At 65.2% G+C, this 457412-nt stretch carries 392 protein-coding genes, 3 tRNA genes, 5 other RNA genes and 13 pseudogenes (1 of these 413 running past the window's edge); 204 read left to right on the forward strand and 209 right to left on the reverse strand.

Going from position 1 to position 457412, the window contains the following annotated elements; translation table 11 throughout:
• The first annotated feature begins 157 nt into the window (after nt 1-157).
• Nucleotides 158-2086, forward strand: coding sequence for an alpha-L-fucosidase (locus tag M3O59_RS06510; protein WP_249050254.1), 1929 nt, complete (start codon nt 158-160; stop codon nt 2084-2086).
• Between the two features lie 264 nt (nt 2087-2350).
• Here M3O59_RS06510 and galA read toward each other — a convergent pair whose 3' ends face one another.
• The 4 genes from galA to M3O59_RS06530 all read right to left on the reverse strand — a co-directional run bounded on the left by galA (nt 2351) and on the right by M3O59_RS06530 (nt 10878).
• A complete protein-coding gene (galA, locus tag M3O59_RS06515; RefSeq protein ID WP_249050253.1) occupies nt 2351-4918 on the reverse strand; it encodes a beta-galactosidase GalA in 2568 nt (855 codons plus the stop codon).
• Complete coding sequence (locus tag M3O59_RS06520) at nt 4915-6126, reverse strand: glycoside hydrolase family 53 protein (RefSeq protein ID WP_064632173.1); 1212 nt, start codon at nt 6124-6126, stop codon at nt 4915-4917. The genes galA and M3O59_RS06520 overlap by 4 nt, the downstream gene beginning before the upstream one ends.
• Nucleotides 6127-6277: 151 nt before the next feature.
• On the reverse strand, nt 6278-8971 hold the full coding sequence (locus tag M3O59_RS06525) for a TonB-dependent receptor (RefSeq protein WP_064632170.1): 2694 nt from the start codon (nt 8969-8971) through the stop codon (nt 6278-6280).
• Nucleotides 8972-9492: 521 nt separating this feature from the next.
• Nucleotides 9493-10878 carry a helix-turn-helix domain-containing protein gene (locus M3O59_RS06530; protein WP_249045398.1) on the reverse strand — a complete coding sequence of 462 codons (1386 nt, stop codon included), beginning with the start codon at nt 10876-10878 and terminating at the stop codon, nt 9493-9495.
• Between the two features lie 136 nt (nt 10879-11014).
• On the opposite strand from M3O59_RS06530, the gene M3O59_RS06535 reads away from it, so the two are divergent.
• From M3O59_RS06535 to M3O59_RS06560, 6 genes are all read left to right on the forward strand, one after another.
• The gene (locus M3O59_RS06535; RefSeq protein ID WP_249050252.1) at nt 11015-12520 is read left to right on the forward strand and encodes a CoA-acylating methylmalonate-semialdehyde dehydrogenase; all 1506 of its coding nucleotides are present in this window, start codon (nt 11015-11017) and stop codon (nt 12518-12520) included.
• 10 nt (nt 12521-12530) lie between these two features.
• The gene (locus M3O59_RS06540; RefSeq protein WP_064632164.1) at nt 12531-13712 is read left to right on the forward strand and encodes an acyl-CoA dehydrogenase family protein; all 1182 of its coding nucleotides are present in this window, start codon (nt 12531-12533) and stop codon (nt 13710-13712) included.
• Nucleotides 13709-14521, forward strand: coding sequence for an enoyl-CoA hydratase (locus M3O59_RS06545; RefSeq protein ID WP_249046824.1), 813 nt, complete (start codon nt 13709-13711; stop codon nt 14519-14521). Before M3O59_RS06540 ends, M3O59_RS06545 begins: the two co-directional genes overlap by 4 nt.
• Complete coding sequence (locus M3O59_RS06550; protein WP_249054322.1) at nt 14521-15708, forward strand: enoyl-CoA hydratase/isomerase family protein; 1188 nt, start codon at nt 14521-14523, stop codon at nt 15706-15708. The genes M3O59_RS06545 and M3O59_RS06550 overlap by 1 nt, the downstream gene beginning before the upstream one ends.
• A 155-nt stretch (nt 15709-15863) precedes the next feature.
• Complete coding sequence (gene mmsB, locus M3O59_RS06555; RefSeq protein ID WP_249054338.1) at nt 15864-16766, forward strand: 3-hydroxyisobutyrate dehydrogenase; 903 nt, start codon at nt 15864-15866, stop codon at nt 16764-16766.
• Between the two features lie 293 nt (nt 16767-17059).
• Entirely contained in the window at nt 17060-18028 is a 969-nt protein-coding gene (locus M3O59_RS06560; RefSeq protein WP_249054321.1) for a cation diffusion facilitator family transporter, read from the forward strand.
• A gap of 213 nt (nt 18029-18241) precedes the next feature.
• Here the strand turns inward: M3O59_RS06560 and M3O59_RS06565 are convergent, their stop codons facing one another.
• The gene (locus tag M3O59_RS06565) at nt 18242-20323 is read right to left on the reverse strand and encodes a 3-hydroxyacyl-CoA dehydrogenase NAD-binding domain-containing protein (RefSeq protein ID WP_116904729.1); all 2082 of its coding nucleotides are present in this window, start codon (nt 20321-20323) and stop codon (nt 18242-18244) included.
• 235 nt (nt 20324-20558) lie between these two features.
• Between M3O59_RS06565 and rpoE the strand changes: the two genes are divergently transcribed.
• The 9 genes from rpoE (at nt 20559) to recO (ending at nt 29593) form a co-directional block, all read left to right on the forward strand.
• The gene (rpoE, locus tag M3O59_RS06570) at nt 20559-21179 is read left to right on the forward strand and encodes an RNA polymerase sigma factor RpoE (RefSeq protein WP_064632154.1); all 621 of its coding nucleotides are present in this window, start codon (nt 20559-20561) and stop codon (nt 21177-21179) included.
• Nucleotides 21176-22075, forward strand: coding sequence for a sigma-E factor negative regulatory protein (locus M3O59_RS06575; RefSeq protein ID WP_116904730.1), 900 nt, complete (start codon nt 21176-21178; stop codon nt 22073-22075). The genes rpoE and M3O59_RS06575 overlap by 4 nt, the downstream gene beginning before the upstream one ends.
• 109 nt (nt 22076-22184) lie before the next feature.
• On the forward strand, nt 22185-23768 hold the full coding sequence (locus tag M3O59_RS06580; RefSeq protein ID WP_116904731.1) for a DegQ family serine endoprotease: 1584 nt from the start codon (nt 22185-22187) through the stop codon (nt 23766-23768).
• Between the two features lie 181 nt (nt 23769-23949).
• A complete protein-coding gene (gene lepA / locus M3O59_RS06585) occupies nt 23950-25740 on the forward strand; it encodes a translation elongation factor 4 (RefSeq protein WP_181920396.1) in 1791 nt (596 codons plus the stop codon).
• A gap of 105 nt (nt 25741-25845) precedes the next feature.
• Nucleotides 25846-26646 (forward strand): signal peptidase I, encoded by an 801-nt coding sequence (lepB, locus tag M3O59_RS06590; protein WP_064632146.1) that lies wholly within the window; start codon nt 25846-25848, stop codon nt 26644-26646.
• Nucleotides 26647-27054 carry a DUF4845 domain-containing protein gene (locus M3O59_RS06595; protein WP_095522339.1) on the forward strand — a complete coding sequence of 136 codons (408 nt, stop codon included), beginning with the start codon at nt 26647-26649 and terminating at the stop codon, nt 27052-27054.
• A complete protein-coding gene (rnc, locus tag M3O59_RS06600; protein WP_064632387.1) occupies nt 27044-27724 on the forward strand; it encodes a ribonuclease III in 681 nt (226 codons plus the stop codon). Before M3O59_RS06595 ends, rnc begins: the two co-directional genes overlap by 11 nt.
• A complete protein-coding gene (era, locus tag M3O59_RS06605; protein ID WP_064632140.1) occupies nt 27721-28620 on the forward strand; it encodes a GTPase Era in 900 nt (299 codons plus the stop codon). The genes rnc and era overlap by 4 nt, the downstream gene beginning before the upstream one ends.
• Before the next feature lie 250 nt (nt 28621-28870).
• On the forward strand, nt 28871-29593 hold the full coding sequence (recO, locus tag M3O59_RS06610; protein WP_064632137.1) for a DNA repair protein RecO: 723 nt from the start codon (nt 28871-28873) through the stop codon (nt 29591-29593).
• 146 nt (nt 29594-29739) lie between these two features.
• Here recO and M3O59_RS06615 read toward each other — a convergent pair whose 3' ends face one another.
• The gene (locus M3O59_RS06615) at nt 29740-30462 is read right to left on the reverse strand and encodes a response regulator (protein ID WP_064632134.1); all 723 of its coding nucleotides are present in this window, start codon (nt 30460-30462) and stop codon (nt 29740-29742) included.
• Nucleotides 30463-30620: 158 nt separating this feature from the next.
• Here M3O59_RS06615 and rlmD point away from each other — a divergent pair, with 158 nt between their 5' ends.
• From rlmD to M3O59_RS06665, 10 genes and pseudogenes are all read left to right on the forward strand, one after another.
• Entirely contained in the window at nt 30621-31955 is a 1335-nt protein-coding gene (gene rlmD, locus M3O59_RS06620; protein WP_249054320.1) for a 23S rRNA (uracil(1939)-C(5))-methyltransferase RlmD, read from the forward strand.
• Nucleotides 31956-32049: 94 nt separating this feature from the next.
• Nucleotides 32050-32547 carry a CYTH domain-containing protein gene (locus M3O59_RS06625; RefSeq protein ID WP_249054317.1) on the forward strand — a complete coding sequence of 166 codons (498 nt, stop codon included), beginning with the start codon at nt 32050-32052 and terminating at the stop codon, nt 32545-32547.
• Between the two features lie 232 nt (nt 32548-32779).
• Complete coding sequence (locus M3O59_RS06630; RefSeq protein WP_249054314.1) at nt 32780-33463, forward strand: DsbA family oxidoreductase; 684 nt, start codon at nt 32780-32782, stop codon at nt 33461-33463.
• Nucleotides 33464-33479: 16 nt separating this feature from the next.
• Entirely contained in the window at nt 33480-34514 is a 1035-nt protein-coding gene (locus tag M3O59_RS06635) for an NAD(P)/FAD-dependent oxidoreductase (RefSeq protein ID WP_116904738.1), read from the forward strand.
• A gap of 180 nt (nt 34515-34694) precedes the next feature.
• Nucleotides 34695-36281, forward strand: a pseudogene (locus tag M3O59_RS06640) (cryptochrome/photolyase family protein).
• 255 nt (nt 36282-36536) lie between these two features.
• The gene (gene nagZ / locus M3O59_RS06645) at nt 36537-37541 is read left to right on the forward strand and encodes a beta-N-acetylhexosaminidase (RefSeq protein ID WP_116904739.1); all 1005 of its coding nucleotides are present in this window, start codon (nt 36537-36539) and stop codon (nt 37539-37541) included.
• Nucleotides 37541-38095: a hypoxanthine-guanine phosphoribosyltransferase gene (locus M3O59_RS06650; protein ID WP_101363380.1), complete on the forward strand. Its 555-nt coding sequence runs from the start codon at nt 37541-37543 to the stop codon at nt 38093-38095. The genes nagZ and M3O59_RS06650 overlap by 1 nt, the downstream gene beginning before the upstream one ends.
• An 86-nt stretch (nt 38096-38181) precedes the next feature.
• Complete coding sequence (locus M3O59_RS06655) at nt 38182-38934, forward strand: S-methyl-5'-thioinosine phosphorylase (protein WP_249054312.1); 753 nt, start codon at nt 38182-38184, stop codon at nt 38932-38934.
• 87 nt (nt 38935-39021) lie between these two features.
• Nucleotides 39022-39228 carry a transcription antiterminator/RNA stability regulator CspE gene (gene cspE, locus M3O59_RS06660; protein WP_003488188.1) on the forward strand — a complete coding sequence of 69 codons (207 nt, stop codon included), beginning with the start codon at nt 39022-39024 and terminating at the stop codon, nt 39226-39228.
• 96 nt (nt 39229-39324) lie between these two features.
• The gene (locus tag M3O59_RS06665) at nt 39325-40596 is read left to right on the forward strand and encodes an FAD-dependent oxidoreductase (RefSeq protein ID WP_064631343.1); all 1272 of its coding nucleotides are present in this window, start codon (nt 39325-39327) and stop codon (nt 40594-40596) included.
• 27 nt (nt 40597-40623) lie between these two features.
• Here M3O59_RS06665 and pdeM read toward each other — a convergent pair whose 3' ends face one another.
• The 11 genes and pseudogenes from pdeM to M3O59_RS06720 form a co-directional block, all read right to left on the reverse strand.
• Complete coding sequence (gene pdeM, locus M3O59_RS06670) at nt 40624-41268, reverse strand: ligase-associated DNA damage response endonuclease PdeM (protein ID WP_116904740.1); 645 nt, start codon at nt 41266-41268, stop codon at nt 40624-40626.
• The gene (locus M3O59_RS06675; protein ID WP_116904741.1) at nt 41258-43759 is read right to left on the reverse strand and encodes a ligase-associated DNA damage response DEXH box helicase; all 2502 of its coding nucleotides are present in this window, start codon (nt 43757-43759) and stop codon (nt 41258-41260) included. Before M3O59_RS06675 ends, pdeM begins: the two co-directional genes overlap by 11 nt.
• The gene (locus tag M3O59_RS06680; RefSeq protein WP_249046843.1) at nt 43756-45360 is read right to left on the reverse strand and encodes an ATP-dependent DNA ligase; all 1605 of its coding nucleotides are present in this window, start codon (nt 45358-45360) and stop codon (nt 43756-43758) included. The genes M3O59_RS06675 and M3O59_RS06680 overlap by 4 nt, the downstream gene beginning before the upstream one ends.
• Nucleotides 45357-45590 (reverse strand): hypothetical protein, encoded by a 234-nt coding sequence (locus tag M3O59_RS06685; RefSeq protein WP_064631351.1) that lies wholly within the window; start codon nt 45588-45590, stop codon nt 45357-45359. Before M3O59_RS06685 ends, M3O59_RS06680 begins: the two co-directional genes overlap by 4 nt.
• Nucleotides 45587-46609, reverse strand: coding sequence for a ligase-associated DNA damage response exonuclease (locus M3O59_RS06690; protein WP_249046823.1), 1023 nt, complete (start codon nt 46607-46609; stop codon nt 45587-45589). Before M3O59_RS06690 ends, M3O59_RS06685 begins: the two co-directional genes overlap by 4 nt.
• 288 nt (nt 46610-46897) lie before the next feature.
• A complete protein-coding gene (locus tag M3O59_RS06695) occupies nt 46898-47263 on the reverse strand; it encodes a hypothetical protein (RefSeq protein ID WP_116904744.1) in 366 nt (121 codons plus the stop codon).
• Nucleotides 47260-47817, reverse strand: coding sequence for a bactofilin family protein (locus M3O59_RS06700; RefSeq protein ID WP_116904745.1), 558 nt, complete (start codon nt 47815-47817; stop codon nt 47260-47262). The genes M3O59_RS06695 and M3O59_RS06700 overlap by 4 nt, the downstream gene beginning before the upstream one ends.
• A gap of 97 nt (nt 47818-47914) precedes the next feature.
• Nucleotides 47915-49632, reverse strand: a pseudogene (locus M3O59_RS06705) (diguanylate cyclase).
• A gap of 109 nt (nt 49633-49741) precedes the next feature.
• Nucleotides 49742-50068: a hypothetical protein gene (locus M3O59_RS06710; RefSeq protein WP_064631361.1), complete on the reverse strand. Its 327-nt coding sequence runs from the start codon at nt 50066-50068 to the stop codon at nt 49742-49744.
• 223 nt (nt 50069-50291) lie between these two features.
• Nucleotides 50292-50633, reverse strand: a complete 342-nt coding sequence (locus M3O59_RS06715) for a hypothetical protein (protein WP_016904096.1) — start codon at nt 50631-50633, stop codon at nt 50292-50294.
• A 122-nt stretch (nt 50634-50755) separates the two neighbouring features.
• Entirely contained in the window at nt 50756-51931 is a 1176-nt protein-coding gene (locus tag M3O59_RS06720; RefSeq protein WP_064631363.1) for a thiolase family protein, read from the reverse strand.
• Nucleotides 51932-52303: 372 nt separating this feature from the next.
• Between M3O59_RS06720 and M3O59_RS06725 the strand changes: the two genes are divergently transcribed.
• Nucleotides 52304-53102, forward strand: a protein-coding gene (locus tag M3O59_RS06725; RefSeq protein WP_373419007.1) for an IS5 family transposase whose coding sequence is annotated in 2 segments (ribosomal slippage) — nt 52304-52575 and nt 52574-53102 — 801 coding nt in all. Because the reading frame shifts where the segments join, the coding sequence is not laid out codon by codon here.
• Nucleotides 53099-54989: pseudogene (locus M3O59_RS06730) on the forward strand (autotransporter domain-containing protein); the annotation flags it as partial. The gene M3O59_RS06725 and the pseudogene M3O59_RS06730, both read left to right, overlap by 4 nt.
• A 62-nt stretch (nt 54990-55051) precedes the next feature.
• Here M3O59_RS06730 and M3O59_RS06735 read toward each other — a convergent pair.
• From M3O59_RS06735 to M3O59_RS06750, 4 genes are all read right to left on the reverse strand, one after another.
• Entirely contained in the window at nt 55052-56152 is a 1101-nt protein-coding gene (locus tag M3O59_RS06735) for a Glu/Leu/Phe/Val dehydrogenase dimerization domain-containing protein (protein WP_116906408.1), read from the reverse strand.
• A 156-nt stretch (nt 56153-56308) separates the two neighbouring features.
• Nucleotides 56309-57565: a 2OG-Fe(II) oxygenase gene (locus tag M3O59_RS06740; RefSeq protein ID WP_147308537.1), complete on the reverse strand. Its 1257-nt coding sequence runs from the start codon at nt 57563-57565 to the stop codon at nt 56309-56311.
• Nucleotides 57566-57582: 17 nt separating this feature from the next.
• A non-coding RNA gene (locus tag M3O59_RS06745) (sX9 sRNA) lies at nt 57583-57657 on the reverse strand.
• An 86-nt stretch (nt 57658-57743) separates the two neighbouring features.
• Nucleotides 57744-58271, reverse strand: a complete 528-nt coding sequence (locus tag M3O59_RS06750; RefSeq protein ID WP_064631369.1) for a M48 family metallopeptidase — start codon at nt 58269-58271, stop codon at nt 57744-57746.
• A gap of 403 nt (nt 58272-58674) precedes the next feature.
• On the opposite strand from M3O59_RS06750, the gene M3O59_RS06755 reads away from it, so the two are divergent.
• Nucleotides 58675-58848, forward strand: a complete 174-nt coding sequence (locus M3O59_RS06755; RefSeq protein WP_003489471.1) for a DUF1328 domain-containing protein — start codon at nt 58675-58677, stop codon at nt 58846-58848.
• Between the two features lie 158 nt (nt 58849-59006).
• On the opposite strand, the gene M3O59_RS06760 is transcribed toward M3O59_RS06755, so the two are convergent.
• On the reverse strand, nt 59007-59261 hold the full coding sequence (locus tag M3O59_RS06760) for a DUF2789 domain-containing protein (RefSeq protein ID WP_064631371.1): 255 nt from the start codon (nt 59259-59261) through the stop codon (nt 59007-59009).
• 175 nt (nt 59262-59436) lie between these two features.
• Between M3O59_RS06760 and M3O59_RS06765 the strand changes: the two genes are divergently transcribed.
• Complete coding sequence (locus M3O59_RS06765; protein ID WP_064631373.1) at nt 59437-59703, forward strand: DksA/TraR family C4-type zinc finger protein; 267 nt, start codon at nt 59437-59439, stop codon at nt 59701-59703.
• Between the two features lie 195 nt (nt 59704-59898).
• Here M3O59_RS06765 and M3O59_RS06770 read toward each other — a convergent pair whose 3' ends face one another.
• A complete protein-coding gene (locus M3O59_RS06770) occupies nt 59899-60492 on the reverse strand; it encodes a mechanosensitive ion channel family protein (RefSeq protein ID WP_064631375.1) in 594 nt (197 codons plus the stop codon).
• A gap of 337 nt (nt 60493-60829) precedes the next feature.
• Between M3O59_RS06770 and M3O59_RS06775 the strand changes: the two are divergent.
• The 4 genes and pseudogenes from M3O59_RS06775 to M3O59_RS06790 form a co-directional block, all read left to right on the forward strand.
• Nucleotides 60830-61200: pseudogene (locus tag M3O59_RS06775) on the forward strand (RNA polymerase sigma factor); the annotation flags it as partial.
• Nucleotides 61197-61694, forward strand: coding sequence for a hypothetical protein (locus tag M3O59_RS06780; RefSeq protein ID WP_064631379.1), 498 nt, complete (start codon nt 61197-61199; stop codon nt 61692-61694). The pseudogene M3O59_RS06775 and the gene M3O59_RS06780, both read left to right, overlap by 4 nt.
• A gap of 38 nt (nt 61695-61732) precedes the next feature.
• Complete coding sequence (locus tag M3O59_RS06785; protein WP_116906407.1) at nt 61733-61996, forward strand: hypothetical protein; 264 nt, start codon at nt 61733-61735, stop codon at nt 61994-61996.
• Nucleotides 61997-62018: 22 nt separating this feature from the next.
• Nucleotides 62019-62261 carry a hypothetical protein gene (locus M3O59_RS06790; RefSeq protein WP_116906406.1) on the forward strand — a complete coding sequence of 81 codons (243 nt, stop codon included), beginning with the start codon at nt 62019-62021 and terminating at the stop codon, nt 62259-62261.
• Nucleotides 62262-62433: 172 nt separating this feature from the next.
• Here M3O59_RS06790 and M3O59_RS06795 read toward each other — a convergent pair whose 3' ends face one another.
• From M3O59_RS06795 to M3O59_RS06810, 4 genes are all read right to left on the reverse strand, one after another.
• Nucleotides 62434-62619, reverse strand: coding sequence for a hypothetical protein (locus M3O59_RS06795; protein ID WP_010366034.1), 186 nt, complete (start codon nt 62617-62619; stop codon nt 62434-62436).
• A 187-nt stretch (nt 62620-62806) separates the two neighbouring features.
• Nucleotides 62807-64183 carry an Hsp70 family protein gene (locus M3O59_RS06800; RefSeq protein ID WP_064631381.1) on the reverse strand — a complete coding sequence of 459 codons (1377 nt, stop codon included), beginning with the start codon at nt 64181-64183 and terminating at the stop codon, nt 62807-62809.
• A 139-nt stretch (nt 64184-64322) separates the two neighbouring features.
• The gene (locus M3O59_RS06805) at nt 64323-64796 is read right to left on the reverse strand and encodes an FKBP-type peptidyl-prolyl cis-trans isomerase (RefSeq protein ID WP_064631383.1); all 474 of its coding nucleotides are present in this window, start codon (nt 64794-64796) and stop codon (nt 64323-64325) included.
• Nucleotides 64797-65125: 329 nt separating this feature from the next.
• Nucleotides 65126-66175, reverse strand: a complete 1050-nt coding sequence (locus M3O59_RS06810; protein WP_147308535.1) for a cation diffusion facilitator family transporter — start codon at nt 66173-66175, stop codon at nt 65126-65128.
• Between the two features lie 114 nt (nt 66176-66289).
• On the opposite strand from M3O59_RS06810, the gene M3O59_RS06815 reads away from it, so the two are divergent.
• Nucleotides 66290-66625: a zinc ribbon domain-containing protein YjdM gene (locus tag M3O59_RS06815; protein WP_064631387.1), complete on the forward strand. Its 336-nt coding sequence runs from the start codon at nt 66290-66292 to the stop codon at nt 66623-66625.
• Nucleotides 66626-66747: 122 nt separating this feature from the next.
• Here M3O59_RS06815 and M3O59_RS06820 read toward each other — a convergent pair whose 3' ends face one another.
• The 3 genes from M3O59_RS06820 to M3O59_RS06830 all read right to left on the reverse strand — a co-directional run bounded on the left by M3O59_RS06820 (nt 66748) and on the right by M3O59_RS06830 (nt 70089).
• Nucleotides 66748-66984, reverse strand: a complete 237-nt coding sequence (locus M3O59_RS06820) for a hypothetical protein (RefSeq protein ID WP_181920619.1) — start codon at nt 66982-66984, stop codon at nt 66748-66750.
• Nucleotides 66985-67455: 471 nt separating this feature from the next.
• Complete coding sequence (locus tag M3O59_RS06825) at nt 67456-68505, reverse strand: L,D-transpeptidase (protein ID WP_181920618.1); 1050 nt, start codon at nt 68503-68505, stop codon at nt 67456-67458.
• Between the two features lie 465 nt (nt 68506-68970).
• The gene (locus M3O59_RS06830; RefSeq protein WP_147308534.1) at nt 68971-70089 is read right to left on the reverse strand and encodes an alkene reductase; all 1119 of its coding nucleotides are present in this window, start codon (nt 70087-70089) and stop codon (nt 68971-68973) included.
• 221 nt (nt 70090-70310) lie between these two features.
• On the opposite strand from M3O59_RS06830, the gene M3O59_RS06835 reads away from it, so the two are divergent.
• From M3O59_RS06835 to M3O59_RS06870, 8 genes are all read left to right on the forward strand, one after another.
• Nucleotides 70311-71522: an MFS transporter gene (locus tag M3O59_RS06835; protein ID WP_147308533.1), complete on the forward strand. Its 1212-nt coding sequence runs from the start codon at nt 70311-70313 to the stop codon at nt 71520-71522.
• A 181-nt stretch (nt 71523-71703) separates the two neighbouring features.
• Nucleotides 71704-71877 carry a hypothetical protein gene (locus M3O59_RS06840; RefSeq protein WP_116906405.1) on the forward strand — a complete coding sequence of 58 codons (174 nt, stop codon included), beginning with the start codon at nt 71704-71706 and terminating at the stop codon, nt 71875-71877.
• A 222-nt stretch (nt 71878-72099) separates the two neighbouring features.
• Nucleotides 72100-72555, forward strand: coding sequence for a PA2169 family four-helix-bundle protein (locus tag M3O59_RS06845; RefSeq protein WP_116906404.1), 456 nt, complete (start codon nt 72100-72102; stop codon nt 72553-72555).
• Between the two features lie 273 nt (nt 72556-72828).
• Nucleotides 72829-73431, forward strand: a complete 603-nt coding sequence (gene thpR, locus M3O59_RS06850) for an RNA 2',3'-cyclic phosphodiesterase (protein WP_116906403.1) — start codon at nt 72829-72831, stop codon at nt 73429-73431.
• Nucleotides 73432-73466: 35 nt separating this feature from the next.
• Nucleotides 73467-74072, forward strand: a complete 606-nt coding sequence (locus M3O59_RS06855; RefSeq protein WP_116906402.1) for an HD domain-containing protein — start codon at nt 73467-73469, stop codon at nt 74070-74072.
• Nucleotides 74073-74134: 62 nt separating this feature from the next.
• On the forward strand, nt 74135-74317 hold the full coding sequence (locus M3O59_RS06860) for an oxidoreductase-like domain-containing protein (RefSeq protein ID WP_064631403.1): 183 nt from the start codon (nt 74135-74137) through the stop codon (nt 74315-74317).
• Nucleotides 74318-74369: 52 nt separating this feature from the next.
• Nucleotides 74370-74446: non-coding RNA, sX9 sRNA (locus tag M3O59_RS06865), on the forward strand.
• An 87-nt stretch (nt 74447-74533) separates the two neighbouring features.
• A complete protein-coding gene (locus M3O59_RS06870; RefSeq protein WP_116906401.1) occupies nt 74534-75907 on the forward strand; it encodes a virulence factor family protein in 1374 nt (457 codons plus the stop codon).
• Between the two features lie 586 nt (nt 75908-76493).
• Here M3O59_RS06870 and mprF read toward each other — a convergent pair.
• Complete coding sequence (gene mprF, locus M3O59_RS06875) at nt 76494-79058, reverse strand: bifunctional lysylphosphatidylglycerol flippase/synthetase MprF (protein ID WP_064631407.1); 2565 nt, start codon at nt 79056-79058, stop codon at nt 76494-76496.
• 263 nt (nt 79059-79321) lie between these two features.
• On the opposite strand from mprF, the gene M3O59_RS06880 reads away from it, so the two are divergent.
• A complete protein-coding gene (locus M3O59_RS06880) occupies nt 79322-80029 on the forward strand; it encodes a DUF998 domain-containing protein (RefSeq protein WP_064631463.1) in 708 nt (235 codons plus the stop codon).
• 10 nt (nt 80030-80039) lie between these two features.
• Nucleotides 80040-80387: a RidA family protein gene (locus tag M3O59_RS06885; protein ID WP_064631409.1), complete on the forward strand. Its 348-nt coding sequence runs from the start codon at nt 80040-80042 to the stop codon at nt 80385-80387.
• Nucleotides 80388-80622: 235 nt separating this feature from the next.
• Here M3O59_RS06885 and M3O59_RS06890 read toward each other — a convergent pair whose 3' ends face one another.
• The 14 genes from M3O59_RS06890 to metG form a co-directional block, all read right to left on the reverse strand.
• Nucleotides 80623-81693, reverse strand: a complete 1071-nt coding sequence (locus tag M3O59_RS06890) for an SAM-dependent methyltransferase (protein ID WP_249047088.1) — start codon at nt 81691-81693, stop codon at nt 80623-80625.
• Between the two features lie 17 nt (nt 81694-81710).
• Nucleotides 81711-82493, reverse strand: coding sequence for a DUF1295 domain-containing protein (locus tag M3O59_RS06895; protein WP_249047089.1), 783 nt, complete (start codon nt 82491-82493; stop codon nt 81711-81713).
• Complete coding sequence (locus tag M3O59_RS06900) at nt 82490-83035, reverse strand: DUF2878 domain-containing protein (RefSeq protein WP_064631415.1); 546 nt, start codon at nt 83033-83035, stop codon at nt 82490-82492. The genes M3O59_RS06895 and M3O59_RS06900 overlap by 4 nt, the downstream gene beginning before the upstream one ends.
• Nucleotides 83032-84327, reverse strand: coding sequence for an SAM-dependent methyltransferase (locus M3O59_RS06905; protein ID WP_116906398.1), 1296 nt, complete (start codon nt 84325-84327; stop codon nt 83032-83034). The genes M3O59_RS06900 and M3O59_RS06905 overlap by 4 nt, the downstream gene beginning before the upstream one ends.
• A complete protein-coding gene (locus M3O59_RS06910; RefSeq protein WP_181920617.1) occupies nt 84324-85208 on the reverse strand; it encodes a DUF1365 domain-containing protein in 885 nt (294 codons plus the stop codon). Before M3O59_RS06910 ends, M3O59_RS06905 begins: the two co-directional genes overlap by 4 nt.
• Nucleotides 85208-86458: an NAD(P)/FAD-dependent oxidoreductase gene (locus tag M3O59_RS06915; protein WP_116906396.1), complete on the reverse strand. Its 1251-nt coding sequence runs from the start codon at nt 86456-86458 to the stop codon at nt 85208-85210. Before M3O59_RS06915 ends, M3O59_RS06910 begins: the two co-directional genes overlap by 1 nt.
• A complete protein-coding gene (locus M3O59_RS06920; protein ID WP_116906395.1) occupies nt 86455-87453 on the reverse strand; it encodes an acyl-CoA desaturase in 999 nt (332 codons plus the stop codon). Before M3O59_RS06920 ends, M3O59_RS06915 begins: the two co-directional genes overlap by 4 nt.
• A 215-nt stretch (nt 87454-87668) precedes the next feature.
• Nucleotides 87669-88505, reverse strand: coding sequence for an anti-sigma factor (locus M3O59_RS06925; RefSeq protein WP_181920616.1), 837 nt, complete (start codon nt 88503-88505; stop codon nt 87669-87671).
• Entirely contained in the window at nt 88502-89065 is a 564-nt protein-coding gene (locus tag M3O59_RS06930) for a sigma-70 family RNA polymerase sigma factor (protein WP_064631426.1), read from the reverse strand. Before M3O59_RS06930 ends, M3O59_RS06925 begins: the two co-directional genes overlap by 4 nt.
• A 58-nt stretch (nt 89066-89123) precedes the next feature.
• Nucleotides 89124-89489, reverse strand: a complete 366-nt coding sequence (locus tag M3O59_RS06935; RefSeq protein WP_064631427.1) for a hypothetical protein — start codon at nt 89487-89489, stop codon at nt 89124-89126.
• 85 nt (nt 89490-89574) lie between these two features.
• A complete protein-coding gene (locus M3O59_RS06940; protein ID WP_116906393.1) occupies nt 89575-90363 on the reverse strand; it encodes a hypothetical protein in 789 nt (262 codons plus the stop codon).
• Nucleotides 90364-90626: 263 nt separating this feature from the next.
• Nucleotides 90627-91046 (reverse strand): Rnf electron transport complex subunit RnfB, encoded by a 420-nt coding sequence (rnfB, locus tag M3O59_RS06945; protein ID WP_116906392.1) that lies wholly within the window; start codon nt 91044-91046, stop codon nt 90627-90629.
• Nucleotides 91046-91636, reverse strand: a complete 591-nt coding sequence (locus M3O59_RS06950) for an HAD family hydrolase (RefSeq protein WP_116906391.1) — start codon at nt 91634-91636, stop codon at nt 91046-91048. Before M3O59_RS06950 ends, rnfB begins: the two co-directional genes overlap by 1 nt.
• Nucleotides 91637-92036: 400 nt before the next feature.
• A complete protein-coding gene (gene metG / locus M3O59_RS06955; RefSeq protein ID WP_116906390.1) occupies nt 92037-94127 on the reverse strand; it encodes a methionine--tRNA ligase in 2091 nt (696 codons plus the stop codon).
• Between the two features lie 169 nt (nt 94128-94296).
• Here metG and M3O59_RS06960 point away from each other — a divergent pair.
• Nucleotides 94297-95095 (forward strand): IS5 family transposase gene (locus tag M3O59_RS06960; protein ID WP_373419007.1). Its coding sequence is split into 2 segments (ribosomal slippage): nt 94297-94568 and nt 94567-95095, totalling 801 coding nucleotides; the frame shifts between segments, so codons are not numbered across the junction.
• Between the two features lie 8 nt (nt 95096-95103).
• Here the strand turns inward: M3O59_RS06960 and M3O59_RS06965 are convergent.
• The 4 genes and pseudogenes from M3O59_RS06965 to gloA2 all read right to left on the reverse strand — a co-directional run bounded on the left by M3O59_RS06965 (nt 95104) and on the right by gloA2 (nt 100154).
• On the reverse strand, nt 95104-98208 hold the full coding sequence (locus M3O59_RS06965) for a TonB-dependent receptor domain-containing protein (protein WP_064631437.1): 3105 nt from the start codon (nt 98206-98208) through the stop codon (nt 95104-95106).
• Nucleotides 98209-98673: 465 nt separating this feature from the next.
• The gene (locus M3O59_RS06970) at nt 98674-99123 is read right to left on the reverse strand and encodes a DUF2147 domain-containing protein (RefSeq protein ID WP_064631439.1); all 450 of its coding nucleotides are present in this window, start codon (nt 99121-99123) and stop codon (nt 98674-98676) included.
• An 89-nt stretch (nt 99124-99212) separates the two neighbouring features.
• A pseudogene (locus M3O59_RS06975) lies at nt 99213-99584 on the reverse strand (hypothetical protein); the annotation flags it as partial.
• Nucleotides 99585-99764: 180 nt separating this feature from the next.
• Complete coding sequence (gene gloA2, locus M3O59_RS06980) at nt 99765-100154, reverse strand: SMU1112c/YaeR family gloxylase I-like metalloprotein (protein WP_116906776.1); 390 nt, start codon at nt 100152-100154, stop codon at nt 99765-99767.
• Between the two features lie 372 nt (nt 100155-100526).
• Here gloA2 and mmuP point away from each other — a divergent pair, with 372 nt between their 5' ends.
• Nucleotides 100527-101924 (forward strand): S-methylmethionine permease, encoded by a 1398-nt coding sequence (mmuP, locus tag M3O59_RS06985; protein ID WP_249047152.1) that lies wholly within the window; start codon nt 100527-100529, stop codon nt 101922-101924.
• Nucleotides 101921-102886, forward strand: coding sequence for a homocysteine S-methyltransferase (gene mmuM / locus M3O59_RS06990; RefSeq protein ID WP_249047153.1), 966 nt, complete (start codon nt 101921-101923; stop codon nt 102884-102886). The genes mmuP and mmuM overlap by 4 nt, the downstream gene beginning before the upstream one ends.
• Before the next feature lie 188 nt (nt 102887-103074).
• On the opposite strand, the gene M3O59_RS06995 is transcribed toward mmuM, so the two are convergent.
• From M3O59_RS06995 to M3O59_RS07005, 3 genes are all read right to left on the reverse strand, one after another.
• Entirely contained in the window at nt 103075-105024 is a 1950-nt protein-coding gene (locus M3O59_RS06995) for a DUF885 domain-containing protein (RefSeq protein ID WP_116906772.1), read from the reverse strand.
• A 270-nt stretch (nt 105025-105294) separates the two neighbouring features.
• Nucleotides 105295-106077, reverse strand: coding sequence for a queuosine precursor transporter (locus tag M3O59_RS07000; RefSeq protein WP_116906773.1), 783 nt, complete (start codon nt 106075-106077; stop codon nt 105295-105297).
• A 4-nt stretch (nt 106078-106081) separates the two neighbouring features.
• Nucleotides 106082-106756: a DUF502 domain-containing protein gene (locus M3O59_RS07005; protein WP_064631449.1), complete on the reverse strand. Its 675-nt coding sequence runs from the start codon at nt 106754-106756 to the stop codon at nt 106082-106084.
• Nucleotides 106757-106803: 47 nt separating this feature from the next.
• Between M3O59_RS07005 and M3O59_RS07010 the strand changes: the two genes are divergently transcribed.
• Nucleotides 106804-107154, forward strand: a complete 351-nt coding sequence (locus M3O59_RS07010) for a hypothetical protein (RefSeq protein WP_249047154.1) — start codon at nt 106804-106806, stop codon at nt 107152-107154.
• Between the two features lie 252 nt (nt 107155-107406).
• Nucleotides 107407-108768, forward strand: coding sequence for a hypothetical protein (locus tag M3O59_RS07015; RefSeq protein ID WP_249047155.1), 1362 nt, complete (start codon nt 107407-107409; stop codon nt 108766-108768).
• Nucleotides 108769-109245: 477 nt separating this feature from the next.
• On the opposite strand, the gene M3O59_RS07020 is transcribed toward M3O59_RS07015, so the two are convergent.
• On the reverse strand, nt 109246-110796 hold the full coding sequence (locus M3O59_RS07020; RefSeq protein WP_249047156.1) for an alginate export family protein: 1551 nt from the start codon (nt 110794-110796) through the stop codon (nt 109246-109248).
• Between the two features lie 413 nt (nt 110797-111209).
• Here M3O59_RS07020 and M3O59_RS07025 point away from each other — a divergent pair, with 413 nt between their 5' ends.
• A complete protein-coding gene (locus M3O59_RS07025; protein WP_064631455.1) occupies nt 111210-111572 on the forward strand; it encodes a PadR family transcriptional regulator in 363 nt (120 codons plus the stop codon).
• Nucleotides 111569-112470: pseudogene (locus M3O59_RS07030) on the forward strand (sensor domain-containing protein). Before M3O59_RS07025 ends, M3O59_RS07030 begins: the two are co-directional and overlap by 4 nt.
• A gap of 277 nt (nt 112471-112747) precedes the next feature.
• On the opposite strand, the gene M3O59_RS07035 reads toward M3O59_RS07030, so the two are convergent.
• From M3O59_RS07035 to M3O59_RS07045, 3 genes are all read right to left on the reverse strand, one after another.
• A complete protein-coding gene (locus M3O59_RS07035) occupies nt 112748-114091 on the reverse strand; it encodes a polyhydroxyalkanoate depolymerase (RefSeq protein ID WP_181920661.1) in 1344 nt (447 codons plus the stop codon).
• A 393-nt stretch (nt 114092-114484) separates the two neighbouring features.
• Nucleotides 114485-115405 carry an IS110 family RNA-guided transposase gene (locus M3O59_RS07040; RefSeq protein ID WP_249061058.1) on the reverse strand — a complete coding sequence of 307 codons (921 nt, stop codon included), beginning with the start codon at nt 115403-115405 and terminating at the stop codon, nt 114485-114487.
• Nucleotides 115406-115666: 261 nt separating this feature from the next.
• Nucleotides 115667-116269, reverse strand: coding sequence for a methyltransferase (locus M3O59_RS07045; RefSeq protein WP_181920592.1), 603 nt, complete (start codon nt 116267-116269; stop codon nt 115667-115669).
• A 74-nt stretch (nt 116270-116343) separates the two neighbouring features.
• Between M3O59_RS07045 and M3O59_RS07050 the strand changes: the two genes are divergently transcribed.
• Nucleotides 116344-116790: a CopD family protein gene (locus M3O59_RS07050; RefSeq protein ID WP_249047073.1), complete on the forward strand. Its 447-nt coding sequence runs from the start codon at nt 116344-116346 to the stop codon at nt 116788-116790.
• 53 nt (nt 116791-116843) lie between these two features.
• On the opposite strand, the gene M3O59_RS07055 is transcribed toward M3O59_RS07050, so the two are convergent.
• From M3O59_RS07055 to M3O59_RS07170, 24 genes are all read right to left on the reverse strand, one after another.
• Nucleotides 116844-117599 (reverse strand): tetratricopeptide repeat protein, encoded by a 756-nt coding sequence (locus M3O59_RS07055; RefSeq protein ID WP_116906170.1) that lies wholly within the window; start codon nt 117597-117599, stop codon nt 116844-116846.
• Between the two features lie 61 nt (nt 117600-117660).
• Nucleotides 117661-118620 carry an acetyl-CoA carboxylase carboxyltransferase subunit alpha gene (locus M3O59_RS07060; protein ID WP_064631877.1) on the reverse strand — a complete coding sequence of 320 codons (960 nt, stop codon included), beginning with the start codon at nt 118618-118620 and terminating at the stop codon, nt 117661-117663.
• Between the two features lie 204 nt (nt 118621-118824).
• Nucleotides 118825-122415, reverse strand: coding sequence for a DNA polymerase III subunit alpha (dnaE, locus tag M3O59_RS07065; protein WP_116906169.1), 3591 nt, complete (start codon nt 122413-122415; stop codon nt 118825-118827).
• A gap of 168 nt (nt 122416-122583) precedes the next feature.
• The gene (locus tag M3O59_RS07070; protein ID WP_116906168.1) at nt 122584-123282 is read right to left on the reverse strand and encodes a ribonuclease HII; all 699 of its coding nucleotides are present in this window, start codon (nt 123280-123282) and stop codon (nt 122584-122586) included.
• Complete coding sequence (gene lpxB / locus M3O59_RS07075; protein WP_249045888.1) at nt 123279-124568, reverse strand: lipid-A-disaccharide synthase; 1290 nt, start codon at nt 124566-124568, stop codon at nt 123279-123281. The genes M3O59_RS07070 and lpxB overlap by 4 nt, the downstream gene beginning before the upstream one ends.
• On the reverse strand, nt 124565-125356 hold the full coding sequence (lpxA, locus tag M3O59_RS07080) for an acyl-ACP--UDP-N-acetylglucosamine O-acyltransferase (RefSeq protein ID WP_116906166.1): 792 nt from the start codon (nt 125354-125356) through the stop codon (nt 124565-124567). Before lpxA ends, lpxB begins: the two co-directional genes overlap by 4 nt.
• 23 nt (nt 125357-125379) lie before the next feature.
• The gene (fabZ, locus tag M3O59_RS07085) at nt 125380-125841 is read right to left on the reverse strand and encodes a 3-hydroxyacyl-ACP dehydratase FabZ (protein WP_064631869.1); all 462 of its coding nucleotides are present in this window, start codon (nt 125839-125841) and stop codon (nt 125380-125382) included.
• On the reverse strand, nt 125838-126851 hold the full coding sequence (gene lpxD, locus M3O59_RS07090; RefSeq protein WP_116906165.1) for a UDP-3-O-(3-hydroxymyristoyl)glucosamine N-acyltransferase: 1014 nt from the start codon (nt 126849-126851) through the stop codon (nt 125838-125840). Before lpxD ends, fabZ begins: the two co-directional genes overlap by 4 nt.
• A 377-nt stretch (nt 126852-127228) precedes the next feature.
• Nucleotides 127229-129634, reverse strand: coding sequence for an outer membrane protein assembly factor BamA (gene bamA, locus M3O59_RS07095; protein WP_181920591.1), 2406 nt, complete (start codon nt 129632-129634; stop codon nt 127229-127231).
• 83 nt (nt 129635-129717) lie between these two features.
• A complete protein-coding gene (rseP, locus tag M3O59_RS07100; protein ID WP_116906163.1) occupies nt 129718-131064 on the reverse strand; it encodes an RIP metalloprotease RseP in 1347 nt (448 codons plus the stop codon).
• 26 nt (nt 131065-131090) lie between these two features.
• Nucleotides 131091-132281 carry a 1-deoxy-D-xylulose-5-phosphate reductoisomerase gene (locus M3O59_RS07105; protein ID WP_116906162.1) on the reverse strand — a complete coding sequence of 397 codons (1191 nt, stop codon included), beginning with the start codon at nt 132279-132281 and terminating at the stop codon, nt 131091-131093.
• Nucleotides 132282-132283: 2 nt separating this feature from the next.
• Nucleotides 132284-133111, reverse strand: coding sequence for a phosphatidate cytidylyltransferase (locus M3O59_RS07110; protein ID WP_064631858.1), 828 nt, complete (start codon nt 133109-133111; stop codon nt 132284-132286).
• Nucleotides 133108-133869, reverse strand: coding sequence for a polyprenyl diphosphate synthase (gene uppS / locus M3O59_RS07115; RefSeq protein ID WP_064631856.1), 762 nt, complete (start codon nt 133867-133869; stop codon nt 133108-133110). Before uppS ends, M3O59_RS07110 begins: the two co-directional genes overlap by 4 nt.
• A 17-nt stretch (nt 133870-133886) precedes the next feature.
• Nucleotides 133887-134444: a ribosome recycling factor gene (gene frr, locus M3O59_RS07120; protein WP_116906161.1), complete on the reverse strand. Its 558-nt coding sequence runs from the start codon at nt 134442-134444 to the stop codon at nt 133887-133889.
• Nucleotides 134445-134626: 182 nt separating this feature from the next.
• Nucleotides 134627-135349 (reverse strand): UMP kinase, encoded by a 723-nt coding sequence (pyrH, locus tag M3O59_RS07125; RefSeq protein ID WP_064631852.1) that lies wholly within the window; start codon nt 135347-135349, stop codon nt 134627-134629.
• A gap of 106 nt (nt 135350-135455) precedes the next feature.
• Nucleotides 135456-136979 carry a sensor domain-containing diguanylate cyclase gene (locus M3O59_RS07130; RefSeq protein WP_064631850.1) on the reverse strand — a complete coding sequence of 508 codons (1524 nt, stop codon included), beginning with the start codon at nt 136977-136979 and terminating at the stop codon, nt 135456-135458.
• 271 nt (nt 136980-137250) lie between these two features.
• Nucleotides 137251-138129 (reverse strand): translation elongation factor Ts, encoded by an 879-nt coding sequence (gene tsf / locus M3O59_RS07135; protein WP_116906160.1) that lies wholly within the window; start codon nt 138127-138129, stop codon nt 137251-137253.
• 169 nt (nt 138130-138298) lie between these two features.
• Nucleotides 138299-139132, reverse strand: a complete 834-nt coding sequence (gene rpsB / locus M3O59_RS07140; protein ID WP_064631846.1) for a 30S ribosomal protein S2 — start codon at nt 139130-139132, stop codon at nt 138299-138301.
• 440 nt (nt 139133-139572) lie between these two features.
• Nucleotides 139573-140283, reverse strand: a complete 711-nt coding sequence (locus M3O59_RS07145) for a fimbrial biogenesis chaperone (protein ID WP_116906159.1) — start codon at nt 140281-140283, stop codon at nt 139573-139575.
• Between the two features lie 2 nt (nt 140284-140285).
• On the reverse strand, nt 140286-140615 hold the full coding sequence (locus M3O59_RS07150; protein WP_064631842.1) for a hypothetical protein: 330 nt from the start codon (nt 140613-140615) through the stop codon (nt 140286-140288).
• Between the two features lie 48 nt (nt 140616-140663).
• The gene (locus M3O59_RS07155; RefSeq protein ID WP_116906158.1) at nt 140664-141698 is read right to left on the reverse strand and encodes a Csu type fimbrial protein; all 1035 of its coding nucleotides are present in this window, start codon (nt 141696-141698) and stop codon (nt 140664-140666) included.
• A gap of 2 nt (nt 141699-141700) precedes the next feature.
• Nucleotides 141701-144052, reverse strand: a complete 2352-nt coding sequence (locus tag M3O59_RS07160; RefSeq protein WP_116906157.1) for a fimbria/pilus outer membrane usher protein — start codon at nt 144050-144052, stop codon at nt 141701-141703.
• A gap of 16 nt (nt 144053-144068) precedes the next feature.
• Nucleotides 144069-144839 carry a fimbrial biogenesis chaperone gene (locus M3O59_RS07165; RefSeq protein ID WP_116906156.1) on the reverse strand — a complete coding sequence of 257 codons (771 nt, stop codon included), beginning with the start codon at nt 144837-144839 and terminating at the stop codon, nt 144069-144071.
• Between the two features lie 8 nt (nt 144840-144847).
• Complete coding sequence (locus tag M3O59_RS07170; RefSeq protein ID WP_064631888.1) at nt 144848-145372, reverse strand: Csu type fimbrial protein; 525 nt, start codon at nt 145370-145372, stop codon at nt 144848-144850.
• Nucleotides 145373-145690: 318 nt separating this feature from the next.
• Here M3O59_RS07170 and map point away from each other — a divergent pair, with 318 nt between their 5' ends.
• The 5 genes from map (at nt 145691) to dapE (ending at nt 152240) form a co-directional block, all read left to right on the forward strand.
• Nucleotides 145691-146467 carry a type I methionyl aminopeptidase gene (map, locus tag M3O59_RS07175; protein ID WP_064631838.1) on the forward strand — a complete coding sequence of 259 codons (777 nt, stop codon included), beginning with the start codon at nt 145691-145693 and terminating at the stop codon, nt 146465-146467.
• Nucleotides 146464-149073, forward strand: a complete 2610-nt coding sequence (locus tag M3O59_RS07180) for a [protein-PII] uridylyltransferase (RefSeq protein WP_064631836.1) — start codon at nt 146464-146466, stop codon at nt 149071-149073. The genes map and M3O59_RS07180 overlap by 4 nt, the downstream gene beginning before the upstream one ends.
• A 19-nt stretch (nt 149074-149092) precedes the next feature.
• Nucleotides 149093-150292 carry a 2,3,4,5-tetrahydropyridine-2,6-dicarboxylate N-succinyltransferase gene (dapD, locus tag M3O59_RS07185; protein WP_147308513.1) on the forward strand — a complete coding sequence of 400 codons (1200 nt, stop codon included), beginning with the start codon at nt 149093-149095 and terminating at the stop codon, nt 150290-150292.
• 208 nt (nt 150293-150500) lie between these two features.
• A complete protein-coding gene (locus M3O59_RS07190) occupies nt 150501-150857 on the forward strand; it encodes an arsenate reductase (RefSeq protein WP_064631832.1) in 357 nt (118 codons plus the stop codon).
• A gap of 255 nt (nt 150858-151112) precedes the next feature.
• Complete coding sequence (dapE, locus tag M3O59_RS07195; protein ID WP_116906155.1) at nt 151113-152240, forward strand: succinyl-diaminopimelate desuccinylase; 1128 nt, start codon at nt 151113-151115, stop codon at nt 152238-152240.
• A 192-nt stretch (nt 152241-152432) separates the two neighbouring features.
• On the opposite strand, the pseudogene M3O59_RS07200 reads toward dapE, so the two are convergent.
• Nucleotides 152433-153302: pseudogene (locus M3O59_RS07200) on the reverse strand (tetratricopeptide repeat protein).
• Between the two features lie 352 nt (nt 153303-153654).
• On the opposite strand from M3O59_RS07200, the gene asnB (M3O59_RS07205) reads away from it, so the two are divergent.
• A complete protein-coding gene (gene asnB, locus M3O59_RS07205; RefSeq protein ID WP_116906154.1) occupies nt 153655-155349 on the forward strand; it encodes an asparagine synthase B in 1695 nt (564 codons plus the stop codon).
• A gap of 80 nt (nt 155350-155429) precedes the next feature.
• On the opposite strand, the gene hpaM is transcribed toward asnB (M3O59_RS07205), so the two are convergent.
• The 3 genes from hpaM to M3O59_RS07220 form a co-directional block, all read right to left on the reverse strand.
• Entirely contained in the window at nt 155430-156482 is a 1053-nt protein-coding gene (gene hpaM / locus M3O59_RS07210; RefSeq protein WP_064631826.1) for a type III secretion-associated outer membrane-bound protein HpaM, read from the reverse strand.
• Nucleotides 156483-156933: 451 nt separating this feature from the next.
• A complete protein-coding gene (locus M3O59_RS07215; RefSeq protein ID WP_116906153.1) occupies nt 156934-159072 on the reverse strand; it encodes a TonB-dependent siderophore receptor in 2139 nt (712 codons plus the stop codon).
• Nucleotides 159073-159556: 484 nt separating this feature from the next.
• Nucleotides 159557-161986, reverse strand: coding sequence for a penicillin acylase family protein (locus tag M3O59_RS07220; protein WP_116906152.1), 2430 nt, complete (start codon nt 161984-161986; stop codon nt 159557-159559).
• 146 nt (nt 161987-162132) lie between these two features.
• Between M3O59_RS07220 and bfr the strand changes: the two genes are divergently transcribed.
• The gene (gene bfr, locus M3O59_RS07225) at nt 162133-162618 is read left to right on the forward strand and encodes a bacterioferritin (RefSeq protein WP_064631820.1); all 486 of its coding nucleotides are present in this window, start codon (nt 162133-162135) and stop codon (nt 162616-162618) included.
• 395 nt (nt 162619-163013) lie between these two features.
• On the opposite strand, the gene M3O59_RS07230 is transcribed toward bfr, so the two are convergent.
• The 3 genes from M3O59_RS07230 to M3O59_RS07240 form a co-directional block, all read right to left on the reverse strand.
• A complete protein-coding gene (locus tag M3O59_RS07230) occupies nt 163014-163670 on the reverse strand; it encodes a thiopurine S-methyltransferase (protein WP_064631818.1) in 657 nt (218 codons plus the stop codon).
• Between the two features lie 374 nt (nt 163671-164044).
• Entirely contained in the window at nt 164045-166288 is a 2244-nt protein-coding gene (gene parC / locus M3O59_RS07235; protein WP_064631816.1) for a DNA topoisomerase IV subunit A, read from the reverse strand.
• A 61-nt stretch (nt 166289-166349) separates the two neighbouring features.
• Nucleotides 166350-167201 (reverse strand): AraC family transcriptional regulator, encoded by an 852-nt coding sequence (locus M3O59_RS07240; protein WP_064631814.1) that lies wholly within the window; start codon nt 167199-167201, stop codon nt 166350-166352.
• A gap of 122 nt (nt 167202-167323) precedes the next feature.
• Between M3O59_RS07240 and M3O59_RS07245 the strand changes: the two genes are divergently transcribed.
• From M3O59_RS07245 to M3O59_RS07275, 7 genes are all read left to right on the forward strand, one after another.
• Nucleotides 167324-167764, forward strand: coding sequence for a MarR family winged helix-turn-helix transcriptional regulator (locus M3O59_RS07245; RefSeq protein WP_064631812.1), 441 nt, complete (start codon nt 167324-167326; stop codon nt 167762-167764).
• A gap of 23 nt (nt 167765-167787) precedes the next feature.
• Nucleotides 167788-169278: an AdeC/AdeK/OprM family multidrug efflux complex outer membrane factor gene (locus M3O59_RS07250; protein WP_181920590.1), complete on the forward strand. Its 1491-nt coding sequence runs from the start codon at nt 167788-167790 to the stop codon at nt 169276-169278.
• 10 nt (nt 169279-169288) lie between these two features.
• Nucleotides 169289-170482, forward strand: a complete 1194-nt coding sequence (locus M3O59_RS07255) for an efflux RND transporter periplasmic adaptor subunit (protein ID WP_116906150.1) — start codon at nt 169289-169291, stop codon at nt 170480-170482.
• 6 nt (nt 170483-170488) lie between these two features.
• The gene (locus tag M3O59_RS07260) at nt 170489-172066 is read left to right on the forward strand and encodes a DHA2 family efflux MFS transporter permease subunit (protein ID WP_116906149.1); all 1578 of its coding nucleotides are present in this window, start codon (nt 170489-170491) and stop codon (nt 172064-172066) included.
• A gap of 545 nt (nt 172067-172611) precedes the next feature.
• A protein-coding gene (locus tag M3O59_RS07265; protein ID WP_409350118.1) for an IS3 family transposase occupies nt 172612-173963 on the forward strand; the annotation gives its coding sequence in 2 pieces (ribosomal slippage) (nt 172612-173068 and nt 173068-173963; 1353 coding nt in all).
• 64 nt (nt 173964-174027) lie between these two features.
• The gene (locus M3O59_RS07270; RefSeq protein WP_249050277.1) at nt 174028-175038 is read left to right on the forward strand and encodes a serine hydrolase domain-containing protein; all 1011 of its coding nucleotides are present in this window, start codon (nt 174028-174030) and stop codon (nt 175036-175038) included.
• A gap of 36 nt (nt 175039-175074) precedes the next feature.
• Nucleotides 175075-175545, forward strand: a complete 471-nt coding sequence (locus M3O59_RS07275) for a hypothetical protein (RefSeq protein WP_116906451.1) — start codon at nt 175075-175077, stop codon at nt 175543-175545.
• A 188-nt stretch (nt 175546-175733) separates the two neighbouring features.
• Here the strand turns inward: M3O59_RS07275 and M3O59_RS07280 are convergent.
• The 3 genes from M3O59_RS07280 to M3O59_RS07290 form a co-directional block, all read right to left on the reverse strand.
• Nucleotides 175734-175820 (reverse strand) — tRNA-Leu (locus M3O59_RS07280).
• A 140-nt stretch (nt 175821-175960) separates the two neighbouring features.
• A complete protein-coding gene (locus M3O59_RS07285; protein WP_147308543.1) occupies nt 175961-178150 on the reverse strand; it encodes a beta-glucosidase family protein in 2190 nt (729 codons plus the stop codon).
• 180 nt (nt 178151-178330) lie between these two features.
• Nucleotides 178331-180100 carry a M14 family metallopeptidase gene (locus tag M3O59_RS07290; RefSeq protein WP_116906449.1) on the reverse strand — a complete coding sequence of 590 codons (1770 nt, stop codon included), beginning with the start codon at nt 180098-180100 and terminating at the stop codon, nt 178331-178333.
• Nucleotides 180101-180451: 351 nt separating this feature from the next.
• Between M3O59_RS07290 and M3O59_RS07295 the strand changes: the two genes are divergently transcribed.
• Both M3O59_RS07295 and M3O59_RS07300 read left to right on the forward strand, forming a co-directional pair.
• Nucleotides 180452-182017, forward strand: coding sequence for a POT-type proton-dependent oligopeptide transporter (locus M3O59_RS07295; protein WP_116906448.1), 1566 nt, complete (start codon nt 180452-180454; stop codon nt 182015-182017).
• Between the two features lie 7 nt (nt 182018-182024).
• Nucleotides 182025-182633 carry a rhomboid family intramembrane serine protease gene (locus M3O59_RS07300; protein ID WP_064631801.1) on the forward strand — a complete coding sequence of 203 codons (609 nt, stop codon included), beginning with the start codon at nt 182025-182027 and terminating at the stop codon, nt 182631-182633.
• Between the two features lie 206 nt (nt 182634-182839).
• On the opposite strand, the gene M3O59_RS07305 is transcribed toward M3O59_RS07300, so the two are convergent.
• Nucleotides 182840-183028 (reverse strand): hypothetical protein, encoded by a 189-nt coding sequence (locus M3O59_RS07305; protein WP_064631799.1) that lies wholly within the window; start codon nt 183026-183028, stop codon nt 182840-182842.
• A gap of 227 nt (nt 183029-183255) precedes the next feature.
• Here M3O59_RS07305 and M3O59_RS07310 point away from each other — a divergent pair, with 227 nt between their 5' ends.
• The 3 genes from M3O59_RS07310 to M3O59_RS07320 all read left to right on the forward strand — a co-directional run bounded on the left by M3O59_RS07310 (nt 183256) and on the right by M3O59_RS07320 (nt 184984).
• Nucleotides 183256-183525 (forward strand): GNAT family N-acetyltransferase, encoded by a 270-nt coding sequence (locus tag M3O59_RS07310; protein WP_249047098.1) that lies wholly within the window; start codon nt 183256-183258, stop codon nt 183523-183525.
• Nucleotides 183526-183574: 49 nt separating this feature from the next.
• Nucleotides 183575-184417 carry a DUF3298 and DUF4163 domain-containing protein gene (locus M3O59_RS07315; RefSeq protein WP_064631795.1) on the forward strand — a complete coding sequence of 281 codons (843 nt, stop codon included), beginning with the start codon at nt 183575-183577 and terminating at the stop codon, nt 184415-184417.
• Between the two features lie 66 nt (nt 184418-184483).
• Entirely contained in the window at nt 184484-184984 is a 501-nt protein-coding gene (locus tag M3O59_RS07320; protein ID WP_064631793.1) for a MarR family winged helix-turn-helix transcriptional regulator, read from the forward strand.
• A 253-nt stretch (nt 184985-185237) separates the two neighbouring features.
• On the opposite strand, the gene M3O59_RS07325 is transcribed toward M3O59_RS07320, so the two are convergent.
• Nucleotides 185238-187436 (reverse strand): M3 family metallopeptidase, encoded by a 2199-nt coding sequence (locus M3O59_RS07325; RefSeq protein WP_181920625.1) that lies wholly within the window; start codon nt 187434-187436, stop codon nt 185238-185240.
• Between the two features lie 261 nt (nt 187437-187697).
• On the opposite strand from M3O59_RS07325, the gene M3O59_RS07330 reads away from it, so the two are divergent.
• Nucleotides 187698-188183 carry a glutathione peroxidase gene (locus M3O59_RS07330; protein WP_116906445.1) on the forward strand — a complete coding sequence of 162 codons (486 nt, stop codon included), beginning with the start codon at nt 187698-187700 and terminating at the stop codon, nt 188181-188183.
• A gap of 161 nt (nt 188184-188344) precedes the next feature.
• Here the strand turns inward: M3O59_RS07330 and M3O59_RS07335 are convergent, their stop codons facing one another.
• A complete protein-coding gene (locus M3O59_RS07335) occupies nt 188345-189124 on the reverse strand; it encodes a ferredoxin--NADP reductase (protein WP_116906444.1) in 780 nt (259 codons plus the stop codon).
• A gap of 203 nt (nt 189125-189327) precedes the next feature.
• A complete protein-coding gene (locus M3O59_RS07340; protein WP_064634453.1) occupies nt 189328-191205 on the reverse strand; it encodes an ABC transporter ATP-binding protein in 1878 nt (625 codons plus the stop codon).
• A gap of 272 nt (nt 191206-191477) precedes the next feature.
• Here M3O59_RS07340 and M3O59_RS07345 point away from each other — a divergent pair, with 272 nt between their 5' ends.
• From M3O59_RS07345 to M3O59_RS07360, 4 genes are all read left to right on the forward strand, one after another.
• Nucleotides 191478-192995 carry a fumarate hydratase gene (locus tag M3O59_RS07345; RefSeq protein WP_064634454.1) on the forward strand — a complete coding sequence of 506 codons (1518 nt, stop codon included), beginning with the start codon at nt 191478-191480 and terminating at the stop codon, nt 192993-192995.
• Nucleotides 192996-193113: 118 nt separating this feature from the next.
• A complete protein-coding gene (locus M3O59_RS07350) occupies nt 193114-193626 on the forward strand; it encodes a hypothetical protein (RefSeq protein ID WP_239687025.1) in 513 nt (170 codons plus the stop codon).
• A gap of 152 nt (nt 193627-193778) precedes the next feature.
• Nucleotides 193779-194414, forward strand: a complete 636-nt coding sequence (locus tag M3O59_RS07355; RefSeq protein WP_064634456.1) for a glutathione S-transferase family protein — start codon at nt 193779-193781, stop codon at nt 194412-194414.
• A gap of 187 nt (nt 194415-194601) precedes the next feature.
• Nucleotides 194602-195240 (forward strand): carbonic anhydrase, encoded by a 639-nt coding sequence (locus M3O59_RS07360; protein ID WP_082925836.1) that lies wholly within the window; start codon nt 194602-194604, stop codon nt 195238-195240.
• A gap of 177 nt (nt 195241-195417) precedes the next feature.
• Here M3O59_RS07360 and M3O59_RS07365 read toward each other — a convergent pair whose 3' ends face one another.
• Together M3O59_RS07365 and M3O59_RS07370 are read right to left on the reverse strand one after the other, a co-directional pair.
• The gene (locus M3O59_RS07365; protein ID WP_116906443.1) at nt 195418-196566 is read right to left on the reverse strand and encodes a phospholipase A; all 1149 of its coding nucleotides are present in this window, start codon (nt 196564-196566) and stop codon (nt 195418-195420) included.
• Between the two features lie 201 nt (nt 196567-196767).
• On the reverse strand, nt 196768-197253 hold the full coding sequence (locus tag M3O59_RS07370; RefSeq protein ID WP_116906442.1) for a DUF456 domain-containing protein: 486 nt from the start codon (nt 197251-197253) through the stop codon (nt 196768-196770).
• Between the two features lie 228 nt (nt 197254-197481).
• On the opposite strand from M3O59_RS07370, the gene M3O59_RS07375 reads away from it, so the two are divergent.
• Complete coding sequence (locus M3O59_RS07375; protein WP_003483561.1) at nt 197482-197697, forward strand: cold-shock protein; 216 nt, start codon at nt 197482-197484, stop codon at nt 197695-197697.
• A 264-nt stretch (nt 197698-197961) separates the two neighbouring features.
• On the opposite strand, the gene M3O59_RS07380 is transcribed toward M3O59_RS07375, so the two are convergent.
• Both M3O59_RS07380 and M3O59_RS07385 read right to left on the reverse strand, forming a co-directional pair.
• Nucleotides 197962-198444, reverse strand: coding sequence for a glycine zipper 2TM domain-containing protein (locus tag M3O59_RS07380; protein ID WP_064634461.1), 483 nt, complete (start codon nt 198442-198444; stop codon nt 197962-197964).
• A gap of 131 nt (nt 198445-198575) precedes the next feature.
• Nucleotides 198576-199004, reverse strand: coding sequence for a hypothetical protein (locus M3O59_RS07385; RefSeq protein WP_116906441.1), 429 nt, complete (start codon nt 199002-199004; stop codon nt 198576-198578).
• 73 nt (nt 199005-199077) lie between these two features.
• On the opposite strand from M3O59_RS07385, the gene M3O59_RS07390 reads away from it, so the two are divergent.
• Entirely contained in the window at nt 199078-199908 is an 831-nt protein-coding gene (locus tag M3O59_RS07390) for a tRNA threonylcarbamoyladenosine dehydratase (protein ID WP_064634463.1), read from the forward strand.
• A gap of 61 nt (nt 199909-199969) precedes the next feature.
• On the opposite strand, the gene M3O59_RS07395 is transcribed toward M3O59_RS07390, so the two are convergent.
• Together M3O59_RS07395 and M3O59_RS07400 are read right to left on the reverse strand one after the other, a co-directional pair.
• Nucleotides 199970-200737 (reverse strand): TatD family hydrolase, encoded by a 768-nt coding sequence (locus M3O59_RS07395; protein WP_116906440.1) that lies wholly within the window; start codon nt 200735-200737, stop codon nt 199970-199972.
• The gene (locus M3O59_RS07400) at nt 200737-200952 is read right to left on the reverse strand and encodes a DUF6116 family protein (RefSeq protein WP_064634465.1); all 216 of its coding nucleotides are present in this window, start codon (nt 200950-200952) and stop codon (nt 200737-200739) included. The genes M3O59_RS07395 and M3O59_RS07400 overlap by 1 nt, the downstream gene beginning before the upstream one ends.
• A gap of 145 nt (nt 200953-201097) precedes the next feature.
• On the opposite strand from M3O59_RS07400, the gene M3O59_RS07405 reads away from it, so the two are divergent.
• From M3O59_RS07405 to M3O59_RS07435, 7 genes are all read left to right on the forward strand, one after another.
• Nucleotides 201098-201889, forward strand: coding sequence for a glycine zipper 2TM domain-containing protein (locus M3O59_RS07405; protein ID WP_064634466.1), 792 nt, complete (start codon nt 201098-201100; stop codon nt 201887-201889).
• A gap of 159 nt (nt 201890-202048) precedes the next feature.
• The gene (locus tag M3O59_RS07410; RefSeq protein WP_181920623.1) at nt 202049-203224 is read left to right on the forward strand and encodes an acyl-CoA dehydrogenase family protein; all 1176 of its coding nucleotides are present in this window, start codon (nt 202049-202051) and stop codon (nt 203222-203224) included.
• Between the two features lie 80 nt (nt 203225-203304).
• Nucleotides 203305-205848, forward strand: coding sequence for a DUF3857 domain-containing protein (locus M3O59_RS07415; RefSeq protein WP_181920626.1), 2544 nt, complete (start codon nt 203305-203307; stop codon nt 205846-205848).
• Nucleotides 205849-205998: 150 nt separating this feature from the next.
• On the forward strand, nt 205999-206637 hold the full coding sequence (locus tag M3O59_RS07420; protein ID WP_147308541.1) for a glutathione S-transferase family protein: 639 nt from the start codon (nt 205999-206001) through the stop codon (nt 206635-206637).
• Nucleotides 206638-206827: 190 nt separating this feature from the next.
• Nucleotides 206828-208768 carry an asparagine synthase (glutamine-hydrolyzing) gene (asnB, locus tag M3O59_RS07425; RefSeq protein WP_116906438.1) on the forward strand — a complete coding sequence of 647 codons (1941 nt, stop codon included), beginning with the start codon at nt 206828-206830 and terminating at the stop codon, nt 208766-208768.
• A 247-nt stretch (nt 208769-209015) separates the two neighbouring features.
• A complete protein-coding gene (locus M3O59_RS07430; protein WP_116906437.1) occupies nt 209016-209570 on the forward strand; it encodes an NADPH-dependent FMN reductase in 555 nt (184 codons plus the stop codon).
• Between the two features lie 221 nt (nt 209571-209791).
• Nucleotides 209792-211222 carry a replicative DNA helicase gene (locus tag M3O59_RS07435; protein WP_064634471.1) on the forward strand — a complete coding sequence of 477 codons (1431 nt, stop codon included), beginning with the start codon at nt 209792-209794 and terminating at the stop codon, nt 211220-211222.
• Nucleotides 211223-211756: 534 nt separating this feature from the next.
• Here M3O59_RS07435 and M3O59_RS07440 read toward each other — a convergent pair.
• A protein-coding gene (locus M3O59_RS07440; protein ID WP_409350120.1) for an IS3 family transposase occupies nt 211757-213108 on the reverse strand; the annotation gives its coding sequence in 2 pieces (ribosomal slippage) (nt 211757-212652 and nt 212652-213108; 1353 coding nt in all).
• Between the two features lie 215 nt (nt 213109-213323).
• Between M3O59_RS07440 and M3O59_RS07445 the strand changes: the two genes are divergently transcribed.
• The gene (locus M3O59_RS07445; protein WP_116907044.1) at nt 213324-214742 is read left to right on the forward strand and encodes a cryptochrome/photolyase family protein; all 1419 of its coding nucleotides are present in this window, start codon (nt 213324-213326) and stop codon (nt 214740-214742) included.
• Nucleotides 214743-215013: 271 nt separating this feature from the next.
• Nucleotides 215014-215739 (forward strand): OmpA family protein, encoded by a 726-nt coding sequence (locus tag M3O59_RS07450; protein WP_064634487.1) that lies wholly within the window; start codon nt 215014-215016, stop codon nt 215737-215739.
• 622 nt (nt 215740-216361) lie between these two features.
• On the opposite strand, the gene M3O59_RS07455 is transcribed toward M3O59_RS07450, so the two are convergent.
• Nucleotides 216362-217396: a LysR family transcriptional regulator gene (locus tag M3O59_RS07455; protein ID WP_047696769.1), complete on the reverse strand. Its 1035-nt coding sequence runs from the start codon at nt 217394-217396 to the stop codon at nt 216362-216364.
• A 129-nt stretch (nt 217397-217525) separates the two neighbouring features.
• On the opposite strand from M3O59_RS07455, the gene M3O59_RS07460 reads away from it, so the two are divergent.
• From M3O59_RS07460 to M3O59_RS07485, 6 genes are all read left to right on the forward strand, one after another.
• Nucleotides 217526-217750, forward strand: coding sequence for a hypothetical protein (locus tag M3O59_RS07460; protein ID WP_064634486.1), 225 nt, complete (start codon nt 217526-217528; stop codon nt 217748-217750).
• A complete protein-coding gene (locus M3O59_RS07465; RefSeq protein ID WP_064634485.1) occupies nt 217747-218520 on the forward strand; it encodes an SDR family NAD(P)-dependent oxidoreductase in 774 nt (257 codons plus the stop codon). The genes M3O59_RS07460 and M3O59_RS07465 overlap by 4 nt, the downstream gene beginning before the upstream one ends.
• On the forward strand, nt 218517-219707 hold the full coding sequence (locus M3O59_RS07470) for an efflux RND transporter periplasmic adaptor subunit (protein WP_064634484.1): 1191 nt from the start codon (nt 218517-218519) through the stop codon (nt 219705-219707). The genes M3O59_RS07465 and M3O59_RS07470 overlap by 4 nt, the downstream gene beginning before the upstream one ends.
• A 178-nt stretch (nt 219708-219885) precedes the next feature.
• A complete protein-coding gene (locus tag M3O59_RS07475) occupies nt 219886-223059 on the forward strand; it encodes an efflux RND transporter permease subunit (RefSeq protein WP_064634483.1) in 3174 nt (1057 codons plus the stop codon).
• Nucleotides 223060-223097: 38 nt separating this feature from the next.
• The gene (locus tag M3O59_RS07480; protein WP_116906894.1) at nt 223098-223829 is read left to right on the forward strand and encodes an SDR family oxidoreductase; all 732 of its coding nucleotides are present in this window, start codon (nt 223098-223100) and stop codon (nt 223827-223829) included.
• Nucleotides 223823-225247, forward strand: a complete 1425-nt coding sequence (locus M3O59_RS07485) for an efflux transporter outer membrane subunit (RefSeq protein WP_116906892.1) — start codon at nt 223823-223825, stop codon at nt 225245-225247. Before M3O59_RS07480 ends, M3O59_RS07485 begins: the two co-directional genes overlap by 7 nt.
• A 215-nt stretch (nt 225248-225462) precedes the next feature.
• On the opposite strand, the gene M3O59_RS07490 is transcribed toward M3O59_RS07485, so the two are convergent.
• Nucleotides 225463-226437 (reverse strand): GGDEF domain-containing protein, encoded by a 975-nt coding sequence (locus M3O59_RS07490; protein ID WP_116906891.1) that lies wholly within the window; start codon nt 226435-226437, stop codon nt 225463-225465.
• Nucleotides 226438-226531: 94 nt separating this feature from the next.
• On the opposite strand from M3O59_RS07490, the gene M3O59_RS07495 reads away from it, so the two are divergent.
• On the forward strand, nt 226532-226837 hold the full coding sequence (locus M3O59_RS07495; RefSeq protein ID WP_064634480.1) for a hypothetical protein: 306 nt from the start codon (nt 226532-226534) through the stop codon (nt 226835-226837).
• A gap of 334 nt (nt 226838-227171) precedes the next feature.
• On the opposite strand, the gene M3O59_RS07500 is transcribed toward M3O59_RS07495, so the two are convergent.
• The gene (locus tag M3O59_RS07500) at nt 227172-228818 is read right to left on the reverse strand and encodes a sensor domain-containing diguanylate cyclase (protein WP_147308593.1); all 1647 of its coding nucleotides are present in this window, start codon (nt 228816-228818) and stop codon (nt 227172-227174) included.
• Nucleotides 228819-229026: 208 nt separating this feature from the next.
• Between M3O59_RS07500 and M3O59_RS07505 the strand changes: the two genes are divergently transcribed.
• Together M3O59_RS07505 and M3O59_RS07510 are read left to right on the forward strand one after the other, a co-directional pair.
• Nucleotides 229027-229275, forward strand: coding sequence for a hypothetical protein (locus M3O59_RS07505; RefSeq protein WP_116906889.1), 249 nt, complete (start codon nt 229027-229029; stop codon nt 229273-229275).
• A 78-nt stretch (nt 229276-229353) separates the two neighbouring features.
• On the forward strand, nt 229354-229524 hold the full coding sequence (locus tag M3O59_RS07510; RefSeq protein ID WP_162841563.1) for a hypothetical protein: 171 nt from the start codon (nt 229354-229356) through the stop codon (nt 229522-229524).
• A 230-nt stretch (nt 229525-229754) separates the two neighbouring features.
• Here M3O59_RS07510 and M3O59_RS07515 read toward each other — a convergent pair.
• Nucleotides 229755-230857, reverse strand: a protein-coding gene (locus M3O59_RS07515; protein ID WP_330462444.1) for an IS3 family transposase whose coding sequence is annotated in 2 segments (ribosomal slippage) — nt 229755-230608 and nt 230608-230857 — 1104 coding nt in all. Because the reading frame shifts where the segments join, the coding sequence is not laid out codon by codon here.
• A 268-nt stretch (nt 230858-231125) separates the two neighbouring features.
• Here M3O59_RS07515 and M3O59_RS07520 point away from each other — a divergent pair.
• Together M3O59_RS07520 and M3O59_RS07525 are read left to right on the forward strand one after the other, a co-directional pair.
• On the forward strand, nt 231126-231881 hold the full coding sequence (locus tag M3O59_RS07520; protein ID WP_249047203.1) for a hypothetical protein: 756 nt from the start codon (nt 231126-231128) through the stop codon (nt 231879-231881).
• A 33-nt stretch (nt 231882-231914) separates the two neighbouring features.
• A complete protein-coding gene (locus M3O59_RS07525; protein ID WP_116907054.1) occupies nt 231915-232415 on the forward strand; it encodes a hypothetical protein in 501 nt (166 codons plus the stop codon).
• Nucleotides 232416-232496: 81 nt separating this feature from the next.
• Here the strand turns inward: M3O59_RS07525 and M3O59_RS07530 are convergent.
• Nucleotides 232497-232781 (reverse strand): annotated as a pseudogene (locus M3O59_RS07530) (integrase); the annotation flags it as partial.
• A 117-nt stretch (nt 232782-232898) separates the two neighbouring features.
• Here M3O59_RS07530 and M3O59_RS07535 point away from each other — a divergent pair.
• Nucleotides 232899-234257, forward strand: a complete 1359-nt coding sequence (locus tag M3O59_RS07535; protein ID WP_330462196.1) for an IS5 family transposase — start codon at nt 232899-232901, stop codon at nt 234255-234257.
• 16 nt (nt 234258-234273) lie between these two features.
• Here the strand turns inward: M3O59_RS07535 and M3O59_RS07540 are convergent.
• Together M3O59_RS07540 and ssrA are read right to left on the reverse strand one after the other, a co-directional pair.
• Nucleotides 234274-235011, reverse strand: a pseudogene (locus tag M3O59_RS07540) (integrase); the annotation flags it as partial.
• Nucleotides 235012-235118: 107 nt separating this feature from the next.
• Nucleotides 235119-235515, reverse strand: a transfer-messenger RNA (tmRNA) gene (ssrA, locus tag M3O59_RS07545).
• Nucleotides 235516-235648: 133 nt separating this feature from the next.
• Here ssrA and M3O59_RS07550 point away from each other — a divergent pair.
• Entirely contained in the window at nt 235649-238096 is a 2448-nt protein-coding gene (locus tag M3O59_RS07550) for a S8 family serine peptidase (RefSeq protein ID WP_249054444.1), read from the forward strand.
• Between the two features lie 144 nt (nt 238097-238240).
• Here M3O59_RS07550 and smpB read toward each other — a convergent pair whose 3' ends face one another.
• The gene (smpB, locus tag M3O59_RS07555) at nt 238241-238744 is read right to left on the reverse strand and encodes an SsrA-binding protein SmpB (protein WP_064634735.1); all 504 of its coding nucleotides are present in this window, start codon (nt 238742-238744) and stop codon (nt 238241-238243) included.
• 60 nt (nt 238745-238804) lie between these two features.
• On the opposite strand from smpB, the gene M3O59_RS07560 reads away from it, so the two are divergent.
• Nucleotides 238805-239236, forward strand: a complete 432-nt coding sequence (locus M3O59_RS07560; protein ID WP_064634736.1) for a type II toxin-antitoxin system RatA family toxin — start codon at nt 238805-238807, stop codon at nt 239234-239236.
• Between the two features lie 13 nt (nt 239237-239249).
• On the forward strand, nt 239250-239525 hold the full coding sequence (locus tag M3O59_RS07565) for an RnfH family protein (protein ID WP_249054446.1): 276 nt from the start codon (nt 239250-239252) through the stop codon (nt 239523-239525).
• Nucleotides 239526-239870: 345 nt separating this feature from the next.
• Here the strand turns inward: M3O59_RS07565 and M3O59_RS07570 are convergent, their stop codons facing one another.
• A complete protein-coding gene (locus M3O59_RS07570) occupies nt 239871-240266 on the reverse strand; it encodes an outer membrane protein assembly factor BamE (RefSeq protein ID WP_064634738.1) in 396 nt (131 codons plus the stop codon).
• Between the two features lie 104 nt (nt 240267-240370).
• Between M3O59_RS07570 and fur the strand changes: the two genes are divergently transcribed.
• Nucleotides 240371-240781, forward strand: a complete 411-nt coding sequence (gene fur / locus M3O59_RS07575) for a ferric iron uptake transcriptional regulator (protein ID WP_064634739.1) — start codon at nt 240371-240373, stop codon at nt 240779-240781.
• A 183-nt stretch (nt 240782-240964) separates the two neighbouring features.
• On the opposite strand, the gene recN is transcribed toward fur, so the two are convergent.
• Entirely contained in the window at nt 240965-242629 is a 1665-nt protein-coding gene (recN, locus tag M3O59_RS07580) for a DNA repair protein RecN (RefSeq protein WP_249054455.1), read from the reverse strand.
• A gap of 137 nt (nt 242630-242766) precedes the next feature.
• Between recN and hrcA the strand changes: the two genes are divergently transcribed.
• The 6 genes from hrcA (at nt 242767) to M3O59_RS07610 (ending at nt 250202) form a co-directional block, all read left to right on the forward strand.
• Nucleotides 242767-243798: a heat-inducible transcriptional repressor HrcA gene (hrcA, locus tag M3O59_RS07585; protein WP_064634741.1), complete on the forward strand. Its 1032-nt coding sequence runs from the start codon at nt 242767-242769 to the stop codon at nt 243796-243798.
• A gap of 99 nt (nt 243799-243897) precedes the next feature.
• Nucleotides 243898-244416, forward strand: a complete 519-nt coding sequence (grpE, locus tag M3O59_RS07590) for a nucleotide exchange factor GrpE (RefSeq protein WP_064634742.1) — start codon at nt 243898-243900, stop codon at nt 244414-244416.
• Between the two features lie 141 nt (nt 244417-244557).
• Nucleotides 244558-246483, forward strand: a complete 1926-nt coding sequence (dnaK, locus tag M3O59_RS07595) for a molecular chaperone DnaK (protein ID WP_249054462.1) — start codon at nt 244558-244560, stop codon at nt 246481-246483.
• Nucleotides 246484-246643: 160 nt separating this feature from the next.
• Complete coding sequence (gene dnaJ / locus M3O59_RS07600) at nt 246644-247774, forward strand: molecular chaperone DnaJ (protein ID WP_116905327.1); 1131 nt, start codon at nt 246644-246646, stop codon at nt 247772-247774.
• Between the two features lie 395 nt (nt 247775-248169).
• Nucleotides 248170-249078 (forward strand): pyridoxal kinase, encoded by a 909-nt coding sequence (gene pdxY / locus M3O59_RS07605; RefSeq protein WP_249054469.1) that lies wholly within the window; start codon nt 248170-248172, stop codon nt 249076-249078.
• On the forward strand, nt 249075-250202 hold the full coding sequence (locus M3O59_RS07610) for a prephenate dehydrogenase (protein WP_249046253.1): 1128 nt from the start codon (nt 249075-249077) through the stop codon (nt 250200-250202). The genes pdxY and M3O59_RS07610 overlap by 4 nt, the downstream gene beginning before the upstream one ends.
• Before the next feature lie 260 nt (nt 250203-250462).
• Here the strand turns inward: M3O59_RS07610 and M3O59_RS07615 are convergent, their stop codons facing one another.
• The 13 genes from M3O59_RS07615 to M3O59_RS07675 form a co-directional block, all read right to left on the reverse strand.
• Entirely contained in the window at nt 250463-250657 is a 195-nt protein-coding gene (locus tag M3O59_RS07615; RefSeq protein ID WP_064634747.1) for a hypothetical protein, read from the reverse strand.
• Nucleotides 250658-250846: 189 nt separating this feature from the next.
• Entirely contained in the window at nt 250847-252250 is a 1404-nt protein-coding gene (locus tag M3O59_RS07620; protein WP_064634748.1) for a TolC family protein, read from the reverse strand.
• A complete protein-coding gene (locus M3O59_RS07625; RefSeq protein ID WP_249054470.1) occupies nt 252247-253332 on the reverse strand; it encodes an efflux RND transporter periplasmic adaptor subunit in 1086 nt (361 codons plus the stop codon). Before M3O59_RS07625 ends, M3O59_RS07620 begins: the two co-directional genes overlap by 4 nt.
• Entirely contained in the window at nt 253316-255004 is a 1689-nt protein-coding gene (locus M3O59_RS07630) for an ABC transporter transmembrane domain-containing protein (protein ID WP_249054472.1), read from the reverse strand. Before M3O59_RS07630 ends, M3O59_RS07625 begins: the two co-directional genes overlap by 17 nt.
• A gap of 88 nt (nt 255005-255092) precedes the next feature.
• Complete coding sequence (locus M3O59_RS07635) at nt 255093-255992, reverse strand: hydrogen peroxide-inducible genes activator (RefSeq protein WP_064634751.1); 900 nt, start codon at nt 255990-255992, stop codon at nt 255093-255095.
• Nucleotides 255993-256100: 108 nt separating this feature from the next.
• Nucleotides 256101-257870: an ABC transporter transmembrane domain-containing protein gene (locus M3O59_RS07640; protein ID WP_249054474.1), complete on the reverse strand. Its 1770-nt coding sequence runs from the start codon at nt 257868-257870 to the stop codon at nt 256101-256103.
• Complete coding sequence (locus M3O59_RS07645; protein ID WP_181920480.1) at nt 257867-258469, reverse strand: IMPACT family protein; 603 nt, start codon at nt 258467-258469, stop codon at nt 257867-257869. The genes M3O59_RS07640 and M3O59_RS07645 overlap by 4 nt, the downstream gene beginning before the upstream one ends.
• Before the next feature lie 247 nt (nt 258470-258716).
• Nucleotides 258717-259310, reverse strand: a complete 594-nt coding sequence (locus M3O59_RS07650; RefSeq protein ID WP_064634754.1) for an LOG family protein — start codon at nt 259308-259310, stop codon at nt 258717-258719.
• 216 nt (nt 259311-259526) lie between these two features.
• On the reverse strand, nt 259527-260963 hold the full coding sequence (gene lpdA, locus M3O59_RS07655) for a dihydrolipoyl dehydrogenase (RefSeq protein WP_064634755.1): 1437 nt from the start codon (nt 260961-260963) through the stop codon (nt 259527-259529).
• Nucleotides 260964-261206: 243 nt separating this feature from the next.
• On the reverse strand, nt 261207-262421 hold the full coding sequence (sucB, locus tag M3O59_RS07660) for a dihydrolipoyllysine-residue succinyltransferase (protein WP_064634756.1): 1215 nt from the start codon (nt 262419-262421) through the stop codon (nt 261207-261209).
• 42 nt (nt 262422-262463) lie between these two features.
• Nucleotides 262464-265292: a 2-oxoglutarate dehydrogenase E1 component gene (locus M3O59_RS07665; RefSeq protein ID WP_409350121.1), complete on the reverse strand. Its 2829-nt coding sequence runs from the start codon at nt 265290-265292 to the stop codon at nt 262464-262466.
• A 179-nt stretch (nt 265293-265471) separates the two neighbouring features.
• The gene (locus M3O59_RS07670) at nt 265472-266401 is read right to left on the reverse strand and encodes a GNAT family N-acetyltransferase (protein WP_116905319.1); all 930 of its coding nucleotides are present in this window, start codon (nt 266399-266401) and stop codon (nt 265472-265474) included.
• A complete protein-coding gene (locus tag M3O59_RS07675; protein ID WP_064634759.1) occupies nt 266398-267885 on the reverse strand; it encodes a ribosomal protein uL16 3-hydroxylase in 1488 nt (495 codons plus the stop codon). Before M3O59_RS07675 ends, M3O59_RS07670 begins: the two co-directional genes overlap by 4 nt.
• 457 nt (nt 267886-268342) lie before the next feature.
• On the opposite strand from M3O59_RS07675, the gene M3O59_RS07680 reads away from it, so the two are divergent.
• Complete coding sequence (locus tag M3O59_RS07680; RefSeq protein WP_249046654.1) at nt 268343-268606, forward strand: PDZ domain-containing protein; 264 nt, start codon at nt 268343-268345, stop codon at nt 268604-268606.
• 174 nt (nt 268607-268780) lie between these two features.
• Here M3O59_RS07680 and M3O59_RS07685 read toward each other — a convergent pair whose 3' ends face one another.
• From M3O59_RS07685 to M3O59_RS07695, 3 genes are all read right to left on the reverse strand, one after another.
• Nucleotides 268781-269284: a DUF3060 domain-containing protein gene (locus M3O59_RS07685; protein WP_064634760.1), complete on the reverse strand. Its 504-nt coding sequence runs from the start codon at nt 269282-269284 to the stop codon at nt 268781-268783.
• Nucleotides 269285-269518: 234 nt separating this feature from the next.
• Nucleotides 269519-270886, reverse strand: coding sequence for an adenylosuccinate lyase (purB, locus tag M3O59_RS07690; protein WP_249054490.1), 1368 nt, complete (start codon nt 270884-270886; stop codon nt 269519-269521).
• Between the two features lie 36 nt (nt 270887-270922).
• A complete protein-coding gene (locus M3O59_RS07695) occupies nt 270923-272245 on the reverse strand; it encodes a hemolysin family protein (RefSeq protein ID WP_116905314.1) in 1323 nt (440 codons plus the stop codon).
• 269 nt (nt 272246-272514) lie between these two features.
• Between M3O59_RS07695 and M3O59_RS07700 the strand changes: the two genes are divergently transcribed.
• Nucleotides 272515-273921, forward strand: a complete 1407-nt coding sequence (locus tag M3O59_RS07700) for a class II fumarate hydratase (RefSeq protein WP_064634763.1) — start codon at nt 272515-272517, stop codon at nt 273919-273921.
• Nucleotides 273922-274112: 191 nt separating this feature from the next.
• Here the strand turns inward: M3O59_RS07700 and M3O59_RS07705 are convergent, their stop codons facing one another.
• From M3O59_RS07705 to M3O59_RS07740, 8 genes are all read right to left on the reverse strand, one after another.
• Entirely contained in the window at nt 274113-274535 is a 423-nt protein-coding gene (locus M3O59_RS07705; protein ID WP_064634764.1) for a hypothetical protein, read from the reverse strand.
• A gap of 205 nt (nt 274536-274740) precedes the next feature.
• Nucleotides 274741-274817: non-coding RNA, sX9 sRNA (locus M3O59_RS07710), on the reverse strand.
• A gap of 61 nt (nt 274818-274878) precedes the next feature.
• Nucleotides 274879-275409, reverse strand: a complete 531-nt coding sequence (locus tag M3O59_RS07715) for a DUF2884 family protein (RefSeq protein WP_116905313.1) — start codon at nt 275407-275409, stop codon at nt 274879-274881.
• A 32-nt stretch (nt 275410-275441) separates the two neighbouring features.
• Nucleotides 275442-276266 carry a DUF4097 family beta strand repeat-containing protein gene (locus tag M3O59_RS07720; protein WP_116905312.1) on the reverse strand — a complete coding sequence of 275 codons (825 nt, stop codon included), beginning with the start codon at nt 276264-276266 and terminating at the stop codon, nt 275442-275444.
• A gap of 10 nt (nt 276267-276276) precedes the next feature.
• A complete protein-coding gene (locus M3O59_RS07725; protein WP_116905311.1) occupies nt 276277-277263 on the reverse strand; it encodes an ABC transporter permease in 987 nt (328 codons plus the stop codon).
• On the reverse strand, nt 277260-278135 hold the full coding sequence (locus tag M3O59_RS07730) for an ABC transporter ATP-binding protein (protein ID WP_116905310.1): 876 nt from the start codon (nt 278133-278135) through the stop codon (nt 277260-277262). Before M3O59_RS07730 ends, M3O59_RS07725 begins: the two co-directional genes overlap by 4 nt.
• Complete coding sequence (locus M3O59_RS07735) at nt 278132-278494, reverse strand: GntR family transcriptional regulator (RefSeq protein WP_003483692.1); 363 nt, start codon at nt 278492-278494, stop codon at nt 278132-278134. The genes M3O59_RS07730 and M3O59_RS07735 overlap by 4 nt, the downstream gene beginning before the upstream one ends.
• 2 nt (nt 278495-278496) lie before the next feature.
• The gene (locus M3O59_RS07740) at nt 278497-278745 is read right to left on the reverse strand and encodes a hypothetical protein (protein ID WP_082925878.1); all 249 of its coding nucleotides are present in this window, start codon (nt 278743-278745) and stop codon (nt 278497-278499) included.
• A 136-nt stretch (nt 278746-278881) separates the two neighbouring features.
• Here M3O59_RS07740 and M3O59_RS07745 point away from each other — a divergent pair, with 136 nt between their 5' ends.
• The 10 genes from M3O59_RS07745 to M3O59_RS07790 all read left to right on the forward strand — a co-directional run bounded on the left by M3O59_RS07745 (nt 278882) and on the right by M3O59_RS07790 (nt 288886).
• The gene (locus M3O59_RS07745; RefSeq protein WP_116905309.1) at nt 278882-279439 is read left to right on the forward strand and encodes a glutathione peroxidase; all 558 of its coding nucleotides are present in this window, start codon (nt 278882-278884) and stop codon (nt 279437-279439) included.
• Nucleotides 279440-279529: 90 nt separating this feature from the next.
• A complete protein-coding gene (locus tag M3O59_RS07750; protein WP_064634769.1) occupies nt 279530-280501 on the forward strand; it encodes an FKBP-type peptidyl-prolyl cis-trans isomerase in 972 nt (323 codons plus the stop codon).
• 24 nt (nt 280502-280525) lie between these two features.
• Nucleotides 280526-281872 carry a UDP-glucose dehydrogenase family protein gene (locus M3O59_RS07755; protein WP_116905308.1) on the forward strand — a complete coding sequence of 449 codons (1347 nt, stop codon included), beginning with the start codon at nt 280526-280528 and terminating at the stop codon, nt 281870-281872.
• A complete protein-coding gene (locus M3O59_RS07760; protein WP_024939344.1) occupies nt 281865-282101 on the forward strand; it encodes a SlyX family protein in 237 nt (78 codons plus the stop codon). The genes M3O59_RS07755 and M3O59_RS07760 overlap by 8 nt, the downstream gene beginning before the upstream one ends.
• 18 nt (nt 282102-282119) lie before the next feature.
• Nucleotides 282120-282857, forward strand: a complete 738-nt coding sequence (locus M3O59_RS07765) for a DUF2058 domain-containing protein (protein WP_330462466.1) — start codon at nt 282120-282122, stop codon at nt 282855-282857.
• Nucleotides 282858-283214: 357 nt separating this feature from the next.
• Nucleotides 283215-284063, forward strand: coding sequence for a transporter (locus M3O59_RS07770; protein WP_116905307.1), 849 nt, complete (start codon nt 283215-283217; stop codon nt 284061-284063).
• Between the two features lie 138 nt (nt 284064-284201).
• On the forward strand, nt 284202-285377 hold the full coding sequence (locus M3O59_RS07775) for a LacI family DNA-binding transcriptional regulator (protein ID WP_147308453.1): 1176 nt from the start codon (nt 284202-284204) through the stop codon (nt 285375-285377).
• A gap of 13 nt (nt 285378-285390) precedes the next feature.
• Nucleotides 285391-286701, forward strand: a complete 1311-nt coding sequence (gene fucP / locus M3O59_RS07780) for an L-fucose:H+ symporter permease (protein WP_116905306.1) — start codon at nt 285391-285393, stop codon at nt 286699-286701.
• Complete coding sequence (locus M3O59_RS07785; protein ID WP_181920478.1) at nt 286698-287684, forward strand: carbohydrate kinase family protein; 987 nt, start codon at nt 286698-286700, stop codon at nt 287682-287684. Before fucP ends, M3O59_RS07785 begins: the two co-directional genes overlap by 4 nt.
• Nucleotides 287681-288886 (forward strand): AGE family epimerase/isomerase, encoded by a 1206-nt coding sequence (locus M3O59_RS07790; RefSeq protein WP_116905304.1) that lies wholly within the window; start codon nt 287681-287683, stop codon nt 288884-288886. Before M3O59_RS07785 ends, M3O59_RS07790 begins: the two co-directional genes overlap by 4 nt.
• Before the next feature lie 130 nt (nt 288887-289016).
• Here the strand turns inward: M3O59_RS07790 and metH are convergent, their stop codons facing one another.
• The 3 genes from metH to M3O59_RS07805 form a co-directional block, all read right to left on the reverse strand.
• Complete coding sequence (gene metH / locus M3O59_RS07795) at nt 289017-291791, reverse strand: methionine synthase (protein ID WP_116905303.1); 2775 nt, start codon at nt 291789-291791, stop codon at nt 289017-289019.
• A gap of 148 nt (nt 291792-291939) precedes the next feature.
• Entirely contained in the window at nt 291940-293070 is a 1131-nt protein-coding gene (locus M3O59_RS07800) for a homocysteine S-methyltransferase family protein (protein WP_116905302.1), read from the reverse strand.
• On the reverse strand, nt 293067-294062 hold the full coding sequence (locus M3O59_RS07805; protein ID WP_116905301.1) for an ArsR/SmtB family transcription factor: 996 nt from the start codon (nt 294060-294062) through the stop codon (nt 293067-293069). Before M3O59_RS07805 ends, M3O59_RS07800 begins: the two co-directional genes overlap by 4 nt.
• A gap of 152 nt (nt 294063-294214) precedes the next feature.
• Here M3O59_RS07805 and M3O59_RS07810 point away from each other — a divergent pair, with 152 nt between their 5' ends.
• Both M3O59_RS07810 and M3O59_RS07815 read left to right on the forward strand, forming a co-directional pair.
• Nucleotides 294215-295333, forward strand: coding sequence for an acyl-CoA dehydrogenase family protein (locus M3O59_RS07810; protein WP_249046928.1), 1119 nt, complete (start codon nt 294215-294217; stop codon nt 295331-295333).
• Between the two features lie 340 nt (nt 295334-295673).
• On the forward strand, nt 295674-297197 hold the full coding sequence (locus tag M3O59_RS07815; protein WP_181920476.1) for a platelet-activating factor acetylhydrolase IB subunit: 1524 nt from the start codon (nt 295674-295676) through the stop codon (nt 297195-297197).
• A gap of 140 nt (nt 297198-297337) precedes the next feature.
• Here the strand turns inward: M3O59_RS07815 and M3O59_RS07820 are convergent.
• Nucleotides 297338-297424 (reverse strand) — tRNA-Leu (locus M3O59_RS07820).
• A 121-nt stretch (nt 297425-297545) separates the two neighbouring features.
• Between M3O59_RS07820 and rnr the strand changes: the two genes are divergently transcribed.
• From rnr to M3O59_RS07840, 4 genes are all read left to right on the forward strand, one after another.
• The gene (rnr, locus tag M3O59_RS07825) at nt 297546-300071 is read left to right on the forward strand and encodes a ribonuclease R (RefSeq protein ID WP_116905298.1); all 2526 of its coding nucleotides are present in this window, start codon (nt 297546-297548) and stop codon (nt 300069-300071) included.
• Between the two features lie 127 nt (nt 300072-300198).
• Nucleotides 300199-300663 carry a GFA family protein gene (locus M3O59_RS07830; protein ID WP_116905297.1) on the forward strand — a complete coding sequence of 155 codons (465 nt, stop codon included), beginning with the start codon at nt 300199-300201 and terminating at the stop codon, nt 300661-300663.
• Between the two features lie 324 nt (nt 300664-300987).
• On the forward strand, nt 300988-301737 hold the full coding sequence (rlmB, locus tag M3O59_RS07835; RefSeq protein ID WP_116905296.1) for a 23S rRNA (guanosine(2251)-2'-O)-methyltransferase RlmB: 750 nt from the start codon (nt 300988-300990) through the stop codon (nt 301735-301737).
• A gap of 262 nt (nt 301738-301999) precedes the next feature.
• Entirely contained in the window at nt 302000-305035 is a 3036-nt protein-coding gene (locus M3O59_RS07840; RefSeq protein WP_116905295.1) for a ligand-binding sensor domain-containing diguanylate cyclase, read from the forward strand.
• 347 nt (nt 305036-305382) lie between these two features.
• Here M3O59_RS07840 and rnt read toward each other — a convergent pair whose 3' ends face one another.
• The 9 genes and pseudogenes from rnt to M3O59_RS07885 form a co-directional block, all read right to left on the reverse strand.
• On the reverse strand, nt 305383-306024 hold the full coding sequence (gene rnt / locus M3O59_RS07845; RefSeq protein WP_095522463.1) for a ribonuclease T: 642 nt from the start codon (nt 306022-306024) through the stop codon (nt 305383-305385).
• A gap of 292 nt (nt 306025-306316) precedes the next feature.
• Nucleotides 306317-306704: pseudogene (locus M3O59_RS07850) on the reverse strand (RcnB family protein).
• A 133-nt stretch (nt 306705-306837) separates the two neighbouring features.
• On the reverse strand, nt 306838-307548 hold the full coding sequence (gene phoU / locus M3O59_RS07855; protein ID WP_064634787.1) for a phosphate signaling complex protein PhoU: 711 nt from the start codon (nt 307546-307548) through the stop codon (nt 306838-306840).
• A 128-nt stretch (nt 307549-307676) separates the two neighbouring features.
• Entirely contained in the window at nt 307677-308507 is an 831-nt protein-coding gene (gene pstB / locus M3O59_RS07860) for a phosphate ABC transporter ATP-binding protein PstB (protein WP_116905292.1), read from the reverse strand.
• A gap of 22 nt (nt 308508-308529) precedes the next feature.
• Nucleotides 308530-309399, reverse strand: coding sequence for a phosphate ABC transporter permease PstA (pstA, locus tag M3O59_RS07865; RefSeq protein WP_116905291.1), 870 nt, complete (start codon nt 309397-309399; stop codon nt 308530-308532).
• The gene (gene pstC / locus M3O59_RS07870; protein ID WP_064634790.1) at nt 309399-310373 is read right to left on the reverse strand and encodes a phosphate ABC transporter permease subunit PstC; all 975 of its coding nucleotides are present in this window, start codon (nt 310371-310373) and stop codon (nt 309399-309401) included. Before pstC ends, pstA begins: the two co-directional genes overlap by 1 nt.
• Nucleotides 310374-310485: 112 nt before the next feature.
• Nucleotides 310486-311577 (reverse strand): phosphate ABC transporter substrate-binding protein PstS, encoded by a 1092-nt coding sequence (gene pstS, locus M3O59_RS07875; RefSeq protein WP_116905290.1) that lies wholly within the window; start codon nt 311575-311577, stop codon nt 310486-310488.
• A 334-nt stretch (nt 311578-311911) separates the two neighbouring features.
• Nucleotides 311912-312931 (reverse strand): phosphate ABC transporter substrate-binding protein PstS, encoded by a 1020-nt coding sequence (gene pstS, locus M3O59_RS07880; RefSeq protein ID WP_116905289.1) that lies wholly within the window; start codon nt 312929-312931, stop codon nt 311912-311914.
• 193 nt (nt 312932-313124) lie between these two features.
• Complete coding sequence (locus M3O59_RS07885) at nt 313125-314375, reverse strand: OprO/OprP family phosphate-selective porin (protein WP_116905288.1); 1251 nt, start codon at nt 314373-314375, stop codon at nt 313125-313127.
• Between the two features lie 336 nt (nt 314376-314711).
• Here M3O59_RS07885 and M3O59_RS07890 point away from each other — a divergent pair, with 336 nt between their 5' ends.
• The 3 genes from M3O59_RS07890 to M3O59_RS07900 all read left to right on the forward strand — a co-directional run bounded on the left by M3O59_RS07890 (nt 314712) and on the right by M3O59_RS07900 (nt 317408).
• Nucleotides 314712-315032: a hypothetical protein gene (locus M3O59_RS07890; RefSeq protein ID WP_181920482.1), complete on the forward strand. Its 321-nt coding sequence runs from the start codon at nt 314712-314714 to the stop codon at nt 315030-315032.
• 115 nt (nt 315033-315147) lie between these two features.
• A complete protein-coding gene (locus M3O59_RS07895) occupies nt 315148-315828 on the forward strand; it encodes a carbonic anhydrase (RefSeq protein WP_016902474.1) in 681 nt (226 codons plus the stop codon).
• A gap of 11 nt (nt 315829-315839) precedes the next feature.
• Entirely contained in the window at nt 315840-317408 is a 1569-nt protein-coding gene (locus tag M3O59_RS07900) for a SulP family inorganic anion transporter (protein ID WP_064634795.1), read from the forward strand.
• Nucleotides 317409-317625: 217 nt separating this feature from the next.
• On the opposite strand, the gene nth is transcribed toward M3O59_RS07900, so the two are convergent.
• The 3 genes from nth to M3O59_RS07915 are packed head-to-tail and all read right to left on the reverse strand — an operon-like array spanning nt 317626 to nt 319503.
• Entirely contained in the window at nt 317626-318336 is a 711-nt protein-coding gene (nth, locus tag M3O59_RS07905) for an endonuclease III (RefSeq protein ID WP_064634796.1), read from the reverse strand.
• Nucleotides 318333-318713, reverse strand: coding sequence for a hypothetical protein (locus M3O59_RS07910; RefSeq protein WP_116905286.1), 381 nt, complete (start codon nt 318711-318713; stop codon nt 318333-318335). Before M3O59_RS07910 ends, nth begins: the two co-directional genes overlap by 4 nt.
• Nucleotides 318714-318720: 7 nt before the next feature.
• Nucleotides 318721-319503, reverse strand: a complete 783-nt coding sequence (locus M3O59_RS07915; RefSeq protein ID WP_116905285.1) for an enoyl-CoA hydratase-related protein — start codon at nt 319501-319503, stop codon at nt 318721-318723.
• Nucleotides 319504-319666: 163 nt separating this feature from the next.
• Here M3O59_RS07915 and M3O59_RS07920 point away from each other — a divergent pair, with 163 nt between their 5' ends.
• Nucleotides 319667-320365 (forward strand): FKBP-type peptidyl-prolyl cis-trans isomerase N-terminal domain-containing protein, encoded by a 699-nt coding sequence (locus M3O59_RS07920; protein WP_004429231.1) that lies wholly within the window; start codon nt 319667-319669, stop codon nt 320363-320365.
• Here the strand turns inward: M3O59_RS07920 and M3O59_RS07925 are convergent.
• Nucleotides 320358-320567 (reverse strand): hypothetical protein, encoded by a 210-nt coding sequence (locus tag M3O59_RS07925; protein WP_181920484.1) that lies wholly within the window; start codon nt 320565-320567, stop codon nt 320358-320360. The genes M3O59_RS07920 and M3O59_RS07925 overlap by 8 nt on opposite strands.
• Here M3O59_RS07925 and M3O59_RS07930 point away from each other — a divergent pair.
• The 4 genes from M3O59_RS07930 (at nt 320478) to M3O59_RS07945 (ending at nt 323422) form a co-directional block, all read left to right on the forward strand.
• Entirely contained in the window at nt 320478-321287 is an 810-nt protein-coding gene (locus M3O59_RS07930; RefSeq protein ID WP_064634853.1) for a CoA pyrophosphatase, read from the forward strand. The genes M3O59_RS07925 and M3O59_RS07930 overlap by 90 nt on opposite strands.
• Nucleotides 321284-322156, forward strand: a complete 873-nt coding sequence (locus tag M3O59_RS07935) for a sulfurtransferase (protein ID WP_064634799.1) — start codon at nt 321284-321286, stop codon at nt 322154-322156. The genes M3O59_RS07930 and M3O59_RS07935 overlap by 4 nt, the downstream gene beginning before the upstream one ends.
• An 88-nt stretch (nt 322157-322244) precedes the next feature.
• On the forward strand, nt 322245-323198 hold the full coding sequence (locus M3O59_RS07940; RefSeq protein WP_064634800.1) for a DUF1684 domain-containing protein: 954 nt from the start codon (nt 322245-322247) through the stop codon (nt 323196-323198).
• 77 nt (nt 323199-323275) lie between these two features.
• Nucleotides 323276-323422 (forward strand): hypothetical protein, encoded by a 147-nt coding sequence (locus M3O59_RS07945; RefSeq protein WP_181920475.1) that lies wholly within the window; start codon nt 323276-323278, stop codon nt 323420-323422.
• Between the two features lie 141 nt (nt 323423-323563).
• Here the strand turns inward: M3O59_RS07945 and M3O59_RS07950 are convergent, their stop codons facing one another.
• Entirely contained in the window at nt 323564-324139 is a 576-nt protein-coding gene (locus tag M3O59_RS07950) for an N-acetylmuramoyl-L-alanine amidase (RefSeq protein WP_064634801.1), read from the reverse strand.
• Nucleotides 324140-324162: 23 nt separating this feature from the next.
• Between M3O59_RS07950 and M3O59_RS07955 the strand changes: the two genes are divergently transcribed.
• The 9 genes and pseudogenes from M3O59_RS07955 to M3O59_RS07995 all read left to right on the forward strand — a co-directional run bounded on the left by M3O59_RS07955 (nt 324163) and on the right by M3O59_RS07995 (nt 332144).
• The gene (locus M3O59_RS07955; protein WP_064634802.1) at nt 324163-324654 is read left to right on the forward strand and encodes an MOSC domain-containing protein; all 492 of its coding nucleotides are present in this window, start codon (nt 324163-324165) and stop codon (nt 324652-324654) included.
• Nucleotides 324651-325178 carry a YqiA/YcfP family alpha/beta fold hydrolase gene (locus M3O59_RS07960; protein WP_116905284.1) on the forward strand — a complete coding sequence of 176 codons (528 nt, stop codon included), beginning with the start codon at nt 324651-324653 and terminating at the stop codon, nt 325176-325178. Before M3O59_RS07955 ends, M3O59_RS07960 begins: the two co-directional genes overlap by 4 nt.
• A gap of 52 nt (nt 325179-325230) precedes the next feature.
• A complete protein-coding gene (locus tag M3O59_RS07965; RefSeq protein WP_116905283.1) occupies nt 325231-325737 on the forward strand; it encodes a GNAT family N-acetyltransferase in 507 nt (168 codons plus the stop codon).
• A 286-nt stretch (nt 325738-326023) separates the two neighbouring features.
• Nucleotides 326024-327028, forward strand: a pseudogene (locus M3O59_RS07970) (ATP-binding cassette domain-containing protein); the annotation flags it as partial.
• A complete protein-coding gene (locus M3O59_RS07975) occupies nt 327007-327198 on the forward strand; it encodes a hypothetical protein (protein ID WP_082925879.1) in 192 nt (63 codons plus the stop codon). The pseudogene M3O59_RS07970 and the gene M3O59_RS07975, both read left to right, overlap by 22 nt.
• Nucleotides 327195-329330 carry a bifunctional 23S rRNA (guanine(2069)-N(7))-methyltransferase RlmK/23S rRNA (guanine(2445)-N(2))-methyltransferase RlmL gene (rlmKL, locus tag M3O59_RS07980; protein ID WP_116905281.1) on the forward strand — a complete coding sequence of 712 codons (2136 nt, stop codon included), beginning with the start codon at nt 327195-327197 and terminating at the stop codon, nt 329328-329330. The genes M3O59_RS07975 and rlmKL overlap by 4 nt, the downstream gene beginning before the upstream one ends.
• A 157-nt stretch (nt 329331-329487) precedes the next feature.
• Complete coding sequence (locus tag M3O59_RS07985) at nt 329488-330264, forward strand: NAD kinase (RefSeq protein ID WP_116905280.1); 777 nt, start codon at nt 329488-329490, stop codon at nt 330262-330264.
• Between the two features lie 174 nt (nt 330265-330438).
• The gene (locus M3O59_RS07990; RefSeq protein ID WP_064634808.1) at nt 330439-331404 is read left to right on the forward strand and encodes a 5'-nucleotidase; all 966 of its coding nucleotides are present in this window, start codon (nt 330439-330441) and stop codon (nt 331402-331404) included.
• Nucleotides 331401-332144 carry a spermine/spermidine synthase domain-containing protein gene (locus M3O59_RS07995; RefSeq protein ID WP_064634809.1) on the forward strand — a complete coding sequence of 248 codons (744 nt, stop codon included), beginning with the start codon at nt 331401-331403 and terminating at the stop codon, nt 332142-332144. The genes M3O59_RS07990 and M3O59_RS07995 overlap by 4 nt, the downstream gene beginning before the upstream one ends.
• A gap of 34 nt (nt 332145-332178) precedes the next feature.
• Here M3O59_RS07995 and M3O59_RS08000 read toward each other — a convergent pair whose 3' ends face one another.
• From M3O59_RS08000 to asnS, 13 genes are all read right to left on the reverse strand, one after another.
• Nucleotides 332179-332745 (reverse strand): DUF2939 domain-containing protein, encoded by a 567-nt coding sequence (locus M3O59_RS08000; protein ID WP_064634854.1) that lies wholly within the window; start codon nt 332743-332745, stop codon nt 332179-332181.
• Nucleotides 332746-332869: 124 nt separating this feature from the next.
• The gene (locus M3O59_RS08005) at nt 332870-333556 is read right to left on the reverse strand and encodes a DUF2461 domain-containing protein (protein ID WP_116905279.1); all 687 of its coding nucleotides are present in this window, start codon (nt 333554-333556) and stop codon (nt 332870-332872) included.
• Nucleotides 333553-334998, reverse strand: a complete 1446-nt coding sequence (sbcB, locus tag M3O59_RS08010) for an exodeoxyribonuclease I (RefSeq protein WP_249046921.1) — start codon at nt 334996-334998, stop codon at nt 333553-333555. The genes M3O59_RS08005 and sbcB overlap by 4 nt, the downstream gene beginning before the upstream one ends.
• Before the next feature lie 297 nt (nt 334999-335295).
• Nucleotides 335296-336663 carry an FAD-dependent oxidoreductase gene (locus M3O59_RS08015; RefSeq protein ID WP_249046920.1) on the reverse strand — a complete coding sequence of 456 codons (1368 nt, stop codon included), beginning with the start codon at nt 336661-336663 and terminating at the stop codon, nt 335296-335298.
• A gap of 320 nt (nt 336664-336983) precedes the next feature.
• Nucleotides 336984-338255 (reverse strand): kynureninase, encoded by a 1272-nt coding sequence (gene kynU, locus M3O59_RS08020; protein ID WP_249046919.1) that lies wholly within the window; start codon nt 338253-338255, stop codon nt 336984-336986.
• A 33-nt stretch (nt 338256-338288) separates the two neighbouring features.
• Complete coding sequence (locus M3O59_RS08025; protein WP_116905275.1) at nt 338289-340418, reverse strand: FUSC family protein; 2130 nt, start codon at nt 340416-340418, stop codon at nt 338289-338291.
• A 361-nt stretch (nt 340419-340779) separates the two neighbouring features.
• Nucleotides 340780-341328, reverse strand: coding sequence for a 3-hydroxyanthranilate 3,4-dioxygenase (locus tag M3O59_RS08030; protein ID WP_064634814.1), 549 nt, complete (start codon nt 341326-341328; stop codon nt 340780-340782).
• Between the two features lie 229 nt (nt 341329-341557).
• A complete protein-coding gene (gene can, locus M3O59_RS08035; RefSeq protein ID WP_064634815.1) occupies nt 341558-342220 on the reverse strand; it encodes a carbonate dehydratase in 663 nt (220 codons plus the stop codon).
• 85 nt (nt 342221-342305) lie between these two features.
• Nucleotides 342306-342944 (reverse strand): FMN-binding negative transcriptional regulator, encoded by a 639-nt coding sequence (locus tag M3O59_RS08040; protein ID WP_116905274.1) that lies wholly within the window; start codon nt 342942-342944, stop codon nt 342306-342308.
• A gap of 1 nt (nt 342945) precedes the next feature.
• Nucleotides 342946-343272 carry a hypothetical protein gene (locus M3O59_RS08045; RefSeq protein WP_064634817.1) on the reverse strand — a complete coding sequence of 109 codons (327 nt, stop codon included), beginning with the start codon at nt 343270-343272 and terminating at the stop codon, nt 342946-342948.
• Nucleotides 343269-343574, reverse strand: a complete 306-nt coding sequence (locus M3O59_RS08050) for a hypothetical protein (protein ID WP_064634818.1) — start codon at nt 343572-343574, stop codon at nt 343269-343271. The genes M3O59_RS08045 and M3O59_RS08050 overlap by 4 nt, the downstream gene beginning before the upstream one ends.
• Nucleotides 343571-343921 (reverse strand): hypothetical protein, encoded by a 351-nt coding sequence (locus M3O59_RS08055; RefSeq protein ID WP_116905334.1) that lies wholly within the window; start codon nt 343919-343921, stop codon nt 343571-343573. The genes M3O59_RS08050 and M3O59_RS08055 overlap by 4 nt, the downstream gene beginning before the upstream one ends.
• Before the next feature lie 28 nt (nt 343922-343949).
• On the reverse strand, nt 343950-345344 hold the full coding sequence (asnS, locus tag M3O59_RS08060) for an asparagine--tRNA ligase (RefSeq protein WP_116905273.1): 1395 nt from the start codon (nt 345342-345344) through the stop codon (nt 343950-343952).
• A 204-nt stretch (nt 345345-345548) separates the two neighbouring features.
• On the opposite strand from asnS, the gene M3O59_RS08065 reads away from it, so the two are divergent.
• The 7 genes from M3O59_RS08065 to M3O59_RS08095 all read left to right on the forward strand — a co-directional run bounded on the left by M3O59_RS08065 (nt 345549) and on the right by M3O59_RS08095 (nt 352506).
• On the forward strand, nt 345549-345887 hold the full coding sequence (locus tag M3O59_RS08065) for a HesB/IscA family protein (RefSeq protein WP_181920474.1): 339 nt from the start codon (nt 345549-345551) through the stop codon (nt 345885-345887).
• Nucleotides 345888-346210: 323 nt separating this feature from the next.
• Nucleotides 346211-346645 carry a 30S ribosomal protein S6 gene (gene rpsF, locus M3O59_RS08070; RefSeq protein ID WP_006451585.1) on the forward strand — a complete coding sequence of 145 codons (435 nt, stop codon included), beginning with the start codon at nt 346211-346213 and terminating at the stop codon, nt 346643-346645.
• Between the two features lie 11 nt (nt 346646-346656).
• The gene (gene rpsR / locus M3O59_RS08075; protein ID WP_005991243.1) at nt 346657-346887 is read left to right on the forward strand and encodes a 30S ribosomal protein S18; all 231 of its coding nucleotides are present in this window, start codon (nt 346657-346659) and stop codon (nt 346885-346887) included.
• 277 nt (nt 346888-347164) lie between these two features.
• Complete coding sequence (gene rplI / locus M3O59_RS08080) at nt 347165-347614, forward strand: 50S ribosomal protein L9 (protein ID WP_006451584.1); 450 nt, start codon at nt 347165-347167, stop codon at nt 347612-347614.
• Between the two features lie 210 nt (nt 347615-347824).
• A complete protein-coding gene (gene smc, locus M3O59_RS08085) occupies nt 347825-351328 on the forward strand; it encodes a chromosome segregation protein SMC (protein WP_116905270.1) in 3504 nt (1167 codons plus the stop codon).
• 56 nt (nt 351329-351384) lie between these two features.
• On the forward strand, nt 351385-352116 hold the full coding sequence (gene zipA / locus M3O59_RS08090) for a cell division protein ZipA (protein WP_064634822.1): 732 nt from the start codon (nt 351385-351387) through the stop codon (nt 352114-352116).
• Between the two features lie 6 nt (nt 352117-352122).
• Nucleotides 352123-352506 (forward strand): hypothetical protein, encoded by a 384-nt coding sequence (locus M3O59_RS08095; RefSeq protein ID WP_116905269.1) that lies wholly within the window; start codon nt 352123-352125, stop codon nt 352504-352506.
• 204 nt (nt 352507-352710) lie between these two features.
• Here M3O59_RS08095 and M3O59_RS08100 read toward each other — a convergent pair whose 3' ends face one another.
• A complete protein-coding gene (locus M3O59_RS08100) occupies nt 352711-353835 on the reverse strand; it encodes a pyridoxal phosphate-dependent aminotransferase (RefSeq protein WP_116905268.1) in 1125 nt (374 codons plus the stop codon).
• A gap of 388 nt (nt 353836-354223) precedes the next feature.
• Between M3O59_RS08100 and ligA the strand changes: the two genes are divergently transcribed.
• The 7 genes from ligA to M3O59_RS08135 all read left to right on the forward strand — a co-directional run bounded on the left by ligA (nt 354224) and on the right by M3O59_RS08135 (nt 367007).
• Complete coding sequence (ligA, locus tag M3O59_RS08105; RefSeq protein ID WP_116905267.1) at nt 354224-356725, forward strand: NAD-dependent DNA ligase LigA; 2502 nt, start codon at nt 354224-354226, stop codon at nt 356723-356725.
• On the forward strand, nt 356722-357684 hold the full coding sequence (gene epmA, locus M3O59_RS08110; protein ID WP_116905266.1) for an EF-P lysine aminoacylase EpmA: 963 nt from the start codon (nt 356722-356724) through the stop codon (nt 357682-357684). Before ligA ends, epmA begins: the two co-directional genes overlap by 4 nt.
• 286 nt (nt 357685-357970) lie before the next feature.
• Nucleotides 357971-358657, forward strand: a complete 687-nt coding sequence (locus M3O59_RS08115; RefSeq protein WP_064634827.1) for a DUF3011 domain-containing protein — start codon at nt 357971-357973, stop codon at nt 358655-358657.
• Nucleotides 358658-359219: 562 nt separating this feature from the next.
• A complete protein-coding gene (mtnA, locus tag M3O59_RS08120) occupies nt 359220-360284 on the forward strand; it encodes an S-methyl-5-thioribose-1-phosphate isomerase (protein ID WP_249046918.1) in 1065 nt (354 codons plus the stop codon).
• A gap of 210 nt (nt 360285-360494) precedes the next feature.
• Nucleotides 360495-363194, forward strand: a complete 2700-nt coding sequence (gene gyrA / locus M3O59_RS08125; RefSeq protein ID WP_249046917.1) for a DNA gyrase subunit A — start codon at nt 360495-360497, stop codon at nt 363192-363194.
• A gap of 223 nt (nt 363195-363417) precedes the next feature.
• Nucleotides 363418-365898 (forward strand): membrane-bound PQQ-dependent dehydrogenase, glucose/quinate/shikimate family, encoded by a 2481-nt coding sequence (locus tag M3O59_RS08130; RefSeq protein WP_249046916.1) that lies wholly within the window; start codon nt 363418-363420, stop codon nt 365896-365898.
• Nucleotides 365899-365996: 98 nt separating this feature from the next.
• Nucleotides 365997-367007, forward strand: coding sequence for an IS630 family transposase (locus M3O59_RS08135; protein ID WP_082925906.1), 1011 nt, complete (start codon nt 365997-365999; stop codon nt 367005-367007).
• Between the two features lie 177 nt (nt 367008-367184).
• Here M3O59_RS08135 and M3O59_RS08140 read toward each other — a convergent pair whose 3' ends face one another.
• Nucleotides 367185-367913: a hypothetical protein gene (locus tag M3O59_RS08140; RefSeq protein WP_116906085.1), complete on the reverse strand. Its 729-nt coding sequence runs from the start codon at nt 367911-367913 to the stop codon at nt 367185-367187.
• A 228-nt stretch (nt 367914-368141) separates the two neighbouring features.
• On the opposite strand from M3O59_RS08140, the gene M3O59_RS08145 reads away from it, so the two are divergent.
• Nucleotides 368142-368217, forward strand: a non-coding RNA gene (locus tag M3O59_RS08145) — sX9 sRNA.
• Between the two features lie 115 nt (nt 368218-368332).
• On the opposite strand, the gene hutU is transcribed toward M3O59_RS08145, so the two are convergent.
• From hutU to hutI, 4 genes are all read right to left on the reverse strand, one after another.
• Nucleotides 368333-370000 (reverse strand): urocanate hydratase, encoded by a 1668-nt coding sequence (hutU, locus tag M3O59_RS08150; protein ID WP_116906084.1) that lies wholly within the window; start codon nt 369998-370000, stop codon nt 368333-368335.
• A 16-nt stretch (nt 370001-370016) separates the two neighbouring features.
• The gene (gene hutG / locus M3O59_RS08155; protein WP_116906083.1) at nt 370017-370874 is read right to left on the reverse strand and encodes an N-formylglutamate deformylase; all 858 of its coding nucleotides are present in this window, start codon (nt 370872-370874) and stop codon (nt 370017-370019) included.
• A 181-nt stretch (nt 370875-371055) separates the two neighbouring features.
• Nucleotides 371056-372594 (reverse strand): histidine ammonia-lyase, encoded by a 1539-nt coding sequence (gene hutH, locus M3O59_RS08160; protein WP_116906082.1) that lies wholly within the window; start codon nt 372592-372594, stop codon nt 371056-371058.
• Nucleotides 372591-373814: an imidazolonepropionase gene (gene hutI / locus M3O59_RS08165; protein WP_249045340.1), complete on the reverse strand. Its 1224-nt coding sequence runs from the start codon at nt 373812-373814 to the stop codon at nt 372591-372593. Before hutI ends, hutH begins: the two co-directional genes overlap by 4 nt.
• A 60-nt stretch (nt 373815-373874) precedes the next feature.
• Between hutI and M3O59_RS08170 the strand changes: the two genes are divergently transcribed.
• Together M3O59_RS08170 and hutC are read left to right on the forward strand one after the other, a co-directional pair.
• The gene (locus tag M3O59_RS08170; protein ID WP_249047045.1) at nt 373875-375245 is read left to right on the forward strand and encodes a formimidoylglutamate deiminase; all 1371 of its coding nucleotides are present in this window, start codon (nt 373875-373877) and stop codon (nt 375243-375245) included.
• Nucleotides 375246-375418: 173 nt separating this feature from the next.
• Nucleotides 375419-376156: a histidine utilization repressor gene (gene hutC / locus M3O59_RS08175; RefSeq protein WP_064634837.1), complete on the forward strand. Its 738-nt coding sequence runs from the start codon at nt 375419-375421 to the stop codon at nt 376154-376156.
• A 176-nt stretch (nt 376157-376332) separates the two neighbouring features.
• On the opposite strand, the gene M3O59_RS08180 is transcribed toward hutC, so the two are convergent.
• The 3 genes from M3O59_RS08180 to M3O59_RS08190 all read right to left on the reverse strand — a co-directional run bounded on the left by M3O59_RS08180 (nt 376333) and on the right by M3O59_RS08190 (nt 378880).
• Complete coding sequence (locus M3O59_RS08180) at nt 376333-377337, reverse strand: restriction endonuclease (RefSeq protein ID WP_249047046.1); 1005 nt, start codon at nt 377335-377337, stop codon at nt 376333-376335.
• 538 nt (nt 377338-377875) lie between these two features.
• Nucleotides 377876-378442: a phasin family protein gene (locus M3O59_RS08185; protein ID WP_064634839.1), complete on the reverse strand. Its 567-nt coding sequence runs from the start codon at nt 378440-378442 to the stop codon at nt 377876-377878.
• A gap of 162 nt (nt 378443-378604) precedes the next feature.
• Nucleotides 378605-378880, reverse strand: coding sequence for a polyhydroxyalkanoic acid system family protein (locus M3O59_RS08190; RefSeq protein WP_042822008.1), 276 nt, complete (start codon nt 378878-378880; stop codon nt 378605-378607).
• A gap of 244 nt (nt 378881-379124) precedes the next feature.
• Between M3O59_RS08190 and M3O59_RS08195 the strand changes: the two genes are divergently transcribed.
• A complete protein-coding gene (locus M3O59_RS08195; protein WP_064634840.1) occupies nt 379125-379934 on the forward strand; it encodes an FHA domain-containing protein in 810 nt (269 codons plus the stop codon).
• On the opposite strand, the gene msrQ is transcribed toward M3O59_RS08195, so the two are convergent.
• Both msrQ and msrP read right to left on the reverse strand, forming a co-directional pair.
• The gene (msrQ, locus tag M3O59_RS08200) at nt 379876-380532 is read right to left on the reverse strand and encodes a protein-methionine-sulfoxide reductase heme-binding subunit MsrQ (RefSeq protein ID WP_064634841.1); all 657 of its coding nucleotides are present in this window, start codon (nt 380530-380532) and stop codon (nt 379876-379878) included. The two genes, M3O59_RS08195 and msrQ, sit on opposite strands and share 59 nt — an antisense overlap.
• 119 nt (nt 380533-380651) lie before the next feature.
• Complete coding sequence (msrP, locus tag M3O59_RS08205; RefSeq protein ID WP_249047047.1) at nt 380652-381620, reverse strand: protein-methionine-sulfoxide reductase catalytic subunit MsrP; 969 nt, start codon at nt 381618-381620, stop codon at nt 380652-380654.
• A 176-nt stretch (nt 381621-381796) separates the two neighbouring features.
• Between msrP and serC the strand changes: the two genes are divergently transcribed.
• The 3 genes from serC (at nt 381797) to aroA (ending at nt 385609) form a co-directional block, all read left to right on the forward strand.
• Nucleotides 381797-382882 carry a 3-phosphoserine/phosphohydroxythreonine transaminase gene (gene serC, locus M3O59_RS08210; RefSeq protein ID WP_249047048.1) on the forward strand — a complete coding sequence of 362 codons (1086 nt, stop codon included), beginning with the start codon at nt 381797-381799 and terminating at the stop codon, nt 382880-382882.
• An 83-nt stretch (nt 382883-382965) separates the two neighbouring features.
• The gene (gene pheA / locus M3O59_RS08215) at nt 382966-384174 is read left to right on the forward strand and encodes a prephenate dehydratase (RefSeq protein ID WP_249045337.1); all 1209 of its coding nucleotides are present in this window, start codon (nt 382966-382968) and stop codon (nt 384172-384174) included.
• A gap of 112 nt (nt 384175-384286) precedes the next feature.
• The gene (gene aroA, locus M3O59_RS08220; protein WP_064634857.1) at nt 384287-385609 is read left to right on the forward strand and encodes a 3-phosphoshikimate 1-carboxyvinyltransferase; all 1323 of its coding nucleotides are present in this window, start codon (nt 384287-384289) and stop codon (nt 385607-385609) included.
• 329 nt (nt 385610-385938) lie between these two features.
• Here aroA and M3O59_RS08225 read toward each other — a convergent pair whose 3' ends face one another.
• Both M3O59_RS08225 and M3O59_RS08230 read right to left on the reverse strand, forming a co-directional pair.
• Nucleotides 385939-386406, reverse strand: a complete 468-nt coding sequence (locus M3O59_RS08225; RefSeq protein ID WP_064634858.1) for an energy transducer TonB — start codon at nt 386404-386406, stop codon at nt 385939-385941.
• 359 nt (nt 386407-386765) lie between these two features.
• A complete protein-coding gene (locus M3O59_RS08230; protein ID WP_249045335.1) occupies nt 386766-387428 on the reverse strand; it encodes an energy transducer TonB in 663 nt (220 codons plus the stop codon).
• A gap of 112 nt (nt 387429-387540) precedes the next feature.
• Between M3O59_RS08230 and serS the strand changes: the two genes are divergently transcribed.
• Entirely contained in the window at nt 387541-388890 is a 1350-nt protein-coding gene (serS, locus tag M3O59_RS08235; RefSeq protein WP_249047049.1) for a serine--tRNA ligase, read from the forward strand.
• A gap of 354 nt (nt 388891-389244) precedes the next feature.
• Here the strand turns inward: serS and M3O59_RS08240 are convergent.
• A pseudogene (locus M3O59_RS08240) lies at nt 389245-389511 on the reverse strand (NAD(P)H-dependent oxidoreductase); the annotation flags it as partial.
• A gap of 66 nt (nt 389512-389577) precedes the next feature.
• Here M3O59_RS08240 and M3O59_RS08245 point away from each other — a divergent pair.
• The gene (locus tag M3O59_RS08245) at nt 389578-390594 is read left to right on the forward strand and encodes a LysR family transcriptional regulator (protein WP_249047050.1); all 1017 of its coding nucleotides are present in this window, start codon (nt 389578-389580) and stop codon (nt 390592-390594) included.
• A 375-nt stretch (nt 390595-390969) separates the two neighbouring features.
• Nucleotides 390970-391059 (forward strand) — tRNA-Ser (locus M3O59_RS08250).
• A gap of 103 nt (nt 391060-391162) precedes the next feature.
• On the opposite strand, the gene M3O59_RS08255 is transcribed toward M3O59_RS08250, so the two are convergent.
• From M3O59_RS08255 to M3O59_RS08265, 3 genes and pseudogenes are all read right to left on the reverse strand, one after another.
• Nucleotides 391163-393274 (reverse strand): methyl-accepting chemotaxis protein, encoded by a 2112-nt coding sequence (locus M3O59_RS08255; RefSeq protein WP_116906074.1) that lies wholly within the window; start codon nt 393272-393274, stop codon nt 391163-391165.
• A gap of 276 nt (nt 393275-393550) precedes the next feature.
• Nucleotides 393551-393703, reverse strand: a pseudogene (locus tag M3O59_RS08260) (FAD-dependent monooxygenase); the annotation flags it as partial.
• A 44-nt stretch (nt 393704-393747) separates the two neighbouring features.
• Complete coding sequence (locus M3O59_RS08265) at nt 393748-394212, reverse strand: MarR family winged helix-turn-helix transcriptional regulator (protein WP_116906073.1); 465 nt, start codon at nt 394210-394212, stop codon at nt 393748-393750.
• 463 nt (nt 394213-394675) lie between these two features.
• Here M3O59_RS08265 and M3O59_RS08270 point away from each other — a divergent pair, with 463 nt between their 5' ends.
• On the forward strand, nt 394676-397531 hold the full coding sequence (locus M3O59_RS08270) for a hybrid sensor histidine kinase/response regulator (RefSeq protein WP_249054646.1): 2856 nt from the start codon (nt 394676-394678) through the stop codon (nt 397529-397531).
• Between the two features lie 98 nt (nt 397532-397629).
• On the opposite strand, the gene M3O59_RS08275 is transcribed toward M3O59_RS08270, so the two are convergent.
• Entirely contained in the window at nt 397630-398004 is a 375-nt protein-coding gene (locus M3O59_RS08275) for a response regulator (protein ID WP_064628640.1), read from the reverse strand.
• Between the two features lie 269 nt (nt 398005-398273).
• Between M3O59_RS08275 and M3O59_RS08280 the strand changes: the two genes are divergently transcribed.
• The gene (locus M3O59_RS08280; protein WP_116906071.1) at nt 398274-399788 is read left to right on the forward strand and encodes an ATPase domain-containing protein; all 1515 of its coding nucleotides are present in this window, start codon (nt 398274-398276) and stop codon (nt 399786-399788) included.
• Nucleotides 399775-401847, forward strand: coding sequence for a PAS domain-containing protein (locus M3O59_RS08285; protein WP_116906070.1), 2073 nt, complete (start codon nt 399775-399777; stop codon nt 401845-401847). The genes M3O59_RS08280 and M3O59_RS08285 overlap by 14 nt, the downstream gene beginning before the upstream one ends.
• Nucleotides 401848-402065: 218 nt before the next feature.
• Here the strand turns inward: M3O59_RS08285 and M3O59_RS08290 are convergent, their stop codons facing one another.
• The 14 genes from M3O59_RS08290 to M3O59_RS08355 all read right to left on the reverse strand — a co-directional run bounded on the left by M3O59_RS08290 (nt 402066) and on the right by M3O59_RS08355 (nt 413587).
• Nucleotides 402066-402779, reverse strand: a complete 714-nt coding sequence (locus M3O59_RS08290) for a tetratricopeptide repeat protein (protein WP_116906069.1) — start codon at nt 402777-402779, stop codon at nt 402066-402068.
• Complete coding sequence (locus tag M3O59_RS08295) at nt 402779-403276, reverse strand: cytochrome c-type biogenesis protein (RefSeq protein ID WP_147308510.1); 498 nt, start codon at nt 403274-403276, stop codon at nt 402779-402781. The genes M3O59_RS08290 and M3O59_RS08295 overlap by 1 nt, the downstream gene beginning before the upstream one ends.
• A complete protein-coding gene (locus M3O59_RS08300; RefSeq protein WP_064628650.1) occupies nt 403276-403818 on the reverse strand; it encodes a DsbE family thiol:disulfide interchange protein in 543 nt (180 codons plus the stop codon). The genes M3O59_RS08295 and M3O59_RS08300 overlap by 1 nt, the downstream gene beginning before the upstream one ends.
• Entirely contained in the window at nt 403815-405809 is a 1995-nt protein-coding gene (locus tag M3O59_RS08305; protein ID WP_116906068.1) for a heme lyase CcmF/NrfE family subunit, read from the reverse strand. Before M3O59_RS08305 ends, M3O59_RS08300 begins: the two co-directional genes overlap by 4 nt.
• 63 nt (nt 405810-405872) lie before the next feature.
• A complete protein-coding gene (gene ccmE, locus M3O59_RS08310; RefSeq protein WP_064628654.1) occupies nt 405873-406343 on the reverse strand; it encodes a cytochrome c maturation protein CcmE in 471 nt (156 codons plus the stop codon).
• Nucleotides 406340-406546: a heme exporter protein CcmD gene (gene ccmD, locus M3O59_RS08315; protein WP_064628656.1), complete on the reverse strand. Its 207-nt coding sequence runs from the start codon at nt 406544-406546 to the stop codon at nt 406340-406342. The genes ccmE and ccmD overlap by 4 nt, the downstream gene beginning before the upstream one ends.
• Nucleotides 406543-407301 (reverse strand): heme ABC transporter permease CcmC, encoded by a 759-nt coding sequence (gene ccmC / locus M3O59_RS08320; RefSeq protein WP_064628658.1) that lies wholly within the window; start codon nt 407299-407301, stop codon nt 406543-406545. The genes ccmD and ccmC overlap by 4 nt, the downstream gene beginning before the upstream one ends.
• A 10-nt stretch (nt 407302-407311) precedes the next feature.
• Nucleotides 407312-408637, reverse strand: coding sequence for a S8 family serine peptidase (locus M3O59_RS08325; RefSeq protein WP_116906067.1), 1326 nt, complete (start codon nt 408635-408637; stop codon nt 407312-407314).
• Nucleotides 408634-409290 (reverse strand): zf-HC2 domain-containing protein, encoded by a 657-nt coding sequence (locus M3O59_RS08330; RefSeq protein WP_181920579.1) that lies wholly within the window; start codon nt 409288-409290, stop codon nt 408634-408636. Before M3O59_RS08330 ends, M3O59_RS08325 begins: the two co-directional genes overlap by 4 nt.
• Nucleotides 409287-409880 carry a sigma-70 family RNA polymerase sigma factor gene (locus tag M3O59_RS08335; protein ID WP_181920578.1) on the reverse strand — a complete coding sequence of 198 codons (594 nt, stop codon included), beginning with the start codon at nt 409878-409880 and terminating at the stop codon, nt 409287-409289. The genes M3O59_RS08330 and M3O59_RS08335 overlap by 4 nt, the downstream gene beginning before the upstream one ends.
• Before the next feature lie 51 nt (nt 409881-409931).
• Nucleotides 409932-410741: a TorF family putative porin gene (locus tag M3O59_RS08340; protein ID WP_181920582.1), complete on the reverse strand. Its 810-nt coding sequence runs from the start codon at nt 410739-410741 to the stop codon at nt 409932-409934.
• A 391-nt stretch (nt 410742-411132) separates the two neighbouring features.
• Nucleotides 411133-411522 (reverse strand): c-type cytochrome, encoded by a 390-nt coding sequence (locus tag M3O59_RS08345; RefSeq protein WP_064628664.1) that lies wholly within the window; start codon nt 411520-411522, stop codon nt 411133-411135.
• Between the two features lie 26 nt (nt 411523-411548).
• Nucleotides 411549-412892 carry a cytochrome C gene (locus M3O59_RS08350; protein WP_116906065.1) on the reverse strand — a complete coding sequence of 448 codons (1344 nt, stop codon included), beginning with the start codon at nt 412890-412892 and terminating at the stop codon, nt 411549-411551.
• A gap of 83 nt (nt 412893-412975) precedes the next feature.
• Nucleotides 412976-413587, reverse strand: a complete 612-nt coding sequence (locus tag M3O59_RS08355; protein WP_181920577.1) for a cytochrome b — start codon at nt 413585-413587, stop codon at nt 412976-412978.
• 304 nt (nt 413588-413891) lie between these two features.
• On the opposite strand from M3O59_RS08355, the gene M3O59_RS08360 reads away from it, so the two are divergent.
• The 11 genes from M3O59_RS08360 (at nt 413892) to M3O59_RS08410 (ending at nt 425146) form a co-directional block, all read left to right on the forward strand.
• Entirely contained in the window at nt 413892-414365 is a 474-nt protein-coding gene (locus M3O59_RS08360) for a sugar 3,4-ketoisomerase (RefSeq protein WP_064628668.1), read from the forward strand.
• A gap of 1 nt (nt 414366) precedes the next feature.
• The gene (locus M3O59_RS08365) at nt 414367-415491 is read left to right on the forward strand and encodes a DegT/DnrJ/EryC1/StrS family aminotransferase (RefSeq protein WP_162841550.1); all 1125 of its coding nucleotides are present in this window, start codon (nt 414367-414369) and stop codon (nt 415489-415491) included.
• A complete protein-coding gene (locus tag M3O59_RS08370) occupies nt 415488-416741 on the forward strand; it encodes an O-antigen translocase (protein WP_116906064.1) in 1254 nt (417 codons plus the stop codon). The genes M3O59_RS08365 and M3O59_RS08370 overlap by 4 nt, the downstream gene beginning before the upstream one ends.
• A complete protein-coding gene (locus tag M3O59_RS08375) occupies nt 416738-417670 on the forward strand; it encodes a glycosyltransferase family 2 protein (RefSeq protein ID WP_116906063.1) in 933 nt (310 codons plus the stop codon). Before M3O59_RS08370 ends, M3O59_RS08375 begins: the two co-directional genes overlap by 4 nt.
• A 149-nt stretch (nt 417671-417819) precedes the next feature.
• Nucleotides 417820-418812: a hypothetical protein gene (locus M3O59_RS08380; protein ID WP_373419000.1), complete on the forward strand. Its 993-nt coding sequence runs from the start codon at nt 417820-417822 to the stop codon at nt 418810-418812.
• Between the two features lie 39 nt (nt 418813-418851).
• Complete coding sequence (locus M3O59_RS08385) at nt 418852-419703, forward strand: Wzz/FepE/Etk N-terminal domain-containing protein (protein ID WP_116906061.1); 852 nt, start codon at nt 418852-418854, stop codon at nt 419701-419703.
• A gap of 284 nt (nt 419704-419987) precedes the next feature.
• Nucleotides 419988-420830, forward strand: a complete 843-nt coding sequence (locus tag M3O59_RS08390) for a class I SAM-dependent methyltransferase (RefSeq protein ID WP_116906060.1) — start codon at nt 419988-419990, stop codon at nt 420828-420830.
• 12 nt (nt 420831-420842) lie between these two features.
• A complete protein-coding gene (locus M3O59_RS08395) occupies nt 420843-422078 on the forward strand; it encodes an amidohydrolase family protein (RefSeq protein ID WP_147308507.1) in 1236 nt (411 codons plus the stop codon).
• Nucleotides 422075-422773: a class I SAM-dependent methyltransferase gene (locus M3O59_RS08400; protein WP_064628687.1), complete on the forward strand. Its 699-nt coding sequence runs from the start codon at nt 422075-422077 to the stop codon at nt 422771-422773. The genes M3O59_RS08395 and M3O59_RS08400 overlap by 4 nt, the downstream gene beginning before the upstream one ends.
• Nucleotides 422774-422906: 133 nt before the next feature.
• Nucleotides 422907-424037, forward strand: coding sequence for a glycosyltransferase family 4 protein (locus M3O59_RS08405; protein ID WP_116906058.1), 1131 nt, complete (start codon nt 422907-422909; stop codon nt 424035-424037).
• Nucleotides 424034-425146 carry a glycosyltransferase family 4 protein gene (locus M3O59_RS08410; protein ID WP_064628691.1) on the forward strand — a complete coding sequence of 371 codons (1113 nt, stop codon included), beginning with the start codon at nt 424034-424036 and terminating at the stop codon, nt 425144-425146. The genes M3O59_RS08405 and M3O59_RS08410 overlap by 4 nt, the downstream gene beginning before the upstream one ends.
• Nucleotides 425147-425208: 62 nt before the next feature.
• On the opposite strand, the gene M3O59_RS08415 is transcribed toward M3O59_RS08410, so the two are convergent.
• Both M3O59_RS08415 and M3O59_RS08420 read right to left on the reverse strand, forming a co-directional pair.
• Nucleotides 425209-426423, reverse strand: coding sequence for a nucleotidyltransferase family protein (locus M3O59_RS08415; RefSeq protein ID WP_064628693.1), 1215 nt, complete (start codon nt 426421-426423; stop codon nt 425209-425211).
• Between the two features lie 57 nt (nt 426424-426480).
• Nucleotides 426481-428034, reverse strand: a complete 1554-nt coding sequence (locus tag M3O59_RS08420; protein ID WP_064628695.1) for a B12-binding domain-containing radical SAM protein — start codon at nt 428032-428034, stop codon at nt 426481-426483.
• A 153-nt stretch (nt 428035-428187) separates the two neighbouring features.
• Here M3O59_RS08420 and M3O59_RS08425 point away from each other — a divergent pair, with 153 nt between their 5' ends.
• Nucleotides 428188-429246, forward strand: coding sequence for a phosphoenolpyruvate carboxykinase (ATP) (locus M3O59_RS08425; RefSeq protein ID WP_116906056.1), 1059 nt, complete (start codon nt 428188-428190; stop codon nt 429244-429246).
• Nucleotides 429247-429339: 93 nt separating this feature from the next.
• Nucleotides 429340-431097 carry an ABC transporter ATP-binding protein gene (locus M3O59_RS08430; RefSeq protein ID WP_309544543.1) on the forward strand — a complete coding sequence of 586 codons (1758 nt, stop codon included), beginning with the start codon at nt 429340-429342 and terminating at the stop codon, nt 431095-431097.
• Between the two features lie 136 nt (nt 431098-431233).
• Here the strand turns inward: M3O59_RS08430 and M3O59_RS08435 are convergent, their stop codons facing one another.
• Both M3O59_RS08435 and M3O59_RS08440 read right to left on the reverse strand, forming a co-directional pair.
• Complete coding sequence (locus M3O59_RS08435) at nt 431234-432643, reverse strand: MFS transporter (RefSeq protein ID WP_116906055.1); 1410 nt, start codon at nt 432641-432643, stop codon at nt 431234-431236.
• A gap of 651 nt (nt 432644-433294) precedes the next feature.
• A complete protein-coding gene (locus M3O59_RS08440) occupies nt 433295-433609 on the reverse strand; it encodes a hypothetical protein (RefSeq protein ID WP_373419001.1) in 315 nt (104 codons plus the stop codon).
• A gap of 140 nt (nt 433610-433749) precedes the next feature.
• Here M3O59_RS08440 and M3O59_RS08445 point away from each other — a divergent pair, with 140 nt between their 5' ends.
• Complete coding sequence (locus M3O59_RS08445; protein WP_116907020.1) at nt 433750-434751, forward strand: LLM class flavin-dependent oxidoreductase; 1002 nt, start codon at nt 433750-433752, stop codon at nt 434749-434751.
• A gap of 60 nt (nt 434752-434811) precedes the next feature.
• Nucleotides 434812-435312, forward strand: coding sequence for a pyridoxamine 5'-phosphate oxidase family protein (locus tag M3O59_RS08450; protein ID WP_116907019.1), 501 nt, complete (start codon nt 434812-434814; stop codon nt 435310-435312).
• 195 nt (nt 435313-435507) lie between these two features.
• Here the strand turns inward: M3O59_RS08450 and M3O59_RS08455 are convergent, their stop codons facing one another.
• Nucleotides 435508-436179, reverse strand: a complete 672-nt coding sequence (locus M3O59_RS08455; RefSeq protein WP_064628707.1) for an exopolysaccharide biosynthesis protein — start codon at nt 436177-436179, stop codon at nt 435508-435510.
• Nucleotides 436163-437503, reverse strand: coding sequence for a hemolysin family protein (locus M3O59_RS08460; protein ID WP_064628709.1), 1341 nt, complete (start codon nt 437501-437503; stop codon nt 436163-436165). Before M3O59_RS08460 ends, M3O59_RS08455 begins: the two co-directional genes overlap by 17 nt.
• Before the next feature lie 273 nt (nt 437504-437776).
• On the opposite strand from M3O59_RS08460, the gene M3O59_RS08465 reads away from it, so the two are divergent.
• The 3 genes from M3O59_RS08465 (at nt 437777) to M3O59_RS08475 (ending at nt 440410) form a co-directional block, all read left to right on the forward strand.
• Nucleotides 437777-438403 carry a DUF47 domain-containing protein gene (locus M3O59_RS08465; protein WP_064628711.1) on the forward strand — a complete coding sequence of 209 codons (627 nt, stop codon included), beginning with the start codon at nt 437777-437779 and terminating at the stop codon, nt 438401-438403.
• A 9-nt stretch (nt 438404-438412) separates the two neighbouring features.
• Nucleotides 438413-439540, forward strand: coding sequence for an inorganic phosphate transporter (locus M3O59_RS08470; RefSeq protein ID WP_116906254.1), 1128 nt, complete (start codon nt 438413-438415; stop codon nt 439538-439540).
• Between the two features lie 108 nt (nt 439541-439648).
• A complete protein-coding gene (locus M3O59_RS08475; RefSeq protein ID WP_116906255.1) occupies nt 439649-440410 on the forward strand; it encodes a YdcF family protein in 762 nt (253 codons plus the stop codon).
• Nucleotides 440411-440471: 61 nt separating this feature from the next.
• On the opposite strand, the gene M3O59_RS08480 is transcribed toward M3O59_RS08475, so the two are convergent.
• A complete protein-coding gene (locus M3O59_RS08480) occupies nt 440472-441983 on the reverse strand; it encodes a S10 family peptidase (protein WP_116906274.1) in 1512 nt (503 codons plus the stop codon).
• Nucleotides 441984-442395: 412 nt separating this feature from the next.
• Nucleotides 442396-444285 carry a DNA topoisomerase IV subunit B gene (gene parE / locus M3O59_RS08485; protein WP_064628717.1) on the reverse strand — a complete coding sequence of 630 codons (1890 nt, stop codon included), beginning with the start codon at nt 444283-444285 and terminating at the stop codon, nt 442396-442398.
• A 164-nt stretch (nt 444286-444449) separates the two neighbouring features.
• On the opposite strand from parE, the gene M3O59_RS08490 reads away from it, so the two are divergent.
• The 9 genes from M3O59_RS08490 to truD all read left to right on the forward strand — a co-directional run bounded on the left by M3O59_RS08490 (nt 444450) and on the right by truD (nt 452556).
• Nucleotides 444450-444692, forward strand: a complete 243-nt coding sequence (locus M3O59_RS08490) for a hypothetical protein (RefSeq protein WP_064628719.1) — start codon at nt 444450-444452, stop codon at nt 444690-444692.
• A 175-nt stretch (nt 444693-444867) separates the two neighbouring features.
• A complete protein-coding gene (locus M3O59_RS08495) occupies nt 444868-446532 on the forward strand; it encodes a CTP synthase (RefSeq protein ID WP_064628721.1) in 1665 nt (554 codons plus the stop codon).
• A 402-nt stretch (nt 446533-446934) separates the two neighbouring features.
• A complete protein-coding gene (gene kdsA, locus M3O59_RS08500; RefSeq protein ID WP_008571228.1) occupies nt 446935-447765 on the forward strand; it encodes a 3-deoxy-8-phosphooctulonate synthase in 831 nt (276 codons plus the stop codon).
• Nucleotides 447762-448124 (forward strand): hypothetical protein, encoded by a 363-nt coding sequence (locus M3O59_RS08505; protein WP_095522201.1) that lies wholly within the window; start codon nt 447762-447764, stop codon nt 448122-448124. Before kdsA ends, M3O59_RS08505 begins: the two co-directional genes overlap by 4 nt.
• Nucleotides 448125-448249: 125 nt before the next feature.
• The gene (eno, locus tag M3O59_RS08510; protein WP_116906256.1) at nt 448250-449542 is read left to right on the forward strand and encodes a phosphopyruvate hydratase; all 1293 of its coding nucleotides are present in this window, start codon (nt 448250-448252) and stop codon (nt 449540-449542) included.
• A 3-nt stretch (nt 449543-449545) separates the two neighbouring features.
• Entirely contained in the window at nt 449546-449911 is a 366-nt protein-coding gene (gene ftsB, locus M3O59_RS08515) for a cell division protein FtsB (protein WP_064628724.1), read from the forward strand.
• Complete coding sequence (ispD, locus tag M3O59_RS08520; RefSeq protein ID WP_116906257.1) at nt 449908-450702, forward strand: 2-C-methyl-D-erythritol 4-phosphate cytidylyltransferase; 795 nt, start codon at nt 449908-449910, stop codon at nt 450700-450702. Before ftsB ends, ispD begins: the two co-directional genes overlap by 4 nt.
• Before the next feature lie 6 nt (nt 450703-450708).
• Complete coding sequence (gene ispF / locus M3O59_RS08525) at nt 450709-451200, forward strand: 2-C-methyl-D-erythritol 2,4-cyclodiphosphate synthase (RefSeq protein ID WP_064628728.1); 492 nt, start codon at nt 450709-450711, stop codon at nt 451198-451200.
• 246 nt (nt 451201-451446) lie between these two features.
• A complete protein-coding gene (gene truD / locus M3O59_RS08530; RefSeq protein WP_116906258.1) occupies nt 451447-452556 on the forward strand; it encodes a tRNA pseudouridine(13) synthase TruD in 1110 nt (369 codons plus the stop codon).
• 262 nt (nt 452557-452818) lie between these two features.
• Here truD and M3O59_RS08535 read toward each other — a convergent pair whose 3' ends face one another.
• Entirely contained in the window at nt 452819-453358 is a 540-nt protein-coding gene (locus M3O59_RS08535; RefSeq protein ID WP_181920600.1) for a Smr/MutS family protein, read from the reverse strand.
• Nucleotides 453359-453458: 100 nt separating this feature from the next.
• Between M3O59_RS08535 and surE the strand changes: the two genes are divergently transcribed.
• Genes surE through M3O59_RS08555 form a run of 4 tightly spaced genes read left to right on the forward strand, consistent with a single transcriptional unit; the run spans nt 453459 to nt 456321 of the window.
• A complete protein-coding gene (gene surE / locus M3O59_RS08540; RefSeq protein ID WP_064628734.1) occupies nt 453459-454238 on the forward strand; it encodes a 5'/3'-nucleotidase SurE in 780 nt (259 codons plus the stop codon).
• Entirely contained in the window at nt 454235-454915 is a 681-nt protein-coding gene (locus M3O59_RS08545; RefSeq protein WP_064628736.1) for a protein-L-isoaspartate(D-aspartate) O-methyltransferase, read from the forward strand. Before surE ends, M3O59_RS08545 begins: the two co-directional genes overlap by 4 nt.
• An 18-nt stretch (nt 454916-454933) precedes the next feature.
• On the forward strand, nt 454934-455548 hold the full coding sequence (locus M3O59_RS08550) for a YqaA family protein (RefSeq protein WP_064628738.1): 615 nt from the start codon (nt 454934-454936) through the stop codon (nt 455546-455548).
• On the forward strand, nt 455545-456321 hold the full coding sequence (locus M3O59_RS08555; RefSeq protein ID WP_064628740.1) for a peptidoglycan DD-metalloendopeptidase family protein: 777 nt from the start codon (nt 455545-455547) through the stop codon (nt 456319-456321). Before M3O59_RS08550 ends, M3O59_RS08555 begins: the two co-directional genes overlap by 4 nt.
• A gap of 180 nt (nt 456322-456501) precedes the next feature.
• On the opposite strand, the gene M3O59_RS08560 is transcribed toward M3O59_RS08555, so the two are convergent.
• Both M3O59_RS08560 and yhbY read right to left on the reverse strand, forming a co-directional pair.
• The gene (locus tag M3O59_RS08560; protein WP_064628742.1) at nt 456502-456876 is read right to left on the reverse strand and encodes an Mth938-like domain-containing protein; all 375 of its coding nucleotides are present in this window, start codon (nt 456874-456876) and stop codon (nt 456502-456504) included.
• A 15-nt stretch (nt 456877-456891) separates the two neighbouring features.
• Nucleotides 456892-457197 (reverse strand): ribosome assembly RNA-binding protein YhbY, encoded by a 306-nt coding sequence (gene yhbY / locus M3O59_RS08565; protein WP_010365692.1) that lies wholly within the window; start codon nt 457195-457197, stop codon nt 456892-456894.
• Between the two features lie 66 nt (nt 457198-457263).
• Between yhbY and rlmE the strand changes: the two genes are divergently transcribed.
• Nucleotides 457264-457412, forward strand: partial view of a 23S rRNA (uridine(2552)-2'-O)-methyltransferase RlmE gene (rlmE, locus tag M3O59_RS08570; RefSeq protein WP_057678235.1) — the start only. It continues 484 nt past the right edge of the window; the window shows 149 of its 633 coding nt (coding positions 1-149); its start codon is at nt 457264-457266; the stop codon falls past the right edge of the window.

Raw genomic sequence — 457412 nt, forward strand, 5'->3', positions numbered from 1 at the left:
ACGAATGCGGGCGGCTCACTTCGCTCGCTGTTCGACGCCAGCCGCGCAGGCTCTTTGTGCGTGCAGTGCATTGCACACCCATGCGTTGCTTCGGAGTTAGGACTCTTTCGCTGTTGGAAAAGCTAAGATCGAAGTCTGTGCAAAGTGGGAAGCGCTAATGATCGATCGTCGTACCTTTCTTGCCACGGGTGTGGCTGCCGCTACCGCCAGCTTCAGTGCATCGGCGGCTCGGATCGTGCAGACGCCGCGCGCCAGTGGGCCGGCGCCGTGGGGTGCGCTGCCCAGCGCGCGCCAGCTGCGCTGGCATCGGTGGGAGCAATACGCCTTCGTGCATTTTGCGATGAACACCTTCACCGACAAGGAATGGGGCTACGGCGACGAGGATCCGCGCAAGTTCGATCCCAGCGATTTTTCGCCCGATCAAATCGTCGCCGCGGCCAAAGCCGGCAATTTGAAGGGGCTTATTTTCACGGCCAAACACCACGATGGGTTCTGCCTGTGGCCGACCCGCTTGACCGAGCATTGCATTCGCAACTCGCCCTACAAGAACGGCAAGGGCGACATCGTCGGGGAGATGGCAGCGGCATGCCGACGCGCTGGCCTGGCGTTCGGCCTCTATCTTTCCCCCTGGGATCGTAACCACGCCGAGTACGGGCGCCCCGGCTATATCGACTATTTCCGCAAGCAGATCGTCGAACTCTGCACCGGCTATGGCGATCTGTTCGAGTTCTGGTTCGACGGTGCCAATGGCGGCGACGGTTACTACGGTGGCGCACGCGAATCGCGCAAGATCGACGCGCCCGCTTACTACAACTGGCCACGGATGATCGAGCTGGTGCACCAGCACCAACCGATGGCCTGCACCTTCGACCCGCTCGGCTCCGATATCCGCTGGGGCGGCAACGAGGACGGCATCGCCGGCGATCCGAGCTGGCCGACCATGCCCAATGCCCCGTACACCCAGGAAAACGGCAATTCGGGCGTGCGCGGCGGGGCGCTGTGGTGGCCGGCCGAAACCAATACGTCGATCCGCCCGGGCTGGTTCTACCATGCCGACGAAGACGGCAAGGTGCGCAGCCCGGAAAACCTGGTGCGCTATTTCGACACCTCGGTCGCGCGCGGCACCAACATGAACCTCAATCTTCCGCCCGACCGACGCGGCCGCATTCCCGATCACGATGTGGCGGTACTGCAGAGTTTTGGCGATGCGATCCGCGCCAGCTTCGCCATCGATCTGGCCAAGGGTGCCAAGGCCAGCGCCAGTGCGTCGCGTGGTGCCGGGTTCGAGCCGGCGCGCGTGCTCGACCGCCAGCCGGACAGCTATTGGTCCACGCCGGACGCGGTCACTACGCCGACGCTGACGCTGGAGCTGTCGGCGGTGCACAGCTTCGATCTGATCCGGCTACGCGAGCACCTGCCGCTGGGCGTGCGCGTCACTCGCTTTGCGGTCGAAGCCGAGCTCGATGGACAATGGCGGCGGCTGGCAGAAGCGCAGTGCATCGGTGCGCAGCGCATCTTGCGGCTGGATCGACCGATCGCCGCGCGCCGGGTGCGCCTGGTCGTGCTGGATGCACCGGTGTGCCCGGCGATCAGCGAATTCGCGCTCTTCCGTGCCGTGGCACCAGTGCCGGTCGCGCGGCCGACGGCGACCGCGCCGGACGTGCTGTCCAGCGCTGGCTGGCGCATCGTCGAGGCCAGCGCGCCAGGAGCGGACAAGTTGCTCGACGACGATGCCAGCACGATCTGGGTCACGCCCGCGCCTACGCCTGGTCATCCTGTGCAGGCGACCATCGACCTCGGCGCGCTGCGTCAGGTTGCCGGTTTCAGCCTCACGCCCTCGCGCGCGGTGATGACCGGTGCGGCGCCACCGAAGGGCTATCGCGCCGAAACCAGCGAAGATGGCCGGCACTGGCAGCCGGCCGGTGCCGGCGAACTGTCCAATATCGCCTATGCGCTCTCTACCCAGCGGCTGAATTTCCCCGAGGTCCGCCAGATCCGCTACCTGCGGCTGTCGTTTGCGGAAACCGCGGTGCCCGCCGAGCGGCTGGCGATTGCGGGGATCGGTGCTTTCTCGCGCTTGCGATGAATGAGTGCACTCCCGCGCGGCCCTGTGCCGCGTGGCAAGAGCATCGAGTAAGTGGGTTTGTTTGAGGATGCCAGGGATGTCGTACGCGGATGAAACTCTGCGCACGATCCTTGTACCTGGGTGACCTACTCGATGATGCAGAGGCATTGCCGACATGCCGATGCAAGAGCTCGGTCAAGGTCTGAAGTCAGCGCACTGCCGATGCCGCGGCTGGCCCCGGCAGTGCCATAGCTTCCATCGCATTGCGTAACAATTGCCGCGTCTTTAAACCACCGCCGCACGTGCTTTCACAGCATCCGCGTGCAGGCGCAGCGTGGCCGAGGTCAGTCCGGGCACGCTTGCCTGAAGCACGATGTCGCCGCTGTCGCGCGTGGTTTGCAACAGAGCCGCACACAAGCCATTGAACGCCTTGCGGTGTGGTGCCTTGTCGTCCTCATGGGTGCTGGGGTCGCCGTTGCCGACGCCGATCAGCCGCGCGGGGCCGCGTAGGGTGAACTGCACCTGGTTGTCGGCGGTTGGTACCAGGCGGCCTTGTGCATCGACAATCTCCACCTTCACCACGGCGACATCTTCGGCATCGGCACGCAGCGCGTTGCGGTCGCAGCTCAAGCGGAGCGCCGCCGGCTTGCCGACAGTTTCACGGCGTTCGGTACGCACCAGCTTGCCGCCGCGATACCCGCGCGCTTCGATCACGCCCGGTGCATAGACCACGCGCCATTCGACATGGCCGTAGGCCGGCACCTGCTGCAGGCCCTGGCTGACGCCGTTGACCAGTAGTTCGACCGCTTCGAGATTGCTGTGGCACCAGACCTGTACGTGGCCGTTGTCGTCGGCTTGCAGCAGACCGTCCCAGTTCCAGTGCGGGAACAGGTGCAGCACCGGTTCTTTGGTCCATTGCGCGCGGTAGTACCAGTAGTTGTCCTTGGGAAAGCCGCAGCTGTCGAACACGCCGAATTGCGAGGCGACATTCGGCCAGCGGTTATACGGCGTGGGTTCGCCGCGGTAGTCGAAGCCGGTCCAGATAAAGCCGCCGGCGATGTACGGGCGCTGCGCGACATAGCTCCACCAGGCTTCGGCGGTGCTGGCCCACCAGGGGTGGTCGAGGTCGTAGGCGCGGGTGTAGCCGCGCTTCTCGTCGCGCTGATAGTTGCCGCGTACCGACACGGTGCTGCCGGTTTCGCTGCCGTAGATCGGAATGTTGGGGTACTGCGCGTGGAAGCCGTCCATCTGGCTGGTGCGGTAATTGAAGCCGACCACATCGACTACCTGGCCCACGCCATCGCCGAAGCCTTTATCCATGGCAAAGGTGGTGGGGCGGGTGGGGTCGAGCTGGCGCACGCGTTGTTGCATGCGGGCGACGATACGTGCGCCGCGCTCGGTGACCTGCTGCGGCTCTTCATTGCCCAGCGACCACAGGATGACGCTGGGATGGTTGCGGCCGCGCCGCACCATCGTCTCCAGTTCGCCCATGGCCTCCGGGTCGGTGGACATGCGCCGGGTTTCTTCGATGACGAACATGCCCAGTTGGTCGCACAGCGCGAGCAGTTCCGGCGTGGCGGGATTGTGCGAACTGCGATAGGCGTTGCAGCCCATCGACTTGAGCTGGCGCAGGCGCCATTCGTGCAAGGCGTCCGGAATGGCGGTGCCGACTCCGGCATGATCCTGGTGATTGTTGGTGCCGTGCAGCTTGAGCGGTGCGCCATTCAACAAAAAGCCACGCTGTGCATCGAAGGCGATGCTGCGCACGCCGAATGGCGTGACCAGCGCATCGACCGCCTTGCCGTCGCTGTGCACGCTGGTGGTCAGGCTGTAGAGCTGCGGGGTGTCGATCGACCACAGTGCGGCCTGCCCAAGTGGCAGGGTCTGTTCGACCACCTGCACCTGGCCGGGCGCAACCGTGATTGCCGCGCTGGCCGCCTGCGCCACGGTGCGTCCGTCCGGTGCGGTGATGCGCGCCTGCACCACACACTGGCGCGGCGCGGTGCCGTCGTTGCGCACTTCGGTGGAAAGTTGCGCAGTGGCATTGCCGTCCTGCACGGTGCTGCGCACGAACACGCCATCTTGTGGCAGATGCAGCGGGTCGGTCTTCTGCAGCCACAGATGCCGATAGATGCCGGCACCTTCGTAAAACCAGCCTTCGCCCAGCGTGGCATCCACGCGAAGGGCGATGAGGTTGGGCTTGCCGTAGTCGAGCACTTCGCTGAGGTCGACCTCGAAGCCGCAGTAGCCGCTCGCGTTACGGCCCACGATATGGCCGTTGCAGAACACAACGCACTCGCGGAACACGCCATCGAACACCAGGCAAATGCGCTTACCCAGATCGCTTGCCGGAATCTGCAGCGTGCGCCGGTACCAGCCCACGCTGTTCTCCGGGAAACTGGTGCCCAGTGGCTTGTAGCCGTGTGCGGCGGCCGGGTCTTCCTCCGTCATCAAGGCGGAGATCGGCTCCTGCCGAAACGGCAGGCTGACGGCCCAGTCGTGCGGCAAGTCCACCTGCTGCCAGGCACTGTCGTCGAACGCCAGTTGCGCAGCAGTTGCGGTGTCCTTGCCGGCCTTGGCGAAGGTGCGCTGGAAGGTGCCGAACTCAAAGTCGCGCGATGCGTCGCTGGCGTGGCCGAGATGGAACCGCCAACCGAAGTCGAACAGCAGGCGCTCACGCGGCGCCAGTGCTGCATCGCCCAGTGCTGCTGTTGTTGAGTTGTTTTTCGCCGAAGCGGGGGCAGCTGTAGCGCCCGCCGAGACCAATGCGCCGGCTGCGCCCACCGGCAATGCAGCGCTCACGCCACTGGCCAGCATGCCGCGCAGTAACTCGCGCCGATTGATGCCGCTCATGGCTGCGTCCTCTTTCCGGTCTCTGCAGAACTGCCTGGTGTGCTCGCATCACGCGTGCTCGCGTCGGATTTATGCGACGCAGGTACACCTGTGTACGGGTGGCGCATGAAGTCGATTGCCGGCAACACCTCGTTGCCGTGTTTGAAGTCGAAGAAGCTGGCGTTTTCCCACGACGAACCAGTGCCCCAGCGCGTCTTGCAGCTGCTGCTGGTCCATGCCGGCTCCCAATACACCACGCCGGCACCGCCGGTATCGATGACCAGTTGGGTCAGGTCGATCATGTACTTGGACTGCCCTTGCGGCGTGGCCGGGTAGCCGGCAATCAGCGAGTCTTCGCCAAGCAGGTTGAGCGAGGTATCGCCGGATTCCAGCGTCCACGGATACGCGGTTTCCACCACCACCACGTCTGCATCGTAGCGGCCACGCAGGCGCTTGATGGTCTTGCCCAGTTCGGCCATCGAGTGCGTGGACCACTTGCGGTAGTAGCTGATGCCGATCAGATCGAAATCGGTGACGCCGGCCTTGGTGGCGGCGGCGAACCACGGCTCCACATTTTCCGGTTGGGCGATATGCAGCATCACCCGCGGCTTGATCGCGGAGCGCGCGCCGATGTCGCGCACCGCCTTGATGCCGGCGTTGAACAGCTTGGCGTTGCGCTGCCAGTTGATCGGGCGCTTCTTGTCCCAGGGCGTGCTGTCCATCAGGTCGGAATTGCTTTCGTTGCCCACCTGCACCAGCTCCGGCATCAGGCCGGCGCGGTCGAGCGCGCTGAGCGTGTCGTAGGTGAAGCCGTAGAGCGTGCGCGCCAGCTCGTCGGTGTCGGTGATGCTGGCCCAGGCCTTGGGAATCAGCTGTTTTTCGCCGTCGGCCCAATCGTCGGAGTAGTGCAGGTCCAGCAGCACCTGCATGCCTTGCGCGCGTGCACGCGCAATGGTTTTCTTGACGTCGGACAGGTCGCTGTACTTGGTCCAGCGTGCATCGTTCCACAAGCGCACACGCACCAGGTTGGCGCCGTGTGCGTGGAAGAGTTCGAACGGATCGGTGACCACGCCGTTCTCGCGGTAGTGCACGCCGCATTCCTCCATCTCGTTGACGTAGGACAGGTCCGCGCCGAGATACAGCGTGGCGGGAGCGGGCGCGGCGTGTGCGAAGGTGGAGATGGCCAGCGCCAGTAGCGCGGGCGTCCAGAGACGGCCTGGTGAGCGCATGCAATTCCTCGACAAATCAAACGTGGAGCGGGTGACAGCATGCCGCAGGCGGCCGTGCTGCTGCGCGGGGCTGTGCAGAATCCAAGCCTAGGTTGCAGATTGGATTCCACACAGCGGCCGCGGTGTTGTGCAGGTGTTTTGCTGGCTGCGCTTAGAACCGGTAGGTGGCTTCCAGCTGGTAACGGCGGCCGAACAGCTGGTAGCCGCCATCGTCCTGATTGGCCAGGCGGTTGGGCTTGTTGTCGGTGTAGGCGCGCAGCGGCTCGTTGGTGAGGTTGCCGGCCTGGAAGCGGAAGCCGAGCTGCTTGCTGTACTGCCAGTTCAGGCTCAGATCCACCGTGCCTTCGCTCTGCAGGCGTGCCAGACGCGCGGCATTCCAGCCGTACACCACCGTGTAGGGGCTGTGGTACTTGTAGCCCACGCGCGCTTCGAAGGTGCCGTTGCTGTACCACAGGTCGAAGGTGCCGGTCTTGCGTGCCAGGCCGCTGAGCGGCAGCGGGTTGTCTTCCGGGGAGAATTCCTTGAGGTTGGAATCCACCAGCGAATAGTTCGAGTAGACGCCGAAGTTTTCCATGTGCGGGATGAAGAAGAACGGCGTCTGGAAGGTGAGCTCCACGCCATTGATATGCCCGCCGCCGCCGTTGAACGGCGCGCTGACCAGGTAATCCAGGCCGTTGATCACTTCGCGGTCGGTGCGGTAGCCGATGCTCGAATCCACTTCCTTGCGGTACACGGCCAGCGCGGCGAGCGCTTCCTTATGGAAGTACCACTCGTAAGAGACGTCGACCTGGGTGGCCTTGAACGGGTCCAGCTGCGGGTTGCCGCCGCTGCCGGTGAGCTGGCCGACGGTGACGGTGGGGTCGTCCAGGCGGCGGCCGGTGCGCAGCTCGTCCAGCGGCGGACGCGCGATGACCTTGGCCACGGCGAAACGCAAGATCCGCTGATCGTCGATCAGGAAATTGAGCGTGGCGCTGGGCAGGACGTCGGTGTATTCCTTGCTGTCGGTGCTGGCCTGGATGGTGTTGCCGATCGAATCGAACCCGTCGCTGGTGGTCTTGGTGTTGACCAGGCGTACGCCGACATTACCGGTGACATCGGTACCGAACAGCTGCGAGCTGAAGACCGCTTTGGCGAAGGCTTCGCGCACGTCTTCCTTGACGTTCCAATGGTCGAGCAGTTGCTCGTCGAGCGTGCGTGGATCGAAACCGCCAAATCCAACCCGCGCGATCTCGGCCATGTTGCCGCCGGTCAGCGTGGGCACGTTCAAGTCCGGCATGGTGACCGGGTAGATCAGGCCCTGGTACGCCGAGATCGGCTGATCGTAGCCGGACTGGTTGCTGAGGAAGCGACGGTTCTGCTTTTCGCGACGCGCAGCGCGTGCGCCCAATTCCAGCGAGGTAAACGGGCCGGCGTCCACCGCACGGCTGGCATTGAGTGCCAGCGCGGCGATCTTGTCGCGCAGTGCCTGCGGCTCGTTCTGCCCGGCAATGCCGTATTCGGGCGTGTCCGAGCTGGTGCTGATGGTGGGCGTGACGCTGCGACGGAAATCGAACGACACCGTGTCCGGATTGCTGCCGAAACGCACCGCCTGCCAGGTGTTGTCGCGCTTGGCCTGCGAGAACGACAGGTCGCTGCCCAGGGTCCACACATCGCCGTTCCACTTGGCATTCAATCCGCCGGCGGTCAGCGTCTTGACCTCGTTGTAGTGGCTGACCACATGGTCGACCTGCAGGTTCGAGTTGGCCAGGGTGCCGGCCACCACATCGCCATCGACGATGGTGTAGGACGAGCCGGGCGTGGTGTAGGGGTTGGTGCTGCCAGAGAACGTGCTGAAGGCCAGGTCGTTGAACCAGTTCTGCAGCTGGTCTTCGTCGATTTCGATGCGCGAATACAGGCCGTCGAATTTCAGTTCGAAATTGCCCGAGCGCCACTGCACGGTGCCCATCGCGCCGGTGCGGGTCTGATCGATCAGCTTGAGCTGGTCGGCCGCGCCGAACGGGGTCGGGTCCACGGTGCCGTCGCCATCCACATCGCGCGAGGTGGTGGCATCGGTATAGCCCCAGCTGCCGATCGAGGAACTGGCGTTCTTCTGCTTCTGGTAGGTGGCGCCCAGCGCAACGGCGAGGTTGTCGTTGATCTTGTGCACCCAGCTGGCGCCGAAGCGGCTGCCCCACGGCGTGTAGCCGTCCACATCCTTGGCGTGGTCGTAGAACACCGGGCCGGCAGTGCCGACAAAGCCCGGCCCGGTGTAGTCGAGCGGGCTGATGGTGGAGATGTCCACGGTGGCAGCAAGACCGCCGGCGACCAGATCCGCCGACTGGGTCTTGTAGACCTTGACGGTGGAGACGATCTCGGTGGGGAACACTTCCCAGCGCACCGCACGATTGGGCTCGGAGGAGGCGATTTCGCGACCGTTGACGGTGCCCATGGTCATGCGCGGGCCCAGGCCGCGCACGGTGGCCAGGCTCTCGTTGCCGCGGTCGCGGGTGCCGTTGACGCCGGGCAGGCGCACCAGCGCTTCGGCCACGGTGACATTGGGCATCTGGCCCATGTTGTCTGCGGAAATCACTTCCATGACGTGGTCGGACATCTGCTTGGCTTGCACGGCCTGATTCAGGCTGGCGCGCTGGCCGATCACGGTGATGTTGTCCAGCGTCACCGGTGCCGGCGCGTTGGTGGCAGCGGTGTTGCTGTCGCCGGCCGGCGGCGCGGCGGGAGCGCTGTCCTGGGCGTGGGCGCTGAACGCGGTGGCCAGCACGCAGGCAATGGTGGTGCAGAGGATGTCGCGAACAGGCGTTCGGCGCAGGCGCCGGCTGGCCGGTTGGCCGGTGTGGTGAACAGGCATCGGTTGATCCCTCCCAGGACAAAATGACCGAATAAGGTGGTGGCTGCTGGTGCGGCCAGCCGGCATGGAGCGGGTCTGGCGCCTCCGCGCGGGCGTGGCGGGTGGTGCGGTGCGGTGCGGCGTTATAGGCGATGTGTGTTCGTTTGCGTGGCGCTGGCAACGCGATGGAGCGCGCTGGCGTCCCCCTGTCCTGCATGTGTCCGCTTCAGGGTAGAAGCGCAAGCCATTCCATTCCAATGAAGCATTTTGCGGGAGCTATCTCGGCTTGGAATGCTGCGGTGCAGCGATAGCGCCTGCTTGGTCACAGTGGTTGAGTGAGTGGTGACGCACGCGCGGAAAGTTGTAGCGCTGGGGCTGGCGAATGGTTGGGTTCGGCGGAAGCGGTTGTCACTGGTGTCGTCGGTGCCCACGGAGAGGGCGCGTTAGATGGGCTACTGGTATGTGCAAGAAGCAGTCGTATAGGTCGCTTCATATTGTCGGTCGGCGCACCGCCGACGCTCGATTCCCGATTCCCCAACAACCTAACGCGCACTCGCCGGCAGACGCGGCAACGCCGGAAACGCGCGCTGCACGCAGTCGCTGCGTTCGCAGGTCAGGCAGCCCGGGCCGATCGGCACTGCATCGTCCACCGCATTCAGATCCCAGCCGCGTGCATACACCAGCTGGTTGGCGTGGCGCAGGTCGCAACCCATCGCCAGCGCAAAGGTCTTGCGCGGGCGGCCGTAGCCGGGAGCGCCGCTGCTGACCTGGCGGGCCAGCCAGAAATAGCGCCGGCCATCGGGCATGCGCGCGATCTGGGTCAGGATGCGGTCGGGCTGGTTGAACGCTTCGTACACGATCCACAGCGGGCAGGCGCCGCCGACATGCGAAAAGTGGAAATCGGTGGCCGAGTGGCGCTTGGAGACATTGCCGGCGCGGTCCACCCGCATGAAGAAGATCGGCAACCCGGCTGCACCGCGTCGCTGCAGGGTGCTCAAGCGATGGCACACCGCCTCGAAGCCCACCCCGAAGCGGTCCGCCAGCCATTCGATGTCGTAGCGCGAGGCCTGCGCGCTGTGCAGGAACGCGCTGTACGGCATCACCAGCGCGCCGGCGAAATAGTTCGACAGGCCAATGCGCGACAGCGCGATGCGCTCGGCATCTTCGAACCCGGCATCGGCGATGCGCGCCTCCAGCAGCGGGGCGCATTCCAGCAAGGCCAGGTGCGCGGCCATCTGGAACGCCTGCTGGCCGGGCCGCAGATGGGCGGGCAGCCACAGCACACGCGCCTGGGTGTCCACGCTGCGTTTGTCGCTGTGCAGGTCGGCGGCCTCCTGCACCAGCAGGCCGTGGCGGTCGGCCAGGCGCTGGCGCAGCCGCAGCGGCAGGTTTTCCGGGGTCAGGCCGAGTTCGGCGTAGAGCGCTTCGGCGCGCTCGTCCAGTTCGGGCAGATAGTTGTGCGCGCGGTTGAAGTAGTCGCGCACCTGCTCGCCGGGCGATAGCGACGGTATCGCCGCGTGCTCGACCCCGATCTGCAGCTCCAGCGCGGCATTGCGTTCGAGCAGGTGCCGATGGGCGCGGTGCAGGTCCAGCAGCGCCTGCGCCACCTGCGGCAGATTGCCGGTGAGCGCACGCAGCTCGGCCGGCAGCAGGGTGTGGCCCAGGCTGCGCAGCGCTTCGTCCAGCGGCTCGACCAGCGCGGCCGGGTCGTCCAGCTCCAGCAGGCCGTCCAGATCGCCCAGCGTGGCCTTGAGCCGCTGCTGGATCGCCAGCGTCAGCGGGCGCTGGTTGCGCTCGATCTGGTTGAGATAGCTGGGCGAGAGCCCAAGCCGGCGCGCCAGTTCGGCCTGGGTCAGGCCGTGGCGCTGACGCAGCCGCTGCAGGCGCAGGCCAAGCTGGTGGCGGAGCAGGGGATGCGACTGGGGCATTCGCAAGATTCGCAAAATTGTGCCGCCAGCTTAGCGCAATTAAGCGAATCGCGGCTGGGAATGCTCAGGTTCCATGCGAACAATGCGAAGTACCGGCCTGCAACGGCCGATGTCCTTCCTATCAGCGAGCCCTGCAATGAGCGAATCCGTCCCCCGCGTCTGCCTGTTGATCGATGGCGAGTTGGTGGTGTCCGCCAGCACGCAGTGGCAGGACGTGGTCAACCCGGCCGATCAATCGGTGCTGGCGCAGGTGCCGTTCGCCACCACCGCCGAAGTGGACGCGGCAGTGGCTGCGGCCAGCCGGGCCTTCGTCAGCTGGCGCAAGACGCCGATCGGCACGCGTGCGCGCATCTTTCTGAAGTACCAGCAGCTGATCCGCGAGCACATGCCCGAGCTGGCCGCGCTGCTGAGCGCCGAGCAGGGCAAGACCCTGGCCGATGCCGAAGGCGATGTATTCCGCGGGCTGGAAGTGGTGGAGCATGCCGCGGCGATCGGCAACCTGCAGCTGGGCGAGTTGGCCAACAACGTCGCCAATGGCGTGGACACCTACAGCCTGGTGCAGCCGTTGGGCGTGTGCGCAGGCATCACCCCGTTCAACTTCCCGGCGATGATTCCGCTGTGGATGTTCCCGATGGCCATCGCCACCGGCAACACCTTCGTGCTCAAGCCGTCCGAGCAGGACCCGATGGTCACCATGCGCTTGGTGGAACTTGCGCTGGAAGCGGGCATCCCCAAGGGGGTGCTCAACGTCGTGCATGGCGGCGAAGATGTGGTCAATGCGCTGTGCGATCACCCCGACATCAAGGCGCTGTCGTTCGTCGGCTCCACCAAGGTGGGCACGCATGTCTATCGCCGCGCCTCGCTGGCCGGCAAGCGCGTGCAATGCATGATGGGCGCCAAGAATCATGCTGTGGTGCTGCCGGACGCCAACCAGGAGCAGACCCTCAATGCGATGGTCGGCGCCGCGTTCGGTGCTGCCGGCCAGCGCTGCATGGCCGCGTCCACGCTGGTGCTGGTGGGTGAAGCGCGCGCGTGGATTCCGCAGCTGGTGGCCAAGGCCAAGGGCTTGAAGATCGGCGCCGGCAATGCGCCGGGCACCGAGGTCGGCCCGCTGATTTCCTGCGCTGCGCGTGAGCGGGTGGAAGGCTTGATCGCCTCCGGCGTGGAGCAGGGCGCCACACTGGAGCTGGACGGCCGCGCCCCACAGGTGCCGGGGTTCGAGCAGGGCAACTTTGTCGGCCCGACCATCTTCTCCGGCGTCAAACCCGGCATGCGCATCTATGACGAAGAAATCTTCGGGCCGGTGCTGGTGATTCTGGAAGCCGCCACGCTGGACGAAGCCATCGCGTTGGTCAACGCCAATCCCAACGGCAACGGCACGGCGTTGTTCACCCAATCCGGTGCGGCCGCGCGGCGTTTCCAGGAAGACATCGACGTGGGCCAGGTCGGCATCAACGTGCCGATTCCGGTGCCGGTGCCGCTGTTTTCGTTCACCGGTTCGCGTGCGTCCAAGCTTGGCGACCTGGGCCCGTACGGCAAACAGGTGGTGATGTTCTACACCCAGACCAAGACCGTGACCGCGCGCTGGTTCGACGACGAAACGCTGGGCCACGGCGTCAACACCACCATTTCTCTCAAGTGACCCGATCGCCATGAATGCAGCCATCCAGCTACACCCCAACGCGGCCGATCTGAACGACGAGCAGGAAGCCTTCCGCGCGGCCGCCCGCGACTTTGCCGACAAGGAACTCGCCCCGCACGCGGCGCAATGGGACGCAGAAAGCCACTTCCCGCGCGAGGCGATCGCCAAGGCCGCAGAGCTCGGTTTCTGCGGGTTGTACACCGATGAAGGTGTGGGCGGCCTGGGCATGCGCCGGCTCGATGCAGCGGTGGTGTTCGAAGAGCTCGCCACGGTCGATCCGTCCACCTCGGCCTTCATCAGCATCCACAACATGGCCACCTGGCTGATTGCCAGCTACGGCACCGATGCGGTGCGCGCGCAGTGGGGCGAGGCGATGACCAGCGGCGCCAAGCTGGGTTCGTACTGCCTGACCGAGCCGGGCAGCGGCTCGGACGCGGCATCGCTGAAATCGCGCGCGCAGCGCGATGGCGACAGCTATGTGCTCAACGGCAGCAAGGCCTTCATTTCCGGCGCCGGTGCCACCGATGTGCTGGTGGTGATGGCGCGCACCGGCGACGACGGCGCGCGCGGCATCAGTGCCTTCGTGGTGCCGGCCGATGCGCCCGGCATCAGCTACGGCCGCAAGGAAGAAAAGATGGGCTGGAACAGCCAGCCCACGCGCGGTGTGACCTTCACCGATGTGCGCATTCCGGCCGAAAATCTGCTCGGCAAGGAAGGCGAAGGCTTCAAGATGGCGATGAAGGCGCTGGACGGTGGCCGTATCAATATCGCTGCCTGCTCGCTGGGCGCAGCCCAGGGCGCGCTGGACGCTGCACGGCGCTACATGGGCGAGCGCCGCCAGTTCGGCAAGAAACTGGCCGATTTCCAGGCGCTGCAGTTCAAGCTGGCCGACATGGCCACGCAACTGGTGGCCGCGCGACAGATGGTGCATACCGCCGCACGCAAGCTCGATGCCGGCAGTCACGATGCCACGGTGTGGTGCGCAATGGCCAAGCGCTTCGCCACTGACGCCGGCTTTGCCATTTGCGACGACGCCTTGCAGATCCATGGTGGCTATGGCTACATCCGCGAATATCCGATCGAGCGCCTGCTGCGCGACAGCCGCGTGCATCGCATCCTGGAAGGCACGAACGAAGTGATGCGCATGATCGTGGCGCGTCACCTGCTCAACGGCGAGGAGGAACTGCGATGAGCCACGCTGCAACCGGCGCTTGGGAAGGCTGCCTGCATACCGGCCTGCATGTGGAGCGCGATGGCCACGTTGCCATCGTCACCTTGAGCAACCCGCCGGCCAACACCTGGACCGTGCACAGCCTGGCAGCCCTGCGCGACCTGGTGCGCGCACTGGATGCCGACCGCAGCATCTACGCACTGGTGATCACCGGCGAAGGCGAGAAATTCTTCAGCGCCGGTGCCGACCTCAAGCAATTTGCCGATGGCGACAAGGCCAACGCGCGTGAAGCTGCGCGCCGCTTCGGCGAAGCCTTCGAAGCCTTGAGCGCCTTCCGCGGCGTCTCGATCGCCGCCATCAACGGCTATGCGATGGGCGGCGGGTTGGAGTGCGCCCTGGCCTGCGATCTGCGCATCGCCGAGCAACACGCACAGCTCGCCTTGCCCGAGGCCAGCGTCGGCCTGCTGCCGTGTGCGGGCGGTACCCAGAACCTGCCGCGCCTGGTTGGCGAGGGCTGGGCCAAGCGCATGATCCTGCTCGGCGAGCGTGTCGATGCCGCCACCGCGCAGCGCATTGGTCTGGTGGAAGAGGTGGTCGGCAAGGGCGAATCGCGTGCGCTGGCGGTTGCCTGGGCGCAGCGTGCCGGCAAGCAAAGCCCGGCCAGTGTGGCGGCCTGCAAACGGCTGGTGCAGTCCACGCGCCACGGCACCCATGCCGCTGCGCTGATTGCAGAGCGCGAAGCGTTCGTCGACCTGTTCGAGCAGGCCGATCAGGCCGAAGGCGTGGCTGCATTTCTGGAAAAGCGCGCACCGCAATGGAGCAATCGCTGATGGCGGACGTCAACGCTTTCGACGAGGCGCCGGTGCTGTTCGAGCAGCGCGATTGCGCCGACGGGCATCGCATCGGCATCGCCACTTTGAATGCGCTCAAGACGCTCAATGGCCTGTCGCTGCAGATGGTGCGGCTGCTGGATGCGCAGCTGCGCACCTGGGCCGAGGATGCGCAGATCGCCTGCGTGGTGTTGCGTGGTGCCGGCGACAAGGCGTTCTGTGCCGGCGGCGATCTGCATGGCCTGTACCAGAGCATGCGTGCGCATCGCGATGCGGTGCCCGACGCTGCAACGCGACGCGCACAGCCGCAGGCCAACGCACAGGCTGCCGCGTTCTTCGAAGAGGAATACCGGCTCGACCACCGCATCCACAGCTACCCCAGGCCGCTGCTGTGCTGGGGCCACGGCATCGTGATGGGCGGTGGCATCGGCCTGATGTCCGGTGCCAGCCATCGCGTGGTCACCGAACGCTCGCGCCTGGCCATGCCGGAAATCAGCGTCGGCTTGTTTCCCGATGTGGGCGGTAGTTGGTTGCTGCGTCGCGTCCCGCATGGCGCCGGCCTGTTTCTGGCGCTCACTGGCGCGTCGCTGGATGCCAGCGATGCGATCTACGCAGGGCTGGCGGACGTGCGCCTGGAGCACGCGCACTATGCAGCCGTGCTGGATGCGCTGAGCGCGCACGCCTGGACAGGCAATGCCGAAGACGATCGTCATCAACTTAGTGCGTTCCTGCATGGCATCGCGCAACCGCTGGAGCCGGGCCCGCTGCAGCTGCATGCGGCTTTGATTGCGCAACTGGTATCCGGCGACACGCTTGAGCAAGTGGTTGCTGCGATTTCTGCCCTGCACAGCGGAGACAACTGGCTGCAGGCCGCGCGCGCGACCCTGGCGGCCGGCGCTCCGGGCTCGGCGCGGCTGGCCTGGGAGCTGCAGCGCCATCCGGGCACCACGACGCTGGCCGACGCCTTCCGTACCGAGTATGTGGTTGCGCTGCACGTCGCGGCGCACGGTGACTTTGCCGAAGGCATCCGCGCGCTGTTGATCGACAAGGATCGCCAACCGCAGTGGCAGCCAGCGTCGCTGGAAGCGGCCGATGCGCAGTGGGCTGCAGACTATTTCGTTGCGCCCTGGCCGCCGGCACAGCACCCGCTTGCCGATCTGGCGGCAGATGGGCAAGCGGCGCGCTGAGTGGTGGCAAGGTGCGGGATCGGGCAAGTGCTGGCGCACCCTGCTCGGCGATTGCCATGTACACGCCGACGTCGCCACGGCTGACATGTGCGGCCACAGCGATGCGCTTGAGCAGCCCGTGGTGACCGCAACACCCTGTTATTGATCGTTCCAACCTGGAAACCGACACCATGAGCAACATCGCATTTATCGGCCTGGGCAATATGGGTGGGCCCATGGCCGCCAACCTGATCAAGGCCGGGCATCAGCTGCGGGTGTTCGACCTGGCGCCCGCAGCGCTGGACGCTGCCGCAGCTGCCGGCGCACACGCCGCCAGCGCCGCGCACGACACCCTGGCCGATGCCGAGATCGTCATTTCGATGCTGCCTGCGAGTCGCCACGTCGAAGGCTTGTACCTGGGCGACTCCGGCATCCTGGCGCAGATTCCGCACGGTGCGCTGGTCATCGACTGCAGCACCATCGCGCCGCTGTCTGCGCGCAAGGTGGCCGATGCGGCCAGGGCGCGCGGCCTGGCGATGCTGGACGCCCCGGTGTCCGGCGGCACCGCCGGCGCCGCCGCCGGCACGCTGACCTTCATCGTCGGTGGCGGCGCCGATGCATTGGAGCGCGCGCGTCCGGTGCTGCAGGCAATGGGCAAGAATATCTTTCATGTCGGCGACAACGGCGCCGGGCAGGTTGCCAAACTGTGCAACAACATGGCCTTGGGCGTGATCATGGCCGCCACCGGCGAAGCGTTGGCGCTCGGCGTCGCACAGGGATTGGACCCGGCGGTGTTGTCGCAGATGATGGCGGTCAGCACCGGGCGCAGCTGGGCGACGGAAGTGTGCAACCCATGGCCCGGCGTGCTGCCGAATGCCCCGGCATCGCGCGGCTACAGCGGTGGCTTCGGTAACGATCTGATGCTCAAGGACCTGGGTCTGGTTGCCGAGTCGGCGGTGCAGGCCGGCGTGTCGATTCCGCTCGGTGAACTGGCGCGCAACCTGTATGCGATGAACAGCCACGCTGGCAATGGCGCGCTGGATTTTTCCAGCGTGGTCAAGCTGGTCGCCAAGGTCTGAGCGGCGAACCGGGCCGCGCCGCTTATCCAGAGTTCGGCGTTGCGCATGGTGAGAGGCGCCGGATCACGTTATGCCTGCGCCTTCATCAACACCGGAACGAGCCCCCCATGCATCAGTAGCTGGTTGTCGGCCAGTGGTGCGCCTGTAGGCATTTTTCCCGCAAATCGCGCAAGCGCTGCGCGTCTCCGGCCAATGGCACGGCGCGCGTGATGTGATGTCATCACGCACAGGTGTAATAGTCTCCGCCATCGCGGGCGCCTAAGGTGCGCGCATCGCAGCAGACCACGACATCCATGGGACACGATCACAACCACGCACCCAGCGAAATCCGCCACGAAGCCCCGTTGTGGTGGGCGCTCGGCTTGACCGCGACATTCCTGCTGGCGGAAATCATCGGCGCGTTCGTGACCAACAGCCTGGCGCTGCTGTCCGACGCCGCGCATATGGCTACCGACACCGTGGGCCTGATGATCGCGCTGGTCGCGGTGCGCCTGAGCCGGCGCCCGGCCGATGCGCGCCGCACCTATGGCTACGTGCGGCTTGAAGCGCTTGGCGCGCTGGCCAATGGCGCGCTGTTGTTCGCGGTTGGCGCCTACATCCTGTGGGAAGCCGCGCAGCGCTTTCGCGCACCGCAGGATATTTCGTCCAGCGGCATGCTGCTGATCGCCGGCTTCGGCCTGGTGATCAATCTGATCGCGATGAAGCTGCTGCATGCCGGCAGCGGCGAAAGCCTCAACGTCAAGGGCGCCTATCTGGAAGTCTGGAGCGACATGCTCGGCTCGGTGGCGGTGATCATCGGCGCGCTGCTGATCCGCTGGACAGGCTGGCAATGGATCGACCCGGTGCTGGCCGTGCTGATCGGCCTGTGGGTGCTGCCGCGCACCTGGGTGCTGCTGCGCGAAGCGACCAACGTGTTGCTCGAAGGCGTCCCCAAAGGCATCGACCTGGCCCAGGTGCAGCAGGCACTCGCCAGCCATCCAGGCGTCGAAGACGTGCACGACCTGCACGTATGGGCATTGGCCTCCAGCACACCTGCGCTCACCGCGCACGTCGTGGTCAACGAAACCACCGACCGCGACCGCCTGCGCGACGCGCTCGGCACCTTGCTGCACGACCGCTTCGACATCGCCCACGTCACCCTGCAGGTGGAAAGCGGTGACTGTGGCACCGTGCCCTGCGGCACCCCAACGCCCACTGCAGCGGCTGCACACGACACCCACCACGGGCATGCGCATACGCATGGTGGGCATGCCCACCACTAACGTCTCTCGGTGCAAGTGATCGGTTGACTTGGCTTCGCCTTGCAGGACCGACCGATGAAGATGGCCGCGTCCGCACGCAGCAGTGATGCGACTGCTGGCAATGACGTAGTGATGATTCCCGGCGTCTGCACGCTGGGGCCTTGATCCAAACGGAAGGCTGCCAACGGCGTCTTTGCTGAGATCGAAACGCTGCCGGGTGCGGGAGCCGCTGCCTTACACCGCCGCTTCCCGCAACAGCGGTGAATCCCAGCCCGGGCGCGGTGCGAAGCGCTCGCCGTAGCGTGCGTGCAGCGCCTGCAGACGTTCCAGCAGCGCGTCGGCGCCGACGCTGCGGATGTGCTGGATCGGGCCGCCACGGAAGGGCGCAAAGCCGGTGCCGAAGATCACGCCGGCATCGAGCAGGTCCGCGTCGGCCACCACGCCGTCGTGCAGGCATGCCACCGCTTCGTTGAGTAACGGCAGGATCAGGCGGTCTTCCAGATCCGCAGGTGCGGTGTAGCCACTGGCCACCTCGGGTTTGACCGCGCGGCCATTCTCCCATTTGTACAGGCCCTGGCCGTCTTTCTTGCCGCGCTTGCCGGGCTCCACCGTTGCCAACGCGGCAGGAATCGGCAAGTGCAGAAACGGTGCGAGCTCTGCGCCCACACCGGCGGCGACATCCAGGCCAACGGTGTCGATCAACTCGATCGGCCCCATCGGCATGCCGAACTTCACCGCCGTCTTGTCCAGCACCGGGCCGGGGATGCCTTCGGCATACGCGGTGGCCGCTTCGAGCAGGTAAGGGAACAGCACGCGGTTGACCAGGAACCCGGGCGTGCCCGCCACCGGGACCGGGAACTTGTCCAGCGCCTTGCAGAACGCCGCCAGGCGCGCCACGTTGGCCGCATCCAGGTCGTCGTGCTGCACGATTTCCACCAGCGGCATCATCGCCACCGGGTTGAAGTAATGCAGGCCGGCGAACTGCGCCGGGCGCTGGATATGACCACGCAACTCGGTCAGCGGAATCGAAGACGTATTGGTCGTCAGCAATGCATCGGGCTTGAGCTGCGGCTCGATCGATTGATACAGATCGCGCTTGGCCTGCGGGTTCTCGATGATCGCCTCGATCACCAGATCGGCCTGCGCCACGCCCGCGCCGGCCAGATCGCCACGCAAGCGTGCCGCCACCGCTGGCCGCTTGGCGTCGTCCTTGACGCGCTTGGCGAACAGCTCGCCGCCGCGCGTGAGCGCGGTCTCGATAAAGCGCTGCTCGCGATCCTGCAGCGTGACCTCGAAGCCCTTGTAGGCCGCCCACGCCGCGATGTCACCGCCCATCACGCCGGCGCCGATCACATGCACATGGCGAATCGGCGGTGCAGCGTTCGCGCTCGCATCCTTGCCGCCCAGCGCTTTCAAACGTTCGGTGAGGAAGAAGATGCGGATCAGGTTGCGTGCGGTCGGTGTACTGGCGAGTTTGACCACCGCCTTGCGCTCGGCCGCAAGGCGCGCCTGGATGCCGCTGCCGCCAGCACTTTCCCACACGTTGATCAAGGCGTATGGCGCCGGGTAGTGCTCCTTGCGCGCCTTGCGTGAAACCTGTTTGCGCATCTGCGGCGCCAGCAGCTTGCGGGCCAGTAGCGTATTGGTGGCCCACGCGGTCGCACGTTGCTTGAACGGGCGCATGGTGCCGTTCAAGGCCAATGCAGCGGCGACATCGACCAGTACCGCCGCCGCGGCGACCTTGTCGATCAGCCCCATCGCCCGCGCGGCCTTGGCCGAAACGGTGCGGCCGGTGAGCATCAGATCCATCGCTGCCGGCGCACCGATCAGGCGCGGCAAGCGGGCGCTGCCGCCCCAGCCGGGGAAGATGCCGAGCTTGGTTTCCGGCAGGCCGATGCGCGTGCTGGCGTCGTCGGACGCCACGCGGTACCGGCATGCCAGGGCAATCTCGGTGCCGCCGCCCATGCAGAAACCGTGGATCGCCGCCACCGTGGGGCAGGGCAGTTCGGCCAGTTTCTGGAAGACCTGCTGGCCGCGATGGATCGCATCGTTGACCGTGCCCTTGCGGTCGAATTCCTGGAATTCCTTCAGGTCGGCACCGGCGATGAAGCCGTTGGGCTTGGCCGAGCGCAGCACCACGCCCTTGGGCGGGTCCAGCGCCAGCCGCTCGACCAGTGCGCCCAGCTCCAGCAGCACCTCCTGCGAAAATGCGTTGACCGATGCGCCCTGGCGATCAAGGCTGAGCACGACCACGCCGTCCTCGCGCGCATCGGCCTGCCAATGGCTGAATCGGAGCCCGTCGAAACCTGGAAGCATGCGTCTGGCCGTCCGGCGATAGAAGGAAAGGTCGTTATCATCCAGAGGTTGTTTCCATCACGTCAAATACCCATACCTGTCGACAGGGGGATACGCGCCTTGCGCGCGGCCTCGCCGGCGGCGCATCGGTGCCGCTACCCTGATGCGTGACGGTCGTGCGGATCGGTATGAACTTTTCTTTTCAATGGCGGTCTCATTGCCCGACTTCGGTGGGCTGACAGGAGTGCGGCCCGACATGGCCGAAGTCGATACACCTCAGGAGCTGGACCTGGAACTGGTCCGGCGTGTGCAGCGCGGCGAGAGCGCGTCGTTCGATGTGCTGGTGCGCAAATACCAGCACCGGATCGTCGCGTTGATCGGGCGCTACATCGCCGACTGGAGCGAATGTCAGGACGTGGCCCAGGACACCTTTGTGCGCGCGTACCGCGCGATCAACAGTTTCCGCGGCGACTCCCAGTTCTATACGTGGCTGCACCGTATTGCCGTCAACACTGCCAAGAACCATCTGGTTGCGCACAACCGCCGCCCGCCCACCGACGACATCGAGATCAGCGATGCCGAACAGTTCGATGGAGCGACCCGTTTGCGCGACAACGACACCCCGGAGCGCGAATTGATGCGACAGGAGCTGGAACAAACGGTGATGCGCGCGGTCCAAGCCCTGCCGGAAGAACTACGGTCGGCCATCACCCTGCGCGAGGTGGAGGGGCTGAGTTACGAGGACATCGCGCGAAAGATGGATTGTCCGGTCGGAACGGTGCGCTCGCGCATCTTCCGGGCGCGCGAGGCCATCGACATCGAGCTGCGGCCTCTGCTGGAGACCGAAAGCGCCACCCGTGAGCGACACCGTGTATGAGCCATAACCCTTCCATGTCCACCACCGACAAGTTCGAACTTCACTATCGCCAGCAGCTGTCTGCGCTGGTCGACGGCGAATTGAGCGCAGACGAGTCGCGCTTCCTGTTGCGCCGTCTGGCCCACGATGAAGAACTGGCCGGCTGCCACGAGCGCTGGCAGCTGTGCGGCGACGTGCTGCGCGGTGGGGCCAGTGCGCCGGCACCGTTGGATTTCGCGGCGCGTGTGCGCAGCGCGATTGCCGATGAGCCCGCTCCGCAGGCGCAGCCTGCGGCCCGCCCGGGCGCACGCTGGCGCTGGGGTGGCGGCGCGGCGATTGCCGCCTCGGTCGCGGCGATCGCATTGTTCATGGCGCGCGAGCGTCTACCCGAAACCGCCGCACCGGCTGTCGACGCGCCGGTGTACGCCAGCGCGGCGCAGCGTCCGCCGGCCTCGCAGCAACCGCAGGCTCCCGTTGCGCCCAAGGCGCCGGCCGCGCCGGTTCCAGGCCCGCCCGACGAGGTCGTCGCACTGGCTGCGGCCGTTCCTGCCGCTGCGCTGGCCTCCACCCGCCGCGGCGCGGCAACGCGTCATCAGCAAGTCGCACGCAGCGCCGCCGCGCGCCAGCAGCAGGCGCCCACCCGCATGGTCGCCACGGCACCACCGGCACCGTCGCCAGCGGTGGCTGCAGCCGCAGTGGCGGTAGCGCCGTCCAACCCGTTCACGCATCCTGACACCACACTGCAGGCCCGCCCGTGGCCGCGTGCGGCCTTGTCCGGGGCCGGCGATAGTCCGCTCAAAGCCAGTTTCCGCCAGAGCCGCCCGGGCACGACGTTCTATCCGTTCGAGCCTGCGCCGCAGACGGTGGCCAGCCCGGCACCGAGCCGGCCGTTGCCGGTGCAGGTTCCGCAAGACTGATCCGGCGGCCGACCTTCATTCTTTCGGCTCCGTTCCTTTCGTTACCGTGCCAAGCCCGCGTTGCGACGCGGGTTGCGGCCCCTGTCGCCCTGCCATCGGAGGCAACCTGATGAACCAACGCATCCGCACCCAGATGTTCGGCCTGATCGCCATGACCCTGCCGCTGGCCGCCTGCGCGCAGCAGCCCGCGCCCGCTGCCAAGGACGCCGCACCGATCGCGGCCAACCGTAGCGCCACGCCGTCGCCGCAGTTGGTGGCGGGGCTGCCGGACTTCACCAACCTGGTCGAACAGGTCGGGCCGGGCGTGGTCAATATCGAAACCACCATCACCCGCAAGGACGCCATGGCGCGTCAGCAGCGCAGTGGCCCAGGTGGGCGTGGCGGCGGTGCAATGCCCGACGATGAGATGCCGGAATTCTTCAAGCGTTTCTTCGGCCCGGATTTCCAGATGCCGGGCGGGCCGCGGCAAGGGCCGGGTGGTCCGGGGCAGGGTGATGACGATGGCGGCATTGCCGGCAAGTCGATGGGTTCGGGCTTCATCATTTCGGCCGATGGCTATGTGCTGACCAACCATCACGTGGTCGATGGCGCCAGCGAAGTCACCGTCAAGCTCACCGACCGCCGCGAGTTCAAGGCCAAGGTGGTGGGCAGCGACGAACAATTCGACGTGGCGCTGCTGAAGATCAAGGCCAGGGGTCTGCCGGCCGTGCGCCTGGGCGACTCCAACACGCTCAAGCCGGGCCAGTGGGTCGTGGCGATCGGTTCGCCGTTCGGCCTGGATCACTCGGTGACCGCCGGTATCGTCAGCGCCACCGGGCGCAGTAATCCGTATGCCGATCAGCGCTATGTGCCCTTCATCCAGACCGACGTGGCGATCAATCAGGGCAACTCCGGCGGCCCGCTGCTCAATACGCGCGGCGAGGTGGTCGGCATCAATTCGCAGATCTTCTCTGCTTCCGGCGGCTACATGGGCATTAGCTTTGCGATCCCGATCGACCTGGCTTTCAGCGCCGCCGAGCAGATCAAGGCCACCGGCCATGTGAGTCGCGGCATGCTGGGCGTGGCGGTCGGCCCGATCGATGCGCTCAAGGCCCAGGGCCTGGGCTTGCCGGACACCCGCGGCGCGCTGGTCAATGACATTCCCGCCAACAGCCCGGCTGCCAAGGCCGGTATCGAAGTGGGCGATGTGATTCGCGCGGTCAACGGCAAGCCGATCGATGTGGCCAGCGATCTGCCGCCGATGATCGGGTTGATGGCGCCGGGCACCAAGGTGAGCCTGGACGTCCTGCGCGACGGCAAGCCGCGCAAGGTGGCGGTCACTCTGGCAACGCTGGACACTCCGGACGGCAGCGCCGCGCCGCGCACCGCCGCCGATGAGGCCAAGCCCAGCGCGCCGGCCAGCGTGGAATTGCTCGGCCTGCAGGTGGCCGACCTGGCCGCTGCCGAACGCAGCCGCCTGGGCCTGGAAGCGGGCGAAGGCGTGCGAATTGCCGCGGTCACCGGCGCGGCAGCACGCAGCACCCAGCCGCCGCTGTCGCCGGGCCTGATCATCGCCCGCGTCGGCCGTACCAAGGTCGGCAGCGTCGCCGAGCTCAACCGCGCCCTGTCCAGCTACAAGAAGGGCGACGTGGTCATGCTGCTGGTCACCGACGGCAAGGCGACCAGTTATGTGGCCTTGAAGGCCGGCGGCTAACGGAGGGAATCGGGAATCGGGAATGGCAAGAGCGGCTCCGCGAGGCGATAGCCCGCCTGGCTTTTGCGATTCCCGAATCCCGATTCCCCAATCCCCGGCCCCAAAGGGGCCGACCGTGCGATAATGCTGCGTTACCCTGACGACGGCACCGCCGGCGCCCACCTCAATGTCCTCTGATTCAATGCGGAACATCCGCAACTTCTCCATCATTGCCCACGTCGACCACGGGAAATCCACCCTGGCCGACCGGATCATCCAACTGTGCGGCGGCCTGCAGGCGCGCGAGATGGAGGCCCAGGTGCTCGACTCCAACCCGATCGAGCGCGAACGCGGCATCACCATCAAGGCGCAGTCGGTGTCCTTGCCGTACACGGCAAAGGACGGGCAGGTCTACCACCTGAATTTCATCGACACCCCCGGGCACGTGGACTTCTCGTATGAAGTCAGCCGCTCGCTGGCCGCGTGCGAAGGCGCGTTGCTGGTGGTGGATGCCGCGCAGGGCGTGGAAGCGCAGTCGGTGGCCAACTGCTACACCGCGGTGGAGCAGGGGCTGGAAGTGGTGCCGGTGCTCAACAAGATCGACCTGCCCACCGCCGATGTCGATCGCGCCAAGGCCGAGATCGAAGCGGTGATCGGCATCGACGCCGAAGACGCGGTGGCGGTCAGCGCCAAGACCGGTCTGAACATCGATCTGGTGCTGGAGGCGATCGTGCATCGCATCCCGCCGCCCAAGCCGCGCGACACCGACAAGCTGCAGGCGCTGATCATCGATTCCTGGTTCGATAATTACCTGGGCGTGGTCTCGCTGGTGCGGGTGATGCAGGGCGAGATCAAGCCGGGCAGCAAGATCCTGGTGATGTCCACCGGCCGCACGCATCTGGTCGACAAGGTCGGCGTGTTCACGCCCAAGCGCAAGGAACTGCCTGCGCTGGGTGCCGGCGAAGTGGGCTGGATCAACGCTTCGATCAAGGACGTGCACGGCGCGCCGGTCGGCGACACCCTGACCCTGGCCGCCGACCCGGCACCGCATGCGCTGCCCGGCTTCCAGGAAATGCAGCCGCGCGTGTTCGCCGGCCTGTTCCCGGTCGATGCCGAAGACTATCCAGACCTGCGCGAAGCGCTGGACAAGCTGCGTTTGAACGACGCGGCGCTGCGCTTCGAGCCGGAAAGCTCCGAGGCGATGGGCTTCGGCTTCCGCTGCGGCTTCCTGGGCATGCTGCACATGGAAATCGTGCAGGAGCGGCTGGAGCGCGAGTACAACCTCAATCTGATTTCGACCGCGCCCACCGTGGTCTACGAGGTGCTCAAGACCGACGGCAGCATCATCCCGATGGACAACCCGTCCAAGCTGCCGCCGCTCAACAATGTGGAAGAGATTCGCGAACCGATCATTCGCGCCAACATCCTCACCCCCCCCGATTACGTCGGCAACATCATCACCTTGTGCGAAGAAAAGCGCGGCAGCCAGATCGGCATCAACTACCTGGGCAGCCAGGTGCAGATCAGCTACGAGCTGCCGATGGCCGAAGTGGTGCTGGACTTCTTCGACAAGCTCAAGTCGGTCTCGCGCGGTTACGCCTCGCTGGATTATCACTTCCTGCGTTTCGATGCCGGCCCGTTCGTGCGCGTGGACACGCTGATCAACGGCGACAAGGTCGATGCGTTGAGCATCATCGTGCACCGCAGCTACGCTGACAGGCGCGGCCGCGAACTGTGCGAAAAGATGAAGGAATTGATCCCGCGGCAGATGTTCGACGTGGCGATCCAGGCCGCCGTCGGCTCGCAGATCATTTCCCGTTCCACGGTCAAGGCGATGCGCAAGAACGTGTTGGCCAAGTGCTATGGTGGCGATGTTTCGCGCAAGAAAAAGCTGCTGGAAAAGCAGAAAGAAGGCAAGAAGCGCATGAAGCAGGTCGGCCGCGTGGAGATTCCGCAGGAGGCCTTCCTGGCTGTCCTGCAGATGGATAAGTAGCAGGGATTCGGGATTCGTGATTAGGGATTGGTAAAAGCATGCCGGCTCCCGAGTTTTTGCGAATCCCCGATCTCCAATCCCGAATCCCGTTCCGAAGGAACATCAATGAAATGGTTTGAAATCATCCTGGTTGTCCTGACGCTGGGTTCCGGCTTCATCTGGCTGCTGGACAAGCTGTTCCTGGCCAGGCGCCGTGCCGCGCGTGCCGGGTTGCTGGACAGCGAGCCGGCGATCATCGACTACTCGCGCGCCTTTTTCCCGGTGCTGGCGGTGGTGCTGATCCTGCGCAGCTTCGTGGCCGAGCCGTACAAGATTCCGTCCAGTTCGATGATGCCCAATCTGTTGATCGGCGATTTCATCCTGGTCAACAAGTTCGCGTACGGCTTCCGCCTGCCGATCACCAATACCAAGTTCATTCCCACCGGCGAGCCCAAGCGCGGCGACGTGGTGGTGTTCAAGCCGCCGCATGCGCCGGACCAGAACTGGATCAAGCGCGTGGTGGGCCTGCCGGGCGACAAGATCGGCTTCCACGGCGATACGCTGTACATCAACGACAAGCCCATGCGCTACACGGTCAAGGGCGAGTACATCGGCAAGGGCAAGGGCGCCGAGATGACCGGCACCACGCTGCTGGTCGAGGACCTGCCGGGCCGCACGCACACCGTGCTGGAATGGGTGGACCGCAACATGCCGGCCGGGCAGGGCGACTGGACCGTGCCGGCCGCCAGCTATTTCGTGATGGGGGATAATCGCGACAACAGCGAAGACAGCCGGTTCTGGACCCAGACGCACTTCCTGCCGGAAGCCAATCTGCGCGGCAAGGCGTTCCTGATCTGGCTCAATTGCGAAGGTTGGTTCTGCAGGGGGAGTTTCGATCCATCGCGGATCGGGACCGGAATCCAGTAAATGCACGCACGGCGTGCCAGGGGAAGCACAATGAAGCGCAAGCAAAGCGGTATGACGTTGACGTCGTTCGTGGTGGTGCTGGCGGTGGTGGGGTTCGGTCTGTATATCGGGATGAAGCTGTTCCCGATGTATCAGGAGTATTACTCCGTGCGTACTGCCATGAAGGGCCTGGCCAAGGAGCCCGGCAGCGCAACCATGGATCCGTCCAAGTTGCAGGATCTGTTCTTTCGTCGGCTCTATATTAACTACTCGGAAAACGTCAAAAAAGAAGACGTCAAGTTCGAGCGTGTCGATGGCGGCTGGCGCATGAAGGTGAACTACGAAGTGCGCCGCGAATTGATCGGCAATCTGGATATTGTCGGTAAATTCGAAACGTCGCAGGATATGACTGGACGTGGTGTCGAATAGAACCTTCCAACGCGGTGATCCGATCGGGCATGCCTTTGCCGATCCGGCTCTGCTCGCCCAGGCGCTACGGCATCGCAGCGCCGGGACACCGCATAACGAGCGGCTTGAGTTTCTTGGCGACGGCATCGTCAATCTGCTGATTGCCGAGGCGCTGTATCAGCGCTGGCCCAAGGCCGATGAAGGCGCATTGACCCGCGCGCGCGCCGAGCTGGTGCGCGAAGGGGCGCTGGCGGTGATCGGGCGTACCCTCAGTCTGGGCGAGCGCCTCACGCTTGGGCCAGGCGAATTGAAGTCCGGTGGTCACAGGCGCGATTCGATCCTGGCCGATGCGGTCGAAGCGATCGTTGCAGCCATTTACCTGGACTGTGGGTTCGAGCGCTGCCGTGCGGTGGTGCTGCCCTGGTTCGAAGCCTCGCTGGCAGCATTGCCGGTGGGCAAGGCAGAAAAAGATCCCAAGACCCGGCTGCAGGAATGGCTGCAGGCGCGCCAGCTGCCGCTGCCCAACTATGCTCTGATCAGCGAAAGCGGCGACGAACATGCCAAGCAGTTCCACGTCGCCTGCATTCTGGAGCAGCCCACCGCCCGCGCCGAGGGCCAAGGCACCTCGCGTCGCCTCGCCGAGCAACAGGCGGCGACTCTTGTCATCGCACAACTGGATTCAAACACGTGAGCGAAACCTCTTCTCCCCACCGCAGCGGTAGCGTTGCGGTGATCGGCCGGCCCAACGTCGGCAAGTCCACCCTGACCAACGCCCTGGTGGGCGCGAAGGTCAGCATCGTGTCCAACCGGCCGCAGACCACGCGTCATCGATTACTGGGCATCGCCACCTTCCCGGAAGGCCAGCTGGTGCTGGTCGATACGCCCGGCCTGCACCGCGAGCAGAAGCGCGCGATGAATCGGGTGATGAATCGCGCCGCGCGCGGCTCGCTCGAAGGCGTGGATGCGGCAGTGCTGGTGATCGAAGCTGGCCGTTGGGACGAGGAAGACACGCTGGCGTTCCGCGTGCTCAGCGACGCCGCCGTGCCGGTGGTGCTGGTGGTCAACAAGGTCGACCGGCTCAAGGACAAGACCGCACTGTTCCCGTTTCTGGCCCAGGTCAGCGAGGGCCGCACGTTTGCCGCCGTGCACCCGGTGTCGGCGCTCAAGCGCAAGGGCCTGGAAGCGCTGGTCGGTGACCTGCTCAAGCTGGTGCCCGAAGCCGAGGCAATGTTCGGCGAAGACGAGATCACCGACCGCAGCCAGCGCTTCCTGGCCGGTGAACTGGTGCGCGAGCAGTTGATGCGCCAGCTCGGCGAAGAACTGCCGTACGCCACCACGGTGGAGATCGAGCGCTTTGCCGAAGACGGCGCGTTGCTGCGCATTGGTGCGGTGATCTGGGTCGAACGCGAAGGCCAGAAGGCGATCGTGATCGGCAAGGGCGGCACCCGCCTGAAGGAAATCGGCGGCAAGGCGCGCCTGCAGATGGAGCGGCTGTTCGGTGCCAAGGTGTTCCTGGAAACCTGGGTGCGCGTGCGCGAAGGCTGGTCGGACGACGAGGCCGCGCTGAAGGCGTTCGGGTACGAATGAGGGCGGGACCGGGGATCCTGGACCGGGGACCGGGGGCCGGGGACCGGGGACCCGGTAAGAGCGCTGGACCGGTCGCCCAAGCTAGGCGGGGAACATCGTTATGGGGCGCCCCCCATGCTGACGGCCTGGCGCGCGGATTTGGCGGATGCGATGGTGTGGCGCATCTTCACTGGTGTGGTGAGCCGCCACTGCTCGTCCTGGCTTGTCCAGGATCCCGGGTCCCCGTTCCCCGGTTCCGGCTCCCCAGGACATGCTGATCGAGCACGAACATGGCTTCGTCCTGCACGTGCGTGCCTGGCGCGAGACCAGTCTGCTGGTGGAAGTGCTGACCGAGCAGCACGGACGGGTGGGACTATTGGCGCGCGGTGTGCATGGCCCGCGCAAGCAGGCGTTGCGCGCTGCCTTGCAGCCATTGCAGCTGATTCAGTTCAGCGCCGTGCAGCGCGGCGAGTTGGCCCAGTTGCGCCAGGCCGAGGCGCTGGATACTGCGCCGCGTCTAATCGGCGAGACCATGCTGGCCGGTTTCTACATCAGCGAGTTGCTGCTGCGGCTCGCCCCGCGTAACGATCCGGTGCCCGAACTGTATGCCTGCTACGCGCAGGCGCGGGCGCACCTCGCGTCCGATCTGCCGTTGGCCTGGGGGCTGCGTCGGTTCGAGCGCGATGTGCTGGAAGGGCTGGGGTTCGCCTTCGATCTGCAGCACGACAGCGACGGGCAGCCGATCGATCCGGCAGCGCGGTATCGCCTGGATCCGCAGGAAGGCGCATTGCGCGTGTTGAGCGAACGCCTGGCGCAGGATCGCCGCGAAACCGTCACCGGTTCGGCGCTGCTGGCGCTGGGCGAGGATGTCATGCCGGCCGCAGACGACATGCCTGGTCTACGGCGTAGCATGCGCAGTGTGCTGCTGCATCATCTGGGCGGGCGCGGGCTGAAGTCCTGGGAAATGCTTGAGGACCTGGCACGCCGGCGCTGATCGGATCAGCCTTGGGCATGCACGCGATGCTGCTGTGAGTGCGCCAGTGCCGTCAGCGCTGCCAGCCGCAAACCTCTCGATCCGAACAACTGCGATGCACGGCATCGAACGCTGTGCCAAGCCCGAATAACACCGATGTAGTGCTTTCAATGCAGCAACGCAGCCACCGCTGCATGGAACTGGGTGCGCGCGGTGCGCGATTGCGGGTCGCCGCGCAGCAGGCGTACCGCACCGGCGAGCCGCGCCGCGCCGACGAAGCCGCAGCTGGCCTGCAGCCGATGCAGATGGTTGCGCAGTGCCTGCTCGTCGCTGATCTGCAGGGCCGAATCCACCGCATCGCGGCTGCCCGGGAGTTCGGCCAGGAACAGCTCGCGCAACGCGTTGAGATGGTGCTGCTGGCCGTTGAGCGCGCTGAGCGCGGCCGCCTCGTCCCAATCGCTGGCGGCGATGTCCAGCACGCTCACCGGCGCCACGCTGTAGCGGCCCCGCGCCAGGCCGCGCCGCACTGCCTGCAGCAGGCGTTCGGAGGTCAGCGGTTTGACCAGGGTTTCCAGAAATCCGTCGGACTGCAGGCCGCGTTGCATCGCCATGGTGATGTCGGCGGTGTGCGCCAGGGCCGGCACGTCCGGGTGCAGCAGGCGCAATGCACGCAGCAGCCCGCTGCCGGTGCCATCGGGAAGATTGACGTCGATCAGCCACAGGTCGTGGCGACGTTCGCGCGCGCGGTCGAGTGCGGAAGACAGAGAGTCGGCGCAGTCCACCGTCGCGGGGAGGCCTTCCAGCACAGCCTGCAGGAAGCCTCGGCTGATCGGGTCGTCTTCCACCAGCAAGATGCGTGGGTTGGATTCCTGGCGTGTGGCCATGTTCATGCTGCCTCCTTGTCAGCGATGCTGCGTCCTGATTCGCCGCGCACACCCGGAGTTTGCCTGGGTTTGTGGGGCGCGACAATTGCTGCGCTGCCTGGCGCGGCCTCGGTCGATCGCATCTGCGACAATACGCACCCTTTTTGCCCGCAGCTTGTCGCCACGTGGCCAGAACCAGAAACCGTTTCGACCGTACTCCTTTCCAGACCGCGATTACCGACCTGAGCCATGACGGCCGCGGTGTGGCGCGCCGCGACGGCGAGGGCGGCAAGGTCACCTTCATCAGCGGCGCCCTGCCCGGTGAGCTGGTGCGTGCCGAACCCACTGCCCGCAGCCGACATTTCGATGAAGCCAAGACGGTGGAGGTGCTGGAGGCATCCCCACAACGGGTCACCCCGCGCTGCCCGCATTTCGGCGTCTGCGCCGGCTGCGTGCTGCAGCATCTGGACGAGTCGCAGCAGATCGTGGCCAAACAGCGCGTGCTGATGGACAACCTCGAGCGCATCGGGCACGTCACCCCGCAGGCCGTGCTGCCTGCGCTCAGTGGCGACAACTGGGGCTATCGCCGCAAGGGTCGCTTCTCGGTGCGGCGGGTTGAGAAGAAGGACAAGACGCTGGTCGGTTTCCGCGAACTCGATCCGCGCTTCGTGGCCGATCTGTCGGTCTGCTACACGGTGATCCCGCAGATCGGCGACAAGATTCCGTTGCTGGCCGCCCTGGTCGAGAGCATGGATGGCAAGCGCGACATTCCGCAGATCGAATTCATCGCCGGCGACGAAACGGTAGCGTTGACCATTCGTCACATGCAGCCGCTGAGCGAGCGCGACCAACAGGCCTGGATCGCCTTTGCGCAGGAGCACGGGTTTGCGATCTTTCTGCAGCCCGGCGGGGTGGACAGCGTGCATCCGCTATGGCCGCAGGACGTGCCGTTGTCGTTCCGCCTGCCGCAATGGGATGTAGAGCTGGCGTTCCGGCCGCTGGACTTCATCCAGGTCAACGCCTCGCTCAATCAGAAGATGATTGCGCACGCGCTGGCCTTGCTCGATACCAAACCCGACGACCGTGTGCTGGATCTGTTCTGTGGCCTGGGCAACTTCACTCTGCCGCTGGCGCGCGTGGTGCGCGAGGTGGTGGGGGTGGAAGGCGACGCCGGGCTGGTGGCGCGGGCGAAAGAGAATGCCCGGCGCAATGGTCTGGACAATGCGCAGTTCTACGCTGCCGATCTGACCCAGGATCAGCGCAACGCTTCCTGGATGCGCCAGGGCTTCGACAAATTGCTGCTGGATCCGCCGCGTTCCGGCGCCCTGGAAGTGCTGCAACAACTGCCGCTGAAAACGTTCGAGCGCATCGTCTATGTGAGTTGCCACCCAGGCTCGTTGGCGCGCGACGCCGGCTATCTGGTCAACGAGCAGGGCTTTACGCTGGTATCGGCCGGCGCGATGGACATGTTCCCGCACACCGCGCACGTGGAAAGCGTTGCGGTGTTTGAACGGCGGTGATTGGGGAATCGGGAATCGGGAATGGTAGAAGCGGTTCGCCGTATGCTGTTGCGATTCTCCATTCTCCATTCTCCATTCTCCATTCTTGACTCCCATGCCCATTGAAATCGAACGCAAGTTTCTCGTGACCGGTGACGGGTGGCGTAGCGCCGCGCATGCGGTGATCCCGATGGCGCAGGGCTACATCAACGATCAGGCGGCGCTGCGCAGCGGTGCGCAGAATGCATCGGTGCGGGTGCGGATTCAGGGCGAAAGCGCGTTTCTCAATCTGAAATCGCGCGAGGTGGGGCATACGCGGCAGGAGTTCGAATACCCGATTCCACTTGCCGACGCACGCGCGTTGTTGGCGCTGTGTGTGGGCGGTCTGATCGACAAGCGCCGGCATCTGGTCGCCTGCCAGGGCCATGTATGGGAAGTGGACGAATTTCTGGGCGATAACGCCGGCCTGGTGGTTGCAGAGATCGAGCTCGATCGCGCCGACGAAGCGTTCGCCATGCCCGAGTGGATCGGGGCCGAGGTCACCGACGACGTGCGCTATTACAACCTGGCGCTGGCCTCGCATCCGTTCAAGCGTTGGAGCGGGGAGTTGTGATTCGGGATTTGGGATTGGTCACGGCGTAGATGGTGCTCGGCGCCTTGGTGAGCGGGTTGAGGGGTTGTGGCAGAGATGCGTAAGAGCAGATGACGCTCGGTGCCAGGCCTGTGCTTTGCAAGCCCTCATCCCCACTCCCGGCATTGTCTACCGGCTTGCGAATCACCAATCCCGTCGCCCAAACCCGTCTATGCTCCACAAATCCTCAATCCCCACCAACGAATCCCCGCTCATGCGCATCGACATCTGGTCCGACGTAGTGTGCCCCTGGTGCTGGATCGGCAAGCACCGTTTCCAGGCCGCCATCGCTGCGCTTGGCGCGCAGGCGCCGGCTTTGGACATTCACTACCACGCGTTCGAACTTGACCCCGATGCCGGCCCGGAGCCGACGCCGTTGCGCGACGCGCTGGCGTTGAAGTTCGGCGGCGCTGCGCGGGTCGAGCAGATGTTGGCGCAGACCCAGGCCACCGCGCAGGCGGAAGGATTGCCGCTGGATTTCGGCCGTGGGCAGGTGCAGGTCAGCACGTTGCGCGCACATCGGCTGATCTGGCTGGCCAGTCACGAGGGCGATGTGGATGCGGTGATGGAAGCATTGTTCCATGCGCATTTTGCCGAGGGCCTCAATGTCGGCGCGACCGCAACGCTGGTGCGTGCCGGCGAAGCCGGTGGCCTTGCCGCGGCGCGCGTGCAGGCGATGCTGGCGTCCGAAGAAGGCGTCGTCGAGGTGCAGGCACAACTGGCGCAGGCTGCTGCGTTGGGCATCCGCGCGGTGCCCAGCTTCGTGATCGACGGCCGCGCCCTGATCCAGGGCGCGCAGCCGCTGGAAAGTTTTGCGCAGGCGCTGCTGCAATTGGCAGCCGAATCGACCCCGGTCGGCGGGCCGGATGCCTGCGGGCCGGACGGCTGCGCGGTGTGACCCGCATGCCAACCGCATGTGCCGGCAAGTGCGCGCCGGTGTGATGTCGCCCGCCCGTGCGCAGACGGTGGCGGTGATCGGTGCCGGGCTGGCCGGGCTGGCCTGCGCGCAGCAGCTGCAGGTGGCAGGCCACGCAGTGACGCTGTTCGAGCAGTCCGATACGCCGGGCGGCCGCATGCGTCACTGCGCAGGCGAGCATTGGCAATGTGATCACGGAGCGCAATATTTCACCGCGCGCGATCCTGCATTTGTAGCGGTTGTGAATGGCTGGATCGACGCGGGTAGTGCCGCGCCCTGGCTGGCGCGCATCGCCAGCTGGGACGGCACACAGTTACGTCGCTCGCAAAGCGCGCTGATGCGTTATGTGGGTGTGCCCGACATGGCCGCACCGGCACGGACGCTTGCGGCGCATCTGGATGTTCGCCTGTCGACCGAGGTACGCGCGCTGCAGCGCAGCGGGCAGCGATGGAGTGTGTTGGTCGGGCAAGACGCGGCGGCGCTGATGGTCGATGCAGTGTTGCTGGCCGTCCCGGCACCGGGTGCGGCCCGGTTGTTGGAACGGGCCGCGCCTGCACTTTCGTCGGTTGCCCAGGACGCGCACATGCAGCCGGCCTGGGCATTGATGCTGCGTTTCGATGCGCCAGTCGATCCGGGCTACGACGCAGTGTTCGTCAATACCGGCCCATTACGCTGGGTGGCGCGCAATTCCAGCAAGCCTGCGCGCACAGGTGCCGAAACCTGGCTGCTGCACGCCACTGCCGCGTGGAGCCAGGCGCATTACGATGCGACGCCTGCGCAGGTGATCGCCAGCATCATGCCGGAGCTTGCAGCGCTTGGTTTACCGATGCCGCAGTCGTGCGATGCCTATCGGTGGACGGTTGCCAGCAGCGAACCGGCATCGCAGATCGGCTGCGTCTGGGATGCACAGCTCGGCCTTGGCATGTGCGGGGACTGGCTGGCAGCCGGCAAGGTGGAGGGCGCTTGGCAGAGCGGGGTGGCGTTGGCGCAGCGCGTGGCTGCCGGCGATGTAACGCACAGTGGTTGCGGCTGACGCCATGGCAGGCGGCGCAGCGCAGGTCAAGGCCCGGTGCGAGGCAATGCGTGATGTCATGGCGTTGGTCCATGCGGACTGCCTTGAAAGCTCTGGCAAACCACTGGCGTGGAGTGCTTCTCTACGCGCTGAGGTCAGCACGCGCGCACCTGTGCATCAGCAGGATCGAGCGCCGCGCTGATGCATGATGCCACTGCACCCACTGCACCCACGGCGCAGACGCGCTTGCAGGCGCCCGCCCACACGCTGCGCCTGATCCTGGGCGACCAGCTCAATCCGCAGCACAGCTGGTTCGTAACGCGTGCTGCGGGCGTGGTCTATGTGTTGATGGAAGTGCGCGCCGAAACCGATTATGTGCTGCATCACGCACAGAAGATCCTGGCGATCTTCGCGGCAATGCGTGCGTTTGCGGCGCACTTGCGACACGCCGGGCATCGCGTGCGTTACGTCACCATCGACAACCCCAGCAACCGGCACTCGATTCCCGCCAATCTCGATGCGCTGATGGCGCATTACCGCGCCGACCGTCTGGAGTACTAGGCGCCGGACGAATGGCGGCTGGACGAAGCGCTGCAGCACTGGAGTGCTGCGCAGCCCTTCGCTGCGCACACGGTCGACAGCGAACATTTCTTGACCGCGCGCAACGAGGTCGCCGGGTGCTTCCGTGCCGGTAGCGCGTGGCGTATGGAAGTGTTTTATCGGCGCATGCGGCGCCAGCATCGCATCCTGCTCGATGCCGCCGGCGAACCGGAAGGCGGGCGCTGGAATTTCGACCACGACAATCGTGCGCCGTGGCCGGGCGATCCGCCTGCGCCGCAGGATTGGCGCGCAACGCACGATCACGGTGCACTGTGGCGCACGATCGAGGCCGCCGGCGTGCGCAGCTTCGGTGCGCCGAACGCGCACGCCCTGCCGTGGCCACTGGACCGCGCTGAAGCCTTGCAGCACCTGGATGCCTTCATCGCGCAGGCATTACCGGATTTCGGCCGCTACGAAGATGCGATGAGCACGCGCAGCCCGCGCCTGTTTCATTCGCTGCTGTCGTTCGCGCTCAACGTCAAGATGCTGCACCCGCGCGAGGTGATCGCCCGCGCCGAAGCCGCGTGGCGGCACGGGCATGCGCCATTGGCAGCGGTGGAAGGCTTCATCCGCCAGATTCTGGGCTGGCGCGAGTACGTGCGCGGTGTGTATTGGTCGCAGATGCCTGGCTATGCGCAACTGAATCACCTGGATCAGCATGCACCGCTGCCGCACTGGTTTTGGGATGGGCAGATCGGCATGCGCTGCCTGGCCGATGCGGTCGGCAACTCGCTGGCCAACGCGCATGCGCATCACATCCAGCGGCTGATGGTGATCGGCAATTTCGCGCTGCTGGCGGGGCTGGACCCACAGGCGCTGCATCGCTGGTACCTGGGTGTGTATATCGATGCGTTCGAGTGGGTGGAGTTGCCCAATACGGTGGGCATGAGCCAGTTCGCCGACGGCGGCCTGCTTGGCAGCAAGCCGTATATCAGCGGCGCGGCCTATATCGACCGCATGAGCGACTACTGCGGTGGCTGCCGCTACCAGCGCAAGTTGCGGGTTGGCGCCAACGCCTGCCCGTACAACGCGCTGTACTGGGATTTCCTGCAGCGCCAGCGCGCGCTGCTGGGCGCCAACGAACGCCTGGCGATGCCGTACCGCCAACTCGACGGCATGGCCCCCGAGGTGCTGGCGCAGGTGCAGGCCCAGGCCGCGCAGTGGCGGGCCCATCTGGAAACGCTCTGAGGTGCATGGGATCCAACCCGCATAACGACGTGCCGGGCGGCCCGGATACTGCTTAGTCCGCAAGGGCACAGTGGCTGCGAGCTTGTACGACACCGGCAAGCCACCGGCAGTGCGCGCACAACGTCGCGGAACTAAACAAAGCGCGTCGATACCCTGATCAGGCGCCTGCCTGAATGCGCGATCTGACGCTGCCACGCGCATCTGCGACAATGCCGCGCTGCGCTGCCACGGCGCCTGGCCCGGGAGTCCCCCAACATGCTTCTGATCGGCGTTGCCGGTACCGAACTCAGCGCACAGGAACGCGACTGGCTGCAGCACGATGCGGTTGCCGGCGTGGTGCTGTTCAAGCGCAACTTCGCCTCGCGCACCCAGGTGGCCGAGCTGTCGGCGGCCATCCGCGCCGCGGCGCCGCGCCCGGTGCTGATCTGCGTGGACCAGGAAGGCGGCCGCGTGCAGCGGTTTCGCGAAGGCTTCAGCGCCCTGGCGCCGTTGCAGAGCTTCGGCACCCGGTACCCGCAGGATCCGGAAGGCGCACTCGCCGCGGCCCGCGCGCACGCGCAGCTGATGGCCACGGAAGTGCGCGCCAGCGGCGTGGACCTGAGCTTTGCGCCGGTGGTGGATCTGGGCCGTGGCAACCGTGCCATCGGCGACCGCGCCTTCAGCGACGACCCGCAGATCGTGGCGACCTTTACCCGTGCCTATGTGCAGGCGCTGCACGGCGCCGGCATGGCCGCCACGCTCAAGCATTTCCCCGGCCACGGCACGGTGCTGGAAGACACCCATGTGGATCACGCCAGCGACCCGCGCTCGCTTGAGGTGTTGCAGGCCGAAGATCTGCTGCCGTTCGTGGCCGGCATCGAGGCCGGCGCCGATGCTGTGATGATGGCGCATGTGGTCTACCCGCAGGTCGCCCCGGAGTCGGCCGGTTATTCGCAGCGCTGGATCGAACAGATTCTGCGCGGCCAGATGGGCTTCCGCGGCGTGGTGTTTTCCGACGACATCGGCATGGCCGCCTCGTTCAGCGCCGGCGGCGTGGCAGGCCGGGTGCATGCGCATCTGGATGCCGGCTGCGACGTGGTGCTGGTCTGCCACCCGGAACTGGTCGACGAATCGCTGCAGGCCGTGCAGGGCCGCAGCCTCAATACCGCAGCATTGATCGGCCTGATCGGCCGCGGCGCACTGGGCTGGGATGGCCTGCTCGCCGGTACCGACGCCTCATTCACCACTCCTCTTTCCGCCCATTTCGGAACAACTGCCTGATGTCCACGCTCACCATTTCCCAGGCCCTGGCCCAAGCCGATCTGCTGGTCGACCGTCCGGCCATCGATGCCGCCGTTGCCACCATCGCCGGTGCGATTGCACGTGACTATGCCGGCGAAGTGCCGGTGTATCTCACCATCATGCACGGCGCGCTGCCGTTCTCCGGCCAACTGGCGCTGGAACTGGGCGCACGCGGCCAGGACCTGCAGTTCGATTATCTGCATGCCACCCGCTACCGCGGCGAAACCACCGGCGGCGAGCTGGTGTGGAAGCACCGCCCGGCCACCGCACTGTTCGGCCGCCGGGTGATCCTGGTCGACGACATTCTCGACGAGGGCTACACCTTGCAGGGCGTGCGCCAGTGGTGCCTGGAGCAGGGCGCCACCGACGTGCGCGTGGCGGTGCTGACCGTCAAGCGCCACGACCGTTGCGTGCCCGGTGTGACTGCCGATTATGTGGGCGTGGAAGTGGCCGACCGCTACGTGTTCGGCTTCGGCATGGACGTCAACGAGCAACTGCGCGGGATTCCTGCCATCTATGCGATGAAGCAGTAACTGCCGCAATTTGCCCGCGTCGCTGCGGGCAGCCCGGCGCGCAGTCCTGCGCGCCACCGTCCTGTCTTTCGTTGCAGAGGTTGCTTGTGTCCTCCACTTCCATCGCATTGGCCGTCATCGGCGGCACCGGCGTCTACAAGCTCGCACAGCTGGATCAGGTGCAGACGCACGACATCGAAACGCCGTACGGCGCGCCCTCCGGCCCGATTCGCGTGGGCATGTTGCTGGGCCACCGCGTGGCATTCCTGGCGCGTCATGGCGAAGGCCATTCGCTGCCGCCGCACAAGGTCAATTACCGCGCAAACATCGCTGCGTTGCAGCAAATCGGCGTGACGCGCGTGCTGGCGCTCAACACCGTGGGCGGCATCACCGAGCAGTTCGGTCCGCGCGTGTTGGCCTGCCCGGATCAGCTGATCGATTACACCTGGGGGCGCGTGTCCACCTTCTGCGAAGAGCCGGGCAGCGAGGTGCAGCACGTGGATTTCGGCCATCCGTATTCGCCGATGTTTCGCAGCAAGGTGATTGCGGCAGCCAAGGTGACCGGCGTCACGATGGTGGCCGGCGGTTGCTACGGTGCGACGCAAGGACCCCGACTGGAAACGATTGCAGAGATCGCACGCATGCGTCGCGACGGCTGCGATCTGGTCGGCATGACCGGCATGCCCGAGGCCGGGCTGGCACGCGAAAAAGGCCTGGAATATGCGTGTTTGGCGATCGTGGCGAACTGGGCGGCCGGTTGCGGCGACGCGCAGGAAATCACCATGTCCGAGGTGTTGGCCAATGTGGATGCCGCATCGTCCGGCTTGCCGGAGCTGATTGGCGAACTTGCACGCGGGTGATTGTCATTGGGGAATAAGCTTTGCATACTCGGCGCGTACGCACCGCCGTACACCACCCATTAATTATTGCAAAGGTCTCGCATCACCATGCCGAACGGTACCGTCAAGTGGTTCAACGACGCCAAGGGATTTGGCTTCATCTCACCGGAGGACGGCAGCGCCGATGTCTTCGCGCACTTCTCCGCGATCAATTCCAAGGGCTTCCGCAGCCTGCAGGAAGGCCAGCGCGTCAGTTATGACGTGACCCAGGGCCCCAAGGGTGCCCAGGCTTCGAACATCACGCCGGTCGAGTGATGTGACTCGATTGTGCGGTTGAAGAACCCCGCCACGGCGGGGTTTTTTTTGCACCGTTCCATGCGGGATCGGTGCTAGCGAAACAGAGCAGGGACGATGCAACGAACATTACGGATTGCGGTGGTTGGCTACGGAACGGCGGGGCAGGCACTGGCCGTGTTGCTGGGGGCCGATGGGCATCACCTGGAGGTGTTCGAGCGCGCCGCCGCGCCCGGGCCGGTGGGCGCAGGCTTCTTGCTGCAGCCCAGCGGCCTACAGGTGCTCTGGAACATGGGCTTGCTGCCGCAGGCGCTTGCGCATGGCGCACCGGTGCGCCGCTTGTACGGCGACACGCCCTGCGGGCGCGCAGTGATGGACATGCAGTACCGCGATCTGGATGCGCGCCTGATGGGTGTGGGCATGCAGCGCGGCGCCTTGTTTACGCTGCTGCGCGAGGCCTGGCCGCAGCACGCGCAACTGCATGTGGATACGCAGATCACCGCCATCGACCACGACGGCGTGCGCGTGCAGGACCAACGCGGGCAGTGGCACGGCCCTTACGATCTGATCATCGCCGCCGATGGCTCGGCCTCCACCTTGCGCGCGCAGGCGCAGGGAACCCGGCTGGATCGGGTGTATCCATGGGGCGCGCTGTGGTGTCTGTTGCCGCGCGAGGACTGGCCGTTCGTGGACGAATTGCGCCAGCGCTATATCGGCGCGCGCAAGATGATCGGCCTGCTGCCGGTGGGCACGCGTCCGGGCGACGACACCCCGCGGCTGAGTTTTTTCTGGAGCCTGCCGTGCAGCGATTTCGTGGCCTGGGAACAGCGCGGCATTGCAGCCTGGCGCGATGAAGTGGCGCAGATGTGGCCGCAAGCGCACGCGCGGCTTGCCACGGTGCAGGTGCATGGCGCACTGGCGCGGGCAAGCTATCGCGATGCGGTGGTGTCGCGCTGGCATCGCGGCCGCTTCGTGCTTGCCGGCGATGCCGCGCACGCGATGAGTCCGCAGCTCGGGCAGGGCGTGAATATGGCGCTGCTGGATGCACTGGCCATGCGCGATGCATTGCGTGCGGGCAGCGATCTGGACGAGGCGCTGCAGCGCTACCAACGCGAACGCCAGGCGCACGTGGCGATCTATCACCGCTGGAGCCGCTGGCTGACGCCGTTGTTTCAGTCCGAACGCGATCTCTGGGCACAAGGCCGCGACCTGCTGCTGCGCCCGATGGGACGTGTGCCGGGCGGGCGCGGGCACATGCTGCGCGTGCTCAGCGGCACCCAGCATGGCTGGTTTGGCAAGTTGGCGTTGGCGCCGGACTTCGTGGAGGCGTTATCGCAACCAGTGGCGCATGCCGCCGACGCTAAAGCAGAAGCGGCCGCAGCGTCGTAGCGTCGGCCGGCGTATGCGCGGCGCTGGCTAACGCACCGGCAATGCCATCGCATCGCCTTCCACGCATGCCACCAGGCGCTCGCCTTCGGTGAGTGTCGGCACGATGCCTGCGGTGAACTGCGAGAACGCCGGCAGGATGGTCACGCGCTCGCGTAACCAGAACGCAGGCCAGCGCCGTGCCAGCCCCGGCAGCTTGGCCAGTGGATGCAGGTGCCCGCACAGCACATGGCCGGTGCGGTGTGGCAATGGGTCGTGGCGCAGCACGAACGGGCCATCTTCGACCTGTTCGCCGGCCGCTTCGATATGCAACTGCGCACCTGCCAGTGCGCGGTCGTGATTGCCGCGGATGGCGATCACGCGCAACGCGCAGTGTTGCTCGCGCCATGCGCTCCAGCGCCGATGCCAGGCGGCGCGCGGTGCCGGGCCATGCAGCAGGTCGCCCAGGATCCACAGCGCATCGACCTGGCGTTGGGCGAGCAACCCATCCAGCCGCTCCAGATCGTGCGCGGTGCCGCCGGCCGGCAAGCCGATGCCGGCACGCCGGAAGACATCGGCCTTGCCCAGGTGCAGGTCGGCGATCAACAACGCGCGCTGTGCCGGGCGATACAAGGCACGTTCGCCGAGCAATTCCACGGTTTCGCCGGCCAGCTGCAGCTGCACGCTATCGCCCATGCTTGCGCTCCAGTTGTTCGGCAGCGCGCAACACGCGCGCCTTCCAGTCTTCGGTACTCAGTTGCCCACGCACGCGTTCGGCCCATAGCGGAAACGACAACGGGGTGAGGCTGCGCGGCTTGCACAGGCGCAATTCGCGGCGGGCGCAGTCTTCCAGGGCATGCGCAAGCCGTGCCAGTTCGAGTTGGCCTTCGAACACTTCGCGCTCGGCCTGGGCGAGCAGCAGATGGTCGGGGTCGAAGCGCTGCAACACGTCGTACAGCAAGCCGCTGGAGGCCTGCAGCTGACGCAGGCTGCGCGGCGCACGCCCAGGCAACGAGGGCGACAACAACCCGGCCACGCGCGCGATCTCGCGGAACTGCCGGCGCGCCAGCTCGCCCAGATTGAGGCTGTCGCGCAGATCGTCGAACAGGGCCACTGGCGACAACAAGCTCTGCAGCACATCGGCATCGATTTCGACGTCCTGCGCCGGCGACAGCACAAAGCCATAGTCGTTGGCAGCGAAGCTGAAGGTATTGCGCTGGCGTCGGCCCCAACGTGCGGCAAGCAACGCGGCCAGGCCTTCGTTGACCTGCCGGCCGGCGAACGGGTACACGAACACATGCCGGCCATCGCGCGCCTTGATGCTTTCCACCAGCAGATGGTCCGGCCCCGGCAACGAAGAGAGCGAGGCCTGCAACTGCAATAACGGCGCCAAGGCCTGCATCTCCGGCGCATCGCCAGGGTCGGCGAAGACCGCTTCCACCTCGCGCCCCAAGGCCGACGACAGCGGCATGCGCCCTCCCATCCATTTGGGCACCACGCCGCTGCCGCCCTTGGCCACGCGCACGTAGGCGGTCATGTCTTCCAGCCGCACCAGCTCCAGCAGGCGGCCGGCAAACTGGAAGCGGTCGCCGCGGCGCAGGCGGCCGATGAATTGTTCTTCCACCGCGCCCAGCCGCCCGCCGCGCAGGAACTGCACGCGCACGCTGCCATCGCTGGTGATGGTGCCGATGGACAATCGGTGCCGCAGCGCGACGCGCCGGTCGATCACCCGGTACACGCCGTCGTCGTCGCGCACCACCTTGTGGAAATCCGGGTAATGCGCCAGGGCGCTGCCGCCTTGCACGATGAAATCCAGCACTGCGTTCCAGGTGGTTTTTTCCAGCGCAGCGAATGCATCGGTGCCGCGTACTTCGTCGAATAAGGCGTCGGCCTGAAAGCCGCCGCCGAGGGCGAGGGTGACGCAGTGCTGCGCCAGCACGTCCAGCGATAACCGCGGCGGCGGCCGCGCTTCGATATGGCCGTGCACCAGCGCGCGGCGTGCTGCGGCGTATTCCACCAGTTCCAGCGCATGCGAGGGCACGCACACCACGTGGCCGGATTCGCCGGGGCGGTGACGCGCGCGCCCGGCGCGCTGCAGCAGCCGGGCAATGCCTTTCGGGCTACCGACCTGCAACACCTGATCCACCGCCGGAAAATCCACGCCCAGATCCAGGCTGGAGGTGGCCACCACGCAACGCAGGCTGCCGTCGGCCAGCCCGCGCTCGGCGGCTGCGCGCAGCGATGGATCCAGCGAGCCGTGATGCAGTGCAAGCGTGGCCAGGTCTTCGGGCCATACCGCACTCAAGGCCTGATGCCACAACTCCGCCTGCGCACGGGTATTGGTAAACACCAGGCTGGTGCGCTGCTGCATGATCTTTTGCAGCACGCGCGCCAGTTGTGCCAGACCAAGATGGCCCGCCCACGGGAACCGCTCGCCACTTTCCGGTAGCAGCGTTTCCAAGGTCATCGTGCGCGGTTTGACGCCGGACACCAGTGCCGCGTCGGGGCGATGCGGCAGCAGTACATCGCGGGCCTGCGACAAATTACCCAGCGTTGCCGACAGCCCCCAGATGCGCAGCTGCGGCGCCCAGCCGCGCAGGCGCGCAAGGCACAGTTGCAGCAGCACACCGCGTTTGTTGCCGAGCAGCTCATGCCATTCGTCGACGATCACGCAGCGCAGCGCCGACAGCTGTGGCGCGGTGTCCGGATACGACAGCAGCAAGGCCAGCGATTCGGGCGTGGTGACCAGCACATCGAGCTTGCCGCTGCGTGCCAGGCGCTTGTCACGCGCGCTGGCATCGCCGGTGCGCAGGCCTACCTGCCAATCCAGCCCCAACCCCTCCACCGGCTCGCGCAGCGCGCGTGCGGTGTCGGCGGCCAGTGCGCGCAACGGCGTGATCCACAACACCTGTAGATTGCGTTGCTGCTGGCGCCGCGCAGGTGAAGCAGGTTTGCCCTGTTTTACCGCAGAGCTGCGCCCGCGTGCGGCCAATGCTTCCAGCAGCGGCCCGCCGAACGCTGCGAGCGTCTTGCCGCTGCCGGTGGGCGTGTGCAGCAAGCCGGATTCGCCAGCGAGATAGCGCTTCCACACATCGCGTTGAAACGGCAACGGCGCCCAGCCGCGCTGCGCGAACCAGTCGCGCCACTGCTGCAATGGCGTGCCGCGTGCGTGCTGCGCCGCCGTCACCGCGCCAGTGCCTGCAGGCTGCTCAGGTGATCGGCTTCGGCCATCGGCTTGTCCTGACGCCAGCGCAGGATGCGTGGGAAGCGCACCGCAATACCGGATTTGTGCCGTGCGCTACGGTTCACCGCTTCAAACCCCAGCTCGAAGACATGATGCGCGGTGACCGCGCGCACCGGGCCGAACCGCTCGGTGGTGTTGGCACGAATCCAGCGATCCAGCTGCAGAATTTCCCTGTCGTCCAGGCCCGAATACGCCTTGGCGATGGGCACCAGCTGTCCTTCATGCCACAGCCCGAAGGTGTAGTCGGTGTAGAGCGTGCTGCGCCGGCCGTGGCCGGCTTGCGCGTACAGCAACACCGCATCGATGGTGAGCGGGTCGATCTTCCACTTCCACCAATCGCCGCGACGGCGGCCGGCCTGATACACCGAGTTGGCGCGCTTGAGCATCAGCCCTTCCACGCCGCGTTCGCGCGCTTCCACGCGCACCTGCGCTGCGGCCTGCCAATCGCTCACCTGCACCAGCGGCGAGGCGACAATGCGCGGGTCGGCAAGCGTGGTCAGCACGCCTTCCAGCAATGCGCGTCGCTCCTGCAGCGGGCGCTCGCGCAGGTCCTCGCCACCCAGTTCCAGCAGGTCGTAGGCCACCACGCGCGCCGGTGCGGCGGCCAGTGTCTTGGGCCCGGGCTTGAGCCGCTGGATGCGCGTCTGCAAGGCGGTGAATGGCATCGGCAAGGACTGCTCCGGTTGCCAGGCCAGCAGCTCGCCATCGATGACGGTGCCGTCCGGCAACTGCAGCGCGGCGTGTTCGATCTCGGGAAAGCGGCCATCCAGGCGTTCTTCGCCGCGCGACCACAGCGCCGCCTCGCCCGCGCGGCGAATCAGCTGCAGGCGAATGCCGTCCCATTTCCATTCCAGCAGCCAGTCGCCGAGGGCGCCCAGCGTTTGCACCTCGGCTTCCAGCGGCGAGGCGAGGAAGAACGGGTAGGGCTGCTGGCGATCGCCGGGCAGTTCTTCGTGGGTCAACAACTGCGCCAGATAGGTCGGATGCGGCCGCCAACTGCCGAGCATGCGCTGCGCGATGCGCGCGATATCCACGCCCGACAACTCGGCCAGCGCCTGCTGCACGAGCCGCTGCGACACGCCGACCCGCAACGCGCCGGTGAGCAGCTTGTTGAACACCAGGCGCTGGTCGAAGGCCAGGCTGCGCCAGGCCTGCACGATGCAGGCCTGGCGCACAGCGACATCTTGATTTGCGATCGGTAACAGGCGCTGTTCGATCCACTCGGCCAATGGCAGATCGGCCGCTTCGGTGAGCGGGTCGTCCAGCAGCAAGGCCAAGGTTTCGGCCAGATCGCCGACATGGTCGTAGCTGTCGGCCACCAGCCAATCGGCAATGCCGGCGGTGTCGGTAATCCACTCACGCAGTTCGCCGCTGCTGGCGATACGCATGCGCGCGCTGGCCACCTTGCCACCGGCGAGCAGATACAGCGCCCAGGCCGCATCCAGCGCCGGCGCATCGCGGAAATACGCCACCAGCGCGGCGCGCTTGTCGAGCGTGCCGGTGCTGCGGTCCAGGGTGCGGTACAACGCGGCGAAGCGCTTCACTGCAGCGCCTGCGGCGTTGTGCACTTGCCGGCTGCACGCAGCTGCAGTGCGCGGCGGGTAAATGCAGCGAGCACGCGTGGGCGCCGCTGCAGCCGCGGCGGGCCGATGGTGGCTGCCGGTGCGTTGCGATGCACGCAAAACGCCAGTGCATGGCGGCGGAAAACGAGCGCACCGCTCAAGCGACTGCGCGGGCGCGCGCGGACATAACGGCGTGCGGGCAACGGGTTCATTCCTCGGCTCCGAAGTCGGTGCGGAAGGCTTCCGCTGCGACGCCGCGTTCCCGCAGATGCTGGATCAACGCATCGGTATTGCCATGGGTGGCGATCACGCGTTGCGCGCCGGTGTCTTCGATGGTGCGCAGCAGGTCCGGCCAGTCGGCGTGGTCGGAGACGACGAAGCCACGGTCGTAATTGCGCCGCCGGCGATTGCCGCGGATGCGCATCCAACCGGACGCGAAGCCCTGTTGCGCGCTGCGGAACCGGCGGATCCAGGCGCTACCGGCCGCCGATGGCGGTGCGATGACCAACTGCCCGGCATAGTCGGCGCAGCGCGCATGCTCGCTGACCGGTTGCGTTTCCAGCATCGGGATGCCGGCCTGCCGATAGACCTCCACGCCCACCGCGACTGCCCCGTGCAGCAGTGCCGGCTGCGTTTCCCAGGCGCGCAATTCGGCCAGCACGCGTTGCGCCTTGCCCAGGGCATAGCAGTACAGAATGGCCGCTTCGCCGCGCTCGGCGCATTCGCGGCGCCAGGCGGAAATATCGGCAGCGACGTCTGCGGTGTCCGGCCAGCGATAGACCGGCAGGCCGAAGGTCGCCTCGGTGATGAAGGTGTCGCACGGCACCACTTCGAATGGCTTGCAGGTGGGGTCGGGCTGGCGCTTGTAATCGCCGGAGGCCACCCAGACTTCGCCATCCACTTCGATGCGCACCTGCGCCGACCCCAGCACGTGGCCGGCCGGATGCAGCGACACGCGCGCACGCCCAAGCTGGAACGCTTCGCCGTCGGCGTGCGTGTGATAGACCTGCTCGCCCAGGCGCCATTGCAGGATCGACAGGCTTTCGTGCGTGCAGTGGTATTCGCCCATACCGCCGCGGGCGTGGTCGCCGTGCCCATGGGTGATCACCGCACGCGGCACTGGCCGCCACGGGTCGATATGGAAGTCGCCCTGCGGGCAGTACAGGCCCTCAGGCCCAAGCACCACCAGGTCGCCGCGTGTGTGAGAGGTGTCGTCGTTGCCGTTGCGCATGTGGCAACTCTGAGCAAGCCGGTGTGCAGATCCTGAGAATGGGAATGGCGTGCATCGGCGCGTGCGTGCGGCACGTGCTAATCGGCTGCCGTTGCAGATCGTGCGCGCGCGCTACACGCGGATTGACGGAGCGCTGCACCTGCCACGCGCAGCGCCTTCAAGCCAGCGGGAGACTTGCTTCCCATCGGAAACAGCCGGTAACACCCGGCAAGCAGATATCTGGGCAAGCTGCAGACCAACTAATCCGCGCGAATCCCCAATCCCGAATCCCGTCCAACCCACCACCACCTAATGCCGCGTACGCCGCCCAGGCGAGCGCACCGCAGTGGCTTCCACTGCCAGGGTGAAGCCGCGTTCTTCGCCGCCGTGCATCGCGCCGACATCGACCACGTGGCGGCGGATCTCTTCGCCTTTGCCGTTACGCACCACCACCACCACGGTGTATTCCCATGGATCGCCATCGGCCGGGTGGCGGATGGTGCCGTCGACCTTGAGCGGCACGATCGGCGCCGGCTGCGCGTGTTGCACCGCTGCCGAATCGAAGCGCAGGTGGTGCTTGCAGGCAGGGCAAACGCTGGCGCTTTCCAGGATCGTTGCCTTGCAATGCGGGCAGCTGCGCGTGGCGCCGGGCGTGCCCGGGCGGGGCGCACTCATGTGGCGTCGCTGTCTCCGCTGATCACCGGCTTGCTGGCAGTGGCCGGCTTGCCGCCCTCATCGCCCCAGCCGAAATCGGCCTGGCCGCGCATGCGCGCACCCGATGCCACCGTGAGACTGCCGGCCTTGACGTCGCCCACCAGCACGCCGGAGGTCTGCAGTTCGACTTGCGCGGCCGATTCGATATTGCCTTCCAGCTCGCCGGCGATGATCACCTTGTTGGCGCGCACGCCGCCATTGAGCTTGGCGCCGCGTTCGATGGTCAGGTCGCCCTTGACGTTGACATCGCCCTTGAAGCGGCCGGCCAGACGCACATGGCCGGCGCCTTCGATCTTGCCTTCGATGCTGATGTCGGCGGCGATCAGCGACTCTTTCGCCTCGCTGCTGCGCTGCGGGGCCGCTGCGGCCGGCGTGGTGCTGGACGGGGCAGGGGCGGGCACCGGCGGCGCCGGGCTGGCCTCGGCAGTGAACAACCGGCCATCGGCAGCGGGGACCTCGGGTGCTGCCGGAACGACGTCTTTCTTGTTGGGACCTTGATCGCGCCACATCGACATCGGACTGCCTCGCTTTAGGGGTCGAGGCCGACTATCGCCGCGCGACTGGATCTTTTGTGTGACGAACTCCGCAATCCGCGATGGACGGTATGCGTGCTCAGTCCACTGCGCCCGCGCCAGCCCCATGTCGCTCGATCCGATTACGCCCGGCGTGCTTGGCGCGATACAGCGCTGCATCGGCTTTCTGGATCAGGCTGGCGCCCTGTTCGCCATCGGCCGGGAAGCTGGCCACGCCGATCGAAGCAGTCACGTTCGGCAGCGAGCGCGCACCGTCGCTGACCGCCAGCGCGGCGATATGGCCGCGGATCTCCTCGGCCACGCGCAGCGCTTCTTCGCCGTCGGCCTCGGGCAGGATCACGGTGAATTCTTCGCCGCCATAGCGGCAGGCCACGTCTTCGGCACGCAGACGGGTCAGCAGCAATTCGCCCACCGCCGCCAGCAACAGGTCGCCGCCGGCATGGCCCTGGCTGTCGTTGAACTGTTTGAAATGGTCCACGTCCAGCATCAAGACCGACAACGGCAGGCCGCGCCGCGCGCAACGCGCCAGCTCGTGGCTGAGCGATTCTTCCAGATAGCGGCGGTTATACAGACCGGTCAACGCATCGCGGATCGATTGCCGGCGCAGCGATTCGCGCAGGCGCAGGTTGCTCAATGCCAGCGACAACTGCTCGGCCGCCGCCTCGGCAATCTCCAATCGCGGCATCGGCCCAGTGCCGGGGCAGGACAGAAACAGAAAACCCAGCTGGGTGCCTTGCGCCGCCATCGGCAGGCATGCCGTGGTGACGGACGTACCGCGCGCGGGTTCTTCGATATGCGCGCACAGCGCATCCCGGCCCAGGTCTTCGATGATGTGCGGCTGGCCGCGGCGCAGCGCCCAGCAGTGTTCCGGCAGCAGGTGCGGCGCGCTTTGCACCAGCGGCTCGCCCCAGTGGCTGATGGCCTCGGCACGGTCCTGCGAGGCACGCAGCAGGTACACGCTGCCGGCCACGCCCGGCAGCAAGCTGGCCAGGGTGCGGCTGCTCACCAGCAATGCTTCTTCGGCGCTGATGCAGCTCTGCAGCAGGCCGGTGTAGCGGCTGAGCAGATTGAGATCGGCGGTACTGCGTTGCAGCGTTGCAGCGCGCCGATGCTGTCGCCCAGATCGCGGTTGGCCTGCGCGGCCAGCCGCTCGGCTCGCCCGCGGTGGCGCAGTTCGCGCATCAACAGCGCATAGACCATGCCCACCACCACCAGCCCGAACGGAATGCCGGCCAGTGCGAGCGCAAGCAACAGGTTGGCGCTTTGGCGGCTGCTTTCAGCACGTTGCGCCAGCAGTTCCTGTTCGCGCTGCACCATGCTCAACGCCTGTTCGCGGATCGCGCTGGTGGTGCGGAAGGCGCTCTGCCGGATGGTGGCGCGTGCCGGCTCCAGCCCGCGTTGTGCATAGATGTCGAGCACCTGCTGAATCTGCTGCAGGCGCGTTTCCACCAGCCGTTGCAGCTGCGCAAGATGCTGTTCCTGCGCGGGGTTATCGACGATCAGGCGGCGCAGGTTGTCGAGCAGGATCGGCAGACGTTCGACACTGGTCTGGTAGTCCAGCAGGTAGGCGTCGTTACCGGTGAGCAGGAAGCCGCGCTGCGCCGACTCGGCGTCCAGCACGCGCGCATGGATTTCGTCGACCCGGCCGATCACCTCATGCGTGTGCGAGACCAGTGCGGCATCGGCAAGCGAGCGCCGGGCGCCGACGAAGATGCCGATCCCGATGGCGACAAAGATCAGGGCAGAGAAAACCAGCGCCAGCTGGTTGCGGCGGCGCGCGGTAAAAGAAGAGGGCATGTGCGAATGCTAGCCTGCCGGGCTCGACAACACGAGCCGGCGGCCGGCAGATGCGAACGCGCCGGCGTGTGGCCGGCGCGTTGCGGGATGCTTTAGCAGGCGTATCGGCTCAGTGTTGCGGGTGCTCGGCGTCGTGCTTGTCGGCGTTCTGTTCGGCCTTGTTGGCCATTTCGCGGGTCTTGTCGGCGGTGGCATCGGCGGCGTTGGCAGTCGCGCGGCTGGCGTCTGCGGCCAGTTCGCGTGCGGCAACGCGGGCATCGGCGGTTGCGGCCTTGGCCTGCACGGCGGCGCGGTCGGCGGCTTGCTCAGTCGCGGCGGCGGCGTGCCTGGCGGCAGAAGCGGCATCGCGGCGTGCCTGCTCGGCATCCGGGCCCTGACAGGCGGCAAGGGAAAGTGCGGCGATGGCGCTCAATGCCAGCATGCGGATCGTCTTCATGGGTGGTCCTGTTCCGGTGTTGGAAAGCGGAGCTTATGCACGGGCCGATGCAGTCTGCGTCAATGCGCGGCCGGCCATTCAGCCGCCGGGTGGACAGACACGGTCTTTGGTCTTGCCAAGGGTGTTGCCGGCAGCTGCGAGGGGTAGCGCCCGAATCGAAGGCAAAGAAAAAGCCGCTGGAGACCAGCGGCTTTTTCCGAACTCGCTTGGAGTCAAGAAGTGATTACTTCTTGGCTTCTTCGGCGGTGTCCTTAGCAGCTTCGGCGGTGTTTTCAGCCGTCTTGGCAGCGTCGGCAGCCTGCTCAGCAGCAGCGTCGGTCGCGGCGCCGGAAGCAGCCTGGGCAGCGTCAGCAGCGGTGTCAGCCGAAGCAGCAGCGGTGTTGGCAGCAGCCTGAGCGGCGTCAGCCGACTGCGAGCCCGAGGCAGCAGCCTGGTCGGCAGCGGTCTGAGCGTCGGCAGCAGCTTCGTTAGCCGAAGCAGCAGCGTCCTGAGCCTGTTCCGGCTTCGAGCAAGCGGTCAGGGCCAGGCCCAGCGCCATTGCGATCAGCAGCTTGTTGATGGTCATTGTTTCAATCCTCGTCGTTAGATTAGGCAACGCGCTATTGCGCGCCCCCGACATGATGACGGCCACAAGACTAGTGTCAAGCGTACGCGCATTCAGCTTTGCAAAATCGACGTTAAAAACAATTAAATCAATTCGATAGCGATAGCGGTCGCCTCGCCGCCGCCGATGCACAGCGTCGCGACCCCGCGCTTGCCTCCGCGGCTGCGCAACGCGTTCACCAATGTCACTACCAGCCGCGCACCGGAAGCGCCGAGGGGATGACCCAAGGCGCAGGCGCCACCGTGCACGTTGACCTTGTCGTGCGCGATGCCCAGTTCCTTGATCGGCACCATCGGCACCACGGCGAAGGCTTCATTGATTTCAAACAGGTCCACCTCGTCCAACTGCCAGCCGATCTTGCCGACCAGCGACTGGATCGCCGATACCGGTGCGGTGGTGAACCATTCGGGCTCCTGAGAGTGAGTGACGTGGCCGACGATGCGTGCCAACGGCGTCACGCCGCGGCGTTGGGCATCGTCTGCGCGCATCAGCACGGTGATCGCCGCGCCGTCGGAAATGCTCGACGAACTGGCGGCAGTGACGGTGCCGTCCTTCTTGAAGGCCGGCTTCAGCGTCGGGATCTTGGCCACATCGGATTTGCCCGGCTGCTCGTCGCTGTCGACGACGACCGCGCCCTTGCGCGTGGTCACCGTGAACGGGACGATTTCATCGGCGAATGCGCCACTGCGCTGCGCGGCCTGCGCGCGTTCCACCGAGGCGATGGCGAAGGCGTCCTGATCGGCGCGGCTGAAGCCGAACTTTTCCGCCGTGGCCTCGCCGAACACGCCCATGGCCTGGCCGTCGTACGGGTTGGTCAGGCCATCCCAGGCCATGTGATCGACCGCCTGGAAGTTGCCGTAGCGGTTGCCGGTGCGCGAGTTGGGCAACAGATGCGGCGCATTGCTCATCGACTCCATGCCGCCGGCCACCACGATGCTGGCCGAGCCGGCCTTGATCAGGTCGTGGCCGAACATGATCGCCTTCATGCCCGAGCCGCACACCTTGTTGATGGTGGTGGCGCCGGTCGAGTTGGGAATGCCTGCGGCGATCGCGGCCTGACGCGCCGGCGCCTGGCCGAGATTGGCCGGCAGCACGCAGCCGACGATGACTTCGGACACATCGGCCGGTGCGATGCCCGATTGCGCGAGCGCGCCTTCGATCGCGGCGGCAGCGAGTGTCGGCGCCGGCACTCCGTTGAATTGGCCGAGGAACGAGCCGATGGCAGTACGTTTTGCAGCAACGATGACGATGTCGGACATGAGCAGATACCGTTTAAAGTGAAACGATTATCTGCCTGATGGCTGCCCTGCGCCAGCGCATGGCGTCCCTGCGCGCGCTTTGCGCTTAAAGTAAGCAAAGCGTTATTCGGGCCCGATCGGGCCCTATCCATGGAATGGGTTCGGGGACCACACGGATGAAGAGGAAAGACGTCGCCAGGACCGTCCTGGCCTCGGCGCTGGCCGTTGCGTTGACCGCCTGCGGCGGTTTCCAATGCCTGCGGCGTGGCGATGCGCTATTGCCTGGTTGCGCCGGGCACCTCGCTGTTCATCGACCCCGATGCCACGGCCAGCAACATCGGTTACTTCTATGAACCTGTTCACGATCTTCGCAGATCAGTGCAGACTATGCGGATGCGCCAAAAGACCTATCCGAGTGACATGAGCCGGGAGCAGTTCGCACACGTGCTGCCGATCCTGGAACAAGCGCGCAAGCGCACCAAGCCACGCCGTGTGGATTTATATGAGGTGTGGTGCGCAGTGTTGTACGTGCTGCGAACCGGTTGCCAATGGCGAGCGCTACCCAGCGACTTTCCGAAGTGGCGGACCGTGCACTCGTACTTTGCCAAGTGGAGCGAGTGCGACGATGAGGGGGTGAGCCTGCTGGAGCGGGCGCTCAAAAAATCAGGTTGGCGTGGCCCGCGTGAGACAGGGGCGCAACGCTTGCACCAGGTTCTTGATCGTGGACGCGCAGAGCGTCAAGAACACGGACACAGCTGGGCAAAAGGGGTATGACGCAGGCAAGAAGGTGTCGGGCATCAAACGGCATATCGCTGTTGATAGTCAGGGGTTGCCCCACGCAATCGCGGTGACGACGGCGGAGGTGACCGACCGCAAAGGTGCGCTGCAGGCGTTGGAGCGCTGTCAGTCAAACCTGACGCTTGTACAAAGCTTACTGTGCGACGGCGGTTACACCGGAGTACCGTTTGCCAGCGGCGCGCGAGAGATTTTAGGCGAGCAGCTCACGGTGCAGATTGCCAAGCGCAGCGAACTGCACACCTTCAAGGTCATGCCCAAGCGATGGATTGTCGAGCGTAGTTTTGCTTGGCTGGAGAAGAACCGAAGGCTATGGAAGAACTGCGAGCGCAAACTCAACACCAGCCTGCAGTTCATCCATTTGGCCTTCTTGGCACTGTTACTCAGAAGATTGTGAACAGGTTCTATGACAGCGGCACCTCATTCGCGGCGCCGCTGGTGTCCGGTGCGGCGGCGCTGGTGTGGCAGGCATTTCCGTATTTCAACAATGATCTGGTGCGGCAGACCTTGCTGGGCACCGCCACCGATCTGGGGGCTGCGGGGGTCGATGCGACATTCGGCTATGGCTTGCTCAATGTGGGCAAGGCGGTGCTGGGGCCGGCGCGTTTCGATTGGGGCACAGTGGATGTCGACGTCACGACCTTGCGTTCGACCTGGGCCAACGACATCAGTGGCACCGGCGGCCTGACCAAGCGTGGTACCGGCACGCTGCTCCTGAGCAGTAACGCCAATAGCTTTACCGGCGAGACCCAGGTGCTCGGCGGCACCTTGCAGACCGCCAGCCTGCAGAGTGCGCGTGTGAGCATCGCCAATGGGGCGAGTCTGGTCGGTGCTGGCACCCTCGGCAGGCAGGTCGATAACGCCGGCACGCTGCAGGTCAATGGCGCAACGGCGTCCATTACCGGCAATTACACCCAAGCCAGCAACGGACGCCTGGCAGTGAACGTTGGCGACCGTTTGAACGTTGCGGGCACCGCGACCATTGCAGGCGACCTGCAATTGCTTGGGCGGCGCGATTACGTCGTCAACACCACCGCCTACGCAGTCCTGCAAGCGACCAACGGCCTGCAAGGGACGTTCGATACGCTGAGCAGCGGGCCGGCAGTGACCTTTCTGACCGCCACGCGCAGCTACGACGCCAACACTGCGTATGTCTCGCTGCAACGCATGGATGTCACCGCGGTCGCCGCCTCGTTGGGCGCGATCGGCACCGTATCGATGGAATCGGCAATCCGGGTCGAGCAGGCGTTCCAGCAGGTGGATGCGCAACAGTTCCAGGGTAATGGCGCGATCAGCGGCGGCTTCATTCGCGCGGCGGCGGCCTTGCAGCAATCGCCGACCGCAAAGGCGGCAGCCGATTCGCTGCGCAGCCTGTCCGGTCGTGCGCATGCCGAATCTGCCGCGATGACCTTCGACACCATCGATCTGGGCCGCCGCGCGCTGGCGTCGCATTTCGATGGCGTGTCGCAGCAACCGCGGCTGCTGGGCAACTGGCAGCGCGCGCTTGGCGGGCCGGGCGAGGGCGGTGCGACCACGTCGGGCTTTGCCACTTCCGGCTGGATGATGGGCAACGATCTGCGCCTGGCCTCCGGTGCAGTTACCGGGTTTGCATTCGGCGAAACGCGCTCCAGCAGCCTGGGCGAGCTGGACGGTGCGCGCGGGCGCGATCGTCAGGTGCAGGCGCAGCTGTACTGGGGCACGAGGTTGGGTGCCGCTTACACGCTGGGCCAGGTGGGTTTGGGCAACGTCAACCGGCAGATCGAGCGCACCCTGCAACTGGGCGAAGACCGCAGCAGCGCCCTTCAGCGACTACAGCGGCAGTTACCTCAGCGGCAATCTGGAAACCGGCTATCGCTGGGGCGGTGCGCACGCAAGCCTGACGCCATATATGGGCCTGGATTACGTGCGCTTGCGCAGCGATGGTTTCCGCGAAAGCGGTGGCGATGGCTTCGGCTTGCGTGCCAATGCAAGCACGTCGTCGCGCACGCAGGCGCTGGCCGGTGTGCGTTCGGCGTATCGCTGGCGCGGCATCCAGTTGGGCAGTTATGCCGAGTGGCGGCAGGCGCTGAGCAGCGAAGGTTTGATGCTGGACGCCAGCTTCACCGGCGTGGATGCTTGGGCGCCGCTGCGTGGCATGCAGCCGGCACGGTCGGGGGGGCTGTTCGGGTTCACTGCCGCGGCACCGTTGGGCCAGCAGGGCCAGCTGCGTTTCGGCTACGACCAGCGGGTGGGCGAGCGCGGCGACGAGCGCGCGCTGAGCCTGCGTTACAGCGCCGATTTCTGATCGGCGCCTTGCCCGTTTGATGCAGGTTTTCCCTGTCCAGGCAACGCGCCTGGACAGCGGCTTCACTCACCGCGCAGCTTGTGCAGAAAGCGCGGTGCAGTGCGGCCCAGCGGCAGTTTGAGCTTGCTGATGGCTTCGATGCGCGCTTCGGCAATCTGATCGGCCGCCTGCTGCGGCGAGACGCCCAGCTGGGTGGACAGGTCGAACACCTTTTCCAGGTTGTGATAGATGCTGCGGATCAGCCGCATTGCGCGTTCGCGGTTGTAGCCATCGATCTCCAGCGACACATTCATCACCCCGCCGGCATTGACCACGTAATCGGGCGCATACAGGATGCCGCGCCGATGCAGCTCTTCGCCGATGGAGGCGCTGGCGAGCTGGTTGTTGGCCGTGCCGCAGATGATCTTGGCCTTGAGCTGCGGCAGGGTGTTTTCATTGATGGCGCCTTCCAGCGCGCAGGGGGCGAACACGTCGGCCGCCACCTGATGGATCTCATCCGGGCGCACCGCTTCTGCGCCGTATTCGGCCACCGCGCGGTCCACCAGTGCCTGGTTCAGATCGGCCACGTAGAGTTTCGCGCCGCGTTCCTTGAGCAGCTTCACCAGCTCCATGCCGATGTGGCCCAGGCCCTGGATCGCGATGCTGGCCTTGCCGACTTCTTCGTGCCCGAGCTTGCGATTGAGCGAGGCCATCAAGGCCTGCAACGCGCCATAGGCGGTGAACGGTGCCGGGTCGCCGGAGCCGCGATGCACCTGGTGCACGCCGGTGACGTACTCGCTCTCCAGGTAGATCTGTTCCATGTCGTTGACGTCGGTACCCACGTCCTCGGAGGTGATGTAGCGCCCGCCCAGGGTGTCGACAAACCGCCCGAAGGCGCGGAACAGCGCCTCGCTCTTGTCGGTCTTGGGGTCGCCGATGATCACCGCCTTGCCGCCGCCGACATTCAGGCCGGCCAGGGCGTTCTTGTAGGTCATGGTGCGGCTCAAGCGCAGCGCGTCGTTGAGCGCCGCCTCGCTGTTGGGGTAGGTGCGCATGCGCACGCCGCCCAACGCTGGCCCAAGACGCGTGCTGTGCAAGGCGATGATGGCCTTGAGCCCGGCGTCGCGGTTGTGACAGAAAATCACCTGCTCGTGGCCGGTGGTATCGAGGGTTTCGAAAAGCATCGAAGGCTCCGCTGGGCTGCGTGATGTGCCTTCCCTGAGGCCGGGTCTGGACCCGTGCAGTGGGAAACAAAAAACGCGCCGTTTGCAGACCCTGTCCGATCACGTCGCGCTGCAACATTTTAAACCACGCCGGCAGGGGGTTGTGCATGAATCTGTTCACCAATCCCGATAGCGCTGCTGCCGAAACCACAGCGTTCCCAACCATTTACTGCCGTCCGTCACCGGCAGGCCCGCGTGCAGCGAAGCGGCATCGGGGCGGCCATCGGCATGCAGGTTGTCGAAGCACACCAGCGCGCCGGCGCGCGGCTGCACGCGAACACCGGCCAGCGGAAAGTCGGTTGCGCCGCCGGTAACGACGTCGTTTAGATAGACGCAGACGGTGCGTTGGCGGTTGCCGGCAGCGGGGCGGTCGGCGGCGATCGTGCCGGGCGGCAGATAGTCGCGGTGTGCGCGGTACTGCTCGCCGGGCGCATAGCACAGCACCGAAAGCGGCTCTGCGTGGGCCAACGGCAGCTGCGCACAGGCGGCCAGCCGCGCCTGCGCTGCACGTGCGGCGAAGTCTTCGATGATCGGATCAAGCGTCGCGCCACGGCTGGTGCGGACCGGCGCGCGCTGCGTGCTGGCATCGTTGGGGTCAATCACCTGGGAGGCACGCAGATGCGGCCGCGCCACCAGCATCAACAGGCGGCATTCGTCTGCCGACAGCACGCCCGTGCGTTCTTCGATGTGCGGTGTGGCGTGGCGCCGAACCGGGGCGTTGCGAGGCGCGAAATCGATGCGGTGATCGGCAGGGTCGCCTGGCGGGTCTGGCGGTGCAATGCGCACCTCGGGCGGCGCGATTAGGCCCACTGTCTGCAGCTGCCGAAACAACTGCGCGGCGGCCTCGGGTTGGGCCGGCACGCCTTCGCCGCGCAGCAGGCGCTCGGCCAATAGTGCGGCAGACATGGCATCACCGGCTGCCGCAGCGCGTTCGAGCAGGGCGACGCACTGCCGTTGCCGATCCGGATGCGCCACCCGCCCATGCTGGATCGCGATGGCGCGCAGCGCAGGCGGGTAGTCGGCAACTGCTGCCGCCTGCAGCCGATTGAACGCCACAGCGTCCAGCGTCGGCGGTTGCTCTCCAACCACCAGGGTTGCCAGCAGGTACTGCGCAGCCACTGCGCCCTGCCGCTCGGCCTGCTCCCACTGCACACGCGCCTGGCCGACGTCCACCTCGCAGCCGACCCCATAGGCGCGCATGCGGCCCATTTCGACCTGCGCCAGCGCATCGCCTGCAGCCGCGCTGCGCGAATACCAGGCCACTGCTTCTTCGGGCTGGCCGGCACGCACCAGCGCTTGGGCCAGCGCATTGATCGCGGCGGGGTGCCCGCCTTGGGCGGCGCGGGTGAGGTCGGCAAGAGAGGATGGCTGCATGCACGCATCCTAAGCGCGGCTGACATACGTGGCGAGCGGTCGTCAGCAGGGTGCAGACGGCGCGGAGGAACCGCAGTGTACGAGTGGTACGTGCCGCACCAAGCGCCGGCGGCGCCCCGCATGGCGGTGAGCGCGGTCGTCTTTTTTTGCCGCTTGGCCTCGACCGTGCGCTGCGCGATCAGCTGTCGGCAGACAGGGCCAGCTGGGTCAGATACAGGCGCAGGTCGAACTCCAGCTGGTGGTAGTCCGGGGTCATGTGGTTGCAGAGCTGGTAGAAGGCCTTGTTGTGATCGGCTTCTTTCAGATGCGCCAGTTCGTGCGCCACGATCATCTGCAGGAATGGTTCCGGCGCGTCGCGAAACACCGATGCGATGCGGATCTCGCGGCTGGCCTTCAAGCGGCCGCCGTGCACGCGCGAAATCGCCGTATGCGTGCCCAGCGCATGCTTCACCACCTGCAGATGGTTGTCGTACATCGCCTTGTGCAAGGTGGGCGATGAGCGCATGTAGCGCTCCTTCGTTGCCTTGACGTACTCGTAGAGATGGCGGTCGGTGCGGATGGCGTGCCGGTCCGGATAACGCCGTGCCAGCACGCTGGCAAGTTTGTCCTGTGCGATCAGTTCGCGCACCTGATCCAGAACGGCAGGCGGATAGCCGGTGAGGTAACGAAGAGTGTCCATGGCGATCGGTCGCGGCGAAGCATGCATGATCGCCGATGCACCACCTGCTGGCGAATCGGTGGGCGCAAGGCCGCGAATATGTGGCCGATCGCGCCTGGATGCTGCGCGTCGATGCATCGCAAACGCGAGATCTTCTGCAGTGGCGTTTCGATGGATAAGGTATTGCCCGACGCTACGCGAGCAGGGAGTTCCAGTTTTCGGTAGGTGATGGACAGCGCGGTGTCGATCGTTGATGACTTCTCCACACAGCGTATGTCTGCATGTTGCCGCGGCCCTGGCCTGCTGAACGCAACGCACGTGTTGCAGCGTGTGTCAGGCGTATTCACGAATGCGGCACATCCGGATGGGTAGCGTGCAGCGCATGTTTTGCGGCGTTGCGTCGCAAGCACACGATCGAACAACGGCACGGTGCCGATTAGGAGACAACATCATGATCAAGTGGGCGATTATTTTTGCCATCATCGGGTTGATTGCCGGTGCGCTGGGCTTTGGCGGTATGGCAGGCGCTGCGATGGGGATTGCCAAGTTCCTGTTCTGGGCCGGCATCATTATTGCCATCGTCCTGTTCGTGCTGGGCATGACGATTGCCAAGAAAGTCACCTGACGCGCAGCGTGCAGGCAGGCGCAGCGTTGCCGGCCTGCATCACCCGTCATGGAAAGAGCGGCCAGTGGCCGCTCTTTTTTGTTGCGTAAATCAGCACGACAAGCACGTCAGCTGCAGACGATCTCAAGCGTGAGCCGCGCGCAATCCAGACGTTGCACTCAGACGCCGGTAGTGTCGGCAGTGGTATGCAGGGCGATGTTGAGCTGATCGATGGTCACGATCCAGTCGGCATCGTCGAGGCGTTCTTCACGCAATAGCTGGGACTGCGCAGGCGTCCAGAAAGGCGCCTCTTCCAGGCGCATCTCGCCCGGCAGCGGAGAGTGCTCGGCGATGAAGTCGCGGATGCTGGCTTCGTCGGAGGGCAAGCCCAACTGGGCGAACAGTTCTGAGAACGGGTGGACGGGTTGTTCCATTGCAGAATCCTCGAGAGTGCGGATGACTGAGAGCCTGGTCAGCTGCCGTAAGTACCGGCAGCTGACAGTGGCTTGAATGCTAGAGCACCCGGTTTGAGCGTACTGTGCACGTGCGGCTTGGATTTGCCTGCGCCAATGACCATATCCATTCCCTGACCAGTGAGGTGTGGCAATCATGGCGACCGGATGGGCGGGTGATGGGGCGGTGCAGGACCAGATCGACGCCACCGTCGACGATGCGATCAAGCGTGCGCGTAGCCAGCTGCACCAAGGCCCGAGCCTGACGCACTGCGAGGACTGCGAGGCACCGATTCCCGAGGCGCGCCGCAAGGCCGTGCCCGGCGTGCATCTGTGCGTGAACTGCCAGGAAGCGCACGACCTGGAACAGGCGGCGCAAGGTGGGTACAACCGGCGCGGCAGCAAGGACAGTCAGCTGCGTTGAGCGGTCAGGTGTTTGCGCGGGTGCCAAGGCGCGTTGCGCAGTGCTGCGCGTCTGAACGAAAGCGGCATCGCCATCCCAGCCGGCGTCGCAGCGGTGTCTGCGGTGTGCACATGCATCACAGCGTGCCTGCGTCACCATCATTACGCTTCGCCAGCGGTGAACCCACAAGTGTCGCCAGCGCCTTGTCGGCTGCGCCTAATTGGCGTTGAAGCTGCTGGTCTCGCGCCAGCGACGCGTCGTGCGCTGGAAAAACAGACTATTAGGGACCTGTAAGACGCTGCCAGCGTGGTCGCCGGTTTCTTCCAGCGTGGTGTAGATCACATTGATATCGATCACGCGGCCTTTCAGGCCCGGCTTGTCGCCACCTTCGAGCAACTCGATGTGATCGTGCAGCCGAAACGGGCGCGTGGTGATGATCAGGAACGTGCAGAAGATATTGGATAGCACACTCCATGCAGCGAAGAACGCGACGGCGCCGACGGCTGCAAACCCCGTGAATGCGGTCCACAAGGTGTCTGCTCTGACGCCGATGACCCGGAGTGCCATCAACAAGGCGCTGACCGAAATGATGAAGCTGCCGACGCGGCGAATGCCGATCGTCATTTCGGCGGGCACGCTGTAACGCGTACACAAGCGCCGCAGCAGTTGCCGGAGCAGCAGTCGTGCCAACGCGGCAATGGCCAGGATCAACACGATCTTGACCGTCGGCACCGCAACGGCCAGCCATTCCGGATTCCAGTGGGGCAGCAGGCTGCGGATCATGGCGGGCAACGCATCGGACGCGGACATCACATCATGCAGAGTCGAAGGGGACATTCATTGTAACGGGGCGGCCGCTGCGCTGTAGGTGCGCAGGGTGAATGCGCGCTCATCTGCGAAGGCAGGCAATGCGGTGTTTTGCCTGCGATCAGAGCGCGCAAGTGTGCGGGCGCGTGGTGGTGGATCAGGTTGGCGTGGTCTTCCGTGCGCACGGTACGCCGTGGCAGTGCGCGATGCGCTGGGCCGCACGGTCGCCGCGCGTCAGGAACCGGCGCGACGTCGTCAGCAACACATCGCCCTGGACGCCGCGTGACGGAGTGCCGCAAATCGGTGCAATGTGCCTGCAGCGCAGACCTCAGGCGTTGCGGCGTGGAAGGCATTGCCGCAGTTCGGTTTTTCAAAGCATGCTGGGCACCTGGCTGCACCGTCTGGCCGTCAACCCTCACTGATGGACTTCCGTGCGTGCTCTGCATCCAGCGAGCACGTCGTCGACGCTGCCGATGGCGACATGCCCGCGGCAATTGCCGGCGCCAGTGGCTGCCAGTCGATCCACATGGATCTGGAGCGCGCACTGGAAATGCTGCCGCCGCGTGCGCGCGCCGTGCTGGTGCTGCACGACATCGAAGGCTGGAAACATCATGAAATTGCCGAGCAATTGCAGATGGCGGTCGGCGCTTCCAAGGCACCCCTGCATCGCGCACGCGGTTGCTGCGCGCGCGGCTTGGAGAAACCGCATGAATCACACACGGCACGATCGCGAGCAGGAAGACGACAGCGCTCTGCTCGCGCAGGTGCAGGCACTGTCGCCGCAACGCCAGCCACCGGCGCAAGTGTGGGAGCGCATTGCGCCGGCATTGACGGCGCGCTCCAGCGTGGTGGCGTTGACGCCAACCCACCGGCGCGCCTGGTTGCTGCCGGCAGCGGGGCTGGCGCTGGCTGCTGCAGCGGCAGTGGTTGCCATCGCACCCGGGATCGATCGGCAGGCGCAGCCGCTCGCAACGCAGTCGGCACTGGTGGCGCAGGCGCCAGTCATGTCTGGGCATTACCAGCAGGCCATGGCCGAGGTGCCGGTAAAGCAGGTGCCCGCCGATCTGCTGCCGGCACTCGATGAGCTGGATCGCAGCGCGCAGGCCATCCACACCGCCATCGCACAGACCCCGCGCTCGGCATTTCCGTTGTCGCAGCTGCAACGCACCTACGCCAAGCGGCCGCAATTGACCCGCCTTGCATGAGAAGGCGAGGCGTCCTTTCCAATCTGAGGAGCCATTCCATGCGCCATGCCCATCTTTCCGTGTTGCTGCGGGCCGCGTTCTGCGCTGCACCCGCAGCGGCGCAAAGCGCGGTCAAGCAGAGTCATCCGTTGGCGCGCGGCGCACGCGTGGAGTTGGAGAACATCGCCGGCAGCATCCGCGTGCGCGGCTGGGATCGCGAATTGACCGGCAGCCTGGGCGACGGCCAGCGCCTGCAGGTGGACGAAAGCGCCAACCGGCTGCAATTCGAGGTGATCTACCCGCGCAACAGCCGCAACAGCTAAGGGTGCCAAACTGGAGTTGCGGGTGCCGCGCGGTGCATTGCTGCAGGTGGATGCGGTGAGCGCATCGGTGGATGTGGCTCAGGTCGATCTGGCGCGCCTGCAACTCAAATCGGTCAGCGGCGACGTGGTCGCTGCCGGGCGAGCCAAGGAGGCGCAGCTGACACGGCGAGTGCGCAGCCGCCAGGCCGGCGGTGCTTGGAATCGGCATCGATCACGCGTGCTGCGTGACGTCCGCGCCGCGCAACTGGCTGCTCACTCCGTGTGAGCCATCGTTCCAACGCCTAAAACAAACGTGCCACCTTGCGGTGGCACGTCGGTACAACCTAGCGGCAATACGCAACAGTGACGAACGACATTGTGATGCGGTGGCCAGTGCAATCGGCGGGTATTTCGACTTCACACCCGCCTGGCGGCCATGCGCAGTGCTGCTAGCTGGCTCAAGCGATCTTGTCGCCGTCGTTGCGCGCGGGGCCGAAGTTGGTGGTGAGCACTTCGATCCGGCCGCCGGTCTTGCGGAACGCGGCAATGTCGGCAGCGATGCGCTCACGACTGAGCGGCTGCGACTTGCCTTCGCTGCGAGCGATGCTGGGCTGGGATTTCTGCTTGGTCGCGGGACGTGCCATGTGGCCTCCTGTAGCGGGGAAGTGCGGTGACACCGCGTGCGGCTAGGGTGGCGCGCGCAGAAGCGGTGTCGAGAGTGCGATGGCGTTCGGTGCGCAATCGCGGTGACACGGCGGGCGTGCCATGCAGACAAGACGGCGGGGCGTCGAGCAGCAACCGCGCATTATAGAGGGTGAGCCGCCCGGTGTGTTAACCGTCCGACGGACGGGGGCCCTGCGCGGCCGCCCACGCCAGGCCCTGGACCACGCCGAAGGAGGGGTCGCCATGCACCAGCCGCGATTCCGGGAACGCCGCAGCCACGGTGTCGCGGATATAGCCGGCGCGCGACATGCCACCGGTCAGGAACACCGTGGCCGGTGCGGCAGCCATGTCGGCACGCACCTGCGCCAGCAGTGCTTCCAGTTCCCCAAGATAGTTGGAAGCAGACGCAACCAGCGCGTCGGCCTGCACGTCCACGCGCAAGCCGCGCTCGATGAAGTCCAGGGCGGCCTGATGCTGGTCGAGCTCGCTGAGTGCGATCTTGCAGGCCTCCACGCCGCGGTACAGGCGCGCGGTGTTGCCAGTGTCCTGCAAGGCCTGCAGGCGCTTGTCGAAGGGGGCTGGGACGTCCTGATATTTGTGCAGACGGAATTCGCGCTGGCGGGTCATGTCCTGCACCATCGCCGCCTCCACGTAATGGTGGGTCGGCACGCGGGTGATGCCGCGGCCGAACAGCGGCATGTAGGCGGCCAGGCTCAGCGCCAGATCGATATCGGTACCGCCGCGCGCGATGCCCCAGGCACGGTGCACCTGCGGCGCAGCGCTGCCGCCGACGCTGGCATGCGCAACATCGGTGGTGCCGCCGCCGATATCCACCACCACGGTGTCGTGGCGGCTGTCGTGGCTGACGTGGTAATGCATCGCGGCCGCTGCGGGTTCTTCGAGAAAATCCACGCTGTCGAAGCCGGCGGCGATTGCGGCGGTTTGCAGGATCTCCAGCGCCTGCGCGTTGCCGGCTTCGCCGATCGAGCTGCGGAACTGCACCGGGCGGCCCAGGGTGGCGCTGCGGATGTTGATGTCGAACTGGCGCGAAGCCGTCAGCCGAATATGCTCCAGCACGTGCGTGGCGATGCCGGTGATGGTCTGGCGCGCGCGCGGATGCAGGTTGTAGCCCAGCATCGATTTGGGGCTTTGCACCAGGCTGCCTTCGCCTTCGAGAAAATACGCATCCAGCGCCTCGTCGCCGTAAACCGCGTTCTGCAGCAAGGCGGCCGAGCTGCGCGGCTCGCGCACCTGTTCTTCCATCCATTGCCGCCGCACGATGCGAATCGCGTCGCGGCGCAGGCTGTCGTTGTTGGGCGTGCGGCCGGCGGCCACTGCGTCGCGGCGGCCGGAGTCGACCAGCCGCTCCACCTCGTATTCCAGCGCCGGTGTGAGGCTGAAATCGTCCGGGTCGCGCATGGTGTCGGGGAAATACACCGTGGTGCGGAACTGCAAGGCCTCGCCGAAGCGCACCGGCACCACTTGCCCATCAACGATCGCCGCGGCGGCGGAATTGCTGGTACCGAAGTCGATGCCGAGTTTCATGCGGACGGGCCTGGAGAGCGGGCCGCGCACTTTACTACGGCTGCCGCATCCGTCGTCGAGACCGGCTACGCCGCTTGCGCTTTTACCGAAGCGCGGCGTGCCTGCGCCGCAGCTAGCAAAGCGTGCGGCGCGCGCCGGGTCAGGCGGCGATGTCGGCTACGTGACCGTCGTCGAGTTCTTCGCTGGTGGCTTCGCGCACTGCCACCACTTCCACCGCGAAGTGCAGGGTCTGCCCGGCCAGCGGGTGATTGCCGTCCACGGTGACTTGCTCGGGGCCGACCTCGGTCACGGTGACCAGCACGGGACCCTGCTGGGTGCGCGCTTCGAACTGCACGCCGGGCACTACCTCGACATCGGTTGGGAACGCGTCGCGCGGTACGTGCTGGATCAACTGCTCATGGCGCGGCCCATAGCCCTGTTCGGGTGCCACGTCGGCGGTGAGTGTTTCGCCCAGGTGCTTGCCTTCCAGTGCTTTCTCCAGGCCCGGCACGATGTTGCCGGCGCCATGCAGATAGCTCAGCGGCGCGTCGGGCGCGGAGCGGTCGAGCACCTGGCCGCTGTCGTCGGAAAGGGTGTAGTGAATGGTCGCAACGCGACCCTGGCTGATTTCCATTGGAAACCTCCATGACGGGTGATCTAGGGGAATGCATCGGCTACTTCACGATGCGAAGAGATGCTGCACGCACACCGTAGGCAATCGCACTGGATCATGCAACCGCAGCAGGGATTGCGGTTGAAGCGAGGATCAGCTTGGTGGAATGCGTGTCACGAACGCGCGCAGTGGATGGACGCGTCAGCACAGTGAAGGGTTCGAATGCGCTGCGGCTACGCTCGTATTCTCAAGCGCTAGCGTATTTGCTGCCTGACCATGCGAGGCCGAATTTGCCCAGACCAACGCGTGTGCATACCGCACCTACATGCACGCACACGCTGTCGCGTTGCTCAGTCCGTCTGTGCGCCACGCTCGATCTGCGCGCGCCGCGCACGCCAGGTTTCCGGGGTTTGCGGCTTGATGAACAGGGCAGTGAGTTCGGGATGCTGCTGTTTGGCAGCAGCTTCGATCCGCCCGACACAGGCCTCGATCTGCGGCGTGGTGCGGCTGTCTTCGAACTCGGCGCTCAATGCGGCAACGACCTGGCTGGGGCCCAGCTGCATGGTGAGCACGCCATTGGCCGCACGCACGTCCGGGTCGCCGGCGGCGATGCGCAGCAACGAGTCGGTGACATGCGCATGCGCCGGTTCGCCGATCAGCAGGCCCTTGGTTTCGCGCGCCAGCAGGAAGGCGGTAAACGCCAGCACGCCGGCAATGCCGATCGAGGCGATGCCATCGAGTTCGGGCATGTCCAACAGTTGCGCACCGGCCAGGCCGAGCAGCGCCATGAACAGGCCGATCAAGGCGGCACTGTCTTCCAGCAACACGGTGAAGGTGCTGGGGTCCTTGCTTTGGCGAAACGCCTGGAAATAGCCCATGCGGCCTTTCTTGGCGCGAAATTCGCGCAGCGCCACTACCCACGAAATGCCTTCGAACACGATCGACACGCCAAGCACGATGTAGGCGATCAGATGGCTCTTGGCCGGCTCCGGGTTGCGCAGATGCACGATCCCTTCGTATAGCGACACGCCGGCGCCCATCGCAAACACCAGGAGCGCGACGATGAAACTCCAGAAATACAACTCGCGCCCGTAGCCGAACGGATGGGTGGGCGTGGGCGGCTGCGCGGCGCGGCGCAAGCCGTACAACAACAGCACTTCGTTGACGGTGTCCACCAGCGAATGCACGCCTTCGCTGAGCATGGCCGAGCTGCCGGAAATGCCGGCGGCAATGAACTTGGCCACGGCAATGGCCAGATTGCCGGCCAGCGCCACATACACCACCAGATGCGAGCCTTTGGGCTTGCCTGGGCCATTGCCGGGAGCGGCGGGGCCGGCAGCTTCGGCGTTGGCGGCGCCTGACGTGGCGGGCGGGGAAGTGGGCACTGGCTGATTGGACATGCGCGATCTGCGGGGCATTCGACAAGCGCCGCACTATCGCGCCGTGGCCGTGCCGGGTGCGTGATCGCGCGGCCGGGCGGCTACAATCCACACCCGCTTCGATCAAGGAATTGCATGTCCACCGTCCCTGCCTGTCCGCACTGCGGACTGGACAACACCTATGCCGATGGCGCGCTGTCGATCTGCGCAGACTGCGGCTTCGAATGGAGCGCAGGCGAGGCCGCCGCGAACACGACGGTGGTGCGCGACAGCAACGGCAATGTGTTGCAGGCCGGCGATACGGTGACCGTGATCAAGGACCTGAAGGTCAAGGGCTCCTCGATCCCGCTCAAGCAGGGCACGGTGATCCGCAATATCCGCCTGGTCGAAGACGATGCCGAGCACATCGAAGGCAACTCGGAAAAGATCAAGGGCCTGGTGTTGAAGACCTGTTTCCTGCGCAAGGCGTAAGACAGCTGCGGCGATGGAAATGCCGCATGCCGCATGCCGCGTGTGTAGGAGCGCGCTTGCGCGCGATGAAGCATTCTCGATAACGCCTATCGCGCGCAAGCGTGCTCCTCGCTGCGACACGATCAATCGCGCCGATACACCGCTGCAACCACGCAGCTGTGCCGCATGCGCGACAACATGCCGCCGCGCGTGCTGCTGAGATCACCTTCGGCGCCAGCCACGGTGCGTGCACCGGCAATGCCGATTTCGTCGAGCACGTCGACCTTGTCGCCCGGGTTGCCGCAGATCGCGTTCAAGCCCATGCCGGAGACGAAGCGGATGGGCGGTGCGCCGCTGAGTTCGCGGCAGCTGTCCATCAGTTCGACGCGGTAATGACGGTGCGTGCCGGGATGACGTGGCGACACTTCCACCACCAGGCCCTGGCCGTCTTCCGACCATGAGCGCAGCATGCTGGGATTGAAGCAATAGCTGGAGGAGCCGGCGAAGTTGCGGCGGCGCGCCTTGCGCACGCTGACGCCCTCCAGGATCGGCATGCCATCGGGATCGCGTCGACGTGCAAGGCCGGCGTAGTCGCGTGCGCTGAGTGGGGCGACCTGAGCGATTGCGCAGCGCTGCTGGCCGGCGCTCACATATGCAGGTGCGCCGTTGCAGACCCAGCCGTGCGCAGCCAGCAGGCTGGCATCCGGCTGTGCGGCCAGTTGCGGGCAGTCTTGCGACAAACGCGAAAAAAGCGGATTGCAAAATGCGGTTCACACCGCCAGTCGCAGCGAAGCAGGCAGCAGCGGCTCCACATCCACGCCGCCAATGACTACGCCGCTCCAACAATGCACTTACGGCGCTTCAGGCGGATCCGAATCCAGTACCTGCAGCTTGCCGCCAGTGGTTTCCGGAAGGATGCGCTGGTCGGTCGCGACCAGCACCACGCCCGGCGTGAGCAACGGCAGCAGGCCGGCCAGAAAGGCCGGCGGCACCTGCAGCCGCGCGACGGTGTCTGCATCCAGTGCCTGGCCTGCCGCAGCATTGCTGCCTGGAATGCCGATGCGCATCCAGTTGGGCATGCGCTGCCCGGGAAGTCCGGCCACCTTGCCGGGCAGATAGCCCTGGCCGACGATAAAGGCCTGCGTGCCCAGTGGCGCGGCGCCGGGTTGTGCGCGCAATGCGACTTGCGCACGTCCGATTTCCACGCCGTTGCGATACACCATCAGTTGCTGGTCGCTGCTGCTGACCAGCATCGAGATCGGGCCGGTCGGCGCCAGCTCCGGTTGCCACGCAAAGACCTGGCCGTTGGGCAACGGCAGCAGTGCGCGCTCGGCGCCGGTGGTCGGGTCGATCGGGCTGAGCGCGCGCGGGTGCACCACGTCGTCTGCATCGATGCCGGCCTGCGCGACCACCACCACCATGCCCATATTGGAATTGTCGAACAGCAGGCGCGCGAATTCCGATGGCAGATGCACGCAGCCATGCGATTCCGGATACCCGGGCAAGCCACCGGCATGCAGCGCCACACCGTCCCAGGTCAGCCGCTGCTGGTATGGCATCGGCGCGGCGTTGTAGATGCTGGAGCGATGGTCCTTGTCCTTCTGCAGGATGGTGAACACACCGGTGGGCGTCTCGTGTCCGGGCTTGCCGGAGCTGATCGTGGAGACGCCGATCAGAATGCCGTTGCGATAGGCGTAGGCGCGTTGCTCGGTGAGGCTGACGATCACGGCCATCGGCCCCCATCCTCTACTGACGCCGCCCCAGATCCATTCGCCCGGTTTGAGTTGCGCGGGCGGCGTGTCTGCGGCACTGGATTGCCGCGCGCCCCAGAACGGCACGGCAACGGCCTGGCCACAGATCAGCAGCGTGCAAAACAAGGCGAAGGTGAGCAGAGGCCGCATCGGTGCATCCAGCAACAGGAATGGCACGATCCTAGCGGGGCAGGGCGTGCGCGTCATGTACTGGCCGGCGGTCATGGCATGTCATGCGAAACAGCGCCCGGCACTGGTGGGTGCGTGTTGCAGCTGGCTGTGCAGGTGTGTGGAAGCTTCCACACGTCTGTGGCTTCGCCCCCGTACCCTCACCCCACCCATCTTCCGCAGGAGAGGGGCTGCGCCAGCACGCCACCGGTGGTGCGGACCGATTGCGTGTAGTGCGTCGGTGCGCGTTGCCGCTGCCCCGCAACCACCGCAGGGCAATGGCTGTGGGCATTGCATAGCCTCATTTGCAGGGTGCTGCGAACGGCCGGCACGCAAGCCAAGTACCGCACGGCCGCCAACAGCGAACATAGCTTGCACCTGTTTGCGGCGCAGCGACCGCATGCCGCCATGGCAGCTGCGGTCGCGATATCAGCCGCTATCAGGCGATTACTCCGGCAGTGCGGGGTAGTCGGTATAGCCCTTGGCGCCGCCACCATACATGGTGGCCTGGTCGAGTTCGGCCAGCGGCGCACTCTCGCGCAGGCGGCGCACCAGATCCGGGTTGGCGATGAACGGGCGGCCGTAGGCGATCGCATCGGCATAGCCGCTGCTGATAGCGTGTTCGGACATGCTGCGGTCGTAGCCGTTGTTGGCGATCCAGGCGCCCTCGAACTTGGCGCGCAGCGCGGCGTAGTCGAAGGCGATGTTGTCGCGCGGGCCGCCGGTGGCGCCCTCGATCACGTGCACGAAGGCCAGCCCGCCGATCAGGTTCAGCCTCTCCACCGCACGCTCGAACAGCGGCTGCGGGTTGGAGTCGTGCGCGCCATACACCGGGGTCACCGGCGACAAGCGCACGCCGGTGCGCTCGGCACCAATTTCGTCGGCAATCGCCTGCACCACTTCGGCAAGCAGGCGGGTGCGGTTTTCGATATCGCCGCCGTAGGCGTCGGTGCGCTGATTGGAGCTGTCGCGCAGGAACTGGTCGAGCAGGTAGCCATTGGCCGCATGGACTTCCACGCCGTCGAAGCCGGCATCGATGGCGTTATGTGCAGCGATGCGGTACTCCTCGATCAAGCCGGGGATTTCCTCCAGTGCCAGTGCGCGCGGCTCTGACACGTCCTCGAAACCGTTCTTGGTGAAGGTCTTGCCTTCTGCGCGGATCGCGCTGGGCGCCACCGGCACTTCGCCCGGCGGCAGCACGCTGGTGTGCGAGACACGGCCCACGTGCCACAGCTGCAGCACGATCTTGCCGCCGCGGCGATGCACTTCGTCGGTGACTGCGCGCCAACCGGCGACCTGCTCCTTGCTGTAGATGCCGGGGGTGTCGAGATAGCCCTGGCCGAGCGGACTGATCTGCGTGCCTTCGGCCACGATCAGCCCGGCAGTGGCGCGCTGGCCGTAATACTCGGCCGCGAGCGGCGAGGGCACCTGGCCGTCGCCGGCGCGGTTACGTGTCAACGGAGCCATGATCACGCGGTTGGCAAGATCCAGCGCGCCCAGGCGCACCGGAGAGAACAAGGGGGATTCAGTGGATGTGGACATCAGCAACCAGTCAAAGTTGATCACGCGCCAGGCGCGACGCCGCGCCGATCGCGGTGCACACTATCGATGGAGGCGCAGCCAAGCAGATTCGAGCGATGCAGATAGGACACAGCGTCTTCCATGGTGTTGAAACGACTGGAACTGTGACGCGCTGGGCTTCGGCGCTGAATCGCAGCGGGCGCCGGCCTTTTCTGATTTGCTGCATTGCACAATACTAGGCCGCCCCGCCGTCTCTGGAGTCGGGCATGACCGATACCGATCTTTCCACGCCCCGCGTGTCCCGGCGCGATTACGTGCTGATTCTGCTTGCGCTGGCGATGGGCGGCTTTGCGATCGGCATCAGCGAATTTTCCACCATGGGCCTGATGACGCAGATTGCGCAGGGCTTGCAGATCAGCGAGCCGCAGGTCGGCCACGTCATCAGCGCCTATGCCTTGGGCGTGGTGGTCGGCGCGCCGTTGTTGGCGATCCTGGGTGCACGCTGGCCGCGGCGCACCTTGCTGCTGCTGTTGATGGTGTTTTATGCGCTGGGCAACGTGGCCAGCGCACTGGCGCCGAGTTACCACACGATGCTGCTGTGCTGCTTCATCGCCGGCTTGCCGCATGGCGCGTACTTCGGTGTTGCGTCGCTGGTGGCCGCATCGATCAGCCCGCCCAATCAACGTGCCACCGCAGTGGGGCGCGTGTTGCTGGGCTTGAGCGTCGCGCTGCTGGTGGGCAACCCGTTGGCGACCTGGCTGGGCCAGATGGTGAGTTGGCGCTGGGCGTATGCCTCGGTGTCGGTGATTGCGCTGGGCACGGTGGCCGCGGTGGCGCTCTTGCTGCCGCCGCAGCCGGACGAGCCGCGGCAGCAGCCGTTGCGCGAGTTGCGTGCGTTCAATCAGCCGCAGGTCTGGCTGGCATTGGCGATCGGTGCGGTGGGCTTTTCCGGCATGTTCTGCGTCTTCAGCTACCTCGCGCCGACACTGACTACAGTGACCGGCGTTACGCCAGCGCGCATTCCCTTGGCCATGGTGGCGTTCGGTGTGGGCGGTGTGCTTGGCAGCATCCTGGGCGGTTGGCTGTTCGACCGCATGCAGTTCCGCGCGGTGCCGGTGCTGCTGCTGTGGTCGGTGGTGGTGATGCTGACCTTTCCGCTGGCGGCGCAGTCGGGCCTGTGGGTGTTCGTGTCCATCGTGGCGGTGGGCACCATGGGCGCATTGGCGCCAGCCCTGCAGACGCGCTTGATGGATGTGGCAGCCCAAGCGCAGACCCTGGCCGCGGCCTCCAACCATGCGGCGTTCAACACGGCCAACGCATTGGGCCCATGGCTGGGTGGCATGGCGATTACTGCAGGCTGGGGCTGGACCTCCACCGGCTACGTTGGCGCGGCCACCGCGCTCGGCGGTTTGCTGGTGTATGCATTGGCGGTATGGCAAGAGCGTCGGCAGCAACGTGCGGTGTTGGCGAACTGCTGAGACGTTGCACGGCAACGCGGATTTGCCTGGCACGGATTCGTCGAACGCAAGCGCTCTGGCCTTGCCATGCAGCTGTGCAAGATGGCCGCATTGCACGACCACGACCACGACCACGACCACGGTCATCTCACGGCCTGCCAGCGAGACTTCGTGCTTTCCCCCAAGCGGACAGGACAGTGCCATGACCGACGACTTCACACCGCCGCCGTGGAAGCGCCCGAACCCAAAGGGCAAGGCGAAGTCGACACCGTTGACCGATGCGCAGAAGGCCGTGGCCAAGCAGCGTGCCGAAGAGGCCGGGCGGCCCTATCCAAATCTGGTCGACAACATGTGGGCCAGTCGTCAACCGAAGTGATCTTGACCCGCTGTTGGCATCGATGAATTGCAATTCATCGCCTGCACGATGGTGTGAGGACAATGCCCGCATCGCTCACATATCGATTATGCAGGCGGCGCCAGGATGAGGCCGTACACAACGCGACGGCAACGCAATCAACCCATCGATTGACTCAACCTCCCGCCGCACGCGCAGTCATCGCACAGCGCAGCGTCGGTTCATCACAACAAGGAGCCACACATGAGCATTCAGAGCAACACCGAGCATAGCCTCAACGACCTTATCGCCATCTCGCGCGACGGCAAGGACTTCTACGACGAAGCCGCAGCCAAGGTAGGCGATGCGGAGCTTGCGACGCTGTTCCGTCGCATTGCCGGCGTCAAGACCGACATCGTCAGCAGCCTGAGCAGTGTGGTCACCGCAGTTGGCGGCACGCCGGAGCAGCACGGCACCATGGTGGGCAGCATGCAGCAGTTCTACGGCAAGGTCCGCGCAACCCTGGGCGACACCAAGTACGGCTACGTGGCCGAGCTGGAAGAGTCGGAAGACCGTCTGCTGAAGGCCTTCGATGAAACCATCGCCGACCAGGACACCCCGGCCGCTGCACGCGACGCTGCACTGCGCCTGCTGCCGGAAGTGCGTGCTTGCCACGACGTCATGCGTAACCGCAAGCATGCGATGAAGAGCGCCGCATAACCTGCGCGCTCGACCGAAGTGCATCGTCACCGATCCGATGCAGCTCCGGAGTAAAACGATAAAGGCGGAAACGGGCAGTGCACGCTGCCCGTTTCTTTTTGTGGCGCAGCACAGCCCCAGGAGCTGATCCAACGCTGCAATTGCAGTTCCACGCAGCGCAACAGGTTCCACATCGGCATCATGCACGTCGGCATATTCGGCACGCTGCGGGTCTGCTAGTATCCGCCGCCCTTGTCCAGGCAGGTCCGCGTTGCGCGGTCGTGGAATTCAGCCATGAAACAGCAGTTTCTTTACCTGTCATCGGCCGAGGCGCAGTTGTCGCTGGGGCTTGGGGAAGAGAAACCCACCGAACGGCTGTTCTTCGCGGTGATGGCCGACGCGCCCACCGCCGAACGTGCGGCGCGGGTCGCCGACAGCCTGCTGCAAGGCGGGCATGCCGAAGGCAAGCCGCTTGCGCGCGAACGGCTGCATGTGACCCTGCATCATCTGGGCGATTACGCCGGCGGTTTGCCGCCATCGTTGGTCAGCCGTGCCAGTCAGGCCGCGGCGCGCGTGGCGATGGATGCGTTCGCAGTGGAATTCGACCGGGTGGGCACCTTCGGTGGCAGGCGCTCGCAACTTCCCTGCGTGCTGCGGGGCGACGAACAGGTGCGCGGGCTGTATGAGTTGCAGGGCGCGTTGGGGCGGCAACTTGCGCATGTCGGCATTGCCGGCGATGCGCAATACACACCGCACATGACGCTGCTGTACTGCAATCAGGCGGTGCCGCAACGGCGCTGCGATGCGCTGGCCTGGACAGTGCGCGACTTCGCGCTGGTGCGCAGCTTTCTGGCCCAGTCGCGATATCAGATCGAAGGCCGCTGGTCGCTGCGCTGATGGGCACCGCTGCGCGCACGCGGTAGCCTGCGCGGATGGACATCCCCACGCCATTGCCGTTGTACGCCGACCAGCTGGCCGCACTCGAACAGGCCTACGCCACGCCGCCGCGCGCCTACCACCACTTCGGCCATGTGCGCGCAGTGCTGCAGCACTATGCGCAGGTCGCCGCCGGGCCCGGCTGGCGGCAGCCGGCAGAGGTGTGGCTGGCGGTATTGTTCCACGATGCGGTGTATCGACCCGGACGCAGCGACAACGAGGCGCAATCTGCGCTGTGGGCGGCGGAGTGCATCCCGCGCTGGTGGCCACAGGCGCAGGTGGATGTCGAACGCGTGCAGGCGCTGATCCTGCTCACCGCGCGGCATGGGCAGCTGCAGCTGCAGGAGGTGGACCAAGACGCTGCGCTGTTCCTGGACTGCGACATAGCGATTCTGGCCGCGCCCGCAGCGGTGTTCGATGCCTACGATCAGGCCATTGCCGAGGAATATCGCGGGCATGTGCCGGGTGTGCTGTTCCGGCTCAATCGCCACCGCTTCCTGGCCGGCGTGCTCAAGCAACCCCGCATCTTCCTGAGCGACTACTTCCACACCCATCACGACGCTGCGGCGCGCGCCAACCTGCGCCGCCGGCTGGGGCGCTGAGCGCCTCGGCCACATCCGGGCGGTGCGCCCGGATGTGGCCGAGGCGCACGCTACAATGGCGCATGCACGACAGCGCTGCTTCCAGCCCCGACCCACGCCCGATCGCCCCGCAGCCGCCTGCGCCGAACGAATGCTGCCAGAGCGGCTGCCCGCTGTGCGTGCACGATCTGTATGCCGAAGAGCTGACCCGCTACCGCCAGACCCTGGCGGCATGGGAAGCGCGCCAGCCGGCGAAGAGCGGCTGACAAAAACGACTGTGCTCACTGCCAGGTGGGCGCGGCTGTTGCTCGGTGCAGCATGTGCCACTCGTACACTGCGGTTCCGAGCGCGCCGTCCACACCCGTTTGATCACGGCGCGCAACGGTTTGCTAGCCACTCCAACGGCGCAGTGAGCGCAGTGCTGCACTTCGCGCTTCAGCCTGGAACGATTATCTTTGAACTACTTTTCCCGATGGTGCGACATGCGACGACTTGAGATGTGGAGCGCGCTCTGCGGCGCGGCAGTGTTGACGCTATCGGGCATGGCCGCCGCGCAGGCGCCGGAACCGGTCAGCCATGGCCGTTTCGAGCAGGTGCCGGTACTGATGCCCAAGGACGAGCCGCAGCGGGTGGTGATCTGGCTGGCCGGTGCCGGTAATGCCGCCAAGCGCCAGGCCCAGGCCGAAAGCCTGCGTGCCGACGGTGCGATGGTGGCGGTGGTGGACACCGCGCACCTGTACGCGGTGCTGCGCAAGGCCGGCGGTACCTGCGCGTTCTCGGTCGGCGATGTGGAAAATTTCTCGCGCTACGTGCAGGCCTTCTATCGCATCTCCACCTACCGCCTGCCGTTGCTGGTAGGCGATGGCGAAGGCGCGGCACTGGCCTACGCGATCGCCGCGCAAGCCAAGCCGCATGTGCTGGCCGGTGTGCTCACCGATGGGTTGTGCCCGGCTGCGGTGTCCGACCAGGCGATCTGCCAGCCGGGGGTGCGCCCGGGCAGCAACACGCTGGTGCCGGTGCCGCTGCAGATTCCCTGGGTGCTTGCCGCCAGCCAGGACAAGCGCTGCCCGGCAGCTGCCGAACAGGGCTTTCTCAAGCAGGTGCCGCAGGCGCGCACCTTCAAGCGGTCTGCGCAGGGCGACATCCTGCCCGGCCTGCGTGCCGCGGCCCGCTCGTTGGGCGAGCAGAAGGGCGTGGCGTTGCCACCCCCGCCAGGCGGTCTGGCCGATTTGCCGGTGGTGGAGTTGCCGGCCAAGCCCGATGGCGACGGTGACGACGACACCTTCGTGATCTTCGTTTCCGGCGATGGCGGCTGGGCCGGCCTGGACGAAGAAGTGGCCGACGCACTCGCAGCGCAGGGCATTCCGGTGGTCGGCCTGGATTCGCTGCGGTACTTCTGGACCGAGCGCACGCCGCAAGGCTTCGCCACCGACCTGGATCGCATCGCACGCATTTATGCGCAGCGTTGGCAGCGCCAGCGGGTGGTGTTGGTCGGGTTCTCGCAAGGTGCGGATGTGTTGCCTGCGGCCATCAACAAACTGCCGGCAGCGACCAGGCAGAACATCCGCATGACGGCGCTGCTGTCGGTAGGCAAGCTGGCCGACTACGAATTCCACGTCAGCAACTGGCTGGGCTCGGACGACGAAGGCCTGCCGATCGCGCCCGAAGTGCAGCGCCTGCCAGCCGGTACCACCGTGTGCATCTACGGCCAGGACGACGACGACGCGCTGTGCCCGAGCCTGCCAGCCGATGCAGCCAAGCGGGTCGCACTGCCGGGCGATCACCACTTCAAAGGCGATTACGCGACCCTGGCCAAGACGATCATGGAGCAGTTGCACGGGCTGTCGAAGCCGTAAGGCATGCAACAGCGTTTGCCCTGCTTTGCGACGAGCTGGCGATGGCGGCGTCTTACGTTAGTACGTTGCTGCCAAAGACAACGTGCAGACGTTCGATCATTCAACTGAACGCCGCTCCTCCTGACGCTGCTCTTCTTTCAGCCGTCGAGGATCACAGGTGGTGATTGCACGCGTACCGGCGTGGGACCTTGAGCGGCATGGATGCCGCGCCAGAGCCTACAAGGACGTACTTGCGGCGTGTCTCACGCCGGTACGCGTGCAAGCGCCCTCGGCAGACCGAAGCACTCGTATGGAAACGATAGACGCTGTGCACCGATTGATCGGTGTACGGAGTTAGGCGGCAGCGCGGCGCCGCATCCGGTGTCGGGACACGCTGTGAATCCATCCCTGGAAGCTTGGTGGCGGCATCCATGCCGCCACACGGTCCCGCCCCGGGATGCGACACCCCGCTCTCACGATTTGCGCTCGCTGTTCGACAAGCCAATCTCAGGCGCTGAAATGCGCCTGCGATTTCCTCATCGGCTCGGGCGGGCACTAATGCGCGCCGGCCAGACCGGCATGTCTGGCGCCGGCGTCTCGCGCTACCTTACTCCTGCCGCCCAGGATCCACCGAGATCAAGCGGGTGGCATCCAGCAATGCGGCCGGCAGATGCATGCCGCCGGGTGCGACCAGGTAGCGCGGGCGCCAGGTCGGGGCGAACTTCGACTTGAAGCGACGCAAGCCGCTGAAGCCGTAGAAGCGCTCGCCGTGACGTGCCACCAGGCTGGCGAAGCGGTTCCAGCGTCCGGCCAGGCGGTGCTCTGCCAGCCCCGACAACGGCGCCATGCCCAGCGAGAACCGCGTGTAGCCATTGGCCTGGCCCCACAGGAACAACTCGATGAACAGGAAATCCATGGTGCCCTTCGGCGCCTGTGCGCTATGTCGCATCAGATCCACCGATAGTTCGCCACCGGCCGGCGCCCACCACACGTTGGCGAATGCCACGATCTGGCCTTCGGCCTCGGCCACTGCCACCGGGAAGCGCCGCAGGTAGTCCGCATCGAAGCTGCCTAGCGAAAAGCCTTTCTCTTCGCCGGCTTTTTCTTCCAGCCACTGCTCCGACACCTCGGCCAGACGCGGCAACACCGCGTCCACCTGTTCGGGTTGCAGCATGCGGAAGCTCAGGCCGCCGCGCTTGCCGCGGTTCCAGGCCTGGCGCAGATCGGCGCGGTCGCGACCCTCCAGGGTGAAACCTTCCAGCGGCACGATCGCTTCTTCGCCCAGCTTGACCAGGGTCAGCCCCATGTCGAGATAGGTCTGCCAGTACTTTTCGCCGACCTGGTAGAAGACCGGGCGCAGGCCCATGTGGTCGGCTTCTTCGCGGAAGCGCCAGATCAACGCGCGTGCCACCTCCGGCGGCCCCACCGGGTCGCCCATTGAGATCAGCGAGCCGCCGTAGCGCTGCATCATCACAAAGCCACGGCCCTGCTCATCCAGCAGGAAGGCCTTGTCGCCGGTCAACGCCAGGCAGGCCTGGGTGTCGGTGCTGATCTCCAGGATCGGTGCCAGCGTCTGCAGCGTCTTTGCATCGGCGGCCGGCATCGGGCGGCGCCCGCCACGTAGCAGGCGCGCCATGCCGAACACGATCACGCCCACGCACAGGATCAGCGCAGCGCGCAGCGCACGCGGCGCATTGGCCGAAGTGGCGAACTGCCACCACAGGTCGTTGCTGTATTCGACATGGCTGTAGACGAAGAACAACAGCCAGAAGGTGGCCACCAGCACCAGGCCCAGGTTGCTCAGCCAGCGCCACGACCAAGCTTCGTCCAGCAGCGCGCCCTGGCGGTAAAACTCGCGGCGTGCGGCCCACAGCGCAACCGCTGCCAGCGCCGCCGACAGCGACACCGAGATATGGCTGCCGCGCAGCAGCGACAGCGGCGGCAGCAGCACGCACACGCCCAGGGCCAGCATCCAGGCCGCATGGCTGCGGCGCTGCAGGCCCTGGCCGATCAGCAGCAGCAGCATGCCGCCCAGGCTGACCAGCAGATGCGATGTTTCGATCAGCGGCAACGGCGCCACTTCCTGGCGCGCGCGGGGCGTGGGCAGGGTGCCGTCGATCACCAGCGCCGCACCCACTGCAAACACTGCCAGCGCCAGAATCTGCGGCAGCCACGGGCGCAGCGCCTTCCACACCGTGCGCGCCGTGCTGGCGCTGGCGCGCACCGGCGCGCCCAGCCCGGAGGCGGCCGCCATCGCCACCGAGATCAGCAACGGCACGATGTAATAGGTCACCCGGTAGGCCAGCGCCGCCGCCAGGACTGCGGCGGGCGTGACATGCGGCAGCAGCTTGAGCAGGCTCCACTCGAACACACCCAGACCGGCCGGCACGGTGGAGATCAGGCCGGCCACCACCGCCACCAGCCAGATGCCGATAAAGCCGAAGTAGCCGGTGCCCGGGTCCGGCGGCAGCAATACGTAGAACGCCGCCGCAGCCAGGCCCAGTTCGACCACGCTGAGCGCGGTGACGCCCAGCACGGTGGTGCGGTCGGGTAGCCAGAACCGGTGGCTGCGGATGCCGAACTCGCGGCCCTGGCGGCCGACCAGCACCAGCATGGCGACATAGCCGACCATCAGGCCGATGCCGGCGATGCGGATGGCCTGGGCGGTGATCGGCAACGCGCGTGCGGCCGCTTCCGGTTCCAGCATCAAGGCCAGGCCAAGCAACACCCATGCGCCGAAGATGAAACCCAGCGTACTCATCAGCACCACCTGGCCGATCTCGGCCAGGGTCAACCCCACGCTGCCGTAGCCGCGCAGCCGCACTGCGCCGCCGGTGAGTGCGGCAAAGCCCAGGGTCTGCCCGACCGCATGCGCCATGAAGGCGGTGATGCCCACCCGCGCCGGATGCAGCCGCTTGCCGGTGCGCTTGAGTCCCACCCAGTCGAAGCCCACTAGGCACGCATAGCTGCTCAAGCCGAGCAGCAGCGTCAGCGCGATCTGCCCCGCGCCCAGCGCACGGAACGCCTGCCGGATCTGGCGATAGCCGTGGTCGGTGAACTGCGAAGACAGCGCATGCAGGGCCATCGCCAGGATCGCCAGGCTGATGATCACCGGCAGGGCGCGACGCCAACCGCTGGCGGGCGTTTCGGAAGACACGGGGGTATCCGTCATGAGGGCAACGGGTTCTGCTGAAAGGGAAGGAGGGCGCATGCACGAGGTGTGCCGCGCGCGCGTCTGCAGTGCATGGGCCGGTGGGGTTGAAGGTGCATGCAGCGTGATCGCGACGGTGCCGACATCAAGTGAACGCGTGGTTCGATCGTGCCGACACAGTGTCGGTGCAGGCCGGCCGCGCGCATCATAGGGCAAAGCCGCACACACGTGCCGCGCGAACAACACAGGACCGCCATGACAGTTGGAAGGCAGACAGGCTGCTGATGCTCCATCAACAGGATTTCCCAACGTTCGCGCACACTGCGCGGACCCGGCCGCCGCGTTGGAGCGGCTACGCCGGCAGCATTGCCGCCGTTTCCGGCGTGGCCTTCATCGGGCTGGTGCTGGTGCTGCAATGGCTGCGTCGCGATCTGTGGTGGGTGGAGGCGCAACTGAGCGCCTATCTGCACGGTCCTCACGGTTTGCTGCTGCGCACCGCTTATTGCCTGCTGGCCGCCAGCATGGCGTGGCTGGCGCTTGGCCTGTACGCGGCGCTGGTGCCGGCCGCGCGCAGCCGCACGGTGCTGGGTCTGTTCTGGATGGCGGCGGTGGGCTTGTGCCTGGTGTCGATCGGCGACAGCTGGATGCCCGAGCTGGCGCCGGAGGCGGCCAAGATGGTGCATGTGCTGTCGGCGGACATGACGTTCCTGTGCGTGATTGCCGCGGTGTTGCTGCAATCGTGGTATCTGCGCCGCGATCCGCTGTGGCGCGCGCAGTTTCCTGCGGCCTTCGTACTCGGCTGCGCGGCGTTTGCGGTGTTGCTGTTCCACGTCACCGTGACCAGCGCGCCGCTGGGCATCAGCCAGAAGATCGCCATCGTGCTGATCGTGGTCTGGATGGTGCGCGCGGGCTCGTGGCTGGCGCACTGCGTGCGCGACGGGGCTGCACGGTTGCCGCATTCGCGGGACAATGCGCGCGTCAATCAACCGTAGGAAGTCTGAAATGCTGCAGCGATTCGATGCGGGTCCGCGTATGTCCGAAATGACCGTCCATGCCGGTGTGTGTTACCTGGCGGGCCAGATTGCCGATGACACGAGCGAAGACATCACCGGGCAGACCCGCCAGGTGCTGGGCGAGATCGACAAGCTGCTGGCGCTGGCGGCCAGCGACAAGACCAAGATCCTGCGTGCGGAAATCTTCCTCGCCGACATCGCCGATTTCGACGGCATGAACGCCGCCTGGGACGAGTGGGTACCGCACGGCTTCACGCCTGCCCGTGCTACCGTCGAAGCGAAGTTGGCGCGGCCGGAGTGGAAGGTGGAAATCGTGATCACCGCTGCGGCGGGCTGATCGCAGGGCGGCGCGCCGATCGCGAGGCGATCGCGCGCGCCGACGTCGTGTCATCTGCGCACCTGCAATCGGCATCGTATTGCAGCGTTGTCCGCACACAGGTGCAAAACCCGGTTTGCGCGCCGGCTTGGTCACATCGCCACCGCGCTTGCTGAAGCGCCAGCCTGAGTGAAGCGCCGAGATGACGGCTGCCATGTTTGCAGGCGGCAACCTCGTCACGGCGCGCGCTGCGCGATCAGCGCTTGACGAAGCGGTAATGCGCCACGCCCCATTCGCGGCCCTGGTCGTAGCCGAACAGCTCCGCGCAGGCCAGCCAGAACATGCGCCAGCGCTGCCACCAGCGCTGTGCGTCATCGCCGTAGGTCTGCTTCAGCAGCGGCATGATCTGGTCGCGATGGCGGTCCTGATTTTCCAGCCAGGCATTGGCGGTCTTTTCGTAATGCTCGCCCGACAGCACCCAGCGTTGTTCGATCACCACGTCCTGCTGGAAATGCAGCAAGGTATCGGCCGCCGGCATCAGCCCGCCGGTGAAGAAATGCCGGCCCATCCAGTTGCCTTCGCCGGCCACTTCGAACGGGTAGGCCAGATCGCGGTGGCAGAAGATATGCACGAACAACTTGCCGCCCGGTGCCAGCCAGCTGCCGACGCGCGCGAGCAGCTCGCGGTAGTTGCGCATGTGCTCGAACATCTCCACCGACACCACGCGATCGAAGTTGCCCGGCGGCAGCGCCAGCGCGTTGACGTCGGCGGTGATCACCTGCACGTTGCCCAGCCCGCGCACGCGGCACTGCTCCAGAATATGTGCGCGCTGCGGCCGTGAGTTGGAAACCGCAGTGATGCTGGCACCCGGATAGCGCTCGGCCATCCACAGGGTCAACGAGCCCCAGCCGCAACCCAGCTCCAGAATGCGCTGGCCATCGGCCAGTTCGGCGCGTTCGCCATACAGCGCCAGCATGCGCTCTTCGGCCGCATCCAGATCCGGTGTGCTCGCGTCCCAATAGCAGCTGCTGTACTTCAGCCGCTTGCCCAGGCACAGGGTGAAGAACTGCGGCGGCAATTCGTAATGCTGGCGATTGGCCGCGTCGGTTTCGATCGCGATGGCGCTGGCACGCAGGCTGTCGATGAAGGCGCGCTGGCGTTCGCCGTTGGCATCGGCATCGTTGCCGCGCTCATCGCGCAGGCGTTGTGCGCACAGGCGACGGATGCCGTAGCGCAACGCGGCGTCGGGCAACACGCCGGATTCGGCAAGCCGGGTGGCGAAGGATTCTTCGGGCTGCGTGGAGGGCGGGACGGTGACGGTAGACATGCAACTCTCCAGGCAACTCAGGACGAAGGGGGAAGCGGAAAGAACGCGCTGGTGCTGCGCTGATACTGGGCGTAATCCTCGCCACGCGAGCGCAGCGCCTGCTGCTCGGTGTAAGGAATACCGGTGAAGCGATACAGGAACACGAACATCACCACCGGCCCGAGCGCGCATAGCGCCAGCGGCCACGGGCCGGCACCGACGGCCAGCGCCAGGTAGGCGAACCAGTGCACGAACTCGAAGAAGTAATTGGGGTGGCGCGAATAGCGCCACAGCCCGCTGCGGCAGGTCTTGCCGCGATTGGCCGGGTTGGCCTTGTGCGCCGACAGCTGCCGGTCGGCCAGCGCCTCGCCACCGACCGCGATCAACCACACCACAATCGCGATGGCGCTCCACACGCTCCAGTCGGGATTCGGGTTGCTTGCCGCGGCCAGAAATGGCACGGCAAACAGCACCACCACCACCGCCTGGGCCAGGAAGAAACCGAGGAATTTGCTCTGGCTGCCATTCCAGTGCTCGCGCAACGCGCGGTAGCGGCCATCTTCGTGCGGGTCCCCGAACACGCGTACGCCCAGATGCAGCGCCAGGCGCGCACCCCACACACCGCCGAGCACTGCCACCAGCACGCGCGGCAGCAGCGCACCGTCGGACATCCACGCGCAATACGGCGCAGCCACCGCCAGACAGCTCGCCCACAACACATCGACCAGGCCGGCGTTACCGCTGCGGCGTTGCCACAGCCAGCCGATCAGCATCACCCCACTTGCGAACACGCCCACATGCAGCAGCGGCCAGGCATTCATTGCAATTCTCCGGTGATGTGCTCCGGCAGTGGTCGCGCCAGCCGGCGTGCATACAGCGACAACACGCCGCAGGCCACGCCCCAGCCGATGCCTACGGCAAGCACGGCGTGCAGGTAGGGCGCCTGAAATTCCACCGCGTGCCAGCTGCGTTGCGCCAGCCAATACGAGAACGGCCCGAAGATGGCGCCGAGCACTACCGCCAGCCACGGCCGCTGCATCACCGCGGCCAGCGAATGATTGAGGGTGAGCGCAAAGCCCAGCCACAACGCCAGGATCCACGGCGGTGCCAGCAGGCTGCCCGGCCATGGCGCGGCGTAGCGCACCCAATTGCCTGCGGCGAGCGTGGTGTCCAGCAACAATCCCAGCGATAACGCCGCGGTCATCAACTGCACATCGCCCGGCGCGCGGCGCGACGGCCACAGCTGATACAGCGCGAATACGGCCAGTGCCAGCAGCGCCGGCCAAGTGCGCGCATGTGCAGCGGCACTGACCGCCACCAGCCACAGCACCTGCAGGCCAAGGTAGTTGCCGAGCTGTTTCATGCGTCGGTGGCAAGGCCTGGCACGAACTGCGGCGGGCGTGCGCCGGGCTTGCTCAGCCACAAATGCACATCGCCGATCGAGCGTTCCAGAAAACCGGCTTCGCAATAGGCCAGATAGAACTCCCACATGCGGATGAAGCGTTCGTCGTAGCCCAGCGCACGCACCTGCGGCAACTGCGCCATGAAGCGTTGCCGCCATGCGCGCAAGGTCAGCGCATAGCTGGGGCCGATATCTTCCAGATTGAACAGGCGCAGATCGCTGGCGCGCGCAACCGCGCCGGTCATCGCCGCCACCGAAGGAATGAAGCTGCCCGGGAAGATATGCCGTTTGATGAAGTCCACCGAGTGCAGCGCCTGTTTATAGCGATGGTCTTCGATGGTGATGGCCTGGATCAGCGCCTCGCCATCGTCGGCCAGCAGGCTGCCGACCTTGGCGAAGTACGTGTTCAGATACTGGTGGCCGATCGCTTCGATCATCTCGATCGACACCACGCGGTCGAAGCGGCCTTCCAGATCGCGGTAGTCGCGCAACAACACCGTCACCCGGTCGCTCAGACCGGCTGCGGCGATACGTTGCGTGGCCAGTTCGAACTGCTCGCGCGAGATGGTGGTGGTGGTGACGCGGCAGCCGTGGGCGCGCGCGGCATGCAGCGCGAAACCACCCCAGCCGGTGCCGATCTCCACCACATGGTGGTGCGGGCCCAGGCGCAGTTTCTGGCAGATGCGTTCGAGCTTGCGCGTGGCCGCTCGCTCCAGCGCCGCTTCGCACTGCGCTTCTTCGCCATCGACGAAGATGGCCGACGAATACATTAGGTTTTCATCGAGAAACAGCTTGAACAGCGGGTTGCCCAGATCGTAGTGCGCGGCGATGTTGCGCCGGCTGCCGCTGCGGGTATTGCGCGCGAACGTATGCAGGCTGCGCATGGCCCAGCCGCCCACACGCGCGGTGCCGGTCTCCATCGCATCCAGCCGCTCGCGGTTGCGCAGCAGCAGCCGCATCAAGGCCACCAGGTCATCGCACTGCCACTGCCCATCCATGTACGACTCGCCCGCACCGACGCTGCCGTTCAGCGCAGCCTGGCGATAGAAACCGGGGTCGATCACGCGCAGTTGCATGTGCAGGGCATCGGCGCCGGTGGCCGTGCCCAGCGTGGTGACTGCGCCGGCTTCATGCAGGTGCAGCTGCCCGTCGCGCAGCTCGCCGAGCGTGGCCAGCAGGCGCTTGCGCAGCAGGCGGTCCGTCCAGGAGGCCGTGCGCGGCGTAGCGTGATCGGGCAGGGACGTAGCGCTCATCGGGGTTCTCGCACAGGCGGGTGAGGGTGGTCGTGGACCGGGTTGCCGCGTAACCACAGGCGCAAGGCCTGCCAGTGAATGGCGATCACCACCCAGACCGTCATCAACGGATAGGCCAGCAAGGTGCGCGCCAGGTTGCGCCCGGTGAGCGGTTGGCGTTGCAGCACCAGGGTGGCGTCGAAGCGGCGCGTGCCGCTGTTGTCGATTGCTCCGCCGGCGTCGTCGCCACTTGCGTCCAGCACATCCATGTGTACGCGCAACTGCGCATCCGGCACGCTGAAGCGCCAGTCGTAGCGGTGCTGCATGCCCATGAACGGCGAGACGTGGAAGCGCTTGTCGAAGCGCCATGCGTGCACATCGCGGTGCGTGCGCGCCTGCGCCACCGGCAGCACATAGGTATGGCGCTGCTGCCAGGGCGTGTTGGTGATTTCCGCCACGATCCAGCGCAGGCCGTCGTGGCGATCGAAGCAGTAGTAGAAGCTGACCGGGTTGAACACGTGGCCGAAGTAGCGCAGATGGGTCAATAGCCGAATCGCACCCTCCGGGCGCTCGCCGGTGTGCGCCTGCACGCAATCGCGTACCGCCTGATCCAACGGAACCTGCGCATCGCCCAGGTAATCGCTACGCCGGAACTGCGCCAGGTTGGCGCGCCCCACCGACCATAACCAACGCTGTGCGAATACCTGATCCAGCTCGGACAGGTCCAGGTACATCAGGAACAGGCGATAGCGGAAATGCAGCGCCTTGGGCAGGAATCGGCGATGCCGCACCCAGCCGGTGTAGATCGCGCTGCGCAACGGAGCCGCCACGCGGCCGGCACCGCTGCCCTCGGTGGGAGGCAACGGCACTTCGTCGGTGTGGGCTTCGCGCAACAGCTGCATTACCAGTGCACCCCCAGGCCATGCGCAACGTCCACGCCGCTGCGCAGGCCGTCTTCGTGAAAGCCGAAGCCCCACGCCGCGCCGGCAAACCAGGTGTGCTGCACGCCCTGGATTTCGGCCTTGCGCGTCTGCGCAGCCAGTGCGGCCGCGTTCTGTACCGGGTGGCGATAGCGCATGCGCCGCAGCACTTTACCGGGGTCGATATCGTGGTCGCGGTTGAGGCTGACGATGAACGGCTGCGGCGAAGCGATCGACTGCAATGCGTTCATCCAGTAACTCACCGTGCACGCCGCGTTCGGGTCTGCCGGCACGTGCGCGTTCCATGCGGCCCAGGCGCGCTTGTCGCGCGGCAGCACGCTGGCGTCGGTATGCAGCACGGTGTCGTTGTCCTGGTAGGTAATGCCGCCAAGGATCTGCTGTTCGGCCGGCGTGGCATCGCTGAGCAAAGCCAGCGCATCGTCGGCATGGCAGGCCAGCACCACATGGTCGAAATGTTCTTCGCCACGCAACGAGCTCAGGGTCACGCCGTTGGGCGCGCGGCGGATCGAGTGCACCGGCGTGGACAGGCGTTCGATCACCTGCCAACGCCGCCGCAGCGCACGCACATAGCTGTTGGATCCGCCACGCACCACCTGCCACTGCGGGCGGCCGCTGAGTTGCAGCATGTGGTGATTGGCCATGAAGCCGATCAGCTGGCCCATCGGGAATTCGAGAATGGTCTGCGAGGGCGACGACCACAGCGCCGAGGCCATCGGTACCAGATGCTGGTCGCGAAACGCCTCCGAATAGCCGTGCCGCTGCAGGTAGGCGCCCAGCGTGCTGAAGCGCTCATCGCTGTGCAGCACCGCCGGTGCCTGGCGATAGAAGCGGCGCAGGTCGGCCAGCATGCCCCAGAAGCGCGGGCTGAGCAGATTTCGCGGCTGGCAGAACAAGCCGCTCAGGCTGCCGGCGTTGTATTCCAGCCCGCTGCGCGCATCGTGCACCGAAAAGCTCATCGTGGTTGGCTGCGCACACACGTCCAGCTCGGCAAACATGCGCGTGAGCAGCGGATAGTGCTGCGGGTTGAACACGATGAAGCCGCTGTCCACCGCGTAACGCTGGCCCTCCAGCTGGATGTCGTGGGTATGCGTGTGCCCGCCCAGGTAATCCGACGCTTCGAACAAGGTCACTTCATAGCGCCGCGACAACAGCCACGCCGCGCCGAGGCCGGCGATTCCGCTGCCGACCACGGCAATCCTGCCTTCGCTCATTGCCTCACCCGCTCGGCACGCTGGGTGAGCATCTTCGGCATCGGCTTGAGATCCCACACCAGCCCCACCCACGACATTACGGTGAGCCCGTACCAGGTCATGTCGTATTCCCACCAGCGCAGGCCCTGGCGCGCGGAGCCGGGGAAGAAATGGTGATTGTTGTGCCAGCCTTCGCCGAAGGTGAGCAGCGCCAGCAGCCAGTTGTTGCGGCTATCGTCGCGCGTGTCGAAACGCCGGCTGCCGAAGCGATGGGCGAGCGAGTTGATGGTGAAGGTGGCATGGAATAACGCCACGGTGGAAATCACAAAGCCCCACACCAGCAATTGCGCGCCATTGGTTTTCAAGGCCGGTGCCGCATCGGCCAGCCAGTCGCCGAGCAGGTACAGGCCCAGCGCCAGCAGCACCGGCATCACGATGTCGAAGCGGTCCAGAAAGCGCAGTTCGGCAAAGCGGCGCAGGTCGGGAATCACCTCCCAATCGGTGCGGAAATTACGCGGTGTCAGGAACCAGCCTGTGTGGCTCCACCAGAAGCCGTGCTGCGCCGGCGAATGCGGGTCGCGGCCGGTGTCGGTATGCCGATGATGGTTGCGGTGATGCGCCGCCCACCACAACGGCCCACGCTGCACGCAGGTGGCTCCGATTGCAGCGAACACGAACTGCAGCACCCGCGAGGTCTTGAACGCGCGGTGCGAGAAGTAGCGGTGGTAAAACCCGGTGAGCGCGAACATGCGCAGCGCGTACAGCGCCACCGCCATGCCCACCGCAAACCACGACGCACCCACCCAGAACACCGCCAGGCAGGCCAGGTGCAAGGCAATGAAGGGCAACGCACGCAGCCAGTCGATGCGGTCGGCGCGCGCTTCGTCCAGGGGCTCGTCGGTTTGCGAATCCACCCAGCGACGCAGGCTGCCGATACGGGCTGCCACACCGCCACGCGGTGGCGCGGTGGCGGGCTGAGGCGTTGCGGCGTGAGGGTCGAGTCCAGTGCTCGGCACGCGTGATTCTCCGTGTGTAGTCGTGGCCTTTTACGGACGCTGCCGGCAAACAGATGCACCAGGCCGCTTGATCGTCGCATGCATGGGCGGGGTTCGCTTGTCGTGGCGAATGAATCGCGCAGTTGCGCACACATTGCCTGCGCCAGCTGACGCTGACGCGGATGAGGCTGATAGCAGGAACGCCGTGCTTGCCAAGCGCTCGCAAGCGCGCTGGGTCAGGGCGCCATCGCCAGCGTGCTGATGCCGCCCTTGGCCACCACGGTGCCGGTGGCAACGCCACCCGGTGCGCCGCCCGGCGGTTCCAGCGTGACGGCGAGGATCGCCTCGTTGCTGAGCATGGGCATCAGCTGATCGGGAATCTGCGCGCGGCGTGCGCGTTGATCGTCGAACGTGCCCATCGAATGCGCCTTGCCATCGGGCGTGATCAGCCACAGCTCCGGCACCTTGTCGGCGGTGGCGGTGCGGTCCAGTGGCGTCACCGTGATGGTGTGCTCGTCGGCATCCATCAGGGCCACGTAACCGGGGCGACCGTCTTCGGTCGCCAGCGTCGAGGTCATGGCGATCCCGGTCGCGGCCGGCGGGTTGGTGGCAGGCGGCGGGGTGGCCGTGGTCTGCACCACCGGGCCGGTTGCCGGTGGCTGCACCGGTGCCTGCGGCGTGCGCAGGTTGAGCAAGGCGAGCACGCATACCGCCGCAGTGGCCAGGCCACCGGCGCTGGCCCAGCGCCAGAACCGCACGCTGTTCCACAACGGCGCGGTGGGTGCGGTGGCGGTAGAAGGCGCTGCAGACGACACCGCGCGCAAGGGCGCATCGAAGCCCAGCGTCTGGCGCACGCGTGCCCACACCTGATCCGGCGGCGTCACTGCTGCGATCTCTTCCAGCAACGGCGCCAGCAATTCCTGCCACTGCAGCACTGCCTGGGCAAACTGGCCGTCGGTGGCAATGCGTTGTTCGGCCGCCAGGCGCTCGTCTGCGCTCAGCAGGCCAAGCACGTATTCGCCGGCAAGCACGTCGCGCGGCGGTTCCTGGTCGATGGGGAAGGGCGTACTCATCGTTCCAGACAGGCCTTGAGTTTGGCCAGACCACGGCGGATCCAGCTTTTGACCGTGCCGATCGGCGTGTCGGTGCGCGCGGCGAGTTCTTCGTAGGTGATGCCTTCGAAAAACGCAGTGCGGATCAACTCGCTACGCGGCGGTTCCAGCTCGGCCAGGCAATGGTCGATGCGCCGGCGCGTGCTGGCGCGCTCTGTGCGCTCCAGCGGTGAGGCGTCGCTGGCGCGCAGTTCGCCGGCATCTTCCAGCGCAACATTGCGACGCTGCGGCGCGTTGGCGCGCAGATGGTCGATCGCCTTGTTGCGCGCGATCATCGCCAGCCAGGTGAGCCCGCGTGCGCGGCTCGGGTCGAACTGCCCGGCCTTGTGCCAGATCAGCGTGAACACGTCCTGCAGCACCTCTTCGGCTTCAGCGCGTTGCGGGATCATGCGCAGGCACACGCCGAACAGCTTGGGCGAGGTCTGCCGGTACAGCGCTTCGAAGGCATGCCGGTCGCCGCCCGCGGTTGCGGTCAGCAGGCGTCCGGTCTCATCGTCGTCGTGGCCAGGAATGGCACTCATGCGGTCGGGCGTTGGGTAAGGTGGGGGCGATGCTACCGGAGTGCGCAGGCGCTGTCTGTCACTTGCGCAGCCACAACAGCACCGCGGCGAGCAACAACAGGATCTCGACACCGGCAAGTGCGACAGTTGGCGCCGAAACCGGCCACAAGCGCGACAGCGAGACGCTGCGGAACAGCACGATCGGCACGTAGAACGCCAGTGCGACCACCAGGCCGGTGCGGGCTTGATCGATCCATGCGAAATAGCCGAACAGGAACGCCATGCCCAACTGCAGGCCGCCGTAGATGACCAGATATTCGGATTGCCCGGCCGGCGAGAGCTGGGTATAGCCCACTGCCGTTGCGGTCTTGGCCGGCGAGAGCGTGCACCACACCGCCAGGGCGAAGTAAAGCACTGCATTGATCCAGAGATAGGCTTTTGCCACGACGGTGCTCCTGTGCGGGGAATGGGTGCCCGGGCCGTTGTACGCAACGGCGCGTGGTCGAACGTGAAGATGGCGCGCGCGCGGCTCACGGGGCGCTGCACGACTTGGTCAGCGGCTGCTCGCGCGCCTGGCGCAACTCGTCGGCGCTGGCGGCGCGCGCAGCGGTGTCCGGAAAGACGATGCGCACGTGCGGGTAGCGGCCACGTTCGTCGCGTAGATTGCCGACCCCGCGGAATTCCAGCAGACGCTTGTCGGCAATCGAATAACGCACCTCCAGCGACGGCACCGCCGCCCCATACCAGGCATCCAGACCAATGCGGAAACGCCGCTGCCCGGCCGTGTCATCCACGCGTTCGACACGGAACGCCAGTTGCTTCTGCAGACTTGGCAACACGAAATCCACCTTTTGCGGTGCGCTGGCCACGGCATCCCACTGCTTGCGCAGATAGGCGTCGAACCCGGCATCGATCACGCGCGCGCCGGCGCTGGGCGGCAGCGTGGTGCGGCGTTCGGGTTTGCCCGGCGCGAGCTGGAACATTTCGCGCAGGCCATCGCGCTGGCGCACCCCTTCGCGGTATCCATCGCGTCCATCGATCAGGCTGAAGTCGGGCGAGGCGCCACCGCCGTCGACCTGCTTGCGCGCGAACGGCCGCCCGTCCACGCAGCGGTACAGCACCAGCCGCCCGCCGTCGTCGAGCAGCCAATGCGACTCGCGATACCGCAATGCGCCACTGTCGCCATCGAAGGCATCGCCATCCACCCGCGTCACTGCCGCGGCACCGAGCGGCAGGCTACCCAGCACCAGCAGCAGCAACGGCGGGTTCGGCCGGCAACGGACGGCGAGCGCGGTGAGGGCAGCGGCTAGTGGGCGCATCGGCAGATCCTCGATGGAAGTGCATACCAATACGGGCACGACCGCAGCATGGATGCGCGGGATGCGTCAGGACGTTCCTGACGTCGAGGTGCGCTGGGTGGCTAACGTAGATGGCCAGGAAGGCGCTGGCGGCAGGCGGTGATGGCACCGATGGGGCCGGCGGCAGCGTTGGGTGCGCCGGCTCGGGTGATCTTGCTGCGCTGCGCCACGGTAGTGGCCGCGCAGGCGTCCACGGATTGCGCTATCGCTTTTGAATGCCGCGCTTAACCGACTGCGTGCAGCTCGATGCAATCGACCGGGCAGGCCGGCAGACACAGTTCGCAACCGGTGCACAGCGGCGCGATCACCGTGTGCATATGCTTGGCGCCGCCGACGATCGCATCCACCGGGCAGGCCTGGATGCACTTGGTGCAGCCGATGCAATCGGCTTCCACGATCCAGGCCACCTGCGGCAAGGTGTGGGTGCCGCGCATGCGGTCGTACGGGCGCGCCGGCACCTGCAGTACCTGCGCCAATGCACGTGCACCGGCATCGCCGCCGGGCGGGCAGTGGTCTACGTCTGCAAGCCCATCTGCCATCGCCTGCGCATACGGGCGGCAGCCGTCATACCCGCATTGCCCGCATTGGGTTTGCGGCAGCAGGCGGTCCAGGCGTTCGACCAGATCGAGGGCAGGCGTGGTCATCAGTGCAGCGGATTGCCGCGATACCAGCGCTGCTGCGCTAGCGCGAGCATCGGTCTGTCTTCGCGGCTGTCGCCGTAGGCGTGCACGCAGGCGTATGCAGGCAGGTCGTAACGTGCCGTGATCTGCGCCGCCTTGCGTGGACCGCAATCGCCATCGGCATAGCGCCCGGTCAACACGCCTGCAGCGTGTTCCAGCCGATTGCAGATCAGCGACACCCCGTGCTGCGTACACCACGGTTGCAGATACAGATCCAGCGAGGCCGACACCAGCACCACCTCATGTCCCTGCGCCTGATGCCAGTCGATGCGCTGCATCATCTCGGCACGCAACACGCCCGGGAGTACGGTGCGCGCGTAATCGGCGCCATGCGCGACCATCTCGTCCAGCGCGCGGCCACCGAAGACCAGGCGCGTCACGCGGGCGCGCAAGGCCGCTGCAGACACAATGCCCATGCGATAGCCAAGCACCCAGGGACCGACCTGCCACTTTGCCGTTGCCACCTGCGCCGGAGTCGCCACCTTGCGCAGAAAGCGCGCGTAGGTGTCGCAGGTGGTGATGGTGTGGTCGAAATCGAACAGGGCCAGGTGCATGGGGGCTGGGATTGGGGATTGGGGATTCGTGGGAGTTGGGGCGAGAGTCGGTTCGGCAGCGAGAGTCGGGAGCGAGAGTCGGGAGCGAGAGTCGGGAGCGAGAGTCGGGGAGGGCGCTGTATTTCTCGGGCCAATCCGTTTTTTCCCTTCTCCCTGTGGGAGAAGGTGCCCCGCGGGGGCGGATGAGGGTACGGGCGAAGCCACGTGCAGTTGCACGTCCACGCGTGGCTTCGCCCCGTACCCTCACCCCAACCCCTCTCCCGCAGGAGAGGGGCCTAGCCTCTTGCTTCTCCCACCGGGAGAAGGTGCCCCGCAGGGGCGGATGAGGGTACGGGCGAAGCACTCGTGTCAGGTCTCCCTCAACAATCAGGTCTTGCTTTTACGAATCCCCAATCCTGCCTCACCGCACCGGCATTCCCGGCTGCGCGCCGCTATCGGCATCCAGCAGCGCCAGTGCGCCACCGTCGAAGCCGGCCGACAGGATCATGCCTTCGCTGATGCCGAAGCGCATCTTGCGCGGGGCCAGGTTGGCGATGAACACCACGCTGCGGCCGACCAGCGTTTCCGGTTCGCCGTAGCTGGCGCGGATGCCCGAGAAGATCTGGCGCTTGCCCAGCTCGCCGGCGTCCAGTTCGAAGCGCAGCAGCTTGTCCGAGCCTTCCACGAACTCGCAGGCCAGCACCTTGCCGATGCGCAGGTCGAGCTTGGCGAAATCGTCGATGCCAATAAGACCTGCACTCGAGACGGAGGCGAGGGGATTGGCCGGCGCAGCCGCTTTTGCATCGGTTTTTGCCGCCTTTGCAGCGTTGGCAGTGGTTACAGCCGGTGCGGCAGGCGCGGCGAGGGTGTCTTTGGAAGCGTCGGTCATGGCGTCGATCAGTTTGGGGTCGATACGGGTGAACAGGGCGGTGTAGGGCTGGATCGTGTGCGAGGTCAGTGGGCGGGTCACATCTTCCCAACTGGTCATCGGCGCAGACAAAAACGCCTCGGCCTCGGCGCAGGTGCGCGGCAGGATCGGCTTGAGCGCAGCCACCAGGATGCGGAACAGATTCAGCCCCTGCGTGCACACCGATTGCAGCTGCGCATCGGCGCCGTCCTGCTTGGCGATCACCCACGGCTTGCTGTCGTCGATGTACTTGTTGGCCTCGTCGGCCAGCGCCATGGTCTGACGGATCGCACTGGCGGCATCGTTACGTTCGTAAGCCTCGCGGATCGGCGCCAGTGCGGCGACGAAGCGGTCGTACTGCGCAGCATCGGGTAACGACTCGGCCAGCTTGCCGTCGAAGCGCTTGCCGATGAAGCCGGCGCAGCGGCTGGCCAGGTTGACGAACTTGCCGACCAGATCCGCGTTCACCCGCGTTACGAAGTCGCCCAGGTTGAGGTCCAGGTCGTCCACGCCGCCGGAGGATTTGGCCGCGAAGTAATAACGCAGCGCTTCCGGCTCCAGGCCGACATCCAGGAAGGTCCGCGCCATCACGAAGGTGCCGCGCGATTTGGACATCTTGGCGCCATCGACCATCAAATAGCCGTTGACGTGCAGCCGCGTCGGCGCGCGATGGCCGGTGCCGTGCAACACCGCTGGCCAGAAAAGGCCGTGGAAATTGACGATGTCCTTGCCGATGAAGTGATGCAGCTCGGTTTGCGTACCGGCGACCAGGTGCGATTCAAAATCTTCGCCCATCTGCGCGCACAGCGTCTTGAAGCTGCACAGATAGCCGATCGGCGCATCCAGCCAGACGTAGAAATACTTGCCCGGCTGGCCGGGAATCTGGAAGCCGAAATACGGTGCATCGCGCGAGATGTCCCACGCGCGCAGGCCGCCTTCGGTGTCCAGCCATTCTTTGAGCTTGGCCTTGACGCCGGGCAGCGCGACATCGCCGGCCAGCCACTCACGCAGGAAGCCGTCGAAATGGCCCACCTCGAAGAAGAAATGCTCCGAATCGCGCAGCTCCGGGGTTGCGCCGGAAATCACCGACTTGGGCTCTTTCAGCTCGGTCGGCGCATAGGTCGCACCGCACACTTCGCAGTTGTCGCCGTACTGGTCGGCGCTGCCGCAGTTGGGGCAGATACCCTTGATGTAGCGGTCCGGCAGGAACATGCCCTTGGCCGGGTCGTAGAACTGCGCCACCGAGCGACGGCTGATATGGCCGGCGGCTTCCAGCTTGGCGTAAAAGGCTTCGGTAAGCTCGCGGTTGACCGGCGAATTGGTCGAGTCGTAATGGTCGAAGGTCACCCCGAACGCGGAGAAATCGCGCTCGTGGCTGGCCTGGATGCTGGCGATGAAGGCTTCCGGGGTCACGCCGGCCTTTTCGGCGGCCAGCATGATCGGTGTGCCATGGGTGTCGTCGGCGCAGACGAACCAGGTCTTGTCGCCGCGCAACCGGCGCGCGCGCACCCAGATATCGGCCTGGATATAGCCGACCAGATGGCCAAGATGCAGCGGGCCGTTGGCGTACGGCAGGGCAGTGGTGACGAGTGCGGTGCGGGTCATGGCAGGCGTGATGCGGGGGACACGCGATTATCGCACGGCTGTGCCAGCTGCCCGCCAACGTCCCGGGGCACGGCTGCAGTGCCGGCGACCGGACCCCTTTACCAGGCCCGGTCGCCGGCAGCCCTGAGAACCTGTTCACGATCTTCGCAGATCAGTGCAGACTATGCGGATGCGCCAAAAGACCTATCCGAGTGACATGAGCCGGGAGCAGTTCGCACACGTGCTGCCGATCCTGGAACAAGCGCGCAAGCGCACCAAGCCACGCCGTGTGGATTTATATGAGGTGTGGTGCGCAGTGTTGTACGTGCTGCGAACCGGTTGCCAATGGCGAGCGCTACCCAGCGACTTTCCGAAGTGGCGGACCGTGCACTCGTACTTTGCCAAGTGGAGCGAGTGCGACGATGAGGGGGTGAGCCTGCTGGAGCGGGCGCTCAAAAAATCAGGTTGGCGTGGCCCGCGTGAGACAGGGGCGCAACGCTTGCACCAGGTTCTTGATCGTGGACGCGCAGAGCGTCAAGAACACGGACACAGCTGGGCAAAAGGGGTATGACGCAGGCAAGAAGGTGTCGGGCATCAAACGGCATATCGCTGTTGATAGTCAGGGGTTGCCCCACGCAATCGCGGTGACGACGGCGGAGGTGACCGACCGCAAAGGTGCGCTGCAGGCGTTGGAGCGCTGTCAGTCAAACCTGACGCTTGTACAAAGCTTACTGTGCGACGGCGGTTACACCGGAGTACCGTTTGCCAGCGGCGCGCGAGAGATTTTAGGCGAGCAGCTCACGGTGCAGATTGCCAAGCGCAGCGAACTGCACACCTTCAAGGTCATGCCCAAGCGATGGATTGTCGAGCGTAGTTTTGCTTGGCTGGAGAAGAACCGAAGGCTATGGAAGAACTGCGAGCGCAAACTCAACACCAGCCTGCAGTTCATCCATTTGGCCTTCTTGGCACTGTTACTCAGAAGATTGTGAACAGGTTCTTAGAACCGGTGGTTCAGGGTCAGCATGTAGCGACGGCCCAGCCCGTCATAGACGAAGGGGAACGCCGCCAGCTTGTCGGTCACGTTCAATGCCGCCAGGTTGAGGCTGGTGTGGCTGTCGAGCGCATAGCCCACATTGGCGTCGTAGGACGTAAAGCTGGGGATGCCTGCAAAGTCGCGTGTCTCGACCGTGTTGTTGAGGTCATACACCGCGCCGCTGGTGTAGTTGGCGCTCAGGCCGAGATTCCAGTGCGTGCTCATGTAGCGCGCATTCCACTGGAATTGCCGCTTCGAGGTGTTGATCTCGCCAACCGCTTCGTCGGGCGGAACATCCTGTGCCGGCGCGCTTTCCAGGGTTTTGGGGAAGTAGCCGTAGAAACCCAGATCCACCACACCACTGCCCCAGTTCATGTCGGCCAGATCAAACCGATAGTTCACCTCGGCAGTCCAACCGCGGAAGTTGGTGTACGGGCCGTTGGTATAGCTGGTGCGGATACTGTTGGCGACACCGGTTTGCGGGTTTCGCGTGATCAGGCTGCAGAAGCTGTTGGCATTGGGCACATCGTTGACGTTGAAGGTATCGCTATCGAAGCAGCCTGAGGCGATGTCCGCTTCGGTCAGCGTGGTAATCGAGTTGGTGATCTGGATGTCGTACCAGTCCGCTGCGATACGCAGGCCCTTGATCCATTCCGGCTGCAGCACGATGCCGGCCGTCCACGATTCCGCCTGCTCGTTCTGCAGGCGCGTATTGCCACTGACCGACCCAAGCTGGCTGCTGGGTGCCTCTTCAAACGATGCCGGGTCGACGTTGCTGTAATAGTCGAAGAAGGCCTGGCAGTTGCGTGCCCGCACGTCCGGGCGGGGACCGCTGCCGATCTGTGCTGCGCTGCACGGCTCGGGGATGAAGTAGAACGCCGGTTGCTGGCTGGTGTAGAGCTCGGCGATGGACGGTGCGCGGAACGAGCGGGTCTTGTTGCCGCGCAGCTGCACGCCGGCAACGGGCTCGTATTGCAGCCCGTAGGTGTAGGCACTGAACCACCCGTTGACAGTGTTTTCAACCCGACGGATCTTGCCGGTTACATCCAGCCGGTGCAGGCCAGGAATATTGGCGTCCGGATTGACCAAGGGCGCAAAAATCTCGCCGAAATACTCGTTGGTGGTGTACTCGCCGGAGGCCGGCTGGATCGGAACCGAGCGCCCCTGACCCAGGCGTTCGAACTCGCTGGGCGTGAAGCTGCCCTGTTCCTTGCGGCGCTCGTAGCCGGTATTGAAACGCAGTTCGCCGCCTGGCAGGTCCAGCAGCGCGCCGGTGATATTGGCGTTGAACACGGTCTGCTTCATTTGCGCTTCTGCATGCGTCGGCGTGGTGACGTAACCGCGTGCGGCCGATGAGGCGACACCTTCGCCGAAGATGTTCAATGGAACGCACGCCGGGTCGGCGGTGGTCCCGGCAGCCGTACTGTCGCAGACGATCTGGCCTGCACCGTTACGGGTGACGTTGAGCGCATTGATGAAGTTCTGCTGGATCAGTCCGGTGCCGTAATAATCGAAGTTGCCTTCGCCGTGATTGACGCTCGCCTCCCAGGTGAAGTTGCGACCTGCCGCATCGAACGCACCTTGCAGGCCGAAGACCGCGCGCCACAGGTTGGTGTCGGTGCCCGAGTTGTTCAAGGCCAGATCGCGTGAGGAGCGTGAAAGTACAAAGTCTTCTGCACCCAGGTTGCGCAGCACCTGCCGGTTTTGTTCGGTGAGGAACGGGTTGTTGATGTTGAAGTTCAAGGTGCCGCTCTGGTCACCGCTACCGTCGACGGCTCCCACGCCGAAGCCGGCGGCGTTATAGACGTTCTGATCAATCAGTTCGCGTGCAGTCGAAGAGTAGAACGAAGCTTCGAAAAAGCCGGAGACGTGCTCGTTGAAGTCGTAATTGCCGAGGGCAAACACCGACTTGCGATCCAGGTCGGAAATGATCTGGGATGTTTCGGTCAGATCGACGCCGTCACCGCCGGAGGCATCGCTGACTCCGAAATTGGTGCCGGGGTTGTAGCTCACCAGGTTGCCATTGCGATCGAATTGCACGAACTGATCTTCGTTGCCGCCGAATCCGCGCAGCTGCCCGCTGGCATCGCGCACTGTGCCCCCGTCGGCGGGAAACAACAGGCCCCCCCAGGTCATGTCGCTGATACGACGATTGCGGATCAGAACGCGCCCGGGGATGCCGTCGTTTGCGCCGGTATTGAACCCGGTTTGCGGGTTTACCCGGCCGTCGTTGCCAGGCGTCCGGCCCGGCTGAAATGCCGCGATCGCGCTGGCCGACGGGTTGGGGCGGGATGAGTAGCCTTGGCGAAAAAATCTGCGCGCGGTATTGAGGACGCCCTGGCTGTTGTCGGCATCCAATGCGATGGTCACGTTACCGCGGCCGTCGGCAAAATTGCTGCCGAGCAGCGCTGAATAGTTGAAACGCTCGTTGTCGCCGCGGTCGGTGAGGCCATACCCCATGCGCACCTCGGCACCCTGGTAGTTCTTCCTCAGGAGGATGTTGCTGACGCCGGAGATTGCATCCGAGCCGTAGGTCGGAGCGCCGCCCACGCCGATGGTCTCGACCTGATCGATCAGGATCGTCGGGACAACATTGAGATCGACCTGGGTGCCGCCGCCATCGGGACCGAAGACGGTTGGAGGATTGGAGGAAACGAAGCGACGGCCGTTGATCAGGGTCAGTTGGCGATTCGAGCCCAGACCGAAGCGGCCCAGAAAGTTGACGCCCGCACCATAGCCTGATTGGTCGCCTTGCGAGGACGCGCCCGCGCTGAAGCTGGGCTGGATGAACATCGCATCGGCCACATTCGTAAAGCCGAAGCCCTGGATGTACTCGCGGCCAACAACGTTGGCCGGCTCCAACGAATCGAACCCGACACGGGCAATGCGTGAGCCGGTCACCATGACGCTATCGAGCTGCTTTGCCTCTCCCCCGGCACTGGCCTGGTCGGATGCGGGCGTCGTAGGGGCCTCGTCCGTCTGCGCCTGTGCAGTGGTGGCGGCCACCAGTGCAGACATCAGGGCAAGACTCAGCGAGCTGGCGCGTGGCCAACGTGTGCAATTACTCATGGAATGGCTCTCTCCTCTAGCGGGCAGCGGTCATGTCGCAAAGGCATGATCAGCGGATGAATTCCTGGGATATGTTTACCCCTTGTTAATTCATGCACGGTTGTGATCGCTTTTGCAACGCCTCCGTCTGCATTTGCTACGTATTGGGCGCGCTGACTTCGTTTTATCGCCACCTAGCCTGCCAGGCGCAGTCGATGGCACAAGTTGAAGATGAAGTCAGCAGTTCCGGGCGAAGACGAGAGTCGCCGCCGTGGGCTCTCGCGAGTTGTAGACCGCAGGAGGGTTCGCGCAGCAGACCAAGCAGGTAGGTCTCGCGTGCTGCACAGATAACGAAAAGGGGGGGGGCGGTTACGCAGCGCGCGGTGACCTCCTTCGATAATGGGAGGCCGTCGCTTACGGCTCGCCTACGGCGCAAACGGGGATGGTGGCGCATTGCACGCCACCATTGGCCATCGCATGTGCTGGTTACTCACGCACCCAGGTCTGGGTACGGCCCAGCGCTTCGATGCCGACGTAGCCGCGCATCTGCAGCTTCTTGCCACCGTCGGTGAGGGTGATCTTGGACTTGTAGGTCTTGCCCTTGGCCGGGTCGAGCACCGAGCCGCCGCTCCACACCGCGGTGCCGTCGGGCTTGAGGCCCCACAGGATGGTCATGCCCTTGATCGGCTTGCCCTTGAGCGCGCCATCGCACTTGTCGCAGACCGGGTTGGGCCCCTTGGCCGACTGCAAAATCTCGACCACCTTGCCGCTCAGCGTGCCATTGGCGGCCTGCTCGATCTGCACCACCGACTTGGGCTTGCCGGTTTCATCGTCGATGGTGGTCCAGCGGCCCACCGGCGAATCGGCGGCCTGCGCCATCAGCGAGGCAGCCGCCAGCGGCAATGCCAGCATCAGGGTCTTGAAAGTCTTGCGCATGGTTCCCCTCCCAGGGATTGCTAGGGCCACCGTCGGCGGCCTGATCGCGAATGTATACCGTGGAGTATGGTGTGGGAAAGACGCAACGTTCAGTTTGAGGCAGCGCAGCGGGATGCCGGGGACGTTTGCTCCGCCGTCAGGCGCGTTCTTCCTTGCTGGATGACGATGCGAGAGACGTCCACTTCGCATTCGGGCCCACGTGAAAGGATTGTCGCAACATAGTCCTGGCTTGCTTGCGGAACGATGCTGCGGCTCGCGGTACACAGCGGTGTGTTCACCGAGCAGCGGTTATCCATACAGCCACCTGCCGATAGCGACAGAGTGATCGGCTCGCCCGCACGAAGATGCGCTTCGGTCACAAAGCGTCCTCCGCTGACAGCGACGGCGGGAATGCCGATCTCTTGCCCGGCACCCGTGCCGAACGGACCAGGCCGTGAGCTTGGTGCAATACCCGCGCCCTGTTGGTGCAGTTGTTGGTGGTCAGGCTTCGACGACGCTGCGGCGAGGCGACGCCACTTGATCGCTAGCGGCCGCGTCTTCCTTGGCTTAAGCCCCGCAGCCGACATTGCAAGCGTCGAGGTTAGGTTGTTCTAACCGTACGCGATCCTTTCCTGCACGGGCGGCGACTGCTACAGCACGTTCTAACCGACTTCGTACAATTCCAGCGGCAACGCATCCGGGTCGGCGAAGAAGGTGAATCGGCGGCCGGTGTATTCGTCGATACGGATGTCTTCGGTCACCACGCCGTGTGTGTTGAGATGCGCGATGGCGGCATCCAGGTCTTCGACGCGAAAGGCGAGATGACGCAGGCCGCGCGCCTCCGGGCGGCTGGGGCGCAAGGGCGCGTTGGGGAACGAGAACAGCTCGATTTGCCCGCCATCGGGCAGTGCCAGATCCAGCTTCCACGAATCGCGTGCCTGCCGGTAATGCTCGTCGATCACGCGCAGGCCCAGAATCTCGCAATAGAACTGTTTGGACGTCACGTAGTCGCCCGCGATGATCGCCACGTGGTGGATGCCGGCAAGCATCATGCCGCGCTCCGAAGAAGCGCTGTCGGCAGGCTCGATGCCGACGTGTTCGGCCATGTGCCGCGCGTGCAGCGCATACGCGTGCGCGCGACTGAAAGCGCAGCGCGGTCAGCGATGTCTGCGCAGCTTGCGCTGTGCGCAGTTGGCACGTGCCCGGGCAAGCCCGCGGCAACAAGGCTGCGTGTGGATGTCTGCAACGCTGGATGGCGATGGTGTGGCATGGGGATGGCCGGCAAGAACCACCCATCAGCATAACGGTCCACTGGTGAGCGGCAGGCCAGTGCGTGGCAGGTCATGCGTCACAGCTCGCCTGCCTGTGGCTGGGCTCGCCTGTGCGCGCATGGCAGGATGGAGTTCCTCCAATCAAACATACCCATGCCCGAGCCCGCGTCCACCACCGCACCGCAGTTCCAGCGCAGCATGCAGGTGCGCCACCTGGTGATGCTGTCGCTGGGCGGCGTGATCGGCACCGGCTTGTTCTTCAACACCGGCTACATCATCGCCAGCACCGGCGCGCTGGGCACAGTGATCGCCTACCTGATCGGTGCGCTGGTGGTGTATCTGGTGATGCAATGCCTGGGCGAGTTGGCGGTGGCGATGCCGCAGACCGGCGCCTTCCATGTGTATGCCGCGCGTTACCTGGGGCCGGCGACAGGTTATGTGGTGGCATGGCTGTACTGGCTGACCTGGACGGTGGCGCTGGGATCGAGCCTGACCGCAGCGGCGTTCTGCATGCAGTACTGGTTTCCGCATAGCCCGGCGTGGCCATGGTGCCTGCTGTTTTGCGCGCTGATCTTTGGCTTGAACACGGTGTCGGCGCGCTGGTTTGCCGAAGGCGAATTCTGGTTCTCGTTGATCAAGGTGATCACCATCCTGGTGTTCATCGTGCTGGGTGGTGCGGCGGTGATCGGCGTGCTGCCGTTGGCCGATGGCTCGTCCGCACCCGGGCTACGGCATCTGCGTGCCGAGGGCTGGTTTGCGCACGGCACGCTGCCGATCCTGATGACGATGGTGGCGGTGAATTTCGCCTTTTCCGGCACCGAGTTGATCGGTGTGGCCGCCGGCGAAACCGCGCAGCCGGCGCGCGCGATTCCGTTGGCGATCCGCACTACGCTGGTGCGGTTGGTGGTGTTGTTCGTGGGCACCGTACTGGTGCTGGCGGCGCTGCTTCCCGCCGAACAGGCGGCAGTGGAGACCAGCCCGTTCGTGCGCGCATTCGAACTGTTGGGCATCCCTTACGCAGCGGATATCTTGAACGCAGTGATCCTTACCGCAATCCTGTCGGCGGCCAATTCCGGCCTGTACGCGGCCGCGCGCATGCTGTGGTCGTTGGCCAACGAAGGCACCTTGCCGGCGGGCCTGGCGCGTTTGACAGACCGCGGCATTCCGCTGCGCGCGGTCTCGCTGAGCATGCTGGGTGGCTTGCTGGCGCTGTTGACCGGCGTGTATGCGGCCGACACCGTGTTCGTTGCGATCTCGGCAGTCTCGGGGTTTGCGGTGGTGGTGGTGTGGTTGAGCATCTGCGCTGCGCATTACCGCTTTCGTCGCCAGCTGTTGCGCGATGGCAGTGTGCTGGAAACGCTGGCGTATCGCGCGCCGTGGTATCCGTGGACGCCGATCCTGGGGTTTACGCTGTGTCTGTTGGCCTGTGCCGGCCTGGCATTCGATCCGCAGCAGCGCATCGCGTTGTGGTGCGGCATTCCGTTCGTGGCGCTGTGCTATGGCGCTTACGCATTCACCCAATGGCTTGCGGCCCGGAGACTGCACGCATGACGATTCTTCCACGTCGGCCGCGCGCCGATGCGCCTTTCAGCCAGGCGTTGCAGCACGACGGTTATGTGCTGCTGGATGGCGCACTGGCCACCGAGCTGGAACAGCGCGGCTGCGATCTCAACGATGCGCTGTGGTCGGCGCGCGTGCTGATGGAGCAGCCGGAGTTGATCCATCAGGTGCATCGCGATTACTTCGCTGTCGGCGCGCAATGCGCGATCACCGCCAGTTATCAGGCCACCCCGTTGGGGTTCGCAGCGCGCGGGCTGGATCTGGCGCAGGCGCAGGCGTTGATCGCACGCAGTGTGGCGCTGGCGCTGCAGGCGCGTGCCGATCATCTGCAGGCGCAGCCGCAGGCCGCGCCGTTGTGGGTGGCAGGCTCGGTGGGGCCGTATGGCGCGTATCTGGCCGATGGCTCGGAATACCGCGGCGACTACGTGCTGCCGGTCGAGCAACTGATGGACTTCCATCGCCCGCGCATCGCTGCCTTGGCTGAGGCCGGGGTGGATCTGCTGGCCTGCGAAACGCTGCCATCGGCGAGCGAAATCGTGGCATTGCGGCAATTGCTGGAAGAGGAATTTCCGCAGCTGCATGCGTGGTTTTCCTTCACCCTGCGCGATGCGGCGCACCTGAGCGATGGCACGCCACTGGCGCAGGTGGTGCCCGCCCTGGATGCCTGCGCGCAGGTGGTCGCGGTCGGCATCAACTGTATTGCGCTGGACCAGGTGACGGCGGCATTGCACAGCCTGTCGGCGCTGACCGCATTGCCAATGGTGGTGTACCCCAATTCCGGCGAGCACTACGACGCCACAGACAAGCGCTGGCATGCCGGCCATGGGGCGGCGCTGACGTTGGCCGACCAGCATGCGCAGTGGCTGGCTGCCGGCGCGCGCCTGATCGGTGGCTGCTGCCGCACCACGCCGCGCGATATCGCCGCACTGGCGGCCGCGCGTGCGGTGGACTGAACGTGTCCAACAACGCGTACGCGTGACGCTTACCACACCCAGCCTGCATGGCCGGGGCCATGTCCGCCGAAGACAGCCTGTGAGGCGATGCGGGCTAGCGCAACCTCGCAAGGCTTGCGCCCGCCTCAACGCATCGCCGCCCGGCGCCTGACCGCGTTCGCGCCTTCTACCGGGCGCGAGCGCTCGGCTTACCCCTTCTGCGTTGCGATCCAGCGCTGGATCTTGTCCTGCAGGATATCCAGCGGCACCGAGCCGTCCTTGAGCACTTCGGTATGGAAGGCGCGCACGTCGAAGCGCGGCCCCAGCTCGCGCTGCGCCTGCTCGCGCAACTGCGCGATCTTCATTTCGCCCACCTTGTAGGCCAGCGCCTGGCCGGGGATGGCCATGTAGCGGTCCACCTCCGCCTCGGCGTCGGTGCGGGTCATGGCCGAGTTGTCGAGGATGTAGTCGATGGCCTGGGTGCGGGTCCAGCCCTTGCTGTGGAGGCCAGTGTCGGTAACCAGCCGAATCGAGCGCCACAACGCATTCTGCAGATAGCCGTAGGTGTTGTACGGGTCCTGATACAGCCCCAGCTCGCGACCCAGCGATTCGGCGTACAGCCCCCAGCCCTCGATGTAGGCGGTCTCGCCTCCGAGGCGTCGGAACTTGGGCAGGTCGGTCAGTTGCTGCTGCAGCCCGAGCTGGTAGTGATGGCCGGGAATCGCTTCGTGCAGGTACAGGCTCTCCGCTTCCCAGGTCTTGCGCGACGGCAGGTCGGAGGTGTTGACGTAGAAGATGCCCGGCGTGCCGCCATTGCTGCCATTCGCACTGGGGCGCATGTACGAGCCGCTGGCAGCCGCTTGCGCCCGCTGCGGTTCCACCGCGCGCACTTCCAGCGGCGGCATGTCCTGGATGTTGAACAGCCGCGGCACTGCGCCTTGCACGCGGCCCTGCAGGCCGCGGTAATACCCCAGCAGCTCGGTGTCGCTGCGGAAGCTGAAGCGCTTGTCGGTCTGCATGAACTTGTAGAACTTGGGCAGGTTGCCGCGGAACTTGACCTGCTTGGCCAGCGCGGCGATCTCGCCCTGCAGCCGCGCGACCTCGTCCAGCCCGATCTGGTGGATCTGCTCCGGGCTCAGATCGGACGTGGTGCTCTGCCGCACGTCGTAGGCATACCACGCCGCACCATTGGGCAGCGCCGCCAGGCCGTCGGCATCGCGGCAGGCGGGCAGGTATTCGGTGGCGATGAAGCCGCGCAGCGCCCGGTAGGCCGGCAGGATGCGCACCTCGATCAGCCGCTTGTACTCGGCGGTGATACGCTGCTTGTCGGCCTCGGACATGTCGGCCGGCAGGTTGCGCACCGGGCCCCAGAACAGGCTGTCTTCGGCATTGCGCGCAATGATCGCGTCCAGCTGCGGCAGCACCTTCTGCATCAGGACCTTGGGCTGCACCACGCCTGCTTGCATGCCGGCGCGCATGTTGGCGATGGCCTGGTCGAACAGGTCGGGAATGCCCAGCGCACGCCGCGACCAGTTGTCGTAATCCTTGACCGTCTTGAACGGTTGCGCGCCGGTGCCCGAGCCCAGCACTACCGCGATGCTGGCGATGTTGTAGAACTGGTTGATCGGCAGCATCCAGCTGGGGAACTGCTCTGCGGCCAGCGCACTGCGCGCATCGCGCACGAAGATCTGGTAGCTGAGCAGGTCCTGCCCGCTCAGGCCGTCCGGCCCCAGCGCCTCGGCCTTGCCCAGCCACAGCACGGTGAAATCGTGCGACTGCTGGCGGAACGCCGGCGACAGGAAGTTGGGCAACTCGTCGTTGTAGCGGCTCTCGCCCTGGAAGGTGGCCTGCAGCGGATTGAGCTTGAGCGAGGCGTCCCAGTACTGGTCGTAGAGCAGGTTGAGCTGCTGCGCCTTGGTCAGCACTACCGGGGCAACGACCGGGCGTGGGCGCGCCTTGGCTGCCTTGCTGCCCTTGGCGGTTCTGGACGCCTTGGCCGCAGGCTTGGTGGTCTTCTTGGCTTTGCTCGCCTTCGCGCGCGTTTGCGTGGTCTGTGCCTTGGCGGTCTTCTTCTTGGCCGCATCGGCGGGCGCTGCCACTGACAGGCTCAACACAGCGGCGAGGGCCAGCGACAGCAGGCGGGAAAAGCTGAGGGGCATTACCGGCTCCGGAAACAAGCGAGCGGGGAGCTTGCCCGATCTGCACGGTTACGGCCACCCACTGCGGTCATACCGCCTATCGGCAATTCATGCGGCGCATGGGCGCGGACCGCGCTGCCCTGGCGTGGTGCGCTGCGGCATTGGTAGGGAATGTCGCATTCGACCACAGCGCAAGGTGCGCATGTCTGTCATGCGAGGGTAAGTACCACTGATGGTGAGGCGTTGCTGCGGCGATGCACCGGCGCGATGACTCGGCTAGACGCGGCCCGGTCACTCCGCGGCGGCTTCTTCGCGCAGTTGCTCTGCACGCTCGGCGCCCAGATACGCGCTGATGCCGCGCCGCGCCAGATACAGCAGCGGGATCAGTGCAATGGCAAAGCCCATCTTGTAGACATAGTTGAGTGTGCTCACCGCCAGGAACTGGTCGATGGACCAATGCTGCGGGCCGAGCACGAAGGCGATATAGATCACCACGAAGCTGTCCACCAGCTGCGACACCGCAGTGGAGCCGGTGGCGCGCAGCCACACGTGTTTTTCGCCGGTGACGCGGCGGATCCGGTGGAACACCGAGACATCGATCAACTGGCCGAACAGGAACGCCACCAGCGAGCCGCCGATGGTCCACAGCCCTTGCCCGAATACCGCCGCGAATGCAGCCTGGTAATCGGGAACACCCTGGCTCTGCGCCGCAGTCACCCACCAACCGGCCGGTGCCAGCGCGATGGCCGCGAACGCGAACGCGAACGCGAAGCCATAGCCGATCAACGCCACCGCCACCCACGAGATGAAACGCACCCCGCGGCTGCCGAAGAACTCGTTGATGGTGTCGGTCATGATGAACACCACCGGCCACAGCAAGGTGCCGGCGGTGAAGCTGAGCGAGCCGCTCTGGCCGAACAGGTTCCAGTTCAACGGCGCGATGCCGAGCGTGTCTTCCAGCGCGAAGATCTTGACGCCGATGAACTCGGCCAGCGCTGCGTTGACGCAAAAGAACGCCGCCAAGGCAATGAACAGGCGGACCGCACGATCGTCGAGGGTACGCGCCTGTTTCATGGTCTCAGCGATCCGCAGTCCGGGTGAAGGGAACCGATTCGGGCGCCACGGCGCCGCCGGAGATGATGAAGCTCATTGCCTGATCCACGCTCCAGTCGGTGGGCGTGAGCAGTTCCACCGGCACGATCTCCAGATAGCCGGAGGTGGGGTTCGGTGTGGTCGGCACATACACTGCCGCCAGCTCGCGTCCGGTGCCCTGTTCCTTGATCACGCGGGTGACCAAACCGACTGACTTCATGTCGCGATGCGGGAAGTCAATCAGCACCACGCGTTGGGTACTGCCGGGCTGGGTCTGCAGGATGTCGAGCAGCTTGCGCGCGCTGTCGTAGACCACGCTGGCCAGCGGAATGCGCCGCATGATCGCCTCGAACCAGCGCAACAGGCGCTGGCCGATCACGCGCCGGCTCAGGATGCCGACAAACAGGATGGCGGCCACCGTGGCGATCAATGCGATGGTGTTCTGCACCCACAGCGCCTTGATCCAGCCCAGATAATCGGGGAACGAGGCCGCGATGCGCTCGGACAGCGGCACCACCCACGGGCTGCTGATCCCGGAAAGCAGCGAGAAAACGAACTTCACCACCACCCAGGTCAACCAGACCGGCAGCAGGGTGAGCAACCCGGTCAAAAAGACCCGTTGCAGGGAGGGGCGTGCGTGCGGAGTAGGGGATTCGGACATCTGCGCATTGTAGGCACTCGGCCGCGTCCGGTGGAGGTGGGGCGGGGATGTGGGATTGCGCATTCGGGATTGGTAACAGCGGCTGGCTGTGCGTGGAGCTGCTGCAACTCAGGCGACCGTGCGTCAATGGCAACGGCAACTGCAGTGGCACAGACGGCGGCACAGGCGCGCAGACAACAGGCACCGAGACCTGCACCGAGACCGCGACAGGCCCGGGCACCGACACAGGCAAAGGCAGCGACAAAGGCAGCGACAAAGGCAGCGACAAAGGCACCGACAAAGGCACCGACAAAGGCACCGAGACAGGTACCGAGACAGGTACCGAGACAGGCACCGAGACAGGCAGCGGAACACCTCCCTTCTCCCACCGGGAGAAGGTGGCGCGCAGCGCCGGATGAGGGTACGTCCGCCACGGCTGCCTGAGTGAGCAGCCTCTGCGCTCTTCGTCCCACCGCAAGAGCGGAACTCCAAGCATGTCATCTACCTGGCGGGGCTTGTGTCCAAGCCGTACGCAGCTCTCACGCATCAGCTGCCGATGTATTTGCATCCTGAAACAACGCGGTACCCACGCGACGACGCGCATTCGCTTGCCCATCGCATGCACGCGCCAGTGGCCTAAGATGCGCCACTACGCATGGAAGGTTGATCGGATGCTTACCAGATTCCTCAAGACAGCGTTGCTCGCCATTTGCATCCTGATGGCGGTGCTGGTGGCGCTGTACGCGACCTCCAAGCGCTGGCCGATTCCCCAGGCGCAACGTCAGGCATTGGCGCAGTTGCGCCAACCGCAGCCGCCGTTGCGTGGGACCAATATGTTCGCCGCGCTCTGGTCGCTGTCGTACGCCATGCCGGAGGCGCAGCGTGAGAACGTGCTGGCGCAGGATCTGGAACGGTTCAATCGATTGCCGGCAGGTGCAGCGTTCCAAAGTGCCGCTGCGCGGTATCCGCGCCAGCCGCAGTGGCCGTCGACCGCGCCTGCATTGTGCAGTGCCAGCGCTGGGAGCTGCCTGGATCTGGTCAGACAACAACCGCACGCCTACGCCGATGCGCTCGCCGCCCAGGCGCCGCTGTTGGCCAGGCTGCGCGCGCTGGCAGATTACGGTGATTACCGCAGCCCGTTCCGGCCCGACATCAGTGCACTGCTACCGGAGTCGCCGCGGTTAACCCTGTCGATGACCGCCAATGCGCTGGATTTTGTCCAGGGGCGTACCACGCAGGCGTTGTCCGGTGTCTGCGCCGATGCGCAGGTTGCACGTGTGCTGCTGCGCAGCGGCGATAACCTGCTGATGCCGATGATTGGCGCGGCGATGCTGCGCGGCAACGCGCACCTGTTCGCCGACATGCTGGCCGAATTGCCGACGCAGCATCCGTTGCCCGCGCAATGCACTACTGCCTTTGGGCCGCTGGCGGTGGACGACATCGCACTGTGCAATGCATTGCACGGTGAATCGCGTCTGGCATTTTCGATGCTGCAGGAGGATGCCTTGAGGCAAGACCGCCAACTATCCTGGCAGGATCGGTTTCCATTGCGGTTGCTGGACCCTGAGCGCACCCAGGCCTTGCTGGCACCGACCTACACCTGGGCCTGCGGCGCGCCGGTGCGCAACTTGCTGGCGCAGGATCAACCGGTTCCACACACGCTGATTTCGGAGCCCCAGACCACGTCGGTGGCCTGTATCGCCAATGCAACGGGGTGTTTGCTGGCAAGCGTGTCGCGTCCTGACTATGCCAATTATCAGCACAAGCTGCAGGACACCGCGGCTGCAGTGCGCGCGCTGGCAGCGGTGCAGTGGCTGCGTGATCGCCCTGCCGATGCAACGCCGCTCGCGCAGCGTCTGGCCGACCTGCCACCCGCGCTACGCGGGCAGGCGCGCCCGCTGCAGCCCGGTCACGATGGCAAGAGCCTGATGCTGCGTCAGTACGCAAAACCGATAGGCAACGCCGGCGAAGAGCGTTGGCCGCTGGCAGGCAGCGCGCTTGCGGCCCAGCGCGCTGCCCCATCGTTGCAGTAACGCAAGAGGATTTCTGCTCTGCCAGGCGGCTGCCTGCGTACGCCTTCTGTGCGTGCACGCGCAACGCCTGCAGTTGCGGCAGCTGCTTGACGACCATTCACGTGCGGCAAGCACAACGTAGCGAGCAGTCGTCAGGTTGGCCTGGATCGCATGGAAGACCCGCAGCGAAGTGGTATGCCGATCCCGACCACCGGCTGCTTCCGCTTTACAGCTCCGCGGTCGTTTGTAGCCGCTCTAAAGCTGCTGGGTAGTCGTTCGCCAGGAGCTGCTCGTTGCTGTGAGTGCTGATTGCGCGCGTTTGCTTGTGCCCGTTGCATGGCGCACGCAGCGGTTTGCGCTGCTGTCGCGCATGCCCACGCTCAAACCACCATGCCGCGTCCTTGCGGGACGCGGCATGTCATCACGGCAGCAGATGCTGAGGATGCAGAACGCACCCATCCACTCAGCGCACTCGAGCGCGCTGACCACACGGCGTGCTTAGAACCGGAAATTCAACCAGCCCATCACAAAGGTCGAATCGCCGTAGCCGGCTTTCTCCAACGCCGGACCCGCCATCAGGTGTTCGGCGCGGAAGGTCACCGACCAGTTCGGGTCGATGTTCCAGGTGGCATTGATGCGCGGCATGGTGCCGATGCGACGCTCGCCGGTGCTCTGGGTGCGTGCGTAGGCGCGCGCCTGATTGTTGTAGATCGCATCGCTGGTGGTCTGGCGCCACAGGGTTTCCCATTCCAGATTCACGGTGATCTTGGACGTGGGCGAGAAGGTGAACGTGGGCGCGGCAGTGACCAGGTTCACCGGGCCGAAGAACGTGGCCCAGCTGAAGTAGATCGTATTGCCGTAGAGGAAGTTGTTGTTGCGCAGCGTGCCGGTGCCGGAAGCACCGCCGCCACCGGAAGCGATTTCGCTATGGAAGCCAAGCCGCGGCTTCCAGCCGGTTTCGCTCAACGACCAGGCGTTGGAGGTGCTGGCCATGTAGGCGCGCAGGTCGCGTCCGCCGAAGCTGCCGCGCTGCACGGTCACGAACGAGTCGGTGCGCAGCTTGCCCACGTTGCCCCACAGGCGCAGGCCGTAGTAATTGCGATTTTCTTCGGCAGTCTGGCGGCCCCAGAGCTGGTTGTCGTTGCGGAACTGGTAGAAGAACGGCTCCAGATACATCGGCTTGGCGGTCGGCAAGCGGTAGCCGCCGACCACGCCGCGGAAGTGCCGCGAGCGGTCGATGCGGTCGTCGCCCAGGCCTTCGGTGCCATCCAGATTGAAGTTGAAATCGAACACGTCAACACGCGTTTTGTCGCCGATCGCCCAAGCGCGCACGCCGTTGAAGGTCACTAAGATGTCGGTGTTGTCGCGCAACGCCATCAGCGTGGTCGGGCCATCGACGAACACTTGCCGGCCCACACGCAGGCCCAGATCGGTATCGGCGGCGCGCCCCTTCACGTCGAAAAACACCTGCTGCAGGATCGCGTTGTTCTCCTGCGTACCGGTCTTGGCGCCTTCGTTGCGCCCATCCAGGCTGCCGTGCGCCAGCTCCGTATACAGACGGAAATGCTTGCCCACATGCAGGTCCGCCCCGAAGAAGGCGCGCAGCAGATACTGCTGCTGCGAAGGGCTGCCCGGAATCAGCCCCGGGTTGGTGATGGTGTTGCTGCGCACGCGCAGCTCGTTGCTGAGCGACACATACACATCGCCGGCGTCATTGAGCGGGATGTACTTGAGCGGGTCGAACGGGCTTTTGCGCTTGGACGGGTCTTTCAGATACGACCAGTCTTCGACCCAGCGCACCTGCCACATGTTGCCGCCCTGCTTGGCGCCCCAGCCCTGCGCTTCGAGCGGATAGCCCTTGGCGGTGGCAGGCGCCGCGGTGACCGGCTTTGCCGGCTCGGCCACGGCCTCCTCGGCTTTGACCGGGGCAGGTTGCACCTGCGCAACGCCGAGTGCCGGCAACGCCAACCCAATCGCAAGGCACAGGCGCCGCGTGGCACCAAAGGAAGTGTCAGCCATGGTCGGCTGCGCCAAGCGCGTCAATTGCATCGTATTGCCCCATCGAAAAGTGAAAAGCCCCTGAGCGAAACTTATCGGCGCGAGGGGCATTGACTGTAGTAAAGCCGCGCCGGAAACGCAGTAACCCAAAGGTTCTAAGCTCATGAACGCACTAGGGTTTGCGCAGGCGGGCGCTACTGGGGCGGGGATTGGGGATTCGGCATTCGCAACGGCGGCACTGCGTTCTGCGGTGGAGCTCGCTGTGATGCTGACAATTGCTCAAACACGCTGGCGACCACGGCGATGTTTTGTGTTGCGAATCCCCAATGCCGAATCCCCGATCCCGATCCCGATCCCGATCCCGATCCCCGATCCCCGATCCCCGATCCCCGCCCATGACTACCGACACATTCGCTATAGCTAGATTTTACATAGCATCACCTTCGACCTAGTGGAGATGGCCGATGAGCGAGCCGGATGTCTACCTACGCAAATTTCAGAAGGAGCTGAGTGCCGGCACGGTATCGCTGGCCTTGCTGGCGGTCCTGGCCCAGGCCGATGAGCCGTTGTACGGCTATCTCATCGCCAAACGGCTGGAGCGGCTGGAAGGCGTGCTCAGCGGCAAGCAGAGCGCCTTGTATCCGGTACTGCGCAATCTGGAAGGGGCAGGGCTGTTGCAGAGTCATATCGAGCCATCTGCATCCGGGCCGCCGCGCCGTTATTACCGCATTACCGACAGCGGGCGAGACTGCCTGCGCGAATGGACCGCCGCCTGGCGCGCCACCCGTGATTCCGTTGACTCAGTCCTGCAGGGGACCCACTTATGAACACGATTGCGCAGTCACATCCGTTGCCGACCACCATTTCCGATTACTTGGCGCAGCTGCGGTAGGCGCTGGCGGGCGCCGAACCGGCGATGATCCAGGATGCGCTCTACGACGCAGAAGAATATCTGCGCGCCGAGCTTGCGGAACAGCAACGGCAAGAGCGAGGCGGAGGTCATTGCAGGCGTGGCTGCCAGCTACGGCGCGCCGGAGGAAGTGGCCGAGATCTACCGCGAAACCGAAATAACCGTGACCCGCGCGTTGCGTCCACCGGCGCCGCCCAAACGCGCGTCGTGGATTGCCAACTTCGGCCGACCCGCGTACCTACGGCGCACTGTTTTACATGCTGCTGTCGCTGCTCACCGGCGTGTTCTATTTCACCTGGGTCGTCACTGGCGCGAGTCTGTCGATCGGGCTGCTGATCCTGATCATCGGCGTGCCGCTGCTGGTGTTGTTCTTCGACTCGGTACGGGTGTTATCGCTGGTGGAAGGCCGCGTGGTCGAAACGCTGCTGGGCGTGCGCATGCTGCGTCGCCCGCAACATCCGGGCCTGCAAGGCAGTTGGCTGCAACGCATCGGCGCGATGTTCACCGACGTGCGCACCTGGAGCACGATGCTGTACTTCGTGTTGATGCTGCCACTGGGCACTCTCTATTTCACCGTGTCTTGCACGCTGCTGTCGCTGGGGCTGGCCGCTTCACCGCTTGTAGTGTTGTTCGACAACACTGCCGTGCTGACCTGGGATGGCGTGGACATCACCGGTTCCTGGTTGACGTTGCCGTTGTTCGCGGTGGGCGTGCTGTTGTTGTTCGTCACGCTGCATCTGGCGCGCGCCTTCGGCAAGCTGCACGGCATGTTCGCCAAGCAGCAGTTGGTGAAGAGTGGTGAAACGGCTGCGTGACGCGCGCGCGATGTATCGGCATGCACAGCATCGATGATGGCGTTGCTGGCTGGCATTGCTTCACCTGGACTGTCGCACGTAGAGAGCAGCTAGCAACACGTGGCGAGCAGTTGTCGGACGGGTGTGGGCAGCGGCCATGTAACGGAGCGTGCGAGCGAAACCTGCCGATTGTGGCCGCGGCCCGCGCACGCCTGGCGGCTGCGTAGCAGGTTTGCTGGCCGATCTTAGTCGCGATACAAAAAAATCCCCGGCCGTGCCGGGGATTTTATTTCTTGGATCAGGCGCGCTTGCCGCGCTTGCGGATCGGCGTCACGGTGGCCGGGTCGCGGCTGCCGACCGGGTCGGCATCGTAGCGGGCGATGAATTCGCGTACCTGCGGGTACACCACTTCACGCCAACGGCGGCCACTGAAGATGCCGTAGTGACCGGCGCCTTCCACCACCAGATGACGGCGATGCGCCGCATCGATGCCGGTGCAGAGATCGTGCACCGCCTCGGTCTGGCCGAGGCCGGCGATATCGTCCAGTTCGCCTTCGATACTCAGCAGCGCGGTGTTGCGGATCGCCGACGGCTTGACCAACTGGCCATCCACTTTCCACTTGCCCTGCGGCAGCAGGAAGTCCTGAAACACCACGCGGATCGTGTCCAGGTAATACTCCGCCGGCATGTCGAGCACAGCGTTGTATTCGTCGTAGAACTGCCGGTGCGCCTGCGCATCCTGCAGGTCGCCCTTGACCAGATCGGTGTAGAAATCCCAATGCGACATCACGTGCCGGTTGGGGTTCATCGACAGGAAACCGGCGTGCTGCAGGAAGCCCGGATACACCTGACGGCCATGGCCCGGATACGGGAACGGCACGGTGTGGATCAGGTTGTTCTGGAACCACTCGATGCCATTCTCGGTGGCCAGGTTGTTGACCTGGGTCGGGCTGCGGCGCGCATCGATCGGCCCGCCCATCATCACCAGCGAACGCGGCGTGGGTTCGTCGTTGCTCGCCATCAGCGACACTGCCGCCAATACCGGCACGGTGGGCTGACACACGCTCACCACATGCAGGCGCTCGGCGCCGATATGGCGGATGAACTCCTGGATATAGGTGATGTAGTCCTCGAGCCGGAACGCGCCGGCTTCCAGCGGCACCATGCGCGCGTCCACCCAGTCGGTGACATAGACCTTGTGGTTGCGCAGCAGGGTGCGCACAGTGTCGCGCAGCAGCGTGGCGTGGTGACCGGACAACGGCGCAACCACCAGGACGGCAGGCTGCTCCTTCATCTTGCCGATCAGCTCGACGTGGTCGCTGAAACGCTTGAAGCGCAGCAGCCGGCTGAACGGCTTGCTCAGCACTTCACGTTCGATGATCGGCAGCGAATGGCCATCCATCTCGACATCGTCGAGCGCCCAGGCCGGCTTTTCGTATTCCTTGCCCAGCCGATGGAATAGCTCGTTGCTGGCGGCCATGCGCTCGGCGCCGGGAAGCGAAGCCCACAAACTGTCGGGGTCGGAGAACATCTTGGCGTTCGCCTGGGCCTGATGCACCCATGGGGCCAGCAGATTGCGGGTCAGCTCATGCAGTTGATAAAGCATTCCACCCATCCGTGCGGTTTTGCTGCCACGCAGCATACCGGGTTTGGCGCATTTGCACCTTAATGGGGCTGCGGACGGTTGAGGCTGTCACGGAAGCTATGGCAGGCACAAGCAGCGTTATTTGCTGCTGTTTGTGGTCTTCCGGATGGCTCGCACGGCTGGAAGATCGCGTTCGGCAGCAGCCAACGTTGGGCCTGCAGAAGTAAGCCCCTCTCCTGCGGGAGAGGGGTTGGGGTGAGGGTACGGGGCGAAGCCCACGTCCATTCAAACTGCATGAGGCTTCGCCCGTACCCTCATCCGCCCCTGCGGGGCACCTTCTCCCGAGGGGAGAAGGAACAGCTCGCGCGGCTGGAAGATCGCGTTAGGCGGCCGGATGACATCAGGCCTGCAGAAGCAAGCCCCTCTCCTGCGGGAGAGCAACTGTCTTGATCAACTGGCGGCGCTAGCCGCCAGTTGATCTCGCATCTTGGCGTTGAGGATGACCAATAATTTGCGCATCGCCGCCACGAGGGCGACCTTGCCCGCTTTGCCCTGCGTGCGTAGCCGCTGGTAAAACTCGCGCAGGGCCGGGTTGAAGCGCACCGCCACCAGCGCCGCCATGTACAGCACTTGCCGCACGCAGGCGCGTCCTCCCCAGATGCTGCGGGCACCGCGCAACGTGCCGCTGTCGCGTGCCAGCGGCGCCACCCCGACCAGTTTGGCGATCGCCTTGCCGGTGAGACGGCCCAGCTCGGGCAGCTGCGCCGCCAAGGTCGCGACCAGCACCGGGCCGACGCCCTTGACCTGGACCAGCACCTCCAGCTCGGCACGTGCAGCCACCTGTTGGGCGATGCGCGCATCCAACTCCGCCAGCTCTTTTTGCCATTGCCGCACGCCGGCCTGCGCCCGCTTGCGCAGCCACACATCGGTCAGTTGAGACAGCCGCTGGCGCTCCTGCTGCACCGTCGCCAACACCTGCGTGCGGCGCTGCTGGTACTCGCGCAGCTGACGGCGCCAGCCTTCCAGCGGCTGGTAGGGCGTGAGTGATACCACCATCGCCATCTGCGCCAGCACACGCGCATCCAAGGTGTCGGTCTTGGCCAGTTGGCCGATGGCCTTGGCAAAGTCACGCGCTTGGCGAGGGTTCACACGCGCCACCGGCAGGCCGGCCGCATGCAGCGCATCCAACGCTGCCAGTTCGTAGCCGCCCGTGGCTTCCAGTACCACCTGGTGCAGCTCCATGTGTCCCAGCCAGCTGCGCAGCTGGCGCAGACCTGCCGCCGTGTTGGGGAAGCGCCGTTCGCCTTTGCAGCCATGCACATGCACATCCAACCACTGCTTGCTGACATCGATACCTACGCCGTATGCCATGGAAAAACTCCGCTATGCTCGAAGGGTCGAGAGCTCTCCTGGGCTGCCCAGCCTGATCGTTACGAGTGCCAACTCCAGCAACTGTTCGGGCGTTTGCCAGGAGATCCCGGCGTGGCGACCTCGCTCTCCCGCGGTTGTTTAGACCTGTGGGTTATCGGTCGACCACGCCGGCTCTCGACACCTAATCTGGCAGATCGCCAAGAGATAAGGGGTTGGGGTGAGGGTACGGGGCGAAGCCCACGCATACTCAAGCGAATCTGCTCAGCCACGCTCCAACGCAGACGTCTCTCCAGCCAATTGCGGCGACAACCAGCAGTGCGACCCGAGCGCAGCGAAGCCCACGCTGGCGAAGCGCTTGCGATACCAACGCGCCGGTCGCGCCTGGAAGCCGTCGTGATCGCCTTCGAACGCATCTTCCTGTGCGAACGCCTCCAGAAATGCCACCCCGGCGCACATCTCGGCCAGTCCGGGCAGGCCCTGGTTGAATTCGCGGGTGGGCACGTAATGCAGTACGTCCGAGCAGATCAGCAGGTCCACCGGTGCGCAGGGGCGCAGCCAGGCGAAATCGCCGAAGCGGGCGGGGTGGATCTGACGGCTGCGGCCATAACGCTGGACGGCGTAGGCGCTGCTGTCGAAGCCCAGATAGCTCAGCTTCGGCCGTAACGCCAGCAAGGGTGCGCGCCATGCCGCTTCGCCGCAGCCCACATCGAGCACGCTGCGGATCGGCCGCTCCAGGTAGTACTCGGCCTGGGCTACGGCGAGTGCGACCTTGCGTCGCAGCCGGGCAGGGTCGGCAAGGCCGGCATCGCGATACCAGCGGCGGAAATAGTGGGCGTCGTACTGTTTCTGGTCGGACTGCTGCATGGACGTCAGCTGCTTTCGCGCGTGCGGATAGGTGAAAATGCGGGCCATCCTACGCGAGCCAGTGGAGCCAGCGCATGACCCTGTATTTGTGGATCAAGACCTTTCATCTGTTGTTCGTGATCGCCTGGATGGCCGCGGTGTTCTACCTGCCGCGCATCCTGGTCAATATCGCCGAAGCCGGAAACGACACTGCGGTGCGCGCGCGCCTGGTGCTGATGGGGCGGCGGCTGTACAAATTCGGCCACAGCATGCTTGGTCTGGCGCTGCTGCTGGGCGCGGTGTTGTGGCAGGGCTACCGGGTGATCCCGGATTTCCCGACGATGGTCGCCGGCGGCTGGCTGCACGCCAAGCTGTTTGCCGTGGCATTGATTTTTGCCCATTACATCGTGTCCGGCCGCTGGGTCAAAGGCGCCGAACAGGGGCGGGCAGTGCCCAGTGGCCGGGCGTTGCGCTGGTTCAACGAAGTGCCGGTGATTCTGCTGGTCGGCGTGATCTGGCTGGTGCTGGCCAAGCCGTTCTGAGCGTATGTCGCAACGCGCCTGCGCACGCCTGTAACGATTGACTCAGGCCGCGCTCACGCGCCTGGGTCCAATTCGCGCAGGCCCCTGCGCGCCTGCTCGACCCAGGCACGTTGCTCGCGCTGGTAATGCCTGGGCGATGCGCCGGCGTGACGCAGCACCTGTTCGTAGACCGCCTTGGCCTGGTCGGGGCGTGCGATGCGTTGCAGCAGTTGTGCATAGCGCACGCGCGCCTCTTCGCCGGGATAGCCCTGGGCCAGCGTTTCGTACTCGTGCAGCGCGGCGTCGCTGTCGCCGCTGTCCTCGACCGCACGCGCATACAGCAAGTGCCCGTCATGCGAACGGAAGCTGGGGTTGGCTGCGATCAGGGCATCCAGGGTCTGCCGCGTCTGTTGCGGCTGGCCCAGCCCGAACTGGGCCTTGGCCAGGCCGAGCATCAGGTGCGGATCGTCGCGATACAGCCCGCGCAATGCGCCCTGGTAATGTTCGGCCGCCTGTGCGTAATCGCCGCGCGCCAGCAAGGTCTCGGCGAGCTGACGACGATTTTCCGGGGTGTCGGCCACATCCAGGCGGCGCGCCGCATCGCGCTGTTCGCGCTGCGGATCCAGGGTGCCGCGCACGCGCTTGAGGCTGCGGCGTGCGTTGGGGTCGTTACGCAGATCGGGGATCACCGCCACGCACACGTAGACCAGCACCGCCAGCAGCGAAAATGCCAACAGCAGGAAGATCCAGTACAGCGGGCGACCGCTGCGCACGACGTGGATGCAGCAGGCGGCCTGCAGCAGCAGCGAAATCAGCAGAAGCGGAGACATGCGGGTGGGGCGTCCTTTCCAAGGCCGCGCACCTGGCGCGGCCGGTCATCGTGCATGCGGATCAATGCCCTTCGTAGGCACCGTAGCTGCGCAAGCGCTCGTACCGTTGCTGCAGCAACGCATCCACCGGGATCTTTTCCAGCGCGTCCAGCTCGTTGAGCAGCACGGCTTTCAGGCGCTTGCCCATCTGTTCGGGATTGCGGTGCGCGCCGCCAGTGGGTTCGCGGATCACCTTGTCGACCAGGCCCAGGCCCTTCAGGCGCTTGGCGGTGAGGCCGAGCTGTTCGGCGGCATCCTTGGCCTTGCCCGCGTCCTTCCACAGGATCGAGGCGCAGCCTTCGGGCGAAATCACCGAGTAGGTGCCGTATTCCAGCATCAAGGTGCGGTCGCCCACGCCGATCGCCAGGGCGCCGCCGGAGCCGCCTTCGCCAATCACGGTGCAGATCACCGGGATCTTGAGTTCGGCCATTTCCAGAAGATTGCGCGCGATCGCCTCGGACTGGCCGCGCTCTTCGGCACCGATGCCCGGATAGGCGCCGGGGGTATCGATGAAGGTCAGCAGCGGCAGCCGGAAACGCTCGGCCAGTTTCATCAGGCGCAACGCCTTGCGGTAGCCCTCGGGCCGCGGCATGCCGAAGTTGCGTGCCACCTTAGTCTTGGTATCGCGGCCCTTCTGGTGCCCGATGATCACCACCGGGCGCCCGTCGATGCGACCCAGCCCGCCCACAATGGCCTTGTCGTCGGCATAGGCGCGGTCGCCGGCCAGTTCCTGGAATTCGTCGCAGATGGTGCCGATGTAGTCCAGCGTGTACGGGCGCTGCGGGTGGCGCGCCAGCTGCGAGATCTGCCACGACGACAGGTCGCGGAAGATCTGTGCGGTGCGCACGCGCGCCTTGTCGCGCAGCGCCCGCACTTCGGTCTCCACGTTGACTGCAGGCCCGGTACTGGCGTTGCGCAGTTCCTGGATCTTGGCTTCCAGATCGGCGATGGGTTGCTCGAAGTCGAGGTAGTTAGGATTCATGCAATGGCGTCGTCAACGTAAGGCGGGGAGTGTAGCTGAAGCGGTGTGGCTGGCCCGTACGCAGCCGTTCGGTTGCGCGGCGGGGATTGGAGATTGGGCATTCGAGATTCGCAACAGCGGTCTACTGCAGTGCCGAAGTCGCAGTGCTGCTCTTGCGAATCCCCAATCCCGAATCCCCAATCCCGAATGCCCAATCCCGGCCCCTCACGCCCACGGCGGGCTGTACTTGATCTTCAACGTCCGCACTGCCGGGTCCGCGCGCAGGCTGTCCATCAGTTGCTGGTCGATGCGCACCGAGTGGCTGCCGTTGAGGTCGAGCATGCCGGCCACACCGCCATTTTGGTCGCGCAGCAGCAGGTCCAGACGTAGCGGCGTCTTGCCGGGGCGGTGCTTGGCCAGCAGCGCGTCGATGCGCTTGAAGGCCTGCTTCTCGCGCAGGTCCAGGCGCAGCGACAGGCGCTGCGCGTGGTCGGCGCAGATCTGCTCGTAGTCCCAGCACTGCCGGATGCGCAGGCTGTAGCCGCCGTTGAATTCGTCTTCGCGCAGGCCGCCCTTGACGATCAGGATGCGGTCGCGGGTGAGCAGGTGGCCGAACTCGGCCATCGCATCGGAGAACGCGCTGCATTCCACCCGGCCACGGCCGTCTTCGAGCTGCACGAATACCTGGCTGTCGCCCTTGCGGCGCACGCCGATCACCTGGCCGGCCAGGATGGCGCTGACTTCCGGGCGCCAGGCGCGTTTTTCGCCATCGCCGCCTCCACCGCCGCCGCCACGTTGTTGCGAGGCCAGGATCTTTTCCAGCGCGCCCAGGTCGCAACCGACCAGCTCGCGCACTTCCTCGCGGTGCGGGTCGAATGGGTGGCCGCTGAGGTAGAAGCCCAGCGTTTCGCGTTCGCCGGTGAGCAGCTGGCCCAGCGGCCATTCCTTGCTTTCGGGCAGGTCCAGGCGCATTGCCGGCGCGCTCGGGTCGGGCCCGCCGAACAGCGAGTTCTGGCCCGAGGCACGTTCGCGCGCCATCTGCTCGGTGGCCTTCATCACTTCGGGCAGCTGCAGCATCAGCGAGGCGCGGTTCTTGCCCAGCCCGTCCATCGCGCCGGCATTGATCATCGCTTCCAGCGTGCGCCGGTTGAGCTTTGCGGTGCCCACGCGCGTGCAGAAATCCAGCAGCGTGGTGTACGGGCCGCCGCGCTGGCGCTCTTCGACAATGGCCTCGCACGCGCCCTGGCCGACGCCCTTGATCGCGCCCAGGCCGTATTGAATGGTGTCCGGGGTGGCAGCCTCGAACATGTATGCAGATTCGTTGACGCGCGGCGGCTTGACGGTGAGGCCGAGGTTGCGCACCTCATCGAGAAAGCCGACCACCTTGTCGGTGTTGTCCATGTCCGAGGACAACGTGGCGGCCATGAATTCGGCCGGGTAATGCCGTTTCAGCCACGCGGTCTGGTAGCTGACCAACGCATACGCGGCAGCGTGCGATTTATTGAAACCGTAGCCGGCGAACTTCTCCATCAGGTCGAAGATCTCGTCGGCCTTGGCCGCGCTCACGCCGCCCTTGGCCGCACCTTCGCGGAAGATTTCGCGGTGCTTGGCCATTTCGGCCGGGACCTTCTTGCCCATCGCACGGCGCAGCAGGTCGGCACCGCCCAGCGAATAATCGCCGACGATCTGCGCCATCTGCATCACCTGCTCCTGGTACACCATGATGCCGTAAGTGTCTTTCAGGATGGCTTCGGTGCGCGGGTCGGGGTACACGATCTCCTGCTGGCCGTGCTTGCGCGCGTTGAAGTCCGGGATCAGGTCCATCGGGCCGGGGCGATACAGCGACACCAGCGCGATGAGGTCTTCGAACCGGTCCGGGCGCGCGTCCTTGAGCAGGCGGCGCATGCCCGAGGATTCGAACTGGAATACCGCACCGGTGCTGCCCGAGGCGAACACGCCCTTGTAGGTGGGCACGTCGTCGAGCGGAATGGTGGTGATGTCGACCGGGTCGATGCCGGCGCGCGCGTGGCGCACGTTGATCGCCTTCACCGCCCAATCGATGATGGTGAGCGTGCGCAGGCCGAGGAAGTCGAACTTCACCAGGCCCACCGCTTCGACGTCGTCCTTGTCGAACTGGGTCACCGGATTCTTGCCGCGACCGTCTTCGTCGTGTTCGGCGAACAGCGGGCAGAACTCGGAGAGCGGCTCGGGCGCGATCACCACGCCGCCGGCGTGCTTGCCGGCGTTGCGGGTGAGGTCTTCGAGCTGGCGCGCCAGATCCATCAGGTCGCGCACGTCGTCTTCGACCTGGTAGCGCTGGATCAGGTCCGGCGAGGCCATCTCCGAATCCTTGCCTTCGCCCATCGCATCCTTGAGCGTGATGCCCAGGATGTTGGGGATCAGCTTGGCAACGCTGTCGACCAGGCCATAGGTGAAACCGAGCACGCGCCCGGCGTCGCGCACCACCGCCTTGGCGGCCATGGTGCCGTAGGTGATGATCTGGCTGACGCGCTCGCGGCCGTACTTGCGCGCCACGTAGTCGATGACTTCGTCGCGCCGGTCCATGCAGAAGTCGATGTCGAAGTCGGGCATCGACACGCGCTCGGGGTTCAAGAAGCGCTCGAACAGCAGGTTGTACGGCAGCGGGTCCAGGTCGGTGATCTGCAGCGCCCAGGCCACCAGCGAGCCGGCACCGGAACCGCGGCCCGGGCCGATCGGAATGCCCTGGTTCTTTCCCCACTGGATGAAGTCGGCCACGATCAGGAAGTAGCCGGGGAAGCCCATCTTGATGATGGTGTCCAGCTCGAATTCCAGCCGGTCCACGTAGTCCTGGCGGGTCTTGCAGGGCGCGAGCGGGCTCTTTTCCAGACGCGCGGCCAGACCGTCGCGCGACTGGCTGCGGATCCAGCTGTCCAGCGTCTCGTCTTCCGGCACCGGGTAGGCGGGCAGGAAGTAGGTGCCCAGCCGCATCTCGATGTTGCAGCGTTGCGCCAACGCGTGGGTGTTGTCGATCGCGTCGGGGATGTCGGCGAACAGCGCCGCCATCTCCTCGCTGGATTTCAGGTACTGCTGGTCGCTGTACTCGCGAGGGCGCTTGGGGTCGTCGAGCACGCGGCCCGACGAAATGCACACGCGTGCCTCATGCGCGTTGAAGTCGCTGGCGTACAGAAAACGCACATCGTTGCTGGCGACCACCGGCAGCCCGCGCACGCCGGCTGCGTGCAGCGCGAACTGGTTGAAGCGTTCTTCGCCATCGCGCCCGGTGCGGGTCAGTTCCAGATGCAGGCCATCGCCAAACACCCGCTGCCAGTCGGCCAGTTGCTGCTCGGCCAGGTCCGCGCGGCCCTCGTTGAACAGGCGCCCGGCCAGGCTGTCGCGGCCGGCCAGCGCGAACAGGTTGGCGTGCCCGGCCTGCAGCCATTCCGGATGGATCGCCACGCCGCCCTCGGGGCGGTGGCCTTCCATCCAGGCGCGCGTCAGTAGCCGCGACAGGCTCAGGTAACCCTCGCGGTCGCGGCACAGCAGGGTCATGCGCCACGGCGTCATGTCCGGCGTGGCAATCATCACGTCGGCGCCGGCGATCGGCTTGATGCCCACGCCTTCGGCGGCCTTGTAGAACTTGACCAGCGCAAACAGGTTGTTGAGGTCGGTCACTGCCAGCGCAGGCATGTCGAGTTCGACCGCGCGGCTCAGCAGGTTGGCCTGCTTGGCCTTCTTCGGGTCAGCCTGATCCGGTTTCTCGGGCACACGGATGGTTGAATCCGCCAGCGAGAACTCGGTGTGGACGTGCAGATGGACGAAGCGGGAAGTGGACATGCGAGACCGGAATAATGCGTGGTCAGGGTACCGGCGGGGGCGAAGGCGAACAAGGCTTGACAGGTGGGGTGGCGGGACCCGGGACCGGGGACCCGGAACAGCGGTGGATCGCCTGGTTGAAAGCCCGCGCATCGCTTCCTGCACGGGCGGTGGGGCGCCGGTCCGTGCCTAGACGGCGCCGGCGTGTTGCACGATCCGCAGCTGTTCCGGGTCCCGGGTCCCTGGTCCCGGGTCCCGACCCTCCAGCGCCAATCGCACCGGTGCAAAGCTGCGCCGATGCTGGGGGCAGGGCCCATGGCTCTGCAACGCGGCCAGATGCACCGGGGTGCTGTAGCCCTTGTGCTGGTCGAAGCGGTATTGCGGGTGTTGCGCGTGCAGCTCGTGCATCAGGCGGTCGCGGGTGACCTTGGCCACGATCGAGGCGGCCATGATGGCGCGGTCCAGCGCGTCTCCGCCGATCAAGGCCTCGGCCGGGCAGGGCAGCCCCTTGGGCACGCGGTTGCCGTCGATGCGCGCGAACCCGGCCACATGCGCCACACCTTCTACCGCGCGGCGCATGCCGAGCATGGTGGCCTGATAGATATTGATGCGGTCGATCTCTTCGCTGTCGATCAACACCACCGACCAGGCTAGCGCCCGGTCCACGATGCGCGCATACAACTGCTCCCGCCGCTCGGCCGTGAGCTGCTTGGAATCGTCCAGGCCGTTGATGCGCGGCTTGCTCGGGTCCAACACCACGGCAGCCACCGCCACCGGCCCGGCAAGCGGGCCGCGGCCCGCTTCGTCGACGCCGGCGGTCAAAATCCGGGATTCGGCATTCGGGATTTGGGATTGGCCAAACAAGGGCGGCTGGCGGGGGTCGGTCATGCCGTTGCTCCTGACGAATCCCGAATCCCCACTCCCGAATCCCGGCCCTCAAGCAGCTCCGCCACCGCATCGGCCGCGCGCGCGGAGGCGTCGCGGCGCAGTTCGGCGTGCAGGGCGAGATAGCGCGGTTGCAGGGCGGCGACCTTTTCCGGGTGCTTGAACCAGTCCAGCAGGGCCACGCATAGCCGTTCCGGGGTGCAGTCGTCCTGCATCAGCTCGGGGGCGAGGTCGTCGTTGGCCAGGATGTTGGGCAGCGCGTAGCGGTTGACCTTGAGCAGGCCCAGCGTCTTGACGATGCGGTAGGTCAGCGGCGCGACCTTGTAGCCGACCACCATCGGCCGCTTGACCAGCATGGCTTCCAGCGTGGCGGTGCCGGAGGCCAGCAGCACCACATCGGCGGCCAGCATCGCGGTGCGTGCCTGGCCGTCGAGCAGGTGCGAGCGCATCACCGGCAGCGACGAGCGCGAGAGCTGCTCGGCCAGCAATTGCTTGCAGCCCGGATTGGCCGCCGGCACCAGCACGTGCAGGTTGTGCAGATGCTCGGAGACCAGCCAGGCGGCCTGGAAAAACGTATCGCCGAGCCGGCTGATCTCGCCATGCCGGCTGCCCGGCAGCACCGCCAGCACGGTGCTGGAGGCAGAAATTCCGAGCTTGGCGCGCGCGGCTGCGCGATCGGCCTGGTAGGCGATGTCGTCTGCCATCGGGTGGCCGACGAAGCGCGCATCGATGCCGTGCCTGGCATAGATCGGCGGCTCCATCGGAAACAGGCACAGCACCAGGTCGGCACTGACGCCGATCTTCTCGGCGCGCTTCTCGCGCCACGCCCAGACCGACGGGCTGACGTAATGCACGGTCCTGATGCCGCGCTGCTTGAGCCAGCGCTCCACCGGAAGATTGAAGTCCGGCGCATCGATGCCGATGAACACGTCCGGCTTCCACGCCAGCACCCGCTCGCGGAACGCGCTGCGCAGCTTGAGCAGGCGCGGCAGGTGCCGCAGCACTTCGGTCAGGCCCATGACCGCCAGCTCGCTGGCATCGAACCAGGTCTGGCAACCGACACCACGCATCGCATCGCCGCCGATGCCGACAAATTCGGCAGTCGGATAGCGCAGCCGCAACTGCTCGATCAGCCCCGCGCCCAGGATGTCGCCGGAGGCTTCGCCGGCGATCAGTGCGATGCGGGGCACGGGACCGGGGACCGGGGACCCGGGACCCGGCACAGCAACTGCGTCTAGGCGCTGCTTTTCCCGGATCCCGGGTCCCGGGTCCCCGGTCCCGATATTCATCGCAACAACGGCCGTTCTGCCGCTTCGATGAACTCAAGCATCCCGCGCACGTCGTCGCTGCTCTTGGCCTGTTCGGCCAGCTGCAGTTTGGCGTCGGCCAGCGGCAGGCCGGCCACGTACAGCGTGCGGTAGGCACGCTTGATCGCGGTGATGCGTTCGGCGTCGAAGCCGCGGCGCTTGAGCCCTTCGCTGTTGATGCCGCGCGGGCGGCCCAGCGATTCGCTGCCCACCATGGTGAATGGCGGCACGTCGCCGTTGGTCAGCGCGCCCATGCCCAGGAAGGCGTGCGCGCCGATGCGGCAGAACTGATGCGCGCCGGCAAAGCCGCTGATGATCACGTAGTCGCCCACGGTGACGTGGCCGGCCAGCGTGGTGTTGTTGGAAAACACGCAGTGGTTGCCGACATGGCAGTCGTGCGCCACGTGCGTGTAGGCCAGCATCCAGTTGTCGTTGCCGACCACGGTGATGCCGCCGCCGCCGCCGGTACCGCGGTTGATGGTGACGAATTCGCGGATGACGTTGCCGTCGCCGATCACCAGTTCGGTGCGCTCGCCAGCGTACTTCTTGTCCTGCGGTTCGCCGCCAATGGCCGCGTGGCCGATGAAGCGGTTGTTGCGGCCGATGGTGGTCGGGCCGTGGATCGAGCAATGCGGCCCCACCTCGGTGCCCGCATCGATCCGGACATCGGCGCCGATCAGCGAAAAGGCGCCCACGCGCACGTCGCTGGCCAGCTGCGCCGACGGGTCGATGACGGCGGTGGGATGAATCAAGGTTGCTTGATCACGCATCGTGTCTCACCTCCAAAAACGGGTTATTCCCTGGCGCCGGCGCACATGACTTCGGCACTGGCCACGATTTCGCCGTTGACCTTGGCCTCGCCGTAATAGCATCCCATGTTGCGGATCAGGCGCTTCATCTGCACCTCCAGGATCAGCACGTCGCCCGGCACTACCTGCTTGTTGAAGCGCGCGTTGTCGACCTTGACCATGTAGAACAGCTTGGACAGCGCATCGCGGCCCAGACCGAGCTGGGTCATCACGCCGCCGGCCTGCGCCAGCGCTTCGATGATCAGCACGCCCGGCATCACCGGGCGGGTCGGGAAGTGGCCCTGAAAGAACGGCTCGTTGATGCTGACGTTCTTCTGCCCGACGATGCGCTTGGCCTCCAGGTCCAGTTCGATGACCCGGTCTATCAGCAGGAACGGATAGCGATGCGGGATCAGCGTCTGGATCTGGTTGACGTCGATCGGCAGCTCGTAAACGGGATGACTCATTCTTTCTCCTTGCCCACAGCCAGGATGCGCCTTGCCAGCGCATCGAGTTGTTTGAAGCGCGCGGCATTCTTGCGCCACGTGCGATTGTCGGTGAGAGGGGTGCCGGACGAATACTCGCCCGGCTCGTGAATGGAATTGCGCACCACCGACTTGCCGGTGATCACCACCTTGTCGCAGATCTCCAGGTGCCCGACCACCCCGACATGCCCGCCGAGCAGACAGTAACGGCCGATCTTGGCGCTGCCGGCAATGCCGGTGCAGCCGGCAATCGCGCTGTGCGCGCCGATGCGGCAGTTGTGGGCGATCTGCACCAGGTTGTCCACGCGCACGTCTTCTTCCAGCACGGTGTCTTCCAGCGCGCCGCGATCGATACAGGTGTTGGCGCCGATTTCGCAATCGTCGCCGATCACCACCCCACCCAACTGCGGCACCTTGATCCAGTGGCCGGCATCCATCGCCAGGCCGAAGCCGTCGGCGCCAATCACCGCGCCGGGGTGGATCCGCACGCGCTTGCCCAGCCGCACGCGCGTGACCAGGGTGACGCGGGCGAGCAGTTCGCTGCCGTCGTCCACCACGCAGTCTTCGCCGATGATGCTGCCGGTGCCGATCACACAGCCATCGCCCACGCGGCTGCGTGCACCGATGCTGACGAACGGGCCCACATGCGCGGTGGCCGAGACCTGCGCGGTGGGGTCGATCACCGCCGACGCATGGATGCCCGGCGCGCGCACCGGCGCCACGTCGAACAGCGCGGCGATCTTGGCGAAGGCGGTGTACGGGTCCTTGGCGACCAGCGCGGTGCCCTTGGCTGCCTCGGCATCGTCGGCGCGCAACACCACCAGTGCGGCCTGGGTCTCGGCCAGCTGCGGGCGATAGCGCGGGTTGGACAGGAAGCTCAGCTGCCCGGCGCCGGCATGCGCCAGGGTGGCAACGCCGCTGACTTCGATGGCGCCATCACCGACGAGGGTCAAACCAAATTGTTCGGCAATTGCACTGGCGGTCAGGCGCATCAGGGTGAACCTCTTGTAAATACGGAGCGACGGCTTTAACGGGGGAACACACCATTAAACAGTTCCCAACAAAGCCTAGGTATCCAGGTCCTGTCGCCATCAAGCGGCGAATCCAGGAGCAAGCATATGAACCGTTCTTTCCATCCTTGGTGGTCTGGTCATGATGGGCGCGGTCGCAGCGGCATCGGCCCAATCCTTCGATGTCGATCAAGGCCGTGCGATCGGTGGGCAGCAGCTTCAGTGCCCGCAGGCTTCCGACATCGGTGCCTGCCTGAGCGATACCGTGTCTGCCGTCTCCGATTGGTCCCACAGCTGGTTTTGATTGTCTGAAAAAGGGCGGCCCGCGCAGACGGGCCGCCCTTTTTTTTGCGTGATCGTTAGAACTGGCCGCCGAAGGTGAACTGCAGGCGCTCGATCTCGTCGTTGTCTTCCTTCTTCAGCGGGAACGCATAGCTGATCGAGATGGGGCCGACCGGGGCACGCCACAACAGCGCCACACCGGTTGAGGCACGCAGCTCGTTGGCCTTGAAGTTGTCCACGCCGCTATAGACGTTACCGAAGTCGAAGAACGCCGACACGCGCGCCGACGGGCTGTCGAACAGCTTGGGGAAATACATTTCCACCGAGCCTACGGTCTTTAATGAACCGCCCAGCGGCTGGCCGCGGTTGAAGCCATTGATGACTTCCGAACGCGGGCCCAGGGTGTTGTCTTCGAAGCCGCGCACCGAGTTGGTACCGCCGGCGTAGAAGTTCTCGTAGAACGGCAGGCCGGTAGCGGTGACGCTGCGGATACGGTTGGTGCCGTTACAAGCCTGCTGGTTCAGCGCCCCATTAGTGACTACGCCACAGATGTCGGCCTTACTGTCCTTACCGTAGCTGTCGCCGTAGCCCAGTTCAAAGCGCGTGTTCAACACCAAGGCCGGAATGATTGGCCAATAGTTCGAGATCTGGTAGTTGAGCTTGTAATACTCGACCGTCGAGCCGGGCAGGGTGGTTTCCAGGCCGACGCGCTGGTACATGCCACGCGTGGGCATGAAGAAGTCGTTGCGGGTGTCGCGCGCCCAGCCGAACTCGGTACGCACGGCCTTGAAGGTATCCGTACCGATGGCGCTGATGTAATCGACAATGGCCTGCGGCGTGGTACCGGGGAAGGTGGTGATCTGGTTGCTGTCCACACCGATCATTGCCGAGACGGTGTCGTTCTCGGTGATCGGCACGCCGAACACCACCTGCGCCGAGCCGTTCTTGCTGTTGAACTGCGCGGTATTGAAGTCCGAATAGTCCAGCGAACGCCACGACAGGTTGTAGCCCAGCGACACGCCGTCGTCGGTAAAGAACGGGTTGGTGTAGGAGAACGCGTACCGCTGCTGGAAGGTGCTGCGCGAGGCTTCCACCGCCACACGATTACCGCCACCCAGGAAGTTGTTCTGCGACAACTGCACCGAGGTGGTCACACCGAAGGCCTGCGAGAAGCCCAGACCGAACACGAAACTGCCGGAGGTGGTTTCCTTGACGTCATAGATCACGTCCACCTGGTCGTTGCTGCCGGGCACCGCGGGGGTTTCCACGTTCACCGACTCGAAGTAGCCAAGACGCTGCAGACGGATCTTGGAACGGTCGATCGCCGCCTGCGAGTACCAGGTGTTTTCGAACTGGCGCATTTCGCGGCGCAAGACTTCGTCAGAGGTGCGGCTATTGCCCTTGTAGAGGATGCGGCGCACAGTCACGCGCGGGCCGGGCACCACCTGCAGGTTCACCGCAACCGTACGGTCCTCGCGGTTGGGGGTCGGGATCGGGTTGACCTTGGCGAATGCGTAGCCGACGTTGCTCAGCGTGTTGGTGATCGCATCGGAGGTGTACTCCAGCAGCGCGCGCGAGAAGATATCGCCGGTCTTTGGAATGACCAGGCGCTCGATGTCGGCCTGCGGCAGCACGGTGTCGCCGGTGACCTTGATCTCGGAAATCTTGTACTGCTCGCCCTCGGTGACGCCGGCGCTGACGAACATGTCGCGCTTGTCGGGGCTGATCGATACCTGGGTGGAGTCGATGCTGAAGTCCACGTAGCCACGGTCTAGATACCAGGCGTTGAGCTTCTCCAGGTCGCCGGACATCTTTTCCTTGGAGTACTGGTCGTCGCGGCGGTACCACGAGGCCCAGTTGTGCTCCTTGGATTCCCAGTTTTCCAGGATGTCCTCGTTGGCGAACTTTTCCGTACCGATCAGGTTGACGTGGCGGATCTTGGCCGCCTTGCCTTCCTTGATCGCGATGGCCACATCGACGCGGTTGCGGTCCAGCGGGCTCACCGTCGGGGTGATCTCGACGTTGTACTTGCCGCGGTTGTTGTACTGACGGGTCAGTTCCTGGGTCACGCGGTCCAGGCTCAGGCGATCGAAGGTGCCGCCCTCGGTCAGGCCGATGTCTCCCAGGCCCTTGAGCAGCTCTTCGGACTTGATGTCCTTGTTGCCGGTCACGGTGAGCTTGTTGATCGCCGGGCGTTCCTTGACCGTGATCACCAGGATGTTGCCCTGGCGGTCCAGCTGCACGTCCTCGAAGAAACCGGTGCGGTACAGCGCGCGGATCGAGTCGGCCACCTTGGCATCGTCCACGGTGTCGCCGCGGTTCACCGGCAGATAGGTGAACACGGTGCCGGAGGCGATGCGCTGCAGGCCGTCGACGCGGATGTCGCTGGCAACGAACGGCTCGGCGGCCAGGGCAACGGCTGGCAGGCTGAGGCCGGCAGCAAGAGCGAGGGCAAGCAGGCGGCGAGTGGGAAGACGCGTCATGTCACATCCGGTTGGAGTCGTATTCGGGTGTTGCTGGATGCCGGCGTATGACGACGACAACAGGCGGAAAGAGTGGAGCAGCTTCATCGTGGAACCAGGCCGAGGATGTCGTTGTAGAACGCCAGTCCCATCAACCCGGCCAGGACCGCCAGGCCGACATATTGTCCGGCAATCATGGCCCGTTCGCTGATCGGGCTACCCTTGATCAACTCGATAAGGTAATACAGCAGATGCCCACCGTCCAAGATCGGGATGGGCATCAGGTTAATGATCGCAAGGCTGAGCGACAGCAACCCCAGGAAATACAGAAACCAGTCGAGCCCGCGTTCGGCCGAGGCATTGGCGGCGCGCGCAATGGTGACCGGCCCGGAGATGTTCTTGACCGAAGCCTGGCCGGTGAGCATGCGCTTCATCATCCCCAGCGAATCGGCGCTCATCCGCCCGGTTTCACGGATCGCGGCCGGCACCGCGGCGAACAACCCATATTGCTGGCGGCTGTCGTATTCCGGGGCGGGTGCGGCGGCAGGGCGCACCCCGATCATCCATTGGCCCTGCGGCGATTTGCGCGGGGCGATCTCCAGTGCCAGGCGGTCTTCGCCGCGCGCCACTTCGATCATGCCGGGGCCACCGTGCGCGCCCAGCGCCTGCACCTGCGGAATGATGTCTTCGGCCGAACGGATCGGCTGGCCGTCGATGGCCACGATGCGGTCGCCCGGCTTGAGCAGGCCATCGGCCACCGAGCCCTTGACCACTTCGGCAATCACCGGCGGCTGCAACATGAACTGCCAGCCGATGCCGGCCAGCGCGGCCACGCGGCGTTCGTCGAAACCGGCCGGCAGCTGCGACAGGCGCAAGGTGTGTTCGCTGCTGCCGGCAGTGTCGGAAGCGGTGAGGACGCGGATGTCGCGCTTGTCCATTGCCGCGGTGGTGAGCTGCATGCTGGCATCGCTCCAGCTGCTCACGCTGCGGCCGTCGATGCGCACGATGCGCTCGCCCGGGGTCAGCCCGGCTTCGGCGGCCAGGCCATCGGCGCGGCCGACAGTGGCCGAATAATCCTGCTTGCCCACCACAAACATGGCCCACAGCATTGCCATGCACAGCAACAGGTTGGCGATGGGGCCGGCAGCGACGATTGCGATGCGCTGCCACACGGTCTTGCGATTGAAGGCCTGATCCTGCTCGGCCGGATGCACGTCGCCTTCGCGTTCGTCGAGCATCTTGACGTAGCCGCCCAGCGGAATCGCGGCCACTACAAATTCGGTGCCGTGGCGGTCGCGACGCATCCACAACGGCTTGCCGAAGCCCACCGAAAAGCGCAACACCTTGACCCCGCAACGGCGTGCGACCCAGAAGTGTCCGAATTCGTGGAAGGTCACCAATACGCCCAGGCTGACGATCATCCACCAGACCGAACCGATGAAATCACCCATGGGTGCAACTCGCGTGCGTGGATCGATCAGGCATGAAGGGCGTGGTGGGCGAGGGCGCGTTCAGTGATTTGCCGGGCTTGCGCGTCGGCAAAAAGCAGGGTGTCGAGGGTGTCGGCATTGTGCCGCGGAAGCGTTGTCAGCGTGTGTTCGACCAACGCAGGGATCGCTAGGAAACCCACCTGGCCCTGAAGAAACGCTGAAACAGCCACTTCGTTCGCCGCGTTCAGGATCGCCGGGGCGGTGCCGCCAGCGCGCAATGCGTCCCAGGCCAGGCGCAGACACGGGAATGCAGCGGTGTCCGGGGCCTCGAAATCCAGCCGGCCCTGGCTGAGCAGATCCAGCCCGCCGACCCCGGATTCGATCCGCTCCGGCCAGGCAAGACCCACTGCCAGGGTGGTGCGCATGTCCGGCAGACCAAGCTGGGCCAGGGTGGAGCCGTCGACGAATTCCACCAGCGAGTGCACCAGGCTTTGCGGGTGCACCAGCACGTCGATCTGCTCGCCCGGCAGCCCGAACAGATGATGCGCCTCGATGACTTCCAGGCCCTTGTTCATCAGGGTGGCCGAATCCACCGAAATCTTCGGCCCCATCGACCACTTGGGGTGCGCGACGGCTTGCGCAGGCGTGACGGTGCCCAGCGCGGCGCGGTCCCAGCCACGGAACGGGCCGCCGGAGGCGGTCAGGATCACCCGACGCACGCCACGGCCGGCGTCACACGAGCGCAGGCACTGGAAGATGGCGCTGTGTTCGCTGTCGATCGGGATGATCTCCGCACCCGCCGCTGCAGCGGTGTGGGTCAGCAGCTCGCCGGCCAGCACCAGCGATTCCTTGTTGGCCAGCAACAAACGCTTGCCGGCGCGGGCGGCGGCAAGCGTGGATGGCAAGCCAGCCGCTCCCACAATCGCGGCCACCACGGTATCGCAGGCATCGCTGCCGGCCAGCGCATCCAGTGCCGCCGTGCCGGCATGCGCCTGGGTCGCCAGGCCGGCCGCACGCAGGCCGTCGCGCAGGGCCGGGTACAGCGCCTCGTCGGCAATCACCGCGTGTGCGGGCCGATGGATGGCACACAGCGCCAGCAGGTCATCGACCTTGCTGCCGGCCGACAGCACGCTGGCGCGCAGCCGCTCGGGGTGGCGGGCGATCACGTCCAGTGCCGACGTGCCGATCGAACCGGTCGCGCCGAACACGGCGACCTGACGGAGAGAAGTGCCAGCCATGCCTAGAATCCGAGAATTTCCTTGCCGAGTGCGAACACCGGCAGGGCGGCGAGCACGCCATCGACACGGTCCAGTACGCCGCCGTGGCCCGGAATCAGCGTGCCCGAGTCCTTGGCACCGGCGTGGCGCTTGAGCAGGCTCTCGAACAGGTCGCCGAGTACCGAGGCCAGCACCGTGACCGCCGCGACCAGGACCAGCTGCGGCACGTGCGCCAGGGTCAGCCCGGCCAGCCAGCCGAAGGCGCAGGCCACCGCAATGCCGGCAATCATCCCGCCGAGCAGGCCTTCGATGGTCTTGTTCGGGCTGATGCGCGGCGCCAGCTTGTGCTTGCCGAACGCGCGCCCGGCGAAATACGCGCCAGAGTCGGCCGCCCAGACCATGGTCAGCGCGGTCAACAGCCACAGATTGCCCTTGTCCGGGCTGGCATGCAGCAGCACCAGCGCAGCCCACGCCGGCAGCACCGCCAGGGTGCCGGCCGCCAGCTTGAGCGCACGCGCCTGGCCATTGCCATGGTCGGCGCCGAAGGTGAAAAAACGTAGCCACAGCAGCGCCAGCAGCCACCAGGCAACGCCCACCAGCGCCGCAATCTGGAACAGCACCATGGAGCCGGCCGAGGCCCACACCATCAGCACCATCAGCAGCAGGTTGAGCGTCAACAGCACGGTGCGCGGCAGGCTGTCGTCGATGCCGGAGAGCTTGAGCCACTCCCACAGGCCGGTCAGGAACAGGACCGCCGCCACCGCTGCCAGCCATTGGGTAGGCAGCAGCACGATCGCGCAAATCGCGAGCGGCGCCATGATCAGCGCGGCAATCACGCGGGTCTTGGTCATGCGGAGGACGTCTCCGTCGCCTTGTCGGCGATCTGTGCGCTGGTCAGGCCGAAGCGGCGTTCGCGCCCGGCGTAATCGTCCAGAGCCTGCTGCAGCACGCCGGCATCGAACTCCGGCCACAAGGTTTCGGTGAACCACAGCTCGGTGTAGGCCAGCTGCCACAGCAGGAAATTGCTGATGCGGGTATCGCCACCGGTGCGGATGAACAGATCCGGCGCCGGCAGGTCGGCCAGGGCGACCCGGCTGGACAGCAGCGCTTCGTCGATCTGCTGAGGTTGCAGACGGCCGGCGGCGACATCTTCGGCCAATGCGCGGGCAGCCGCAGCGATGTCCTGGCGGCCGCCGTAGCTGGCCGCAATGCTCAGCACCAACCGTGAATTGGCGGCAGTGCTGCGCTCGGCGCCGGCCATGCGGTCGCGCAACGGTGCGGCGAAGCGGCTGCGATCGCCGATAAAGCGCACCTGCACGCCACGCCGCTGCAGCTCTTCGACCTCGCGGTCGAGCGCATGCAGGAACAGCTTCATGAGCGCGTCGACCTCATCCTGCGGACGGCCCCAGTTTTCACTGGAAAAGGCGAACAGGGTGAGCGCCGACACGCCTTTTTCCAGGCAGAAATCGATGGTGCGATTGACCGCGCGCGCACCGGCGCGGTGGCCGATGACGCGTGGACGACGCCGACGCTGCGCCCAACGCCCGTTGCCATCCATGATGATGGCAATGTGGCGCGGCACGGCAACGGCAGAAGGGACGGGATGCATGGCAGGAAATGCCACGATCAGACCGTCATCAATTCCTGTTCCTTGGCCTTGACGACCTCATCCACATCCTTGATGGCCTTGTCGGTGAGCTTCTGGATGTCGTCCTCGGCGCTACGGGCTTCGTCTTCGGTGACGGCCTTGTCCTTGAGCAGATCCTTGACCTGCTGATTGGCATCGCGACGGATGTTGCGGATGGCCACCTTGCTGTCTTCGCCTTCGCCATGCACCGACTTGCTGAGCTCCTTGCGGCGCTCCTCGGTCAGCGGCGGCAGGTTCAGGCGGATCACGGTGCCGACCACGGTCGGGGTCAGGCCCAGGTCCGAGGCGTAAATGGCTTTTTCCACGTCCTTGATCATGCCCTTGTCGAACAGGCTGATGACCAGCGAGCGGCCTTCTGAGACGCTGATGCTGGCAACCTGGTTCAGGGGGGTGTCGGTGCCGTAGGCCTTGACCTTGATGCCGTCCAGCAGCGCCGGCGAGGCGCGGCCGGTGCGAACGGTGGTCAGGGAATGGCGCAGAGCATCGATGCTCTTGGTCATGCGCGTCTGCGCGTCTTGTTTGATCTGGGTGAGCATCGCCGGAATCCGTGTGGAGCTGAATCCAGGGATTATAGCCGGGACTGAGGTTCCCGACTCGCAGGCCGTCAGGAACTGCGTAGCTGGCTCACCTGCAGCGCCGTTTCACTGCGGGCATCGGTCTCGATCAGCCAGCAGCGCAATGCGTTGCACCACGCTGCACCGATTCCCGATTCCCGACCTCAGCTACGGCCCTGCACCAGCGTGCCGATCTGCTCGCCATGCAAGATGCGCAGCAGCACGCCCGGCTCGCTCATGCCGAAGATGCGTAGCGGCAGGTCGCTGTCGCGCGCCAGTGCGAAGGCGGCGGTGTCCATCACTTCCAGGCCCTGCATGATCACCTGATCGTAGGTCAGGCTGTCGTAGCGCACCGCGTCGGTGTGCTTCTTCGGGTCCTTGTCGTAGACGCCGTCGACCTTGGTTGCCTTGAGCAGCAGGTCGGCGCCGATTTCGATCGCACGCAGCGCCGCACCGGAGTCGGTGGTGAAGAACGGATTGCCGGTGCCGGCAGCAAAAATCGCGATGCGGCCCTTTTCCAGATGCCGGATCGCACGGCGGCGGATGAAGTCTTCGCAGACGTCGTTGATCTTGATCGCGCTCATCACGCGCACCTTGGCGCCGAGCTTTTCCAGCGCATCCTGCATCGCCAGCGCATTGATCACCGTGGCCAGCATGCCCATGTGGTCGCCGGTGACACGGTCCATGCCGCTGGCAGCCAGGCCGGCGCCGCGGAAGATGTTGCCGCCGCCGATCACCAGTGCCACCTGCGCACCAGCCTGCTGGGCTTCGATCACTTCATGCGCAAGGCGATTGATGACCTTGGGGTCGATGCCGTAATCCCCGTCTCCCATCAGCGCCTCCCCGGAAAGTTTGAGAAGGATGCGGCGATAGGGAAGTTCGGACATGGGGAGGCCTCGGGGGTGGGGGACGGCAAACGCCGGCAATTCTAGCGGAAGCCCGTCACCTGGCGTGGTAAAAATTCCTTTGTCGTCGATCGAGGTGACGGGTCGCTCAGTGTGCCCGCGGGTTCGGCGGCGTCGGCACATCGGTCGCATCGTAAGCAGTGACACGGTTGCGGCCGCGATGCTTGGAGCGGTACAGCGTGCTGTCTGCGGCCTGCAGCAAATGTTCGATGCTTTCGAACTGGCGTTCGATGCCGCCATGCGTGGCCAGGCCCGCGGAGAACGTGATATGTAGCGGGCCGTCCTGCAATTGCGCCATCGGCGTGCGCGCGGTCTCGGCAAGGATGCGCTCGATCACCATCAACGCCGCATCGGCAGGCGTGTTGGGCAGGATCACCAGAAATTCTTCGCCGCCATAGCGCGCCACCAGATCGCTGGTGCGCACCATGCGTTGCAGCGTTTGCGCGAAGTTGCGCAGCACCTCGTCGCCGGCCAGATGCCCATGCGCATCGTTGACGCGCTTGAAGTCGTCCAGGTCGATGAAAGCGATCGACAGCGGCCAGCCCTGACGCGAGGCCAGTTCGAATTCGTGTGCCAAGGCAGTGCCGAGCTGATGCCGGTTGAACACGCCGGTCAGCGCATCGCGGCTGGCCTGTTCGGCCAGATGCCGCATGCGGTTTTCCGATTCGTCGGCATGCCGGCGTGCTTCGGCCACGTCCTGCAATTCGCGCAGGCTGCGCAGCATCGCCAACTCGCGCGCCTGCTCGAAGATCATCTGGATATGTTCGGGTTGCGGCACGCGGATGTCGAACAGCGCTTCCAGTTCGGGCAGCGATTCGGCGATGCGTTCGATCACTTTTTCGAAGCGTTCGGCGTCCAGCTCCAGCACATCCTGGGCCTGCCGCTGCGCGTGTTCGGTCGCCGTCACGGCACTGGCCGAGAGCCAGATATCGGCCAGGCGTCCTGACAGCGCCACGCAGGCCATGAACGGTTCCAGGCCAGCGGGCTCTTCTTCGCTCTGTGCGATCGCATTCTGCAGGTACGGCGGCAGCTGCCACTGATGTGCCAGCCACGCACCGACTTCGGCATGGGTTGCGCCCAGGTGCTCGCGTTCGGCTTCCAGCAGCGAGGCATTGTCGGGCGCCTGTTCCAGCAGTGGCCCGTACAGCTCGGGCGCGCCCTGCAGCAGGGCCAGCTTGCCGATGTCCTGCAGCAGGCCGGCCAGCATCAGTTCTTCGGGTTTGCGAATGCCATAGGCCTGGCCAAGGATGCGGCTGGCCAGCGCGCACAGGCCGGCGCGGCGCCAGATGCGCTCATGCAGCGGGTGGGCGATGAAGGTGCTGCGCACGCCGTGCACCATCGAAAACCCCAGCGCCAGGCTCAAGGTCGCATTGAGGCCGAGCATGGTCAGTGCCTGACCGAGGTTGTCGATGCGGCGGCGGCTGGCGTACAGCGGCGAATTGGCCACCCGCAGCATGCGCGCGCTCAATGCCATGTCCATGCCGATGACGTTGGCGGTGGTGGTCATGTCCACATCCGGGTCCTGCGCAAGCTCGATGATGCGCAGCGCAACGCCCGGCGGCGATGGCAGGTTACGGCAGTAGTGCAGGGCGGCCTGGAGATCTGGTTGCATAGTCATCGCCGACAGTGATCGCAAGCATACAGCTGCGTTCGTTGAGTGGGGCACGCCATGCTCCGCCATCGCCGCGCGGCAACGCGTGCGTGATGGGCGTCAAAGCCTGGTCGGCATTTGAGGTAGCGGCAACGCCGATCACATCTGTAGAGTTGAGGTCGCTTGAGGGGAGTGCGGATGCGTTCGCTTCAGCTTCGCGCCGCGCCGTGAAGGTGCAACTGTCAGGCAAAAAAAAGCCGCGGCATGCCGCGGCTTTTTAAAGTGGCGAAGATCAGGCCAGACCGGCCTGCTTCATCACTTCGGCAGCGTAGTCTTCCACCACCTTCTCGATGCCTTCGCCAACGGCCAGGCGCTGGAAGCCGACGACGTCTGCGCCGGCAGCCTTGACTGCCTGCTCGACTGTCTGATCGGTGTTCAGCACATACGGCTGGCCGTACAGCGTCACTTCGTTGACGATCTTGCTGATCTTGCCGCTGATGATCTTTTCCAGGATCTCGGCCGGCTTGGACTTGTCCTTCTCGGACATCTTGGCCAGTTCGATTTCCTTTTCCTTGGCAACGAATTCGGCCGGAACGTCGGATGCCTTGACGTGCGGCGGGTTCATGGCAGCGATGTGCATCGCAATGCCGCGCGCCAGCTCGATGTCGCCACCCTTCAGCTCGACCAGCACGCCGATACGGCCGCCGTGCACGTAGGCAGCAACGTTGTTGGCGCTGTCGATACGGACCAGGCGGCGCACCTGCAGGTTCTCGCCGACCTTGGCGATGACCGCAGCGCGACGTTCTTCGATGGTCTCGCCGCTGTCGAGCTTGACGCTCTTGAGCGCTTCGGCATCGGCAACACCGGAGGTCAGTGCGGCGTTGGCGACGATCTCGGTAAATGCCAGGAAGTTCTCGTCCTTGGCAACGAAGTCGGTTTCGGAGTTGACTTCGACCAGTACGGCCTTGCCGCCAGCCTGTGCAGTGGCGATGCGGCCTTCGGCGGCAACGCGGTCGGCCTTCTTGTCGGCCTTGGCCAGGCCCGACTTGCGCAGCCACTCGGCCGCGGCGTCGATGTCGCCCGCGTTTTCGACGAGTGCCTTCTTGCACTCCATCATGCCGGCGCCGGTGCGCTCGCGCAGTTCCTTGACCAGGGAAGCAGTGATTTCCATGGAATTACCTCATATGGACGAATGCGTGCGGCGGAAGTATTTCCGCCAGTAGGAGACGGTGCAGCGTGCCGCCGCCTCCATAGATGTGTTCAGTGGCCACAACGACGGGCCGCGAGGGCACCGTCGGGGCGACGGCCGCACAGCATGGTGCGGCCGCATTGCATGCCGATTACTCGGCAGCGGGGGCAGCCGGTGCTTCCGCGGCAGCGGCCGGAGCGTCAGCCTTCTTTTCGCCCTTCTTGGCCGGAGCGCGACGGCCCTTGCCTTCGTCGCCGGATTCGGCCGAGAACTCTTCTTCGCGCACCGACGCCGAGTTCGGCGCAGCAGCCTTGCCTTCCAGCACGGCATCGGCAGCGGCACGTGCGTACAGCTGCACGGCGCGGATGGCGTCGTCGTTACCCGGAATGGCGTAGTCGACCAGGGCCGGATCGTAGTTGGTGTCGACTACGGCGATCACCGGGATGCCGAGCTTCTTGGCTTCCTTGATGGCGATGTCTTCATGGCCGATGTCGATCACGAAGATCGCGTCGGGCAGGCGGTTCATTTCCTTGATGCCGCCGAGCGAGGCGTCCAGCTTCTCGCGCTCGCGACGCAGGCCCAGCACTTCGTGCTTGACCAGCTTTTCGAAGGTGCCGTCGGTCTCGGCTGCTTCCAGTTCCTTCAGGCGGGCAACCGACTGCTTCACGGTACGGAAGTTGGTCAGCGTGCCGCCCAGCCAGCGCTGGGTCATGAACGGCATGTTGCAACGCTCGGCTTCTTCCTTGATGGACTCGCGCGCGCTGCGCTTGGTGCCCAGAAACAGCACGGTGCCGCGCTTCTGCGCGATCGAGGAGAGGAAGTTCATCGCATCGTTGAAGAGCGGAACGGTCTTCTCGAGGTTGATGATGTGGATCCTGCCGCGCGCGCCGAAGATGTACGGCGCCATCTTGGGGTTCCAGTAGCGGGTCTGGTGGCCGAAATGGACGCCGGCTTCCAGCATCTGGCGCATGGTGACTTGGGGCATTGAAGTAACTCCGTAAGAGTGGAATCGCCGTGCGCGGCCTTGACTTTTAGAGTCCGCACATGGGTATGCGGACTGTTGCGAGGGACTCGCATCAAACGCACAAGATTCCGGGGTTGGGCTTCCCTGTTGCCTCCGCGACGAACCCCTTGTGAGGGCACCCCGGCGCGGATGGCGGCAGCAGGTGTGAATTCGTCGGTGACGTCCGACGTGAACGACGCAATGCGCGAGAGACGCAAGACAGCCGGCGGAGTATAGCTGGCTGGGTGCTGTGACGCAATTGGTATGGTTCTGAGGCAGCTGACAGTGATCGCTGGGGGATTCGGGATTAGAGATTGGTTTGGAGCGGATCGCGAATGACCGATCGTGTCGCACATACCCAAGGGCGGCGAGGCCAGCAACGCTTTTGCGAATCCCCAATCCCGAAGTCCCAATCCCGGCCCTCAGGGCTCCAGGGCCAACGTACTCTCGATATCGCCATTGACGCGCGCCACAAACCGGCCGCTGCCGGCGGGCAGGCCGGCGGGTAGGGGCCATTGGCGGGTCTGGCCGGGCAGAACGTAGCCGGCCAGGTCGTCGCGGATGCTGCGGCGGATGCCGCCAGCGTCGATATAGGCCAGATCGGCCAGCCGTGCGTGGCTGAGCCCGGGGTTATAGATGCGCAGCGTGCGGTCGCTGCCGTGCCCGGCCAGGCTTGCCTGCAGTGCCGGATGGGCGGCACTGGGTTGGCTGGGGAGCGCAAAGACCGGGGTGGAGTAGCGCAGCAGCTCGGTCTCCTCGCCGATGGCGTGCTGGGTCACGACGAGCCGGTAGCTGTCTTCGGCGTGCGCGGGGCTGGGGCCCAGGCGGATCACCCGCAACAGCTGCCGGCCTTGCGAAGGAATTTCGAAATGCGACGGGCTGACGGTCGCACCGGTGGCCGGCTCCAGCAGTTCGCGCTCGCCGTCCTGACGCCAGCGGTAGAGCTTGGCATCGGCACGCCACGGCTGTGCGGCCTGGTTGTAGAGCCAGACGGTCGTCTGGTCGCTGTCGGCCGGGATATGCGCGGTGGTCGGTGCGATGGCGATCTCGGCAGCGCCAGCGGCGCCGATGCCGGCGCAAGCCAGGCTCATGACCCAGGCCAGCAGACCGCGAACAGGGCAAGGCGCGGCCATGCTCAGAACGCGATGGTGGTGAAGCGCGCGCTGCCGGCGGGCGCAGGCCCCGCAAGTGCGCTGGCGTCCTGGCCGGTGCTGGTGACGGCGGGTTCGGTGCTGCGTGCCGGCTGGGCGATCGCCATCGGCGTGCCCCTGGAGCAACTGGCGCGCGGCGGCGTGGTGCGCAGCTCGCAACCGCTCAGCAGCCGCAGTCCGATGTGCAGGGTGAAGTTCTCCGGGCCGCGGGCGGTGGCCGGGCTGGCCGCGGTCGAGGTCGCGGTGCAGACGAGGGCGGCCAGCGTCAGGCGCTTGAGCGAGGTGACCAGCGTCATGAAGGCAATCGTTTGCATTGGAGACGTAATAAATAGCGACGTCCCCGATGCGAACTTTATTAACTGTCAGTAAGTAATGGAGACGGTCACCGTGTCGTTGTAGGCGCCTGCAATGGGCTGCTGCGGTGCCGGCGCGCGGCCATGGACGGTCACCGTCTGCGCCAGTCCGTTGCCGGTGCCGCTGAGCGTGTCGACGCCGATGCCGGTGCCCCAGCGGTTGCTGCGGCCGGCATCCCGGTAGAGCTCGTAGGCGATGTAATTGGCGCTTGTGGCATGGCGCATGCGCCGGGTGCTGCCGCTGGCATTGATGCCGTCGCCCAGCCCGATGTTCCAGGCGGTGCGGTTGGTACACGACAGGCTGATGGTGGAGGTACGGTCGATGGCGGTATCGATGGTGCCGGCGATGCTGCCGAAATCCAGGTCGGTGGTGACATAGGTATTGCAGCGGGCCGGCACGGTGGCCGAGGCGGTGAACGGAAACGCGTTGCTGGCGGTCTTGGCACCGCTGCCGCCGGCCGTGCAGCTGCTCGGCGCCGGCGGGATGCCGATGATGCTCTCGTTGTAGGAGTAGCGCAGCACGGTGTCGGCCCCGCCGAAACTGCTGGTGTGGTTGCCCGCCGACAGGATCTGGCTGGCCGGGATCCGCCCGTAGATGGTGATGGTGGTCGTTTGCGAGCCGCCGGTGATCACCGGCACGCCGTAGGACAGGGTCAGCAGGCGCGGCGAGGGTGCCGCCGACCCGGTGGCCCCCCAGATCTGGGTGCGCGTGGCCTCGCTGTAGATCTGGAAGTCCAGGCTGTCGCTGGTGGGGTTGAGCATGCGGCGTGGTGCATACACGCCGCCGCTGGCACTGCCCGGCCCAAGGTCCAGGCACAGGCTCACCTGCGCATAGCCCAGCACGCTGAGCGCGGCGGTCGCGCAGGAAACGTTGAGCGTTGCCACCGCATCGGTGGTGCCGTTGGCCGCCACACTGCCGAAGGCCAGCGGGGTGCCAAGCGTCACGGTGCAGGTGGTGTCCGCATGCGCGCGCTCATTGGGCGCGAGCCATAACGTGGCGATCGTCAGCGCAAGCGCCAGCCGCCAGAGCAGGGTCATGGTCATGGTCATGGCGTTGTTTGCTCAGCCACGCACGGCAGCGGGCCGACCCGCGGAATGCCGCCCGGGTCGGCCGGGTAGGAGAACTGCGCCACGCAATGGCCATCGGGCAGGTCCACCAGGATGCGGTTGTCGCGTTGCAGGTTGTCCAGATAGGTTTCGCCGTCGTAGCCGACCACCACGCGCTCGGCCCCGCCCTCGCGCTGCACCACACTGCCGACCGGCAGCGGCGCGCCATGCGCATCGTGCAGCACGATGATGGCAGCGCGGACGCGGGTGATGCCGAAACGCACCGCCACCCCGGACTGCTGGCGCGGCGTCACCGCAGTATCGACGCGGTCCACGCGCAGGTCCGCCGGCAGGGTCAGGGTGTCGATGGACAACTGGTTGCGCTGCCACGATTGCAATGGCGTCACCAGCAGGGTGCCGCGCGCGTCGGTGACCCCGATCAAGCGGTTTTCCAGCCGCACCGGAATGCCGGGCTGGCCGTCGGTGGACACCACCGCGAACGCGTCCTGGATGTCGCGCGCGGCAAAGCTGCGGCCGTTCATCCACACCAGGCTGCCGCTGGCGCTGGCATAGCCGAAATTGTCGCCATCCTGGTTGGCGGCGCCGATGTTGTAGCGGCCGACCCGATTCAACCAACCCAGCTCGGCCAGCCCGCCGCTGGCGTCGTCGCCGGCACGTCCCTGCAGGCGCCAGCCGATGCCACCCAGATCGCCATCGCCGGGCAATGGCTGGCTGATGTCGGCCACAAATCCGGTGCGGTTGCCGTTGCGCTGCATCGATGCGCTGGCCTGGCGCAATTCCCCGAAGGTGGTCGACAGCGACAGGTACAGGCTGCGATCGCTGGAGACATCCAGATTCTGGTTGCCCGATAGATTGGCCGCCCAGTTGCGCCCGAAATTGCGCGACCAGAACACGCTGGCATAGCGCGAGGTGTCGCCTTGCGGATAGCTCAGCCGCACGTAGCTGGTGCCGAGCGAACCGATCGGGTCGATGTTGACGCCGAACGCTGCGCGGTCGCTGATGCGCGCGGGCAGCGCGCCTTGCAATGCGCCCAGGTCGCGGTAATCGCCATGGGTGCGCTGGGTGCCCAGGTTGAGGTTGAAGCGCCGGTTGTTCCAGCCGTAGCCCAGCACGTACTGGCCGCCACGTAGCGCGTCCATCCGGCTGTGCGCGTAGGCCGCGTTGAGCACGCCGCCCACCCCAAGCAGCCACACGCCGCCGGCACCGGCATTGATCACGCTGCCGCCGGTTTCGGCATGCGCCTCGATGGTGAAATCGTCGCGCAGGCCTTTGCGAAATGTGGCGCTGGCCACGCGGCGTCGATCGTAGGAAAACGAGCGCACGCCGTAGTCGCGGCGCAAATGGCCGATACCGGCCGACCACTCGGAAATGCCGCGCGCCAACAATTGCGGTGTGCCGTAGAACGCGAAGTCCAGCCGACGCACGCGGCCGAACGCGTCGGTCACCACGATCTGCGCCTGGCCGGTGCCGCTGATGCCCGGTTGCGCGGCCAGCTGAAACGGCCCGGCCGGCACCTGGCCGCTGTATTGGCGTAGCCCGTCCACGTACAGCTCCACCGTGGAAGGCAGCGCAGCTTCGCCCAGAAAGCTGGGCGTGGGGGTGAGCACGCGGTACGGCTGCAAGGCGTAGTTGCGGCCGATCTGCACGCCGCCCAGACGGATCGAGCGGCTCCAGTCGACAAAGCCGCTGTAGAAGTCGCCCACCGTCAGGCTGGTGGCACTGTCCGGGAAATCCATCTGCCAGGCGCTGTCCAGGCGCACCGCTTCGCTGCGCCAGCGCTGGTCCTGCGGGCGGTCGTAGGCCAGAAACACCGCGGTGGTATCGACCATGCCGCGGCCGATGCCAAAGGCGCGCAATTCGGTGGCCAGCGAGACGTTGCTGGCGCCGGTATTGCGCGTGGCATACAGGTCGTAATTGAGCAGCAGGCCCGGCGATGCGGTGGCGCTGGGCGGGGCCACTTCTTCGGTTTTCAGCACGGTGGTGGATAACGACAGCTGCGCCAGCGGCACCTGCAGCGCGAGCCGCTGCAGTGCGGCGTCGTAGCGCACCTCCACATCGGGCAGGCGGTCCAGATCGACCAGCTCGCCAGGGGCGCGGTCGGCCAGGATGAAGCCGAGTCTGCGCAGGGTTTCCACCGAGCCGCGCAGCTGGCCGTCGACCAGCTCGAACGCTGCCAGGCCACGGTCGGCCTGGTTCAAGGTCACGTCCAGATACAGCGTTTGCGGTTGTGGCGTGGCGCTGGGCGGCGGCTGATCGGGAAGCGACGCCACATCGGCCAGATCGCCGGCTGCGGCGCTGCCCAGGCAGGTGGCGGTCGCAATCAGCGTCATCGCCAGCCGCGCCGCATCACGGCGCCGCCGGTGCAGCCAACAAAGTGCGTTCGTCAGCCTCACCGTTGATCCTTGCGATGATGGTGCCGCGGCTGAACTGCGCCAGTGGCGCACCCAGCGACCAGCGCATGGTCTGGCCGGGCAGCACATAACCGACCAAGCCATTCAACGCCGTCTTGGTTGCGCCATCGACCTGGTGCCGCAGGTCGGCGACCTGGGCATGGCCGTTGCCGGTATTGCTGATCTGGATCTGCGCGGTGCCGTCGCTGCCGGCAACCACTTGCGCGCTCAAGGTAGGCGTAGGTTCGCTCTTGCCGGGTGGCAGCAGGAAGATCGGCACCGAGTAGCGCAGCACGAACTGCATGCCCTTGCGGTCGGTATCGGCGCTGGGCAGTTCGTCGACGATGATGCGGTAACACAACTCCTGCCCGGTCGGCGCAGCTCCGGCGCGGATCACCCGGATCAACTGCCGTTCGCCGGCAGCCAGGGTGCGCATCGGTGGGCTGACCAACAGGTCCTGGGTGGGATCGAGCTGATCCTGCCCATCGCGCTGGGTCCAGCGATAGGCGCGGGTCTGCACCTGTACCGGCACGCTGCCGCTGTTGCTCAGCCACAGGCCGTCGGCGCTCTGCTGCGCGCTCAGGCTCAACGAGGTCGGCGCCAACTGCAGGCTGGCTGCCTGTGCCGGCGATGACACGACGCTGCTGGCCGCTGCCAGCGTCAGCGCCACTGCGGCCGACATCAGCCATGCGGGCAAACGGGGCGGCAAGAGGTGATGCAGGGGCATGCGCGTGCTCAATAGACGATCGTGGCAGTGATCGTGTCCTGGTAACTACCGGTCGCGGGATTGTTGGCCGACGGGTTGGTCACACGACCGTAGACCGGGTAGACCTGGTTGATGCCGGTTGCCGTACGGCTGAGCGTGTTGGTGCCGGTGGTGCTGCCCCACACCGTGCTGCGGCCCAGATCCTGGTACAGCTGGTAGGCAATGAAATTGTTGGTGGTCACCAGCGGGTCTGCATTCTTCATGCGGCGGGTGGTGACGTCGTTGGCGGTGCCGGCATTGCTGCCTGCGCTCAACGCGATGTTGTACGGGGTCAGTGCGGTGCACTGCGCGGTCACACTGCCGTTGGCGTCCGCATTGGCGGTCGAGGTCGAGAGCACCGAGCCGAAGTCGACGTCCGTCGCGGAGGCGGCGGTGATCGTGCAGGCCTTGGTGACGGCGATCTTGACGTTGAAGGTGGTGGTATCTGCTGCAGTGGCAACGCCAATGGTCGAGAGCAGGCCAAGGGACAGCAGGACAGGGCGAACAGTACGCATGGACATTTCCTTGACCGTTCCGGTCGTTGATGACGCGACAACGTGTCGCCCTCCCTGCGATGCATCTGCTGTGCCAAACATACCGCCGAATTCAGGTGCTATCTAGCTGTCTCGGCTGGCGTTTTTTGTGAAATTGTGATGTCTTATGGATGACTCCGTTAGCGGAGGTTTTTGACGCCTGCGGTACTGCGTCACACATGAATAGGCGCTGGCGACGGATCTCCGCCGCACCGCTCGCTTGCGCCTGGCTGCTGCGCTCCGCAAAAAACGCGGGTGCGGGTCGTTCAGATTCAGCCCGAATCGGCGATAATCGTGGTCATGAGCGTCAATCTAAAAACCAGAGAAGAAATCGAACTGATGCGCGTCGCCGGCCGTCTGGCCGCCGAAGTGCTCGACGTCGTGGCCCCGTACGTCCAGCCGGGCGTCACCACCGCCGAGCTGGACCGCATCTGCCACGACCACATCGTCAACGTGCAGGGCACCATTCCTGCAAACGTGGGCTACCGCGGCTTTCCCAAAAGCGTGTGTACCTCCGTCAACAACGTGATCTGCCACGGCATCCCGAGCGCAGCCAAGGTGTTGAAGGACGGCGACATCGTCAATATCGACGTCACCGTCATCAAGGATGGCTGGCATGGCGATACCAGCCGCATGTATTACGTCGGCACCCCGTCGGTGATGGCCAAGCGCCTGGTCGACACCACGTATGAAGCGATGTGGCGCGGCATCCGTGCGGTCAAGCCGGGCGCCACGCTGGGCGATGTGGGCCACGCCATCCAGAAGTTCGCCGAATCCGAGCGTTTCAGCGTGGTGCGCGATTACTGCGGCCATGGCATCGGCAAGGTCTATCACGACGAGCCGCAGGTGATGCATTACGGCCGTCCGGGCGAAGGGCTGGTGCTCAAGCCGGGCATGACCTTCACCATCGAGCCGATGATCAACGAAGGCACCTATCACCATAAGACGCTGCCCGACGGCTGGACCGTGGTCACCAAGGACCGCAAGTTGTCGGCGCAGTGGGAACACATGGTGGCAGTCACCGAAGACGGCGTGGATGTGTTGACGCTGTCGGCCAATTCGCCCGCGCCGGTATGACCGACACGCCGGCGGATCGACCCGACCCGGGCGTCGCCGGCGACGCGGAATGGGCTGCCCAGGCCCGTCCGCTGCTGGTGCATGCGGACATGCGGCTGTGCAAGCGCTTCGATCAGGGCGAACCGATCGAGCGCCTGGTCGCGCTGCGCGCACGCGCGGTCGACCAATTGATGCGCAACGCCTGGACGCGCTGCATTCCGGCCGATAGCGGCTTGTCGCTGCATGCGGTGGGTGGTTACGGGCGTGGCGAGCTGTTTCCGCGCTCGGATGTGGATGTGCTGGTGCTGGGCGAAAACGTCGCGCAGCAGCAGCACGAGCAGTCATTGGCGCGCCTGTTTGCGCTGCTGTGGGATGTCGGCCTGTCGATCAGCCACGCGGTACGCTCGCCGGCGCAGTGCACGGCTGCGGCCGCCGACCAGACCGTGCTCACCGCCTTGATCGAATCGCGCGCGCTGGTGGCCGATGCCGCGGCGCGCGCGGCACTGGCAGCGGCGATTGCGCCGCAACGGGTGTGGCCGCCGCGCGATTTCTTCCAGGCCAAGCGCGAAGAGTTGCTGGCGCGCCACCAACGCTTTGGCGACACCGCCGACAACCTCGAACCCGACATCAAGGACGGCCCCGGCGGTCTGCGCGATCTGCAGACATTGGGTTGGATGGCCTTGCGCGCATTCGGGGTCAAGGACCTGGAAGCCCTGGTCGGGCTCGGCCATGTCGGCTTCGACGAAGCCGCCGCGTTGCGCCGCGAACGCGAGGAGCTTGCCCGTCTGCGTTTCGGTCTGCACATCGTGGCCAACCGGCCGGAAGAGCGCCTGCGTTTCGATTACCAAAAAACCTTGGCCGAGCGGCTCGGGTTTGCCGACGACCCGGAAAGCCTGGGCGTGGAAAAGATGATGCAGCGCTTCTATCGCAGCGCTGCGTTGATCCGCCGCATCAGCGACCGCTTGTTGCAGCGCTTCGAAGAACAGTTCGATGGCGAAGCGACGCCGGAGCCGCTGGGCGGCGGCTTCAGTCTGCGTCGCGGCTATCTGGCCGCCGATGCCGAAAGCTGGCCGGACGGCGATGTGTTGCAGGTGTTCGCGCTGTTCGCGCAATGGGCAGCGCACCGCGAGGTGCGCGGGCTGCACTCGCTCACTGCGCGCGCGCTGGCCGAGGTGCTGCGTGAGTTGCCGGCTTACGAGGTTGCCGATGCCACCGCTCGCGAGCGCTTCATGGCACTGCTGCGTGGCCCGCGTGCGGTGGAAACGCTCAATCGCATGGCGCGGCTGGGCGTGCTGGGCCAATGGATTCCTGCGTTCGCCAGCGTCTCCGGGCGCATGCAGTTCGACCTGTTCCATGTCTACACGGTGGACCAGCACACCTTGATGGTGTTGCGGAACATCGCGCTGTTTGCGGCCGGCCGCGCCGATGAGCGTTTTTCGATCACCCATGAAGTCTGGCCGCGCCTGCGCAAGCCGGAATTGCTGCTGCTGGCCGGGCTGTTTCACGACATCGCCAAGGGCCGCGGCGGCGATCACTCCGAACTCGGCGCGGTGGATGCGCGCGCCTTCTGCCTGGCGCATCGCCTGAGCGAGGGCGATACCGAGCTGGTGAGCTGGCTGGTGGAGCAGCACTTGCGCATGTCGGTCACCGCGCAGAAGCAGGACATCTCCGACTCGGAGGTGATCCACCGTTTCGCCACGTTGGTGGGCACGCGCGAGCGTCTGGATTATCTGTATCTGCTGACCTGCGCCGACATCGCCGGCACCAGCCCCAAGTTGTGGAATGCGTGGAAAGACCGGCTGCTGGCGGATCTGTATTTCGCTGCGCGTCGCGCCTTGCGCGAAGGGCTGGAACATCCGCCGCCGCGCGAGGAACGCTTGCGCGAAGCGCGCGAATCCGCACGCGCACTGATGCAGGCGCAAGGGCACGACGATGCCACCATCGACCGCCAGTTCGCCGGCATGCCGGACGAAAACTTCCTGCGCTTCCGTCCCGAGCAGCTCGCCTGGCAGGCGGTCTCGTTGATCGAAGTGCAGATCGGCCAGACCCTGGTCAAGGCGCGTCGCGCGGTACCCGACAACGATGCCTTGGAACTGTTCGTGTATTCGCCGGACCGCGATGGGCTGTTTGCGGCGATCGTGGCCACGCTGGATCGCAAGGGCTACGGCATTCACCGCGCGCGTGTGCTGGACGCACCGCACGATGCGATCTTCGACGTGTTCGAAGTGCTGCCGCAGGAAGGCTATGCCGATGGCGATCCGCAGCGTCTTGCCGCAGCGCTGCGGCAGGTGCTGGCCGGCGACCTGCAAAAAGTGCGGCCATCGCGGCGTGCGGTGCCGCGCCAGCTGCGGCATTTCCGCTTCGCGCCGCGGGTGGAATTCAGCGAGAGCGCCGGCGGCCGCCGCACCCGCATCAGCCTGGTCGCACCCGACCGCCCCGGCCTGCTGGCTGACGTCGCGCACGTGTTGCGCATCCAGCACCTGCGCGTGCACGACGCGCGGATCGCCACCTTCGGCGAGCGTGCCGAAGACCAGTTCCAGATCACCGACGAGCACGACCGCCCGTTGTCCGAATCCGCCCGGCAGGCCCTGCGCGATGCGCTGTGCGCCTGTCTTGACCCTGTCTAGCAACTCTCCGGAGACCCCCATGGCTACCAGCAAGAAGACCGCGCGCAAGCCGAGCGCGACCACCACCAACCCAGCGCCCACGCGCGCCGGCGCAACGCGCGGCAAGGCCGCCAAGGCGCCGGTTGCTGCCGCTTCCAAGCCGGTTGCCGGCGTCGGCAAGAACAACGCTGCTGCTGGCGCTGCCGGCAAGAAGGCTGCTGCGCCCAAGGCACCAGGCCAGAAGGCTGCCGCACACAAGCCAGTCGGCAAGACGGCGAGCGCCGCTGCACCGCGCGTGGCCAAGCAGCCGACCAAGGTGGTCTCTGCACCGGCCGCCAAGAAGGCCGCTGCGGCCAAGAAGCTGCCGATCGCCGAGCAGGCCGTGCACACTGCCGCAGCGCCGGTGGGTCACGACGAACTCAAGGTCGGCATCGAAAGCGCATTCGAACGTCGTGCGACGTTGACCATGGACGAGATCGACGGCTCCACGCGCGCCATTGTCACGCGCGTGATCGACGGCCTGGAGAGCGGCGAGTTCCGCGTCGCCGAGCCGGACGGGCAGGGCGGCTGGACCGTCAACGAGTGGCTGAAGAAGGCCGTGCTGCTGTATTTCCGCGTCAACGAGATGGCGGTGATCGACGCGCAGCCGGCGCCGTTCTGGGACAAGGTGGAATCGCGCTTCGCCGGCTTCGGTGAGGCCGAATTCCGCAAGGCCGGCGTGCGCGTGGTGCCCGGTGCGGTGGCACGTCGCGGCAGTTACTTCGGCAAGGACGTGGTGCTGATGCCGAGCTTCACCAACATCGGCGCGTACGTGGGCGAAGGCAGCATGGTCGACACCTGGGCCACGGTGGGCTCGTGCGCGCAGATCGGCAAGCACTGCCATCTGTCCGGCGGCGCCGGCATCGGCGGCGTGCTCGAGCCGCTGCAGGCCAGCCCCACCATCATCGAAGATCACTGCTTCATCGGCGCACGCTCGGAAGTGGTGGAAGGCGTGGTGGTCGGCCACCACAGCGTGATCGGCATGGGCGTGTTCATCGGCCAGAGCACGCGCATCTACAACCGCGCCACCGGCGAGATTTCCTACGGCTACGTGCCGCCGTACAGCGTGGTGGTGTCCGGCCAGCTGCCATCCAAGGACGGCTCGCACTCGCTGTACTGTGCGGTGATCGTCAAGCAGGTGGATGCCAAGACGCGCAGCAAGACCAGCGTGAATGAATTGCTGCGCGGGCTGGCGGATTGATCCATCGTGCATCGGGAGGAGGTTTGCGAGTTGCTCGGGCGCCGGACGCATGCTTCCCTTCTCCCACCGGGAGAAGGTGGCGCAAAGCGCCGGATGAGGGTGCGGGCGAAGCCTGACGCGCGTTCTGTAGAAGGCTTCACCCGTACCCTCACCCCAACCCCTCTCCCGGTGGGAGAGGGGCGTTATAGGCCGATTTTACGGGATACAGATGACCACGCTCTACGGATTGAAGAACTGCGACACCTGCAAGAAGGCCACCAAGTGGATGGAGCGCTTCGGTGTGGCCTATACGTTTGTGGATTACCGGGACAACAAGCCGTCGCCGGAGACACTGCTGGAGTGGGCCGGCCAGGCGGGTGGATTCGACGCCTTGATCAACAAGTCCTCCACCACCTGGCGGCAGTTGCCCGACAACAAGAAGGCGCCCGGTTCGGATGCCGAGTGGAAGCTGCTGCTGCGCGAGTCCCCGCAGCTGATTCGCCGCCCGCTGGTGGTCACCGACGATGGCGTGCTGAGTCAGGGCTTTTCCGATAACGGCTTCAAGAAGCGGTTCGGCATCGCGTGAGCGAGCGCGGTTTCGCCAGCGATGCCGGAGCTTGCTGCCGCTGGCATCGTTGCTGCGATTGGTTCGTCGATCGCCGGTTCGTTAGTTCGTTTATCAGCCTGGCAAGCCGGTCGACGCAGCGTTGGCAACGACTCCATGACTGGCTGCAAGCTAGCCCGATACAGCGCCTGCAACCGCGATCGAATTAAACAAATCAATGCAGACCCGATCCACTCCCTCAACGCCGCTGATGCGGCTCTACTGCGGTGACGTTTCATGAGCGATGTGCTGGATCTGACCTGTGACCTCATTGCACGTGCCTCGGTAACGCCGGTGGATGCCGGATGTCAGGCGGTGATCGCGCAGCGCCTGAGTGCGGCCGGCTTCGGCTGCGAGCACTTGCGCCTGGGCGAGGTCGACAACCTGTGGGCCACGCACGGCAGCGGTGCGCCGGTGCTGGTGCTGCTCGGGCATACCGATGTGGTGCCGCCGGGGCCGCGCCAGGCATGGAGCAGCGATCCGTTCGATCCGCAGGTTCGCGATGGCGTGCTGTACGGGCGTGGCGCTGCGGACATGAAAGGCAGCGTCGCTGCGTTCGTCATTGCCGCAGAGCAGTTCGTCGCCGCGCACCCAACGCATACCGGCACGCTGGCGGTGCTGCTGACCTCGGACGAAGAGGGCGATGCCATCGATGGCGTGCGCCGGGTTGCCGACGTGTTTCGCGAACGTGGGCAACCAATCGATTGGTGCATTACCGGCGAGCCTTCGTCCACCGAGCGGCTGGGCGATTTGTTGCGCGTGGGCCGTCGCGGCAGCCTGTCCGGCACGCTCACCGTCAAGGGCGTGCAGGGGCATGTGGCGTATCCGCACAAGGCGCGCAACCCGATCCATCTGGCAGCGCCTGCGCTGGCCGAACTGGTTGCGCGGCAATGGGACGAGGGCTTCGAAAGCTTCCCGCCGACCAGCCTGCAACTTTCCAACATTCATGCCGGCACCGGCGCCAACAACGTGATTCCCGGCGAGCTGCAGGTGGCCTTCAATCTGCGCTACACCCCGCACTGGGACGCGCCGCGCCTGGAGGCCGAAATCACCGCGTTGCTCGATCGGCATGCGCTGGACTATGCGTTGCGCTGGCATCGCAGCGGCGAGCCGTTCTACACCCCGGAAGGGCGTTTGCGCAGTGTCGCGCGTGAAGTGCTGGGCGCGTTCGCCGGTGCGCCGCCGGAAGAGAGCACCGGTGGCGGCACCTCCGACGCGCGCTTCATCGCACCGCTGGGCGCGCAATGCATCGAAGTCGGCCCGGTCAATGCCAGCATCCACCAGGTCGACGAGCATGTGCGCGTGGCCGATCTGGAGGCACTGCCGGCGCTGTATCGCACCCTGATCGAGCGTTTGCTGACCTGACGTGTGGAATGATCCAGTCAGGCGCCACCCGGTGTATTGCGAAGGCCGGCGCTACCGAGTGCATCGACCAGCGGCGTAGCGATTTTGCTCCGAGCCGCATGCAGCGCCGAGTCGCGCCGACGCTTCGCCGATTGCATCGCCGTGTCGTCGGAACCGCGTTGCTACATGGCGCGACCGCACAGGTACCGCCGGCTAATCGAACGTCCAGAAGGGTGGTTCGATTGCCTCGCGCCAATATGCTTCGTCGGCCATGTAAAACGTTTGTGCGGAGGCTTTGGCAAACCAGACTGCCGCCGCATCCACATCGCGCGTCACCCCGCTATTGCCGCGCCCGAGCAACAGGCCGGTGAAATACTGACCATACACATTGCCCTGGTCCGCCGCACGCCGGTACCAACGCAGTGCTTGCGCTCCATCGCTGGCCACACCCAATCCCTTTTCATAGAGCGCGTCAAGATCGACCTGCGCCTCGGCATCGCCACTGTGTGCGCGCCGCTGGATGTCGCGCACCAGTGGATGCGCCTCGCCGATACACGGCGCCACCGCATCGGGAAGACCGGAAGAGCCGGACCAGTATCGCTGGTAGACGGTGTCGCGCAGATCCCAGCGCAATGCAGCGGCGGCGTTTCCGCGGTCACGGTGGAACTTGGCGAGTTCGGCGATGGCATGGGGGTCGGCGTGCATGGCGGCCGCCAGGTACCAGCGCTCGGCTTTGGGCGGCGATGCGCGCAATGCCGCGCGCTGGTCGATATGCGGGCTGTCGGAGTGGGACAGCGTCCCGCTCGCCCAGATCCGTCCCAGCGCCAGTTCGGCGCGGGTGTTGCGGAACGTCCACGGGGTGATCGCGGCGGCGCGCTCGTACCAGTGGATGGCGCGCGGATCGTTGCGTGCCTCCAGGCGTTCGGCCGCATTTCACGCGCTGTCGAAACTTCCATCAGACGCCTGTTGTTCCAGCTGTTGCAGATAGGCGGGATCGGTGCGCGGTGGGTTGCTGCTGCAGGCCTGCTGCAACAAGGCAAGCAACAGGGCCAGGGGCGGCATGCGTCCGATGCGTGGGGTCATTCCAGTATTGCCGACTGCGGGGCGATCATTATCCTCGCACTGCGCTCGTGCGACCGCGCGGCGTGCTGCGCCGCTGGCTTGATTGCCATCGCAACAGTTGCGCCACCGGCGAAAGCGGGATACGGTCGGGCCATGACATCGCCCCTGTCCAACGTCAATAACGCCAACCGCAACACGCTGCGCGCGAATAATCGTGCGCGGCCGATGCGGGTCTGCGACTAGGCGAAGTACACCAAACGCCCAGGAATCAGAAAACCCGCATCGGCCGATGCGGGTTTTTTTTATGGGTGTCAATTCATGCAGCACGCTTTCCCACCGGCCGCCAACCCCCGCAGTTTTCAGGAGTGTTTCCATGTGTTCAATCTTCGGTATTTTCGGCCTGCAACCCGGTGACGACCTGCAGGCCTTGCGCCGGCAGGCACTGGAATGTTCGCAGCGGCAGCGGCATCGCGGGCCTGACTGGAGCGGCGTCTACGTCGATACCGGTGCCATCCTGGTGCATGAGCGCCTGGCCATCGTCGACCCGGCCGGCGGCTCGCAGCCGTTGCTGTCCGAAGACGGGCAACTTGCCCTGGCGGTCAATGGCGAAATCTACAACCATCGCGAGCTCAAGCAGGAGCTGCTGCAGCCGTACGCGTTCCAGACCGGCTCCGATTGCGAGGTGATCAATGCGCTGTATCGCGAAGATGTGCCGGCCTCGTATCTCAACCGCCTCAACGGCATCTTTGCATTCGCGCTGTGGGACAAGGCGGCCGGGCGGGTGATCATCGCGCGCGACCCGATCGGCGTGGTGCCGCTGTACTGGGGGCACGATCGCGAGGGCCGCCTGCGTGTGGCCTCGGAACTGAAATCGCTGGTGGATGAGTGCGCCGATGCCGCGCAGTTTCCGCCCGGTCACTGGTACGACAGCGCCACCGGTGCACTGGGCCGCTACTACGAACGCGCCTGGCGCGAGTACGGCGAGGTGGAAGGCGTGCAGGTGCCGCTGCAGGAATTGCGCGAAGCCTTCGAGCGTGCGGTGCATCGCCAACTGATGACCGACGTACCGTACGGCGTCCTGTTGTCCGGCGGGCTGGATTCTTCGTTGGTCGCGGCGGTTGCCGCGCGCTACGCTCGCCACCGCATCGAAGAAAACGACACCACCGAAGCCTGGTGGCCGCGCCTGCATTCGTTCGCGATCGGCTTGAAAGGCTCGCCCGATCTGGCCGCGGCGGACGTTGCCGCTGCTGCACTTGGCACCGTGCACCATGGTTTCGAATACACCTTCGAAGAAGGCCTAGACGCGTTGCCGGAAGTCATTCGCCACATCGAGACCTACGACGTCACCACCATTCGCGCCTCCACGCCGATGTTCCTGCTGGCACGGCGCATCAAGGCGATGGGCGTCAAGATGGTGCTCTCCGGCGAGGGCAGCGACGAGATCTTCGGCGGCTACCTGTATTTCCACAAGGCGCCGAACGCGCGCGAATTCCATGAGGAGCTGGTACGCAAGCTCGACGCGCTCAACAACTACGATTGCCTGCGCGCGAACAAGTCGATGATGGCCTGGGGCGTGGAGCCGCGGGTGCCGTTCCTGGACCGCGAATTCCTGGATGTGGCGATGCGCATGGACGCCAGCTTCAAGATGATCGACAAGACCAGCAGCGGCGCCACGCGCATGGAAAAGGGTGTACTGCGTGAGGCGTTCGCCGGCTATCTGCCCGAGTCGATCCTGTGGCGTCAGAAAGAGCAGTTCAGCGACGGCGTGGGCTATGGCTGGATCGACGGGCTGAAGGCGCATGCCGCAGCGCATGTGAGCGACCGCGAACTCGCCGCTGCCGACCGCCGCTACCCGGTCAACCCGCCGCAGACCAAGGAAGCGTATTTCTATCGCACCTTGTTCGAGCAGTTCTTTCCCAGCCAGGCGGCGGCCGAAACGGTGCCGGGCGGCAAGTCGATTGCCTGTTCGTCGCCAACGGCGATTGCCTGGGACGCCAGTTTTGCCGCAATGGCCGACCCATCCGGCCGTGCGATCGCCGGAGTACACGAACAGGCGCTGGCCTCGTAACACCGTGAAGCTGCAGCGGCCGGCGTGCATTGCTGTACGGCCGGCCGCTGCTCTTATTGCCAGTGTGCGACTGCCGGTGATTACTGCTCGTGGCGCACGCAATACCCGTAGCGCTGCGGGTCGATATCCACACCGGCCATGTCGGCCTGATTGTTGCGCCACAGGTTCGGCTTGAAGTCGGCTGCCGTGCAGTTGGCGGCGCGGTCCACGCCGATGGTGTAGGTAAACGGCGTGTTGGTGAAGCGGTTGTTCTCGAACACGTTGTCCTGGCTCATGCTGTTGTCCCAGCACAGAATTTCCGGGGTGCGATAACGAATCGCGCAGGCCAGAAACACGCCGGCGACCTTGTTGCCATCGAACTGGTTGTTGCTGAAGCGATTGCGCCGCGCATCCGACAGATAGATACCCTGGCTGCCATTGCGCTCGAAGCGGTTGTTGCGGATCTCGCTGTCTTCCAGGTGTTCGGTGGTCAGGCCGGCGGCCACGTTGTCGTGGATGTAGTTGTTGACCATCGTGACCTTGGCGGTGCGGTTGAACGAGACGCCGTCCCAGATTGCGCCGGAAACATCGTTGTTTTCGATGGTGATCTCGCGGGTGTCGTATTCGCTCAGCAGGCAGGCGCTGCGGCACTTGTTGACCTGCAGGCCGGCAAGCCGGATGCCCTGCCCGGATCGCACCACCACCGCGCTATTGCTCAGATACGGGCGCTCGGGCATGAACTCCTTGTCGCCGGTGCTGGCAACGATCTGCATGTTCTCGATGCTGACGTTGCGGATCACACCGATGGGCTGCTGGTTTTCGTAATCGCCGACCACCAATGCCGGCTGCTGCACGCCATCGGCCATGCGCACGACGGTGCTTGGGCCCTGGCCGCGCAGGGTGAAGTTGCCGCGGTGGATCGACACCAGTCCCTTGAGGGGGAACTCGCCTTTTTCCAGGCACAACACCGCGGGCTTGTCGCTTTGCGGCAGTGTGTCGATGGCTTTTTGCAGATCCTGGCCAGGGCGTACTTTTGCGGTGCAGGCGGCAACAGGCGCATCCGGCGGGCCGGATTTGACTGGCGGCGCTGCCGAGCAGGCAGTGGCAAACATCAGTGGCAACAGGGCGGAAACGGAGCGGGCAAGCAAAGGCATGCGGATTCCGGTCAGTGGGGGGAACAGGGCGACGCTGCGGAGCAGGCTCCGGATCGCGACGGCCTCTAGTGTGGCCCACCGAACGTTAAGTTCCAGCCCATGCGCAGCCGCGCGATTCGGCGCAGGTTCATTGCATGGCTGCAGTCGAGGCCGTAGCGGCGGTGTACGCGGTCGCCGCAGCTGACCTGCGTCACAGTGCGACTTGAACGTGGTGTTGCCGTATCGCAACGACGTCGCGCTGAGCAGTGCTCATGACCGCTGCGCAGCGTTTGGATGTCGGTTTCTTGTGTTGTTCGTGTGCGATTGGCAACAGCAAGCCACACGCCGCTGATCGCTCAAAACACGAGAGCGACGTTTATGCCAATAAGGTGCGAATCGCATGCGTACTGCGCTGTTCGCGTTGCATCGCAACTGGCCGGCGTGCGTGCCGCACCGCCAGCTGCGCCGACCGTCAGAAACTGTATGCCAGCTGCGCGTAGATGCGGCGCGGCTCACCGGGGAAGTGCCCGGCGCGGGTATTGAAACCGCTCGCCGCATAGACCTTGTCGAACAGGTTCTTGACGTTGATCTGCAGTTTCCACGCGTCCCACTGCGTCTGCCAGCTGATGTCGTAAATGGCATACGGTTTGACGCGCTGCCCGTCCAGGCTGACGCGTTCGCCCACGTAGTCGGCGCCGAAGGCGATTGCCGAGCGCCACGCCGGCAGGTCGTAGCGCGTCCACAGGCCGAAGGTATTGCGCGGTGCATTGGCGAAGCGGTCGCCGGAGGCGTTGGTGATGCCGTTGGTGCCTGCGTCGAGCACGCGCGCATCGTTGTAGGCGTAGGTGAGATTGAGCACCCAGCGCTCGGTGAGGTCGGCCAGCAGGTCCACTTCCAGGCCTTCGCTGCGCACCAGGCCAAGCGCAGAGAGCTGATTGACACCATCGACGATGCTGCCGTTCGCCTGCACGATGTTGCTGCGCTCGATGCGATACAGCGCGGTGTTGAGGGTGAGCCCGCCATCGTTGAGTGCTGTCTTCAGGCCGACCTCCCATTGCGTGCTGCGTTCCGGGTCGAACGGCCCGCCCACGCTGCTGTCCTGATTGGCCGCGTCCTGCGGCAGAAACCCGCTGGCATAGCTTGCGTAGGCGTTGATGCCCTCGCGCAACACGACGGTGCTGCCCACACGCCAACTGAGGTCGTTACCGGTGACGCGCGAGCCATCCAGCAGGTTGTCGTCCTTGAAGCCGTCCCAACGCAGCCCGGCCATCGCATACCAGCGCGGCGTCAGCGTGAGTTCGTCCTGCACATACGCGCCATAGCGTTGGCTGCGCGTGCTGGTGGCGCGCCATGGCAGGGCGTCCAGGCCGTAGTCGTAGAAGCCGCTGCGCCCGTAAATGGGGTTGAACAGATCGATACCCGGCACCGGGCCGCGCACACGGCCGGTGTCGGCGGTGTTGGCGGTTTGCGCGCGAAAATCGGCGTCCAGGCGGTAGTAGTCCGCGCCCATCAGCAACTTGTGTTCGATCGCCCCGGTGCTGGTGCGGAACACCGCGTTGACGTTGCTGGAGATCGCATCGTTGTCGCGGTACTGGTTGCGCAGCTGGCGGGTCATCCACTCGGCGGTGCCGTCGCCATTACGGTCGATCAAACCCATTGGCTCGTGATAGATCTGATGCTCGTCGTTCTTGAACCAGCGCAGCGCCATGTCCACGTCCCACGCGCTGGACGGCGCAAACCGGTACTGCGCGAACGCCACCTTGGCACGCATGTCCAGAAAATCGGTGGGCTCGTTGTGATTCCAGCGCCGGTCGGTGAGAAAGTTGCCATCGTCATCCACCGGCACGCCGCGCAGGCGGTTGCCGCCCAGGTTCTGGGTGATATCGGTGTACTGCAGGGTCAGCTCGCCGGTGTCGCCGATATCGAAGGCCACCGACGCATCGCCGATCTGGCTCTGGCTGTCGGTATTCCAGCGAAAGCCGTCCTCGCCATCGGCATAGGCGCCGATGCGGTAGCGGATGCGACCGTCCACGCGCGCCGGGCCGGTGGCTTCGAACGAGGCTGCGCCGAAGGACTGATTGCCGACCTGCAACTCCACGCGGCGCGCTGCCTGATGCGCGGGTTTGCGCGTCACATAGTTGATGACGCCGCCCGGCTCGCCGCCGCCATACAGCGCACCAGCCGGACCCTTGAGCACTTCCACGCGTTCGATATTGAACAGCTGTGGCACCGAAAAACCAGCATACGGGTCGCCGCGCAGACCGTCGTACAGCACGTTTTCCTGGCGGAAACCGCGCAAGGTCACGCCGGCGTAGCTAAAGAAACTGATGCCGCTGATGCTGCGATACAGATCGGTAATTTGGCGCGCGGCCTGGTCGTCGATCAACTCGCGCGGCAGCACCTGCACCGATTGCGGCACCAGCGCCAGCGGCGTATCGGTGCGCGTGGCAACGGCAGCATCTTCGGATTTGTAGAGCGTCTGCGCACGGCCGACGACCTCCACGCCATCCAGCTCGGTCACGGCCGGCGTGGTGGTGTGTTGCGCAAAAGCAGGCTGGGGATGCAGCGCGAGCGCAGCGGCAAGCGCGGTGACAAGAAGCGTGGGGCGCATTGGTTGCTAATGGGAATGGTTATCAAATGCATCTTAGCATGATGTGTTTGTCCAATTGCAGAGGTCGCTGATAAGGGGGCGAAACGCGTGGTGGTGGATGTGTGATTTGCGTGCGTGCGTGCACGGATGCAGCCATGCGAGATGCGAAGACGGAAGACGGAAGACGGAAACGCAGACGGCATGACGGCATGACGGCATGACGGCATGAGGACATTAAGGTCGAGGGGATAGCCTCCTTCTCCCACCGGGAGAAGGTGCCCGAAGGGCGGATGAGGGTACGTGCGAAGCCACGTGTCATTGCGTTTGCACGAGTACTTTGAGTGACCCACTAACAGCGACGGCGATTGTTCTGCAGCATTGCTCGACGCGCCGTACCCTCACCCCAACCGCTCTCCCGAGGGGAGAGGGGCTTTGCATGGCTGCGATGCTTGATGGTTCTTGTTTTTCTTCCGTGGCCGCTCTGCAGCAGCGTTGCAGTTGGCCTTTACTGCGGACGCAATTGCAGCGTGTAACGCGTGGCGGTGGGCAGAAAAGGTGTGGGTCTTCCATGCACCCAATCGTCGTGTCCTGCACCCCAGAATGGCGATAGCGGGTGTCCGCTCTGGCCGCCCGGCATGTGCACGATGCCGTCCTGTTCGTGGCCGGGCGAGACCACCATGCGCTCGGAGGCGCCGAAGGCCGGACCTTGCACGCGTGGCATGTCGCGGTCGCCCGGCAGTTGGTCGGGTGGCATGCATAGCCAGCGCTTGGCGAAAGCGGGCAGTGCGCGTGCGATGGGGTGGCAGATGGCGAGGGTATTGCGCTGGCCCCAGGTGTGCTGGCCGAGCGGTTCGTTCTGCTCGTCTTGTGCAATCACCGCCGTCTGCGCGCTGCGTGCAGCATCGCTGAGCAGTTGCTCCCAGCTTGCGAACGCTGGCGGCAACAAGTGGGCCGGGCGCCGCTGCAGCAACGGCCAGACGATGCCTTCCAGCTGCGCGCGACGTGGCGGCAGAAAGTCTTCGCCAAGCGCTGCTTCGGCGGGTGCCAGCAGACCTGCTTCCACTGCATCGATGGTCTTGCTGCGGAATTCGCGCACGATGCGATAGCCGGCCGACTGGGTGGATGCATGCCCTTCCCAATCGCGCGTGGCACTGGCGATCTGTTGCAGCGCCGGGTCCTTGCTGTGCTCGACCACGCTGCGCAGCAACTGCCACCAGCGTGTGAGCAGCACGGCGCGGTCGTCGAGCTGGATGGCGAGCAGATCGCGTTCGTTGAAACGCTGCCGTGCGAAGAGCGCGTCGCGAATCTGCTGTGCACGCGCGCCAAGGTCGTAACCGGCATTGCCAAGCGTCGCCAGTTGTTGCGCATCGACAATGCGGCTGTTGGCGGTCCACAGCCGGTGCGAGGGTGGGTCGATCAGCGCTGGCGCCGCGTCGCTGCGCAGCGACCACGGGACGCAACCGCTCGGCATTGACGGCGTTGCAGCCGCATCTGCAGGTACGTTCGCTGTTCCTGTTGCTGTCGACGCCGACTCCGGCGCCGACGCTGCAAGTTCGGCAATCCCGCTCGGGCCGCACCCGGCATTCCGCGCCGGGCGTGCGCCGATCAGGCGCCAGGCAATGCGCCCGTTGCGATCGGCCAGCAGCAGGTTCTGCGCCGGAATGCCGGAACGGTCGGCCACCGCAAACGCGGCCTGCAGATCGCCCGCCGTGCTCATCTGCGCAAAATCCAACCGGATCGCGCCCGGCAGCTGCGCGGCCCAGCGCAATGCCAGCAGGCTGCCGTCGGCATTGGTGTGCAGCACCGGCCCCCACGCCGCTTCGCGCACCTCGAAACGCACCGGTGCTTGCCCGGCCACGCGGATGGTTTCCACATGCGTGGTCAGCGCTTGCGGGTGGCCCGGCGTGGGCGCTGGAATCCGCGCGAAATCCGCAGTGTCGATATAGCTGTTGGTGAACGCCCAGGCCACATGCCCGTTGCTGCCGACCACCGCCGCCGGCAGGCCGGGCAGGGTGAAGCCGGTGACATCCACCTTGCCATCGGGCGCGTTGCTGTCTGCATAGCGCAGGCGTGCGCGGAACCAGATGTTGGGCGCACGCAGGCCCAGGTGCATGTCGTCGGCCACGATGGCGCGGCCGTCGGCGGTGAGGCTGCCATCCACTGCGAAGTTGTTGCTGCCCGGCGTCGGCGTTTCCGCGTGTGGCGTGGCAGGCGGGCGCGGCAGACGGCGCAGGTCCAGCGACGCCGCATCCGGCAACTGGGCGTCGCCCTGCGGCGGGCCGAACAACGGCGCGTCCCAGCTGGAGCCCTGATGGTCGAGCAGCGCCGCCAGTGCAGGCGGCACCACCGCGCGGATGCGCGCGGCGGCAAGCTCGGTCTGGTTGTCGCTGTCCTGCAGGTCTGCGTACATCGCCAGGCCGGTGAGGATGGAGTCGTCCAGCGTCCAGGCGCGCGGCGTCTGGCGCAGCAGCAGGTAGGGCCAGGGCCGGACCCGCAGCGCCGCCAGCCCGGCGTTGACGCCATCGGTATACGCCTGCAAGGCGGCGCGCTGGCTGCCGGCGGCGATATCCAGGCTGGCATGCACGCGCGCACGCAGGCGGTGCACGCGGTTGCGCTTGTCCAGGTCCACCGCCTTGGTGCCGAACAGCTCGGACAACTCGCCGGCCGGTGCGCGCCGCATCAGGTCCATTTCGAAATAGCGTTCCTGCGCATGCACGTAGCCAAGCGCGCGCATCGCATCGAGCTGGTTTGCCGCATCGATGGTGACCACGCCTAAGCCATCGCGCTGCACGCCCACCGGCGCAGCCAGGCCGGTGAGGGTGCCGGCGCCCTCCAGCTGCGGCAGGCTGCCGCGCAGCAACAGGTACAGCGACAGGCTGGCCGCCACGGCCAGCAGCACGATTCCCAGCAGCAGCCGGCCCAGCCATTTGCGCATTGTCGGTTCCTTGAGCTCGGTTGAAGTGTGGCCGGCGGAGATGACCGTGGCGGGTCTGGCCGCAAGCGCAACTGAAAGTGATTCCGATTAGATCATTGCCCGCCCGCATAGGGCACCATGCGCGCATTGCGTCGCTGGAGCACACCATGAAAGGCCATCCCGAAGTCGTCGAATACCTCAAGCAGCTGCTGCGCGGCGAATTGGCGGCACGCGATCAATATTTTCTGCATTCGCGCCGGTACGAGGATCAGGGCCTGATGGCGCTGTACGAGCGCATCAACCACGAAATGCAGGAAGAGACCGAGCACGCCGACGCGCTGCTGCGGCGCATCCTGTTCCTGGAAGGCGACCCGGACATGCGTCCGGCCGAGTTTGCGCCCGGCAAGACCGTGGTGGAGATGCTCGAGCGCGATCTGGTTGTGGAATACGAAGTGCGCGCTGCGCTGGCTGCCGGCATGAAGCTGTGCGAAGAGCACGGCGACTATGTGAGCCGCGACATGCTGCTCAAGCAGCTGCAGGACACCGAAGAAGATCATGCCTGGTGGCTGGAGCAGCAGCTCGGCCTGATCAAGCGTATTGGTCTGGAGCTGTATCAGACCTCGAAGATCGACAAGGGTCACGTCGCCGGCTGAGTGGGCGACCGGTGCTGCGCAGCCGCTTGGCCGGCGCAGCGTCGGCGTGGGCTGGCATGTAGTACGGGGTAGCTTGCCATTGCTGCCTAGGGCTTGAGTTCCTACCAGCTGTCTTGTCGCTACGCGGAGCCTGCTTTATCGGTCTGTGCCGCAGAGCCGGTGCATCGCGTCATGCCGCGCCGTGCTGGCCGGCCAGCGGCGCGCACGCAGCCAGAACGCCGCCTTGAAACAGCTGACAAAAAGACTGCACGGCCGCCAGCCAGCCCAGCCGGTGTTCGGTATTGGCGTGTGCTACGCGTACGTTCCGATTCCTGCGCACCGCCACGCCCACTGGATCACTGTGCGCTACGTATGGCCACCGCTGTTGATGGCCTTGCAGCAATCCCGCGCCGCAGTCAGTCGCGGCGCAAGCGATACACCGCAGTCGATAGCGCAGTGACGCCGTCGGCACGGAAGCGCGGTTCCTGCGCGAGGATGTCGCGGTTTTCCAGCAGCTCTACCTGCCAATCTGCATCAAAAAGTGCATGCACTTCCGTCCCGTCCACAGAGAACGGTGGGCCGGCCTTTTCTGCCTGCGGATAGTCCAGGGTGACCAGCAGGCCGTGGCAGTGCGTCGGCAGATGCGCATACACCGTTTGCAGATAATGCCGGCGCAGGTCGGCGGGTAGCGCAACCAGTGCGGCACGGTCGTACACGGCAGTGCAATCGGCCAACACACCAGCATCCAGCGTGAACGCATCGCCGCAGACGATCTCGATCGGGCCGGCGATGAAATGCTCGCCGGCAGCGCTGCTGTGGCGCTGCGGTTGCAGGCCTGCCTCATCGAAAAACTGCGTCACTGCCAATGGAGAGATCTCCACGCCAAGCACGCGATGGCCTTGCGCCGCCAGCCAGTGCATGTCCAGCGTCTTGCCGCATAACGGAACCAGTACACGGGCTTTTTGCGGCACTTGCAGGGCAGGCCAATGCTTTTGCAGCAGCGGCAAGACCTCTTGCTGATGAAAGCCGGTCTGGCCTTGCTGCCAACGTTGCAACCAGAAGTCTGTGTCCACGATATGTTGTCTCGTTGGGTTGTGTTGACAAGGGGACGCGATAGCGGGAATGGCAGTGACATACAGATCGAAGGCAGGCAAGGACTCTGCAAAAAAGCCACAGCTCGTCCGCTGCGCACCCGACGCATCCGCATCGTTCGATTACCTCTCAAAGCGACGCAGAGCTGGAGCTTCGGCGTCGTTTGGCTGTGTCGTTCGGCTGTTCTACGCCGAACTGATCGGGGGCGCGACGACAGCGTCGAACGTGACGCTGCGCCGCCATAGCCAATCACCGTTACTGCACTTCCAGCCCATCCACTGTCTGCCGCGCCTCAGTCGCCTGTGGCGCACGCAGTTCCAGTCGCGCCGCTGCGCGCCGAATGGGTGAACAACCGTTACTGCACTTCCAACCCATCCACCTTCTGCCACCCACGCGGCAACAACGACCCACGGCTCGCACGCGCACCCACATAGGTGTCCAGATCCTTGAACGACAGGCTCATGGTGCGGGCGCCGCTGCGTACCAGCAGGGTGTTGCCCGGCGCCACTGCCACCACCGCCACCACGCGTTCGGTGCCGAGCTTGGCCTTGGGGATCTCGATGATCTTGTTGCCTTTGCCCTTGTCCAGCTCGGGCACATCGCTGGCCGCCACTGCGAGCAGGTTGCCGGCACTGGTGACGGCAACGATGCGGTCGGTCTGCGGGTTGCTCACCTGCGCCGGGGTGAGCACGTGCGATCCGGTGGTCAGATTGAGCATCGCCTTGCCGGCCTTGTTGCGGCCGGTGAGGTTTTCGAAACGGGTGACGAAGCCATAGCCGTGCGAAGACGCCAGCACGAAGCGGGTGGCGTTGTCGGCACTGGCCATGACCTGGAACGCGGCGCCGGAGGCCGGCGAGAAACGTCCGGTCAAGGGTTCGCCGTTGCCACGCGCCGAAGGCAGGGTATGCACAGCGGTGGAATAGGCGCGGCCTTCCGAATCCAGAAACGCCACCTGATGCGTGCTGCGGCTGCGCACTGCGGCCAGCAGGCTGTCGCCATCGCGGTAGGACATGCCGGCCGGATCGACGTCGTGGCCCTTGGCCGCGCGCACCCAGCCCTTTTCCGACATCACCACGGTCATCGGTTCGCTGGCGACCATTTCGGTTTCGTCGATGGCCTGCGCGGCGCCACGCTGCACCAACGGCGAGCGACGCGCATCGCCGAACTTCTTGGCGTCGGCAGTGAGTTCGTCCTTGATCAGCTTTTTCAGCTTGGTCTTGCTTTCCAGGATCGCCATGATCTGGGCGCGTTCCTTGGCGAGGGCTTCCTGCTCGCCGCGGATCTTCATTTCTTCCAGGCGCGCCAGCTGGCGCAGCTTGGTTTCCAGAATGTATTCGGCCTGTTCTTCGCTCAGCGCGAAGCGGGCGATCAACACCGGCTTGGGTTCGTCTTCGCTGCGGACGATGCGGATCACTTCGTCCAGGTTGAGGAAGGCGATCAACAGGCCTTCCAACAGGTGCAGGCGCCGCTCGACCTTTTGCAGACGATGGTTGAGGCGGCGGGTGACCGTGTCGCTGCGGAAGGTCAGCCATTCGCTCAGCAACTGGCGCAGGTTCTTGACCTGCGGGCGACCGTCCAGGCCGATCACGTTGAGGTTGCAGCGGTAGCTGCGCTCAAGGTCGGTGGTGACGAACAGGTGGCCCATCAACTGCTCGGCATCCACGCGGTTGGAGCGCGGCACCAGCACCACCCGCACCGGGCTGGTGTGGTCGGATTCGTCGCGGATGTCTTCCAGCCACGGCAGCTTCTTGGCGCGCATCTGCTGGGCGATCTGTTCGATCACCTTGGACGGGGAGACCTGATACGGCAGCGCGTCGATGACGATGTTGGCGTGTTCTTTTTTATAGGTGGCACGCGCACGCACGCTGCCGTGTCCGGTCTCGTAGATGTTCCGCAGGTCGGCGGCCGGGGTGATGATCTCGGCGGTGGTCGGGTAGTCCGGGCCCAGGACGTGTTCGCACAGTTCGGCCACCGTGGCATCGGGGTTGTCGAGCAGGCGCAGCAGCGCGCTGACGATCTCGTTGAGGTTGTGCGGCGGCACGTCGGTGGCCATGCCGACGGCAATGCCGGTGGTGCCGTTGAGCAGCAGGTGCGGCAGGCGTGCCGGCAGCCAGGTGGGTTCCTCCAGGGTGCCGTCGAAGTTGGCTGCCCAGTCGGTGGTGCCCTGGCTGATTTCGCCCAGCAGCACTTCGGCGATCGGGGTCAGCTTGGATTCGGTGTAGCGCATCGCCGCGAACGACTTGGGGTCGTCGGTGGAGCCGAAGTTGCCCTGGCCTTCGATCAGCGGGTAGCGGTACGAGAACGGCTGCGCCATCAGCACCAGCGCCTCATAGCAGGCGCTGTCGCCGTGCGGGTGGTACTTACCGATGACATCGCCCACGGTGCGCGCGGATTTCTTCGGTTTGGCGGCGGCATTCAGGCCCAGCTCGCTCATCGCGAAGATGATGCGCCGCTGCACGGGCTTCAGGCCGTCGCCCAAGAACGGCAGGGCGCGGTCGAGCACCACGTACATCGAATAGTCGAGATAGGCGCGTTCGGCGTACTCGCGCAGCGGCAGTTGCTCGAAGCCATGGAAGGTGGGGCGGGTCAGATCGGTCATGTAAAGCCAGGTCCTGCGTGAAGAGGAGCCCGCACCGTGGCGCGGACTCGAAGAGCGCCGATTATCCCGATGCGGCGGGGGATGCCAAGCCGCGCGCGTGCGGGCCGGCCAGATACCGCGTGGGCGGGGCGCCGAAATGGCGGTGGAACACACTGACAAAGGCGCTGGGACTGCTGTAGCCGAGCTGGTCGGCAACCTGCGCCACGGCGCTGCCCTGGCTGAGCCGGCGCAAGCCTTCGGCCAACCGCGCCTGCTGCCGCCACTGCGCAAAACTCAGGCCGGTTTCGTCGCGGAAGTGCCGGCTCAGGCTGCGCGCCGACAGCCCGCCCCAGTCGGCCCAGGCGTCCAGCGAGCGCGGATCGGCCGGGGTGGCGAGCAGCTGGCGGGCGATCCGCAGGAGCCGGCGGTCGGCCGGCATCGGCAGGTGCAGGTGGTCGATCTGGACCTGGCGCAGCTCGTCCAGCAGCACTGCGGCAAGGCGTTGCTGGGCCGCGTCCAGCGGCCGATGCAACGGCCAGTCGGCGGCCCGCATGATCGCTTCGCGGGCCAGCCCGGTCAGCCGGATCACCCCGCCTTGCGCGGGCAGGGGGGCGCAGGCATCGGGCCGCACCACCACGCCCCAGCCGCGCATCGGCCCGGCCAGCTCCACGGTGTGTTGCCGCCCGGGCGGCATCCAGCCGGCGCAGCCCGGCGGCAGCGACAAGCTGCCCTGTTCGGTATGCACGGTCAGCACGCCGTGTTCCACATACATCAGCTGGCCGCGGACATGCGCGTGCCAGGCGGTTTCCGGTGCCCATACCGCACGCAGATCGGCCAGGAAAGCGATCAGCACCGGCCCGTCGGCCCATTCGAAGCTGGCCCGCACGCCGGGTGGCAGCGCGTCGATCGTTGTTGGCGGGTTTTCGATAGTCATTGGCCAGATTGTATTACCGAGCCAACGCCGGCGCCGCGTAAGGTGGCGATCATTGCGAACGGTTTAATCCCATGTGGGATCATTGCGTTGACAAATATATTTTTCGGAACAAGATGTGCTGCATGAATGTTGACTCCTCTGCTGCGCCGTCGTTCGGCCTGCTGCTGCGCCAGGTGCGCGATGCGCTGATGCGCCAGCTCGACGCCGAGATGAAAGGCGAACTGCCCGATTTCGGCTTCAGCCACTACGTGGGCCTGAAGATCCTGGCGGTGCGTTCGCCGTGCACGGCCAACGAATTGGCGCTGGCACTGGACCAGACCCCGAGCGCCGTGACCCGCCTGCTCGACAAGCTCGAAGCGCTGGGCGCGGTGCGGCGCGAGCCGCATGCGCAGGACCGGCGCGCGTTGCAGATCGTCATGACCGACCAGGGCGTGGCGCTGTGGGAGCGACTGCGCTTGCGCGGCGAACGCGCCATCGAGCACGGCCTGCGCGACCTGTCCGCGCCCGAGCGCGAACTTCTTACCTCACTTCTTATCCGTGTCCGCGATGCACTCAACACATGAACGCTGCTAGTTCCCCGACCCCGATGCTGCGGCCGCGCCCGATGCGCCTGGCGCGGCCGCTCGTGATCACTGCCCTGACGCTGGCGTTGGCCGCCTGCGCCAGCAGCCGTGGCCTGGCCCCGCAAGGCGCCGTGCTGGACCCCGGCACGCTGCACGCCGAGCGCACCCTGGCGCAGCAAACCGCGCTGAGCCCGGCCGCGTGGCCGGCCAGCGACTGGTGGCGCGCGCTCGGCGATGCGCAGCTGGACGCGCTGATCGCCGAGGGCCTGCAGCACAGCCCCAGCCTCGCGGCGGCCGATGCGCGGTTGCGTCAGGCGCAGGCACGCACCGGCAGCGCGCAGGCCGATCGCGGCCCCAGCCTGTCGGTGTCCGGTGGCTACACCGGCGTGCAGTTACCCGAATCGCTGGTCGGCGAAGAATTCGGCGGCAGCTATGGCGGCAGCGCACAGGTGGTGCTGGACTTCCGTTATGGCGTGGATCTGTGGGGCGGCAAGCGCAGTGCCTGGGAAGCGGCAGTGGATCAGGCGCATGCGGCCGAAGTGGATGCGCAGGCCGCGCGCTTGAATCTGTCGGCGGCGATCGCCGAAGGCTACGCACAGCTCGCCTACGCGTGGAGCCTGCATGACGTGGCCAACGACGAATTGGGCCGCGCGCAGAAGACCCTGGAGCTGACCCGGCAACGCCGCAGCGCCGGCATCGACAGCGAATTGCAGGTGCGTCAGGCGCAGGCGCGCGTGCCGGCTGCGCAGCAGCAGGTGCAGGCCGCGCAGCAGCAGATCGACGAAGCCCGCACTGCGCTGGCCGCGTTGGTCGGGCAGGGCCCGGATCGCGGGCTGGACATCGCACGGCCTGCCATCGCCGCATCGATCGCCATGCAGCTGCCGAGCAACCTGCCTGCCGATCTGCTGGGCCGTCGCCCCGACGTGGTGGCGGCGCGTTGGCGCGTGGAGGCGGCCGACAAGGACATCGCGGTCGCCAAGACCCGTTTCTATCCCAGCCTCAACCTCACCGCGCTGGGCGGTGTGATCAACCCGGATGTCGGCAAGTTGCTGGAAAGCGGCTCGGTGCTCGGGTTGGTTGCGCCGGCGCTGAGTCTGCCGATCTTCGACGGCGGCAAGCTGCGCGCCAACCTGGCCGGCAGCGATGCGCAGTACGACCTGGCCGTGGCCGACTACAACCAGAAAGTGATTGCCGCGCTGCGCGAAGTGGCCGACCAGGTCACCGCGGTGCGCTCGCTGCAGCAACGCACGCAGGCACAGGACGAGGCCGTGCAGACCGTCACGGCTGCATTCGATCTGGCCCGGCAGCGCTACCGCGCCGGCATCGGCAGCTATCTGGAAGTGCTCAGCGTGCAGGAGCAATTGCTCCTCGCACGCCAGCGCATGGCCGGGCTGCAGTCGCAACAACTTCTGGCCTCGGTGAGGTTGCAGCGTGCGCTGGGCGGCGGATTCGCGCCGGAGCCCGCACGCGAATCCGCACACGCCGCGCCCACTTCCGCACAACCGAATTCCTGAGACAGCGACGATGAGCCAGACGACTGCAACTTCTTCCCAACCTGCGCCGGCCGCGCCCAGCAAGCGCGGTGCAGCGCTGCGCATCGTGGCCATTGTGGTGATCCTGGCGATCATCGGCCTGGTGGTGTGGTACTTCCTGGTCGGCCGCTGGCACGAAGACACCGACGACGCGTACGCGCAGGGCAATCAGGTGCAGATCACCCCGATGGTGGGCGGCACCGTGGTCAGCATCGGCGCCGAAGACGGCATGCGCGTGGAGCGCGGCCAGTTGCTGGTGCAGCTGGACCCGGCCGACACCGTGGTCGCCTTGCAGCAGGCCGAAGCCAACCTGGCCAAGACCGTGCGTCAGGTGCGCGGTCTGTACCGCAGCGTGGAAGGCGCGCAGGCCGAATTGTCGGCACGCGAAGTCACCCTGCGCAGCGCCCGCGCGGACTTTGCGCGACGCAAGAATCTGGCCGCCAGCGGTGCCATTTCCAACGAGGAACTGGCGCACGCCCGCGAAGAGCTCGCTGCCGCAGAAGCGGCCGTGAGCGGCTCGCGCGAGAGCTTCGCGCGTAACCGTGCGTTGGTGGACGACAGCGCGGTGGCCAATCAGCCGGACGTGCAGGCCGCTGCCGCACAGCTACGTCAGGCCTATCTGAATCATGCGCGCACCGGCGTGGTGGCGCCGGTGTCCGGGTATGTCGCACGGCGTTCGGCGCAGGTTGGCCAGCGCGTGCAGCCGGGCAGCGTGTTGATGGCGGTGGTGCCGCTGGAGCAGGTGTGGGTGGAAGCCAACTTCAAGGAAACCCAACTCAAGCACATGCGCCTGGGCCAGGAAGTGGAACTGCATTCGGATCTGTACGGCGGCGGCGTGGATTACACCGGTCGCATCGAAAGCCTGGGCCTGGGCACCGGCAGCGCGTTCTCGCTGTTGCCGGCGCAAAACGCCAGCGGCAACTGGATCAAGATCGTGCAGCGGGTACCGGTACGCATTGCGGTGGATTCCAAGCAGCTGGCCAGCAATCCGCTGCGGATCGGGTTGTCGATGAAGGTCGAGGTCAATCTGCACGACCAGCAGGGCAGCGTGCTGCCGACCAAGTACGCCAATGGCGCGGTGTTTTCCACCGACGTATATGCGCAGCAGTTGCAGGCCGCCGACGCGGATATCCAACGCATCATCCAGGACAACCTGCCGTCGCAGGCTGCCAGCAAGGCGGGCTAAGCCACCATGTCTTCGCAAGCTCCCACCGCGCCGGGCGGCCCGGCGGCACCGGCGCCCGCTGCCGGCTTTCGCCCGGCCAGCGTGGCGTTGTGCACCGTGGGCCTGGCCATGGCCTCGTTCATGCAGGTGCTGGACACCACCATCGCCAATGTGTCGCTGCCCACCATCGCCGGCAATCTCGGCGCCAGTTCGCAGCAGGCCACCTGGGTCATCACCTCGTTCGCAGTCAGCACCGCGATTGCATTGCCGCTGACCGGCTGGCTGAGCCGCCGGTTTGGCGAAACCAAATTGTTCGTGTGGTCCACGCTGGCCTTCACCATTGCTTCGCTGCTGTGCGGCCTTGCACAGAGCATGGGCATGCTGGTGGTGGCGCGTGCGCTGCAGGGCTTCGTCGCCGGGCCGATGTATCCCATTACCCAGAGTCTGCTGGTGTCGATCTATCCCCGCGAAAAACGCGGGCAGGCGCTTGCGTTGCTGGCGATGATTACCGTGGTGGCGCCGATCGCCGGGCCGATTCTCGGCGGCTGGATCACCGACAACTACAGCTGGGAATGGATCTTTCTGATCAACGTGCCGCTGGGCATCATCGCCAGCAGTATCGTGGGCTCGCAATTGCGCAATCGCCCCGAGCAACTTGAAAAGCCGCGCATGGATTACATCGGCCTGATCCTGCTGGTGGTCGGCGTGGGCGCGCTGCAGCTGGTGCTGGACCTGGGCAATGACGAAGACTGGTTCTCCTCCGACAAGATCGTGGTGCTGGCCTGCGTCGCTGCTGTGGCGCTGGCGGTGTTCGTGATCTGGGAACTCACCGACAAGGACCCCATCGTCGATCTCAAGCTGTTCCGGCATCGCAACTTCCGCGCCGGTACCTTGGCAATGGTGGTGGCCTATGCAGCGTTCTTCAGTGTGAGCCTGCTGATCCCGCAATGGCTGCAGCGCGACATGGGCTACACCGCGATCTGGGCCGGCCTGGCCACCGCACCGATCGGTATCCTGCCGGTATTGATGACGCCGTTCGTGGGCAAGTATGCGTTGCGTTTCGACTTGCGCATGCTCGCCACCATCGCCTTCATCTTCATGTCGTTCACCAGTTTCTTTCGCTCCAACTTCAACCTGCAGGTGGACTTCAGCCATGTGGCCACCATCCAGCTGGTGATGGGCGTGGGCGTGGCGCTGTTCTTCATGCCGGTGCTGCAGATTCTGCTCTCGGATCTGGACGGGCGCGAAATTGCGGCAGGTTCTGGCCTGGCCACCTTCCTGCGCACGCTGGGCGGCAGCTTCGCCGCATCGCTGACCACGTATCTGTGGGCACGCCGCACGCAGGTGCACCATGCGCACATCACCGAGCACATTTCGGTGTACACGCCGGGCATGCAGGAACAGGTCGTTGCGATGGGGCAGGGCGACCTGCAACGCGGCGCGGCCTCGCTCAACAACATGATCAACCACCAGGCCTCGCAGATGGGCTTCAACGACATCTTCTACCTGCTCGGCTGGACCTTCCTGGCGATCATCTTCTTCCTGTGGCTGGCCAAGCCGCCGTTCGGTGCAGGTGCCGGTGGCGCGGCGGCTGGCGGGCACTGAGCGCGTGTGACAAGGCGCCTGGCCGCCCCAACATCGGCCAAGACAAGGACCCCACGTTGGTCAAGCCAAGGACCTCACGTTGGTCTAGTGCAGAGTGGGTGATCTGCGACTTGGCTGCAGGGCCCTTGCCCGCCCACCATCGCGGGACACGACGTGAATCCGTCCATGGCGGCTCTTACGCGGCATCCATGCCGCGTAAGGTCCCGCGACGGTGGGCGGGCAAGGACCCGTCGAGATGGTCGGTGTGCGTCGCGCTTCGCAAAGCAAGCAGCGAACCGTTTGGAGCGGTGAGGGCACCGCGGCCTCGACCGGCGCAGTATTCGACGTGGCCTTCTGACTGAATCCAATAAGGGGACGTTGAAAAGACCACTGCGCTTTCCACCAGTCGGGTACTGGCTACGGTTCGCGCGCCGATCTAACAATTGTGCTGCGCCTGTCAACACGCTCTAGACTGACGACCTCCAGGTGGGAGCAGTGCAATGACAGTGACGCCTTCGTGAAGTGACCCCCGGAAGTTGGACACCCCGTCCAACTCCGAGGATTTCATGAATCGATATGACGCACGCTTCAAACTTCAGGTCGCCAAGGAGGCCTGCAAGACCTCAATCTCGCTCAAGGCGGTGGCCCGCAGTTATGGTCTGGATTTCTCTACGGTCAGGCGTTGGGCAGCGACCTACCGGCTACATGGTTGGCGCGGGTTTGACCGCAAGCCTCGGTCCTACGATGTCCCGTTCAAGCTGGAGGTTCTTGAAAAGATGCGCCAGGAGGGGATGTCTGCGCGCGAGGCCACGAGCTACTTCCAGATAGGCAGTGCCGGCGCGGTGGCACAGTGGCAACGGCTGTATGCTGACGGCGGCGCCCAAGCGTTAGCGCCACCTCCATTGCCGCCTCACAAACCGATGAAAAAGACCAGCTCGTCCAAGCCCGCCGAGGACATGAGCCGCGATGAGCTGCTCAAGGAAGTGGCCTACCTGCGTGCGGAGACGGCCTACCTAAAAAAACTCGATGCCTTGATCCAGCAAGAGCAGGCGGCGCAGCGTACAAAGCGCACGCCGTCCAAGGATTGAGGCAGACCCACGCACTGCCGCTTTTGCTCGAAGCGGCCGAGCTATCACGCAGCACGTTTTACTACCAGATGCATGCCCTGGCCCATCCCGATCAGGGCGAGGTCGCGCTGTGTGAGCGCATCCGCGCGATTTACGATGAACACCAAGGGCGCTATGGCTATCGCCGCATCACACTGGAATTGGCCAATCAGGGTGAGGCGATCAACCACAAGCGGGTGCAGCGTCTGATGGCCGCACTGGGCCTGCAATCGCGGGTACGCATCAAGCGCTACCGCGCATTCAAGGGCGCAGCCAATGTCATCGTGCCCAATGTACTGGACCGCCAGTTTGAAGCCGCTATGCCTAACCAGAAGTGGGTGACCGATGTCACCGAGTTCAAGGTGCAGGGCATGAAGCTCTATCTTTCACCAATCATGGATCTGTACAACGGCGAAATTGTGGCTTACCAGATGAAACGCCGGCCGGTGTTGGACCTGGTAGGTCAGATGCTGGATCAGGCAATCAAGAAACTGTCACCCGACGCTCGGCCGATGATCCACTCTGACCAGGGATGGCACTACCAGCACGAAAATTACCGGCATAAGCTCGCAAACCATTCTCTGAAACAAAGCATGTCCCGACGCGGCAACTGCTTGGACAACGCGGCCATGGAGAGCTTCTTCGGGACGCTGAAGTCAGAATTTTTCTACCTCAACAGCTTTGACAGCATCGAACGCCTAGAAGCCGGGCTGGTGGAGTACATCAGGTACTACAACGAAGACCGGATCAAGTTGAAATTGAACGGCCTGAGCCCGGTAAAGTACCGGCAACAGGCCGAGCTAGCTGTCTGATCGCCCAACTGTCCAGCTTTTGGGGGTCACTTCATCGACCGGGTTACCGCAGTCCGTCTGCCTCATGGGTGCGCTGCGGCGCCAAGGCCGGCCCACGCTGAATCGAGAGGTCCGGCATCATCGTGAGTCACCGCATGCAGCGCCGGCCATTGGGCGTCTACTGCAGGCTGTGCTCCTTCTGTCGCTATGGTTGCCGTTGATCGCCTTGGCCGATGACTTGAGCGACAAGCTGACGCAGCAGATGCAGCTCAATCGGCAGCGCTACGGCATCGTAGGGCAGGCTCTGTACGTTTCCCACAATGGCAAGGTGCTGTTTCGCGGTGGCGATGGGCTTGCCGATCTCGATAGCCAACAGCCGGTCACGCGCGAGCAGATCTTTCCAGTGTTCTCGGTAAGCAAGCTGTTGGTCAGCACGCTGATCATGCAGCTGGTCGAAGCTGACCGGATCGATCTGGATCGATCTGCACGGGTCTACTTGCCAGCGTTGCCGCAGCGCTGGAACAAGATCACGGTGCGCCAGCTGCTCGACCACACTTCCGGGTTGCCCGAGTACTTCACCCAGGAGCAGATGAGCGGCTCGCCGGCGGCAAGCGCGTCGTTTCCTGCAACTGCGCACGCTGTCTTTGCAGCGCTGGGCACTCAACCGCTGCTCTTTCCACCCGGCAGCAACACGCGCTACATCAACACCAATTATCTGGTGCTGTCGCAGCTGCTCCAGGCGTATTACCGCAAGCCGTATTCGCAGATCGTGTCCGAGCGGATCCTCGAGCCGTTGAAGCTGGCGCATACCTTTCTCGGGCGCTCCCGATTGCCGGTCGATGGTGTCGTCCGTGCCTACGTTGGCAAGGACGGAAAACTGCAGAAAGAGCCGGAGATCGCCTGGCCCGATTACGCCCTCGGGCATGCTGAGTTGTACGCCAGCATCGATGATCTGGCGACCTTCATCGAAGCGATGCGACATGGACAGTTAGTCGGCAAGCCAACACTGCAACAGCTTTGGCAACCGCAGCTGCTCCCCAACGGACAGCGTGGCTGGTTTGCCAGCGGCTGGGAGGTTGGCGCAAGTGGTGCCTAGCGGTACGTCGGCCATGATGGCGGTGCGCGGGTAAGGGTGCGGCTGCTGTACGCTGACGCCCTGGATGGCGATAGTTACACCATCGTTTACCTGACCAATGGCAGCGCGCGCGGGGTGTGGTCCCGGGTGTTGGTCGACAGCATCATGGCCAGCATCGCGCCACAGACGTTTCCCGTCGAAGCCGTGTCGGAGAAGCTCATTGCCTTTGCGCTGCAGTCGCCTGCCGGTCACGACACGCAGCTGTTGGCCGATGTGCTGCGTGCCGACAGGAGCATCCCCCTCGATCAACTCGAGGCTGTGGTCAACACGACCGGCTACACCGTTCTGTCCAATCTCGGCGCCGATGCGGCGATTCGCGTGTTCGCACTCAATGTGCTGCTGTTTCCGGCGTCCAGCAATGCGCTGGACAGTCTTGCCGAGGCGTATGAAGCAAACGGAGATCTCGCCCGTTCGCGCGCCATCAGGCAGCGCATCAAGAACATGTCCGCGCCCCCTGGGAAACAATGATCCGATTTGTGGGCGTGATAGCAGCTCGACTGCCCGGTTCGGCGGTTCGGCGGTGCGTCGCTGTTGTCGCATTCCTGCTTCGCTGCCGATCGGCACGCTCACCAATGTCGATAGGCTATTGTCCAAGACATCGCCCAAACGCAAAAAACCCCGCCGAAGCGAGGTTTTTTACTATCTACCGTGAGTCGTGGTGCCCAGGAGAGGACTCGAACCTCCACGAAGTTGCCCCCGCTAGCACCTGAAGCTAGTGCGTCTACCAATTCCGCCACCTGGGCGACTCAGGGGGCGAATTGTGCAAGCTGCGCGCGTGGCTGTCAACGCATCCGGCGCATTTTTTCATTGCGAGGTGCGCCGCTCGGCAACCGAACCAACCGGCGGTGGCGCACGCATGCATCGGTGCGTGCGCCCCGCGCGCTTATGGCAGCTGCGCCGCCTGCAACGTCACCTCCGCACTCTGCACCGGTTCGCTCGCCGAGCGCGCCAGTTGCACGCGATAGGTGCCGGCCGCAATCGTCCAGTGACGTGCCTTGGCATCGAAGTCGGCCAGCGTCTTGGGCTCGGCGACCACCTGCACGCTGCGCTTTTCGCCCGGCTTGAGCGTGAGCTTCTGCCAGCCGATCAGGCGCAGCGGGGTGGCGTGGCCGTCGGGCAGGGTGACGTAGAGCTGCGGCACCGCGGCACCTTCGCGCGGGCCGATGTTCTCCACCTCGAAGCTGGCGGTGAGCTGGCTGCCGTTGGCGTCCACACGCAGCCCGCCCATGCCGAACTGGGTGTACGACAGGCCGTGGCCGAACGGATAGCGCGGGGTCAGCTTGCGCGCGGCGAACCACTTGTAGCCGACGTTGGCGCCTTCGATGGCGTAATCGATGCTGTCTTCGCCCGGCTTGGCCGGCTTGAAGCCCAGGCCCGGAATCGAGGGGCGCGGCAGCTGCGATTCGTCCACCGGCCAGGTCACCGGCAGATGGCCGGAGGGATTGACCTTGCCGGTCAGCAGGTTGGCGATCGCCTCGCCGCCACCGATGCCCGGATACCACGCCTGCAACACCGCCGGCACGCGCTCGTCCCACGGCATGCGCACCGGCCCGTTGGTTTCCAGCACCACGGTGGTCTTGGGGTTGGCCTTGGCCACCGCTTCGATCAAGGCGTCCTGGTTGTCGGGCAAGCGCATGTCCGGCAGGTCCACCGATTCGGCGGCCCACTGGGTGGCGAACACGATCGCCACATCGGCAGCCTTGGCCGCGCGTGCGGCCGCATTGCGGTCCTTGCCGTCCACGTAATCGATCTGCACGTTCGGCAACGCGGCGCGCAGCGCCTGCAACGGCGAGGACGGGTGGATGATGACCGGGCCCGGCCAGGTGGTCGGGGTGAGTCCGGGCACTGCATTGCCGCCGTTGATGGTGTAGTCCACCCGCGAGGAGCCGCCGCCGGACATCACGCCCTTGTCGGCATAGCCGCCGATCACCGCGATGCGGCGCACGTCCTTGGATAACGGCAAGGTGGCCTGCTCGTTACGCAGCAGCACGCTGCCTTCTTCGGCCACATGCTGCGCAGCCAAGAGACCGGCCTTGCCATCGATCGGCTGGCGCTGGGTCGGGTGATCGAAGGCGCCGTGTGCGAACAGGCTGCGCAACACGCGCTTGACCATGTCGTCGAAACGCGTGCGCGGCACCACGCCGGCCGACACCGCCATGCGCAACGGCGCATCGAAGAACACCGCCGCGTCGAACACTTCGCCAGCCGATTGTTGATCCAGCCCGGCCAGCGCGGCCTTGGAGCCGCTATGCACGCCGCCCCAATCGGACATCACGTAACCGGGGTAGTTCCATTCCTGCTTGAGCACCTGGTTGAGCAGGTAATCGTGCTCGCAGCCGTAGATGCCGTTGATCTTGTTGTACGAACACATCACCGAGGCCGGGTCGCCGATCTTCAGCGCGATCTCGAAGGCCAGCAGGTCCGATTCGTGCATCGCCTGCTCGCCGATGTCGGCGCTATGGAAGTTGCGCCGCGTTTCCATGTCGTTGAGCGCGTAGTGCTTCATCGTCGACAGCACATGCTCGCTCTGCACGCCGCGGATCGACTCGCCGACCATGGTGCCGGCCAGCAGCGGGTCTTCGCCGGCATATTCGAAATTGCGGCCGTTACGCGGGTCGCGCTGCAGATTGACGCTGCCGGCCAGCAACACGTTGAAGCCCTGCTGCCAGGATTCGCGGCCCATGGTCTTGCCGCCGGCGTACGCCAGTTGCGGGTTCCAGCTCGATGCCGTGGACGGGCCCGATGGCATCGCGGTGGCGAAGTCGCCTTTGCGGATGCCGCCTGGATTGGTCACGCCCACGCCGGCATCGGCCAACTGCTGCGCGGGGATGCCCAGGCGCGGAATGCCGGGCACGTAACCGGCTGAACCCAGCGCGCCTTCCGGCTTGGGAACCTTGTCGGTACCCAGGCCGAAATAGCTGCGCAGCATCTGGAATTTTTCGTCGTCGGTCATTTGCGCCAGCAGGCGGTCGGCGCGCTGGTCCGCCGTCAATGCGGTGTCCATCCACGGCTGCGACGACGGCGCGCCTTGTGCGACAACCAACGGTGCAGCCAGGGCGATGCCCAGGCCCATGACGACCGCCAGCACCAGGGGGCGCGGGCGACTCTGACGGTGTGTAAACGTTTTCATATCGAGCTGTGGCACGGTGTGTCCTTGTAGTGCTGGGTCGTAACGAACTTGGGGGCACCGAAGTGCCCGAATCGGGTGGACGCGGCTATACCGCGCTGCCGCCTGCCGGAATCGGCGTGGCGGTTAGAAGCTGGTCTGCGCGGTGCGCAGGACCGGGTAGAGCTGGTAGCGCTCATCCCACGACGAATGGCGCCTGGCGAAAAATTCCAGCCGTGCCTGCGGGTCCTTGGCAAAGTCGGGGTCGCTGGCGATGCGCTGTTCGAATTGCGCCTTCAATGCGGCATCGTTGGCGAGCATGTCGCGCGCCACCTCTTCGGCGACATAGGCTTCCATGTATTCCTTGCGCTCGAATGCGATGTTGAAAAAGCCCCACTGCAGCAGCGAATCCGGTGCCTGCGGTTCCAGCATCGCCATCACCAGGCGCGCCTTGGGTTGGGCGATCGGCACGAACAGCGAGCCGGCCGGCACGGCGCGGGTTTCATCGCGCCACTGCCCACTGACCTGCAGGGTCTGATGGCCTTCGTTGGAACGAGCAGCAAAGCTGGCCTTGTCGGCGCGGAAGGTTTGTACCGGGCGCTCCGCCGCACTGCCGATGGTCTGGAAATCGATGCCGTGCAGGCGCAGTTTTTCGCCCACCAGGGCCGCTTGCGCGGCCGGCACCAGATAGCCGCCGCTTGGCGCATCCACCACCACATCGGGCGTGATCCGGTCGCGCAGCGGCACCTTCCAGACTTGCGGTGTGCGCTCGTCGTAGTGCGTCATCAACGCGCCGGAAATCGGCGACGGCGTGCGTGTATAGGCATAGCCACGAAACGCGACCGTGCGCGCCTGCAGGCCGGCCGCAAAGCTCAACGGCTCGGATGTGCCAGCCAGCTGCGTGGCGCGTTGATCGGCAGCCAGTGCATCGGCGCGCCACTGCGCGCCATTGCGTGCGCTTTGCTGCAGCACCGACACGATGGCATTGCGGGTCACCCGCACGCGTGTGGGGTAGTCCTTCCACGAATGCGTTTCCACCAGCATGCCGAAGCGGTTGCGCAGCAGAAAATAGCCGTGCGAGAAGCGTGGCGGCGAGACATCGTCGGCAAAGCCGGAGGCAGGGTCGTCTTCGTGCACGAATGACGGGTAGTAGGGCAGCGGCAGCGAGCCCTGTTTTTTCAGATCCGCAAGCACCGCGTCGCGCCAGCGCGTGCCGTCGCGCTGCAAGGTCGCATCGCCGGCATGCACCGGCTCCACCTGCACCGACACATCGTGCTCGAACTTGGCGCCATCGGTGACGTGCAGGTCCACAACCATCAGCGGATCCCACTGCTGCACCAGGCGCAGCATCGCCTGCATCTCGGGCGCGTCGGCCTTGACGTAATCGCGGTTGAGGTTGAGGTTCTGCGCGGTGGTGCGCCAGCCCATCTGCTCGGGGCCGCGCTGGTTGGGGCGATTCCAGGCGCCGAAGCGCTCATGCCCGTCCACGTTGAACACCGGCACGAACACCCACACCAGCTTGTCGAGCACGCCTTTGCCGGCCTTGCCGTCCAGCAGCTCGCGCAATGCCAGGAAACCCGCGTCCTTGCCATCGATCTCGCCGGCGTGGATGCCGCCCTGGATCAACACCACCGGCAGCTTGCGCTGCGCAGCCGATGGCGCGTCGAGCGCGCCACTGGTGGAGGCGACCAAGGCCTTCATCGGCCGGCCTTCCGGCGTGGTGCCGAACTGGATGCAGCGCACCGCCTGCGGGTAGCGCTGCGCAAACGCATCGCATAGCGCAATGACTTCATCGTAGCGTCCGGTCTGCACGAAACCGCTGCGCTCCGCCTGGGTGGTGAGCGGGGTGGCAGCCAGGGCGGCAGGGGGGGAAGTCAGCAGCAACAGGCTCACGGCCAGGCGGGTGAAGCGGGGCATCCAGCAGTCCAGTGTTCCAGGAAACGTTTGCAATGTAGCCGAGCCAGCGCACAAGGCCAATCTGCACTGCGTCATGGTCTCACTGCGCTGCGTGCCGCATGCGAGGGTCAACTGGACGCGGCAGGATACCCATCGCCGCAATGAGCGGTAAGAAACGGGCGCAGGTCATGCGCGTTGCGCGCAAGCCTGGTGCTATCGACATCCCAGGCAAGCGCATGGCATCGCCCACCGTGGGTGACGGCTGCCTGCCGCGTCCGCTCACCGTCACGCGCGGCGGCCCGGGCCGGCGATGGCGGCCAGCGGGTGCACGCCGGTACGATAGGGCCTGTTTTCAGCACGCCCGGATTGCCTTTGACCACCTCCACCTTGCCGGGCGCTTCTGCCGGCGCGCGGCTGCCGCGCCAGATTCCTTTCATCATCGGCAACGAGGCCTGCGAGCGTTTCAGCTTCTACGGCATGCGCAACATCCTGGTGCAGTTCCTGATCACCTCGCTGTTGCTGCAGGAAATCAGCGGGCCGGGGCGCGAAGCCGAAGCCAAGCACATCCTGCACAGCTTCATGATCGGGGTGTATTTCTTCCCGCTGCTGGGCGGTTGGCTGGCGGACCGTTTTTTCGGCAAGTACAACACCATCCTGTGGTTCAGCCTGGTGTATTGCGCCGGGCACGCGTGTCTTGCGTTGTTTGAAGGCAGCCGCGACGGATTCTTCCTTGGTTTAGGCCTGATCGCGCTTGGCGCAGGCGGCATCAAGCCGCTGGTGGCCTCGTTCATGGGCGACCAGTTCGACCAGTCCAACAAGCACCTGGCCAAGGTGGTGTTCGACGCCTTCTACTGGATCATCAACTTCGGCTCGCTGTTCGCCTCGTTGCTGATTCCGCTGGCGCTGAAGAATCTGGGCCCGGCCTGGGCATTCGGTATTCCCGGCATCCTGATGTTCGTGGCCACGCTGGTGTTCTGGCTGGGGCGCAAGCGCTATGTGCTGGTGCCGCTGCCGCCGGAGGACCCGCATGGGTTCGGTGCGGTGGTGCGCACGGCCTTGCTGGCGGATGCGCCAGGGCAGGGCCGTCCCGGCTTGATGCTGGCGGTGGTCTCGGTGCTGCTGGCGCTGGCGGGTTTTGCGCTGGTCGAGCAACTGGGCATCGTCGTGTGCCTGTGCATTGCGCTGGTGCTGCTGCTGGCCGGTATCGGCGGCGGCACCTGGTGGCAGCTGGAGCGCGCGCGCGGCACGCATCCGGATGCGGCGGTGGAAGGCGTGCGTGCGTTGTTGCGGGTGCTGGTGATCTTCGCGCTGGTGACGCCGTTCTTCTCCTTGTTCGACCAGAAGGCCTCCACCTGGGTGCTGCAGGGGCGCGAGATGACCATGCCGGCCTGGTTCACCGCCTCGCAGATGCAGGCGCTCAATCCGCTGCTGGTGATGCTGCTGATTCCCTTCAACAACCTGGTGCTGTATCCGCTGCTACGCCGTGGCGGCTGGGAGCCCACACCCTTGCGCCGCATGACCAGCGGCATCGCCTTCAGCGGCGTGGCCTGGATTGCGGTGGGTGCGATCCAGATGGTCATGGACGGTGGCGAGCCGATGCACATCGCCTGGCAGATCCTGCCATATGCGCTGCTGACCTTCGGCGAGGTGCTGGTCTCGGCCACCGGCATCGAGTTCGCCTACAGCCAGGCGCCGCCGTCGATGAAGGGGGTGGTGATGAGTTTCTGGTACCTCACCACCACGGTCGGCAATCTATGGGTGCTGTTGTCGAACGTGGCGGTGCGCAACGCGACGGTGACCGCGCATATCGCCGATACTGGGCTCAGCGAAGCGGCATTCCTGATGTTTTTCTTCGCGGCGTTTGCATTCCTGGCGGCCCTGGCCTTCGGCCTGTACGCGCGCGGGTATCGCATGGTCGACAATTACCGTACTGCCTGAGGTCTGCATGATTACCCTGATCCTGATCGCCATCACCGGCATCGTCTCGTGGATGGCGTTCAACAACCGCAAGCTGGCCGACCGGCTGATCCTGTGGCCGCCGGCGCTGGACAAGAACCGGCAGTACGACCGGCTGGTGACCTACGGCTTCATCCATGCCGACCTGGGCCACCTGGTCTTCAACATGATCACGCTGTTCTTTTTCGGCCGGGTGATCGAGAGCGTGATGACACAGCTGACCGGCAGCGTGCTGACCTATCCGCTGTTCTATCTGGCCGCGTTGGTGGTGTCGATCCTGCCCAGCTACCTCAAGAACCAGCACAACCCCAACTATTTGAGCCTGGGTGCGTCCGGTGCGGTGTCTGCGGTGTTGTTCGCCTTCATCCTGCTGCAGCCATGGACGATCATCCTGGTGCTGTTCATTCCGGCACCGGCGATCATCTATGCGGTGTTCTATGTCGGCTACAGCCTGTGGATGGACCGCCGTGGCGGCGACCGCATCAACCACAGCGCGCATCTGGCCGGCGCCGCGTTCGGCGTGATGTTCATGCTGATCATGGAGCCGCGCGTGTGGCAGGTGTTTCTGGAGCAGCTGTCCAACCCGCGCTTCGGCTGAGCGCGGCGGGCATGCGAATGCGCTGGGAAGAGTGGCTCGCAAGGCTGTCAAGCGGCCAGGTGTCAATCGCAGGCTATGCCAGGCTCGGCAAGCGCATCGCAAACGTTCGGTTCCCGCGGTGCCGCCAGGACGCACCTGACGGCTGCTCGCTAACTGCCGGTCAACCGCTGCGCAGCCGATGAGATCTCTACCGCAGCAGTGCGGGCTCAGGCTGCGTTGCGTTTCTGGTCTGCGCCGGATGCGGCGCCATAGGCCTGCTGCAAGCGTTCGTACACCGTATCGTTGAGCTGCGCAAAGTCCGGGTTGTGGGTATCGCCCTTGAGGGCGAACTGGAACAAGCTCTCCAACAGCGAGCTATCGCTGTCTGCGCTGTGTCCTGCCGAATCGTTGTTCATGCGGTGGCTCCCTCGTAGGTAAGGCGAAGACGTCGCGGCTTCCGTAGACCGGTTGCATCGATTGCCTTCGGGTCAGCTATCGGCGTTGCCCGCAGGAACTTGAGTGCGCTTTCCACACGCTGCGCGGCCGATCACAGCCAGGATTCACTTTCACGCAGGCGCGGCATCGCGCTGGTCACACTCGTTCCACTTGCTGCCCGGCGCAGACCACGAGAGAGGCGGCCACAGTGCACGCAGAACACGATCCGGAGCACCAGCGTTTCAACATAGACACCGATGGACAACGCGCAGAGCTGGCCTACCGGGGCGAGGGTGAGATCATGACGATCACGCATACGCAGGTGCCGGACGCGATCGGCGGGCGCGGCGTCGCTGCAGTGCTGGTCGAGGCCGCTTTGGACTACGCACGGCGCAGCGGTCTGAAAGTCGTTCCGGCGTGCAGTTATGCCGATGCGTATATGCGGCGGCATCCGCAGTTTCAGGATTTGCTGGCCTGATCAGCAATCGTTTTTCGTAACAGGGTATTTCTCAGGGGAGCGGGCGGTAATGGGGCGGTTGCTTGGAAGAAACGCAGTGCAGGGCTTGCTGATGCTGGCCGTGCTGGCAGGGTGTACGCAACGCGCACCGACAACCGCAGAGCCGAACGAGCCCGCAGCCGATGCAGCGGCCACGCCACCGGCTGCGGAGCCCGTCGTCGTGCAGAGCGGCCCGCTGGAAGATGTGATCGAGCATGCGCCGGCCTATATGGTGGGCATCAGCTACCCGCGCGGGCTGGATGCATATCCGGAACTCACCGCACTGATTGGCGGCTATGCGCAGGACGCACGTGCCGAGCTGATGCAGGCGGTGTCGGGGCTGGGCAACGACAAGCCGGCCGCACCGTATGAGCTGTCATTGGCATTCGAGACCGTGTTGCAGACTCCTGATCTGATCGTGATTTCCGCCGACGGCAGCCGTTACACCGGCGGCGCGCATGGCGAGCCCCTGGTGGCGCGATTCGTGTGGCTGGTCAAGGAACGCAAGCAATTGACCGCGCATGCGCTGATTCCGGACCCGGCCGCCTGGGAAAAGATCGGCCGCGAGGTTGCGGCGCAACTGCATGCGGCCGCGACCAAGCGCGTGGAAGCCGACCGTGTCCCGCTCGAGGATCAGGCCGAGCAGGTCGCATCTGCCGATCGCATGATTGCCGAAGGCACCGCGGCGCAGGTGGATAACTTTGCGCAGTTCGTGCCGGTGTTGAATGCGAGTGGGCAAATCATCGCGCTGCGCTTCGTCTTGCCGCCGTATCAGGTCGGCCCGTATTCGGATGGAACGCAAACGGCAGAGGTCACTACCGCCGCAGTATTGCCGTCGGTCGCGCCGGAATATGGACATCTCTTCGCTCGCTGAGATGTCGCACCGCACCTGGTGTGATTGAATGGCCTGGCCATTCAGTAATGTAATCCAACGGGTGATATGAGCAGTTTCGATCCAACCGCAAGTCGCGTGGACCACACCTGCGTGCGTTATCCGGCGTTCCCGCGGGAGCCGGCTGTCCTGGTGAGGCTGATCAAGCATCTCTACAAGCGACTGCATACGCAGGGCTGCGTGCGGCTCAAGCCTTATGGCATCAGCCCGCCGGAATACGAAATTCTGATGATGCTCTATGGCACGCCGGAGCAATCGATCACGCCCACCGAGGTCGCCGAAGCCGCTAGCGAAAAGCCGGCCAATATCACCCGGCTCACCGATCAGCTGTGCGCGAAGGGGCTGATCACGCGTGCCAGCAGCGCGGAAGACCGGCGCAAGATCGTGTTGACGCTGCTGCCTGCCGGGCTGGCCTTGGTCGAAAGCTTGCTGCCTGATGCATGCACGTTGTTGAATGCAGAGACCGCCAGCATGAGCGAGGCCGAGCAGGTGCGTCTGGAAAAACTGTTGAAGAAGCTGCTCGACGGTGTGGACGCAGTCGATTCCTGAGCGGTGCGCAGTGCGCGTGCGATAAATCGCGGTACTCGCCGCCCGTAAAAACGCCGCCGCCGGGATCGCTCCCGGCGGCGTTTTCATGTCAACGGTTTTCAGAGCAAGACGCGCGACGATTAGCGCGAGCCCAGGTCAGCTATCGGCTGTTGATCCGAATCGGCATCTACATGTGGTGCATGCCGATTCTGACTACCGGCCGCGCCCGCCTGGCGGTTGCGCAGTAGTCCTGTTTTTAGCGCCCTCGGCAGAGTTACGGCTTGGACTGCGGTGCTTCCGGGGTGGCGCCATCGCCGCCTTGCGCGCTCAGGCCGCGCTTTTCGAGCAGCGGCTCGATCTGCGGTGCATGGCCGGCAAAGTTCTGGAACAACTCCATTGCATCCACACTGCCGCCACGCGACAGCAGGGTCTGACGGAAGCGGTCGCCATTGGCGCGGCTCAGCCCGCCATGCTGCTTGAACCACTGCTGGGTGTTGGCGTCCAGCACTTCGGACCAGATGTAGGCGTAATAGCCTGCCGCGTAACCGCCCATGATGTGGCTGAAATACGGGGTCTTGTAGCGCGGCGGCACCGGTGCATAGGCAATGCCGTCCTGCTGCAGTGCCTTGGCCTCGAACGCCATTACGCCAGCGGCGTCCGGCACTTGGTTGGCGCTGATCTGGTGCCAGTTCTGGTCGAGCATGGCCGCACCCAGATACTCGGTGGTGGCAAAGCCCTGGTTGAACTTGGACGCGGCAATCACCTTGTCCAGCAGCGCCTGCGGCATCGGCGAGCCGTTCTGATAATGCTTGGCGTAGTTCTTCAGGATCGACGCCTCGTCGGCCCACATCTCGTTGACCTGCGAGGGAAACTCGACGAAGTCGCGCGGCACGCTGGTACCGGAGAAATACGGGTATTTGACGTCGGAGAACATGCCGTGCAGCGCATGCCCGAACTCATGGAACATGGTGGTCACTTCATCCCAGGTCAGCAGCGTCGGCTGGCCGGCCGGCGGCTTGGGGATGTTGAGGTGGTTGGCCACCACCGGCTTGAAACCGGTCAGGTCCGACTGCGACACATACGAGTTCATCCATGCGCCACCGCGCTTGGATTCGCGCGCGTACATGTCGGCGATGAAGATCGCCAGCTGCTTGCCGTCGGCGTCGAACACGTCGTAGACGGTGATGTCGTCGCGGTAGGTGGGCAGGTCGGTGCGCTGCTTGAAGGTCAGGCCATATTCCTGGTTGGCCGCATAGAACACGCCGTTTTCCAGCACGTTCTTCAACTCGAAGTAAGGCTTGAGCTGGGATTCGTCGAAGTTGTACTTGGCCTGGCGTACCTTCTCGCTGTAGTAGGCCCAATCCCAGGCTTCGAGCTTGAAGGTCGGCTTGCGCGCGGCTTTTTGTTCCTTATCGATCATCGCCTGCAGATCAGCGGCCTCGCGCTTGGCGTTGGCCACGGCAGCCGGCGCCAGCTTGCCCAGCATCGCGTTGACCGCTTCCGGCGTCTTGGCAGTCTGGTTCTCCAGTGAGTACGCGGCGTAGGTCGGGAAGCCGAGCAGCTTGGCCTTGTCCGCACGCAGCTTCATGATGCGCGCCACCAGCGCGGTGTTGTCGTACTGGCCGCCGTGGCTGCCGCGCGACACCGAGGCGTCGTAGATCTTCTTGCGCAGCTCGCGATTCTTCAGCTGGCTCAGCGGCGGTTGGCCGGTGGTGTTGAGCAGCGCAATCACGTACTTGCCGTCGAGCTTGCGCGCCTTGGCGGCTTCGGCGGCAGCGGCAATCTGCTCCTGCGACAAGCCATCCAGCTGCTTGACGTCATCCACAACGACAGCAGCGGCATTCACTTCGGCCAGCACGTTCTGGCTGAAGGTGGTGCCCAGGTTCGCCAGCTCGGCATTCATCGCCTTGAGCGTGGTCTTGTCGGCGTCAGACAGCTTGGCGCCGTCGCGCACGAAATCGCTGTAGTACTTCTCGACCAGGCGCACGCCTTGTGCGTCCAGGCCCAGCTTGGCGCGTTGGTCGTACAGGCTCTGGATGCGCGCGAACAGCTTGCCATTGAGCGAAATCGCATCACGGTGCGCGGCGAACTTGGCCGAATAATCGGCCTGCAGTTTCTTGCGTGCGTCGTTGGTGTCGGCACCGACCAGGTTGAAGAACACCGTGGTGGCGCGGTCGAGCGTGGCACCGCTCTTTTCCAGCGCAATGATGGTGTTGTCGAAGCTCGGCTTGGCTTTCTGGTTGGCGATCTTGTCCACTTCCTTCAGTTGCTCGGCCATGCCGGCATCGAAGGCGGGTGCGAAGTCGCTGTCTTTGATCTTGTCGAACTGCGGGTAATGCAGCGGCAGCGTGCTGTCGGCAAAGAACGGGTTGGCTTGGGTGGCGGCCTGCGTGGCGGCGGGGGCGGCGATGCTGTAGGACGGCATGGCAAGTCCCAGGGAAGCGGCCAGGGCAAAAGCGAGACGGGTGGTCAAGAGCGTTGCTCCAAAGTGCGAGCCGCCGAGGCTAACTCAGCCAGGCGGGACAGGCGTGTGACAAAAGGCATGGCTGCAGGGTGAAGGTGCAGTCAATCGGTGAACCTTGCCGATTGGCGGGGCGAGGAACAACTTTCTGCCGCTCCAAGCTCGACCAGAAGGCCAGCCGCAGTGCGTATGGCTGCCGAAGATACGATTGTAGTGCCGCACTGCCGAGGCGGCTGGGCTACGCTGCCGTTTCCCTGAGCATCCGAGTACGCCATGAGCGATCTCTCCACGTTTGAATTCACCGACCTGGACGGTCGCACGCAGTCGATGCGCGACTATGCCGGCAAGGTGCTGCTGGTGGTCAATGTCGCCTCGAAATGCGGCTTTACCCCGCAATACGCAGGCCTGCAGGCGCTGTGGCAGCGCTATCGCGAACGTGGCTTGGTGGTGATCGGATTCCCGTGCGATCAGTTTGGCCATCAGGAGCCGGGCGATGCGGCGCAGATCCGCCAGTTCTGCTCGCTTGATTACGCAGTGGATTTTCCGCTGGCTGAGAAGATCGAGGTCAATGGCAGCGGCGCGCATCCGCTGTGGCAGTACCTCAAGCACGAACAGCGCGGCGTCCTGGGCTCGGAAGCGATCAAGTGGAACTTCACCAAGTTCCTGATCGGCCGCGATGGCCGCGTGTTGGAGCGTTATGCGCCGACCACCAAGCCGGAAGCGTTGGCTACAGATATCGAGCGCGCGCTGGGCGCGTGATCTTGCAGGGCGTGTTGCTCAACCCGTAGGAGCGCTCTTGGGCGCGATGAGGCGTTACCGGGAATGCTTCATCGCGCCCAGGGGCGCTCCTACGACGCACGTGCTGGCGATGCGGTCTACGTAAAACGCCGCACAATCGCTGGCGTTTCACGCGCGCCGCATCACTTCTCGACGAACGCGCGCTCGAACACGTAATGCCCCGGCGTACCGATGCGCGGCGAGGTCTGGAAACCGCGGGCTTCCAGCAGGGTGCGCAGGTCGGCCAGCATCTGCGGGCTGCCGCAGATCATGAAGCGGTCGTTGGCCGGATCCAGCGTCGGCAGGCCCAGCGTCTGCTGCATGCGGCCATCGGCCATCAGCTCGGTCAAACGGCCTTGATTGGCAAACGGTTCGCGCGTGACTGCCGGGTAATACAGCAGTTTGTCGCGCAGCAGATCGCCGAGGAACTCGTGCTGCGGCAGCTCGCGTTCGAAGTAGTCGCGGTAGGCCAGGTCCTGCACGAAGCGCACGCCCTGGGTCAGGATCACCTTGTCGAAGCGCTCGTAGGTTTCCGGGTCCTTGATGATCGACAGCCACGGCGCCAGGCCCGTGCCGGTGCCCAGTAGGTACAGGTTGCGGCCAGGATGCAGGTCGCTGATCAGCAGGGTGCCGGTGGGCTTTTTGCCGACCAGCACCTTGTCGCCCGGCTGGATGTGCTGCAAGCGCGAGGTCAGCGGGCCGTCCGGCACCTTGATGCTGAAGAACTCCAGATGTTCTTCCCAATTGGCGCTGGCAATCGAATACGCACGCAGCAGCGGGCGCGTCTCGGTTTCCAGCCCGATCATCACGAACTGCCCGTTCTCGAAACGAAAACCGGCATCGCGGGTGGTGGTGAAGCTGAAGTAGGCATCGGTCCAGTGACGGACCGCAAGCACCGTTTCGGCGCCGAAAGCGGAAGACATACCGGTGAGTGTCGTGGGAGGAGTACCCGGCAATTCTACCTCAAGCCAGCCAAATGAGAGGGGCTCTCATTTGGCTGGCCGGGATTCGGGAGTTGGGATTAGGGATTCGCAATAGCAGATCCTTAGGGATTGGACAGCGCCGGACTCGCGGATAGGCTGGCAGCCCGGGCCAATCCCCACTCCCGAATGCCCAATCCCAAAAATCACCGATACCCCGCCGCCTGCAACTCGAACAGCTCCGCATAACGCCCGCCCTGCGCCATCAGCTCGGCGTGGGTGCCGGCCGCTTCGATCCGGCCGGCGGCCAGCACCAGGATGCGGTCAGCCATGCGCACGCTGGAAAAGCGGTGCGAGATCAGCACCGCGGTGCGGTTGTCCGAGAGCTCCTTGAAGCGCTGGAACACCTCGAATTCGCTGCGTGCGTCCAGCGCAGCGGTGGGTTCGTCCAGGATCATCAGCTGCGCATCGCGCATGTAGGCGCGCGCAATCGCAATCTTCTGCCATTGCCCGCCGGAGAGGTCCACGCTGTTCTTGAAACGGCGTCCGATCAGCTGGTCGTATCGGTCGGGCAGGCTGTCGATCAGCTCGCCGGCCATCGCGCGCTGCGCAGCGGCACGGATACGCGGTGCATCGTCCATCGCATCCACCTGGCCCACGCCGATGTTCTCGCCCACGCTCAGGTGATAACGCACGAAGTCCTGAAAGATCACGCCCAGGTTGGCGCGCAGATCGTCCAGATCGTAATCGCGCAGGTCGTGGCCATCGAGCAGAATGCGGCCTTCGTCGGGGTCGTACAGCCGCGCCAGCAGCTTGACCAGGGTGGTCTTGCCGGCACCGTTTTCGCCGACCAGGGCCAGCACTTCGCCGGCACGCAATTCGAAATCCAGATGCCGCACCGTCCACTGTTCGGCCTCTGGATAGCGAAAGCCCACATCTTCGAACACGAAACCCTGGCGGATCGGGCGCGGCACCGGCAACGCATTCGCACGCGAGCGGATTTCCGGCACGATATTGAAGAACGAATACAGATCGTCCAGATACAAGGCCTGCCCGGCGACCTGCGAAAAGCCGATCAACAAGCCCTCCAGCAACTGGCGCAGCCGCAGGAAACTGCCGGCCAGAAAGGTCAGGTCGCCGATGCTGAAATCACCGCGCACGGTGCGCCAGGCGATGTAGCCATAGGCCATGTAATAGCCCAGCGTGCCCAGTGCCGCCAGCAGCGCACCCCACAACGCACGCTTGCGCGCCAGTGCGCGGTTGGCCTGGAAGAACTTGGCGGCCAGGCGGCGGTAGCGCGCGATCAGGAAGCGGTGCAGATTGAGGATTTTGACTTCTTTCGCGGTCTCCACGCTGGCGCCGACCTGGCGCAGGTAATCCAGCTGGCGCCGCTCCGGCGTCCACTGGAAGTTGAGCGAATAGCCCAGCGCATTGAAGTGGGCCTCGCCAATGAAGGCCGGAATCAATGCCACCGCCAGCAGCACGATCAACCACGGTGCATACACCACCAGGCCCACCGCCAGGCTGATCACGGTGATGGCGTCCTGCACCTGGCCGAACAACTGGCTCATCAGGTTCATGCGGTTCATGGTCTGACGGCGCGCGCGATCCAGCTTGTCCTGCCGGTCGGGGTCTTCGAAATCCTCCAGATCCAGCTGCGCGGCATGCTCCATCAGACGCACGCTGGCGGCGTTGTTGAACAACTCCGACAGCAGCGCATCGGCGTAGCCGACCAGCCGGCCGAGCAGGTCCGAACCGATGGCCAGCGCCAGTTCCAGCGCCAGCAGTTCCAGCAGCCGGTTCAGACGGCCGCTGCCCAGTGCCTGGGCGAACGACTCGAATGCCGGCGGCTGGCCGACCAGGTGGATCGCCTCGTCGATGATCAGTTTGCCGATATACAGCGAGGCCACCGGCATCAGCGCGCGCAGCATGCGCAGGCCGATGCTGCTGGCGCTCAACCAGCGGCTGGTCTGCCAGATCTGGCGCAGGAACGGGGGCAGATTACGCAGCGCATCCAGGCGTTCGCGCAGGGTAGGGCCGGTACGGGGAGCGGGCGCAGTGGCGCCGGAACGGGAAGCTGACATGACGCTAGTGTGCCGCGCGCGGCGTGGGCGCGGGGTGTTGTGCACTGGGTGAGGGCACTGGGCGAGGGTGCTGGGTGCCCGCCAGCCACATGCGCGGCCATGGCGTCGAGATGGTCGTCAGCCGCCGCCGGCAGTGCAAAAAAGCGCAGTACGGTGCCATGCCGGGCGCGGTGTCCCGCATCGGTCAATTGCAGCGATTGACGCCGCACCCGGACGCGCCCGCTGTTTGCTCTAAAATGCCGGGATTGCCCCCGCCAGCCGTAGAGCCAGCCGTGACCTCGATCAAGCAGGAAGACCTCATCCAGTCCGTCGCCGACGCGCTGCAGTACATCAGCTACTACCACCCGGTCGACTACATCAAGAACCTGTCCGCCGCCTACGAGCGCGAAGAATCGCCTGCCGCCAAGGACGCCATCGCACAGATCCTGATCAATTCGCGCATGTGCGCCGAGGGCCACCGCCCGATCTGCCAGGACACCGGCATCGTCACCGTGTTCCTGGAAATCGGCATGAACGTGCGCTGGGACGACGCCACCATGGGCGTGGAAGACATGGTCAACGAGGGTGTGCGCCGCGCCTACAACCACCCCGACAACAAGCTGCGCGCCAGCGTGCTGGCCGACCCGGCCGGCAAGCGCACCAATACCCGCGACAACACGCCGGCCGTGGTCAACACCAAGATCGTGCCCGGCCACCATGTGGAGGTGATCGTCGCGGCCAAGGGCGGCGGTTCGGAGGCCAAGAGCAAGTTCGCCATGCTCAATCCGTCCGATTCCATCGTCGATTGGGTGCTCAAGACCGTGCCGACCATGGGCGCCGGCTGGTGCCCGCCGGGCATGCTCGGCATCGGCATCGGCGGCACCGCCGAAAAGGCGATGCTGCTGGCCAAGGAAGCCCTGATGGAGCCGATCGACATCGTCGACCTGCAGGCGCGTGGCGCCTCCAATCGCGCCGAAGAGCTGCGCCTGGAGCTCTACGAAAAGGTCAACGCGCTCGGCATCGGCGCGCAGGGCCTGGGTGGCCTGACCACGGTGCTGGACATCAAGGTCAAGGATTACCCGACCCATGCCGCCAACCTGCCGGTGGCGCTGATCCCCAACTGCGCGGCCACCCGTCATGCGCATTTCACCCTGGACGGCAGCGGCCCGGTGATGCTGGATCCGCCGTCGCTGGAAGACTGGCCCAAGCTCACCTACAACCCGACCAATGCTAGGCGGGTGAACCTGGACACCATCACCCGCGACGAAGTCGCCAGCTTCAAGCCGGGCGAAGTGATCCTGCTCAACGGCAAGCTGCTGACCGGCCGCGACGCCGCGCACAAGCGCATGATCGACATGCTCAACCGTGGCGAATCGCTACCGGTCGATTTCACCAACCGCTTCATCTATTACGTCGGCCCGGTCGACCCGGTGCGCGACGAAGTGGTGGGCCCGGCCGGCCCGACCACTGCCACCCGCATGGACAAGTTCACCCGCCAGATGCTCGAACAGACCGGGCTGCTGGGCATGGTCGGCAAGTCCGAGCGTGGCGATGCGGCCATCGATGCGATCCGCGACAACAAGGCTGTGTACCTGATGGCGGTCGGCGGCTCGGCGTATCTGGTGTCCAAGGCGATCAAGGCCGCACGCGTGCTGGCGTTTGAAGACCTCGGCATGGAAGCGATCTACGAATTCGAGGTCAAGGACATGCCGGTCACCGTTGCGGTGGATTCCACTGGCGAGTCGGTGCACAAGACCGGCCCGCGGCTATGGCAGTCGCGCATCGGCAAGATTCCGGTGGTGGTGGAGTAAGTACGGTCATCAGCGGCGGCCCATACCAGGCCGCCGTTTTTGTTGGTGCATCGTGCCGAGCTGACGGTGCACCTGAGCGCAAGCGCTCTTGAAGTAAATCGCGCCAGATCGACGCTACATGCAGCACGCGGTCATGCCGAACAGGAAGCGGCTATGCTCGGCATTCGACAGCCAGTGCCACAGGAGAACAGGAATGCTCCGATTCATCAGCCTTATCGTGATGGCCTGTTGTTGCGTGACGGCAGCTGCGCAGAACAAGGCCGCACCCACGGTGCTGTTTCCCTCCGGTAACTACGCACCGCGCGCGCCGGCGCCGGTGCCGTTCGCAGAGGACAAACCGATCAGGCCAAGCGAGCCGTCGACACGTTTCAGCGGGCCAGCAGCGTCGGATCGTTGCATCGCGCAGTGCAACCAGAGTGCCAGGCAATGCCGCGCCGATCGGCCAAGCGAAAGTAGTTGCCGCATGTCCGTCGCGCCGCGTGGAAAGCGCTGCGACGATCTGCAGAACCCGGCGCAGCAGGCCAACTGCATGGCGCAGGTGTTCGATTGCAGTCAGCAGAGCGACGACAATCGCTGCGAACCGCGCAAACTCGCCTGCCTGCGTGCCTGTACCGACAACAGCGGCCAATGAACATCGCAGGCGGCTGTCGTGTGTGTCTGGACGGCGCGCAGGCAGCACCTTGAACGGACCCTTCGCACCGCCTAAGAATGCCGGCGATGCCTGCCCGATGGTCGCCCCTTCGTTGCGCGACCTCAGCTAACCTCATCTCACCCGGAATCCGCATGACGACTACGCTCTACCACACCCCCAGCACCGCAGCGTTGGTGGTGCATTGGCTGCTGATCGAACTCGATGTGCCGCACGTGCTGCACCCGCTGGATTTCGAGCGCGGCGAGCAGAAACAACCCGATTACCTGGCCCTCAATCCCGCCGGCGTGGTGCCCACCCTGGTGCTGGATGGACAGGTACTCACCGAGGCGGCAGCCATCGTGCTGCAGCTGGCCGATCTGCATCCACAGGCGGGGCTGGCCCCGGCGCTCGGCACCCCCGAGCGAGCGACCTACTACAAGTGGATGTTCTTCTGCGCCAACACCCTGCAGCCGGCGTACCGCGCCTGGTTTTACCCGAGCGAGCCTGCAGGTGCCGAGCACGCCGAGCCGGCGCAGACGCAGGCCCGCCGCAAGCTCGAAGCGGCCTGGACCCAGGTCGATGCGCATCTGCAGGCACACGGGCCGTATCTGCTCGGTCAGACGCTATCGGCCGCCGACTTCATGCTGACCATGCTGATGCGCTGGTCGCGCAACATGCCGCGTCCGACCGATACCTGGCCAGCGCTGAAAGCGCATGCGCAGCGTATGAAGGCGCGTCCGGCGTTTCAGGAAACCTATCGTCGCGAGGGTTTGGCGGACTGGACCTGAACCCGCGGCGTTTCGGGACGACATCGTGTCCGTAGCACCTGCCTGAGATGCATTTTGCCGCACTCGCCGTGTAGTAGGATCGCCTTACCAACCAGAGAGCAGGGGCTCGTCCATGTCGCATTCCGCATCCCGTCGAAAATTGCTGCAATGCGCCTGTTGCGCGCCGATCGCGGCCGCCGCCGCGTCCATGCCGTTCGCGCTGCGCGCGGCGCCGTCCAAAAAGACCGAGCTCACCGCCGAGCAGGCATTGCAGACGCTGCGCGACGGCAACGCCGCCTTCGTCGAAAACCGCCCCAAGAAGGTCATCTCCGACAGCAGGCGGCGTCTGGAACTGGCGCTGGGCCAGACGCCGTTCGTCATCCTGGTGTCGTGCTCGGATTCGCGCGTCCCGCCGGAGTTGCTGTTCGGCCGCGGCCTGGGTGAGATGTTCATCGTGCGCAACGCCGGCAATACCGTCGACACTACGGCGCTGGGCTCGATCGAATATGCGGTGAGCCAGCTCGGTGTGCCGCTGGTGGTGGTGATGGGCCACGAAAGTTGCGGCGCAGTGGCGGCGGCAGTGTCGGTGGTCGAACAGAATGCGTTCTTCCCCGGCGCGATCGGCGCCATGATCGAACCCATCGTCCCGGCCGTCCTCACTGCCAAGAAACAGGGCGGCGAGGATCTGCTCGCTGCATCGGTCAAGGCCAACATCAAGCGTACTGTCGATCGTCTGCGTGGTGCCTCCGAACCCGCATTGCTCGAACCGCTGCGCGCAGGCGCATGCCGCGTGGTGGGCGCTTACTACACACTGAAAGACGGCAAGGTGGATTTCTTCGACGTCTGAATCCCCGCCTGAAGCATGGCAACTGGCAACATGCTTCAGTTGCTTGCGCTACCGCCACACAGGAAAAAGCCGGCATCGCTGCCGGCTTTTTTTATTGCAATCCGCTATCTCGCTGACGTCGACGCCGTACCCAGCGCGTGGCCAGGCTGCAACGCACGCGTCGTCGGTCCGAGGGCGTCAGAACCACTCCAGCAGCGACACACCCACGCCGATGTAGGTGGCCTTGTGGTTGTAGTCGATCAGGCTCTCGCCGTACCCGTCGAACACCTGCACGTGGCCACGCAGCAGGTTGGTGATGGGAAAGCCGTAATCCAGCTGCACCGAGCCATGCGAGCGGTCGCCGCCGCGCAGCGAGTGCCGCGCGATCAATGCAAATTCGTGCCCATCCTTGTTGTAGACCAGGGTCGCGTCGCCGCGGCCCATGTAGTCCTCGATGTCGGGATTGTTGTCGTCGGCACGATCCTCCTTGATGCGGAACCACGGGCGCAGCGTCAGCGCCCAGTTCTCGCGATCCAGGCCAATGTTGAGGATCACCCGGTTCCAGGAGCGCGACAGCGGGTCTTCGCGGCCGTTGGACATGTGGTTGAGGCTGATGCCGCTCATGCGGCCCTTCCAGCCGAACAGGCTGTAGTTGTTGCGGAACACCAACATCGCCTCCGGCTCGTAATTGGTTTCGCGAAACGGGCGCGAGGCATCGGTGTTGTAGGCCTGCCAGCGCGAGCTCTGGGTGTAGCCCATCCAGATGTCGCCGTTGTCGCCGAACAGATCCTCGACCAGCTTGGTCTTGAAGCTGAGCTGGAACTTCAGTTCGGCGCTGTCCAGTTGCTGCGGGGTGTTGACCGAGTTGGCCGGATTCGGCGACTGCGGGGTGCGGTTGCTGTCACTGGTCCAGAACGCCGGCAGCAGATACACCGGCTTGTAGCCACGCAGCTGGAACGTGCCCAGCTTGGAGTCCTTGGCCAGTTCCCAGCGGCGATCCAGCAGCGAACCGCGGCCGGCATTGGCAACCGCTTCTTCCTTGGGCTGGTCCTGGCCATCGGCACGGAAGAAATCGCCTACGCGGCTGATCTTGCGGGTGTCTTCCGATTTGGCGGCCTGCTTGGCCAATTGCGCTGCGGCATCTGCCTCCTGCACGGCCTGCGGGGTGTAGCCCAGTGCCTGGTCGTAACACGCCAGGCGCGCGGCATCCGAGGTCACGGACGTGCAGGCCTGCGGCGATGCCGGCTGCGGCGCGATTTCCTGCCCATGCGCCAATGGCGCAGCGGCCAGGGCGATCAGCATCAAGGGACGGGTACGGTGCGTGGGCGTGGGCGTGGGCGTGGGCATGGGCATGGGCAGTCTGGCCGAATGTAGGCGCCAGGCAGGCGCGTCAGGCGCGTAGCTTAACGGCCGCGTCTGCATACGCGATGTGTACACGGTGGCATAACATCTGCAGTGGACCGCACAACTTGTGTCGCGACACTCGCATGGACGCTGCCGTGCTCTGAACAGATGGCACGACAGCGGCCGCGCCCGCTAATTGCTGGGTCAGACGAACCAGGCGATCGCAAACACGCCTAGCATGCACAGGCCCAGCGCCAGCTTGGTGGCCGTGCCCAGCATGATCCCAACCCAGGTGCCGAAGCCGACCTTGGTGGCGTGGCTGGTCTTGCGGGTCTGGTAGTACTCGCCCAGCCACGCGCCGACGAACGGGCCGACGAATAAGCCGATCGGCATGAAGAAAATACCGGCGATAGCGCCTATCACCAACCCCCACATCGCCATCTTGCTGGCCCCCACGCGCTGCGCGCCGTACAGGGTGGCAAGGAAGTCGATGACAAAAGACAGTGCCGTGATCAACCCGAGTATCACCAGCGCGACCCAGCCGACATGGGTGAACCCATCTGCCCAGGCGGCGACCAGCAACCCGGCAAACACCAGCGGCAAGCCCGGCAGGGCGGGCAGGATGACACCGGCAAGGCCCACCAGTACCAGCGCGCCAGCCAGCACGTAATAAACGACAGTCGTGTCCATGATGGTTTGGAAATTTCCTGTTTCAGTCTTGAAAAAATTACGCAAGGGTTGCTTGAAAATTGATTTTGTGCGGGTTAAGTTGCAGCCGCTGCTGTTTGCAAAGGTCACCGTGAATCGTGGCCTGATGCGGTAGATCGTTCGATCCACTACATCCTTGTACCTCGCTTCCTCCTTGCAATCACAGCCACCACCGCCAGTCCATCACAGTGTCGTAAGGAGTCAGTCGAGATGTCCAACATCGAACGCGAGAATGGTGTCGTGAAGTGGTTCAACGATGCCAAGGGCTTTGGATTCATCAGCCGCGAAAATGGCGAGGACGTCTTCGTCCATTTCCGTGCGATCCAGATCCAGGGCTTCAAGAGTCTCAAGGAAGGTCAGAAGGTCAGCTTCACGGTCGTGCAGGGCCAGAAGGGCCTGCAGGCCGATGCCGTGCAGGTGGTCTGAGCCCATCCGCTGCACAAAGCGCATCAGGCAGACTGCAGAAAGGCCCGTGACCGGGCCTTTCTGTTTTTTCGTGACGTGGTTATTCGCAGTACTTTAGCGAGCTGGCGAAGCAAGCGCGCGTGCACCTGGCGGTGGCTGCGAGCGGTGGATTGGCTACCACCTCGCACGCGTCGCTAGCTTGGTAAGTGGCCAAACCCAACGCCGTGTGCGTGCCCTGCCTGCAGGCCACGCGATGGAGCCAGCACCGCCGCGCATGCAGCTGGATCAGCGCAGCACGACCTTGCCGTTGACCACGCGCACGTACGCGTTTTCGCGCACGCCAGCCAGGTCGCGCTGGTTTACCACGATGACGCGGCCGTCGTCCATGCGCACCTGCACATCGAAGCTGTCGCTGGTGACATTGTTCTGGATCGCGTTGCCGGCCAACGCGCCGGCAGCGGCGCCGGCCACGGCCGAGACGTTTTTGTTGCCCTTGCTGCCGCCGGTTTCCTTGGAGATCTGACGGCCGGCCACAGCGCCGACGATACCGCCGAGCACCGCGCCGGTGCCGGTGGGCGCAGTACGGGTCGGGCCGACTTCGTCGATCCGGGTCACGATGCCGCAGTCCACACAACGCTGGGTCTGCTGCGAATACCCTTGGTCGTAACCGCGGTCGCCGCGATAGCTGCCGTACTGGGGCTGGGAGGTGGCGCAGCCAACCAGGGTCGCGGTTGCAGCCAGGCCAATGACGAGCAGTCGGGTCTTCATGAGGTCTCTCCGGGGTGGTTCGAAAGGCGGTCGGGGCCGCGGCGACGTCATCCTGTGATGGTCCAGGTGAACGGTCCGCCAACTGGATCACTGCAGGCTTAACGAAACCCGAGCGCCGTATTCATCAAACCTCAGCGGAAGTCGCGGTGACAGGCCTCGCAGGCCTCGGAAATGCGGGTGTGGAGCTGGCCCAGCGCCTTGCAATCGGTCGGCGGCGCACGCCGCGCTTGATCCAGCACGGCACGCAGGGCCTGGGCATGCTCGCCGAAGCGACGGTCTTCGCCGATTCCGGGAAAGGCCGGCTCCACCTCGTCGGCCAGCAGGCGCAGCGCGTGCAACCGGCGCTGTTGCTGCGCCGGCACACAGGCCGCCGCCGCGTCCGGCCGTAGCGCGCGCAATTGATAGGCCATGACCTGCATCAGGCTGTCCGGCAGCGGGTCGCGCCGCGCCTGCAGCACGCGCGCCACCATGACCGTGGCAACCAGGCCAATCAGCACGCCCAGCACCAGCACGAACGCATAGCGGGCCGCACGGGATTGGGTGGGAGGCGGGGTATGCATGGGCGACTCCTGGGACGCAACGTTCGTTGCGGCGGCGTGGGCGCGTCCTGGGCGGGGCGCGTAAAATAGGACGATGAAAGCACAATGGCGTGAACGCTTTGCCGGTATCGACCGGCTGTACGGAGTCGGCACGGTCGAGCGCCTGTCGGTGTGTCGCGTGGCGGTGGTGGGGATGGGCGGTGTGGGCTCGTGGGTGGTGGAGGCGCTGGCGCGTACCGGGGTGGGGCATATCCGCCTGATCGATGCCGACGACCTGTGCGTGTCCAACACCAACCGGCAATTGCCGGCGCTGGCCGGGCAGTACGGGCGCAACAAGGCGCGTGCGATGGCCGAGCGCTGCGTGGCGATCAACCCCGAAATCGACGCCGATGCGGTGGAATCGTTCCTGACTGCCGGCAACATCGAGACGCTGCTCGGCGCGGGCTTCGATCTGGTGATCGACGCCTGCGACAGCTTCCGCGTCAAGGTGGAAACGATTGCCTGGTGCCGTCGGCGCAAGCTGCCGCTGCTGACCGTGGGCGCCGCGGGTGGGCGTACCGATCCCACCCTGGTGCGGGTGCGCGATGTCTCGCGTACCGAACACGATGCGATGCTGGCGCTGATCCGCAAGAAGCTGCGCAGCGAATTCAATTTCCCGAAAAATCCGCAGCGCTATTTCGGTGTGCCGGCGGTGTATTCGCTGGAAAACGTCAAATACCCGCAGGCCGATGGCAGCGTCTGCGGCATCCGCCCGCAGCTCGATGCCGATGCCACGCTCAAGCTGGATTGCGGGGCCGGGCTGGGCGCGGCCACGCATATCACCGGCACCTTCGCGTTCGTGGCGGTGGGCAAGGCGCTGGAAATGTTGCTCAAGCCCAAGGCCGCTGCGGCGACGCCGGCTGCCGAGGCGGTTGCGGCGTCGTGATGTCGCGTGCGCATTGCGCGGTTTGCCTGACTACGCGGCCGCAGTGACGCGCATGCTCCGCTCAGTGCGGTAGACCAAACAAGCTGCGTGCATTAGCGGTGGTCTGCGCAGCGATATGCGCAGGCTCTTCGCCGCGCAGCTCGGCGATGCAGTCCAGCACCGTGCGCAGTTGCGCTGGCTCGTTGCGTTGGCCGCGAATGCTCGCGTCGGGTTGATCCGGCGCGTCGGTTTCCAGCAGCAGGTGCTGCAGCGGCATGCGGGCCACCAGCCCGCGCAGGCGATTGGCGCGCGGGTAGGTCACCGGGCCACCCAGGCCGATCATGAAATCCAGTTTCCACAACTGCTGCGCCTGCTCGGGGCTGCCGGCAAAGCTGTGCACCACACCGCGCAGGCCCCCCACCGCCTTGATGCGGGCGATGACTTCCTCGGTGGCGCGGCGCGCATGCACGATCAGCGGCAGATCGAAGTGCCTGGCCAACTGCAGCTGGCCGTCGAAATAGTCGCGCTGTGCCTGCGCATCCAGCCCAGCGACGAAAAAATCCAGGCCGCACTCGCCGATCGCGCAAGGCCGCTCGCGTTCGATCCACTTGGCCAGCAGCTCCAGCTGCGCCGGGCGGTGTTGGTCCAGAAACAGCGGGTGCAGGCCGTAGGCGGGGTAGAGGCCGGGCGCCTGAGCGCAGACCGTGCGCAGACCAGGCCAACTGGCAGCAGTGATCGCCGGCACCACCTGCTGCATGACCCCGGCAGCCTGCGCGCGCGCGATCACTGTGGCGCGGTCGTGCTCGAATTCGCCTGCGTCCAGATGGCAATGGCTGTCGATCAACTGCATCAGTCGCGGCGCACCGGTGCGGGCAATGGCGCCTTGCGGGTTTTCCAGTTGGCCAGCAGCAGCGTGGTCAGGCCGAACAGCAATTCGTCCAGGAACGGGATCGGGTCAGGCGTCACCAGATCCACCAGGAACAGCGCGGCGGCCAGTTTGAACAAGGTGGGATAGCGCAGCTTGCTGGCCCAATCCAGCGCACGTGCAGTGAGGGGATTTCGCATGCGAATGCTCCGGCTGTTAGAAATCCATGAAGTAACCGCTAGCTGAACTTAACCGCCGCGTTCATGAGCGAGGGCGTTTTCGTTCAGGGTTCCCGTGCTGGAATCACCGCCGTCAACAACGCGGTGCGTCCGCAGGGAGCTGGTCATGAAGAGCAATACGACAACTATACTGGTCGCTGCGGGTGCCTTGCTGGTCGGAGGCGTGGCTACTGCCGCTTTTATGAATAACCGTCCATCGTCCGGCGATTTCGTGGCCAATGGCCAGCCGGCGCCACGTGGTCTGGAATATGCCGACGTGGTGAAGGTTGCCCCGATCACCCAGCGCGAGCCGCAGTACGCGCAGGTGGTCAACAGCGCAGCCATCCGCGAAACCACCACCAGTTCCTCGCCGCGCGAAGTGTGCCGCGACGTAGTGGTGCAGGAACGTTTGCCCGAGCGCGACGGTAACGTCGGCGGCACCGTGGCAGGTGCGGTCATCGGTGGCCTGCTCGGCAATCAGGTGGGCGGCGGCAACGGCCGCAAGCTGGCGACTGCCGCAGGTGCGGTGGGTGGCGGCCTGATCGGTAACCGCGTCGACCGCAATCATGTCGGTGGCCGCGTGGTCGATCGCACCGAGCGCCAGTGCCACACCGAAAATGCCAATTCGAGCTCGTCGCGCGTGGTCGGTTACGACGTGACCTACCGCAATGCCGACGGCACCACCGGCACCATGCGCATGGACAGCAAGCCGGGCGAGCGTATTTCGCTGGGCGACGCCGACAACGTGGTGGCCTATGACGTCACTTACCGCTACGACGGGTTCGAGAAGACCGTGCGCATGAACGACAAGCCGGCCAGCGATCGTCTGCCGGTGGTCGACGGTCAGCTGGTGACCCAGACCGCGTCGACGGCCGGTGACCAGGGCGTCCGCGTGGATGCGGGCAGCACGCGCCAGTAAATCATTGGCAGCGATCCGCCCGGATTGCTGCGTTAGCAGGAAAGAGCCGGCGTTGCCGGCTCTTTTCGTTTTCAGGCGCCAGCGGTGAATCCCGTGGGTTGAACACGTCGGCCGCCATGTTCGGCCGGCAACTGGCTGATAATCGCCGCTTCTCCTGGAGTGGAAGCCAACATGCCGGTGCGTCCCGATGACCTGTTCGACGTCCGCGCGCTACTCACCGATGAGGAGCGGGCAGTGCAGGACGCGGTAGCGCGCTTTACCGACACGCGGGTGGTGCCGGCGATTGGCGATGCCTTCGATGCCGGGCGCTTTCCGCGCGAGTGGATTCCGGAACTGGCGGAACTGGGCTTGCTGGGTGCCAGCTTGCCGGTCCGCGATGGCGGTGCGGGCCTGGGCGCGGTGTCCTACGGATTGATCTGCCAGGAACTGGAACGCGGCGACAGCGGTCTGCGCAGCTTTGTCAGCGTGCAGTCTTCGCTGTGCATGTACCCCATCCACGCCTATGGCAGCGACGAACAGCGGCAACGCTGGCTGCCGGAGATGGCGGCAGGCCGTGTGGTTGGCTGTTTCGGCCTGAGCGAGGCGCAGGGCGGTTCGGATCCGGCTGCGATGACCACCCGCGCAGTGCGTGACGGCGACGGCTGGCGTTTGAACGGGGCCAAGATGTGGATCACCAACGGCAGCATCGCCGGGCTGGCGATCATCTGGGCGCACACCGACGATGGCGTGTGCGGTTTCCTGGTCGAGACCAGCAGCGCCGGTTTCAGCGCGCACGACATCACCCACAAGATGAGCCTGCGCGCCTCGGTCACCTCGGGCCTGTTTTTGGACAACGTGTTCGTGCCGGAGCGGATGCGGCTACCGAGCGCGGCCGGCTTGAAGGCGCCGTTGGGCTGCCTCAATCAAGCGCGTTACGGCATCGCCTGGGGCGCGATCGGCGCGGCGGTGGCGTGCCTGCGCGAAGCGCTGGCCTATGCCGGCGAGCGCATCCTGTTCGGCCGGCCACTGGCGGCCACCCAGAGCGCGCAGATCAAGCTGGCCGACATGGCCCGGCGGATTTCCACCGCGCAGCTGCTTGCGTTGCAGCTCGGCCGCTTGAAGGAAGCCGGTACGCTGCGGCCGGAACAGATCTCGCTGGCAAAATGGAATAATTGCCGCATGGCGCTGGATGTGGCGCGCGAGTGCCGCGACCTGCTCGGTGCGGCCGGCATCACCACCGAGCATGTGGCGATCCGGCATGCGCTGAACCTGGAATCGGTGATCACCTACGAGGGCACCGAAACCGTGCATCAGCTGGTGGTGGGGCGTGCGCTGACGGGACTCAATGCGTTTTGACGAGGAGTGGGTGTTCGATCAGCAAGGATGTGATGCGACGCCTGCGCGGCGTCTTCTGCGGTATTTGTTCGTTGGCCGGCGTGGCAATCGCGCCAGCGCAGGCCAACGAGGCGCCACGCATGCTGCCGACACCGGGCTGGGTAGTGGCAGATGCGTTGCCCGACAACGTGCCAGGCGCCACCGGGCTGCGCTATGAACTGGTGTCCGACCAGATCGATCTGACCGGCCGCGTGCCGCAGGCCTACCGCCGGCTCAGTTACACCGTGCAGCGCGCCAAGAGCCTGGAGGAAGCCGGGCAGATTTCCATCGACTACCAACCGCAATACCAGCAGCTGGCACTCAATCGCCTGGATGTGTGGCGCGGTGGCAAGCGCATCGACATGCGCACTCAGGCGCACTACGCCAAATTGCGACGCGAGAGCGGGCTGGAGAACGGCTTGATCGATGGCGCGCTGACGCTGTCGATCACCCTGCCGGATCTGCGCGTGGGCGACCGCGTCGACTATGGCGTGACCATCAGCGGCAGCAATCCGGTGTTCGGCAAAGGCTATTACGACGTGTTCGAGGCGCGCTACGGCGTGCCCTTGGGCGAGCGCCGGGTGCGTGTGCGCTATCCCGCCGAGATGGCCCTGCAATGGCGCATCAGCGCGCCGGGTTTCGGCCGCACCGTGAGCAGGGCCGATGGCGTGACGCTATTGAACATCGGCGCCAGCAACGTCGCCGCGGTGCAGGAAGAAAAGGATGCGCCGGACGATGTCGACGCCTATGGCGTGATCGAAGTGTCCACCGCCGGCAGCTGGGGGGCGGTGGCGGCCTGGGCGGCGCAGCTGTATCCAAATTCGTTCAAGGACGCGCAGGTGGCCGCCGGCATGCTGCAGAGCCTGCAGTTGCGCCGCGACGACCCGCAAGGCGCGCTGCTGCGCGCAGTGGCATTCGTGCAGGGCGAAATCCGCTACGTCGGCCTGTACATGGGCGAAAATTCGCACGCGCCGCACGCGCCCGAAGTGACCCTGCGTAACCGCTACGGCGACTGCAAGGACAAGGCGACGTTGCTGATCGCGCTGCTGCAACTGGCCGGCATCCGTGCCGAGCCGGTGCTGGTCAACAGCGACAAGGGCCATGGGCTGGAAAAGCGGCTGCCCAGTCCGTATGCGTTCGATCATGTGGTGGTGCGCGCGCATCTGCCGCAGGGCGAGGTGTGGGTGGATGCCACGCGCGACCGCGAAGAGGGTCCGTTGGCGCAGCGCCGGCCGTTGCCGTTCGTGCACGGCTTGCCGGTGATTGCAGGGCAGGACGCCTTGGTCGCCGTGCCAGCGCCAATGCCCGCGTTGCCGCAAATCGAAGTGAACGAAGAGGTGACCGTTTCGCTGCGCAAGCCGCAGCGCTGGGCGAGCTTCACGGTGGACACCATCTATCGCCAGGGCCGCGGCGACCGCGTGGCCAGCAGCTTCGACGACGATGGCGCGCAGACCGTGGGCGAGCACTATCTGGAATTCATGCGGCAGTACTACACCGCGCTGACCCAGGTGCGCGTGCCGAGCATCGACGCGGCCGATGCCTTGAATGTGCGCACGCACGAAGCCTACCGGCTGGAGTGGCCGGCCGAGGAGGGCGATGAGCTGGGCTTTCCGTTGTTCCAGCTCGGCGAATGGATGGATGCGCTGCCGAAGGAGGCGCGCAAGGGGCCGCTGGCGCTGGCCGGCCCGCAACTGGCGCGGCAAACCGTGCGCGTGCACAGCGACCCGGCGACGCAGGTGGAAGCGGACACCCAGGGGATCGCCAACCCATGGTTCCGCTTCTCGCGCAGCATCGCGATGCGCGACGGGCAGTTGGTCATCGTGGGCGAATGGCAGCGCTTCACCGACCGCATTCCCGCCAACGGCGTGGCACGTGCCGCCGCCGATATGGAGCGCGCGCGCGACCTGCTGTATTTCAACCACGATCTGAAGACGCAGCGGCGTACCCAGCCAACCGACTGGCGCGCGCTCAGCTACCCGCTGGCCGGTGCGCTCGCCTTGGTGGTGCTGCTGCTGGCGTGCCTGCTGTGGTGGCGTGGCGGTGGGCTGGGCGGGATCATGTTCGACCCGTATGCCACGGTGACGCGGATGCCCGAGCAGGCCGGGCTGCGGTCCAGCGCCTGGGTCGTGTTCGCGGCGACCACACTGCTGTCGGCGTGGGTATGGCTGGATGCGCTGCCGTGGTGGGCCTGGGGCGCTGGCGTCATCGTGGTGGCCGCGGTCGCCGTGCTGGGCTGCGTGCTGCTCAAGCTGATCTTGCGCTGGATGGGCAGCGGCGCGCAGCTCGTGCGCGTGTTGCCGGCCATGGCGGGCTGCGCCTTGCCGTGGCTGGTGTGCCTGTTGGCGGCCGTGGTCGCGCTCAAGGGCCAGGTGGCATTGCTGCGCACCGGCGCGACCGATCCGGCCGGCATGGCGCAGCTGGCGATGTACGTGTTGTTGCTGATGCTGGGAACGCTGTGGTGGTCGGTGTGTTCGGTGCAGGCAGTGGCCGCTGCCACCGGCTGCGCGCGCACGCGCGCGTTCGGTGCCTGGGCGCTGACGGTCTCCGCACTGGGCGTGCTGATCGCTGCGTTGAGTGTGCCGGTGGCGGTGGTGGCACTGGCCTGAGGCAACTCGGCGCGGCAGCGCCGGTGCGGCCCGCTGGCTGTCGCGCACGCACGCGTGGCGTCGGGGTGGCGCGGCTGCGTGCAGGGCTTTGCAAAGGCACGCGGGGCTGTGACACTGCCAGCCCCTCGTTGTTGCCGTGGAGCCAGTTTGATGTCGACCGTGCGTCCCCCGTTGACCGTCCATGGCATGTCCAGTTCCGGCAACTGCTACAAGGTGCGCCTGCTGCTGGAGCAACTGGGCAGCCGCTATCACTGGGTCGAAGTGGACAGCGTGGCCGGGCAGACCCGTACGCCCGACTACCTGGCCAAGAATCCGAACGGCAAGGTGCCGATAGTGGAGCGCGACGACGGCCGCGTACTGACCGAATCCAACGCGATCCTGTTCTGGTTGGCCGAAGGCACGCCGTATCTGCCTACCGATGCGTGGCAGCGCGCGCAGGCGCTGAGCTGGATGTTCTTCGAGCAATACAGCCATGAGCCGTCTCTGGCGGTGGCGCGGTTCATCATTCTGTGGACGCCGCGCGATGGTGCGCGCCGGGCCGAGTTGCCGCAGCTGCGTGCGCGCGGCGAGCAGGCGCTGGCGGTGATGGAGCAGCATCTGCAACAGCACGCCTGGTTTACCGGCGGCGACTACGGCATCGCCGATATCGCACTGTTTGCCTACACCCATTGCGCCGAAGACGGCGGCTTCGATCTGGAACGCTGGCCGGCGATCACCGCATGGGTGCAACGCGTCCAGGCGCTACCGCGCTTCGTGCCGATGCCTGCAGCTGCATCGGTGGCGGCATGAACGCGCCGCGCGATCGGCACGGCGCTGCCGGCGGCGCCGCTGCGTGCTCGGCGGGTTCCCGTGCCTTCGCTCTGCTGTCGGGATCTGCGTCGGCATCGGCGGTAATTACAAATTTGCGTTCGCGCGCGCTGCGCGTGGCGCTGGTCGGCGACGCGCGGTTAGCCGTTGCCGGCCGACAGGAGCGCTGACGATGTGTGGATTGGCAGGACTATTGCTGGCTTCGCCGCGTCTGCATGGCGAACAGCTCGATGCACTGGTGCGGCCGATGGGCGCGGCCGTGCGTCATCGCGGCCCCGACGACGCCGGCAGCTGGTGCGACGCGCAGGCCGGTGTCGCGCTGGCACATCAACGCTTGAGTATCCTGGATCTGTCGCCGCTCGGCCATCAGCCGATGCGCTCGGCCGATGGCCGCTATGTGTTGGCCTACAACGGCGAGGTCTACAACTTCGCGCAGCTGCGCGCAGCGCTATCTGCGCTCGGGCATCGCTTCCGCGGCCACTCCGATACCGAAGTGCTGCTGGCGGCCGTGGTGGAGTGGGGCCTGGACGACACCTTGACCCGCTGCAACGGCATGTTCGCCATTGCGCTGTGGGATGAGCGCGACAATTGCCTGTTCCTGGCGCGCGACCGTGTCGGCAAGAAACCGCTGTACTACGGGTGGGCTGGCGACACGCTGGTATTTGGTTCCGAACTCAAGGCCTTGTGGCAGCACCCGGATTTCGACAACGGCGTGGATCGCGATGCGCTTACGCTGCTGCTGCGGCTGGGCTACATCCCAGCGCCAGCCTGCATCCACGAACGCACCTTCAAGTTGATGCCCGGCCGGGTGCTGCGTATGGATGCGCAGGCCGTGGCGGCCGGCGCCGCCGCGCATCGCCCGGATCAGGCGCAGCAACCGTTCTGGAACGCCCGCGAAGCGATGCAACGCGCGTTGGCCGCGCCGTTCACCGGCAGCGACCTCCAGGCCGAAGAACAACTGGATACGGTGCTGCGCGATGCGGTGGCGCTGCGCATGGTGGCCGATGTGCCGGTGGGCGTGTTCCTGTCTGGCGGCACCGATTCGTCGATCGTCACCGCGATGATGCAGGCGCAGAGCGCGCAGCCGGTGCACACCTTCAGTATCGGGTTCGAAGGCTCGCACCACGACGAAGCGCCGCTGGCGCGCGAAGTGGCCACGCATCTGCACACCGACCACACCGAGCTGTATGTCAGCGGCGCCGATGCGCTGGCGGTGGTGCCGAGCCTGCCGGACATGTTCGACGAACCTTTCGCCGATGCCTCGCAGGTGCCGACCGCGCTGGTCGCACGGCTGGCGCGCGGCGGGGTGACGGTGGCGCTGTCCGGCGATGGCGGCGACGAATTATTTTTCGGCTATGGCCGCTACCAGCGCGCGCTGCGCAACTGGCGCATGCATGGCCTGGTGCCTGGCCCGCTGCGCCGGCTGATGGCGGTGGCGGCGCGCAGCAACGGCGAGTCCTCGCGCACTGGCGGGCTGGCCGCGCTGGTGGCCGAAGCCGGCGCGCGTGGCATCGGCGACATCTACCGCAACCGCATCTCGCGCTGGCGCGACCCGGCCGCGGTGGTGCTGGGTGCCACCGAGCCGGACAGTTTCTACAGTCTGGCCGACCCGTTGCATGGGTCTGGCACCCCGGCCGACGCGATGATGCTGGCCGATTTCGCCGCGTATCTGCCCGACGATCTATTGTGCAAGGTGGATCGCACCACCATGGCGGTGGGGCTGGAGGCGCGTGCGCCGTTGCTGGACTGGCGCGTGGCCGAATTCGCCTGGTCGTTGCCGTTGTCGCTCAAATACCGCGATGGGGTGAGCAAATATCTGCTCAAGCGCGTGCTGTGCCGCTACCTGCCCGATGCGATGGTGTACCGCGGCAAGCGCGGCTTCGGCGCGCCGGTCAGCGCCTGGTTGCGCGGCGATCTGCACGGCTGGGCCGACGACCTGCTGGCGCACGGCACCCTGGAGCGCGAGGGCGTGTTCGCCGCCGACACCGTGGCTGGCCTGTGGCGCGACTTCAACGGCGGCGAGCGCAAATGGCATACGCATCTGTGGACGGTGCTGATGTTCCAGGCCTGGCAGGCGCACTGGCGGCAACAGCGTGCGGCCATCGCGCGCTGAGCGTGAGCGCGGCAACCGCCGTGCCGAGGCGGCGGGGCGATGTTGCTGCGTCTTGCGCGTCTTACACCCCTGAAGCTGCAGCTCGGGCCACAGCCCGGAGAGGGTGCATCAGCGCCGCGCCTTGCAGACAAGATGCTGCCGCACACGCACATATCGGCGGGTTGCGCGGACCGTGCCGGGCGGTGTTTCACCAGCCCTGAGCATCGGGCTGGGTAGGGTGGGGCCCTGTTTTCCAAGGAGTGTTTCCATGAGCAAGCTCACCATTGCCGTGCTGGTCGGCAGCCTGCGCGCCGAGTCGTACAACCGTCAGCTGGCGCGCGCGCTGGAGCATCTGGCCGGCGACAAGGCCGTCTTCGACTACCTGGAGATCGGCGATATCCCGCTGTACAACCAGGACCGCGATGGCGACTTCCCGGCCGAAGGCACGCGCCTGAAGCAGCAGATCCGTGCCGCCGATGCGGTGCTGTTCGTGACCCCCGAATACAACCGCTCGATCCCCGGCGTGCTCAAGAACGCCATCGACACCGGCTCGCGTCCGTATGGCGACAGTGCGTTTTCCGGCAAGCCGGCGGCCGTGGTCGGCATCTCGGTCGGCGCGATCGGCACTGCCACCGCGCAGCAGCATATGCGCAACGTGCTGGCGTATCTGAACATGCACGTGCTCGGCCAGCCGGAAGTGTTCCTGCAGTACAAGGACGACCTGTTCGGGCCCGACGATCAGATCGCCAATACCGACAGCCGCAAGTTCCTGCAAGGCTTCATCGACGCGTTCCTGGGCCTGATCGGGCACCTCAAGCACTGAGTTGACCACAGCCGCGCAGCGCCCTGGCGCTGCGTTCAGGCGTACCTGGGAGTCGGGCGGAAACCTAGCTGTCGCAGGGGTCTCGTAGTGTGCGACGGGCGCCGCGTAGAACGTTGGTGCACTGGCTATGCACCAGTTATCCACAGAGTTGTGCATGGTCGTCGGCAGCACCGATGACTATGCTTCCTGCCCTCGTCTCCCCGCGTCAGGTTTGTTTGTCCATGTCCGCTCGTCCTGGTTTCCGTTCCAAGCGCAATCGCGATCGCGACGACGACGATTACGATCGTCCCGAGCCGCGTCTGGACCAGTTGCGGGTGCCGCCGCACTCGGTCGAGGCCGAACAGGCCGTGCTGGGCGGCCTGATGCTGGCGCCCGATGCGTTCGACCGGGTCAACGACCAGCTCACCGAAAACGACTTCTACCGCCGCGATCACCGGCTGATTTACCGCGCCATCCGCGAATTGAACGAGAAAGACCGCCCGTTCGATGCGGTAACCCTGGGCGAATGGTTCGAGTCGCAGGGCAAGCTGGAGCAGGTGGGCGATGGCGCGTACCTGATCGAGCTGGCCAGCACCACGCCGTCGGCGGCCAATATCGCAGCGTATGCGGAAATCGTGCGCGACAAGGCGGTGCTGCGGCAGCTGATCGAGGTGGGCACCACCATCGTCAACGACGGCTTCCAGCCGGAAGGCCGCGAGAGCGTGGAGCTGCTGGCGTCGGCCGAAAAAGCCGTGTTCAAGATCGCCGAAGCCGGCGCGCGTGGGCGCACCGATTTCGTGGCGATGCCGGGCGCCTTGAAGGACGCCTTCGAAGAGCTGCGCAACCGTTTCGAAAACGGCGGCAACATCACCGGCCTGCCGACCGGCTACACCGATTTCGATGCGATGACCGCCGGCTTGCAGCCGACCGATCTGATCATCCTTGCCGCACGTCCGGCGATGGGCAAGACCACGCTCGCGTTGAATATCGCCGAATACGCGGCGATCAAGTCAAAGAAGGGCGTGGCGGTGTTTTCGATGGAAATGTCGGCCTCGCAGCTGGCGATGCGCCTGATCTCCTCCAACGGCCGGATCAATGCGCAGCGGCTGCGTACCGGTGCGCTGGAAGACGAGGATTGGGCGCGCGTGACCGGCGCGATCAAGATGCTGAAGGAAACCAAGATCTTCATCGACGACACACCGGGTGTGTCGCCGGAAGTGCTGCGTTCCAAATGCCGCCGCCTCAAGCGCGAGCACGATCTTGGCCTGATCGTCATCGACTACCTGCAGCTGATGTCGGTGCCTGGCAACAGCGAAAACCGCGCGACCGAAATTTCGGAAATTTCGCGTGGCCTCAAGGGTCTGGCCAAGGAACTCAATGTGCCGGTGATTGCGTTGTCGCAGCTCAATCGCTCGCTGGAAACACGTACCGACAAGCGCCCGGTGATGGCCGATCTGCGCGAATCCGGCGCGATCGAGCAGGATGCGGACATGATCGTCTTCATCTACCGCGACGATTACTACAACAAGGAAAATTCGCCGGACAAGGGCCTGGCCGAGATCATCATCGGCAAGCACCGCGGTGGGCCGACCGGGTCGTGCAAGCTGAAATTCTTCGGTGAGTACACGCGGTTCGACAATCTGTCGCACGATTCGGTGGGCAGTTTCGAATAAGTGTTTTTTGGTGTCGTTTACATAACGGGTGCGCTCGCTGCCAGGCAGTGGGTGCAGCCAGCGTGTGGCTCTGTTTCGCACGTGGCTACGTTGGCAAGCGGGGAGTCATCGCACCCGCGACCCGCGCGACCTGGGAATTCCAGACTGCGCTGAAGCTCCAGCTCTCGGTTGCCTTGAAGAGAGAGGCAGTGAACGACGCGGATGCGTCGGGTGCAGAGCGGATGATCTGCGGTTTGGCTGCAGGGCCCTTGCCCGCCCACCATCGCGGGACACGCTGCAAGTACGTCCTTGTAAGCTCTGGCGCGGCATCCATGCCGCTCAAGGTCCCGCGACGGTGAGCGGGCAAGGACCAGTCGCGATGGTCGTTGCGCAGAGCTTTTAATAAAACAGCCAGCAACCTGTGTGATGCACTGATTTCGTTCTTCAATAAAGTCTGGTGCGGTGTCCTCGCCGCTTGCGGGACCGTTGGCGGCATGGATGCCGCCACCGAGCCCCCATGGTGAAGTGACCCCCAAAAGCTGGACAGTTGGGCGATCAGACAGCTAGCTCGGCCTGTTGCCGGTACTTTACCGGGCTCAGGCCGTTCAATTTCAACTTGATCCGGTCTTCGTTGTAGTACCTGATGTACTCCACCAGCCCGGCTTCTAGGCGTTCGATGCTGTCAAAGCTGTTGAGGTAGAAAAATTCTGACTTCAGCGTCCCGAAGAAGCTCTCCATGGCCGCGTTGTCCAAGCAGTTGCCGCGTCGGGACATGCTTTGTTTCAGAGAATGGTTTGCGAGCTTATGCCGGTAATTTTCGTGCTGGTAGTGCCATCCCTGGTCAGAGTGGATCATCGGCCGAGCGTCGGGTGACAGTTTCTTGATTGCCTGATCCAGCATCTGACCTACCAGGTCCAACACCGGCCGGCGTTTCATCTGGTAAGCCACAATTTCGCCGTTGTACAGATCCATGATTGGTGAAAGATAGAGCTTCATGCCCTGCACCTTGAACTCGGTGACATCGGTCACCCACTTCTGGTTAGGCATAGCGGCTTCAAACTGGCGGTCCAGTATATTTGGCACGATGACATTGGCTGCGCCCTTGAATGCGCGGTAGCGCTTGATGCGTACCCGCGATTGCAGGCCCAGTGCGGCCATCAGACGCTGCACCCGCTTGTGGTTGATCGCCTCACCCTGTTTGGCCAATTCCAGTGTGATGCGGCGATAGCCATAGCGCCCTTGGTGTTCATCGTAAATCGCGCGGATGCGCTCGCACAGCGCGACCTCGCCCTGATCGGGATGGGCCAGGGCATGCATCTGGTAGTAAAACGTGCTGCGTGATAGCTCGGCCGCTTCGAGCAAAAGCGGCAGTGCGTGGGTCTGCCTCAATCCTTGGACGGCGTGCGCTTTGTACGCTGCGCCGCCTGCTCTTGCTGGATCAAGGCATCGAGTTTTTTTAGGTAGGCCGTCTCCGCACGCAGGTAGGCCACTTCCTTGAGCAGCTCATCGCGGCTCATGTCCTCGGCGGGCTTGGACGAGCTGGTCTTTTTCATCGGTTTGTGAGGCGGCAATGGAGGTGGCGCTAACGCTTGGGCGCCGCCGTCAGCATACAGCCGTTGCCACTGTGCCACCGCGCCGGCACTGCCTATCTGGAAGTAGCTCGTGGCCTCGCGCGCAGACATCCCCTCCTGGCGCATCTTTTCAAGAACCTCCAGCTTGAACGGGACATCGTAGGACCGAGGCTTGCGGTCAAACCCGCGCCAACCATGTAGCCGGTAGGTCGCTGCCCAACGCCTGACCGTAGAGAAATCCAGACCATAACTGCGGGCCACCGCCTTGAGCGAGATTGAGGTCTTGCAGGCCTCCTTGGCGACCTGAAGTTTGAAGCGTGCATCATATCGATTCATGAAATCCTCGGAGTTGGACGGGGTGTCCAACTTCCGGGGGTCACTTCATGGACGGGTTGACGGCGTGTCCCGCGAGCGGTGAGGGCACCGCACCCTTGACCGACGCTGTGCGTTTGCTGCGGGGTCCTTGCTACACCAATGCACGCCGCTGCCTCGCGCCATCGTTGCATCTGCTGGCTTATGCTGCGCAGCCTTACCGTCGCTGCCGAGTTCGCATGTCATACGCCATCGTTTGGTTCCGTCGCGATCTGCGTCTGCAAGACAACCCGGCCTTGCGCGCCGCAGTGGATGCCGGGCATCACCCGATTCCGCTGTATATCGATGCGCCGCACGAAGAAGGCGAGTGGACGCCTGGTGCCGCATCGCGCAGCTGGCGGCATCGGTCGCTGGCGGCGCTGGATGTAGCGTTGCGCGCGCTGGGCAGCGGCCTGGTCATCCGCGCCGGCAATAGCGCACAGGTGCTGGACGAGATGATCGCCCAGACCGGCGCGGTGGCGGTGTACTGGAACCGCAAATACGAACCGGCCACGCAACCGCGCGATGCGCAGATCAAACGTACATTGCGCGAACGCGGCATCGAAGTGCAGAGCTGCAATGCTGCGTTGCTGTTCGAGCCTTGGCAGTTGTCCACCCAGCAAGGCGGCCCGTACAAGGTGTTTACGCCGTTCTGGCGCAATGCGTTGACGCAGCTGCAATTGCCTGCCGCAATGGCGGCGCCGCGCAGCCTGCCGCCGTTGCCCGCGACGTTGACGACAGAGGCACTCGACACGTTGCAGCTGGTGCCGCGCTTGAACTGGGACCAGGGCTTCTGGGAGCACTGGCAGCCTGGCGAAGCTGGCGCACATGAAATGCTGGAGATCTTCATCGACGGTGCGCTCAACGGCTATCGTGAAAACCGCGACCGCCCCGACCGCGTTGGCACCTCGCAGCTGTCGCCGCACCTGCACTTCTGCGAGATAGCGCCGTGGCGCATTGCTAGTACGTTGGAAGCGCATCGCAACGCGCGTAACGGTGCGGAAATCGACGGTTATATCCGCCAGTTGGGCTGGCGCGATTTTGCGTATCACTTGCTGCATCACTTTCCGGACACCACCAACCAGAATCTCAATCCGCGCTTCGAAGGATTCGATTGGGCGTCGGTGGATCCGGTCGCGCTGCAGGCGTGGCAACGTGGCCGCACCGGCATTCCGATCGTCGATGCCGGCATGCGTCAGCTCTGGCATACCGGCTGGATGCACAACCGCGTGCGCATGATCGTGGCGAGTTTGTTGTGCAAGCATTTGCGCATCCACTGGATCGAAGGCGCGCGGTGGTTCTGGGACACGCTGTTGGATGCGGACCTGGCCAACAACACCATGGGCTGGCAATGGGTGGCCGGCACCGGCGCCGATGCGGCGCCGTATTTCCGCGTGTTCAACCCGGTGACGCAGGCGGAAAGATTCGATCCGCAAGCGGCGTACATTACGCGTTGGGTGCCCGAGCTCGGCAAGCTCGCAGTAAGGGAACGCTTTGCGCCGTGGTTGCATCCGTTGTCGCTGGCACGCTTTGCACCGGAGTACCCGCGCACGCCGATCATTGGTCTGGCCGAGGGGCGCGATGCGGCGTTGGCCGCGTATGCGAAATCGCGCGCATAGTGGCTGCTGATCGATACGCGTGTGCCTGCTTCGATTACGCACGAGGCAGTGGTGGAACGGTCGCACGCAACGCAGAACAGGCGCGCATTTTGCGGTGCACATTGGCCGACGGAATGGCACATGTGCACGCGCGCAGGCCGAAAACGTTTTCCTGAATGGTGCACCCGCTGCACGCGCATTGCGTCCGTTTTCATCATGCGCCAGTCGCGTTGGCCTGTTTATCCTCATGCACACGATTGAGTGCCGGATGGTCCGGTCATAGGAGAACACCATGTCCCCAGCAGCCACCAAGAGTCTCGCCGTTGCCTTGGCCAGTGCCATTGCGCTGTCCGCCTGCGCCACCGGCGGCTCGTACGTGCAGCGCGATCAATATGGCGAGCAGACGCAACAGCAGAACCGGACTGGGCGCAATGCGCTGATCGGCACCGCCATCGGTGTGGCTGCAGGCCTGCTCACCGGTGATAGCGCCACCGAGCGTCGTCAGCACGCCATGGTCGGCGCGGGCATCGGCGCACTGAGCGGCGCGGCGGTGGGCCAGTATCAGGACCGCCAGGAGCGCGCGCTGCGCGAGCGCACCGCCAACACCGGTATCGAAGTGCAGCGTCAGGGCGACAACATCAGCCTGAACCTGCCGGACGGCATCACCTTCGACTTCGGCAAGGCTGCATTGAAGCCGCAGTTCTACACCGCGCTCAATGGTGTGGCCTCCACGTTGCGCGAATACAACCAGACCATGGTGGAAGTGGTCGGACATACCGATAGCGTCGGCAGCGATGCGGTAAACCAACGCTTGTCCGAGGAGCGCGCCGGTGCTGTGGCGCAATACCTGACCGCGCAGGGCGTGCAGCGTGAGCGCATGGAAACCATGGGTGCCGGCAAGCGTTATCCGATTGCCGACAACAGCACCGATGCCGGCCGCGCACAGAACCGTCGCGTCGAGATCCGCCTGATCCCGTTGCGTGCAGAAGGCGCTGCCAGCAATACCGGCATGCGTTGAGGCTGATGTATTGAACCGTGGGTCGGTCGATTTGACTGGCCCCGATGTATAGAAAAACAGGCCGCGAAAGCGGCCTGTTTTTTTGCGCTGCATTTCTGGTGATCAAAAGCGGCTGATCTGCGTCTGGGCTGCAGGGCCCTTGCCCGCCCACCATCGCGGGACACGCTGCAAGTACGTCCATGTAAGCTCTGGCGCGGCATCCATGCCGCTCAAGGTCCCGCGACGGTAAGCGGGCAAGGACCAGTCGAGATGGTCGGTGTGCATGGTTTTCAACGAGCAACCGTCAAGCCGCTGCGCGCTCCTCGTTTTTCAGTAAAGCCACCAGCCAACTGTCTGGTGCGGTGTCCTCACCGCTTGCGGCATGGATGCCGCCACCGAGCCCCCATGGACGGGTTAACGGCGTGTCCCGCGAGCGGTGAGGACACCGCGCACTCGACTAACCAAGCTTCTGATCTAGATAGTTGCGGGACCTGTGTTGCTCAACAGCTTGGAGCTACGTCTCTTTGATGCAACACGCACCGGCATTCAACCATCGCTTGCACACGTACCCTAAACCGCCCGTTGGGCACCTTCTCCCGAGTGGGAGAAGGATTGCCCCATTGGGCGACTGCCTGAAGCGGTCTTAGGCCGTGACATTTTCCAGAATGCGCTTGCCCTCGGCGCGCAGTTCCGCTTCTGCGCCCACTTCGACTTTCGCGTCGTTGTCGGCTTTTTGCGCGGCCAGACGGGCAGGGCACTGCGCCATCATGTAGTCCGCATCGAAGTTCATCCGCGTCACCAGAAAGTCCACGAATGCACGCACCTTCGGCGACACCAATCGACCGCCGGCGAACACGGCATTGAAATCCACCTCCGGCCCGGTCCACCCGGCCAGCACGCGGCGCACCAGACCCGTTTGCACGAATGGCTTGGCCATCACATCGCCGGTCAGCAACAAGCCTTCGCCGCACAGTACTGCGCCGTTGAGCGCGGCCGGGTCGTTGGCCACCATCAGCGGATTGACCGGGAAATCGCGCACATCGCTGCCATCGCTGAGCGACCAGAAAAAGCGGTTGTTGTGCACGTTGCGGTTCTTGCGCAGCGCCAGCGTGCGATGAAATTGCAGCTCGTCCGGATGCAACGGCTCGCCATAGCGCTCGATGTAGGACGGGCTGGCGAACACCTGCGTGCGCAGGCTGCCGAGTTTGCGTGCGACCAAATTCGAATCGGGCAGCGCACCGACGCGCAGCGCCAGGTCGGCTTCGCCGCCGATCAGATCCAGCTTCTCGTTGCCCAGATGCATATCCAGCTGGATTTCCGGGTATTGCGCATGGAATTCGCCCAGCAATGGCGCGATCCAGGTGATGCCCAGCGAATACGGCACGGTGAAACGCAGCCAGCCGCGCGGGCCGGACTGCAGTTGCCCCACCGCGCTTTCGGCTTCTTCCAGCTCGCGCGCAATACGTTGGCAATGCTCGTGATACACCGAGCCGGCTTCGGTCAATCCGATACGGCGCGTGGTTCGGTGCAACAGGCGTGCACCCAGCCGGGTTTCCAGTTCCTGCACCTTGCGGCTGACGGTGGTCTTGGGCAGGCCAAGCGCGTTGGCGGCAGCGATGAAGCTGCCTTGTTCCACCACCTTGACGAAGATCAAGGTGTCGTTGAGGTCGTGTGTCATGGGACTGCCTTCCGAGGGTCAGGAGGGATTGGACCGCTTGCGGGACGATTATTCCCCTAAATCCGGACTAATCAAGTGCTGCTTTGAGGCCTAGCTTATGCAGCACCTCTTCCACCCAGGAGCACGGCCATGTGGTTGTGCGATGTCTTCGGCTTGCCCTCGAGTTCCCGCAGCACGATTGAAAGCGCCTTCGATCCTGTGGTTTGGCCGGTAAGAAGCCCGCGCGCCAGCGTTTCGCGCACGTTCGCAGCCTCGCCCAAGCGCCAGGCCGGCGGCGCGCCTGCGCAGCGGACTGGACTGCCGTCACGGGTACGGCGTGGAATTGTCCCGATGTCGGGAGTGAAAGTCCCATGACCGGGATGGTCCAATCCGAGACGGCCGTCATTGGTGGCGCGGGTAACGTGGGCGCGGGCTTCGTCGCCGCCTTGCTCGACGCCGGCATGCCGACCGTGGTGATTGGACGCGCCGCCGCCAAGCTCGACGCGCTGCGCGCGCAGCATGGCCACTCGCCGCTGCTGGAAACCGTGCAAGGCTCGGTCGCCGATGACGCTTCGGCGCAGGCGCTTGCCACCGAGCTGGCGCAGCGCCCACGTCCGCTGGCAGCGGTGATCGCCAGCCTGGGCAGCCCGCTCAAGGCCGGCCGCCTGCTCGACCGCCCGGTCGCTGCGCTGCGCCGCCGGATCGAGCGCGATGTGCTGCCGCACCTGGCCGCGGCCCGCCACCTGCTGCCATTGCTGGCCGAAGCCGAAGGCGGCGGGCGCTATGTGTTGCTGGGCAGCCCGTGCGCATTGCGCGCCTGGTCGGCGCACGGCGACATGTCGATTGCTGCCGCTGCCACCCGCATGCTCGCCCAGGTGCTGCATGAAGAAGCAAAGCCGCTTGGCGTGCGCGTGCACTTGCTGTCGGTCGAGCAGCCGGTGTGTACGCCCGGCCGCGCCAAGGACGCGTGTCCGGAATGGATCCGCGCCGTGGATGTCGGCCGCGCCGCCGTGTCCCTGATTGCCGGACCTGGCCAGCCCGGACAAGCCATCGTGACCGTCAGTCGTCTCCCGCATGCCGCACCGTCGGCGAACCGGCTGGCAGGTTTGCAATTTCCCATTCCCACCCGAGAGATTTCCCCATGACCACGAACGCCACCCCGTTCCGTTTTCCTTTACGTACTGTGTTGACGGGCGCCGTGCTCGCCGTCGTGCTTGCCGCCTGCGGCGGTGGTGCCGCGCAGACCGGTGCACCGCCGCCGCCCAGCGTCAGCGTCGCGCCGGTGTTGCTGAAAGAGATCAGCCAATGGGACGAATTCAGCGGTCGCATCGAGCCGGTGGAAAGCGTCGAGCTGCGTCCGCGCGTGTCCGGCTATATCGACAAGGTCAACTACACCGAAGGTGCCGAAGTGAAGAAGGGCGATGTGCTCTTCAGCATCGACGACCGTAGCTACCGCGCCGATTTTGCCCGCGCCAACGCAGCGATGGTGCGGGCCCGCACGCAGGCCACGCTGGCGCGCAGCGAAGCGACACGTGCGCGCAAACTCTCAGACCAGCAGGCCATTTCCACCGAAATCTGGGAGCAGCGCCGCGCTGCCGCCGACCAGGCCGATGCCGACCTGCTGGCCGCACAGGCCGCGGTAGACACCGCCAAGCTCAACCTGGACTGGACCCGCGTGCGCGCACCGATCGACGGCCGCGCCGGGCGCGCAATGGTCACCGCCGGCAACCTGGTCACCGCCGGCGACAGCGCCAGCGTGCTGACCACGCTGGTGTCGCTGGACAAGGTGTTCGTGTACTTCGATGCCGATGAAGGCACCTTCCTGCGTTACTCGCAGATGGCCCGCAACGGCGAGCGTCCGGACGAGCGCGGCGGCCAATTGCCGGTGCGTATCGGCCTGGTTGGCGAGCAGGGCTTCCCGCACGCAGGGCGCGTGGATTTCCTGGACAACCAGGTGACCCGCAGCACCGGCACCATCCGCGTGCGCGCGGTGCTGGACAACGCGCAGCGGCAGTTCACGCCGGGCCTGTACGCCCACGTGCAGCTGCTGGGCAGCGGCCAGTTCAAGGCCATGCTGGTGGACGAAAAGGCCGTGTTGACCGACCAGGACCGCAAGTACGTGTACGTGGTCGACAAGGACGGCAAGGCGCAGCGTCGCGATGTGGAGCTCGGCCGCAGTGCCGATGGTCTGCGCATCGTGCGCAAGGGTCTGGCTGCCGGCGACCGCGTGGTAGTCGATGGCGTGCAGAAGATCTTCATGCCCGGCATGCCGGTCGATGCCAAGGCCGTTGCCATGGCACCGGCGGCGGACAAGCGCACCGCTTCCAACTAGGTATCGCCAGCGCAGCGTGCGCGCAGTCGTGCCGGCCCGGCGATTGCGCACCACCTGCCACGGTTGCACTGATTCATCGCTGCATCGCGGCCCATGACCGCCGGCCTTGTCACCAGGCCGGCCCAGGGCCGCTGTGCCGCGCCGCCACCCGGCGGCAACCTCTTTCAGGACCATTCCAATGGACTTTTCCCGTTTTTTCATCGACCGGCCGATCTTTGCCGCGGTGCTGTCGATCATCATCTTCGCGGCTGGCTTGATCGCCATGCCGCTGCTGCCGATCAGCGAATACCCCGAAGTGGTACCGCCGAGCGTGCAGGTGCGCGCGGTGTATCCGGGCGCCAACCCCAAGGTCATTGCCGAGACCGTCGCCACGCCGCTTGAAGAAGCGATCAACGGCGTGGAAAACATGATGTACATGAAGTCGGTGGCCGGCTCCGATGGCGTGCTGGTGGTCACCGTGACCTTCAAGCCCGGCACCGACCCGGACCAGGCGCAGGTGCAGGTGCAGAACCGCGTCAGCCAGGCGCAGGCGCGCTTGCCCGAAGACGTGCGCCGGCAAGGCGTGACCACGCAGAAGCAGTCGCCGACGCTGACCATGGTGGTGCATCTGACCTCGCCCAAGGGCAAGTACAACTCGTTGTACCTGAGCAATTACGCCACCTTGAAGGTCAAGGACGAGCTGTCGCGCCTGCCGGGCGTGGGCCAGATCCAGATCTTCGGTGCCGGCGACTACGCCATGCGCATCTGGTTGAACCCGGACAAGGTCGCCGCGCGCGGGCTCACCGCCAGCGACGTGGTCGCCGCCATTCGCGAGCAGAACGTGCAGGTCTCCGCCGGCCAGCTCGGTGCCGAGCCGATGCCCAACAAGAGCGACTTCCTGCTCTCGATCAATGCGCAGGGCCGCCTCACCACCGAAGAAGAGTTCGGCAATATCGTGATCCGCAGCGGCAACAGCGGCGAGATCGTGCGGCTGAGCGACGTGGCGCGTCTGGAACTGGGCGCCGGCAACTACACCCTGCGCTCGCAGCTGGACAACCAGAACGCGGTGGGCATGGGCGTGTTCCAGTCGCCAGGTGCCAACGCAATCGAATTGTCCGACGCAGTGCGCGCCAAGATGGCCGAGCTGGAAAAGCAGTTCCCGCAGGACATGGCGTGGTCGGCTGCGTACGACCCGACCGTGTTCGTGCGCGACTCGATCAGCGCAGTGGTGCACACGCTGCTGGAAGCGGTGCTGTTGGTGGTGCTGGTGGTGATCCTGTTCCTGCAGACCTGGCGCGCTTCGATCATTCCGTTGCTGGCGGTGCCGGTGTCGGTGGTCGGTACGTTTGCCGCGTTGTATCTGCTGGGTTTCTCGATCAATACGCTGAGCCTGTTCGGGCTGGTGCTGGCGATCGGCATCGTGGTCGACGACGCAATCGTGGTGGTGGAAAACGTCGAGCGCAATATCGAAGAGGGTCTCACCCCGCTGGCTGCGGCGCATCAGGCAATGCGCGAAGTGTCCGGGCCGATCATCGCCATCGCGCTGGTACTGTGCGCGGTGTTCGTGCCAATGGCATTTCTATCGGGCGTGACCGGCCAGTTCTACAAGCAGTTCGCGGTGACCATCGCCATTTCCACGGTGATCTCGGCGATCAACTCGCTCACCCTGTCGCCGGCGCTGGCGGCGATGCTGCTCAAGGCGCACGACGCGCCGAAGGATGGCCCGTCGCGGTTGATCGATCGTTTGTTCGGCTGGTTGTTCCGTCCGTTCAACCGTTTCTTCAACAGCAGCTCGCACAAGTATCAGGGCGCAGTGTCGCGGGCGCTGGGCAAGCGTGGTGCGGTATTCCTGGTGTACCTGCTGCTGCTGGTGGCCACCGGCTTCATGTTCAAGGTGGTGCCGGGCGGTTTCATTCCGACCCAGGACAAGCTGTACCTGATCGCCGGCACCAAACTGCCGGAAGGCGCGTCGCTGGAGCGGACCAACGAGGTGATCCGCCAGATCAGCCAGATTGCGCTGCAGACCGAAGGCGTGGATCACACCGCCGCGTTTCCCGGTTTGAATCCGCTGCAGTTCACCAACACGCCCAACACCGGCACGGTGTTCATCACGCTCAAGCCGTTCAGTCAGCGCAGCCGCAGCGCCGTGCAGATCAATGCCGAGCTCAATGCACGCATCAGCCAGATCCAGCAGGGCTTTGCGTTCGCCTTCATGCCGCCGCCGATTCTGGGCCTGGGACAGGGCTCGGGCTATTCGCTGTACATCCAGGACCGTGCGGGTCTGGGTTATGGCCAGTTGCAGAGCGCGGTCAATGCGATGTCCGGTGCGATCTCGCAGACGCCGGGCATGCAGTTCCCGATCGGTACCTACCAGGCCAACGTGCCGCAGCTCGACGCCAAGGTCGACCGCGACAAGGCCAAGGCGCAGGGCGTGCCGCTGACCAACCTGTTCGACACGCTGCAGACCTACCTGGGCTCGGCCTACATCAACGACTTCAATCGCTTCGGTCGCACCTATCAGGTGATCGCCCAGGCCGATGGGCAGTTTCGCGACAGCGTCGAAGACATCGCCAACCTGCGTACCCGTAACGCCAATGGCGACATGGTGCCGATCGGCAGCATGGTCACGCTGGGCCAGACCTACGGGCCGGACCCGGTGATCCGCTATAACGGCTACCCGGCCGCCGACCTGATCGGTGAAGCGGACCCGCGCGTGCTCTCGTCCACACAGGCGATGCAGACGCTGGCCGGCATGGCGCCGAAGGTGTTGCCCAACGGCATGAACATCCAGTGGACCGATCTGAGCTATCAGCAATCCATCCAGGGTAACTCGGCGCTGATCGTGTTCCCGATGGCGGTATTGCTGGCGTTCCTGGTGCTGGCTGCGTTGTACGAGAGCTGGACGTTGCCACTGGCGGTGATCCTGATCGTGCCGATGACCTTGCTGTCTGCCTTATTCGGCGTGTGGCTCACCGGCGGCGACAACAACGTGTTCGTGCAGGTGGGGCTGGTGGTGTTGATGGGCCTTGCGTGCAAGAACGCGATCCTGATCGTGGAGTTCGCCCGCGAACTCGAAATGCACGGCAAGGGCATCGTTGAAGCCGCGCTGGAAGCCTGCCGCCTGCGTCTGCGCCCGATCGTGATGACCTCCATCGCCTTCATCGCCGGCACCGTGCCGCTGGTGCTCGGCCATGGCGCCGGCGCCGAAGTGCGCTCGGTCACCGGCATCACCGTGTTCGCCGGCATGCTCGGTGTGACCTTGTTCGGCCTGTTCCTGACCCCGGTGTTCTACGTGGCACTGCGCAAGTGGGTGACCCGTGGCGAACAACCCGCCGCACCGGCTGCCGTCTCGCATGATCCCGTCAAGGCGTAAGCGCGGTGGTGCATTCCATCAATTTGAAGGAAATTGAAATGAGCAACAGCACAATTGCACTGGTCACCGGCGCAACTCGTGGCATCGGTCTGGAAACCGTTCGGCAACTGGCCCAGGCCGGCGTGCACACGCTGCTGGCCGGCCGCAAGCGCGACGCCGCCGTCGCCGCCGCCCTCAAGCTGCAGGCCGAAGGCCTGCCGGTGGAAGCGATTCAACTGGACGTCAACGACGACATCAGCATCGCCGCTGCCGTCGGCACGGTGGAGCAGCGCCACGGCCACCTGGACATCCTGGTCAACAACGCCGGCATCATGGTCGAAGACATCCAGCGCAAGCCCTCCGAGCAGAGCCTGGATGCGTGGAAGAACACCTTCGACACCAACCTGTTTGCGGTGGTTGGCGTGACCAAGGCATTCCTGCCGCTGCTGCGTCGTTCGCTGGCCGGCCGCATCGTCAACGTGTCCAGCATCCTCGGCTCGTTGACCTTGCACAGCCAGCCCGGCTCGCCGATCTATGACTTCAAGATTCCGGCCTACAACGCGTCCAAGAGCGCGTTGAACAGCTGGACCGTGCATCTGGCCTATGAACTGCGCGACACCCCGATCAAGGTCAATACGGTGCATCCGGGTTACGTCAAAACCGACATGAACGGTGGCGGCGGCGAGATCGAGGTGGAGCAGGGCGCGCAAAGCAGCGTGCAGATGGCGCTGCTGGACGCGCATGGCGCCACCGGCAGCTACACCCACCTGGGAGAAACTTTGCCATGGTAAGAACATTGCTCGGCGCGGCGCTGGCCGCGCTGGTGCTCAGCGGTTGCGCGGTGGGGCCGGATTACCGGCCCGACCCGCCCGCATCGGTCACGCTGCAGGGCGCGCAGGACGCTGCCTTCAGCGCCGAATCGCCGGTCGGCAACTGGTGGTCGCAGTTCGACGACCCGGTGCTGGAGCAACTGGTGCGCGACGCGCTGTTCGCCAACCACGATCTGCGCATCGCCGTGTCGCGCGTCAAGCAGGCGCGCGCGGTGTTCGTCGAGCGTCGTCTGGACCAGGCGCCGCACATCACCGCGCAAAGCAGCTTCGATCGGCGCGAACAACAGCAGGTAATTGCCGGTAACCAGCGTTTCCTGACTGAACAGACCACACTGGGTCTGGATGCGGCCTGGGAGCTGGATCTGTTCGGCCGTCAACGCCGTGCCTCGGAAGCGGCACGTGCCGATCTGGACGCCGAGCAGGCCAACCTGCAGGACGTACAGGTCACGGTGGCTGCCGAAGTGGCGCGCAATTACTTCCAATTGCGCGGCACGCAGAAGCAGCTCGATGTCTCCAAGCGCACCCTGATCAATCTGCGCGATACCCAAAGGCTCACGCAAACGCGCTGGGACCTGGGCGCCGGCAGCGAGCTGGAGGTGCAGAGCAGCCTGGCGCGGTTGAAGGCGATCGAAGCGGATATCCCGTTGCTGGAAACCGCCGAAGCGCAGTACCGCCATCGTCTGGCCGTGTTGCTTGGGCAGCCGCCGGACGCGCTGGATGCCACCCTGGTGGCACGCAACATGCCGGCGTTCGCACGCCCGTTGCCGCTGGGCGACACCGCCGGGCTGCTGCGTCAGCGTCCGGATGTGCGTAGCGCCGAACGCCGGCTGGCGGCGGCCACCGCGCAGGTCGGCGTGGCCACGGCGGATCTGTTCCCGCGTATCAGCGTGAGCGGGTTTGTCGGCTTCCTGTCCGGCGATGCCGCCAGGTTGACCGAGGGCAACGCCAAGGCTTGGTCGATTACCCCGTCGATCAGCTGGGCGGCGTTCGACCTCGGCACCGTGCGTGCGCGCCTGCGTGCGAGCAAGGCGCAAGCCGAGGGCGCCTTGGCGCAGTACCAGCAAACTGTCCTGCTGGCACTGGAAGACACCGAAAACGCCTTGATCGGATATGGCCGCCAGCAGGCACGTCTGGCGACCATCGTGGAGCAGGCCAAGGCCGCGCGGCGTGCCGAACAGCTGGCGCATATCCGCTACCGCGAGGGCTCGGAAGACTTCCTCACCCTGCTGGATGCACAGCGCACCCAACTGGCGGCGGACGACGCCTTGGCGCAGGCCGAGGCGGCGGTCAATGTCCGTGTGGTCGGCGTGTACAAGGCGCTGGGCGGCTGGAAGCAGGACCAAGCGCCTGCCGTTCCGGTGGCCGTGGTCGAGCGTTGAGAGGCAAGCGGGGCGGCCAATGGGTCGCCCCGCTTCGATTGACCGACGCATGACGCGACGTGGTCAGCCACCAGGACGTGGTGATCGGATGGAAGGCGGGGCGCGATGTCTGAGGCGCCCACAAGGCAATGCGGGGCTGTTGCATGGCTTGCGCGCCGCGCGCGGCGGCCTACGGTTCAAGCAGTGCGCCCTGGCTACCCAGCGCAGCGTGCCGCTCAGTCGGCAACCCGCACGCTGTCGCGTCCGCCGTTCTTGGCCAGATACAGCGCCGCATCGGCACGCGAAAACCAGTCCTGCCAATGCGTTTCGCCATTATGGCGGGCAGCACCCAGCGAGACGGTAATGCGTCCGCCCGGTCCGCGCAGGCCGTTGCGTATCACCTTGCGCAACCGTTCGGTGGCCGCTTCCAGTTCCGCCAGCGAGCCGGCGCGCAGCAGTACCACGAATTCTTCGCCGCCAAAACGGAACACCTGATGCGGTTCGCGCACTTCGTAGCGCAGGATGGTAGCCAGATCCGACAGCGCCGCGTCGCCTGCGGCATGCCCGTACAGATCGTTGACCTCCTTGAAGTGATCCAGATCCAGAATGATCAGGCTGTTGAGCCGCTCCTGCGGCTGGCGTTGATCAATCTGATGGGTGAGCGCCCGTTCGAGCATGCGGCGGTTGGGCAAGCCGGTCAGCGCATCCAGCGAGGCCAGCTCTTCCAGATGCACGCGGTCGTCCTGCATGCGCAGCGAGAACGCATAGCCCACCGCCAACGTCACCAGCGTCACCACGATCGTGGACACGCCCTGGCCCGGGCTGACGATCAAACCGGGCAAGAACAATAACGCCGCCAATAGTGGCAGGCTCAAAAGTACCGCACGTTGCGGCCCGCACAGAAAGTAATTGGTGGCCAGCACCGGAAACAGCCAGGGCAGGGCACCATCGCCGCCGGTCCAGCATGCCACCAGGCAGCCGGCGACATTGATCGACGCCAGCCACACGCCACCGGCGCCAGTGCTTTCAGCGCTGCGCATCTGCCAGCCGCGCCAGACTGCCAGCAATCCCAGCGACGCGGTGACCAGGCACGCAACTGCCTGACCGGTCATGGCCAGGTATACCGCATAGAGGCAAAGCAACAGCGCGGTGATTGGCCCAAGCATCTTGACGATGCCAAGGCGGAAATCCCGCCGCAGGTGGAGGATCACAGGGAAGGTTCTGTAGGAGTCGGCAACATTATCGGCCGGGTGTTGTCAAAGTTGAGTGCGTCTTCATCGCGGCAACGGGTCGGAAAATCAAGCGTTGCAGCGCAAGGCTTCGCATATCCTTGACGGCCTTGCCGCAACCGTATCGTCTTTGTCGTCGGAGTCTGCCATGCCCACCCGCGAAGAACTCGATATACGTCTGGACGCGCTGCAGGACGAACTGCCGCAGTTGGCGGCCGACGAAGATGCAGACTTCGACTATCTGGATTTTCAGGCGCGCGCCGAAGCGATCCTGAGCAGTGCCGCGCAGGAGGATGCAGCCTATGTGCGCACGCGCATCGATGGCATGCTGGCCGGCGCAGGCCTGATTCCGACCGACGACGCTGGGCATGCCTGCCGCTGAGGTCTTGCTATAAGCAACGGCGGAGAGGCCACCTGCTCGGTCGCCAGGCGGGCGCGTTCGGTGCTTGGCATGTACCGCGCAGACGCTCCGGTTCCTCCAGGCCGCCCGCACTCATCGGCGGGCGCTCGCTACGTTTTTTGGCCCTATAAGTTCGACTGCATCTGCCTGGGCGATGCTTGCCAGGATGCGCTGCGTACTCAAGCGACGCAGCTTGTCGTGCAGTCGCTTCTATCGGAGCACTGATGCGGCGAGCGCTACACGCCGATGTAACCATCGATCATGCCGATTGACGCTGATGCAGGCGTTCGAGTGACGCCCTCCCGCTCAGTCGCGCTCACATCGCCGCTGCAGGCACGCCCGCACTCGCCACCTGATTGCGGCCGCCCTGTTTGGCGCGGTACAGCGCCTCGTCGGCCCGTCGCAACAGCTGCGCCACCGTTCCGGCCTGATCGGGGAAGCTGGCGACACCGAACGATGCGGTGACGTTCGGCAGCGAAACGCCATCGTTCATCACCTGCAGTGCTTCGATGGCGGCGCGCAGCTTCTCGGCCATCATGCATGCGGTGGGCAGGTCCACCTCGGGCAGGATGATCGTCAATTCTTCGCCACCGTAGCGGCAGCAGATGTCCTCGCCGCGCGTCTGCGCCAGCAGCAACTCGCCAATGGCCGCCAGCACGCGGTCGCCGCCGCCGTGGCCATGCAGGTCGTTGAACTGCTTGAAGTGATCCACATCCAGCATCAATACCGATAGCGGCAGCACCCGACGCGTACAGCGCGCCAGTTCGTGGTTGAGCGCTTCTTCCAGATAGCGGCGGTTATACAGGCCGGTCAGCGGGTCGCGGATCGATTGCTGACGCAGCGTTTCGCGCAAGCGCAGGTTGTGCAGCGCCAACGAGAGTTGTTCTGCGGCCGCCTCGGCCACGGTCAACGATGCGAGGTCGCTTGGGTCTTCGCTGCGCAACGCCAACATCCCCAGCTGCGTGCCTTGTGCCGATAACGGTATGCAGGCTGTGCCCGCATGTGCCGGGAGATTGACGCCGGCATGCTGACACAGCATGCCCTGGCTGGCGTCCATCACCACATGGGTGCGGTCGCGGCGCAGCGCCCAGCAGTTGTCCGGTGCGATGCTGGCGCTGTCGTCGTCGGCCATCGCGCCCCAGGCAACGACCTGTTCGGCGCGATCGCGCGATGCGCGCAGCAGGTACACCGCACCGGCTGCGCCGGGAATCAGCGGCGCAATCGTGCGTGCAGTGATTTCCAGTGCTTCTTCGGCATCGCGGCAGTTCTGCAGCAGCCCGGAATAACGCGCCAGTGCCTCCAGCCCGGCGGAGGTCCGTTCGAGTGCCGCGAACGACTCGATCAGGCGCTCGCTGGTATGGCTGGCCTGGTCCTCGGCACGCGTGCGCCGTTCCAGCTCGCGCGACAGCAAACGGTAGGCCAGCAGCATCACCAGCAGGCCGCTGACGATGCCGATCACCGTCACCCACAGCACCCATTGCGCACTGCGCGAGGTGGCGGCGTTACGCCTCACCAGCTGCTGCCGCTCCAGCTCCGTCATGGTCTGTACCTGGCGACGCAGCGACGAAGAGGTCTGGAACACGCCGCGTGCGATCGAGGCGCGCGCGCCGTCCAGGCCCTGCGTGCGATAGCTGTGCAACAGGTCGTCGATCTGCACCAGGCGTGCGTCCACCAGGCGGCCCAGCAGCACGACATGACGCCGCTGCACCGCGTTGTCCTGCACCAGTGCATCCAGCCGCACAATGCGTTCCGGCAGGCGGCCGATTGCCTCGGCATACACGCCCAGGAAGGCTTCGTTGTCGGTCAGCACATAGCCACGTACCGACGATTCGGCCGACAGCATGCCCGCCTGGATCTCGTCGATGCTGGCAATCACCTCCTGCGTATGCGTCACCCAGCCGGCGTCGGCCAGCGAGCGCTGCGTGGTCAGGTAGCCGCCCACGCCGATCAGCACGAAGATCATCCCGCCGAGCAGTAAGGCTCCGGCGGCATGGCATTTTGCTTTCTTGGTCAACACCGTGTTCCCCAACACCGTTTGTCTGGTTGAGGCCGATGCAAGCGGCGTGCCTGCGCTTCACTCTGCTTAGCGAGTCAGCTGGCAGACGGGACCGTGCCCCCGGCCGCGACGATGCGGCGGTATCCTCATCGGCCGCGATTCGGAAGGGCACCCGTTGGTCATCTTTCTAGGCAAGTACCAGCTGACCTGTCATGCCGCCAGGGGCGCTGCACGTGCCCACGGCTGGATTGCCGATTGGCACATCGCGCAGATCGGCATTGGCCCGGCCGCAGAACTGGCAGGCGCCACGCTGTCGCCGGCGTTTGAAGATCACCGCAGCGCCATGACCGCTGCCCGCGTGGCCGGCATGGTCACGCTCGAAGCGATGCACGCCAAAGCGCAACAGCAGCGCGAACAGCTCTGAGCGACAGGTTCTGGGGCTGGCACGCAGCTTGCTGTGAATTCGATCAGGACGCCGCCAGGCGTCACCGGAGCCGGTGCAATGGAAGAGCCCAACAAGAGCGCCCTGGTCTTGCCGCAGCAGGAAGCCAGCGAACTGCTCGCACTCTTCGATCAACTTCGCGGTGAGGCCATTGCGCGTGATGAGTCTGCCGACGCGCTTTCAGAGCCAGCCGCCCGCAGCCACGAACCCCCAACGCGCGTCACTAACTGACGCAACAGGCGCAATCTGCGGTGGTGCCATGCAACGCCCATGAAAAAGGCCGGGAACTCTCTGCATCGAGACTTCCCGGCCTTAGTCGGCCGTCTTAGGACCGTTATTTGGTGGAGGTGGGCGGAGCCTGTAAACGCCCTCAAACAACCCATTGATCCTAAAGAAATTAGAACTCAATGGATGGGTTTGCTTTGATACCGACGTCCCCCCATCCTGAGTAGCGGCCGGGTCTAGAGTCCGGGGTTGATGATATGGGTGTTGGCCAGCTGTTGGGCATACGCGGAGGGCGTCATGCCGCCGATTGCTTTCTTGGGTCGCTCCTCGTTGTATTCGCGTCGCCAGCGCTCGATCTCGGTGCGTGCGTGCAGCAGTGTCGGGAACCAGTGCTCGTTGAGGCATTCATCGCGCAACCGGCCGTTGAACGATTCGACATAGGCGTTCTGGTTTGGCTTGCCGGGTTGGATCAGCCGCAGCTGCACCCCATGCGCATGCGCCCAAGCGACCATCGCCTTGCCGCAGAACTCCTTGCCGTTGTCGGTGCGGATCACCTGCGGCAAGCCGCGGCTGATGGCGAGCCGATCCAGCACACGCGTCACGCCATGGCCCGAGATTGCACGCTCCACCTCGATGGCGACCGCTTCGTGTGTGGCGTCGTCCACGATCACCAAGCACTTGATCGCCCGGCCGTCGGCGGTGCGGTCGAACACAAAGTCCATCGACCACACCTGGTTGGCCTGCAATGGACGCAGCAACGGCTGACGCTCGCCCACTGGCACGTTCTTGCGCTTGCGGCGGCGGACTTGCAGCTGCTGCTCGCGGTACAAGCGCTCCACACGCTTGTAGTTCACCAGGCGCCCTTCCTGGCGCAGCTTGAGATAGATCATCCCCACGCCGTAGCGCTTGTGGCGATGCGCCAGTTCCACGATGCGCTCGCGTAGCGCAACGTTGCGGTCCTCGCGCGGGCAATAGCGCAGCGCACTGGCGCTCATGCCGATCGCGGCCAACGCGCAACGCTCGCTGGCCCCTCGCCCGATCCACTCGCGCACCAGCGCACGACGCGCCGGTGCGCTCACCATTTTTTTTGCAGTGCCTCCTTGATCAGATCGTTCTGGAACACCTGCTCGGCGAGCAGCTTCTTCAGGCGCGTGTTCTCTGCCTCCAGGTCCTTGAGTCGCTTGGCATCGGGCACGCTCATCCCGCCAAACTTGCTGCGCCACAGGTAGTAGGAGGCCTCGCTGAAGCCATGGCGCCGGCACAGATCCTTGATTGCCACGCCGCTTTCGGCTTCGCGCAGAAAGCCGATGACCTGCTCGTCAGTAAAACGCTTCTTCACGTCCAATCTCCTTCGGGTAGGGAATTGGACTCCAAACTGCGGCGCTACTCAAAATCGGGGGGACGTCGCGTACAAGCTCTTGTGAGCGATCGGATGAATGGGATTGTAGAGGCTAAAAGACAGTTCAAGCTTGACTTCGTTCTTCGCAACCCTTCTTCGCAAGGTTCGTGAAGCACTAATTGACATCAAGCGAACGCGGCCGCAGAATTTACGCAGGAAAGGGGACTGCACGTCGTGCAGTTGTAACGGAAATACTCTTAAGGTCGTCATGAGTAATAAAGCAGTTGGGCTAAGTGCCCTTGTTTTAGCTGTTGTTGTGGGTGGCATTGTTTGGATGCAGGAGGCTAAAAAAAATGAAGCGCCTCAGCATGGAGTAAGGTCGGAAAAAAATAAATCTTCGACTGAGAAAATGTCCGGTTCTTCCGGTTTGGCTGCATCTGCCCAGTCTTCTACTCAGTCGTCTGCATCGAGCATTAGACACCCGTTTCCTGAAATTCCTCGCACACGCGATGGAATGAGTTTAGAGAACGATCCAGGATTTGCCGAAAGCAAAGCCGAGCAAAAGTGGCTCGACCGACATGGCTATCCAAACGAGAAGCAGCTAGAAGCTTATATGCTCGCTCCAGAGGCGCTTCTCAAGCAAGCTGCCGAGGCAGGTGATATCGCGGCACAAGCAATGCTTGACGCGAGACTGCTGCCAACCGATCCAAAAGCTCAACAACGTCTTGTGGATGCAGGAGCGGAAGGCAATCTTTTTGCACTGAATATGCTTGCGTCTTATCAGGGGGGGAGTGCCAATGGCGATCCTGTGGCGGCTTATGCGGTGTCGCGTGTGGCGGAAATGCGGGGCGATGCCCGAGCCGGAATAACCAGAGAAGTCATGATCGCAAAGCCCCTTACGACCGAGCAGAAAATGCTTGGCGAATCTGAGGCTTTGCGCCTGAATCAGGCAATAAATCAAATTTATATTTCTAAGCACGGCGTCGCGCCGATTTTGGATAAGCGTCCCATCGGGGGACAATAGTTTTCTGTTGTTTTTATCAAGGAGTGAGTTGAAATGGGGATTGGAAAAAGGGTTGGTTTTGCTGTTTTGTCCTTGAGTGGCTTAGTGGGTATTGCGATTGCATGCTCTGAATTGCCGATGCCGCCACTGCCGCCCATCCAGGTTGGTTTGGCCGATCTGCCGAAATTTAGTGATTATTCAAATCCAGCCAACGCAGCATTCATGAAGAAGCTTGATACTTCTGCGTCACGAGTGCTGGGTGAAAGTAACTGGGTGGCCAACTCTTATAAAGGGTATGTGTCCTATTCCGTCAAGATTTTGATGTATACCGGTCGTGCTATGGTCTACATCGAAAAGCCCTGCGGTAAAAAGGCTCAGGAAATGGCAGAGCAGATCCAGCAGCAGACAACGACCGGTGGTAGCTCGGGCGGCGGCGGTAGTGCCAGATCAGGTGGCGGCAGTGGTGGTGGTGTATTGATCGGTGGCGGCTGCTACGGTAGCTGTGGCGGCAAAATGCCGGTTGTTGACGTAGGTCCTCCGCAGAACGTCGGCTAATCTCTAAATCTGATGTTGTTGTTGTGCAGCGTTCTAAGCTCTCTATACCAAATGCCTCAACGCTCCAGCGTTGGGGCATTTTCAACTTTCGTTGATCGAATTCTTCCATCCTGTTGTTCGCGCCTTAGTCGTCCTCTTCTTTGCCGCCTGCTCGCGTCGTCGTTCCATGTGACGAACCTGCTTGAACGCACGATCAAACTGCCCTGGCGTGTAAGCGGGTAGAGGAAGCGGAGGGCCAAACTGTTCAATAGCCGAAAAGCGAGCGGGGACAGAAGGTGGGTCAACGTAATGCTTCAAGCCTGGTGGAAGCGTCAGTTCGTGGCCGGTGATTTGTTGGGAAATCGGAAGCGAGATGCCGTGCTCATTAGTCGCCCCTGAAAAACCCCCAAACCACATCCATTGCAGGGCTTTCCCCGCATTTTCGACGTGCTGGAACTGCCAGTTTTCGTTAATGTACGCACTGGTTTCTGGCAGTTTTCGCCCATGCGCACACGCCGTCCCGCTGCCGATCACTTACCTGCCGATGAGTTGTTTCGTTCGCGTCTGGAAAACCAGATCGACCTGCGCCATCCACTGGTTCAACTAAGCCATCGGCTGCCGTGGAGTGTGTTGGAGCAGGCGCTATCGCCACGATTGCCGGCCACAACTGCCAGCGGCGGACGGCCCGGCCTGCCGATGCGTCTGATCGCCGGGCTGCTCTACCTCAAGCACGCCTACGACCTGTCCGACGAGGCCGTATGCGCGCGCTGGCTGGAAAATCCGTACTGGCAGTTCTTCACCGGCGAGGTGGTATTCCAGACCTGCTTGCCGTGCGATCCCAGTTCCCTGACACGTTGGCGACAGCGTCTGGGCGAAGCGGGCATGGAAGAGCTATTGGCGCACACGATCAACACCGCGCATGCGATGAAGGCGGTGGATGCACGCGAGTTGTCGCGGGTGATCGTGGACACCACCGTGCAGGAAAAGGCGATCGCCCATCCCACCGACAGCCGGCTGCTGGAGGTGGCGCGCAAGAAGCTGGTGCTGCTGGCCAAGCGCCACGGCATCGCACTACGACAGACCTATGCGCGGCAAGGCCCGGTCTTGAGCCGCAAGGCCGGGCGCTATGCGCATGCGCGCCAGTTCAAGCGCATGCACAAGGTGCTGCGACGCCAACGCACGCTCCTGGGACGCGTATTACGCGATCTGCAACGCAAGCTGGACCCCTTGGTGCGTGAGCGCATCAGTGTCTGGCTGGAACGCGCACAACGGGTGTTGACACAACGCCCCAAGGACAAGCAAAAGCTCTACGCCCTGCATGCGCCGGAAGTGGAATGCATGAGCAAGGGCAAGGCGAGGACACCTTACGAATTTGGCGTCAAGGTCGGCATTGCGGTGAGTGCGCGCAAAGGCTTGATCGTGGGCGCGCGCAGTTTTCCCGGCAATCCTTACGACGGCGATACGTTGGCCGAGCAGCTGGAGCAGACGCGTGGGTTGCTGCAGGATGTGAATGTAACCCCGCAGGTAGCGATCGTGGACCTGGGGTATCGCGGACGTGAGGTAGATGGCGTGCAGATCCTGCATCGCGGCAAGGCCAAGACGCTGACACGACGGCAATGGAGCTGGATCAAACGCCGGCAAGCGGTGGAGCCGGTGATTGGACATCTGAAACAGGACTGCCGCTTGAATCGCTGTTATCTAAAGGGTGCCCAAGGCGATGCACTGCACGTGCTCGGCTGCGCCGCCGGCTACAACCTGCGCTGGCTGATGCGCTGGATCGCCTTTTTGCGTGCCTGGTTGCAGGCGATGGCAGGGGCATCCTTGAGCCTGGCGCACCGGTCGCCGCTGACCTTTGGTGCTTGAAGGGGGTTTTTCAGGGGCGACTAATCAGGTCTTCGTTCGCCAAGACGTTGAAGAAGGATGCAATACGATCCCGATGCTTTTCCTTGGTGCGCATGCTCAGTAGTTCATGACCACCTTGCCGCGCCTTGCTCAGGATTTCGATAGGGGTAAGGCCGGCGAACACTGCCTTCTTGGTGGCATTGCTGGGGTAGTGCTCAAGCGCATCCAGGAACTTTCGGACGTCATCGGTCTTGTAGTCTTCGACTGGCTTGTCGCCGACAAGGGCCACAAACAGCCCCAGGCTGTGCTCGGTGTCGAGCACGTTTTTCGCGCTTCGCCCCACACGCCGCATTTCACTGATGTGGATGGTGGCGCGCTCTGACAGCAGCGGTCCGGCGCTCTTCACAGAAGCCAGTTGCTGAAGAGGGAGGTGTTTCAGCGCGTCCAGCAGCCGAGCATGATCGTCCGCTCCGTTTGCAGAGAGCTCCACGCCGCCGACCTTGATGGTGTAGGGGCGGGCTTCGTTCCCTTGCAATGCGGCCAGCGCCTGGCTCAGCAAATCGTCCTTCACGCTGCTCGCTCCCTGCCGCATCCGATCGAATGCTTCGGAGAGTGCCACAGCCGTTCGAGCTACGGCCAAACGTGCAGCATCACCCAGGGACAAGTGCACCGGACGGACAAGGTAGCGTGAGCCGATGAGGGCTTGGAGGTCGGTCGGGACGAAGAAGCGCACATAGAGCCCAGCAGGGCGGCGCAGAAAATAAGGCTTCGGCACGGGGTTTGATACCTCGTTTGATACCTAACGCAGGCTCAAACTGAACATCAAACCCCGGGCCTAACCTTCGCAGAATCAAGCGCTTACTGCTCTTTTCCGCGATCAGATGGTGGAGGTGGGCGGAATCGAACCGCCGTCCGGAAGCACTCCATCCCCAGCACTACATGCTTAGCCCTCCGTTAGATCTCATTCCCGGGCAGCACGGTTGGCAAAGCGCACCTGGAAACCAGCCTGCTTTATCTAACCGGTAGCTGACAGGCAGCCACTACCGATGGTTCCGTGATAATGACCCTACACCTACGAGCACGGGCACAAGTAGGTTCGGGGGTTCGCCTTAGGCGGCTGTAGAACTACAACTAAAGCCAATTAAGCGGCGATAGCGAAGTCCGAACCGTAGTTGTCATCGTTGGCAACTAAAAGTTTGCTGCTGGATTAACGAGGAAAGCTGCCCCCTCGGCATGCGCCAAGCGACTTCGCGACCCCCGTCGAAACCAGTGCACCCCCGGGGAAAGCAGTAAAACGCTGACCTAGTTAGTGTAGGGATCGGGGCGCCCTGTCACAAGTGGTGAGACATGCAGCACTTACAGTGGCTTCAGTCCTATCGGGCGGAAAAGTCGGGTAATCAAGGAGCGAAGCAATGGCGACAGGCAAGCCCCCACGTCCACGGCAGGCACGTAGCGCGCCCCGCAAGAGTGCACCAGGCGTCGATGCCCCCAGGCCTCAGCGCACAACCCGGGCCGCGCAGCAGCAGGCGCAGGACACCACGCTGACGCGCGTGCAGGGCAAGGCGCGCACGGTGATCTATATCCATGGCATCGGCAACAAGCCGCCGGCCGAGGTGTTGCGCTGTCAGTGGGACAAGGCCTTATTCGGGCGGCCGATGGGCGAGCGCACGCGCCTGGCGTATTGGGTCAATCGCGAGCGCTATCCGGTTGCCGAACCCGGCAATTGCGATGCGCGCGATGTGGGGCCGGCGCTCAATCAGAGCGTGCAACGCGCCTTGAGCACGCTTGGGCTGGTGCCAGGCGAACAGGACCTGCATCTGCTGGCCGATGCGCTGGCGCACAGCGAGCAGGAACGTGCCGACCTGCATCGGTTGCTGGACGAGCTGGAGGGCGCGTCCGCGCCTGGCGGCGTGCAGGCCAAGGGCGCCATCGATGCGATCAACCGGGTATTGCTGCGGCTGATTTCCGCAGCGTTATTGCAAGACGTGCACGACCTGTTCTTCGTGCCGGAGCGCGCGGCGCTGATGCGCGAAAGCCTGGCGCAGCGGCTGCGTGCGGGGGGCGGGCCATTCGTGGTGGTGGCGCACAGCCAGGGCTCGATGATCGCCTTCGATGTGCTGCGTCAGCTGCAGGCGGCCGACTGCGAGGTCAGTCTGTTCGTCACGCTGGGCTCGCCATTGGGCCTGCCGCAGGTGCGCAGCATGTTCAAGCGCTGGACCGGCACGCGCAAACTGCCGTTCCCGGAGTGCGTGCAGCGCTGGATCAATGTGGCCGAAACGCGCGACCCGATCGCGCTGGACCCGGATCTCAGCGACGACATCGCCAACGCCACAGGGCGTTTTGAAAACCTGTCCGCCGCGCGCTTGAACCCGGACTGGCAGCACAACCCGCATTCGGGCTCGGGCTACCTGTCGATTCCGCAGGTGCGCGCCGCCGTGCGCCAGGCCGTGGGGGTGGGCTTCGACCAGCCGGTGTCCAACGCGGTGCTGATCAAGGATCTCAGCGAGCAGCTCGAAGCGCATGGCCCGGAATACCGACATGAAGTGCTGATCGAACTGGATCGCCGCAGGCTGGGCAACGACCCGGCCGGCGTGCGCGCGTCGTTATTGCAGCATGTGCGCGAAGCAGCGGCGCGCACCACCGGCCTGAGCGGCGACGCGCTGGATGAAGCGATCGAACTGGAAGACAGCCTGCAGCGTTTCGTGTCCGCGCGGCTGACCCGCTTCGAAATCGAATCGCTGCAGGATCGCTACCGCGCGCTGGGCTTTCGGCGGGTGTGGCGCGACGCCGGCAAACGCGCGTTGATCCATGTCTCCGGCAATGTCCTGCATGCCGATGCCGCGCGCACGGCCTATCGCGCGCGCGGCCAGCAGATTGGCTGGGCGGTGCTGGATACCGGCATCGCTGCCAGTCACCCGCATTTTTTCGCCAAGGGTGAGCGCGACACCGTGGTGGCGCAGTGGGATTGCACCCGGCGCGGCACACCCAAACGGCTGACCCGCGCCGATGGCGCTGCGTTTGCCCGGCTCGATCGGCATGGCCACGGCACCCATATCGCCGGCATCATCGCCGGCCATTGTCAGGCCGTGATCCCGGATGCGCAGGGCAACCCGGGCCGTGCACTGGAGTTCGCCGGCATTGCGCCGGACACCCAGCTGTACGGCTTCAAGGTGCTCGACGATGCCGGAAATGGCCGCGATTCGTGGATGATCAAGGCAGTGCAGCAGGTGGCTGCAATCAACGAACGCGCAGGCGAACTGGTCATCCACGGCGTCAATCTGAGCCTGGGCGGCTATTTCGACCCGGAAAGCTACGGCTGCGGTTTCACGCCGCTATGCAACGAGCTACGGCGGTTATGGCGGCAAGGCGTGCTGGTGGTGGTGGCTGCCGGTAACGAAGGGCTGGCCTGGCTGATGGGCAAGGATGGCGATGCCTATCCGGCCAACATGGATCTGTCGATCAGCGACCCGGGCAATCTGGAAGACGCCATCGTGGTGGGCTCGGTGCACAAGAGCAGCCCGCACAACTATGGCGTGTCGTATTTCTCTTCGCGCGGGCCCACCGCCGACGGCCGCGGCAAGCCCGACGTGGTGGCGCCGGGCGAAAAGATCGTCTCGGCCTACTACGACTTCGACCCGAAAGACCCGGCCAGCCTGATGGTTGAAATGAGCGGCACCAGCATGGCGGCACCGCATGTCTCCGGTGTGCTGGCCGGGTTTTTATCGGCGCGCCGCGAGTTCATCGGCTTCCCCGACCGCGTCAAGCAACTGCTGCTGGACACCAGTACTGACCTGCAGCGCGACCGTTACGTGCAGGGCAGGGGAGTGCCGAATTTGATGCGCATGCTTGGAAAGACGTGAATCGGAAGTCGGTATTGGGGATTCGCAAGGGCAACAAGGCCATGCCTTGCCTTGCTGCCTGAGTGGATCGCAAGCCAGCGATGTGCCAGTTCACGCACAACCGCTGCAACGAATCCCTAATTCCCAATCCCGAATCCCGGCGCCTCAGGCATCACGGTTATGCCGCCGCATCACGCGCTGCTTGTCGCGCTGCCAGTCGCGGTCCTTGGCAGCGTCGCGCTTGTCGTGATTCTGCTTGCCCTTGGCCAGCGCGATTTCCAGCTTGACCTTGTTGCTGCTCCAGTACAGCGCGGTCGGCACCAGGGTGTAGCCTTCGCGCTCCACGCGGGTGAGCACCTTGTCGATCTCGGCACGGTGCAGCAGCAGTTTGCGGTCGCGACGTTCCACCGGCACGGTGTGGGTGGATGCCTGGATCAGCGGGGTGATCTGGGCGCCGATCAGGTAAATCTCGCCGGAGCGCACGTACGCGTAGCCGTCGACGATGTTGGCGCGGCCGGCGCGGATCGCCTTGATTTCCCAGCCCTGCAGCGCCAGACCGGCTTCGTAGCGCTCTTCCAGGTGGTATTCGTGGCGCGCACGCTTGTTCAGCGCGATGGTTTTCGTGGCCTTCGCGCCGTTTGCTTTATCCTTGGATGGTTGCTTGCTCATGACGCCATTGTCGCCGATTCGGTGTCGTCAAACGATCTTCCGTCTTTCACAAGTTAGCGAATGCCTACCATCCGTCGCAGCGCCCTGGTCGAACACAGCGCCTCCCGCATGTTCGATCTGGTCAATGATGTCGCCGCCTATCCGCGCCGCTTCGGCTGGTGCGACGCTGCCCACGTGCTCGAGCAGGACGATGCGCACATCGTGGCGCGCCTGGATCTGGGCCTGGGGTCGTTCCGCACCTGGTTCACTACAGAGAACATCCTCGAGCGGCCCGAACGCATCGTGATGCACCTGCGCGACGGGCCGTTCAAGCGCCTGGAAGGCCTGTGGGAGTTCCAGGCGCTGGGCGAGAACGCCTGCAAGGTGAGCCTGACCCTTGAAGTGGAAACCAGCTCGCGCCTGCTGGGCCCGGCGCTGGCGTTGGGGTTCCAGGGCCTGGCCGACCGCATGGTGAACGATTTCGTGCGCGTCGCCGACCGCGGCGACACCTAGGCCGCACTGCTGTATGCGCATTGAAGTCGTGCTGGCCTGGCCGGATCGCCATCAGTCGGTGCAGCTGAACTTGCCCGACGGCGCAACGGTGGCCGAGGCGGTTGCCGCGTCCGGTCTGGCGTTGCAGCAGGCGCCTGCCGCGCATGCGGTGCATGGGCTGATCGCGCGTGCGGACCAGCGGTTGCGCGACGGCGACCGGGTCGAACTGCTCAGGCCGCTGCTGCTGGATCCCAAGGAGGCGCGGCGTCGCCGTGCCGGGCCTAGCAAAAAAGCCGGTCCCCCTACCTAGTTGTCTGCCGGTGCTGGCACGCACACGCGGACTGGGTACAGCGAACTCTTCAAATCACTGCATTGAAATGAGCCGAAGTATCGATTGGGCTCAATACGTGCTTGTCGATGCGAGGCGCCTGGCGAACGCGCGAAGTGTCGGCACCGAGGTGTCGGTGGCAAGCAGCGCGTCGAGGCAGCGATGCGCCGTGACGGCTGACCTACGAAGAAGCGAGCCTGACCAGCGCTGCAACTCTGAGCGAACACATCTTTCCGACCGGGCAACAAAAAACGCATCCGTTCAACGGGATGCGTTCTCGAGTTCCAGCCAGCCCTCGGGCGATCGCAGGATCGCCGGGCAAGGAGATCAACGGCCGCGCTGCTTCTTCTTGTCACGGGCCAGGTTACGGCCGAATTGCTTGGGCGCCGACTTGGCCAGCTGCTCGTCCTGCGACGGAAAATAGTCGCCTTCCCAACGCGTGACCTGCTCGTTTTCGAAGAACACGGTGAAGTTCTTGATCTCGGTGCGCGCCAGACGGTCCACGCGTTGGGTGGAAGTGTAGTCCCAGCGCTGGGCATGGAACGGGTCGGGGATCGAGGGGGTACCCAGCAACGCGCTGACCTGCTGCTTGCTCTGGCCTACCTGCAGTTGCTCCACGGCGTTCTGTTTGATCAGATTGCCCTGGTAGATCGGCTGCTTGTAGATGATGCCGCAGCCAGCGGTGGAAAGAACAACGGCGGCGACCAGCAGGAAATTGCGCATCGGGGAATAAGTGCTGAGGAAATCACGCCGATGATACACTCCTGCCGGTCGCCGCGACCCGTTTGATGGCAGCTGGCGCTAAATCGCCAATGAACGGAGAACATATGGAAACCCACGACCTGCGCAAAGTCGGGCTCAAGGTGACCCATCCGCGCATGCGGATCCTGGAATTGCTCGAGCAGAAGAGCAATCACCATCATCTCAGCGCAGAAGACATTTACCGGCAACTGCTCGACCACGGCGACGAAATCGGGCTGGCCACGGTGTACCGCGTGCTGACCCAGTTCGAGGCCGCCGGCCTGGTGCTCAAGCACAATTTCGAAGGCGGCCAGGCCGTCTACGAACTGGACCGCGGCGGTCACCACGACCATATGGTCGATGTGGACACCGGCCACGTCATCGAGTTCGAAAGCGAAGAGATCGAGGCGTTGCAACGCCAGATAGCCGCCAAGCACGGCTACGAGCTGGAAGAGCATTCGCTGGTGCTGTACGTGCGCAAGAAGCGTCTGCGCTGAGTACGCGCCACCGCGTGCGTTAGCGACAAGGCGGCTTCGGCCGCCTTGTGCGTTTGGAGAGCGCATTTGTGAAGGGGGGTGCCGGTCTATGCCCCCAGCCGCCCTTTGTGCAGCGTTGCGCAGATGCGCAAAGCAGTGGACGCACCTGCGCAACGCAGTGCGGTTTGGCGCCGCTCGCCCCGATCAGGCGCTCTGCAGCAGCTTGCGGGCGGCCGCGCGGGCCTCTTTGCTCACTTCCACGCCGCCCAGCATGCGCGCCAGTTCTTCCTGGCGGGCCTGCGGGCCGAGCAGTTCGACCGCGCTCTGGGTCATGCCGTCCACCGGCGCCTTGCTGACCCGGTAATGCGCGTGGCCCTTGGCCGCGACCTGCGGCAAGTGGGTAACGCACAACACTTGGCGTTCTTCGCCTAGTGCGCGCAGCTTCTGCCCGACGATGTCGGCCACCGCGCCGCCGATGCCCGAATCCACCTCGTCGAAGACCATGGTCGGCACGCTGTCCAGGCCGAGCGCGGCCACTTCGATCGCCAGCGAAATCCGCGACAGCTCGCCGCCGGAGGCGACCTTGCGCAGGGCGCGCGGCGGTTGGCCGGCGTTGGCGGCGACCAGGAACTCCACCCGTTCGGCGCCATTGGGGTCCGGCCGGGCACTGTCGTGCGGCTGCAGCTGGATCACGAACTGCCCGCCGCCCATGCCGAGCTCGCCGATCAGCGTGGTGGTGGCGGCCGACAGCGCCTCGGCGGCCGTGCTGCGGCTGTCGCTGAGCACGCCGGCGGCGCTGCGCCAGGCGGCAGTGGCGGTTTCGATGTGCTTGTCCAGCTGTTGCAGGCGCTCGTCCGCACCGCGCAGGCTCTCGACTTCGGCGCTCAGGTGGTCGCGGTGCGCGGCCAGTTCGTCCGGGGCAACGCGGTGTTTGCGCGCTAGGTCGTGCAGCCGGCCCAGGCGGCGTTCCATGGCTTCGAATTGGGCCGGGTCGGCCTCCAGGTCGTCGCGCACGCGGTCGAGCAGGGCCAGCGCTTCTTCGATCTGGATGACGGCGCTGTCCAGCAGCGCGTCCACTTCGCCCAGGCGTGGCTCGTGTTCGGCGACACGGGCGATATCGTGGCGGCTGTCCTGCAACAGGCCCAGGGCGCTGGCGCCGTCGTCGCCGTTGAGCTGTTGGGCCACGCTGTCGCAGGCGCCGATCAGCGCGGTGGCATGCGCCTGACGGCGGTGATTGACGTCCAATGCGGCGATCGCAGCCGGATCCAGATCCTCGCGTTCCAGTTCGCCAAGTTGATGCTCGAGAAAGCCAATCCGGTCGGAGACATCGCCTTGCGCCGACAATGCATCGCGCTCGTCCAACAGCGCCTGCCAGCGCTGGCTGGCCTGGCGCACCTGCTCGCGCTGGGCGCTGTTGCGGGCATAGGCGTCGAGCAGGGCGAGCTGGCTGTGGCGGGCCATCAGTGCCTGATGTTCGTGCTGGCCATGGATTTCGACCAGCCGTGAGGCCAGTTCCGCCAGCTGCGAAGAAGTGACCGGGCGGCCGTTGATCCAGGCGCGCGAGCCGCCGTCGGCACGGATGATGCGGCGCAGCTGGCATTGCGCTTCGTCGTCGAGTTCGTTGTCGGCCAGCCAGCTCAGGCCCGGGTGCTCGGCCGGTAGCTGGAATTCGGCCGACAGTTCGGCGCGGTCGGCACCGTGGCGGACCACACCGCTGTCGGCGCGCAGGCCGGACAAAAAGCCCAGCGCGTCCACCATCAGCGACTTGCCGGCGCCGGTTTCGCCCGACACCACGGTCATGCCCGGCCCGAATTCCAGTTCGGTGGCGCGAACAACGGCGAAATCCTTGATCGAGAGGTGTCTGAGCATGAGGTCGAGTGTGAACGCTTTGGGGAAGCTTAGGGTGGAAGGGGTCAACGGGGAATCGGACGCTTGCCATCCCCGGGGCCAGACATTATCTATGCCCAGTCTCACCGGATGATCCCATGCGCGCGCCCCAGTCACCCATGCTCGACCCCCGCGCCCGCCAGTTGCTGCGCACGCTGATTGCGCGCTACATCCGCGATGGCGAGCCGGTGGGCTCCAAGACGCTGGCCCAGCACGCGGGGCTGGATGTCAGCCCGGCCACCATTCGCAATATTCTCGCCGACCTGGAAGACGTCGGCCTGCTCAGCTCCCCGCATACCTCGGCCGGGCGCATTCCCACTGCGCATGGCTACCGCGTGTTCGTGGACAGCCTGGTGCAGATGCAGCCGCCCGGGGAGGAAGAGGTGCGCCGCCTGCGCGCCGAGCTTGCCAGCGGCAACGGCACCCAATCGCTGCTGGGCAGCGCCTCGCAGATGCTGTCGGCGATGAGCCACTTCGTCGGCGTGGTCAGCGCGCCGCGGCGCGAGCAGTTTGCGTTCCGGCATATCGATTTCGTGGCGCTGGACGCGCGCCGGGTGCTGGCGATCCTGGTGTTTGCCGACAACGAGGTGCAGAACCGGGTGATCGAGCCGCGCCGCGCCTATGAGCCGGCCGAGCTGGAACGGGTGGCCAATTATCTCAATGCGCAGTTCGCCGGACGCGCGCTGGCCGACATCCGCGCCTGCCTGCTGCGCGAGCTGCGCATGGCCAAGAACGAGATGGAGCAGCTGCTGGCGCATAGCGTGGACCTGGCCAACGAGGCGTTGGTGCCGGCCGATGCCGAGGACATGGTGATGGCCGGGCAGACCCGGCTGATGGGCGTGCAGGACCTGTCGGACCTGGACCGCTTGCGCGAGCTGTTCGAGGCCTTCGCCAGCAAGCGCGAGATCCTGCAGCTGCTCGAACGCACCATCCAGGCGCCGGGCGTGCGCATCTTCATCGGCGAGGAAACCGGCATGGTGTCGCTGGAAGACGTCTCGCTGGTTACCGCGCCGTATACCGCCAACGGCCAGGTGCTGGGCGTACTGGGGGTGATCGGGCCCAAACGCATGGCCTACGATAGGCTGATTCCGCTGGTGCAGACCGCCGCGCAGGTGCTGGGCGCGGCGATGGAACCGCCCGGTACGCGATAACCGGCATCGATCGGCGCGATCGTTTTGCTTGAAACGCGCGCGCGCGCCCACATACGGGGTGACGTTGGGGCGGGCGTTCCGCTTGCCCGGGAACTGCACATGAACCAAGACCACCCCGAATTCGACTCCGAAGACCTGTCCCAGAACCCACCCGAGACCGATCCGCTCAAGGCCGAGATCGAATCGCTGCGCAGCGAGATCGCGCTGGTCAAGGCCGATGCCCTGCGCGAGCGGGCCGATCTGGAAAACCAGCGCAAGCGCATCGCCCGCGATGTCGAGAACGCGCGCAAGTTCGCCAACGAGAAGCTGCTGGGCGAGCTGCTGCCGGTGTTCGACAGCCTGGACGCCGGCCTGAGTGCCGCCGGCACCGAGCCCAGCCCGCTGCGCGATGGCCTGGACATGACCTACAAGCAGTTGCTCAAGGTCGCGGCCGATAACGGCCTGACCCTGCTCGACCCGGTCGGCCAGCCGTTCAACCCGGACCAGCACCAGGCGATCAGCCAGGGCGAGGCCGAGGGCATCGCACCGGGCCACGTGGTGCAGGTGTTCCAGAAGGGCTACCTGCTCAACGAGCGCCTGCTGCGCCCGGCCCTGGTGGTCGTGGCCAAGCACGACTGAATCGCAGCGCCGGCTGAACTGCCAGGCGCAGGCGTGAAACACAGATGTGCGCCGGTGGCTTGAACACCTGCGCACCACCCCCACATCTCAGCCAGACCCGGCGTCGCCGGACACAGCTACAGAATCATCAGGAGCGTATCCATGGGCAAGATCATTGGTATTGACCTCGGCACCACGAACTCGTGCGTGTCGATCATGGACGGCGGCAAGGCCCGCGTCATCGAAAACTCCGAGGGCGACCGCACCACGCCTTCGATCGTCGCCTACACCAAGGATGGCGAAGTGCTGGTCGGTGCCTCGGCCAAGCGCCAGGCGGTGACCAACCCGAAGAACACCTTCTACGCGGTGAAGCGCCTGATCGGCCGCAAGTTCACCGACGCCGAAGTGCAGAAGGACATCTCGCACGTGCCGTACGGCATCCTGGCGCACGACAACGGCGATGCCTGGGTGCAGACCAGCGATGGCAAGCGCATGGCGCCGCAGGAAATCTCCGCGCGCGTGCTGGAGAAGATGAAGAAGACCGCCGAAGACTTCCTCGGCGAGAAGGTCACCGAAGCGGTGATCACCGTGCCGGCGTACTTCAACGACAGCCAGCGTCAGGCCACCAAGGACGCCGGCCGCATCGCCGGTCTGGACGTCAAGCGCATCATCAACGAGCCGACCGCGGCAGCCCTGGCCTATGGCCTGGACAAGAACGGCGGCGACCGCAAGATTGCCGTGTACGACCTGGGCGGCGGCACCTTCGACGTCTCGATCATTGAAATTGCCGAAGTCGATGGCGAGAAGCAGTTCGAAGTGCTGGCCACCAACGGCGACACCTTCCTGGGCGGCGAAGACTTCGACAACCGCGTCATCGAATACCTGGTGGACGAGTTCAACAAGGATCAGGGCATCGATCTGCGCAAGGATCCGTTGGCGCTGCAGCGCCTGAAGGACGCCGCCGAGCGCGCCAAGATCGAGCTGTCGACCAGCCAGCAGACCGAAGTGAACCTGCCGTACGTCACTGCCGATGCCTCGGGCCCGAAGCACCTCAACATCAAGTTGACCCGTGCCAAGCTCGAAGCACTGGTGGAAGACCTGGTCAAGAAGTCGATCGAGCCGTGCCGCACCGCGTTGAACGATGCCGGCCTGCGTGCCAGCGACGTCAACGAAGTGATTCTGGTCGGCGGTCAGACCCGCATGCCGAAGGTGCAGCAGGCGGTTGCCGATTTCTTCGGCAAGGAACCGCGCAAGGACGTCAACCCGGACGAAGCCGTGGCCGTGGGCGCGGCGATCCAGGGCGGCGTGCTGGCCGGCGACGTCAAGGACGTGCTGCTGCTGGACGTGACCCCGCTGTCGCTGGGCATCGAAACCATGGGCGGGGTGTTCACCAAGATCATCGAAAAGAACACCACCATCCCGACCAAGGCTTCGCAGACCTTCTCCACCGCCGAAGACAACCAGTCGGCCGTGACCGTGCACGTGTTGCAGGGTGAGCGCGAGCAGGCCCGCTTCAACAAGTCGCTGGCCAAGTTCGACCTGTCCGGCATCGAGCCGGCGCCGCGCGGCATGCCGCAGGTGGAGGTGTCCTTCGACATCGACGCCAACGGCATCCTGCATGTGTCGGCCAAGGACAAGAAGACCAACAAGGAACAGAAGGTCGAGATCAAGGCCGGTTCGGGTCTGTCGGATGAAGAGATCCAGCGCATGGTCGCCGACGCGGAAGCCAACCGCGAAGAAGACAAGAAGTTCCAGGAGCTGGTGCAGACCCGCAACCAGGCCGATGGCCTGATCCACGCCACCCGCACCGCGATCACCGAGCATGGCAGCAAGGTCGGCGGCGATGTGATCGGCAAGGTGGAAGCGGCGCTGGCCGATCTGGAAACCGCCATGAAGGGCGACGACAAGGCGCAGATCGAAGCGCGCAGCAAGACGCTGGAAGAAGCCGGCCAGTCGCTGTACGCAGCGGCCGCCGCGGCAGAGCAGGGCGGCAACGCCGATGCGGCCAGCGGCAATGCGCAGGCCTCCAAGGTCGCCGACGATGTGGTGGACGCCGAGTTCACCGAGGTCAAGGACGACAAGAAGTAAGCCGTGATTTGGGAGTCGGGAGTGGTGATTCGCACGCCGCCGTGCGGGTGAGTCCCCACCCCGAGATCCTCTACGCGTCGCGTCGCCGAGGCGGACCAGCGCACGCTGTGCGCTTTCGCGTTTCAACGAATCTCAAATCACGAATCCCGAATCCCCGCTTATGAGCAAACGCGATTACTACGAAGTGCTGGGCGTGGCCCGTGGCGCCAGCGACGAGGAGCTGAAGAAGGCATATCGGCGCTGTGCGATGAAGCACCACCCGGACCGCAATCCGGGCGACGCTGCTGCCGAGGCGGTGTTCAAGGAGTGCAAGCAAGCCTATGAAGTGTTGTCGGACGGCAACAAGCGACGCGCCTACGATGCGCATGGCCATGCTGCGTTCGAGCACGGCATGGGCGGTGGCGGTGGTGGGCCGGGTGGCCCGGACATGGGAGATATCTTTGGCGATATCTTCGGCAATATTTTCGGCGGTGGCGCCGCCGGTCCGCGCGCTGCGCGACGTGGCGCAGACGTCGGTTACGTACTGGAACTGGATCTGGAAGAAGCCGTCGCCGGCATCGAGCGACGCATCGAGATTCCGACCCTGATCGAATGCGAACCCTGCCATGGCAGCGGATCGGAAGACGGCAAGGTCGAAACCTGCGGCACCTGCCATGGGCGCGGCCAGGTCCGCATCCAGCGCGGCATCTTCGCCATGCAGCAGAGCTGCCCGCATTGCGACGGCCGCGGCACGCTGATTCAGAACCCGTGCAAGACCTGCCATGGCGCCGGTCGCGTGGAAGAAGACAAGGTGCTGTCGATCAAGGTGCCGGCCGGCGTGGATAGCGGCGACCGGATTCGTCTTGCAGGCGAGGGCGAGGCCGGCCCGGCCGGCACGCCGCCAGGCGATCTGTACGTGGAAGTGCGCGTGCGCGAGCATGCGATCTTCCAGCGCGACGGCGACGATCTGCATTGCGAAGTGCCGATCCGTATTTCGCAGGCGGCGCTCGGCGACACCGTGCGTGTGGCGACGCTGGGTGGGGAGGCGGAAATCCGCATTCCGGCCGAAACCCAGACCGGCAAGCTGTTCCGTCTGCGCGGCAAGGGCGTGCGCTCGGTGCGCAGCCGCAGCGAAGGCGATCTGTACTGCCGTGTGGTGGTGGAGACGCCGGTGAACCTGACCGCCGATCAACGCGAGTTGCTGCAGCAATTCGAGTCAACCTTCACCGGTGAGGATGCGCGCAAGCATTCGCCCAAGTCGGCCACCTTCATCGATGGCGTCAAGGGTTTCTGGGACCGCATGACCTCGTAAGCGGCGTCTGCTTGTGCTGGAAAAGCGATCGACCTGAGCGCACTTACTCGCGGAAGCAGTCCCGCGAGAGGTGCCAGCAGAACAAAACCCTTCTCCGCTCGGGAGAAGGTGCCCGAAGGGCGGATGCGGGGAGGGTACGGCGCACCGATCGCCAACCAACGCCCGCCTGCAAGCGGCACCGTTGCAGTCTCCAGAAAACGCAGGTTACACGGACAGCGCACAGCGCTGGATCCTCCAGCGCAGACTTGTGAAGCCGATCCACCTGAATGTCAGCATCGTTCGAAAGATCGCGTCCAGCGCAGCGCGCAATACTCAACCTCGCCTCACTGCAGACACGCCACGCGCTAACGCTTTGCGGCGGATAATGACGTCCTGTTCTCACGACGGCACCTTCCATGAGCGATGCAACCGATAGCCACCTCGTCCACGGTCGCCGCCAGCGCCCGGATGGTCCTTCGCCAATCGATGTGATCTCGGTGCAATCGCAGTTGGTCTATGGCCATGCCGGCAATAGCGCGGCGGTGCCGCCGCTGCGCGCGCTGGGGCTGCGTGTGGCGGAAGTCCCGACCACCCTGCTGAGCAATGCGCCGTTTTACGCGACCCTGCGCGGGCGCATCCTGCCGGCCGATTGGCTGGCCGATCTGTTGCTGGGCGCGAGCGAGCGCGGCCTGCCGCAGCGTGCGCGCATGCTGGTGTCCGGTTATTTCGGCAGCCTGGCCAACGGCGAAGCCTTCGCCGATTGGCTGGAGCAGACCTTGCCGCAGACGCCGCAGCTGCGCTACTGCCTGGACCCGGTGATTGGCGACACGCACACCGGCCCCTATGTGGAACCCGGGCTGGAGCGCGTCTTCGCCGAGCGATTGCTGCCGCATGCCTGGTTGGTCACACCCAACGCGTTCGAACTGGGCCGTTTGACAGGCATGCCGAGCCTGCAGCAGGACGACGCCATCGTCGCCGCACGCGCGTTGCTGGCGCGTGGGCCGCAGTGGGTGCTTGCGCATAGCGTGGCCGGCGCGGCCGGCGAGCTGGTCACCCTGGCGGTCAGCAACGAGGCGGTGTATCGCTGGGCGACACCGCATCTGCCGGTGGACGTGGCCGGTACCGGCGATGTGTTGATGGCCTTGCTGATCGGCTTTGTGCTGCGCGATGTGCCGTTCGATCAGGCGGTGGGGCACGCGCTCAGCGGCGTGCATAGCGCCTTGGAAGCGACCCTGGCGGCAGGTTTCGAAGAGTTCGACGTGCTGGCCGCGGCGCCTGCCGCGCTTGTCGCTGCACCGCGTTTTGCCGTCGAGCGATTGGCATGATTGCGCAGCCGGTGGTCGGCATCGTCGGCATCGCCGGCGCATACGGGCGCTGGTTGGCGCAGTTCCTGCGCTCACGCATGCAGCTGGAGGTGATCGGTTTCGATCCGGCCGATAATGGCAGCATGGACGAAGTCACGCTGGCGCAGCGTGCGGACGTGTTGGTGTTTTCTGCGCCGATTCGCCAGACCGCCGCGTTGATCGAGCGGTATGTGCAGCTGGCCGGCGCGCGCGCTGCGTCGCAGCTGTGGCTGGATGTCACCTCGATCAAGCAGGCGCCGGTCGCCGCGATGCTGGCGTCGCAGGCGGAAGTGGTCGGCCTGCATCCGATGACCGCACCGCCCAAATCGCCAACCTTGAAAGGGCGTGTCATGGTGGTCTGCGAAGCGCGGTTGCAGCACTGGTCGGCATGGGTGCAGAGCCTGTGCAGCGCGCTGCAAGCCGAGTGCGTGTACGCCACGCCCGAGCACCACGACCGGGTGATGGCGCTGGTGCAGGCCATGGTGCATGCCACGCATCTGGCGCAGGCCGGCACCTTGCGCGATTACGCGCCGCTACTGGGGCAGTTGCAGGCATTGATGCCGTATCGCTCGGCCTCGTTCGAGCTGGATACGGCGGTCATTGCGCGCATTCTCTCGCTCAACCCGTCGATCTACGAAGACATCCAGTTCGGTAACCCGTATGTCGGCGAAATGCTCGACCGGCTGTTGCTGCAATTGCAGCAGCTGCGCGCATTGGTGGCGCAAGGCGACGATGCGGCGCGTGCGCAATTCCGCAGCCAATTTCTGCATGACAACGCGCAGGCCTTGCAGCATGACGCGCTTGCAGCAGGCAATTACACCTATGAGCGCGTCGGCTATCTGCTGGCCGATCTCACCGAGCCGCTGACCCTCAGTGTGTATCTACCGGAAGACCAACCCGGTTCGCTGCGTGCGTTGCTGCATGTGTTCGAGCGGCACGGCGTGAACCTGTCGTCGATCCACTCATCGCGCACACCCGTAGGCGAGCTGCATTTCCGTATCGGTTTCGAACCGGGCAGCGATCGCGCTGCGCTGGCCCAGGCCGCTGGCGAGATCGATCGCAGTGGTATCGGGCGGGTGCTGGAGCGTTCCGACCGCGTTGATTAGCGATGCGAGTGCGTGCTTTGACGTGGCGCGTTCGGCATCGGCGGCATACGCGCACCTGGTGACCTGGTGCTACACGCATCTGCGAGCAGACGTCCCCTGCATCACGTAGTCCGCACCTGATGTGGGCAGTTCCCACCTGAGTTGGCCATTTCATCCACACAGGGTGTGGATGAAACTTGCACAAGCATGTGGATAAATGCGCACAGCCCCTGCGTCGCAAGGCCTGTGCGGTGTGTGGTCAAAAATTGACCAACGTCGTCTCAGAGGGTGGAAAGGCGGAGTTCGCCGCCGTCGGTCACGAAACGCTGCCCCTGCCGCTGCAGATGGCGGCCGTCGGGAAGTTCGTAACGTGGCGCCGACTGCGCGGTCGTACGTGGCTGCTGCTCATCGCGGAATTCGATGATGACGTAAGGTTCGCCATCTGCGCCGATTGCGGGAAATTGCCGGAAAGACATGCGCACCTCCGAAAGATCCTGGGTTGCAGTGCAGATCGCGATGGATCGCACGACCGGCGCCGGGCCGGTAGGGCGAGCATGCGCACGCAGATGTTACCCAGGCGTCGTTGTGCAGTGATGCAAGCCCTGAGCTCGTCAGGCGGGTAGCGGCGATGGCTCATTGCCCGGCAAGGACCGATGCTCCAACCCTCAACGGCTCAGCTGCAACGCATCCCGGTCGGCGGTCGCGGCGGCCAATTCGGCACGCGCCGATGCAATGCGCGCCTGCGCATCGATCAGGCGCACGCGCGCATCGTTGGCGGTTTCCTCGCGCTGGTTGACCAGGAAAAAGTCACCCGATCCCAGTTCGAAGCGTCGGCGTTCGGCGGCGGCCAGGCGATCCGCCAGGCCGCGTTCCTCATCGGCGATCTTCGCCAGGCGTTCGGCGCCGTTGAGCGAGATCACGATCGATTCGACCTCGACTGAAATCTGGTCGCGCAGAAAACGGCTGCGCTGGTCCAGCGCTTCGATCTCGGCACGCGCTTCGGCCACACGGCCCTTGGCGGCGCGATTTTCCAGCGGCACACTGAAGCGGAAGCCGATGATGGCATCGGTCGGCGAGCGGTTGGGGCCGCCCACGCCGGGCACGCCCAGGTCCTTGCTGACTTCCACGCTGACATCCAGGCGCGGCTTCAGATCGTTCTGCGCCAGCATCAAGCGCGCGGTGGCCTGGTCGATGCGGGTGAGCACGGCGCGGTAATCCGGGCGCTCCACCGGCGCGGTGATCTTGCTTGCGCCGGCTAGCCCTTCCAACGCCGAGGTGTCGGCCGGCAGGCGCTCGGCGGACACGATCAGCGGCATGCCGGCGCCATCGCGCAGGTACAGCGACAAGGCGTTGGCGGCGTTGGCGAAATCCTGTTCCGAGCGCACCACCAGGGCGCGCCGACGGACCAGGTTCTGGTCATTTTCGGTCAGCAGAATGGTGGGGCGTGCACCCAGCGTCACCTGCCGCGAAATCGCGTTGCGGCGTTGCTCGGCCAGTTGCAGCAGGTCGTTGTAGGCACGCAACTTCAGCCCGGCCGCGACCCAGTTCTGGTACGCATCCACCGCGCGGCGCTGCACGCCGATGGCGACCATCTCGGCCTCGTACTGGGCCACGTTGATATCGGCGCTGGCAAGGCTGCGCTTGGTACGGCGTTCGTCGATCACGCGGTCGCGCAACAGCGCATACAGCGCGCCCACCTTCACTTCGCCGCCGCGGTCGGTGTAGGACTTGTCTTCGTACACCGGAAACGCACCGCGCGAGGAGCGATAGCCGCCGTAGTAGTAGCCGCCGTTTTCTTCGAACGGCCGCTTGGCACCGGTTTCGATCGTGCTGCCGTCGTAATAGCCGGCCTCGCGCGAGCGGCCTTCGATGTCGAAGACGGTGTCGAAGGCACCATCGGCCGAGACGCTCTTGCCTTCGGCCTGGCGCACCTTTGCCAGCGACTCGACGATCTGTGGCGCCGAACGTGCCGACGACTGCAGGACCTCATCCAGCGTCAGTGCCGCGGCCTGGGCAGCTGCCGCACCGGGGCAGAGTGCGATCAGCAGGACAACGAGACGGCCAATCATTTCTTGCCCGTCTCGTCGTCTTCGGACTTGGACGCGGCAGGCTTGGACTTGCCGTCTTCCTGCGTGGCAGCGGCCGGGCGGCGGCCGAATTCCAGCGGGAAGTTATTGAGCTGGCGCCACAATTCGTAGCCCACCTTCACCGTTTCTCCCTGCACCCAGCCGCGCACTTTGCCGCCCTGGCGGGCGAACTCTAGCGCCGGCCAGGCCGGTTTGCCTGGCGCCGGTTCGACCAGGATGCGGAACAGGCCATCGGGCGCAGCATTAGGGTCGATGGCGCGCACGCGGCCGTCGAACATACCGTGCGCCACCGAGGGCCAGCCGCTGAACTGGATCGCCGGCCAGCCTTCGAACTCCAGCCGCACCGGGCGGCCGGCACGGATCAGCGGCACATCGCGGCCGTCGATGTATAGCTCCACTGCGCGTTCCACCCGCTCCGGCGCGATCACCGCCAGCACCGTGCCTGGCGAGACCATGGCGCTGCCGCTGGCGGCGTTGAGTTGCTGCACGCGGCCGTCGCGCGGTGCGCGCACCAGCTGTGCGGACTGGCGGTTCAACTGGATGTCGATACGGGTCAGCTTGGCGCGCGATTCGGCCAGCTTGGCATCGGCTTCGGCGACCTTGATCTGGGTGAGTTCAAAGTCGCGGCGGCCGGCCAGGCCTTCGGCAAGCAGCTGCCTGCTGCGCGCCACATCGATGCTGGCAACTGCGCGTGACTGCTGGATGGCGGTAATCTCCGCCGCCACCTGCGCGCGCTCGCTGGCCAGGCGGGCGAGCAGATCCGGGTCCAGATCGCCGACGCGGGCGATTGGGTCGCCCTTGGACACAAGCTGGCCATCGTGCACGTACCAGCGCTCGACCCGGCCGGGCACGAAGGCGGTGACTTGTTGCTGGCGATCGCCGGGATCGAGTGAGACCACCTGGCCCTTGCCACTGGCAGTCTGCACCCAGGGGGCGAACGCCAGGATGGACGCAGCGATGGCGACGCCGATCAGCAGCATCCACGCCAGCACGTTGGCGATGCTGGGCGGCCGCATGGACGCCAGGGTAGGGAAGTGCGCGATCCGGTCAGGGGCGTGCTGCATTGTCTGCCTCCTGGGTGGATGCGATCAGTTCGGCGCGGGTGGCGTAACGTTGCTGGCGCTCGGGCTCCAACCGGAACCAGCCATCCAGGGTGATGTCCTCCGGCCGGCCGGTGCACAGCAGGACCGTGGTTCCGGCCTCCTTCAAGTGGCGCAGCACCCGGGTCAGGCGCTCGGCGGGCAACAGGTCGTACAGCTGCGACAACATCAGCACGCGCGGGCGCACCAGCAGCGCGTTGGCCAGCTTCAGCGCCATCACCTCGCCGATCCACAGCGGGAAGCCGGAAGCAGCAAGCCGGGTGTCCAGGCCCTGCGGCAGCGCGGCGATGCGCGCGCGCAGCCCCACCGTGTCGATGGCTTCGAGCATCGCTTCGGACGTCACATCGGCCGAGGCCATCGCCAGGTATTCGCGAATGGTCACCTCCACGATGGTCGGGCGATCGAGCACAGTCACTTCCGAACGCAGCAGGTACATGTCGAAGGTGGCCATGTCGGCGCCGCCCACCATCACCAGCCCGCGCTCGGGCACCACGTGCCGCTTGAGCACCATCGCCAGCAAGCGCTCGGCGCCGCCGTCGGCCAGCGTTACCAGCTGCTCGCCGGCGGCCAGCGCGAAATCGAACCGCGCCCCTTCGATCACCACGCCATCCAGCCGCACCGCGCTGTTGCCGGGCGTCTTTCCCGGCGCCACCACGGCGCGCTCCTGCGGGATCGCGAACAGCAGCGACAGTTCTTCCGAACTGGCCACCAGATCGTAGAACGCGTCCATGTAGCCGCCCAGTTGCGAAATGCCGTAGAACACCGCACTCAGGATCAGCTCGGCCGCCACCAGCTGGCCGATCGACAATTCGCCGCGCAGGATCAGGCTACCGCCCAGCGCCAGCAGCGCCGCGCTGGCCACCGCATAGGTCAGCAGGAACGCCACGGTCTGGGTGAAGGTGTAGCGGAAATGACGCCGATGCTGTGCAACGTAGGCGGCGGTTACCGCCTCGGAGCGGTCCATCGCGAAATTGAGGTGGCGGCTGGATTTGTAGAAGCCGTTGGAGCCTCCGACGCTTTCCAGCCAGTGTGCGGCATTGTGCTTGGCGTGGCTCAGCTCGACCGCGCTGCGGATCGAGCCGCGCGACCAGATCATCCAGATTGAAAAGATGATGAGCAGCAGCAACGCGTTGAAGCCCAGGAAAAACGGGTGGTAGAAGCTGGTGACGATCAGGCCCACCGCCGATTGCAGCACGATTGTGAAAGCGCCAACCGCCAGGCTGGGCACGGCTTTCTGCACCACCACCAGATCGAAGTAGCGGTTGAACACGTCGCCACGGTTCTGGTCGGCGAAGAACGGGTTCTGTGCGTGCACCGCACGCACGGTAATCTCGGCCACCACCCGCGCGAACAGGCGACGCTCGAACAACGCCATCATCCACACTCGCATGGCGCTCAGGCAGGTCATCAGCAGCAGCAACCCCAGCAACAGGCCCGACAGCGTCCACAGCGGGGCGGGCAGGGCGGTGTTGGTGACGCTGTTGATCAGCAACTGCACCGAGATGGGCGTGGCCAGCGACAGCAAGCTGATCGCAACGCCGTACACCATGGCAAGACGCACATACGGCATGTCTGGCCCGACGATTTCCGCCAGCCAGCTTACCGCTTCCCGCCATCCGATCCGCTTGGCCGCCATTCGATATCCGTTGATGAGTTCAGTAAAGCATTGACGAGTTGCCGGCCTTGAACAAGGCTGCGGCGCTTATTCACCGCATAGGATTTTCCTATGCGGCCACCGCACGCAGCAGATTGGCGATCAAACCGAAGGCTGGCGCGCGACCGGCACCCTGCCGCCAGAGCAAACCGATCTCCCTATAGTAGCGCCCGCCTTTGATCGGCCGAACCACCACGTCGTCGCCTTCGCGGATTTCCTGGCGTACGTACAGGTCCGGGAGCAATGCAAGGCCCATGCCCATGCCGGCCATCTGACGGATCGCATCCAGGCTGGTGCCTTCGTAATCGCGCAGTACATGCGCGCCGACATCCATGGCGATCGCAGCGACCTGTTCTGCCAATCGGTATTCCGGCATCAGGGTCAACAGATTGGCGCCGCGCAGATCGGCCGGGGTGATGCAGGCCTTGGTACGCAGCGGGTGGTCGGCGGCCATGGTCACGTGCAGCGGTTCGCGGAACAGCCGCTCGCTATGCAGGCCGCGGCCGGCCACCGGCAGTTGCGCAAGAATCAGATCGTGCACGCCGCTGCCGAGGCCGGCGGCAAGCGCGGTGGGCAGTCCTTCGCGCACATGCACGCGCAGGGCCGGATGTTCGCGATGCAGGCGTGCAACCAGGCTGGGCATCAGATAGGCGCCGAGCGTGGGCGAGACGCCGAGCCGGATGGTGCCGATCAAGGTATCGGCGGCGGTGGCGCGCACCTCTTCCAGATCGGTGACATCGAGCAGGATGCTACGGGCGCGGTCGAGCAGGTCGCGACCCAGCGGGGTCGCGATCGCCTGTGCGCCGCGTTCGAACAGCGGCGCGCCGATGATGGCTTCCAAGGCGCGGATCTGTTGCGACAACGAGGGCTGCGAGACGCCCATCTGCTCGGCCGCGCGGGTGAAGCTGCCGGTGTCGGCCAGCGCGACGAAATAGCTCAGCTGGCGAAGCGTGGTCTTGGGGCGGGGCATGGGTCACATCGTTACGTCGGATTGCGTGGGAGCGCACGGCCGGCGTGGCCGGTGAGACAGGAAGGGCGCTGCGGGTGCCAGCACTGGCGGCGCAGCGTCAGGTGACCCTCATTGGTCAATGAACTGCAGCCGCGCGAGCTCCGCATACAGCCCGCCTTCGGCGATCAACTGCGCGTGGGTGCCCTGCGCGACGATGCGTCCGGCATCCATCACCACGATGCGGTCGGCCTTGAGCACGGTGGCCAGGCGATGCGCGACGACCAGGGTGGTGCGGCCTTCCATCAGCCGGTCCAGCGCCTGCTGCACCGCGCGTTCGCTCTGTGCGTCGAGTGCGCTGGTGGCTTCGTCCAGCAGCAGGATCGGCGCATCCTTGAGCAGCGCCCGCGCAATCGCCACGCGTTGCTGTTGGCCACCGGACAGGCGCGTGCCGCGCTCGCCCAGTTCGCTGGCATAGCCCTGGGGCAGGGCACGGATGAAGACATCGGCTTCGGCCGCGGCGGCCGCCGCTTCCACTTCGGCGTCGCTGGCCTGCAGGCGGCCATAGCGAATGTTGTCGGCGGCGCTGGCGGCGAACAGCGTGGGCTGCTGCGGCACCAGCGCAATGCGTTCGCGCAGCAGTACCGGGTCGGTGTCGCGCAGGTCGATGTCGTCGATGCGCAGCTTGCCGCTGACCGGGTCGTGGAAGCGCAGCAGCATCGACAGCACCGTGCTCTTGCCGGCACCGGACGGACCGACCAGCGCCACGGTCTCGCCGGGGCTGACATGCAGGTCGAAGCCATCCAGCGCCGGTGCGTCCGGGCGCTGTGGATAATGGAATACCACCTGGTCGAAATGGATCGCGCCGCGCAGCGGCTGCGGCAAGACCTGCGGGGCGGCAGGCGCCACGATGGCCGGCTGCTCATCGAGCAATTCGCCCACCCGCCCCATGCCGCCGGCGGCACGTTGCAACTCGTTCCAGACTTCGGCCAGCGCGCCGACCGAGCCGCCGCCGATCAGCGCGTACAACACGAACTGGCCCAGCGTGCCGGGCGTCATGCGGCCAGCGATCACATCGTGCGCGCCCAGCCACAACACCGCGACGATCGCGCCGAAGATCAGCATGATCGCAACCGCAGTCACGGTGGCCTGGGTGCGGATGCGCACTTTTGCAGTGTCGATGGCGGCAAACAGCGCGGTACTGAAACGTTGGCTTTCGTAACGCTCGCGCGCATGCGCCTGCACGGTGCGCACCGCGCCCAGGGTTTCGGCTGCCAGCGTGTTGGCGTCGGCCACGCGGTCCTGGCTTGCGCGCGAAATCTTCTGCAGGCGGCGTGCGCCGAGCACGATCGGCAGCACCGCCAGCGGGATGCCGATCAAGGTGAAGCCGGCCAGGCGCGGGCTGGTGACGAACAGCATCACCACGCTGCCGATCACGGTGACCGAGCTGCGCAAGGCCACCGACATGGTGGTGCCGACCACCCCGCGCAGCAGTTCGCTGTCGGCCGACAGGCGCGACACCAGCTCGCCGCTGCGGCTGCGGTCATGAAACCCGGCGTCCAGCCCGATCAGGTGCGCGTACAACCGGCCGCGCAGGTCGGCGACCACTTTTTCGCCCAGCAGCGCGACGAAATAGAAACGCGCCGCAGTGGCCAATGCCAGCACCACCGCCACGGCGAACAGCAACGCGAACGCCTGGTTGATCTGCGAACCGCCGGAAAAGCCGTGGTCGATCATCCGCTTGACCGCGGCGGGCAGGCTCAATGTGGCGGCCGAGGAAATCGCCAGCGCGATCAGCCAGGCGGCGAACAGGCCGCGCTGGCGTTGCACGAATGGCCACAAGGTGCGCAGGCTGCCCAGCTTCCGCAACGGGTTGGGACGTGCAGCGGCTGGCTGGGTCATGCGGCTTCCGGGGTTGAGAGATGGACACGATTGCGAGTGGCGTCGCACAGGCGGCTTTTCAAGCCGGCGAGCTGATCTGCAGGCAGTTGCACCCGCAATGCGGCACCGGTGGCGTCGAACTGTTCGTCCAGTTTTTCGGCATGAAAGGCCGTCAGCGCGGCGTGCACCAGGCCCAGATCGTCGAACCGGCACTGCAGCTGGACCTGCGACAACGCCACCAATGGCTGTCGCCTCGCCAGCCGCAGGCACTCGGCCGCGGTCCCGCCGTAGGCGCGCACCAGTCCGCCGGCACCGAGCTTGATGCCGCCATACCAGCGCGTGACCACGACCACCACCCGATCGAAGTCCTGGCCGTCGATCGCCGCCAAAATCGGCCGGCCAGCCGTGCCGCTCGGCTCGCCATCGTCGCTGGAGCGGTAGTCCTGCCCGAACCGGTAAGCCCAGCAGTTATGCGTGGCATCCGGCACCGCCACGCGCTGCACGATCTCCAGCGCATGTGCGGGAGCGTCCAGTGCGGCAGCGCGGGCCAGAAAGCGACTGTGCTTGATGTCCAGGCTGTGGTGCGCGTCAGCGGCGAGGGTATCGAGCATCGCCGCCATTCTATGCGAGGCAGTGACGCCGATTGCCGCAGCCGTCGTGATTGCGGTTACAAGCTCGCAGATCGGTGCGATGTTGGGTGCTGGTGCTGGTGCTGTGGTGGTTCTGCAGTGGCACTGCGACACGCGGGGGTGCTGGCCGGCACCGCGTGTGCGCATGCCGCTGCGGTGACGCGCGCAGGGCTTGCATCCGCGCGCTGTCGCACTGCCACCGGCTGGCAGCGCACACCAGAAGCTTGCCGGCTGACGTTTACACCAGGGTGGAGCGGCGCTTTTCGTCGATCCACTTGGAGGCCTGCGCCGGGGTGTAGTGCTGCATCCATTCGAGCATCTGCTCCATATCGGCGCCGTACCACAGGTCGGCGCGCTGGTCCGGATGCAGGAAGCGCTCTTCCACCATGCGATCGATCATGCCGATCAGCGGTGCGTAGAACCCTTCGATATCCAGGAACGCGCAGGGCTTGTTGCCGATGCCGAGCTGGCGCCAGGTCAGCATTTCGAAGATCTCTTCCATGGTGCCGAAGCCGCCGGGCAGGGCGACGAAGGCATCGGACAGCTCGAACATGCGCATCTTGCGCTCATGCATGGAACCGACGATTTCCAGCGTGGTCAGCCCGCGGTGCGCCACTTCCCAATCGGCCAGCTGCTGCGGAATCACCCCGGTCACTTCGCCACCGGCTGCCAGCACCGCATTGGCCACGGTGCCCATCAAGCCCACATTGCCTCCGCCATAGACCAGCCGCAGGCCTTGTTGTGCAATGCGCTGACCCAGCACCGTGGCGCGCTCGACATAGGCGGGTTTGTTGCCGGCATTGGAGCCGCAGTAGACGCAGATGCTTTTCATGGGATTCGGGAGTCGGGAGTGGGGATTGGTAAAAGCGAGGCAGCGCTGTTGATTGCAGGTGATGCCATCGGCAGGGGGCGCGCTGATTTGTTTGAGTTCTTGCCTGGCTTGAAAAACATAACGCCGGGTTTTCACCCGGCGCCATGTCATTGCCGGAGAGGGCCGGGACGGAGAGCCGCAGTTGCGAATCCCCACTCCCGCATCCACCAATCCCGGTTAGTTAGCCTTATGAATCGCGCGCTTGCTCACCGCCATCGCGGCATCGTGGATTGCTTCGGACAGCGTCGGATGCGCGTGGCAGATGCGGGCCAGATCGTCGGCCGAGCCGTTGAATTCCATGGTCAGCACACCTTCGTGCACCAGCTCGGAGACGCCCACGCCCACCAGGTGCATACCCAGCACGCGGTCGGTTTCGGCATCGGCAATCACCTTGACGAAGCCGGCCGGCTCGCCCATGGCCACCGCACGGCCGATCGCCGCGAACGGGAAGCTGCCGGCCTTGTAGGCGACGCCTTCGGCCTTGAGCTGCTGCTCGGTCTTGCCGACCCAGGCAATCTCCGGCTCGGTGTAGATGACCCACGGGATGGTGTCGAAATTGACGTGACCCGGCAGCCCGGCAATCAGTTCGGCCACCGCGATGCCTTCCTCGAAGCCCTTGTGCGCCAGCATCGGGCCACGCACGCAGTCGCCGACCGCCCACACACCATCGACGCCGGTGTGGCAATGCCCGTCCACTTCGATCTGGCCACGCTCGTTGAGCTTGACGCCGGTGCCTTCGGCCAGCAGGTTCTTGGTTGCCGCCCTGCGGCCCACGGCCACCAGCAACTTGTCCACGGTCAGGGTCTGCTCGCCGGCTGCGTCGGTGTAGCTGACAACCACCTGCTTGGCATCGCCGCTGCCGGTGATCTCGGTCTTGCTGACCTTGGCGCCGAGCTTGATGTCCAGGCCCTGCTTCCTGAATTCCTTCAAGGCAGTCTTGGCGACTTCTGCATCGGCCAGCGCCAGGAAGTCCGGCAGCGCTTCGAGGATGGTGACCTCGGCGCCCAGACGCTTCCACACGCTGCCCAGTTCCAGGCCGATCACGCCGGCGCCGATCACCGCCATGCGCTTGGGCACGGCGGTGAAGTCCAGGCCGCCGACGTTGTCGACGATGGTGTCGCCTTCGAACTTGGCGAACGGCAGTTCGATGGACTCCGAGCCCGGCGCCAGGATCACATTGGTGCCCTTGAGCTCGATCTCGCCGCCTTCGTGCTGGGCGACCTTGACGATGTTGCCCGGCAGCAGCTGGCCGAAGCCGTAGTACGGGGTGATCTTGTTGGCCTTGAACAGCATCGCGATGCCGCCGGTGAACTGCTTCACGATCTTGTCCTTGCGGCCGATCATGGTGGGCACGTCCATCTTGGCGTCGTTGAAGCTGATGCCGTGGTCGCCGAACAGGTGGCCCATGTTCCAGAACTGGCGCGAGGAATCCAGCAGCGCCTTGGACGGGATGCAGCCCACGCGCAGGCAGGTACCGCCCAGGGCGGGCTTGCCGTCCTTGCCCAGTGCCGCGTCGATGCAGGCGACCTTCATGCCCAACTGGGCCGCGCGGATGGCGGCGTGATAACCGGCCGGACCGGCACCGATGACGACGACGTCGTAGTTTTCAGCCATTTCTAGAGTCCTTTGCCTTTCCCTTCTCTTGTCGGGAGAAGGTGGCGCGTAGCGCCGGATGAGGGTGCGCTGTGGTCGCCTGCCCGGTATTCCCGATGTGAAGCGAGCCACTGCGAAATGGGGTTAGTGAACAGCCGATCGTTCGCCTCTGTGGCTCGCTGCGGCTCGTTCTTCATTGTCGAGTCGGACGCAGTTGCCTGGCGCCCCCAAACCCCTCTCCCGTCGGGAGAGCGGCTTTGAGGCTTACAGGCCGAACAGCATGCGGCCCGGGTTTTCCAGCTGATTCTTGATGTCCACCAGGAACTGCACCGAGTCCTTGCCGTCGATGATGCGGTGGTCGTAGGACAGCGCCAGATACATCATCGGCGCGATCACGACCTGGCCGTTCTCGGCGATCGGACGTTCCTTGATCGCGTGCATGCCCAGGATGGCGCTTTGCGGCGGGTTGATGATCGGGGTGGACAGCAGCGAGCCGAAGGTGCCGCCATTGGTGATGGTGAAGGTGCCGCCCTGCAGATCGTCCAGGCCCAGCTTGCCGGCGCGCGCCTTGGCGGCGTAATCGGCGATGCCTTGTTCGACTTCTGCAAACGACTGGCGCTCCACGTTACGCAGCACCGGCGTGACCAGGCCCTTTTCGGTCGACACCGCAATCGAGATGTCGCTGTAGCCGTGATAGATGATGTCGTCGCCGTCGATCGAGGCGTTGACCAGCGGGAAGCGCTGCAGCGCGTTGGCGGCGGCCTTGACGAAGAAGCTCATGAAACCGAGCTTGATGCCGTGCGCCTTCTGGAATTCGTCCTGCAGCTCCTTGCGTGCGGCCGACACCTTGGCGAGGTTGACCTCGTTGAAGGTGGTCAGCATTGCGGTGGAGTTCTTCGACTCCATCAGACGCTTGGCGATGGTCTTGCGCACGCGGGTCATCGCCACGCGCTCTTCTGGACGGGCGCCGGAGGCCTTGCCCACGCCGCCGGCCTTCGCAAAGTTGACGATGTCTTCCTTGGTCACCGCGCCGCGACGGCCGGTACCTTCGACCTGCGACGGATCCACGCCCTGGGTGATCGCGGAGAAACGCGCACCCGGCGGCAGCGAATCTGCGGCGGACTTGGACGCAGGTGCAGGTGCCGCGGCAGCAGCCGGTGCCGGCGCAGCAGCAGGCGCTGGCACAGCAGCGGCCGGTGCGTCGGCCTTCTTCTCTGCAGCCGGCGCCGCAGCGGCCACGGCGCCTTCTTCGATGATCGCCAGAATCTGGTTGCTGGTGACCGTGCTGCCGGCTTCGAACTTGATTTCCTTCAACACGCCGTCGACCGGCGAAGGAACTTCCAACACGACCTTGTCGGTTTCCAGGTCGACCAGATTCTCGTCGCGCTTGACCGCTTCACCGGCCTTCTTGTGCCAGCTGGCGATGGTGGCGTCGGAAACGGATTCGGGCAGTACCGGAACTTTGACTTCGGTGGCCATTCGGGGAGCGTCCTAGTGTGTGCGTTCTTAGGGGAAGAGGAGTTATTCAGCGACTTGGTCGTTGAACGGATTGAGCAGCGCATCGGCAACCAGCTTCTGCTGTTCGACGATGTGGTCGGCCATGTGGCCGGCGGCAGGCGAGGGCGAACGGGCACGGCCGGCGTAATGCAGGCTCTGGCCGCTGGCCAGGCAGAAGTTCAGGTGGTGGCGGATCTGGTACCACGCACCCTGGTTCTGCGGCTCTTCCTGGCACCACACCACATCGGTGGCGTTGGCATAGGCCTTGAGCTCGGCGGCCAGCTGCGCACGCGGGAACGGATACAGCTGCTCGATACGCACGATGGCGACATCGTCCTGGCCGCGCTTGGTCTGGTCTTCGAGCAGGTCGTAATAGACCTTGCCCGAGCACAGCACCACGCGCTTGACCTTGCCGGCTTCGGCCTTGGCGTCGGGAATCAGATGCTGGAACTCGCCTTCGGCCAGTTCTTCCAGGCTCGACACCGCCAGCTTGTGGCGCAGCAACGACTTTGGCGTCATCACCACCAGCGGCTTGCGGGTGGTCATGCGCATCTGGCGGCGGATCATGTGGAAGCACTGCGCCGGGGTGGTCGGCACGCACACCAGCATGTTTTCCAGCGCGCACAACTGCAGGAAGCGCTCCAGGCGTGCGGAGCTGTGCTCCGGGCCTTGCCCTTCGTAACCATGCGGCAGGAACAGCGACAGGCCCGCGATGCGGCCCCACTTGGCCTCGCCGGCAGCGATGAACTGGTCGATCACCACCTGCGCGCCGTTGGCGAAGTCGCCGAATTGCGCTTCCCAGATGCACAGCGCGTTCGGGTCGGTGGTGGAATAGCCGTACTCGAAACCCATCACCGCTTCTTCGCTGAGCAGCGAATCGATGATGGTGGCGTCTTCCGGGTTTTCGACCAGCTGGCGCAGCGGCAGGTAGTAGTTGTCGGTCTTCTGGTCGTGCAGGATCGCGTGACGGTGGAAGAACGTGCCGCGACCGGCGTCCTGGCCGACCAGACGCAGCTTGTGGCCTTCGGCCAGCAGCGTGGCGTAGGCCAGGTTTTCGGCAAAGCCCCAGTCGCCCAGCTGATCGCCGGCGGCCATCTTGACGCGGTCGTCGTAGATCTTGGCGACGCGGGCGTGTAGCTCGACGCCTTCGGGAATGGTGGTGATCAGCTTGGCCAGACGATCCAGCTGTTCGCGCTTGACGCGCGTGTCCACCGGATCGGCAGCGGTGCCGACCAGATACTTGGACCAGTCGATGGCGAATTCGTCCGGCTTGCGCTTGGCCAATTCGGTGGTGTACTCGCCCGAATCCAGCTTGTTGCGGTAGCCGTCCACCAGCGCCTTGGCCTCGTCGGCGCTCAGCACGCCGTCGCTTTCCAGCTTGGCGGCGTAGAGCTCGCGGGTGGTCTTGTGCTTGCGGATGGTCTGGTACATCACCGGCTGGGTCGCTGCCGGTTCGTCGGCTTCGTTATGGCCCCAACGGCGGTAGCAGACCAGGTCGATGACCACGTCCTTCTTGAACTGCTGGCGGAATTCATAGGCCAGCGTGGACACGAACATCACCGCGTCCGGGTCGTCGCCATTCACGTGGAAGACCGGCGCGCCGATCATCTTGGCCACGTCGGTGCAGTACAGCGTGGAGCGGGCGTCGTCGCGGGTGCTGGTGGTGAAGCCGATCTGGTTGTTGATGACGATGTGCACGGTGCCGCCAACGGCAAAGCCACGTGCCTGCGACATCTGGAACAGCTCCATCACCACGCCCTGGCCGGCGAACGCCGCGTCGCCATGGATCAGGATCGGCAACACGGTCTTGCGTTCGGCATCGCCGAAGCGCTCCTGGCGCGAGCGCACGCTGCCAACCACGACCGGGTCGACGATTTCAAGGTGCGAGGGGTTGAACGCCAGCGCCAGATGCACCTGGTTGCTGTCGCCCACGGCGATATCGGCCGAGAAGCCCATGTGGTACTTGACGTCGCCGGTGTGCGCGCGGTCGTCGTGGGCGTGCTCGAACTTGCCTTCGAATTCGTCGAACAGCTTGCGCGGGTTCTTGCCCAGCGTGTTGACCAACACGTTGAGGCGGCCGCGGTGGGCCATGCCGATCACGATGTCCTTGACCTGGTCCTTGCCGGACTGGTGGATGATCGCGTCCATCATCGGAATCAAGGCATCGCCGCCTTCCAGCGAGAAGCGCTTCTGGCCGACATACTTGGTGTGCAGGTAGCGCTCCAGGCCTTCGGCGGCGGTGAGCCGTTCCAGGGTGCGCTTGCGGCTGGCCGCATCGCCTGCGATCTTGCCGCCGGCATCTTCCAGGCGCTTGTAGATCCACTGGCGCTGGTCGAATTCCTGGATATGCATGAACTCTGCGCCGATGCTGCTGGCGTAGGTCGCCTTCAGGCGGGCCAGCAGATCCTTCAGCTTCATCCGCGGCTGGCCGCCGACACCGCCGGTGCTGAACTCGCTGTCCAGATCCGCCTGCGAGAGGCTGTGGAACGGCAGGTCCAGATCGGGCGGGTTGACCGGCGGGGTCAAGCCCAGCGGGTCGAGCTGCGCGCCAAGGTGGCCACGCGCGCGGTAGGCGGTGATCAGGCGGCCGACATTGCGCTCGCGCTCGTCGCTGGCGCCCGCACCGGTTCCGGCGTGGGCTGCTTGCTTGGAGGCAGTGAGAATGTGGGCAATGGCTGCCGAGTGCGGTACATCACCGGCACCGCGACCTTCGAAGCCATCGAAGTAGCTCTTCCACTTCGGATCGACACTGTCCGGGGCGACGAGGTACTGCTCGTACAGATCCTCGATATAGGCGGCGTTGCCGCCGGCGAGCTGCGATGACTGCGCGAACTGCTTTAGGAGATTATCCACGATGGTAAGTCGGGTCTGCTGTGGGGATGATTGTGCGGAAGCGGCAGGGCGAGATGCCCTATCGGTCGGTATCAAATCTCGAAAAATTATACCCCCTTGCGCTAGTCAGGGGGCGTCTGCAAGCTGACCGGCGGGGTAGACCAATTGCGTTCGGCCTACGTGCGAAGGGCGCTGCGGCATCAGATGCCGAGTACGCGCGGCTCGTTCCAAAGCGCGCTGCGCTCCCATATCTGCGCGAATTCGCGCTCCAGCTGGCGACTGCGGGCTGCACCGGACAACCAGGTCTCGCCATCATCGAAACGATGACCTGTTGGACGAAAGTAGTAGGCGTCGTCGCCGACCACATATGCCGACGCATAGCTGGTATCGACAGGATCGCTGACGGCGCGGAACCGGAACACGCTGGGCAGGCGCTGGGCCAGACGCAACATCGCGCTGCTGCCGGCAGCGGCGCCGGCGGTGTCCTGCACCAGCACCTGCACGCGTTTGTCGTGACGGGCGGTGGCGAAGCGGCGCAGCGCATCGAGGACGGTGGGGTTGTCGAACAGCGGCGGGTCCAGTGCGCGGGTGTAGATCAGCACCTGGCGGCGCGCGGCGCACAGCAGCCCGGTGGTGGCGGCCAGGGCTGCGGCCAGGGTGTCGACTGCCATCGGTCCATCGAGGCGACGCTGCATGGCGATGCCGGGCACATCGCGCATCAATGCGATGGGCGCCGACAGGGAATCTGGGGTGGCGTCAGGCAAAAAGCCCAGGCGCGCGAACACGGCCTGGGCACTGGGGGTGACGTGGGCATGCAGGCTGGGCCAGCCGTGCCGCCGGGCCGTTTCGATGGCGGCAGCGAGCAGTGGATCCGCCAGCCCGCGGCGGCGCCAGTCGGGCAGAACGCCGAGCCGGTCGAGACGACGGTCGGCGGTCAGCCGCACCGAGGCGACCAGCTGGCCTTCGATACGCGTGGCCAGGTGCAGGCTGAGCGGGTCCAGTGCGTCCCAGTCGGCATCGCCGGTGTCGCCAGCGCTGCCGGTGACGCAGGCCAGCCGCAGCGCACGCAGCGCCGCGGCGTCGGAGGCCGGGTGCAGCGTGACGATCTGCGGGCTGGCGTGCGGGCTCATGCCGGTTTGCTGGCGTGGTCGCTGTCGTCGGAATCGGTACTGTCGGCGATGTCGCTGTCGTCGTCCTGCTCGGCGTCGGCGTCGCTTTCGACAGCGCTATCCTGCGCGGCATCCAGCACTTCTGCCGGGGTGTCGGCGTCGTCGGCGACCTGTTCGACATCGGCGTCGGCATCGATCTGGCCGTCCGCTTCCGGTGCGTCGTCCTCGGCCTCTTCGTGGTCGTGGCCGGCCGACACGCTCAGCGCGTGGTCGTCGTCGGCGACGTCCCCGCCGGCGTCTTCGTGGGCGCGCTGGTAGTGGCCCTGGGCCAGCAGTTCCAGCACCACCTCGCGGCCGCGAACCGACAGCTGGGCGTACAGCGCGCCGTCGATCTCTTCGGCTGCCGCCAGACGGGACGCGTCCTTGGCCGATAGCGCAAACTCCAGACCGCTGCAAAACAGCGTGGCGCCGCGTTTGGCACGCCGCCAGGCCAGCCGCGACCACGGGTGGCGGTGCAGCAGCACGCCTTCTTCCAGCGCTTGTTCCACCGCTTCGCGCGGGATCGGCTCGGGCGCGGGCACCACGTCGCCGGAGGCGCGGTAGGTGGTCATGAAGCGGCCGAACCAGTCGCCCAGGCGATCGGGGTCGTTCATGCGCAGCGCATTGAGCGCTTCGACCACCCGGTTCATCGCGGTAACGTCGATCTCGTACGGGTCGGCCGGCACCTTGAGGTCTTCATCGTGATAGCGCACGGCCTCGTCGGTATCGGCGATCAAGGTGTCCAGGTAATCGCCGATCAGCTCGGCCGAAGACGGCGCACGCGTGCCGATGGAGAATGTCAGGCAGGCGTCTTCTGCCACGCCGTGGTGCGGGACCAGTGGCGGCAGATACAGCATGTCGCCCGGGCCCAGCACCCAGTCATGGGTGGGCTTGAAGGTGCTGAGCAGCTTGAGCTCGACATCGTCGCGGAATGCCAGCGGCGTGGCCTTGCGGCCCTGAGCGGCGCGCGCGTCGATCTGCCAGCGGCGGTGGCCCTGGCCCTGCAGCAGGAACACGTCGTAATGGTCGACGTGCGCACCCACCGAACCGCCGGTGGCGGCGAAGCTGATCATGATGTCGTCGATGCGCCAGCGCGGCAGGAAGCGGAACTGTTCCAGCAGGGCACGCACGTCGGCGTCCCATTTATCCACGTCCTGCACCAGCAAGGTCCAGTCGTGGTCGGGCAGGCCGGGGAAATCGGTTTCCTGGAACGGGCCGGTACGCACATCCCAGCTGTCGGTGGCGCGGTCGTGGCTGATCAGGCGTGCCAGCACGCCGTCTTCGCAGGCCAGCCCGGCCAGGTCTTCCGGCTGCAGCGGCGAGGCGAAGTCCGCGAAGGCATTGCGGATCAGCAGCGGGTGCTTGTGCCAGTAATTGCGCAGAAAGCGTTCGACCGGCATGCCCAACGGCTGGCCCGGGCGGGCCTGGACTTCGATGACGGGAGGGTTTGCCTTGCGTGCAGCCATGGGGGGTCCTTGCAGGGATCGATGGGAAACTGGGAGCGCGGGCAGGGCCGGCGCGACTGCCGCTATTGTCCGATGCTTGCGCCGGATCTGCACCTGCGCTTGGGGCGACAACAGGCAGGGCTTCAGGGACGTGGTGAATTCGGCCTGTGCGGTGCGGATGACTGCGGGCGGCTGTCGGTCACATCACAACGCTACAACGCTGCGGCGCCATGCAGCCCGCACGGTGGCCGGGTGCCCGCCCGTGCCGTGACGCAAGGGCGGGTGTCCGATGGCACATGAGCGCGCCGCATCAGGAGCCCGATACTGGGGCACCGCAGCGGCGTACGCGCTGCTTTCGACAAAGAACTGACAGATGCGTCGTTGGAAACCGGGTGCATTGTTGCTGACCGCCGTGCTGAGCATCAGCGGTGCGGTGCAGGCAGCGGAACAGAAGGGGTGATTCGGTTTGGGTTTTGCCGTGGAAAGCGAAGGCTTTTCGTTCAACCCCACCCCTACGTCGGTCAAGATCGATGGCATCAAGCCGGCATCGCCGGCCGCCGCGGCCGGTCTGCAGGTCGGCGATGCAATCGTGTCGGCGCAGGGTATCCCGGTGGCAGGCAGCAAGGCCGATGTGCTGAAGGCGGCGGTCAATCGCAAGGTCGGCGAAACCTTGCGGTTCGTGATCGTGCGGGGCGCCGCCAAGCCGCGTGAAGTGACCCTGGTGGCGGCGCGGCGGCCCTGATCGGCCGGCGCCGATCGACGTACTGACGCAGTCCGCGCTGGTATGCAGCGCCTGCGTTTTTCGCTGATCGGCTTGATGCTCTGGCAGCAAGGGCGCCTGCATGACATCACCGCTAGTCGGCAGTGTTCCCCAAGCGGCCACGCGAGCCCCATCGGCAACCACGCGCCGCGCGGCTTACATCACTTTGTTGCCGCTGCCGCGGTCATCCAGGGTGGGCGTGCTGGACGGATTGACGGTGTTGTCATTTCCGGAAAACCTTACCTGCTTCACCTCGCGTGCCAGTACCAGGTTCTTGTTGCCCTGGATGTCGACGCTGTCGAGATTGGTCAGATTGAGCGTGTTGTTGCTGCCGATGATGCGCAGCTCGCCGACCTGTTCGTTGAGCACGGTGAAACTGCTGCCCTCCACGCGGATCGAGCGCGCTTTCTCCACGTTCAGCGCGCCGTGCGAGGCGGTGATCGTGACTGCGCCGCAGTCGCCGTTGATGATGGTGTCGGCGTTGTCCTTGGTAATGCGCACATCCTTGCCGCCGCAATCGGCGCCGCTGGCCGGGTCGGTCAGCGTGGACGACACTGCCGCCGACAACGCCTGCGCGGCGGGGCCATCGCCGCCGCAGCCGCCCAGTGCCAGCACGCTGGTCAGGGTCAACAGGGACAGTGCTGTGTGAGGTGCGCGCATCGCCGGGCTCCTGAAGGATGAGTTCGCGACCATAGCAGTCCGGCTCGGTCGGCGATGTACCGGCTGCCAGCCACGGTCCGCGCCGGTTGTTGGCGTACGGCGTAGCCAGCATTACGCTCTGCAGTTGGCACCCGGCGCGGGCAGCGCGGCCCTGTGTGGGAGCGCGACCAACGGGGCGCGGCAGCATATCGGCGACGGGCCCGTATTGGGCCCGCAGCGGTGTTGTCGCTCAGATCAGATGGCGCGCGCCAACTGCTCGGCCAGGCCGGTATAGCCGCCCGGAGCGAGCGCACGCAGGCGCTGCTTGTCGTCTTCGGGCAACTCCAGGCTTTCCACGAAGGCCTGCATGGAGGCGGCGGTGATGCCCTGGCCGCGCGTCAGCGCCTTCAATTGTTCGTACGGGTTGGGCAGGCCGTGGCGGCGCATCACCGTCTGCACGGCTTCGGCCAGCACTTCCCAGGCCGCATCCAGGTCGGCGTCCAGACGCTCGGGATTGACGGTGAGTTTGCCCAGGCCCTTGGCCAGCGAATCCAGCGCCACCTGGGTATGGCCGAAGGCGGTGCCGAGTGCGCGCAGCACGGTGGAATCGGTGAGGTCGCGCTGCCAGCGGCTGATCGGCAACTTGGCGGAAAAATGCTCGAACAGCGCATTGGCGATGCCGAAATTGCCTTCGGCATTTTCGAAGTCGATCGGGTTGACCTTGTGCGGCATGGTGGATGAGCCGACTTCGCCTTCTTTCAGCTTTTGCTTGAAATAGCCCAGCGAGATGTAGCCCCAGATGTCGCGCGACAGGTCGATCAGGATGGTATTGGCGCGGCGGCTGGCATCGCCGATTTCGGCCACGTTGTCGTGCGGCTCGATCTGGGTGGTGTAGGGGTTGAACACCAGGCCCAGGCTTGCGACGAAGCGCTGTGCAAACGCCGCCCAATCCAGGTCCGGATACGACACCAGGTGCGCGTTGTAGTTGCCGACCGCGCCGTTGATCTTGCCGGTCAGTTCCACTGCGGCAATCTGCTTGCGCTGGCGTTCCAGGCGCGCGACCACATTGGCGATTTCCTTGCCGAGCGTGGTCGGCGAAGCGGTCTGGCCGTGCGTGCGCGACAGCATCGGCTGGGCGGCCTGGGCATGCGCCAGCGCGCGCAGCGAGGCGGTGATGCCATCCAGCGCGGGCAGCAGCACCTCGCGGCGGGCCTGTTCCAGCATCAGGCCGTAGCTGAGGTTGTTGATGTCCTCGCTGGTGCAGGCGAAATGCACGAATTCCAGCGCCGGGCCCAGTTCGGCATCATCGGTGAGCTGCTCCTTGATGAAGTACTCCACCGCCTTGACGTCGTGGTTGGTGGTGCGCTCGATCTGCTTGACCCGCGCGGCATGGGTCACGCTGAAGTCGTCGGCCAGGGCGCGCAGGCGCTGCGTGGCAGCCGGCGAAAACGGCGCCAGCTCGGCAATGCCCGGCTCGGCGGCCAGGGCCAGCAGCCACTCGATTTCCACCTTGACCCGCGCCTTGATCAGGCCGTATTCGGAGAAGATCGGGCGCAGCGCGTCCACTTTGGAAGCGTAGCGGCCGTCGAGCGGGGACAGGGCGAGCAGGGCGGAATCCGACATGGGCAGGGGCACTGAAAAGCTGGCGGGGCCGGTATTCTACGCCGGCCCGGCGCCGGCTTCGCCCACCGGCCGCACCGTCACCGCCTGGATGCGGTGGCCGGCCATGCGCCGCACGGTCAGCGCGTGGCCGTCCAGTTCCAGGGTTTCGCCTTCTTCGGGCAGCCGCTGCAGCTGATGCACGATCAGCCCGCCGACCGAATTGACGTGGTCCGGAGCGCTCAGGTCCTGGCCGAGCAGGCGTTCCAGGCGAAAGATCGAGGTGCTGCCGGCCACCAACAGCGAGCCGTCCTGACTGCGTACCGGGGCGTCGCGCACCACATGGCGGTGCTCGTCCTCGATATCGCCGACCACCACTTCCAGCAGGTCTTCCAGGGTGAAAAAACCCAGGATGCGGCCTTCGTCTTCCACGCATAGCGCCAGATGGGTGGTGCCGGTGCGGAACTGCTCCAGCGCGCTGGGGATCGGGGTTTCAAGCGTCAGCAGGGTGGGTGGGCGTAGCAGCGGACGCAGATCGTCCAACTCCTGTCCGCGCGCCATCGCCACCAGCAGGTCCTTGGTGTGCAGGATGCCCAGTACCTGCTCGCCATCGGCGTCGAACCAGGGGTAACGGCTGTAGCGCGATTCGCTGAATTCGGCCAGCACCGTTTCCAGCGTCATGCCTTCGCGCAGGCTGCGCATGTGCTCGCGCGGGCGCATCAGATCGCCGGCAACCAGATCCGGCAATTCCAGTGCGTGGCTCATCAGGGCCAGGCCGTGGTCGGGGGTGGCCGCATTGGGGTCCTGGCGGCCGACGATCAGCTTCAGTTCTTCGCGCGAATAGCGGTGTGATTGATGCTCCACATCGCCCCAGCCGAGCACGCGCAGCAGGCGATTGGCGCTGGTGTTGAGGACCCAGATCGCCGGATACATGATCCAGTAAAAGACATACAACGGCGCGGCGGTCCACAACGACATGCGTTCCGGGCGGCGGATCGCCATGGTCTTGGGCGCCAGTTCGCCCAGCACGATGTGCAGGAACGAAATCAGGCTGAAGGCAATCGCCAGCGCGGTGAACTGTGCAGCTTCCGGCGACAGGCCCAGCGTATCGAACAGCGGTTGCAGCAGATGCGCGAAGGCCGGTTCGCCGACCCAGCCCAATCCGAGCGAGGCCAGGGTGATGCCGAGCTGGCACGCCGACAGGTAGGCATCCAGGTGCGCATGCACCCCGAGCAGCAATCGCCCGCGCCAACCGTTGGTCTGCGCCAGGCCCACCGCTTGCGTGTGGCGCAGCTTGACCAGCGCAAATTCGGCGGCAACGAAGAAGCCATTCAACAGCACCAGCAAGAGCGCAACGAATAGCAACAGGACATTACCTAGCATGTCTGCCGCCGTTCGCTACTGGAGCGGTGCGTGTGGGCGGTAGCGGTTCGATGTAGAGCGCCAACAAACGCGGGTAGTGCGTTTCTACAGGCAGGGTCGTCGCCCATGGCGGCGTGGTACCTCGTCGTGATCAACCGGCAGTCTAGCCAACGGCGCGCGACGACATCGTCGCAACGCGGCGAGCGAGTATCGTAGACAGCCTCGCCAGCGTGGGTACGCCCGCTGCCAGCCATCCTTCACCACAGACCAACAATGTGCGGAGAGTGCAGATGAGCGAACGTTTCAGGACCGAACACGACAGCATGGGGCAATTGCAGGTGCCCGCCGATGCGTTGTGGGGCGCGCAGACCCAGCGTGCCGTGCAGAATTTTCCGGTGTCCGGCCAGCCGATGCCGCGGGGCTTCATTCGCGCGCTGGGCTTGATCAAGGCCGCCGCCGCCGGCGTCAATGCCGAGCTGGGGTTGCTGCCCAAAGCGATTGCCAAGACGGTGCAGGACGCCGCCTTGCAGGTGGCCCAGGGCACGCACGATGCGCAGTTCCCGATCGATGTGTATCAGACCGGCTCGGGCACCTCGTCCAACATGAATGCCAACGAGGTGATCGCCACATTGGCTACGCGTGCGGGCAAGGATGCGGTACATCCCAACGACCACGTCAATCTGGGGCAGAGTTCCAACGATGTGATCCCCACTGCCATTCGCGTCTCTGCGTTGCTTGCGGTGCAGGAACATCTGCAGCCGGCACTCAAGCATCTGCGCAAGACTATCGACAAGCGCGCCAAGTCGCTGGACAAGGTCGTCAAGACCGGCCGCACCCACTTGATGGATGCGATGCCGCTGACCTTCGGGCAGGAATTCGGTGCATGGTCGGCGCAGCTGAGTTCGGCGCAGGAGCGTATCGACGATGCGCTCAAACGCCTGCGGCGGCTGCCGCTGGGCGGCACCGCGATCGGCACCGGCATCAATGCCGACCCACGTTTCGGCGGCAAGGTGGCCAAGGCGTTGTCGGGCCTGAGCAAATGCAAGTTCGACAGTGCGGACAACAAGTTCGAAGGCCTGGCCGCGCAGGACGATGCGGTGGAGTTGTCCGGTCAGCTCAATGCGTTGGCGGTAGCGCTGATCAAGATCGCCAATGACCTGCGCTGGATGAATGCCGGCCCGTTGGCGGGGCTGGGCGAGATCGAGTTGCCGGCGTTGCAGCCAGGCAGCTCGATCATGCCGGGCAAGGTCAACCCGGTGATTCCCGAAGCCACCGTGATGGCGTGCGCGCAGGTGATCGGCCACCACACCGCGATCACCGTGGCCGGGCAGACCGGCAATTTCCAGTTGAACGTGACCCTGCCGCTGATCGCCTACAACCTGCTCGATTCGATCACCTTGCTGGGCAACGTCGCGCGGCTGCTGGCCGATACCGCAATTGCCGGTTTGAAGGTGCGTCAGGAGCGTGTGCGCGAGGCGCTGGATCGCAATCCGATCCTGGTCACTGCGCTCAACCCGATCATTGGCTACGAAAAGGCAGCCGCAATCGCCAAGCGTGCCTACAAGGAACAGCGCCCGGTGCTGGATGTGGCCATGGAAGACAGCGGACTCAACGAAGCGGATCTGCGGCGGTTGCTGGATCCGGCCGCGCTGACGCGTGGCGGCATCCAGGCCGGCAGCACGGGCGGCGGTGGCTGATCATTGCTGCGTGTGTGTAGGAGCGCACTCGTGCGCGATGAAGCGTTATCGATAACGCCTCATCGCGCTCAGGCGCGCTCCTCAAATCAGGCACCGCGTTTGACCCGCTGAAAGCGCTTGCCCAATGAAGGTAAGACGGTATCTACAAGGTTCACGCTAAGCCGCGGTTTGCCCGCAGCTTCGCGCGTTACTTAGTGCCGCTCAGCCTGCACATTGCCGAAACTTTCGCGATACGGCTGCAGCGACGGGATTTCATCCAGCAACTCGCCGCTGATCTTCTGAATTTCCGGCGTGGCGGTCAGCTTGATCGACTTGTAATCCGGATCCGGGCCGGCCTCGTTGACCGCCTGCTGACGCAGCATCTGCAGGTGGCCGAACAGCAGCTGCAACTTGACGCGGGTCGGCTCGTTCTGCGGCAGCGCGATGTCGTCGATCTTGAGCGTGCCATCCGGTGTGATCTCCGCGTTGGCCGCGGGCGGCCGGCGGAGCATCACCGACTGCGTGGTGATCGCCACGCGCGGCTTGCCACGTTCGGCACGACGGGACGACTGATCGCCGCAGGCGGCGAGAGTGCACAGCAGCAGCGCCATGCAGAGCATCACGAACTTGTTCATGGGGTCGATGGGTCAAGGGAATCGCACTAGTGTAATCCCGCGGCGGCCTGCGGACCGGGCAGGGGCTGCCGGGAGCGCTGACAAAATGTCGCAGGCCTTTCAGCTATGGGGGGCGCAGCCCACGCGCCATTGTGCTGTCTCGACGATCGAACGGCAGGTGCGCAGGTCAACCCATGCGCAGCCGCCTAACCGCCGCGTTTAGGGCGGCGAACAAACCTGGCGAGCGCTCGTCAGATGGGTGCGGGCGGCGCGCTCAGAACCGCGGCGTACAACGTGGTACACGCCGATTCCGAACACCGCCGCGCCCGCCTGGCGGTGAGCACAGGTGTGTTGCCAGCCGCTGTCAGTTGCGGCAATCGTCGACATCGTGTTGCGTCAGGCTCGAATACGGCGCAAACGCAGGCACCAATTGCGCAGCGGCATCTTGCGCGGTGCGCAGCTTGCCAAGCTGATCGCAGATCTGCATGGCCTTGTTCTTGAAGGTTTCCGCTTTGGCTTCGACCTTGTCGCCGATTTGATCCGGGTTGCCGCTGAGCACGCCCTTGAGCGCTGCGCCTGCCGCATGGGCGCCGAAAGCCGCGCCCTGGGTGCCGATGTCGACCCCTTTCTTGGCCACGCCCTGGACCTGCGCGTAATAGACGCGCATGGCTTCACGTTGTGCCTGGTTCAAGTCCACCGGCTTGCCGTCAATGCTGAGCGCCCCATCCACGCCGATGCTGGCGGCGGGCAGGCCCTGGCGTTTGAGCGTCAGGCTCTTTCCGTTGAACGTCACGCCGGCATCGTTGGCCTGGCCGGAAACATGGACGGTGGGTTCGGACTTGCCGCAGCCCACCAGCAACACGCTCATCACTACTGCCGAAACAAGCAATTTCATCTGCAATTCCCCCCACATCCTGAAAGAAGTCGTCATTTGTCTGCCGGCACCCGGGTGCTGCCGGTGACCTCGCTCACATCGATATCGCCGCTGCCCTTGCGCGCCACGCTCACATCGCCACGCACCTTGCGCACATCCAGCGCCCCGGAGTTGAGCGTCTCGACGCTGACATTGCCCTGCACATCCTCGATGCCGACGTCGCCCGAGCCGATCGCGCCGATCTTGACGTTGCCTGTGACGCCGCGCAGCTTGACCTCGCCCGAGCCGACCTTCGCCACTTCTGCCGCGCCGTGCACCTCACGCGCCTTGAGGTCGCCTGAGCCCACCGCCAGCACACGTAGCGCACCGATATCTTCCAGCTCGATGTCGCCGGAGCCCACCTTGGCGGTGACACGTCCCTTGCTGCGGCGGACGGTCATCTCGCCCGAACCGACATCGGCGCTGACGGATGCGGCGCCGGTGATCTGCGCATCACCGGAATCCACATCGAGCTGCACCAGCAGGGTGTTCGGCACGCTGCCGCGCAGGTCCAGGTACGAATAGTTTTCGCCGATGGACATGCGGATCAGGCGGTCTTCGGCCAGGGTTACCACCAGCTTGTCGCCAACGCGCTTCTGGGTCACGGTCAGGCCCTTGAGCAGTTCCGCCCTGGCGGCACAGGCGCGCCCGCTCAGTTTCCCGCCGCTGCTGGGCAACGCGTCCAGATGCAGGTCGTTGGAGCCGACCTCGAACAGCACCGACTTCACGCCGGCCAGTTGCAGCTCCAGGCTGCGCGGCTCGGAGTACTTGCATTGCTCTTCGGCAGCCGCGGCACCGGGCAATGCGAACAGAAGGGCCAGGGTCAGGGGCAGGCGCATGAGAGGTCCTTCAGGCTTCGGAGCGCCGGCGGCGCAGATAGATGGAGGCGGCGATCAGCGCGATGCCGATGGCTGCGCCGATCCAGATATCCGGGCTGCCGTAGACCCGCGAACTGTCGGTGTGCTGCAGCGCCCACTGCACCAGATCGCTGGGGTTCTGCAGGGTGCTGCTGTCCAGATTGCCGCTGACGGCCAACGGCGACCAGGTGCCGGGCAGGGCGCTGAGCAGGCCGCGGTAGCCGACGATGTACCAGACCCAGCCGATCGGCAGCGACACGCCGGGCATCGCCGCCAGGATGCTCAGCATCACGCAGGCCAGCAGTGGAAACAGCACCGCCCACAGGAACGGCTTGCTGCTGGCCCAGGCCGAGCAGAACATCAGCCAGCCCACGGTCGGCAACGCCCACAGCAGACTCATCGGCACGGTCTTCAGCAGCAGCCACAGCAGCGAGAACGGATGCGAGTGGGTCGCCAGCGCCCAGGGGCTGGGCACGCCGGCAATCAAGGCGCCAACGATGGCGATCAACCACAACGCCAGACCGACCACGGCACCGATGGCGATGGAGATCAGCGGCGCCAGCAGCAACGCCCAGGCGGCTTTGGACAGCACCGTCTGTACGTCGGACACCGGCAGCGATTTCCAGAACAGCACGCTGCGGTCGCGGCGGTCGTCGTACAGGCTGCCCAGCGAATAGAAGAACACCACGAACGCCAGCACCACCGAGGCGATACCGATGCCGCCCAGCAGCAGGCCGTCGCCGACCTGGCCCAGTGTGCGCGTGTATTCGGCCAGATCGTCCATGGTGATGCTGTCGCCGACCCTGCTGCGGCGCGCGCTGATCGCGCCGATCACCGCGCCCAGCAACGCGAAGAACACCGCGATGCCGCCGGTGATGAACTGTGCCCACACGAAGCCGCCACGGTGCTCCCAGTACTCGCGTTTGAGCAGCCAGGCGAAAGTGCGTGCGGGTGATGCTTGGTTGGTCACTGCATTCATGCGTAGGTCCCCTTCATGACCGCAACAAACAGGTCGGCTAGGCCGGGATTGCGGGTTTCGCCGAAACGGGCGAGCTGCTCTTTCGGCACGCCATCGAACAGCATCACGGTCTTGCCGAACGGCAGGCTGCGCTCGTCGATCGGCTGCAAGGCGCGCGCTGCGTCCAGATGGTCGGCACCCACCAATACTTCGGTATAGCGCTCGGACACGCTCTCCATGTCGGCGGTGAGCACGATGCGGCCGTCGCGGATGAACATCACATCGGTGAGGATGTGTTCGATCTCTTCGACCTGATGGGTGGTGACGATGATGGTCTTCTGCTCGTCGAAGTAATCCTCCAGCAGGCGCTGGTAGAACTGCTTGCGGTAGAGGATGTCCAGCCCCAGGGTCGGTTCGTCCAGCACCAGGATGCGCGCATCGATGGCCATCACCAGCGCCAGATGCAGCTGCACGATCATGCCCTTGGACAATTCGCGCACCCGCGATTTGCGGTTGAGCTGGGTATTGGCCAGAAAGCGCTCGCACTTGGCGCGATCGAAGCGCGGATGCACACCGGCAACGAAATCGATCGCCTCGCCAACCCGCAGCCAGCGCGGCAGCACCGCTACGTCGGCGATGAAGCAGACCTCGTTCATCAGCGCATTGCGCTGGGTACGCGGATCCATTCCTAGCACGCTCAATTCGCCATCGAAATCGGTCAGCCCCAATGCCGCCTTGAGCGCGGTGGTCTTGCCGGCGCCGTTGGGGCCGATCAGGCCGACAATACGGCCGGCGGCGATGGTGAAGCTGGTGTTGTCCAGCGCGAGCCGATGCTTGTAGGCCTTGCGCAGGCCACGTGCGTCGACCACATGGTCAAAGGAGACGGCGGTCATGGTGTTTTTCCCTGTGGCAACAGATCGTCGATGGACAGTCCCAGGCGCTGGATCCTTTCCAGCACTGCAGGCCATTCTTCATTCAAGAAACGCTCGCGTTCGCTGCCGCGCAGTTTCTGTGCGGCTTCCGGAGTCATGAACATGCCCAGGCCGCGGCGTTTCTCCACCAGGTTCTCGTCGGCCAGTTCCTGATAGGCGCGCGAGACCGTGATGGGGTTGAGTTGGTAGTCGGCCGCCACCTGGCGTACCGAGGGCAGGGCGTCGCCAGGCTTGAGGATTCCATCGAGCATCATGGCAATCACCCGTTCCTTGAGTTGGCGGTAGATGGGAGCGCCGTCGCTCCATTGAATGTCGTTCATGATCAGCTCCGTGGGCGCAGAGCCTGCGCGAAGGAGAAATAGGGCATCGACAGCGAAGCGCGCAGGTGCCGGCCAGGCCGGGGACGCGCTTCGGGGGGAGTTGTCGCGTTTTCCGTAACCGCCCCCGACACGCCATAATCGGCGCCGGACTCCGTCACCTGACTGGAAGCGGCTCCCAGGCAACCAATGGCAAACAGGGTGCTGCCGAACAGCAACAGCGGAACTGGTCGCGTAAAGCGTGTGCTGTTCATGCTTTCCCCCTGCGTTGGATGACTGGTGTTGTATTCAACTATAACACCGACACGCAGGCAGTCAACTGTCTGTCATCCCCAACTGATGGCACCCCTCACCGGGTGCGCCGCCTCAATCTATCCAAGGGCATTGCTCATGTTGCTCAATCGTCTGCTAGCTGTTGTATTCACTGGCTTTTTTGTGACATCGGCGATGGCCGCCGGCGCTTCGGTGCTGGATCTTGACTACCGGCCGCTGGCCGGCAAGGCGCCAATCAACCTGAACCGTACCTATGGCGGCAAGGTGGTCATGGTGGTCAACACCGCCAGCAAGTGCGGCTTCACCCCGCAGTACGAAGGGCTGGAAGCGCTGAACCGGCGCTTCGGCAGCCGCGGCTTCACCGTGCTGGGCTTCCCGTCGAACGATTTCCAGGGACAGGAACCCGGATCTGAGAAACAGATCCAGGAATTCTGCACGCTGACCTATGGCGTCAAGTTCCCGATGTTTGAGAAGGTGCATGTGCTGGGTGCGCAGGCAACGCCGCTGTATCAGCGCTTGACGCAAGCCACCGGCGTGGCGCCGGGCTGGAACTTCCACAAGTATCTGATTGGTCGGGATGGACGTGTGGTTGCGCAGTTCCCCAGCAAGATCAAACCGGACGATCCGCGCGTGCTGGCGGCAATCGAACGCGAGCTCAAGGCGCCGTCGCGCTGAGCGCGGCTCTCGCATCGCCGCGCGCACATGCGACAATACGCATTCAGCGCCGTCGGTGGCGTGTCTTTTCACTTTCGGGAACTGCATCGAATGAAGATGGGAAAGCGCGGCGCGGCGGCGTCGCTACTGATGGTGGCAATGTCGGCATCGATGCCGGCGATGTCGCAGCAACCGGCCGCAGCGGCCACCAAGGAGAAGCCAGTTTTGAATGCATCGTCTGAGAAGAGCACGCGCGACAACGTCAGCTACGCCATCGGTATGGACGTGGCACGTTCGTTCGAGCCGATCGCCCAGGACATCGATGTGAGCGCAATGCAACGCGCCATCGAAAATGCATTCAAGGGTGGCAAGCCGCTGTTGTCGGACGAGCAGACCCAGGCCACCGATACCGCACTGCGTACCGCGCTCGCTGCCCGTAACGGCCAGCAGGTGCCGGGCATGGCGCCGGGCTCGGCGCCTGCCGCGCCGTCCAAGGAAAATGTCGGCCTGATGCTCGGCGATCGCGCGGTGGGCCCGTCGCTGGCCGGCATCAAGGACGAGATCGATCTGGCGATCCTGATGGAAGCGGTGCGTACCGTGTTCGCCAAGGGCACCACGCGTCTGACCCAGCAGGAAGCCGCCGCCACCATGCAGGCGTTCGCTTCTGCCAAGCAGGGCGCTGCCGGTGCCAAGAATCGCGAAGAAGGCAACGCCTTCCTTGCCAAGAACAAAACCGAGAAAGGCGTGATCACCACCGCGTCCGGGCTGCAGTACATGGTGCTGCGCCAGGGCAGCGGCGAGCGCCCGATGCGGACCAACAAGGTGCGCGTGAATTACGAAGGCAAGCTGCTCAACGGGCAGGTCTTCGACAGTTCCTACCAGCGCGGCCAGCCGGCCGAGTTTGGTCTGGACCAAGTCATTCCCGGTTGGACCGAGGGCGTCGCGTTGATGCCGGTCGGTTCGAAATATCGTTTCTGGATTCCATCCAACCTGGCCTATGGCCCGAACGGCACGCAGGGGGGGCCGATCGGACCAGACGCAACGTTGACGTTCGATGTCGAACTGATGGGTATCCTTCCCTGATCCCCCACAGGAGTACCCCCACCCATGCGAGTTGCGATCTTTGGTACCGGTTATGTTGGTCTTGTCACCGGTACCTGTCTGGCCGAAGTCGGTCATCACGTTATCTGTGTGGATATCGACCAGGCGAAAGTTGATGGTCTCAATCGTGGGGTGATTCCCATCTATGAACCCGGCCTGGAGCCGATGGTGAAAGCCAACCACGCCTCTGGCCGGTTGCGCTTCACCAGCGACGCCGCCGAGGCGATTGCGCATGGCGAAATCACCTTTATCGCCGTGGGTACGCCGCCGGACGAAGACGGCAGTGCCGACCTGCAGTACGTGCTCGCGGTTGCGCGTACCGTGGGCCGCCACATCGAGGGTCCGTCGGTGATCGTGAACAAATCCACCGTGCCGGTCGGTACTGCCGACAAGGTGCGCGTGGCAATCCAGGAAGAGCTGGATGCGCGCGGCGTGGAGCACGAGTTCGACGTCGTCTCCAACCCGGAATTCCTGAAGGAAGGCGACGCCGTTGCCGACTGCATGCGTCCGGATCGCATCGTGATCGGTGCCAGGAAGCCGGCGGCGATCGCACGCATGCGTCGCCTGTACGCACCGTTCAACCGCAACCGCGACCGCATCGTGGAAATGGACGTGCGTTCGGCCGAGCTGACCAAGTACGCGGCCAACGCGATGCTGGCGACCAAGATCAGTTTCATGAACGAGATCGCCAATATTGCCGAACGTGTCGGGGCGGACGTCGAGCACGTGCGTAACGGCATCGGTTCGGATCCGCGCATTGGCTGGCACTTCATCTATCCCGGTGCCGGTTACGGCGGCTCGTGCTTCCCGAAGGATGTGCAGGCACTGGCCAAGACGGCCGAGCAATACGGCATGGAGCCGACCCTGCTGAACGCGGTGGAAAGCGTCAACAACGCGCAGAAGGGGCATCTGTTCGAACTGGTGCAGCGCCATTACAGAGGCGAAGGCGGCAGCATCGCCGGCAAGACGTTTGCAGTGTGGGGCCTGGCGTTCAAGCCCAATACCGACGACATGCGTGCCGCGTCCAGCCGTCGTCTGATGGCGCAGTTGTGGGAAGCCGGTGCCACTGTGCGTGCCTACGACCCGGAAGCCACCCATGAAGCCAAGCGCATCTTCGGCGAGCGCGACGACCTGACCTTCTGCGACGATGCCTTTGCCGCACTGGAAGGTGCCGACGCATTGGTCGTGGTCACCGAGTGGAAGCAGTTCCGTAGCCCGGATTTCGGAAAGATCAAGCAGGCCCTGAAGGACGACGTCGTGTTCGACGGCCGCAACCTTTACGACCCGCAGGAAATCGAAGCCGCAGGTCTGGCGTATTACGCCATCGGACGAGGCCGTTCGTTGCATGCATGAGCAACTCTCGCCGCGCGACCAGGAACTGGACGCGCGGTTAGTTGAACTGGAAACGCGCCTGTCCTTTCAGGAACAGGCGCTCAACGAATTGAGTGAAGCGCTTGCGGACGCCCGGTTGACCGGCGCCCGCAACGCCGAACTGATCCGCCACCTGCTCGAGGATCTGGGCAAGGTGCGCTCCACGTTGTTTGCCGATGCAGCGGACGAACCGCCGCCTCCGCACTATTGATTGCAGATTGCCACCGCCATGAGCGATACCTTACGTGACCAGTTGCTTGGGTTGGGCTTCAAGTCCGCCCCCAAGCCCGAACGCAAACCCGACGCACGGCCTGCCGCGCGTTCGCATGGCAACGGTGGCAAGCCAGCGCCCGGCGGCAACAGGCCGGGCCAGGGCAGGGGACCGCAGCGGCCGCAAGCCGCCGCTGCGGCGACCGACGGCAACGGCGAGCGCAAACCCAATGGCAGGCCCGAACGTCGTCATGACGGCAAGCCCGGCGCGTCGCCGCGTCCGCAGCATCTCAATGCCGACCGCCGCGGCCCCAAGCCGGCACGTACGCGCGAAGATATCGATCTGGCCAAGGCCTATGCCATCCGCGCCCAGCGCGAGAAGGACGAGCGTATCGAAGCCGAGCGCGTGAAGCAGGAACAAGCACGCCTGCGTCGCGAAGCCAAGGCCAAGCTCGAAGAGCTGCTCAAGGACAAGGGCCTGAATCACGCCGATGCGGAGATTGCCCGGCATTTCCCGTATGGCGGCAAGATCAAGCGGATCTACGTCACCGCCGACCAGCTCAAGGCACTCAATGCCGGCGAGCTGGGCGTGCTGCAACTCAACGGGCGCTATCTGCTGGTGACCGCCGAGGTGCTGGCCGAGGCCGAAGCGGTGTTCGCACCATCGGTCGCGCTGAAGGTGGACCCCAACGCACCGGCCGGCGACGACCCGTACGCGGACCCCAAGTATCAAGTGCCCGACGACCTGGTCTGGTAACACCGCAACGCATGCGGTGTGGTGATGCATGGGCACCTGCGGGTGCCCATTTTCTTTGTGTTTTCTTGGACCCAAAGAAGGCAGCGATAACGTTCTGGTCGGACCTGCTGCCCCCGGCAGCGTCAACCGAATGGCGGCCATCGATTGTCGGACCCAGCACACGTGCTGTTTCTTGATCACCGCTTCCCATGCAATGGCATTGAGCTAACCGCGACCGGCTGAGCCGAAGACAAGGCCAAGGCGCCGCTATACAAGCCGGTCACGGCGGGCGCGGCACCATGCGCGCCGTCGCCGGTCGATGCAGGTGGATTTATCGTGCCGTGGCGTCGCCCCCCGCTTGCCCGCTCTCTCCTGCCAATGGTGCTGCGTATGTCCCTGTCGTCGAACTCCCTGAAATCCCGCGCCGTGGCGGCCGTTGAATCTTGTGCGCTTGGTCGCGTGCGTGTGCGGGCGCCTCGCCGAACGGTGTCGGGCGCGGTGATGATGCTGGCGCTGTGCGCGGCCAGTGGGCAGGCCGCCGCGCAGGCGGACGATGCGCCGGCCTTCGACCGTCCTGGCATTCCGTTCGCTGCGGAAACGCTGCAGCCGGGTGCGTTCGCCTGGGAGCAGGGCTTGCCGGATGCGAGCACCGATCGCAGCGAGGGGCAGCGCACCACTCAATACACCGCTGATACGCTGCTGCGGCTGGGATTGTTTCAGAACGTCGAGTTGCAGCTCGGCAGCGACAGCTACAACTGGCAGCATGGCGGTGGTACGCGGGTGCATGGTGGAGGCGACAGCCATGTCGGGTTGAAGGTGGCCTTGCCATCACGTTCGGACGGTTTTCAGTGGGCGGCACTGGGTATCTATAGCGTGCCGACCGGCAGCCCGACGTTCAGTGATGGCTATTCACGCGAACTGGGAGTGACTGCGTCCTGGGATATGCCGCAGCAACGCGCCATCGCGCTGTATGTCAATTACGCGCGCGACGACGATGGGCACACCTGGACCTTCGCGCCCAATTACACGTTTTTTTCCGGCGAACATTTCAGCAGCTACGTCGAAGCGGGTTTCGATACCGGCAGCGAGCATTCGCGCGTCGCCGGTGCGGGTGGCGCCTGGCAACTGCCGCACGCGATGCAGCTGGACGTGTCGGTGCTGCGTGGCCTGACGTCGGAAAGCCCGGATTGGCAGGGCGGCATCGGGTTGTCGATCGCGTTTCAGTAAGTGCGCCAAGCCGCTGAACGATCGTCGCTTGCCAGACCGCGTTACGCGCTGAGGCGCATTCGGGTGCGTGAGCGCCTATGTTGCACTGCCGCATGCATTGGGGGCCCGGAAAAGGCCTAATTGGATCGATCCAATTTGATGCCAATGCATGCGCATTTCTTCCAACGCAAGGCGTGCCGCGTGACGCCTGCCAAGCCGACATCCACGACGACGGAGGACGCCGACGCACTACGCGTGCGCCGCACGGCGGTGACCTTGCGCGATATCGCAGGCGCCATCGGCGTGTCGCGGGCGACGGTGTCGCTGGTGCTGCGCGGCAGCCCGTTGGTGCACGCGAGCACGCGAGCGCGCGTCGAAGCCGAGCTGGATCGGCAGAATTATGTCTACAACCGTGCTGCGGCCAACCTGCGCCGGCGCACCTCGTCCAGCATCGCGCTGGTCATCAACGATCTGTCCAACCCGTTCTTTGCGGAGTTTGCCGCCGGTGTCGATGAGGCCTTGGGCGCGGCCGGTTATGTGACGCTGCTCGGCAGCACCGGCGAATCGACGCAACGCCAGCAGGCAGTGCTCGCTTCGCTGATGGAGCACACGCCAGCGGGCATCATTTTATCGCCGGCCGAAGGTAGCCAGGCGCAGGCGCTGACCCAGGTGCTCGGCCGCCAACGCAACGTGGTGTTGTTCAACCGTGAGGTGGAGGGCACGCACTGGGATCTGCTGGCGCTGGACAACGCGCAGGGCGCATTGCTGGCCTGCACGCATCTGATCGCACAAGGGCATCGGCGCATCGTGTTTTTCGGCGGGCATGCCGAGTCCAGTTCCTGCCGTCAGCGCCGCGCCGGCTACGCGCGTGCGATGGAGGCGGCAGGCCTGGAAACGCATTACGTCGAGTCCGCACCTAACCGCCAGGACGCTGCGCTGTGCGGCGCGCGCATGCTGGGCAGCGCTGCGCAGGCTGCAACCGCTGCGGTCTGCTACAACGACAGCGTCGCGCTCGGCCTGATGGCGGCATTGGCGATGCAGGGCATCGTGCCGGGCCGCGATTTTGCGGTGACCGGTTTCGACGACATCGCCGAAGCGGCATTGTTCACGCCTGCATTGACCACCCTGGCTGCCGACCCGCGCGCGCGTGGCAGACAGGCCGCGCAACTGGTGCTGCAACGGATCGGTAGCCCCGACCTCGCTTCCCAGCAGCTGACCGCGGCAGTCGCCTTGAAGATTCGTGCGAGCAGCGCGTGCGCGCCGTCGGCGCAAATTTCAGCATCTCCCCCAAGCAGCACATCCGCCCGTTCCCCCACCAAGGCCTCAGGCCGCTGACCAGGCAATCCCTATGGTTTCCCTTTCCACGCAATCCTCCGTGCCCAGCGGCAACAAGGCGCCCGTCAACAACGGCGTCGCGTTGTCGGTGGTCACCACGATCTTCTTCATGTGGGGCTTTCTCACCTGCCTCAACGACATCCTGATTCCGCATTTGAAAGCGGTGTTCGAGCTCAACTTCGCGCAGGCGATGCTGGTGCAGTTCACCTTCTTCGGTGCGTATTTCCTGATGTCGCTGCCGGCCGGTTGGCTGGTGAACCGGTTGGGCTACAAGCAGGGCATCGTGGCCGGGTTGGCGGTGGCAGCGGTCGGCGCACTGGGCTTCTGGCCTGCGGCGGAACTGCGCGTGTACGGCGCATTTCTCGGCGCATTGTTCGTGCTGGCCACCGGCATCACCATCTTGCAGGTAGCGGCGAATCCGTACGTCGCCTTGCTGGGTCCCGAGCGCAGTGCATCCAGCCGTTTGACCCTGGCGCAGGCGCTCAACTCGCTGGGCACCGCGATCGCGCCGCTGTTGGGTGGCTGGTTGATCCTGTCCAACACGGTGATGAGCGGCGACCAGCTCAAGGCCTTGCCGGAAGCCGAGCAACTGGCTTATCGCGTGCAGGAAGCGCAGGCGGTGCAGGGGCCTTATATCGGCCTGGGCATCGTATTGTTCCTGCTGGCGATCTTCGTGTTTCTGTTCCGTCTGCCGGCGCTGACAGATGCAAGCGCACAGAAGGAACAGAGCACGCATTCGCTGCTGGATGCGCTGCGTCACCCGCATGTGCGCTTCGGTGTGCTGGCGATCTTTTTCTATGTCGGTGCGGAAGTGGCGATCGGCAGCCTGATGGTCAATTACTTCTCGTTGCCGCAGATCGGCGGCTTCACCGAGCGTGAGGCGACCACGTATGTGTCGGCATATTGGACGTTGGCGATGATCGGGCGTTTCATCGGCTCGGCGCTGCTGGCCAAATTGTCGCCGCGCGTGTTGTTGTCGGTGTTCGCTGCGATCAATGCGCTGCTGCTCGGCCTGACCATGGCCAGCGGCGGCATGCTGGCGGTGTATGCGCTGGTGGCGATCGGCCTGTTCAATTCGATCATGTTCCCGACCATCTTCACCCTGGGCATCGAGCGGCTTGGTGCGCTGACCGGGCGTGCGTCCAGCCTGTTGATCATGGCCATTGTCGGCGGCGCCATCGTGCCGTATCTGCAGGGCCTGCTCGCCGACAGCATCGGCCTGCATGAGTCGTTCGTGTTGCCGCTGCTGTGCTACCTGTACATCGTGTTCTACGGCATCTGGGGTTCGCGTTTGCGCGGCGCACTGGCGGAGGCACGCGCATGAGTGCGGTCAAGAACCAGGTGATCTGCTTCGGCGAAGCCTTGATCGACATGCTGGCCTTGCCACAGGCCAGCACCGACGATGCGCGCACCTTCGCGCAGTATGCTGGCGGTGCGCCGGCCAACGTGGCTGTCGCTGTGGCAAAGCTCGGCGGTGCGGCCCATTTTGTCGGCATGCTCGGGCGCGACATGTTCGGCGACTTCCTGCTGCAGAGCCTGCAGCAGGCCGGCGTGGTGACCGATGGCATCGTGCGTACCGATCAGGCCAAGACTGCGCTGGCGTTCGTTGCATTGGACGAAGCCGGCGAGCGCAGTTTCAGCTTCTACCGCCCGCCCGCAGCGGATCTGCTGTTCCGCCCCGAGCACTTTGCCGCCGATGGCTTCGCGCAGGCGGCGGTGCTGCACGTGTGTTCCAACAGCACGACCGAGCCGGAGATTGCGCAGTGCACGCTCGACGGCATGCGCCGTGCGCGCGCCGGTGGTGCCATCGTCAGCCTCGACCTCAACCTGCGCCCGATGCTGTGGCCGCAGGACGTGAACCCGGCGCCGGTGCTGTGGGAAGCATTGGCCCTGGCCGACGTGGTCAAGCTCTCGCGCGAAGAGCTCGACTATCTGGCCGGAACGCTGGACAGCGATGCCAGCGCAGTGACGCAGAAACTGTGGCAAGGCAACGCGACCTGGCTGCTGGTCACCGATGGTGGCGGCCCCGTGCACTGGCAGACCCGCACCGATTCCGGCCAGGTCCCCGCGTTCACTGTGCAGGTGCGCGACAGCACTGCGGCGGGTGACGCGTTTGTTGGTGGTCTGCTGTATCAGCTGGCTGCGCGCGCGTCCTCGCTGGAGCAGCTATGCGGCGATCCAGCGGCAATGCACGAGGTAATCCGGTTTGCTGCCGCGGTCGGTGCGCTGGCAGTGACGCGCAAGGGCGCGTTCGCGGCGATGCCCGGCATCGATGACGTCCATTCTCTGATCCAGGAACAAGCATGAGCCGTTTGCCTGCAACACCCGCACCCGATTTCCGTTCGGCTGACGTTTTGCGCCAGCACATCGCCGACACCATGGCGTTCTACCATCCACGCGCGATTGACCCGGCGGGCGGGTTTTTCCAGTACTTTCGCGATGACGGCTCCATTTACGACGCCGGGCATCGGCATCTGGTGAGCAGCACGCGTTTCGTTTTCAACTACGCGATGGCCTACCGCGAGTTCGGCGATGCCGCGTATCTAGAGGCGGTCCGGCACGGGCTGGACTATCTGCGCAACGTGCATCGCAATCCGCAAACCGGCGGTTATGCGTGGACACTGCGCGATGGCGTGGTCGAAGACGACATGAATCACTGCTACGGCGTGGCCTTCGTGCTGCTGGCGTATTCGTGCGGCTTGAAGGCCGGCGTCGACGAGGCGCGTGGGTGGATGGACGAAACCTGGCAGCTGCTGGAAAACCACTTCTGGGAAGCGGAGTTCGGCCTGTATCGCGACGAAGCCGATGCGCAGTTCAACTTCACCAGTTACCGCGGTCAGAACGCCAACATGCACATGTGCGAGGCGATGATCGCCGCGTACGAGGCCAGCGGCGAACAGCGCTATCTCGATCGCGCACTGCTGCTGGCCGACAACATGACCCGGCGCCAGGCGGCCAAGGCCGATGGGCTGGTGTGGGAGCATTACGATCTGCAGTGGAATATCGATTGGGATTACAACCGCGACAATCCCAAGCACCTGTTCCGCCCGTGGGGTTTCCAGCCGGGCCATCAGACCGAATGGGCCAAGTTGCTGATGCTGCTGGATCGGTATGCGCCGGCCGACTGGTTGCTGCCGACTGCGCAGCATCTGTTCGATGTGGCAGTGGAACGGTCATGGGATGCGCAGCGCGGTGGGCTGTATTACGGCTTCGATCCCGACGGCAATGTCTGCGACGACGACAAGTATTTCTGGGTGCAGGCCGAGTCGTTGGCCGCTGCCGCGTTGCTGGCCCAGCGCAGTGGCGATGATCGCTACTGGCAGTGGTACGACAAGCTGTGGGCCTATTCGTGGGCGCACATGATCGACCATCAGTACGGCGCGTGGTATCGCATACTGGATGCGGACAACCGCAAGTACAGCGACGAAAAAAGCCCGGCAGGCAAGACCGATTACCACACCATGGGCGCGTGCCACGAAGTCTTGAACGTGCTGCGGCCGGCAGTTTGATACTGGTGTGATCGACGCGCTGCCGCGCAATGCGGTAGCGCTGCCGGGTAGCAGCGCCCTTGGGCGCGATTGGGCCTTACAGATAACGCCCATCGCGCCCAAGGGCGCTCCTACGATACCCGCGGTGGCCTTATTCCGGGTCGTAATCCAGGTTGGATGCCAGCCAACGTTCGGCCAATGCCAGCGTGATGCCCTTGCGCTTGGCATAGTCGGCAACCTGCTCCTTGCCCAGGCGCCCGACCACGAAGTACTGGCTCCTGGGATGGCTGAAGTAGTAGCCGGACACCGCGGCGGTGGGCAGCATCGCGAAACTTTCGGTCAGCGTCATCGTGGTGTTCTGCTCTGCATCGAGCAGGTTGAACAGGGTGCGTTTTTCGCTGTGTTCCGGGCAGGCCGGGTAACCGGGGGCAGGACGAATGCCGCGATAGCGCTCGGCGATCAATGCTTCGTTATCCAGGGTTTCGTCGTCGACATAGCCCCAGAACTCGGTGCGCACACGTTGATGCAAGCGCTCGGCCAATGCTTCGGCCAGGCGGTCGGCCAATGCCTTGAGCAGGATGGAGTTGTAGTCGTCGTGCGCCGCTTCAAAGCGGGCCACATGCGGGTCGATGCCGATGCCTGCCGTGACCGCAAACGCGCCGATCCAGTCCTGTTTGCCGCTGTCCTTGGGCGCGATGAAATCGGCCAGGCAGAAATCCGGGCGGTCGATAGGTTTGTCGACTTGCTGGCGCAGAAAATGGAGCATCCGGGGGCCGGGGACCGGGGACACGGCAGAGGCGGCCGTTTCGTCTGGCCGAGATGGGGTGTCCTGCGTTTCCGGGTCCCCGGTCCCGGGTCCCCGGTCCCGGCCAAGCACCACTTCAACATCATCGCCCACGCTATTGGCCGGCCATAGCCCAAACACGGCCTTTGCCGTCAGCCACTTCTCCTCGACGATCTGCTTGAGCATGCGGCGTGCGTCGCGATAGAGCTCACTGGCCTGAGGACCGACGACCTCGTCGCTGAGGATGGCGGGGAATTTGCCGGCCAGCTCCCAGGCCTGGAAGAACGGGGTCCAGTCGATGAGGTCGATCAGCTCCTGCAGCGGGTAGTCGTCGAACACGTGGACGCCCGGCTGGCGCGGGGCGGGTGGGGTGTAGCTGGCCCAATCGCCATCGAAGCGCTGCGCACGCGCCTTTTCCAGCGACACCAAACGCTTGGCATCGCCGCGGTTGCGATGGCGCGCGCGGATTTCGGCGTAGTCGGCATCGTTGGCGGCCACGAAGGCCTGACGCAGGTCGCGCGAAATCAGCGATTGCGCCACGCCCACCGCGCGCGAAGCATCTTTGACCCACACGGTGGGCGCGGTGTAATGCGGGTCGATCTTCAGCGCCGTGTGCGCGCGCGAGGTGGTGGCACCGCCGATCAATAGCGGGATCTCGAAGCCCTGCCGCTGCATCTCGCGCGCCACGTGCGACATCTCTTCCAGCGAAGGCGTGATCAAGCCGGAGAGACCGATCAGGTCCGCATTCTCTGCGCGTGCACGGTCCAGGATCACCTGCGCCGACACCATCACGCCCAGATCCACTACCTCGAAGTTGTTGCATGCCAGCACCACACCGACGATGTTCTTGCCGATGTCGTGCACATCGCCCTTGACGGTGGCCATGATGATCTTGCCGTTGGACTTGCCGATATCGCCGGTTCGCAGTTTTTCCGCTTCGATATACGGCAGCAGATACGCCACCGCTTTCTTCATCACGCGCGCGGATTTGACCACCTGCGGCAGGAACATCTTGCCGGCGCCGAACAGGTCGCCGACCACGTTCATGCCGTCCATCAACGGACCTTCGATGACGTCCAGCGGGCGCGTGGATTGCTGGCGCGCTTGCTCGGTGTCGGTTTCCACGAATGCGTCGATGCCGTGCACCAGCGCATGCGCCAGACGCGCGCGCACCGGCTTCTCGCGCCAGGCGAGGTCTTCGACTTTCGCTGCACCTTTGCTGCCTTTATAGCGCTCTGCAATTTCCAGCAAGCGCTCGGTACCGTCCTTGCGTCGGTTGAGGATCACGTCTTCCACGCGTTCGCGCAGTTCCGGGTCCAGCTCGTCGTAGATCGGCATGCCGCCGGCGTTGACGATGCCCATGTCCATGCCGGCCTTGATCGCATGGAACAGGAATACCGAATGGATCGCCTGGCGCACGCTCTCGTTGCCGCGGAACGAGAACGACACGTTGGAAACGCCGCCGGAAATATGGCAATGCGGCAGCGTGCGTTTGATCTCGCGCGTGGCTTCGATGAAATCCACCGCGTAGTTGTCGTGTTCTTCGATGCCGGTCGCCACGGCAAAGATGTTCGGGTCGAAGATGATGTCTTCCGCCGGGAAGCCCACCTGTTCGGTCAGCACCTTGTAGGCGCGCGTGCAGATCTCGACCTTGCGCGCGCAGGTATCGGCCTGGCCCACTTCGTCGAAGGCCATCACCACCGCGGCGGCACCGTAGCGCAAGACCTTGCGCGCCTGTTCGATGAACTGCGCTTCGCCTTCCTTGAGCGAGATGGAGTTGACCACGCTCTTGCCTTGCAGGCACTTCAATCCCGCTTCGATCACGCTCCATTTGGACGAATCCACCATCACCGGAATGCGCGCGATGTCTGGCTCGGACATGATCAGATTGAGAAAACGCGTCATCGCTTTTTCCGAATCGATCAGGCCTTCGTCCATGTTGACGTCGAGGATCTGCGCGCCGCTGTCCACTTGCTGACGTGCAACCTCCACCGCCTCTTCGTAGCGTTCTTCCTTGATCAGCTTGCGAAACTGCGCGCTGCCGGTGACGTTGGTGCGCTCGCCGACGTTGACGAACAACAGGTCAGGCGTGATGACCAACGGTTCCAGGCCGGACAGGCGGGTGTAGCGGGGAGTGCTCATGCAAAGCCCAGGCAGAAAGACGGCTGCGCGCGCCGCGGGGAAGAGGACTGCAAACCAAACACGCCCAACCGCTGCGGATCAGCGCTGCTTTTCGCCAGCGCATTCGGCACGTACGGTGCGCAGCGCGGCTGTTGGCGCGGTGTGCTCATCACGCTGCCAGCTCCTGCGCACCGGGCAACTGCCGCGGCGGCAGATCCGCTACCGCTTCGGCAATGGCGCGGATGTGGTCCGGCGAGGTGCCGCAGCATCCGCCGACCAGATTGAGCAGGCCGGATTGCGCGAATTCGCGCAGCGTCTCGGCCATTTCCTCCGGTGTTTCGTCGTATTCGCCGAAGGCATTTGGCAAACCGGCGTTCGGATGCGCGCTGACATAGGCGTCGGCGATCTGCGCCAGCGTTTCCACATGCGGGCGCAGATCCTTGGCGCCCAGCGCGCAATTTAAACCCACCGAAAGCGGCCGCCCGTGCGCGACCGAGGCATAGAACGCCTCTGCCGTCTGTCCGGACAAGGTGCGCCCGGAAGCATCGGTAATGGTGCCGGAGATCATCACCGGCAAGCGTCCGCCACGTGCTTCAAAGACCTCTTCGATCGCATACAACGCGGCCTTGGCATTGAGCGTGTCGAAGATGGTCTCCACCATCAGCGTATCGGCACCGCCGTCGATCAAGCCGTCGATGGCTTCGCGATAGGTTTCGCGCAGCGCATCGAAACTGGTGTTGCGGTAGCCGGGGTCGTTGACGTCCGGGCTGATCGAGGCGGTACGGCTGGTGGGGCCGAGCACGCCGATCACAAAGCGCGGCTTGTGCGGTGTCAATGCCTCGACGGCATCGCAGCACGCACGCGCCACCTGCGCGCCGGCCTTGTTCAATTCGTACACCAGATGTTCCAGGTGATAGTCGGCCTGGCTCACCGAAGTGGCGTTGAAGGTATTGGTTTCCAGCAGATCGGCGCCTGCATCCAGATAGGCGCGGTGGATGCCGGCGATGATCTCGGGGCGGCTCAACAACAACAGATCGTTGTTGCCCTTGAGGTCGTGGCCTTCCGGCGCATGGGCATGGTCGCAACCGGGGCCGTGCGCATGCGCGCTGTCGTAGCCGTCGGCAAAGCGACTGCCCCGATAATCGGACTCTTGCAGATCGTGGCGCTGGATCATGGTACCCATCGCCCCATCGATGATGAGGATGCGTTCGGCCAGCGCGGCGGTGAGTTTGGCCGCGCGCTCGGGGTGCAACCAGGGCAGCGCGTGCGCGATGGGGGAGTGGAGTGCTGCAGGCGTCATGACGCGATGCTCCTTGAGGCAGTGGCGCTGCTTTCAACGATTCCCGATTGCCGATTTCCCATTCCCGGCTTCATCGCAATCAACGAGATCACTTCGAAATGCGGTGGGCGTTTTTCGCGTGTCACCGTCTCCAGGCTGGAGACATCCAGCCCCGCTTTCTCGGCAAACTTGCGCAGTTCCTTGGCGGCAAAGCCGAGATTGACGTGGCCGTAGGCATGCACCGTAGCGCGGTGTTCGTGCTTGGCCAGGCTGCACAGCAGCAGGCGGCCACCGGGGCGCAGCACACGCGCCGATTCGGCCACTGCCTGTGCCGGTTTTGCCGCGTAGGTGAGCGCATGCATCAGCACCACCAGGTCGAAGCTGGCATCGGGAAAGGGCAGTGCATGCATGTCGCCTTCGCGCACTTCCACGTTGCGCAGCTTGCGCAGGCGCTCGCTGGCGGCGGCGACCACGCGGGCACTGGTGTCGATGCAGATGTAGCGGGTGGCGTGCGGTGCCACCAGTTCGGCCAGCACGCCGTCGCCGGAGGCGATGTCCAGCACGTCGCCGGTTTCCAGCAGGGGCAGCGCGGTGCGCGCCAAGGCCTCCCAGGTGCGGCCGGGCGAATAATGCCGCTCCATGTCGCCGGCTACCGAGTCGGCCCAGTTCTGGTCGGCTGCACGGTTGGCCAGCACTGCAGCCACGCGCTCGGCATCCTGGCGCAATAGCGGGTCGTCGCTGCCGGTGCTCAATGCCAGCCATAACGCGCGTTGGGCCGGGTCCAGCGACACTTCATCGAAACGGTAGTACGCAGACACGCCGGCGCGGCGATCGCGCACCAGTCCGGCTTCCTTGAGTTTGGCCAGATGCGTGGACACGCGCGGCTGTGCCAACCGGGTGATGGCCGACAGCTCGGCCACGGTGAGTTCTTCCTGCTCCAGCAAGGTCAGCAGGCGGACTCGGGTGGCGTCGGCGAATACCTTCAGGCGGGCCGACCAGTCTTCCAGATCCATGAATATCTCTATATCGCGATATGGAGATATTTTCGGCCGGGTGGCAGGTGTGGTCAACTACATACGCATGCGAATGGTTGGCGCTACAATGGCCGCTCAGCTCAGGCCTGGAGGGGTGCGACGTGGATTTCAGCTTTACCGAAGAACAATTGATGATCCAGGATGTGGCCCGCCGCATCGCGCAGGAAAAGATCGCGCCCAGCGCCCAGCAGTTCGACCGCAGCGGCGAGTTCCCACTGGAAAATATCCGCTTGCTGGGCGAAAACGGCCTGATGGGCATCGAGGTGCCGGCCGAGTACGGCGGCGCCGGCATGGACCCGATCAGCTATGCGCTGGCGATGATCGAGATCGCGGCCGCCGACGGTGCGCACTCCACCATCGTGTCGGTCAACAACTCGCTGTTCTGCACCGGCATTCTGAAAAACGGCAGCGAAGCGCAGAAGCAGCTGTACGTGCGCGCGATCGCCGAAGGCACGCACATCGGTGCGTTTGCGCTGACCGAGCCGCAGTCCGGCTCGGATGCCTCGGCCATGCGCTGCCGCGCGGTCAAGCAGGCCGATGGTAGCTTCGTCATCAACGGCAAGAAGAGCTGGATCACCTCCGGCCCGGTCGCCAAGTACATCGTGTTGTTTGCAGTGACCGAGCCGGACAAGGGCTCGCGCGGCATCACCGCGTTCATGGTCGACACCGATCGCGCCGGTTTTCACCGCGGCAAGACCGAACCCAAGCTGGGCATTCGCGCTTCGGCCACCTGCGAAATCGAGTTTGCCGATTACATCGCGCAGCCCGACGAAGTGCTGGGCGTGGAAGGCGAGGGCTTCAAGACCGCGATGAGCGTGCTCGATGCCGGGCGCATCGGCATCGCCTCGCAGGCGGTAGGCATCGCGCGCGCGGCGTACGAGGCCACGCTGGCTTACGTGAAAGAACGCAAGGCCTTCGGCGCGGCCATCGGCACCTTCCAGATGACCCAGGCCAAGATCGCCGACATGAAGTGCAAGCTGGATGCAGCGCTGTTGCTGACGCTGCGCGCGGCCTGGTTGAAGGGGCAGGGGCAAAAGTTCGGCACCGAGGCGGCGGTGGCCAAGCTCACCGCGTCCGAAGCGGCGATGTGGATCACCCACCAGGCGGTGCAGATCCACGGCGGCATGGGCTATTCGAAAGAGATGCCGCTGGAGCGTTACTTCCGCGATGCCAAGATCACCGAGATCTACGAGGGCACCTCGGAAATTCAGCGCCTGGTGATCGCGCGCGGCGAGACGGGTTTGCGCTGAGGTCGGCCGCGCTCCAGCGTTGCCGCTGGATGCGGCAACGCCACTGGCCCACGCTGCGCAGCGGTCGATCCGTCACCCTGGTGCAGGCGATAGCTTTGCACTGCCGGGTAGGAGCGCGCTTGCGCGCGATGAAGCACTATCGATAACGCTTCATCGCGCGCAAGCGCGCTCCTACGCGAGCGTGAGCGGTCTGGCATTACCGAGGCGCTGTGCCAGTGGCCTGGCGCCGGCACACACGGCAAATACTTCACAGCACTACACCGCGGGTGACTGCGTTCGTGCTTGTCGTGCGCGGCGCGCGCGGATCACAATCGCAGCTTCTTCAGCCTCTGGTGCGCGCATGTCCCGGTTTTCGCACGCTGCTTGGTCTCGCGTTTCGCTGTCTGGCCTTGCACACGCGTTGTGCTGCTGGGGACTGTTGCTGGTCTGCACCGCGGCAGGCGCGCAAACGCCGCCACCGTCGATCCTGCCGACCGACCGCCTGCAGGAAGCCTGGTGGGCGCAGCGGCATACGCAGGTGCTGGAGCAGGTCAAGCAACACCCGGATGCCAAGCTGCTGCTGATCGGCGATTCGATCACCCAGAACTACGAAAAAGCCAAGGCGCCGGACGAAGACTTCCAGCCGACCTGGCAGACCTTCTACGGCAGCCGCGGCGCACTCAATCTGGGCTTCAGTGGCGATGGCACCGAAAACCTGCTGTGGCGGCTGGCCAATGGCGAAGTCGACGGGCTGCAGCCGAAGGTCGCGCTGGTGCTGATCGGCACCAACAACACCGGCCATCTCGGCCAAAGCGTCGAGCAGACCCAGCTGGGCATCGATGCGGTGGTCGCCGCGCTCGAACAAAAGCTGCCGCGCACGCACATCCTGTTGCTGAGCGTGCTGCCCAGTGATATTTCCGGTGAAAAATCGCGTCGCGATGCGCAGGTCAACCAGGGCCTGGCGGTGCGCTACGGCGACAACCCGCGCGTGACCTATCTGGATGTGAGCGCAGTCTTCCAGCGCGACGGCAAGCTGCGCACCGAGTTGTTCTACGACACTCGGTTCCGTCCTGCCGCCGGCGCGTTGCATCCGGACACGCAAGGGCAGCGCATGCTGGCCGAGGCGATTGAACCCACGCTGGCGCGGCTGCTTGGCGAGCCGCCAGTCAAGCCGGTTGCCGAACTCGGCCGCGACGTCGCGACCTCGCTGATGCCGGTCGACTGGCTGGAGCAGGATTCCTACGACTGGTACGCCCGCCACCATGCAGCGCTGGCGGTCGCACGCAGCCTGAAGCCGGAGGTGGTGATGATCGGCGATTCGATCACGCACTTCTGGGCCGGGCCGCCCCAGGCCACGCGCGTCAGTGGGCCGGAGTCCTGGCAGTGGCTGTACGGCAAGCGGCCGGTATTGAATCTGGGCTTTGGCTGGGACCGCACACAAAACGTGTTGTGGCGCATCCGCCAGGGCGAACTCGACGGCCTGGATCCGCGCTGGGTGGTGCTGCATATCGGCACCAACAACCTCACCGGCACCGCGCAATCGCGCGCCAGCACGCCTGCCGAAACCGCGCTGGGTGTGCAGGCGGTGGTCAGCGAAGTGCGCCGCCGCCTGCCCAACAGCACGCTGATCCTGATGGCGATCATGCCGCGCGGGCGCAACGCCGGCGATGCGCAGCGCGCGCCAATCGCCGAGACCAACCGGCTGCTGGCTGCGCGCTATGCCAGGGATCCGGCGGTGCGCCTGGTCGATATCGGCAAGCAGCTGCTACAACCCGACGGCAGCCTGCCCGAAGCGCTGATGCCGGACGGCACCCATCCCAGCGAAGCCGGCTACCGCATCTGGGCACAGGCATTGCGCGAGGCGGGGATCGCTGCCGCGCCCTAGCGCGAACGACACACGTGAGCGCACCTGTCGAAAGGCGAGCGCAGCTGCTGCGCGGGGTGATGCGCCACCGGCGTAGTGGCGCCAGATTTTCAAAGCCCAGAAACCAGAAGACCCCCGATCGCTCGGAGGTCTTTTTAAACTGGTGCCCAGAAGAGGACTCGAACCTCCACGAAGTTGCCCCCGCTAGCACCTGAAGCTAGTGCGTCTACCAATTCCGCCACCTGGGCAGGTGAGCCGCGAATTTTGCAGGCTCTCCGCAGGCTTGTCAACGATTTGTGCGCGGCAATCGCCGGCTGCGGCCCTGGCCGTACTGCCCATCCCAGGGCCCCAAGGGGTACCATGTCAGCAATGACAAAGAAAAACACCCCAGATTCCGATCGGCCGAGTCGCCGCAAATCCACCAGCGCGGGCGAGTCCAGCACCGCCGAACAGCAGAAGTTGCCGGGCTGGATGCCGGACTTTCTGGTCCGCGCCGCAGCCGGCGCATCGACCAAGTCCGCCAACAAGCGCGCTGCCGACAAGGCCGCCGGCGCGGCGCCACAGCCGCCTGAGGCGCTGCCCACGCCACCGGCTCCGCGCGCACCGCATCCGCGCAAGAGTGGCCCGCCTGCGCCGCCGCCGGAACGCTTCCAGAACGCAGCGCCTGCTGCCGCCGAATTCAAGGACCCGCATGCCGACCGCGAGGCGCTGCGTTATGCCGAGCCGATCGCCAGCCGCGAGGCCATCCTGCAACTGCTTGAAGCCTGCGACGGCCCGCAGACCGCCGAAGAAATTGCCGAGCAGCTCAACCTGAGCGATCGCATCGATGCGCTGGGCAAGCGCCTGGCCGCGATGGTGCGCGAGGCGCAGCTGGTGCAGAACCGCCGTGGCGGCTACGCGCCGGTGCAGCAGACCAGCCTGATCGCCGGTGTGGTGATCGCCAATCCGGAGGGTTTCGGTTTTCTCAAGCCAGACGAAGGCGGCGACGATCTGTTCCTGCCGCCGTTTGAAATGCGCAAGGTCATGCACGGCGACCGTGCACTGGCCAACGTCACCGGCATCGACCGCCGCGGCCGTCGCGAGGGTGCGATTGCCCGTGTGCTCGAGCGCCGCATGTCGCGCATGCTGGGGCGCTTTTTTTACGAGCACGGCGTGGCCTATGTCGACCCGGACGACAAGCGTGTGCAGCGCAACGTGCAGATCGCGCCGGACGGTATCGGCGAGGCACGCGAAGGGCAGTTGGTGGTGTGCGAACTGATCGCACCGCCGGACGCGCGTCGCCCGGCGATCGGCAAGATCATCGCGGTGCTGGGCGACAAGCTGACCCCGTCGCTGGTGGTGGAAATGGCCATCCACGGCCACGAGCTGCCGCATGAATTTCCGCAGGAAGTGCTGGATGAAGCGGCTGCCGTGCCGTTGGTGGTCGAGCCGCAGATGATCGGCGGGCGCGTGGATCTGCGGCAGATGCCGCTGGTCACCATCGATGGCGAAGACGCCAAGGATTTCGACGACGCGGTGTATTGCGAACCCAATGCCGAGGGCTTCCGTCTGGTGGTGGCGATTGCCGACGTGTCCAACTACGTGCGTCCCGGTACGCCACTGGACGACGAAGCGCAAAAGCGTGCCACCTCGGTGTATTTCCCGGGTTTTGTGGTGCCGATGCTGCCGGAGACCTTGTCCAACGGTATCTGCTCGCTGATGCCCAAGGTCGACCGCATGTGTTTCGTCTGCGACATGCAGGTGGGACGCGATGGCGAAGTGACCGGCTCGCGTTTCTACGAAGCGGTGATGAATTCGCATGCACGCCTGACCTATAACCAGGTCTGGAAGGCAGTTGGCGAAGACGATGCCGATACCAAGGCCTTCATCGGCCCGTTGCTGCCGCAGGTGCAGCGCCTGCATCAGCTGTATCACGTGCTGTCGAAGGCGCGCACGCATCGTGGCGCAATCGAGTTCGAAACCTCCGAAGTGCGCTTCGTGCTCGACAACACCGGTGAGGTCACCCAGGCCGGCATGCTGGTGCGCAACGATGCGCACAAGCTGATCGAAGAATGCATGATCGCCGCCAATGTGGAGGCGGCGCGCTATCTGCTGAGCGTGCATGTGCCCGCACCGTACCGTGTGCACGAGCGCCCGCCGGAGAGCAAGTACGAAGACCTGCTGGAATTCCTCAAGGAATTCCAGCTGAGCCTGCCGGCGTGGAGCAAGGTACGCCCTGGCGACTACACCAAGCTGCTGAAGAAGGTGCGCGCGCGCCCGGACGCGGCCCTGCTGGAGTCGGTGCTGCTGCGCAGCCAGAGCCTGGCGGTGTATTCGCCGGAGAACAACGGTCACTTCGGTCTGGCACTGGAGGCATACGCGCATTTCACCTCGCCGATCCGCCGTTACCCGGATCTGCTGGTGCACCGGGCGATCAAGCACGCCTTGACCGGCGCCAGCCCGGAGAAATTCATCTACACCCCACGCCAGATGGCGGCGTTGTCGCTGCAATGCTCCGAGCGCGGCCGGCGTGCCGACGAAGCCGAGCGCGAAGTGGACGAGCGTTACCGCGCCGCCTGGATGGAAAAGCATGTCGGCGGTCAGTTCGACGGCGTGATCAGCGGCGTGACCGGTTTCGGTCTGTTCGTGGAATTGACGCAATCCAAGGTCAACGGCCTGGTGCACGTCACCCAGCTGCCGCAGGACTATTACCAGTTCGACCCGATCCGCAAGACGCTCAGCGGCGAGCGCCGCGGTCGCGAATTCCGTCTCGGCGACCCGGTACGCGTGCTGGTGCTCAAGGCCAGCATGGAAGAGCGCAAGATCGACTTCCGCCTGGCCGAAGATGGCGCAGCACCCGAAGCGCCGCTACCACCACGCGAGAAGCCGGCCAAGCGCAAGAAAAAACCGTACTGAGGTGACGGCGTTGCGGGCGGCCCAGGCGGCAGCCCGCAATGCGGCGAGGCGTTAGTGCAGGTGTGGCGTTTGCGGGTCTTGCCGATCCGCAACGGCGTCCGTCGCAGGCTGACTTGCGGAGCAGACGATGGACACTTCAAGCGACTACAGCGGTGGCTGCCAGTGCGGGGCCGTGCGTTTTCATGTGCGTGGTGCGCTGGCGCACGCGTCGATCTGTCACTGCCGGATGTGCCAGAAAGCCTTCGGGGCGTATTACGCGCCGCTGGTCTCGGTGCGCGGCACCGAGTTCCGCTGGACCCGCGGCGCGCCCAAGCGCTTTGCCTCCTCGTCGGTGGTGCAGCGCGGTTTCTGCGCCGATTGCGGCACGCCGTTGACCTATGAAGCGCCCGATGGCGTGGCAGTTGCCGCAGGCGCCTTCGATACGCCTGACCGGTTGCCGCCGCAGATCCAGTACGGGTTGGACCGTAAGCTGCCCTTCGTCGATACCTTGGCGCAGTTGCCCACACGCCCGCCCGAAGATGACGCCGACGCGGAGGCCTTCTTGGCCAGCGTGGTATCGCGGCAGCATCCGAATCACGACACCGCGCAATGACCGAGTTGAGCAGTAAAGATGGCTTCGCCATGCTGTTGATCGCGGCACGCAGCCATCCCGCTCGCGCCGCTAGCTGCCGATCATCGCCGGGTTGAGGCACCGACACCGACGCACCGTCAGATAGCGGATCGTGACGCGAAGGCGGCACCACTGCCGCGCGCTTTGAACGCGCTGGCGCTGCAGCTACACCAGCAAGTCCCCGCATACCGGGCATCGCCAGCGCGGCAGCGCGTCGCCGGTGTCACCCAAGCGTTCGCGCCCCGTCCGTGACGTGACAGGCCGCAGGCCCTACCATTCCCCTTTATCTCTTCGTATGCCCGCGCAATGAGCAAGCAGAACCAGTGGATCGTCGGCGTCAATGCCGTCGCCTCGTCCGTCGAGAACGACGCCGATAACGTGCGCGAAGTATTGATCGAGGCCGGCAGCAAGAACCCGCGCCTCACCGAGATCGAGGAACAGGCGCGCCGCAAGGGCATCGACGTGCGCCGGGTCAACACCCAGGCGCTGGACGGCGTGGGCGGGCAGGTGCGCCATCAGGGCGTGGCCGCGCGTTACGCCGCCGCGCGGCTATGGGCAGAGAACGAGCTGGAAGGCCTGGTTGACGCTGCCGAAGGGCGCGCGCTGGTGCTGATCCTCGACGGCGTGCAGGACCCGCACAACCTCGGCGCGTGTCTGCGCAGCGCGGCAGCTGCCGGGGCCACGGCCGTGGTGATTCCCAAGGACAAGTCGGCAACGGTGAACGCCACCGTGCGCAAGACCTCTGCCGGTGCGGCCGATCGCATTCCAGTGGTGGCGGTGACCAATCTTGCCCGCTGCCTGCGCGATCTGCAGAAGCAGGGCGTGTGGCTGTACGGCCTGGCTGGCGAAGCCGAGGCGTCGTTGTACAGCGTGGATCTACGCGGCAATGTCGGGCTGGTGCTCGGTGGCGAGGCCGACGGCCTGCGCCGTCTCACGCGCGAGCATTGCGACGGGTTGGTCAAGATTCCGATGCCCGGCGAAATTGAAAGCCTCAACGTCTCGGTTGCGACTGGTGTGACCCTGTTCGAGGTCGTGCGCCAGCGCCTGGGCACGTAACCGCGTGCTCGTGCTGCGGGTGAGCGCAGGCGTGGCGGCCGCACCATCGCACATGCATCGCGCGGTGCATGTCAGCACCGGCTCTTCCTAGTTGCGCTGCCGAGCGCCGGCTGCGCACTTCTGCGCAGATGGCGGCTGCAAGACAGCTACCGGTAAATGCGCAGGGCGTTGCAGCAAGCCTTTCGACATGTAGGCAGCCATCCGCGAACGCGCCGACGCATTTTTGCCTACCATATCGCCAGCGAACGGCGCGTTGTGTGCGATGAACGATGGGGTGGGCGCCTGGCAACCAGGCGAGAGCAATTGTGGCGTCCGGGCGTTAGCACGACGAGCAAACAACCAATGGCGGCGCTGGTTCTGTATCGGTGTTTGCCTGCTGTTGGCCTTTTGTTCGGTTGCGGCGCTTGCCGCACCGACTGCAACCACGCGCTTACGCGACTACGCCATCGATAGCTGGAGCTCGCGCAACGGGCTGCCGCACAACTCCTTGCGCGACATTGCCCAGACCCGCGACGGCTATCTGTGGTTTGCCACCTGGGAAGGCCTGGTGCGCTACAACGGGCTGGAATTCGGCGTGATCGATCGCAGTACGCGCCCGGGGCTGCCCGATAACGGCGTCGGTGCGCTGTATGTGGATCGCGATGGCGCGCTCTGGCTGAGCGATGCGCGCGGCAATCTGGTCCGACATGGCGCCGACGGGCAATGGCGGCAGTGGCAGCGGCAAGGGCAGTGGCCGCAGGCGTTGATCCACGCCATGACCATGGACGCTGCCGGCCGCATGTGGCTGTTGTTCGAAGGGCGCGGACTGGGTTGCCTGTGGCCGGATGGGCGCTTCGACTATTTTCCGCCGGACGACGGCGTCCCGCTGCAGAGCAGCTTTCCGCATATGTTGTTCGATGCGCAGGGACGGTTGTTGATCGGCACGTTCGATGGGCTGATCTACCGCGAGCCGGATGGGCGCATGCACCGCGCGCCCGCGGCGTTCGGGTTTCCACCGGGGTTGGCCTGGCCGTATCGCGCGCCCGACGGTACCGTGTGGGTGGTAGCAGGCGATCAGCTGTATCGCCTGCAGGGCGAGCATGCCGAGCTGGTGCATCGGGTGCCGGGGCAGGGCCATTTCACGACGATGCTGCAGGACCGCCACGGCGCTCTGTGGCTGGGCAGCGAAAATCAGGGCCTGGTGCGGATCGGGCCGTATGGCGTGGAGCATCTGCCGGCCGGTCGCAGCCTGCCGACCGGCCGCATCGTCAGCCTGCGCGAAGATGCCGAAGGCAGCATCTGGGTTGGCGCCAACGGCGGTCTGTTCCGGCTGCGCGAGACCTTGTTCAGCAGCTACAGCCAGCGCGACGGGCTGAGCGGCGATTACAGCCGCGCGATGCTGGAAGACCGCGACGGGAGTCTGTGGATCGCCGGAACCGCCGGCCTGGACCGGATGCTGCCGGACGGGCGCATCGTACCGGTGCCGATGGTGATGCCGTCCGGCCGGCGTCTGTCGGTGCTCAGTCTGGCGCTGGACCGACACGGCGACCTCTGGGTGGGCACCTATGCCGATGGCGTCTTCGTGTTGCGCGATGGACGCCTGCTGCGCCATTACGGCGACGCCGACGGCCTTCCCAGCGGGCATATCCGCGCGATCGTGATCGACGACCACGACATGGTGTGGCTGGCAACCCAGCGCGGCGTGGTGCAGTTGGTGGACGGCAAGCGCGTGGTGTTGGCCGTCGATGGCCTGCCCACCGGCGTGGTGACTGCGCTGGCCAACGTTGATGGTGCGATGTGGATCGGTTCAGTCGATGGCGCAGCGGTGCTGCGCAACGGCAAGTTGCAACAATTGAACCTGGAAAGCCTGGGGGGCGCGCGTAGCGTGTTCGGGTTTCAGGTCATCGGCCGCGATGTGTGGATATCCACCGATCGCGGCCTGTATCGCGTGCGCAACGGCGTACTGGCGCGCGTAGGTCTGGAGCAGGGCATGCCGGTGGATACGGTATTCCAGCTCATCGACGACCGGCGTGGCAATGCGTGGATCAGCAGCAATCGCGGTGTGCTGCGCACCGAACTCAAGACGCTCGATGCAGTGGCCGACGGGCACGGCACGCTCGCCATTGAACGCTATGGCGAAATCGATGGCGTGGGCAACGCCCAGGCCAACGGCAGTTCCGGCCCCAGCATGCTCCGGCGTGCCGATGGAACGGTGTGGGTGGTCACCGCCGGTGGCGTGAGCATGGTCGACCCGGCACGTCTGCAGCGCTTCCGCGAACGTCGCCCACCGCCGGCATTGATCGAAAGCGTGCAGCAGGATGGCAGCCCGTTGGCGTGGCGCCAGCGCGCGCAACTGGCCGGCGGGCATCGCTTGAATGTGTCCTACGTCTGCATGAGTTTCCTGTTGTCGGAGCGGATCGAATACCGCACGCGTCTGGAGGGTCTGGACCATCACTGGACCGAGCGTGGCCGCCAGCGCAGCGTGGAGTTCATCGGCCTGCCGCCCGGCAGCTATCGCCTGCATGTGGCCGCGCGCCACCCGGGTGGCGCGTGGAGCCCGCACGAAGCGGTGTGGGCGTTCGATGTCTTGCCGCTGTGGTGGCAACGCCAGGATGTGCGTTTCGCTGCGGTGCTGGGCACGATCCTGGCGCTTGCCTTGTTGTATCGGCTGCTGCTGCATCGCTACAAGAACCACAACGCGCGCCTGGCCGAACTGGTGCGCAAGCGCACCGAAGACCTGCAGCTGCAGGCGCAGCGGCTGTTGCAGGCCAACCAGGAAAAGAGCGAACTGCTGACGCGCCTGCGTATCAAATCCGATGTGTTCGAGCGCCAGGCGCATGAAGATGCGTTGACCGGGCTGCCCAATCGTCGCCACTTCGATGAAGCGCTGGCGCGCGACATCAGCCGTGCACGTCGCAGCGCGCGGCCGCTGGTGCTGGCCATCCTGGATATCGACCACTTCAAGCGCATCAACGACCATTACTCGCACGCCAGCGGCGATGCGGTGTTGCATGAAGTGGGTGTGCTGCTCATTGCCGCTGCACGCGCTTCGGATCTACCGGCCCGCCTGGGCGGCGAAGAATTCGCCCTGTTGCTGGCCGACACCACCCTGGAGGGTGCGCAGGCGCTGTGCCTGCACATCCGCGCGCTGTTCCACGCCCGTCACGACTGGGGCAGCATTGACGGCCTGCAGGTGACCTTCAGCGCCGGCGTGGCCGAGCTACGCGACGAAGACACCGGATCGTCGCTGATGCAGCGTGCCGATCACGCCTTGTACGAGGCCAAGAGCGCCGGGCGCGACCGGATCTGTGTGGGGTAGACGCCGGGATTCGGGAATCGGGATTTGGGATTCGCAACGGCCATGCTGCATGTCCTTCTCCTGCGGGAGAAGGTGCCCGAAGGGCGGATGAGGGTACGGCAGCACGCAGCGGCGCGCCGTTGGGAATCGGCAGCCGTGATCGTTAGCCGTGCGCCGTTGTCACTTCCCTTCTCCTACGGGAGAAGGTGCCCGCAGGGCGGATGAGGGTACGGCAGCACGCAGCTGTGCAACGTCGCAATTAAGAAGCCGAGATTCGGGATTTGGAGCGGCGCTATTGTCCGTCAACCCAGAAACACGGCGCTTTTACAAATCCCGAATGCCGAATCCCAAATCCCAAATCCCGAACCTCACACCGGCCCAGGCCAGGCGTTGGCGATCGTGCAGAACAGCCGGGCGGTTTGTTCGGTGTCGTAGACCGCGCTGTGCGCGTCGGCGGCATTCCAGTCCAGGCCTGCAGCCTGGGCCGCGCGCGCCAGTACGGTCTGGCCATATGCCACGCCGGCCAACGTCACCGTGTCGAACACGCTGAAGGGATGGAACGGATTGCGTTTATGGCCCACGCGCGCCACCGCGGCGTTGAGAAAGTTCAGATCGAAATGCGCGTTGTGGCCGACCAGGATCGCGCGCTGGCAGCCGTATTTCTTCACTGCCGCGCGCACCGGAGCGAACACATGGTCCAGCGCGTCTTTTTCCTGCTTGGCGAAGCGGAACGGGTGATCGAGCACGATGCCGGTGATTTCCAGCGACTTCGGGTCGATCTCCAGTCCCGGCGCAGGCACCAGATGCGCGCTGGCGGTCTGACCGGGGAAGAAGCGTCCGTCGGCATCCATTTCGATCGGCACGCAGGCAATTTCCAGCAATGCGTGCTTGTTCCAGTCGAACCCCCCGGTTTCTACGTCCACCACCACGGGCAGATAGCCGCGAAAGCGTCGCGACATGGGCAAAAAGGAGGGGGCAGGCTGCGCATCGACCGGTTCGTTCATCGGCATAGCCTAGCAGGTCGCACGCCGGGCTCTGCCATGGCCGCAGGCTGGTGCGCTTGCCCAGGCGGCCACAAGGCCTCGCATCACGCAGCGCGCCATCCGCAGGGCATGCAGGACCTGCAACGTTGGAATCAAGTTGGCGCGCATTACCGACCTCGGTTGCCTGCAAGCCGTTCGCGCCAGGCTGACGCGCGCCGACCGCTCACCGACGTGCACCACTCGCCCCGGACCCCCATCAAAAAGGCCCGATCCGCGTTGCCACGGACCGGGCCTCACTAACGACACGGGGAGCAGGCGTTTAGCGGCCGGTAACGACGCTGGCAATCAGCCCGGTGGTCACGGCCATCAGCACGTAGTTGTTATCCACGCGACGCCACTCATGCCCACGCGGCGGCTGCTTGAGGTGGTGCTTGCGGTAATGGGCAACGCGGTTGCCGCGATGGTCGGGTGCCAGACGCTCGCCGCGGTGGTCGTTGCGATGATCGTCGTGATGCGGGTTGCGGCGGTCGTCGTGCCTGTGGTCGCGGTGGTCATCGCGACGGCCAGGACCATGGTCGTCGTGACGCTGCTCGTTGCGGCCACGATCATGATCGCGGTCGCGGTCGTCATGTTGCTGCGGCGCTGCGAACGCTGCACCGGACGTCAAGCAGCGACAAAACCATGAAAGATCCAATGACGCGTTTCATCGGCGTACTCCTGCGTCACAGGAACTGCCTGTGTGACTTCACTGGCGGCATTTGACGCTGAATACGTAATAAAATAAGGCGTTCTGGCCTATCCTGCGCGCGAATGGCAAAAGCAGTGCAGCGTTGCGATGGCTCAGATGACGCCGGTGCTGCTGGTGTCGTCGCGCTTCACACGCGGCGGCAGCGGCTGTTCGCCATGCACCAGGAACCACACGTTCTCGGCGATGTTGGTGGCGTGGTCGCCGATGCGCTCCAGATTCTTGGCCATGAACAGCAGGTGCGTGCATGGGGTAATGTTGCGCGGGTCTTCCATCATGTAGGTGAGCAGCTCGCGGAACAGCGCGGTGTACTGCGCATCCAGGCGCGCGTCTTCATCGCGTACGCGAATGGCCGCATCGGCATCCTTGTTGCGGTACGCCTGCACCGCCTCGCGCACGGCATCGGCGGCCATCTGGCCCAGCGCACGCAGGCCCACGGTCTGTGGCAGCGGCGGCGCGGAGTTGAGCGCGATCGAGCGCTTGGCGACGTTGGCCGCGTAATCGCCGATCCGTTCGATATCGGCCGGAATACGCAGGCCGGCCAGGATCTCGCGCAGATCGCGCGCCATCGGACCGCGCAGCGCCAGGCGCATCACGTCGTGGCTGATCGCATGCTCCAGCGCATCGATCGCTTCGTCGTTGACCACGATGCGATGCGCGGCGTTGTCGTCGCGACGCTCCACCACATCCAGCGCGGCTTCCAGCTGCGCCACCGCCGTGTCGCCCATGCGCACGATCTCGGCGACAAGACGGTGCTGCTCCTCGTCGTAGCTTTTGACGATATGGTCGTTGAGGTGCTGGTTCATCGTGATCTCGATTCGTGGCAGTGGTGGATGTCCGCCGTCACCTCGGCGACAGGGCACTTGATGTCACTGGCGTGCCGGGCGGTGCGACGGAACTGCGTCAATGCTGCGGTGTGCTGGTGCGGCTTACATCAGCCGAAACGACCGGTGATGTAGTCCTCGGTCTGCTGCTTGGACGGCTGGGAGAAAATCGTTTCGGTGCGGTCGTGTTCGATCAGGTCGCCCAGATACATGAAAGCGGTGTAGTCCGACACGCGCGCGGCCTGCTGCATGTTGTGGGTCACGATCACGATGGTGTATTCGCGCTTGAGCTCTTCCACCAGCTGCTCGATGCGGCTGGTGGAAATCGGATCCAGCGCCGAGGTCGGTTCGTCCAGCAGCAGCACGTCCGGGCGCAATGCCACCGCGCGTGCGATGCATAGGCGCTGCTGCTGGCCACCGGACAGACCCAACGCGCTTTGCCCAAGTTTGTCCTTGACCTCGTCCCACAGCGCGCCCTGGCGCAGCGCCTGCTCGACGCGGTTCTGCATGTCGGCCTTGGACAGTTTTTCGTGGTGGCGGATACCGTAGGCGACGTTCTCGAAGATCGTCATCGGGAACGGCACCGGCTTCTGGAACACCATGCCTACCTTGCTGCGCAGGCGGTTCATCGGATACTTGGGCGACAGGATGTTTTCGTTGTCCAGCAACACCTCGCCGCGCGCTTCCATCTTCGGGTACAGCGCGTAGATGCGGTTGAAGATGCGCAGCAAGGTCGATTTGCCGCACCCCGAAGGCCCGATCAACGCGGTGACGCGCTTTTCCGGGATCTCGATATTGATGCCCTTGAGCGCGTGGTACTTGTCGTAATAGAAATCCAGATTGCGTGCGGCCACCTTCACCGGCGCCTTCGCCGTCGGCGCCCCCTTGGCGGCCGGAACAGCGATGCGATGCATCGGCTTGGCGTTTTGGAGATCGTTCATGTCGGGTGTCCGGAAGGAAAGGTCAGTCATTGGAGATCTTGTTGCGCAAGAGCAGGGCACGTGCGCCCAGGCTGACCAGCAACACGAACACGGTCAGCGCTAGCGCGCCTGCCCAGGCCAGGGTCTGCCAGGTGTCGTACGGGCTGCCGGCGAATTGATTCATGATCACCGGCACGCTGGCCATGGGCTGGAAGATGTTGCTGTTCCAGTACTGGTTGCCGAAGGCGGTGAACAGCAGCGGCGCGGTTTCGCCGCTGATGCGCGCCAGTGCCAGCAACACGCCGGTGACGATGCCTGCCGAGGCGCTGCGGTAGAGCACCTGCACGGTGACCTTCCACTGCGGAATGCCCAGCGACAATGCCGCTTCGCGCATCTGCGCCGGCACCAGCCGCAGCATTTCGTCGGTGGTACGCACCACCACCGGCAGCACGATGAACGCCAGCGACAGCGCACCGGCGAATGCAGAGAAGCGCCCGCCGGTCTGCATCACATACAAGGTGTAGACGAACAGGCCCAGCACGATCGATGGCGCAGAGAGCAGGATGTCGTTGACGAAGCGCACCACCAGCCCGGTCTTGCGCGCATTGCCGTACTCGGCCAACCAGGTGCCGGCGGCAATGCCCAGCGGTGTGCCGATCGCCAGCGCCAGCCCGCACATCACTGCGCTGCCGAAGAAGGCATTGAGCAATCCGCCTTCCTGCATGGGTGGCGGTGTCATCTTGGTAAACAGATTGAGGTCGATGCCGGGCACGCCCTTGGACAACAGCGTCCACAGGATCCAGGCCAGAAAGAACAGGCCGAACAAGGCCGTGACGCACGACAGCAGCAACGCAATCGCGTTGGTCACCCGGCGGCGGTTGTACAACGATTGCGACACCGAAGCGGCGGACATCAGTTGCCCTCCCGACGCGACAGCTGCATCAGCATGAAGCGCGCGATCGCCAGCACGATGAAGGTCACGATAAACAGCACGAAGCCCAACAGCAGCAGCGCCGACCGGTAGGTCTCGGTGGCCTCGCCGAAATCGTTGGCGATCAACGCTGCGATGGTGGTGCCGGGTTCCAGCAGCGACGGCGACAAGCGCACCGTGTTACCGACCACAAATGCAACTGCCATGGTTTCGCCCAGTGCACGCCCCAGGCCGAGAAACACACCGCCGATCACCGCCGAGCGGGTGTAAGGCAGCACGATGTCCCAGCTCACTTCCCACTTGGTCGATCCCAGCGCGTATGCCGATTCCTTCAGGCGCGTGGGCACGGTCAGGAACACTTCGCGCATCACCGAGGAGATGAAGGGAATCACCATGATCGCCAGCACGAAACCTGCGGTCAGCAGGCCGATGCCCAGCGGCGGGCCCTGAAACAACGGGCCGATCAGCGGCAGCGTGCCCAGGTGATCGTTGAGCCACGGCGTCACGTGCTCGGTCATCACCGGTACCAGCACGAACAGGCCCCACATGCCGTAGATGATCGACGGAATGCCGGCCAGCAGTTCGATGGCGGTGCCGACCGGGCCACGCAACCAGCGCGGCGCCACCTCGGTGAGAAAGAACGCAATGCCGAAACTCACCGGTACGGCGATCAGCATCGCAATCAACGCGGTGACCAGGGTGCCGTAGATCGGTGCCAGCGCACCGTATTTGTTTTCGACCGGATTCCAGTCGGCGGAATAGAAGAAACTCAGGCCCTGTGCCTGCAGGGCATGGCGTCCGCCCCACAGCATCGACAGCGCCGCGCTGCCGAGCGCCAACAGGACGAAAACGACCGTGGCGGCCAGCGCGAGCTTGAACAGGCGATCGGCGCGTGCATCGCGCAGGTCGCGGCCGCGTGGTGCGGTCATCGCTTCGGGAATGGCGGTGGCATTCATTCGATTGGACTCGTCACCCGCGTAATGGCGGGAGCGTGAGACAACAGGAAGGGCGAGGCACCTTCAGGTACCTCGCCGCAGCGCAGCCCTCCGCATGGGCGGGTGCAGGGCATTACTTGAACTCGCTGCCCCAATAGGCTTCGATCTGCTTCACCAGCTCCGGCGGCAGCGGCACGTAGTGCAATTCGCTGGCCTGGGCCTGGCCGTTTTCCAGCGCCCACTTGAAGAAGTCCAGCGTCGCCTTGCTGCGCACGGCGTCCTTGGGCTGCTTGTGCATCAGCATGAAGTTGGTGGCCGTGATCGGCCAGGCCTTCTCGCCCGGCGCATTGGTGATCACCAGGTTGAAGTCGCGGGCATTGGCCCAGTCGGCACTGGCGGCAGCGGCGGCAAAGCTGTCCGCATTCGGCTCGACCCACTGGCCGGCCGCGTTCTGCAGCGAGGTGTACGGCATCTTGTTCTGCAGCGCATAGGCCAGCTCGACGTAGCCGATCGAGCCCTTGATCTGCTGCACGTACGAGGCCACGCCTTCGTTGCCCTTGCCGCCGACGCCACCCGGCCACTGCACCGAGGTGCCTTCGCCGACCTTGCTCTTCCACTCCGGGCTGACCTTGGACAGGTAGTTGGAGAAATTGAAGGTGGTGCCCGAGCCATCCGAGCGGTGCACCAGGTTGATCTTGGTGGCCGGCAGGGTCACGCCGGGATTGGCCGCGACAATGGCCGCGTCGTTCCACCTGCTGACCTTGCCCAGGAAGATATCGCCCAGCAGTGCGCCGGTCAGGCGCAGCTTGCCCGCTGCGATGCCTTCCAGATTGACTACCGGCACCACGCCGCCGATGGCGGACGGGAACTGGCCCAGGCCGGCCTGCTGCAATTCGGCGCTGTCCAGCGGCTTGTCGGTCGAGCCGAAATCCACCGTGCCGGCCTTGATCTGCGCAATGCCGCCGCCCGAACCGATCGACTGGTAGTTCACCTTGTTACCGGTGGCGGCGTTGTAGTCGGCCGACCACTTGGACACCAGCGGGTAGATGAAAGACGCACCGGCGCCGGAGATTTCAGCGCCCTTGCTGTCGCTGGCGGCGGCGCCCGCGGTCGGCGCGCCCTTGGCGGCGTCGCCGGACTGCGCATCCTTGCCGGGCGAGCAGGCGGCCAGGGCGAGGGCGATGGTGAGGGACAGGGCGGTCAGGCTGGCCGACTGCAGTTTCATGGAAGCTCCGAGGCTGGGTTGGCCGGGGGACCCGGCAGACCACGCTATGAAATGATGTTTTTGTTACACGTGCATGACAGTGCCTTCTGGCGAAGGCATCACAAAAAAAGACGCGGACCGCGGAGGGCTTGCACCCTCCGGGATCCGCGTCCCGGGGCCGACGCCGGGGAGAGAGACGGCGTCGGTCCTGACTTGCTGCGTCTCTGCTGCAAAAGCGGCAAAACACGGCATATCGTGGTCAGCTGGCGCGGAAGGGGCAGGGTGTCGACATCGACAACGCGCTCATTCCCGTCAGGGCATTGCCTGCCCCGCTGCGCCACTGGTTAGTCAGCTCTTAGTGCGGCAGGTTCTTGGCCCAGTACGCCTCGATCTGGGTCACCAGGCTGTCCGGCAGCGGCACGTAGTCCAGTTGCCTGGCCTGCGTATCGCCCTTGCTGTAGACCCAGCGGAAGAAGTCCAGCGTGTTCTTCAGGCCGGCCGGGTTCTTGGGCTTCTTCTGCACCAGGATGAAATTGGTCGCGGTGATCGGCCAGGCGTTATCGCCGGCCGCATTGGTCATCAGCAAATAGAAGTCCTTGCTGCTGCCCCAGTCGGCGCTGTTGGCAGCGGCGGCGAAGGTTTCATCTGACGGCTGCACGAACTTGCCGGCGGCGTTCTTCATCGCGGTGTAGGTCATCTTGTTCTGCAGCGCGTACGACAGCTCGACATAGCCGATGCCGCCCTTGATCTGCTTCACGTACGCAGCCACGCCTTCGTTGCCCTTGCCGCCAATACCGGTCGGCCACTGCACGGCAGTGCCTTCGCCGACCTTGCCCTTCCAGTCCGGGTTGACCTTGGACAGGTAGTTGGTGAAGTTGAAGCTGGTGCCCGAACCGTCGGCGCGATGCACCACGGTGATCTTGCCGTCCGGCAGCTTCATGCCTGTATTCAGCGCGGCGATCGCCGGGTCGTTCCAGGTGCTGACCTTGCCCAGGAAGATGTCGCCCAGGGTCTTGCCGTCCAGCTTGAGCGCACCGGCAGCGATGCCCGGTACGTTGACCACCGGCACCACGCCGCCGATCGCCGAGGGAAACTGCGCCAGGCCGGCAGCGGCCAGTTCTTCCGGCTTCAGCGGCGCATCGGAGGAGCCGAAGTCCACGCTGGCCGCCTTGATCTGGGCAATGCCACCACCCGAACCGATCGATTGGTAGTTGACCTGCTTCTTGGTGGCGGTGTTGTAGTCGGCCGACCACTTGGACATCACCGGGTAAATGAACGACGCACCGGCGCCGGTGACATCGGCAGCCTGGGCGCACAGTGCCAGCGCGGCGGCGAGCACGCCGACGGCCAGACGGGTCTTGAAGGAGTGGATCACGGAACAGCTCCAGTAGGGTTGAGGTCAGGACGTCCCGCAGGCCTGCCATTGCAGGGCAGGGGCATGACCGCGCGGTGTCGAAGAGATGACAGTGCAGTGACGCGCAAGCGCGGGCGCCTGCTGGATCGAGCGCCGCGCGGAGGGTGCCGGGGATGCTCAGCAAGCTCCCCCGGCGGCCAGCGCAGCGGATGGCTTACCAATAGAACTGCGCGCGTGCTTCGATGATCGACGGGTCGTCGTCCACCAAGCGCCGGGTGGCGCTGTTGTAACGCGTGCTTTCCACTTTCGCGTAGTTCAGCGCGAACTTGAAGTTGGAGCGCCAGTACCAGTTGGCCCCGACCGTCCACACATTCATCTTGCCGCCCAGCACGCCGTCCACGAACGGCGTGGTGCCGTTGGAAATCAGGTGGCCATCGTTGAGGTCCAGGGTGTCGTAGCGCACCGCCAGCTGCCACAGGCCGGAAGCCGGTTCGTTCGGCAGCGGGGTGGTCGGCACGCCAGCCTTGTAGCTCCAGGTCTCGCCGGTGATGTTCCAGACGCCGCTGACATACCAACCGTCACTCTTATAGTTGTCGGCGTTGTTGCCGATGCGCTTGGCGTTCTCCTGAAACAATTCGCTCTGCAGCTTGAACGGGCCGGTGATCCACATCGCATCGGCACCGGCCACGCCCACGCTGTCCACGTTGGTGATTGCGCCGCTGTCGATCAGGCGCACCGTGGTCAGGTCGGCGTCGGGGCGCGCACGCAGGCGCAGGGTGTCGTCGTCGGTGTCGTAACCCAGGTAGCTGACGCCGACGTGCAGCACGTTGCCGCTCTCGTGGATCGGCGCCCAGGTGCCGCGCGCGCCGTAGCCGCTGCCGTGGGCCTGGTTACGGGTCAGCTCGCGGCCGAATGCACTGGCGGTCAGGCTCCAGTTGTTGTCGCCCATGCCATAGGCCACGCCCAGCCGGCGCGAGATGCCGTAGGTATTGGTCACCGCGGCCTTGGAGACGAAGTCGTTGTTCTTGGTGCTGGACAGTTCTTCCAGGCTGTTGGGTTGCTTGAACTGGCCGATCTGCAGGTAGTTGTTCGCGTTGCCGCCGAACTTGTACTTGACGTTGTTGTCGAGGAAACGGCCGGTACTGCGAATGGTGGTGCCGCGGATGGTGACTTCCTTCAGCACGCTCGGGTCGTAGCCGGCCACCCATTCAAAATTGCCCGGGCCCCTGCCCTTGAGCACCAGCTCGGCACGGCGGATGCTGAATTCGGAATCGTCGCCGTTGGCGCCGATCGGGCCGTTGAGGTCCTGCACATCGTTGTGGAACCAGTTGCCGTCGGCCTGGACCAGACCGTCCAGCGAGATCTCCGAGCCGCCGATCACGTCGATGGCGATTTCAGCGTGTGCGGCGGGTGCGGCCAGTGCCAGCAACAGGGCAGAGCCGAGCAGGGTAGGAGAACGTTTCATGTGTGCCTTGCAACCCGAGAAAGTGAGTGCAGGCTATGGCGTGAAAGTTGCGTTAATGTGACAACTTCGCACCGCGGTAATTCGATATTTTTGTCAATGAAGACAAACATTTACGTGTGTTTGGTTTTTGTCATTGCGCGTCATGAGTCTGAACGAAGACCGCGTTATGACAGTTGTAACAGCGTACCTGCGTCACGTAGTGGCGAGCTCAAGCTTATTGCAACCTGAACTACTGTCGTCAATCCAGGGCCAATCAGCTGCTTTGTGCGTCGCACCACTTGCACATGGTTGTTTGAAATTGTTACTTTCGAGGCCATGTTTCCTCGATTCCTCCAATTGCTGCTGGTCGGCCTGCTCGCGCTCACCGCGTGGTCGGCAGCCAGTGCACATACGCGCATCCACGATGCGTTTGTGGGCGACGGCTTGGCGGTGATGGTGGATGCTGGCGAAGAACGCGATGCAGCAAAAGATCCGCAGGACAACGGCGATACACAGAGCCAAGTCGATACACAGCCTGCAGACGATATCCCCTTGCTCTCCCAAGCATGGCCGATGCTGGCGCGGTATTCCCCGTCTTGGCACGCGCATCACGCGCCGGCAAGTCAAAAACGCGATCTGATCCCACAGTTGCGCCCCCCAACCGCACGGCTTGGCTGATCCACGCTGTCGCTGTACCCGGTGCGTTGCGCGCCGGATTTCCGATTGATTTGTTTGTCTTTGCAATTCGCGGTTTGCGCCGCGGACGGCTATTCGTTGCCTAGAGGAATCTCCCATGGAAAGTTTGCTAGAAGGTTTTCGTCATTTCCGCAAGGAAGTGTATCCGCGCCAGAGTGCGCGTTTTCAGGAACTGGCTGGCGGCCAAAGCCCGCACACGCTGTTCATTACCTGCGCAGATTCGCGCGTCATGCCGGAGCTGATCTTCTCCGCGCAGCCAGGCGAATTGTTCGTCTACCGCAATATCGGCAACGTGGTGCCGCCGTACTCGCAGCATGTCAGCGGCGTGGTGGCGGCAATCGAGTACGCCATTGCGGTACTGGGCGTGCGTCACATCGTGATCTGCGGCCATACCGACTGCGGCGCGATGAAGGCCGTGCTCAAGCCGGAGTCGCTGGAAGACGTGCCCTCCGTAGCGGCGTGGCTCAAGCACACCGATGCGGCGCGTCATGTCACCGCGCATCACGGCCATGATCCGCACAGCCAGGAAGCGCTGAGCTGCATGACCGAAGAGAACGTGGTCTCGCAGCTTGACCATCTGCGTACGCAGCCGGTGGTGGCGGCGCGCCTTGCCGCAGGCACCTTGCGCATCCATGGCTGGATCTACGATATCGCCCACGGCGAGATTCGCGCCTTCGATGCCGAGAAGGGTGGCTTCCGTCCGTTGTTGGCGGACAACACCCCTGAAGCCACCCCACGCCCGCGACTGCAGCAAGTCGTGCGCGCTGAACTCGCCTGACGGAGCCCACCATGAACACATCAGGTATCGGCGGATATTTCCGTCAGGGACTGTTTGGGCGCGATTTATTGGCGTCTGTGGTGGTCTTCCTCGTCGCGCTTCCGCTGTGCATGGGTATTGCGATCGCATCCGGCATGCCGCCGGCCGCAGGCCTGATCACCGGCATCATCGGTGGTCTGGTTGTTGGCTTTCTGGCGGGTTCTCCGCTGCAGGTGAGCGGGCCGGCCGCCGGCCTGGCTGTGTTGGTGTTCGAACTGGTCCGTGAGCACGGCGCCGCTGCGCTTGGTCCGGTGATCCTGGTCGCCGGTGCAATTCAGCTGGTTGCCGGCCTGTGCCGCGCAGGTGTGTGGTTCCGCATGACATCGCCGGCCGTGGTGGCCGGCATGTTGTCTGGTATCGGCATCCTGATCGTGGCCTCGCAGGCACACGTGTTGATGGACGCCGCGCCCAAGGCGCGCGGTCTGGAAAACTTCGCCGCATTGCCCGCCGTGTTGTGGCAGGCGATCAGCGAAGGCACCGGCCGCACGGCGTTGTTGGTGGGTCTGGGGACGATCGGCATCATCCTGGCATGGGACAAGCTGCGTCCACAGCGTCTGCGCTTCCTGCCCGGTGCGTTGATCGCGGTGGTGGCAGTGACGGCGACCGTGCAGTTGCAGGGCCTGGACGTCAACAAGGTCGACGTCCCGACCAACCTGTTCTCTGCGATCAGCATCCCCAGCATTTCCGACATCTTCGGCGTGTTCAACCACACGCTGCTGGTCTCGGCAGTGACCTTCGCCTTCATCGCCAGCGCTGAAACCTTGCTGTCGGCGGCGGCGGTGGACCGCATGCATCAGGGTGCACGCACGCAGTACGACCGTGAGCTGGCGGCGCAGGGCGTGGGCAACATGCTGTGCGGTTTTCTGGGTGCGTTGCCGATGACCGGTGTGATCGTGCGCAGTGCGGCCAATGTGCAGGCCGGTGCGGCGACGCGTGCATCGACCATCCTGCACGGCAGCTGGTTGCTGGTGTTCGCCATGCTGCTGCCGTGGCTGCTGCGGATGACGCCGGTGGCGTGTCTGGCCGGCATCCTGGTCTACACGGGCGTGAAGATGATCAAGATCGGGCAGGTCAAGGAGCTGGCGACCTATGGTCGTGGAACGGCTGCGATCTATCTGGCCACCACCTTCGCGATCGTGGCAACAGACCTGCTGACCGGCGTGCTGATCGGCTTCGGTCTTTCGTTGTTCCGCCTGGCACTGCATTCCTCGCGTCTGAAGGTCGAAGTGCGCGAGCACGCCGACAATAAGGACGAGATGCATTTGACCCTGCAGGGCTCGGCTACCTTCCTCAAAGTGCCGGCCATGGCGCGGACGCTGGAAAGCGTGCCGCCGAACACTGCACTGCATCTGGATGTGGCCAAGCTGCACCACGTCGACCATGCCTGCATCGAGTTGTTGCGCGATTGGAGCCGCAATGCGGCGTCGCGCGGCTGCGAGCTGGTGGTGGACTGGAAGGAGCTGGAGCGACGTGTCGAAGGGCGGCCAACGGTGGAACGCGCACCGGTGGAGCCGCATGTCGAGCGGGCGAAAGCTGCGTAAGCTGTTTTAGACGCCCGGCGTTCGCGCCGGGTGACCCCCATCGTGACCGGATGATGCATGGCGCCGAAAGACGCATCATCCGGTCACGATTTTTTTTGGGCGGGGAATCGGGAATCGGGAATCGGAAAAGCTTGCGGCCGCGCGTTTGCAGCGTGGGGATCAAGCTCTTTGCCGCGCCGTTGCTCCGTTGCAGCCCTGCTCCGATGCCACCGCTGCATCAGCTCCTGGTTTTTGCAGGGCGCTCCGGGGCTGCCTGGGTCTTGTCGCGATAGCGGCATAGATCGTGGATCACGCAGCCTGGGCAATCGGGTTTGCGTGCCTTGCAGACGTAGCGGCCGTGCAGGATCAGCCAGTGATGCGCGTCGTGCAGAAACTCGGCAGGAATCACCTTGACCAATTTGTCTTCGACGGCGCGTACGTCCTTGCCTGGCGCAAGACCGGTGCGGTTGGAGACGCGAAAGATATGCGTGTCCACCGCCATGGCGGGCTCGCCGAAGGCGGTGTTGAGCACCACGTTCGCCGTCTTGCGGCCGACGCCGGGCAGCGCTTCGAGCGCGGCGCGGTCGTGCGGCACTTCGCCGCCGTAGCGCTCGAGCAGAATGCGGCAGGTCGCAATGACATTCTTTGCCTTGGCGTTGAATAGCCCGATGGTGGCGATGTAACGCTTCAGGCCTTCTTCGCCCAGATCCAGAATGTCGCGCGGTGTGTTGGCCACCGGATACAGCTTGCGTGTGGCCTTGTTGACGCCGACATCGGTGGCTTGCGCCGACAGCAGCACGGCGATCAATAATTCGAACGGGGTGGTGTATTCCAGCTCGGTGGTCGGGTGCGGATTAAGTTCGCGCAGGCGCTCGAACATCTCCTGGATCTCGGGCTTGCGCATGCTGCTGCCACGCCGTGCCGGCGGAGTTGCCTGCGTCGCGTTCATGGCTGCGCTCCACCGGCGGCTTTTGCCTTGGCGCGCGCCAGGATGGCAGCGGCCAGCGGCGGCAATGCCGGTGCTGCCGGCTGGCTGGGCGCCGGGGCGGGCGCCCTGCGTGCATCGCGTTCGGCGGCGCGGCGTTGCAGGCGCGCGGCACGTGCGCGATAGCGTTCGCGCGCCGCCCAGGCGTCGCGCAAGCGCCGTTGTGTAGCCAGCAACGTGGCGCACACCTGCGCGCAGTCGGCGTCCAGGGCGTCGTGCTGCGGGTCGGGCAGGTACGCCATCAAGCCGAGCGCCAGCGCGCGGTCGAGATCGTCGGCCACCACACAATCGAACAACTGCAAGGGCAACGGACGCGGTGCCGGGATGGGGTCGAGCGTCATGGCGATGTCAGCGGTTGCTGAAGTGGGCGGGGCGCTTGTCGAGAAACGCGCGGGTGCCTTCGCGCATGTCGTCAGTGGCGAATAACAGCGCAAATTGCGCGGTTTCCAGTTGCAGGCCTTCTTCGATGGCGCATTCGCCACCGAATACCACCGCTTCCAAAATGCCGCGCAGCGCCAGCGGTGCAGCGGCGGCCAGGCGGTGTGCCAGCGCGAAGGTTTCTTCCTGCAAGGCGTCCGCTTCGACCACACGATTGAGCAGGCCCAGTTGCAGTGCGCGCGCTGCGTCGATCGGCAGGCCGAGCAGGCACAGTTCCAGCGCTGCGGCACGCCCGGTCAGGCGCAGCAGGCGCTGGGTGCCGCCGAAGCCGGGGATCAGGCCGAGGTTGATTTCCGGCTGTCCCAGGCGCGCGGTGGCCGCGGCGATGCGCAGATGGCAGGCCATTGCCAGCTCCAGCCCGCCGCCCAGCGCAAACCCGTTGATCATCGCGATCACCGGCTTGGGCATGCGTTCGATCCGGCGCATCAGCCGCTGTCCCAGCAGCGAGAACTCGCGGCCCTGGATCGCCGACAGGTCGCTCATTTCGGCGATATCCGCGCCGGCCACGAAGGCCTTGGGGCCGGCGCCGGTGAGAATCACCACACGCACATCTTCAGCAGCGGCGGCATCCTGAAACGCCTGATCCAGGGCCTGCATGGTCTGCTGGTTCAAGGCGTTCAGTTTGTCCGGCCGGTTGACCGTAATCGTCCGGACGCTGGCGTGATCGGCGATCAGAATGACGTGATTGGACATGGGAACCCTTGCGAACGTAAAAAATTAGTAAATACGGAACTTCCGAAAGCCTTGCTGGTCATAGCTTTAGTGATAAGTAGCGGTTCGGTATCGCGGCCGCTATCCTAGCGCGTCATCTCAGGCGGCAGACCCGTCCTGTGCCACCACCCTGGAGAATTGTTTGATGAAGTTGCGTTCTATCGCGGTCGCTGTGGCGGCCCTGGCCCTGACGGGCAATGCACTGGCCCAGGACACGACGTCCGAGAAGGGCAAGTTGAGCTACTACTTCGGCTATGACTACGGCAATAACCTTGCCGAGCTCACCGGCCGCGGCGAGCAGCTCGACATCAACTCGGTGGTAAAGGGTCTGCAGGACGCCTATGCCAAGAAGCAGCCGGCGATCACTGCCGACCAGCTCAAGCCGGCGGTTGAAGCGTTCCAGAAGCGCGAGCAGGGCCGTGCCCAGCAGGCCAAGGCCGAGTACGACAAGGCCGCTGCGGCCAACAAGACCAAGAGCGATGCGTTCCTGGCCAAGAACAAGAGCACCGCTGGCGTGCAGACGCTGCCGAGCGGTGTGCAGTACCGCGTGATCGAAGCCGGCAAGGGCGCCAAGCCGACCCAGGCCAGCACCGTGCAGCTGGAAGTGGCCGGTCCGTTCCCGTTCGGCGACCGCGAGAAGGCACGTCCGGCGCAGCAGATTCCGGCCATCAAGGTCAGCGAAGTCGAAATGCAGGCCATGCGCGACACGCTGCTGCAGATGCCGGCCGGCTCGAAGTGGGAAGTGACCCTGCCGCCGGAAAAGGCCTACGGTGCCGACCCGCGGACCCCGTTCCCGCCGAACGTGGCTGTGCAGTTCGAAATCAAGCTGGTCAGCGTCAAGTAATTGCACTCGATGTTGCGACGACAACGCCGGCCATCAGGCCGGCGTTGTCGTTTTGGTCGACCGATTGCCCGAAGAGAACGATGAAACGATGCAATTGCCGCAGGATCCAGCGATGAGCGGCATGGATGTCGAACCCGAAGCTGATGCCGGTCGTCTGCCTAGCCCGTGTATCGGTGTATGTTCGCTGGACGCGCAGTCGCATTGTGTCGGCTGCTTGCGCAGCCTGGATGAAATTGCACGCTGGATGAGCATGAGCGACGCCGAACGCCAGGACTATCTGCATACGGTGCTGCCCGCACGCGCGCTGGCGGCGCGGCTGCCCGAGTACGCGCAGCTGAAACGCGCGCTGTATCCGCTGGACACCGCGCCCGACGGGCCGGGCTGGAATCATGCCGAACTGATCGATCTGACCGATGGCGACGCCTCTGCCGAGGCGGCGGTGCTGTGCGGGCTGGTGCCGCGCGAACAGGGCACCACGGTGCTGCTGACCCGACGCACCGACAGCCTGCGCCATCACGCCGGGCAGGTCAGCTTCCCGGGTGGGCGCATGGAGCCGTCCGATGCCGATGCCGCCGCGGCCGCGCTGCGTGAGAGCTGCGAAGAGATCGCGCTGGGCGCGCAGCAGGTGCATGCGGTGGGTTATCTGGATCCGTTTCTGACCGTGAGCGGCTTTCGGGTGACGCCGGTGGTGGCGGTGATCGACCCGGCATTCGTGGCGGTGCCGCAGCCGGACGAGGTGGCCGACGTGTTCGAAGTGCCGCTGGCCTACCTGATGGACCCGGACAATCTGCGCAGCGTGGAATTGGAATTTCGCGGGCGGCCGCGCCGCGTGCTCGAATACGACTGGCCTGCGCACCGCATCTGGGGCGCCACTGCGGCCATCCTTCTGAATCTTCGTCGTCGCCTGGAGCAGGTTGCATGAGTGCCGATCCGAACTGGACCACGCTGGTCGATGCCGCCACGCTGGCCGCTACGTTAGAGCATCCGCAGCTACGACTGCTGGATGCGCGCGCCGCGCCACCGACCGCACCGGACCCGGATGCGGCGCGCAAGGCCTACGCGCAGGGGCATCTGCCCGGCGCGCATTACGCCGATCTCGACCACGACCTGGCGGATCTGTCGCGGCCAGCGCTGGGGCGGCACCCGCTGCCGCACAGTGCTGCGTTTGCCCGACGGCTGGGCGAATGGGGCATCGATCCGCACAGCCAGGTGGTGGTCTACGACGCCGGCGATGGCAGCATGGCGGCGGCACGCGCCTGGTGGATGTTGCGGCTGATGGGGCATCGCCGGGTGGCGGTGCTGGATGGCGGGCTGGCCGCATGGCGCGCCGCGGGGTTTGCAGAAAGTATCGAGACGCCCGCGCGCGGCGACGGCGCCGCGTATCCCGGCAGCTTCGATCCGGCTGCAGTGGTCGATGCCGAGCAGATGGTGACGCGCTTGCAGCAGGCCCCAGGCTGGTTGCTGGATGCGCGCGCGGGCGAGCGCTTTCGTGGCGAGGTCGAGCCGATCGACCCGGTGGCCGGGCACGTGCCGGGTGCGGTGAGTCGCCCGTTGGGGCTGAGCCTTCGCGATGGCCGCTTCAAGCCTGCGGACGAATTGCGCGCCGAGTTGTCTGCATTACTCGGCGCGTATCCGCCCGAGCAGGTGGTGGTGATGTGCGGATCCGGGGTGACGGCGTGCCATCTGCTGCTGGGATTGGAAGTGGCGGGGTTGTCCGGCGCGCGCGTTTACGCCGGTTCCTGGAGCGGTTGGTCGCAGGATCCGGCGCGACCGGTCGCGACCGGGGCCTGATTACAGGCACAATGGCTCCAGGAATGGTGGCCTGTGGGGACGCAGGTTCGCTGCGCGGAGCGCAGTTTCTTGCAGTGCTGGGTGAGCGATGCGGTTGCAGTTTCGGGTGGGCGCGCTGTGCGTCGCGGTGGGGTTGATGGTTGCCTGTTCGGCGCGGTCGACTGCCGATGCCAACGATGCGCCTGCTGCCCGTGGTCGAAACGTGGTGCAGCACGATGCCTATCGCATCGCGCTGGAGCGTGCGCGGGCGGAGCGATTGAAGCAGCTGCGCGCGCCCGATGGCTGGTTGAGCTATACCGGTTCGGGCCGCGTGCGCGCCGGTCAGTACCGGGTAGGGAGCGACCCGCGCAGCGATATCGTGCTGCCTGCCGGCCCTGCGCAGCTGGGGCTATTGACGTTGGATGCGGCAGGGCAGGTGCGATTTCGCGCAGATGCCGCCGCGTCGGTGGCGCTCGATGGGCGCCGCATCGATGAGGTACGGCTGGAACCGGAGCGGTCAGGGCAGCGCGGCGACCGCCTGGACGTCGACGGACGTCAGTTCTATCTGGTGCAGACCGGCACCCTGTACGGATGGCGTTTCCGCGACCCATCAGCGCCGGCACTGACGCAGTTCGCGGGGCTGGACTATTTCCCGACCGATCCGCAGTGGCGCATCCAGGCGCAGTGGCAACCGTATGCCGCGCCACGCGTGACCACCTTGCTGACGTCGATCGGCACGCCACTGACCGTGGACGTGCCCGGAGAGGCGGTGTTTTCGCGCAATGGTCATGAATACCGTTTGCAGCCGCTGCTGCAGGAGGATGGCCAGGGCCTGTTCTTCCTGTTTGCCGACCGTACCAGCGGCAAGGAAAGTTATGGCGGCGCGCGTTATCTCTATACCGCGCTGCCCCGCGATGGTCGGGTGCTGCTCGATTTCAATCTGGCTGAAAATCCACCGTGCGCACTGACGCCGCATGTGGTTTGCCCGATCGCATCGCCTGAAAATCGACTGGATGTGGCGGTGAACGCAGGCGAAAAAACCTATCGCGCGGCGGAGCGCTGAGCGCGATGCAGCGGTGCGCGGTGCGCGGCTTGGCAGGTGTTTTTTTCGCTGCTTAGTCAGCGCAATCGATCGCTGTCGTGCAGGTGTTCTTTTTTCGAAAGATGGAATTGGCGCGCAAGCTGAATCACTTAGCGCACCACTGCGCGCGCGACCCGATGCGATCGAACGTGGCTGGAAAGCAGCAAGCAGTCATCGGTTGGTGGCTGTCGGTGCGCCTGGGTTGAGCCGTACGCGTGGTACGCGGCCGCTGCCGAGCGCCGGTTACTCGGCCTGGGTGCCGTGCAGTAGTTCCGTGAGCCACACGGATCCGACGCTGCCATCATGCGTCTGACGTGTGCACGCGTTGCGCAGTGTCTGAGTGTTTTCTAGCGCGAGGAGTGCGACCAGCGCACTGCCGCTTCGATGCGCGGCCACGGAAATAACGGGCCGGGGTCGAGTTTGCGCTGAATCTTGCGCGAAGGATCGTCGCTGGCCGCTTCCTGGGTGGTATCCAGCGCCTGATGCCCGGCGATGCGGCGCACCGAGGGCAGCTGCTGCTGCAGCCACTGCAACAAGGTGATCAGCGCGGTGATCTGCGCTTCGGGGTACGGCTCGGTCATGTCCTGATGACGCGAATCCAGCCAGTGCGGATAACGCCCGCTGTTGACCAGTTCGATGCCCAGCGTATGCGGGTTATGCCCGCGCACATGATGCGCAACGCGCTCCAGGGCAACGTATTGCTGGATGCTGCCGTTGCGATCGAGGTAGTAATGCCCGCTGTTGCCGGTGCCGCTGTCGTAGAGCACGCGCTCGCCGTATTCGCGCGCCATCGCCATGTCCGGCAATTCGGTGCAATGGATGACCACCATGTCGATCTGGGTGAGCGCGCGTCGCGCCAGGCGCGATTCGTAGGACAACGGCGCGTAGGTGATCGGTGGCGACGGCAGGACGGCATCGGACATGACGCGAATGCTAGCATTCGACGATGGCTTTGAATCCCGACAGCCCTTTGGGCAAATTGATGGCGACGCTGCCGCAGACCGGTCAGGTGACCTGGATCGGCGTGCGTCCGGCGCGTGACGTGGCGATGCTGGAGGTGGATGCAGCGCAGGTCACCACTGGCATTGGCCTGGTGGGAGACCGCTACAAGGGCGGCAGCGGCAAGCGTGGTGTGACCCTGATCCAGGCCGAGCATCTGCCGGTGATCGCAGCGCTGGCAGGGCATGCGGCCATCGCGCCGGCCACGCTGCGGCGCAATCTGGTGGTGTCGGGCATTCCGTTGATCGCGCTGAAAGGGCGGCGGTTTCGGATCGGCGAGGTCGAGCTGGAAGGTACCGACCCGTGCGACCCGTGTTCGCGCATGGAAGATGCCTTGGGCGCGGGCGGCTACAACGCGATGCGCGGCCATGGCGGGCTGTGCGCGCGCGTCCTGCGCGGTGGCGTGCTGCGCATTGGCGATCCGGTGCAGGCGCTATGAGTCGCGGGCATTGCATCCTCTCGCATGGCTTCGAAAGCGGCCCGGACGCCCTGAAAGTGACCGCGTTGGCGCAGGTGGCCGAGCAGCTGGGCTGGACTCACGAACGCCCGGATTACACCGACCTGGATGCACGCCGCGAGGTGAGCACGCTGGGCGATGTGCATGGCCGGCTGCAACGCCTGCTGGAGATTGCGCGTGCGGCCGCCGACAAGGGGCCGTTGGTGCTGGTCGGCTCGAGCCTGGGCTCGTATATCGCCGGGTTGGTGTCGTTGCAGGTGCCCACCCGCGCGTTGTTCCTGATGGTGCCGCCCACCACGATGGGGCCACTGCCGGCGCTGGACGCCGCCCCGGTGCCGATCTCGATCGTGCATGCCTGGCGCGACGAACTGATTCCGGCCGCCGACGTGATCGCCTGGGCGCAACCGCGCGGCGCACGCTTGTTGCTGGTCGACGACGAACATCGCCTGGCATCGCATGTCGACGCTTCGGCCCGCGCGTTCGCCGAACTGTTGCAGAGCCTGTGATGCGCATGCCGATGCCGATGCGCGCGACCGGCCGTGGCGCGTGGGACTGCCGATGGACGTCTTGATCCGCGAAGCCACCGATGGCGATGCCGCGGCCATCGAGATCCTGACGATGGTCGCGTTCATGCGCGCCGAGCATAGCCGCCACGACGAGCAGCACGTGATCGCCGCCTTGCGCCAGGACGGCGCACTGGTGTTGTCGCTGGTGGCCGACCACGACGGCTATGTGGCGGGACACCTGGCGGTGTCGCCGGTAACGTTGTCCGACGATTCGCCCGGCTGGTTCGCGCTCGGCCCGCTGGCGGTGGGGCCTGGGCACCAAAAACAGGGTCTGGGCACGCGGCTGGTGCAGGCGGCGCTCGCCAGCCTGCGCGAGCGCGGCGCGGCAGGTTGCCTGGCGCTGGGCGAGCCGGCGTTCTTCAAGCGGTTGGGCTTTGCGGTCGAACCCGGCCTGGTGTTGCCCGATGTGCCCGCATCAGAACTGCAGGCGCTGGCCTTTGGCGACCGTCTGCTGCCGCTGGCCGATGTGTCTTATCACCCGGCATTCGGGTTGGGTTGAGCGCCGCCTGCATGCGCTCGTCTGCTGCGCGGATGTCGCCGCTGGAGCTGCAGGTCAGACTGGTTGCACGTAACCCTTCGAGGATCGGTCCAATGCGCCATTGATGCCGCCGTCGTGATGACGGCCTTACCCGCTGCTGATCCGGTTGGATCGGCGCGTGTGCTGGCATGCAATGGAGACCCGTATGACCCATCCGTCGCTGACGCTGGAAGGCGTTGCGTATGTGCTGCCCGATGGCAGCCGGCTATTTTCCGATCTGACTATCCACATCGACCAACGCGCCACCGGCCTGGTCGACGCGATGCGGCGGATGCTGGAGCTGTCCGCGCAGGGGCTGCGCAGCTATGGCGGCAATTACACGTTTTATGCGCAGCAGCGCGCTATCGAACAACAGGCGGCCGCCGATCTGCTGGCCCAACGCAAACATGCACGTACACGCGGCGAGCAGGCACTGCGCGAGCAGTTGCAGCGTCAACAGCAACGCCAGGCACGCGGTGCGCGCGCTGCGGGGCAGGCCAATCAAGCGTCGATCCTGCTGGGCAGGCAGAAGCAACGCAGCGAAGTCAGCGCGGGGCGGCTGCAGCAGCAACGTCAGGCCGAACAGCTGCGGCTGAGCGAAGCGGTGGTGCAGGCCGCAGCGCAGGTGGAGGCAGATCGCGCGATTGCCGTGCTGGCGCCGACCGCACCCACCGGCGCATCGCGCCGTCTGGCCACGCTGCAGCAGGTGGAGCTGGCCGGCGTGCGGTTGGGCGGGCGGCGCGTGGACCTGTTGCTGCAGGGGCAGCCGCGGATCGGTCTGGTCGGCCCCAATGGCAGCGGCAAGTCCGCGTTGTTGCAACTGCTGGCAGGGCGCCTGCAACCAAGTGCGGGGCACTGTCAGATGCAGGTGCCGGTGGCCTATCTGGATCAGGACCTGGGGCTGCTGGACCCGGCGCGCTCGGCCGCAGCGCAACTGTGCGATGCAGATCCGGGCGCGCCGGCCCACGCACAGCGGCTGCGCCTGGCGCTGCTGGGGCTGGACCAGGCGCGTGCCGACCTGCTCAGCGGCGGCCAGCGGCTCAAGGCGGCGCTGGCCTGCGCGTTGTACCGGGCGCAGCCGGCGCAACTGCTGTTGCTGGACGAGCCGACCAACCACCTGGATCTGGCCTCGGTGGAAGCGATTAAAGCGTTGCTGTACGGCTATCAGGGTGCGCTGATCGTTGCCTCACACGACGCTGCTTTCCTGCAACGGCTGGGCCTGCAGCAGCGGCTGGACACCGCGCAGGCGCAGTGGCGGCTGGCGCCGTGGTGAACCGTGCGGCGGCCGATCCCGCTGCCGGGCTGGTAATGCCGGCTGCGATGGCCGACCATTTGCGGCCCGTCCACGGCGGCCACGGCATTGCCCACCAGGGCGCCGGCCCGCTGTCCTGCTCCCACGCTCGCCGCCGCGGCCAGCGTCTTTATCGATACCTGCCTACGTGAAATTCTTCGCATCCTGTGCCAAAGGCCTGGAATACCTGCTTGCCGACGAGCTGCTCGCGCTCGGCGCCAGCAAGGCCACCGCCACCATCTCCGGCGTCAATGTCGAGGGCGAACTGCGCGATGCGCAGCGCGCCGTGCTGTGGTCGCGCCTGGCCAGCCGCGTGCTGTGGCCGCTGAGCGAGTTCGATTGCCCGGACGAAGACGCGCTGTACGCCGGCGTGGCCGAGTTGCCATGGGACGAGCACCTGTCGGTGGGGCACACGCTGTCGGTGGACGCGCATGTGTCCGGTACCGCCATCACCCATGCCCGCTACGCAGCGCAGCGCATCAAGGACGCCGTGGTGGACACCATGCGCCGGCAGGGGCTGGAGCGCCCGTCGGTGGATGTGGAAAGCCCGGACCTGCGCCTGAACCTGTCGCTGCGCAAGGGCCGCGCCACCATTTCGGTGGATCTGGGCGGCGGCCCGCTGCATCGGCGCGGCTGGCGCATGGCGCAGAACGAGGCGCCGTTGAAGGAAAACCTGGCTGCGGCGGTGCTGATGCGCGCCGGCTGGACGCGCGCCTATGCCGATGGCGGCGGCCTGCTGGACCCGATGTGCGGCAGCGGCACGCTGCTGATCGAAGGCGCGTTGATGGCCGCCGACGTCGCGCCGGGTCTGCAGCGCTACGGCAGCGATGTGCCCAGCCGTTGGCGCGGTTTCGACCGCGACCACTGGCAGCAACTGGTCAACCAAGCGCGCGAACGCGACAGCGTTGGCCGCGCTGCGCTCAGGCAGGTGATTCACGGCAGCGACATGGACCCGCACGCGATCCGCGCTGCGAAAGAGAATGCGCAAGTCGCCGGCGTGGCCGAGGCGATCTGGTTCGGCGTGCGCGAAGTGGGCGATCTGCAGACCCCGCCGCAGGCCACCGGCGTGGTGGTGTGCAATCCGCCCTATGACGAGCGCCTGGCGGCCGATGCGGCGCTGTATCGGCGCCTGGGCGATACCCTGCAGCGCGCCGTGCCGCAGTGGCGGGCCAGCCTGTTGTGCGGCAATGCCGAGCTGGCGTATTCCACCGGCCTGCGCGCGGGCAAGAAATATCAGTTGTTCAATGGCGCGATCGAGTGCGCGCTGATCGTCTGCGACCCGATCGCGGTGCCGCGGCGCAGCCCGCTGGCTGCGCCGACTGCGCTCAGCGAAGGCGCTCAGATGGTGGCCAACCGCTTGCGCAAGAACCTGCAGAAATTCAAGAAATGGCGCGCGCGCGAAGGCATCGAATGCTTCCGCGCCTACGACGCCGACCTGCCGGAATATTCCGCGGCCATCGATGTGTACCAGCAAGCCGATGGCGACCGGCGCATCTTCCTGCATGTGCAGGAATACGCAGCGCCCGCAACGATCCCGGAGGCCGATGTACGCCGTCGTCTCAATGAATTGCTGGCCGCTGCGCGCGAGGTGTTTGAGGTGCCGGCAGAGCGCGTTGCGCTGAAGTCGCGCGAGCGCGGCAAGGGCGGCAGCAAGTACGGCCGTTTCGAACAGCGCAACGAAATCGTCCACGTGCGCGAACACGGCGCGTTGCTGCGCGTGAATCTGTTCGATTATCTGGATACCGGGCTGTTTCTGGACCATCGCCCGCTGCGCGGCACCATGGCGCAGCAGTCCAAGGGGCGCCGCTTTCTCAATTTGTTCTGCTACACCGGCGTGGCCAGCGTGGAAGCGGCGGTGGCTGGCGCGGCCTCCACCACCAGCGTGGATCTGTCCGGCACCTATCTGCAATGGTGCGCCGATAATCTGGCGTTGAACGGGCAGGCCGGCAGCAAGCACCAGTTGGTGCAGGCCGATGCACTGGCGTGGCTGGAAGCCGAACGCGCGCATTTCGATGTGATCTTCTGCGACCCGCCGACCTTCTCCAACTCTGCGCGTGCGGAAGATTTCGATATCCAGCGCGAACACGTGCGCCTGCTGCGTGCGGCAGTGGCGCGGTTGGCGCCGGGCGGCGTGCTGTATTTCTCCAACAACTTCCGCCGCTTCAAGCTGGACGAGGAAGCAGTGGCCGAGTTCGCGCAGTGCGAGGAGATCAGCCCGCGCACCATCGACCCGGATTTCGAGCGGCATGCGCGGATTCACCGTGCCTGGCGGTTGACGGCCTGAGTGCAGCCGGCTGCGTCCGATGGAGTGCTGCTTGCCGCAGCGACGTTGCCGGCAAGCACGATTGCCGGGCGCGGCCGCGTGTGCGAGGGCAGGGGAGGATCGCAACAAGCCCGGCACAGGGCTGCGGTATGCTGATTCGCATGCTTTGGAGTCAACGATGACCGCACCACCTCGCATCGCCTTTCTTGCCAGCCCCGCCGAGCCGGCGGTGACCGCGCGCGCACGTCTCGTGCAGCGCTATGGCGACCACGCGCTGGACAGCGCCGACATTGTCTGCGCGCTGGGTGGCGACGGATTCATGCTGCAGACGCTGCACCGGCATGGCGCCTCCGACAAGCCGGTGTTCGGCATGAAGCTGGGCTCGGTCGGCTTCCTGATGAATCAGTACCGCGACGACGAGGACGACCTGCTGGAGCGCCTGCAGCGTGCCGAGCCGGCGTATCTGCGCCCGCTGGAGATGCAGGTGCAGACCGAATCCGGCGCCAGTGCCCGCTCGCTGGCCTACAACGAGGTCTCGCTGTTGCGGCAGACCCGTCAGGCCGCGCATCTGAGCGTGGATCTCAACGGCCAGACCCGCATTGCCGAGTTGATCGGCGACGGGGTGATGGTGGCCACGCCGGCCGGCAGCACTGCGTACAACTATTCGGCGCACGGGCCGATCCTGCCGCTGGGCTCGCACACGCTGGCGCTGACGCCGATCGCACCGTACCGCCCGCGCCGCTGGCGCGGCGCCATCCTCAAGGCCGATACCGAAGTGCGTTTCCGCGTGCTCGACCCATACAAGCGCCCGGTCAGTGTCACTGCCGATTCGCACGAAATCCGCGACGTGGTGGAAGTGACCATCCGCGAATCCACGCAACGCCAGGTCACGTTGTTGTTCGACCCCGAACACAACCTGGAAGAGCGCATCTTCAGCGAGCAGTTTGCGGTGTGAGGTGCGGGGATTGGACAGTGGGGATTTGCGATTGGCGAAGGCAGAAGATCGGCAGGTAGTCTTGAGAACTGCGCACACGCGCTACGATGCCGCGTGGATGGCTGATCGCATCCCGATCTGCCGTTTCTGCTTCAACCCATTCCCCATTCCCGATTCTCCATTTCCGGCCCCCCAATGCCCGACAACTCCCCAAGATTATTGACCGTCGCGGTGACCTCGCGCGCCCTGTTCGATCTGGAAGAAGGCCATGCGCTGTTCGAGGCCGATGGGGTGGAGGCGTATTCGGCGTTCCAGCGCGAGCATGAGGACGACATTCTTGAGCCCGGCGTCGCGTTCCCGGTGGTGCGCAAGCTGCTGGCGCTCAATCACGATGTGCCCGAAGACGCGCCGCGCGTGGAAGTCATCCTGCTCTCGCGGAATTCCGCCGATACCGGGCTGCGCATCTTCAACTCGATCCAGCATTACAACCTGGGCATCGTGCGTGCCACGTTCACTTCGGGCGAGCCGACCTGGCCGTACGTGAAGCCATTCGGTACCGATCTGTTCCTGTCGGCCAATCCGGAATCGGTGCGGCGCGCGCTGAGCCATGGCATTGCCGCAGCGACCATCATGCCGCGCGCACCGGGCGAACGCGCCGAAGCTGCCGCGGCAATCGTGGACAACGACGAAAGCCGTCTGCCCACACAGCTACGTATCGCCTTCGACGGCGATGCGGTGATTTTCGGCGACGAGAGCGAACGCATCTCGCGCGAGCAGGGCGTGGAAGCGTTCGGCCGTCATGAGCGCGAACGCGCACGCGAGCCGTTGTCGGTGGGGCCGTTCCGCAATTTTCTGTCGGCGCTGCACACCTTGCAGGCGGCGTTTCCGCCCGGTGAGGCCTCGCCGATCCGCACTGCGCTGGTGACGGCGCGCTCGGCACCGGCGCATGAGCGGGTGATTCGCACCTTGCGCGAGTGGGGCGTGCGTCTGGACGAGGCGCTCTTCCTCGGCGGGCGGCACAAGGGGCCGTTTCTGGAGGCGTTTGGCGCGGATATCTTCTTCGACGATTCGCAGCACAACATCGACAGTGCCCGCCAACATCAGCACGTGGCTGCCGGGCATGTGCCGCACGGCGTGGCCAACGATCCGCCGCCTGCATGAGTGACGCGCCGCGCACGCCGGGGCGCGCCGCGTTGCGTCTGAGCTGGCGCACGCGGGAACTGTCGTTCGCCGAAGACACCGTGCAGACGCGGATGTCGCGCTGGGCGCCGCATCGGCTGTTGCTGCCGTACACCTGCAGCATGCTGGCGGCGCTGTGGCTGCAGCCGCGCCCGCAGCGCATCGGCATCATTGGTTTTGGCGGCGGCGCGCAGGCCAGGTTTTGCCACCGGTATCTGCGCGGTGCCCGCATCGAGGCAGTGGATGCCGATGCGCAGGTGCTCGCGCTGCGCGAGGCATTCGGTGTGCCGCCCGACGACGCGCGGCTGGAGGTCACGCACGCCGATGGCGCGGACTGGATCGCATCGCGGGCGGGACGCTACGACATCCTGCTCCTGGATGCCTACGACGCCGATGGCATTCCGGCGGCGCTGCAGACGCCCGCGTTCTACGCCGATTGTCGCGCGGCGCTCACCCCGGGTGGGGTGCTGGCGTTCAATCTGTTCCAGGTGCCGCTGGCCGAGCCTCTGGCGCAGCTGCGCGCGCTGTTCGACGGCCTGGTGCTGGTGTTGCCCGAGGTGGATCTGCGCAATCAGGTGGTGTTCGCCTGGAATGGCAGACGCACGCCAGGACCGCCGGACGAAGCGCTGGCCGGCCTGGCATGGTCGGCACGCCGGCAGTTGCGGCCGGCGATGCTGCGCCTGCAAGCCGCCTGGATGGAGCGCGCCTGGCGGTTTTCGTGAGCGGGTGTTTTGCGCGCGGCTGGTGGCTGCAGCGTTAGCGTGCCTGCCCGGCTTGTGCAGCTGCCAATGGCAAGCGGATATCGGTCAGCCGCCAGCGCAGGCCTTCCCGGGTCAGCACGAACACCACCGGTGCGCCGGTGGCGGTGTGGGTGGTCGCAGTGAAACGGCGGGTGGATTCGAAACGTTGTTCGGCGCCTTGCAGTGGCCGCGCCGGCGCCGGTGCGGCATAGGTGTCGGCGCTGACGGTGTCGCCGGTGACGCGGTTCCAGACGCTGTGGCCTTGTAGCAGCGCGCCGATGCCGAGCGGCGTCACCAGGGTATCCACGCCGGCGCCGCTGATGCCGCTGGCAAGTTGCAGGGCGAATCCGCCGAGCAGACTGGATTGCATACTGCTGCCGGCCTGACGAACCAGATAGTCGTCTAGCTGTGCCTTGAGGTTGACGCGCAGGCTGGGGAAATCAACGTACCGCTCCAGCTGCGCGGCATCGCGCTCGGACACCGCCGCGCTGATGCCGCGGATGGCCAGATACGGCCCGGCCACGACGTAGCCGGCCAGCAGCACGATGACCAGCACCGGCAGCAGCAACCAACGCTTCTTCATCGTGCGCACTCCATTGCGGTTGGCGTTGAGCGCGTCATTGCGACGCATGTACGTACCAGGTAACGCCGCCGCGGCACACGCTTGAGTGGCGCAGCACTGCAGGGCGCGCGCGCCGGGCGTGTCGTCAAAATTCCAGATCCAGGGCCGCGCACAGGTAGTCGACGAACGGTGCCAGGATCAGCAGGTCCGCTTCGATGGTCTGGCGCAGCCGCGGCCCGGTCATCAGGCTGTCGTCGAGCTGCCGCAGATACGCCCAGTTGCGGTGCTTGAGATCGTCGATGAACTCGAAATCGTTAGGGAATCCACGCGGTGCGCGCACCAGCTTTTCACTGTCGTCCAGAGTGAACTTGCGCAGCAACTTCGGGTCGTGCGCGGCGGCTTTCCAGCTGCCGGGGTTGTCGAAAATGAACTGGCGCAGCTTGCGCTGCGTGTCCGGCTCCGGGTGCCACAGACCGGCGCCGACAAAACTTTCGCCCGGCTGCAGATGGATATAGAACGACGGCGCCGGCATCTGGCGGCGACGCTCGTGAAACAGGCGCGCGCCCTGCCAGTTCTTGTACGGCGATTTGTCGTTGGAAAAGCGCGCATCGCGATAGATGCGAAACAGCGATCCGCCCTGGGTCTTGGGATCGGCGCGATAGTGTTCGCTAACCTGCGCCAACGCCGGCTGCAGGTCGGTGATCAGCTGCAGAAACGGCTGGCGCACATGCGCTTCGTACTGATGCCGGTGGTCGTTGAACCAGGTCTTGTCGTTGTGGCGGGCCAGGGCGCGCAGGAACTTGAAGCTGGCGTCGGAAAAGTAGGTGGTCATAGCGTGCGTTGGAGGTCCGAACCCCAGGCGGCGAGCTGGTCGAGTAGGGCTTGCTTGGTAGCATCGTCGGGGTGAGCAAGCCGTAAATCCGCAATCTGCGCGTTGTACTGGTCCAGGGTGACTTCGCCCAGGCCACGGTCTTCGAGCAGGCGCTGGCGGCGGTACCCATTCCAGCGCTCTTGCTCGTCGAACGACAGCGTCTGCGGCCAGTTGCGGGCGCGGTAGCGGAACAGCAGCTCGACCAGGCGCGGGTCGCGGAAACGCGCTTCCAGCGCACCCAATTCGGCCGGCGCGCTGGCCCGCACCTGCGCAAGTAGACGCTTGTCGCCTTCGGCCAGAAATCCATCGTAGAGCGAGGCGTCGGCATCGTTGACCGCCGCTGCCGCCGCACGCTCGTTGCCGTAGACCTGGCGCACTTTCTCGGCCAGCGCCGGGCCAAGCTCACGCAACCGCGCTGCCTTGGCCACGACCGCGTCGTGATCGACACCCAGGCGCTGAAAATCCGCCGCGCGCAGGTGTTGCCAGGCCACCAGCGCGGGCGACTTGTTCAAATGCACTTCTTTCAGCGGGATGCGCTGCTCGCCTTCGGGCAAATCTGCCGCGCGGACATACAGCCGGTCGGCAATCTCGTCGGGGCTCAGCCGCAACAGCACTTCCGGGTCGCCGTCCAGATCGAACACGATCACGCGGCTGTCGATGCGCGGATGCCGCGTCAGCGGCAACACCGCAGCGGCGCACAGGCGCGATGCCGGGTAACGTTGCGACACATGCAGCACCGGCTCCATCGCAATGACATCCAGCAACGTGGCGGCAAAGCGCTTGTCGCGCAGGCGCAGCGCGTAGTCCCACAGTTTTGGCTGATGCTGCTGAAATTTGCGCGCCATGCCGATGGTGGCGTACACGTCCGACAGCGCTTCATGCGCATCGCCTTCGCGCACGTCGTTGGCGTTGGCCAGGTGCTCCAGCTTGAACGAGGTGGCGCCGTCTTCGCGCTGCGGCCAGACGATGCCGTCCGGGCGCAGCGCATGCACCAGCCGCAGCACATCCAGCAGATCCCAGCGCGAATTGCCGCCGCGCCACTCGCGCTCGTAGGGGTCGTAGAAATTGCGGAACAGGCCGCAGCGCACGAACTCGTCGTCGAAGCGGATCGAGTTGTAGCCCAGTGTGCAGGTCTGCGGCCGGCTCATCTGCTCGGCGATGCGCGCGAACGCTTCGGCTTCGCTCACGCCTTCGCGCAGTGCGTGTTGCGGGGTGATGCCGGTGACCATGGTGGCGTAGGGCGAGGGCAGCAGATCGTCGGCCGGCTGCACGAAGAAGCTGATCGGTTCTTCGATCACGCGCAGCTGCGCGTCGGTCCGCACCGCGGCGAACTGCGCAATGCGGGTGTGGCGCGGATCCTGGCCGAAGGTTTCCAGGTCGTAGAAGAGAAAACTGTCAGGCATGCGGGTGCGGGATCCAGATGCGCAGCGCACGGCGTACGCGCTGCCGGTGCCGCTAGTATCCCTCATCGCAGCGCCGGCACGCTGAGGCGCGGCTGTGAGAAGGGTCTAGCTGCGCCGGTGGGCGGTGCGCGTGCAATGTCTGGATTCAGCTGCCTGCCATGCACAGCGCACTTGCACGTGTCCGGCAGCTGCCGACACCGCGCCGGTGAGACATCCATCAGCACACCGACCACGCCACCGCGCCGTCACCGTCCGCAGCGCAGACGTTGATGCCAGCGGCCACAGCCGACGCAGCCATCAGTGCGCGCCCTCCAGCGGCTCCAGGCGCGCATGCACGATCGCTTCCAGCGCTGCCCAGTCGATGCGCGACAGGTCGCTGTGCCCGCGTGTGGCCTCGACCAGAATCTCGCGCTGGATGTCGCTGCGCGCCAGCGCAATCGAATAGCGCGTGCGCAGGAACGTCACCATGGTGTAATGCGGCACGAAGCGGGTGGGCCAGCGCGCCTGCAGCTGCTGTTCGAGTTCGCGCTGCAGCAGGAAGTCGGGGTCGTCGACGCGGTCGCGCATTTCCAGGTAGTTCTCCAGCGCCATCTGCTGGATTGCCGCCGCATCGTCGCGGCGCGCAGCGGCGAACGCGGCGAACGCGCTGGCGAGGTCGTCGTGCGCATCCAGCTGATCCGCCAGCGCCACGCAATCTTCGAAGGCGCAATTCATGCCCTGGCCGTGGAACGGCACCATCGCGTGCGCGGCATCGCCGATCAGCAGGGCCCGGCCATCCAGATGCCAGCGGTCCAGGGTCAGGGTGCCGAGCAGCCCGGGCGGATGCTCTTCCCAATGTTCCTTGAGCTGCGGAATCAGCGGCAACGCATCGGGAAAATCGCGCGCGAACAACGCCAATGCCTCATCGCCGGTACGTGTGGTGGCAAAGCTCGGCTCGCCGGCGTTGGGCAAAAACAGGGTGACGGTGAAGGTGCCGCCATCGTTGGGCAGCGCGATGCACATATAGCGCCCGCGCGGCCAGATGTGCAGCGCATTGCCTTCGATGCGGAAGCCGCCGCCGGGCAGTGGCGGAATTTCCAGTTCCTTGTACGAATGATCCAGAAATTCAGTGCGCTCGCCCAGTGGCGATTTGCGCTGCATCGCCGCGCGCAGTGCAGAGCCGGCGCCATCGCTGCCGATCAGGCTCTGGAAGTGGATTTCGTGCGGCTGGTCGTCGCGGTCGTCGATGAAGCGCGCGTAGCCGGCGTCGAAATCGACCGTGTGCAGGCGGCGATAGAAATGCACGCGTGCTCCGGCCTGTTCGGCCAGGTCCAGCAGCGCGACATTCAACGCGGCGCGATGGATCGACCAGATCACCTCGCTGTCGTCGCGGCCGTAGCGTTGCAGCTGCGGCGCTCCGCCCACCGGGTGCACCATGCGCCCGCGCATCATCACCGCCTTGGCCATCACTGCCTCTTCGGCGCCGGCCTGGCGCAGCGCATGTCGGCCACGTTCGGCCAGCGCCAGATTGATCGAGCGGCCGGACTCGTAGCCCTTGATGCGGGGGTCGCCACGCCGTTCGTACACGGTGACCTGCCAGCCGCGACGCGACAGCAGGATGGCCAGCAGGCAACCGGCCAGACCGGCGCCGATCAAGGTCAGGGAACGCGGGGAAACTGGGCTCAATGCAATGTCCGGCAGCGGCCGGACGCAGGTGCCGGCGGAGATGGAGAACGTGGAGCGGCTAGCGTCAGGCGCGCAGCGCTTTCAGCGAGGAGCGGGCTGGAAGTGTACGTCGGGTGCGTGTCGAATCCCTACAGGCGCGCCGCCGTTGGATGGCACAGTCCGTGCCGCGCATGTTCAGGCGCACAGCGCAAACTGCAGTAAGACCTCGTCAGGCAGGCGTGGACGGCGCGCTCGGCAGCGTCAGTGGACGACCGGTCCATGCCGATGCCGGCGACTGGCCATGTCCGCGTGGCGATGAGCGCACTCAGTGGTGAGTTGCTTCAAGCGGCAGCCCAGCGTTCCACCTGTTCCACGAACCGGTGCAGATCGCTGAAGCGGTTGTACAGAGGCACCGGCGCAATGCGGATCACGTCCGGTTCGCGCCAGTCGCCAAGCACGCCGGCTGCGTGCAGATGCTCGAACAGCGAGCGGCCCTGCGTGCGTCCGCCAGCCACCCGCAACGACAGCTGGCAACCGCGTCGCGCCGGTTCGGCCGGGGTGACGATCTGCAATACCTGCGTCAGGCGCGCGTGGATCAGCTGTTCCAGATGCCCGGTGAGCTGTTCGGATTTGGCGCGTAGCGCGGCCATGCCGGCCTGGTCGAACAGATCCAGCGACGCGCGCAGCGGGGCCAGCGCCAGCACCGGCGGGTTGCTCAGCTGCCAGCCTTCGGCACCGGGCGAGGGCACGAACTGCGGATCCATGCGGAAGCGGGTCTGCTGCTCGTGTCCCCACCAGCCGGCCATGCGCGGCAGGTCGCTGCTGGCATGCCGCGCGTGCACGAAGCACCCGCCCACCGCGCCGGGGCCGGCGTTGAGATATTTGTAGTGGCACCACACCGCGAAATCGACGCCATCGTCGTGCAGGGTGAGCGGGATATTGCCCACCGCATGCGCCAGATCGAAACCCACCGCCGCGCCCTGCGCGCGCGCCAGCCGCACGATCTCGGCCAGGTCGAAGGCCTGCCCGGTGCGGTACTGGATGCCGGGCCACAGCACCAACGCCAGACGCGGCCCACGCTGCGCGATGGCCGCGGCAATCGCTGTCATCGACACCGTGCCGTTGGGTTCGTCGGCCTCCACTTCGATCAACTGCGTGGCCGGATCCAGCCCGTGCAGCCGCAGTTGCGATTCCACCGCATGGCGATCGGATGGAAATGCACCGGCCTCGATCAGGATCGCACCGCGTTCGGGCGTGGGGCGATAGAAGCTGGCCATCATCAGATGCAGGTTGACGCTGAGGGTGTTCATCGCCACCACTTCGCCGGGGTGTGCCCCCACCACGCGGGCCAGCGCGTCGCGCACCAGCTGGTGATAGGTCAGCCACTGGGTGGGGCCGGTGAAGTGGCCTTCCACCGCCAGCGCGCCCCACTGGTCGAGCACCTCGGCCACCATCGCGCGCGCGGCGCGCGGCTGCAGGCCGAGCGAATTGCCGACGAAATAGGTCTGATCCTGGCCGGCGTGCTGCGGGAACACGAAGCTATCGCGCAGGCTGCGCAGCGGGTCGGCGGCGTCCAGTGCATCGGCATGGGCGCGGGACAGCAGGTCGGTCATCGTCGGGCTCGCAACACGGATCAGGGCGGCAGTTTACCCGCCGGCACCGTGCGCGCCCGCATGCGCAGCTGGCGCCTCGGCCGAGGCCGCTCGGGCAGGGCGCAACAGGTGGGTGAGCGTGCCGATGCTGTCGGTGACGCGGTCGATGGTGTCGGCCAGCGCAGCGGTGGTCGGCGAGGTGTCGGGCAATGCGGCCAGCGCATCGGAAAGCTGGCGCTCGGCATTGCGCAAGGTGGACGCAGCAGGAATGCCGCCGTTGCGCAGGCAATCGATCAGCTCCGACAGCGCCTGGTCGGCCTGCTGCGCGAATGCGGGCAACGCCTCCAGCGGGGGGAGCGGGTGGCCATCGCGCAGCACCGCTTCCAGCACCAAGCTGGCGCGGATCAGGCGGTTGCCATTGGCCAGCAGCGATTCGGCCAGTTTGAGTTCCTGCAGATTGCGCCGGCTGCGCGGCTCGCCACGCAACCGCTCGATCGACGCCTGCGCATTGGTGCGCGCCACCCGCGCGGCGGCACGGCTATCGCTCAGGCCATCCATCTGACCAAGTAACAGGTGGCGCAGATGGTCGCGGTACGCGCTGAGCAGTTGCGCCAGCGAGGCGCGGATATGCCGGCGTTCGCGCGTCGGCCACAGCGCGTAGGCGATCAACGCCAGTGCGCTACCGGCCACGGTGGCCTGCAGGCGCGCGCCGACCGCCTCGCCCGGCGATACGCCTTCCAATGACAGCAGCAACACCAGCATGCCGGTCAGAAACGCCACGCCGATGCCGTAGTTCACCTGCGTCAGCAACCGAAACCCAAGGCAAAACAGCGCCAGCAAGGCCATGCGGATGCTGGCCCCGTCCATGGCCAGATGCGCGAGCAAGGTGGCCACCAGCAACCCAACGAAGGTGCCGGCCACGCGCAATGCGCCGAAGCTGAAGGTGCCGCCGAAATCCGGCTTGAGCACGATCGCGGTGGTCATCGGAATCCAGAAGCCATGCGGAATCTGTTGCCAGCGCTGGAAGGCGATGGCCAACGCCAGGCACACGCCGCAGCGCAAGGCGTGCCGGAAGGCGACCGACGACAGATCCAGATTTGCGCGCAAGGTGGCCCAGGTTGCGGCAGGGCGCAGTGCCGCCGGCAGGCGCGCTTCGGCCAGTTGCGCCTGGATTTCGCCGCGGCTGCTGGCCCAGTGCGCGTTGCGGATCAGCGCACGCAACTGGCCGCCCAGGCCGTGCGCGCGCGCCACCGCCACGCGCACCAACCGGCGTTCGCGGGTATCGGCGTTGTCGTGCCGAAACTGCGCCAACGCACCGACCAGATCGTCGAAGCCGGTCATCGAGGCATTGGCTGCCACCGGGTCTTCGCCTATGGTCATCGCATGCGCGAGTTGCTCCAGCACGATGGCGCTGCGTTGCAGCACGCGTTCGATGGCCGGGCGTGCCTGCGAGTCGGTCAGGCGGGTGTCGGCATCGGCCAGCGACAGCAGCTCCAGCCTTATGCGGTCGCACAGCTCGGCGATGATGCGAAAGCTCTGCACCGCAATTGCGCGCGAGCGATGTTCGCCGTGCAGCATCACCATCGCTTCGAGCACTTCCTGCGTGGCAGGCGGCGCTGCGCTGGCTTCCGGGCGCTGCCGCGCGATGCCGGCCAGCTGGCGCATCAACTCCGCCAACGCAAAGCGCTCCGGGCGATAGCGCTGCAGTGGCCAGGCCGCCAGCGCCAGCAACACCTGCAGCAGGCCGCCGGCGAAGATCAACGCCGCCACGCCGGGCGCCTGCTGCACCGGCAGCCGCATGTCGGCGCTGACCACCAGCAGGATCATGCTGGTCAGGCCGATCCGCGCGGCCACCGGGCCGAGCGCCACCAGCAAGCCGCCGCCCAGGCCAAGCAACAGGCCGGCCAGCACCAGTGCCGGGGTGTTGTGGCCGACCCAGATGCCCAGCAATGCCGCCAGTCCGGCCGCCAGCGCCGCCATCAGCATGCGCTGCAGGCGTGCGCGATACGGCCCGGGCTGGTCGGAGAACATGGTGTTGAGCGCGCCACTGCACACGGCCAGGCCGGCGGACACATGCCCTGTGGCAACGCCGATCGCCAGCGGCAGGACCACCGCAGCGGTGTTGCGCAGCGCCACGCGCAAAGGCACATCGCGCGGTTTGAGGTCGATCAGTGCGCGCAGCATGATGCGGGTTTCAACGCATGCCATTGGCGCATCCACTGCGCGCGATCACCGGAAGCAGCCTGCATCGACAGATCCACGATGCGATCTGCGGCGCCTGGTGTCAGATGGATCATTGCCCCTCTTCCATCGGGGCGAGAAGGCACGGATTGCGTGCCACGGGCGCGCCTGCCTTGGAGCGCCCGTGGCGCAAGTGCGGGCAGGGGCGCGAAGCGGGAGTTGGGGCAAGGGTACGAGCGAAACTGCGGACTTCTCGGATACGCAGACGCAGCGCTGCTGACGCACGCAAGCTCGGCAAACGCGGCTAAAACCAGAGTTTCCGTACGAGCGATCACGGACATCGCGCTACCGGTATTCGCCGCAATCACATGCCGCTGCCACCTTGTCTTTCGGTCGCGGCATAACGCTCAGGCGCTGGATGCAGGTGCCCGCACTGCGAACAAGTGCGCAGTGCGAGCGAACGGTAGAAATGATCGAACACCGGAGGAAAGTCGGTTTCGATGTTTTGCAACGGAAACATCGCCTCATACAACCTGTGATTGCACTGCGGGCAATACCACTGCAGGCCGTCCTGCTCGCCGGGCAAACGCTCGCGTTCGATCACCAGCCCGATCGAGCCGGCAGCGCGTTGCGGCGAATGCGCCACCTTGGGCGGCAGCAGAAAGATCTCGCCGGCCCGGATCGGGATGTCGCGCGCCACGCCGTCGTCCTGCACCTTCAACACCATCTCGCCTTCGAGCTGGAAGAACCACTCCGGGCCTTCGTCGTAGTGATAGTCGGTGCGCGCGTTCGGCCCACCCACAATCATGATGATGAAGCCATCCTGCTGGATGCACTTGTTGCCCACCGGCGGCTTGAGCAGGTGGCGGTGTTGCTCGATCCAGGCATGCAGGTTGATCGGTGGGACCAGCATCGACGGTTCTCGATATGGAAGACGCCCAGCATAGCCAAGCGACGGCGCCGATGGGCGCCGCCGCGAACGACCCACCCCGTGTCACGCGCGCGCTGGGCGGACGTGACCGGCACCTGATGCGGCAAGAGCCTGATGCGGCAGTGCCGCGGGTCTGCGTTTACGGGTGTTGGCAAGCCTTGAGCACACTAGCTGGACGGTTATGCGCCAGAGTGCGCCGCCGCTGCAGCCCTCAGCGTTCTTCGTGATCGGCCTGGATCTTCGCCAGTGCTGCGTCGTAGCGTTCCTGCAGCAGCTCGGGGCGGTTGATCGACATGCCCAGGTCGTGCGCGTGGCCATCGCGCAGGCTGTACACCCAACCATGCACGCACAGTTCCTGACCGCGGTCCCAGGCATCGCGCACGATGGTGGTGCGGCACACGTTGACCACCTGTTCAAGCACGTTGAGCTCGCACAGACGCGCATGTTGCACCGGTAGATCGCCGGCGTCGTGCAGGCAGGCTTCGTGCTTGTCGGCCACGTCGGTGACATGGCGGATCCAGTTGTCGACCAGGCCCATGCGCTTCTGGGTCAGGCTGGCGAACACGCCGCCGCAGCCGTAATGGCCCACCACCAGCACGTGCTTGACCTTGAGCACGTCCACCGCGAACTGGATCACCGACAGGCAATTCAGATCGGTGTGCACCACCACGTTGGCGATATTGCGATGGACGAACACCTCGCCCGGCGCCATGTCGATGATCTGGTTGGCCGGGACGCGCGAATCGGAGCAACCGATCCACAGGTATTCCGGCGTCTGCTGCGTGGACAGCTTGGAAAAGAATTCCGGGTCTTCGCGGCGGATACGCTCGGACCAGGCGCGGTTGTTTTCAAGTAAATGGTTGAGCTCGTTCATGCGCGCAGTATTCCAGATGCGGGAGGGAAGGACGCGGTGGACACAGGAGCCATAAAGCCGTGGTGCAGGATACGGATCGGTGCGCTCAGGCCGCGCCAGCGCGTGCGCGCAATGCATCGCGCATCAACGTGGCCACCTCGCGCGCATCGGTCGACGCCTGCAGCGCCAGCGCATCGCTCACTGCCCCAATATTGCCGGCCGGGTGGTTCTGGCTCAGCTTGAAGGTCAGTTCGATACGGCCTGGAACGAAGCGGAAGCCGACCAGGCCACGCAGTTGCCGGCGATGACTGTCGCGCGCCATGTCGAACACCCAGTCGCTGCCGACGCGCTGTTCGAAATGCGCGCTCATGCGCCCGATCAGATCGCCCAGCTCCGCCTCATCGCTCACCGGCTGGCAGCGTCCATGCAGATGCGCAACGGCGTAGTTCCAGGTGGGTACGCGCGCGGCCGCTTCCTTGTCCAGATACCAGGTGGGCGAGACATAGGCGTGCGGCCCCTGCAGCACGATCACCGCATTGCCGGGACTATGCGCCTGCGGATTGGGGCGTGCCCAATGGCCTTCGATGACCACATCCTGCCCGTCGCGTCGATACAGCACCGGCAACTGCGAGATCGCCGGTTGGCCATCGGCACCCTGGCTGATCAGGGTGACAAACGCATCGCGTGCGAACAGCCAGTCCAGCAAGGCCAGATCGGTCTGCGCAAACGCGCGTGGGGCATACATGTCAGGCGCGGCCGCCCATGCTCACCACCATGCGCGCGCGCAGGTCGGCGTCGTCATCGCCCTGCGGTGGCGACACTTCGTGCAGCGAGAAACCGCGGATCAGCGCGTCCTCTTCGTCCAGCCCGTCCAGCGCCACGAATTCGGCGTCGAACAAGGCCGCACGCGCGCTGTCTTCGCTGTCGTAAGGCAGCGTCTTGCCGTCGCTGTCCAGCACCTCGGCGGTACCGGCTTCATTGACGCGCAGGCGTGCCCAGATCAGCGTGCGGCCGATCGTGGCCAGCCACCAGGAGTCGTGTGCGCCCTGCACCGCGTCTTCGTACGTCGTCATGGCATTACCTTGGAAAGCAGCCCGAGCAGGGCCGCCATGCCCAGGCCGAAAAAGATGGTGAGCAGCGACAGCCAGGCGGGGGTGGCCAGACCGGACAGTGCACCGTCGCGGTAGCTGCGGTAACGGCGCGCCAGCAACCAGCGCCACGCCTTGGGACTGATGAAGGCCGGGTCGCCGAAGCTGGCCAGCGCATCCGGGTGGCGGTCGCGCAGGTGCACCAACGTCAGTGGCCAGAAGATCAGCAGTGCGGTCAAACCCGCGACGGCGACACCGACAAAACACAGTGCGAAGAACAGCGTCATGCGGCGTGCTCCGTGGGTGGGGCATCGAATTGGCCAATGATGTCAATCAGGCCGACGATAGTGTCATTCGACGCATCCAGTTCTTCGGCCGGGATCCACCACTTGGTGTGGTGTGCGCCGCCGACTTTTTGGATGGGGTAGTGTTCGACGAACGCTGCGCGTACCTCGAACTGCGCGACATAGCCAACCCCGCTGTCCTTAACGTTCCAGCGCGACGCGATTTGCTCGGCGTAGCGCTGGTTGGTGACCGGGTAAAAGAGCGGTTGCTCCGGCAACCGTGGCGGCCACCGTTGGAAGCCGGGGTCGCGCACCAACGCGTATTCCTCCGGCCCCAGCGGGCGGTACATGGTGACCGTGGCCGCCGCGGTCGTCACCTCAGAACTCCGCGCTGCCCGGCGCGCGCGGGTAGGGGATGGCGTCGCGGATGTTGCTCAGCCCGCACACGTACACCACCAGGCGCTCGAAGCCCAGGCCGAAGCCGGCATGCGGCACCGAGCCGTAGCGACGGAAATCGCGGTACCAGCTGTAGTGCTCCTTATCCAGGCCGAATTGCGCCATGCGCGCATCCAGCACATCCAGGCGTTCTTCGCGCTGGCTACCACCGATGATCTCGCCGATGCCCGGCGCCAGCACGTCCATCGCCGCGACGGTCTTGCCGTCGTCGTTCAGGCGCATGTAGAAAGCCTTGATGTGCTCGGGATAATTGGTGACCACCACCGGGCGGCCGATGTGTTCTTCGGTCAGCCAGCGTTCGTGCTCGGTCTGCAGGTCCAGGCCCCATTCCACCGGGAAGTCGAACTTCTTGCCGGAGTTCTGCAGCAGCTTCACCGCCTCGGTGTAGTCGATCTGCTCGAACGGGGCATTGATGAAGGCTTCCAGTTTGCTGATCGCGTTCTTGTCCACGCGCTCGGCCAGAAACGCCAGGTCGTCGCCACGTTCGTCCAGTACCGCACGGAACAGATACTTGAGGAACTGCTCGGCCAGGCGTGCGTCTTCGGCCAGATCGGCAAACGCAATTTCTGGTTCGATCATCCAGAACTCGGCCAGATGGCGCGTGGTGTGGCTGTTCTCGGCGCGGAAGGTCGGGCCGAAGGTGTAGACCTTGCTCAGCGCCAGGCAGTACGCCTCCACGTTGAGCTGGCCGGACACGGTGAGGAAGGTTTCCTTGCCGAAGAAGTCGCGGCTGAAATCCACGTTGCCGGTGGCATCGCGCGGCAGGTTGACCATGTCCAGCGTGGAGACGCGGAACATCTGCCCGGCGCCTTCGGCGTCGGAGGTGGTGATGATCGGGGTGCTGATCCAGTTGAAGCCGTTCTGATGGAAGAACCGGTGCACCGCCTGCGCCAGGCAGTTGCGGATGCGCGTCACCGCGCCGAACAGATTGGTGCGCGGGCGCAGATGGGCCACTTCGCGCAGGAATTCCGGCGACATCGGCTTGGGCTGGATCGGGTAGGTCAGCGGGTCTTCGACCCAGCCGACGATCTCAACGCCGCTGGCCTGGATCTCGAACGACTGGCCCTTGCCCTGCGACTTCACCAGCACGCCCTTGGCGATCAGCGAGCAGCCACTGGTCAGGCGCTTGATCTCGTCGAAATTGGGCAGCGTGTCGTTGGCGACCACCTGGATCGGAGCGAAGCACGAGCCATCGGTCACGTTGATGAAGGCCAGCCCGGCAGATCCGCGCAGCGTGCGCACCCACCCCCGCACCGTGACTTCGCCGCCTTCCGGGAGCTTGCCCGCAAGCGCATGTTCAACGCTGACCACCGTCATGACTGTTCCTCGCCGTAGCGATCTTGAATGGCCTGCGAGTTTACTGGCTGCGGGCGCGCCGGCGCGAGCATCTGAACAGGTTGCCGAACGCTGCGCTTGTCGCAGGCGCGCGCTGCCCCCATCTGTTGCAGACGCCGCCGCACGGCGTGCCGCCCGGTTGTTGCGGCCTCGCTATACTTGCCACCACTGTTTTGGAGTGCCCTCATGGCCGTCAGCCTCACCCCCACCGCGCTGGAGCGCGTGCAGCGTTTCGTGCAGCAGACCCCGGGTGCGTTGGGTTTGCGCTTTGGCGTGACCAAGACCGGTTGTTCCGGCTGGGGCCACATCACCGACCTGGCGCGCGAGAAGCGCGCCGACGATGCGGTGTTCGAGCAGGGAGGGGTGCGCATCTTCGTCGATCCCACCAGCCTGCCGCTGGTGGATGGCACCTGCATCGATTTCGGCAAGCATGGCCTGAGCGAGACCTTCACCTTCAGCAATCCCAACGCGACCGCCGAATGCGGCTGCGGGGAAAGCTTTACGACCGAAGCCGAGCATCGTTGAGTCCGGCTGAGCCAACCGGCACTGGAGTTCCTTCTCCCCTCGGGAGAAGGTGCCCGAAGGGCGGATGAGGGTACGGGCGAAGCCATGAGCCTTCGAAATTCTGCGCGGGCTTCGCCACCGGACCCTCACCCCAACCCCTCTCCCGAGGGGAGAGGGGCTTTGGAGCGTCTTTGCGGCCCAGCTGGTTGTGGCTAAACGCCTGAACTGCCATACTTTCCTGCTTCCTGCCCGTCCGGGCTGGGAACCCTTGCTCCACCGGCCGCTTGCGCGGGCTACCGGGGAGCTGTCCGGCCCACGTGGCCACATCCGAAAGGTAAAACAACATGAGTCGTCATTACGAAGTCGTGTTCCTGGTCCATCCGGACCAGAGCGAGCAGGTCCCGGCCATGATCGAGCGCTACAAGTCGCTGATCGAGGGCGGTAACGGCACCATCCACCGTCTGGAAGACTGGGGCCGTCGTCAGCTGGCCTACCCGATCCAGAACCTGGTGAAGGCGCACTACGTGCTGCTCAACATCGAAGTCGACCAGGCCGTGCTGAGCGAGTTGGTGGAAAGCTTCCGCTTCAACGATGCGGTGCTGCGTCACCTGGTCGTCAAGCGCGATGGCCCGGACACCGAGCAGTCGCTGATCATGAAGAGCAAGGACGAGAAGGGCGACAAGCCCGAGCGTAGCGAGCGTCGTCGTCGCGATGACGATGAGGGCGATGCTGCACCTGCCGCCACCGATACCGACGGCGACAACGCCGAAGCCGCTTAAGGAGCGCTGTCATGTCCAAGTTCTTCCGTCGTCGCAAGTTCTGCAAGTTCACCGCCGAGGGCGTCAAAGAGATCGATTACAAGGATCTCAATACCCTGCGCCAGTACCTCACCGAGAACGGTAAGATCGTTCCGAGCCGCGTGACCGGCACCAAGTCCAAGTACCAGCGTCAGCTGGCGACGGCTGTCAAGCGCTCGCGTTTCCTGGCGCTGATTCCGTACACGGACAATCACGACGTCTAAGCAATTCCGCGCAGGAGTCCGCATGTGTGCGGCTCCTTGCGCAAGACCCGCACGGTTGTGAGTCCCTCACAATAGCCCGCACGGTTGTATGTGAGTCCCTCACAAGAGCCCGCACATCCATGTGCGGGTTATTAAAAATATAGAGGCCGGTCATTCGAGATGCGGTGTTGATCGTGCTCTTGCGATTCCCAAATCCCGATTCCCGAATCCCGTCTTTTCGGACAGCAAACGTTGCGTCGGCCAAAGCGCCCGCGCTAACGAATAACGGAGTACCACCATGGATCTGATTCTTCTGCAGAAAGTGACCAACCTGGGCAACCTGGGCGACAAGGTCAGCGTCAAGCCGGGTTACGGCCGCAACTTCCTCGTGCCGCAGGGCAAGGCCGTGCCGGCCACCGCTGCGAACGTTGAAGCGTTCGAAACCAAGCGTGCCGATTACGAAGCCAAGGCCAACAGCATCCTGGCCGACGCACAGAGCCGCGCCACCAAGTTCGAAGGCGCCAGCGTCACCATCGGCGCGCATGCGTCCACCGAAGGTAAGCTGTACGGCTCGGTTGGCCCGCGCGACATCGCCGAGGCGTTCACCGCCGCCGGCCTGCCGCTGGAAAAGAGCGAAGTCATCCTGGGCGAAGGCGCATTCCGCAATGTCGGCGAGTACGACGTTGTGCTGCACCTGCACGCCGATGTGGAAACCTCGGTCAAGGTCATCGTCGAATCCGACGCCTGATCCAGGCCATCTGTGTCACCCGAAGGGCGCCTTGTTAGGCGCCCTTCGTTTTTTGGGGCGCCGCCGCCAGCGCTGGCATGCCCGTTATACTCATGCCCCATTGCCGGTTCCACGGCCCGCAGATCTTATGCATCAAGGGCTTGGGCGCTGGCTTCACAGGAAAAGTACCTGCCGGCTTCGTCCGCGCGGTGCCCGGAATCTCCAGCCCCCATGCGCCTGTCCACGATCAAACTGTCCGGTTTCAAGTCGTTCGTCGACCCGACCACGTTGCATCTGCCCACCAACATGACCGGCATCGTCGGCCCCAATGGTTGCGGCAAGTCCAACATCATCGATGCGGTGCGCTGGGTGATGGGCGAAAGCTCGGCCAGCCGCCTGCGCGGCGACTCGCTGACCGACGTGATCTTCTCCGGCTCCTCGGCGCGCAAGCCGGTGTCGCAGGCGACGGTGGAGCTGATCTTCGACAATTCCGATCACACCATCACCGGTGAGTTCGCCTCGTTCAACGAGATCTCGGTCAAGCGCCTGGTCAGCCGCGACGGCAACAGCGCCTATTACCTCAACGGCACCAAATGCCGCCGCCGCGACATCACCGACCTGTTCCTGGGCACGGGCCTTGGCCCGCGCAGCTACTCGATCATCGAGCAGGGCATGATCAGCCAGATCATCGAGGCGCGCCCGGAAGACCTGCGCGTGTATCTGGAAGAGGCCGCCGGCATTTCCAAGTACAAGGAGCGCCGCAAGGAAACCGAAACGCGCATCCGGCATACCCGCGAAAATCTCGATCGCCTGGGCGATTTGCGCGAGGAAATCACCAAGCAGCTGGCGCATCTGCAGCGCCAGGCGCGCCAGGCCGAGCAGTATCAGGCGCTGCAGGAAGAGCGCCGGATCAAGGATGCCGAGTGGAAGGCGCTGGAATACCGCGGCCTGGACGGGCAGTTGCAGGGCCTGCGCGAAAAATTGAACCAGGAAGAAACCCGCCTGCAGCAGCTGATCGCCGACCAGCGCGATGCCGAAGCGCGCATCGAGACCGGCCGCGTGCGCCGCGAAGAAGCCGCCGAAGCGGTGGCCAAGGCGCAGGCCGATGTCTATCAGGTCGGTGGTGCGTTGGCGCGCATCGAGCAGCAGATCCAGCATCAACGCGAGCTCTCGCATCGCCTGCACAAGGCGCGCGATGAGGCGCAGAGCCAGCTGCAGGAATTGACCCAGCACATCAGCGGCGATTCGGCCAAATTGGCGGTACTGCGCGAGGCCGTGGATGCGGCCGAACCGCAACTGGAGCAACTGCGCGAAGACCACGAATTCCGCCAGGAGTCGCTACGCGAAGCCGAAGCGCGGCTGGCCGACTGGCAGCAGCGTTGGGAAACCCATAACCGCGACACCGGCGAAGCTTCGCGTGCCGGCGAAGTGGAGCGCACGCGCGTCGATTATCTCGACCGCCAGTCGCTGGAAGCCGACCGCCGCCGCGAAGCGCTCGTCAACGAACGCGCCGGGCTGGACCTGGATGCGTTGGCCGAGGCGTTCGAGCAGATCGAACTGCGCCATGAAACCCAGAAGACGTCGCTGGACGGATTGACCGAGCAGGTCCAAGCGCGCAAGCACGCGCTCGGCGGACTGCAGGAACAGCAGCGGGCCAGCCAGGGCGAGCTGGCCGAAGTGCGCAAGCAGGCGCAGGCCGCGCGTGGCCGACTGTCGTCGCTGGAAACCTTGCAGCAGGCCGCGCTCGGTCAGGAGCAGGGCGCGGCAGTGGCGTGGCTGAAGTCGCGCGGGCTGGATTCGGCGGCGCGTGTCGGCGAGCGCATCAGCGTTGAAAGCGGCTGGGAAAATGCAGTCGAAGGCGCACTGGGGCAGTTGATCGAAGGCGTGCTGGTGGATGCGCCGGAGCAACTGGTCGATGCGCTGGGCGAGTTGGGCGATGGCCGCATCGCGCTGGTGTCCAGCGCCACCGACAACGCGAGCTTTGCGCCGACTTCGCTGGCCGCAAAGGTGCAGGGGCCGATCGCGATCCGTCGCCTGCTGGCGCGCCTGCACACTGCCGAAGATCTGGACGCCGCACGCGCGTTGCAGCGCAGCCTGCCCGAGGGCGACTCGGTCATCACCCGCAACGGCGAGCGGCTGGGCGAGGGCTGGGTGCGCGTCTCGCGCTCCGGCGCGGCCAAGCAGGGCGCCTTGCTGCGCGAGCGCGAAATCCAGCAGCTGCGCACCCAGATCGAAACGCTGCAGGAGCGCGAAGCCGAGCTCGAGCACCAGCTCGCCAGCTTCCGCGAACAACTGCTGGCGGCCGAGCAGCAGCGCGAAGACGCGCAGCGCCAGCTGTACATGTCGCACCGCAGCGTCTCCGAACTGGCCGGGCAATTGCAGAGCCAGCAAGGCAAGGTCGATGCCGCGCGCACCCGCATCGAGCGCATCGAAACCGAGTTGTCGCAGTTGCTGGAAACCTTGGACACCAGCCGCGAACAGGCACGCGAAGCGCGCGCCAAGCTCGAAGATGCGGTCACCTTGATGGGCGATCTGCAGGGCACGCGCGAAGCGCTGGAAAGCGAGCGTCGCCAGCTCACCGATGCACGCGATCAAGCGCGCGATGCCGCACGTGGCGTGCGCGATGCGATGCATGCGCTGGCGCTGACGCTGGAGTCGCAGCGCACCCAGATCGCCTCGCTGAGTCAGACGCTGGAGCGCATGGACAGCCAGCGCGGCCAGCTCGACACGCGCCTGGAAGATCTGGTGGCCCAGCTCAGCGACGGCGACTCGCCGGTGGAAACGCTGGAGCACGAACATCAGGCCGCATTGAGCGAGCGCGTGCGCACCGAGCGCGCGCTGGGCGAGGCGCGCACCCTGCTGGACAGCATCGACAGCGAACTCCGCAGCTTCGAACAAACCCGTCAGCAGCGCGACGAACAGGCGCTGGCGCAGCGCGAACGCATTTCCCAGCGCAAGCTCGACCAGCAAGCACTGGTGCTCAGTGCCGAACAGTTGTCGGCTGCCGTGGTCAAGGCCGGGTTCGTGCTCGAAGACGTGGTCAATGGCCTGCCCGAGGCCGCCAATGCGGCGGAGTGGGAGGCGGCAGTGGGCCAGATCGACGGGCGCATGCGTCGCCTGGAGCCGGTGAATCTGGCTGCCATCCAGGAATACGGCGAAGCCGCGCAGCGTTCGGAATATCTGGACGCGCAGAACCTGGATCTCAATACCGCGCTGGAAACCCTGGAAGAAGCCATCCGCAAGATCGACCGCGAAACCCGCGGCCGTTTCAAGGACACCTTCGACCGCGTCAACTCCGGCGTGCAGGCGCTGTATCCGCGCCTGTTCGGTGGTGGTCACGCGTATCTGGAGCTCACAGGCGAAGACCTGCTCGATACCGGCGTGACCATCATGGCGCGCCCGCCGGGCAAGCGCGTGTCGAGCATTTCGCTGCTATCCGGCGGTGAGAAGGCGATGACGGCGGTGGCGCTGGTGTTTGCGATCTTCCAGCTCAATCCCGCGCCGTTCTGTCTGCTCGACGAGGTGGACGCACCGCTGGACGAGGCCAACGTCGGCCGCCTGGCCAACATGGTGCGCGAGATGAGCGAGAAGGTGCAGTTCCTGTTCGTCAGCCACAACAAGGCCACGATGGAAGCCGCGCGTCAGCTCTCCGGTGTGACCATGCGCGAGCCAGGCGTCAGCCGCCTGGTCAGCGTGGACCTGGAAGAGGCCGCACGTTTGGCGGGTGCGGCATGACGTGCCATGCTTGTTGGAATATCGACACCTGTCACTCTTATGCGGAGGCACGCTGAATGTCCGACATGGCCATGATCCGGATCGGGATCCTGATCGCTGGACTGCTGCTGGTCGCGGCCATCTTCCTGTTTGGTCGCCCGAAGAAATCGCCGCAGGGCCGTCGCGTCGACAAGGACGATGGCCAGCCGCGCGAACGGCGCGAACCGGTGATTTCCGGCGAAACCGGCATGGATGGTGAAGCGCTGGAACGCGGCGCAAGCGTCGAGCAGAGCGAGCTCAACCAGGACGACCAGGACGCCGCTGGCGGTAACGATGTCGGCAAGCGCCCGAACCAGGATTTCGACAAGATCGTCTCGCTGTTCGTGGCCGCCAAGGCCGGCCAGGTGCTGCGCGGCGAAGATGTGGTGGTCGCTGCCGAAAAGACCGGGCTGGTCTTCGGCCACATGAATGTATTCCACCGTCTGGTGGAAGGGCATCCGGAGCGCGGGCCGATCTTCAGCATGGCCAGCATCCTCAAGCCCGGCAGCTTCGACATGGCCAACATCCGCGAGATGCAGACCCCGGCGATTGCGTTTTTCCTCACGCTGCCGGCGCCAATGACCGCGCTGGATGCCTGGGAAAAGATGCTGCCCACTGTGCAGCGCATGGCCGAACTGCTCGATGGCGTGGTGCTGGACGACAGCCGTAACGCCTTGGGCCGGCAGCGCGTGGCGCATATCCGCGACGAACTGCGTGCCTACGACCGCCAGCATCAGGCACCGCCGCTGACCAAGTCGCCGCGCTGGTGAGTTGACATGTTGAGCCTGCAGGGCGTGTTGGCGGTGGCGTTGCTGCTGGTGCTGTGGGCGATCCTGGCGATGCCGTTGTTGTGGATCTTTACCAGGATCGCCGCGCGCCTGCGCAAACGCCCGCGGCATTCGCCCTGGTTGGTAGGCGGCTTTGCGGGCGCGATCACCTTGCTGGTCGCGCCGGTGCCAACGCCCTTCATCAGCGTGTTCCTGCCGCATGCGATCGCGCTGTTCGACCGCCGTTACTACACGCACATCCTGCAAGGCCCGCCGATGCTGCGCGAGCTGCTGCTATGGAACGCCGGCTCGATGGCACTGACCTTCGTCAACAGCTATCTGTGGATCCGGCGCACGCTACGCGCTTCCAACAGCGAGGCGATGGATCAGTAGTTTTAAAGCCCCTCTCCCGGCGGGAGAGGGGTTGGGGTGAGGGTACGGGGCGAAGCCACTTGTGGTGTGTCATTTCTGAAGGCGCGTAGCGACGCGGCGATGCGCCCCTCATCCGCCCCTGGCGGGGCACCTTCTCCCCCATAAAGCAGGACAATGTCACGATGGGAGAAGGGTTCGCGTTGGCTTTATCAAACGCTTTGCGAGTTAGCGCTTGGCTTTGCCGAACGCCTCGCGAAAACGCAGCATCTCCGCTTCGGTGCCCACGCTGACACGCACGCGCTTGGGCCAGATCGGCCAGCTGCGGCCGACGATGACGCCCTGCTTCTGCATCGAATCGGCGAACACGCCCGCATCGCGTTTGACGTCCAGCAGGAAGCAGTTGGCTTGCGAGGGCAGGCAGGTGTAACCCTTGCCCTTGAGCCAGGCGATGGTTTCGTCGCGCACGCGGGCGTTGTCTGCGCGGCGGGTCTGCACCAGCAGTGGGTCGCGCAGGCTGGCGATGCCGGCGGCCATCGCCGGCACCGACAACGGGTTGCTGCCGAACGCGGCAAGTCTGGTCTGCAGGCCCGGCGGGGCCAGGGCGGCGCCCAGACGCAGGCCGGCCATGCCGTAGAGCTTGGAGAAGCTGCGCAGCACGATCAGGTCCTGGCGCTGCCGCACCAGATCGGCCACCGAGGGCTCGTTGCTGTAATGGATATACGCCTCGTCGACCACCAGCACCGCGCTGGCAGGCTTGTTGGCCAGCAGCCACTCGATCTCGGCGCGCGGGGTGATGGAACCGGTCGCGTTGCCGGGGTTGCAAACATAGATCAGGCCTGCGGTCGGGTCGGCCTTGGCCATCGCCTTGACGTCGTGTGCGCCATCGGCACGCAGCGGCACCTTGCGCACGGCCACGCCGCGGGCAGTGGCGCTTTCGATCAGCGGGTCGAAGCTAGGGTCGGCCACCACCAGCCCGGCGCGCGCGGAGGTGAACAGATTGCTGGCGCGACTCAATGCATCCCTGGAACCGGGAAACAACGACAGATGATCGTTGGGCAGCTGCAGCTCGCCGGTCATCAGGTTGCGCAGATCCTGCTCCAGCTCGAACAGGTAGCGGCCCGAGCGCGCCAGCGCACGCGTGGCAGCGTCAACCGCCGCCGGGGCAGGCCCGAGCGGGTGCTCGTTGAGGTTGAGGTACACGGTGCCGGCCGCGGCGGCCACGCCCGGCGTTGCCGGCGCCGCGGTGCGCTTGCGGGCCGCCTCGGCCGCGGGTGCCAGCCCCAGTGCGGAAACCGCCACGCCGGTGGTGGCGAGGCTGAGAAACGAGCGGCGCGAGACGGGCAACGACACGGGTGAACTCCAGAAGCGGCGGGCAACGAGGGCGCCACGCTAGCCGGTTTGGGCGTGTCTGCCTATCGGGAAATACCCGCAGGGCCGGTCGTGCCGGCGCGCGCTGCAATCAGGTGGTAGCGACGGTGGTGTTTCCAGCGTTTGCGTACACAGGCCAGGTAACCGCCGGGCTCGCTTTCCAGCAGTATTTGCAGCTTCTGAAGCACCTGCTTTGCTCCGAGGCAGACACGTGGCAAGGTGTGGTTTAAGCATCACCAACGCGGCGGATGCCGCCAATGCCAACGCCTTCATCCATCGATCGATCCGCGCGACCGAAGGCGCTTGTGCCAGCGCTTGGCATCGGCATGGCCCGTTAGAATGAGCGGCCCAGAGCCAGCCCAGCGATCGTATGACTGTCAGCCCGGATCCCGCGCAGCGCATCGATGCCCTGCGCCGTCGCATCGAAGACGCCAACTACCGTTATCACGTGCTCGACGAGCCGCAGATGGCCGACGTCGATTACGACCGTCTGATGCGCGAGCTGGAGGCGCTGGAAGCGGCGCATCCGCAGCTGGCATCGGCCGATTCTCCGACCCAGCGTGTCGGCCATCTGGCCGCGTCGCGGTTTGCCGAAGTGCGCCATGCCTTGCCGATGTTGTCGTTGGGCAATGCCTTCAGCGATGAGGAAGTGGGTGAGTTCGTGCGGCGCATCAGCGAGCGCCTGGAAATCAAACAGCCGGTCTTTTCGGCCGAACCCAAACTCGACGGTCTGGCGATCAGCCTGCGCTACGAAAATGGCGAGTTCGTGCAGGGGGCCACGCGCGGCGATGGCGCCACCGGCGAGGATGTCAGCGCCAATCTGCGCACCGTCAAGGCGATTCCGCTGCGCCTGCGCGGCGAAGGCTGGCCACAGGTGCTGGAAGTGCGCGGCGAGGTCTACATGCCGCGCGCCGCCTTCGAAACCTACAACGCGCAGATGCGCGCGCAGGGCGGCAAGGTGCTGGCCAACCCGCGCAATGGCGCGGCCGGCTCGCTGCGCCAGCTGGACGCGCGCATCACTGCGCAGCGCCCGCTGAGTTTCTTTGCCTACGGCGTGGGCGAGGTGAGCGAAGGCGCATTGCCGCAGACGCATTCGGCAATCCTGGCGCAGCTGCGCGAATGGGGCTTTCCGGTCAGCGCGCTGGTCGAAGTGGTGCAGGGCAGCGAGGGTTTATTGGCGTATTACCAACGCATCGGCGAAGCGCGCGATGGATTGCCCTTCGATATCGATGGCGTGGTCTACAAGCTCGACGATCTGGCCGGGCAACGCGAGATGGGATTCGTGTCGCGCGCACCGCGTTGGGCGATTGCACACAAGTTCCCGGCGCAGGAGCAGTCCACCACGGTGGAAGCGATCGAGATCCAGATCGGCCGCACCGGTGCGGCCACGCCGGTCGCACGCTTGAAGCCGGTGCATGTGGCCGGGGTGGTCGTCACCAATGCCACGCTGCACAACGCCGACCAGATCGCGCGGCTGGATGTGCGGGTGGGCGACACGGTGATCGTGCGCCGCGCCGGCGATGTGATCCCGGAGGTGGCCGCGGTGGTGGCCGATCAGCGCCCGCCCGGCACCCAGCCATGGCGCATGCCCACGCAGTGCCCGGTGTGCGGTTCGGAGATCGTGCGCGAAGAAGGCCAGGCGGTGTGGCGCTGTTCCGGCGAATTGACCTGCCCGGCGCAGCGCAAGGAAGCCTTCCGGCATTTCGTCTCGCGGCGCGCGATGGATGTGGATGGCCTGGGCGAAAAATTCATCGAAGTGCTGGTCGACAGTGGCCTGGTGCAGGGCGTTGCCGATCTGTATCTGCTTACCGTCGATCAGCTGCTGCAGCTGCGCCTGATCAGCACCGCCGAGAGCCCGCATGGCTTCCTGCGTGAAGCGCGAGAGCATCTGGCCAGCGGTGCGTATGCGCAGCTGGAAACCCGTGTGGTCGGCATTGGCGTGGACCTGGCCGGCGAGCGCGAGGTGCCGCAGACCTGGCAGGCCGATCTGCTGCGCGCAGGCCTGCCGAAGTTCGACTGGAACCGCAAGAAGATCGCCACCAAGTGGGCCGAGAACCTGATCGAGGCGATCGAAACATCGCGCGATACCACGCTGGAGCGCTTCCTGTTTGCGCTGGGCATCGAGCATGTGGGCGAAAGCACGGCCAAGGCGTTGTCGGCCTGGTTCGGCGATCTGGAATTGATCCGCCATCTGCCATGGCCGTTGTTCAAGCGCGTGCCGGATATCGGTGGCGAAGTGGCGCGTTCGCTCGGGCACTTCCTCGACCAGCCCGGCAATCAGCAGGCCATCGACGATCTGCTGGAGCGTGGCGTACGGATCGGCGATGCGCATCCGCCATCGCCCAGGCTGCGCGAGGCATTGAGTTTCGCCAGCGTGCTGGAAGACATGGACATCCCCAAGGTGACGCCGGTGCGCGCGCAACAGCTCGCCGCTGCGGTGGAATCGTTCGCCGCATTGCGCACCGCAGGCGCCGATGCCTTGCAACAGGCCGGCGTTCCCGCGCCCGTGGTGGCCGCGTTGCTGCAATGGCTGGATCGCCCGGAAAACGCCGCGTTGGCCAGCGCAGCGCAACAGGCGATGGAAACGGTGCTGGCGCGCCTGCCGGAAGCCGATGCGCTGCAGACCGGCCCGCTCGATGGCCAGACGGTGGTCATCACCGGCACCCTGGCTGCGCTGACACGCGATGCCGCCAAGCAGCGACTCGAAGCATTGGGCGCGAAGGTCGCCGGCAGCGTCTCCAAGAAGACCGCGTTCCTGGTGGCCGGCGAAGAAGCCGGCTCCAAGCTCGACAAGGCGCAATCGCTGGGCGTGGATATCTGGGACGAAGCACGTTTGCTGGCCTTCCTGGGCGAACACGGCCAACAACCATGAGCGCAGCGCAGGTCGATCTGGCCGCGCTGCAGTTGCGTGCGCGGCTCAATGCCACGATCCGCGACTTTTTCGCCGAACGCGGCGTGCTGGAAGTGGAAACGCCGGTGCTGTCGGTAGCCGGCAATACCGAGCCGAACATTGAGAGTTTCAGCACCCGCTTCAGCGGCCATGTCGATGCCGGCGTGCCGCTCCGCTGGTTGCGCACCTCGCCGGAATATCCGCTCAAACGCCTGCTTGCCGCAGGTGTGGGCGATTGCTACGAACTGGGCCGGGTGTTTCGCAATGGCGAGGCCGGCGGCCGCCACAACCCCGAATTCAGCATGCTCGAATGGTATCGGGTGGGCCGGAACGAACGCAGCCTTGCGCAGGAAACCATCGAACTGGTGCGTCGTGCGCTTGCGCTGGTCGGGCGCGAGGTCACGGTGCAGGTGCTGACGTATCGCACGCTGTTCGTGCAGACGCTGGGCATCGACCCGCTGCGCGATCCGCTCGAAACATTACGCGCCGCGCTGCATGACGTGGCCATCGATCCCGCCGGCCTGACCCGCGACGATTGGCTGGACCTGCTGATGACCCATCGCATCCAGCCGGGCTTTGCCAGCGACACCCTGACGGTCGTGCACGACTGGCCGGCCAGCCAATGCGCGCTGGCGCGTGTGCGCCACGACGACCCACCGGTGGCCGAGCGTTTCGAGCTGTATCTGGGCAGCTTCGAGGTGGCCAACGGCTACCACGAACTGAACGATGCGCAGGAGCAGCGTGCGCGCTTCGAACGCGACAACGCCGTGCGTGCGGCGCGCGGATTGCCGCAGCTGCCGCTGGATGAACGCCTGCTTGCAGTGTTGTCGCAGTTGCCGGACTGCGCCGGTGTGGCGGTGGGCGTGGATCGCCTGCTGATGGCCTTGCGCGGCACCACGCAGATTGCCGACGTGCTGGCCTTCGACTTTGCCCGCGCCTGAAGTCGCGGCGCAGCAGCCACTGCGCCAGACGACCAAGGCGCTGCCACAACGCGGGTGCGGCACGGCAGATGTCCGCGCCAGACCGGGCCGGCACACAACAGATCGGGCCTGTCTGGCACATCCTGCACAAACCAGGCAGCTTGCGGTTGCCTGGTCATAGCAGGCGCGCACCACGCTGCCATGCCGTTGTCACCTGCGCCGTATTGCTATCTTCACATCGATGATGCTCTCATCTTCACGTCAACAGGGGCGCGACGTAGATCGTTTCGGGGTGAGGATTGTCGGCATGAAATGGCTGATCAGCTTATGCGGTTTGTGGTGCTTGCCGCTGCTGATGCTCGTCGATGCGCGCGCTTCCGAGCGCGCGGCCGGTGTGGTGCGCTGCGAGTCCAAGGACATGGCGCGCGTGCACTGCGCGATGGACATCGCCAATGGCGTGCAACTGGTGCGCCAGCTCTCCGAGACCAGCTGTATCCGCGGCAGCGAATGGGACGTCGAAGACGATGGCGTGTGGGTGGAACAAGGCTGCCGCGCCGAATTCGCAGCGTCCCGCGTGCAGACCGCAACGGTGATGCGCCGCGTGGTGCGCTGCGATTCCAATGGCGGCAAAGTGGCATGCCCGGTGGTGCTGCGTGGCGCGCCGGTGCGGCTGCTGCGGCAACGTTCGATGTGGCCGTGCAAGGAGGGCCGTACCTGGGGCGTTCGCCGTAACGAGATCTGGGTGTCGCGTGGATGCGATGGCGAATTCGAAGTGGGTGCCGAAGATGGCTCCGGCTTCGTGACGGTGCCGCGCATGGTCACCTGCGAATCCAAAAAAAGCGCGCGCCGCACCTGCGGGGTGTCGGTGGAGCGCGCCGTGCGCCTGGGCCGGCAGATGTCCAGAACGCCGTGCGTGGAAGGCCAGACCTGGGGCTGGAGCCGCGACGGTGTGTGGGTGAACGACGGCTGCCGCGCCGAGTTCATCGTCGACTGAGTGGCTGACCGGGCCGCTGCGCTACCGCGCGTCGGTCGATTGCCGGGCGGAGGATTCAGGTCTCGCCGCGAGGCGGTTGCTCAGCGGTTTGGCTGCCGGGCCCTTGCACGCCCACCGTTGCGGGACACGCTGCGAGTACGTCCTTTTTGCTGCAGGGCCCTTGCCCGCCCACCATCGCAGGACACGCCGTGAATCCGTCCCCGGAGGCTCTGGCGCGGCATCCATGCCGCTCAAGGTCCCGCGACGGTGAGCGGGCAAGGACCAGTCGAGTTGGTCGGTGCGCATGGCTTTCAATAAAACAGTCAGCAAACTGCCTGGTGCGTTGACTTCGTTTCTTAATGAAGCCCCCAGCCAACTGTCTGGTGCGGTGCCCTTGCCGATTGCGGGACCGTTGGCGGCATGGATGCCGCCACCGAGCCTCCAGGGACGGATTAACGGCGTGTCCCGCAAGCGGTGAGGGCACCGCGCCCCGACTAACCAGGCGTTTGCTGGTGCTTGAGGACTGCGAGCTGAGCATTGAAGGTCCACTGACTGCACCGCCCCCGCGCCTTACAATGGACGCATGAACGACAGCGCCCATATCGATTACGCCCGCTACGACCACATCCGGCCACTCCTGTGGACCGGCGATGCCCTGGAATTGCTCGACCAACGCAAGCTGCCCTTCGTGGTGGAACATGTGCGTTGCGACACCAGCGACGCGGTGGCCGAGGCGATTCATTCGCTGGCCGTGCGCGGTGCGCCGGCGATCGGCATTGCGGCCGGGTGGGGCGTGGTGCTGGCCGCACGCGATGTCGTTGCAGACGACGGCAGCGCCGCGCTGCAGAAACTCGAGCCGGCGTTGCTGCGGCTCAATGCGGCGCGCCCGACCGCGGTCAACCTGGCCTGGGCGCTGATGCGCATGCGCCGGGTGCTGGGCGCGGCCGGCGCCGACTGGCGCGAGGTGATCGCGCGCGAGGCGCAGGCCATCGCTGATGAGGATCTGGCCGCCAACCGCCACATGGGCGCGCTCGGCGCCGGGCTGATCGCCCCGGGCAGCGGCGTGCTGACCCATTGCAACACCGGTTCGCTGGCCACCGCCGGCTTCGGCACGGCGCTGGGTGTGATCCGCGCCGGCATGGCGCAACAGCGCATTGCCAAGGTGTTTGCCGGCGAAACCCGGCCGTGGCTGCAGGGCGCACGCCTGACCGTGTGGGAATTGCAGCAGGACGGTATCGACGCCACCTTGATCGCCGATTCGGCCGCCGCGCATCTGATGAAGTCCGGGCTGGTGCATTGGGTGATCGTCGGCGCTGACCGCATCTGCGCCAATGGCGACACTGCCAACAAGATCGGCACCTATCAGCTGGCGATCGCTGCGCGCCACCACGGCGTCAAGTTCATGGTGGTGGCGCCGTCGTCCACGGTGGATATGGCCACTGCCAGTGGCGATCAGATCGAGATCGAACAGCGCGATCCGGGCGAATTGTTCGGCGTAGGCGGGGTCAGGACGGTGGCCGACGGCATCCACGCCTGGAACCCGGTGTTCGACGTCACCCCCGGCGATCTGATCGATGCGATCGTTACCGAACGCGGTGTGATCGCGCAGCCGGACCTGGCGCGGATGCAGGCGGCGTTCGGCAACTGAGCCCGGCACCGCGCCGGCAGGCTGCCAACGCCGCGCAAACTCCCTGCAAGTGCTTGTTTCTGGCTGGTAAACCGGAGCCATCGGGGTGGCCTGCCGTGGTACAATCCGGTGCTTGAATCGATCGGCGGGAGCGTGGGGCCGGCAGCCTGTGACTAAGGCGCCCCCGACGCGGCTTTCCGGCTCGCCCGCCACCTCACTTACGGAACCCGAATGGCAGAAACCGCCAAGGAAATCATCCAGGTCAACCTGGAAGACGAGATGCGCAAGAGCTATCTCGATTACGCGATGAGCGTGATCGTGGGCCGCGCACTCCCCGATGCCCGTGACGGCCTCAAGCCTGTGCACCGACGCGTGTTGTTCGCGATGCACGAGTTGGGCGCACACAGCAACAAGGCCTACTTCAAGTCGGCGCGTATCGTCGGCGACGTCATCGGTAAATACCACCCGCACGGCGACCAGTCGGTGTACGACACGCTGGTGCGCATGGCGCAGCCATTCTCGCTGCGTTACATGATGGTGGACGGCCAGGGTAACTTCGGTTCGGTCGACGGCGACTCTGCTGCGGCGATGCGTTACACCGAGTCGCGCATGTCGCGGCTGGCGCATGAGCTGATGGCCGACATCGACAAGGAAACCGTCGATTTCCAGCCAAATTACGATGAAAAGGAACAGGAGCCGACGGTCATGCCGACCCGGTTCCCGAGCCTGTTGGTCAATGGTTCGGCCGGTATCGCGGTAGGCATGGCCACCAATATTCCGCCGCACAACCTGACCGAGGCGATCAACGCCTGCATCGCGCTGATCGACACCCCGGCGCTGGATGTCGAAGGCCTGATGGAATACATCCCCGGCCCGGATTTCCCCACCGCCGGCATCATCAACGGCACCGCCGGCATTGCCGCCGGTTACCGCACCGGCCGTGGCCGCGTGCGCATCCGTGCCAAGGCCGATGTGGAAGTGGCCGACAACGGCCGCGAAGCGATCGTCGTCACCGAGATCCCGTACCAGGTCAACAAGGCGCGGCTGATCGAAAAGATCGCCGAGCTGGTCAAGGAAAAGAAGCTCGAAGGCATCAGCGAGCTGCGCGATGAGTCCGACAAGGACGGCATGCGCATCTATATTGAAATCAAGCGCGGCGAGTCTGCCGAGGTTGTGCTCAACAACCTGTACCAGCAGACCCAGATGGAGTCGGTGTTCGGCATCAACATGGTGGCGCTGATCGATGGCCGCCCGCAGTTGATGAACCTCAAGCAGATGCTGGAGGCGTTCATCCGCCACCGGCGCGAGGTGGTCACCCGCCGCACCATCTTTGAGCTGCGCAAGGCGCGTGCGCGTGCGCACGTGCTGGAAGGCCTGACCGTTGCGTTGGCCAACATCGATGAAATGATCGAGTTGATCAAGACCTCGGCCAACCCGCAGGAAGCACGCGAGCGCATGCTGGCCAAGACCTGGCAACCGGGTCTGGTCGGCGCGCTGCTGGGCGCGGCCGGGGCCGAAGCGTCCAAGCCGGAAGATCTGCCGCCGGGCGTGGGCCTGATCAAGGGCTTCTACCAGCTCAGCGAAGTGCAGGCTTCGCAGATCCTGGAAATGCGTCTGCATCGCCTGACCGGGTTGGAACAGGAAAAGCTGACCGACGAGTACAAGCAGTTGCTCGGCGTCATCGAAGGCCTGATCCGCATTCTCGAAAACCCCGACGTGCTGCTGCAGGTGATCCGCGACGAGCTGATCAATATCCGCGAAGAATACGGCGACGAACGCCGCACCGAAATCCGTCACAGCGAAGAAGATCTGGACATCCTCGATCTGATCGCGCCGGAAGACGTGGTGGTGACGCTGTCGCACGCCGGCTATGCCAAGCGCCAGCCGGTGAGCGCCTATCGCGCGCAGCGCCGCGGTGGCCGTGGCCGTTCTGCCGCAGCGACCAAGGAAGAAGATTTCATCGACCAGCTGTGGCTGGTCAACACGCACGACACGCTGCTGACCTTCACCAGCAGCGGCAAGGTGTTCTGGTTGCCGGTGCATCAGCTGCCGGAAGCCGGCTCCAATGCGCGTGGCCGCCCGATCATCAACTGGATTCCGCTGGAAGCCGGCGAGCGTGTGCAGGCGGTGCTGCCGGTGCGCGAATACGTCGATAACCGCTACGTGTTCTTCGCCACCCGCAACGGCACGGTCAAGAAGACGCCGCTGAGCGAATTCGCCTTCCGTCTGGCGCGCGGCAAGATCGCGATCAACCTGGACGAGGGTGATGCGCTGGTCGGTGTGGCCTTGACCGATGGCGACCGCGATGTGTTGCTGTTTGCCTCCAACGGCAAGACCGTGCGCTTTGGCGAATCCACCGTGCGTTCGATGGGCCGCACCGCCACTGGCGTGCGCGGTATTCGCCTGACCAAGGGCGAAGAGGTGGTCAGCCTGATCGTTTCCGAGCGTGCCGGCGGTGTCGAAGAAGAGATCGAAGACGACGGTGTGGATGAGGTTGTCGAAACCACCGAGGGCGCCGAGGCCGCGCTGATCGATATCGCCGATGATGGCGATGCGGCCTACATCCTGACCGCCACCGAAAACGGCTACGGCAAGCGCACCCCGCTGGCCGAGTACCCGCGCAAGGGGCGTGGCACCCAGGGCGTGATCGGTATCCAGACCACCGAGCGCAACGGCAAGCTGGTGCGTGCGGTGCTGTTGGGTGCCACCGACGAAGTGCTGTTGATTTCCGATGGCGGCACGCTGGTACGCACCCGCGGTTCGGAAATCTCGCGCGTGGGCCGCAATACCCAGGGCGTCACGCTGATCCGTTTGTCCAAGGGTGAAAAGTTGCAGGCAGTGGAACGCCTGGACGCATCGCTGGATGACGTGGACGACGTGGTGGACGAAGCGAACGCAAGCGCAAGCGAAGCGCCACCGGCGGACGCGTGATCGCAGCGCGCCAGCAACGCCGCTGACGAAAAACGCCGGTGAAAGCCGGCGTTTTTTATGCGCGTCGTTTTTAACGCGTGGTGTTTTATTGCGGGCGCTGACATCTGCAACGCAGTGTCTTCGCGTGTCGCTGCAAAGAACGCGGCTCTTTCACCGGCACAGGTCGAAGGTTGTTGGCGGTGCGGCGGCGTTGCGTCGCCGCTTACTCGAAGAGGAACAACTGATGACGATTCTGGATCGTCCTTCCGGTCGCGGCCATTGGGCGCTGGCGACTTTGGGAGGCGTGATTGCATTACTGGGCGTGGTGCTACTGGCCGGTGGTGTGTGGCTGGCGGCGTTGGGCGGCTCCTGGTACTACGCACCGGCCGGTGCAGCGATGCTGATTGCCGGTGCGCTGCTGTTTCGCGGCCGCAATGCGGGCGCCTGGTGGTTTGCCGGCGTGGTGGTGGTCTCGCTGTTGTGGACATGGTGGGAATCGGGCAGCGATTACTGGCGGTGGGTGCCGCGTCTGGGCTTGATTGTCGGCCTGGCATTCGTGCTCGCGCTGTTGCTGCCGAGATTGCAACGCCCGGTGTCGCGCGCGGTCTCGCGCAGCGTGGCCGGCGCACTGGCGGTGGTGTTCGTGGTGGCCTTCGCATTGGCCTTCATGCCGCACGGCGTCACCGAAGCCGATGGCGCGTTGGCGCATGCGGCCGGGATGCTCGGTGGTCTGGTCAAGCGCACTGGGTCTGCTTCGGTTACGGCCTCTGGCGCACAGCCGGCGAACGACCCTGCCGACGGCGATTGGGCCGCGTACGGACGCAGCCAGGCCGGCCAGCGCTATTCGCCGCTGCAGCAGATCAATCGCGACAACGTCGCGCAATTGCAGCAGGCCTGGCTCTTTCATACCGGCGATCTGCCGAGCAAGCGCTGGGGTGCAGAAACCACGCCGCTGAAGGTGGGCGACAGCCTGTATCTGTGTACTGCGCGCAATCAGGTGATCGCGCTGGATGCCGCCAGCGGCAAGCAGCGCTGGCGTTACGATCCCAAGGTCAAGGACGAGGCGATTCCGTATACCGCGGCCTGCCGTGGGGTGTCGTATTACGAAGTGCCGGCAGCTGCCAACGCTGTAGATGCTGGGGCAACGGCAACGGCAACGTCGCCGGCAGCGCTGTGCCGCACGCGCGTGATCGAAGGCACGCTGGACGGCCGCTTGATTGCGCTGGATGCACGCAGCGGCACGCCGTGCCCGGATTTCGGCAGCAATGGTCAGGTCGATATCACCGTCGGCATGGGGCAGACGCCGCCGGGCTATGTGTCGATCAATTCACCACCGGCCATCGTGCGTGGCGTGGTGGTCACCGGCCATCAGGTGCTCGACGGGCAGAAGCGTTACGAGCCTTCCGGTGTGATCGAAGGCTTCGATGCAGTGACCGGCAAGTTGCGCTGGGCCTGGGACATGACGCATCCGGAATGGAACGGTGCACCGCCGCCGGGCCAGAGCTGGACGCGCGGCACGCCCAACATGTGGACCATTGCGGCCGCCGATGAGCAGCTGGGCTATGTGTATCTGCCGATGGGCAATTCCACCGCAGATTACTGGAGCAGCTCGCGCACGCCGCAGGAAAATCATTACGCGACCTCGCTGGTGGCGCTGGATGTCACCACCGGCAAGCCGGTGTGGAATTTCCAGACCACCCACATCGATGCCTGGGATTACGACCTGGGTTCGCAGCCGAGCCTGATCGATTTCCCCAAGGACGGCGTCAACGTGCCGGCGGTCTTGCTGCCGAGCAAGCAGGGCGAGTTGTATGTGCTGGACCGGCGCACCGGTAAGCCGCTGGTGGGCGTGGAAGAACGTGCGGTGCCAGGTGGCGGCGTGGAGCCGCAGATGCGCGCAAAGACCCAACCGTTTTCGCTGTATCACACGCTGCGCAAGCCGGATCTGACCGAGCGCGATATGTGGGGCATGACCCCGATCGACCAGCTGATCTGCCGCATCCAGTTCCGCACCGCCAGCTACAAGGGGATTTACACGCCACCGGAAGCGGACCGCCATTCGATCGAATACCCAGGTTACAACGGCGGGTCGGATTGGGGCAGCGTGGCGGTGGACCCGCGGCGCGGTGTCATCGTTGCCAATTACAACGACATGCCCAACTACAACCTGCTGGTGCCGCGCGCCAAGGCCGACAAACTGGGCTGGGCACCGCGCGATGAAGTGCGTGGCGATGCCGGCGGTGCGGAAGGGGCAGGCGACCCGCAGGCGGGTACGCCTTACGCGATCAACGTCAACGCCGGTTGGCGGCTGCCGTTCACCAAATTGCTGTGCAAGGAACCGCCGTACGGCGGCATCCGCGCCATCGATCTGGCCAGCGGCAAAACACTCTGGGATCGTCCGTTCGGCAGTGCGCGCGGCAATGGCCCGTTCGGCATCCGCTCGGGGTTGCCCATCGAGATCGGCACGCCGAACAACGGTGGTGCGGTAGTGACGGCCGGTGGGTTGATCTTTATCGCCGCCGCCACCGACGACCTGATCCGCGCCATCGATCTGGCGACCGGCAAGGAGCTGTGGCATGCCGCGCTGCCGGCCGGCGGCCAAGCCAACCCGATGGTGTACGAATACGATGGCCGGGAATATCTGGTCATCATGGCCGGCGGGCATCACTTCATGGAAACCCCGGCAGGCGATGCGTTGATCGCCTACGCGCTACCCCAGCACTAGTCCACTGAATCATTGAAATCGGATGCATGATCCCCAGGTAGTGTGTCATGCAAAGAACGAAGTTGACGATCCAACAGCGTGCTGAATTGGAGGCGGTGATGCGCAAGCGTCACGGCAACGCCGCTTTGGTGCGCCGCGCGCGGTGTGTTGTGCTTTGGAGCGATGGAGAACGTCGAGTCCACATACGCACTAAGCTTGCCTGCAACGACGCATTCGTCTCGAAGTGGACGGCGGCGTTTGAGGCGCAAGGACTGGCCGGGCTGGTGTCGGTGCATCCTGGGCGTGCGCCGAAGATACCGACGGCCAAGCTGGAAGCGCGTGTGCTCAACCGCACGCTCAAGCACAAGCCCAAGGACGGTTCGACGCACTGGAGCAGTCGCAAGCTGGCTGCCGAGCTGGGCAATGTGTCGTTCTCGGCCGTCCAGCGCATTTGGCGCAAACACGGCGTGCGTCCGCATCGGTTGGACACCCACATGGTCTCCAACGACCCGGAGTTTGAGACCAAGGCCGCAGACGTGATCGGCCTGTACCTGGACCCGCCTGCGCACGCGGTGGTCTTCTGCGTGGACGAAAAGACCGCGATCCAGGCGCTGGACCGCAAGGACCGGATGCTTGCATTGGCACCCGGACGCGCGCAAAGCCACGGATTCGAATACAAGCGTAATGGCACACTGAGCCTGTTCGCCGCGCTCAATACGGGCACTGGCGAAGTGCTGGGCAAAACGGCAGCTCGTCACACCAGCGAGCAGTTCGTGACCTTCCTCGAAGAGGTTGTCGCCAGTCAGTCCAACGGCCGGGACATCCATGTCATCTGCGATAACGTCAGCAGCCACAAGACGCCGCTCGTGCATGCGTTCCTGGCCGAGTACCCCCGCGTTCATATGCACTACACCCCCACCTACTCGTCATGGCTGAACCAGGTCGAGAACTGGTTCGCCCGCATCCAGCGTGATGTCATCACACGCGGGGTTTTCTCCTCAGTCAAAGACCTCGATAAGAAGCTCATGCGCTACATCCGCCAGTACAACAAAAACCCAAAACCGCTGAAATGGACCTTCGCTGATCCAACTCGACGCATCACATCCGATTCCTCGGATTCAGTGCACTAGCGTTGGAACGTGCAAAGAAAAAACGCGCCGATAACGGCGCGTTTTTTTATGGGCGCAAGCGGCTTGAAGCCAACCAAGCACAGTGCACATCACGGCATCGAGTTAACAGCTCCCCGGCGCGCAGGCTCTTACGATTCCCGATTCCCGATTCCCGATTCCCGATTCCCGATTCCCGATTCACCCAACGTTCGCCACCAACTCATCGTCCTGCACCGCATCGCGCACATCCTGCGCCAACGTCGCCTTGACGATGATCGAGCGGATCGCATCGGTGGCCTCGGACAGCGGCACATCGTTGCTGAGGCGCTGAAAGGTGTCGCGGCTGTTATAGCCGGAGCCGTCCTTCAGATAATGCTCGTACATCGACAGCAGGTCCTGGCAGGCGGTGATCAGGGCAGCGACATTGCCGCGCACCAGCGCATGACCCAGCTGATCGAAACTGTGCAGGCAATCGGCAAGCCAGTGCAGGTCGTAGCGCGCCGTGCTCGGCTCGGGCGCGTTGTGGCCGCGGCTGTAGGCGCTATAGCGACGCAGGCTGCGCGCCACGCGCGCCACGTGCGCGAACAGCGTGCCGATCTCGTTGGCGATATCCAACTGCTGCACCATCACCATCGGAATCACCTGGCCGGCAGTGGCTGCCTGCTGCTCCGATGCGTTCTGCTCCTGCTGATCCAGCGATTGCTTCAGCACGGCGTAACTGCGCTGCAGCGATTCCAGTTCCAACGTGGTGGCGGCCGTACGCGCTTTCAGTTGCGACAGCGCCGCCTGATAGCGGCCAAGGCTGTCCTGCGTGCTGGCAAGCTCGCCGGATTCGGTGCGCAGCTGGCGGCCGCGCACGAATGCCAGTCCGGTGGCGATCAGCGCCCAGAGTGCGAATGCAGGCACCAGGTAAATCAAGATGCCCATGGAAATTCCTCAAACCGTTGCATACCTTGTCGGCCTGCAAGGCGCAGACTTGAGGGTGATTGTCGGGAATGTGACGGGGCCGCTAGATCGGCGCGTGCAGGGCAGAACAGCCACCGCAGCAACGAGCGCTTCGGCATGCCTGGGGTAACGAGCGCTGCCAAGCCTTGGGGCAGCCGACAAAACGACTGCATTCACCGCCATGCGGGCGCGGCCGGTGCGCGGGGCGGCATGGACCACGTGTACACCCCGGTTCCTGCGCGCCGTCCGCACCCGCCTGACGACTGCTTGCCACGTTGGGTTAGCGCTCTCAGGGTGAAACGCAGCGACGCATCCAGGCCCCGCGACGACCGATGGCCGCCACTGGGGCAGCGCCGAGCGGCGCATCTTGAGCGCGCGATCGTCCACGCGCCGCATTGCTATCAGCCCAGAATCCCCGGCAAATCCAGTGCCTTTTCTTTCGCGCAATCGGTTGCAATCGCATAGCCGGCATCGGCGTGGCGCATCACACCGGTGGCCGGGTCGTTCCAGAGCACGCGTTCGATGCGCTTGTCGGCGGCCTCGCTGCCGTCGCAGACGATGACCATGCCGGCGTGTTGCGAGAAGCCCATGCCGACGCCACCGCCGTGATGCAGCGACACCCAGGTGGCGCCGGACGCGGTGTTGAGCAGGGCATTGAGCAGTGGCCAGTCGGAGACTGCATCGGAGCCGTCGGCCATCGCTTCGGTTTCGCGATTGGGCGAGGCCACGCTGCCCGAATCCAGATGGTCGCGGCCGATCACCACCGGCGCCTTCAATTCACCACTGCGCACCATCGCATTGAAGGCCAGGCCCAGCCGGTGGCGGTCGCCCAGGCCCACCCAGCAGATACGCGCGGGCAGGCCCTGGAAGGCGATCTTTTCGGCCGCCATGTCGAGCCAGCGATGCAGGTGGGCATCGTCGGGAATGAGTTCCTTGACCTTGGCATCGGTCTTGGCGATGTCGTCCGGGTCGCCGCTGAGTGCCACCCAGCGGAACGGGCCAATGCCGCGGCAGAACAGCGGACGGATATAGGCGGGCACAAAACCGGGGAAGTCGAACGCATCGGCGACCCCTTGTTCCAGCGCCATCTGGCGCAGGTTGTTGCCGTAATCCACGGTGGGCACGCCGAGCGCGTGGAAGGTGAGCATGGCGCGGATGTGGTTGGCCATCGTCTCGCGTGCGGCGGCTTCCACCTCCCTCGGCGCGCTCACGCGATTTGCGTCCCACTCTTCCACGCTCCAGCCCTGCGGCAGGTAGCCGTTGACCGGGTCGTGTGCGGAGGTCTGGTCGGTCAGCAGGTCCGGCTTGATCCCGCGCAGCAGCAGTTCGTCCAGCACATCGGCGACATTGCCGAGCAGGCCGACCGACAGCGGCTTCTTTGCCGTGCACGATTCCTCGATCAGCCGTAGCGCTTCATCCAGCGAATCGGTCCAGGTATCCAGATACCCGGTGCGCAGGCGCATGTCGATGCTGGAACGACGGCACTCCACTGCCAGGCACGAAGCACCGGCCATCACTGCCGCCAGCGGTTGCGCGCCGCCCATGCCGCCCAGGCCGCCGGTAAACAGCCACTTGCCGGCCAGGCTGCCGGCGTAGTGCTGGCGGCCCATTTCCACGAAGGTTTCGTAGGTGCCTTGCACGATGCCTTGCGCGCCGATGTAGATCCAGCTGCCGGCGGTCATCTGGCCGTACATCGCCAGGCCTTTTTGATCGAGCGTGTTGAAGTGGTCCCAGGTGGCCCAGCGCGGCACCAGGTTGGAGTTGGCGATCAGCACGCGCGGCGCGTCGGCATGGGTGCGGAACACGCCGACCGGCTTGCCCGATTGCACGAGCAGTGTTTGATCATCGTCCAATCGGGTGAGTGCAGCGACAATCGCATCGAAGGATTCCCAGTCGCGCGCAGCACGGCCGATACCGCCGTACACCACCAGTTCCTGCGGGCGCTCGGCCACGTCCGGGTCCAGGTTGTTCATCAACATGCGCAGCGGTGCCTCGGTCAGCCAGCTCCTGGCGGTGAGCGTGGTGCCGGTGGCGGCGCGGATGACGCGGGTTGCATCGTGACGGGTCATGCCGGGTTCCTTGCAATCAACGGGTGGCCGCAGCCAGCGCGGTGTCGGAAGAGGGGGCACTGGCGAACTGCAGGCAGGCCAGCAGCACATGCCGCAGTACCGCACGCAACGCGACTGCATGCGCGGGCTGCCATGGCGTGGGCCAGTTGTCGGGCGTGATGGTGTCCGGCTCGCCCATGTAGCCGCGGCAGGCCAGCTCCATCTGCAAACTGTGCACGCCGTGCTCGGGTTGCGCGTAGTGGCGGGTGATCCAGCCACCCTTGAAGCGGCCGTTGCGCACGGTGCTGTAGCCGCTGCTGCGGCACAGCTGTTCCACTGCATCGACCAGCGCCGGGTCGCAGCTGCGGTCGTCATTGCTGCCGATGTTGAATTGCGGCAATTCGCCATCGAACAGGTGCGGAATCAACGAACGGATCGAATGCGCGTCGTACACCACGATTTTTGCGTGTTGCGTACGCAGGCGCGCAATTTCGTCGGCAAGCGCGGCGTGGTACGGGTCGAACCAGCGCGTGCGGCGCAACGCGATCTGCGCCTGGTCCGGTGCAGCGCCATCGGCATACAACGGCTGATTGTCGAAGGTGGTGAGCGGGCACAGGCCAGTGGTGTTCTGGCCCGGATACAGCGATGCGCCGCTGGGGTCGCGATTGACGTCGATGACCGAGCGCGAGATGGCGGTGCGCAGCGTGGTGGCGCCCAGCGCGTGCGCGAAGTCGTAGAGCTGATGCACCCACCAATCGGCATCGCGCCGCGCCAGCCACGGCGACACGAACTGGTCGGCCACCGTGTCGGGCAGCTCGGTGCCGGTATGCGGAAAACTGATGATCAACGGCGCGTCGCCGCGGTGCAGGTCCAGCCAGCCGGGCAGGGCGTTCATCGCTGCGCTCCATGTGTCACTGCACTGCGCATCTGGCACGCGTCGCGCAGCTGTGCAGAGTGCGCATGTCGCGCGTTGCATGGCCTGTCATCGCATGCGTACGTGCGTGGAGATATCGCGAGAGACCGCATTCGCGATTGCGGTGATGCAGGCATCGCGCCACGTGGTGCGATCTGCCAGCTCATGCGCCGTGCTCCACACCCGGCAACGCAATCGCCACCGCCTGCGCCAGCGCTCCCGAGCGTACCAATGCGCTGGCGGCCAGCATATCGGGATGGAAATAGCGGTCGTCCTGCAACATGGGCACCTGCGCGCGCAACACCGCACGTGCGGCTTCCAGCGCGGCGCTGGAGCGCAGCGGCGCATGGAAATCGCAGCCTTGCACCGCGGCCAGCAGTTCGATACCGATGACATGCGCGGCGTTCTCGGCCATCGCCAGCAGACGGCGCGCACCGTGCGCTGCCATCGACACGTGATCTTCCTGATTGGCCGAGGTCGGGATCGAATCGACACTGGCCGGGTACGCACGCTGCTTGTTTTCCGACACCAGCGCGGCGGCAGTGACCTGCGGAATCATGAAGCCGGAGTTCAAGCCCGGGCGCGGGGTGAGAAACGCCGGCAGCCCCGACAGCGCCGGGTCCACCAGCATCGCGGTGCGGCGTTCGCTGATCGAGCCGATTTCGCACACCGCCATCGCCAGCATGTCGGCGGCGAAGGCCACCGGCTCGGCATGGAAGTTGCCGCCGGACAAGGCCTCGCCGGTCTCGCTGAAGACCAGCGGGTTATCGGACACGCCATTGGCTTCGATCTCCAGCGTGCGTGCGGCCTGACGCATCACATCCAGCGCCGCGCCCATCACCTGCGGCTGGCAGCGCAGGCAATACGGGTCCTGCACGCGCACATCGCCAAGCCGATGCGATTCGCGAATGGCCGAATCGGCCATCAACGCGCGCAGTGCCGTCGCGGTGGCGATCTGCCCCGGCTGCCCGCGCAGTGCGTGGATGCGCGCATCGAACGGCGTATCCGAGCCCTTGGCCGCTTCCACCGACAACGCACCGGTGACCAATGCGGCCTGCAACACGGTTTCGATCTCGAACAGGCCGGCCAAGGCGCAGGCGGTGGAAAACTGGGTGCCGTTGAGCAGTGCCAAGCCTTCCTTCGCGCCCAGCACGCGCGGCTGCAGCTGCGCATGTGCGAGCGCGTCGGCAGCAGGCAGACGCTGCGCGCCGACGAACGCTTCGCCCACCCCGATCATCACCGCGGCCAGATGCGACAGCGGCGCCAGATCGCCGGACGCGCCCACCGAGCCCTGGCACGGCACCACCGGCGTGATGCCGTGGCGCAGCATCGCTTCCAGCAACGCCAGCGTGTCCGGCTGCACGCCGGAGGCGCCCTGGGCCAGGCTGGTGAGCTTGAGCGCCATCATCAGCCGCACCACCGGCACCGGCGTCGGCTCGCCGACACCGGCCGCATGCGAGAGCACGATATTGCGCTGCAGGGTCTGCAGGTCCTCGCGCTCGATGCGCACGCTGGCCAGCTTGCCGAAGCCGGTGTTGACCCCGTACACCGGCTCGCCACGCGCAACGATGGCTTCCACCGTTTGCGCACTGCGCAGCACCGCGGCCGCGCAGGCGTCGTCCAGCACGACGTCGGCGCCGCGATACAGCGCACGCCACTGCGCCAGCGTGACCTGGCCGGGCTGCAACACAACAGAACTCATGACGACTCCGAATTCAGCGAAAGATGCCCGCGCCAGACGCGGGCATGAAGAGGGTTGAAGCCCATGCGGTAGACCAGATCGGCCGGCGCATCGATGTCCCAGATCGCCAGATCGCAGTCCATGCCGGCGCGCAGCTGGCCCAGGCGCCCACTGCGCCCGAGCGCGCGTGCAGCCTCGCGGGTAAAGCCGGCGATGCACTCGTCCACGGTCATGCGGAACAACGTCGCCGCCATGTTCATCGCCAGCAACGGGCTGGTCAGCGGCGAGGTACCCGGGTTGCAGTCGGTGGCCAACGCCAGCGGCACGCCGGCTGTGCGCAATGCGGCAATCGGCGGCAGTTGGGTATCGCGGGTGAAATAAAACGCGCCGGGCAACAGCACCGCCACCGTGCCGGCGCCGGCCATCGCCGCGATGCCGGCCTGATCCAGGTATTCGATGTGATCGGCCGACAGCGCGCCGTAGCGCGCGGCCAGTTCCGCACCATGCTGGTTGCTCAGCTGTTCGGCGTGGATCTTGATGTGCAGGCCTTGCGCCTGCGCCGCGATAAAGACCTGTTCGGCCTGCGCGTGCGAGAACGCCAGATGCTCGCAGAACACGTCCACGGCCTCGGCAAGCCCCTGCGCGGCGATCGCCGGAATCATCTGTGCGCAGACCTGGTCGATATAGGTCTGCGCGTCCTCGCCGGGCGGTACGGCATGTGCGCCCAGGAAGGTCGGCACCACTTCCACCTTGCGCAGCGCAGCGAGCTGGCGCGCTACGCGCAGCTGCTTGATTTCATCGTCCAGCGTGAGCCCGTAGCCGGATTTGATTTCCAGCGTGGTCACGCCTTCGGCAAGCATGGCGTCCAGGCGCGGCAGGCTGGTGGCCAGCAGCGCGGCCTCGTCGGCCGCGCGGGTGGCGCGCACGGTCGCCACGATGCCGCCACCGGCTGCGGCGATGTCGGCGTAGCTGGCGCCGCGCAGGCGCTGTTCGAATTCGTTGGCGCGGTTCCCTGCGTAGACCAGGTGCGTGTGGCAATCGATCAGGCCCGGGCTGATCCAGCGGCGCTGGCAGTCGTGCGCGGTGTCTGTTTCCAACGCCGGGGCCTGGGCGGCCGGGCCGGCGTAGATGATGCGGCCGTCCTGGCAGGCAACCACGCCCTCGTCCACGATGCCCAGGCCGCCATCGGCCGCATCCAGGGTCATCAGTTCCGCGTTGTGCCAGAGAACGTCGCAATGCATGGCGCAGGCTCGTGGTGTCTGATATGTATATACAATAAGTTCGGCAACCGAGGGTGTCCAGTGGCAGACCAACAGGTGCAGGTGTTCTGGGCCGCCCGGGCCTTGTTGCCCGACGGCTGGGCGAGCGGGGTGCGGGTCGCGCTGACGCAGGGGCGCATCGCCTCGGTGCAGGCCGACGTGCCTGCTGCCATCAGCGACACCCGCTGCGAGGTGCTGCTGCCCGGGCTGGGCAATCTGCACAGCCACGCCTTCCAGCGTGGCATGGCCGGCCTGACCGAAGTCGGCGGGCGCAGCGGCGACAGCTTCTGGAGCTGGCGCGAGCTGATGTACCGCTTCGTCGACCGGCTGGACCCGGACAGCCTGCAGGCGCTCGCCGAACAGACGTATGTGGAGATGCTGGAAAGCGGCTTCACCCGTGTCGGCGAATTCCATTACCTGCACCACACGGTGAGCGGTGCGCCCTATGCACATGCCGGCGAAATGTCCGAGCGCATCGCCGCCGCTGCCGCTAGCACCGGCATCGGGCTCAGCTTGTTGCCGGTGTTCTATGCACAGTCGGATTTCGGCGGCGCTGCGCCCAGCCCGGCGCAACGCCGCCTGATCCACGACATCGACGGGTTCGCGCGTCTGTTGGACGATTGCAGACACAGCCTGAAAGCGCTGCCGGACGCCGTGCTGGGGCTGGCGCCGCACAGCCTGCGAGCGGTCACACCGCAACAACTGGCGGCGCTGGTGCCGCTCACCGCTGGGCCCATCCACATCCATATCGCCGAACAGCAACGCGAGGTGGATGCCTGCCTGGCCTGGTCCGGTCAACGCCCGGTGCAGTGGCTGCTGGCCAACGCGCCGGTGGATGCGCGCTGGTGCCTGGTGCATGCCACGCATGTGGATGCGCACGAACTGCACGCGATCGTCGCCAGCGACGCGGTGGTCGGTCTGTGCCCGATCACCGAAGCGAACCTGGGTGACGGCGTGTTCCCGATGCAGGCATTCGCTGCCGCCGGTGGGCACTTCGGGGTGGGCTCGGATTCGAATGTGCTGATCGATGCGGCCGAGGAACTGCGTCTGCTCGAATACGGCCAGCGCTTGACGCTGCAGGCACGCAATGTCTTGGCGCAAGGGCCAGTGTCCAGCGGGCGTTGGCTCTACGAGCAGGCCGGCGCCGGCGCCGCACAGGCGCTGGGTGTTGCGCAATGCGGCATCCGCGCCGGGGCAGCGGCGGATCTGGTCGAGTTGGACACGGCGCATCCGGCCTTGCTCGCGCGCAACGACGACGCCTTGCTGGACAGCTGGTTGTTTGCCGCGCGTGGCTCGGCGGTGCGTAACGTCTGGCGCGGCGGGCGCTGGGTGGTACGCGAGGGGCAGCATGTCGACCGCGCGCGCATCGCCACGCGTTTTGCTGCCGTACTGGGAACCTTGCTGGGCAACTGAGCGGATGCGCGCACAATGCAGGTCCTGGAGCCGCTGAACATCGCAACGTTGATCGGGCAGGTGCGGACAGTGCCTCAATCAAGCGTCTGGTGCCTGTTGCAACGCACACCGGCTGCACCCACCTGACGATGACGCCTGCCGTTGGATCGCCGCTCTTCCCGGAGACCTGAGCTTTGACCGCTACCACCCCCCTCGCGCCCGGCACCTTGCATCAGCGCATCCGCCAGGATCTGGAACAACGCATCCATAGCGGCGACTGGCCACCCGGGCACCGTGTTCCGCCCGAGCACGAGCTGATGGCGCAGTACGGCTGCTCGCGCATGACCGTGAACAAGGTGCTCGGCTTGCTGGCCGATGCCGGCATGATCGAGCGCCGCCGCCGCACCGGCTCGTTCGTTGCGCGGCCGCATCCGCATCTGGAACAGGTGGCGCTCTCGATCCCGGATATCGAAGTGGAAATGACCACGCGCGGCCACGTCTATCGCTTCGCGTTGTTGTCGCGCCAGCTGCGCAATGTGCGCCAACGCGTACCGCAGGAACGTGCCTTGGGCAGCGCCGGCAAGGTGCTGGCATTGCAGAGCGTGCACCTGGCCGATGGCCGCCCGTTTGCGCTGGAGCAGCGCGTGATCGATATCAGCACCGTGCCCGAAGCATTGGAGCAGCCGTTTACCGAGGTGGCGCCGGGCAGCTGGTTATTGCGCAACGTGCCATGGACACGCGCCGAGCACCGCATCAGCGCGGTGAGCGCCGATGCGGCGCAGTCCGAACAGCTTCAGGTAGACGAAGGTGCGGCCTGCCTGGTGATCGACCGTCACACCTGGCGCGGCGAGCAGCCCGTCACCTACGTGCGCCAGCTGTTTCTGGGCGGCTCGTACGATCTGGTGGCGCGGTTTGCGCCGGGAATGCGCTGAGCTGATGGCGGTAATTACACTGCGGTAAAGCAGCTTCCAGCTCGCTGCCGAGTGTGCATCGGCACTGTCGAGTGACTACTCGCTGGTGTGACTGCCACTTCGCTGGTGACGACTGCGGATCCGGCCAGGCGAGTCCGTGCGATACAGTGCGAGCGCAGCGAGGCAAGGCATCACGCTCAAATCGTGGTGCACTGACGCCAGCGCACGGGCTCGGCGATTCCCGGGCGCGGGTTGAGTTGCACGCGCACCGTGCGCAGGTACGGGTAGCGTTCCAGCTCGCGGCAGATCAGCGGCCATGCCGCACTGTCTTCGACCGTGCGATCCACCGCCAGCGTCGCCTGGGTCAGCCAGATGCCGCGGATCAGGCCTGGCGTCTGCGCCAACGCCTTGGAAACCTCGCGCTGATAGCCCTGCAGGGTGGCCGCATCGGGTTCTGCGCCGGCTGCCGCTGGTGCCGCCGCAGCTGGCGTGGATGCTGCAGCTGCCGGCGGCTGCGATGCAGTTGCCGGGGCGGTGGTCGATGCCGCCACGCGCGCCGGTGCAGTGGTGGGCGAGGACAGCGCAGTGCGCGGTGCGGCCGGCGCGGGCACTGGCGGGCGTAGCGCCAGCACCGCCACCAAGGCCAGGGTTGCCAGTGCCGCACCGGCGATCACGCTATGGCGGATCGCGCGGCGCTTCGCGGTGCCGACCACCCCGGTTTCCACATCCCCAGGCAGGTACGGCTTGAGCAGCGGCCACAAACGCGCGCCGTCCAGCACCTCGATCGATTGTTTTTCCGCGGCGGCAACGCCTTCGCGCTCCATGCGGCCTTCGGTGACCATCACCCCGCCGTTGGCTCCGGCCAGCCGCGCCATCGCGCCCAGCTCGTTCACTGCCGCCACGCCAATGCGGTAACCGCGCCCATGCTTGCAGGCCACCAGGCGGGTGCCATGCTCGGTCTGCATCATGAAATCGGCGGTGGGCAGGCCATCCTGCGGCAACTGGGTTGGCTGCCATCCACGTTGGTCCTGCAGAACGCGCAGCACCACGGCGGAAAAGTCGCGCCAATGCATGGCGGCCAACGCACGTACGCCTTCGTGCACTTCGTCGGCGCGGCGCCGCACCAGCCAAAAATACGCGCACACCGCCAGCCAGAGCAGCAGTGCCACCAGAGGCGCCAGAATCCAGGAAGGCATAAGCATCAAACAATGGTGCGTATAACGAATCGTGCGTCTAGAAGAATCCTTCGCGAAAGATTCGTCAATGGATCGCGGGCGGCGATGTCACGAGCCGTGATCCAGATAGCGAAAGACCCGCCAGTCCGAAGCCGTGAGGGGAGGGGAGCAAACGGACTTCATAACGCAGGACTGGCGGGCCTTCCCGATTGTCTGAAAAAGCATGTTGCTTTGCAACATGGGGCGCCAGGCGACGTTTAGGTAAGAAACTGTGTGCTGAGCGCTTTAGCGGAGCTATCTCGATAGTAGTTGCTGCCGGACATCGGCGTTGCCCGGGCTTTGCCGCCGGGGAGAGCAACGACGTGCTTGCCTGGGGCCTTGCGGGCGCGCTCGGCCGAAACTGTTCGGGCGATCAGGGGAGGTCGCCAGACAAGCAATCCTGCCATCGGGCATACCTACGCCATGAACACCTGTGCCCCTGCATGACCCGGCCGATTGGCGTCATGCCCGCCTCAGGTCAACCGCGCCATCCGAAGGCGGGCGCGGTTGCCTGGGGCCAGTGCGCTTACTCCGGGTCAAACGCCCCGGGGTTGCCGGACGACGATGACGCTGCCTGCCCGGCACCGACGCTACCTGCACCCGTCGGCTCGCTGGCTGCCTGTGCCGCCTGGTTGGCGGTGCGGTTGGCACGCTTGGTGGCCGCAGTATTTGCACGAACCTGGGCCTTGAGCGACTCGACCTCCCGGCGCAGGTTTTCCAGTTCTTCCTGCTCCGGGATGTTGAGCGTGCGCAGCACGCCTTTGACGCGGTCGTCGAAGGCCTTGCCCAACTTGTCCCAGCCACGCACTGCGGTGTCGCGCGCCTGCTCGAACTGGGTTTCCACTTCCTCGCGCAACTCGTCGACGCTTTCGGCCGCCTTGCGCTGGCCGGTGCGTTCGTAGGCAGCGCCTTCGCGCACCAGCGAGTCGAACAGCTTGCCGCCTTCGCTTTGCACGCGGCCGAGCGCACCCAGCCCTGCCAGCCACACGGTCTGCGCCGATTCGCCAAGCCGGCGCGAGATCTGTTCCGCCTGTGCCTGGAAGCCCTGGGCCGCGTTGTCACGGTTACCGTTCTGATCGTATCCGGTCGTCATGCGATGCTCCTGTCGATTGCCAAAGTGACGTTGCCTTCACCCTAGTACCGATGCTGCATCGGGCAGGTGAAGCGTGGCCCGATCAGGCCTGCTGCCAGCATCCACCCATGCGCGCCGGGTCAGGTGACTTGGCGCTGAAGCAACGCAGCGCCAGGCGAGCGCTCAGGCCAGTTTTTCGGCCAGCAAGCGGCGGATTTCCGATTCCACCATCGGCTGCACCGCAGACAGCAAAAAGCCGAGCTCGGCGGTGACGTGCACCTGCTGTGGCAGCAGTGCGATCGCGCCGTCCACGCCGGCGCGTGCGATGCGCAAGGTGTCGCCTTCCCAATGCGAGGCAATGCCGTAGCGGTCGGTCAACTTGCGCGCCGCCTCATCGATAGCCGCGCGGGCCTGGGCCGGCGTCAGGGAATGGTCGTGGCGGATATCGATGCTGGACATGGGTGCGATGGGTCATGCGAAAAGTGAGGGCGCATTGTGCGCAAGCGCGGCCCCAGCTCCAAGTGCGAGCGTGCGACGCGTTGCCGCCGAAATCAGCAACGCGGCTTGCGGCACGCAGATGGCGCAGCCAATGCGCAGGCTTGACCTGCCTGCATCGCGTTCCAGGCGCCCGCCGGCAACTGTGCAGCGGCCCGGATCACCCGAGATGGCCGCGCGTGCGAGCAAACCTGCTAGGCTGCGGCGGGTGCGCGATCTGCAAGTTCATTTCACCCACCGGCAGCAGCCGGATCATTCCCTCAAGCCCGGCGTCCACCGGATCGTCCGTCATGCCTCCGGCAGCGTGCGGGTGGTCAGCGATGCGCAGGGTGCGCTGCTGTTGGCGCAATTCTGCCTGGACCAACGCGGCCTGTGGCTGCAGGTGGCCAATGGCATCCGCGGCATCCACGTCAATGGGCGGCCGGTGCGTCGCATGGCGCTGTTGCGCCCGGGCGATGCGATCTATGCCGATGGCGTGGAGATGCTGTTGCGCAGCGCGCCGTCCAGTGCGCCGGCCAACGACATTCAGGAAGAAAGTGCCGGTTTGAGCGAGGTCTGCCTGTTGCTGCGCGGGCTGGGCGGACGCCACCACGGGCGCAGTTTCACCCTGGATCGCTCACGCCTGGTCGGCAGCGATGCCGCCTCTGACATTGTCATTGACGACCCGGCCTTCGCTGCGCAGCACGCGCGCTTGGAGCGTCATGGCGACCGTGTGCTGATCCGCGACCTGGGCTCGGAAGACGGCAGCTGGATCAACGGCGTGCAGGTGCGCGATGGCTGGCTGCAGGCCGGCGATCAGGTCGTCTTCGATGCGCGCCACCGGTTTGTGGTGGAAGTGCCGCGCACCCATCACAGCACCACCTGGGACCTGCCCGACACCGAACCGCTACCGCCGCCGCGTGTGGCCGCAGAGCCGACGCGCGCACCAATGAAGGTGGCCCGTTGGCCCTGGTTGCTGCTCAGCGCGGTGTTGCTGGCGGCGGCGTTGAGCGCCTTGCTGTGGTTCGGCGCGCGCTGAGGCGTTTCCAGGCGCGCCAGCCCAGCAGCAGCGCCAGAATGCCGGCATACAGCGCCGGCTCGCGGATGTCGGACTTCACCAGCCACCAGAAGTGCAGCACCGCCAGCAGCCCGATCGGGTAGATCAGCATGTGCAGGCGGCCCCAATTGCGCTTGAGCCGACGCATCCAGCCCTGGGTGGACGTGATCGCCAGCGGCACCAGCAACAGCCACGCCGCGAACCCCACCGTGATGTAGGGGCGCTTGAGGATCTCTTCGAAAATCTGCGTCCAGAAGCCGCGCAGATCCAGTGTGAGATAGGCCGCCAGATGCACGCTGGCGTAAAAGAATGCGTACAGGCCCAGCATGCGCCGGAAGCGGATCAACACCGCCTGACCGGTGAGCTGGCGCAGCGGCGTGATTGCCAGCGTGATCAGCAGCAAGCGCAACGCCCACAGCCCGGTGCGGTGCTCGATCTCGGCCACCGGGTCGGCGCCCAGCGCGTCGCTGCCGCTTTGCCACACCTGCCAGAACTGCCAGCCGAGCAATGCAATCGGCGCCAGCGCGGCGAGATGCACCAGGGTCTTGGCGGCGATCAGGGGGACGGAGGTCTTGGCCATGCGATCTCGAAGAGCGAAGCGATGCCGAAGCGCAGGAGCGCAATCGGGCGCGACGGGCGTTGCTGGTCATGCCCGTCGCGCCCGGGTGCGCTCCTACGCAGGTCGACGTTGTGTATTGCCTAGAACCACTTCTTCAGATCCATGCCCGCGTACAACGAAGCGACTTGATCGGCGTAGCCGTTGAACGGCTTGGTCGCGATGCGCTCGGCAAACAGCTTGCTGGCGGTGCCGGCAATGCGGCGCTCAGTCTTCTGGCTCCAGCGCGGATGGTCCACCGCCGGGTTGACGTTGGAAAAGAAGCCGTATTCGGACGGCTGCAGATCGTGCCAGGCGGTCTCGGGCATCTTCTCGACGAAGCGGATCTCCACGATCGACTTGATGCTCTTGAAGCCGTATTTCCACGGCACCACCAGCCGCAACGGCGCGCCGTTCTGCTGCGGCAACGGCTTGCCGTACAGGCCGGTGGCCAACAAGGTCAGCGGATGCATCGCCTCGTCGATGCGCAGACCTTCGCGGTACGGCCAGTTAATCGAGCGGTAGCGTACGCCCGGCATCTGCTGCGGGTCGGCCAGCGTGGTGAATGCCACGTACTTGGCCTTGGAAGTCGGCGCGAAGCGTTTGAGCACCTCGCCCAGCGGCACGCCCGTCCACGGGATCACCATCGACCAGCCTTCCACGCAACGCAGCCGGTAGATGCGTTCTTCCGCGCTGATGCCTTTGAGCAGTTCGTCCAGCGACAGGCTGCCGGGCTTCTCGCACTCGCCACCGACCTTCACCGTCCATGGCGACAGCTTCAAGGTCTTGGCCGCCTTTGACGGATCGGTCTTGTCGGTGCCGAACTCGTAGAAGTTGTTGTAGCTGGTGACATCTTCCAGCCGGGTCAATTCCTCGGCGGTGCGGAATCCGCTGCGCGCCTGCGCCGGCGTCACCACCATCTTCGGCGGAGGCGGCGGGTCGGCCTCGGCACAACCGGCCACACCCAGCGCCGGGGTCAACGCAAGCAACTGCAGCAGCCGGCGACGGTCGCGATAAACGGACTCATCGGTGATCTCGCTGGACGGCAATTTGAAAGCATCGCGAAATGACATGGCAGGCTCCGGCAGTGGCTGCAGCGTGAGAGTAACGGACAGGGGCACAAGTTCGCGCCGTGCGTGTGACCACGTTACGTCAGGCTCAGTCAAAAGGATGCAGCTGCAACTTTTTTGCCCGCTGCCAAGCCCGATGCGCTGCGGCATACTAGAAGGCTAGCTCGACAAGGTGTGCCATGACACGCGCGTTCAATTTCAGTGCCGGCCCTGCGACATTGCCGGAATCGGTCCTGCGGCAGGCGCAGGCGGAGATGGTCGAGTGGAACGGCGTTGGCGCCTCGATCGTGGAAATCAGCCACCGCAGCGCCGACTTCATGGCCGTGGCTGCTGCCGCCGAAGCCGATCTGCGCAGTCTGTTGTCGATTCCCGACGAGTACGCAGTGCTGTTTACTGCCGGTGGCGCCACCACCATCCAGGCGTTGCTGCCGCTGAATTTCGCCGCGCCCGGCCAGGCGGCCGACTACGTCATCACCGGGCATTGGGGCAAGACGGCGATCAAGCAGGCGGCCACGTATGTGGATGCGCGCATCGCCGCCGACGCGCAGGCCGATGGCTTCATCGACATCCCGCTGGTTGCCAGCTGGACCTTGTCGCCACACTCGGCCTATGTGCACATCACCGCCAACGAGACCATCCATGGCGTCGAATTCCGCGACACGCCGGACGTGGGTACGCTGCCGCTGTTTGCCGACTTCAGTTCCTCGATCGCTTCCGAGCCGCTGGACATCTCGCGCTATGGCCTGATCTACGCGGGCGCACAGAAGAATCTCGGCCCGGTCGGTATTTCGGTGGTGATCGTGCGGCGCGAGTTGCTGGAGCGTGCCGGGCAGCCGCGTGCGGACATCTTCAACTACGCCTCGCATGTCGCGCGCGACTCGATGCTCAACACCCCACCGACCTGGAACTGGTATCTGCTCGGGCTCACCGTGAAGTGGATGCTGGAGCAGGGCGGGGTGCAGGAATTCGCGCGCCGCAATGCCGAAAAGGCCGCGCTGGTGTATGGCGCCATCGACGGCTCCGGCGGCTTCTATCGCAACCTGATCACGCCGGCGGTGCGTTCGCGCATGAATATCCCGTTCTTTCTACCGAACGACAAGCTGGATGCGTTGTTCGTCAGCGAATCCAAAGCGGCCGGGCTGCTTGCGTTGAAGGGCCACAAGGCCGTCGGCGGCATTCGTGCCTCGCTGTACAACGCGATGCCGGTGGCAGGCGCGCAAGCGCTGGCGAGCTTCATGCACGACTTCCAGCAGCGGCACGGCTGAGTTCTTCATTGACCTGCGGCGTTTGCCGCGCCGGCGCATGCGCTGCCAGCGGACATGCGCCGCCATTTTAGGAATGCCCAGCGATGGCTCCCAAGTCCAACAAGCCCACGTCCGCCACTGGCGGTAAAAACAAGCCGGCGAAGAAGTCCGCAGGCGGTTACCTCGGCAAGGCTGCAAGCAGGCCGACTGACAAGCCCGCGGCCAAGACAGCCGCGCCGGTGCTGGCCGATGTGCGCGCCAAGATCGACGAGATCGACCGCACGATCCAGGCATTGATCGCCGAGCGCGCCAACTTCGCGCATCAGGTCGGCAAGGCCAAGGGCAAGCTCGCAGCGGCGGTGGATTACTACCGGCCCGAGCGCGAGGCGCAGGTGTTGCGCATGGTGGTGGACCGCAACGAAGGCCCGCTCAGCGACGAAGTGCTGGTGCACGTCTACCGCGAAATCATGTCGGCCTGCCTGGCCCAGCAGGAGCCGTTGAAGATCGGTTATCTCGGCCCGGAAGGCACCTTCAGCCAGCAGGCGGTGCTCAAGCATTTCGGCCGCTCGGCAGTGGGTCTTCCGATGGCCACCATCGAAGAAGTGTTCCAGGAAGTGGAAGCGGGCAACGCAGATTTCGGCGTGGTGCCGGTGGAAAATTCCGGTCAGGGCACCATCCAGGTCACGCTGGACATGTTCCTGACTTCCAACCTCAAAATCTGCGGCGAAGTCGAACTGCGCGTGCATCAGTACCTGCTTTCGCGCAACGGCCGGCTGGAAGACATCGAGCGCATCTACGCGCATTCGCAATCGTTCGCGCAAACCGCCGGTTGGCTGCGTTCGCACCTGCCCAAGGTGGAGAAGATCGCGGTCTCCAGCAACGCCGAGGGCGCACGCCGCGCACGCAACGCAGAAGATGCCGCAGCCATCGGCGGCGAAAGCGCAGCGCATGTGTATGGCTTGAAGAAAGTCATCATGAAGTCGATCGAAGACGACGACGACAACACCACGCGTTTCCTGGTGATCGGCCGGCAGATCTTCCCCTCGTCCGGGCACGACCGCACCTCGGTGCTGGTGTTCATCCACGACAAGCCGGGCGCGTTGTTCGATGTGCTCAGCCCGTTCGCGCGTCACGGCATCAGCATGAACCGCATCGAATCGCGGCCCTCGCATCAGGCCAAGTGGGAGTACGGCTTCTTCATCGATCTGGTCGGCCATGTGGAAGACGAGGCGATGAAGCAGGCATTGGCCGAACTGGAAGCGCATTCGGCACAGATCAAGGTGCTGGGGTCGTATCCGGTCGCCATTCCCTGAGCAGACGAACAGTCGCCGGCATCGGCGCGTTGCGTCGGTGTCGGCAACGTGGCCACTCTTTCAAAGCGCGTCCCCACAGCGTGTGGCGATGCGCAGCATTCGGATCATTCGCATGAGCAACAGCACGCAGTATTGGATCGCGCAGCAAGGCAGTGCATTGCGCGGTAGTTTGGCCATTCCTGGTGATAAATCGGTCTCGCACCGCGCAGTGATGTTTGCCGCGCTCGCCGATGGCGTCTCGCGCATCGATGGCTTTCTCGAAGGCGAAGACACGCGCTCCACTGCGGCGATCTTCGCCAAGCTGGGTGTGCGCATCGAGACGCCGTCGGCCTCGCAGCGCGTCGTGCACGGCGTGGGCGTGGATGGCCTGCAGGCGCCGACCGATTCGCTGGATTGCGGCAACGCCGGTACCGGCATGCGCCTGCTGGCCGGCGTGCTTGCCGCGCAACGTTTCGACAGCGTGCTGGTCGGCGATGAATCCTTGTCCAAGCGGCCAATGCGGCGCGTGACCGGCCCGTTGGCACAGATGGGGGCACGGATCGAGACGCAGGACGACGGCACGCCGCCGTTGCGCGTGCGCGGCGGGCAGACGCTGCACGGTATCGACTTCATCTCGCCGGTTGCCAGTGCGCAGGTCAAATCGGCGGTGCTGCTGGCCGGCCTCTATGCGCAGGGCGAAACCTCGGTGACCGAGCCGCATCCCACCCGCGACTACACCGAGCGCATGTTGTCGGCATTCGGCGTGGACATCGATTTTGCGCCGGGCACAGCACGTTTGCGCGGCGGGCAACGCCTGCGCGCGACCGATATCGCGGTGCCGGCGGATTTTTCGTCCGCTGCATTCTTCATCGTCGCTGCCAGCATCGTTCCCGGCTCGGAGGTCGTGCTGCGCGCGGTCGGCTTGAACCCGCGCCGCACCGGGCTGCTTGCGGCGTTGCGCTTGATGGGCGCAGATATCAGCGAAGAAAACCATGCCGAACACGGTGGCGAGCCGGTGGCCGATCTGCGCGTGCGTTACGCACCGCTGCATGGCGCGCAGATTCCCGAAGCGCTGGTGCCGGACATGATCGACGAGTTTCCGGCCTTGTTCGTGGCTGCGGCTGCGGCGAGCGGGCAGACCGTGGTGACCGGCGCTGCCGAACTGCGGGTCAAGGAATCGGACCGGCTGGCGGCCATGGCCACTGGCCTGCGCACGTTGGGCGTGCAGGTCGACGAAACCCCCGATGGCGCCACCATCCACGGTGGCAGCATCGGCAGCGGTGTGATCGAAAGTCATGGCGACCACCGTATTGCCATGGCGTTTGCCATTGCCGGCCAACTGTCCACCGGCAGCGTGCAGGTGAACGATGTAGCGAATGTGGCGACCTCGTTCCCCGGCTTCGACACGCTGGCGCAGGGCGCAGGGTTCGGGCTTGAGGCGGCTGAGCTGCGCTGACGCGTTTCGCCGACTAGCTGCGATGCACATGTCGGGCTGCAATGCGCGCTTGCCGACCTGCGCTGCGTTCAAAGGGGTGTTGCTGCTTCCAGCCAGGTGCCTACAGCCAATAGTGTGGTCGTGCTCCGCGTTCGCTTTACGCGCGCGGGCATCCTGCCTCGGCCAACAGCGGCATCGTGGCCGGGAAGCGCGATCTCGACCTCTGCCCGCAAGGATCGCCGAGACGGGCGAGCCGTGCGGCTAGGCGGACATGCCACTTGGCTACAAGGTCAGCGCGTGCTGCTTCAATGCACTGACCTGTGGCCATGCGTTGCCTGACCAGAAGGCGCTCAGCGCTGCGCCGTGAACTCGACCGGCACCTGCACCGTGCTCACCACGGCGTGGCCATCTCGCGTCGCAGGCTCGAAACGCCACTGACGCAGGCTCTCCGCCACCGCCGCGTCCAGGCGCGGGTCGTCGCTGCCGCTGCGCTCGACGATGGTCACATCGCTCACCTTGCCCTGCACATCTAGCTGCAGGCGTGCAGTGCGGCTGCCCTGGATACCGGCACGCGCCACTGTGGGCGGGTAGCTCGGCATTGCGTTGCCCGGCAGCGGCTTGGCCTCCACGCTGCTGACCGCCGCGCGCGCAGGCTGGTGGGCCACCATCGTCATCGCCCGCGGGCCCTCGGTCGTCGGCAGGATCTGCCGGCTCGCTGCCGGTGCCGGCTGCGTATCAGTGGCGAACGATTCGTCGCTGTGGCGTGCCCACCACCAACTCGGTATCACGATCATCAGTGCGATCAGCGTCGCCCACAGCCAGGGTGACGCGCCATCGCCCTGCATGTCGTGCTGCGGTTCGACGGCACGCAGGCCCTGCTGCTGCAGTGACGGCGGATGGGATGGCGACGGATTGGAGATGAAGGACATGGCCGGCCTCCTGGCGCATCTGTGGGATGACAGGGCCAGTCTGGTCGGCATTACCTGAGGGGCAGCTAAGGCATCGGGTCAATGAAGCGCCAAAGCTTCGTGGATATTCAGCTTGGTCAAGCTGCCGCAGCGCTCGGGTTAAAGCTGCATGGATATTGTGCTTGTGCGGCGTTATTCACCGCCTGCCTTGTCTCACCAATGCGTCGGCACGCATGAGTCTGCGCTGCCGCGCGAAGCGTCAGCCGTGCCTACTGCGCGGGCTTGAATTCGAACGGGATATCCATGCTGCCAGCCACGGGCTGGCCGTTGCGCTGCGCCGGGTGGAAGCGCCAATGACGCACCGCTTCCATCGCTGCACGGTCCAGATCGCGCGAGCCGCTGCGCTGCACCAGGGTCACGCCGCCGGGATTGCCGGCAGCATCTACATCCACCCGTACCACCACGTCACCGGCATCGCCACGACGCAGCGCTGCCGACGGGTAGCGGGGCGGCGGCATCTGGCCCTGGATCGGCACCGGGCGATCGCCACCGGCGACCGGCGCGTTGGACGGCGCCGCGCTGCCTGCTGCACCTGGCGCCGTCTCTTCCGGCAACGGCGTTGGCGCAGGCGGGGCCGGTGGCGCGGTGTCCACCAGGGTCGGGGTTTCGGCCGGCGGCTTGGCCTGCGGCATGTCGCTGGCACCGTCCTGGGCCGGCAGCGGCGCAGGCAGCGGCGCGATGGTGTCGTCGGTTTGCACCCCTGCGGTCGGCTGCGCGGGCGAGGCCTTATAAAAATCGTCCTTGCGGCCGGTTGCCCAGACCAGCAGGAACAACAACAGGCCGGCAGCGAAGGCGATGCCGGCAATTTTCAGGGTGTGACGGGGCAGACGCAGAACGATATGGTGATCGGACGCATGACGGGGCGCGGGCATAGGGCTCACCTGAAGAATCGTCGTAATTCTGGCATAGCCGCAGTGAATCGATCGCAGCAGGTGGCGGAACAGGCGATAATCTCGCGCTATTCCCACTGACGCCCCTATTCCGATGCTAGATCCGGCCCTGCTTCGCCAACACCCCGCCGACCTTGCCGAGCGCCTGCGCAGCACGCGCAGTTTCTCCCTGGACACTGCGAAGCTGGAGTCGCTGGAGAGCGAACGCAAGCGTATGCAAGTGCGTACGCAGGAACTGCAGAGCTTGCGCAATTCCAAGTCCAAGGCGATCGGGCAGGCCAAGGCCAAGGGCGAAGATGTGACTGCGCTGCTGGCGGACGTGGCTGGATTCGGCGATGAACTTTTGCAGTCTCATGGCAGACTGACGGCCGTTCAGCGAGAGTTGGAAAAGGTTTACGCGGTAATTCCCAATCTGCCGCAGGCTGACGTGCCGCTTGGGAAAAGTGAGGCAGATAACGTCGAACAATCCCGTTGGGGAACGCCGCGCGAGTTCGATTTCCCGGTTAAGGATCATGTGGAACTTGGTGCGCCCAACGGCTGGCTGGATGGTGAAACAGCGGCTAAGTTGTCTGGCGCTCGATTCACCGTGCTGCGCGGGCCAATTGCGCGTCTGCATCGCGCGCTAGCGCAGTTTATGCTTGACCTGCATGTCGGAGAACATGGATACGAAGAAACCAACGTGCCGCTGCTGGTCAACGCCGAGTCTATGCATGGGACCGGGCAGTTGCCAAAATTTGAGGATGATCTCTTCAGAATTTACGAAGACGAATACCAATCTCAAATTGATGAAGAGACTGGTGAAGATGTTCACTTTCCCACTGGTCAGATAGAGCCTGAGCCTGCTTACTATCTGATCCCTACCTCCGAAGTGCCGTTGACCAACATTGTGCGCGACGAGATCGTCGATGCCGAACGGCTGCCGCTGCGCATGACTGCGCATTCGATGTGCTTCCGTGCCGAAGCCGGCAGCGGCGGCCGCGATACGCGCGGCATGATTCGTCAGCATCAGTTCGAAAAAGTGGAGCTGGTCACTGCCTGTGCGCCGGAAGACAGCGACGCCGAACACCAGCGCATGACGCGCTGCGCCGAAGTAGTGCTGGAACAACTCGGCCTGCCGTACCGCAAGGTGCTGTTGTGCACCGGCGACATGGGGTTTTCTGCGATCAAGACCTACGACCTGGAAGTATGGCTGCCGTCGCAGAACACCTATCGCGAAATTTCGTCCTGCTCCAACTGCGGCGATTTCCAGGCGCGGCGCATGCAGGCGCGCTGGCGCAATCCGGTCAGCGGCAAGCCGGAATTGCTGCATACGCTCAACGGCTCCGGTACTGCAGTGGGCCGCGCCATGATCGCGGTGATGGAGAACTACCAGAATGCCGACGGCTCGATCGACGTGCCGCAGGTATTGCGCCCTTACATGGGGGGGCTGGAAAAGATCGGTTGACGTCGGCGTGGCCGGTGCAGTTGGCGAGTGCTGTGCAGCGGCGTAGATGCGTCGAGTGATCTCGGTAGCAACACGCGCGGTTTGGCCTCGTCGTTGGATTGGCAGCACGCACGCGGTTGCACCAGCACGTGCAGTCGTCGTTGCTGTCTAGCGACGTACCTTTAGCACGCAAAACGGGGCCAGCAGTGGCCCCGTTTTGCGTTGTATGCAGCTCGCTGCCTGGCGCAGTTGCCGAGCGCTCGCCGGCGGATATGGCAGCACGCTCGCAATCGCAGCGCGTCTGCGCCCACCACGCGCGTCGCTATCGCTTTTACGGTGCGGGCGAGGGCACTGGCCCGCGCTTGTGCTGTGCGCTTATGCCGCGGCGTCTGCCGTCTGCTGCAAGCCGGCCAGCGCCTTCGCAATCACATTGCTGCGGTGCTGCGGCGAATAGGCCACGCCTTCGGCGCGCACGAAGCCGATGTCGCCGATGCCCAGGAAGCCGAGCAGCTGACGCAGGTAGCGCTCCTGGAAATCGTTGGTTGGGTCGGCATAGATGCCGCCGCGCGCGCTGGCGATGATGACGCGCTTGCCGCCGGCAAGGCCTCCCGGACCATTGGCGGTGTAATGGAAGGCAGCGCCGCGGAGGTGCCTAGGTCGTTGCTCTGTTGGGATAAAGGTGATTAAATATCACTTATCGTTCTATTCATGGATACCTGCGCCATGCACGACCTGAATGACCTGTACTACTTCGCGATGGTGGTGGACCACGGCGGCTTCGCCGCGGCCGAGCGTGCGCTTGGCATCCCCAAATCGCGCCTGAGCCGCCGTATCAGTCAGCTCGAAACCGACCTGGGTGTGCGCCTGCTGCAGCGCTCCACGCGCCGCTTCGCGGTCACCGACGTCGGCACCAGCGTGCATCGGCATGCCCAAACCATGCTGGCCGAGGCCCAGGCCGCGCGCGAGGTGGTGGATCGTCTCAGCGCCGAGCCGCGCGGTCTTGTACGTGTGAGCGTTCCTGTCTCGCTCGCGCAGATCCAGTTGCCCAAGCTGTTGCCGGAATTTCTGGCCAAGTACCCCAAGGTGCAGCTGCAGCTCAACATCAGCAACCGCCGCGTCGATGTGATCAACGAGGGCTACGACATCGCGCTGCGCGTGCGTTCGCGCCTTGACGACGACGGTAGCCTGGTGATGCGTAGCTTCGGCCAGGTGCAGGAGCTGCTGGTGGCCAGCCCAAAATATCTGGACCGCGCCGGCCGTCCCAAGGACCCCAGCGAGCTGGCCAACCACACCACCATGAGCACCAGCGAAGACGAAGCGCATCAGCGCTGGGAGTTGCATGGGCCCAACGGCGAAATGCGCCGCGTCGACCTGCAGCCGCGCCTGGCCGGCTTCGACTTCCCGCTGCTGCAATCGATGGCGCGCGACGGCTTCGGCATCACCATGCTTCCGGAAACCGTGTGCGCCGAAGCGGTGCGCAGCGGCGAGCTGGAGGTGGTGCTGCCGCACTGGTCGCTGCCGCAGGGTATCTGCCATGCGGTGTTCGCCTCGCGCCGCGGCCTGCTGCCGGCGGTGCGTGTGTTCATCGACTTCCTGGCCCAACACCTGCCGCAGGAAATCGAACGCTCGCGCCTGGACTGCGGCGGCAACTGCGCCGAACTGGCGGAAAAGCTCAAGCGTGCCGCTGGCGTTGCACCGCGGTTGGTTGTGGCCGAAGCGGGCTAAGCGGCTGGGGTCGAAGCCGGCTGAAGGCTGTCCGGCCGCCGAGGCTGGCTGACATGAGATATTGCAGTCTGCCAGCTGCTCGGCAGTGAGCTTTCTCCAAATGTTCGATAGGTTGCACGCGTGCTTAGATGTGTCCCGCCGACCACGACGTGTAGTAGCCGGCCACGCGTGGCGGGGCAGGCCGCTGCGCCAGCCGAAAGCGAGTGATGTCACCGAGCAAAACGCCTCCGGGCATGCGAGAATGCCTGCCCGGGAGTGATCCTGGGAATGGTGGATCCGTACAAGATGTTCGCGCGACCACCCTCAGGGCCACCCGCGCAATGCGGGTCGCCAGCGTGACAACCGATGCCTTCGGCGGTCACGCGCAGCAGCATCGGAGAGATGGCCGAGCGGTTTAAGGCACCGGTCTTGAAAACCGGCGAAGGGTCAAACCTTCCGTGGGTTCGAATCCCACTCTCTCCGCCATCAGTTTTTTTCTCTGGCTTTAAGCCTGGCCGGCGGAACTCTCCAACCGGTCTCGCCGTGCTAAGCCGGCACGTAAGTGGCCGATCACGCAATCGGCCATCGCTCACAGCACCGTTGCGTTGACCTTGAAGACTTCCACTGCGTGGGTGAGTTGCGTGGAGTGCTCCTCCAGCGCACGCGCAGCAGTGCTTGCCGCCTCCACCAAACGCACGTTCTGCTGCGTGGTTTCGTCCATCTGGGCGATGGTGTGGTTGACCTGTTCGATGCCGCCGGCTTGTTCCTGCGAGGCGGCGGAGATGTGGCCCATGATGTCGGTGACATGCTGGACGCTGGTGACGACCTCGCCCATGGTGGTGCCGGCCTTGTGTACGAGCGTGGAGCCGTCGGCGACGCGTTGTACGGAGTCGTCGATGAGCCGCTTGATTTCTTTTGCTGCATCCGAGGAGCGGTGCGAGAGGGTGCGCACTTCGGAGGCGACGACGGCGAAGCCTCGGCCTTGTTCGCCGGCGCGTGCAGCTTCGACGGCCGCGTTCAACGCGAGAATATTGGTCTGGAAGGCGATGCCGTCGATGACCGAGATGATGTCGGCGATGCGCCTGGAAGAGGCTTCGATGCCGGACATCTGTTCGATCACCTGGCCAACCACGTCGCGGCCTTCCGAGGCGATGGCGGCAGCACCGCGTGCGAGTTGGTTGGCGCGGGTGGCGTGTTCGGCATTCTGCTTGACGGTGGAGGTGAGCTCTTCCATCGAGGCGGCGGTTTCTTCCAGGTTGGCGGCCTGTTGTTCGCTGCGGCGTGCCAGTTCCTGATTGCCGCTGGCGATGTCTTCGGCCGCGAAACCAATGCTGTTGGACGTGGTCTGGATATGGCTGATGATGTCGGTGAGGCGGTGCACGGTGCTGTTGGCATCGTCGCGCATGGAGGCGAACACGCCGTGGAAGTTGCCGGACATGCGCACGGTCAGGTCGCCATCGGCGATCGAGCGCAGCAGCTCGGAAAACTTGGCCAGGTTGGTGTCGGAGGTGGCCATCATGGTGTTGAGGTTTTCCACCATCAGGCGGAAGTCGTGCTCGAACTTTTCCGGCTGGCCGCGTAACGCGAAGTTGCCTGCGCACGCGGCCTGGGTGAGTTGCTGGATCTGTGCGTTGATGGCCTGCAGGTTGCGCTTGACCTGCTGCATGGTGGTGGTGATGGCGGCTTTCTCGCCGGCATACTGTTCGATGTCCTGGGCGAGGTTGCCAACCGCGTAGTTGCCCATGACCTCGGTCATGCGCAGCTGGGTTTGTACATGGGCGTGCACCAGGGCGTTGGTGTCCTGCACCATGTCGCCATATTCGCCGGGAAAACGCTGCGCGTCGGTGCGGTAGCTGATTTCGCCGGCGTCGTGGCGCGCGGCCATGGTGCGCTGCGCGGAAATGACTTCCTGCAGGCGCCGCTGCATATGCTGCATGGCGCGCAGCAATTGCCCGGATTCGTCGCTGCTGGTCGGGATGTCCTGGCTACGCAGGTCGCCGTCGTTGATGCGTTCGGCCAAGCGCAGCGACTGGCGCAACGGCAGCACCACGCTGCGCGTGAGCAGGAATGCGATGGCCGCGCCCAGCAGCAGGGCGATGACGGTGGAAATCACCATCAGCATGGCGAAGCCGCGCGCGTTGGCGACGGCCTGCTTGGCAGCGGCGCGGTTCTTGGCTTCCTGCAGATCGATGAAGGCATTGATGCTGGCCAGCCAGGCGATGAAAGCCGGGCGCGCTTCCTGCAGCAGGCCCTGTTCGGCATGCGGTTTGTCGGCGGCATCGCGGAACCCGCGAACCTGCGCGATCAGCGGCAGGGTGCGCTGCTCGATGGCCTTGATCTGCCGAAGGATCTCTTGCTCTTTCGTATCGGTCGAGCTTGCGATCATGTCGTCGAGCGGTTGCGCCGAGCGTGCGTAATCGGCGGCAAGCTTGTCGATCGATTGTTCGGCGGCGTGGCGGTCTGCGGGGTCGTCCATCAGCACGACGTCGCGCAGGGCGATCGCGCGGTCGTGGACGCTGCCGCGGAAGTTGATCGCGTAGCGCTGCTTGACGCTGTTGACTTCGTTGATGGCGGTGAGCTGCTGGTCGATGCTGCGGACGCGCTGGATACCGACCACGGTGAGGATCACCATCAGGACGATAATCGCCAGAAAGCCGAGGGCCAGGCGCTGTCCAATGCGCAAATTCGAGAAGAAATGCATAGGGGTTTGATCGATGATCCGACGAGCGGAAGAGCGGGGAAGTCCCGGCAACTGCAGGGAGGCGAGTGCGCCTGGGATACCGCTGAAACCAGCGCAACTGCCGCCGCTTCGATGGTATCTCGACCTGATCGTTAACGACCGCAACCATTGGAACTGAAGCGGCAGCGCCTGCTGGTTCAGGTGCTGGTGGGGCTAGCGTGTCGCACCTCGAAGTTTCCGAGTGGCGTTGCCTGCACCACTGCCACGCAGGTCTCACGCCTGCATGCTCCGGCGCGCCTACCGATAGCGCGACAGATCCGGCGCCTTGATCGCCGGCGTCATCCACTTCGTTGCGATGTTCTGCACGCTGGGTTGGCTGGCCAGTTTGAGCGCGCCATGCAACAGATGGATGCCGAGCCGGCTGTGCGGATTCATCAGGCGCGGGCCGATCCAGTCCTGTCTGTCACCCAGGAGAAAAAATATCAGAAGTGATATTACACGTCCTGGCCGTGACGCTCCATGTTGGCGATCAGCCGCTGCATCAGCGCGACGGTCTGCTGCACCTCGTCGGCAGAAAAACCTTCCAGCGCCACTGCATTCATGCCCAGCAATGCGCGGCCGCCGACGTCGGCGATCCTGCGCCCGCGTGCGGTGAGCGTCACCAGCGCAGCGCGGCGGTCCTGGGGGGTGGGGGTGCGCTTGATGAGCTTCAGGCCTTCCAGCTTGTCGAGCAGCGCCACCATTGCCGGCTGCTTCACCGCCGAAGCGACGACCAGATCGCGCTGCAGCATCGGGCCTTTCCACGACAGCAGCATGATCGGGCCGATCAGGGCCAGCGAAACGCCGTGCGGGCGCAGTTCGGCATCGACCAGCCGGTTGAACGCCCGCGCGGCGTGGTTGGCCAGGTAACCCGGCGCCACTGCGGCTTGCGGATGGATGAGTTCATCTTGATCGAGCATCTGTGTGACCGTGCGGTGCCCTGGGGCCATCGGGCGATTTTACGTGTCCTGCAGAGTCTGGCGGTGGGCCGCGCCAATCGCGTGCGTTGGCCCTGGCGTCTTGGCTGCCTGCCGGCATTGGTCCGCGATGCGCGGCTTATAGACTGTGCGGGGCCGATGGCCGCCAAGCCGTCGTCACCGCAGCGCACGCTGTCTGGCATGGCACAAACGTGGCAGCGGAAGCTGCCCGATTCAGTCGTAGTACCCCACGTGGCTGGACGCCACCTGCCATAGGCCAGATGATGGGCGGCCGCGTGTGCGCTCGGCCTGGCCAACAAGCGATGCACACGTCGGCTACCTGGTCCCTTCAACGGTTGGAAACGATGCACCGATGCGTGAATACTAACTTCGCCGCAGACCGCGCTGCCGGCCTGCGCCGCGGGCGCCGTGGCAACTGCCGCCGTGCGTTGCGGGCGTGGGTGGTATGAGCACAGCGTTTCCGCACGGTGGTAGCGTGATGGCGCAGGCGCTGCGCAGCTACGACTGGGCATCCACGCCGTTGGGCCCCACCGCGCAGTGGCCATCGCCGCTACGCAACGCGGTGGACCTGATGCTTGCCTCGCCCGAGAGCATGTACGTGGTCTGGGGCGAGGCACTGACCTTTTTTTACAACGATGCCTACACGCCGATCCTGGGGCCGCGCCAGGCGCAGGCGCTGGGCGCGCCGCTGCGCCAGTTGTGGGCCGATGCCTGGGACGCGGTGCGCGGGCCGATCGAGGCGGCGTTTGCGGGGCAGGCCTCGCGCTTCGAAGAAGTACCGATCGGCATGAACCGTTACGGCATGCCGGAGCAGACCTGGTGGACGTTCTCGTTTTCGCCGATCTATCTGGACGATGGCCAGGTGGGCGGCGCGTTCTGCGTCACCAACGAGGTCACCGCACGCAAACTGGCGCAGGCGCGCCTGGCCGACGAGCACGAGCGTCTGATCCGCCTGTTCGAGCAGGCACCGATGTTCATGGCGTTCCTGAGCGGGCCGCAGCACCGGGTCGAGTTCGCCAACCCGTGTTACTCGCGGCTGATCGGCCACCGCGATGTGATCGGACGGCCGCTGGCCGAGGCGCTGCCGGAGGTGGTGGAACAGGGCGATCTGCGTCGGCTGGACGAGGTGTTCCGCTCCGGGCGCGCGTTCTCGGCCACTGCGCTGCCCTACAACGTGCAGGCAGTGCCGGGCGGGCCGAGCGAACGGCGCCTGCTGGACCTGGTCTATCAGCCCATCGCCGGTGCCGATGGCACCATCTCCGGCATCTTCGTGCAGGGCCTGGACATCACCGACCGCATCAGCCTGGAGCGCGCGGTGCGCGAGGCCGAAGTGCGCAACCGGCAGATCCTGGACAGCGTGATGGACTACGCCATCATCGCCACCGACATGCACGGGCGGGTGACTTCGTGGAATGAGGGCGCGCGCCGCATCCTGGGCTGGAACGAAGCCGAGATGCTCGGGCAATCGCTGGAGCGCACCTTCACCCCGGAAGATGTGCAAAGGCGGCAGATCCTCATTGAGGCCGCCGCTGCGCTGGAAAGCGGCAGCGGCATGGACGAGCGCTGGCACGTGCGCAAATCCGGTGAGTTGTTCTGGGCCAACGGCTCATTGATGGTGTTGCGCGAAGAAACCGGCGCAGCGATCGGCTTCGTCAAGGTGCTGCGCGACCGTACCGCCGAGCGGTTGGCCAGCGAGGCCTTGCGCAAGAGCGAGCGACGCCTGGATGCGCTGGTACGCGCGTCGTCGCAATCGATCTTTTCCGCCAGCGCCGACTGGCGCGAACTACGCCAGTTGGTGGGCGACGGCGTGTTGAGCGATGCGCTGTCGGCCATGCCCGACTGGCAGGCGATGGTGCACCCGGACGACCGCGCACGGCTGGCGGAGGCCATCGCGCGTGCGATCGCCGACAAGTCAGGGCTGGACCTGGAATACCGCGTGCTTGGCGCCGACCAGCACGTGGGCTGGACGTTGATGCGGGCGATTCCGCTGCTGGACGAGCGCGAGCAGATTGCCGAGTGGTTCGGCACCGCTGCCGACATCACCGACAAGCGCGTGGCCGAAGAACAGCTGCGCCAACTCACCGAAACGCTGGAAGAGCGCGTGCGCGAACGCAGCGCCGCGTTGCTGCTGGCCGAAGAGAAACTGCGTCAAAGCCAGAAGATGGAAGCGGTAGGGCAGCTGACCGGCGGGCTGGCGCACGATTTCAACAACCTGCTCACCGCCATCAGTGTCGGCCTGGAACTGTTGCAGACGCGGATCGAACAGGGCAAGTACGACCGCCTGGAGCGCTATGTGGAGATGGCGCAGACCAGCGCGGCGCGCGCCACCGCCTTGACCCAGCGTCTGCTGGCGTTTTCGCGTCGGCAGACGCTGGCACCGACCGCGCTGGATGTGGAAGCGTTGGTGCGCGGCATGCACGACATCATCGCGCGGACGCTGGGGCCGTCGATTGCCTTGCAATTGCGCCCGGCTGCCGAGCAGTGGAAGGTGCTGGTGGACGCGCCGCAGCTGGAAAACGCGCTGCTCAAACTGTGCATCAATGCCCGCGATGCCATGCCTGACGGCGGCGAACTTACCATCAGCCTGCACAACCGCTCGCTGGACGCTGTTGCGGCCCAGCAACTGGAGCTGCCGGCCGGCGATTATGTGTGCCTGAGCGTGCAGGACACCGGCACCGGCATGAGCGCCGAGGTAATGTCGAAGGTGTTCGAACCATTTTTCACCACCAAGCCCATTGGCCAGGGCACCGGCTTGGGCCTGTCGATGATCTACGGGTTTACCCGTCAATCCGGCGGCCACGTGCGCATCGATTCGGAAGTGGGCGTGGGCACCACCATGGTCTTGTACCTGCCGCGTTTCAGCGGCGTGCTGGCGCAGGACGACGTAGCGCCCGCCGACCAGCCGCTGCAGCGCAGCGGCGCGCACAGTTGCACCGTCTTGCTCGTGGAAGACGAAACCGCCATTCGCGTACTGATGTCCGAAGTACTCACCGAAGCCGGCTACCGCGTGATCGAAACCGCCGAAGGCAGTGCGGCGGTGGAGCGCTTGCGCTCGCGAGAGCCTATCGATGTGCTGGTGACCGACGTCGGCCTGACCGGCAGCCTCAACGGTCGCCAGGTTGCCGATGCGGGGCGGCAATTGCGTCCGGCGCTGCCGGTGCTGTTCGTGACCGGCTACGCCGCCAGCGCCGCGGTGGGTGCCGGGCAGCTCGACGAGGGGATGGAGGTGCTGACCAAACCATTCCAGGCGATCGAGCTGGAACGGCGTGTGGTGCAATTGCTGGAGCGAGGCGCGCAGTAACGACGGCGAAGCGGTCGCTGCCGGCAGCTGCATCCAGGTCTGTCGTTCGGACATCGCTCCACAAGAGCCACATCGCGCGCACTTGCAGTGGCGGGTGGCTACAGCGCGGTTTCTACGATGCCCAGCAGGTCGCGCAGTGAAAACGGTTTGGTCAGCAGGCGCATGCCGGTATCCAGAAAGTCGGCGCGCTTGGCGATCTCGCCCGCATAGCCAGTCATGAACACGATGGGGAGCGCGGGGCAGATAACGCGTGCCTTATCGGCAAGGTCGCGCCCGTTCATGCCGGGCAGGCAGATGTCGGACAGCAGTAAGTCAAACGGACACGCCTTGTTGAGTTGCGTCAGCGCCTGTTCGGCGTCGGCGGACACAACGACCTGGTAGCCCTCATCGCCGAGGATATCTGCTGCCAGTTCGCGAATTGCGTCGTCGTCTTCGACCAAGAGGATGCGGGCATTCAAGAGTGCGTGGGTCACTGCGGTCCTCGAGCAATCGCACCGCTGCGATGTGCTTCCAGATGCACGGTAGGCGAGGCTGCGTGACGGGAACGTGGGATGGCGCACCACGGTGCGTCGCACCGTTCAAGCCACTTTCACGTGCCGATGCGTTTCCGAGAAAATACGGCAGCAATCGTGGTGATTTGCGCACAACTCGTGTGTGATGCCTGCGCTAGCTCAACCGAAGCAAGCTGATCAGTTCAGTCGCACCAACGGACCAATCATGTGCGCGTGATAAATTCAGGTCTATGAAGAACGTGACGCCGACGATCGCAAACCGCATCACTACTGGCAGCACCGGGCTCGACACCATCCTGCGCGGGGGGCTGCCGCCGAACCGTCTGTACCTGCTGGAAGGCCAGCCTGGCTCCGGCAAGACGACCGTGGCGCTGCAGTTCCTGATGGACGGAGCGGCCAAGGGCGAGAGTTGCCTGTACGTGACCTTGTCGGAGACCATCGACGAGCTCAACGAGGTGGCTGCCTCGCACAACTGGTCGCTGGCTGCGCTGCACGTCTTCGAACTGGCATCTGCCGAAGCTTTTCTGGGCGACGGACGGCAGCAGTCCATCCTGCATCCCTGGGAAATGGAGCTGGACGGCACCATCAAGCTCATCCAGGCCGAAGTGGACCGGATCAAGCCGACGCGGGTGGTGTTCGATTCGCTGTCCGAGTTGCGTCTGCTGGCGCAGGACTCGCTGCGCTACCGGCGCCAGGTGCTCGCACTCAAGCAGTATTTTGCCCCGCGCAACATCACGGTGTTCCTGGTGGACGATCTCACCGGCGAGAACGGCGAGCGCGATGCGCATTTGCACAGCCTGTGTCACGGCGTCATCTCGCTGGAACGCATGACGCTGGATTTCGGCGCGGCGCGCCGACGCATGCAGGTGCAGAAGTTGCGTGGTGTGAACTTCATCGCCGGTTACCACGATTTGACCATTACCACCGGCGGCATGCGCATCTATCCGCGCCTGATCGCCTCCGACCACCATGTGGCCTTCGTCGGCGAGCCGGTGCCCAGCGGCGTTGCGCGCATCGATGCGTTGTTGCACGGTGGCCCGTTGCGCGGCACCAGCACCTTGCTGACCGGGCCTGCCGGCTCGGGCAAGACCAATTTTGCGTTGCAGTTTGTCGCTGCCGCCTGCGAGCGTGGCGAGCATTGCTGCATCCTGGAGTTCGACGAGCGCACCGGCACGTTGTTGAAGCGCGCCGAAAGCCTGGGGATGGATCTGCGCAAGCACCTGGATTCAGGGCTGCTGGAATTGCACCAGATGGACCCGGCCGAGCTCACGCCGGGCGAGTTCGCGTGGGCGGTGCGTGCCAGCGTGGAAGAGCGCAACTGCCGCATCCTGGTGATCGACAGCCTTAACGGTTACCTGGCGTCGATGCCGCAGGAAAAGCAGTTGATGCTGCAGATGCACGAGTTGTTGTCGTATCTCAACCAGAGCGGTGTGACCACATTTCTGATCAACCCGCAGCACGGGCTGGTCGGGACCATGTCGACGGGGAATCTCAATATTTCCTACATGGCCGACACCGTTATCCTGTTCCGCTTTTTCGAGGCGAAAGGGCGCATCCGCAAGGCGCTGTCGGTGATCAAGAACCGCGGTGGCGCGCATGAAGATGCGATTCGCGAATTGCGCATCAGCGGCGGTGGTATTCACCTGAGCGAGCCGCTGGAAAAATTCCACGGCGTGTTGACCGGTACGCCGCAGTTCGTTGGAGACGAAGAACCGTTGCTGGATCGTCCCCTTGACTACCTGTGAGCCGGACGGTTCCATCGTCCACATCATCGCGCCGTTTGGTCGCGATGCGGAAAGCATTGCCGGCATCGTCGGCGAACGCGGGCTGACGCGCCGGGTCTACACGGCGCTGGACGCGCTGGCGGGAGATCTGCACGATGCGTCCGGTGTGGTGGTACTGACCGAAGAAGCAGTCCGCGGCGACCTGCACGCGCTGTCGCAGATCCTGCAGGGCCAGCAGGCGTGGTCGGATATTCCGTTCGTACTATTGCGCACGCCGCGGGGTTCGCACAATCAGCGGCACGCCCATCTGCCGGCGGAAATGACCAACGTCATCGAATTGGAGCGGCCGCTGAGCTCGGCGTCGTTGCTGAGCGCCATTTCCACCGCGTTGCGCTCGCGGCAGAAGCAGTTCGTGATCCGCGACCAGCTGGCGCAGCTGGCCCAAGGCCGCGCCGCCCTGGCACAGAGCGAGGCCGAACTGCGCCGCGTGACCGATGCCTTGCCGGTGCTGATTGCCTTCATCGACAAGAACCTGGTGTACCGCTTTGCCAATCGCTCCTACGAAGACTGGATCGGGGTGCCGCCTGCCGATGTGATCGGGCGGCCGTTGGTGGATGTGATGGGGCCGGCGGTGCTGGAAGAGTGCCGCGCCTGGATCGAGGCCGCGTTGGCCGGGCAGACCTTGACCATCGAGACCAGCTGGCCGCACGCCGATGGGCGCCGCCGCGATGCGGAGATCCGTTACATGCCGCGCTTCGATGCGGACGGCCAGGTGGACGGCTTCCATGTGTTCGCCACCGATGTGACCACGCGCACGCAGGCGCTGGAATCCATCCAGCAGCAGGCCAGCGTGCTGGAAGCCAAGGTGGTCGAGCGTACTGCCGAGCTGCAGCAGCAGATGCTGGCGCGCGAATCCAGCGAAGCGGCGCTGCGCCAGGCGCAGAAGATGGAAGCGGTGGGCCAGCTCACCGGCGGTATCGCGCACGATTTCAACAATATGCTGACCGGTATTCTGTCTGCGCTGGATCTGGCGCGGCTACGCATCGACCAGGGCCGCACCGAAGGGCTGGGCCGCTTTCTGGATGTGGCCTCGGCGTCGGCGTTGCGCGCAGCCGCGCTCACCCAGCGCCTGCTGGCGTTTTCGCGCCGGCAATCGCTGGAAGCGCGGCATCTGCACCTGAACGATCTGGTGGTGTCGTTGCAGGAATTGCTGGCGCGTACGCTGGGCGAGTCGGTGCGTTTGCAGACCGACCTGCATGCGCAGTTGCCGCAAGCCTACGTCGACGAAAACCAGCTGGAAAGCGCGTTGCTCAATCTGGCCATCAACGCACGCGACGCGATGCCCGACGGCGGCCAGTTGCGTATCGCAACGCGGCATCTGCAGGTGCAGGATCAGCCACTGGAACTTGGCCGCGGCGTCAGCCTGGCGCCGGGCAACTATGCGGTGGTGTCGGTGGCCGACACCGGCACCGGCATGGCGGCGGATGTGCTGGAACGCGTGTTCGAGCCGTTTTACACCACCAAGCCGATCGGCCAGGGCACCGGCCTGGGCATGTCGATGATCTATGGCTTCATGCAGCAGTCCAATGGCCAGGTGTGGGTGGAATCGCAGCCGGGTGCGGGCACCACGGTGAGCCTGTATCTGCCTGCCGGCGTCGACGTGCAAAGCGCAGTACCGCTGCCGCAGAACGGTGAGGTACTGGCCGGGCAAGGCCAGCAGGTGCTGGTGGTGGAAGACGACGAACAGGTGCGCTTGCTGGTGACCGAACTGCTCAGCGAGCTGGGTTACCAGGCCGACGTCGTGGCCGATGCGGATGCGGCGCTGCCGATCCTGGCCTCGCCACGACGGATCGACCTGCTGGTCACCGACGTCGGCCTGCCGGGCCTCAACGGACGCCAGCTGGCCGAAATCGCACGGCAGTCGCGGCGCGACCTGCCGGTGATCTTCATGACCGGCTACGCGGAAACCGCGCGCGATCGTGGCGAATTTCTCGCCGAAGGCATGAGCATGATCGCCAAGCCCTTCACGCTGGGCGAGTTCAGCGGAAAGCTGCAAGAGGTACTGGGGCCGTCCGCATAAATTGGCAGCTGGCGCGCAGGCGAAGGGCGCGATGAAGCGCTTGGCAGGCAGCCGCGCGGCAACATGCTTGGCGTTTGATCGAACTCTGTGAGTGCAATGGAGCGGTTGCGCTGAGTGCCGGGTCTATCCGCCTGGCCGGCGACTCGCCTGCTGCACCCGCTGTCCAGGCGCATATGCATCGCGCCCGCACTCAACCAATCAGGCCACAGCCGCTTGCTTCAGCGCGCCCCGCGCTCGGACTGCCGCGCGCCAGCCATCGATTCGGCCACCGCGATCTTGTCTGCCACCGCTTTCTGCATCGGCGAGCCTGTCTCCAGCAGGCTGTGCAGATGGCGCCAATGTGCGGTGGCGGCGGCAAAGTCCTGCTGTTGAAAGTCGCTGATGCCGAGCAGCCACAGGCCGCGCTGGTTGTCCGGCTCGCGTGCGATCACCTGCTGCAGGCGTGCGCGCGATGCGGCATCGATGGCGAAATCGCTGTGCGTGGCCATATCTGCCGCCACCCAGCCGACGATGGCAGCGCTGATGTCGGGTGCGATCTTGAGCGCTTGCGCGTAGGCCGCGCGTGCGTCGGCGGGGCGGTTGTTCTGCTCGTGCGTCTTGGCTTGCTGCATCCACGATTCCAGCGCCTGTTCCTGCGCCGCGTCGGCAGCGCTGGCGGTCTGCGTTCGCTCGGCATCTGCAGTGGAAGCAGTGGGCGCGGCTGACGTTTGCGCGGTGGGCTTCTCCGCAGCGTAGACATGTCGTGCGATCGCATCAGGCGTACCGACCAGGCGATACAGGCCCGCCGTGGCGATCGGCAAGCCGAGCACCAGCAGAATCGGCAACGTATAGCGTGCATTGCCATTGGGTGCAGGGCGGCGCAGCAGCGGCACCAGCAACAGCAGCACCGCCAGCGCTACCAGCGCCGCGCTTGCGAAATAAAAGCCCGTCATCACCACTCTTCCTCAGCCTGCGGCGCCACCGGCGTGCCGGCGCGCGCACGTTTGCGCACGGTGTGCATCACCACGCCTGCACCGGCAATCAACAGCAGCACAGGCCCGAACCACAGCAGCCAGGTGCCGCGCTTGACCGGCGGGTCGTACAACACGAAATCCGAATAACGCTCGACCATGTACTGCTTGATCTGCGCATCGCTCCTGCCTGCCTGGATCTGCACGAACACCTGATGGCGCAGATCGCGCGCAAGGCTGGCGTTGGAGTCGGCCAGGTTCTCGTTCTGGCACACCAGGCATCGCAGCTGCGCGGTCAGGCGCTGATAGCGCGCTTCCTCGCTGCGGTTCTTGAACGGCAGCGGGTCCACGGCCTGTGCCGCCAGCGAGGGCGCCAGCAGCACGCCAAGCAGCAGTATCAGCAGCAGGCGTAATTGCCGGCCTTGCGTGCGCCAGTGCCAGCGCCAATGCACCTGCAGTGCGTGGCGAGCCGACGCCATCATGGCGCGGCCTTGGGCAGTGCGGCGATGGCGGGCAGCAACTCATCGTTGATGACATCGGGAGTCAACACGCCGATGTGCTTGTAGCGGATCACGCCCTGCGCATCGATCAGGAACGTCTCCGGTGCGCCGTAGACGCCGAAGTCGATGGCGGTCTGGCCGGCTTCATCGGCGATCACCACGGCATACGGGTTGCCGAGTCGCGCGAGCCAGGCGGTGGCATCCGCCGGAGCATCTTTGTAGTTGTAGCCGATCAACGGCACGCCGAGCCGGCTGGCCTGCGCCATCAACACCGGGTGTTCATGCACGCATTCGGCGCACCAGCTGCCGAACACATTGAGCACGTAAGGCTTGCCCAACAGCTGGTCACCGCTGACGCGTTGGTCGGGTTGATCCAGCCGTGGCAACGAGAACGCCGGTGCCGGTTTGCCGATCAATGGGGAAGGCACCTCGCGTGGGTTGTGCTGCATCGTCCACACGATGCCGAAGCCGAACAGCGCCGCCAGCAACAGGAAGCCCAGCAAGGGCAGCATGCGATTCACGGGTGCGATTCCTGTGCGATGGCGATGGCGATGGCCGCGTGCGCCGGTGAGGTGGCCGCCTTGGCCGCGCTGATCGGTGCACGAAAGCGCCGCGCGCAGGCGCTGACAAAGCCGCCCAGCATCATCAGCAGGCCGCCGGCCCAGATCCAGCGGATAAAGGGTTTGTAGTACAGCCGCAGGGTCCAGTCGTATTCGATGTGTTGATCGTCCAGCGGTTCGCCGAGTGCGACGTACAGATCGCGGGTGATGCCCGGATCGATCGCCGATTCGGTCTGGATCCGTTCGCTGCTGTACAGGCGTTTTTGCGGATGCAGTTGCGCGACCACCTGCCCATCGCGGCTGACCTGCACGCTGCCTTGTTCGGCCTTCCAGTTCGGCCCGTCGACCAGTTGCACGCCGTCGAAGCGGAAGGCGTAGCCGGCAATGTCGGCGCTCTGGCCGGGCGACAAGCGCACGTCGCGTTCGACCGACAGGCTTTCCGACACCAGGACGCCGGCAACGAATACAGCCACGCCCGCATGCGCAATCAACATGCCGGCCATCTCCGCGGGAAAGCGTCGGCCGCGCGGCATCTCATGCCAGCGCTTGTACACGTAAAGCGCGGTACCGGCAGCCACCCAGGCAGCCACGCCAATGCCGGCGATCGCCTTGGCCTGGCCGTCGGCAAACAGGCTGCCGACCAGCGCGCAGGCAATCGCCGCGATACCGGCGCGGGTGCCGAGCGCCTTCAATGGCGCAGCCTCGGCCTTGCCCCAGCGCAGGTACGGGCCGAACGGCAGCACCAGCACCACCGGCAACATCAACAACGGGAACAGCAAGCCGAAGTAGGGCGGGCCGACCGACACCTTGCCCAGGCCGAATGCGTCGGCGATCAGCGGGAACAAGGTGCCCAGCAACACCATTGCTGCCGCCACGGTGAGCAGCAGGTTGCCGATGAGAATGCCGGTTTCGCGCGAGGCGGCCGCGAACGGTTTGCCGCTGGCGATCCTGGGCGCGCGCAGTGCGTACAACAGCAACGAGCCGCCGACCACCGCAACCAGAAAGATCAGGATATACAGGCCGCGGCGCGGGTCGGCGGCGAAGGCATGCACCGAGGTCAGCACGCCCGAGCGCACCAGGAAGGTACCCAGCAACGACAGCGAAAATGCCAGGATCGACAGCAGGATGGTCCAGGCGCGCAGGCTGCCGCGTTTTTCGGTCACGGCCTGGGTGTGGATCAGCGCGGTGCCGACCAGCCACGGCATGAAACTGGCGTTTTCCACCGGGTCCCAGAACCACCAGCCGCCCCAGCCCAGCTCCGCATATGCCCACCAGCTGCCGGCGACGATGCCGGCGGTGAGGCAGGCCCACGCCACATTGGTCCACGGCCGCGCCCAGCGCACCCAGGCCTGTTCCAGCTCGCCGCCCAGCAAGGCCGCCACCGCAAACGCGAAGGCCACCGAGAAACCGACATAACCGGTGTACAGCACCGGCGGGTGGAAGGTCATGCCCGGGTCCTGCAGCACCGGATTGAGTTCGTTGCCATCCAGCGGAATCGGCGACAGCCGCCCGAATGGGTTGGAGGTCAGCAGGATGAAGGCCAGAAAGCCCACCGAGATCAGCCCCAGCACCGCCAGCACGCGCGCGGCGAAATGCTGCGGCAGATGCCGGCTGAAGGCGGCCAGCAACACCGTCCAGGTGGACAGGATGGCGATCCACAACAGCAGCGAGCCTTCGTGCGCGCCCCACACGGCGGCGAAGCGGTAATACCAGGGCAGGGCGATGTTGGCATTGGCGGCGACATAGCCCACCGAAAAATCCAGCGACAGCAACGACCACGCCAGCAGGCCGAACGCCATCCACACGAACACGGCTTGGCCCACGGCCGCAGGCCGCGCGATGCCCATCAATGCAGCGTTGCCGCGCCACGCACCGATCAACGGCAACACGCCCTGGGCAAGCGACAGCAGTAACGCCAGGATCAATGCGATCTGGCCGAGTTCAGGCGTCATGGGCGGGTCGCAGGGTGTAACGAAGAAGAATCATCGAAGTGCTTGGCGCCAACCGGCAGCGCATCAACGCGGCGCGGCCAGCGGCACGGCGGTGGCGGGGATGGGCTTTCCGACATGGCCTTCGGCCATCGCGTCCTTCAGCTCTTTGGGCATGTAGGTTTCGTCGTGCTTGGCCAGCACTTCGTTGGCGACAAAGCGCCCGCCCTGCATGCGGCCGTTGGCGATGACCGATTGGTTGTCGCGGAACAGGTCCGGAAGAATGCCGGTGTACTCCACCTGGGTGGCGGCGTGTTTATCGATGACGGTGAAGCTGACTTTCAGCGAATCGGCCGCGCGCTGGATCGAGCCGGCCTTGACCATGCCGCCAAGGCGAAACTGCTGATAGCCCGCGGCTTCTCCGGCATGCACCTGGCTGGGGGTGAACAGGTAGCTCATGTTCCGTTGCAGCGCGAACACGATGAGGGTGACGGCCAGCGCAGCGGCGGCGATGACGCCGATCACCAGCCACAGGCGTTGTTTGCGGGTGGCGTTCATGGCGCGTCCCGCTCCAGTGCCGGTGCCGGTTGGTCGCGTGCGCGACGCGGTGCCTGCCGCTGCAACTGGCCGCGCAGTTCGCGCGGCAGGCGCCGCCGCCGCAACCAAGGCGCTGCAAGATCCGCCAGCAGCACCAGCACGAACAACGCATACGCGGTCCATACGTACTGGCCGTAACCGCCCATCGCCAGAAAACTGCTCATGCGGTGCGCTCCGTCAATACGATGCGGCGTGCCCAGTCCTTGCCGCTTTCCAGTGCGAGCAGGTCCACACGCACGCGGCCGAGCAGGCTGGCCAGGTAATAGCACTTGGTCGCCAGCATCATGGTCAGCAGCGGCCATAGCATGTCGGCGCCCATCTTGGAGGGGCCGAGCAGGCGCACGGTGGAGCCCTGATGCAGCGTGTTCCACCACACCACCGAGTAATGCACGACCGGCAGATTCACCAGGCCCACCAGCGCCAGCAAGCCGGCCGCGCGCATCGCCTGGCGGCGGTCTTCCACTGCGTAATACAGGCCAAGCACGCCCAGATACAGAAACAGCAGCAGCAACTCCGAGGTGAGCCGCGCATCCCAGGTCCACCAGGTGCCCCACATCGGCTTGCCCCACAGCGCGCCGGTGCACAAGGTGATGAAGGTGAACGCCGCACCGATCGGCGCCGAGGCCATGGTGACCACTTCGGCCAGCTTGATCCGCCACACCAGCGCAATGAACGCAGAAACGCCCATCGCCGCGTAGATGAAAAGACTCATCCAGGCGCTGGGCACGTGGATGAAGATGATGCGGTAGGCATCGTGCTGCTGATAATCCGGCGGCGCCAGCACCAGCCCGCCGTACGCGGCGACCAAGCCGAGCAGCAAGGCCAGCCCCAGCGCCCATGGGCGCGCAACGCCGGCGACGCGATAAAAGATGGGCGGCGAGCTGAGTTTATGCAGCCACAGGGGAATCCACTTGGCCATGCCGGTGCCGTCAGTTGGAATGTTTGGCGGGAGGCGCCAGCGCCTGCACCGCGGCGCCGGCGTTGACCTGCAACTGGCCGTCGGAGAGTTTGCTGGTGCGCTGCATGAGCTCGCGCAACGCCGCGGCATCCATCGATGGTTGCAGCGACAACAACAATGCAGCCATGCCGCTGACATGCGCGGTGGCCATCGACGAGCCGGAAGTGAAGTCGTAACGGCCGTTTGGCTGGGTGGTGAGGATGTCCTTGCCGGGCGCGCTCAGCACGCCCGCCATGGCCGGCGATGCGCTGCTGCTGCGGACCACCAGCACCCCGGGCACGTCATTGGGAAAGCCGTCCAGGCGCCCGTTCGGTGGCAGTGCCGCCACCACGATGCGGCCCTGTTGCACCAGCCGTTGCAGCATCTTGCTCAGCAGCGGGTCGGCCGGGCCGCCCAGGCTCAGGTTGATCACGCGCGCGGAGCTGTTATTGATCGCCGCCAGTGCCTTGGCCAGGGTGAAGGTGTTGCAGCGCGCCGTGGCACCGACCGTCGGCGCGTACCAGCAGGCCTTGTAGACGCTCAACATGGCCTTGGGTGCCATGCCGACGATGCCTTGGTGATTGTTGCTGCCGGCGGCAATGATGCCGGCCACTTCGGTGCCGTGCGAATCGGTGCTGGTCATGGCCTGTTTGTCGTCGACCAGATCGTGCACGTCGCGGATGCGCGCCTTCAGATCGGGGTGGTTGGTGTCCACGCCGGTATCGACCACCGCGACCACCACGCCGCGGCCCTGGGTCACGGTCTGCGCGCTAGCCGCATCGGTGTCGATGAAGCCGCGTTGCATGCCCACATAGGGGTCGTTGTAGCCGGACAGCGACGTGGTCTTTTCTGCGGCATCGGCGGAGAACACCGAAAAATCCTGCACCGGCTGTACCAGCTCCACGCCCTCGTCGTCGGCCAGCGCGCTGACCAGCTCGTCGCGCGATACGCCAGCCGGCGGCTGCAGCACGGCGCAATACAGGCCCAGCGAGGTGATCGGCCAGGCCGAGACTTCGCGCAGTTTGTAGCGTTGCTTGATGCTGTCCATGCGCGCGGCAGCTTTCTGGCCGGCGCCGTAGTAGCTGGAAGCGTAGCCGATCAGGCTGGAGCCGGCGCGTGCCGGCGGCGCGGTGAGCGGGTTGGCCACCGCCAGCAGGATGTCGCGGCTGCTGTCGGGCGTCTGTGCATTGGCCGGCGCGGGAACGGTGCCGGCCACCTTGCCGGCCGGTTCCTGGAGGGGGGCGGCCGCCTGCGTGCTGGCGTGCGTGCCCAGGCCGGCCAGTGCGACGAGCAACCCGATGGCGAACAGACGATTCATGGCGCCGAGACGATCTCTGCCAGCCGGATACCCGGGTTGGCGCGGAGTTGCTGCACGGTCTGTTGCGGCTGGGCCGGCGGCTGCGGTGCGGCGGGCACCACGGTGTAGGCGCCCATTTCGTTCGGGCCGCCAACCACCTGCAGCTGCTGCGCATGCAGCAAGCGGTCCCAATCGGCCACGGTCATGTGGGCGTCCGGCACCACGCGGATGGCGCCCTGCGGCACCGGCAACGCGGTTGCGCTGCTGAGCGTGCGGTAGTCGTGCGAGGGGGCGGGCGAGGCCAGCTTGACGCCCATGACGCCCAGGCCGATGGCTTGCACCAGCGCCGCGGCGGCCAGCGCACGCACCGTCCAGCTGCCGGAGCGGCGGGCGGCCGGCAAGCGCGCGGGCGGGACCTGCTGCTCCGGCGCATCCAGACGGCCAAGCAGGCGTTGCAGCCCGACGTTCGGGTCCGGCGCGACCGCAGACGGCAGCGCCAATGCCTGGCGCAGGCGGTTCTGCTGGGCGAATTCGGCGCTGCACGAGGCGCACTTGGCCACGTGCGCGATCAGCCAGGTGTTCTCTTCTTCGGTGGCGCTGTCCAGCAGCACCGCCGGCATCAATTCCCAGGCGTGCGAGCATTCCTTGCCAGGCGCGATGAAAAACGTCTTCATTGCATGGTCTCCGTGTAAGGGGCGCCGCCGGCCAGGCCGGGCAGCACGTTGCGTAATTTGACCCGGGCGTGGAACAGCCGGGCTTTGATGGTGCCGACCGGGCACTGCATGATTTCAGCCACTTCTTCGAGCTTGTGGCCGACGCCGTAGACCAGTTCGATCACCAGCCGCTGGTCCGGCGACAGCCGCTCCATGCCCTTGTCCAGCCAGTCGCGCAGCTCGCGGTCGTCGTTGTCGTCGGCGCTGGGGGCGTGGTCTTCCACCACGGCGGTGTCGTCGATGGCCTCGCCGTCGTGCTGGCGCAGGCATTTGAGCCCGCAGCGGTAGGCGATGCCCATGATCCAGGTGGACACCTGCGAATCGCCGCGGAAGTCGCCAGCTTTCTGCCAGGCGATCCAGAAGCAATCGTTGATGGCTTCTTCGATGATGTCCGGGCGGCGGGTCAGCCGCGACAGGAACCGGCACAGCCGGCCGTGGTAGCTGTGATACATGCTCGCCAGCGCGTCACGGTCGCCCGCGGCCATGCGGCGCAACAGCATGCGGTCGGTGGCATCGCCCAGGGTGTCGGTGTCATTCATCAAGGCAGGCATGGCTGGTAACTCACGTCAGTGCGCGCAAGCGGGCAAAAGGTTGCGGGTGGATCAGAAAGTCCGGGAGACCGTGCCCAGCCACGGGGTTTCGCCTGGGCCGCCCTGCATGCGCGGGGTATTGCTGCTGGTGAAGATGCGCTCGCCTTTCAGCGTCCATCCGGCGCGGCTCCACTTCAGTCCCAATTGACCGTACCGATAGCGGCCGGAGCGCGGCGCACCGTAGGCCATGGCCGGAAAACGCGAGGTGCCGGCTCCCAGTGACAGCGCGATATCGTTACCCAGCGGGATGTTGGCGGTGACGTCGAAGGCCATGTTCCACGGCGACTGGTCCGCGCGCGGGAAGTTGAAGGCCGACAGCGAAAAGGTCAGAACGTCGCGGTAGGACCAGGCCAGGCTGGCTTCCTGGCGGTCGAAGGTGCGGGTGGAGCGGTTGGTCGGGTAGCCGTAGTAGAGCAGGCTGGCCTGCATCTGCCAGCGGTCGTCCAGCATCCAGGCGCGCCCGGCCTGGGCAGTGACCGCCACCGGGTCGCTCAGCGACGGCGACTGCAGCGCCACCGAGCTGGAGACCGACCAACCCGGCGCCGGCAGCCAGTAACCGGCGGCCTGCAGGGTGAGCTTGTTGGGCGCGATCGAGATGCCGCGGTCGATCAGCGAGGAGGTGACGGCGACCGCACCGCCCGCGTTGGCGGCCAGCGCGCCGCCGCAGGCGCCGGTTGCCATTGCCAGCAACAGCGCCCGGGCCAGCTGGCGGTGCCGCCGTTGCAACTGCGGCTGCAGGTGCCGACCGCAAGGCCGCTGGTGCGGCGCCCTGCATAGCAGCTCAACGTGGTGGTGCGCGCCGGTGTCCATCAGTGCGCCCACGGCTGCCCGCCACCGACGCAGCGGCGCGCGTGTGATGGGAACGGCTTGGTAAGGGCAACGGTCGGCAATGGCGTGGGACGTGGACATTCAACGGGCGCCGATAGTGACCCATGACGCTGGGTGAGACCGCCGCGGCTGCGGCGGTTCCGTCCGTATACGCGAAGGTTTCGGCTCGGGCAATGCGGAAGCGTGCAGCTGCGCTGGTACCCAGCTGCCGGCCGCGGAGAGTGCGGCCGGCTGACTGTACCGGGCTTGAAGCAGGTGCCCTATGCAAGGTCACAGTGCAGCAACAGATACGTTCTGCCCGGAGCATTGCGCCTGCGTGACCGGGGCAGGGCCAAGCGCGGCGCCCGTGCTTGTCTGGTCGCTTTGTGGCGGCCTGCCGGCCGCCTCAGTGCAGGCTGTTGAGGTAGACGATCAGTGCGTCGAGTTCCTTGCTGTCCTTGAGCCCCTCGTACTCCATCTTGGTGTTCGGCAGGGTGACTGTGGAGTCCTGTTTGAGGAAGTTCTGCAGGGTGGCTGTGGTCCAGGTGAGCTTGCTCGCCTTGAGATCTGCGGTGTAGCCCTTGAAGTCGGCCACGCTGCCGGCCGGTCGGTTGACGATGCCAAACAGCGAAGGGCCCTTCTTGTTCTTGCCGGCGGTTGCGCTGTGGCACTCGGCGCATTCGCTGGCGAACACGCTCTTGCCATCGGCGGCGCGTGCCGGAGGGGGCAGGGTCGTGCCGGCCAGCACCAGGCAGGCCAGCGGAAGGCACAACACGGTTTTGTAGGGTGAGTTCATGGAAATCCGTACGGGTGCGGGAGGGGTCAGAACGTCAGGTTGACCGACATGGTGAAGCTGTCGAGATCGCGCGGGTTGGTGATCGGCGGGCCGCGGAACACGTTGGAGGTGCTGCCGTTGAACTTGTCGAAGCGGAACCAGCCGGCCGACACGCGCAGGTTGGCGATCGTGGTGTAGGTGCCTTCCTTGCCGAACGGGGTCCAGTACAGCAGGATCAGATTGCTGGTGGTGTCGGGGATGCCCACCGGCGAATAACGCGCTGCATCGAACGAGCCGGTGTTGATCATGTGCGCGGCCAGCACGCCGTAGCTCTGCCTGTAGGCGTAGTTCACGCTGAAGGTCTGATCGCGCACGCTGCCGCGATCCAGCGCAGGCATGGTCGGGTCGGACGACAGCAGCGGGCTGCCGTATTTGCGGCGCTCGTAGATATTGACGTACGCCAGCGACGCCACATGCTCGCGGGTGCCGAGGAACTGATAAGTGAGGTCGTAGCCGAAATCGGTGAGGTCGTCGCTGGGCCCGTTGCGCGGACGCTGGCGGCGCGTGTTGAGCGCGGTCAGGCCCACCGAGAAGAACTGGCGCTTCATATCCTTCATGTAGGCAAGACGCGCGTAGGTGGTGTCGCTGAGCTTGCCCGGGTCGCCATTGACCGGCCAGCCGAGGCGATCCTGCGCAGAGGGCGACAACGCGCTGTAGCTGCCCACTTCGCCGTACCAGTTCTTGTCGTACAACCCGTACACGCTGGCGCCGATGACGCGGTTGGACAACGCCGATGAGCTGAGCATGGTGGAGGCGCCGCCGTTGGAGGCCGGCGTCAGTGTGGATGCGTTCGGCAACACGTGCACCGGGTCGGAAATGCCCGGGTTGTTGTTGACGCTGACGCCGATCATGGTGTCCTTGCCGCCCAGCTGGAACGGCTTGCCGACGAAGCGCAGATCCACATCGTCCAGGCGCGTATCGAAGGTGGCGTTGCCGCTGTTGGTGGAGCGGATCTTCGAATAACCGCCGATGTTGTCGTTGACGCGGCCGCCCAGGTACAGGTCGGCCTGGCGCAGGCGCGCGGTGCTGTCGCCGCGGCTGGGGTTGTTGCGCGACCAGGTCAGCTGGCCGGAGACCGGGATCTTGGTGCCGTTGCCATCGGTGTCGGTGAAGCCGCCGAGCTTGAAGCGCATGCCGTACGGCGTGAGCGACGGACCGTAGGAACCGATGTGGCAGTCCGCGCAGGACGAGCCGGTCTGGCGCGCGAACGAGGGAATCGCCTGTGCCTGCGTGCTGGCCAGCAGCAGCAACGGGCCGGACACGCACAACAAGGACGTCAGGGAAGCGGTACGCGTGGCGGTGCGACGCGGGGCGGGCTGGAGAGCGGGCATGGAAAGTCCTTGTTCGACGGTGCGGGAGGCAGCGGTGCGGGAACGGGCGAGGAAACGGATCACGGAAGGCGATGTGCGGCGGTTCATGCGCGCTTGCCAGGCAATACGCGGCCCAGCAGACCGTCGCGCAACACCAGGTGGTGCCAGAGCGCGGCGCCGATATGCAACAGCACCAGCGCCAGCAGCGCCCAGGCGGCGTTCAAGTGCCACACGCCCAGGGTGTCGCCGAGGTCGCCGTCGGGGGCGACCAGCGCGGGCAGCGGGATGCCGAAGAAATAGACCGTCTTGCCGAAGGCGCTGCTCAGCGACCAGCCCAGCAACGGCAACGCCAGCATCAGCCCGTACATCGCCACATGGGTGGCGCCAGCGGCCAGGCGCATCGGCAGCGACGCGGGCGGGCCGGGCGGCAGTGTGCGTAGACGCAGACGTAAACCGATGCGCAAGGCGAACAACACCAGCACCAGCAGGCCGAAGTGGCGGTGCCCTTCCAGCAGCCACTGACGCAGTGCGCGGCCATCCAGTTCGGCGCGCAGCAGGATCAGTGTGGCGGCCATGGTCAGGCACAGCACGGTGAGCCAGTGCAGCACGCGCATCGAGCTGGGCAAGGGCAGCACGCGTGCGGCCGGCGCCGGTTCCGGCAGCGGGCCTGCGCGGTTGGCGGAAGCGCTGGCGGGCGCCTGGGGGGATGGACTCATCTGATCTGTCTTCCGGTGGTGGTCGTTGGTTCCGGCAGTGCGTTCGCTGCCAGGCCTGGCTCCCCACGCCGGCCGAACGGCGGCCAGGTGAACGTGCACCGATATGTGCGGCCATGTCGGAAAAAGGTTGCGTCGCAGTGGATGTTTTGCTTGCGCGCGCCGCACAGCGAGGTGCTGCGATACGCGCAACTGCGCTTGCGCGTACCTCGCTTCGCAGCGCCGTGACCGCGCGCAACCTTTCGCGCAACCGGGCGCACTCAGGCATGTCGCACTACGTGCAGTCAGCGGTTACGCCCCTCCGATCATGGCCATCGAACGCATCCAGTTGCACACCCACGGTGACGATCGCGGGCTGCTCGTTTCATTGGAGCAGCAGCGCAATATCCCGTTCGAGATCCGCCGCGTGTATTACCTGTTCGGCACGCGCGACGGCGTGCATCGCGGCCAGCACGCGCACCGCCAGCTCAATCAATTTGCGGTGGCCTTGCACGGGTCGGTGACGATTCTGCTGGACGAGGGCAATGGCGAGAGCCCGAGCGAGGTGGTGCTGAACGACCCATCGCAAGGCCTGCTGCTCGGTCGCATGGTGTGGCGCGATCTGTACCACTTCAGCGCCGACTGCGTGCTGATGGTGCTGGCCGACCAACTCTACGACCCGGGCGATTACATCCTGGATTACGACCAGTTCGTGAGCGAAGTGCGTAGCGGGAAAAATCTTGTGGGCGCAAGCAAGAGTTTCATTCCCGATATCGAGCCTTTACTTGGAGTGCAATCGTAAGATGCCCGGGTTTATGGATGTGCCTTTCCTGGATTTGCGTGCAGTCAACGCGCGCTATGCGGATGAACTCAAGGCCGCTGCCGCACGCGTGATCGACGCCGGCTGGTATGTGCTCGGCAAGGAACTGGCTGCGTTCGAAGAAGAATTCGCCAGCTATTGCGGGACCACGCATGCGGTCGGCGTGGGCAACGGGCTAGATGCGTTGTCGTTGATCCTGCGTGGTTATCGCGAGTTGGGCGTGTTGCGCGAAGGCGATGAGATCATCGTGCCGGCCAATACCTTCATCGCCACGTTTCTGGCGATCAGCCAGAACCATCTGGTGCTGGTGCCGGTGGAGCCGGACCCGATCACCTTCAATATGGACCCGGCCAGCGTGGAAAAGGCGATCGGGCCGCGCACGCGCGCCATCATGGCGGTGCATCTGTATGGGCAACTGGCCGACATGCCGGCGTTGCAGACGCTGGCCCATCGCTACGGCCTGTTGCTGATCGAAGACGCTGCGCAGGCGCATGGCGCGAGCGCACGGGGCCGACGTGCCGGCGCCTTCGGTGATGCGGCGGCTTTCAGCTTTTTCCCGACCAAGAACCTCGGCGCATTGGGCGACGGCGGTGCGGTGGTCACCTCGGATCAGCGCCTGGCCGAGCGCATCCGCGCGCTGCGCAATTATGGCTCGGAGGTGAAGTATCACCATCTGTGCCAGGGCGTGAATTCGCGCCTGGATGAACTGCAGGCGGCTTTTTTGCGGGTCAAGCTGGCCTACCTGGACGAAGAGATCGCGCTGCGGCGTGCAGTGGCGCAGCGTTATCTGCACGGCATCGACAACCCGCTGATCGTGCTGCCCACGCTGGTGGCCGAGCAGCAGCATGTCTGGCATTTATTTGTGGTGCGCAGCACCCAGCGCGACGCCTTGCAGGCGCATCTGTTGCAGCATGGCGTTCATACGCAGATTCATTACCCGGTGCCGCCGCATCGGCAGCCGGCGTATGCCACGCTGGGCAATGCTTGCCTGCCGCTGAGCGAGCGTCTGCACCAGGAAGTGCTGAGCCTGCCGATGGGGCCGGCGCTGGACGATGCGGCAGTTGCACGGGTGATCGCCGCCTGTCAGACGTTCGGCACCCGCGCATGAATGTCGTGCGCAGCAGCGTCTACACCGGCGTTGCGACGCTGGCCAAGCTGCTGGCGGCGTTGGTGGTGGTCAAGCTGGTGGCGGTCTACGCCGGGCCGCAAGGCGTGGGCCGGCTGGGCCAGTTTCTCAACCTGATGTCGGTGCTCGCGGTCCTGGCCGGTGGCGGCATCAGCGCCGGCATCGTCAAGTACGTAGCGCAGTACCGCGATGACGCGCCCGCGCTGGCACGCTTACTGAGTGCGGCGCTGTGGTACGCGTTTTGTGCAGCCTGCGTGATGGCGCTGCTGGCTGTGGCGTTCAGCGGGGCGATTGCCGAACGCCTGCTGGGCGATGCGAGCTACCGTCCGCTGATCTGCGTGCTTGCCGTCGCACAATTGGGCATCGCACTGCTCAATTACCTGCTGGCGGTGATCAACGGCTTCATGGACGTGCGCCGGCTGGCATTCGTGCAGGTGTCTGGCGCCGTGCTGAGCGTGGCGCTGGTGGCGTGGCTGGCCAATCGTGCGCAATTGCAGGGCGCGCTGCTGGCGCTGGTGCTGGGCCAGGTGCTGTGGTTGCTGGCTGCAGTGCCGGCGCTGCGGCGCAGCCCGTATTTTCAGCCTGCGATGTGGCGCATGCGCTTCGATGCGCAGATGACCCGCCAGCTGGCGGTATTTTCGCTGATGACGCTCACCTCCACGCTGGTGCCGCAGCTGGTGACCATCATGGTGCGCGATCATCTGGCGCTGCAGTACGGCTGGCGGCAGGTGGGCTATTGGCAAGCGGTGAGCCGGGTCTCGGACGCCTATCTGCTGTTCTTCACTACCGCCATCAACGTGTACTACCTTCCCAAGCTGGCGTCGCTGCACGGCGCTGCGGCGCTGCGCCGCGAGCTGCGCAACGCCTATCGCTACGTGATGCCGGCGGTGATCGTGATGGCGTTGGGCGTCTATGTGTGCCGCGACTGGATCACCTGGCTGCTGTTCGATACGCAATTTGCTGCTGCAGCGCCGCTGTACGGCCCGCAGCTGCTGGGCGATGTGATCAAGATCGCCGCCTTCGTGCTGTCGTACGTGATGTTGGCCAAGGCGATGACGCGGCTGTTCGTGATGTCCGAATGCGTATTTGCGGCGAGCTATCTGGCGCTGGTGTACGTGTTTACTGCGCAGTTCGGGTTGATCGGTGCAATGTATGCCTTCGCCGCTAACTACGTGCTGTATCTGTTGTTCAACATCGTGGTCGTGCGGCGCTACCTGGGACGGACGGCATGAACGATCAGACGCCTGCACGTGCACGCTGGCCATTGGTCTCGGTGCTGATTCCGGCTTTCAATCATGCGCGTTTCGTGCAGCGCTGCCTGGACAGCGTGTTGGAGGACCCGTACCCGTGCAAGGAAATCGTCATCATCGACGACGGCTCCAGCGATGCCACGGGGGAAAAGATCAGCCAGTGGATCGGCGCCCATGGGCACCGGCTGCCGGTGCAGTTCGTGCAACGCGAGAATCGGGGGGTATCAGCAACGTTGAACGAGGCTGCTCGGATCGCGCGTGGCGACTACATCCGTATTGTTGCCAGCGATGACTACTTGGTGCCTGGTGGAATTTTGGTGCAGGTTAAATTTCTCGAAAAGCGCTCTGACAAGACAGCCGTCATAGGCGATGCCTGCGTGGTCGATGAGGAAGGACGGTGCATTTTGCAAAGCGCGATGCGCGATCTTCATCGTGCCCAAAAGAGTGATTATTTGACCGATGCCGGAATTCGTCGCGCTGTTATCGGGAAGTGGGCCGTCAGTGGCGCCGTTACGATGCTCAGGCGCCGTGCATTTGACAGTGGTATGCGGTGGAACGAGTCGCTCAAGATTGAGGACTGGGACTTATTTCTTCGATTGGTTTCGACTGACGCGCTCGCATTTCTGGATGTAATTGTTTCTGCGTATCGGCTGCATGGAACCAATGTCAGTAAGACACGGGATCTTGATAAGAGGATTGGAAATTTGACCGAATTTGCGCTGGTTGCCGAGTGTAATTCAGGAATTTTTACGGGTGCGGATTTTTGGTTGCTACGGGCCCAGTTGAGTATTATAAAAGCCAAGATATTTTTTTTGAAATCAAATTACTTCGCGGTGATTTGGCATTTGGCAGCCTACCTGATTAAAAGATCGATCGCTGTTTGTAGCTTCAAGCGAAGGGGGCTGAAGTGAGGCAGGCGCCCGCTTCTCTTCTGCGGAGACCGGCGACATACCTGACCCCGGCAATCTTTTTTAGTTGCATCGTTACGGCGGTGACTTACGAGTTGCCGAGTGGATATTGGCAAGGGCTTGCTTGGTTGCTCGCGGGGGCGAGCGGGGTTTTGGTCCTGGACCTATTGGCTGGGCCACAGCTTCCCTGTTCTTGTCTTTTTCGCCAATACAGGTACGCCGGCACCCGCGACGCGTTTCTGGCAATGGCACTGGCCGCGGTGGTGACGGTGTTTTGCATTGCCGACGTGGTGCTGTTTCCGATTCCGTTGTTCAGCGATCCATCGTCGTATGCCAGCTTGAGCCCATTGCGCGCGCATGTGCGGCACATCTCCAACATGTGCTGGATCCTGCCACCGATCGCGTTGCTGTGCGTGCGCCATCGCGGGCTACGCGCGGCGATGGTGGCGCTGGGCTTCGTCTTCCCGATCGTGGTGATCGACCGCAACCGCATCTTCGCCGGCCTGTTTTCGTTCGTGCTGGTGATGCTGTTGCGCCGCGAGCCGGCGCGCCGCCTGCCGTGGAAGACCATCGGGCTGCTGGTACTGGCAGGCGGCGGCGTGTTTTCGATCCTTGGCGCGTTGCGTTCCGGTTCCCTGGCGACCGTGGCGTTGCCATTCAGCGCGTTTTACCGCGCCATGCCGCAAGGCGTGCAATGGCTGCTGCTCTATATCAGCGCCGGGCCGTACAACTTTGGCGCGATGCTGGCCAAGGGCTATGTCAACGCCAGTTTTCTGGTCAATCAATTGGTGCCGTTCAGTGGTTCGATCGCCACCGCCGACACCAGTATTCCGCTGGATGCGCCCAACATCAATGTGGGCACCGAGTTTTTCCCGTTCTTGATGGCCTGGGGCGCTCCCGGTGCACTGCTGGCGTTGCTGGCGTTGTATGCCGGGCTGGTGTGGAGCGTGCGCCGGCTCAACGGCTCGCTGTCGATCTTCCACGTGCTGATCTTCCTGCGCATTGCCTATGCCTGCCTGATGTCGCCCTTCGCGCCACAGGCGTTCACCTGGACCAACTTCGGCTTCATCGCGCTGTGCCTGGTGCTGCATGCCTGCACGGTGGTGTTGCCCAACCGTTTATCCGCACACCCGTCTGCCGCATAAGCGTGCAGCACGCCATTCATCGCCCCAGAGCTGCGCACCATGAATCAACACGACGAAATCTATCTGATCGACCTGTGGCGCATCCTGCGCCGGGAATGGCGCTGGGCAGCGGCGGCGCTGGTCGTGGTGCTGGGCCTGACCTTTGCGTTCACGCGCTTGGCCAAGCCACAGTGGGAAGCCGCCGCATGGATCCAGGTCGGCGAGATCGGCCCGACACCTGCCGGCCGCGACCCCAAGGTGGAGCCGTTTCAACGCGTGATCGACCGCATGAAAACGCGGCTGTTCCAGGATGCGGTGTTGCGCCAGGCGCAGGTGCCGCTGAAGAGCCGCGCTGCGCAGCTGTATCGCAACAGCCTCAAGCCGGACCCTGACCCGTACGCCAATCTGATCGGCGTGACCATCCGCGCCGAATCGGCACAGCAGGCGCGCGCGTTGGCCATGGCCACCGTGAACGCGCTGCAGACCTTGCATGGCGATACCAATGCGGTTGCGCTGGATCTTGCACGCAGCCGCCTGCACGGCTTGAGCGACGATCTGCGCGCAGCTACCCGTAACCGCGAGCAGCTGCAGCGGCAGTTGCAAGCCGGGCAGGGCGCGTCAGTCGCCACGCCGGCGCAGGTGTTGGCCGGCGTGCTGCTCACCGACAGCAACACCACCATCCGCGCCTTGAAGAGCGAGCGCGACGATCTGATCGCGCGCCTCACCGCGCGCTACACCTACCAGACCTCGCTGGCGTGGCCGCTGTACGTGCCCGACCGCCAGGCGTATCCGAATGCGATCACTGCCTGGGCAGCGGGCTTGCTGGCCGGGGCAGGGCTGGGCGTGCTGGCCGCGGTGCTGCGCAATGCGCTGCGTCGTCGTGGGCAGGCTGCTGCGCACGCTGGTGCGTGAGGGATGAAACGTGTATCGGCACGCTTGCGTTGGGCTGTAAAAAGCGCACCCAATCAACGGCGACCGGAAGACTGCAGAAGCCAGGCCGCACTTCGCATGTCTGCGTATCCAGCCAATTCGCCCCTGGCGAACGTGATCGCCTGAACCCGTTTGAGTGCCGCCCGCCACGCTGCAACCAAACCGCCAGCACCCGGCACTCACGGGTCTATCAAGCGATGCCGCATTGGCGGCGTTGCGCCTGGAGAGTGTCGTGAGAACAGCAGGACGGGTGTGGGAGGCTGCGCATGTCGACGATCAATGAGCATGCCGCGCGGGGTGGCACGGTGGCGCCCGAACAACTGCTGGAAACGCAGCGTGCCTTCGACAGCGTTGCCCCCGACTACGACGGGCCACGCGGCAACAACGCGCTGATCCAGCGCATGCGCACCACGCTGTGGAACACGGTGGCTGCCGAGCTGCCGGTGGGCTCGCGGCTGATCGATCTGGGCTGCGGTACCGGCCTGGACGCTGGCCAATTCGCCAGCCGCGGGTATTCGGTGCTGGCCACCGACTGGTCGCCGGCGATGGTCGAGCGCACCCGCCAGCGCGCCGCCAGCCACGGTCTGGAAGAACGCCTCACCGCCGCGCATGTGGGCATCCAGCAACTCGATCGGCTGGAAGGCAGCTTCGATGGCATGTACTCCAACTTCGGTCCGCTCAATTGCGCACCCGATCTGCCGGCCGTGGCCGCCGAATGCGCGCGTCTGTTGCGCGCCGATGGGTGCCTGGTGTTTTCGGTGATCGGGCGGATCTGCCCCTGGGAAATCGGTCATTACGCCTTGCGCGGGCGCTTCAAGCGTGCCGCGGTGCGGGCTGCCAAGGGTGCAATTGCGGTGGGCATGAACGGCTACACCATCTGGACCTGGTATCACCTGCCGCGCGAGTTCTACCGCGCGTTCGAACAGCACTTCGTGCTTGAGAGTTACCGCGCCCTGAGCCTGTTCCTGCCGCCGCCGTATCTGGTGGATTTCTGCGAACGCAATCCGCGCCTGTCCGAGCGGCTGGGACGCTGCGACGACCGCCTGGGCGGGCTGCCGCTGCTGCGCGACATGGGCGATCACTTTCTGATCGTGATGCGCAAGCGCTGAGTGGAGATGCCGATGGCCATGGCCGATGTCTGCCTGCAAGGCGCACGCGCGATCACCTTGGCCGGTCCGTCGCGCAGCGCAGTGAGCATCCGCGCGGGGCGCTTCGGCGGCACGCTCGGCACCGGCACCTTGCGACTGGACCTGCACGGGCATGTGCTGGCGCCGGGGCTGATCAACGCGCATGAGCATCTGCAGGTCAACTGTGTGCCGCCGCTGCCGCAGGTTGCCCCGTTCGCCAACAGCTATGCGTGGATCGAGGCATTTCAGGCGCATTTCCAGCATCCGGCGGTGGCCGCGGCACTGCGCGTTCCCAAGGCGGTGCGGCTGCGCCATGGTGGCCTGAAGAACCTGCTGGCCGGCGTCACCTGCGTGGCGCAGCACGACCCATGGCATGCCACCCTGGACGAAGCGACCTTCCCGGTGAGCCTGCTGCGCGCGTTCGGCTGGAGCTATGCGCTGGGATGGACAGGCTACGGCCCGCCGGTGCAAGGCAGTTTTGCCGCAACTCCGGCTGCGTATCCCTGGATGATCCATCTGGCCGAAGGCACCGACGCTGTCGCGCGTGCCGAACTCGACGAACTCGATCGGCTGGGCTGCCTGGCCGCCAACACCGTGCTGATCCACGGCGTGGGCATGGGCGAGCAGGACATCGAGCGCGTGATCGCACGGGGCGCGGCCGTGGTGTGGTGCCCGTCCAGCAATCACGCGCTGCTCGGCCGCACGCTCGATCCGTGGCGCTTGTGCATGGCCGGCCGGCTGGCGCTGGGCAGCGATTCGCGCATCAGCGGCGCGCGCGACTTGCTGGAAGAACTGCGCATTGCCGGCGAGAGTGGGCTGGCGCCGGACCTGCTGCTGGGCATGGTCACCCATGATTCCGCACGCATCCTGCGCATGACAACGCGTGGGCGCATTGCCCCCGGTGCCGCTGCGGATCTGCTGATCGTGCGCGACCGTGGCGGCGAACCTGCCAACAGCATCATCGGTTGCGAGCGCAGCGCCGTGCGTGCGGTGATCCGCGATGGCAGGCCGCGCATCGCCGATCCGGATTTTGCGCCGTGGTTCGACGCAGCCGGCATTGCCACAGTACCGGTGTTGCTGGATGGGCGACCCAAACTGCTCGATGCCACGCTGGCCGACCCGGCGGTGCTGGCGCTCGAACCCGGCCTGCAGCGCGTGTCGCTGGAGCAACCGGCGCCGGCCACCGCGCAGCTTGCGCAGGCACTGGCCGGCAACGGTGTTTTTTCGTGAGCGCAGTGCCGGTGCTCGACCCCGCCGCAGCGTATGCGCTGTGGGCGCAGGCGTATCCGCCGCACGCGCATAACCCGGTGATGCTGGCCGAAGAACGCGCCATGCTCGCCTTGATGCCGGCCAGCCTGCAGGGCCAGCACGTGCTGGACGCCGGCTGCGGCAGCGGCCGTTACATGCTGCACGCATTGCACCGCGGCGCACGCCACCTCACCGGTGTCGATCTGTCGCCGGAGATGCTGCAGCGTGCCGGCATCGAGCTGGCAAGGGACTGGCCGGCCGCACGGATCGGCTTGCAGCACGGCAGCCTGGAGCATCTGCCGTTGGCCGATGCGGTGGCCGACCTCAGCGTGTGCGGGCTGGTGGTGGGGCATCTGCAACGGCTGTGGCCGGCGCTGGAAGAACTGCATCGTGTCACCCGCGTTGGTGGCATCGTGCTGTGCAGCGACGTGCATCCGATCGGCCACGCGCTCGGCTGGCGACGCGACTTCAAAGCCGATGGGCAGCACTACGCGGTGCGGCATACCCAGCATCTTTATAGCCACTGGCACGCGGCGTGCACCGCACTCGGCTTTGCAGTCGAAGCCGTTGCCGAGCCCATGCTGGACCCCGCGGACATTCCGGCCGGCGCGCGTTTCGACCAGACTGCGTTGCAGGTGCCGGTTGCACTGGTGCTGCGGCTGCGACGCGTCGCATGAGCATGACCTGGTATAGCGCAGTCGCATGCGGTGCGGTGCCTGCTGCCCGTCGGTGGCACGCTGCGGGTGCCGCCTTGGGCACGGCGCACGGCAGTACCGTTGCGTTGCTCGATGCGCAAGCGCCACGAGCCGCATGAGCCTGCACGTCGCACAGCTGAATCTGGTTCCCACGCCCGACGGCTTGAGCGCGGAGCAGGTGTTCGCGCAATGGCCATCGCTGGCCGATATCGCCGAGGCCGTCGCCAGCGCAGGCGTACGCGTTTCGGTGATCCAGGCATCAACCCTAGACATCCGGTTGCGCCGCCTGGGCGTGGACTACCACTTTGCCGATCTGCGGCAGCGTGGCAGCGCAGGCCGTGCGCGCACGCTTGCCGCCCTGTTGCGTGAGATCGATGCCGATGTGCTGCATGTGCACGGTCTGGAATTCGCCGGCGATATGCGACGCCTTGCACGCCTGTTGCCGCAGCTGCCGATCCTGCTGCAGGATCATGCCAACCGGCCGCCGCGCTGGTGGAGCAGAAGCCTGTGGCGCGCACGCTACGCCGCCGCGGCCGGCATTGCGTTCACCTCGCTGGAGCTGGCGCAGCCGTTCGTGCGGGCGCGCCTGTTTCGCCGCAGCACGCAGCTGTTTGCGATCCCCGAATCGAGCAGCCGCTTTACGCCGGGCGACCGGTTGCAGGCGCGCGAGCAAACCCGCTTGCACGGCGACCCGTGTGTGTTGTGGGTTGGTCATCTAAGTGCAGGCAAGGACCCATTGTGCGTACTGGATGCGGTGGCCATGGCCGCGCGCCTGTTGCCCGGGTTGCGGCTGTGGTGCGTGTTCGACCAGGCGCCGCTGATGGAGCAGGTGCAGCAGCGCCTGCGCGAGGACCCGCAGCTGGCCAGGTGCGTGCAGTTGCTGGGCAGGGTCGAACATGCGCGCGTGCAGGAGCTGCTGCGCGCTGCCGATCTGTTCGTTTCCGCCAGCCACGCAGAAAGTTGCGGCTATGCCGCACTGGAAGCCTACGCCTGCGGCTGCCTGCCGCTGCTCAGCGCAATCCCGTCGTTCCGTGCACTCAGCGACGACGGTGCGGTTGGTGCGTTGTGGCCGGTGGGCGATGCATCGGCATTGTCGGAGCTGTTGCTACGCGTCTGCCGGCAACGTCCCTCGCGTGCACAGGTGCGTGCGCATTTCGACGCACGCCTGTCGTTTGCCGCGGTGGGCCAGCGCTGGGCGCAGGCCTACACGCAATTACGCGCTGCCGCGCCGGAGCGCACCGCATGAAACTGGCACTGGTGGTACCGGGCGGTGTAGATCGCAGCGGGGAAGTCCGCGTGATTCCGGTGTTCCTCACCTTGATTGAGTGGCTGGCGCGCAGCCATGCGGTGCACGTGTTCGTGCTGCATCAAGAGCCGCTGCCCGGCACATGGAGCCTGCGCGGCGCCACCGTGCACAACATCGGCGCCCGACGCACGCGGCTGCGCGCGATCGCTGCCATTCGCGACGAGCACCGGCGCGCACCGTTCGATGTGATCCAGGCGATTTTTTCAGGCTATTGCAGCTTGATCGCAGTGACCGCTGCCACGCTGCTGCGGCGTCCCAGCATGGTGCATATCGCCGGTGGCGAATTGGTCGCCCTGCATCGCATCGGCTACGGCGGCCGCCGCACGTGGCGCGCGCGTCTGCGCGAAGCGGTGACCCTGCGGCTGGCCGATCAGGTAACGGCGGCCAGCGCACCCATCATCAATTCACTGCAGGCACTGGGCATCGCTGCGCAACGCGTGCCGCTGGGGGTGGATCTGCGCGCCTGGTCGCCGGCGGCGCCGCGTGCGCGTACCGGCGCAACCGCACGCCTGCTGCATGTGGCCAGCCTCAATCCGGTCAAGGATCAGCGCACCTTGCTGCAGGCGATGGCCGCACTTAAACGTGCCGGGGTCGCCTTCACCCTGGATATGGTGGGCGTCGACACCCTGGACGGCGCCATGCAGCGCCTGGTGCACGACCTTGGCCTGCAGCAACAGGTGCGCTTTCTCGGCTTCAAGACCCAGCGCGAGTTGCGCCCGATCATGCTGTCGGCCGACCTGCTGGTGCTGTCCTCCCTGCATGAAGCAGGTCCGCTGGTGCTGCTGGAAGCTGCCGTTGCCGGCGTTCCAACAGTGGGTACTGCGGTGGGCCACCTGGTCGAATGGGCGCCGGTCTCGGCGCTGGCGGTGCCGCCAGGCGACTGGGCCGGCATGGCCGACGCCATTCGTCAGGTGCTCGGCGACGACGAACTGCGCCTGCGTCTGGCCTGGGCGGCGCAGTGTCGCGCCGTCCGCGAAGACGCCGCGTTGACCACCCGCCTGTTCGAGCAGCTGTATCGCCAATTATGTGAGCAGCGGCCGCTGCGCTGAGTGCGCGTGGCAACGCAGGCAGCCGCCTGCGGCGATCTTGTGCAACGCTCTACGCTGCAACCTCAGGCCGGCTGCAGATATCCATCCAGCGCCGCACGCACCACATACAACATGTCGGTGCGCGGAACCGGGCGGGTCAGGCGCGTCATCAGGCGGCGCGCCTGGGTCTGCCGCACCCAGGGCTGGTCCTGCAGCCATAACTGGGTTTGCAGCATGTCCGCACGTTCCTTGCGGCTCTCCGCCGGGGGCACCACGCGGTTGTGCAGGTACTGCCACGCCTCGCCCCACGACCGCGACCACTCGATACCGGGCAACGCCGACAGCCACAGGTTGGAACACGACGCAGCGGTAAGCGTTTGCCGGGCTGCGCGCAGGCGCAGCAGGGGAGGGCAGACCGCATGCAGGCGCGTCATCACCGCAGCCGGCACCACTGCGCGGTAATAGCGTTGCAGCAACAGCAGTGGCGGCAATGCCCACCATGGCGGCATGGTGCTGTCTTCCCACAATTGTTCCCAGTCGCGCGGGCCCATGCGTGTGGCCAGCAACGCCAGATCGTGCAGGTGCATCAGGCGAATGCTGCGGTGGCAGATGCCGCCGGCCGCATGCAGCAGCAGGTGGCACATCAACGCACCGATGGACGGGTAAGGGTTCAAGCCGGGTTGCGGGCGCTCGGGCCGGATCCACGCAGTGATGTCCACGCGGCTCACCGGCAAACGTTCCTGGATACGCGTATGCAACTCGATATTGATCGGCGCATCGCGGTGTTCGCCCAAGCCGGCCACCGCCTCGCCCTGCAGCGGCTTGAAGACCTGATGCTTCCATTGCGCGAACGAAGCGACATAGCCGAGTTCGCACAACAGCGCAGCGGCCGCAGGCGCGTGCTCCGGTTCTACCAGCAGGTCGATATCGGCCATCGGGCGGTCGCCGGGCAGATACACGCCCAGCCGATGCAAGGCGGTGCCTTTCAGGCCCACCAGCGCGATACCGGCATGACGTGCGGCGGCATCGATACGGGTCAGCAGCAGCGCGATGCGTCGATGGCGGTCTTCCACATGACCACGTTGCTCGCTCAGGAAGGCGTTCCACTCGGGGTTCTGCCACAACGAGCGGCGCTGCAGCAACGGCGACACGCCATGCGCCGCTGCCGCTGCAGCAGCCAGCTGCCATTGCAGCCGGTCCCACTGCGGCACTGCGTCGCCCGGGCGGGCGAGCTCCTGAGCCAGCCGCTCGGTGGCCGTGTGCAGGCGGTGCTTGATGGTGCGAAGGGAAGGCTGCATGCGCGCGTAGTCCGGTCAGGCGAAGCGATGGATGAAGAGCGTGAGGACGCGCAAGCGCTAGCCCACCAGCACGGTGGCCAATTGGCGTGGCTGGCGCGTAGCGCTGTGGGTCAGTGGCTCGGTGCGGTGTTGGCCTTCGCAGGCAATCAGGGCCGACCAGCGTGCTTCGAGCTGGTCCGAGGCCTGCGCAAACGCATCGGCCGTCATCGTGGCGCGCGCCTGTTGCAGATCGACCTGCGTGTGCAACAGGTCGCGCACGCTGCGGTAGAACTCGGAGTCGTACGCGCCATGGAACATCATCGCCAGGTCGTCGCTGTCCTGCCAATGGGTCTTGCCGCCGAGCTGATTCTTCACTTCTTCATAGAATTTGGTGCCGGGCAACGGGTACGAAACGCTGACCCCGATGATGTCCGGGTTGGCCTGCGTCACCAGTGCGCGTGTGGCCAGAATGTCGTCGAGTTCTTCGCCCAGATAGCCGAGCTGGATAAAAAAGCCCACGCGGATCCCCTGCGCACCCAGGCGCTCGCGCGCGGCGATCACCTCGCCAACCTGCGTGCCCTTGGTCATCTTGTCGAGAATGCGTTGGCTGCCGCTCTCCGCGCCGATCCAGGCCTCCGCGCAACCGGCGCGTGCCAGTGCGGCGGCCATGCGTTCGCTGGCAAGATCGGCGCGGGTCTGGATGGTGAACGGAATCGCGCCGTCGGCATCGCTCAACCGCTGCGCAAAGGTCTCCACCCAGTCGATGTGGAAGCCGAAGATATCGTCGGCCATCCAGATATGCTCGGGCTGGAAACTGCGTTTGAGGTGAATCATTTCTGCGGCCACCTCTTCGGCGCCGCGACGTTTGTAGTGATTGCCCCAGATCGGCTTGGCGCACCAGTTGCAACGGAACGGGCAGCCGCGCGAGGCGGCCATGTTCAGGCTGAAGTAGCCATGCCGCTGCTGCCAGAAGCGCCGGTAGCGCGGCATGTCGACCAGATCCCATGCCGGCAGCCCGCTCAGGCGCGCGTCCGGCGGCTGCGCGCCGGGATGCACGCGCGTTGCCGCAGGCTGGCTGGTGGCGATCTGCGCCACGCCTGCCAACCAGTGTTCGATGGCGATGTCCGGCTGTGCTTCGACGCGCTCCAGCAACGTGATCAACGGGGCGATGCCTTCGCCGATCAACACCGCATGCGCGCCTGCAGCCAGGAACACATCCGGGTTGTCGGACGCATCCGAGCCGGCCACCAGCACGCGGCAGCCGGCCGCACGCGCCTGCCCGATCATGCGGCACGCCGCCTCGCGCATCCGGCTCAGGCACATCTTGGTGAGGAAGTTGAAGTTGTCTTCGTAGAACACCACCAGATCCGGCTGCGCCGCGTGCAGGGCAGCGCTGTAGTCCTCCACGTCGTCGGCCAGCATCGCATCGAACAGACTCAATGCATGCCCGCGCTCGCGCAGCAGCGCGGCGATCTGCAGCGTCGCCAATGGCGGATAGGGCTTGCCGCGCTCCCATTGCTTGGGGTCGTAACGCAAGAAATACGAATGACTGACCTGGATCTTTAGCATCTGCACAAGGCTCTCGTTCTGGCGCCAGGTGGGCGCAGCGGCGGCGTGCGCAGACACCGGCATTCGGCTCGGCAGTAGGTGCGCATGCAGGCGGCTTTGGTTGCGCCGCTGCGCTGCGCGGTTGCAACGCGTTGTGCAGCGGCATGGCGGCCGGTGATGCAACCTTTCTGTAGGGAGTCAGCACACACCGGCTGAATCAGAGCATTGGATACGGGCATGCCGCAGTCGGCTGCGTGGGCGCAACACACGCCGGTGAGCGATGGCACGCTGGCCTTCGCAGCAGGGGCTGCAGTGGCGGCAGATCCGTTCGGCGAACAGCGGCCGCGGCGCCTGGTCGTGCGTCGGCAGATTCTCGGCGCGCTGTTCCATTTCCAGAGCGATAGCGAAGCGCTATTGGCGCTGGTCGATGCCGCCTATGCCGGCCTGCCGGCGCATCGCTTGCCCGGCGCGCCGGACTTTCATGTCACGCTGGACTTGCTGCCGCGTGCGCCCGGCAGCATCGGTGCAGAACCGCCGCCGGTGCGTACGCATGCCAGCGGCGGCCTGCTGTGCGGCGTCATGGATGGCCACAACTACCTGATGGTTTCGGTGCCGCAGCGCCGCGCAATGCTGGTGGTTTCCGAGGACATGCTCGCCCATGCGTATCACGTGCGTTACGAATTGATCGAATTTGCGGTGTTCCTGCTGGCCGCGCGTGGCATCGGCTTGGTGCCGCTGCATGGCGCCTGTGTCGGTCACCGCGGCCGCAGCGTGCTGCTGCTCGGTGCCAGCGGTGCCGGCAAATCGACGCTGGCCTTGCACAGCCTGCTGCATGGCTTGGACTTCATTGCCGAAGACGGCGTCTTCGTGGCGCCGGACAGCCTGCTGACGACCGGTGTCGCCAATTTCCTGCACTTGCGTGCCGAAGCGCTGGGTCTGGTCGACGCGCAGACGCGTGCGTGGATCGCGGGATCACCGGTGATCCGGCGCCGCAGCGGCGTGGAAAAATACGAGGTCGATATTCGCCATGGCCACGCGCATCTCGCGCCCAGACCAATGCAGTTGCATGCGGTGGTGATGGTGTCCAGAACGCCGGCCAGCGCATCTGCGCAGCGCCTGGTCCCGTTGCCGGCCGAGCACATCGCCGCCTGCCTGGCCCATGATCAACCGTATGCAGCGGGTCAGCCCGGCTGGCAGCGGTTTGTCGAGCAGGCAGAGCGCATCGGCATGTTCACCCTGCACCGTGGCACGCATCCGCAGGCGTCGGTGGATGCGCTGCTGCAGCTGTTGCAATGAGCAGCTGCACGCGAGCGCGCGGTATGACGAGTAGGCCAGAGGCTGTCGTAGCGCACAGGGGAATGCATGTCGCGCGCGGCTGAACTGCAGGCGATGTCAGCGCAGCAGCGCATGCGCACTGCGCTGCGCCACTTCGCAAGCACACTGGTTCCGGCCGACATGCCCACCATCGCACTGTATGTCGCGTTATCGCTGGCTGCCGCGCTGGTCGGCAGTATCGTGGCGGTGTGCCTGTTGCCGCTGGTGCAACCCGGCCACAGCGTGCAGCTGGCTGGCTATCGTCTGGCATTGCCAGGCGGGCTGGCGATGCAGGCGGGCCTGTTCGTGGCGGTGAGCCTGCTGTTTGCCGCATTGCGCTGGCAGAGCGCGCGGCTGGCTGCGCGCTTGACCAGCCGTTATGCCATCGGTCTGCGCGGACGCGTGCATGCGGCGCTGATCGACGCGCCGCTGCCGGCCTTGTCCGGCGCCAGCTCGGCCGAAATCGCCAATGTGCTCACCTACAACATCGAGATCGCCACGCAAGGCTTCGGTGCCGTGCTGCAGCTGCTGGTCGCGGCCATCACCGCGCTGGTGAGCGTGTGCATCGCAGTGCTGATCGCACCTGCGCTCTTGATCGCCACTCCGCTGCTGGTGGTGCTGGCATGGTTGGGCCTGCATTCCTCCAGCAGCGACGCACAGGCCCGCATCAGCCGTGCCTATGTAACCGACATGACGCAGCTGTTCTGGTTGAGCGAGGATTTTCCGCGTCGTTTGCGCCACGTGCGCTCGTTTCAGCGCGAAGACCTCGAAACCCGCCATTACGAGCGCATTTCGGCGCGATTGGGGCATGGGTATGCACAACAGCAGGAGCTGGTCGCCGGCAGCCGGCTGTTGCTTGAGCTCACTGCGGTGGTCGCCATCGCCGGCATCCTGGTGCTGGCCAATCGCTGGCAGGGTGCCGATCGCGCTGCGCTGATCACCGTCAGCTTGTTGCTTGGTCGGTTGCTGCCGTACCTGGTCACCACACGGCAAAGCGTGCAGCAATTGCGTTCGGCGTGGCCGGCGCTGCAGCTGTGGCGCCGCTACGTGGACCTGGGCGCTGCGCGCGCACACGCCCCACAAGACACCGCGGAGCCACTACCGGCCGCGCTGCATCTCGAACACATCGGGCTGGCGCCGCCGCTGCCGCAACTCGCCATCGAATCGTTGTTGTTGGTGCCGGGTCAGATGACGCTGGTGGTCGGCGCCTCCGGCGTGGGCAAGAGCAGCCTGATGGATGTCCTTTCCGGGCAGACGCCGCCGGCGCAATTCCTTGCGCACATGGGCGGGCGCCGGCTGACGTTTTCGGCTTATGGATATCTAATGCGACACAGCGCCTACATCGGCCAGGGTGTGCGGCCATGGCAACACACGGTGCGCGATTGCCTGCAGTGGGCGCTGCCCGGCGCCTCCGACGCACGCATGTGGGAGGTGCTGGCCGATGTCGGCCTGCGTGCGCGCCTGCAGCGCGACGCGCAAGGTCTGGCCACGCCGATCAACGCGCACGCTGGGCGCCTGTCGGGCGGCGAATCGCAACGCCTGCTACTGGCGCAGGTGCTGCTGCGTCAGCCGACCTTGGCGCTGCTGGACGAAGCAACCAGCGCCCTGGATGCCGATGCCGAGCATCAGGTGCTCAGCACTTTGCGCGCGCGCCTGCCGCACACGGTGCTGGTGGTGGTCTCGCATCGCACCAGCCTGGCCGCAGTAGCGGACCGCACGCTGGAATTGCGCGCTGTGCGTGCTACGCCAATGCACGCCAGCGCGCCGGAGTGCGCTACGACACCGCATGCGAGGAGCGCGTCACGCACGCCGGCGCCTTTCGGACCTCGCTAGTGGCCGGCAAACGTGTCGAGCAATCGTCATGCCTGCATCGACAGCGCGTAGCGCTGCGCACCTACGCCACCGCAGTGTGCGCACCGTGCTCATGGCCCCCCAGCTTGGCATTACAGGGTTGTTTCGTTAGCTGCGCTTAGCCGGCAATATCTTCCAGCGCACGATTGCGCGTGCGTGGGCCGAACAGCGCAATCACGCTCGCCACGATCGACATGCTGAGCGCGATGAAGGCCAGCACGCCATGGCTGCCGACCTGCGCGAGCAACCAGCCGATCAGCACGCTGCTCACAGCCGTGGAGAGGCGACTGAACGAATAGCAAAAGCCCACCGCACGCGCGCGCAGCCCGGTCGGGAACAGTTCGGCCTGATACCCGTGGTAGGCAAAGCTCATCCACGCATTGCAGAACGCAATCATCGCTCCGCACAGCACCATGCCGACAGCCTCATGCTGCAACGCGAACAGCCCGCCGAACAGGACCGCCCCCAGCGCCGATGCGGTGATCTGCCATTTGTTTTCCCAGCGCTGTGCAAAGCGCAGCAACAGCAGCGGCGCCAGCGGGTAAGCCAACGAGATCGCAAAGGAATACGCAAGGCTCTTGGTCACCGCGGTGCCCTGCGCCGAGATGAGCGCTGGCAGCCAGTTGCCGAAACCGAAGAAGCCGATCGCCTGGAACACATGGAACACCACCAGCATGCCGATGCGCCCACGATACGGCGCGCGCCACAGCAGCGTGCTCGGCATGTCGCCGGCAGGCGAGCCTGCGGCGACCTGTGGCTTGGGCAATGGGGTGCCAACGTCGTGCAGGCAGCGCGCCTCCAGTGCTGTCACCACTGCATCCGCTTCCGCATGCCGGCCTTGTGCGGCCAGCCAGCGTGCCGATTCGGGCAAGCGGCTGCGCAGCCACCAGATCCCCAGCGCAAATACACCGCTGAGCAATACCACCCAACGCCAGCCGCTCACGCCCAGTGGTGCATGCGGCACCAGCATCCACGCGGTCAGTGCGACGGTGGGCACCGCCAGAAACTGCACGAAGAACGCAAACGCGAACGCCGCGCTGCGCATGTGCCGCGGCACCAGTTCGGACAGATAGGTGTCGATGGTCACCAGCTCGATCCCCAATCCGATGCCGACCACAAAACGCAGCACGATCACACCGGTGGCGGTGCTTTGCAGACCCATCGCCACGGTGGCGGCGGTGTACCAGATCAAGGCGAAGGTAAACACTGGCCGACGCCCGAACCGGTCGGCGAACGGACTCAACAGCGCGGCACCCACAAACAAGCCAAAGAAGGTAGCCGCTGCAAAGGCCGCCTGATCGGACATGCCGAACGCCCCGTCCGCACCGCTGGCAAAAATGCCATCACGGATCAGCCCGGGGCTGATGTAGGCGGTCTGGAACAGGTCGTACAACTCGAAGAACCCGCCCAGCGCCAGCAACCCTACCAACCGCCATAGCGTGGCACTCGCCGGCAAGCGATCGATCCGCGCTGCAATCAGTGCAGAAGGCGAGGGCGGTGCAACGGCAGGTGCGTCGATCGGGGACATGGGCAGACAGGCGTAGACAGGGTGGCGCCATCATAGCCAGCGTCCAGATCTCACAGCGGCCACGCTTCGTCGAGCAGTCAAAGGGTTCGTCTGCAAGCGCGATGGCGCTGGGCGTGAACGTGCGGGTAGCGGCAAGGGAAGCAACCACACCCACACCAAAACCAACGGACAGCACGCTCAGTCAGCACCGACCACCAACGCGCTCACGTAATAGACCTCTCGCCCGGGGCAAGAGGGCACGGTGTGCGCGCCCGGTGCACATGCTTTGGAGTGCCCCCGCGGCACAAGCGCGGACCGGCGCGCGAGAGGGGGAGAGGGGGAGACGGGGAGAGGGGGAGAGGACGCCGAGCGGAACCCTCGTGCATTCAACGTCCACCAGGCTTCGCCCGTACCCTCATCCGGCGCTATGCGCCACCTTCTCCCGATGGGAGAAGGATAAAAGCCCCTCTCCTGCGGGAGAGGGGTTGGGGTGAGGGTCCCTGTGCCGAGAGTCGAGCAGGCCACGAAGCACTCCGCCTCATTGCGGCGCCCCGGCATGCATGCAGAGGCGCCTGGTATCGAAATGATGCAATTGCACTCCGACGCCGACGCCGACTCCGTACTCGCACCTGCACCTGCACCCACGGAAGCGAAGCCAGCGCGAACAGGCCGTCACATCACCCATGCGCCGCACCCGACCAGCACCCGCAACACCCTCACCCTCACCCTCACCCTCACCCTCACCCTCACCCTCACCCTCACCCTCACCCTCACCCTCACCCTCACCCTCACCCTCACCCTCACCCTCACCCTCACCCTCACCCTCACCCTCACCCTCACCCTCACCCTCACCCTCACCCTCACCCTCACCCTCACCCTCACCCTCACCCTCACCCTCACCCTCACCCTCACCCTCACCCTCACCCTCACCTTCACCCTCACCCTCACCCTCACCCTCACCCTCACCCTCACCCTCACCAAGCTCAACAACGCATCTACCACTACACAGCCCCCCCCCGTTGTCCGACTCCTGGAATGCTGTAATCCCCTCAGCACCCGCCAGGCGGCTGGCAATGCCGCCCGGGCAGCCCCATCTCTTTCACATCATTCTTTCCCGGAATCATCCGATGACCCCCATTTCCGTGCTCGATCTGGCGCCGGTCTGCGAAGGCAGCGACACCACCCACGCCTTCGCCAACATGCTCGATCTGGCCCAGCACGCCGAGCGCTGGGGCTACCAGCGTTACTGGCTGGCCGAACACCACAACATGCCGGGCATCGCCAGCGCCGCCACCGCGGTGTTGATCGGCCATGTCGCCGGCGGCACCAAGACCATCCGCGTGGGCGCCGGCGGCATCATGCTGCCCAATCACGCACCGCTGCAGGTCGCCGAACAATTCGGCACGCTGGCCTCGCTGTATCCGCAGCGCATCGACCTGGGTCTGGGCCGCGCGCCCGGTACCGACCAGCCCACCGCACGCGCCTTGCGCCGTTATTTCGACAGCGCCGACCACTTCCCGCAGGACGTGGCCGAACTGATGCGCTATTTCGCGCCGGCGGTGCCAGGGCAGTTGGTGCAAGCCGTGCCCGGTGCGGGGCTGAACGTGCCGGTCTGGCTGCTGGGGTCTAGCCTGTTCAGCGCACGCCTGGCGGCAGCGATGGGCTTGTCGTTCGCGTTCGCCTCGCACTTCGCACCCGACGCGATGGACGAAGCGGTGGCGATCTATCGCCGCGAATTCCGCCCGTCCGCACAGCAGGCCAAGCCGCACGTGATGCTGGCCTTGAACGTGGTGGCAGCCGACACCGAAGCGCAGGCACGTCGTCTGTTCACCACCCAGCAACAGAGCTTCGTCAATCTGCGGCGCGGCAAGCCGGGCAAGATTCCGCCGCCGATCGACGACATCGACAGTTTCTGGCAGCCGCATGAGCGGGTGGGTGTGGAGCGCGCGCTGGCCTGCACGGTGCTTGGCGATGCCGAACAGATCGGGCAGGGCGTGGTCGATTTCATCGAGCGTCATCGCCCCGACGAACTGCTGTTCACCGCCAACATCTACGACCATGCCGCGCGGTTGCGTTCCTTCGAAATCGCCGCTGCGGCATGCCGCGAGCTGGACGTGACCACAGCGTGATTCACGTCGCTTTGCGCGGCGATCCGTTGTGATGCGTGCACATCCATTGGGAACACCCGCATGCAATTTCAGGAACGCAGCGAGAGCATCAAGCAATTGGCCGAATTGATCCGCGGCGTGGACATCGCGATGTTCACGACCGTGTCGTCCGACGGCAAACTGGTGAGCCGCCCGCTGGGCACGCAGGAAGTCGAATTCGATGGCGACCTGTGGTTCGCCACCGCCGCCGACAGCCCGAAAGTGGCGGAAATCGCCGCCGACCCGCGCGTCAATGTGGCGTATGCCTCGGCTTCGAAAAATACCTATGTATCGGTGGCCGGCACCGCACGCGTGGTCCACGACCGCGCCAAGATCGACGAACTGTGGTCGCCGGCGATGAAGGTATTTTTTCCGGGCGGCAAGGACGACCCGAACCTGCGTTTGATCCACGTGCGCGCCGAATCGGCCGAATACTGGGATGGCCCCAGCGGCTTGCTTGGCAAGGCGCTGTATTTCGTGATGACGGCAGTGACCGATGACACCGCCAGCCTCTCGGACAACCGCGTGGTCGATCTGAAGTAACGCCCGAATCTGCCACCGCGCCGCACTGCGCGTAAGCCCCTCTCCCCGCGGGAGAGGGGTCGCCGAGGATGCAGTGCTGCGATGCGTTACAAAGGCCCACGTGCTGTATAGCCAGCCAGGCCTGATGCAACCATCTCTTGCAGCACTGGAAAACGCGTGGCCACACACGTTACACACCGTGCAGCCACTGCAGCCCTATCTCCAGGCCGCCGGCCACCAGTCGCGAATCAGATCCACCAGCTGGTCGGAGGTGACGCCGAACACGGCCACCGAGATCAATGCAGCTGCCCAGCCCACCAGCATCAACGCGCCATCGCGCTCGAGCAGGGCCAGCGCAAACAGCAGCAGGATCAATCCGAAAATGTAGTTGGTGAACGGGATCGGCAGCGTCAGCAAGATGCCGACCAGCACCAGCAGCAAGCCGGTGAACACCTGCGCCGGCATCCGGTCCAGCATGCCGTGCAGGCGCGGCTTGAGCAGGCGATCCAGGCGTTGCAGCGTCGGGCCCAATTTGGCCACGAAGCGCTGGCTGGTGCGACGGCGCGGCCCACGTTCGCCGATGAAGCGCGGCACCCACGGCTTGCGCAGGCAGCACATCATCTGCACGCCGATCAGCACCGTCAGCGGGCCGCTGATGCCGCCGGCCACGCCGGGAATCGGGATGAACGACGGCAGGATCGCCAGGAACAAAAACACCCCGAACGCGCTCTGCTGCAGGTCGGCCAGGATGTCGCGCACGCGCAGCACCTGTTCCGGGTCGCCGTCGCTGAAGGCCGCAAGCAGGCTGCGGATGCCTTCATTGCGGTAGCGCATCTGCTCGTCGCCGGAATCGTCGGATGGCGGCACGCCGTTATCCGACGATGTCATCGCTGTCCTCGTCGCCGATACGGCTCAGCAGCAGCTTGTCCACGCGCGCGCCATCCAGGTCCACGATCTCGATACGCCAGCCGGCCCAATCGAAGAATTCGCCGGCCTGCGGAATGCGCCCGAAGTAGTAGATGCACAGGCCTGCCAGCGTGTGGTAATCGCCTTCGTCGGCCTCCGGCAACTCTGCGCCAAGCACCTCGCGCAGCTCTTCCACCGGCAGCGAGCCATCGATCAGCAGCGAGCCGTCTGCGCGCGTCACCACCAGCGCATCTTCGTCGGTGTTTTCCACCGCCTGCAGCCGGCCGACCACCGCGCCCATCAGGTCGCTGATGGTCACCAGGCCGCGGATTTCGCCGTATTCGTCGACCACCAGCGCCATCGACTGCTGTTCTTCGCGAAAGATCTCCAGCAGCTTCATCGCGTGCGTGGATTCGGAGACGAACAAGGTGTCGCGCAGGGCCTGGAACAGATTTTCGCCGTGCCCGCCCAGGCGCGTGACCAGCGATTTGACTTCCAGCACGCCGGCAATGTCCTGGTCGCTGCCGCGGTATACCGGGTAACGCGAAAATTCGTGCTCGCGCATGACCGCGAAGTTACGCTCCGGCTCGGCGTTGGCATCCAGCCAGGCGATGCGGTTGCGCGGCGTCATCAGGCTGTCGGCGGTGCGGTCGCCCAGCCGCATCACGCGATTCATCATGTCGCGCTCGTGCGCGTCGATCACGCCGGCCTCGTGGCTTTCGGCCACCAGCATGCGGATCTCTTCTTCGGTCACCGACGCCGACTCGTCCTTGCCCATGCCCAGCATGCGCAGCACCAGCCGGGTGGAGCGCGCCAGCACCCACACCCCGGGTGCGGCAATTTTGGCCAGCCACGCCATCGGCACCGCGACCACCCCGGCAATGTCTTCGGAATTGCGCAGCGCCAGCCGCTTGGGTACCAGCTCGCCGAAAATCAGCGTCAGGAAGGTGATCAAGGCCACGGCCAGGGTGCTGCCGATCACCACCGAATAGGGCCGCGGCTTGCCGACCAGTTCGAACGAGGCCGACAACGCCGGGAACACGCCCTGCAGCCAGCTGGCAATGGCCTCACCGATCGCTTCGCCGCCGAACACGCCGGTCAGGATGCCGATCAGGGTGATGCCGATCTGCACCGTGGACAGGAAGTTTTCCGGGCTTTCGGCCAATGCCAGGGCGCGCGCGGCGCGCTTGCTGGAGCCGGCCATCTGCTTCAGGCGGCTCTTGCGCGAGGTCATCAACGACATCTCCGACATGGCGAAGAAGCCGTTCAACAGAATCAGTGCGACAACAATCAGAAACTCAACCACGGGCGTCTTCCCCGGTCAGTGAAGGGGAGGGCGGGGGAGCGCAGGGGCTACCGGCGGGCGCACAGGCCGGGCGGCAACACGGGGGGTTAGGGTCGTCTTCCATAGGGTGCGCCCGAAGGCGCGCGGGCATGTTACCAAACCACAGGGTGGTTCGAGCCGGGAAATGCCGATGTGAAGGCCGCTCCGGGCGCGAGATACCCAGAGAGGTCATGGAACGGTCATAATTCGCGCTTGGCGTCCGTCTCTCCCTCGACGGCAGGAAGTTGTCCACCCATGTTCTCGTTGCAGACCATCTTCGGTTCCGGCAAGCAGTTCTATTCGCTTCTGAACGAAGCGGCGCAGGCCGCCTACGACAGCACCAAGGCGTTGCACGCCATGATGCGCGCGTCCGACCGCCAACCCGCGCTGGACGCCTTCAAGCTGGCCCGCCTGCGCGAACGCGCCGCCTCCGACAAGATCGGCCAGGCGCTGGTGGACAGCTTCATGACCCCGATCGAGCGCGAAGACATCGAAGCGCTCGGCTCGGCGTTGTACAAGATTCCCAAGCAGGTCGAAAAGTTCGCCGACCGCTACTCGCTGGCGACCAAGCACCTGGAACACATCGACTTCGCCCCGCGCGCGGCGATGCTGGAGCAGGCCGCAGCGGTGGTGGTGGAAATGGTGGCCGACCTGCCGGACATGAACATCGACCGCATGACCGCGCTCAACGACAAGCTGCGCATGCTCGAAAACGAAGCCGACCGGCTGATGCTGGAGTTGTACCGCGACATCTATTCCGGCCGCCTGGACACGCTGCAGATGTTCCTGCTCAAGGAGTTCTTCGAGATCCTGGAAAAAGCCATCGACCGTTGCCGCGAGGCAGGGGTGGTGGTGTACCAGATCGTGTTGAAGAACAGCTGAGGTCGCCGCGTGCTTACCCTTGTTCTGGTGGTGATCCTGGCCGCGTTGGTGTTCGAGTTCATCAACGGCTTCCACGACACCGCCAACTCCATCGCCACGGTGGTCGCCACCAAGGTGCTCTCGCCCGGTTGGGCGGTGATGCTGGCCGCCGGCATGAACCTGATCGGCGCGCTGACCGGCACCGCCGTTGCACTGACCATTGCCTCGGGCCTGCTCAACACCAATGTGGTCGAAGTCACCCCGCAGGTGATCCTGTGCGCCTTGCTGGGCGGCATCATCTGGAACCTGATCACCTGGTGGAAGGGCCTGCCGTCCTCGTCCTCGCACGCCTTGATCGGTGGCCTGTGCGGCGCCGGCCTGGCCGCGGCGCACAACAACTGGGACGCGCTGATCTGGTCGGAAAACATCGGCAACTGGGCCAAGAACAAGGGCCTGTTGTGGAAGGTGTTCGTACCGATGATCACCTCGCCGATCGCCGGCTTTTTGCTCGGGATCGTGGTGATGCTGCTGCTGTGGGCGATCATCGCCGGCATGTCCAAGCTGGGCGGCCCGATCGGGCGGCTGGCGCGGCCGCGCTGGGTCAATGCGTTCTTCGGCAAGGCGCAGATCGCCTCGGCCGCGTACATGGGCTACGCGCACGGCCACAACGACGCGCAGAAGACCATGGGCATCATCGCCATGACCCTGATCGGCGCGCAGTCGGCCGGCGCGCTGGACGATCTGCCCAGCTGGCTGTCGTTCCTGCATCCGGGCACCGGCCTGGCCGCCGGCGACGGCATCCCGATGTGGATCGTGCTGACCTGCGCGGTGGTGATGGCCGCCGGCACTGCCTCCGGCGGCTGGAAGATCATCAAGACGCTCGGCCACAAGATGGTCAAGCTGCATCCCATCCACGGCTTTGCCGCCGAAACCAGCTCGGCGACGGTGCTTACCGTGGCTGCGCACTTCGGCATGCCGGTGTCGACCACGCACAGCATTTCCACCGCGATCATGGGCGTGGGCTTTGCCAAGAACCCGCGCTCGCTGCGCCTGGGCGTGATCGAGCGCATCGTCTGGGCCTGGATCCTGACCATCCCGGCCGCCGGCGGTGTGGCGTACCTGATCCTGATGCTGTTCGAGCTGCTTGGCTGGACCTGAGCCGGTGTCGCGGCGCGGTCACGCGCCGCTGTCACGCTGCGCTGTTATTGCGCTGGGGACCTGCCGTGACCGGGTCTGCCTGTGCGTGCTGAGTGAGAACCTTCCGCGATGATGCTTGCACTGGTGTGCGTGTTGTTCGGCTTGGCCTGGTTGATCGACCGTCGCGGCTTGCGTCGGTTCTCGCGTGTACTGGCCGGCGCAAGCCTGGTGTTGGTGTTCGCGGTCGGCTGCGGGCCGCTGCCATCGTGGATGCTGCAGAACCTGCAACGCACCGGGGTCAACGATTTCAATGGCTGGCGCGCGCGCAACGTCATCGTGCTGCTGGGCGCCGGTACCGTGCGTCCGGAAGGCCGCGATGCGGTGGCCGAGGCCAACATGTTCGCATATGGTCGTATCGTCGAATCGGCGCGGCTGTACCGGCAATGTCGCCGCAGCGGTGGCGATTGCAAGATCGAGATCAGCGGCGGCGACGCACGTGGCCTGGGCCTGTCGGAGGCGGTGGTGTATCAGCGCGTGCTGATCGGGCTGGGGATCGATCAGGCGGATCTGATCATGGAGCCGTCCAGCATGAACACCTGGCAGAACGCGCAGTTCAGTCAATCCTTGCTGCGCGCGCACCGGCCCGATCGCGTCGTGCTGGTGTCCTCGGCCACGCATCTGCGCCGCGCCGCGCTGTACTTCCGCCACTTCGGGATCGATGCCACTCCGGTGCGCGCCGACTGGCTGACCGCCACCTGGTCGATCCTGCCGCAGAGCTACAACTTCACCCTGGCCGATGTCGCCTTGCACGAATATCTGGGCATCGCGCGGTATCGGCTTTACCAGTGGTTGGGCTGGAACGTGAAGGCGACCGAGCCCGGCGCGGTCTAAAGCGTCACGACACGCTCGCTCCATTGCCGGAGGTCACCAGTACGTCCGGCGCTGCATGCGCTCAGCGCGTTTCGTACATCGCCTTGACGTCGCGACGGAACGCGGCCTGGCTGTCGGCGCGGTTGTAGAACATGTGACCACCCGGATACTCGCGCACTTGCACGCGCGTGGGGTCGCCCATCGCCGGCATCTGGTCCACGGTCAGCACCGAGCCCATGAACGGGCAGGAGAGATCGTTCCAGCCGTGCGCAATCAATACGCGCAGTTCCGGGTCGATGGCCACCGATTGGCGTAGTTGCGTTACCGCGCCCTTGCGCAGTTCGTCGTTCCAGTCCCACAGCTTGTTGACGTCGTAATTGAGCGCTTGATAACGCGCGTCGACCTTCCAGCCGACCACGCGGGTGACGAAGTCCACCATCGCGGTGGTGGTCGGCGCGATGATGCTGTCCAGCAGCGGGTCGTTGGCGCGTTGTTCGGCATCGTTGGGGAACGGGTCGAAGGCGGTCACGTTGGAGTCGTAACGGCTGCCCAGCTCGCCCTTGTCGCGAAACACCTCGCGCAGATACGCCTGGGTTTCCAGACGTCCGCCGGAACGCCGCACATACGCCGGGTCCAGCCCGGTCATGCGGGTCACCTGCCGCAGCATCGCTTCGGTCGCCTGCGGGTCGGTGCGTCCCTTCATCAACGCGACCGCGTAGTCGCCGCGCGTGTAGTCGATCACCTGGCGCATGGCGCTGTCGCTGAGCTGGCCCTGGCGCTCCAGATGCGCAGCAGCGATGGAGGGCAGTGTCAGCATCCACGCCAGCGGGGAAACATCGCCGTTGTCGTCCAGGGTCGGGTTGAGAAACGGCGACACCAGCACCACGCCGTTCATCGCCACGCCCAGCCGCGTCTGCAGGAAATGGGTGATGCGCGGGCCGCGGAAGCCGCCGTAGCTTTCGCCCACCAGATACTTGCGCGCCTGCAGGCGGCGATTCTTGAGCAGCCAGTCGTAGATCACGCGCGAGAGATATTCCACATCCGCCTGCGGGTTGTAGAACTGTTTCTTGGCATCGTCGTCGCCGATCAATGCGCGGCTGAAGCCGGTGCCCACCGGGTCGATGAAGACCAGGTCGGTGAAGTCCAGCCAGGTGCCCGGGTTGTCGCGCAGCGTTACCGGTGCCGACGCACTGTCGCCTTCGGCGCCGAAGCCGACAATCTTCGGCCCGATCGCGCCCATGTTGAGGTACACCGAGGAGGCGCCCGGCCCACCATTCAACGCGAAGGTCACCGGACGGTCATTGCCATCGACGGTGTAGGCGGTGAACACCACGTCGCCGGTGGTCTTGCCCTGCGCATCGCGTACCGGCAGCGTGCCGACCGTAGCGGTATAGCTCAGGCTGCGGCCGGCCACACGCGTGCTTTGGCGCACGCTGACATCAGCCGGCAGCGGTGCAGGCTTGGACGCCGACGCATCGGCTTTCTCCTCGCTGCTGGAGTCGCTTTGACGATCGTCTTTATCTGGCGCAGCTCCCAGCGCCGCCCCGCTGAGCAGGAGGCAGGCCAGCAGGCTTGCACGGAAAAGTAAGGGCATGAGCATCGACGCCGGAACAGGGGAGCGCTGATGCTAGGCCGCTGCAGAGCCCGGTGGATGTGCAGGAAGGCATGGATGGCGCGTTGACCGATGCAGCATGCTTGGCTTGGAGCCGGATGTGCTGCGGCAAGACGCCGTCTGACCTGAAAGGTGAGCTCTGCGCGGTCCGCTGAAACACGCATCGACCTAAAAAGAAGACCTATAACCCTCCCTTCTCCCTCCGGGAGAAGGTGCCCCGCAGGGGCGGATGAGGGCACGGGCGAAGCCGCGTGCGACTAATTCCACAGTGGCTTCGCCGCGTACCCCCACTGCAACCCCGCTATGGGCGCGGGCGCTTCAAGTCACGCGCGCCAATAGCGCGCCAGCCCTGCCTTTTCGCCCAGCAGGGGGAAGTGCCTTGAGCTTCTGACTTTTAGACTTCCAGCGACGCCAAATCGCCCTTGGTTTCCAGCCACTGCTTGCGGTCGCCGGCGCGCTTTTTCGCCAGCAGCATGTCCATCAGCGAACGGGTCTGTTCGCCGTCGTCGATGGTGAGCTGCACCAGCCGGCGCGTGTCCGGGTGGATGGTGGATTCGCGCAACTGCTGCGGGTTCATCTCGCCCAGGCCCTTGAAGCGGGTGACGCTGATCTGGCCCTTCATCTTCTCGCGCGCAATCTTGTCCAGCAGCGTGGTCTTTTCTTCTTCGTCCAGCGCGTAGAACACCTGCTTGCCCACGTCCACGCGGAACAGCGGCGGCATCGCCACGAACACATGGCCGGCCGCAACCAAGGCGGGGAAATGCTGCAAAAACAGCGCCGTCAACAGCGTGGCGATATGCAGGCCGTCGGAGTCCGCATCGGCCAGGATCACCACCTTGCCGTAGCGCAGCCCGGTGATGTCGTCCTTGCCCGGGTCGCAGCCGATCGCGATCGCCAGGTTATGCACTTCTTCCGAGGCCAGTACGCTGCCGGAGGCCACTTCCCAGGTGTTGAGGATCTTGCCGCGCAGCGGCAGGATCGCCTGGAAATCCTTGTCGCGCGCCTGCTTGGCCGAGCCGCCGGCAGAATCGCCTTCGACCAGGAACAGTTCGGTGCGCGACAGATCCTGGCTGATGCAATCGGCCAGTTTGCCGGGCAGGGCCGGGCCCTGGGTCACTTTCTTGCGGACGATCTGCTTTTCGGTCTTCAGCCGAGCACTGGCGCGGTCGATGGCGATCTGCGCGATCTTCTCGCCGATCTCCACGTTCTGATTCAGGTACAGGCTGAAGGCATCGTGCGCGGCGCCTTCGATGAAGCCGGCGGCCTGGCGCGACGACAGCCGCTCCTTGGTCTGCCCGGAGAACTGCGGGTCGGTCATCTTCAGGCTGAGCACGAAGGTGACGCGGTCCCACACATCTTCCGGCGCCAGCTTGACGCCACGCGGCAGCAGGTTGCGGAAATCGCAGAACTCGCGCAGCGCATCGGTCAGGCCCGAGCGCAGGCCGTTGACGTGGGTGCCGTGCTGCGCGGTGGGAATCAGGTTGACGTAGCTTTCCTGCACCAGCTCGCCTTCCGGCACCCAGGCCGCGGCCCAGTCGACGATCTCGGTGTCTTTCTTGAGGCTGCCCACGAACAGCTCGGCCGGCAGCATCTCGTGCTGGGCCATCTCGCCTTTCAGGTAATCGCGCAGGCCGTTTTCGAAGTGCCAGCTATCCTGCTCGCCGGTCGCTTCGTCATGCAGCTTGACGGTCAGCCCGGGGCACAGCACCGCCTTGGCGCGCAGCAGGTGGCGCAGTGCACGCACGTTGAATTTGGGCGTGTCGAAATACTTCGGGTCGGCCCAGAAACGCAGCCGCGTGCCGGTGTTCTTCTTGCCGACGGTGCCGACCACTTCCAGCTTGGACGCAGCGTTGCCGTCGCGGAACTCCATGCGGTGTTCGCTGCCTTCGCGCTTGATGAACAGCTCGACCTTGGTCGACAGCGCATTGACCACGCTCACGCCCACGCCATGCAGGCCGCCGGAGAAGGTGTAGTTGCGGTTGTTGAACTTGCCGCCGGCATGCAGCCGGGTCAGGATCAGTTCCACACCCGGAATCTTCTCTTCCGGATGGATGTCCACCGGCATGCCGCGGCCGTCGTCGGAGACTTCACAGCTGCCATCCTTGTACAGGGTGACCTCGACCTGCTTGGCGTGGCCGGCCAGTGCCTCGTCGACCGAGTTGTCGATCACTTCCTGCGCCAGATGGTTCGGGCGCGCAGTGTCGGTATACATGCCAGGACGGCGTTTGACCGGGTCCAGGCCCGACAGCACTTCAATATCGGCGGCGTTATAACGGGTGTTCATGCATCTCGTTGGCACGTGAAACGACGCGCAAGTGTGGGGGCTGGGCCGATTTTTTGCACGCGACAGGCGTTCAGTGCGGGGCCGGGTGGCACTGGCTACCCTGGCGTTGGTTTCGGAATGAAACGTCCCCACCTGAGGATGTCACCGAAGCCAAAGAGGACGCCATGAAGTTCAAGCACATCCTGATGCTCACCCTCGGTGCGGCCGCAGTCGCAGCGCTCCCCGCCATGGCCCAGGCAGCTCCGCAGCAGACCGGCCAGGGCGCCACCGCACAGAAGGCCGACGACGCGAAAGCCAAGAGCGAAGCCGAGCGCAAGGCCGAGCGGCGTGCCGCCGCTGCCGCGCAGAAGCCCAAGGCAGACAGCGCACCGCGCGAGGAAGAGGAAGAAGAGAAGCCTGCGCGCTGATTCTCCTGCGCACCAGGCATTCGATACATGGACGCCCCGGCTACGGTCGGGGCGTCTGCATTTGCGGCCTGCATGGCCGGCGTTTTTCAGTGTGGGATGACATCCTCGTCACACAACCCTTGGGCATTCGCCCATCACCCGCTAAACTATGGCTTTCCGGGAGGCTTCAAGCCCCATGACCCCCCTGATTTTCGTTACCGGCGGCGTAGTGTCCTCGCTAGGCAAGGGCATTGCCGCCGCTTCGCTTGCCTCCATTCTGGAAGCGCGTGGCCTCAAGGTCACGATGATGAAGCTGGACCCGTACATCAATGTGGACCCGGGCACGATGAGCCCGTTCCAGCATGGCGAGGTCTACGTCACCGACGACGGTGCTGAAACCGACCTGGACCTTGGCCACTACGAGCGCTACGTGCGCACGCGGCTGTCGCGCAAGAACTCGGTGACCACCGGCCGCATCTACGAGAACGTGATCCGCAAGGAGCGCCGCGGCGACTATCTGGGTGCCACCGTGCAGGTGATCCCGCATATCACCGACGAAATCCGCCGTTGCATCGACGAGGCCACGGCCGGCTTCGATGTGGCGTTGATCGAGATCGGCGGCACCGTCGGCGATATCGAATCGCTGCCGTTCCTGGAAGCGATCCGCCAGGTGCGCACCGAGCGTGGCGCCGAAAAGGCCATGTTCATGCACCTCACCCTGGTGCCGTACATCGCGGCGGCCGGTGAGTTGAAGACCAAGCCCACCCAGCATTCGGTCAAGGAACTGCGCTCGATCGGTATCCAGCCGGACGTGCTGCTGTGCCGCTCCGAACAGGCGGTGCCGGATTCGGAACGCCGCAAGATCGCCTTGTTCACCAACGTTTCCGAGCGCGCCGTGATCAGCTGCCCGGACATCGACGTGCTCTACGGCATGCCGCTGGAGTTGCTGCGCCAGGGCCTGGACGAGTTGGTCATCGACCAGTTCAAGCTGCGCGACAAGGTGGCTGCCGCCGATCTGTCCGAGTGGGCGGCGGTGGTGGATGCGGTCAAGCATCCGCTGGACGAGGTCAACATCGCCGTGGTCGGCAAATACGTCGATCACCAGGACGCTTACAAGTCGGTGGCCGAAGCGCTGCGTCATGGCGGCCTGCGTCAGCGCACCAAGGTCAACCTGAAGTGGCTGGAAGCGCAGGATCTGGAAGGCAGCGACATGGCCGCCTTGCAGGACATCGACGGCATTCTGGTGCCGGGTGGGTTTGGCGATCGCGGTTTCGAAGGCAAGGTGCAGACTTCCAGATACGCGCGTGAGCACAAGGTGCCGTACTTCGGCATCTGCTACGGCATGCAGGCGGCGGTGGTGGACTATGCGCGCCATGTCGCCGACCTGGACGCGGCCAACAGCACCGAGAACGATCGCCAGTCGCCGCATCCGGTGATCGGCCTGATCACCGAATGGCGCACCGCCACCGGCGAAGTCGAAAAGCGCGACGAGAAATCCGACCTGGGCGGCACCATGCGGCTGGGCTTGCAGGAGCAGCGGCTCAAGCCGGGCACGCTGGCGCGCGAGGTGTATGGCAAGGACGTGGTGGCCGAGCGGCATCGCCACCGCTACGAGTTCAACAACCGCTACCGCACCCAGCTGGAAGATGCCGGTCTGGTGATTTCCGGCAAGTCGATGGACGACACCCTGGTGGAAGTGGTCGAACTGCCGCGCGACGCGCACCCGTGGTTCCTGGCCTGCCAGGCACACCCGGAATTCTTGTCCACTCCGCGCGACGGGCACCCGTTGTTTATCGGCTTCGTGCGCGCCGCGCGCGAGAAGAAGGCGGGCGGCAAGTTGTTGAAGGAAGCGCGTGCGTGAGCTGTTCCTTCCGCTGTCGGGAGAAGGTGGCGCGAAGCGCCGGAGCGCCGTAACACGGCGGAAGATGACGGTCCTGATGAACGCGTCGCCACGCGCCTGCCAGGCAAACCATCTTGCTTCAGCAGTGCCTCGCAACCGTACCCTCACCCCAACCCCTCTCCCGACGGGAGAGGGGCTCTCAGATCCAAAACGGGTGGCGTCCGCCTTCTCCCACCGAGAGAAGATGCCCCGTAGGGGCGGATGAGGTTGCGCCGCAATGCACTGGAAGGTGGCAGCCATGACGAGCGCGTCGCTACGCGCCAGCCAGGGCAAACCACCATGCTTCAGTAGTACTTCGCAAACCATACCCTCACCCCAACCCCTCTCCCGATGGGAGAGGGGCTTCAATCAATAGGTGACCTGATGAAACTGTGTGACTTTGAAGTCGGCCTCGACCAGCCGTTGTTCCTGATCGCAGGCCCGTGCGTGATCGAGTCGATGCAGCTGCAGCTCGACGTGGCCGGCAAGCTCAAGGAGATCACCGGCAAGCTCGGGGTCAACTTCATCTTCAAGTCGAGCTTCGACAAGGCCAACCGCACCTCCGGCACCAGCTTCCGTGGCCCCGGCCTGGAAGAAGGCCTGAAGGTGCTGGACGCAGTGAAAAAGCAGATCGGCGTGCCGGTGCTCACCGACGTGCACGAATACACCCCGATGAACGAAGTGGCCGCCGTCGTCGATGTGCTGCAGACCCCGGCTTTTTTGGTACGCCAGACCGATTTCATCAAGAACGTCTGCGCTGCCGGCAAGCCGGTCAACATCAAGAAGGGCCAGTTCCTGGCGCCATGGGACATGAAGCCGGTGGTGGACAAGGCCAAGTCGACCGGCAACGAGCAGATCATGGTCTGCGAGCGTGGCGCCTCGTTTGGCTACAACAATCTGGTCAGCGACATGCGCTCGCTGAGCGTGATGCGCGACACCGGGTGCCCGGTGGTGTTCGATGCCACCCACTCGGTGCAGTTGCCGGGCGGGCAGGGCAGCAGCTCTGGTGGCCAGCGTGAATTCGTGCCGGTGCTGGCGCGCGCAGCGGTGGCGGTCGGTATTTCCGGCCTGTTCGCCGAAACCCATCCGGATCCGTCCAAGGCGCTGTCCGATGGCCCCAATGCGTGGCCGTTGGACCGCATGGAAGAGCTGCTCGAAACGCTGATGGAACTGGACGCCGTCACCAAGAAGCACGGGTTCGCGCGCTTCGCATGAGTTCCGACCCCTGGGCGGCGGCCGCGTTGCGCCGCCAGCGTCGGCACTGGCGGCAGTGGCCCTGGGGCTGGTTGGCGTTGGGTCTGTCGCTCGCTGCATGGGCCTGCCTGGCCGTCATGGCCTTCCTGGTGACCGCCAGCATCGGCATGCCGGGCGACGGCAACCATGCGATGCAGGCCACGCGCATTCCGATGTTTGTCACGCTGTTGGTAGGCGTGCTGGTGACGCTGGGCGGTCTTGTTGCCAGCCCGGTTGCGTTCTCGCTGCGTCGCCAGCCGGGTGCTGCCGCCATGGGCTTGGCGCTGCTGCTGCTCTTGCTACTGCTGTTTTGCTTGTCGCTGCTGGGCCTGAAGGCCTAGCTGCATAGTCTCGCCAGCCTGCCATGCATCCGGCTCCATGCGATTTGGCAATGGACCGGTGTGCAGCGATAATCCTGCAGCTTGTTTCCGGTGTCCTTCCCCCTTTACTGGTAACCGATCGACCTATGACCACTATCGCCAAGATCCTCGCCCGCGAAATCCTCGACTCCCGCGGCAATCCCACGCTGGAGGCCGAAGTCACGCTGGACGACGGCTCGTTCGGCCGCGCGGCCGTGCCCTCGGGCGCCTCGACCGGCACCAAGGAAGCGGTGGAGCTGCGCGATGGCGACAAGACCCGCTACCTGGGCAAGGGCGTGCGCCACGCGGTGGACAACGTCAACGGCACCATTGCCGAGACGCTGAAGAATTTCGATGCGGCCGACCAGCAGGGTCTGGACCGTCGCCTGATTGATCTGGACGGCACCGAGAACAAGGGCCGCCTGGGCGCCAACGCGCTGCTGGGCGTGTCGCTGGCCGCCGCGCATGCCGTAGCCGCCTCGCGCAAGCAGCCGTTGTGGCAGTACCTGTCCACCATCACCGAATCCGATGTGAAGCTGCCGGTGCCGATGATGAACATCATCAACGGCGGCGCACATGCCGACAACAACGTCGATTTCCAGGAGTTCATGGTGCTGCCGGTCGGCTGCAGCTCGTTCTCCGAAGCGCTGCGCGCAGGGACCGAAATCTTCCATTCGCTCAAGTCGGTGCTCAAGGGCCACGGCCTGAGCACGGCGGTGGGCGATGAAGGCGGTTTCGCACCCGACTTCCGCAGCAACGTCGAGGCGCTGGACACCATTCTCGAGGCGATCGGCAAGGCCGGTTACACCGCCGGCGAAGACATCCTGCTGGGCCTGGACGTGGCCTCCAGCGAGTTCTACGACAACGGCAAGTACAACCTGGTCGGCGAGAACAAGCGCCTGACCAGCGAGCAGTTCGTCGACTTCCTGGCCGACTGGGTGGCACAGTACCCGATCATCAGCATCGAAGACGGCCTGGCCGAAGACGACTGGGCCGGCTGGAAACTGCTGACCGACCGTGTCGGCAAGAAGGTGCAGCTGGTGGGCGACGATCTGTTCGTCACCAACCCGAAGATCTTCAAGCAGGGCATCGACTCGGGCACCGCCAACGCGATCCTGATCAAGGTCAACCAGATCGGCACGCTGACCGAAACGCTGGAAGCCATCGCCATGGCGCACGCAGCCAACTACGCCTCCATCGTCTCGCACCGCTCGGGCGAAACCGAAGACACCACCATCGCCGACATCGCCGTGGCCACCACCGCCACGCAGATCAAGACCGGCTCGCTGTGCCGCAGCGACCGCGTTGCCAAGTACAACCAGCTGCTGCGCATCGAGCAGGCATTGGGCTCCGGCGCGCGTTACGCCGGCCGCGACGCGTTCGTTTCGATCAAGCGATAAGCCGTGCGCAACTGGCGCTGGCTACTGCTGGTGCTGGCGGTGCTGCTGGCTTGGCTGCAGTACCGCTTCTGGTTCGGGCCTGGGAATTCCGGCGAAGTCATGATGCTGGAAGCCCAGGTCGCGCATCAGACACAGGACAACGAAGGTCTGCGCCAACGCAACCAGGCGTTGGCAGCAGAGGTGAAGGATTTGAAGGACGGCGAAGCGGCAATCGAGGAACGCGCACGCAGCGAGCTGGGCATGATCAAGCCGGGCGAAACGTTTTATCGCGTGGTCGAGGATGCGCCGCTGCCCGCACCTGCAGCACCTGAAACAGCGGCCCCCGCACAGCAAACGCCTGCCTCCGCCGATCCGGTAGACCATCCATGACCGGTTCGATCTGGGCCATCGTGCCGGCCGCTGGGCGCGGCACGCGGTTTGGCGGGCCGCTTCCCAAACAATATTTGCATGCCGGCGGTCAGCCATTGATGGCCTACACGCTGGCGGCGTTAGCCGCGCATCCGGCCGTAGCCGGCATCGTGGTGGCGATTGCCCCCGGCGATGCGGACTGGCCCGGCTGGACCGCCGTGCAGTCCAAACCGGTGTTGACCTGCCTGGGTGGCGCGACCCGCTCCGCCTCGGTGCTGTCTGGCTTGCTGGCATTGCCCGAGAGCGTGCGCGCCGACGATTTCGTGCTGGTGCACGATGCCGCACGGCCGAATCTGGCCCTGGCCGATCTGGACCGCCTGCTGGAAATCGGTCGCGGTGATCCGGTCGGTGCAATCCTGGCCGCACCGGTGCGCGACACGCTCAAGCGTGCCGGCGACGATGGCGGCATCGATGGCACCGAACCACGCGAACGCTTGTGGCGTGCGCTCACACCGCAACTGTTTCGTCGCCATCAACTGATCCGCGGGCTGACCGAAGCCGCGGCGGCTGGTGTGGACGTCACCGATGAAGCGATGGCGATGGAGCGGATGGGCTTGCGCCCATTGCTGGTGGAAGGCGCCGAAGACAACTTCAAGGTGACCACGCCGGTGGATCTGGCGCGCTTCGAATTTGAACTTGCCAATCGGGACCGGGGACCGGGGACCCGGGACCCGCTGCAATCCGGTTCAGAGAGTTCCGCCTCTGCTTTTCCCGGTCCCCGGTCCCTGGTCCCCGGTCCCGAAGAGATCTAACACTCCATGTCCTTCAATTTCCGAATCGGCCAAGGTTATGACGTGCATGCGTTCGGCCCTGGCGACCATGTGATGCTCGGCGGGGTGCGCGTGGCGCACAGTCACGGCGTACTCGCCCACAGCGATGGCGATGTGGTGTTGCACGCGCTGTGCGATGCGATGCTGGGCGCACTGGCGCTGGGCGACATCGGCCGGCACTTCCCGCCCTCCGACGAACGCTGGAAAGACGCCGACAGCGCGCAGTTCCTGCAGCATTGCGACGGCTTGCTGCGCGAGCGCGGCTGGCGCGTCGGCAATGCCGACATCACCGTGATCTGCGAGCGCCCCAAGGTCGGCCCGCACGCGCTGGCCATGCGCGAACGCATCGCCGGCCTGTTGGCGATCGAACTGGATGCGGTCAGCATCAAGGCCACCACCAGCGAACAGCTGGGCTTCACCGGCCGCGGCGAAGGCATCGCTGCACAGGCTGCGGTGTTGCTGGGCAGGATCGCTGCCTGACGGAGGACGAGTAAGGCAGCCGCGCCAACCACCAAGTCGGCGCGGCCGGTGCTCGGTAGCGCGTGCATCACACGTACGCCGTCGTAGCGCGCATCTCGTCCACGCGCATCTGACGACCACCGGCCAGGTTTTTCGCCGCATCCACTCGCATGCACACGGGCGCGTCTCGGCGTCGCAACGCGACACCACCGCGCCGAGGCCCTCGGCACACTGCGCACGATCTGTCGGCGCGAAGGTAATCACAGCATGAGCGATACCTCTTTTCTGCCGCGCGCACATGGCGCTGCAGTCCTCAGTGCGGTAATGCGCAGCACGCCCGAAGATTTCCAGGTCGATGAATTACCGGCCTTCGAGCCTTCGGGCGAAGGTGAGCATTTGTTGCTCACGGTGCGCAAGCGTGGCCAGAACACGGCCTATATCGCCAAGAGGCTCGCGCATTGGGCGGGCATCGCCGAGATGGGCGTCAGCTATGCGGGCCTGAAGGATCGTCATGCAGTGACCACCCAGCGCTTCAGTGTGCATCTGCCCAAGCGCATCGCACCGGATATCGCAGCGCTGGACGATGGCGAGATGCAGGTGGTCGACAGCACCTGGCACAACCGCAAGCTGCAACGCGGCGCGCTGCACGGCAACCGATTCGTGCTGACGCTGCGCCAGGTGCAAGGCGAGCGCGAGGCGATCGAGCAACGCTTGCAGGCAATTGCCGCACGCGGCATCCCCAACTGGTTCGGCGAACAGCGCTTCGGTCGCGATGGCGGCAACGTGGCGGCTGCGCTGGCGATGTTCGCCCATGTGCAAGCGGCCGATGGAACATTGTTGCCGGCGCCGGCATCGAAGCGGCGGCTGCGCAACGATCAACGCTCGATGCTGCTGTCGGCGGCGCGCTCGGCCTTGTTCAATCGCGTGCTCGGCGCACGCGTGGCGCAGGGCAGTTGGGATGGCGCGCTGGACGGCGAGGCATGGATGCTGGACGGCTCGCGCAGCGTTTTCGGCCCGGAGCCGTGGAGCGAGGCGCTGGCAGAGCGGCTGGCACGTTTCGATATCCATCCCAGTGGCCCATTGTGGGGCGCTGGCGCGTTGCGCTCGACCGATAAGGCGGCAGCGGTGGAGCAGGGCGCGTTGTCCGACCCGCAATCGGAAGCACTGCGCTTCGGCCTGGAAGCCGCAGGCTTGAAGCAGGAACGCCGCGCGTTGCGCTTGCGTGCGCAAGGTCTGGAGCACCGATGGCTGGAGGCGCAGACCCTGCAGCTCGAATTCGCGCTGCCACCTGGTTGCTACGCCACCGCAGTGCTGTGGGAATTGGGCGAGGTGTCCGACGCAGGGCGTTTCAATGCCGGCGTGCGCGCCGAAGAATGACGACATGCGGCCGCCGGTCGCTCGCATCGCGCAGCGCTCGATCGCGATCTAATGCCGTTGCTCGCGCAGGAACGGCCCTGGCCGCGACGGCCATCACCATAAGGCCGATAGTCGGGCCATTGACCGGGGGTGAGCTGCACAAGCCTGCCAAACAAGCATCACCCGCATCAATGCGACCCACACGGGCCAGGCGTTCCCGTGACCGCATCAACGCGCGCAATTGCACTTCTACGCCGCGCGTCATGCGCTCGCCGCAATCCGTCTAGCGCCGCGCCAGCAACACCAGCAGCGCGCCGGTGCCGCCCTGCGTGGGGGGCGCCGAATGAAATGCCAGCACGTCGTTGCGCTGACGCAGCAGGCGATCCATCAGGTTTTTCAACACCGGCGCGCCGTTGTCCGACTGCAGCCCCTTGCCGTGGATGATGCGCACGCAGCCATGTTCGTGCGCATGCGCTTCCTGCAGGAACTGGCGTAACAAGGCCTCGGCCTGCGTTGCGGTGGCACCGTGCAGATCCAGTTCGTCCTGTACCGAAAACTGCCCGCGCTTGAGCCGTTGAAACAATCGGGTGGGAAGATTCTCGCGCCGGTAACTGGCGGTGTCGCCGGCTTCCAGTGGCGCGCTGTCACGTAACAGGCGCGCAAATTCTGTGTGCGCTTGCGCCTCGTCGCGCTCGGCCATGCGCGCGCGTGGCTTGGGGCGCGGCTTGGCGTTGGCCGGTGGGGCGACTTCACGAATCGGCTTGACCGCGCCGATCGCTGCGCGGAACAACGCGCCGTCGTCTTCGTCTTCAGGGTGCGACATCACCACAGCGTACCCGGTTCAAGCGCAGACGCACGCGAAGATCAAGCGCGAAGGCGCAGGACGCATTCCGGTATCATGGCCGGGTTTTCCGAGGAGTCTCATGCGCGTACTGGTTAGCAACGACGACGGTGTCGACGCCCCCGGCATCCAGATATTGGCCGAGGCGCTGCGCCATGCCGGTCATGAGGTGATGGTGGTCGCGCCCGACCGCGACCGCTCCGGCGCCAGCAATTCGCTGACCCTGGATGTGCCGATCCGCACCCGCCGCATCGACGCGCAGACCTGCGCAGTGGCCGGCACGCCGACCGACTGCGTGCATCTGGCACTCACCGGCATGCTGGATTACGACCCGGACATCGTGGTCTCCGGCATCAACAACTCGGCCAATCTGGGCGACGATGTGATCTATTCGGGCACCGTGTCCGCCGCGATGGAAGGCCGTTTTCTGGGCCTGCCCGCGGTGGCGGTCTCGCTGGTGACGCATAACCACGAAGCGCATCACTACGAAACCGCCGCGCGCGCTGCGGTAGAGATCGTGGCGCGCCTGAAGTCCGACCCCTTGCCTGCCGACACCATTCTCAACGTCAATGTGCCGGATCTGGCCTGGTCGGCAGTGCTCGGATTCGAAGTGACCCGGCTCGGCAATCGCCACCGGTCCGAACCGTGCGTGCCGCAGCGCGATCCGCGCGGCCGTACCGTCTACTGGGTCGGCCCGGCCGGGCCGGAGCAGGACGCCGGCGCTGGCACCGATTTCCATGCCGTGCGCACCGGGCATATCTCGATCACGCCGATCCACGTCGATCTCACCCGCTATCAGGCGCTGGAGACGGTGGCCGGTTGGGTCGGTGGGCTGACCGCCTCGCTGGATGCACCGGCATGACGCCGAGGCTGCGCATGCTGCAACCGGAATCGGTCGGCATCGGCATGACCTCGCAACGCGTGCGCGACCGCCTGGTCGAGCGGCTGCGCGAGGCCGGCATCCAGGACGAGGCCACGCTCAATGCCATGCGCACCGTGCCGCGCCATCTGTTCATCGATGAGGCGCTGGCCTCGCGCGCCTACGAAGACACCGCGCTGCCGATCGGCCACGGCCAGACCATCTCCCAGCCCTGGGTGGTGGCGCGCATGACCGAGGCCGTGCTGCAGGTGGCACCGACCAAGGTGCTCGAAGTAGGCACCGGCTCCGGCTACCAGGGCGCGATCCTGGCCGCGTTGGGGCTGGAGGTGTACACCGTCGAGCGCATCGGCGACCTGCTGCGGCAGGCGCGCAAGCGCTTCCGGCATCTGGGCATGAACGTGCGCAGCAAGCACGACGATGGCCGCATCGGCTGGCCCGAGCATGGGCCCTACGACGCCATCGTGGTGACCGCTGCGGCACCGGCGCTGGTCGATGCCCTGGTGGATCAACTGGCGGTCGGCGGGCGCCTGGTCGCCCCGGTCGGTGGCGCCTCGTCGCAATCGTTGGTGCAGCTCACCCGCGGGGCCGATGGCACGATCGAACAACAGGTTCTGGCCCCGGTCACGTTCGTCCCGCTGTTGTCGGGCATGCTGGATTGATCCCATGAGAGTTCCTCGATGAAGATTTTCGGGCCGTTGTACGACGTGGCCATCCGTTGGTCGCGTCATCGCCGCGCACCGGCGCTGTTGACCGGCCTCAGCTTCGTGGAGGGCTTCATCTTTCCGGTGCCGCCGGAAGTGATGCTGGCGCCGATGTCGCTGGCCGAACCCAAACGCGCGCTATGGTTTGCAACCTTGAGCCTGCTGGGCTCGATCTGCGGTGCATTGGTCGGTTATCTGCTGGGCCATTTCGCGTTTGCGGCATTGCAGCCGTTGATCGAATGGCTGGGCTGGAGCGCAAAGATCCAGACGCAGATCGAAACTTTGCGCGCGCTGGTGGCCGAGTCGCCGTGGAAGGCGTTCTGGGCACTGGTGCTGGTCGGCTTCACGCCGATCCCGCTGAAGATCTTTACCTGGGCTTCGGGCGTGGTCGGCGTGCCGATCCTGCCGTTCATCGCCAGCATGCTGGTCGGTCGCGGCAAGCGCGTGTATCTGGTTGCAGGTGCGATCCGCCTGGGCGGTGCGCGTGCCGAGGCGGCGCTGCACCGCTGGATCGAGCCGTTGGGATGGGTGGCAATGGCGGTGCTGGCAGTCGGCGCAGGGTGGCTGGTGTGGAAAACAACGAACGGATGAGCAAGTTGCAAATGAATTCGGTACGTAAGACAGCAGTCATGCTCCTGGTCGCAGCCGGCCTCACTGCCTGCAGCAGTGCCACGGTGGTGCGTTCGCCTGGAGCTGGCGGTGGTGCGGCATCCTCGCGTCCAAACGCGGCGCCACGGCCATCGGTGCCGCGCCCGGGTGCGACGGTGACCGTCCAGCGCGGCGACACGCTCTATGCCATCTCGCGCCGGACCAACATCACTGCGCCGGACCTGGCCGCCTGGAACGGGCTGTCCTCACCGAACACCATCTATCCCGGCCAGACCCTCAAGTTGTACCCGGGCGGTGCCAGCAAGCCGGGTGCCAGCGCACCGGTTGCCGGCACCGTGGTTCCGCCGCGTCCGGCCGCGCCGATCGTCGCACCGGTCAGCAGCGGGTTCCCGTGGCGCTGGCCGGCCGATGGCGTGGTGGTCGGCACCTTCGTCACCGGCGAAACCACCAAGCAGGGCGTGGACATTGCCGGCGCCAGCGGCCAGGCCGTGCGCGCTGCCGCCGATGGCGTGGTGGTGTATTCCGGCGCCGGCCTGGTCGGCTATGGCGAGCTGATCATCATCAAGCACAATGACCAGTGGTTATCCGCGTACGGGCACAACCGCAAGCGCCTGCTCAACGAGGGACAGAGCGTCAAGGCTGGCCAGCAGATCGCCGAAATGGGCCGCAGCGGCGCAGCGCGCGACATGTTGCACTTCGAGATCCGCTACAACGGCAAGCCGGTGGATCCGCTGCTGTATTTGCCGAAAAAGTGATTGGGGAGTCGGGATTCGGTATTCGCAACAGCCCTGGGATGTTCGTACCGGGGCAGGGAGCGCGTTTTTCGCCTTGGCAGTTGGCCGCCAATTGACGCATTGGTCCGTTAAACGCGCAGCCTTGCTAAAGCCCGCTCCTACCAATCCCCACTCCCGATTCCCACATCCCGCCTCAACCCATCAGCCCGGCAACACCATCGCCAACGCGACCCGGCGGCCTTCGCTGGCCAGCACGTTGTAGGTGCGTGCGGCGGCGGCGTTGGTCATCGCTTCCAGGCCGATGCCGCGGGTCAGGCAGGCCGCCAGAACCTCGGTCTTCGGAAACTGCTGACGCTCGCCGGTGCCGAGCAGGATCACTGCCGGGCTGAGCGCCAGCACTGCGTCCATATCGCTCGCCTGGAGTTGCTCCAGGGATTGCACCGGCCAACGCTCCACCAGCTCGTCCGGCATCAGGATGAAGCTCTGCTGCAGAATCTGGTCGTTCACCTTCGCATGGCGGCCATCGGCCGCGCGCAGCGCATAGGCGTAATCGGGGTGTTCCTGACTTAAGGGCATGACGAACTCGTTGGCTCAGCCGCGCGGCAGCACGATCTGGCGCTTTTCCTTGCTGGGGCGGTACAGGATGGCGACATGGCCGATGCGTTGCACCAGCGCACTGCCGGTCTGCTCGATCAGCTCTGCAATCAGCGCATCGCGGGTCTCACGATCCTCCGAGGCCACCTTCACCTTGATCAGTTCGTGGCGCTCGAGCACTTCCTCGAGTTCGGCCAGAAATGCCGGCGTGACCCCTTTACCGCCGGTTTGCAGCAGTGCCTTGAGATCGTGGGCCTGGCCGCGCAGGAAACGGTTCTGGGCGGAGGTGAGAACAATGGACATGCAGGATCGAAGGGAAGCAAAGGGTGTTCAGGGTATCATGGCGACCCGTTCGGACCCCCGTTGCCAATGCCTTCCCGCAGTAAAAGCAGCCAGCGCTGGCTCAAGGAACACTTCGCCGACCCTTATGTGAAGAAGGCCCAGGCCGAGGGCATGCGCTCGCGCGCGGCCTACAAGCTGGAAGAGCTGCTGCAGCGCGACCGGCTGCTCAAACCGGG

The organism is Xanthomonas nasturtii (genome assembly GCF_023337365.3).
In the GTDB taxonomy this organism is placed as follows: domain Bacteria; phylum Pseudomonadota; class Gammaproteobacteria; order Xanthomonadales; family Xanthomonadaceae; genus Xanthomonas; species Xanthomonas nasturtii.

Excerpts from the sequence above, each read along its gene's own strand:
- M3O59_RS08370 (WP_116906064.1), top strand. The coding sequence starts at position 415,488 with ATGAATGTCGTGCGCAGCAGCGTCTACACCGGCGTTGCGACGCTGGCC.
- M3O59_RS07955 (WP_064634802.1), top strand. The coding sequence starts at position 324,163 with ATGGCTTTGAATCCCGACAGCCCTTTGGGCAAATTGATGGCGACGCTG.
- metG (WP_116906390.1), bottom strand. The coding sequence starts at position 94,127 with ATGACCCGCACCGCACTCGTCACCACTGCCCTGCCGTACGCCAACGGC.
- M3O59_RS07960 (WP_116905284.1), top strand. The coding sequence starts at position 324,651 with ATGAGTCGCGGGCATTGCATCCTCTCGCATGGCTTCGAAAGCGGCCCG.
- M3O59_RS08330 (WP_181920579.1), bottom strand. The coding sequence starts at position 409,290 with ATGAAGACGTTTTTCATCGCGCCTGGCAAGGAATGCTCGCACGCCTGG.
- M3O59_RS08030 (WP_064634814.1), bottom strand. The coding sequence starts at position 341,328 with ATGCTGGTCCCACCGATCAACCTGCATGCCTGGATCGAGCAACACCGC.
- M3O59_RS07245 (WP_064631812.1), top strand. The coding sequence starts at position 167,324 with ATGAATGTTGACTCCTCTGCTGCGCCGTCGTTCGGCCTGCTGCTGCGC.
- M3O59_RS07800 (WP_116905302.1), bottom strand. The coding sequence starts at position 293,070 with ATGACGCCTGCAGCACTCCACTCCCCCATCGCGCACGCGCTGCCCTGG.
- M3O59_RS07705 (WP_064634764.1), bottom strand. The coding sequence starts at position 274,535 with ATGAACAAGTTCGTGATGCTCTGCATGGCGCTGCTGCTGTGCACTCTC.
- dnaK (WP_249054462.1), top strand. The coding sequence starts at position 244,558 with ATGGGCAAGATCATTGGTATTGACCTCGGCACCACGAACTCGTGCGTG.
- M3O59_RS08415 (WP_064628693.1), bottom strand. The coding sequence starts at position 426,423 with ATGCAGCCTTCCCTTCGCACCATCAAGCACCGCCTGCACACGGCCACC.
- M3O59_RS07615 (WP_064634747.1), bottom strand. The coding sequence starts at position 250,657 with ATGTCTTTCCGGCAATTTCCCGCAATCGGCGCAGATGGCGAACCTTAC.
- M3O59_RS07805 (WP_116905301.1), bottom strand. The coding sequence starts at position 294,062 with ATGGATCTGGAAGACTGGTCGGCCCGCCTGAAGGTATTCGCCGACGCC.
- msrP (WP_249047047.1), bottom strand. The coding sequence starts at position 381,620 with ATGTCATTTCGCGATGCTTTCAAATTGCCGTCCAGCGAGATCACCGAT.
- grpE (WP_064634742.1), top strand. The coding sequence starts at position 243,898 with ATGAACCAAGACCACCCCGAATTCGACTCCGAAGACCTGTCCCAGAAC.
- M3O59_RS06965 (WP_064631437.1), bottom strand. The coding sequence starts at position 98,208 with ATGAGTAATTGCACACGTTGGCCACGCGCCAGCTCGCTGAGTCTTGCC.
- mprF (WP_064631407.1), bottom strand. The coding sequence starts at position 79,058 with ATGACGGATACCCCCGTGTCTTCCGAAACGCCCGCCAGCGGTTGGCGT.
- M3O59_RS06635 (WP_116904738.1), top strand. The coding sequence starts at position 33,480 with ATGTGCCGGCAAGTGCGCGCCGGTGTGATGTCGCCCGCCCGTGCGCAG.
- M3O59_RS06930 (WP_064631426.1), bottom strand. The coding sequence starts at position 89,065 with ATGAGTGCCATTCCTGGCCACGACGACGATGAGACCGGACGCCTGCTG.
- M3O59_RS07055 (WP_116906170.1), bottom strand. The coding sequence starts at position 117,599 with ATGTCTCCGCTTCTGCTGATTTCGCTGCTGCTGCAGGCCGCCTGCTGC.
- M3O59_RS07390 (WP_064634463.1), top strand. The coding sequence starts at position 199,078 with ATGAAAGCACAATGGCGTGAACGCTTTGCCGGTATCGACCGGCTGTAC.
- pdxY (WP_249054469.1), top strand. The coding sequence starts at position 248,170 with ATGAGCGATGCAACCGATAGCCACCTCGTCCACGGTCGCCGCCAGCGC.
- M3O59_RS08000 (WP_064634854.1), bottom strand. The coding sequence starts at position 332,745 with ATGAAGAAGCGTTGGTTGCTGCTGCCGGTGCTGGTCATCGTGCTGCTG.
- M3O59_RS08045 (WP_064634817.1), bottom strand. The coding sequence starts at position 343,272 with ATGACGACGTACGAAGACGCGGTGCAGGGCGCACACGACTCCTGGTGG.
- M3O59_RS07005 (WP_064631449.1), bottom strand. The coding sequence starts at position 106,756 with ATGTCCGAATCCCCTACTCCGCACGCACGCCCCTCCCTGCAACGGGTC.
- M3O59_RS08495 (WP_064628721.1), top strand. The coding sequence starts at position 444,868 with ATGACCCCCCTGATTTTCGTTACCGGCGGCGTAGTGTCCTCGCTAGGC.
- M3O59_RS07985 (WP_116905280.1), top strand. The coding sequence starts at position 329,488 with ATGACCGCACCACCTCGCATCGCCTTTCTTGCCAGCCCCGCCGAGCCG.
- M3O59_RS07475 (WP_064634483.1), top strand. The coding sequence starts at position 219,886 with ATGGACTTTTCCCGTTTTTTCATCGACCGGCCGATCTTTGCCGCGGTG.
- lpxD (WP_116906165.1), bottom strand. The coding sequence starts at position 126,851 with ATGCGCCTGACCGCCAGTGCAATTGCCGAACAATTTGGTTTGACCCTC.
- M3O59_RS07610 (WP_249046253.1), top strand. The coding sequence starts at position 249,075 with ATGATTGCGCAGCCGGTGGTCGGCATCGTCGGCATCGCCGGCGCATAC.
- M3O59_RS08290 (WP_116906069.1), bottom strand. The coding sequence starts at position 402,779 with ATGACGGGCTTTTATTTCGCAAGCGCGGCGCTGGTAGCGCTGGCGGTG.
- M3O59_RS06650 (WP_101363380.1), top strand. The coding sequence starts at position 37,541 with ATGTCCACGCTCACCATTTCCCAGGCCCTGGCCCAAGCCGATCTGCTG.
- M3O59_RS06695 (WP_116904744.1), bottom strand. The coding sequence starts at position 47,263 with ATGAGTGCGCCCCGCCCGGGCACGCCCGGCGCCACGCGCAGCTGCCCG.
- cspE (WP_003488188.1), top strand. The coding sequence starts at position 39,022 with ATGCCGAACGGTACCGTCAAGTGGTTCAACGACGCCAAGGGATTTGGC.
- M3O59_RS07130 (WP_064631850.1), bottom strand. The coding sequence starts at position 136,979 with ATGCAACCAGATCTCCAGGCCGCCCTGCACTACTGCCGTAACCTGCCA.
- rnr (WP_116905298.1), top strand. The coding sequence starts at position 297,546 with ATGACAAAGAAAAACACCCCAGATTCCGATCGGCCGAGTCGCCGCAAA.
- M3O59_RS06840 (WP_116906405.1), top strand. The coding sequence starts at position 71,704 with ATGACCGACGACTTCACACCGCCGCCGTGGAAGCGCCCGAACCCAAAG.
- M3O59_RS07790 (WP_116905304.1), top strand. The coding sequence starts at position 287,681 with ATGAGCCGTTTGCCTGCAACACCCGCACCCGATTTCCGTTCGGCTGAC.
- M3O59_RS07740 (WP_082925878.1), bottom strand. The coding sequence starts at position 278,745 with ATGAACAGCACACGCTTTACGCGACCAGTTCCGCTGTTGCTGTTCGGC.
- M3O59_RS07400 (WP_064634465.1), bottom strand. The coding sequence starts at position 200,952 with ATGCGAAATCCCCTCACTGCACGTGCGCTGGATTGGGCCAGCAAGCTG.
- thpR (WP_116906403.1), top strand. The coding sequence starts at position 72,829 with ATGAAACAGCAGTTTCTTTACCTGTCATCGGCCGAGGCGCAGTTGTCG.
- M3O59_RS08365 (WP_162841550.1), top strand. The coding sequence starts at position 414,367 with ATGCCCGGGTTTATGGATGTGCCTTTCCTGGATTTGCGTGCAGTCAAC.
- M3O59_RS06540 (WP_064632164.1), top strand. The coding sequence starts at position 12,531 with ATGAATGCAGCCATCCAGCTACACCCCAACGCGGCCGATCTGAACGAC.
- M3O59_RS08430 (WP_309544543.1), top strand. The coding sequence starts at position 429,340 with ATGTCAGCGCAGCAGCGCATGCGCACTGCGCTGCGCCACTTCGCAAGC.
- M3O59_RS08040 (WP_116905274.1), bottom strand. The coding sequence starts at position 342,944 with ATGTATGCCCCACGCGCGTTTGCGCAGACCGATCTGGCCTTGCTGGAC.
- purB (WP_249054490.1), bottom strand. The coding sequence starts at position 270,886 with ATGTCGGATTCCGCCCTGCTCGCCCTGTCCCCGCTCGACGGCCGCTAC.
- M3O59_RS07895 (WP_016902474.1), top strand. The coding sequence starts at position 315,148 with ATGGAAAGTTTGCTAGAAGGTTTTCGTCATTTCCGCAAGGAAGTGTAT.
- M3O59_RS07260 (WP_116906149.1), top strand. The coding sequence starts at position 170,489 with ATGTCTTCGCAAGCTCCCACCGCGCCGGGCGGCCCGGCGGCACCGGCG.
- M3O59_RS06665 (WP_064631343.1), top strand. The coding sequence starts at position 39,325 with ATGCAACGAACATTACGGATTGCGGTGGTTGGCTACGGAACGGCGGGG.
- M3O59_RS06780 (WP_064631379.1), top strand. The coding sequence starts at position 61,197 with ATGAATCACACACGGCACGATCGCGAGCAGGAAGACGACAGCGCTCTG.
- M3O59_RS06770 (WP_064631375.1), bottom strand. The coding sequence starts at position 60,492 with ATGTCCGCGTCCGATGCGTTGCCCGCCATGATCCGCAGCCTGCTGCCC.
- M3O59_RS06595 (WP_095522339.1), top strand. The coding sequence starts at position 26,647 with ATGCACGCACGGCGTGCCAGGGGAAGCACAATGAAGCGCAAGCAAAGC.
- M3O59_RS07365 (WP_116906443.1), bottom strand. The coding sequence starts at position 196,566 with ATGCCCACGCCCACGCCCACGCCCACGCACCGTACCCGTCCCTTGATG.
- M3O59_RS08420 (WP_064628695.1), bottom strand. The coding sequence starts at position 428,034 with ATGCCGGTGTCTGCGCACGCCGCCGCTGCGCCCACCTGGCGCCAGAAC.
- M3O59_RS06735 (WP_116906408.1), bottom strand. The coding sequence starts at position 56,152 with ATGCTTTTCGAAACCCTCGATACCACCGGCCACGAGCAGGTGATTTTC.
- ccmE (WP_064628654.1), bottom strand. The coding sequence starts at position 406,343 with ATGAACGCCACCCGCAAACAACGCCTGTGGCTGGTGATCGGCGTCATC.
- M3O59_RS07755 (WP_116905308.1), top strand. The coding sequence starts at position 280,526 with ATGCGAGTTGCGATCTTTGGTACCGGTTATGTTGGTCTTGTCACCGGT.
- M3O59_RS07840 (WP_116905295.1), top strand. The coding sequence starts at position 302,000 with ATGAACGATGGGGTGGGCGCCTGGCAACCAGGCGAGAGCAATTGTGGC.
- gloA2 (WP_116906776.1), bottom strand. The coding sequence starts at position 100,154 with ATGATGCTTGCCGGCATCCACCACGTGGCGATCATCGCGGGCGACTAC.
- M3O59_RS08375 (WP_116906063.1), top strand. The coding sequence starts at position 416,738 with ATGAACGATCAGACGCCTGCACGTGCACGCTGGCCATTGGTCTCGGTG.
- M3O59_RS08480 (WP_116906274.1), bottom strand. The coding sequence starts at position 441,983 with ATGCCCTTACTTTTCCGTGCAAGCCTGCTGGCCTGCCTCCTGCTCAGC.
- smc (WP_116905270.1), top strand. The coding sequence starts at position 347,825 with ATGCGCCTGTCCACGATCAAACTGTCCGGTTTCAAGTCGTTCGTCGAC.
- M3O59_RS07315 (WP_064631795.1), top strand. The coding sequence starts at position 183,575 with ATGGGGCGGTTGCTTGGAAGAAACGCAGTGCAGGGCTTGCTGATGCTG.
- M3O59_RS07745 (WP_116905309.1), top strand. The coding sequence starts at position 278,882 with ATGTTGCTCAATCGTCTGCTAGCTGTTGTATTCACTGGCTTTTTTGTG.
- M3O59_RS07395 (WP_116906440.1), bottom strand. The coding sequence starts at position 200,737 with ATGCAGTTGATCGACAGCCATTGCCATCTGGACGCAGGCGAATTCGAG.
- M3O59_RS07150 (WP_064631842.1), bottom strand. The coding sequence starts at position 140,615 with ATGCAAACGATTGCCTTCATGACGCTGGTCACCTCGCTCAAGCGCCTG.
- M3O59_RS07965 (WP_116905283.1), top strand. The coding sequence starts at position 325,231 with ATGGACGTCTTGATCCGCGAAGCCACCGATGGCGATGCCGCGGCCATC.
- M3O59_RS07770 (WP_116905307.1), top strand. The coding sequence starts at position 283,215 with ATGGTGCTGCGTATGTCCCTGTCGTCGAACTCCCTGAAATCCCGCGCC.
- M3O59_RS07160 (WP_116906157.1), bottom strand. The coding sequence starts at position 144,052 with ATGACGCTGATTGCGACCGCCACCTGCCTGGGCAGCGCCGCAGCCGGC.
- M3O59_RS06690 (WP_249046823.1), bottom strand. The coding sequence starts at position 46,609 with ATGCGCAACGGCAACGACGACACCTCTCACACACGCGGCGACCTGGTG.
- frr (WP_116906161.1), bottom strand. The coding sequence starts at position 134,444 with ATGCTCACCCAGATCAAACAAGACGCGCAGACGCGCATGACCAAGAGC.
- lpdA (WP_064634755.1), bottom strand. The coding sequence starts at position 260,963 with ATGGCTGAAAACTACGACGTCGTCGTCATCGGTGCCGGTCCGGCCGGT.
- M3O59_RS07015 (WP_249047155.1), top strand. The coding sequence starts at position 107,407 with ATGCTTACCAGATTCCTCAAGACAGCGTTGCTCGCCATTTGCATCCTG.
- pstA (WP_116905291.1), bottom strand. The coding sequence starts at position 309,399 with ATGTCCGCCGCTTCGGTGTCGCAATCGTTGTACAACCGCCGCCGGGTG.
- can (WP_064634815.1), bottom strand. The coding sequence starts at position 342,220 with ATGAACGAGCTCAACCATTTACTTGAAAACAACCGCGCCTGGTCCGAG.
- sbcB (WP_249046921.1), bottom strand. The coding sequence starts at position 334,998 with ATGCCTGACAGTTTTCTCTTCTACGACCTGGAAACCTTCGGCCAGGAT.
- M3O59_RS08050 (WP_064634818.1), bottom strand. The coding sequence starts at position 343,574 with ATGACGCTGTTCTTCGCACTGTGTTTTGTCGGTGTCGCCGTCGCGGGT.
- M3O59_RS07145 (WP_116906159.1), bottom strand. The coding sequence starts at position 140,283 with ATGGCCGCGCCTTGCCCTGTTCGCGGTCTGCTGGCCTGGGTCATGAGC.
- M3O59_RS07250 (WP_181920590.1), top strand. The coding sequence starts at position 167,788 with ATGCTGCGGCCGCGCCCGATGCGCCTGGCGCGGCCGCTCGTGATCACT.
- asnB (WP_116906154.1), top strand. The coding sequence starts at position 153,655 with ATGTGTTCAATCTTCGGTATTTTCGGCCTGCAACCCGGTGACGACCTG.
- asnB (WP_116906438.1), top strand. The coding sequence starts at position 206,828 with ATGTGTGGATTGGCAGGACTATTGCTGGCTTCGCCGCGTCTGCATGGC.
- M3O59_RS08465 (WP_064628711.1), top strand. The coding sequence starts at position 437,777 with ATGTTCTCGTTGCAGACCATCTTCGGTTCCGGCAAGCAGTTCTATTCG.
- map (WP_064631838.1), top strand. The coding sequence starts at position 145,691 with ATGAGCGTCAATCTAAAAACCAGAGAAGAAATCGAACTGATGCGCGTC.
- M3O59_RS06910 (WP_181920617.1), bottom strand. The coding sequence starts at position 85,208 with ATGCAGCTGTTGCGCGAAGCCCACACCGACGAAGTGCCGTTGCCTCCC.
- M3O59_RS06700 (WP_116904745.1), bottom strand. The coding sequence starts at position 47,817 with ATGTCGATGTGGCGCGATCAAGGTCCCAACAAGAAAGACGTCGTTCCG.
- M3O59_RS07910 (WP_116905286.1), bottom strand. The coding sequence starts at position 318,713 with ATGACGCTCGACCCCATCCCGGCACCGCGTCCGTTGCCCTTGCAGTTG.
- M3O59_RS07220 (WP_116906152.1), bottom strand. The coding sequence starts at position 161,986 with ATGCGCAAATGGCTGGGCCGGCTGCTGCTGGGAATCGTGCTGCTGGCC.
- M3O59_RS08475 (WP_116906255.1), top strand. The coding sequence starts at position 439,649 with ATGATGCTTGCACTGGTGTGCGTGTTGTTCGGCTTGGCCTGGTTGATC.
- yhbY (WP_010365692.1), bottom strand. The coding sequence starts at position 457,197 with ATGTCCATTGTTCTCACCTCCGCCCAGAACCGTTTCCTGCGCGGCCAG.
- M3O59_RS07640 (WP_249054474.1), bottom strand. The coding sequence starts at position 257,870 with ATGACCCAGCCAGCCGCTGCACGTCCCAACCCGTTGCGGAAGCTGGGC.
- M3O59_RS07040 (WP_249061058.1), bottom strand. The coding sequence starts at position 115,405 with ATGGCATACGGCGTAGGTATCGATGTCAGCAAGCAGTGGTTGGATGTG.
- M3O59_RS07285 (WP_147308543.1), bottom strand. The coding sequence starts at position 178,150 with ATGGGCCTGGGCATCGCCCTGGCTGCACCGTTGGTTGTCGCACAAGGC.
- M3O59_RS06905 (WP_116906398.1), bottom strand. The coding sequence starts at position 84,327 with ATGAGCGCTACGTCCCTGCCCGATCACGCTACGCCGCGCACGGCCTCC.
- M3O59_RS06755 (WP_003489471.1), top strand. The coding sequence starts at position 58,675 with ATGATCAAGTGGGCGATTATTTTTGCCATCATCGGGTTGATTGCCGGT.
- M3O59_RS08350 (WP_116906065.1), bottom strand. The coding sequence starts at position 412,892 with ATGCCCGCTCTCCAGCCCGCCCCGCGTCGCACCGCCACGCGTACCGCT.
- M3O59_RS06870 (WP_116906401.1), top strand. The coding sequence starts at position 74,534 with ATGCGACGACTTGAGATGTGGAGCGCGCTCTGCGGCGCGGCAGTGTTG.
- M3O59_RS08390 (WP_116906060.1), top strand. The coding sequence starts at position 419,988 with ATGTCGACGATCAATGAGCATGCCGCGCGGGGTGGCACGGTGGCGCCC.
- M3O59_RS08130 (WP_249046916.1), top strand. The coding sequence starts at position 363,418 with ATGACGATTCTGGATCGTCCTTCCGGTCGCGGCCATTGGGCGCTGGCG.
- M3O59_RS07035 (WP_181920661.1), bottom strand. The coding sequence starts at position 114,091 with ATGCTGCGTGGCAGCAAAACCGCACGGATGGGTGGAATGCTTTATCAA.
- M3O59_RS07815 (WP_181920476.1), top strand. The coding sequence starts at position 295,674 with ATGTCCCGGTTTTCGCACGCTGCTTGGTCTCGCGTTTCGCTGTCTGGC.
- M3O59_RS06525 (WP_064632170.1), bottom strand. The coding sequence starts at position 8,971 with ATGCCTGTTCACCACACCGGCCAACCGGCCAGCCGGCGCCTGCGCCGA.
- M3O59_RS08410 (WP_064628691.1), top strand. The coding sequence starts at position 424,034 with ATGAAACTGGCACTGGTGGTACCGGGCGGTGTAGATCGCAGCGGGGAA.
- M3O59_RS07700 (WP_064634763.1), top strand. The coding sequence starts at position 272,515 with ATGAGCGAACGTTTCAGGACCGAACACGACAGCATGGGGCAATTGCAG.
- M3O59_RS07885 (WP_116905288.1), bottom strand. The coding sequence starts at position 314,375 with ATGAAACGTTCTCCTACCCTGCTCGGCTCTGCCCTGTTGCTGGCACTG.
- rplI (WP_006451584.1), top strand. The coding sequence starts at position 347,165 with ATGGATCTGATTCTTCTGCAGAAAGTGACCAACCTGGGCAACCTGGGC.
- M3O59_RS06890 (WP_249047088.1), bottom strand. The coding sequence starts at position 81,693 with ATGTCTACCGTCACCGTCCCGCCCTCCACGCAGCCCGAAGAATCCTTC.
- M3O59_RS08550 (WP_064628738.1), top strand. The coding sequence starts at position 454,934 with ATGAAGATTTTCGGGCCGTTGTACGACGTGGCCATCCGTTGGTCGCGT.
- galA (WP_249050253.1), bottom strand. The coding sequence starts at position 4,918 with ATGAGCGGCATCAATCGGCGCGAGTTACTGCGCGGCATGCTGGCCAGT.
- M3O59_RS06550 (WP_249054322.1), top strand. The coding sequence starts at position 14,521 with ATGGCGGACGTCAACGCTTTCGACGAGGCGCCGGTGCTGTTCGAGCAG.
- M3O59_RS07715 (WP_116905313.1), bottom strand. The coding sequence starts at position 275,409 with ATGAAATTGCTTGTTTCGGCAGTAGTGATGAGCGTGTTGCTGGTGGGC.
- rlmB (WP_116905296.1), top strand. The coding sequence starts at position 300,988 with ATGAGCAAGCAGAACCAGTGGATCGTCGGCGTCAATGCCGTCGCCTCG.
- M3O59_RS07950 (WP_064634801.1), bottom strand. The coding sequence starts at position 324,139 with ATGTCCGATGCCGTCCTGCCGTCGCCACCGATCACCTACGCGCCGTTG.
- parC (WP_064631816.1), bottom strand. The coding sequence starts at position 166,288 with ATGACCGATCTGACCCGCCCCACCTTCCATGGCTTCGAGCAACTGCCG.
- M3O59_RS08135 (WP_082925906.1), top strand. The coding sequence starts at position 365,997 with ATGCGCAAGCGTCACGGCAACGCCGCTTTGGTGCGCCGCGCGCGGTGT.
- M3O59_RS07420 (WP_147308541.1), top strand. The coding sequence starts at position 205,999 with ATGTCGACCGTGCGTCCCCCGTTGACCGTCCATGGCATGTCCAGTTCC.
- M3O59_RS08005 (WP_116905279.1), bottom strand. The coding sequence starts at position 333,556 with ATGACCACCTACTTTTCCGACGCCAGCTTCAAGTTCCTGCGCGCCCTG.
- M3O59_RS06740 (WP_147308537.1), bottom strand. The coding sequence starts at position 57,565 with ATGCAGCCATCCTCTCTTGCCGACCTCACCCGCGCCGCCCAAGGCGGG.
- M3O59_RS07735 (WP_003483692.1), bottom strand. The coding sequence starts at position 278,494 with ATGAACGACATTCAATGGAGCGACGGCGCTCCCATCTACCGCCAACTC.
- lpxB (WP_249045888.1), bottom strand. The coding sequence starts at position 124,568 with ATGAATATCGGGACCGGGGACCCGGGACCCGGGATCCGGGAAAAGCAG.
- M3O59_RS07695 (WP_116905314.1), bottom strand. The coding sequence starts at position 272,245 with ATGCTAGGTAATGTCCTGTTGCTATTCGTTGCGCTCTTGCTGGTGCTG.
- rpsR (WP_005991243.1), top strand. The coding sequence starts at position 346,657 with ATGTCCAAGTTCTTCCGTCGTCGCAAGTTCTGCAAGTTCACCGCCGAG.
- M3O59_RS07255 (WP_116906150.1), top strand. The coding sequence starts at position 169,289 with ATGAGCCAGACGACTGCAACTTCTTCCCAACCTGCGCCGGCCGCGCCC.
- zipA (WP_064634822.1), top strand. The coding sequence starts at position 351,385 with ATGTCCGACATGGCCATGATCCGGATCGGGATCCTGATCGCTGGACTG.
- fucP (WP_116905306.1), top strand. The coding sequence starts at position 285,391 with ATGGTTTCCCTTTCCACGCAATCCTCCGTGCCCAGCGGCAACAAGGCG.
- M3O59_RS06760 (WP_064631371.1), bottom strand. The coding sequence starts at position 59,261 with ATGGAACAACCCGTCCACCCGTTCTCAGAACTGTTCGCCCAGTTGGGC.
- M3O59_RS07270 (WP_249050277.1), top strand. The coding sequence starts at position 174,028 with ATGGGTGCGCTGCGGCGCCAAGGCCGGCCCACGCTGAATCGAGAGGTC.
- M3O59_RS07070 (WP_116906168.1), bottom strand. The coding sequence starts at position 123,282 with ATGACCGACCCCCGCCAGCCGCCCTTGTTTGGCCAATCCCAAATCCCG.
- lepB (WP_064632146.1), top strand. The coding sequence starts at position 25,846 with ATGAAATGGTTTGAAATCATCCTGGTTGTCCTGACGCTGGGTTCCGGC.
- M3O59_RS07385 (WP_116906441.1), bottom strand. The coding sequence starts at position 199,004 with ATGCATACCCCGCCTCCCACCCAATCCCGTGCGGCCCGCTATGCGTTC.
- M3O59_RS06900 (WP_064631415.1), bottom strand. The coding sequence starts at position 83,035 with ATGAAACAGCTCGGCAACTACCTTGGCCTGCAGGTGCTGTGGCTGGTG.
- M3O59_RS08360 (WP_064628668.1), top strand. The coding sequence starts at position 413,892 with ATGGCCATCGAACGCATCCAGTTGCACACCCACGGTGACGATCGCGGG.
- M3O59_RS06795 (WP_010366034.1), bottom strand. The coding sequence starts at position 62,619 with ATGGCACGTCCCGCGACCAAGCAGAAATCCCAGCCCAGCATCGCTCGC.
- M3O59_RS08385 (WP_116906061.1), top strand. The coding sequence starts at position 418,852 with ATGAATCAACACGACGAAATCTATCTGATCGACCTGTGGCGCATCCTG.
- M3O59_RS08115 (WP_064634827.1), top strand. The coding sequence starts at position 357,971 with ATGAAATGGCTGATCAGCTTATGCGGTTTGTGGTGCTTGCCGCTGCTG.
- M3O59_RS07110 (WP_064631858.1), bottom strand. The coding sequence starts at position 133,111 with ATGACCAAGACCCGCGTGATTGCCGCGCTGATCATGGCGCCGCTCGCG.
- M3O59_RS07445 (WP_116907044.1), top strand. The coding sequence starts at position 213,324 with ATGTCATACGCCATCGTTTGGTTCCGTCGCGATCTGCGTCTGCAAGAC.
- pdeM (WP_116904740.1), bottom strand. The coding sequence starts at position 41,268 with ATGGGCGATAGCGTGCAGCTGCAGCTGGCCGGCGAAACCGTGGAATTG.
- serS (WP_249047049.1), top strand. The coding sequence starts at position 387,541 with ATGCTAGATCCGGCCCTGCTTCGCCAACACCCCGCCGACCTTGCCGAG.
- pyrH (WP_064631852.1), bottom strand. The coding sequence starts at position 135,349 with ATGTCCGAACTTCCCTATCGCCGCATCCTTCTCAAACTTTCCGGGGAG.
- mmuP (WP_249047152.1), top strand. The coding sequence starts at position 100,527 with ATGCCCGAGCCCGCGTCCACCACCGCACCGCAGTTCCAGCGCAGCATG.
- rnt (WP_095522463.1), bottom strand. The coding sequence starts at position 306,024 with ATGCCGATGAACGAACCGGTCGATGCGCAGCCTGCCCCCTCCTTTTTG.
- M3O59_RS08295 (WP_147308510.1), bottom strand. The coding sequence starts at position 403,276 with ATGGCGTCGGCTCGCCACGCACTGCAGGTGCATTGGCGCTGGCACTGG.
- M3O59_RS06925 (WP_181920616.1), bottom strand. The coding sequence starts at position 88,505 with ATGAGTACGCCCTTCCCCATCGACCAGGAACCGCCGCGCGACGTGCTT.
- M3O59_RS07525 (WP_116907054.1), top strand. The coding sequence starts at position 231,915 with ATGGGGATTGGAAAAAGGGTTGGTTTTGCTGTTTTGTCCTTGAGTGGC.
- M3O59_RS06825 (WP_181920618.1), bottom strand. The coding sequence starts at position 68,505 with ATGCGGCCTCTGCTCACCTTCGCCTTGTTTTGCACGCTGCTGATCTGT.
- M3O59_RS08335 (WP_181920578.1), bottom strand. The coding sequence starts at position 409,880 with ATGCCTGCCTTGATGAATGACACCGACACCCTGGGCGATGCCACCGAC.
- M3O59_RS06625 (WP_249054317.1), top strand. The coding sequence starts at position 32,050 with ATGCCCATTGAAATCGAACGCAAGTTTCTCGTGACCGGTGACGGGTGG.
- bamA (WP_181920591.1), bottom strand. The coding sequence starts at position 129,634 with ATGACGCGTCTTCCCACTCGCCGCCTGCTTGCCCTCGCTCTTGCTGCC.
- surE (WP_064628734.1), top strand. The coding sequence starts at position 453,459 with ATGCGCGTACTGGTTAGCAACGACGACGGTGTCGACGCCCCCGGCATC.
- M3O59_RS08425 (WP_116906056.1), top strand. The coding sequence starts at position 428,188 with ATGCCGCAGTCGGCTGCGTGGGCGCAACACACGCCGGTGAGCGATGGC.
- msrQ (WP_064634841.1), bottom strand. The coding sequence starts at position 380,532 with ATGGCCAAGACCTCCGTCCCCCTGATCGCCGCCAAGACCCTGGTGCAT.
- M3O59_RS08345 (WP_064628664.1), bottom strand. The coding sequence starts at position 411,522 with ATGAACTCACCCTACAAAACCGTGTTGTGCCTTCCGCTGGCCTGCCTG.
- M3O59_RS06885 (WP_064631409.1), top strand. The coding sequence starts at position 80,040 with ATGCTGCAGCGATTCGATGCGGGTCCGCGTATGTCCGAAATGACCGTC.
- uppS (WP_064631856.1), bottom strand. The coding sequence starts at position 133,869 with ATGCATCCCGTCCCTTCTGCCGTTGCCGTGCCGCGCCACATTGCCATC.
- M3O59_RS07375 (WP_003483561.1), top strand. The coding sequence starts at position 197,482 with ATGTCCAACATCGAACGCGAGAATGGTGTCGTGAAGTGGTTCAACGAT.
- M3O59_RS07360 (WP_082925836.1), top strand. The coding sequence starts at position 194,602 with ATGCCGTTCGCGCTGCGCGCGGCGCCGTCCAAAAAGACCGAGCTCACC.
- M3O59_RS07500 (WP_147308593.1), bottom strand. The coding sequence starts at position 228,818 with ATGATCTTCGTGCTGATCGGCGTGGGCGGCTACCTGACCACGCAGCGC.
- M3O59_RS06835 (WP_147308533.1), top strand. The coding sequence starts at position 70,311 with ATGACCGATACCGATCTTTCCACGCCCCGCGTGTCCCGGCGCGATTAC.
- M3O59_RS06715 (WP_016904096.1), bottom strand. The coding sequence starts at position 50,633 with ATGACCATCAACAAGCTGCTGATCGCAATGGCGCTGGGCCTGGCCCTG.
- M3O59_RS07750 (WP_064634769.1), top strand. The coding sequence starts at position 279,530 with ATGAAGATGGGAAAGCGCGGCGCGGCGGCGTCGCTACTGATGGTGGCA.
- M3O59_RS08055 (WP_116905334.1), bottom strand. The coding sequence starts at position 343,921 with ATGTACCGCCCGCTGGGGCCGGAGGAATACGCGTTGGTGCGCGACCCC.
- recO (WP_064632137.1), top strand. The coding sequence starts at position 28,871 with ATGCTGATCGAGCACGAACATGGCTTCGTCCTGCACGTGCGTGCCTGG.
- M3O59_RS07635 (WP_064634751.1), bottom strand. The coding sequence starts at position 255,992 with ATGCCCCGCCCCAAGACCACGCTTCGCCAGCTGAGCTATTTCGTCGCG.
- M3O59_RS08265 (WP_116906073.1), bottom strand. The coding sequence starts at position 394,212 with ATGCTCGATCAAGATGAACTCATCCATCCGCAAGCCGCAGTGGCGCCG.
- M3O59_RS07350 (WP_239687025.1), top strand. The coding sequence starts at position 193,114 with ATGCAGCACGCGGTCATGCCGAACAGGAAGCGGCTATGCTCGGCATTC.
- M3O59_RS07940 (WP_064634800.1), top strand. The coding sequence starts at position 322,245 with ATGCGGTTGCAGTTTCGGGTGGGCGCGCTGTGCGTCGCGGTGGGGTTG.
- M3O59_RS07010 (WP_249047154.1), top strand. The coding sequence starts at position 106,804 with ATGTGGGATTGCGCATTCGGGATTGGTAACAGCGGCTGGCTGTGCGTG.
- M3O59_RS06580 (WP_116904731.1), top strand. The coding sequence starts at position 22,185 with ATGAACCAACGCATCCGCACCCAGATGTTCGGCCTGATCGCCATGACC.
- M3O59_RS08270 (WP_249054646.1), top strand. The coding sequence starts at position 394,676 with ATGAGCACAGCGTTTCCGCACGGTGGTAGCGTGATGGCGCAGGCGCTG.
- M3O59_RS07180 (WP_064631836.1), top strand. The coding sequence starts at position 146,464 with ATGACCGACACGCCGGCGGATCGACCCGACCCGGGCGTCGCCGGCGAC.
- M3O59_RS06785 (WP_116906407.1), top strand. The coding sequence starts at position 61,733 with ATGCGCCATGCCCATCTTTCCGTGTTGCTGCGGGCCGCGTTCTGCGCT.
- M3O59_RS06810 (WP_147308535.1), bottom strand. The coding sequence starts at position 66,175 with ATGTCCAATCAGCCAGTGCCCACTTCCCCGCCCGCCACGTCAGGCGCC.
- M3O59_RS07935 (WP_064634799.1), top strand. The coding sequence starts at position 321,284 with ATGAGTGCCGATCCGAACTGGACCACGCTGGTCGATGCCGCCACGCTG.
- M3O59_RS08280 (WP_116906071.1), top strand. The coding sequence starts at position 398,274 with ATGAAGAACGTGACGCCGACGATCGCAAACCGCATCACTACTGGCAGC.
- M3O59_RS07305 (WP_064631799.1), bottom strand. The coding sequence starts at position 183,028 with ATGAACAACGATTCGGCAGGACACAGCGCAGACAGCGATAGCTCGCTG.
- M3O59_RS07480 (WP_116906894.1), top strand. The coding sequence starts at position 223,098 with ATGAGCAACAGCACAATTGCACTGGTCACCGGCGCAACTCGTGGCATC.
- M3O59_RS06880 (WP_064631463.1), top strand. The coding sequence starts at position 79,322 with ATGCTCCATCAACAGGATTTCCCAACGTTCGCGCACACTGCGCGGACC.
- M3O59_RS08245 (WP_249047050.1), top strand. The coding sequence starts at position 389,578 with ATGGATACCTGCGCCATGCACGACCTGAATGACCTGTACTACTTCGCG.
- M3O59_RS06510 (WP_249050254.1), top strand. The coding sequence starts at position 158 with ATGATCGATCGTCGTACCTTTCTTGCCACGGGTGTGGCTGCCGCTACC.
- ccmC (WP_064628658.1), bottom strand. The coding sequence starts at position 407,301 with ATGGCCAAGTGGATTCCCCTGTGGCTGCATAAACTCAGCTCGCCGCCC.
- smpB (WP_064634735.1), bottom strand. The coding sequence starts at position 238,744 with ATGAGCAAGCAACCATCCAAGGATAAAGCAAACGGCGCGAAGGCCACG.
- lpxA (WP_116906166.1), bottom strand. The coding sequence starts at position 125,356 with ATGCGTGATCAAGCAACCTTGATTCATCCCACCGCCGTCATCGACCCG.
- M3O59_RS06765 (WP_064631373.1), top strand. The coding sequence starts at position 59,437 with ATGGCGACCGGATGGGCGGGTGATGGGGCGGTGCAGGACCAGATCGAC.
- M3O59_RS07025 (WP_064631455.1), top strand. The coding sequence starts at position 111,210 with ATGAGCGAGCCGGATGTCTACCTACGCAAATTTCAGAAGGAGCTGAGT.
- pstB (WP_116905292.1), bottom strand. The coding sequence starts at position 308,507 with ATGAACGATCTCCAAAACGCCAAGCCGATGCATCGCATCGCTGTTCCG.
- M3O59_RS08305 (WP_116906068.1), bottom strand. The coding sequence starts at position 405,809 with ATGACGCCTGAACTCGGCCAGATCGCATTGATCCTGGCGTTACTGCTG.
- M3O59_RS07300 (WP_064631801.1), top strand. The coding sequence starts at position 182,025 with ATGATTACCCTGATCCTGATCGCCATCACCGGCATCGTCTCGTGGATG.
- M3O59_RS07570 (WP_064634738.1), bottom strand. The coding sequence starts at position 240,266 with ATGCGCAATTTCCTGCTGGTCGCCGCCGTTGTTCTTTCCACCGCTGGC.
- M3O59_RS07990 (WP_064634808.1), top strand. The coding sequence starts at position 330,439 with ATGCCCGACAACTCCCCAAGATTATTGACCGTCGCGGTGACCTCGCGC.
- M3O59_RS08450 (WP_116907019.1), top strand. The coding sequence starts at position 434,812 with ATGCAATTTCAGGAACGCAGCGAGAGCATCAAGCAATTGGCCGAATTG.
- M3O59_RS07625 (WP_249054470.1), bottom strand. The coding sequence starts at position 253,332 with ATGCAGCACGCCCCTGACCGGATCGCGCACTTCCCTACCCTGGCGTCC.
- pheA (WP_249045337.1), top strand. The coding sequence starts at position 382,966 with ATGGCTCCCAAGTCCAACAAGCCCACGTCCGCCACTGGCGGTAAAAAC.
- M3O59_RS06950 (WP_116906391.1), bottom strand. The coding sequence starts at position 91,636 with ATGCACCTGGCCCTGTTCGATTTCGACCACACCATCACCACCTGCGAC.
- M3O59_RS07765 (WP_330462466.1), top strand. The coding sequence starts at position 282,120 with ATGAGCGATACCTTACGTGACCAGTTGCTTGGGTTGGGCTTCAAGTCC.
- M3O59_RS07020 (WP_249047156.1), bottom strand. The coding sequence starts at position 110,796 with ATGCAATTGACGCGCTTGGCGCAGCCGACCATGGCTGACACTTCCTTT.
- M3O59_RS06685 (WP_064631351.1), bottom strand. The coding sequence starts at position 45,590 with ATGAACCCGTTGCCCGCACGCCGTTATGTCCGCGCGCGCCCGCGCAGT.
- hutU (WP_116906084.1), bottom strand. The coding sequence starts at position 370,000 with ATGACCCGTCACGATGCAACCCGCGTCATCCGCGCCGCCACCGGCACC.
- ispD (WP_116906257.1), top strand. The coding sequence starts at position 449,908 with ATGACCGGTTCGATCTGGGCCATCGTGCCGGCCGCTGGGCGCGGCACG.
- M3O59_RS07165 (WP_116906156.1), bottom strand. The coding sequence starts at position 144,839 with ATGCCCCTGCATCACCTCTTGCCGCCCCGTTTGCCCGCATGGCTGATG.
- M3O59_RS07045 (WP_181920592.1), bottom strand. The coding sequence starts at position 116,269 with ATGCAGCAGTCCGACCAGAAACAGTACGACGCCCACTATTTCCGCCGC.
- M3O59_RS07470 (WP_064634484.1), top strand. The coding sequence starts at position 218,517 with ATGACCACGAACGCCACCCCGTTCCGTTTTCCTTTACGTACTGTGTTG.
- M3O59_RS07340 (WP_064634453.1), bottom strand. The coding sequence starts at position 191,205 with ATGTCAGCTTCCCGTTCCGGCGCCACTGCGCCCGCTCCCCGTACCGGC.
- rnfB (WP_116906392.1), bottom strand. The coding sequence starts at position 91,046 with ATGACCACGCCTGCCCTCGATCTGGTCGAACGCCTGGACCGCCTGCTG.
- M3O59_RS08325 (WP_116906067.1), bottom strand. The coding sequence starts at position 408,637 with ATGAATCGTCTGTTCGCCATCGGGTTGCTCGTCGCACTGGCCGGCCTG.
- M3O59_RS06815 (WP_064631387.1), top strand. The coding sequence starts at position 66,290 with ATGTCCACCGTCCCTGCCTGTCCGCACTGCGGACTGGACAACACCTAT.
- M3O59_RS07155 (WP_116906158.1), bottom strand. The coding sequence starts at position 141,698 with ATGACCATGACCCTGCTCTGGCGGCTGGCGCTTGCGCTGACGATCGCC.
- M3O59_RS07630 (WP_249054472.1), bottom strand. The coding sequence starts at position 255,004 with ATGGCGGCCAAGCGGATCGGATGGCGGGAAGCGGTAAGCTGGCTGGCG.
- M3O59_RS06535 (WP_249050252.1), top strand. The coding sequence starts at position 11,015 with ATGAGCGAATCCGTCCCCCGCGTCTGCCTGTTGATCGATGGCGAGTTG.
- M3O59_RS07760 (WP_024939344.1), top strand. The coding sequence starts at position 281,865 with ATGCATGAGCAACTCTCGCCGCGCGACCAGGAACTGGACGCGCGGTTA.
- M3O59_RS07190 (WP_064631832.1), top strand. The coding sequence starts at position 150,501 with ATGACCACGCTCTACGGATTGAAGAACTGCGACACCTGCAAGAAGGCC.
- phoU (WP_064634787.1), bottom strand. The coding sequence starts at position 307,548 with ATGAACCAGCACCTCAACGACCATATCGTCAAAAGCTACGACGAGGAG.
- nth (WP_064634796.1), bottom strand. The coding sequence starts at position 318,336 with ATGAACGCGACGCAGGCAACTCCGCCGGCACGGCGTGGCAGCAGCATG.
- M3O59_RS08180 (WP_249047046.1), bottom strand. The coding sequence starts at position 377,337 with ATGCTTATGCCTTCCTGGATTCTGGCGCCTCTGGTGGCACTGCTGCTC.
- M3O59_RS07995 (WP_064634809.1), top strand. The coding sequence starts at position 331,401 with ATGAGTGACGCGCCGCGCACGCCGGGGCGCGCCGCGTTGCGTCTGAGC.
- tsf (WP_116906160.1), bottom strand. The coding sequence starts at position 138,129 with ATGGAAATCACTGCTTCCCTGGTCAAGGAACTGCGCGAGCGCACCGGC.
- M3O59_RS07435 (WP_064634471.1), top strand. The coding sequence starts at position 209,792 with ATGTCCGCTCGTCCTGGTTTCCGTTCCAAGCGCAATCGCGATCGCGAC.
- M3O59_RS07380 (WP_064634461.1), bottom strand. The coding sequence starts at position 198,444 with ATGAAGACCCGACTGCTCGTCATTGGCCTGGCTGCAACCGCGACCCTG.
- M3O59_RS06915 (WP_116906396.1), bottom strand. The coding sequence starts at position 86,458 with ATGAGCGAAGGCAGGATTGCCGTGGTCGGCAGCGGAATCGCCGGCCTC.
- M3O59_RS07925 (WP_181920484.1), bottom strand. The coding sequence starts at position 320,567 with ATGCGACTGCGCGTCCAGCGAACATACACCGATACACGGGCTAGGCAG.
- M3O59_RS07645 (WP_181920480.1), bottom strand. The coding sequence starts at position 258,469 with ATGGCGGCGATGCTCGATACCCTCGCCGCTGACGCGCACCACAGCCTG.
- hrcA (WP_064634741.1), top strand. The coding sequence starts at position 242,767 with ATGCTCGACCCCCGCGCCCGCCAGTTGCTGCGCACGCTGATTGCGCGC.
- M3O59_RS07215 (WP_116906153.1), bottom strand. The coding sequence starts at position 159,072 with ATGCGCCCCACGCTTCTTGTCACCGCGCTTGCCGCTGCGCTCGCGCTG.
- dnaJ (WP_116905327.1), top strand. The coding sequence starts at position 246,644 with ATGAGCAAACGCGATTACTACGAAGTGCTGGGCGTGGCCCGTGGCGCC.
- M3O59_RS08455 (WP_064628707.1), bottom strand. The coding sequence starts at position 436,179 with ATGACATCGTCGGATAACGGCGTGCCGCCATCCGACGATTCCGGCGAC.
- M3O59_RS06615 (WP_064632134.1), bottom strand. The coding sequence starts at position 30,462 with ATGAACATGGCCACACGCCAGGAATCCAACCCACGCATCTTGCTGGTG.
- M3O59_RS06720 (WP_064631363.1), bottom strand. The coding sequence starts at position 51,931 with ATGTCCGACATCGTCATCGTTGCTGCAAAACGTACTGCCATCGGCTCG.
- M3O59_RS07355 (WP_064634456.1), top strand. The coding sequence starts at position 193,779 with ATGACGACTACGCTCTACCACACCCCCAGCACCGCAGCGTTGGTGGTG.
- M3O59_RS07900 (WP_064634795.1), top strand. The coding sequence starts at position 315,840 with ATGAACACATCAGGTATCGGCGGATATTTCCGTCAGGGACTGTTTGGG.
- ligA (WP_116905267.1), top strand. The coding sequence starts at position 354,224 with ATGACTGTCAGCCCGGATCCCGCGCAGCGCATCGATGCCCTGCGCCGT.
- M3O59_RS06895 (WP_249047089.1), bottom strand. The coding sequence starts at position 82,493 with ATGAATGCCTGGCCGCTGCTGCATGTGGGCGTGTTCGCAAGTGGGGTG.
- M3O59_RS06630 (WP_249054314.1), top strand. The coding sequence starts at position 32,780 with ATGCGCATCGACATCTGGTCCGACGTAGTGTGCCCCTGGTGCTGGATC.
- rpsB (WP_064631846.1), bottom strand. The coding sequence starts at position 139,132 with ATGCCCCAAGTCACCATGCGCCAGATGCTGGAAGCCGGCGTCCATTTC.
- M3O59_RS06520 (WP_064632173.1), bottom strand. The coding sequence starts at position 6,126 with ATGCGCTCACCAGGCCGTCTCTGGACGCCCGCGCTACTGGCGCTGGCC.
- fabZ (WP_064631869.1), bottom strand. The coding sequence starts at position 125,841 with ATGAGTCATCCCGTTTACGAGCTGCCGATCGACGTCAACCAGATCCAG.
- M3O59_RS07550 (WP_249054444.1), top strand. The coding sequence starts at position 235,649 with ATGGCGACAGGCAAGCCCCCACGTCCACGGCAGGCACGTAGCGCGCCC.
- M3O59_RS06575 (WP_116904730.1), top strand. The coding sequence starts at position 21,176 with ATGAGCCATAACCCTTCCATGTCCACCACCGACAAGTTCGAACTTCAC.
- M3O59_RS07370 (WP_116906442.1), bottom strand. The coding sequence starts at position 197,253 with ATGGACACGACTGTCGTTTATTACGTGCTGGCTGGCGCGCTGGTACTG.
- M3O59_RS07330 (WP_116906445.1), top strand. The coding sequence starts at position 187,698 with ATGAGCGATCTCTCCACGTTTGAATTCACCGACCTGGACGGTCGCACG.
- M3O59_RS06845 (WP_116906404.1), top strand. The coding sequence starts at position 72,100 with ATGAGCATTCAGAGCAACACCGAGCATAGCCTCAACGACCTTATCGCC.
- M3O59_RS07460 (WP_064634486.1), top strand. The coding sequence starts at position 217,526 with ATGTGGTTGTGCGATGTCTTCGGCTTGCCCTCGAGTTCCCGCAGCACG.
- M3O59_RS06710 (WP_064631361.1), bottom strand. The coding sequence starts at position 50,068 with ATGAAGACGATCCGCATGCTGGCATTGAGCGCCATCGCCGCACTTTCC.
- pstS (WP_116905290.1), bottom strand. The coding sequence starts at position 311,577 with ATGAAACTGCAGTCGGCCAGCCTGACCGCCCTGTCCCTCACCATCGCC.
- eno (WP_116906256.1), top strand. The coding sequence starts at position 448,250 with ATGACCACTATCGCCAAGATCCTCGCCCGCGAAATCCTCGACTCCCGC.
- ccmD (WP_064628656.1), bottom strand. The coding sequence starts at position 406,546 with ATGAGCAGTTTTCTGGCGATGGGCGGTTACGGCCAGTACGTATGGACC.
- M3O59_RS07000 (WP_116906773.1), bottom strand. The coding sequence starts at position 106,077 with ATGAAACAGGCGCGTACCCTCGACGATCGTGCGGTCCGCCTGTTCATT.
- M3O59_RS08490 (WP_064628719.1), top strand. The coding sequence starts at position 444,450 with ATGAAGTTCAAGCACATCCTGATGCTCACCCTCGGTGCGGCCGCAGTC.
- hutH (WP_116906082.1), bottom strand. The coding sequence starts at position 372,594 with ATGAGTTCTGTTGTGTTGCAGCCCGGCCAGGTCACGCTGGCGCAGTGG.
- M3O59_RS07290 (WP_116906449.1), bottom strand. The coding sequence starts at position 180,100 with ATGCCCCGCTTCACCCGCCTGGCCGTGAGCCTGTTGCTGCTGACTTCC.
- M3O59_RS08230 (WP_249045335.1), bottom strand. The coding sequence starts at position 387,428 with ATGCCCGCGCCCCGTCATGCGTCCGATCACCATATCGTTCTGCGTCTG.
- rpoE (WP_064632154.1), top strand. The coding sequence starts at position 20,559 with ATGGCCGAAGTCGATACACCTCAGGAGCTGGACCTGGAACTGGTCCGG.
- M3O59_RS07060 (WP_064631877.1), bottom strand. The coding sequence starts at position 118,620 with ATGAATCCTAACTACCTCGACTTCGAGCAACCCATCGCCGATCTGGAA.
- M3O59_RS07455 (WP_047696769.1), bottom strand. The coding sequence starts at position 217,396 with ATGACACACGACCTCAACGACACCTTGATCTTCGTCAAGGTGGTGGAA.
- M3O59_RS07830 (WP_116905297.1), top strand. The coding sequence starts at position 300,199 with ATGGACACTTCAAGCGACTACAGCGGTGGCTGCCAGTGCGGGGCCGTG.
- M3O59_RS06860 (WP_064631403.1), top strand. The coding sequence starts at position 74,135 with ATGCACGACAGCGCTGCTTCCAGCCCCGACCCACGCCCGATCGCCCCG.
- M3O59_RS06565 (WP_116904729.1), bottom strand. The coding sequence starts at position 20,323 with ATGCTTCCAGGTTTCGACGGGCTCCGATTCAGCCATTGGCAGGCCGAT.
- M3O59_RS07170 (WP_064631888.1), bottom strand. The coding sequence starts at position 145,372 with ATGCGTACTGTTCGCCCTGTCCTGCTGTCCCTTGGCCTGCTCTCGACC.
- bfr (WP_064631820.1), top strand. The coding sequence starts at position 162,133 with ATGAAAGGCCATCCCGAAGTCGTCGAATACCTCAAGCAGCTGCTGCGC.
- M3O59_RS07485 (WP_116906892.1), top strand. The coding sequence starts at position 223,823 with ATGGTAAGAACATTGCTCGGCGCGGCGCTGGCCGCGCTGGTGCTCAGC.
- M3O59_RS07450 (WP_064634487.1), top strand. The coding sequence starts at position 215,014 with ATGTCCCCAGCAGCCACCAAGAGTCTCGCCGTTGCCTTGGCCAGTGCC.
- hpaM (WP_064631826.1), bottom strand. The coding sequence starts at position 156,482 with ATGCCTTTGCTTGCCCGCTCCGTTTCCGCCCTGTTGCCACTGATGTTT.
- rpsF (WP_006451585.1), top strand. The coding sequence starts at position 346,211 with ATGAGTCGTCATTACGAAGTCGTGTTCCTGGTCCATCCGGACCAGAGC.
- M3O59_RS08065 (WP_181920474.1), top strand. The coding sequence starts at position 345,549 with ATGGCCGTCAGCCTCACCCCCACCGCGCTGGAGCGCGTGCAGCGTTTC.
- kynU (WP_249046919.1), bottom strand. The coding sequence starts at position 338,255 with ATGACCGACCTGCTGTCCCGCGCCCATGCCGATGCACTGGACGCCGCC.
- M3O59_RS07810 (WP_249046928.1), top strand. The coding sequence starts at position 294,215 with ATGATCCAGGATGTGGCCCGCCGCATCGCGCAGGAAAAGATCGCGCCC.
- kdsA (WP_008571228.1), top strand. The coding sequence starts at position 446,935 with ATGAAACTGTGTGACTTTGAAGTCGGCCTCGACCAGCCGTTGTTCCTG.
- M3O59_RS08025 (WP_116905275.1), bottom strand. The coding sequence starts at position 340,418 with ATGCTGCGCGCACTGATCGACCTCAAACCGCGCGATGTGCCTTTGCGC.
- M3O59_RS06855 (WP_116906402.1), top strand. The coding sequence starts at position 73,467 with ATGGACATCCCCACGCCATTGCCGTTGTACGCCGACCAGCTGGCCGCA.
- M3O59_RS06560 (WP_249054321.1), top strand. The coding sequence starts at position 17,060 with ATGGGACACGATCACAACCACGCACCCAGCGAAATCCGCCACGAAGCC.
- rseP (WP_116906163.1), bottom strand. The coding sequence starts at position 131,064 with ATGGGTGATTTCATCGGTTCGGTCTGGTGGATGATCGTCAGCCTGGGC.
- pstC (WP_064634790.1), bottom strand. The coding sequence starts at position 310,373 with ATGAATGCCACCGCCATTCCCGAAGCGATGACCGCACCACGCGGCCGC.
- epmA (WP_116905266.1), top strand. The coding sequence starts at position 356,722 with ATGAGCGCAGCGCAGGTCGATCTGGCCGCGCTGCAGTTGCGTGCGCGG.
- parE (WP_064628717.1), bottom strand. The coding sequence starts at position 444,285 with ATGAACACCCGTTATAACGCCGCCGATATTGAAGTGCTGTCGGGCCTG.
- M3O59_RS07105 (WP_116906162.1), bottom strand. The coding sequence starts at position 132,281 with ATGGCTGGCACTTCTCTCCGTCAGGTCGCCGTGTTCGGCGCGACCGGT.
- M3O59_RS07240 (WP_064631814.1), bottom strand. The coding sequence starts at position 167,201 with ATGACTATCGAAAACCCGCCAACAACGATCGACGCGCTGCCACCCGGC.
- M3O59_RS07050 (WP_249047073.1), top strand. The coding sequence starts at position 116,344 with ATGACCCTGTATTTGTGGATCAAGACCTTTCATCTGTTGTTCGTGATC.
- M3O59_RS08555 (WP_064628740.1), top strand. The coding sequence starts at position 455,545 with ATGAGCAAGTTGCAAATGAATTCGGTACGTAAGACAGCAGTCATGCTC.
- fur (WP_064634739.1), top strand. The coding sequence starts at position 240,371 with ATGGAAACCCACGACCTGCGCAAAGTCGGGCTCAAGGTGACCCATCCG.
- gyrA (WP_249046917.1), top strand. The coding sequence starts at position 360,495 with ATGGCAGAAACCGCCAAGGAAATCATCCAGGTCAACCTGGAAGACGAG.
- M3O59_RS07670 (WP_116905319.1), bottom strand. The coding sequence starts at position 266,401 with ATGAGCCCGCACGCCAGCCCGCAGATCGTCACGCTGCACCCGGCCTCC.
- M3O59_RS06940 (WP_116906393.1), bottom strand. The coding sequence starts at position 90,363 with ATGCGCCCACTAGCCGCTGCCCTCACCGCGCTCGCCGTCCGTTGCCGG.
- M3O59_RS08140 (WP_116906085.1), bottom strand. The coding sequence starts at position 367,913 with ATGGGCATCTTGATTTACCTGGTGCCTGCATTCGCACTCTGGGCGCTG.
- M3O59_RS08545 (WP_064628736.1), top strand. The coding sequence starts at position 454,235 with ATGACGCCGAGGCTGCGCATGCTGCAACCGGAATCGGTCGGCATCGGC.
- dapE (WP_116906155.1), top strand. The coding sequence starts at position 151,113 with ATGAGCGATGTGCTGGATCTGACCTGTGACCTCATTGCACGTGCCTCG.
- M3O59_RS07675 (WP_064634759.1), bottom strand. The coding sequence starts at position 267,885 with ATGGCTGCACGCAAGGCAAACCCTCCCGTCATCGAAGTCCAGGCCCGC.
- M3O59_RS07405 (WP_064634466.1), top strand. The coding sequence starts at position 201,098 with ATGAAGAGCAATACGACAACTATACTGGTCGCTGCGGGTGCCTTGCTG.
- M3O59_RS07730 (WP_116905310.1), bottom strand. The coding sequence starts at position 278,135 with ATGACCGCCGTCTCCTTTGACCATGTGGTCGACGCACGTGGCCTGCGC.
- M3O59_RS07650 (WP_064634754.1), bottom strand. The coding sequence starts at position 259,310 with ATGAAAAGCATCTGCGTCTACTGCGGCTCCAATGCCGGCAACAAACCC.
- M3O59_RS08355 (WP_181920577.1), bottom strand. The coding sequence starts at position 413,587 with ATGAGTCCATCCCCCCAGGCGCCCGCCAGCGCTTCCGCCAACCGCGCA.
- M3O59_RS08535 (WP_181920600.1), bottom strand. The coding sequence starts at position 453,358 with ATGTCGCACCCTGAAGACGAAGACGACGGCGCGTTGTTCCGCGCAGCG.
- hutI (WP_249045340.1), bottom strand. The coding sequence starts at position 373,814 with ATGCATTGCGACGTTCTCTGGCACAACGCGGAACTGATGACCCTGGAT.
- M3O59_RS08505 (WP_095522201.1), top strand. The coding sequence starts at position 447,762 with ATGAGTTCCGACCCCTGGGCGGCGGCCGCGTTGCGCCGCCAGCGTCGG.
- M3O59_RS07930 (WP_064634853.1), top strand. The coding sequence starts at position 320,478 with ATGAGCGGCATGGATGTCGAACCCGAAGCTGATGCCGGTCGTCTGCCT.
- M3O59_RS07725 (WP_116905311.1), bottom strand. The coding sequence starts at position 277,263 with ATGAATGCAGTGACCAACCAAGCATCACCCGCACGCACTTTCGCCTGG.
- M3O59_RS07535 (WP_330462196.1), top strand. The coding sequence starts at position 232,899 with ATGCGCACACGCCGTCCCGCTGCCGATCACTTACCTGCCGATGAGTTG.
- M3O59_RS08445 (WP_116907020.1), top strand. The coding sequence starts at position 433,750 with ATGACCCCCATTTCCGTGCTCGATCTGGCGCCGGTCTGCGAAGGCAGC.
- ispF (WP_064628728.1), top strand. The coding sequence starts at position 450,709 with ATGTCCTTCAATTTCCGAATCGGCCAAGGTTATGACGTGCATGCGTTC.
- nagZ (WP_116904739.1), top strand. The coding sequence starts at position 36,537 with ATGCTTCTGATCGGCGTTGCCGGTACCGAACTCAGCGCACAGGAACGC.
- dapD (WP_147308513.1), top strand. The coding sequence starts at position 149,093 with ATGGCTACCAGCAAGAAGACCGCGCGCAAGCCGAGCGCGACCACCACC.
- M3O59_RS06750 (WP_064631369.1), bottom strand. The coding sequence starts at position 58,271 with ATGCATGCTTCGCCGCGACCGATCGCCATGGACACTCTTCGTTACCTC.
- M3O59_RS07915 (WP_116905285.1), bottom strand. The coding sequence starts at position 319,503 with ATGTCCAATCACGTCATTCTGATCGCCGATCACGCCAGCGTCCGGACG.
- serC (WP_249047048.1), top strand. The coding sequence starts at position 381,797 with ATGACACGCGCGTTCAATTTCAGTGCCGGCCCTGCGACATTGCCGGAA.
- M3O59_RS08395 (WP_147308507.1), top strand. The coding sequence starts at position 420,843 with ATGGCCATGGCCGATGTCTGCCTGCAAGGCGCACGCGCGATCACCTTG.
- M3O59_RS06995 (WP_116906772.1), bottom strand. The coding sequence starts at position 105,024 with ATGCCCCTCAGCTTTTCCCGCCTGCTGTCGCTGGCCCTCGCCGCTGTG.
- M3O59_RS07720 (WP_116905312.1), bottom strand. The coding sequence starts at position 276,266 with ATGCGCCTGCCCCTGACCCTGGCCCTTCTGTTCGCATTGCCCGGTGCC.
- M3O59_RS07520 (WP_249047203.1), top strand. The coding sequence starts at position 231,126 with ATGAGTAATAAAGCAGTTGGGCTAAGTGCCCTTGTTTTAGCTGTTGTT.
- mmuM (WP_249047153.1), top strand. The coding sequence starts at position 101,921 with ATGACGATTCTTCCACGTCGGCCGCGCGCCGATGCGCCTTTCAGCCAG.
- M3O59_RS06800 (WP_064631381.1), bottom strand. The coding sequence starts at position 64,183 with ATGAAACTCGGCATCGACTTCGGTACCAGCAATTCCGCCGCCGCGGCG.
- M3O59_RS08435 (WP_116906055.1), bottom strand. The coding sequence starts at position 432,643 with ATGTCCCCGATCGACGCACCTGCCGTTGCACCGCCCTCGCCTTCTGCA.
- mtnA (WP_249046918.1), top strand. The coding sequence starts at position 359,220 with ATGAACGACAGCGCCCATATCGATTACGCCCGCTACGACCACATCCGG.
- M3O59_RS07775 (WP_147308453.1), top strand. The coding sequence starts at position 284,202 with ATGCCAATGCATGCGCATTTCTTCCAACGCAAGGCGTGCCGCGTGACG.
- M3O59_RS08560 (WP_064628742.1), bottom strand. The coding sequence starts at position 456,876 with ATGCCCTTAAGTCAGGAACACCCCGATTACGCCTATGCGCTGCGCGCG.
- M3O59_RS07430 (WP_116906437.1), top strand. The coding sequence starts at position 209,016 with ATGAGCAAGCTCACCATTGCCGTGCTGGTCGGCAGCCTGCGCGCCGAG.
- M3O59_RS06530 (WP_249045398.1), bottom strand. The coding sequence starts at position 10,878 with ATGCCCCAGTCGCATCCCCTGCTCCGCCACCAGCTTGGCCTGCGCCTG.
- M3O59_RS08405 (WP_116906058.1), top strand. The coding sequence starts at position 422,907 with ATGAGCCTGCACGTCGCACAGCTGAATCTGGTTCCCACGCCCGACGGC.
- M3O59_RS07320 (WP_064631793.1), top strand. The coding sequence starts at position 184,484 with ATGAGCAGTTTCGATCCAACCGCAAGTCGCGTGGACCACACCTGCGTG.
- M3O59_RS07920 (WP_004429231.1), top strand. The coding sequence starts at position 319,667 with ATGAAGTTGCGTTCTATCGCGGTCGCTGTGGCGGCCCTGGCCCTGACG.
- truD (WP_116906258.1), top strand. The coding sequence starts at position 451,447 with ATGAGCGATACCTCTTTTCTGCCGCGCGCACATGGCGCTGCAGTCCTC.
- M3O59_RS07620 (WP_064634748.1), bottom strand. The coding sequence starts at position 252,250 with ATGATTGGCCGTCTCGTTGTCCTGCTGATCGCACTCTGCCCCGGTGCG.
- M3O59_RS07785 (WP_181920478.1), top strand. The coding sequence starts at position 286,698 with ATGAGTGCGGTCAAGAACCAGGTGATCTGCTTCGGCGAAGCCTTGATC.
- M3O59_RS07565 (WP_249054446.1), top strand. The coding sequence starts at position 239,250 with ATGCGCATTGAAGTCGTGCTGGCCTGGCCGGATCGCCATCAGTCGGTG.
- M3O59_RS06545 (WP_249046824.1), top strand. The coding sequence starts at position 13,709 with ATGAGCCACGCTGCAACCGGCGCTTGGGAAGGCTGCCTGCATACCGGC.
- M3O59_RS07465 (WP_064634485.1), top strand. The coding sequence starts at position 217,747 with ATGACCGGGATGGTCCAATCCGAGACGGCCGTCATTGGTGGCGCGGGT.
- aroA (WP_064634857.1), top strand. The coding sequence starts at position 384,287 with ATGAGCAACAGCACGCAGTATTGGATCGCGCAGCAAGGCAGTGCATTG.
- M3O59_RS07510 (WP_162841563.1), top strand. The coding sequence starts at position 229,354 with ATGGAAGAGCCCAACAAGAGCGCCCTGGTCTTGCCGCAGCAGGAAGCC.
- metH (WP_116905303.1), bottom strand. The coding sequence starts at position 291,791 with ATGAGCACTCCCCGCTACACCCGCCTGTCCGGCCTGGAACCGTTGGTC.
- M3O59_RS06970 (WP_064631439.1), bottom strand. The coding sequence starts at position 99,123 with ATGCGCAAGACTTTCAAGACCCTGATGCTGGCATTGCCGCTGGCGGCT.
- M3O59_RS08190 (WP_042822008.1), bottom strand. The coding sequence starts at position 378,880 with ATGTCCAGCATCGATATCCGCCACGACCATTCCCTGACGCCGGCCCAG.
- M3O59_RS07560 (WP_064634736.1), top strand. The coding sequence starts at position 238,805 with ATGCCTACCATCCGTCGCAGCGCCCTGGTCGAACACAGCGCCTCCCGC.
- M3O59_RS07685 (WP_064634760.1), bottom strand. The coding sequence starts at position 269,284 with ATGCGCGCACCTCACACAGCACTGTCCCTGTTGACCCTGACCAGCGTG.
- M3O59_RS06805 (WP_064631383.1), bottom strand. The coding sequence starts at position 64,796 with ATGGAAATCAGCCAGGGTCGCGTTGCGACCATTCACTACACCCTTTCC.
- lepA (WP_181920396.1), top strand. The coding sequence starts at position 23,950 with ATGCGGAACATCCGCAACTTCTCCATCATTGCCCACGTCGACCACGGG.
- M3O59_RS07335 (WP_116906444.1), bottom strand. The coding sequence starts at position 189,124 with ATGTCTTCCGCTTTCGGCGCCGAAACGGTGCTTGCGGTCCGTCACTGG.
- hutG (WP_116906083.1), bottom strand. The coding sequence starts at position 370,874 with ATGAACGCCCTGCCCGGCTGGCTGGACCTGCACCGCGGCGACGCGCCG.
- M3O59_RS08095 (WP_116905269.1), top strand. The coding sequence starts at position 352,123 with ATGTTGAGCCTGCAGGGCGTGTTGGCGGTGGCGTTGCTGCTGGTGCTG.
- M3O59_RS08255 (WP_116906074.1), bottom strand. The coding sequence starts at position 393,274 with ATGCATTTCTTCTCGAATTTGCGCATTGGACAGCGCCTGGCCCTCGGC.
- recN (WP_249054455.1), bottom strand. The coding sequence starts at position 242,629 with ATGCTCAGACACCTCTCGATCAAGGATTTCGCCGTTGTTCGCGCCACC.
- dnaE (WP_116906169.1), bottom strand. The coding sequence starts at position 122,415 with ATGTCCACTTCCCGCTTCGTCCATCTGCACGTCCACACCGAGTTCTCG.
- sucB (WP_064634756.1), bottom strand. The coding sequence starts at position 262,421 with ATGGCCACCGAAGTCAAAGTTCCGGTACTGCCCGAATCCGTTTCCGAC.
- M3O59_RS08185 (WP_064634839.1), bottom strand. The coding sequence starts at position 378,442 with ATGACGACCGGATACGATCAGAACGGTAACCGTGACAACGCGGCCCAG.
- asnS (WP_116905273.1), bottom strand. The coding sequence starts at position 345,344 with ATGACGGTGGTCAGCGTTGAACATGCGCTTGCGGGCAAGCTCCCGGAA.